At 65.3% G+C, this 432,386-nt stretch carries 391 protein-coding genes, 8 tRNA genes, 5 pseudogenes and 1 riboswitch (1 of these 405 only partly in view); of the genes and pseudogenes, 173 read left to right on the top strand and 231 right to left on the bottom strand.

Translation table 11 applies throughout. The features are described from left to right. From AC3A6M_RS10255 to AC3A6M_RS10240, 4 genes and pseudogenes are all read right to left on the bottom strand, one after another. Positions 1-76, bottom strand: a pseudogene (locus AC3A6M_RS10255) (GTP-binding protein); the annotation flags it as partial. An 81-nt stretch (positions 77-157) separates the two neighbouring features. After that, positions 158-232, bottom strand: a tRNA-Thr gene (locus AC3A6M_RS10250). 11 nt (positions 233-243) lie between these two features. Continuing rightward, positions 244-317 (bottom strand) — tRNA-Gly (locus AC3A6M_RS10245). Between the two features lie 43 nt (positions 318-360). After that, a tRNA-Tyr gene (locus tag AC3A6M_RS10240) sits at positions 361-445 on the bottom strand. A 222-nt stretch (positions 446-667) separates the two neighbouring features. On the opposite strand from AC3A6M_RS10240, the gene AC3A6M_RS10235 reads away from it, so the two are divergent. Next, positions 668-3,925 (top strand): EAL domain-containing protein, encoded by a 3,258-nt coding sequence (locus AC3A6M_RS10235; RefSeq protein ID WP_487852605.1) that lies wholly within the window; start codon positions 668-670, stop codon positions 3,923-3,925. Here AC3A6M_RS10235 and AC3A6M_RS10230 read toward each other — a convergent pair. From AC3A6M_RS10230 to AC3A6M_RS10215, 4 genes are all read right to left on the bottom strand, one after another. Continuing rightward, a complete protein-coding gene (locus tag AC3A6M_RS10230) occupies positions 3,891-5,465 on the bottom strand; it encodes an HDOD domain-containing protein (RefSeq protein WP_487852604.1) in 1,575 nt (524 codons plus the stop codon). The two genes, AC3A6M_RS10235 and AC3A6M_RS10230, sit on opposite strands and share 35 nt — an antisense overlap. A gap of 6 nt (positions 5,466-5,471) precedes the next feature. After that, on the bottom strand, positions 5,472-7,115 hold the full coding sequence (locus AC3A6M_RS10225) for a response regulator (protein WP_487852603.1): 1,644 nt from the start codon (positions 7,113-7,115) through the stop codon (positions 5,472-5,474). A 164-nt stretch (positions 7,116-7,279) separates the two neighbouring features. After that, positions 7,280-8,251, bottom strand: a complete 972-nt coding sequence (locus AC3A6M_RS10220; RefSeq protein WP_487852602.1) for a J domain-containing protein — start codon at positions 8,249-8,251, stop codon at positions 7,280-7,282. A 48-nt stretch (positions 8,252-8,299) separates the two neighbouring features. Beyond that, complete coding sequence (locus AC3A6M_RS10215) at positions 8,300-9,448, bottom strand: class I SAM-dependent methyltransferase (protein ID WP_487852601.1); 1,149 nt, start codon at positions 9,446-9,448, stop codon at positions 8,300-8,302. Between the two features lie 30 nt (positions 9,449-9,478). On the opposite strand from AC3A6M_RS10215, the gene AC3A6M_RS10210 reads away from it, so the two are divergent. The 4 genes from AC3A6M_RS10210 to AC3A6M_RS10195 are packed head-to-tail and all read left to right on the top strand — an operon-like array spanning position 9,479 to position 12,118. After that, the gene (locus AC3A6M_RS10210) at positions 9,479-10,276 is read left to right on the top strand and encodes an SDR family oxidoreductase (protein ID WP_487852600.1); all 798 of its coding nucleotides are present in this window, start codon (positions 9,479-9,481) and stop codon (positions 10,274-10,276) included. A 9-nt stretch (positions 10,277-10,285) separates the two neighbouring features. Continuing rightward, positions 10,286-10,684, top strand: coding sequence for a dihydroneopterin aldolase (locus AC3A6M_RS10205; RefSeq protein WP_442124495.1), 399 nt, complete (start codon positions 10,286-10,288; stop codon positions 10,682-10,684). Continuing rightward, complete coding sequence (ttcA, locus tag AC3A6M_RS10200; RefSeq protein ID WP_487852599.1) at positions 10,681-11,598, top strand: tRNA 2-thiocytidine(32) synthetase TtcA; 918 nt, start codon at positions 10,681-10,683, stop codon at positions 11,596-11,598. Before AC3A6M_RS10205 ends, ttcA begins: the two co-directional genes overlap by 4 nt. A gap of 22 nt (positions 11,599-11,620) precedes the next feature. Next, positions 11,621-12,118 carry a SixA phosphatase family protein gene (locus AC3A6M_RS10195; RefSeq protein WP_487852598.1) on the top strand — a complete coding sequence of 166 codons (498 nt, stop codon included), beginning with the start codon at positions 11,621-11,623 and terminating at the stop codon, positions 12,116-12,118. Here the strand turns inward: AC3A6M_RS10195 and AC3A6M_RS10190 are convergent. The 6 genes and pseudogenes from AC3A6M_RS10190 to AC3A6M_RS10165 all read right to left on the bottom strand — a co-directional run bounded on the left by AC3A6M_RS10190 (position 12,115) and on the right by AC3A6M_RS10165 (position 16,827). Then, the gene (locus AC3A6M_RS10190; protein WP_487852597.1) at positions 12,115-12,795 is read right to left on the bottom strand and encodes a YoaK family protein; all 681 of its coding nucleotides are present in this window, start codon (positions 12,793-12,795) and stop codon (positions 12,115-12,117) included. The two genes, AC3A6M_RS10195 and AC3A6M_RS10190, sit on opposite strands and share 4 nt — an antisense overlap. Positions 12,796-12,797: 2 nt before the next feature. Then, positions 12,798-14,654, bottom strand: coding sequence for an amidohydrolase (locus tag AC3A6M_RS10185; RefSeq protein ID WP_487852596.1), 1,857 nt, complete (start codon positions 14,652-14,654; stop codon positions 12,798-12,800). Between the two features lie 18 nt (positions 14,655-14,672). Further along, the gene (locus tag AC3A6M_RS10180; protein ID WP_487852595.1) at positions 14,673-15,365 is read right to left on the bottom strand and encodes a hydrolase; all 693 of its coding nucleotides are present in this window, start codon (positions 15,363-15,365) and stop codon (positions 14,673-14,675) included. A gap of 27 nt (positions 15,366-15,392) precedes the next feature. Then, positions 15,393-15,545 (bottom strand): annotated as a pseudogene (locus AC3A6M_RS10175) (DUF1427 family protein); the annotation flags it as partial. A 130-nt stretch (positions 15,546-15,675) separates the two neighbouring features. Then, positions 15,676-16,422 carry a right-handed parallel beta-helix repeat-containing protein gene (locus tag AC3A6M_RS10170; RefSeq protein ID WP_487852620.1) on the bottom strand — a complete coding sequence of 249 codons (747 nt, stop codon included), beginning with the start codon at positions 16,420-16,422 and terminating at the stop codon, positions 15,676-15,678. 177 nt (positions 16,423-16,599) lie between these two features. Next, a complete protein-coding gene (locus AC3A6M_RS10165) occupies positions 16,600-16,827 on the bottom strand; it encodes a hypothetical protein (RefSeq protein ID WP_487852594.1) in 228 nt (75 codons plus the stop codon). Between the two features lie 273 nt (positions 16,828-17,100). On the opposite strand from AC3A6M_RS10165, the gene AC3A6M_RS10160 reads away from it, so the two are divergent. Then, a complete protein-coding gene (locus AC3A6M_RS10160; RefSeq protein ID WP_487852593.1) occupies positions 17,101-19,953 on the top strand; it encodes a TonB-dependent receptor in 2,853 nt (950 codons plus the stop codon). Positions 19,954-20,017: 64 nt separating this feature from the next. On the opposite strand, the gene AC3A6M_RS10155 is transcribed toward AC3A6M_RS10160, so the two are convergent. After that, positions 20,018-20,482 carry a YciI family protein gene (locus AC3A6M_RS10155; protein WP_487852592.1) on the bottom strand — a complete coding sequence of 155 codons (465 nt, stop codon included), beginning with the start codon at positions 20,480-20,482 and terminating at the stop codon, positions 20,018-20,020. A gap of 146 nt (positions 20,483-20,628) precedes the next feature. Between AC3A6M_RS10155 and AC3A6M_RS10150 the strand changes: the two genes are divergently transcribed. Beyond that, a complete protein-coding gene (locus AC3A6M_RS10150) occupies positions 20,629-21,918 on the top strand; it encodes a sugar MFS transporter (protein WP_487852591.1) in 1,290 nt (429 codons plus the stop codon). 34 nt (positions 21,919-21,952) lie between these two features. On the opposite strand, the gene AC3A6M_RS10145 is transcribed toward AC3A6M_RS10150, so the two are convergent. From AC3A6M_RS10145 to AC3A6M_RS10125, 5 genes are all read right to left on the bottom strand, one after another. Further along, a complete protein-coding gene (locus AC3A6M_RS10145; protein ID WP_487852590.1) occupies positions 21,953-22,825 on the bottom strand; it encodes a glycosyltransferase in 873 nt (290 codons plus the stop codon). Positions 22,826-22,986: 161 nt separating this feature from the next. Continuing rightward, positions 22,987-24,747 (bottom strand): M14 family metallopeptidase, encoded by a 1,761-nt coding sequence (locus tag AC3A6M_RS10140; protein ID WP_487852589.1) that lies wholly within the window; start codon positions 24,745-24,747, stop codon positions 22,987-22,989. Positions 24,748-24,984: 237 nt separating this feature from the next. Next, positions 24,985-26,559: a S41 family peptidase gene (locus tag AC3A6M_RS10135; protein ID WP_487852588.1), complete on the bottom strand. Its 1,575-nt coding sequence runs from the start codon at positions 26,557-26,559 to the stop codon at positions 24,985-24,987. Positions 26,560-26,662: 103 nt separating this feature from the next. Then, positions 26,663-27,643 (bottom strand): questin oxidase family protein, encoded by a 981-nt coding sequence (locus tag AC3A6M_RS10130; RefSeq protein WP_487852587.1) that lies wholly within the window; start codon positions 27,641-27,643, stop codon positions 26,663-26,665. Between the two features lie 66 nt (positions 27,644-27,709). Continuing rightward, positions 27,710-31,267, bottom strand: a complete 3,558-nt coding sequence (locus AC3A6M_RS10125) for an indolepyruvate ferredoxin oxidoreductase family protein (protein ID WP_487852586.1) — start codon at positions 31,265-31,267, stop codon at positions 27,710-27,712. A gap of 167 nt (positions 31,268-31,434) precedes the next feature. Between AC3A6M_RS10125 and AC3A6M_RS10120 the strand changes: the two genes are divergently transcribed. Further along, entirely contained in the window at positions 31,435-31,935 is a 501-nt protein-coding gene (locus AC3A6M_RS10120; RefSeq protein ID WP_052234176.1) for an Lrp/AsnC family transcriptional regulator, read from the top strand. A gap of 6 nt (positions 31,936-31,941) precedes the next feature. Here AC3A6M_RS10120 and AC3A6M_RS10115 read toward each other — a convergent pair whose 3' ends face one another. The 5 genes from AC3A6M_RS10115 to AC3A6M_RS10095 form a co-directional block, all read right to left on the bottom strand. Then, positions 31,942-32,604: an N-acetyltransferase family protein gene (locus tag AC3A6M_RS10115; RefSeq protein WP_487852585.1), complete on the bottom strand. Its 663-nt coding sequence runs from the start codon at positions 32,602-32,604 to the stop codon at positions 31,942-31,944. Between the two features lie 188 nt (positions 32,605-32,792). Next, a complete protein-coding gene (locus AC3A6M_RS10110; RefSeq protein ID WP_487852584.1) occupies positions 32,793-33,878 on the bottom strand; it encodes a tRNA nucleotidyltransferase/poly(A) polymerase-related protein in 1,086 nt (361 codons plus the stop codon). Between the two features lie 5 nt (positions 33,879-33,883). Further along, a complete protein-coding gene (locus tag AC3A6M_RS10105; RefSeq protein ID WP_487852583.1) occupies positions 33,884-34,600 on the bottom strand; it encodes a glutathione S-transferase family protein in 717 nt (238 codons plus the stop codon). Between the two features lie 9 nt (positions 34,601-34,609). Beyond that, a complete protein-coding gene (locus tag AC3A6M_RS10100; RefSeq protein ID WP_487852582.1) occupies positions 34,610-35,593 on the bottom strand; it encodes a complex I NDUFA9 subunit family protein in 984 nt (327 codons plus the stop codon). A gap of 26 nt (positions 35,594-35,619) precedes the next feature. Continuing rightward, complete coding sequence (locus AC3A6M_RS10095) at positions 35,620-37,653, bottom strand: lytic transglycosylase domain-containing protein (protein ID WP_487852581.1); 2,034 nt, start codon at positions 37,651-37,653, stop codon at positions 35,620-35,622. A 93-nt stretch (positions 37,654-37,746) separates the two neighbouring features. On the opposite strand from AC3A6M_RS10095, the gene AC3A6M_RS10090 reads away from it, so the two are divergent. Beyond that, the gene (locus AC3A6M_RS10090) at positions 37,747-38,310 is read left to right on the top strand and encodes a 5-formyltetrahydrofolate cyclo-ligase (protein WP_487852580.1); all 564 of its coding nucleotides are present in this window, start codon (positions 37,747-37,749) and stop codon (positions 38,308-38,310) included. Between the two features lie 78 nt (positions 38,311-38,388). On the opposite strand, the gene metF is transcribed toward AC3A6M_RS10090, so the two are convergent. The 4 genes from metF to metK form a co-directional block, all read right to left on the bottom strand. Further along, positions 38,389-39,234 (bottom strand): methylenetetrahydrofolate reductase [NAD(P)H], encoded by an 846-nt coding sequence (gene metF / locus AC3A6M_RS10085; RefSeq protein WP_487852579.1) that lies wholly within the window; start codon positions 39,232-39,234, stop codon positions 38,389-38,391. Beyond that, the gene (locus AC3A6M_RS10080) at positions 39,221-39,574 is read right to left on the bottom strand and encodes a phage holin family protein (protein WP_230025029.1); all 354 of its coding nucleotides are present in this window, start codon (positions 39,572-39,574) and stop codon (positions 39,221-39,223) included. The genes metF and AC3A6M_RS10080 overlap by 14 nt, the downstream gene beginning before the upstream one ends. A 198-nt stretch (positions 39,575-39,772) precedes the next feature. After that, on the bottom strand, positions 39,773-41,188 hold the full coding sequence (gene ahcY / locus AC3A6M_RS10075) for an adenosylhomocysteinase (RefSeq protein WP_487852578.1): 1,416 nt from the start codon (positions 41,186-41,188) through the stop codon (positions 39,773-39,775). A gap of 28 nt (positions 41,189-41,216) precedes the next feature. Beyond that, positions 41,217-41,289: riboswitch (S-adenosyl-L-homocysteine riboswitch) on the bottom strand. Positions 41,290-41,405: 116 nt separating this feature from the next. Then, positions 41,406-42,575 carry a methionine adenosyltransferase gene (gene metK, locus AC3A6M_RS10070; RefSeq protein WP_487852577.1) on the bottom strand — a complete coding sequence of 390 codons (1,170 nt, stop codon included), beginning with the start codon at positions 42,573-42,575 and terminating at the stop codon, positions 41,406-41,408. Between the two features lie 168 nt (positions 42,576-42,743). Between metK and AC3A6M_RS10065 the strand changes: the two are divergent. The 3 genes and pseudogenes from AC3A6M_RS10065 to dapF form a co-directional block, all read left to right on the top strand. Continuing rightward, a pseudogene (locus AC3A6M_RS10065) lies at positions 42,744-43,607 on the top strand (lysophospholipid acyltransferase family protein); the annotation flags it as partial. After that, positions 43,604-44,467, top strand: coding sequence for an LpxL/LpxP family acyltransferase (locus tag AC3A6M_RS10060; protein WP_487852576.1), 864 nt, complete (start codon positions 43,604-43,606; stop codon positions 44,465-44,467). The pseudogene AC3A6M_RS10065 and the gene AC3A6M_RS10060, both read left to right, overlap by 4 nt. Positions 44,468-44,476: 9 nt before the next feature. Further along, on the top strand, positions 44,477-45,340 hold the full coding sequence (dapF, locus tag AC3A6M_RS10055; protein ID WP_487852575.1) for a diaminopimelate epimerase: 864 nt from the start codon (positions 44,477-44,479) through the stop codon (positions 45,338-45,340). Positions 45,341-45,380: 40 nt separating this feature from the next. On the opposite strand, the gene AC3A6M_RS10050 is transcribed toward dapF, so the two are convergent. Next, positions 45,381-46,988, bottom strand: coding sequence for a tetratricopeptide repeat protein (locus tag AC3A6M_RS10050; protein ID WP_487852574.1), 1,608 nt, complete (start codon positions 46,986-46,988; stop codon positions 45,381-45,383). A gap of 462 nt (positions 46,989-47,450) precedes the next feature. Between AC3A6M_RS10050 and AC3A6M_RS10045 the strand changes: the two genes are divergently transcribed. The 11 genes from AC3A6M_RS10045 to AC3A6M_RS09995 all read left to right on the top strand — a co-directional run bounded on the left by AC3A6M_RS10045 (position 47,451) and on the right by AC3A6M_RS09995 (position 58,287). Continuing rightward, positions 47,451-48,542, top strand: a complete 1,092-nt coding sequence (locus AC3A6M_RS10045; RefSeq protein WP_487852573.1) for a porin — start codon at positions 47,451-47,453, stop codon at positions 48,540-48,542. A 298-nt stretch (positions 48,543-48,840) separates the two neighbouring features. Continuing rightward, positions 48,841-50,112, top strand: coding sequence for a porin (locus AC3A6M_RS10040; RefSeq protein WP_487852572.1), 1,272 nt, complete (start codon positions 48,841-48,843; stop codon positions 50,110-50,112). Between the two features lie 99 nt (positions 50,113-50,211). Beyond that, positions 50,212-50,886 carry a DUF484 family protein gene (locus tag AC3A6M_RS10035; RefSeq protein ID WP_487852571.1) on the top strand — a complete coding sequence of 225 codons (675 nt, stop codon included), beginning with the start codon at positions 50,212-50,214 and terminating at the stop codon, positions 50,884-50,886. 15 nt (positions 50,887-50,901) lie between these two features. Then, the gene (xerC, locus tag AC3A6M_RS10030) at positions 50,902-51,852 is read left to right on the top strand and encodes a tyrosine recombinase XerC (protein ID WP_487852570.1); all 951 of its coding nucleotides are present in this window, start codon (positions 50,902-50,904) and stop codon (positions 51,850-51,852) included. 129 nt (positions 51,853-51,981) lie between these two features. After that, positions 51,982-53,031: a CobW family GTP-binding protein gene (locus AC3A6M_RS10025; protein ID WP_487852569.1), complete on the top strand. Its 1,050-nt coding sequence runs from the start codon at positions 51,982-51,984 to the stop codon at positions 53,029-53,031. 206 nt (positions 53,032-53,237) lie between these two features. Further along, positions 53,238-53,690 (top strand): RNA polymerase-binding protein DksA, encoded by a 453-nt coding sequence (gene dksA / locus AC3A6M_RS10020; protein ID WP_487852568.1) that lies wholly within the window; start codon positions 53,238-53,240, stop codon positions 53,688-53,690. Between the two features lie 193 nt (positions 53,691-53,883). Next, a complete protein-coding gene (locus AC3A6M_RS10015; RefSeq protein WP_487852567.1) occupies positions 53,884-55,272 on the top strand; it encodes an STAS domain-containing protein in 1,389 nt (462 codons plus the stop codon). 89 nt (positions 55,273-55,361) lie between these two features. Next, complete coding sequence (gene hslV / locus AC3A6M_RS10010; protein WP_052234194.1) at positions 55,362-55,898, top strand: ATP-dependent protease subunit HslV; 537 nt, start codon at positions 55,362-55,364, stop codon at positions 55,896-55,898. A gap of 18 nt (positions 55,899-55,916) precedes the next feature. Further along, positions 55,917-57,251 (top strand): ATP-dependent protease ATPase subunit HslU, encoded by a 1,335-nt coding sequence (gene hslU / locus AC3A6M_RS10005; RefSeq protein WP_487852619.1) that lies wholly within the window; start codon positions 55,917-55,919, stop codon positions 57,249-57,251. Between the two features lie 38 nt (positions 57,252-57,289). After that, on the top strand, positions 57,290-57,484 hold the full coding sequence (locus AC3A6M_RS10000) for a hypothetical protein (RefSeq protein ID WP_487852566.1): 195 nt from the start codon (positions 57,290-57,292) through the stop codon (positions 57,482-57,484). Between the two features lie 71 nt (positions 57,485-57,555). Then, positions 57,556-58,287 (top strand): helix-turn-helix domain-containing protein, encoded by a 732-nt coding sequence (locus AC3A6M_RS09995; protein WP_487852565.1) that lies wholly within the window; start codon positions 57,556-57,558, stop codon positions 58,285-58,287. 12 nt (positions 58,288-58,299) lie between these two features. Here AC3A6M_RS09995 and AC3A6M_RS09990 read toward each other — a convergent pair whose 3' ends face one another. From AC3A6M_RS09990 to gpmA, 16 genes are all read right to left on the bottom strand, one after another. Next, positions 58,300-59,040: a type II secretion system protein N gene (locus tag AC3A6M_RS09990; RefSeq protein WP_487852564.1), complete on the bottom strand. Its 741-nt coding sequence runs from the start codon at positions 59,038-59,040 to the stop codon at positions 58,300-58,302. 23 nt (positions 59,041-59,063) lie between these two features. Continuing rightward, positions 59,064-60,284 (bottom strand): type II secretion system inner membrane protein GspF, encoded by a 1,221-nt coding sequence (gene gspF / locus AC3A6M_RS09985; RefSeq protein ID WP_487852563.1) that lies wholly within the window; start codon positions 60,282-60,284, stop codon positions 59,064-59,066. Beyond that, the gene (gene gspE, locus AC3A6M_RS09980; protein ID WP_487852562.1) at positions 60,284-61,711 is read right to left on the bottom strand and encodes a type II secretion system ATPase GspE; all 1,428 of its coding nucleotides are present in this window, start codon (positions 61,709-61,711) and stop codon (positions 60,284-60,286) included. The genes gspF and gspE overlap by 1 nt, the downstream gene beginning before the upstream one ends. Positions 61,712-61,716: 5 nt before the next feature. After that, positions 61,717-64,065, bottom strand: a complete 2,349-nt coding sequence (gene gspD / locus AC3A6M_RS09975; RefSeq protein ID WP_487852618.1) for a type II secretion system secretin GspD — start codon at positions 64,063-64,065, stop codon at positions 61,717-61,719. Next, positions 64,065-64,838, bottom strand: coding sequence for a type II secretion system protein N (gene gspN, locus AC3A6M_RS09970; protein WP_487852561.1), 774 nt, complete (start codon positions 64,836-64,838; stop codon positions 64,065-64,067). Before gspN ends, gspD begins: the two co-directional genes overlap by 1 nt. After that, complete coding sequence (locus tag AC3A6M_RS09965) at positions 64,835-65,353, bottom strand: type II secretion system protein M (RefSeq protein WP_487852560.1); 519 nt, start codon at positions 65,351-65,353, stop codon at positions 64,835-64,837. The genes gspN and AC3A6M_RS09965 overlap by 4 nt, the downstream gene beginning before the upstream one ends. Next, positions 65,350-66,561 (bottom strand): type II secretion system protein GspL, encoded by a 1,212-nt coding sequence (gene gspL / locus AC3A6M_RS09960; RefSeq protein WP_487852559.1) that lies wholly within the window; start codon positions 66,559-66,561, stop codon positions 65,350-65,352. Before gspL ends, AC3A6M_RS09965 begins: the two co-directional genes overlap by 4 nt. A 49-nt stretch (positions 66,562-66,610) precedes the next feature. Next, positions 66,611-67,690 (bottom strand): type II secretion system minor pseudopilin GspK, encoded by a 1,080-nt coding sequence (gspK, locus tag AC3A6M_RS09955; protein ID WP_487852558.1) that lies wholly within the window; start codon positions 67,688-67,690, stop codon positions 66,611-66,613. Continuing rightward, on the bottom strand, positions 67,687-68,361 hold the full coding sequence (locus AC3A6M_RS09950) for a PulJ/GspJ family protein (RefSeq protein WP_487852557.1): 675 nt from the start codon (positions 68,359-68,361) through the stop codon (positions 67,687-67,689). Before AC3A6M_RS09950 ends, gspK begins: the two co-directional genes overlap by 4 nt. Further along, on the bottom strand, positions 68,358-68,735 hold the full coding sequence (gene gspI, locus AC3A6M_RS09945; RefSeq protein WP_487852556.1) for a type II secretion system minor pseudopilin GspI: 378 nt from the start codon (positions 68,733-68,735) through the stop codon (positions 68,358-68,360). Before gspI ends, AC3A6M_RS09950 begins: the two co-directional genes overlap by 4 nt. Positions 68,736-68,755: 20 nt before the next feature. Further along, a complete protein-coding gene (gene gspH / locus AC3A6M_RS09940) occupies positions 68,756-69,265 on the bottom strand; it encodes a type II secretion system minor pseudopilin GspH (RefSeq protein ID WP_487852555.1) in 510 nt (169 codons plus the stop codon). Between the two features lie 49 nt (positions 69,266-69,314). Next, positions 69,315-69,770 carry a type II secretion system major pseudopilin GspG gene (gene gspG, locus AC3A6M_RS09935; protein WP_487852554.1) on the bottom strand — a complete coding sequence of 152 codons (456 nt, stop codon included), beginning with the start codon at positions 69,768-69,770 and terminating at the stop codon, positions 69,315-69,317. Between the two features lie 159 nt (positions 69,771-69,929). Next, positions 69,930-70,682 carry a HesA/MoeB/ThiF family protein gene (locus AC3A6M_RS09930; RefSeq protein WP_487852617.1) on the bottom strand — a complete coding sequence of 251 codons (753 nt, stop codon included), beginning with the start codon at positions 70,680-70,682 and terminating at the stop codon, positions 69,930-69,932. Positions 70,683-70,708: 26 nt separating this feature from the next. Continuing rightward, positions 70,709-72,196: a S41 family peptidase gene (locus tag AC3A6M_RS09925; protein WP_487852553.1), complete on the bottom strand. Its 1,488-nt coding sequence runs from the start codon at positions 72,194-72,196 to the stop codon at positions 70,709-70,711. Between the two features lie 16 nt (positions 72,197-72,212). After that, positions 72,213-73,649 (bottom strand): murein hydrolase activator EnvC family protein, encoded by a 1,437-nt coding sequence (locus tag AC3A6M_RS09920; RefSeq protein WP_487852552.1) that lies wholly within the window; start codon positions 73,647-73,649, stop codon positions 72,213-72,215. A 3-nt stretch (positions 73,650-73,652) separates the two neighbouring features. Then, positions 73,653-74,399 carry a 2,3-diphosphoglycerate-dependent phosphoglycerate mutase gene (gene gpmA, locus AC3A6M_RS09915; protein ID WP_487852551.1) on the bottom strand — a complete coding sequence of 249 codons (747 nt, stop codon included), beginning with the start codon at positions 74,397-74,399 and terminating at the stop codon, positions 73,653-73,655. Positions 74,400-74,490: 91 nt separating this feature from the next. On the opposite strand from gpmA, the gene AC3A6M_RS09910 reads away from it, so the two are divergent. From AC3A6M_RS09910 to AC3A6M_RS09890, 5 genes are all read left to right on the top strand, one after another. Next, entirely contained in the window at positions 74,491-74,895 is a 405-nt protein-coding gene (locus AC3A6M_RS09910; protein WP_487852550.1) for a rhodanese-like domain-containing protein, read from the top strand. 19 nt (positions 74,896-74,914) lie between these two features. Beyond that, a complete protein-coding gene (grxC, locus tag AC3A6M_RS09905) occupies positions 74,915-75,184 on the top strand; it encodes a glutaredoxin 3 (RefSeq protein ID WP_052234210.1) in 270 nt (89 codons plus the stop codon). Positions 75,185-75,360: 176 nt separating this feature from the next. Further along, entirely contained in the window at positions 75,361-75,834 is a 474-nt protein-coding gene (secB, locus tag AC3A6M_RS09900; RefSeq protein WP_487852549.1) for a protein-export chaperone SecB, read from the top strand. Positions 75,835-75,934: 100 nt separating this feature from the next. Next, positions 75,935-76,390, top strand: a complete 456-nt coding sequence (locus AC3A6M_RS09895; protein WP_487852548.1) for an SH3 domain-containing protein — start codon at positions 75,935-75,937, stop codon at positions 76,388-76,390. A gap of 13 nt (positions 76,391-76,403) precedes the next feature. Next, a complete protein-coding gene (locus AC3A6M_RS09890) occupies positions 76,404-77,435 on the top strand; it encodes an NAD(P)H-dependent glycerol-3-phosphate dehydrogenase (RefSeq protein ID WP_487852547.1) in 1,032 nt (343 codons plus the stop codon). Positions 77,436-77,496: 61 nt separating this feature from the next. Here AC3A6M_RS09890 and AC3A6M_RS09885 read toward each other — a convergent pair whose 3' ends face one another. Genes AC3A6M_RS09885 through mscL form a run of 4 tightly spaced genes read right to left on the bottom strand, consistent with a single transcriptional unit; the run spans position 77,497 to position 80,232 of the window. Continuing rightward, positions 77,497-77,877, bottom strand: a complete 381-nt coding sequence (locus tag AC3A6M_RS09885) for a cupin domain-containing protein (protein ID WP_487852546.1) — start codon at positions 77,875-77,877, stop codon at positions 77,497-77,499. Positions 77,878-77,897: 20 nt separating this feature from the next. After that, positions 77,898-78,584 (bottom strand): DUF2461 domain-containing protein, encoded by a 687-nt coding sequence (locus AC3A6M_RS09880; protein ID WP_487852545.1) that lies wholly within the window; start codon positions 78,582-78,584, stop codon positions 77,898-77,900. 27 nt (positions 78,585-78,611) lie between these two features. After that, entirely contained in the window at positions 78,612-79,787 is a 1,176-nt protein-coding gene (locus AC3A6M_RS09875; protein ID WP_487852544.1) for a Do family serine endopeptidase, read from the bottom strand. A 19-nt stretch (positions 79,788-79,806) separates the two neighbouring features. Further along, complete coding sequence (mscL, locus tag AC3A6M_RS09870) at positions 79,807-80,232, bottom strand: large conductance mechanosensitive channel protein MscL (RefSeq protein ID WP_487852543.1); 426 nt, start codon at positions 80,230-80,232, stop codon at positions 79,807-79,809. Between the two features lie 270 nt (positions 80,233-80,502). On the opposite strand from mscL, the gene petA reads away from it, so the two are divergent. The 6 genes from petA (at position 80,503) to AC3A6M_RS09840 (ending at position 84,712) form a co-directional block, all read left to right on the top strand. Beyond that, entirely contained in the window at positions 80,503-81,117 is a 615-nt protein-coding gene (gene petA, locus AC3A6M_RS09865) for a ubiquinol-cytochrome c reductase iron-sulfur subunit (protein ID WP_487852542.1), read from the top strand. Position 81,118: 1 nt separating this feature from the next. Beyond that, positions 81,119-82,528 carry a cytochrome b gene (locus AC3A6M_RS09860; RefSeq protein WP_487852541.1) on the top strand — a complete coding sequence of 470 codons (1,410 nt, stop codon included), beginning with the start codon at positions 81,119-81,121 and terminating at the stop codon, positions 82,526-82,528. Between the two features lie 23 nt (positions 82,529-82,551). Continuing rightward, positions 82,552-83,313, top strand: coding sequence for a cytochrome c1 (locus tag AC3A6M_RS09855; RefSeq protein ID WP_487852616.1), 762 nt, complete (start codon positions 82,552-82,554; stop codon positions 83,311-83,313). A 90-nt stretch (positions 83,314-83,403) separates the two neighbouring features. After that, positions 83,404-84,015 (top strand): glutathione S-transferase N-terminal domain-containing protein, encoded by a 612-nt coding sequence (locus AC3A6M_RS09850; RefSeq protein WP_036231132.1) that lies wholly within the window; start codon positions 83,404-83,406, stop codon positions 84,013-84,015. 105 nt (positions 84,016-84,120) lie between these two features. Next, the gene (locus tag AC3A6M_RS09845) at positions 84,121-84,615 is read left to right on the top strand and encodes a ClpXP protease specificity-enhancing factor (RefSeq protein ID WP_487852540.1); all 495 of its coding nucleotides are present in this window, start codon (positions 84,121-84,123) and stop codon (positions 84,613-84,615) included. Between the two features lie 21 nt (positions 84,616-84,636). Beyond that, positions 84,637-84,712, top strand: a tRNA-Thr gene (locus tag AC3A6M_RS09840). A gap of 213 nt (positions 84,713-84,925) precedes the next feature. Here AC3A6M_RS09840 and AC3A6M_RS09835 read toward each other — a convergent pair. The 4 genes from AC3A6M_RS09835 to AC3A6M_RS09820 are packed head-to-tail and all read right to left on the bottom strand — an operon-like array spanning position 84,926 to position 89,241. Beyond that, positions 84,926-86,734: a tetratricopeptide repeat protein gene (locus tag AC3A6M_RS09835; RefSeq protein ID WP_487852539.1), complete on the bottom strand. Its 1,809-nt coding sequence runs from the start codon at positions 86,732-86,734 to the stop codon at positions 84,926-84,928. 48 nt (positions 86,735-86,782) lie between these two features. Beyond that, positions 86,783-87,802, bottom strand: a complete 1,020-nt coding sequence (rtcA, locus tag AC3A6M_RS09830) for an RNA 3'-terminal phosphate cyclase (RefSeq protein WP_487852538.1) — start codon at positions 87,800-87,802, stop codon at positions 86,783-86,785. Between the two features lie 2 nt (positions 87,803-87,804). Beyond that, the gene (locus AC3A6M_RS09825; protein WP_487852537.1) at positions 87,805-89,040 is read right to left on the bottom strand and encodes an RtcB family protein; all 1,236 of its coding nucleotides are present in this window, start codon (positions 89,038-89,040) and stop codon (positions 87,805-87,807) included. A 9-nt stretch (positions 89,041-89,049) separates the two neighbouring features. Beyond that, the gene (locus tag AC3A6M_RS09820) at positions 89,050-89,241 is read right to left on the bottom strand and encodes a hypothetical protein (protein ID WP_487852536.1); all 192 of its coding nucleotides are present in this window, start codon (positions 89,239-89,241) and stop codon (positions 89,050-89,052) included. 190 nt (positions 89,242-89,431) lie between these two features. Between AC3A6M_RS09820 and rtcR the strand changes: the two genes are divergently transcribed. Next, positions 89,432-91,039 (top strand): RNA repair transcriptional activator RtcR, encoded by a 1,608-nt coding sequence (gene rtcR / locus AC3A6M_RS09815; protein ID WP_487852535.1) that lies wholly within the window; start codon positions 89,432-89,434, stop codon positions 91,037-91,039. Positions 91,040-91,147: 108 nt separating this feature from the next. Continuing rightward, the gene (locus AC3A6M_RS09810; protein WP_487852534.1) at positions 91,148-91,924 is read left to right on the top strand and encodes a head GIN domain-containing protein; all 777 of its coding nucleotides are present in this window, start codon (positions 91,148-91,150) and stop codon (positions 91,922-91,924) included. Between the two features lie 52 nt (positions 91,925-91,976). Here the strand turns inward: AC3A6M_RS09810 and AC3A6M_RS09805 are convergent, their stop codons facing one another. The 12 genes from AC3A6M_RS09805 to AC3A6M_RS09750 all read right to left on the bottom strand — a co-directional run bounded on the left by AC3A6M_RS09805 (position 91,977) and on the right by AC3A6M_RS09750 (position 103,004). After that, positions 91,977-92,303 carry a BON domain-containing protein gene (locus AC3A6M_RS09805; protein ID WP_487852533.1) on the bottom strand — a complete coding sequence of 109 codons (327 nt, stop codon included), beginning with the start codon at positions 92,301-92,303 and terminating at the stop codon, positions 91,977-91,979. Between the two features lie 91 nt (positions 92,304-92,394). Continuing rightward, on the bottom strand, positions 92,395-93,501 hold the full coding sequence (locus AC3A6M_RS09800; RefSeq protein ID WP_487852532.1) for a LytR C-terminal domain-containing protein: 1,107 nt from the start codon (positions 93,499-93,501) through the stop codon (positions 92,395-92,397). Between the two features lie 18 nt (positions 93,502-93,519). Then, a complete protein-coding gene (locus tag AC3A6M_RS09795; protein ID WP_487852531.1) occupies positions 93,520-94,458 on the bottom strand; it encodes a type II secretion system F family protein in 939 nt (312 codons plus the stop codon). A 10-nt stretch (positions 94,459-94,468) separates the two neighbouring features. Then, positions 94,469-95,440 (bottom strand): type II secretion system F family protein, encoded by a 972-nt coding sequence (locus AC3A6M_RS09790; protein ID WP_487852530.1) that lies wholly within the window; start codon positions 95,438-95,440, stop codon positions 94,469-94,471. A gap of 25 nt (positions 95,441-95,465) precedes the next feature. After that, complete coding sequence (locus AC3A6M_RS09785; RefSeq protein WP_487852529.1) at positions 95,466-96,809, bottom strand: TadA family conjugal transfer-associated ATPase; 1,344 nt, start codon at positions 96,807-96,809, stop codon at positions 95,466-95,468. Positions 96,810-96,828: 19 nt separating this feature from the next. Then, positions 96,829-98,004 (bottom strand): CpaE/TadZ family protein, encoded by a 1,176-nt coding sequence (locus AC3A6M_RS09780; protein ID WP_487852528.1) that lies wholly within the window; start codon positions 98,002-98,004, stop codon positions 96,829-96,831. Between the two features lie 84 nt (positions 98,005-98,088). Further along, on the bottom strand, positions 98,089-98,367 hold the full coding sequence (locus tag AC3A6M_RS09775) for a hypothetical protein (protein ID WP_487852527.1): 279 nt from the start codon (positions 98,365-98,367) through the stop codon (positions 98,089-98,091). Positions 98,368-98,376: 9 nt separating this feature from the next. Beyond that, positions 98,377-99,909 carry a type II and III secretion system protein family protein gene (locus AC3A6M_RS09770; protein ID WP_487852526.1) on the bottom strand — a complete coding sequence of 511 codons (1,533 nt, stop codon included), beginning with the start codon at positions 99,907-99,909 and terminating at the stop codon, positions 98,377-98,379. Between the two features lie 20 nt (positions 99,910-99,929). Then, a complete protein-coding gene (gene cpaB / locus AC3A6M_RS09765) occupies positions 99,930-100,781 on the bottom strand; it encodes a Flp pilus assembly protein CpaB (RefSeq protein ID WP_487852525.1) in 852 nt (283 codons plus the stop codon). Next, on the bottom strand, positions 100,782-102,140 hold the full coding sequence (locus AC3A6M_RS09760; protein ID WP_487852524.1) for an ATP-binding protein: 1,359 nt from the start codon (positions 102,138-102,140) through the stop codon (positions 100,782-100,784). 93 nt (positions 102,141-102,233) lie between these two features. Beyond that, positions 102,234-102,755 (bottom strand): A24 family peptidase, encoded by a 522-nt coding sequence (locus AC3A6M_RS09755; RefSeq protein ID WP_487852523.1) that lies wholly within the window; start codon positions 102,753-102,755, stop codon positions 102,234-102,236. A 57-nt stretch (positions 102,756-102,812) separates the two neighbouring features. Further along, entirely contained in the window at positions 102,813-103,004 is a 192-nt protein-coding gene (locus tag AC3A6M_RS09750) for a Flp family type IVb pilin (RefSeq protein WP_487852522.1), read from the bottom strand. 379 nt (positions 103,005-103,383) lie between these two features. On the opposite strand from AC3A6M_RS09750, the gene AC3A6M_RS09745 reads away from it, so the two are divergent. Further along, a complete protein-coding gene (locus tag AC3A6M_RS09745) occupies positions 103,384-104,415 on the top strand; it encodes a GGDEF domain-containing protein (protein WP_487852521.1) in 1,032 nt (343 codons plus the stop codon). Positions 104,416-104,419: 4 nt separating this feature from the next. Here the strand turns inward: AC3A6M_RS09745 and AC3A6M_RS09740 are convergent, their stop codons facing one another. Next, complete coding sequence (locus tag AC3A6M_RS09740; RefSeq protein WP_487852520.1) at positions 104,420-105,643, bottom strand: HD-GYP domain-containing protein; 1,224 nt, start codon at positions 105,641-105,643, stop codon at positions 104,420-104,422. Between the two features lie 133 nt (positions 105,644-105,776). On the opposite strand from AC3A6M_RS09740, the gene AC3A6M_RS09735 reads away from it, so the two are divergent. The 6 genes from AC3A6M_RS09735 to AC3A6M_RS09710 all read left to right on the top strand — a co-directional run bounded on the left by AC3A6M_RS09735 (position 105,777) and on the right by AC3A6M_RS09710 (position 118,248). Further along, positions 105,777-106,715, top strand: a complete 939-nt coding sequence (locus AC3A6M_RS09735; protein ID WP_487852519.1) for a LysR substrate-binding domain-containing protein — start codon at positions 105,777-105,779, stop codon at positions 106,713-106,715. 179 nt (positions 106,716-106,894) lie between these two features. After that, positions 106,895-110,473, top strand: a complete 3,579-nt coding sequence (locus AC3A6M_RS09730; RefSeq protein WP_487852518.1) for an indolepyruvate ferredoxin oxidoreductase family protein — start codon at positions 106,895-106,897, stop codon at positions 110,471-110,473. A gap of 169 nt (positions 110,474-110,642) precedes the next feature. Then, entirely contained in the window at positions 110,643-113,930 is a 3,288-nt protein-coding gene (icmF, locus tag AC3A6M_RS09725) for a fused isobutyryl-CoA mutase/GTPase IcmF (protein WP_487852517.1), read from the top strand. A gap of 154 nt (positions 113,931-114,084) precedes the next feature. Then, positions 114,085-114,393: a hypothetical protein gene (locus AC3A6M_RS09720; protein WP_487852516.1), complete on the top strand. Its 309-nt coding sequence runs from the start codon at positions 114,085-114,087 to the stop codon at positions 114,391-114,393. A 145-nt stretch (positions 114,394-114,538) separates the two neighbouring features. Beyond that, the gene (gene prsT, locus AC3A6M_RS09715) at positions 114,539-117,313 is read left to right on the top strand and encodes an XrtA/PEP-CTERM system TPR-repeat protein PrsT (RefSeq protein ID WP_487852515.1); all 2,775 of its coding nucleotides are present in this window, start codon (positions 114,539-114,541) and stop codon (positions 117,311-117,313) included. 170 nt (positions 117,314-117,483) lie between these two features. Then, positions 117,484-118,248 (top strand): GNAT family N-acetyltransferase, encoded by a 765-nt coding sequence (locus tag AC3A6M_RS09710; RefSeq protein ID WP_487852514.1) that lies wholly within the window; start codon positions 117,484-117,486, stop codon positions 118,246-118,248. A gap of 3 nt (positions 118,249-118,251) precedes the next feature. Here AC3A6M_RS09710 and AC3A6M_RS09705 read toward each other — a convergent pair whose 3' ends face one another. The 10 genes from AC3A6M_RS09705 to AC3A6M_RS09660 form a co-directional block, all read right to left on the bottom strand. Then, positions 118,252-118,914: a hypothetical protein gene (locus AC3A6M_RS09705; protein WP_487852513.1), complete on the bottom strand. Its 663-nt coding sequence runs from the start codon at positions 118,912-118,914 to the stop codon at positions 118,252-118,254. A gap of 105 nt (positions 118,915-119,019) precedes the next feature. Continuing rightward, the gene (locus tag AC3A6M_RS09700) at positions 119,020-119,871 is read right to left on the bottom strand and encodes a PEP-CTERM sorting domain-containing protein (RefSeq protein WP_487852512.1); all 852 of its coding nucleotides are present in this window, start codon (positions 119,869-119,871) and stop codon (positions 119,020-119,022) included. Between the two features lie 184 nt (positions 119,872-120,055). Continuing rightward, positions 120,056-121,669, bottom strand: coding sequence for an FAD-binding oxidoreductase (locus AC3A6M_RS09695; protein ID WP_487852511.1), 1,614 nt, complete (start codon positions 121,667-121,669; stop codon positions 120,056-120,058). A gap of 3 nt (positions 121,670-121,672) precedes the next feature. Beyond that, entirely contained in the window at positions 121,673-122,428 is a 756-nt protein-coding gene (locus tag AC3A6M_RS09690) for a GAF domain-containing protein (RefSeq protein WP_487852510.1), read from the bottom strand. A gap of 49 nt (positions 122,429-122,477) precedes the next feature. Next, positions 122,478-123,584 carry a nucleotidyltransferase domain-containing protein gene (locus AC3A6M_RS09685; RefSeq protein WP_487852509.1) on the bottom strand — a complete coding sequence of 369 codons (1,107 nt, stop codon included), beginning with the start codon at positions 123,582-123,584 and terminating at the stop codon, positions 122,478-122,480. Next, on the bottom strand, positions 123,581-124,498 hold the full coding sequence (locus AC3A6M_RS09680; protein WP_487852508.1) for an HprK-related kinase A: 918 nt from the start codon (positions 124,496-124,498) through the stop codon (positions 123,581-123,583). Before AC3A6M_RS09680 ends, AC3A6M_RS09685 begins: the two co-directional genes overlap by 4 nt. Then, positions 124,492-124,764 (bottom strand): HPr-rel-A system PqqD family peptide chaperone, encoded by a 273-nt coding sequence (locus AC3A6M_RS09675; RefSeq protein WP_487852507.1) that lies wholly within the window; start codon positions 124,762-124,764, stop codon positions 124,492-124,494. The genes AC3A6M_RS09680 and AC3A6M_RS09675 overlap by 7 nt, the downstream gene beginning before the upstream one ends. 16 nt (positions 124,765-124,780) lie before the next feature. Beyond that, positions 124,781-125,323 carry a hypothetical protein gene (locus tag AC3A6M_RS09670; RefSeq protein ID WP_487852506.1) on the bottom strand — a complete coding sequence of 181 codons (543 nt, stop codon included), beginning with the start codon at positions 125,321-125,323 and terminating at the stop codon, positions 124,781-124,783. A gap of 242 nt (positions 125,324-125,565) precedes the next feature. Further along, entirely contained in the window at positions 125,566-126,156 is a 591-nt protein-coding gene (locus tag AC3A6M_RS09665) for an XrtA/PEP-CTERM system exopolysaccharide export protein (RefSeq protein ID WP_487852505.1), read from the bottom strand. 150 nt (positions 126,157-126,306) lie between these two features. Beyond that, positions 126,307-127,008, bottom strand: a complete 702-nt coding sequence (locus AC3A6M_RS09660) for a S1 family peptidase (RefSeq protein WP_487852504.1) — start codon at positions 127,006-127,008, stop codon at positions 126,307-126,309. 444 nt (positions 127,009-127,452) lie between these two features. On the opposite strand from AC3A6M_RS09660, the gene AC3A6M_RS09655 reads away from it, so the two are divergent. The 14 genes from AC3A6M_RS09655 to AC3A6M_RS09590 all read left to right on the top strand — a co-directional run bounded on the left by AC3A6M_RS09655 (position 127,453) and on the right by AC3A6M_RS09590 (position 145,405). Then, positions 127,453-128,988, top strand: a complete 1,536-nt coding sequence (locus AC3A6M_RS09655; RefSeq protein ID WP_487852503.1) for an XrtA system polysaccharide chain length determinant — start codon at positions 127,453-127,455, stop codon at positions 128,986-128,988. 42 nt (positions 128,989-129,030) lie between these two features. Then, positions 129,031-129,981 (top strand): XrtA-associated tyrosine autokinase, encoded by a 951-nt coding sequence (locus AC3A6M_RS09650; protein WP_487852615.1) that lies wholly within the window; start codon positions 129,031-129,033, stop codon positions 129,979-129,981. Continuing rightward, the gene (locus AC3A6M_RS09645; RefSeq protein WP_487852502.1) at positions 129,962-131,518 is read left to right on the top strand and encodes a TIGR03016 family PEP-CTERM system-associated outer membrane protein; all 1,557 of its coding nucleotides are present in this window, start codon (positions 129,962-129,964) and stop codon (positions 131,516-131,518) included. Before AC3A6M_RS09650 ends, AC3A6M_RS09645 begins: the two co-directional genes overlap by 20 nt. An 11-nt stretch (positions 131,519-131,529) precedes the next feature. Next, positions 131,530-132,591 (top strand): XrtA/PEP-CTERM system-associated ATPase, encoded by a 1,062-nt coding sequence (locus tag AC3A6M_RS09640; RefSeq protein WP_487852501.1) that lies wholly within the window; start codon positions 131,530-131,532, stop codon positions 132,589-132,591. Then, positions 132,588-133,472: an XrtA system polysaccharide deacetylase gene (locus AC3A6M_RS09635; protein WP_487852500.1), complete on the top strand. Its 885-nt coding sequence runs from the start codon at positions 132,588-132,590 to the stop codon at positions 133,470-133,472. The genes AC3A6M_RS09640 and AC3A6M_RS09635 overlap by 4 nt, the downstream gene beginning before the upstream one ends. Next, positions 133,469-134,578, top strand: a complete 1,110-nt coding sequence (locus AC3A6M_RS09630; protein ID WP_487852499.1) for a FemAB family XrtA/PEP-CTERM system-associated protein — start codon at positions 133,469-133,471, stop codon at positions 134,576-134,578. Before AC3A6M_RS09635 ends, AC3A6M_RS09630 begins: the two co-directional genes overlap by 4 nt. A gap of 24 nt (positions 134,579-134,602) precedes the next feature. Continuing rightward, positions 134,603-135,799, top strand: coding sequence for a TIGR03087 family PEP-CTERM/XrtA system glycosyltransferase (locus AC3A6M_RS09625; protein WP_487852498.1), 1,197 nt, complete (start codon positions 134,603-134,605; stop codon positions 135,797-135,799). Beyond that, the gene (gene xrtA / locus AC3A6M_RS09620; protein ID WP_487852497.1) at positions 135,796-137,352 is read left to right on the top strand and encodes an exosortase A; all 1,557 of its coding nucleotides are present in this window, start codon (positions 135,796-135,798) and stop codon (positions 137,350-137,352) included. Before AC3A6M_RS09625 ends, xrtA begins: the two co-directional genes overlap by 4 nt. A 66-nt stretch (positions 137,353-137,418) precedes the next feature. Next, the gene (locus AC3A6M_RS09615; protein ID WP_487852496.1) at positions 137,419-138,588 is read left to right on the top strand and encodes a TIGR03088 family PEP-CTERM/XrtA system glycosyltransferase; all 1,170 of its coding nucleotides are present in this window, start codon (positions 137,419-137,421) and stop codon (positions 138,586-138,588) included. Continuing rightward, positions 138,576-140,474: an XrtA/PEP-CTERM system amidotransferase gene (locus tag AC3A6M_RS09610; protein WP_487852495.1), complete on the top strand. Its 1,899-nt coding sequence runs from the start codon at positions 138,576-138,578 to the stop codon at positions 140,472-140,474. The genes AC3A6M_RS09615 and AC3A6M_RS09610 overlap by 13 nt, the downstream gene beginning before the upstream one ends. Next, entirely contained in the window at positions 140,475-141,689 is a 1,215-nt protein-coding gene (locus tag AC3A6M_RS09605) for a TIGR04063 family PEP-CTERM/XrtA system glycosyltransferase (RefSeq protein WP_487852494.1), read from the top strand. A gap of 63 nt (positions 141,690-141,752) precedes the next feature. Next, on the top strand, positions 141,753-143,054 hold the full coding sequence (locus tag AC3A6M_RS09600; RefSeq protein ID WP_487852493.1) for a putative O-glycosylation ligase, exosortase A system-associated: 1,302 nt from the start codon (positions 141,753-141,755) through the stop codon (positions 143,052-143,054). After that, a complete protein-coding gene (locus AC3A6M_RS09595) occupies positions 143,051-144,034 on the top strand; it encodes a polysaccharide deacetylase family protein (RefSeq protein ID WP_487852492.1) in 984 nt (327 codons plus the stop codon). The genes AC3A6M_RS09600 and AC3A6M_RS09595 overlap by 4 nt, the downstream gene beginning before the upstream one ends. 3 nt (positions 144,035-144,037) lie before the next feature. Then, entirely contained in the window at positions 144,038-145,405 is a 1,368-nt protein-coding gene (locus AC3A6M_RS09590) for a glycosyltransferase (protein WP_487852491.1), read from the top strand. Positions 145,406-145,462: 57 nt separating this feature from the next. Here AC3A6M_RS09590 and AC3A6M_RS09585 read toward each other — a convergent pair whose 3' ends face one another. The 5 genes from AC3A6M_RS09585 to AC3A6M_RS09565 all read right to left on the bottom strand — a co-directional run bounded on the left by AC3A6M_RS09585 (position 145,463) and on the right by AC3A6M_RS09565 (position 152,785). Beyond that, positions 145,463-146,425, bottom strand: coding sequence for a N(5)-(carboxyethyl)ornithine synthase (locus AC3A6M_RS09585; protein ID WP_487852490.1), 963 nt, complete (start codon positions 146,423-146,425; stop codon positions 145,463-145,465). Beyond that, on the bottom strand, positions 146,422-148,203 hold the full coding sequence (locus AC3A6M_RS09580; RefSeq protein WP_487852489.1) for a hypothetical protein: 1,782 nt from the start codon (positions 148,201-148,203) through the stop codon (positions 146,422-146,424). Before AC3A6M_RS09580 ends, AC3A6M_RS09585 begins: the two co-directional genes overlap by 4 nt. After that, positions 148,200-149,690: a lipopolysaccharide biosynthesis protein gene (locus AC3A6M_RS09575; RefSeq protein ID WP_487852488.1), complete on the bottom strand. Its 1,491-nt coding sequence runs from the start codon at positions 149,688-149,690 to the stop codon at positions 148,200-148,202. The genes AC3A6M_RS09580 and AC3A6M_RS09575 overlap by 4 nt, the downstream gene beginning before the upstream one ends. 258 nt (positions 149,691-149,948) lie before the next feature. Further along, positions 149,949-151,184 carry a pyridoxal-dependent decarboxylase, exosortase A system-associated gene (locus tag AC3A6M_RS09570; RefSeq protein ID WP_487852614.1) on the bottom strand — a complete coding sequence of 412 codons (1,236 nt, stop codon included), beginning with the start codon at positions 151,182-151,184 and terminating at the stop codon, positions 149,949-149,951. Beyond that, positions 151,184-152,785 (bottom strand): acyl-CoA ligase (AMP-forming), exosortase A system-associated, encoded by a 1,602-nt coding sequence (locus AC3A6M_RS09565; RefSeq protein ID WP_487852487.1) that lies wholly within the window; start codon positions 152,783-152,785, stop codon positions 151,184-151,186. Before AC3A6M_RS09565 ends, AC3A6M_RS09570 begins: the two co-directional genes overlap by 1 nt. A 121-nt stretch (positions 152,786-152,906) precedes the next feature. Between AC3A6M_RS09565 and AC3A6M_RS09560 the strand changes: the two genes are divergently transcribed. The 5 genes from AC3A6M_RS09560 to AC3A6M_RS09540 are packed head-to-tail and all read left to right on the top strand — an operon-like array spanning position 152,907 to position 157,109. Continuing rightward, on the top strand, positions 152,907-154,103 hold the full coding sequence (locus tag AC3A6M_RS09560) for an aminotransferase class I/II-fold pyridoxal phosphate-dependent enzyme (protein ID WP_487852486.1): 1,197 nt from the start codon (positions 152,907-152,909) through the stop codon (positions 154,101-154,103). Further along, entirely contained in the window at positions 154,100-155,140 is a 1,041-nt protein-coding gene (locus AC3A6M_RS09555; protein WP_487852485.1) for a GNAT family N-acetyltransferase, read from the top strand. Before AC3A6M_RS09560 ends, AC3A6M_RS09555 begins: the two co-directional genes overlap by 4 nt. A gap of 13 nt (positions 155,141-155,153) precedes the next feature. Further along, positions 155,154-155,399 carry an acyl carrier protein gene (locus AC3A6M_RS09550; protein ID WP_487852484.1) on the top strand — a complete coding sequence of 82 codons (246 nt, stop codon included), beginning with the start codon at positions 155,154-155,156 and terminating at the stop codon, positions 155,397-155,399. A gap of 2 nt (positions 155,400-155,401) precedes the next feature. Continuing rightward, positions 155,402-156,259 carry a hydrolase 2, exosortase A system-associated gene (locus AC3A6M_RS09545; RefSeq protein WP_487852483.1) on the top strand — a complete coding sequence of 286 codons (858 nt, stop codon included), beginning with the start codon at positions 155,402-155,404 and terminating at the stop codon, positions 156,257-156,259. After that, positions 156,249-157,109 (top strand): hydrolase 1, exosortase A system-associated, encoded by an 861-nt coding sequence (locus AC3A6M_RS09540; RefSeq protein ID WP_487852482.1) that lies wholly within the window; start codon positions 156,249-156,251, stop codon positions 157,107-157,109. Before AC3A6M_RS09545 ends, AC3A6M_RS09540 begins: the two co-directional genes overlap by 11 nt. 12 nt (positions 157,110-157,121) lie before the next feature. Here AC3A6M_RS09540 and prsR read toward each other — a convergent pair whose 3' ends face one another. The 13 genes from prsR to AC3A6M_RS09475 all read right to left on the bottom strand — a co-directional run bounded on the left by prsR (position 157,122) and on the right by AC3A6M_RS09475 (position 176,788). Continuing rightward, positions 157,122-158,489 carry a PEP-CTERM-box response regulator transcription factor gene (prsR, locus tag AC3A6M_RS09535; protein ID WP_487852481.1) on the bottom strand — a complete coding sequence of 456 codons (1,368 nt, stop codon included), beginning with the start codon at positions 158,487-158,489 and terminating at the stop codon, positions 157,122-157,124. 23 nt (positions 158,490-158,512) lie between these two features. Further along, entirely contained in the window at positions 158,513-160,597 is a 2,085-nt protein-coding gene (gene prsK / locus AC3A6M_RS09530; protein WP_487852480.1) for an XrtA/PEP-CTERM system histidine kinase PrsK, read from the bottom strand. 61 nt (positions 160,598-160,658) lie between these two features. Continuing rightward, on the bottom strand, positions 160,659-162,071 hold the full coding sequence (locus tag AC3A6M_RS09525; RefSeq protein WP_487852479.1) for a TIGR03013 family XrtA/PEP-CTERM system glycosyltransferase: 1,413 nt from the start codon (positions 162,069-162,071) through the stop codon (positions 160,659-160,661). Positions 162,072-162,111: 40 nt separating this feature from the next. Beyond that, positions 162,112-163,140 carry an SDR family oxidoreductase gene (locus AC3A6M_RS09520; protein ID WP_487852478.1) on the bottom strand — a complete coding sequence of 343 codons (1,029 nt, stop codon included), beginning with the start codon at positions 163,138-163,140 and terminating at the stop codon, positions 162,112-162,114. Positions 163,141-163,201: 61 nt separating this feature from the next. After that, entirely contained in the window at positions 163,202-164,491 is a 1,290-nt protein-coding gene (locus tag AC3A6M_RS09515) for a nucleotide sugar dehydrogenase (protein WP_487852477.1), read from the bottom strand. Between the two features lie 780 nt (positions 164,492-165,271). Further along, entirely contained in the window at positions 165,272-166,495 is a 1,224-nt protein-coding gene (locus tag AC3A6M_RS09510) for a TerD family protein (protein WP_487852476.1), read from the bottom strand. A 10-nt stretch (positions 166,496-166,505) separates the two neighbouring features. Beyond that, the gene (locus AC3A6M_RS09505; protein WP_487852475.1) at positions 166,506-169,157 is read right to left on the bottom strand and encodes a virulence factor SrfC family protein; all 2,652 of its coding nucleotides are present in this window, start codon (positions 169,155-169,157) and stop codon (positions 166,506-166,508) included. 14 nt (positions 169,158-169,171) lie between these two features. Next, positions 169,172-172,246, bottom strand: coding sequence for a virulence factor SrfB (locus AC3A6M_RS09500; protein ID WP_487852474.1), 3,075 nt, complete (start codon positions 172,244-172,246; stop codon positions 169,172-169,174). Beyond that, complete coding sequence (locus AC3A6M_RS09495; RefSeq protein WP_487852473.1) at positions 172,243-173,271, bottom strand: hypothetical protein; 1,029 nt, start codon at positions 173,269-173,271, stop codon at positions 172,243-172,245. The genes AC3A6M_RS09500 and AC3A6M_RS09495 overlap by 4 nt, the downstream gene beginning before the upstream one ends. After that, positions 173,268-174,236, bottom strand: a complete 969-nt coding sequence (locus AC3A6M_RS09490; RefSeq protein WP_487852472.1) for a trypsin-like peptidase domain-containing protein — start codon at positions 174,234-174,236, stop codon at positions 173,268-173,270. Before AC3A6M_RS09490 ends, AC3A6M_RS09495 begins: the two co-directional genes overlap by 4 nt. Positions 174,237-174,282: 46 nt before the next feature. Then, positions 174,283-175,182, bottom strand: coding sequence for a hypothetical protein (locus tag AC3A6M_RS09485; protein WP_487852471.1), 900 nt, complete (start codon positions 175,180-175,182; stop codon positions 174,283-174,285). Between the two features lie 41 nt (positions 175,183-175,223). Continuing rightward, on the bottom strand, positions 175,224-175,667 hold the full coding sequence (locus AC3A6M_RS09480; RefSeq protein ID WP_487852470.1) for a hypothetical protein: 444 nt from the start codon (positions 175,665-175,667) through the stop codon (positions 175,224-175,226). A 56-nt stretch (positions 175,668-175,723) separates the two neighbouring features. Continuing rightward, entirely contained in the window at positions 175,724-176,788 is a 1,065-nt protein-coding gene (locus tag AC3A6M_RS09475; RefSeq protein WP_487852469.1) for a DUF475 domain-containing protein, read from the bottom strand. Positions 176,789-177,269: 481 nt separating this feature from the next. Between AC3A6M_RS09475 and AC3A6M_RS09470 the strand changes: the two genes are divergently transcribed. The 6 genes and pseudogenes from AC3A6M_RS09470 (at position 177,270) to AC3A6M_RS09445 (ending at position 181,253) form a co-directional block, all read left to right on the top strand. Beyond that, positions 177,270-177,461 (top strand): hypothetical protein, encoded by a 192-nt coding sequence (locus tag AC3A6M_RS09470; RefSeq protein WP_487852468.1) that lies wholly within the window; start codon positions 177,270-177,272, stop codon positions 177,459-177,461. 254 nt (positions 177,462-177,715) lie between these two features. Next, a pseudogene (locus AC3A6M_RS09465) lies at positions 177,716-177,907 on the top strand (DUF3761 domain-containing protein); the annotation flags it as partial. A 65-nt stretch (positions 177,908-177,972) separates the two neighbouring features. Continuing rightward, on the top strand, positions 177,973-178,740 hold the full coding sequence (locus tag AC3A6M_RS09460; RefSeq protein WP_487852467.1) for a hypothetical protein: 768 nt from the start codon (positions 177,973-177,975) through the stop codon (positions 178,738-178,740). A gap of 239 nt (positions 178,741-178,979) precedes the next feature. Beyond that, positions 178,980-179,336, top strand: a complete 357-nt coding sequence (locus AC3A6M_RS09455; protein WP_487852466.1) for a hypothetical protein — start codon at positions 178,980-178,982, stop codon at positions 179,334-179,336. 130 nt (positions 179,337-179,466) lie between these two features. After that, on the top strand, positions 179,467-180,000 hold the full coding sequence (locus AC3A6M_RS09450; protein WP_487852465.1) for a hypothetical protein: 534 nt from the start codon (positions 179,467-179,469) through the stop codon (positions 179,998-180,000). A 56-nt stretch (positions 180,001-180,056) separates the two neighbouring features. Then, entirely contained in the window at positions 180,057-181,253 is a 1,197-nt protein-coding gene (locus AC3A6M_RS09445; RefSeq protein ID WP_487852464.1) for an energy transducer TonB, read from the top strand. A 176-nt stretch (positions 181,254-181,429) separates the two neighbouring features. Here AC3A6M_RS09445 and AC3A6M_RS09440 read toward each other — a convergent pair whose 3' ends face one another. The 10 genes from AC3A6M_RS09440 to AC3A6M_RS09395 form a co-directional block, all read right to left on the bottom strand. Next, on the bottom strand, positions 181,430-182,140 hold the full coding sequence (locus AC3A6M_RS09440; protein ID WP_487852463.1) for a hypothetical protein: 711 nt from the start codon (positions 182,138-182,140) through the stop codon (positions 181,430-181,432). A gap of 8 nt (positions 182,141-182,148) precedes the next feature. Beyond that, positions 182,149-183,438 carry a hypothetical protein gene (locus AC3A6M_RS09435; protein ID WP_487852462.1) on the bottom strand — a complete coding sequence of 430 codons (1,290 nt, stop codon included), beginning with the start codon at positions 183,436-183,438 and terminating at the stop codon, positions 182,149-182,151. Beyond that, positions 183,410-184,684, bottom strand: a complete 1,275-nt coding sequence (locus tag AC3A6M_RS09430) for a hypothetical protein (protein ID WP_487852461.1) — start codon at positions 184,682-184,684, stop codon at positions 183,410-183,412. The genes AC3A6M_RS09435 and AC3A6M_RS09430 overlap by 29 nt, the downstream gene beginning before the upstream one ends. 13 nt (positions 184,685-184,697) lie before the next feature. Further along, entirely contained in the window at positions 184,698-185,834 is a 1,137-nt protein-coding gene (locus AC3A6M_RS09425; RefSeq protein ID WP_487852460.1) for a hypothetical protein, read from the bottom strand. 261 nt (positions 185,835-186,095) lie between these two features. Continuing rightward, positions 186,096-186,812 carry a M48 family metallopeptidase gene (locus AC3A6M_RS09420; protein WP_487852459.1) on the bottom strand — a complete coding sequence of 239 codons (717 nt, stop codon included), beginning with the start codon at positions 186,810-186,812 and terminating at the stop codon, positions 186,096-186,098. Next, positions 186,812-189,919 carry a type I restriction endonuclease subunit R gene (locus AC3A6M_RS09415; protein WP_487852458.1) on the bottom strand — a complete coding sequence of 1,036 codons (3,108 nt, stop codon included), beginning with the start codon at positions 189,917-189,919 and terminating at the stop codon, positions 186,812-186,814. Before AC3A6M_RS09415 ends, AC3A6M_RS09420 begins: the two co-directional genes overlap by 1 nt. A 36-nt stretch (positions 189,920-189,955) precedes the next feature. Next, entirely contained in the window at positions 189,956-190,903 is a 948-nt protein-coding gene (locus AC3A6M_RS09410; RefSeq protein ID WP_487852457.1) for an endonuclease NucS domain-containing protein, read from the bottom strand. Continuing rightward, entirely contained in the window at positions 190,900-192,066 is a 1,167-nt protein-coding gene (locus AC3A6M_RS09405) for a restriction endonuclease subunit S (protein ID WP_487852456.1), read from the bottom strand. The genes AC3A6M_RS09410 and AC3A6M_RS09405 overlap by 4 nt, the downstream gene beginning before the upstream one ends. Before the next feature lie 50 nt (positions 192,067-192,116). Beyond that, entirely contained in the window at positions 192,117-194,540 is a 2,424-nt protein-coding gene (locus AC3A6M_RS09400; protein ID WP_487852455.1) for a type I restriction-modification system subunit M, read from the bottom strand. A 508-nt stretch (positions 194,541-195,048) separates the two neighbouring features. Then, a tRNA-Arg gene (locus AC3A6M_RS09395) sits at positions 195,049-195,124 on the bottom strand. Between the two features lie 183 nt (positions 195,125-195,307). Between AC3A6M_RS09395 and AC3A6M_RS09390 the strand changes: the two genes are divergently transcribed. The 3 genes from AC3A6M_RS09390 (at position 195,308) to AC3A6M_RS09380 (ending at position 200,005) form a co-directional block, all read left to right on the top strand. Further along, entirely contained in the window at positions 195,308-196,201 is an 894-nt protein-coding gene (locus tag AC3A6M_RS09390) for a c-type cytochrome (protein ID WP_487852454.1), read from the top strand. 386 nt (positions 196,202-196,587) lie between these two features. Beyond that, a complete protein-coding gene (locus tag AC3A6M_RS09385) occupies positions 196,588-198,717 on the top strand; it encodes an RIFT barrel domain-containing protein (protein ID WP_487852453.1) in 2,130 nt (709 codons plus the stop codon). Positions 198,718-198,835: 118 nt separating this feature from the next. Further along, positions 198,836-200,005 carry a right-handed parallel beta-helix repeat-containing protein gene (locus AC3A6M_RS09380; protein WP_487852452.1) on the top strand — a complete coding sequence of 390 codons (1,170 nt, stop codon included), beginning with the start codon at positions 198,836-198,838 and terminating at the stop codon, positions 200,003-200,005. A gap of 86 nt (positions 200,006-200,091) precedes the next feature. Here AC3A6M_RS09380 and AC3A6M_RS09375 read toward each other — a convergent pair whose 3' ends face one another. From AC3A6M_RS09375 to AC3A6M_RS09345, 7 genes are all read right to left on the bottom strand, one after another. Beyond that, positions 200,092-202,161 carry a M13 family metallopeptidase gene (locus tag AC3A6M_RS09375; RefSeq protein WP_487852451.1) on the bottom strand — a complete coding sequence of 690 codons (2,070 nt, stop codon included), beginning with the start codon at positions 202,159-202,161 and terminating at the stop codon, positions 200,092-200,094. An 86-nt stretch (positions 202,162-202,247) separates the two neighbouring features. Continuing rightward, positions 202,248-204,296, bottom strand: a complete 2,049-nt coding sequence (locus AC3A6M_RS09370) for a M13 family metallopeptidase (RefSeq protein ID WP_487852450.1) — start codon at positions 204,294-204,296, stop codon at positions 202,248-202,250. A 97-nt stretch (positions 204,297-204,393) separates the two neighbouring features. After that, positions 204,394-206,619, bottom strand: coding sequence for a TonB-dependent receptor plug domain-containing protein (locus AC3A6M_RS09365; protein WP_487852449.1), 2,226 nt, complete (start codon positions 206,617-206,619; stop codon positions 204,394-204,396). Positions 206,620-206,819: 200 nt separating this feature from the next. Then, complete coding sequence (locus tag AC3A6M_RS09360; RefSeq protein WP_487852448.1) at positions 206,820-207,404, bottom strand: hypothetical protein; 585 nt, start codon at positions 207,402-207,404, stop codon at positions 206,820-206,822. 282 nt (positions 207,405-207,686) lie between these two features. Then, entirely contained in the window at positions 207,687-208,748 is a 1,062-nt protein-coding gene (locus tag AC3A6M_RS09355; protein WP_487852447.1) for a bifunctional UDP-4-keto-pentose/UDP-xylose synthase, read from the bottom strand. Continuing rightward, positions 208,745-209,758, bottom strand: a complete 1,014-nt coding sequence (locus AC3A6M_RS09350) for an NAD-dependent epimerase/dehydratase family protein (RefSeq protein ID WP_487852446.1) — start codon at positions 209,756-209,758, stop codon at positions 208,745-208,747. Before AC3A6M_RS09350 ends, AC3A6M_RS09355 begins: the two co-directional genes overlap by 4 nt. A gap of 8 nt (positions 209,759-209,766) precedes the next feature. Further along, the gene (locus AC3A6M_RS09345; RefSeq protein ID WP_487852445.1) at positions 209,767-211,134 is read right to left on the bottom strand and encodes a UDP-glucose dehydrogenase family protein; all 1,368 of its coding nucleotides are present in this window, start codon (positions 211,132-211,134) and stop codon (positions 209,767-209,769) included. A gap of 268 nt (positions 211,135-211,402) precedes the next feature. Between AC3A6M_RS09345 and AC3A6M_RS09340 the strand changes: the two genes are divergently transcribed. The 4 genes from AC3A6M_RS09340 (at position 211,403) to AC3A6M_RS09325 (ending at position 216,071) form a co-directional block, all read left to right on the top strand. Continuing rightward, the gene (locus tag AC3A6M_RS09340; protein WP_487852444.1) at positions 211,403-212,608 is read left to right on the top strand and encodes a glycosyltransferase family 4 protein; all 1,206 of its coding nucleotides are present in this window, start codon (positions 211,403-211,405) and stop codon (positions 212,606-212,608) included. Between the two features lie 105 nt (positions 212,609-212,713). Continuing rightward, the gene (locus tag AC3A6M_RS09335) at positions 212,714-214,168 is read left to right on the top strand and encodes a S41 family peptidase (RefSeq protein WP_487852443.1); all 1,455 of its coding nucleotides are present in this window, start codon (positions 212,714-212,716) and stop codon (positions 214,166-214,168) included. A gap of 85 nt (positions 214,169-214,253) precedes the next feature. After that, the gene (locus tag AC3A6M_RS09330) at positions 214,254-215,375 is read left to right on the top strand and encodes a beta-ketoacyl-ACP synthase III (protein ID WP_487852442.1); all 1,122 of its coding nucleotides are present in this window, start codon (positions 214,254-214,256) and stop codon (positions 215,373-215,375) included. A gap of 246 nt (positions 215,376-215,621) precedes the next feature. Then, positions 215,622-216,071, top strand: a complete 450-nt coding sequence (locus AC3A6M_RS09325) for a hypothetical protein (RefSeq protein ID WP_487852441.1) — start codon at positions 215,622-215,624, stop codon at positions 216,069-216,071. A 20-nt stretch (positions 216,072-216,091) separates the two neighbouring features. Here the strand turns inward: AC3A6M_RS09325 and AC3A6M_RS09320 are convergent, their stop codons facing one another. From AC3A6M_RS09320 to AC3A6M_RS09280, 9 genes are all read right to left on the bottom strand, one after another. Then, the gene (locus tag AC3A6M_RS09320; protein WP_487852440.1) at positions 216,092-216,838 is read right to left on the bottom strand and encodes a sulfite exporter TauE/SafE family protein; all 747 of its coding nucleotides are present in this window, start codon (positions 216,836-216,838) and stop codon (positions 216,092-216,094) included. Next, positions 216,838-218,883 (bottom strand): 2,4-dienoyl-CoA reductase FMN-binding domain-containing protein, encoded by a 2,046-nt coding sequence (locus AC3A6M_RS09315; protein ID WP_487852439.1) that lies wholly within the window; start codon positions 218,881-218,883, stop codon positions 216,838-216,840. The genes AC3A6M_RS09320 and AC3A6M_RS09315 overlap by 1 nt, the downstream gene beginning before the upstream one ends. Positions 218,884-218,987: 104 nt before the next feature. Beyond that, complete coding sequence (locus AC3A6M_RS09310; protein ID WP_487852438.1) at positions 218,988-219,443, bottom strand: hypothetical protein; 456 nt, start codon at positions 219,441-219,443, stop codon at positions 218,988-218,990. 26 nt (positions 219,444-219,469) lie between these two features. Then, entirely contained in the window at positions 219,470-219,910 is a 441-nt protein-coding gene (locus tag AC3A6M_RS09305) for a DUF2721 domain-containing protein (RefSeq protein WP_487852437.1), read from the bottom strand. A gap of 10 nt (positions 219,911-219,920) precedes the next feature. Then, the gene (pip, locus tag AC3A6M_RS09300; protein ID WP_487852436.1) at positions 219,921-220,877 is read right to left on the bottom strand and encodes a prolyl aminopeptidase; all 957 of its coding nucleotides are present in this window, start codon (positions 220,875-220,877) and stop codon (positions 219,921-219,923) included. 51 nt (positions 220,878-220,928) lie between these two features. Beyond that, positions 220,929-222,233, bottom strand: coding sequence for an amino acid deaminase (locus tag AC3A6M_RS09295; protein ID WP_487852435.1), 1,305 nt, complete (start codon positions 222,231-222,233; stop codon positions 220,929-220,931). Further along, a complete protein-coding gene (locus AC3A6M_RS09290) occupies positions 222,230-222,631 on the bottom strand; it encodes a DUF2750 domain-containing protein (RefSeq protein WP_487852434.1) in 402 nt (133 codons plus the stop codon). Before AC3A6M_RS09290 ends, AC3A6M_RS09295 begins: the two co-directional genes overlap by 4 nt. A 98-nt stretch (positions 222,632-222,729) precedes the next feature. After that, a complete protein-coding gene (gene phbB, locus AC3A6M_RS09285; protein ID WP_487852433.1) occupies positions 222,730-223,470 on the bottom strand; it encodes an acetoacetyl-CoA reductase in 741 nt (246 codons plus the stop codon). 70 nt (positions 223,471-223,540) lie between these two features. Next, positions 223,541-224,716: an acetyl-CoA C-acetyltransferase gene (locus tag AC3A6M_RS09280; protein WP_487852432.1), complete on the bottom strand. Its 1,176-nt coding sequence runs from the start codon at positions 224,714-224,716 to the stop codon at positions 223,541-223,543. Between the two features lie 282 nt (positions 224,717-224,998). Between AC3A6M_RS09280 and minC the strand changes: the two genes are divergently transcribed. Genes minC through minE form a run of 3 tightly spaced genes read left to right on the top strand, consistent with a single transcriptional unit; the run spans position 224,999 to position 226,893 of the window. Further along, a complete protein-coding gene (gene minC, locus AC3A6M_RS09275) occupies positions 224,999-225,772 on the top strand; it encodes a septum site-determining protein MinC (RefSeq protein ID WP_487852431.1) in 774 nt (257 codons plus the stop codon). Between the two features lie 52 nt (positions 225,773-225,824). Continuing rightward, entirely contained in the window at positions 225,825-226,640 is an 816-nt protein-coding gene (minD, locus tag AC3A6M_RS09270; RefSeq protein ID WP_487852430.1) for a septum site-determining protein MinD, read from the top strand. A gap of 1 nt (position 226,641) precedes the next feature. Further along, positions 226,642-226,893 carry a cell division topological specificity factor MinE gene (gene minE / locus AC3A6M_RS09265; protein WP_487852429.1) on the top strand — a complete coding sequence of 84 codons (252 nt, stop codon included), beginning with the start codon at positions 226,642-226,644 and terminating at the stop codon, positions 226,891-226,893. A gap of 36 nt (positions 226,894-226,929) precedes the next feature. Here minE and AC3A6M_RS09260 read toward each other — a convergent pair whose 3' ends face one another. Continuing rightward, on the bottom strand, positions 226,930-227,463 hold the full coding sequence (locus AC3A6M_RS09260; RefSeq protein WP_487852428.1) for a hypothetical protein: 534 nt from the start codon (positions 227,461-227,463) through the stop codon (positions 226,930-226,932). Between the two features lie 213 nt (positions 227,464-227,676). Between AC3A6M_RS09260 and AC3A6M_RS09255 the strand changes: the two genes are divergently transcribed. The 9 genes from AC3A6M_RS09255 to AC3A6M_RS09215 all read left to right on the top strand — a co-directional run bounded on the left by AC3A6M_RS09255 (position 227,677) and on the right by AC3A6M_RS09215 (position 237,794). After that, positions 227,677-228,366 (top strand): response regulator transcription factor, encoded by a 690-nt coding sequence (locus tag AC3A6M_RS09255; protein WP_487852427.1) that lies wholly within the window; start codon positions 227,677-227,679, stop codon positions 228,364-228,366. A gap of 66 nt (positions 228,367-228,432) precedes the next feature. Next, a complete protein-coding gene (gene hemA / locus AC3A6M_RS09250; RefSeq protein WP_487852426.1) occupies positions 228,433-229,719 on the top strand; it encodes a glutamyl-tRNA reductase in 1,287 nt (428 codons plus the stop codon). Positions 229,720-229,815: 96 nt separating this feature from the next. Continuing rightward, on the top strand, positions 229,816-230,892 hold the full coding sequence (gene prfA / locus AC3A6M_RS09245) for a peptide chain release factor 1 (protein WP_487852425.1): 1,077 nt from the start codon (positions 229,816-229,818) through the stop codon (positions 230,890-230,892). 145 nt (positions 230,893-231,037) lie between these two features. Continuing rightward, positions 231,038-231,508, top strand: a complete 471-nt coding sequence (locus tag AC3A6M_RS09240; RefSeq protein WP_487852424.1) for a disulfide bond formation protein B — start codon at positions 231,038-231,040, stop codon at positions 231,506-231,508. 16 nt (positions 231,509-231,524) lie between these two features. Next, a complete protein-coding gene (prmC, locus tag AC3A6M_RS09235) occupies positions 231,525-232,349 on the top strand; it encodes a peptide chain release factor N(5)-glutamine methyltransferase (protein WP_487852613.1) in 825 nt (274 codons plus the stop codon). Between the two features lie 67 nt (positions 232,350-232,416). After that, positions 232,417-234,336, top strand: a complete 1,920-nt coding sequence (locus AC3A6M_RS09230; RefSeq protein WP_487852423.1) for a DUF885 domain-containing protein — start codon at positions 232,417-232,419, stop codon at positions 234,334-234,336. 196 nt (positions 234,337-234,532) lie between these two features. After that, positions 234,533-236,131, top strand: a complete 1,599-nt coding sequence (gshA, locus tag AC3A6M_RS09225) for a glutamate--cysteine ligase (RefSeq protein ID WP_487852422.1) — start codon at positions 234,533-234,535, stop codon at positions 236,129-236,131. A gap of 129 nt (positions 236,132-236,260) precedes the next feature. Then, the gene (locus tag AC3A6M_RS09220) at positions 236,261-237,304 is read left to right on the top strand and encodes a histone deacetylase family protein (protein ID WP_487852421.1); all 1,044 of its coding nucleotides are present in this window, start codon (positions 236,261-236,263) and stop codon (positions 237,302-237,304) included. Positions 237,305-237,332: 28 nt separating this feature from the next. After that, the gene (locus AC3A6M_RS09215; protein ID WP_487852420.1) at positions 237,333-237,794 is read left to right on the top strand and encodes a GNAT family N-acetyltransferase; all 462 of its coding nucleotides are present in this window, start codon (positions 237,333-237,335) and stop codon (positions 237,792-237,794) included. A gap of 6 nt (positions 237,795-237,800) precedes the next feature. Here AC3A6M_RS09215 and AC3A6M_RS09210 read toward each other — a convergent pair whose 3' ends face one another. The 3 genes from AC3A6M_RS09210 to AC3A6M_RS09200 all read right to left on the bottom strand — a co-directional run bounded on the left by AC3A6M_RS09210 (position 237,801) and on the right by AC3A6M_RS09200 (position 241,874). Beyond that, the gene (locus AC3A6M_RS09210) at positions 237,801-239,123 is read right to left on the bottom strand and encodes an MFS family transporter (protein WP_487852419.1); all 1,323 of its coding nucleotides are present in this window, start codon (positions 239,121-239,123) and stop codon (positions 237,801-237,803) included. A 158-nt stretch (positions 239,124-239,281) separates the two neighbouring features. Continuing rightward, positions 239,282-240,517, bottom strand: coding sequence for a sensor histidine kinase (locus AC3A6M_RS09205; RefSeq protein ID WP_487852418.1), 1,236 nt, complete (start codon positions 240,515-240,517; stop codon positions 239,282-239,284). Then, entirely contained in the window at positions 240,507-241,874 is a 1,368-nt protein-coding gene (locus AC3A6M_RS09200; RefSeq protein ID WP_487852417.1) for a sigma-54-dependent transcriptional regulator, read from the bottom strand. The genes AC3A6M_RS09205 and AC3A6M_RS09200 overlap by 11 nt, the downstream gene beginning before the upstream one ends. Positions 241,875-242,198: 324 nt before the next feature. On the opposite strand from AC3A6M_RS09200, the gene AC3A6M_RS09195 reads away from it, so the two are divergent. Genes AC3A6M_RS09195 through AC3A6M_RS09185 form a run of 3 tightly spaced genes read left to right on the top strand, consistent with a single transcriptional unit; the run spans position 242,199 to position 246,608 of the window. Further along, positions 242,199-243,482: an efflux RND transporter periplasmic adaptor subunit gene (locus AC3A6M_RS09195; protein WP_487852416.1), complete on the top strand. Its 1,284-nt coding sequence runs from the start codon at positions 242,199-242,201 to the stop codon at positions 243,480-243,482. A gap of 26 nt (positions 243,483-243,508) precedes the next feature. Beyond that, complete coding sequence (locus AC3A6M_RS09190; protein WP_487852415.1) at positions 243,509-244,189, top strand: ABC transporter ATP-binding protein; 681 nt, start codon at positions 243,509-243,511, stop codon at positions 244,187-244,189. A gap of 10 nt (positions 244,190-244,199) precedes the next feature. Next, a complete protein-coding gene (locus AC3A6M_RS09185; protein ID WP_487852414.1) occupies positions 244,200-246,608 on the top strand; it encodes an ABC transporter permease in 2,409 nt (802 codons plus the stop codon). Between the two features lie 15 nt (positions 246,609-246,623). Here the strand turns inward: AC3A6M_RS09185 and AC3A6M_RS09180 are convergent, their stop codons facing one another. Further along, positions 246,624-247,079, bottom strand: coding sequence for an FKBP-type peptidyl-prolyl cis-trans isomerase (locus AC3A6M_RS09180; protein WP_487852413.1), 456 nt, complete (start codon positions 247,077-247,079; stop codon positions 246,624-246,626). A 98-nt stretch (positions 247,080-247,177) separates the two neighbouring features. After that, on the bottom strand, positions 247,178-249,055 hold the full coding sequence (locus AC3A6M_RS09175) for a potassium transporter Kup (RefSeq protein ID WP_487852412.1): 1,878 nt from the start codon (positions 249,053-249,055) through the stop codon (positions 247,178-247,180). Between the two features lie 178 nt (positions 249,056-249,233). Between AC3A6M_RS09175 and rarD the strand changes: the two genes are divergently transcribed. The 3 genes from rarD (at position 249,234) to AC3A6M_RS09160 (ending at position 252,693) form a co-directional block, all read left to right on the top strand. Then, positions 249,234-250,121 carry an EamA family transporter RarD gene (rarD, locus tag AC3A6M_RS09170; protein WP_487852411.1) on the top strand — a complete coding sequence of 296 codons (888 nt, stop codon included), beginning with the start codon at positions 249,234-249,236 and terminating at the stop codon, positions 250,119-250,121. A 157-nt stretch (positions 250,122-250,278) separates the two neighbouring features. Beyond that, positions 250,279-251,946, top strand: coding sequence for an energy-dependent translational throttle protein EttA (gene ettA / locus AC3A6M_RS09165; protein WP_487852410.1), 1,668 nt, complete (start codon positions 250,279-250,281; stop codon positions 251,944-251,946). 204 nt (positions 251,947-252,150) lie between these two features. Then, positions 252,151-252,693, top strand: coding sequence for an REP-associated tyrosine transposase (locus AC3A6M_RS09160; protein ID WP_487852409.1), 543 nt, complete (start codon positions 252,151-252,153; stop codon positions 252,691-252,693). 70 nt (positions 252,694-252,763) lie between these two features. Here AC3A6M_RS09160 and AC3A6M_RS09155 read toward each other — a convergent pair whose 3' ends face one another. Beyond that, the gene (locus tag AC3A6M_RS09155; RefSeq protein WP_487852408.1) at positions 252,764-253,285 is read right to left on the bottom strand and encodes a porin family protein; all 522 of its coding nucleotides are present in this window, start codon (positions 253,283-253,285) and stop codon (positions 252,764-252,766) included. 182 nt (positions 253,286-253,467) lie between these two features. Further along, entirely contained in the window at positions 253,468-254,064 is a 597-nt protein-coding gene (locus tag AC3A6M_RS09150; protein ID WP_487852407.1) for an alpha-ketoglutarate-dependent dioxygenase AlkB family protein, read from the bottom strand. A 61-nt stretch (positions 254,065-254,125) separates the two neighbouring features. On the opposite strand from AC3A6M_RS09150, the gene AC3A6M_RS09145 reads away from it, so the two are divergent. Then, a complete protein-coding gene (locus AC3A6M_RS09145; protein WP_487852406.1) occupies positions 254,126-254,713 on the top strand; it encodes a putative pterin-binding protein in 588 nt (195 codons plus the stop codon). Positions 254,714-254,731: 18 nt separating this feature from the next. Here the strand turns inward: AC3A6M_RS09145 and AC3A6M_RS09140 are convergent, their stop codons facing one another. The 7 genes from AC3A6M_RS09140 to AC3A6M_RS09110 form a co-directional block, all read right to left on the bottom strand. Continuing rightward, positions 254,732-255,094 (bottom strand): hypothetical protein, encoded by a 363-nt coding sequence (locus tag AC3A6M_RS09140; RefSeq protein ID WP_487852405.1) that lies wholly within the window; start codon positions 255,092-255,094, stop codon positions 254,732-254,734. Positions 255,095-255,172: 78 nt separating this feature from the next. Then, complete coding sequence (locus AC3A6M_RS09135) at positions 255,173-255,550, bottom strand: MAPEG family protein (RefSeq protein ID WP_487852404.1); 378 nt, start codon at positions 255,548-255,550, stop codon at positions 255,173-255,175. Positions 255,551-255,577: 27 nt separating this feature from the next. Beyond that, the gene (locus AC3A6M_RS09130; RefSeq protein WP_487852403.1) at positions 255,578-256,411 is read right to left on the bottom strand and encodes a Rossmann-like and DUF2520 domain-containing protein; all 834 of its coding nucleotides are present in this window, start codon (positions 256,409-256,411) and stop codon (positions 255,578-255,580) included. Then, entirely contained in the window at positions 256,411-257,001 is a 591-nt protein-coding gene (locus tag AC3A6M_RS09125; protein WP_487852402.1) for a DUF924 family protein, read from the bottom strand. The genes AC3A6M_RS09130 and AC3A6M_RS09125 overlap by 1 nt, the downstream gene beginning before the upstream one ends. Position 257,002: 1 nt before the next feature. Further along, positions 257,003-257,746, bottom strand: coding sequence for an MgtC/SapB family protein (locus tag AC3A6M_RS09120; RefSeq protein WP_487852612.1), 744 nt, complete (start codon positions 257,744-257,746; stop codon positions 257,003-257,005). A gap of 26 nt (positions 257,747-257,772) precedes the next feature. Then, positions 257,773-258,039: a hypothetical protein gene (locus AC3A6M_RS09115; RefSeq protein WP_487852401.1), complete on the bottom strand. Its 267-nt coding sequence runs from the start codon at positions 258,037-258,039 to the stop codon at positions 257,773-257,775. Next, on the bottom strand, positions 258,040-259,881 hold the full coding sequence (locus AC3A6M_RS09110) for an aminopeptidase P family protein (protein ID WP_487852400.1): 1,842 nt from the start codon (positions 259,879-259,881) through the stop codon (positions 258,040-258,042). A 184-nt stretch (positions 259,882-260,065) separates the two neighbouring features. Between AC3A6M_RS09110 and AC3A6M_RS09105 the strand changes: the two genes are divergently transcribed. Further along, positions 260,066-260,674: a hypoxanthine-guanine phosphoribosyltransferase gene (locus AC3A6M_RS09105; RefSeq protein WP_487852399.1), complete on the top strand. Its 609-nt coding sequence runs from the start codon at positions 260,066-260,068 to the stop codon at positions 260,672-260,674. Positions 260,675-260,855: 181 nt separating this feature from the next. Here AC3A6M_RS09105 and AC3A6M_RS09100 read toward each other — a convergent pair whose 3' ends face one another. The 4 genes from AC3A6M_RS09100 to AC3A6M_RS09085 form a co-directional block, all read right to left on the bottom strand. Further along, positions 260,856-261,815, bottom strand: coding sequence for an NAD(P)H-dependent flavin oxidoreductase (locus AC3A6M_RS09100; protein WP_487852398.1), 960 nt, complete (start codon positions 261,813-261,815; stop codon positions 260,856-260,858). An 89-nt stretch (positions 261,816-261,904) separates the two neighbouring features. Then, positions 261,905-262,807 carry an MBL fold metallo-hydrolase gene (locus AC3A6M_RS09095; protein WP_487852611.1) on the bottom strand — a complete coding sequence of 301 codons (903 nt, stop codon included), beginning with the start codon at positions 262,805-262,807 and terminating at the stop codon, positions 261,905-261,907. After that, entirely contained in the window at positions 262,807-262,998 is a 192-nt protein-coding gene (locus tag AC3A6M_RS09090) for a DUF1289 domain-containing protein (RefSeq protein WP_487852397.1), read from the bottom strand. Before AC3A6M_RS09090 ends, AC3A6M_RS09095 begins: the two co-directional genes overlap by 1 nt. Continuing rightward, positions 262,995-263,423, bottom strand: coding sequence for a thioesterase family protein (locus AC3A6M_RS09085; RefSeq protein WP_487852396.1), 429 nt, complete (start codon positions 263,421-263,423; stop codon positions 262,995-262,997). Before AC3A6M_RS09085 ends, AC3A6M_RS09090 begins: the two co-directional genes overlap by 4 nt. Before the next feature lie 108 nt (positions 263,424-263,531). Here AC3A6M_RS09085 and AC3A6M_RS09080 point away from each other — a divergent pair, with 108 nt between their 5' ends. Continuing rightward, positions 263,532-264,635: an extracellular catalytic domain type 1 short-chain-length polyhydroxyalkanoate depolymerase gene (locus tag AC3A6M_RS09080; RefSeq protein WP_487852395.1), complete on the top strand. Its 1,104-nt coding sequence runs from the start codon at positions 263,532-263,534 to the stop codon at positions 264,633-264,635. A gap of 10 nt (positions 264,636-264,645) precedes the next feature. On the opposite strand, the gene AC3A6M_RS09075 is transcribed toward AC3A6M_RS09080, so the two are convergent. After that, positions 264,646-264,858, bottom strand: coding sequence for a cysteine-rich CWC family protein (locus tag AC3A6M_RS09075; protein ID WP_487852394.1), 213 nt, complete (start codon positions 264,856-264,858; stop codon positions 264,646-264,648). A 108-nt stretch (positions 264,859-264,966) separates the two neighbouring features. Between AC3A6M_RS09075 and argB the strand changes: the two genes are divergently transcribed. The 6 genes from argB (at position 264,967) to AC3A6M_RS09045 (ending at position 269,375) form a co-directional block, all read left to right on the top strand. Beyond that, a complete protein-coding gene (argB, locus tag AC3A6M_RS09070; RefSeq protein WP_487852393.1) occupies positions 264,967-265,896 on the top strand; it encodes an acetylglutamate kinase in 930 nt (309 codons plus the stop codon). A gap of 40 nt (positions 265,897-265,936) precedes the next feature. After that, a tRNA-Thr gene (locus AC3A6M_RS09065) sits at positions 265,937-266,011 on the top strand. Between the two features lie 3 nt (positions 266,012-266,014). Beyond that, positions 266,015-266,091 (top strand) — tRNA-Asp (locus tag AC3A6M_RS09060). A gap of 89 nt (positions 266,092-266,180) precedes the next feature. Then, entirely contained in the window at positions 266,181-266,912 is a 732-nt protein-coding gene (locus AC3A6M_RS09055) for an HAD-IA family hydrolase (protein WP_487852392.1), read from the top strand. Between the two features lie 19 nt (positions 266,913-266,931). After that, positions 266,932-267,510, top strand: coding sequence for a nucleoid occlusion factor SlmA (slmA, locus tag AC3A6M_RS09050; RefSeq protein WP_487852391.1), 579 nt, complete (start codon positions 266,932-266,934; stop codon positions 267,508-267,510). Between the two features lie 5 nt (positions 267,511-267,515). Then, positions 267,516-269,375, top strand: coding sequence for a chorismate-binding protein (locus AC3A6M_RS09045; RefSeq protein ID WP_487852390.1), 1,860 nt, complete (start codon positions 267,516-267,518; stop codon positions 269,373-269,375). 83 nt (positions 269,376-269,458) lie between these two features. Here AC3A6M_RS09045 and AC3A6M_RS09040 read toward each other — a convergent pair whose 3' ends face one another. Genes AC3A6M_RS09040 through AC3A6M_RS09030 form a run of 3 tightly spaced genes read right to left on the bottom strand, consistent with a single transcriptional unit; the run spans position 269,459 to position 271,384 of the window. Further along, positions 269,459-270,049, bottom strand: a complete 591-nt coding sequence (locus tag AC3A6M_RS09040; RefSeq protein WP_487852389.1) for a glutathione peroxidase — start codon at positions 270,047-270,049, stop codon at positions 269,459-269,461. 34 nt (positions 270,050-270,083) lie between these two features. Then, entirely contained in the window at positions 270,084-270,959 is an 876-nt protein-coding gene (locus AC3A6M_RS09035; protein WP_487852388.1) for a PPK2 family polyphosphate kinase, read from the bottom strand. Beyond that, positions 270,956-271,384, bottom strand: coding sequence for a CoA-binding protein (locus tag AC3A6M_RS09030; protein ID WP_487852387.1), 429 nt, complete (start codon positions 271,382-271,384; stop codon positions 270,956-270,958). Before AC3A6M_RS09030 ends, AC3A6M_RS09035 begins: the two co-directional genes overlap by 4 nt. A 72-nt stretch (positions 271,385-271,456) precedes the next feature. Here AC3A6M_RS09030 and AC3A6M_RS09025 point away from each other — a divergent pair, with 72 nt between their 5' ends. Next, entirely contained in the window at positions 271,457-272,068 is a 612-nt protein-coding gene (locus AC3A6M_RS09025; RefSeq protein WP_487852386.1) for a peptidoglycan recognition protein family protein, read from the top strand. 62 nt (positions 272,069-272,130) lie between these two features. Here AC3A6M_RS09025 and AC3A6M_RS09020 read toward each other — a convergent pair whose 3' ends face one another. The 14 genes from AC3A6M_RS09020 to AC3A6M_RS08955 form a co-directional block, all read right to left on the bottom strand. Further along, on the bottom strand, positions 272,131-272,556 hold the full coding sequence (locus AC3A6M_RS09020) for a F0F1 ATP synthase subunit epsilon (RefSeq protein ID WP_487852385.1): 426 nt from the start codon (positions 272,554-272,556) through the stop codon (positions 272,131-272,133). A gap of 23 nt (positions 272,557-272,579) precedes the next feature. Next, the gene (gene atpD, locus AC3A6M_RS09015) at positions 272,580-273,983 is read right to left on the bottom strand and encodes a F0F1 ATP synthase subunit beta (protein ID WP_487852384.1); all 1,404 of its coding nucleotides are present in this window, start codon (positions 273,981-273,983) and stop codon (positions 272,580-272,582) included. Positions 273,984-274,037: 54 nt separating this feature from the next. Continuing rightward, complete coding sequence (gene atpG / locus AC3A6M_RS09010) at positions 274,038-274,919, bottom strand: F0F1 ATP synthase subunit gamma (protein WP_487852383.1); 882 nt, start codon at positions 274,917-274,919, stop codon at positions 274,038-274,040. Positions 274,920-274,981: 62 nt separating this feature from the next. After that, the gene (atpA, locus tag AC3A6M_RS09005; RefSeq protein WP_487852382.1) at positions 274,982-276,517 is read right to left on the bottom strand and encodes a F0F1 ATP synthase subunit alpha; all 1,536 of its coding nucleotides are present in this window, start codon (positions 276,515-276,517) and stop codon (positions 274,982-274,984) included. A gap of 71 nt (positions 276,518-276,588) precedes the next feature. After that, the gene (locus AC3A6M_RS09000; protein WP_487852381.1) at positions 276,589-277,122 is read right to left on the bottom strand and encodes a F0F1 ATP synthase subunit delta; all 534 of its coding nucleotides are present in this window, start codon (positions 277,120-277,122) and stop codon (positions 276,589-276,591) included. 2 nt (positions 277,123-277,124) lie between these two features. Then, a complete protein-coding gene (locus AC3A6M_RS08995) occupies positions 277,125-277,595 on the bottom strand; it encodes a F0F1 ATP synthase subunit B (protein WP_487852380.1) in 471 nt (156 codons plus the stop codon). A gap of 74 nt (positions 277,596-277,669) precedes the next feature. Then, positions 277,670-277,912, bottom strand: coding sequence for a F0F1 ATP synthase subunit C (gene atpE, locus AC3A6M_RS08990; RefSeq protein ID WP_477259566.1), 243 nt, complete (start codon positions 277,910-277,912; stop codon positions 277,670-277,672). An 89-nt stretch (positions 277,913-278,001) separates the two neighbouring features. Then, positions 278,002-278,841 carry a F0F1 ATP synthase subunit A gene (gene atpB, locus AC3A6M_RS08985; RefSeq protein WP_487852379.1) on the bottom strand — a complete coding sequence of 280 codons (840 nt, stop codon included), beginning with the start codon at positions 278,839-278,841 and terminating at the stop codon, positions 278,002-278,004. Then, positions 278,838-279,182: an ATP synthase subunit I gene (locus AC3A6M_RS08980; protein ID WP_487852378.1), complete on the bottom strand. Its 345-nt coding sequence runs from the start codon at positions 279,180-279,182 to the stop codon at positions 278,838-278,840. Before AC3A6M_RS08980 ends, atpB begins: the two co-directional genes overlap by 4 nt. A 329-nt stretch (positions 279,183-279,511) precedes the next feature. Beyond that, positions 279,512-280,393: a ParB/RepB/Spo0J family partition protein gene (locus AC3A6M_RS08975; protein WP_487852377.1), complete on the bottom strand. Its 882-nt coding sequence runs from the start codon at positions 280,391-280,393 to the stop codon at positions 279,512-279,514. Positions 280,394-280,422: 29 nt separating this feature from the next. Then, positions 280,423-281,193 (bottom strand): ParA family protein, encoded by a 771-nt coding sequence (locus AC3A6M_RS08970; RefSeq protein WP_487852376.1) that lies wholly within the window; start codon positions 281,191-281,193, stop codon positions 280,423-280,425. 87 nt (positions 281,194-281,280) lie between these two features. After that, positions 281,281-281,943 carry a 16S rRNA (guanine(527)-N(7))-methyltransferase RsmG gene (gene rsmG, locus AC3A6M_RS08965; protein ID WP_487852375.1) on the bottom strand — a complete coding sequence of 221 codons (663 nt, stop codon included), beginning with the start codon at positions 281,941-281,943 and terminating at the stop codon, positions 281,281-281,283. After that, positions 281,940-283,874, bottom strand: a complete 1,935-nt coding sequence (gene mnmG, locus AC3A6M_RS08960; protein WP_487852374.1) for a tRNA uridine-5-carboxymethylaminomethyl(34) synthesis enzyme MnmG — start codon at positions 283,872-283,874, stop codon at positions 281,940-281,942. Before mnmG ends, rsmG begins: the two co-directional genes overlap by 4 nt. Before the next feature lie 177 nt (positions 283,875-284,051). Continuing rightward, positions 284,052-284,822: a sulfite exporter TauE/SafE family protein gene (locus AC3A6M_RS08955; RefSeq protein WP_487852373.1), complete on the bottom strand. Its 771-nt coding sequence runs from the start codon at positions 284,820-284,822 to the stop codon at positions 284,052-284,054. A gap of 110 nt (positions 284,823-284,932) precedes the next feature. Between AC3A6M_RS08955 and AC3A6M_RS08950 the strand changes: the two genes are divergently transcribed. Next, a complete protein-coding gene (locus tag AC3A6M_RS08950; protein ID WP_487852610.1) occupies positions 284,933-286,090 on the top strand; it encodes an iron-containing alcohol dehydrogenase in 1,158 nt (385 codons plus the stop codon). A gap of 97 nt (positions 286,091-286,187) precedes the next feature. Then, positions 286,188-286,424: a hypothetical protein gene (locus AC3A6M_RS08945; RefSeq protein WP_487852372.1), complete on the top strand. Its 237-nt coding sequence runs from the start codon at positions 286,188-286,190 to the stop codon at positions 286,422-286,424. A gap of 615 nt (positions 286,425-287,039) precedes the next feature. Here AC3A6M_RS08945 and AC3A6M_RS08940 read toward each other — a convergent pair. The 9 genes from AC3A6M_RS08940 to AC3A6M_RS08900 all read right to left on the bottom strand — a co-directional run bounded on the left by AC3A6M_RS08940 (position 287,040) and on the right by AC3A6M_RS08900 (position 295,463). Next, positions 287,040-287,879: an alpha/beta fold hydrolase gene (locus AC3A6M_RS08940; RefSeq protein ID WP_487852371.1), complete on the bottom strand. Its 840-nt coding sequence runs from the start codon at positions 287,877-287,879 to the stop codon at positions 287,040-287,042. 25 nt (positions 287,880-287,904) lie between these two features. After that, complete coding sequence (locus AC3A6M_RS08935; RefSeq protein ID WP_487852370.1) at positions 287,905-288,888, bottom strand: branched-chain amino acid ABC transporter permease; 984 nt, start codon at positions 288,886-288,888, stop codon at positions 287,905-287,907. A 1-nt stretch (position 288,889) separates the two neighbouring features. Then, positions 288,890-289,774 (bottom strand): branched-chain amino acid ABC transporter permease, encoded by an 885-nt coding sequence (locus tag AC3A6M_RS08930; RefSeq protein WP_487852369.1) that lies wholly within the window; start codon positions 289,772-289,774, stop codon positions 288,890-288,892. A 122-nt stretch (positions 289,775-289,896) separates the two neighbouring features. Beyond that, positions 289,897-291,108, bottom strand: a complete 1,212-nt coding sequence (locus tag AC3A6M_RS08925; protein ID WP_487852368.1) for an ABC transporter substrate-binding protein — start codon at positions 291,106-291,108, stop codon at positions 289,897-289,899. A 32-nt stretch (positions 291,109-291,140) separates the two neighbouring features. Next, the gene (locus AC3A6M_RS08920) at positions 291,141-291,857 is read right to left on the bottom strand and encodes an ABC transporter ATP-binding protein (RefSeq protein WP_487852367.1); all 717 of its coding nucleotides are present in this window, start codon (positions 291,855-291,857) and stop codon (positions 291,141-291,143) included. Beyond that, the gene (locus tag AC3A6M_RS08915) at positions 291,857-292,624 is read right to left on the bottom strand and encodes an ABC transporter ATP-binding protein (protein WP_487852366.1); all 768 of its coding nucleotides are present in this window, start codon (positions 292,622-292,624) and stop codon (positions 291,857-291,859) included. The genes AC3A6M_RS08920 and AC3A6M_RS08915 overlap by 1 nt, the downstream gene beginning before the upstream one ends. 130 nt (positions 292,625-292,754) lie before the next feature. After that, positions 292,755-294,380 (bottom strand): GMC family oxidoreductase, encoded by a 1,626-nt coding sequence (locus AC3A6M_RS08910; protein ID WP_487852365.1) that lies wholly within the window; start codon positions 294,378-294,380, stop codon positions 292,755-292,757. Between the two features lie 266 nt (positions 294,381-294,646). Further along, positions 294,647-295,069, bottom strand: a complete 423-nt coding sequence (locus AC3A6M_RS08905) for a hypothetical protein (protein WP_487852364.1) — start codon at positions 295,067-295,069, stop codon at positions 294,647-294,649. Between the two features lie 52 nt (positions 295,070-295,121). Further along, a complete protein-coding gene (locus AC3A6M_RS08900; protein WP_487852363.1) occupies positions 295,122-295,463 on the bottom strand; it encodes a hypothetical protein in 342 nt (113 codons plus the stop codon). Between the two features lie 206 nt (positions 295,464-295,669). Between AC3A6M_RS08900 and AC3A6M_RS08895 the strand changes: the two genes are divergently transcribed. Further along, complete coding sequence (locus tag AC3A6M_RS08895; RefSeq protein ID WP_487852362.1) at positions 295,670-296,455, top strand: 5'-methylthioadenosine/adenosylhomocysteine nucleosidase; 786 nt, start codon at positions 295,670-295,672, stop codon at positions 296,453-296,455. Here AC3A6M_RS08895 and ald read toward each other — a convergent pair. Together ald and putA are read right to left on the bottom strand one after the other, a co-directional pair. Continuing rightward, the gene (gene ald, locus AC3A6M_RS08890; RefSeq protein ID WP_487852361.1) at positions 296,425-297,540 is read right to left on the bottom strand and encodes an alanine dehydrogenase; all 1,116 of its coding nucleotides are present in this window, start codon (positions 297,538-297,540) and stop codon (positions 296,425-296,427) included. The two genes, AC3A6M_RS08895 and ald, sit on opposite strands and share 31 nt — an antisense overlap. Positions 297,541-297,619: 79 nt before the next feature. Continuing rightward, positions 297,620-301,294 (bottom strand): trifunctional transcriptional regulator/proline dehydrogenase/L-glutamate gamma-semialdehyde dehydrogenase, encoded by a 3,675-nt coding sequence (putA, locus tag AC3A6M_RS08885; protein WP_487852360.1) that lies wholly within the window; start codon positions 301,292-301,294, stop codon positions 297,620-297,622. A gap of 223 nt (positions 301,295-301,517) precedes the next feature. Here putA and AC3A6M_RS08880 point away from each other — a divergent pair, with 223 nt between their 5' ends. Continuing rightward, entirely contained in the window at positions 301,518-301,973 is a 456-nt protein-coding gene (locus AC3A6M_RS08880; RefSeq protein ID WP_435570377.1) for an Lrp/AsnC ligand binding domain-containing protein, read from the top strand. A gap of 135 nt (positions 301,974-302,108) precedes the next feature. On the opposite strand, the gene AC3A6M_RS08875 is transcribed toward AC3A6M_RS08880, so the two are convergent. Further along, the gene (locus tag AC3A6M_RS08875; RefSeq protein WP_487852359.1) at positions 302,109-303,089 is read right to left on the bottom strand and encodes a LysR family transcriptional regulator; all 981 of its coding nucleotides are present in this window, start codon (positions 303,087-303,089) and stop codon (positions 302,109-302,111) included. A gap of 174 nt (positions 303,090-303,263) precedes the next feature. On the opposite strand from AC3A6M_RS08875, the gene AC3A6M_RS08870 reads away from it, so the two are divergent. Then, positions 303,264-303,530 carry a hypothetical protein gene (locus AC3A6M_RS08870; RefSeq protein ID WP_487852358.1) on the top strand — a complete coding sequence of 89 codons (267 nt, stop codon included), beginning with the start codon at positions 303,264-303,266 and terminating at the stop codon, positions 303,528-303,530. Positions 303,531-304,128: 598 nt separating this feature from the next. Here the strand turns inward: AC3A6M_RS08870 and AC3A6M_RS08865 are convergent. The 5 genes from AC3A6M_RS08865 to AC3A6M_RS08845 all read right to left on the bottom strand — a co-directional run bounded on the left by AC3A6M_RS08865 (position 304,129) and on the right by AC3A6M_RS08845 (position 307,796). Further along, a complete protein-coding gene (locus AC3A6M_RS08865) occupies positions 304,129-304,959 on the bottom strand; it encodes a chalcone isomerase family protein (protein WP_487852357.1) in 831 nt (276 codons plus the stop codon). A gap of 388 nt (positions 304,960-305,347) precedes the next feature. Then, entirely contained in the window at positions 305,348-305,605 is a 258-nt protein-coding gene (locus AC3A6M_RS08860) for a YfhL family 4Fe-4S dicluster ferredoxin (RefSeq protein WP_487852356.1), read from the bottom strand. 36 nt (positions 305,606-305,641) lie between these two features. After that, entirely contained in the window at positions 305,642-306,142 is a 501-nt protein-coding gene (gene coaD, locus AC3A6M_RS08855; protein WP_487852355.1) for a pantetheine-phosphate adenylyltransferase, read from the bottom strand. A gap of 89 nt (positions 306,143-306,231) precedes the next feature. Beyond that, on the bottom strand, positions 306,232-306,870 hold the full coding sequence (gene rsmD, locus AC3A6M_RS08850; RefSeq protein WP_487852354.1) for a 16S rRNA (guanine(966)-N(2))-methyltransferase RsmD: 639 nt from the start codon (positions 306,868-306,870) through the stop codon (positions 306,232-306,234). Positions 306,871-306,899: 29 nt separating this feature from the next. Beyond that, the gene (locus tag AC3A6M_RS08845; RefSeq protein WP_487852353.1) at positions 306,900-307,796 is read right to left on the bottom strand and encodes a DUF6279 family lipoprotein; all 897 of its coding nucleotides are present in this window, start codon (positions 307,794-307,796) and stop codon (positions 306,900-306,902) included. A gap of 34 nt (positions 307,797-307,830) precedes the next feature. On the opposite strand from AC3A6M_RS08845, the gene glmU reads away from it, so the two are divergent. Together glmU and AC3A6M_RS08835 are read left to right on the top strand one after the other, a co-directional pair. Further along, positions 307,831-309,204, top strand: coding sequence for a bifunctional UDP-N-acetylglucosamine diphosphorylase/glucosamine-1-phosphate N-acetyltransferase GlmU (glmU, locus tag AC3A6M_RS08840; protein ID WP_487852352.1), 1,374 nt, complete (start codon positions 307,831-307,833; stop codon positions 309,202-309,204). Between the two features lie 246 nt (positions 309,205-309,450). After that, a complete protein-coding gene (locus AC3A6M_RS08835) occupies positions 309,451-309,645 on the top strand; it encodes a hypothetical protein (protein WP_487852351.1) in 195 nt (64 codons plus the stop codon). Positions 309,646-309,652: 7 nt separating this feature from the next. On the opposite strand, the gene AC3A6M_RS08830 is transcribed toward AC3A6M_RS08835, so the two are convergent. Further along, entirely contained in the window at positions 309,653-310,126 is a 474-nt protein-coding gene (locus tag AC3A6M_RS08830; RefSeq protein ID WP_487852350.1) for an Lrp/AsnC family transcriptional regulator, read from the bottom strand. Positions 310,127-310,275: 149 nt separating this feature from the next. On the opposite strand from AC3A6M_RS08830, the gene glmS reads away from it, so the two are divergent. Beyond that, positions 310,276-312,105: a glutamine--fructose-6-phosphate transaminase (isomerizing) gene (gene glmS / locus AC3A6M_RS08825; protein WP_487852349.1), complete on the top strand. Its 1,830-nt coding sequence runs from the start codon at positions 310,276-310,278 to the stop codon at positions 312,103-312,105. A 222-nt stretch (positions 312,106-312,327) separates the two neighbouring features. Next, a complete protein-coding gene (locus tag AC3A6M_RS08820; RefSeq protein ID WP_487852348.1) occupies positions 312,328-314,520 on the top strand; it encodes a putative bifunctional diguanylate cyclase/phosphodiesterase in 2,193 nt (730 codons plus the stop codon). A gap of 9 nt (positions 314,521-314,529) precedes the next feature. Here the strand turns inward: AC3A6M_RS08820 and AC3A6M_RS08815 are convergent, their stop codons facing one another. The 3 genes from AC3A6M_RS08815 to AC3A6M_RS08805 form a co-directional block, all read right to left on the bottom strand. Further along, complete coding sequence (locus AC3A6M_RS08815) at positions 314,530-315,312, bottom strand: hypothetical protein (RefSeq protein WP_487852347.1); 783 nt, start codon at positions 315,310-315,312, stop codon at positions 314,530-314,532. Then, positions 315,312-316,322, bottom strand: coding sequence for a hypothetical protein (locus tag AC3A6M_RS08810; RefSeq protein WP_487852346.1), 1,011 nt, complete (start codon positions 316,320-316,322; stop codon positions 315,312-315,314). The genes AC3A6M_RS08815 and AC3A6M_RS08810 overlap by 1 nt, the downstream gene beginning before the upstream one ends. Positions 316,323-316,391: 69 nt before the next feature. Then, positions 316,392-317,639 carry a PQQ-dependent sugar dehydrogenase gene (locus AC3A6M_RS08805; protein WP_487852345.1) on the bottom strand — a complete coding sequence of 416 codons (1,248 nt, stop codon included), beginning with the start codon at positions 317,637-317,639 and terminating at the stop codon, positions 316,392-316,394. A gap of 330 nt (positions 317,640-317,969) precedes the next feature. Between AC3A6M_RS08805 and AC3A6M_RS08800 the strand changes: the two genes are divergently transcribed. Both AC3A6M_RS08800 and AC3A6M_RS08795 read left to right on the top strand, forming a co-directional pair. Continuing rightward, positions 317,970-320,201, top strand: a complete 2,232-nt coding sequence (locus tag AC3A6M_RS08800; protein WP_487852344.1) for an NADP-dependent isocitrate dehydrogenase — start codon at positions 317,970-317,972, stop codon at positions 320,199-320,201. Positions 320,202-320,334: 133 nt separating this feature from the next. Next, positions 320,335-321,003, top strand: a complete 669-nt coding sequence (locus AC3A6M_RS08795; RefSeq protein WP_487852343.1) for an MOSC domain-containing protein — start codon at positions 320,335-320,337, stop codon at positions 321,001-321,003. Here the strand turns inward: AC3A6M_RS08795 and tssG are convergent. Genes tssG through tssE form a run of 3 tightly spaced genes read right to left on the bottom strand, consistent with a single transcriptional unit; the run spans position 320,982 to position 324,338 of the window. Continuing rightward, on the bottom strand, positions 320,982-322,028 hold the full coding sequence (tssG, locus tag AC3A6M_RS08790) for a type VI secretion system baseplate subunit TssG (protein WP_487852342.1): 1,047 nt from the start codon (positions 322,026-322,028) through the stop codon (positions 320,982-320,984). The genes AC3A6M_RS08795 and tssG overlap by 22 nt on opposite strands. Continuing rightward, entirely contained in the window at positions 321,992-323,833 is a 1,842-nt protein-coding gene (gene tssF, locus AC3A6M_RS08785; protein WP_487852341.1) for a type VI secretion system baseplate subunit TssF, read from the bottom strand. The genes tssG and tssF overlap by 37 nt, the downstream gene beginning before the upstream one ends. A gap of 1 nt (position 323,834) precedes the next feature. After that, the gene (gene tssE, locus AC3A6M_RS08780) at positions 323,835-324,338 is read right to left on the bottom strand and encodes a type VI secretion system baseplate subunit TssE (RefSeq protein ID WP_487852340.1); all 504 of its coding nucleotides are present in this window, start codon (positions 324,336-324,338) and stop codon (positions 323,835-323,837) included. 174 nt (positions 324,339-324,512) lie between these two features. Here tssE and tssK point away from each other — a divergent pair, with 174 nt between their 5' ends. Next, positions 324,513-325,859, top strand: a complete 1,347-nt coding sequence (tssK, locus tag AC3A6M_RS08775; protein ID WP_487852339.1) for a type VI secretion system baseplate subunit TssK — start codon at positions 324,513-324,515, stop codon at positions 325,857-325,859. A 24-nt stretch (positions 325,860-325,883) separates the two neighbouring features. Here tssK and AC3A6M_RS08770 read toward each other — a convergent pair whose 3' ends face one another. After that, positions 325,884-326,552 (bottom strand): beta/gamma crystallin family protein, encoded by a 669-nt coding sequence (locus tag AC3A6M_RS08770; protein WP_487852338.1) that lies wholly within the window; start codon positions 326,550-326,552, stop codon positions 325,884-325,886. Positions 326,553-326,648: 96 nt separating this feature from the next. Further along, positions 326,649-327,008: a MerR family transcriptional regulator gene (locus tag AC3A6M_RS08765; protein WP_487852337.1), complete on the bottom strand. Its 360-nt coding sequence runs from the start codon at positions 327,006-327,008 to the stop codon at positions 326,649-326,651. 75 nt (positions 327,009-327,083) lie between these two features. On the opposite strand from AC3A6M_RS08765, the gene AC3A6M_RS08760 reads away from it, so the two are divergent. Further along, on the top strand, positions 327,084-327,548 hold the full coding sequence (locus AC3A6M_RS08760) for a hypothetical protein (protein WP_487852336.1): 465 nt from the start codon (positions 327,084-327,086) through the stop codon (positions 327,546-327,548). Here AC3A6M_RS08760 and AC3A6M_RS08755 read toward each other — a convergent pair. Then, on the bottom strand, positions 327,476-328,366 hold the full coding sequence (locus AC3A6M_RS08755; protein ID WP_487852335.1) for a LysR family transcriptional regulator ArgP: 891 nt from the start codon (positions 328,364-328,366) through the stop codon (positions 327,476-327,478). The genes AC3A6M_RS08760 and AC3A6M_RS08755 overlap by 73 nt on opposite strands. Before the next feature lie 138 nt (positions 328,367-328,504). On the opposite strand from AC3A6M_RS08755, the gene AC3A6M_RS08750 reads away from it, so the two are divergent. Further along, the gene (locus tag AC3A6M_RS08750; protein ID WP_487852334.1) at positions 328,505-329,086 is read left to right on the top strand and encodes a LysE/ArgO family amino acid transporter; all 582 of its coding nucleotides are present in this window, start codon (positions 328,505-328,507) and stop codon (positions 329,084-329,086) included. 26 nt (positions 329,087-329,112) lie between these two features. On the opposite strand, the gene AC3A6M_RS08745 is transcribed toward AC3A6M_RS08750, so the two are convergent. After that, positions 329,113-330,141 (bottom strand): XdhC family protein, encoded by a 1,029-nt coding sequence (locus AC3A6M_RS08745; RefSeq protein WP_487852333.1) that lies wholly within the window; start codon positions 330,139-330,141, stop codon positions 329,113-329,115. A gap of 54 nt (positions 330,142-330,195) precedes the next feature. Beyond that, positions 330,196-330,621, bottom strand: coding sequence for a DUF7684 family protein (locus AC3A6M_RS08740; RefSeq protein ID WP_487852332.1), 426 nt, complete (start codon positions 330,619-330,621; stop codon positions 330,196-330,198). Between the two features lie 88 nt (positions 330,622-330,709). Here AC3A6M_RS08740 and AC3A6M_RS08735 point away from each other — a divergent pair, with 88 nt between their 5' ends. Next, positions 330,710-331,486 (top strand): glutaminyl-peptide cyclotransferase, encoded by a 777-nt coding sequence (locus tag AC3A6M_RS08735; protein WP_487852331.1) that lies wholly within the window; start codon positions 330,710-330,712, stop codon positions 331,484-331,486. A gap of 33 nt (positions 331,487-331,519) precedes the next feature. On the opposite strand, the gene AC3A6M_RS08730 is transcribed toward AC3A6M_RS08735, so the two are convergent. The 3 genes from AC3A6M_RS08730 to AC3A6M_RS08720 all read right to left on the bottom strand — a co-directional run bounded on the left by AC3A6M_RS08730 (position 331,520) and on the right by AC3A6M_RS08720 (position 334,690). Continuing rightward, positions 331,520-332,536 carry a zinc-dependent alcohol dehydrogenase family protein gene (locus tag AC3A6M_RS08730; RefSeq protein ID WP_487852330.1) on the bottom strand — a complete coding sequence of 339 codons (1,017 nt, stop codon included), beginning with the start codon at positions 332,534-332,536 and terminating at the stop codon, positions 331,520-331,522. 352 nt (positions 332,537-332,888) lie between these two features. Continuing rightward, positions 332,889-333,353 carry a DUF2269 family protein gene (locus AC3A6M_RS08725; protein ID WP_487852329.1) on the bottom strand — a complete coding sequence of 155 codons (465 nt, stop codon included), beginning with the start codon at positions 333,351-333,353 and terminating at the stop codon, positions 332,889-332,891. Further along, the gene (locus tag AC3A6M_RS08720) at positions 333,353-334,690 is read right to left on the bottom strand and encodes an SDR family oxidoreductase (protein WP_487852328.1); all 1,338 of its coding nucleotides are present in this window, start codon (positions 334,688-334,690) and stop codon (positions 333,353-333,355) included. Before AC3A6M_RS08720 ends, AC3A6M_RS08725 begins: the two co-directional genes overlap by 1 nt. Before the next feature lie 45 nt (positions 334,691-334,735). On the opposite strand from AC3A6M_RS08720, the gene AC3A6M_RS08715 reads away from it, so the two are divergent. Next, positions 334,736-335,203, top strand: coding sequence for a hypothetical protein (locus AC3A6M_RS08715; protein ID WP_487852327.1), 468 nt, complete (start codon positions 334,736-334,738; stop codon positions 335,201-335,203). A gap of 55 nt (positions 335,204-335,258) precedes the next feature. Here AC3A6M_RS08715 and AC3A6M_RS08710 read toward each other — a convergent pair whose 3' ends face one another. Beyond that, complete coding sequence (locus AC3A6M_RS08710) at positions 335,259-336,191, bottom strand: DUF808 domain-containing protein (protein WP_487852326.1); 933 nt, start codon at positions 336,189-336,191, stop codon at positions 335,259-335,261. A 195-nt stretch (positions 336,192-336,386) separates the two neighbouring features. On the opposite strand from AC3A6M_RS08710, the gene AC3A6M_RS08705 reads away from it, so the two are divergent. The 8 genes and pseudogenes from AC3A6M_RS08705 (at position 336,387) to AC3A6M_RS08670 (ending at position 344,543) form a co-directional block, all read left to right on the top strand. Further along, positions 336,387-336,614 carry a BrnA antitoxin family protein gene (locus tag AC3A6M_RS08705; RefSeq protein ID WP_487852325.1) on the top strand — a complete coding sequence of 76 codons (228 nt, stop codon included), beginning with the start codon at positions 336,387-336,389 and terminating at the stop codon, positions 336,612-336,614. A 120-nt stretch (positions 336,615-336,734) separates the two neighbouring features. Beyond that, positions 336,735-337,019 (top strand): HU family DNA-binding protein, encoded by a 285-nt coding sequence (locus AC3A6M_RS08700; protein WP_047826169.1) that lies wholly within the window; start codon positions 336,735-336,737, stop codon positions 337,017-337,019. A 95-nt stretch (positions 337,020-337,114) separates the two neighbouring features. After that, positions 337,115-337,750, top strand: a complete 636-nt coding sequence (locus tag AC3A6M_RS08695) for a LysE family transporter (protein ID WP_487852324.1) — start codon at positions 337,115-337,117, stop codon at positions 337,748-337,750. 114 nt (positions 337,751-337,864) lie between these two features. Continuing rightward, the gene (locus AC3A6M_RS08690; protein WP_487852323.1) at positions 337,865-340,072 is read left to right on the top strand and encodes a DUF6600 domain-containing protein; all 2,208 of its coding nucleotides are present in this window, start codon (positions 337,865-337,867) and stop codon (positions 340,070-340,072) included. Positions 340,073-340,155: 83 nt separating this feature from the next. Further along, positions 340,156-340,425, top strand: a pseudogene (locus tag AC3A6M_RS08685) (DUF493 family protein); the annotation flags it as partial. A gap of 253 nt (positions 340,426-340,678) precedes the next feature. Continuing rightward, entirely contained in the window at positions 340,679-341,374 is a 696-nt protein-coding gene (gene lipB, locus AC3A6M_RS08680) for a lipoyl(octanoyl) transferase LipB (RefSeq protein ID WP_487852322.1), read from the top strand. A gap of 7 nt (positions 341,375-341,381) precedes the next feature. Continuing rightward, positions 341,382-342,374, top strand: a complete 993-nt coding sequence (gene lipA, locus AC3A6M_RS08675; RefSeq protein ID WP_487852321.1) for a lipoyl synthase — start codon at positions 341,382-341,384, stop codon at positions 342,372-342,374. Between the two features lie 174 nt (positions 342,375-342,548). Continuing rightward, the gene (locus tag AC3A6M_RS08670) at positions 342,549-344,543 is read left to right on the top strand and encodes a helicase-related protein (RefSeq protein ID WP_487852320.1); all 1,995 of its coding nucleotides are present in this window, start codon (positions 342,549-342,551) and stop codon (positions 344,541-344,543) included. 6 nt (positions 344,544-344,549) lie between these two features. Here AC3A6M_RS08670 and AC3A6M_RS08665 read toward each other — a convergent pair whose 3' ends face one another. The 8 genes from AC3A6M_RS08665 to AC3A6M_RS08630 form a co-directional block, all read right to left on the bottom strand. After that, positions 344,550-345,248 carry an MgtC/SapB family protein gene (locus AC3A6M_RS08665; RefSeq protein WP_487852319.1) on the bottom strand — a complete coding sequence of 233 codons (699 nt, stop codon included), beginning with the start codon at positions 345,246-345,248 and terminating at the stop codon, positions 344,550-344,552. 12 nt (positions 345,249-345,260) lie between these two features. After that, positions 345,261-345,476: a hypothetical protein gene (locus AC3A6M_RS08660; protein WP_487852318.1), complete on the bottom strand. Its 216-nt coding sequence runs from the start codon at positions 345,474-345,476 to the stop codon at positions 345,261-345,263. A 64-nt stretch (positions 345,477-345,540) separates the two neighbouring features. Next, entirely contained in the window at positions 345,541-346,170 is a 630-nt protein-coding gene (locus AC3A6M_RS08655; RefSeq protein ID WP_487852317.1) for a hypothetical protein, read from the bottom strand. A 66-nt stretch (positions 346,171-346,236) separates the two neighbouring features. Then, complete coding sequence (locus tag AC3A6M_RS08650; protein WP_487852316.1) at positions 346,237-346,767, bottom strand: peroxiredoxin family protein; 531 nt, start codon at positions 346,765-346,767, stop codon at positions 346,237-346,239. A 55-nt stretch (positions 346,768-346,822) separates the two neighbouring features. Continuing rightward, entirely contained in the window at positions 346,823-347,446 is a 624-nt protein-coding gene (locus tag AC3A6M_RS08645) for a BON domain-containing protein (protein ID WP_487852315.1), read from the bottom strand. Beyond that, positions 347,436-348,032: a phosphoheptose isomerase gene (locus AC3A6M_RS08640; RefSeq protein WP_487852314.1), complete on the bottom strand. Its 597-nt coding sequence runs from the start codon at positions 348,030-348,032 to the stop codon at positions 347,436-347,438. Before AC3A6M_RS08640 ends, AC3A6M_RS08645 begins: the two co-directional genes overlap by 11 nt. A gap of 63 nt (positions 348,033-348,095) precedes the next feature. Then, positions 348,096-348,458 carry a YraN family protein gene (locus AC3A6M_RS08635; protein ID WP_487852313.1) on the bottom strand — a complete coding sequence of 121 codons (363 nt, stop codon included), beginning with the start codon at positions 348,456-348,458 and terminating at the stop codon, positions 348,096-348,098. Between the two features lies 1 nt (position 348,459). After that, on the bottom strand, positions 348,460-349,752 hold the full coding sequence (locus AC3A6M_RS08630) for a penicillin-binding protein activator (RefSeq protein ID WP_487852312.1): 1,293 nt from the start codon (positions 349,750-349,752) through the stop codon (positions 348,460-348,462). A 13-nt stretch (positions 349,753-349,765) separates the two neighbouring features. On the opposite strand from AC3A6M_RS08630, the gene rsmI reads away from it, so the two are divergent. Further along, positions 349,766-350,674 (top strand): 16S rRNA (cytidine(1402)-2'-O)-methyltransferase, encoded by a 909-nt coding sequence (gene rsmI, locus AC3A6M_RS08625; RefSeq protein ID WP_487852311.1) that lies wholly within the window; start codon positions 349,766-349,768, stop codon positions 350,672-350,674. Between the two features lie 171 nt (positions 350,675-350,845). On the opposite strand, the gene AC3A6M_RS08620 is transcribed toward rsmI, so the two are convergent. Further along, complete coding sequence (locus AC3A6M_RS08620) at positions 350,846-351,460, bottom strand: hypothetical protein (RefSeq protein WP_487852310.1); 615 nt, start codon at positions 351,458-351,460, stop codon at positions 350,846-350,848. 109 nt (positions 351,461-351,569) lie between these two features. Here AC3A6M_RS08620 and AC3A6M_RS08615 point away from each other — a divergent pair. Then, a tRNA-Pro gene (locus tag AC3A6M_RS08615) sits at positions 351,570-351,646 on the top strand. Between the two features lie 91 nt (positions 351,647-351,737). On the opposite strand, the gene AC3A6M_RS08610 is transcribed toward AC3A6M_RS08615, so the two are convergent. The 12 genes from AC3A6M_RS08610 to AC3A6M_RS08555 form a co-directional block, all read right to left on the bottom strand. Beyond that, positions 351,738-352,646, bottom strand: coding sequence for a hydroxymethylglutaryl-CoA lyase (locus tag AC3A6M_RS08610; RefSeq protein ID WP_487852309.1), 909 nt, complete (start codon positions 352,644-352,646; stop codon positions 351,738-351,740). 3 nt (positions 352,647-352,649) lie between these two features. Beyond that, positions 352,650-353,579 carry a 2-hydroxyacid dehydrogenase gene (locus AC3A6M_RS08605; RefSeq protein WP_487852308.1) on the bottom strand — a complete coding sequence of 310 codons (930 nt, stop codon included), beginning with the start codon at positions 353,577-353,579 and terminating at the stop codon, positions 352,650-352,652. Between the two features lie 11 nt (positions 353,580-353,590). After that, positions 353,591-355,627, bottom strand: a complete 2,037-nt coding sequence (locus AC3A6M_RS08600) for an acetyl/propionyl/methylcrotonyl-CoA carboxylase subunit alpha (RefSeq protein WP_487852307.1) — start codon at positions 355,625-355,627, stop codon at positions 353,591-353,593. Positions 355,628-355,773: 146 nt separating this feature from the next. Beyond that, a complete protein-coding gene (gene bioB / locus AC3A6M_RS08595) occupies positions 355,774-356,802 on the bottom strand; it encodes a biotin synthase BioB (RefSeq protein ID WP_487852306.1) in 1,029 nt (342 codons plus the stop codon). 26 nt (positions 356,803-356,828) lie between these two features. Beyond that, positions 356,829-357,659 (bottom strand): dethiobiotin synthase, encoded by an 831-nt coding sequence (gene bioD / locus AC3A6M_RS08590; RefSeq protein ID WP_487852305.1) that lies wholly within the window; start codon positions 357,657-357,659, stop codon positions 356,829-356,831. Beyond that, complete coding sequence (gene bioF, locus AC3A6M_RS08585; protein WP_487852304.1) at positions 357,656-358,900, bottom strand: 8-amino-7-oxononanoate synthase; 1,245 nt, start codon at positions 358,898-358,900, stop codon at positions 357,656-357,658. The genes bioD and bioF overlap by 4 nt, the downstream gene beginning before the upstream one ends. Further along, the gene (gene bioA, locus AC3A6M_RS08580; protein ID WP_487852303.1) at positions 358,900-360,243 is read right to left on the bottom strand and encodes an adenosylmethionine--8-amino-7-oxononanoate transaminase; all 1,344 of its coding nucleotides are present in this window, start codon (positions 360,241-360,243) and stop codon (positions 358,900-358,902) included. Before bioA ends, bioF begins: the two co-directional genes overlap by 1 nt. Positions 360,244-360,260: 17 nt before the next feature. Continuing rightward, entirely contained in the window at positions 360,261-361,052 is a 792-nt protein-coding gene (locus AC3A6M_RS08575; protein ID WP_487852302.1) for an enoyl-CoA hydratase/isomerase family protein, read from the bottom strand. A 15-nt stretch (positions 361,053-361,067) separates the two neighbouring features. Then, positions 361,068-362,675: a carboxyl transferase domain-containing protein gene (locus AC3A6M_RS08570; RefSeq protein WP_487852301.1), complete on the bottom strand. Its 1,608-nt coding sequence runs from the start codon at positions 362,673-362,675 to the stop codon at positions 361,068-361,070. Positions 362,676-362,693: 18 nt separating this feature from the next. Further along, entirely contained in the window at positions 362,694-363,146 is a 453-nt protein-coding gene (locus AC3A6M_RS08565) for a YchJ family protein (RefSeq protein ID WP_487852300.1), read from the bottom strand. Between the two features lie 288 nt (positions 363,147-363,434). After that, positions 363,435-364,676: a D-amino acid dehydrogenase gene (locus AC3A6M_RS08560; RefSeq protein WP_487852299.1), complete on the bottom strand. Its 1,242-nt coding sequence runs from the start codon at positions 364,674-364,676 to the stop codon at positions 363,435-363,437. Between the two features lie 96 nt (positions 364,677-364,772). Further along, positions 364,773-366,137 (bottom strand): serine hydrolase domain-containing protein, encoded by a 1,365-nt coding sequence (locus tag AC3A6M_RS08555; protein WP_487852298.1) that lies wholly within the window; start codon positions 366,135-366,137, stop codon positions 364,773-364,775. 148 nt (positions 366,138-366,285) lie between these two features. Between AC3A6M_RS08555 and murQ the strand changes: the two genes are divergently transcribed. The 9 genes from murQ to AC3A6M_RS08510 all read left to right on the top strand — a co-directional run bounded on the left by murQ (position 366,286) and on the right by AC3A6M_RS08510 (position 375,909). Continuing rightward, positions 366,286-367,167 (top strand): N-acetylmuramic acid 6-phosphate etherase, encoded by an 882-nt coding sequence (gene murQ, locus AC3A6M_RS08550; protein ID WP_487852297.1) that lies wholly within the window; start codon positions 366,286-366,288, stop codon positions 367,165-367,167. Between the two features lie 63 nt (positions 367,168-367,230). Next, the gene (locus tag AC3A6M_RS08545) at positions 367,231-368,496 is read left to right on the top strand and encodes an MFS transporter (protein ID WP_487852296.1); all 1,266 of its coding nucleotides are present in this window, start codon (positions 367,231-367,233) and stop codon (positions 368,494-368,496) included. Between the two features lie 129 nt (positions 368,497-368,625). Next, positions 368,626-369,768: an acyltransferase family protein gene (locus tag AC3A6M_RS08540; RefSeq protein WP_487852295.1), complete on the top strand. Its 1,143-nt coding sequence runs from the start codon at positions 368,626-368,628 to the stop codon at positions 369,766-369,768. Positions 369,769-369,828: 60 nt separating this feature from the next. Continuing rightward, positions 369,829-371,397, top strand: a complete 1,569-nt coding sequence (locus tag AC3A6M_RS08535) for a glycoside hydrolase family 10-like protein (RefSeq protein ID WP_487852609.1) — start codon at positions 369,829-369,831, stop codon at positions 371,395-371,397. 120 nt (positions 371,398-371,517) lie between these two features. Beyond that, positions 371,518-372,447, top strand: a complete 930-nt coding sequence (locus AC3A6M_RS08530; RefSeq protein ID WP_487852294.1) for an N-acetylglucosamine kinase — start codon at positions 371,518-371,520, stop codon at positions 372,445-372,447. 38 nt (positions 372,448-372,485) lie between these two features. Then, complete coding sequence (locus AC3A6M_RS08525) at positions 372,486-373,406, top strand: N-acetylmuramoyl-L-alanine amidase (RefSeq protein WP_487852293.1); 921 nt, start codon at positions 372,486-372,488, stop codon at positions 373,404-373,406. Between the two features lie 60 nt (positions 373,407-373,466). After that, positions 373,467-374,381, top strand: a complete 915-nt coding sequence (locus AC3A6M_RS08520; protein ID WP_487852292.1) for a LysR family transcriptional regulator — start codon at positions 373,467-373,469, stop codon at positions 374,379-374,381. A gap of 13 nt (positions 374,382-374,394) precedes the next feature. Then, positions 374,395-375,033 (top strand): M15 family metallopeptidase, encoded by a 639-nt coding sequence (locus AC3A6M_RS08515; protein ID WP_487852291.1) that lies wholly within the window; start codon positions 374,395-374,397, stop codon positions 375,031-375,033. 129 nt (positions 375,034-375,162) lie between these two features. Continuing rightward, positions 375,163-375,909, top strand: coding sequence for a hypothetical protein (locus AC3A6M_RS08510; RefSeq protein ID WP_487852290.1), 747 nt, complete (start codon positions 375,163-375,165; stop codon positions 375,907-375,909). 7 nt (positions 375,910-375,916) lie between these two features. On the opposite strand, the gene AC3A6M_RS08505 is transcribed toward AC3A6M_RS08510, so the two are convergent. From AC3A6M_RS08505 to AC3A6M_RS08495, 3 genes are read right to left on the bottom strand one after another with little or no spacing between them, the layout of a single operon-like run. Then, on the bottom strand, positions 375,917-376,453 hold the full coding sequence (locus tag AC3A6M_RS08505; protein WP_487852289.1) for a GNAT family N-acetyltransferase: 537 nt from the start codon (positions 376,451-376,453) through the stop codon (positions 375,917-375,919). Further along, entirely contained in the window at positions 376,450-378,162 is a 1,713-nt protein-coding gene (gene dacB, locus AC3A6M_RS08500; protein WP_487852288.1) for a D-alanyl-D-alanine carboxypeptidase/D-alanyl-D-alanine endopeptidase, read from the bottom strand. The genes AC3A6M_RS08505 and dacB overlap by 4 nt, the downstream gene beginning before the upstream one ends. A 19-nt stretch (positions 378,163-378,181) precedes the next feature. Then, on the bottom strand, positions 378,182-379,420 hold the full coding sequence (locus AC3A6M_RS08495) for a nucleoside recognition domain-containing protein (protein ID WP_487852287.1): 1,239 nt from the start codon (positions 379,418-379,420) through the stop codon (positions 378,182-378,184). Positions 379,421-379,587: 167 nt separating this feature from the next. On the opposite strand from AC3A6M_RS08495, the gene AC3A6M_RS08490 reads away from it, so the two are divergent. Together AC3A6M_RS08490 and AC3A6M_RS08485 are read left to right on the top strand one after the other, a co-directional pair. Beyond that, complete coding sequence (locus AC3A6M_RS08490) at positions 379,588-381,378, top strand: ABC transporter substrate-binding protein (RefSeq protein ID WP_487852286.1); 1,791 nt, start codon at positions 379,588-379,590, stop codon at positions 381,376-381,378. Between the two features lie 183 nt (positions 381,379-381,561). Beyond that, the gene (locus AC3A6M_RS08485; protein ID WP_487852285.1) at positions 381,562-384,414 is read left to right on the top strand and encodes a TonB-dependent receptor domain-containing protein; all 2,853 of its coding nucleotides are present in this window, start codon (positions 381,562-381,564) and stop codon (positions 384,412-384,414) included. Between the two features lie 63 nt (positions 384,415-384,477). On the opposite strand, the gene AC3A6M_RS08480 is transcribed toward AC3A6M_RS08485, so the two are convergent. Further along, entirely contained in the window at positions 384,478-384,624 is a 147-nt protein-coding gene (locus AC3A6M_RS08480) for a hypothetical protein (protein ID WP_487852284.1), read from the bottom strand. On the opposite strand from AC3A6M_RS08480, the gene AC3A6M_RS08475 reads away from it, so the two are divergent. Then, positions 384,623-385,579, top strand: a complete 957-nt coding sequence (locus tag AC3A6M_RS08475) for a S66 peptidase family protein (protein ID WP_487852283.1) — start codon at positions 384,623-384,625, stop codon at positions 385,577-385,579. The genes AC3A6M_RS08480 and AC3A6M_RS08475 overlap by 2 nt on opposite strands. 9 nt (positions 385,580-385,588) lie before the next feature. Here AC3A6M_RS08475 and AC3A6M_RS08470 read toward each other — a convergent pair whose 3' ends face one another. Both AC3A6M_RS08470 and AC3A6M_RS08465 read right to left on the bottom strand, forming a co-directional pair. Then, positions 385,589-386,128: a PaaI family thioesterase gene (locus tag AC3A6M_RS08470; protein WP_487852282.1), complete on the bottom strand. Its 540-nt coding sequence runs from the start codon at positions 386,126-386,128 to the stop codon at positions 385,589-385,591. Positions 386,129-386,200: 72 nt separating this feature from the next. Then, the gene (locus AC3A6M_RS08465) at positions 386,201-387,109 is read right to left on the bottom strand and encodes a LysR family transcriptional regulator (protein WP_487852281.1); all 909 of its coding nucleotides are present in this window, start codon (positions 387,107-387,109) and stop codon (positions 386,201-386,203) included. A 101-nt stretch (positions 387,110-387,210) separates the two neighbouring features. Between AC3A6M_RS08465 and AC3A6M_RS08460 the strand changes: the two genes are divergently transcribed. After that, on the top strand, positions 387,211-388,227 hold the full coding sequence (locus AC3A6M_RS08460) for a zinc-binding alcohol dehydrogenase family protein (RefSeq protein ID WP_487852280.1): 1,017 nt from the start codon (positions 387,211-387,213) through the stop codon (positions 388,225-388,227). Between the two features lies 1 nt (position 388,228). On the opposite strand, the gene AC3A6M_RS08455 is transcribed toward AC3A6M_RS08460, so the two are convergent. The 7 genes from AC3A6M_RS08455 to AC3A6M_RS08425 all read right to left on the bottom strand — a co-directional run bounded on the left by AC3A6M_RS08455 (position 388,229) and on the right by AC3A6M_RS08425 (position 395,714). After that, entirely contained in the window at positions 388,229-388,762 is a 534-nt protein-coding gene (locus AC3A6M_RS08455) for an N-acetyltransferase family protein (protein ID WP_487852279.1), read from the bottom strand. Next, positions 388,762-389,889, bottom strand: a complete 1,128-nt coding sequence (locus tag AC3A6M_RS08450) for an acyl-CoA dehydrogenase family protein (protein WP_487852278.1) — start codon at positions 389,887-389,889, stop codon at positions 388,762-388,764. Before AC3A6M_RS08450 ends, AC3A6M_RS08455 begins: the two co-directional genes overlap by 1 nt. Positions 389,890-389,926: 37 nt before the next feature. Then, positions 389,927-390,595: an SDR family oxidoreductase gene (locus tag AC3A6M_RS08445; RefSeq protein WP_487852277.1), complete on the bottom strand. Its 669-nt coding sequence runs from the start codon at positions 390,593-390,595 to the stop codon at positions 389,927-389,929. 109 nt (positions 390,596-390,704) lie between these two features. Continuing rightward, positions 390,705-391,904, bottom strand: coding sequence for an acetyl-CoA C-acetyltransferase (locus AC3A6M_RS08440; RefSeq protein ID WP_487852276.1), 1,200 nt, complete (start codon positions 391,902-391,904; stop codon positions 390,705-390,707). After that, a complete protein-coding gene (aceK, locus tag AC3A6M_RS08435; RefSeq protein ID WP_487852275.1) occupies positions 391,897-393,735 on the bottom strand; it encodes a bifunctional isocitrate dehydrogenase kinase/phosphatase in 1,839 nt (612 codons plus the stop codon). Before aceK ends, AC3A6M_RS08440 begins: the two co-directional genes overlap by 8 nt. 126 nt (positions 393,736-393,861) lie before the next feature. Further along, the gene (locus AC3A6M_RS08430) at positions 393,862-395,046 is read right to left on the bottom strand and encodes an isovaleryl-CoA dehydrogenase (protein ID WP_487852274.1); all 1,185 of its coding nucleotides are present in this window, start codon (positions 395,044-395,046) and stop codon (positions 393,862-393,864) included. Between the two features lie 242 nt (positions 395,047-395,288). Next, positions 395,289-395,714 carry a MerR family transcriptional regulator gene (locus AC3A6M_RS08425; protein ID WP_487852273.1) on the bottom strand — a complete coding sequence of 142 codons (426 nt, stop codon included), beginning with the start codon at positions 395,712-395,714 and terminating at the stop codon, positions 395,289-395,291. A 152-nt stretch (positions 395,715-395,866) separates the two neighbouring features. Here AC3A6M_RS08425 and AC3A6M_RS08420 point away from each other — a divergent pair, with 152 nt between their 5' ends. From AC3A6M_RS08420 to AC3A6M_RS08410, 3 genes are all read left to right on the top strand, one after another. Continuing rightward, positions 395,867-396,919, top strand: a complete 1,053-nt coding sequence (locus AC3A6M_RS08420) for an MBL fold metallo-hydrolase (protein ID WP_487852272.1) — start codon at positions 395,867-395,869, stop codon at positions 396,917-396,919. A gap of 280 nt (positions 396,920-397,199) precedes the next feature. Then, positions 397,200-397,610, top strand: coding sequence for a hypothetical protein (locus tag AC3A6M_RS08415; RefSeq protein ID WP_487852271.1), 411 nt, complete (start codon positions 397,200-397,202; stop codon positions 397,608-397,610). A 181-nt stretch (positions 397,611-397,791) separates the two neighbouring features. After that, positions 397,792-397,965 (top strand): hypothetical protein, encoded by a 174-nt coding sequence (locus tag AC3A6M_RS08410; RefSeq protein WP_487852270.1) that lies wholly within the window; start codon positions 397,792-397,794, stop codon positions 397,963-397,965. Here the strand turns inward: AC3A6M_RS08410 and AC3A6M_RS08405 are convergent. The 3 genes from AC3A6M_RS08405 to AC3A6M_RS08395 form a co-directional block, all read right to left on the bottom strand. Next, positions 397,962-398,555: a UbiX family flavin prenyltransferase gene (locus AC3A6M_RS08405; protein WP_487852269.1), complete on the bottom strand. Its 594-nt coding sequence runs from the start codon at positions 398,553-398,555 to the stop codon at positions 397,962-397,964. The genes AC3A6M_RS08410 and AC3A6M_RS08405 overlap by 4 nt on opposite strands. Beyond that, a complete protein-coding gene (grxD, locus tag AC3A6M_RS08400) occupies positions 398,548-398,865 on the bottom strand; it encodes a Grx4 family monothiol glutaredoxin (RefSeq protein ID WP_487852268.1) in 318 nt (105 codons plus the stop codon). The genes AC3A6M_RS08405 and grxD overlap by 8 nt, the downstream gene beginning before the upstream one ends. Before the next feature lie 184 nt (positions 398,866-399,049). Then, complete coding sequence (locus tag AC3A6M_RS08395) at positions 399,050-401,416, bottom strand: Tex family protein (RefSeq protein ID WP_487852267.1); 2,367 nt, start codon at positions 401,414-401,416, stop codon at positions 399,050-399,052. A gap of 302 nt (positions 401,417-401,718) precedes the next feature. On the opposite strand from AC3A6M_RS08395, the gene AC3A6M_RS08390 reads away from it, so the two are divergent. From AC3A6M_RS08390 to AC3A6M_RS08370, 5 genes are all read left to right on the top strand, one after another. Beyond that, entirely contained in the window at positions 401,719-404,829 is a 3,111-nt protein-coding gene (locus tag AC3A6M_RS08390) for a DEAD/DEAH box helicase (protein WP_487852266.1), read from the top strand. Positions 404,830-405,128: 299 nt separating this feature from the next. Beyond that, a complete protein-coding gene (locus tag AC3A6M_RS08385; protein WP_487852265.1) occupies positions 405,129-406,268 on the top strand; it encodes a PAS domain-containing sensor histidine kinase in 1,140 nt (379 codons plus the stop codon). 45 nt (positions 406,269-406,313) lie between these two features. Then, positions 406,314-406,994 (top strand): response regulator transcription factor, encoded by a 681-nt coding sequence (locus AC3A6M_RS08380; protein WP_487852264.1) that lies wholly within the window; start codon positions 406,314-406,316, stop codon positions 406,992-406,994. A 62-nt stretch (positions 406,995-407,056) separates the two neighbouring features. Next, positions 407,057-407,338: a hypothetical protein gene (locus AC3A6M_RS08375; RefSeq protein WP_487852263.1), complete on the top strand. Its 282-nt coding sequence runs from the start codon at positions 407,057-407,059 to the stop codon at positions 407,336-407,338. An 84-nt stretch (positions 407,339-407,422) separates the two neighbouring features. Then, positions 407,423-408,133: a transposase gene (locus AC3A6M_RS08370; RefSeq protein ID WP_487852262.1), complete on the top strand. Its 711-nt coding sequence runs from the start codon at positions 407,423-407,425 to the stop codon at positions 408,131-408,133. A gap of 165 nt (positions 408,134-408,298) precedes the next feature. Here the strand turns inward: AC3A6M_RS08370 and AC3A6M_RS08365 are convergent, their stop codons facing one another. After that, positions 408,299-408,433, bottom strand: coding sequence for a hypothetical protein (locus AC3A6M_RS08365; protein WP_487852621.1), 135 nt, complete (start codon positions 408,431-408,433; stop codon positions 408,299-408,301). On the opposite strand from AC3A6M_RS08365, the gene AC3A6M_RS08360 reads away from it, so the two are divergent. The 6 genes from AC3A6M_RS08360 to map all read left to right on the top strand — a co-directional run bounded on the left by AC3A6M_RS08360 (position 408,404) and on the right by map (position 417,132). Further along, positions 408,404-413,065, top strand: a complete 4,662-nt coding sequence (locus AC3A6M_RS08360; RefSeq protein ID WP_487852608.1) for a glutamate synthase-related protein — start codon at positions 408,404-408,406, stop codon at positions 413,063-413,065. The two genes, AC3A6M_RS08365 and AC3A6M_RS08360, sit on opposite strands and share 30 nt — an antisense overlap. A gap of 155 nt (positions 413,066-413,220) precedes the next feature. Beyond that, entirely contained in the window at positions 413,221-414,684 is a 1,464-nt protein-coding gene (locus AC3A6M_RS08355; RefSeq protein WP_487852261.1) for a glutamate synthase subunit beta, read from the top strand. A gap of 111 nt (positions 414,685-414,795) precedes the next feature. Beyond that, positions 414,796-415,434, top strand: coding sequence for a hypothetical protein (locus AC3A6M_RS08350; RefSeq protein WP_487852260.1), 639 nt, complete (start codon positions 414,796-414,798; stop codon positions 415,432-415,434). 9 nt (positions 415,435-415,443) lie between these two features. Beyond that, positions 415,444-416,025: a hypothetical protein gene (locus AC3A6M_RS08345; RefSeq protein ID WP_487852259.1), complete on the top strand. Its 582-nt coding sequence runs from the start codon at positions 415,444-415,446 to the stop codon at positions 416,023-416,025. Positions 416,026-416,125: 100 nt separating this feature from the next. Beyond that, on the top strand, positions 416,126-416,338 hold the full coding sequence (locus AC3A6M_RS08340) for a ParD-like family protein (RefSeq protein ID WP_435572713.1): 213 nt from the start codon (positions 416,126-416,128) through the stop codon (positions 416,336-416,338). Then, positions 416,335-417,132: a type I methionyl aminopeptidase gene (gene map / locus AC3A6M_RS08335; protein ID WP_487852258.1), complete on the top strand. Its 798-nt coding sequence runs from the start codon at positions 416,335-416,337 to the stop codon at positions 417,130-417,132. The genes AC3A6M_RS08340 and map overlap by 4 nt, the downstream gene beginning before the upstream one ends. Here map and AC3A6M_RS08330 read toward each other — a convergent pair. Next, entirely contained in the window at positions 417,101-418,117 is a 1,017-nt protein-coding gene (locus tag AC3A6M_RS08330; RefSeq protein WP_487852257.1) for a CapA family protein, read from the bottom strand. The genes map and AC3A6M_RS08330 overlap by 32 nt on opposite strands. Further along, complete coding sequence (locus AC3A6M_RS08325) at positions 418,114-418,830, bottom strand: dienelactone hydrolase family protein (protein WP_487852256.1); 717 nt, start codon at positions 418,828-418,830, stop codon at positions 418,114-418,116. The genes AC3A6M_RS08330 and AC3A6M_RS08325 overlap by 4 nt, the downstream gene beginning before the upstream one ends. 320 nt (positions 418,831-419,150) lie before the next feature. Between AC3A6M_RS08325 and AC3A6M_RS08320 the strand changes: the two genes are divergently transcribed. The 17 genes from AC3A6M_RS08320 to hisA all read left to right on the top strand — a co-directional run. Continuing rightward, positions 419,151-419,954: an ABC transporter ATP-binding protein gene (locus AC3A6M_RS08320; protein ID WP_487852255.1), complete on the top strand. Its 804-nt coding sequence runs from the start codon at positions 419,151-419,153 to the stop codon at positions 419,952-419,954. Then, complete coding sequence (mlaE, locus tag AC3A6M_RS08315) at positions 419,951-420,733, top strand: lipid asymmetry maintenance ABC transporter permease subunit MlaE (protein WP_487852254.1); 783 nt, start codon at positions 419,951-419,953, stop codon at positions 420,731-420,733. Before AC3A6M_RS08320 ends, mlaE begins: the two co-directional genes overlap by 4 nt. Before the next feature lie 61 nt (positions 420,734-420,794). Further along, complete coding sequence (mlaD, locus tag AC3A6M_RS08310) at positions 420,795-421,268, top strand: outer membrane lipid asymmetry maintenance protein MlaD (protein ID WP_487852253.1); 474 nt, start codon at positions 420,795-420,797, stop codon at positions 421,266-421,268. Further along, positions 421,265-422,158 (top strand): MlaA family lipoprotein, encoded by an 894-nt coding sequence (locus AC3A6M_RS08305; RefSeq protein ID WP_487852252.1) that lies wholly within the window; start codon positions 421,265-421,267, stop codon positions 422,156-422,158. The genes mlaD and AC3A6M_RS08305 overlap by 4 nt, the downstream gene beginning before the upstream one ends. A 40-nt stretch (positions 422,159-422,198) precedes the next feature. Continuing rightward, positions 422,199-422,849, top strand: coding sequence for an MlaC/ttg2D family ABC transporter substrate-binding protein (locus AC3A6M_RS08300; RefSeq protein ID WP_487852251.1), 651 nt, complete (start codon positions 422,199-422,201; stop codon positions 422,847-422,849). Positions 422,850-422,851: 2 nt separating this feature from the next. After that, positions 422,852-423,130, top strand: a complete 279-nt coding sequence (locus tag AC3A6M_RS08295) for an STAS domain-containing protein (RefSeq protein WP_487852250.1) — start codon at positions 422,852-422,854, stop codon at positions 423,128-423,130. A gap of 113 nt (positions 423,131-423,243) precedes the next feature. Continuing rightward, positions 423,244-424,200, top strand: a complete 957-nt coding sequence (locus AC3A6M_RS08290) for an ABC transporter ATP-binding protein (RefSeq protein ID WP_487852249.1) — start codon at positions 423,244-423,246, stop codon at positions 424,198-424,200. Continuing rightward, positions 424,197-424,964, top strand: a complete 768-nt coding sequence (locus AC3A6M_RS08285) for an ABC transporter permease (protein WP_487852248.1) — start codon at positions 424,197-424,199, stop codon at positions 424,962-424,964. Before AC3A6M_RS08290 ends, AC3A6M_RS08285 begins: the two co-directional genes overlap by 4 nt. 19 nt (positions 424,965-424,983) lie before the next feature. Further along, positions 424,984-425,217: a BolA family protein gene (locus tag AC3A6M_RS08280; RefSeq protein ID WP_487852247.1), complete on the top strand. Its 234-nt coding sequence runs from the start codon at positions 424,984-424,986 to the stop codon at positions 425,215-425,217. Between the two features lie 18 nt (positions 425,218-425,235). Further along, positions 425,236-426,486: a UDP-N-acetylglucosamine 1-carboxyvinyltransferase gene (murA, locus tag AC3A6M_RS08275; protein WP_487852246.1), complete on the top strand. Its 1,251-nt coding sequence runs from the start codon at positions 425,236-425,238 to the stop codon at positions 426,484-426,486. Positions 426,487-426,650: 164 nt separating this feature from the next. Continuing rightward, a complete protein-coding gene (gene hisG / locus AC3A6M_RS08270; RefSeq protein WP_487852245.1) occupies positions 426,651-427,325 on the top strand; it encodes an ATP phosphoribosyltransferase in 675 nt (224 codons plus the stop codon). Position 427,326: 1 nt separating this feature from the next. Then, positions 427,327-428,646 (top strand): histidinol dehydrogenase, encoded by a 1,320-nt coding sequence (hisD, locus tag AC3A6M_RS08265; protein ID WP_487852244.1) that lies wholly within the window; start codon positions 427,327-427,329, stop codon positions 428,644-428,646. Further along, complete coding sequence (locus AC3A6M_RS08260; protein ID WP_487852243.1) at positions 428,643-429,575, top strand: DNA-methyltransferase; 933 nt, start codon at positions 428,643-428,645, stop codon at positions 429,573-429,575. The genes hisD and AC3A6M_RS08260 overlap by 4 nt, the downstream gene beginning before the upstream one ends. Beyond that, positions 429,572-430,660: a histidinol-phosphate transaminase gene (hisC, locus tag AC3A6M_RS08255; protein ID WP_487852242.1), complete on the top strand. Its 1,089-nt coding sequence runs from the start codon at positions 429,572-429,574 to the stop codon at positions 430,658-430,660. Before AC3A6M_RS08260 ends, hisC begins: the two co-directional genes overlap by 4 nt. Continuing rightward, positions 430,660-431,250, top strand: coding sequence for an imidazoleglycerol-phosphate dehydratase HisB (gene hisB, locus AC3A6M_RS08250; protein ID WP_487852241.1), 591 nt, complete (start codon positions 430,660-430,662; stop codon positions 431,248-431,250). Before hisC ends, hisB begins: the two co-directional genes overlap by 1 nt. A gap of 6 nt (positions 431,251-431,256) precedes the next feature. Continuing rightward, complete coding sequence (gene hisH, locus AC3A6M_RS08245) at positions 431,257-431,898, top strand: imidazole glycerol phosphate synthase subunit HisH (protein WP_487852240.1); 642 nt, start codon at positions 431,257-431,259, stop codon at positions 431,896-431,898. A 13-nt stretch (positions 431,899-431,911) separates the two neighbouring features. Continuing rightward, positions 431,912-432,386, top strand: partial view of a 1-(5-phosphoribosyl)-5-[(5-phosphoribosylamino)methylideneamino]imidazole-4-carboxamide isomerase gene (gene hisA / locus AC3A6M_RS08240; protein WP_487852239.1) — the 5' portion only. 302 nt of this gene lie beyond the right edge of the window; 475 of the gene's 777 nt are visible here — the first part of the coding sequence; the start codon lies at positions 431,912-431,914; its stop codon lies off the right edge, out of view.

Below are 432,386 nucleotides of genomic sequence, written 5' to 3'. Positions count from 1 at the left end.
TTTTGCCGTGGTCAACGTGACCGATGGTGCCGACGTTCACGTGCGGCTTGGTCCGTTCGAATTTTTCCTTTGCCATTCTAGACTCCTAAGATCCTAACGATATTGAAAATTACCAGGCACACCTGACGGTCGAGAAAGCCGACAGCCGTTTAAATTCTGGTGCCCTTGACGTGGATTGAACACGTGGCCTCTCCCTTACCAAGGGAGTGCTCTACCACTGAGCTACAAGGGCTTATTTGAAACTGGAGCGGGTGAAGGGAATCGAACCCTCGTCGTAAGCTTGGAAGGCTTCAGCTCTACCATTGAGCTACACCCGCGAGGTACAACTTATTCAATTCGACTTCACGATCCACGCATATTTGGTGGTGGGGGCTGGATTCGAACCAGCGTACTCAGAGAGGGCAGATTTACAGTCTGCTGCCTTTAACCACTCGGCCACCCCACCGCGAAGAACCGCAGAGTATGAAGCACGGACAAACTACTGTCAACTATTGTTTTATCAGAACTGATCTGACTCACACAGTGTCGTTGCTTCGGGGCGTGATTGTAACGACCCAACTGCAAGTCCGCAAGGGTTGTTTGCAACTATGTTTGCAACCCGACCAGCAACGAAAGCGCCACGTATTGACGCCAGAGGCTAGACTGGAGAAAACGAAAAGGGATGAGCATGGCTCGTATACCAGCAGGAAAGACGCGTTGGGGCTGGCCTCGGCTTCTGCTGGCCAGCCTCGTGATCGTCGGCGTCTACGCGGCCATGCGCTTCGTCAGCGACCTGCTCGATCTTCCGGCCGGCTACGCCACGCCGGTCTTCATGCCTGCCGGCGTCGGCTTCGCCATGGTCGTCACCGCCGGCCGGCGCATGCTGCCCGCCATCGCGCTCGGCGCCGCGCTGTTGCACCTGCCCGGCAGCTGGCTGGGCCCGAACGCCGCGCCCGGCCCTGCCGTCACCATGACCATCCTCACCACGCTGGGCTCGGTGCTCCAGGCATGGCTCGGCGCAACATGGTTCCGGCGCCTGGTGCGCCCGTCCCTCGATTCGGCGCGCGACGTCGGATTCTTCCTGGCGCTGGCCCCGCTCACCTGCCTGATCAACGCCACCATCAGCGTCGCCGGGCTTTATGCACTGGATCTGATTCCGGCAAACGAACGCTGGCCGAACTGGATCAACTGGTGGGCCGGCGACACCATCGGCATCCTGCTGGCGTCGCCGCTGGTATGGGTCGCCTGCGGCCGCCCGCGCGAGCTGTGGCGCCGGCGCGCGCCGGTGGTCGCGTTGCCCCTGGTGCTGGCGGCGGGCGCCGTGGTGGCGGTCTACGAACAGGCCGTGAACTGGGAAACCCAGCAGCACCTGCAGCCCTACCGCCTGAAGGCCCAGCAGGTGGCCGACGGCATGCAGGCTGAGCTGAACGAGCACGAACGCTTCGTCGGCACCTTTGCCCGCACCCTCGGCGCCGACGAAAAATACATGGCGCGCGATAAGTTCCTGCGGATCGCCAGGGGCTATGTGGACGGGCGGCGCGACATCGTCGGCCTCAACTGGCTGGTACCCGTCACGCAGGCCGAGCGCCCCGCCTTCGAGGCCTGGATCCGCGCGGAGGTCGATTCCACCTTCCCCGGCCTGCGCGATCTCGGCCCCGGGCGTACGCTGCGCGAGGCCGGCGAGCGTGCGCTGTACCTGCCGATGCTGTACACCTGGCCGCCCGCCAACAGCTACATGCGCGGGATCGACTTCATGACGGCGCCGGCACGCGGCGACGCGGCGCTGCGCGCGCTGCGCGGCGTCGAGCCGGTGGCGACCCCGCCGCTGGAGCTGGTTGCCAAGAACCGAATCGGCATCGTGCTGTTCCGCTCGGTGGGCGAGCCCGGCCGGCCGCCGGTCGGCCTGCTCGGCCTGGTGCTGGATGCGCAGGCCTTCGTCGCCCAGTCGGTGCAGCGCAGCGGCTTCGGCGGCTTCGAGCTCAGCCTGGCCGACGTCACCGACGCGGCGCCGCATGTGCTGGTCGGCGACATCCGGCGGCCGGTGCGCCGCAACGACTACCGGATCGTGCTCTCGTTCGGCGGCCGCAGCTATGCGCTGCGCTTTTCGCCGACCGCCGCCTACATGGAAGAACAGCGCGGCCTGGTCAGCTGGACCGTGCTGACCGCCGGCCTGCTGCTGACCGCGCTGCTGGGCGCGATGCTGCTGCTGACCAGCGGCGAGCGGGCCGCGATCGAGGCCAAGGTGGCCGACCGTACCGCACGCCTGCGCGACCGCGAGGCGCGCCTGCAGGCCATCCTCGACAATGCCGGCGACGCCATCGTCACCGTCGATGCCGGCGGCGTCGTGGTGTCGGCCAACCCGGCCACGGCGGCGCTGTTCGGCTATCCGCAGGCGCACCTGCAGGGCCTGGTTTTCACCACCCTGGTGCCGGGCGCCGGCGACGAGGACGGCAGCGCGCTGCTGGCGCGCCTGGCCGATGCGCCGCCCGACGAGCGCGAACTCGCCGGCATCAACGTCCGCCGCGAACCCTTTCCGCTGGCGGTGTCGGTGTCGAAAGTGGAGCTGCCCGGCGAACGGCTGTACGTCTGCCTCCTGCACGACCTCACCGAGCAGCACCGCTCGCAGGCCGACATCCACCGCCTGGCCCACCACGACCCGCTGACCGGCCTGGAGAACCGCGCCGCGCTCGGCGTGCGGCTGGAGCAGCAGCTGGCCCAGGCGCGCCGCTCGAACCTGCCGCTGGCGGTGCTGTTCATCGACCTCGACCACTTCAAGAAGATCAACGATTCGCTCGGCCACCAAGCCGGCGACCTGCTGCTGGTGGGGGCCAGCGCGCGCATGAAGGACCTGCTGCGCGACGTCGACACCCTGGCCCGCCTGGGCGGCGACGAATTCATCATCGTGCTGGGCGGCCCGCTGACGCCGGACAGCGTGACCGCGGTGGCGGTGCGCCTGGTCGAGTCGCTGCAGCAGCCCTACCACCTGAACGGCATCACCGCGCACAGCGGCGCCAGCGTGGGCGTGGCCCTGTTCCCGGACGACGGCGAGGACGCCGAAACCCTGGTGCGCCACGCCGACATGGCGATGTATGCCGCCAAGCGTGACGGCCGCGGCAATTTCCGCTTCTTCTCGCCGGCCATGAACGCCGCCACCCACGAGCACCTGATGCTGGAAAACCGGATGTGGGCGGCGCTCGAACACGGCGGCTTCGAGGTGCACCTGCAGGCCCAGGTCGCGCTCGACACCGGGCGCGTGATCGGCGCCGAAGCCCTGCTGCGCTGGCACGATCCGGAGCTGGGCAATATCGATCCCGACCGCTTCATCCCGATCGCCGAGGAGTCCGGCCTGATCCTGCCGCTCGGCGACTGGGTGCTGGGGCGCGCCATGGCCCAGCTGGCCGAATGGCAGCGCGAAGGGCTCGGCGGGCTGCGGCTGGCGGTCAACCTGTCGGCGCGCCAGTTCGGCGGCGGCTCCCTGCTGGCACGCCTGGACCAGCTGCTGGTCCAGCATCCGATCGACCCGTCGCGGCTGGAGCTGGAGATCACCGAGACGGCCGCCATGCGCGACCCGGAAAACACCCGCGCCCTGCTGCGCCAGCTGCGCGCACGCGGCTTCAAGCTGGCGATCGACGACTTCGGCACCGGCTATTCCTCGCTGGCCTACCTGAAGCTGTTCGCGATCGACCGCATCAAGATCGACCGCGGCTTCGTGAAGGACATCGAGAACGACCCGAACGACGCCGCGATCGTCGGCGCGACGATCGGGCTGGCCCATTCGCTGGGTTTATCGGTGGTGGCGGAAGGGGTGGAGACGGAGGCGCAATGGGGCTTCCTGCGCGACAAGCACAGCGACGAAGCCCAGGGCTACCTGTTCGGCCGGCCGATGCCGGCGCGCGAGTTCGGCGACTTCGTCAGGGCGCAAGCGCAGACAGTACCTGGCCCTTGAGCGCCTTGATCAGCGAGGTTTCGTCGGCCGGCACGCCTTCCGGCGCGGTGTGGATGCGGTCGGCATAGAACAGGCCGAGCTGGGCCTGCCCTACCACCAGCGGCAGCACGATGAAGCTCTTCGCATCCGGCAGCAGCTGGCGGTGCCAGGCCGGCAGCAGGTCGCGGATCTTCGGGCTGGCGGCGTCCGAGATCATCAGGTCGGCATTGTTCGCCATCGCCAGCAGGAACAGGTCGCGGCTCGCGGCGCCCGCGGCCGGCGCCGACGGGAACGCGAAGCCCGCCTGGGTGGCGGACTTGTCGGCGCCGAAGGACACGCGGGCGCGGTACTGGCCGCTCCTGACGTCCTTCAGGACCACGGTGGCGAAGCGGAAGCCCATCGCCGTGTAGAGCGTCTCCAGCACGGCCAGCACCACATCGTTGACCTTGTGCTGGCCGGAGGCGCGCATCTGGGTCACGTCCTGCACCCCGGCCAGCAGCAGCTCGCGCGCATTGCGCGGCTTGCCGCTCGGGTAGCTGCCCTGCTCGTCCTCGCCGGCGCCCAGGGTGGCCAGCAGCAGCACGTTGGGCAGGCCGTCGCCCTCGCTTTCCTCGCGGCGCGGCACCGGTTCCAGGTTCATGCTCTGCAGCAGGCCGGTCATCTCCTGGGCCACCGCCTCGAACAGTTCGTCGAGCTGGGCGCCGTCGATGTTCAGCGCATGGCCGTAGCGCTCCAGCAGGGCCTGGGCTTCCGCCGTGCCGCGCGGATCGCCGGCTTTCGCCAGCAGGCGCGCCACGTCCAGGCTGAACGAAGCCACCTGGCGCATCCACTCGCCGCGGTTGAGCGCCACTTTCAGCGTGCCCTCCGGCAGCGGGCGCTGGGCGCGCATGATCACGTCCGGGATCTTCCATTCGCCCAGCACCGCCTCGGACAGCGCGTCGTAGCTGCAGCCCAGGATCATCTGGGCCGCCTGGCCGAGCTTGTGCTTGCCGGAGGCGACCAGCAGCCCGATCTCGCGGTAGCGCTCGTGCTCGTGGGAAGCCACCAGCAGCGGCCCCAGGTTCTTGAACAGGGCGCCGATCGACGCTTCCTCGGCGCCCTGGTAAAAGCTGTGGCGCGCCATTTCGCGTCCGACCAGGCTGGCGCACAGCGAGGCTTCCAGTTCCATGCGCACGCTCCAGGCATGGTCGCTGCTGGCCAGCGCGTCTACCAGCAGCATCGCCAGCGCGGTGGTCTTGACGTTGTCGAAGCCCAGCAGCGAGATGGCGCGCGAGATCGTGGTGACGGCGGTGCCGGAGGCGGTACGGTACTTGACGGTGTTGGCCAGGCGCAGGATGCGCTGGGTGAGCGCGACGTCGGACAGCACGTAATAGGCCAGCGCATGGGTACCTTCGTCGTCCGAGGACGCCATCTGGACCACGCGCGCCACCGAGCTGCCGAGCGCGAACATGTCTTCGTCGCCGCAGACCTTGTTCAGGAGCGCGGCGCGGACCCGGCGGCCGTCGGCATATCGGTCGGAAGCGTCGGCCGGCTCCGGCGCGGCGGGAGGTACTGCTTTCATCGTCTCTTATCCGGCTTTCTTCTGCTGCGAGGCGCGCGGCCCCTTGTTATACTTCTTGAGCACCTGCTGGTGCAGGCCGGCCAGCGCCGGCAGTTTCGGGTTGACCGGATCCAGGCGGCGCACGCCGGCGATGTAGGCGATCGCCTGCTGGCCCAGGCGCTCGTCCCAGCCGCCGTTGTCGAGGGCCTTCAGCACCGCCAGGGCGGCATTGAACACCACCTGCGGGTTGTCCGGCAGCTTGCCGACCGCTTCCTGCATCATCGCCACCGCGCCCTTGAAGTCGCCCTCTTTCGCCCTGGCGGCGCCGCTGGCGACCAGGTCGACCACCTGCTGGCGGCTTTCCCTGGCCAGCTGCTGGGCCAGGTCGCCGCGGCCGGCCTTCTCGAATACCGCCATCGCGCGGCTCATGGCGGCGCCGTTCTGGGCGTTGCGCATCACTTCGCGCATCACCTCGGCCGCGCCCTCTTCCATATTGTTCTCGATCGCCACCCGCGCCAGCTCCAGCTTCAGGTCGGGCGCCAGCGCGGGCGTCTCCTTGCTGGCGGCCAGCGCGGCCAGCAGGGACTCGTTCAGGCGCGGCTCGTTGCCGGTGTATTCGTGCACCATGCTGGACGCGATCGCGCTGCACAGCGCCGTGCCCTTCTGGAAGGCCATCGACTTGTCGAGGTCGCGGATCACGGCGGCCGCCTGCACCGGATCGCCCTTGCGCACCAGGGTCTGCACCAGGCGCACGTGGTCTTGCGGATCCTTGAATTCCGAATACTTGACCTTGCTGACGACCTGCTTGAGCACCTTCTCGGCGGTATCGTGGTCGCCCGCTTCGAGCGCGGTCTCGCCCAGCTTGCGCAGGCGCCGCACCGCATGCGGGGACACCGCGACGGCGTCGCCCAGCACCGCCTGCGCCTTGTCCAGCTCGCCGACCGCCTCGTGGGTGCGGGCCAGCCAGTCGTAGGCGTCGACGAAGTTCTTGTTGCTCTCGACCAGGTCTTCGAGGAGGTCCTGGGCTTCCTCGAAGCGCTCGCGCAGGAACAGGGTCTTGGCCAGGCCCAGGCGCGCCCAGGCGATCGCCCTGGCGTCGATCAGGCGCCGGTAGATCGGCTCGGCCTGGTCGGCTTCGCCGAGGAACATGTGCAGCTCGGCGCGCAGGCGCATGAAGTCGATCATGTGGCGCGGATGCTTTTCCTCGCCCTCGAGGCAGGCGTCGATCGCCTCTTGCTGGCTGCCGGACTCCATCAGTTCGTACACCGGCAGGAACACGTTGCGCTTGTCCAGCGCGCGGGCGATGCGCTCGAGCAGGCGGTCGGCGGTGAAGGGCTTCAGGATATAGTCGGTGGGCGCGAGCTCGGCGGCGCTGACGACCTTGCCGTAGTCGCCTTCGGCGGTCACCATGAAGAACATGGTCGCCAGCGGCATCAGCTTGTGGTGGCGCACGTCCTCGAGCAGCTGCTGGCCGTCCTGGCCGCCCTCCAGCGCGTATTCGCACAGCACCAGGTCGTACTGCTTCAGCCCGAGGTGCTTGACCGCCTGGTTGGAGCTGGCCGCATGGTCGACCTTGCTCAAGCCGCACATGGTCAGCATGTTATGGATCGTCGCCCGCATCCCGGCATGCGGCTCGATGATCAAGGCGGTCAGCCCGTCTAGTTCGTTCATATCCCGGTTTTTTCCGATGTGCCTGCGTATGGGCATGCGGGCTCCGTTGGCCCGCGGCTATCCGAGTATATTACGTCCAGGGAACAAAATACTTAAATTTACGGCCGGGCAGCGACATGCAGTGTCCCGGAAAACCACACTTCGACGGCTGCCGGCGGGAAGGCTCAGCGCGCGGCGGCCTGGCGCAAGGCGGCGCGGCGGCCGTTCGTGCATTCGGCGCGCGAGGCGCCCATCAGGATGTTCTGGTAGCGCACCTCGTACTTGCCGGCCGAGAGCTTGTCGACCAGGAACTTGGCGCGCCCCAGCACATAGGCATGGCGTACGTTCGAGCGGCGGTCCAGGTCGTAGATCTTGACCAGCACCGGCGACGGGTTGTTGCTGTTGTCGACCAGGATCTGCATTTCTTCGCCCTGGTTGCCGACCGGGTAGCCGTCGATATAGCCGGACTGGGCCGGCCACGGATCGCCATTCGGCGAGACCTGGCTCTGCAGGTCGGTATCGCAGTCGGGCGCGCGCGCCGGCACCACCAGCTGGGTCACGCCGAGGGCCTTGATGTCGGGCGGCGCATCGGCCTGGCCCGCCGGACGGGCCCAGCCGTCGTTGCTGGTATCGGCGCCCAGCGGATCGGGCGGGGAATCCGGTGCGCTCGCGCTGGCGCTGGCGCCGTTGGTCGCGGGCGGCTTGCCGGCCCAGGCCAGCGCGGACGGCAATACCTTGGGCGGATCGATGAATACCGCGGTCAATGCCACCCCGGCCGCAAAGAAAGCCAGCATCCCGCCCCACCAGCGCGGCGCGAGCAGGAAGCGCCAGCGCGCCGGCGCTTCGACCTGGCGCGGCTCCCACTGCGCTTCGCCACGCTGCTTTTCGCGGCCCTCGTCGCCATGGCTGCTTTCCAGCCACTCGACTTCCCATTCTTCGGAGGCGATCCAGTCGTCGTGCTCCTTGCGGCGCACGGGGTCGGACAGGATGTTGTAGGCGGTATTGACGATCGCCATGATGCGGGCGGCGCGCTCGTCGCCCGGGTTCTTGTCGGGATGGTATTTCTGGCTGAGCGCCTTGTAGGCCGCACGAATGACTTCCTGCGGCGCGTGACGCGACACTTTCAGGTTGTCATAGTGGGTGTGGATTTTGGCCATAAGGTCAGCATAGCCGGGTTTGTATCCGGCGCGCAAGATGTCAAAATCTTAAAGCTTGTGAGATCGATCGGCGCGCACGATTGCCGGGTCGAGCTCGACGCCTTTGCCGACCAGCAGCACCTTGAACAGCTCCCCCATCTCGGCCGGCGACACCAGTTTCTGCACCGCTTTCGACTGCGGCAGGTAGCGCAGCGCGTCCTCGGGATCGGTGCGCAGCAGCAGTTCGCCGATGCCGGCCGCCAGCAGGAAGGACGCCTGGTTCATGTAGCCGAGCACGTCCAGGCCGGCATCCTGGGCGGCCAGCGCCATGGCGGTGAAGTCGACGTGGGCGGTGATGTCCTGCAGGCCGGGCAGGTAGAACGGGTCCGGATGCGCATGGTGGCGGTAGTGGCACATCAGGGTGCCGCTGCTGCGCTCGTCGAAATAGTATTCGTGGGCCGGGAAGCCGTAGTCGAACAGGATCGCCGCGCCCTTGCCATTCTGGAACATCGCGGCCAGCGAGCGCATAAAGCCGCAGGCCACCGGATGCAGCTCGGTCAGGTAGCCGTCCTGCAGCTGGGCGGCCTCGGGAATCTGGCGCGCGACCTGTTCCAGCAGCGCGGCATCCGCCTGGCCCGGAATCAATGTAAAAGCGCCGCCGGCGATGGTGACGTACTGGCGGCTCCAGCTTGCCCCCTCCTTCATGACCAGCTCGACCGGCATGGCGTCCAGCACCTCGTTGGCCAGCACCACGCCGTGGAAGGCGTCCGGGAAGCCGTTCAGCCAGCGCACCTGCGGGAAATCCTTCAGCGCTTCCTGCTGGCGCGCCCGCAGCTCGCCCGACAGTTCGATGATCGTGTAGCTGTCGACGGCCACGCCGAGCGCGGCCAGTTCGGTGAGCACGTCGCGCGCCAGCTTGCCGGTGCCGGCGCCGAATTCGATGATGTTGGGGCCACTTTGGGCCATAATAGCGGCGCTTGCCCGCGCCAGCGTGGCGCCGAACAGCGGACTGATCTCGGGCGCGGTGGTAAAGTCGCCGTCCCTGCCCAGCTTGGCCGCACCGCCGCTGTAATAACCCAGGTTGGGCGCGTACAGCGCGAGTTCCATGAAGCGCGAAAACGGGATGGCGCCGCCTTGTTCGGCGATCTCGGCAGCGATCAGGCGCTGCAGGGCTTGGGACGCGGCCAGCGCGTCGCTATTCGGTGCGGGTAGAGACATCCGGCCATTGTAGGACATATCACGTAGAACATGACAGACACCGCTTCCAACGCCCAGCCGCCCCACGCGAACCGGGCCCGCGTGGCCCTGGTGACGGGCGCCGGGCGCCGCATCGGACGGGAAATCGCCCTCGGCATGGCCCGGGCCGGCTGGGACGTGGCCGTCCATTACCGCGCCTCGCAGGCCGAGGCCGAAGACGTCGTGCACGCGATCCGCGCGCTCGGCCGGCGCGCCGTGGCGCTGCAGGCCGACCTGGCCAACGAACACGCCGTGCGCGCGCTGCCGCGCGAGACCGTCCACCTGCTGGGCGCCCTGGATTGCATCGTGAACAACGCTTCGTTGTTCGAATACGACAAGCCGGATGCGTTTTCGCCAAGCCTGCTGGCGGCCCACATGCAGTGCAACCTGGCCGCGCCGCTGCTGCTGGCGCAGGAACTGCACGCCCTCGTGCCGGAAGGCGGCCAGGCCGTGGTGGTCAACCTGCTCGACCAGAAACTGTACAATCTCAACCCGGATTTTTTGTCGTACACGCTGTCCAAATCGGCACTGCACACGGCGACGACGATGCTGGCCCAGGCCCTGGCGCCGAAGCTGCGCGTGGTCGGCGTCGCCCCCGGCATTACGATGGTGTCGGGCGACCAGACCGAGGACGGCTTCGAGCGCGCCCACCAGGTCACGCCGCTGGGGCGCTCGTCCACCCCGCAGGACATCGTCGATGCCGTCTGTTATGCGGCGAATGCACGCGCCCTGACCGGCACCACCCTGCTCGTCGATGGCGGCCAGCACCTGGTGCCGCTCGAGCGCGACGTGATGTTTTTAACTAAATAAAAGGTTTCTATGTTGTCCGCCCTGTCCCACCCGCAGCTGCGCGATTGCCGCCGGCTGTTCCTGCGCAATTACGAAGTCATGATCAACATCGGCGTGCACGACTTCGAGAAGAAGGGCGAGCAGCGCGTCCTGATCAATGTCGAACTGTACATCCCGCTGGCGATGTCGACCCCGAAGGACGACCAGCTGCACGAAGTGGTGGACTACGACTTCATGCGCGAGACCATCGCCAGGCGCATCGCCCAGGGCCACGTGCACCTGCAGGAAACGCTGTGCGACGACGTGGTGAAGGCCATGCTGGCCCACCCGCGCGTGCGCGCGGCCGGCGTGTCGACCATGAAACCGGACGTGTACCCCGACTGCGAAGGCGTGGGCGTCGAAGTATTCCAGATCAAGGATGAAGCATGAGTGAAGTAGTAATGGAGCAACAGGCCGACAAGCAGGCCGAGAAAGTCGCGTACGAGAACAACAAGCTGCACAAGCGCCTGTGCCGCCTGGTCGGCCAGGCGATCGGCGATTTCAACATGATCGAGGACGGCGACAAGGTCATGGTCTGCCTGTCGGGCGGCAAGGACAGCTATGCCCTGCTCGACATCCTGATGACCCTGCGCGAGCGCGCGCCGATCAAGTTCGAACTGGTCGCCGTCAACCTCGACCAGAAACAGCCGAACTTCCCGGCCGAGGTGCTGCCGGCCTACCTGGAAAAGCTGGGCATCCCCTTCCACATCGAGAACCAGGACACCTACAGCATCGTCAAGCGCCTGATCCCGGAAGGCAAGACCACCTGCTCGCTGTGCTCGCGCCTTCGCCGCGGCATCCTGTACCGCGTGGCGGACGAACTGGGCTGCAACAAGATCGCCCTGGGCCATCACCGCGACGACATCCTCGAGACCTTCTTCCTGAACATGTTCTTCGGCGCGAAGATCAAGGGCATGCCGGCCAAGCTGGTCTCCGACGACGGCAAGCACATGGTGATCCGCCCGCTGGCCTACGTGAAGGAAGCCGACACCGAGCGTTACGCCGAGGTCAAGGGCTTCCCGATCATCCCGTGCGACCTGTGCGGCTCCCAGGAAAACCTGCAGCGCAAGCAGATCAAGGCGATGCTGCGCGACTGGGAAAAGAAGCATCCGGGCCGCGTGGAAAACATCTTCTCGTCCCTGAGCACGGTGGTGCCGTCGCACCTGATGGACCGCGACCTGTTCGGCTTCGTCGACCTCAAGACGGACGGCGTGGCGAACCCGAACGGCGACATCGCCTTCGACGAAGAGCCTTGCTCGACGCCGTCCACGGTGCCGGGCACCATCCCGCTGCAACCCCTGTAAATCCTGTTCACGGAGACCTTCGATGCCTACCTTCCGCCGACTGCTGTGCGCCACGCTGGCGACGCTGACCCTGCTGCCCGGCCTGGCCGCGGCGGAGCCCAGCGCCATCTATCTCGTGCGCCACGCCGAGAAGGCGGCGGAAGGCAAGGATCCGGAACTGACGCCGCAGGGCCAGGCGCGCGCGCAGCAGCTCGCCGCGATCCTGCGCCGGGCCGGCATCACGGCCATCTTCAGCACGCCGACCGCGCGCACCCAGCAGACCGCCGCGCCGCTGGCGCAGCGCACCGGCCTGACGGTCCAGCTGTACGACCCGCGCACGCCGAAGGCGCTGGTCGAGAAGGTGCGCGCCTTGACCGGCGCGGTGATGGTGGTCGGGCACTCGAACACGCTGCCGGAACTGGTGAAACTGTTCGGCGGCGCGCCCGGCACGGACATCGCCGACGATGAATTCGACCGGCTGTACCTGCTGCTGCCCGGCGCGGAGGGGCAGGTGAAAACCATCCTGCTCGGCACCCCTTAAGGGATTTTCGGCTCCGGCAGCAACAGGTGCAGGCAGAGGATCGCCGCCGGCACCGCCAGGGCCACGAAACCCGCCGCGCGGAACGCGAAGGCGCCCGCCGCGCAGCCCAGCGCGAACGCCAGCACCGGCCAGAAGAACTTGGCGCAGCGCGCACGCGTTGCCGCATCGGCCGCGCCGCGCAGGCGGTCGACCGTGTCGATCACGAGCTGGGTGACGTTCCCGGTCATCATCGAAGTCGGCGCCAGGTGGCTCAGCAGCAGCTTGCTGGCGGCGCTGTGTGCGCCCATCGCGGCCGCGCCCAGCAGGCCCGCCAGCATCGCCAGCGCGCCTACATGCCGGCCGACCGGCTCGGCCAGCATCCCGCACACCATGAAGCCCAGCAGCAGCACCAGTTGCAGCAGGTAGGCCGGCTTGACGGCGCCGACGCCGCGCCGCTCGCAGCCCGCCACCAGCAGCCTGGCCGCCGCCACGCCCAGGATGAAGGCCGGGAAGGCCAGCAGCTTCAATAGCGACGGCGTCTGCGTGGGATCGGCCATCGATACCGCGATCAGCACGAAGTTGCCGGTGACGTGGGCGGTGAACAGGCCGAACAGCGCGATGAAGCCGAAGGTATCGACATAGCCGGCCAGGAAGCCCATGCCCACGCCCTGCAGGCGCTGGAATCGTTGCGCGTCCATGATCAGAACGCGAAGCAGCTGCAGCCGAACGCGCCCCAGAAGCCGCCAACATCCGACACCGGGACGTTCGACTTGCGGGCCTTGTCGTGCTGGTGGGCGTGCACGCCGCAGGGACCGCTGCACTGATGGGGCAGCGCGGCATGCGGTTGGGGAGCGGCCCGGCGCCAGTGACCCGGCACTGTCCGGGCCGGCGACCACTCGGGCAGGACCGGGATCGGCGGCGGCCCCAGGCTGGTGAACTCGGCGGCGCCGTAGACGATCTCGCCGCCGACCACGGTCAGCACCGATTCGATCGCCTTGATCTCTTCCTCGGGCACGCTGAAGAAGTCATCCGAAAGCACCGCCAGGTCGGCCAGCATGCCCTCCTGGATCCGGCCCTTGCGGCCCTGCTCGTTGGAGAACCAGGCGCTGCCGGAAGTCCACAGTTCGAGCGCGACCTCGCGCGGCAGGTGCCCGTCATCGCCGTACAGCGGCAGGCCGCCGACGGTGCGCCCGGTCACCAGCCAGTACAGCGCCGTCCACGGGTTGTAGCTGGCCACGCGGGTCGCGTCGGTGCCGGCGCCGACCGGCACGCCCAGCTCCAGCATCTGCCGGACCGGCGGGGTGGCGCGCGCCGCTTCGGCACCGTAGCGCTCGACGAAGTACTCGCCCTGGAAGGCCATGCGGTGCTGGATGGCGATGCCGCCGCCGAGCGCCCGCACGCGCTCGATATTATGCTGGCTGATGGTCTCGCAATGGTCGAACATCCAGTGCAGGCCGTCGAAGGGAATGTCGCGGTTCACCTTTTCGAACACGTCGAGCATGCGCGTGATCGATTCGTCGTAGGTGGCGTGCAGGCGGAACGGCCAGCGGTTCGCGACCAGGTGCCGCACCACCTTCTCCAGCTCGTCCTCCATGCCGGCCGCCAGCTCGGGGCGCGGCTCTAGGAAGTCCTCGAAGTCGGCCGCCGAGAACACCAGCATCTCGCCGGCGCCGTTGTGGCGGTAGTAGTCGCTGCCCTGCCCCGGCGTCACCATCCTGGTCCAGCGCTGGAAGTCTTCCAGCTCCTGGCCCTTGTTCTGGGTGAACAGGTTGTAGGCGATGCGGATGGTCAGCTGCCGGTTGCGGTCGAGCTCCTCGATGACGGAATAATCCTCGGGGTAGTTCTGGAAGCCGCCGCCGGCGTCGATCGCGCTGGTGATGCCGAGGCGGTTCAGCTCGCGCATGAACTGGCGCGTCGAATTCACTTGCAGCTCGTAGGGCAGTTTCGGCCCCTTGGCCAGGGTCGCGTACAGGATCATCGCGTTGGGCCGCGCGATCAGCATGCCGGTCGGGTTGCCGGCCGCGTCGCGCTGGATCTCGCCGCCCGGCGGATTCGGCGTGTCCTTCGTGTAGCCGACGGCGCGCAGGGCGGCGCGGTTGAGCAGCGCGCGGTCGTACAGGTGCAGGACGAACACCGGCGTCTCGGGCGCGGCGGCGTTGATCTCTTCGAGCGTCGGCATGCGCCGCTCGGCAAACTGGAATTCGCTCCAGCCGCCCACCACCCGCACCCACTGCGGATGCGGGGTGCGGTCGGCCTGTTCCTTCAGCATGCGCAGGGCGTCGGCGAGCGAGGGCACGCCTTCCCAGCGCAGCTCGAGGTTGTAGTTCAGTCCACCACGGATCAGGTGCAGGTGCGAATCGTTCAGGCCCGGGATCACGGTGCGGCCGTTCAGGTCGATGACCCGGCTGCCGGCTTCCCTGAAGCGCATCACCTGTTCGGTATCGCCGACGGCCAGGAACCGGCCGTCGCGGATGGCGACCGCGCTGGCTTGCGGCTGCTCGCGGTCCAGGGTGGCGAACCTGCCGTTGACGAGGATGGTGGTGGACTGTGCCTGCATGCTCTTCTCCTGAAGGAATCAGCGGACCGGCGCCGGGACGGGGGCCTGCACTTCGTTGCTGCCGTGGTTGCGGGCCGGAGCCTTGTGCACCATGGTATAGGCATAGTCGACCCCCATGCCATAGGCGCCCGAATGCTCGGTGACGATCTTCATCACGGCATCATAGCTGTCGCGGTGCGCCCAGTCGCGTTGCCACTCGAGCAGCACCTGCTGCCAGGTGACCGGAACGACACCGGCCTGCACCATCCGCTGCATGGCGAAGTCGTGCGCGTCCTTCGAGGTGCCGCCCGAGGCATCGGCCACCATGTAGATCTCGTAGTCGCCTTCGAGCATGGCGGACAGCGCAAAGGTGGTGTTGCAGACTTCGGTCCACAGGCCCGCCACGATGATCTTCCTGCGGCCGTTGGCCTTCAGGGCGTCGCGCACTTTCTGGTCGTCCCAGGAGTTCATCGAGGTGCGTTCGAGAATCTGGTGGTCCGGGAACACGTCGAGGATTTCCGGGTAGGTCTTGCCGGAAAAGGACTCGGTCTCGACGGTGGTGATCACGGTCGGGATGCCGAAGGCCCTGGCGGCCTTGGCCAGGCCGACCACATTGTTCTTCAGGGTCTGGCGGTCGATCGATTGCACGCCGAACGCCATCTGCGGCTGGTGGTCGATGATGATCAGCTGCGAGTTTTGCGGGGTCAGGACTTCGAGTTTCGGGTTGTTCATGATGCGCTCCTTTTATTGGGTATGGAAAATCAGGTGTTTGGCCAGCGGCACGGCCTGTTCGCCGAGCAGCATGCCCAGCAAGCCGATCAGGGCGATGACCGGCGGCGCCGGCGAACGCACGCCGATCAGGCCGTAGAGCACGCCGGCCAGGATGCCGGCGCCCAGGGAAACCAGATACATAGCTCGCTCCTTTTCAAAACATCGACAACTGCCGGGTACCGGGGCTTTGCAGCCCCTGCCTTGTGTGCGATGCGATGGAGTGAGTATGCGCGATCAGGAAGGAAGTGAAAAACGGATAATTTGCAGATTTTCAATCGAAATTTTCGAATATCGGCGCCTTCACCGGGTAAGGCGTACCCATGTAGATATTGTTGAACTTGACGATGTTCGAGGACGTGCTGTCCTGGTAGATCCCGCCGCGGGTCGCTCCCATGAAAACGTTACTGGAAATGACGGTGCGGCTGCCGTAGATCCAGGCCAGCGCGATATGCGCCTGGAACGGGATCGGTGTCCTGCCCCCGCTGCGCCGGTTCAGCACGGAATGGCTGCAGTTCGAATCCATGATGTTCGACATGAGCATGTGGCCACCCGTGTCGGGATACCTGGCCGGATCGCCGCCGCCGTATAACTGGATGCCGTTGCCCTCGTTATTCGAGACCGTGTTGCCGTAGACCGTGCATTTGGTAACGCCGTCGTCCAGGCCGATGCCGCCCCCTTCCGAACCGTTGTCCAGCGGACCGCCATAGTTGTAGTTGAACCTGCACGTGTTGTAGCGGAGCGTGTGTCCCGTGACGGCGTTCGGCCCCGCCGCCGCCGACAGCTCGATGCCGCGGCCGTAACAGGTCGGGCTCATGGTGCCGCCGTTGTAGTTGCAGACATTGTTCTCGATGAGGAAAGACCTGGCGACCCCGGTGACGTGAATGCCGAAGTTCATGTTCCTGCTGCAGTTATTGCTGCCCACGTAGTTGCGCTCCCCACTGTTCATGAAGATCCCGGAGAGCATGCCGGTCACGGTATTCCGGTCCAGGCTGGCGCCCGAACCCTGGACCAGGTAGATGCCGATCGCGCCGCGGTTCGGGTTGTAGCTGACGCCGGACGCCGTCGATGTTCATGTTCCCGGCCACGAGGATCCCGTGGTTCGCATAGGCAGGATTGCAGCTCACGGCGTCGAGCACGCATCCCGACACGGTCACGCGGTCTTTGCCGAATACATACATGCCCGCGCAGTTCGACGTCACCGCATTGTTTTCGAAGACGCAGCACGGTAATACGCACCGACCGTGATGCGCCGGGATGCCGTCCCGCTTGCCGACAACTGGAAGACGCCCCGGTAGGTGGTGCCCCGTTTTTGCAGGTAGGTATTGCCGGGCGCCCAGGTGACGCTGGTCCATGCGCTGAACGGGCTGGCAAGCGTGCCGTTGCCAGGACCGGGGACGGAAGGGTCGATGTAGTAAGTGGCCATGGTCGAATCGGGAAAGCGTGCGCGGGGCACGGAGCGGGACCAGATTAGGCCTGCTGCACAGCCCGATTCTTATGGGGTATCAAGGCCGGGGTCCTCATCGCCCAGATTACATCTTGGTAATAACCTCCCTTCTGTATTGACGCTCATATATGCATATGTTCAGATGCTGGCCACTTTCGTTTCCAATTCGAAACGATTGTGACTGCCATTGAGCCCGGTGCTCGTACTCGTGCTGGTGCTCGCGCAGATTTCCAAATAAAAGAAAGGAACAGTATGTTCAAGGAGACAATGCTCGCGCGCTCGCTGCGGGTGATTTATTCGGGCGGTATCGCCGCCGGCGTCGGCCTGCTGGCCTTGCCGGCAGCGGCGCAGGATGCGGCAGGCAGCGCTCCCGCCCCGGTCATGCAGCGTGTGGAAATCACCGGCTCGGCGATCAAGCGCACCGAGTCCGAAACCGCTCTGCCGATCTCGGTGCTGACCCACGCCGACCTCGAACGCACCGGCGCCACGACGGCCCAGGACCTCGTAAGCCTGATCCCGTCGAACTTCGGCGGCGGCGTGCTGGCGCAGAACGTCGGCTCGACCGGCAACCCCTCGACCGCCAACCTGCGCGGCCTCGGCCCGCAGTACACGCTGGTGCTGCTGAATGGCCGCCGCGTCGCCAACTACGCCTTCGGCAGCAGCCCGGTCGACCTGAACTCGATTCCGCTCTCCGCCATCGAACGCGTCGAGGTCCTGCGCGACGGCGCATCGGCGATCTACGGCGCCGACGCGGTTGCCGGCGTGATCAACTTCATCCTCAAGAAGGACTACCAGGGCGCGGAAGTCTCCGCCTACGACACCAAGGTCCAGAAAGGTGGCGGCAACACCCGTAGCTTCAACTTCACCGGCGGCTATGGCGACCTGTCGACCCAGGGCTTCAATGTCCTGCTGAGCGCGAACCACGAGACCGACGAAGCGCTCAAGGCCACCCAGCGCGATTACGCCAGCACCGGCGTGCGCCCGGACCTCGGCCTGATCAAGAATTCGCCGCGCAATGGCATTCCGAACTTTAACTTCACGGATTCCAACGGCAACCACTACACGACCGTCAATCCCTTCCGTTACAAGAACTGCGACAACGCTGCCTTTGCGCTGATTCCGATCGGCAGCGCGACCACCTGCGGCACCGATTACGTCCGCTTCATCGACCTGATCCCGAAGGCCAAGCACGACAACATCGTCGCCCGCGGCGTGCTGCAGCTGAACGACGACAACCAGCTGTACGCCGAAGCCATCCGCACCAAGGACGAGACCACGGCCCACTATTCGCCGGCGCCCTATACCAAGCCGATGATCTACCCGGCGAACGGCCGCTTCTACCCGACGAGCTTCACGCTGCCGAAAGGCATGACCATGCCGAACGGCTCGGTCCTCGCCGCCGATACCGTCGTCACCCCGGTCGGGCCGATGAGCGGCACCTGGCGTACCGTGGCCGGCGGCGGCCGTGCCGATATCACCGACGCCACCAATACCCGCTTCCTGGTCGGCGCTCGCGGCACCATCGCCGGATGGGACTACGACACCGCCCTGTCGTACTCGAAGAACGAAGGCGTGATCTCGTTCGGCGATGGCCAGTACAGCTATGCAAAGCTGACCCCGCTGATCGCCGCCGGTTCCATCAACGTGTTCGGCGACCAGGACGCGAACAGCCTGTCGGCCCTGCAGAGTGCGCGCCTGACCGGCATGGAAAACAGCGCGACCTCGACCGCCAAGGAATTCGATGCCCGCGTGTCCAAGGAACTGATGCAATTGCCGTACGGCGCGCTCGGCTTCGCAGTCGGCGTCGACATGCGCCACGAAAAGCTGGAGCAGGTGTCGTCCGATGCGCTCGCTTCCGGCGACCAGGTCGGCGGCAACGGTCCGGTGCCGGGCGTCTCCGGCAGCCGCAAGGTCTACTCGGCCTATTCCGAAGTGTCGGTCCCGCTGTACACCCATCTCGACCTCGACATGGCGGCGCGCTACGACAAGTACAAGAACGACTTCGGCACCTCGTTCTCGCAGGTCAGCCCGAAGGTTTCGCTGCGCTGGCAGCCGATCAAGGAAATCATGGTGCGCAGCTCCTTCGCCGAAGGCTTCCGCGCGCCGACCCTGTACCAGAACCTGCTGCCGTACTCGTATGGCCAGAACACCAACGGCAGCTACAGCGACCCGGTGCGCTGCCCTGGGGGCAAGCCGATCACGAGCGTCAACCCGGTCGGCGCGCTCGAGGATGAGTGCAACGTGCAGTTGAGCGCGGCGCGCGGCGGCAATCCGAACCTGCAGCCGGAAAAGTCGAAGCAATATTCGCTGGGTATGGTGTTCCAGCCGACGCAGCACATCAGCGGCTCGCTCGACTACTGGAACATCAAGATCAACAATTCGATCGTGCAGACCTCGGAAATCGGCGTGCTCGGCAATCCGGCGCTTTACCAGGCCAATTACTGGCGCGTCGATCCGAAAACCCTGCCGCTCGATTCGACCGGCAAGCCTTTCCTCGATCCGACCACGCTCAACAAGAGCAACACGATCCAGGGCAGCACCAATCCGGACTTCCCGCTGGCCTTCGTCGATCTGCCTTATGCCAACTCGTCGCGCTTCTTCGCCTCGGGCCTGGACCTGAACCTGAACTACAAGGAGAACTTCGCCGGCATCGGTACCTTCGGCGCCAACCTGGATGGCACCTACTACCTGAAGCACGGTTACCAGTACGCGGGCGTGGCCAGTGTCAGCGATCTCGGCAGGTACGGGGACTTCGGCGCGACCCCGCGCTGGCGCCACATCCTGACCTTCAGCCTGAAGCACGGCGCCTGGACCGGGTCCCTGACGCACAACTACACGGCCGGCTACCAGGACTACACGAACGCCGACCTGATCGGTGCGGATTACCCGGCAGTGCGCCATGTGTCGTCGAGCAGCACGTTCGACACCCAGCTGGTGTGGAGCCCGATCAAGGCCTTGGACGTGGCGTTCGGCATCAAGAACCTGCTGAACCAGGATCCGCCAAGCTCGCGTAACGACCAGGGCTTCCAGGTCGGCTACGACCCGCAGTACGGCAATCCGCTGGGCCGCATGTTCTACCTGCGCGCGAAGTACAAGTTCCTGTAATCGCAAGGAACGTGGCTTGAGCAAGCGCCGGCCGGGCCAGTCCCGCCGGCGCTTTTTTACGCCCTCAGTTGTTCGGCTTCTGGATCTTCGCGTGGATGTCGTTCACCGCCATCAGCGCGGCCGATGCGAAGAACTTGTGGTACTCCGCCACCATCTCGCCGTTGATGATCACCGGATCGGTGGCGACGAAGGTCTTCGCTTCCTCGATGTCGGGCGTATTGAAGACGAAGATGCCGCGCCGTCCCTCGACTCCATCCAGCGGCCCGGCCAGCACCAGCTTCTTCTCGGCGCCAAGGCGGCGCATGTTGGCGAAGTGTCCCTCGAACATCTTCTTGCGCCCTTCCCCCTCGGGCATCTTGTTCGGCCCGGTCTTCAGGATGACGAACACGTAACTGCGCATGCCCATGTCGTTGGCGCCGAGCGACCTGGCCAGTTCGGCATCGTATTGCGCGGCAGGTTTGTCCTGCGCGGCGGCAGGGCCCAGGGCGCCCAGCAGGGCCAGGGCAAGGAAGCAAGGCTTCAGTAGCATGATGTCATCCTTTCATGGTCGGGCAGCCAGACTAGCATGAAGGATGAGTAAAGGAAACCTGTCGCTTTCCTAGGCTTATGCATATTTTTTCGCGGAAAGCGATGTAATATTCCTACCTGCCGCATCAACCCACCTGGACTATTCTTATGCAAATCGGCCATCCTGCCGGCGCTGCGCAAAGCGACGCCTCCCACGCCAATGGAGCGAACCTCGCCAGCCTGCGCGTGTTCGTCTTCGCCCTGTTCTTCACCTTCGGCGGCATCACCAGCCTGAACGACGTGATCATCCCCAAGCTGAAGGACCTGTTCACCCTCAGCTATGCCCAGGCCATGCTGGTGCAGTCGGCCTTCTTCGCCGCTTACTTCATCGTCTCGCTGCCGGCGGCGTCGATCGTGCGCCGCATCGGCTACATGCGTACCGCCGTGGTCGGCCTGCTGACCATGACCGCGGGCTGCCTGCTGTTCATCCCGGCGGCCTCGTCCAGCCTGTTCGGCGCCTTCCTGCTGGCCCTGTTCGTGCTGGCAGCCGGCATCACCATCGTGCAGGTGGTGGCCAATCCCCTGATCTCGATGCTGGGCGCACCGGAGACGGCCAGCAGCCGCCTGACCTTTGCCCAGGCCTTCAACTCGCTCGGCACCACCGTCTTCCCGTACGTGGGCGCGATCCTGATCCTCGGCTCGCTGGCCAAGGTCGACCAGGCCACGCTGGACGCGGTGCAGCTGGCGGCCTACCGCGCCGCCGAAAGCCAGGTCGTGGTGCACACCTACATCGGCCTGGCGATCGCGCTGGCCATCGTGGCGGCCATGGTCTGGGCCAACCGCAAGAAACTGGTCGAGCACACCAGCCCGGAAGGCAGCATCCTGGGCGCCTTCAGCCTGCTGGAGCGTCCGCGCTTCGCCTTCGGCACGCTGTGCATCTTCCTGTACGTCGGCGCCGAAGTGGCGGTCGGCTCGCTGATCGTGAACTACCTGATGCAGGCCGACGTGCTGGGCCTGGGCGCCGAGGCGGCCGGCAAGCACGTGCCGCTGTACTGGGGCGGCGCGATGGTCGGCCGCTTCCTGGGCGCTTACGTCCTGCGCATCTGCTCGCCGGGCAAGGTGCTGGCCGTGGCCGGCGGCCTGGCCGCCCTGCTGCTGCTGGTGTCGGCCGGCAGCACCGGCGCCGTCTCGGGCTGGTCCCTGCTGGCGATCGGCCTGGTGAACTCGATCATGTTCCCGACCATCTTCACACTGGCCTCGGAAGGCCTGGGCGAGCGCACCGCCGAAGGCTCGGGCCTGCTGTGCGTGGCCATCGTCGGCGGCGCCATCGTGCCGCTGATTACCGGCTTCGCGGCCGACATGTCCAGCCTGCGCCTGTCGCTGGCCGTGCCCGCCATCTGCTACCTGCTGATCCTGGTGTTCGGCTGGTACGCGCGCCGTCCGCTGCAGAACTGCTGATCCCTCATCTGCGCTCACCTGCGCTCATCTGCGCTCACGGGCGCAGGTCGGTCCCGGCCGGGCTGGCGCCCGGCTGGACCGCACGCGCCGATTCCGCGGCGCGCAGGGTGCGGGCGTTGACCCGGGCGCGCTCCTCGTCGCGCAGCCAGCCCCACTTGTTGAAGTAGCGCGCCGCCGAAACCAGGTGGTGCGCCAGCAGCCGCCAGTCGCGGTACGAACCCCTTCCATAGTCGTGCACGACTGCCACGTGCGGCACGAACACCGTGCGCGCGATCCGGCCGACCCGGCGCGACAGGTCGACATCCCCGAAATACAGGAAGAAGCGCTCGTCGAACAGGCCGGCGCGCCGCACGGTCTCGAGCCGCATCAGCAGGAAGCAGCCGGACAGCGCCGGCACCTCCATCACCCGGGAATAGCCGCTGCCGTGCAGTTCGTAGCGCGCCAGCCGGCCGCTGGACCGGTGCAGCAGCGGAAAGAAGCGCCGCACCAGCAGTTCGAGCGGATGCGGCAGCAGCTTGCACAGCGGCTGCAGGCGGCCGTCCGGATAATGCACGCGCGGCGCCAGCAGGCCGACGTCCGGATGCTGCTCCATCCAGGCCAGCAGCTTGCCGATCGCGTCGAGCGGGATCTGGATGTCGGCGTGCAGCACGAAGTGGTAGGCGCTGCCGGCGGCGATGGCTTCGCGCAGCGCCAGGTTATGGGCGCGGGCGTAGCCGGGATTCTCGGGCTGGTGGCGGTAGCGTGCGCCGAAGCGCTCGGCCAGCGCGCGCAGCGTGTCAAGAGGCGAGTTGTCGACCAGGTAGACCAGCAGGCCGGGCCTGGCGGTCGTCACGCTGGCCAGCAGGCGCTCGACCTGTTCGCGGCGGCTGCGGTAACAGACGATGGAACAGCTGGCCGGCGCCGTCATGATCGTCGCTCCCGCCAGCCGGCCAGGCACCGCTTCCACTTCCCAGGATACTGCCTCAGGTAAACGCCCATCGCCGCTCCCTCATCGACCGCTCTTCCATACACGATCAGAGCGGCCGCGCCGGCCACGGTTGCAGGGGAATGGCCGGGCCTTGCGCCGGATCAGAGGGCGGTATCGGTCCGCATCACCGGATACAGGTTCAGGCGCTCGTCCCAGGACGCATGGCGGCGCGCAAAGAATTCCAGGCGCGCATGCGGGTTCTTCGCGAACGCGGCGTCGCTCTCGACCTTGCGGCGGAACTCGGCGGCCAGCGCCGGATCCTTCGCCATCTGTTCGCGCGCGACGTCCTCGGCGACGTATTCCTCCATGTATTCCTTGCGCTCGAAGGCATTGTTGAAGAAGCCCCAGGCCAGCAGCGAATCCGGCGCCTGAGGCTCGAACAGGGCCATCACCAGGCGCGCCTTGGGCTGGGCGATGGGCACGAACAGCGCGCCCTTGCCGACCGTGCGCGGCTCCTGCTTCCACGTGCCCTCGACCTTCAGGCGCTGGTGCGACTCGAAGGACGCCGGCGCGAAGGACGCCTTGTCGGCGCGGAAGGTCTCGACCTGCGCCTGGACGGGCGCCTGGTCCAGCCTACGGAAAGCAATGCCGTGCTGGGTCAGCTTGGCGGCGACCGTTTGCGCCCAGGCCGCCGGCACCACGTAGCCGGCGCCCGGCGCCTTCACCTGCAGGTCGTCGACCACCTCGTCGCGCAGCGGCACATGCCAGACCTGCGGTTTCGTTTCGTCGTAACGGGTCATCATCATGCCGGACACGTCGGACATGGTGCGCGTATAGGCATAGCCCTGGAAGTCGACCATCGTGGTCTTGTCGGTGGTCCTGTAGCTCAGGGCCACCGGCTGGCCGGCCAGGCGCGCGGCGCGCGCATCGGCGGCGGCGGCCATCTGCTGCCATTCCCTGCCGTGCGCGGCGACCTGGTTCAGGATCGAGACGATGGCATTGTGGGTGATGCGCACGCGGGTCGGGTAATCCTTCCACGAATGGGTCTCGACCAGCAGCGACATCCGGTTGCGCAGCAGGAAATAGCCGGTCGAGAAGCGGGGTTCGTAGACCGTGTTGCGGAAACCGGAGGCCGGATTGTCGTTTTCCACGAACGACATGTAGTAGGACTGCGGCGAGGAGCCCTCTTTCGTGATGTCGGCGATGACGTCGGTGCGGAGCGCCAGGCCGGCCTTGCGGAATTCCGCGTCGCCCGAATTCACCGGCTCGACCTGGATCGAGACGTCATGCTGGAACATGGCGCCATCGGTGACGTGCAGGTCGACATAGGTCAGCGGATCCCAGGCGTTCACCAGGGCCAGCATGGCCTGCATCTCGGGCGCGTCGGCCTTCATGTAGTCGCGGTTCAGGTTGAAGTTCTGGGCGGTGGTGCGCCAGCCCATCTCGACCGGGCCGCGCTGGTTCGGGCGATTCCATTTCGCGAAGCGCTCATGGCCGTCGACGTTAAATACCGGCACGAACAGCAGCACCTGCCTGTCGAGCGCGTCTTTCGCGATGCGGTTTTCCAGCATCTCGCGCAGGGCCAGGAAACCGGCGTCCTTGCCGTCGATCTCGCCGGCGTGGATGCCGCCCTGGATCAGGGTCACCGGCAGGTTCTTCTTGCGCGCTGCCTCTGGCGTGAAGACGTTTGCCCGGGTCACGGCCAGCGCCATCATCGGCCGGCCTTCCGGCGTGGTGCCGAACTGGAAGCACTTCACCTGCTTCGGATACGCCTGCTGGAAGTCGCCGCACAGCTTGATGACTTCGTCGTAGCGGCCGGTGGCCGTGAAGCCGGACCGTTCCGAGACGGTCACCAGGTCGGGCGCGGCATGCGCGAGGGGAACGGCGGCCAGCATGGCCAGCAGTAACGCAGAACGGATCATCTATCACTCCGGCAGAGTTGGGAAAAATTCAATCCGGAAATTATAGACGCCAAAACGTCGTCCCCGCGCAGGCGGGGACCCAAGTTCTGCGTGAGTTGCCCAAACGCGGACAAACTTGGATCCCCGCCTGCGCGGGGACGACGGTGGTGGGCAGCGGGGACGACGGTGGTGGGCAGCGGGGACGACGGTGGTGGGCAGCGGGGACGACGGTGGTAGCAGCGGGGACGACGTGCTACCTCAACGCTGCTGCCGCGGATAAATCGCAACCTCCTTCATCTGCGGCCGCACCAGCTGCATCTGCACCGCGCTCGCACTCACGCTCGCGCGCGCCGTGCCGGAGGCCGGGCAGGCATTCGTGGCGCGGTAGGACAGCGCGGCGGCGAGCATGTTCTCGGACGTGTCGCCGAGCGAGTGGGCAAGGTCGTCGGCCACGGTGCAGGTCGGCGCGAAGCCGTCCGTGAAGTCGCCGAAGCCTTTCGCGTTCACGCCCTGGAACTCGATCGAGAAATAGGTCGTGCCGCAATTGTCGACCGGGGTGAAGCCGTAGGGCTTGCCGCAGGTCTGGCCGCCGATGATGTTGACTTCGATGTCCACGCCGCGCAGGCCGTTGATCACGGCTTCGCTGGCCGAGCAGGTGCCGGCCGTGGTCAGCACGGTCACGCGCTTCAGGCCCAGGTAGGGCAAGGCCATGCCCGACGGCACCGGGTTCGGCGCCGGGAAGCCGAAGGCCGTGTTGAGGAAGGGGATCGGCGGATCCGCCGCGGTCTTGTTGTTGTAGACCAGGTCTTCGAAGGTCTTGCCGGCCGAACTGGGCCCGGCAATCATGTAGGCCAGCTCGCTGGCGATGTACAGCAGGCCGCCGCCGTTGTAGCGCATGTCCAGCACCAGGTCGTTCACGCCCTGGCTCTTGAACAGGTTGAAGGCGTCGATCAGCTGCTTCTCGGCCACCGCATTGTGGTTCTCGAAGCTGAGATAGCCGACCTTGCCGGTCGGGGTATCGATCACCTTGGTGTTCTTCACGGAATCGCTGGCGACCACCTTCGACACCAGGGTCACGTCGAAGGTCGTGGTGGAACGCTGGATCGTCAGGCGGTGCGATTCGCCCGTATTCTCGGGGAACAGTCCGGCGTTGATCCGGTCGATGCCGGCGGTATCGGAAGTGTTGACGAAGTCGATACCGTCGACCGCCTTCAGCATGTCGCCGCGCTGTATGCCCGCCAGCGCCGCCGGCGAACCGGGCTCGACGATGGAAGCCAGCCAGGTACGCGGCGCGGTGGCGGAATTGCGCGACCAGGTCAGGCCATAGCCGACTTCTTCGCCGGCGCGGCTCAACGCATCCCACTCGGCCGTCGTGTAGGTGAAATGGAAGCGGTCCTTCGGCTTGCCCGCCGCCGTCAGCGCGGGCGTCTTCAGCGCCGCGAAATAATCCAGCGTATTCGTGTAGTCGGCCATCCGCACCGTGGCCGGGATCTCGTTGTACCACAGGTAGTAGCGGTCGGACCAGCCGCGCAGGAACTTCATTTCGTCCAGCAGCGTGCCCTGGCGGTCCGGGAAGGGGATTCCCTGCGCATCCACCCCCGTGCGCGGCGCGGCGCACAGGTTCTGGTAGCTCATGAAGTCGGTCGGGATCGGGTCCGCCGACGGGCCGGTGGGAATGGTCGGAGGCGTCGGACCGCCGCCGACCGGCGCGCTGGCGGTCGAACCGCCACCACCGCCGCCGCAACCGGACAGCAGGACGAGGACCGCACAGACCGACGCTGCGGCTTGGGAGAAGGCGGCCAGGCGGCCGTGACGTACGTATGGCGAGCTCATGCGCCTGATTATAGACGTGACTGCCTTCCCGGTTGCAACCAACTGTAACAGTTGGCGCGACGCGACATCGGTATTTGCTGAATCGCAAGCTTAGGCAGCAAGTTCAGTCAGCAAGCTTGCGCGTTGCGATTTGCAGATAGGCCGGGTCGCCGTATTCCCCGTACTCGCTCAGGGCGGAATAGCACAGCTTGATGGCATGGTCGTCGCTCGACAGGATGGCACGCGCCGCGATCGCCTCCTCGCTGGCTGCGGGCTCTTCGCCGCCGGCTTGCGCCCGGCCCTCTGGCGCGGCCACGACCGTGAGCCAGGCCACCAGCACCGCCTGCCACAGGTAGCGCCGGGCAAGCGCGCCATCGCTGGCATGGCGCTGCACGATGCGGAAGGCATGGCAGCCCGTCACCACGTGCAGCAGGGTGAAATCCTCGCGCCGCCGGTACGCATCCAGGCCGAACGCCGCGATCTCGCGCAGCGACGGCGGCGCGGCCGGCTGGATCACGGCGCCGGCCAGCGCCGCGTCCCAGGCGATCTCGAGCATCTTGTCGATGATGATGCCCGGCTTGAATGCGTGGTTTGCCACCTTGGTGCGCAATCGCCCGGCGATCTGTTCCAGCGTGCCTTCGCACGGTTCCAGCGACAGCGGCAGGGCCGCATATTCGCCGGCCCAGTACGCCAGCGCGCGCGCGATCTCATCCTCCAGCCCGCCCTCGATGGCATAGGCAAGGCGGATCATGCCGTGGAAGGCGGACGCCGCCAGGCCCGGCATGAGCACCGGCACCCAGTCGTGCAGCACGGCGTCGGTGCCGGCTTCGCGGATGCGGTCCTGGAAAAAGGCCAGGAAGCGCGGATAGTCGCCGCTGCTGCCGAGGACCTCGTGCGGATCGAGCCCGCTGCTCGACACCCCGGCGGGCACGAGCCTGCGCGCATAGCCGTCGGCGAAGCGGCGCATGGTGGCGGCATCGGCGCCGAGCCGGTCGAGCGCGACCAGCGCCATCGGCAAATGGTTGGCCAGCCGGTCGCCGTACAGCGGCGCGTAGCGGTGCGACGCGGTCAGCAGCTCACGGCATGCGGCGGAGATGGGGCCCATGGCGCCAATGTAGCACGGTGACGCAAAACGTCGTCCCCGCCTTCGCGGTGACGACGTGGTGGCTGATCAGGCGGCGCGTGAAGCGGCGCCAGCCGAGTGGAACGCCGCCACCAGCTCCGCCTCCTTGCGCTTGGCCGCCGCCAGGTTGCGCTCCTTGACATGCCCGAAGCCGCGGATGTCTTCCGGAACGCTGGCGATCGCCACGGCCTGGGCCAGGTTCTCGCTGCCCAGCTTCGGCAGCAGGGCCTCGACGGTGCGGCGGTATTCGCCGATCAGCGCCCGCTCCATCTTGCGCTCCTCGGTGTAGCCGAACACGTCGAAGGCGGTGCCACGCAGGCCTTTCAGCCTGGCCAGCACACTAAAGGCCTTCATCATCCACGGACCGAATTCCTGCTTGACCAGGTGGCCCTGCTTGTCCTTCCTGGCCAGCAGCGGCGGCGCCAGGTGGAACTTCAGCTTGACGTCGCCTTCGAACATGCCGTCGATCTTCTGCATGAACGCCGGATCGGTGTACAGGCGCGCGACTTCGTACTCGTCCTTGTAGGCCATCAGCTTGTGCAGGTAGCGCGCCACGGCTTCGGTCAGGCGCGTGCCCTTCCCGAGCTTTTCCTCGGCGGCGCGGACCTGGTCCACGAAAGCCTTGTATTGCCGGGCGTAGGCCGCATCCTGGTAGGCGGTCAGCAGTTCGACGCGGCGCTTGACCAGGTCGTCGAGCGTCTGGGTGCGCTTGAACTCGATGACCTTGGCCGGGGTCGTCAGCCTGGTCACGGAAGCCAGGTCGTGGGCGGCGGTGCGGCCCCAGTTGAAGGCGGCCTTGTTGAACGGGATCGACACGCCGTTCAGCTCGATCGCCTTCAGGATCGAAGCTTCCTGCAGCGGCACCTGGCCCTTCTGGAAGGCGTAGCCGAGCATGAACATATTGGTGGCGATGGCGTCGCCCATCAGCGCGGTGGCGATCTGGCCGGCGTCGACGAAATCGACGTTGTCCTTGCCGCAGGCCTGCACGATCGCGCCCTTCGAACCTTCGGCCGGGAACTGCCAGTCCGGGTTCTTGATGAAGGCGGCGGTGGTGGCGCCGCTGTTGTTCACGAAGGCGCGGGTGCGGCCCTCTCCCATGCGCGACAGGGCGTCGCGGCTGGCGGTGACGATCTGGTCGCAGCCGATCACCAGGTCCGCGCTGCCGGTGCCGACGCGGGTCGAGTGCAGGTCGGACTGCTTGTCCGCCAGGCGCACGTGCGACATCACCGGACCGCCCTTCTGGGCCAGGCCGCTCATGTCCAGCACCAGCGCGCCCTTGCCCTCGACGTGGGCGGCGACGGCCAGGATCTGGCCGACCGTGACCACGCCGGTGCCGCCGATGCCGGTCACCAGGATGCCGAACGGTTCCAGCGTGGCCGGGATTTTCGGAGCCGGCAGCGAAGGCGGCGTGGCTTCGGTCGACGATGCCTTCTTGGGCTTCTTCAAACCGCCGCCTTCGACGGTCACGAAGCTCGGGCAGAAACCGGTCGTGCACGAGAAGTCCTTGTTGCAGGAGGACTGGTTGATCTGGCGCTTGCGGCCCAGCTCCGTTTCCAGCGGCTCGACCGACAGGCAGTTCGACTGCTTCGAGCAATCGCCGCAGCCTTCGCAGACCGCTTCGTTGATCACGGCGCGCTTGGCCGGGTCGGGATATTCGCCCTTCTTGCGGCGGCGGCGCTTTTCGGAGGCGCAGGTCTGGTCGTAGATCATCGCCGATACGCCCGGCATCTCGCGCAGTTCGCGCTGCACGTCCATCAGTTCCGAACGGTGGCGCACGGTCACGCCTTCGGCCCACGGATAGTCCGCCGGGTATTTTTCCGGTTCGTCGGTGACGACGATGATCGGCGTGACGCCTTCGGCCGCGAGCTGGCGGCTGATCCTGGCCGGGTCCAGCGGACCGTCGTGGGTCTGGCCGCCGGTCATCGCGACCGCGTCGTTGTACAGCAGTTTATAGGTGATGTTGACCTTGGCCGCGACCGAAGCGCGGATCGCCAGCACGCCCGAGTGGAAATAGGTGCCGTCGCCGAGGTTGGCGAACACGTGTTTCTCATCCGTGAACGGAGCCTGGCCGATCCAGGTCGTGCCTTCCGCGCCCATGTGGGTGAAGGTGGAGGTCTCGCGGTCCATCCACAGCACCATGTAGTGGCAGCCGATGCCGGCCAGCGCGCGCGAACCTTCCGGCACCTTGGTCGAGCTGTTGTGCGGGCAGCCGGAGCAGAAGAAGGGAATGCGGTCGGTTTCCGGATTGGCCTTGACCGGGATGGCCTTCAGCACGGCTTCCTTGGCTTCCAGGTAGGCGATGCGTTCCTGCACGCGCTGCGCCACCGGGTGGCCGGCGCAGTAGTGGCCGATGCGCGAAGCGATGGCGCGCGCGATCTGGGCCGGGTTCAGCTCGTAGGTGCCGGGCAGCAGCCAGTCGCCCTGGCCGGAGCGGTTCTTGATATCCCATTCGCCGCTGTCGTCGAACTTGCCGACCACGCGCGGACGCTCCCCGTCCGGCAGGTTGTACAGCTCTTCCTTCAGCGCGTATTCGAGCACCTGGCGCTTTTCTTCGACCACGATGATCTCGTCCAGGCCTTGCGCAAACTCGTGCACGCCCACGGAATCGAGCGGCCAGGTCATGCCGACCTTGTACACGCGCAGGCCGATGTCGCTGGCTGCCTGCTCGTCGATGCCGAGGTCGGCCAGGGCCTGGCGGGTGTCCAGGTAGCTCTTGCCTGCGGTGATGATGCCGATCTTCGGCTTCGGGCTGTCCCAGATGATGTTGTTCAGCTTGTTCGCGCGCGCATAGGCCAGGGCCGCGTACCACTTGAAGTTGTTCATCCGGACTTCCTGGTCCAGCACGGCGTCCGGCCAGCGGATGTTCAGGCCGCCCGGCGGCATCTCGAAGTCGGTCGGGATCACGGGCTGGACGCGGTCCGGATCGAGGTCGACCACGGCGCCGGATTCGATGATGTCGGTCACGCACTTCATCGACACCCACAGGCCGCTGTAGCGGCTCATGGCCCAGGCATGCAGGCCATAGTCGATGTATTCCTGCACCGACGACGGGAACAGCACCGGCATGCCGACGTGGTGCAGGATGTGGTCGGACTGGTGGGCGGTGGACGAGGACTTGGCCGCATGGTCGTCGCCGGCCAGCACCAGCACGCCGCCATGCCTGGCGGAGCCGGCGTTGTTGCCGTGTTTAAAAACGTCGCCGCAACGGTCCACGCCCGGACCCTTGCCGTACCACATGGCGAACACGCCGTCGTACTTCGCGTTTTCGAACAGGTTGGTCTGCTGGGTGCCCCAGACGGCGGTCGCCGCCAGGTCTTCGTTCATGCCCGGATGGAACTTGACGTTGTGGGCATCCAGGTGCTTCTTCGCCTTCACTGCGGTCTGGTCGATGGCGGTGACGGGCGAGCCACGGTAGCCGGTGATGTAGCCGGCGGTGTTCAAGCCGGCCGCGACATCGCGTTCGTGCTGCAGCATCGGCAGGCGGATCAGGGCCTGGGTGCCGGTCATGAAGGCGCGGCCGCGGGCCAGCGTCCATTTGTCGTCGAGGGTGATCTCGTGGCCAGGCTGCGCCGGCTCCAGCTGGGAGCGGTCCAGGGGTGCGTTCATTGTGTCTCCGTTGGTGTTTTTGTGTGCGCGGTCTTTTTATGGTGGTAGCCGCGTCAGCTTGTGCGCCAGTATATTCCCGACCCCCGGCCATTAAATTTCAATCGATTCCCCCCGCCGGGCGAATTGCGCAATAAAATTGCGGAACACCTGAAGAGTGAGGGAAATTCATGTCAAAAATCGAGCTGGATAAAACCGATCGGAAGATCCTGGCTATCCTGCAAGCCGATGGCCGCCTGTCCAACCAGGACGTGGCCGAACGCGTCAACCTGTCGCCATCGCCCTGCCTGCGCCGCATCAAGCGGCTCGAAGAGGCCGGGGTGATCCGCCAATACGTGGCCCTGCTCGATGCGGACAAGCTGGGCCTCGGCCTGCTGGCCTATGTGAACGTGCGGCTGGAAAAGCATGCCGAAGGCGCACCGAACGCGCGCGTGCCGGCGACTTCGCCGCGCTTCGAATTCGCCCAGGCCGTGTCGGCCTGGCCGGAGGTGGTGGACTGCTATGCGATGACGGGAGAGATGGATTTCCTGCTGCGCGTGCACGTCGAAGACATGGACCATTTCTCGCGCTTCATGATGGGCACCCTGCTGCGCCATCCGGCGGTGCTGGACGTGAAATCCAGCTTTGCGCTGCAGAAGATCAAGGAAACGACGGCGCTGCCGATTGTTTAACCCTGCTTATTTTTTGGGCGCGAACCACTTGAGCGCCATGCGCGCATTGCGCTTGACCGTGTAGTCGATCTTCGCCATCTGCTCTTCCAGCGCCTCGGCCAGCACGCTCGAGGGGCTGGGCGGCGGCAGGTGCAGGTGGGCGTCCGCCTCGCCATACTCGCGCTTGATCTCCATGCCGGCCTTTTTGGCGATGTGCATCATGGTGCGGTTCGAGGACAGGCATTGCATGTAGAGCGTGTCGACATCCGAGTTGCGGCAGTGCATCGCCGCGCGCTCGAACAGCCGGGTGCCCACGCCCTGCCCGCGCGCCGATGCCGATACCGAGACCCCGAACTCGGCCACTTTTTCCTTGTCCGTATAGTGGATGCTGTCCGGATGCGCCTCGCGCGAAGTAAACGCCAGGTGGCCGACGCCGACCAGCTGGAACATGCGGTTGTACACGCCGAACACGATGTCGTTGGCGAAATCGAGCTTGCCGACATAGTTGGCGACCTGCTCGTCCGGCAGCACGCTGCCGAAGCGCAGCAGGCGGTCGTTGCCGTCGAGGGCCATGAAATGCCGCAGCACGCGCCGGCGGTCGCGCTCGCTCAAGGCCTTGACCAGGACGGGCTGGCGGCCGTGTTTGCCGATCAGGTTGTTCAGCCAGCGGCGTAGGGGGTTGTCCTGCATGGGATTTTATTTTGTGCACTGCACCAATCCGGTATTGTAGCGGATTGCGCGGATGAATTGCCGAGCTGGCTTGTAACGTGTGCTACGTCGTCCCGCGCAGGCGGGGACCCAAGTTCGTCGCGCCACTGGCATGTGCTAACGGCCGCTCACGCAAACTTGGGTCCCCGCCTCCGCGGGGACGACGGTGGCTATTCCCCTACCTCGTTCACCGCCGCCACCCGCGCCGCATGCACCGCCGCCGGAATCCCCGCCTTGTCATCGCCGCAGCGTCCCGCGATCTCCCCCGCATTCACCCCGCGCGCCGCCTCCAGTGCCTTCAGCAGGCGCGGCGCATGCGTCTCGTGGCCGGGCGACGCGCACTCGGCCGCCAGCAGCATCTGGGCAAAGCGTTCCGGCTTGCGGAAGGCGTCGCTGCGTTCGAACAGCGTGACGGTGCTTTCCGCATCGAGGGCCGGTGCGCGGCCGATGCAGTCCTGTTCGCGCGCCGTCATGATGGCCAGGTCGCGGCAGTCGACCGGCACGCGCAGGCGCTTGCAGAGTTCGGCGATGTCCTTGCCGAGGCCGTGCATCAGGACGGCAAAACGGACCGGCAATGCGACACCGCGCCCGGCGGCGTAGTCGATCGCGCGCATCAGGGGCGCATCGGCATCGAGTTCCGGCAGGATGCGCGCCAGGGCGCCGCAGTCGCGCAGCACCTCGAACATGCGCGAGGGCTTCTGCTCCATCAGCCCGCGCGACAGTTCCTGCCAGACCCGTTCCGGCACCAGGGCATCGACTTCGCCGTGTTCCACCATCCTGCGCATCAACGCATTCGTGGACCCGGCCACGCGGAATTCCGGGAAGCGCGCGGCAAAGCGGGCCAGGCGCAGGATCCGCACCGGGTCTTCGGCGAAGGCGTCGGATACATGGCGGAAGATGCGGTCCTGAAGATCCTGCCGGCCGCCGTAGGGGTCGACGATGGTGCCGTCCTCGGCGCGGGCCATCGCGTTGATGGTCAGGTCGCGCCGGATCAAATCGTCTTCGAGCCTGACGTCGGGCGAGGTGTGGAAGACGAAGCCGTGGTAGCCCGGCGCGGTCTTGCGCTCGGTGCGCGCCAGCGCATATTCCTCCTGCGTCTGCGGGTGCAGGAACACCGGAAAATCCTTGCCGACCGGGCGGAAGCCCTGCGCCACCATCTGTTCCGGGGTGGCGCCGACCACGACCCAGTCGCGGTCCTGGACAGGCAGCCCCAGCAGTTCATCGCGCACGGCGCCGCCGACGACCCAGGCCTGCATCGCCGTCACTCCGGCAGTTCGTCTTCGTGGCCGGCGGCGATCTCGGTCTCCGCCATCGCTTCCTCGACCCAGCGCGCGACGGCCGGGTGGGCCAGCATGCGGTCGCAATAGGCCTGCAGGGCCGGCGCCAGCGCCACGCCATAGGTTTTGAAACGCATCACCACCGGCGCGTAGAAGGCGTCGGCGACGGAAAATTCACCGAACAGGAAACGGTGGTGGCCAAAGCGCGACAGGCACTCTTCCCAGATTTCGCAGATGCGGCCGATGTCGGCCTGGGCGCCCGGCGTGCGGCCGCGGCCCGGCAGGCGCGCCTTGATGTTCATCGACATCGCGCTGCGCAAGTCGGTAAAGCCGGAATGCATCTCGCACACGACCGAGCGCGCCAGCGCGCGCGCCGCCACGTCCTGCGGCCACAGGTGTTTTTCGGGGAACTGCTCGGCCAGGTATTCGCAGATGGCGAGGCTGTCCCAGATCGTCATGTCGCCGGCCAGCAGCACCGGCACCCGGCCGGCGTGCGAGAAGCGCGCGATGTTGGCGGCGGTGTCGGGCTGGTCGAGCAGGATGCGGACTTCGGTGAACGGGATCCCGGCCGCCACCGCCGCCACCCACGGGCGCATCGACCACGACGAATAGTTCTTGTTGCCGATGACGAGGGTCAGGCCCGCCTGGCGCGCCTGGTCGAGGGTCTGCGAAAGCGTCGGATCGAGTTCGATTGTCTGCATGGTCTCTTTCTATTTCGGATGGGGATGTTCCGCATGGCGGTGCGCCCGGGAGCGCAGTTCGTCGAGCTGCCCGGTCGGCGCCAGGTATTGCGGCGCGACGGACTCGAGCGCCGTGAGCTTGATTCCGAGCGCCTCCGCTGTCAAGGCCTGATCCGATGGGTTGACAACATTATCGATTTTCATGGAGTCCAGGTTGTCGCGCGTGATCAGCGGCGTGCCCGGCAGGAGTTCGAAGAACGTCGCCTGCAGCCGCGCCAGCGCGTCGGGCAGGGGCAGCACCGGGCGCGGATGGCCCGAATAGCGTCCCGCCAGCCGTACCAGCTCGGCCAGGGTGTAGATGCCGGGGCCGCCGAGCTCATAGATGCGGTGGCGGCTGCCCTCGTCGAACAGGGCGCGCACATAGGCCTCGGCCACGTCGCCGACGTAGACCGGCTGGAAGCGCGCACCGGCGCCGGCCAGCGGCACCACCGGCAGGTGGCGCTGCAGGCGCGCGAACATGTTCAGGAAATTGTCGCCCGGGCCGAACACCACCGAGGGGCGGAAGATCGTGGGCGCGACCGTCGCTTCGCTGGCGGCGGCCAGCTCGCCGTCGGCCTTCGAGCGCTGGTACATCGAAGGGCCGTTGCGCGCCGCGCCCAGTGCGCTCATGTGCAGGAGGCGCGGCACGCCTTCGGCCGCGCAGGCGGCGGCGATGCGGCGCGGCAGATCGACGTGGACATGGCGGAATTGCGGCCCGTAGGGCGTGCCGCGGCGCGAATGCAGGATCCCGACCAGGTTGATGGCGGCGCTCTTGCCGGCCACCAGGCGGCGTAGGACGGCGTCGTCGTGGATGTCGGCCTCGACGATGTCGACGCCCAGCGGCATCAGGTGCATCGCATGTGCTTCGTGCCGGGTCGGCACCACGATCGTCACGTCGCGCTCGGACAGCCGTGCGGCTAGGTGGCTGCCGATAAATCCTGTTCCTCCGAACAACACTACCGACAGCTGGGGCATGATCGACTCCTCAGGGCAGGCCAATCTCAGGGCAGGCCAATCGCGCCGCCGCGCGGCATGATCGTCCCCAGGCGGGCCTTGAGCGACTGCGGACGCTTCTCGAACAGTGCGGCGTAATTCGTTGCGTTCGACATCACGTTGCGCACGTAGTTGCGGGTTTCCTCGAACGGGATGGTCTCCACGAATATCGCACCCTCCATCGGCGCGGTCAACAAGCCGCGCCACGTGCGTGTGCGGCCCGGGCCGGCGTTGTAGGCGGCGGTGGCCAGCACTTGCGAGCCTTCGGCATTGTTCAGCACCATGTTCAGGTAATTGGTGCCGAGCAGGATGTTGGTGCGGATATCGCTCAGCATGCCGTGGCCGTAGTCGCTCATGCCGATCTTTTCCGCCACCCACTTGCCGGTCGACGGCATCACCTGCATCAGGCCGGCCGCGCCGACCCCGGACTGGGCATCGGAAATGAAACGCGATTCCTGGCGGATCAGGCCATACACCCAGGCCTGGTCCAGGCCCAATCCTTGTGCGGTCGGGTGCAGGATGTCGTTGTGCGGGGCCGGAAAGCGCTGGGTGTAGTCGAATTCGGTGCGGGTGCGCTCCGAGGTGTTGACCATGCGGTCCAGGATCTCGTTCTGGCGCGCATACTCGGCCGCCACCAGCAGCTGGCGGTCGGAAAAATCGCGCAGCGTCCAGTTCCATTCGCGCGTGCCTTCGAAGCGCAAGCGCAGGGCAAAGAATTTCAGGGCGCGCCTGAAGCCGGGATTGGCGGCCATCTGCGCCAGCTCGGACGCGGTGGGCGCGGTGGGCGATGCCGCGTTGGGCGGGATCGTGATCTGCTGGCCGATTTCCTCCAGCGCCAGCTGCCCGTAAAAATTGTTCTGGTCGGCGATGCGGCGGAACAGGGCCTGCGCATCTTCCTTCTTGCCCTGGGCCAGGTAGGCGCGCCCCAGCCAGTAGGTCCAGGCCGGCAAGGCGCGCTGCGCGGCCGGCATGGCGTCGATGGTGGCCTTCACCATCTTCCAGTCGCCGCGGCGCAGCGCGATCCGGGTCTTCCACTCGGCCTGGGTTTCGGACAAGGGGGCGCCGGCGGCACGCTGCCAGTCGTCGTAGGCTTCCGGCGCCAGCACCAGCGAGGCGGCCAGGGCGATGTTCGACCAGCCGATCGCCTTTTCCTCGGCGGACAGCCTGGACGCATTCTTGTTCAGGGCCACCGTGGCCAGCTTCAGGCTGGTGCGCGCCATGCGGCCGATCGCGACCAGGTAGATCTCGTGCTCGGCGCGGGTGCTGCCGATGCCGCGCGCCATCGCCAGCGCCGGGAAGTCGACCGCCTGGGCGGCGCGGGTGTCGGAGGCGCCCAGCAGCAGGGCCGTGCGGCGCGACGGGCCGGTGGCGTGCATCTCGCCGGCCAGGCGCAGCTGGGCCAGCAGGTCTTCCTTGCCGAACTGGCCGGACTGGGCCAGCTGGGCGACCAGGGCGGCGCCGGCTTCGCCGTACATCGGCGGATTGTCGAGCAGGGCACGCGCATCAAGGGCCACGTTCTGCCCCTTCACGGCGCGCGACAGCAGGGCGTAGCAGCGGACCTGGTAGTCGTCGTTCTTCACGAACAGCGGCAGTTCGCGGTCGAAATTGGCCCAGTCGCGCTTGCGGCCCAGCTCGAGCAGCCAGTCGTTGCGCAGGCGGTCGGCGATGGCGCTGCCCTCGTAGCGCTTCAGGAAATCCAGGATTTCCTCGTTCGACGCGTCCTTCAGGCGCGGTTTGAGCCGATAATAGTCGACATACGAGGGAATTGCGTAGTTGGGCAGGCGCGCCGCCAGCTCGGCTGCCTTGCCGGCATCGTTCTGGCGCGCGGCTTCGCGCAACTGCAGGAACAGCGCATCCTGCTCGCGGGCGGCATCGGCGGCGGCCTGCGGCAAGGCGGCCGCCGGCGCCGTGGCAGGCACGGCAGGTGCGGCAGCGGATGCGGCAGGTGCGGCGGACGGCGCCGTTTGGGCGGATGCCGGCGAGAACGCCAGCAATGTAGAGGCAGCAATACTTGCGCCGGCTAACAATTTCAATCGAAACATCAAACCAACCTTAATGTACGCTTCATTTCATCCATGACCGGCGATCCAAGAATACCACGCCCCATCCTGGGGCTGCCAGACTCGAACTCAAGCGTGACGGGCGATAGCCAGGCGGCCAAGGCGGCGCTGCGCAAGGCGCTCAGGACGGCCCGCGGCACGCTCGACCCGGCCATCAAGGTCCAGTGGGACGCGCACATCGGCGCCCAGGTCGTCAGCTGGTGGCGGCTGCGCCAGATGGATACCGTGGGCGTCTACTGGCCGCTGGCCGGCGAGCCCGACCTGCGCGCGGCCTATGCGGAGCTGGCGCTGGCCGGGGTGCGCCTGGCGCTGCCGGTGGTGATGGAACGCAACGCCCCGCTGGCGTTCACGGAATGGAAACTGGACGAGCCGATGCTGGCGGACGAGATGGGGGTGGCGGTGCCGGCCACCCTGCGCTTCATCGAGCGCCCCCCTGCCCTGCTGATTCCCTGCCTGGGCTTCAATGCCGACGGTTACCGGCTCGGCTACGGCGGCGGCTACTACGACCGCACCCTGGAACTGTCGCCGCGCCCGCTGACCCTGGGCATTGCCTACAGCAACCAGGAAGCCCGGTTCGGGCACGCGCCGCACGATGTGCCGCTGGATGTGATCGTGACGGAGCGCAGCCAGGTCAGGTAATCGATTTATGACTGGGAAGCACAAATAAAAATGCCCACGGCCATCGGCGCGTGGGCATTTTTTGTTGGCCGGCGATCGTCAGGCCGCTGCCGGCGTCCCGTGCAGGCGCTGCCAGATGGCGGTGGTGGCCGCCGCCTGGTTCATGCTGTAGAAGTGCAGGCCGGGCGCGCCGCCCGCGAGCAGGCGTTCGCAGAGCTGGCTGACCACGTCCAGGCCGAAGGCCTTGATCGAGGCGCTGTCGTCGCCGAAGCTGGCCAGTTTCAGGCGGATCCAGCGCGGGATCTCGGCGCCGCACATGTCCGAGAAGCGCATCAGCTGGGTGTAATTCGTGATCGGCATGATGCCGGCCACGATGGGCACGTCCACGCCGAGCCTGCGCGCGTTGTCGACGAACTGGAAATACGCGTCCGGATTGTAGAAATACTGGGTGATGGCCGCGTTCGCGCCGGCCTGCACCTTGCGCACGAAGTTCTGCAGGTCGTCCTGCGGCGACTTCGCCTGCGGATGCATTTCCGGATAGGCCGCGACTTCGATGTGGAACCAGTCGCCGGTTTCCTGGCGGATGAACTCGACCAGGTCGCTGGCATAGCGCAGTTCGCCGGCGCCGCCATAGCCGCTCGGCAGGTCGCCGCGCAGGGCCACCAGGCGGCGGATGCCGTGCGACTGGAACTCGCGCAGGATCGTGCGGATCGATGCGCGCGTCCCGCCGACGCAGGACAGGTGGGGTGCGGCGGCGTGGCCTTCGGACTGGATCTCGAGCACGGTGTCGAGGGTGCCCTGCTGGGTGCTGCCGCCAGCGCCGAAGGTCACCGAAAAGTACTTCGGCTGCAGCGCCGCCAGCTTCTGGCGCGCCGCGCGCAGTTTTTCCGCGCCCTCGGGGGTCTTGGGCGGGAAAAACTCGATGCTGATATTAGGGGTTTCCATCTTTATTCAGGAGTAAGGTAGAAAGCGCCCACGAAATCACGCTGTACAGGATGGCCGCCAGGAAGGCCGACCAGAATCCCGCCACATGGAAGCCCTCGACCAGGTGCGCCACCAGCCAGAACAGCAGCGCGTTGATCACCAGGATGAACAGGCCGAGCGACACCAGGGTCACCGGCAGGGTCAGGACGACCAGCACGGGACGGATGATGGTGTTGACCAGGCCCAGCACCAGCGCGGCCACGAGGGCGGCGCCGATGTTGGTGACGGTCACGGAATGCATCAGGAAGGGCAGCGCCATCAGGGCGGCGGCATTGATCAACCAGGTCAGGAGCAAGCGCATGGAGTGACTTTCGTGAGGTTGAGCCAACGGACCGAGTTGATCCGTGAGTCCAGGTAGCGCAACAGGGTCTCGAGAAACCGTAGCGAGCGGCCGCAGATTTGGCCGAGAAGCGCAGCCGTACTTACGGTACGGCCGGTCCGCCGTAGCGGAGCATCGCAGGCCAAATATGCAACGCGCAGTAGGTTTATCGAGATCCCATCAGTAACGGTAATGCGCCGGCTTGTACGGGCCTTCCTTGCTTACCGAGATGTAGGCGGCCTGCTCGTCGGTCAGCGTGGTCAGCTGGGCGTTCAGCTTCTTCAGCTGCAGGCGGGCGACCTTCTCGTCCAGGTGCTTCGGCAGCGTGTACACGCCGACCGGGTACTTGTCCGCATTCACGAACAGCTCGATCTGGGCGATGGTCTGGTTCGCGAACGAGGAGCTCATCACGTAGGACGGGTGGCCGGTGCCGCAACCCAGGTTCACCAGGCGGCCTTCGGCCAGCAGGATGATGCGCTTGCCATCCGGGAAGATCACGTGGTCGACCTGCGGCTTGATGTTCTCCCACTCGTACTTCTTCAGCGCGGCGACTTCGATCTCGTTGTCGAAGTGGCCGATGTTGCAGACGATCGCCTGGTCCTTCATCTTCTGCATGTGCGCTTCGGTGATGACGTGGTAATTGCCGGTGCAGGTGACGAAGATGTCGCCGTGTTCGGCGGCATAGTCCATGGTCACGACGCGGTAGCCTTCCATCGCGGCCTGCAGGGCGCAGATCGGGTCGATCTCGGTCACCCAGACCTGGGCCGACAGCGCGCGCATGGCCTGGGCCGAGCCCTTGCCCACGTCGCCATAGCCGGCGATGACGGCGATCTTGCCGGCGATCATGACGTCGGTCGCGCGCTTGATGCCGTCCACCAGCGATTCGCGGCAGCCGTACAGGTTGTCGAACTTCGACTTGGTGACGGAGTCGTTGACGTTAATCGCCGGGAAGGCCAGCTTGCCTTCCTGGTGCATCTGGTACAGGCGGTGCACGCCGGTGGTGGTCTCTTCGGTCACGCCCTTGATTTCCGGCAGGCGCTTCGAGTACCACTGCGGATCGATGGCCAGGCGGCCCTTGATCGCGTTGAACAGGCAGATCTCTTCGTCCGAACCCGGCTTGTCCAGCACCGAGATGTCCTTCTCGGCGCGCACGCCCAGGTGCAGCAGCAGGGTGGCGTCGCCGCCGTCGTCCAGGATCATGTTGGCATGGTTGTCGCCCGGCCATTCGAAGATGCGGTGGGTGTAGTCCCAATATTCGTCCAGGGTCTCGCCCTTGACGGCGAACACCGGGGTGCCGACCGACGCGATGGCGGCGGCGGCGTGGTCCTGGGTCGAGTAGATATTGCACGAGGCCCAGCGCACCTGCGCGCCGAGGGCTTCCAGCGTGCGGATCAGCACGGCGGTCTGGATGGTCATGTGCAGCGAACCGGCAATGCGCGCGCCCTTCAGCGGCTGGCTGGCGGCGTATTCCTCGCGGATGGCCATCAGGCCCGGCATTTCGGTTTCGGCGATGCGGATTTCCTTCTCGCCCCATTGGGCAAGGCCGATGTCGGCAACGAGGTAATCCTGGGAAGTGTCTTTGAGTACGGCGCTCATCACGCCCTCCTTTCAAGTTAAGAAAAAAGTAACGTGAGCGCGGTGTTGATGATCCGAGCCTGGCGAAAGAGGAATCTTTCGTCGCAACGCTCCTCGGAATTCATAAGTTTAACACGGAGCAGTGAGCTTGGGTCCCCGCCTTCGCGGGGACGACGGCTCAGCCGAGGCACGTCGTTCCCGCGAAGGCGGGAACCCAAGTTGCTTTTAAACTGTGCAATTACGCCAGCCCGGCAGCGGCGCGCAGTGCCGCCGCCTTGTCGGTGCGCTCCCAGGTGAACTCCGGCTCTTCGCGGCCGAAGTGGCCGTAGGCGGCCGACTTGGCGTAGATCGGGCGCAGCAGGTCCAGCATCTGCACGATGCCTTTCGGGCGCAGGTCGAAGTGCTCCATCACCAGCTCGGCGATCTTCTCGTCGGAGATCACGCCGGTGCCTTCGGTGTAGACGGTGATGTTGATCGGCTTGGCCACGCCGATCGCGTAGCTGACCTGCACCTGGCACTGGCGCGCCAGGCCGGCGGCGACCACGTTCTTGGCCACGTAGCGGGCCGCGTAGGCTGCCGAGCGGTCGACCTTGGACGGGTCCTTGCCCGAGAACGCGCCGCCGCCGTGCGGTGCGGCGCCGCCGTAGGTGTCGACGATGATCTTGCGGCCGGTCAGGCCGCAGTCGCCCTGCGGGCCGCCGATGACGAAGCGGCCGGTCGGGTTGACCAGGTAGCGGGTGTCCTGCAGCCATTCGCGCGGCAGCACCGGCTTGATGATCTCTTCGATTACCGCTTCCTCGATCTGGCTGTGGCTGACTTCCGGCGCATGCTGGGTCGACAGCACGACGGTGTTGACCGAGACCGGGCGGCCGTTCACGTAGCGCAGCGTGACCTGGGACTTGGCGTCCGGGCGCAGCCACGGCAGGCGGCCGTCCTTGCGCAGCTGCGACTGGCGCTCGACCAGGCGGTGCGCGTAGTAGATCGCGGCCGGCATCAGTTCCGGGGTCTCGTCGCAGGCGTAGCCGAACATCAGGCCCTGGTCGCCGGCGCCCTGGTCGAGGTCGAGGCCGGCGCCTTCGTCGACGCCCTGGGCGATGTCCGGCGACTGCTTGTCATAGGCGACCAGCACGGCGCAGCCCTTGTAGTCGATGCCGTAGTCGGTGTTGTCGTAACCGATGCGCTTGATGGTGTTGCGCGCAACTTGAATATAATCGACGTTTGCGTGCGTCGTGATCTCCCCGGCCAGCACCACCAGGCCCGTGTTGCAAAGGGTTTCGGCCGCCACGCGCGCGCGCGGATCCTGCTCGAGGATGGCGTCGAGGATGGCGTCGGAAATCTGGTCGGCGACTTTGTCCGGGTGGCCTTCCGAGACGGACTCGGAAGTAAAGAGGTAGTCATTGGAAGACATCTAGGCTCCTGATACTGTTGAAATAATTGCCGCAGTACCATTGCCTGCGACGCTTTAGCGATATTTATATTCCGCTTCGCAAGTTGTCATTAACTCCGCGGATCCTGCTCAAAGTGGTATTTTACGCTCCTTAAAAAATTTTGGTGAAGCAAGCCGCATCACCTCTACCCTGAATCAATAATGCTCGTCTTCTTGTTCCGTTTCCTGTCGGTGTTCCCGCTCCCCGTGCTACATGCACTGGGCGCGGCGCTCGGCTGGCTCGTCTATCTGGCTTCTCCTTCCTATCGCCGGCGCTTGCGCAGCAATCTCGCGCTGGCCGGCTATGGCGCCCAGTTGCGCACGGCGATCGCGGAGTCCGGCAAAGCGATCGTCGAACTGCCTTTTGTGTGGTGCGCGCAACAGGAGCGCGTTACCCGCCATGTCACGATGGAGAACTGGGAGCTGGTCCAGCGCCAGCTCGACTCTGGCCGCGGGATCGTGTTCCTGACGCCACACCTGGGCTGTTTCGAGCTGACCGCCCAGCAGGTTTCGCTGCGCCAGGAGTTGACGGTCATGTATCGCCCGCCGCGCAAGAGCGCGCTGAAACCCCTGGTCGAAGGCGCCCGCGCACGCCAGAACATGCACCTGGCCCCGGCCAACCTGTCGGGCGTGCGCATGCTGGTCAAGGCGCTGCGGGGCGGCCAGCCGGTCGGCGTGCTGCCGGACCAGGTGCCGCAGGAAGGCGAAGGCGTGTGGGCGCCCTTCTTCGGCCGCCCGGCCTACACCATGACGCTGCCGGCCAAGCTGGCCCAGCTGGGCAAGGCCGACATCCTGCTGACCTACGCCGAGCGCCTGCCGCACGGCCGCGGCTATGTGATCCGCTTCGTGCCCTTCGAGGGCGACCTGTCCGGCACCGCGGCCGAACAGGCCGGCGCCATCAACCGCGCCATGGAGCAATTGATCGCGCGTTGCCCATCCCAGTATTTCTGGAGTTATAACCGCTACAAGCGTCCGCAGGGCGTGGCGGCCCCGGAAGCCGAGGCGGTCGCATGAGGGTCCTGATTGCCTTGCTGTGGCTGCTGCACTGGTTGCCGCTGCCGATCCTGGGCCGCATCGGCAATGCCGTGGGCAGCCTGATGTATTACGCGATCCCGAAACGCCGCAAGATCGCAATGACCAACCTGCGCCTGTGCATGCCCGAGCTGAGCGAAGCGGAACGCGCCGCCATCGTCAGGCGCCACTTCCAGGGTTACTCGCGCAGCATCCTGGAGCGCTCGCTGATCTGGTGGGCGCCGATCCCGCGCCTGCGCCGCCTGATCCACATCGAGCCGGCGGTGCCCCAGGCCGAGATGGAAAGCGGCCCGACCATCCTGCTGTGCCCGCACTTCGTCTGCCTCGACGTGGCCGGGGTGGCGGCGCGCGTGATCCCGGTGTCGACCATCTATTCGCCGCAGAAGAACAAGGCCTTCGACCGCCTGCTGCGCTACGGCCGCGAACGCTTCGGCCCGGTGCGCCTGTTCACCCGCGAAGACGGCATCAAGCCGATCCTGCGCGCACTGCGCGACGGCCTGCCCTACTTCATGCTGCCGGACATGGATTTCGGCGAGAAGGACGCGGCCTTCGTGCCTTTCTTCGGGATCCCGGCCGCGACCCTCACCGCCCTGCCGCGCCTGGCGGCGGCCACCAGGGCCAAGGTGATTCCGGTGATCGCGACCTTCCTGCCCAATTACCAAGGCTACCGGGTGGTGTTCTATCCGGCCTGGGAAAACTACCCGGGCGACGACATGATCGCCGCCACCCGCCGCATGAACGAATTCATCGAGGAGCGGGTGCGCGAGAACCCGGCCGAATACTTCTGGACCCACAAGCGTTTCAAGACGCGGCCGAACGGCGAGCCCTCGTTCTACGAGTAAGGAACCTATATGAAACTGAAATTCACCAAGATGCACGGCGCCGGCAACGACTTCATCGTCGTCGACGCCATCAACCAGCAGGTCGACCTGACGCCTGACCAGTGGGCCCGCCTGGCCGACCGCCGCTTCGGCATCGGCGCCGACCAGATCCTGGTCGTCGAACGCCCCGGCGAGGCAGGTTGCGATTTCCGCTACCGCATCTTCAACAACGACGGCGGCGAGGTCGAACAGTGCGGCAACGGCTCGCGCGCCTTCGTGCGCTTCGTCAGCGACAAGGGCCTGACCGATAAGCGCAGCATCCGTGTGCAGACCATGGCCGGCATCATCACGCCGCGCCTGGAAGACGATGGCAGCGTGACGGTCGACATGGGTGCGCCGGTCCTGGAGCCGGCCCGGGTGCCGTTCGACAGCAATGGCCTGGACGGCGTGCCGCAGGGCCGCGACACGCTCTGGCCGATCACGGTGCGCGCGCGCGGCGCGGAGCAGACCGTGCTGGTGTCGACCGTCTCGATGGGCAATCCGCATGCCGTGCAGGTGGTCGACGACGTCGATACCGCCCCGGTCGCGGAGACCGGCCCGCAGATCGAACACCACCCGCGCTTCCCGAAACGGGTCAATGCCGGCTACCTGCAGGTGCTGGACCGCGGCCACGTGAAGCTGCGCGTGTTCGAGCGCGGCGCCGGCGAAACCCTGGCCTGCGGCACCGGCGCCTGCGCGGCGGTGGTGGCCGGCATCCGGCGCGGCCTGCTGGACTCGCCGGTACAGGTCGAGGCGCGCGGCGGCCGCCTGAGCATCGCCTGGGCCGGCGAAGGCCAGCCGGTCTACCTGAGCGGCCCCGCCGAGACCGTGTTCGAAGGCGAAGTCACGCTCTGATCCTGCCCGGCGCCTGCGCTCGCCACGAGCCCGGGCGGGATCAGGCCGCCAGGTCGAGGTCCAGAGGGGCATCCGGCCCGCCCGCCTCGGGCAACAGGGTCCGCAGGCGGTACAGGCGCTGGCGGTAATTGCCTTCCGGCCCAGCCGGGCCGCAATCGACGTTCTCGAACAGGCGCAAGGTACGGTCGAGCAATTGGCGCTCCTGCGCCGTTTCCACCGGCACCAGGCGGCGCCGGCTGCGCCCATAGCTGGCGCGGATATCGACCACCAGGCAGTGTCCGCGGTCGGCATTCCCGAGGTCCAGCAGCAGTGCCTCGGCACGGCTCAGGCCGAACGCCAGGGCCAGCTCGAGGCGCGCCGCCAGCAAGGGATATTCCGACAGGTCGCGCCCGGACAGCAGCCCCTCCAGGCCAGGCCAGGCGCCGGGGCTGCGCGGCGCGATCTTGCGCAGCATCGCCACCGCCTTCGGGCAGCCCTGCGCGGCCGCCTTCTGCAGCCAGAACACGGCGCGCACATCGTTGTTCTCGTTCTCGCGGCGCGCGCGCCAGGCGGCATTTCCGCACTCCAGCTGGGCATCGCGGTAGCCGAGTTCGGCGGCGTGCTCGAGGTATTTCTGGGCCTCGATCACGTTGCGCTGGGAAAACTCCGGCTTCACATAGATGCGCGACAGCGCGTACCAGGCTTCGGCCAGCCCCTGCTCGCCGGCCTGTACCAGCCAGCGCACCGCCTTCTTGAAATTGGCCGCGCCGCTGCTGCCCGGCAGACGGCGACCGTCGATGCGCATGCGCGCGCACCATAGTCCCAGGGCGAACTGGGCGTAGCGGTCCTGCTCGGCGGCGGCCATTTCCCAGAACGCATGCAATTCGTCCTGCGTGACGTCGTGGGCGGCGCCGCCCTCCTCCACCAGCCGGGCGCAGCGCGACAGCAGGGTCACCTCGTCCGGCGCCAGGCGCGCGCAGGCGCGGCCCTGCGCCACCTCGGAATGGGCCAGCGAGCGCGCCATCGGCAGGGCGCGCGCGAGATAGGACGGGTGATTGCCGGCTTCCCATTCCTGTTCCAGCAACGCGAACTGGGCCGGGGTGACGCCATTGTCGGCGGCGCGGCGCAGCCAGCGCTGGCCGGCGCGGTCCGGCATGCCGGCGCGCAGCGCGCTCGGGTCGATGCGGTCGGCGGCCGCGCCATGCTCTGCCGGGCTCGCGGCGGCCGGGGCGGCGCCCGGGCGCGGCGGCGCGGCCCCGTGTTCGCGCGCCAGCAGCCACTGCGCTTCGGGAAAGCCGCCGCGGCCGGCGTCTTCGAGCGCCCGCAAGGCCTTGGCGCGTTGTCCCGGCGCCACACGCTCGCCGCCCAGCACCAGCTGTGCATAGACCAGGCCGGCCCGGGCCAGGCCGCCATCGTAGGCGCGCTCGTACCAGCAGGTCACGGACTGCGGGCTCTGCCGGGCCAGGTCGAGGGGAATATGGTTGCCGATCAGTTGCCATGCCTCAGCGCAACCTTGCCGGGCCGCACGGTCCAGCCAGTGCAGGGCCGTGGGCAGGCTCTTCGGCAGGCCGGTGCTGCCGAACAGGTAGAGCCGGCCGAGCTGCAGCTGGGACTCGGCCCGGCCGGCGCGCGCGCCACGGATGATTGCTAACTCTTCGCGGTTTGCCATCGCTGATTGTCGACTTCGTGTCGGTAGTGGAGACACCGCCGCGGATGCATGCAGAAGCACGCACATCGCGATGCATGCTGATGGATGAGGCCGCCAAGCCCGATCCACCGTGCGGTTGTCGGATGGGGCAGAGTCTATAGCCGGCTCAGGGGCGATTCGCCTGCGATTCCATATGCATTTGAGGCTGCACAAATGTTACATCCCGCGCGGGGCTGGTATGATGACGCACGGAAACTTAAACAAGGCTTAAGATTTCCTTGGTGAATCAGCCAAGCCGTTTCGAAAATACAACAGCACGATTGGTTTTATTGGCTTTCCACCAAGTGAAACAGTCATAATTGACTAATCCGACAACCTTGACGCGTTCAGCATTTAAGGTTCACTCATCCGAGCGTTCAGCAACAAGAACAAGTCTCAATGCTCTCTGGATTCCTGCGATTCACTTTATAAGGATACAAATAGATGAAAAAATCACTCGTAGCAGTCGCTCTGCTGGGCGCATTCGCCGGTGTGGCGCAAGCGCAAACCGCCGTGCAAATCTACGGCAACATCGACGCCGGCCTGGTCAAGCGTACCGACCAGACCCTGGCCATCGGCAAGCGCGCTTCGAACACCCTGGGCTTCAAGGGCACCGAAGACCTGGGCAACGGCCTGAAAGCGCTGTTCCAGATCGAAATGCGCTACGAGCCGGACACCGGCACCGTCGAAAACAACACCCGTCCGCTGTTCCAGGGCCAGAGCCGCGTCGGCCTGCAGGGTGACTTCGGTATGATCCGCCTGGGCCGTGGCCTGACCCCGTTCCAGGAAGTCGTCGGTTCGTTCGAACCGTGGCACGGCCTGCCGAGCCAAGCCGGCTTCTATACCGACATCAGCATCGCCGGCTTCAACTCGACCCCGCTGGATCCGGGCAGCAATGCTACCGGTTCGGGCCAGAGCAACAACCGTTACTCGAACGCCTTCTTCTACAACTCGCCGGTCGTGAGCGGCTTCCAGGTGAACGCTGCCATCGCAACCAAGGAAGGCCTGTCGGGCGGCGCAACCATCACCGGCGTCGGCGCTGGCGCAGCTTCCTACGCTTCGGGCGCAGAAGGCACGGTCAACCCGTTCTCGGTGGCTGCCACCTACAACAACGGTCCGGCCGCCGCAATGCTGGCTTACGAGCGTAACGCCATCGAAAGCAAAGTCTGGTCGATCGCCGGTTCGTTCGCCGTGACCCCGGAACTGAAACTGATGGGTACCTACTCGCGCCAGAGCCAGGAGCACACCAACACCCAGCGTCCGACCATCAAGGGCGCCGTGATCGGTGCGACCTACGCCATGGGCCCGGGCAAGGTGCTGGCCGGCTTCGGTATCAAGCAGCAGGAAGAGAACGTCCGCCTGCACGACCTGTTCACCCGCCAGTACTCGCTGGGCTATGAGTACAGCCTGTCGAAGCGTACCTACGTGTACGTCGACGCATCGCGCAAGAAGAACATCTTCAGCCAGAGCACCGGCAACCTGGCGAACACCCCGACCGTCAACCACTTCGACGTCGGCGTGAACCACTCGTTCTAAGCAGCATTTTCTGACTGAGCGGGGTTCGCCCCGTTCAGCAAGAAGTCCGCAAGGGCGGGCCTGGGCAACCAGGTCCGCCCTTGTTGCATCCAGGCCTTGTGCGATTCGCGCAACGCCTACGCGGCTGAGCCAAACCAGCCTGCGCGAATTGATGAGCATCCAATGTCAGCGCGTCTGACAAAACCTTCAGGCAAGGCGCTTCGTCGAAGACAGTACGCCAGGTGCGGCGAGACGATGCCAGGCCGTCGTGCAGGTGTTGCCAGGCGCGCTGAACGATCCGATTTGCCAGGGAGATGCCATGAAGAAGATTGTGCTGGGCGCGCTCGCCGGCGCCTGTTTTCCGACCCTCGCGCTGGCCCAGTCCAGCGTTCAGCTCTACGGTATCGCCGACGCAGGCCTGATGTGGCAGCGCGGTTCGTCGCCCAAGGTCATCAGCGGCGGCGCCGACGGCTCGCGCCTCGGCGTCAAGGGCAGCGAAGACCTCGGCGGGGGCATGAAGGCCGTGTTCGACCTGGAAGCGCGGATCGAGTTCGACACCGGCAAACAGCAACCGACGCTGGTCAACGAGAACCAGGGTTTCTACCTGACGCGCGGCATGGACGCCCTGCCGCCCAATCTGCTCGCCGCCGTGCGCAGCGCCCTGCAGCCGCGCGGCGGTCCGGCCGTCAATCCGGAAAACGCCCTGTTCGACCGTACCGCCATGGTCGGCCTGGTCACCCCGGTGGGCGCGGTCCTGGCCGGGCGCATGTACACGCCGGGCTACGAAGTGTTCGCGGCAGCCGACACCTTCGAAGTCGGCACCGGCGGCACCTGGGGCAGCGTGACCGGCGGCACCGCCGGCTTCCAGGCGCTGGGCGCCGACATCCGTTCGCAGCGCGCGCTGCAGTACCGGATCGCCCTGCCGTCCGGGTTCGGCGGTTCGCTGATGGTCGCCGGCAGGGGTTCGGGCTACCTCGGCCTGTACAACAAGTTCTGGGGCGCCGCCATCACCTACAAGGCGCACGGCTGGGATGTCGGCATCGGCCACAACCATGCCTACGATCCGGCCGGCGCGCCCAGCCTGCGCACCACCACCGTCGGCGGTTCCTATGCCTGGAACGACTGGAAGTTCTTCGCCGGCTGGCACGACCAGCGCAACCGCCATTCGGCCCTGCTGCCCACCTATATCGGCGGCTGGGACGCCCTGATCGCGCCCCAGCTCGCGCCGCTGGGCCCGGCGACCGCGGCCGCCCTGCGCGCGGTGTTCGTCACCAACATCACCATCAACAGCCAGCAGGATGCCGTCAGCGTCCAGGTCGGGGCGCAGTACCGCGTCGGTCCCGGCCGCATCCTGGCATCCGTCGCGCGCCAGAACGACCGCACGCCGTCCGACAGCGACGCCACCCTGTTCGCGCTCGGCTACAACTACTTCCTGTCGAAGCGCACCGACATCTACGCCGTCGCCTCCTACATCAAGAACGACAAGGAGGCCCAGTACAGTCCGGCGACGGCGGGCGCTCCCGGCGGCTTCACGCCCGCGCCCGGCGTGGATGGGCGCGCCTTCCAGCTGGGGGTACGCCACCGCTTCTGACATCGGCGCCACGGCGGCGATGGGCCCGGCCATCTTTATATACTGACAGCGGTTGCAGTCGGTTAAAATTAGCGGTCTACCTATTTCGCAAGCCTTGCAATGACCGCCCCACTGGATTCCGCCGCCATCGCCCAATACCTGGTCGACCACCCGCAGTTTTTTGAAGAACATGCCGGCCTGCTGGGCGAGGTAAAACTGTCGAGCCCGCTGACCGGCCGTGCCGTCTCGCTGCAGGAACGGCAAATGGAAGTGATGCGCGACAAGTACAAGGCGCTGGAGCTGCGCATGGCCGAGCTGATGCGCCATGCCGAGGAAAACGCGGCGATCGCCAACCGCTTCCACGGCTGGACCCGCCAACTGCTGGAAGCCGGCGCACCGGACGAAGCGCCGGCCGCGATGCCGCGCGCCGTGGTCGACGGGCTGATCCAGCATTTCATGGTGCCGCAGGCAACCCTGCGCCTGTGGAACCTGGCGCCGGAACATGCAACCGAGTGGTATGCGAGCGACGTTTCCGACGACGTCCGCCTGTTCGCCAACAGCCTGCGCGCGCCCTATTGCGGCCCGAACCGCGATTTCGACGCCGTGCGCTGGCTCGAGGACAGCGCGTCGGTACGCTCGACCGTGCTGGTGCCGCTGCGCGCCGCCGGCTCGGCCTTCGGTTTGCTGGTGCTCGGTTCGCCCGATCCGGAGCGCTTCAGCGCCAGCATGGCGACCGACTTTCTGGTCCACATCGGCGAGACGGCCAGCGCCGCGCTGATCCCGCTGCGCGCCTGAGGTAAGAGCCCGACGATGGACACCCCGGCCGCCGACGACTGGACCGGCCGCTACCTGGCCGAGCTGCGCACCCAGCGCAAGCTTTCCGGGCATACCATCGCCGCCTATGCGCGCGACCTCGGGGAGCTGGCCGCATTCAGCTCCACCTTGGCCGGCCATACCGACTGGACGCGGCTGACCCACTTCGAGATCCGCCGCTTCGCCGCCAAATTGCACGCTGAAGGCCAGAGCGCGACCTCGATCGCGCGCAAGCTGTCCGGCTGGCGCGGCTTCTTCAACTGGCTGGCGCGCCACACGGCCCTGGCCGCGAACCCGGTCGACGGCGTGCGCGCGCCGCGCCGCGCCAAGCGCCTGCCGAAGGCCCTGCCCGTCGATGACGCCGTGCGCCTGATGGAAGCGAACCGCCATGGCCACCCCGAGCCGGCCGAGCTGTGCGACCGCGCGATGTTCGAACTGCTGTATTCGAGCGGCCTGCGGGTGTCGGAACTGGCCGGCCTGGACGTCGGCTTCTTGCCGGCCAGCGATGGCGCGCCCGCATCGACGGGCTGGCTGGAGCGCGAAGCGCGGGAAGTCGTGGTCACCGGCAAGGGCAACAAGATGCGGCGGGTGCCGGTCGGCGGCCCGGCGCTCGAGGCGATCGCAGCCTGGCTGGCGGTGCGTCCGCCGAGCAGCGACGGCAGCAACGCCCTGTTCCTGTCGGCGCGCGGCGCCCGCGTCAGCCCGCGCGTGGTCCAGCACCGCCTCAAGAACTACGCCCTGAAGGCCGGGCTGCCGGTCCATGTGCACCCGCACGTGCTGCGCCACTCCTTCGCTTCGCACCTGCTGCAGTCCTCGGGCGATCTGCGCGCGGTGCAGGAACTGCTGGGCCACGCCAGCATCACCTCGACCCAGATCTATACCTCGCTCGACTTCCAGCACCTGGCGGCGGTCTACGACAAGGCCCATCCGCGCGCCAAACGCAAGTAACGACTCGCACGCACCGATCAAACGACCTGCGCACACGCGACCGTGGCCGGTGGTGACATTTCGTAAATTCCGGCATAATCCCCCGATTCTCGGCGGCCGACAGGCCCCACTTTGATCGGATAGCGAATTATGGAATTGATCCCCAGCACCATCCTGACCGGCTTCCTCGGCGCCGGCAAAACCACGCTGCTCAACCGCATCCTGCAGGAAAACCACGGCATGCGCATCGCCGTGATCGAAAACGAGTTCGGCCAGGAAAACATCGACAACGAGATCCTGGTGCAGGATTCCAGCGAGCAGATCGTCGAGATGAACAACGGCTGCATCTGCTGCACCGTGCGCGGGGACCTGATCATTGCCCTCGGCAACCTGGCGCGCAAGCGCGACGCCGGCGAACTGCAGTTCGACCGCGTCGTCATCGAAACCACGGGCCTGGCCAACCCCGGCCCGGTGGCGCAGACCTTCTTCATCGACGAGGAAGTAGGCGCTCACTATCTGCTCGACGCCGTCGTCACCGTGGTCGACGCCCGTCATGGCATGGACCAGCTGGACCGCCACGAGGAAGCCCAGCGCCAGGTCGGTTTCGCGGACAAGATCCTGCTGTCCAAGACCGACCTGGTCGACGCCGCCGCGGTCGAGGAACTCAAGGCGCGCATCCGCCGCATCAATCCGCGTGCGCCGATCAGCACCTCGGACTTCGGCCGCGCGCCGATCCAGGAAGTGCTCGACCTGCGCGGCTTCAACCTGAACGACAAGCTCGAGCTCGACCCGGCCTTCCTGACCGCCGACGAGGCGCATGATCATGACCACGACCACGATCATGAGCATGTGCACACCGAAGCCTGCGACCACAGCCACGACCACCACCACAGCCACCACAGCGACGACATCGCCGCCTTCGTGTTCAAGAGCGAGCGCGCGTTCGATCCGGAACGCCTCGACCAGTTCCTCGGCAGCATGGTGCAAGTCTTCGGACCGAACATGCTGCGCTATAAAGGTGTACTGTCGATGGCAGGGGCGGATCGCAAGGTGGTGTTCCAGGGCGTGCATCAAATCATGGGCAGCGACCTGGGTGCAAAGTGGGGCGATCAGGAACCGCGCGGGAGCAAGATGGTCTTTATTGGTAAAAATTTACCAAAAGACGTGTTTATCCGCGGCTTGGAACAATGTTTGGTATAAACTACTCCGGTTCTGTATTGCACGTCAGGCAGCCTGACGGTGCAAGCCGGTAGTTGAACGACTGAACAGTCCCGCGACGCAGCGGGACAGGCAGGGATCAACCCTGCCGTCACGGCAGCGAACCAGCGCGCGCACCTTGCAATAATTGTAACCGCTGAGTAAGCTGATAAAATGGAAACTCTGTCGTATCAAAGGTAAGTGAAGTCATGACTAAAACAACGAAACCGAATACCGTGGCGCAGCCCGAAGACCGCCTCCTGACGGAAGAAGAGATTCGGGCGATGGGCGACGACGACTACATGAACCCGGCCCAGCTGGCGTTCTTCAAGAACCGCCTGCAAGAACTCGAGAAGGAACTGCTGAAAAACGCCGGCGAGACTACAGAGCACCTGCGCGAGACGGTCCTGGTGCCGGACCCGGCCGACCGCGCCACGATCGAGGAAGAGCACGCGCTGGAACTGCGCACCCGCGACCGCGAACGCAAGCTGCTCAAGAAAGTCCAGCAGTCGCTGGCGGCGATCGAAGCCGGCGAATATGGCTGGTGCGAAGAAACCGGCGAGCCGATCGGCATTCCGCGCCTGATCGCGCGCCCGACCGCGACGCTGTCGCTGGAAGCGCAACAGCGCCGTGAACTGAAGCAAAAACTGTACGGCGATTGAACCGTGACAGGCCTCACCGAAAAAAGCATGCGTCGATCGCATGCTTTTTTTATTTGCGCTACAAATAAATTTCCCTTGGGATACACTAGCGTCGGCCAGCCTGTCGATTGACGCAGCTCAGGCGTGCGCGCCACGTGCCGCGGGCCGCCGTGCTACTGTCTCGACCGGTGAAAAACGGTAGACAAGGACCGACGTGGGACTCTTTTCCTTCCTGAAGAAAAAGAACGAAGCGCCCGAGGCGCGGGCCGGCGCACGTCCGCGCGCTGGCGACATGCGCGTCGGCGACATGCGCGTTTGTGACATCTCCGGTCCCGCCAGCGCTTTCGCCCCCACTACCCGCATGCCGCTCGACACCGAAGCCGAGCGCGAGCGCCAGCGCGAGATCGCGCGCGCGACCGCCGCCAAGATCGACGAGATCGAGCTGGAGATGGCGGCCGATATCTTCGACGACCATGCCTGGGCCGGCAACCGGCGCGCCCCGGCCGTCGCTTCGGGCGTCCCCAGCACCCCGCTTGCCGACCTGAACACGGCCGACCTGCTGGTGGAGGAAGGCATGCCGGACGACGCCGTGGCGCCGTCCAGCGCGCCGGCGGTCGAGGAAGCCGCGATCCTCTACGCCAACGGCCAGCTCGATGCCGCCGAACAGGCCTTGCGGGCTTGCCTGGTCGGCCCCAGCCGCAGCGAGCGCCAGCCCTGGTGGATGCTGTTCGACCTCTACCAGGTGACGGGCCGCGAGCCCGAGTTCGAGAGCATCGCGATCGACTACGCCAGCCATTTCGAGACCTCGCCGCCGGCATATTCGCCGCCGCATGCGCCGCTGGCGGCACAGTCGGCCGGCCAGCCCTATGCCGGCGTGACCCCGACCGCGACCCTGTCGGGCCAGCTCGACGCCACCATCGGCGCGCAGCTGGCGCGCGTGCTGGCGTCCAACTGGCCGCTGGTGCGCCTGGAGTTCAGCACGGTCGGCTCGGCCACGCCGGAAGGCTGCGCGGTCCTGCTCGAAGCCTTGCAAAGCCTGCGCCGCACGGGCCGCGAACTGGTCGTGGCCGGCGCCGACCACCTGATCGGCGTGCTGCGCCCGATGCTGGCGATCGGCGAACGCGGGGCCGGCGAAGCGCCCTGGCTGCTGCTGCTCGAACTGCTGCTCCTGATGAACCGCGAAAAGGATTTCGAAGAGACCGCGATGGATTATTGCGTCACCTTCGAGGTCTCGCCGCCCTCGTTCGAAGCGCCGGCACGCGCCGCCGTGAGCGTGAGCGCGGCTGCCGGCGGCGGTGCGGCCGCCGGCGACCGGTTCCTGCTGCCGGGCCTGGTCGAAGGCGGCAGCGCGGCGCTGCTGGAGGCGATCGATGCCTACGCCGCCCAGCACGCTTCCCTGGTGCTGGACTGCTCGCGCCTGGCGCGTATCGACTACGCGGCGGCCACCGCCCTCGGCGCGCGCCTGCGCCAGCTGGCCGGCGACGCCGGCGCCAGCGGAGAAAAACGCGGCATCGAGCTGCGCGACCTGAACCACCTCGTCGCCGCCCTGCTGCGCCTGCTCGGCGTGGGCGAATACGCGCGTCTGTACGCCCACAAGTATTGAACAGCCAAGGCGCCGCCGGACTCGGCTTTATGCCTTGTAATTGTGTGAACGGTCCCCACGTTTGGTGAGCAATCAACCACGAGGCAACTATGGAACAATTTCACGGCACGACCATTGTGAGCGTGCGGCGCGGCGAACAGGTCGCACTCGGCGGCGACGGCCAGGTCACGCTCGGCAATGTCGTCATGAAGGGCTCGGCGCGCAAGGTGCGCAAGCTGTACCAGGGCAAGGTGCTGTGCGGCTTCGCCGGCGGCACCGCGGATGCCTTCACCCTGCTCGACCGCTTCGAAGCCAAACTGGAAAAGCACCAGGGCAACCTGCTGCGCGCCTCGGTCGAACTGGCCAAGGACTGGCGCACCGACCGCATCCTGCGCCGCCTGGAAGCGATGCTGCTGGTGGCCGACCGCGAGAAGACCCTGATCATCACCGGCAACGGCGACGTGCTCGAGCCGGAGGACGGCATCGGCGCGATCGGCTCGGGCGGCGTGTATGCGCAGTCGGCCGCCAAGGCGCTGCAGGAAAACACCGATATGGCCCCGGCTGAAGTCGTCAAGAAGGCGCTCACCATCGCCGGCGAGCTGTGCATCTATACGAACATGTCCCACATCGTCGAGACGCTGGACTGAGCAATGAACAATCAACACATGAACATGATTCCCTCCGAAATCGTTTCGGAACTCGACAAACACGTGGTCGGCCAGAGCAAGGCCAAGCGCGCGGTGGCGATCGCCCTGCGCAACCGCTGGCGCCGCCAGCAGGTGGAAGAGCCCTTGCGCCATGAGATCACGCCGAAGAACATCCTGATGATCGGCCCGACCGGCGTCGGCAAGACCGAGATCGCGCGCCGCCTGGCCAAGCTGGCGGATGCGCCCTTCATCAAGGTCGAGGCGACCAAGTTCACCGAAGTCGGCTATGTCGGCCGCGACGTCGACACCATCATCCGCGACCTGATCGACATCGGCGTCAAGCAGACCCGCGCCAGCGAGATGAAGAAGAACCGCCAGCGCGCCGAGGACGCCGCCGAAGACCGCGTCATCGACATCCTGGTGCCGCCGGCGCGCGACTTCGGCTTCAACGTCAGCAGCACCGAATCGAAGGACGGCGACACCACCCGCCAGACCTTCCGCAAGCGCCTGCGCGAAGGCGCCCTCGACGACAAGGAAATCGAGATCGAAGTGGCCGACGCCGCGCCCCAGGTCGACATCATGGCGCCGCCGGGCATGGAAGAAATGACCGAACAGATCAAGTCGATGTTCGCCGGCGTCGGCGCGGCCCGCAAGAAGGCGCGCAAGATGAAGGTCAAGGACGCGATGAAGATCCTGATCGACGAGGAAGCCGCCAAGCTCGTCAACGAAGACGAGATGAAGCAGAAGGCGATCCAGAACGTCGAGCAGAACGGCATCGTGTTCCTGGACGAGGTCGACAAGATCGCTTCGCGCTCGGAGCACGGCGGGGCCGACGTCTCGCGCGCCGGCGTGCAGCGCGACCTGCTGCCGCTGGTCGAGGGCACGACCGTGAACACGAAATATGGCATGATCAAGACCGACCACATCCTGTTCATCGCCTCGGGCGCCTTCCACCTGTCGAAACCGTCGGACCTGATCCCGGAACTGCAGGGCCGCTTCCCGATCCGCGTCGAACTGGAAGCGCTGTCGGTCGACGACTTCAAGAGCATCCTGACCTCGACCGACGCCAGCCTGACCAAGCAGTACGAAGCCTTGCTGGCGACCGAGGGCGTGACGCTGGAGTTCGCGCCGGAGGGCATCCACCGCCTGGCCGAGATCGCCTTTTCCGTCAACGAGCGTACCGAGAACATCGGCGCGCGCCGCCTGTACACGGTGATGGAAAAGCTGCTCGAGGAGATCTCGTACTCGGCCACCGACAAGTCGGGCGAGAAACTGGTCATCGATGCCGCCTACGTCAACGAGCGGCTCGACAAGCTGGCGGTCAACGAAGACCTGTCGCGGTATGTGTTGTAACTGAGGTGCTGTAATCACCCGCATCGAAAGGAGCGAAGATGGCAAACAAGGCGCTGGCAACCCGGCAGAAGATGATGCTGCGCGTCACACCGGCGCCGCTCAAGCCACGCAATCCCTTTGCCGGCTTCGCCAGGCAGCGCGCGGCCGGCTCGCATGCGAAGCCGCTCTCCAGCGAGCGGCAGGCCGCCAAGCGCGCGCTGAAAAAGGTCAAGCTGGAAGCGGACGACGAATAAGGCAAAGACGCCGGCCCGTGCCGGCGTTTTTTCATTGAAGACTCGCTTTTTCTTCTGTAAAGTCAGAACCCATGAGCTCCCCCGACATGGTTCTGGACGTCCTCCGCGCCGAACTGCGCGCCGCAGGCATCACCTATAAAATGCTGGCCGACCGCATCGCCATGAGCGAATCGAGCATCAAGCGCATGTTCGGCCAGAAGGACATGACCTTGTCGCGCCTGGCCCAGATCTGCCAGGCCGCCGGCATCCACCTGGAAGACGTGCTGCGCCGCGCGGCCGATGCCCGGCCCCAGGCCGACACCCTCACCCTGCCCCAGGAAACCTCGCTGGTCGCCAACCCGCGCCTGCTGCTGGTGGCGATCTGCTGCCTCGGGCACTGGAGCCTGGAACAGATCCTCGAAACCTACCGCCTGAGCGAACCGGAATGCATCGGCCTGCTGGCCGAACTGGACCGGCTCTGCCTGATCGAGCTCAAGCCCCTGAACCGCTACAGCCTGCGCGTCTCGAACGCCTTCCGCTGGCTGCCGGACGGCCCGGTACAGCGCTACTTCCGCGAGCATGTGGTGGGAGATTATTTCGATGGCCGCTTCGACGGCCCGGGGGAAGCGCTGATGTGCCTGCCGGCCAGGCTGTCGCTGGCGAGCGCCGGCGAACTCACGGAAAAAATCTACCAGCTGGCCGGCGAACTGGCGCGGCTGCACCGCAACGACCGCCGCCTGGCGCCGCGCGAACGCGATGGTTTTACCCTGCTGGTCGGGTTCCGGTCGTGGGAGTTTTCCGCCTTTACCGCACTCAGACGGTAAATCGACACAGGATTACTGGCGCGTCGGCGCCTGGCCGCTGACCGGGCTGCCGGTCGAACGGGTCGGCGGCGCCATCTGCACCGGCGCCGGAGCGGGATTGTTCGGGTTGTTCGCGTTGTTCGGCACGGCGATGTTCGGCGTGGCCGGCGCCGGCTCTTCCGGCGGCCCGCTGACCTGGCCCGGATTGCCCGGGTCCGGGAAGGTCGACGACTGCGACACCGGACCCGCCGGAGGAACCTGCTGCGGCTGCACGACCGCCCCCGGCGACATCGGCGGTTCCGGCACCGGCGCACCCGGCGGCAGCGTGGCCGGCATGACAGAGTTGACCGAAGCGCCCTGGACGGCCGGGCCGCCCATCGGGGCCGCCGGCTTGGTGTCGGGCGCCAGGTCGAGCCGCTTCATGACGCCGCCGTCGGACAGCATCACATAACGCGGATGCACCTCGGCCAGGGTAATGCCCGGCGTCAGTTCCTTACCCACTTTCAGCGCCTTCGGCGGCGAGCCCTCGGCCACGATGATGGCGACGCTGTCGCGCCCGGCCGCGACGATGCCGGTCAGCTGGTAATTGGTCGCGCTTGCCGTGGCCACCTGGCCGCCGAACAGCGTGGCGGCGGCATCGATGCCGGGTTCCGGCATGCCGGTGTGCGGCACCGCGGCGATCGGACGCTGCGGCGGCTGGTACAGCTGCAGGATCCAGTAGGCAAGCGAACCCGCCAGCAGGATCACGCCGAACAGGCTCGTAAGTAGAGGCAAGCGCTTGTCCATCAGTTTCCTTATCACCGCACTAATTGGTTGATTTCAATGATCGGCATCAGCACCGCCAGCACGATCAGCAGCACGACCAGGCCCATGGCCAGGATCAGCACCGGCTCGAGCAGGCCGGCGATGGTCAGTGCGCGGCGCTCCAGGTCCGCCTGCTGGGAATCGGCGGCGCGCTCGAGCATGGCCGGCAGTTCGCCGGTGATCTCGCCGGCGCGGATCATGTGCACCAGCATCGGCGGGAAATACTTCTGCACCGACAGGGCCCGCGCCAGGCTGGCGCCCTCGCGTACGCTGGCGGTCGCATGTTCGACCAGGCCTTTCATGGCCACGTTCGACAGCGTGTCGCGACTGGTCTCGAGCGCGCGCAGGATGGGCACCCCGGAACCGGTGGTGATCGCCAGCGTGCTGGCGAAACGCGCCGTGTTCAGGCTGCGCTCGAAGCGGCCGTACACTGGGGCGTCCAGCAGCCAGGCATGCCAGCGCAGCTTGAGCGCGGGATTCTGCAGTGCGCGGCGCCACATGAACCAGGCTGCGACGATGGCCAATCCAACATAGATCCCGTAAGCGCGCGTAAAGTTCGACACGCCGAGCATGATCACGGTGAGCACCGGCAGTTTCTGCTTGGTGTTGGCGAACACCGAGACGATCTGCGGCACCACGTAGGTGAGCAGGAAGATCACGATCGCGAACGCAACCACGGTGACGATCGCCGGATAGGTGAAGGCCAGGCGCACCCGCTGCACCAGGGCGTTGCGGCGCTCGATGTAGTCGGCCAGGCGCGCCAGCACGCGCGCGAGCTGGCCGATCTGTTCGCCGGACGAGACCAGGGCGCGGTAGATTTCGGCGAAGTCGCGCGGGTGGCGCGACAGCGCGCTGGAGAAGGAAGCGCCGCCCATCACCTCGGAACGGATCGAGGCGATCAGGTCGCGCATGTAGGCGCGCTCGGCCTGTTCCAGCAGGGCAGTAAACGCCTGTTCCAGCGGCAGGCCGGCTTCCAGCAGGCTGGCCAGCTGGCGCGTGAACAGGGCCAGCTCGACCTGGGACAGGCGCTCGCCGAAGCCGCGCGAGCGCGTCGCTCCGCTCTCGTCGACCTGGGCCGTGATGGCCTCGACGGCGAGCGGCGTCAGGCCCTGCAGGCGCAGGTCGGCGCGCGCGGCGCGCGGGCTGTCGGCGTTCAGCACGCCCTTGCGGGTGACGCCGCCGGTATCGACGGCTTCGTAGCGGAATGCCGGCATCAGTCAGCCTTCGTCACGCGCACCAGCTCGGCTTCGGTGGTGACGCCGTCAACCACCCAGCGTTCGCCGTCTTCGCGCATGGTCTTCATGCCGCACTTCAGGGCCGTGTCGCGGATCTCCGCTTCCGACACCTGGTTGTGGATCTGGGCACGGATCTGCTCGTTCGTTTCCAGCAGTTCGTAGACGCCGACCCGGCCGTGGAAGCCGGTATGGCCGCAGCGGTCGCAACCGACCGCGCGCCATTGGCCGTTGCCTTCCTGCTGCTTGCAGTACGGGCACAGCTTGCGCACCAGGCGCTGCGCCATCACGCCCAGCAGGGACGACGACAGCAGGAACGGCTCGATGCCCATGTCCAGCAAGCGGGTCACGGCCGAGGCCGCATCGTTGGTATGCAGGGTCGCCAGCACCAGGTGGCCGGTGAGCGAAGCCTGCACCGCGATCTGCGCGGTTTCGAGGTCGCGGATCTCGCCGATCATGATCACGTCCGGGTCCTGGCGCAGGATCGCGCGCAGGGCCTTGCCGAAGGTCATGTCGATACGGGCATTGACCTGGGTCTGGCCGATGCCGGGCAGGTCGTATTCGATCGGGTCTTCCACCGTCATGATGTTGGTGGTGCTGGCGTTCAGGCGCGACAGCGAGGCGTACAGCGTGGTGGTTTTACCGGAACCGGTCGGGCCCGTCACCAGCACGATGCCGTGCGGCTGGTTGATCATCCTGTCGAACTGCGGCAGCAGGTCCGTGCTCATGCCGAGGTGGCCGAGGTCGAGGCGGCCCGCTTCCTTGTCGAGCAGACGCAGCACCGCGCGTTCGCCGTGGCCGGTCGGCAGGGTCGAGACGCGCACGTCGACCGGCTTGCCGCCCACGCGCAGGGTGATGCGGCCGTCCTGCGGCAGGCGTTTCTCGGCGATGTCCAGCTGGCTCATGATCTTGATACGCGAGATCAGCGACGCGTGAATCGCCTTGCGCGGACGCACGATGTCGCGCAGCGCGCCGTCGATGCGGAAGCGCACCACCGAGGTCTGCTCGAAGGGCTCGATGTGGATATCGGACGCGCCTTCGCGCAGCGACTGGGTCAGCAGCGCGTTGATCATGCGGATCACCGGGGCGTCGTCGGACGATTCGAGCAGGTCCTCGATCGCCGGCACGTCTTGCAGCAGCTTGGTCAGGTCCAGGTCGGCATCGAACTCGTCGGCCACCTGGGACGCGTCGCCGCCGGCATTGGCGTAGGCGGCGGCGATCGCCGATTCCAGCTCCGCGCGTTCCATGCGGCGCAGCGCGATGCGGCCGAAGCGGCGCGAGACTTCCGCGATCGCGGCCGGCTTGGTGGCGTTCGACACCAGCACTTCGACGGCCTGCGACGGGTCGCCGTTCGAACGCGCCAGCACGCCGTAGTCGCGTGCGAATGCGTAGGGCAACAGGTTATTCATGATGTTCAGTTCTGCGTCGGCGATGCCGGCCGGTACCCTTGCTGCGCCGGCTGGGGCGGCTGCACCGGACGGTATTCCGGCTGGGGCCGCTGGCCTGGCTGGGCCGGCTGCACGGGCTGGTTCGTGCCCGGTCCCGTGGCGGCGCCCGGACGCGGCGCGACTGGCGCCGGCGGCGGCATCGTGGCCATCGCGCCGCCCGCGGGCGGCTGGCCATTGGTTAAGGGTGGCAGCATCGGCGCGCCGAGGTTGCGCAGCAGGATCGAGTCGTCGTCCGGCTGGCTGTTGGCGCCGGTTGCACGCATGAGCTCGTAGCGGTCCATCGAGATGCTGGTGTTCTGTTCCTTGCTGCGCACCACCACGGGGCGCAGGAAGACCATCAGGTTGCGCTTGACGCGGCTGCGCGACTGGTACTTGAACAGGTTGCCGATGATCGGGATGTCGCCCAGGCCGCGCACTTTCTCTTCGTTGTGGCCTTCGTCATCCGAGATCAGGCCACCGAGTACGATGATCTGGCCGTCGTCGGCCAGCACGTTGCTTTCGATCGCGCGGACGGTCGTGATGAGGCCGCCCGAATTCGCCGGGACCGAATTGTCGATCCCCGAGTTCTCGTGGTAGATCGACAGCTTGATCGTGCCGCCTTCGGAAATCTGCGGGCGTACCTTGAGCAGCAGGCCCACGTCCTTGCGGTCGACCGTCTGGAACGGATTGCTCGCCCCGCTCGCACCGGTCGTGAACGAACCGGTGATGATCGGGATGTTCTGGCCGACCTTGATCGTTGCCAGCTCGTTATCGAGCGTGATCATGTTCGGCGTGGACAAGATGTTGGCGTTGCCTTCGTTTTCAAGGGCGCTGGCAACCGCCCCCAGGCCCAGCTTGCCGTTGATCTGGCGGAAGATGCCGACCGACAGGCCGCTCAACCCCTGCAGGGCACTGGTGCCGCCGGTGGTGCCGCTGGTGCCGCTGGTGCCGCCGGCCGCCGCCGCGGCCAGGTTGATGATGTTGTTGGCGCCGCCATTGTTGAAGGACTGCAGGCCGCCGACGCGGTAGCGGCTGGTGTCGCTGCCGGACAGGCCGACCCACTGCACGCCGAATTCGGACGCCTTGTTCGAGGTCACTTCGACCACCAGCGCCTCGATATAGACCTGGGCGCGGCGCACGTCGAGCTGGTCGATGACCGAGCGCAGGTTGCGGTAGATCGCGTCCGGCGCGGTGATGATCAGGCTGTTGGTCGAGGCGTCGGCCTGGATGAAGCCGGAGCCCTGGCCGCCGCCGGCGCCGCCCGCCGTGGCCTGGCTCTGCTGGCCGAAGGTGTTGCCGGTGCCGCCCATGCCGACGCTGCTCTGCTGGCCCTGCTGGCCGCCGAGTCCGCCGCCGGTGCCGCCCGCGCCACCCGTCGAGCCCGCCTGGATCGAGCCGCCCGAGGTGCCCTGCTGCTGCACCGGCACCGCCGAGGCGTCCTGCGACACCACCGCGCGCAGGGTCTGGGCGACCTTGCTGGCGTCGGCGTTCTTCAGGTAGACCACGTGGATGTTGCCCATTTCCGTGGTCGGCTGGTCGAGCTTGGCGATCAGGCTCTTGGCCATGTTCGCGCGCGCCGCCGAGGGCGCACGCACGATCACCGAGTTGGTGCGGGAGTCGGCCAGCACGGTGACGCGGCCGGCATCGCCGCCCGGGCTCGGCTCCATCAGGCGCGAGACCAGCGTGGCGACGTCGCTGGCGATGCCGTTGCGGATCGGGACCACGTCGAGGTCGCCCGTGGACGGGGCGTCGAGCGCGGCGATGATCTTCGACAGGCGGCGCAGGTTGTCGGCGTAGTCGGTGATGACCAGGCTGTTGTTGCCCGGGTCGGCCATGATCGAATTGTTCGGCGAGATCAGCGGACGCAGCACGGCCGTCAGGTTGGCCGCCGATTCATGCTGCAGGCGATAGACCTGGGTCGCGACCTGGTCGCCGCGCACGCGCGAGCCGCCGACGCCGACCTGGGTCGGCGAGGACTGCAGCTTGGCTTCGGCTTCCGGCACCACTTTCGCGTAGCCGTCGCCGGTGACCACCGCATAGCCCTGCAGGCGCAGTGCCGAGGTCAGCAGGGCGAAGGCCTGGGCCTTGCTCAGGGTGCGTTCTGACACCAGGGTCAGCGTGCCCTTCACGCGCGGATCGATGATGAAGGTCATGCCGGTGTAGTGGCCGACCGCCTTGATCACCGATTCCATGTCGGCGTTGACGAAGTTGAGGGCGGCGCCCCCTCCTTCCTGGGCAAAGGCGGGCACGGGCGGAACCGCTCCGAGGACGGCGCAGCACAGCATGACGTTGGCGGCGAGCCGGCGCACAGCCGGGGTTTGCGGATTTTTTTTCATCATCTGAACTCGAGTGCGATTATGTTCTTGCCGTTCACCATTCGGCGCTGGCCCAACAGATTGAGCAGGTTGCCCAGCGTGTCTTCGTATCCATCGGCCGCTTGCGCCTGGCCCGAAAAGCGCAGACGACCATTTTGCAGAGTACCACTTCCGGAGAGCAACAGCGCGCCACGTACGGTGCGCAGGTTCAGGTCGGCCTGCTGTCCGCGCCAATCCATCGCCACCTCATAACTGCCGAGCGGCTTGACCGGACTCATGCGCGAACCCATATCGGTCAGCGACAGCACGGTCCGCCCCTGCACGGCCACCATCTGGCCCTGGCGCGCGATGTCCAGCAGGTTCCAGGACAGCTTGATCACGCCCGACGGCGCCAGCGTGTTCAGCGGCGCGCCCAGCCCGGCCAGGCCCTCGGCCGGCAGCAGCAGTTCGCCGGCGCTGACCTGCCACTGCGACCAGCTGCCGCTGATCCGCACCGGCTGCGCCAGCGCCCTGTCGTTGGCCAGCTCCATGTTCACCTGGCCGAACAGCACCAGCGGCGACAGCCGCCAGCTGAACCGGCCCGGCAGCAGCGGCGTGACCGCTCCGCCCTCGCCCGCCGCACCGCCCAAGAAGGCTGAACCGCGCCACAGCGTACCCTGCGCATCCCCCAGAGTCAAACGCCCGCCGGTCTGGCGTTCGACCATCGGTCCCAGCCAGGACGCCGGCAGGAACACCAGCACCGTGATGACGGCGGCCAGCGCGGTCAATCCGAGCCACGACAGCGCCCGCTTCATTGGGCGGCGCCGGTGTTCTGGCGCAGCGTCAGGCTGGCGTCGACCTGGCCGGCCACCGGCAGGGCGGTGACGACGGCGTCCTGCACCAGCACACGGTTGGCGCGGCGCTGCTCGTCGAGCCAGGTTGCCAGGTTGGCGAACGACACGTTACTCAGCTGCAGTTTGATGTACTCGCCCGTCATCGACAGCGATTGCGGCGTCAGGCCGCGTCCGCTGAGGCTGGTATTCACGGTTTCCCGGGTAAGCGGCGTGGCCTGCGTGGCCGGCGCACGCGCCAGGCTGCCCGCTTCCTGGGCCATGGCCTGCAGCTCGGCGGCCTGCTGGCGCAGCTGCGGCAGGGAGCGGCGCAGCTGCGCGCGGCCTTCGACGGCCGGGTCGACCAGGATCAGGTAGAGCAGCGCCAGCAGCACGACGGCGCCGCCGACGGACAGGAAACGCCGCTCCTGTTCGGTGCGCGCGAGCCAGAGTGCGTTGGCGCGCTCGCGGTACTGGGCGATGGTGGTGGCGAAACTCATGGCTTGGCTCCTGTGCTGCGGATCACCCAGCTGCCCGGCGCAGCCTCGTCGAGGCTCATGTTGCGCGCGGCCAGGGCGGTGCGCAGCTGCCCGGTCAAGCCGGGGTCGACCGTTTCGGGTTTGACTTTGACCGACAACGCGCGTTCGCGGTATTCGATTGACGCAATGCCGGGTTGGCGTCCGAGCGAGCGCATCGCTTCGCCGAAGGCCGCCGCCATGTAGGTGAATTCGTCGGGCGCCACCTCGCCGGTGCTGGCGCGGGCGCGCGCGATGTTCTGGCGCATCTGGGCCACCGGATCGAGGATCGTGGTCTGGTTCGGATACACCGAGCGGAAGGTCTGGGTCATCGACTGGCGGATGGTCTCGGCTTCGCGGCGCAGGCGCAGCCACTCGACGTTCAGGCCGATCAGGTTGACCGCCACCGCCAGCAGGACCAGGCCCAGCGGCCAGCGCCAGCGGCGCCAGTCGCGCGGCTGGCTGCCGGCGGCGCCCAGGCCGCTCACCAGGTCGAGCGAGGTGCTCTTCGAACCGGCGATCCAGTGCGCCCAGTCGTCGGTTTCCAGCGTGATGCCGGGCCCCGCGTCGGCAGCGAGGACCTGGTATTCGCCCAGCTGGCCGGGCGGCACGTACAGCACCAGCGGGGCGTCGCCGCTGAAGGCGCGCGCGGTCTGCAGCACCACCGCCGGGGCGGCGTCGAGCTCCAGGCCGAAGCCCTGGAACAGGCCCTGGCGCAGGGTCAGCTCGGTGCCCTGGATGGCGGCCGAGACGCTGCCCGGCTGCAGCGGCAGGCAGAGCTGGCCCGGCACGGCGGCCACCGAACGCGCACCCTGGGCCAGCAGGCTGCGCACGATGGTTTCCAGCCAGTCGCGGTCGACCACGGCAATCGGGCGGGTCTCGTCAGGCTGCTGGGGCGCGGCCACCAGCACGTGATCAAGCGGGTCGCCCAGGATGTGTTCTTCGACCAGGCCGGGCAGCGCGGCCTTCAGGCGCGCGCCGGTCAGGGGCGGCGCCTGCACGGACAACAGGTTGACGTCGGCGCCGGCCAGCAGCAGCACGACCCGGCGGCTGGTGCCCACCAGGTCGCCCAGGTTGCGCAGCGGGCCTTCGCCGTGCTGTTCGATGACGCCGCCGTCGTTCACGAGGGCGAAGCGGCTCAGCGCGTGTTCGCCTTCCGCGCGGGCGGGATGCCGGATATAGAGTGTACTCAAACCGTCTCTCTTTCTCGATCTTCTCGATCTTGTTGATCTTATTGATCTGTTAGTACTGGCGGATCCACACCACCTGCGTACCGCCACCGGCAACCAGCGTCGGGAAGCGGTGGACCAGCGCCTCGGCATCCAGGGCGGCGCGGTCCAGGCGGATCCGGCTGTTCACCAGGAACCAGTCGCTCCTCACGCCTGCCGCGCCTGGCGTGATGGGCCTGTTCTGCCCGATTTCCGCGGAAAAGTAATTCATGTCCCGCCAGGCCGCGCGCTGCCGCCGCACGACCAGCGAATTCGCTTCCGACACCGACATGTTCGGCATCAGCGCCGCCAGCACTTCGGCCGGCGCCGTGTTGACGTTCACCGGGGTCACGTCCGGCAGCACGATCACGAACGGCCGCAGGCGCTCGACCATCGCCGGCGTGAAGCCCGGCACCGTCAGCAGGTCGTCCACCGCCAGGAACTTCATCGGCGAGCCGGACACGCTGCTGCGGCTGACCGCCGGCAAACTGCGGCCGCCGGCCGGCGTTCCCCCAGTCGGCGTACCACCCGCCGGCGTACCACCCGCCGGCGTGCCGCCTGTTGGTGCACCTCCGCTCGGCTCGCCGCCTTCCGGCACCGGCGCTTCCAGCGGCTGGCCGGCGGCGACGAAGGCGGCGACCCGTCCCGCCAGCTGCTGGTCCATCTGCAGGTTGCGCAGCAGGCGGCCGAACACTTCCATCTGCTCCGGATTCACCTGCCCCTTGTCGGCCAGATTGCGCAAATTGTAACGCGAGCAAGCATCGATTATGTTGCCGGACAACGTCGCCTCGAAATTTTCCCCTTGAACCCGTTCGCGCTCGATGTACTGGTCGAGGCGGGTTTCCGCCAGCGGCGTGGCCCAGACGTGGTCGAGGGCGGTGAAATCGCGGTGGTCGAGGCCGTCCTGGAACAGCACCAGGCTGGCCCAGTCGAGGGCGCCGCGCAGGATCCACTTGGTCTGCAGGTGCAGGCGCTGGTTCTCCATCGAGCGCACCTGCACCTGCTGCTGCCAGAACAGGCTGGCGACGATGGAGATCGCCAGCGTCGTCAGCAGCAGCGCGGTGATGACGGCCACGCCGCGTTCGCGCAGCCCCCGCATGCGTGGCCGTCTCATGGTTCCCCCAGCAGGAAAGACTTGGTCATCGGTACTTCCTGTCCCTGCACCTGCAGCGCCACCTGCATGCCGGTCGGCGGCAGCGGCACGGTATTCGGATCCTGCTGGGCCGCCGGCACGCCGCCGGCGGTCGCGGCCGCAGCCGCTGCGCTGCCGGAGGTGGCGGCGCTGGTGGCCTGGCGCCAGGCCCGGTTTTCCCAGGTCAGCACCTGCATGCCGGCCACCCCGGCCTGCAGCGCGACGGCGCCGCTGGTATCGGTGTCGCTGACCGCGGCCTGCCACAGTCCGTCGAGCTGGACCAGGTCGCGCACGGCCGGCGACTCGCGCCGCACCAGCACCCCGTTGACGATGCGGTAGGCGACCACCTGCAGCCGCGATGGCTGGTTTTCGGTGAACACCTCGCGGATCATCGTGAAGCGGTCGGTACCCGTCAGCAGATAGGGACGGCGGTCGAGCACGTCGCGTCCGGCGATGTGCTCGCAGTCGCTCTGCATCTGGGCAAAGGCCAGCTGCATGCCGCGCGTGGTTTCCATCTGGTTCGTCAGCGCCACGCGCGCACGGATGATGCCGTCCAGCCCGCGCCAGCCGAGCACGGCGACAATCGCGAGGATGCTGATCGCCACCAGCAGTTCGACCAGGGTAAAACCACGCTGCCGCAGTTTCGAAGTCATAGACGCGGCCTCAGCACGAGTTGGACCAGCTTGACGATGCGCCGGTTCGGATTTTCGATGTCGAACACCGAGACTTCGACGCGGCGCAAACGCGGGTTCGGGCTGGCGAACACTTCTTCCTGGCAGACCAGGTGCAGGTCGCCCTGCGGGCAATCGAAGCCGCGCTTGCCGATTTCCGGAAATTCCTTGCCCAGGCGGATTTGCACGAGGCGGTTCTCGGCCGACCAGGTCGCCATCATCGAGGTCCGCAGGCCGCTGCTGTTGGCGGTCAGGCTGCCGACCGCGCGCAGGCCGGCGCCGAGGGCGGTGCCGACGATGACCAGGGCCACCAGCACTTCGAGCAGGGTGAAGCCACGGGAGCGGGATGTTTTCATGGCGGCGTTCATGGCGGCGTTCATTCGACCGTGAAGTGGCCGACGCCGTCGGCCCGGATCGCGACGCGGTTGTTGCCGGTGGCCAGGATCAGGACGAAGGGCTTGTCGACCGGCTCGCGGCCGAAGGTGATGCGCAGGGGATTGACGGTGCCGGCGCTGGCCGGGTCCAGCAGCAGGGTCAGCGGGCCGTTCTTGAACTCGCGCTCGCGCAGCAGGTCGTCGCCGGTGATCAGGTTCCAGCGCGTCTCGTTGCGGACCAGGAAGTGGTAGCGCTCGGGCGTGGCCTCGAAGGTGACCGGGCGGTTACGGACGATCGCCTCGTCGCGCGCCAGCTGGAGCAGCAGGGTCAGGCGCTGGGCCTCTTTTTGCAGGTCCTGGCGCGGGCTGGGGATCGCATTCAGCGACGCCACCCCCAGCATGATGCCGATGATGACCATCACGACCATGATCTCCACCAAGGTGAAGCCGTGGTCCGGCATCCCGGCCGCCAGACCGGGCCGGGCGGGCCGGCCGCGCACGTGCTTGGTCATCGGGATGGTTCTCCTCGGGCTGCTGGCCGGGCGGACGGGTCAGCTCCGCTTACTTGCTGTCCCAGGAACCGACGTCGGCATCCTCGCCGGCGCCGCCGGGCTGGCCGTCCGCGCCCAGCGAGAACACGTCGACCTCGCCATGCAGGCCCGGCTGCAGGTACTGGTAATTGTTGCCCCACGGGTCCTTCGGCAGTTTCTCGACGTAGCCGCCCTCTTTCCAGCCGCCGGCGGCCGGCCCGGTGGTCGGCTTCTGGACCAGCGCCTGCAGGCCCTGCTCGGTGGTCGGGTAGCGCTGGTTGTCCAGCTTGTACAGCTTGAGCGCCTGCATCAGGGTCGCGATGTCGGTACGGGCGGCGGTGACGCGCGCTTCGCCGGTGCGGCCCAGCAGCTTGGGCACGACCAGCATGCCGAGAATGCCGATGATGACCACGACAACCATGATCTCGACGAGGGTGAAACCGCCCTGGCGGCGCCGCTGCGACATGCGATACGTAATGTTCTGCATAGAATAATGATGGATGGTGGTCAGGAAATCGATTTTGCCAATCGATCTAGTATAAGGCCGAATGGCCGCAATCAGCCACCCGGGAGACTTTCCAATTGTAAGCTAGTAGAAACGGTACCGCACGGCTTGTCAGTGTGCCATGCCGCCCCTGCCGGAAGGCTAGCCGCGTTCGCGGCAGACCGCGCAGGCGAGGTTGCGCCCGACCTGCACTTCGGTCCATTCCATGCCGCGGCCGTCGAGCATCAGGAGGCGCCCGACCAGCGGGCGTCCGCAGCCGACCAGCAGTTTCAGGGCCTCGGCCGCCTGCACGGCGCCGATCACGCCGACCAGCGGCGCGAACACGCCCATGGTGCTGCAGGCCACGTCCTCGAAGCGGCTGTCCTCGGGAAACAGGCAGGCGTAGCAGGGAGAGGCATCGTCGCGCACGTCGAATACCGAGACCTGGCCGTCGAAGCGGATCACGGCGCCGGCCACCAGCGGCACGCGCGCAGCCACGCAGGCGCGGTTGACGGCCTGGCGGGTGGCGAAATTGTCGCTGCAGTCGAGTACGACATCGCTGTCAGCCACGAGTTCCCGCAGGCGCTCGCCGGCCACGCGCTCGCGCAGGGCGACGACTTCAATGTCGGGATTGATCTGGATCAATGCTTCACGACCAGACTCGACCTTGGGTTGGCCGATCCGGGCCGTCGTGTGCATGACCTGGCGCTGCAGGTTGGTGAGGTCGACCTCGTCGTCGTCGACCAGGGTGATGCGGCCGGCGCCGCTGGCGGCCAGGTACAGCGCGGCCGGCGAGCCGAGACCGCCGGCGCCGATCACCAGCACGCGCGCGCCCAGTACCCGCTCCTGCCCTTCGATGCCGACCTCGTCGAGCAGGATATGGCGCGAATAGCGCAGCAGCTGGCGGTCGTCCATGCCGGTCGGACTCACGTCATCGGGCATCACTTCTTCGGGCTGCCCTTCACCTCGGGCGGCTTCTGCTCGGTGCCCGGCAGCCTGGCCGGGGCCGGCGCGTCGGCGTCCGGATCGGCCTTGGCCAGCTTCACCGGCAAGCCCTTGAAGTGATTGATGGCCTGGGCCAGCTGGAAATCGTCCTTGCCGCCGAACTCGGGCGGCGCGGCGCTTTTCAGCATGGCCAGGGTGCGCTGCTCTTCCTCGAGCTCGTCACGCCGGGCGCTGACGGCGCCGTTCTTGCCGACGAATTTGGTCTCGCCTTCGTTCGACAGGTGACGGTCGAGATCGGCTTCGCGCACGCGCAGCGCGTTCAGGCCGTCGCCTTCCGGGGTCTCGTCGACTTTCAGGTCGGGCACGATGCCGAGCGCCTGGATCGAGCGGCCTTTCGGCGTGTAGTAGCGCGCCGTGGTGAGTTTCACCGCGGTGTTCTCGGTCAGCTGGCGCAGGGTCTGCACCGAGCCCTTGCCGAAGGTCTGGCTGCCCATCACGATGGCGCGCTTGTAATCCTGGAGGGCGCCGGCCACGATCTCGGATGCCGAGGCCGAACCGGTATTCACCAGCACCACCATCGGCACCGTCTTCAGCGCCGCCGGCAGCTTGGCCAGCGGATCGGCGCCCGGCCTGGCGTAGAAATCGCGCCGGCCATAGAAGGTGGTGTTCGATTCCGGCAGCTGGCCGCGGGTACTGACGATCACCTCGTTCTGCGGCAGGAAGGCGGCGGACACGCCGATCGCGCTGGGCAGCAGGCCGCCCGGATCGTTGCGCAGGTCCAGCACCAGGCCCTTGATGTTGGGATTCTGGGCGTACAAACCCTTGATCTTCTCGGCCAGCTCGTCGACGGTCTCTTCCTGGAACTGGCTGATCCGCAGCCAGGCATAGCCCGGCTCGACCAGTTTCGCCTTGACGCTGGCCACGCGGATCTCTTCGCGCTCGACCGGCACCACCCACGGGGTATCGGCGCCGCGCCGGGCGATGGTCAGCAAGACCTTGCTGTGCGGTTCGCCGCGCATGCGCGAAATCGCCTCGTCCAGGCTCAGGCCCTTGACCGGCACGTTGTCGATGCGGGTGATCAGGTCGCCGGCCTTGATGCCGGCACGGAAGGCGGGCGTGTCCTCGATCGGCGAGACGATTTTCACGTAGCCGTCTTCCATCGCCACCTCGACGCCGACGCCGACGAACTTGCCCTGCACGGATTCGCGCATTTCGGCGAAATCCTTTTCGTCGAGGTAGACCGAGTGCGGATCGAGCGAAGCGACCATGCCGGCGATGGCGTCGGACAGCAGCTTCTTGTCCTGGACCGGTTCCACGTAATCGCTCTTGATCAGGCCGTAGACATCGGCCAGCTGGCGCAGCTCGTCCAGCGGCAGGGGCGACTCGACGCCCTTTTGCGCCATGGCCGAGAACTGGACCGAGGCCGCCACGCCGGCGACCATGCCGAGGCCGACCAGACCGAGGTTCTTGAGTTTGTTGCCCATTCCTGTTCCTAAGTACCTAGAATTTGACCCAGCCGGCCGGATCGATCGGTTTGCCCAGATGCCTGAGTTCGAAGTATAGCCCCGATTCTCCGTTGCCGCCGGTGCTGCCCGCGCTCGCGATGACGTCGCCGGCCTTGACCGCATCGCCCTCGTGTTTCAGCAGGGTTTCGTTGAAACCGTAGATGGACAGGTATTCGCCGCCGTGGTTGACGATGATCATGTTGCCCCAGCCGCGCATCCACTTGGCGTACACGACCCGGCCCGGACCGACCGCGCGCACGTCGGTGCCTTCCGGCGCCTTGATGAACATGCCGCGCCATACCGGGCCGTCGGCGCGCTTGGCGCCGAAGCGGGCGGCGACGGTGCCGGAAATCGGCGCCGCCAGGCGGCCGCGCAGGCTCTCGAAAGCGCCGCTCGGGAGGTCGGCGGCGAGCGAGGTGTCGGCGGACTTCTGGGGCGCCCTGGTCTCGGCCGGTTCCTCGGCCACCTGCGGCTCTTCCTTGACCGGCGCCGGCGGTTTGTACGGCTTGCCGTGCTTCGCCGCTTCGCGCGCCAGGCGCTCGCGCTCGGCCTGTTGTTCTTTTGCACGCGCCAGCGCGCGCGCCTTCGCCTCGGCCGCGGCCTTGGCGCGCGCGGCGGCCAATTCCTGCTGGCGCTTGCGCTCGGCGGCGGCGGCGATTTCCTGTTCGCGGATCAGTTTCGTCAGGCGATCCACCAGGCCGCTCATGCGCTGGGCGTCCTGCTCCAGCTTGTTGGCTTCCTTGCGCTGGCTCACCAGCTTGCTCGACAGGCTGGCCAGCAGCGAAGCGTGCCTGGCCTTCTCTTTTTCCAGCAGCGTCTTCTGGTCGCGCTGCTCCTGAGCAATTTCTTCGAGTTCGTCCTTGGCGTTTTGCGTCTCGGCCTGGTTCGCCTCGACCGCCGCCAGGTTTTCACGCAGCGAGGTCAGCAGCCTGGCCTGGGCCTGCGATACATAGGCCATCATCTGCAGGTCGCGGTTGATGCGGTTCGGATTGTCGCCCGACAGCAGCAGCTTGATGCGGTCTTCATTGCCCGCGACGTAATGTTCGCGCAGCATCTTGGACAACTGCCGTTTCTGGGCGGCGATGGTCTGGGTCAGGCGCTCCTGCTGGGTGCCCAGGTCTTGCAGCTTGGCGTTGGTCGCGGCCTGCTCATCGGCCAGTTCGCGCAGCGAGCGGTTGGCGTTCGAGATCGCCTCTTCCGACTCGGCCAGCTCGTCGGCCGCGTCTTCCTTTTCGCTCTCGGTGCGGCTGATGTCCTTCTTCAGCGCATTCAGCTTTTGCTGGATGCCGGCACGCTGGGCTTCGGCCTGGGCCTTCTGCTTGCTGCGATTGGTCTGGCGCGGGGCGGCATGCGCGGCCCCGAGCGACAGCGCACACGCCAGCAGGCCGCACAGCAGCTTGCTGCCGGCGGACTTCAAGGCTGGGAGTTGCAAGGTTTACTTCGCCTTCCCTTGGTTCGCCACGGCGGCCATCGCGGCCGCGATCGCTTCCTGGTCGCCCAGGTAGTAATGGCGGATCGGCTTCAGGTTCTCGTCCAGCTCGTACACCAGCGGGGTGCCGTTCGGAATGTTGAGGCCGACGATGTCGGTGTCGCTGATGTTGTCGAGCATCTTGATCACGGCGCGCAGGCTGTTGCCGTGGGCCGAGATCAGGATCTTCTTGCCGGCGCGGATGGCCGGGGCGATTTCCTCGTCCCAGGCCGGCATCACGCGCGCCACGGTGTCCTTCAGGCATTCGGTCAGCGGGATCTGGGCCTTGTCGAGGCCGGCGTAGCGCGGGTCGTCGAACGAGGTGCGCGGATCGTCGGCTTCGAGGGCCGGCGGCGGGGTGTCGTAGCTGCGGCGCCAGACCAGCACCTGCTCGTCGCCGAACTTGGCGGCGGTCTCGCCCTTGTCCAGGCCCTGCAGGGCGCCGTAGTGGCGCTCGTTCAGGCGCCAGTCGTTCCTGACCGGCAGCCACATCATGTCCATCTCGTCCATGGCGAGCCACAGGGTACGGATCGCACGCTTGAGCACCGAGGTATAGGCGAGGTCGAAGGTGAAGCCGGCTTCGCGCAGCAGGCGGCCGGCGGTCCTGGCTTCGTTGACGCCTTTTTCGGTCAGGTCGACATCGGTCCAGCCGGTGAAACGGTTTTCGAGATTCCAGGTGGACTCGCCGTGGCGCATGAAAACGATTTTGTACATAAAGCTTCTCGGATAATAGTGGGATGGAATACGGATTCAGCTTCTATTTTATAATGCGACGATTCAATGTAGTTCAACCGACGGAAACTTCGTGAAATTCATCCTTGACCATATCTTCGTTGTTGCGATCGCCGTGATCTCCGGCGGCGCCCTGTTGTGGCCGGCGCTCGCGCCGCGCGGCCGCCGCGCTTCCCCCCTGCAGGCGACCCAGCTGATGAACCGCGGCAAAGCCACCGCCGTCGTCGACGTGCGCGGCAGCGACGAGTTCGCGGCCGGCCACCTGCGCGACGCAAAACACATTCCGCTGGCAGACTTGGGCAATCGCATTGGCGAGTTGGACAAGTCGAAAACCAAGACCGTGATCGTGGTGTGCCAGAGCGGCAATCGCGCCGACAAGGCGGTGCGCCAGATCAAGGCGGCCGGCTTCGACGACGTCTACGCACTGGATGGCGGCATCGCGGCCTGGACGGCTGCAGGCCTGCCCCTGACCAAATAATCGTTCGAAAGGATTGCTTATGACTGCCCATGTCGTTCTCTACCACACCGCAAGCTGCCCCTACTGCGTGCGCGCCGAGCGCCTGCTGGAAGCCAAGGGCGTGACCGACATCGAGCGCATCCGCGTCGACCTCGACCCGGAACAGCGCGCCATCATGATGCAGCGCACCGGCCGCCGTACCGTGCCGCAAATCTATGTGGGCGATACCCACGTCGGCGGCTTCGACGACCTGTACGCGCTCGACCAGGCCGGCCGCCTGGATCCGCTGCTGAAGGGCGAAGCGGCCTGAACGCGGGCTTGAATGCCACGGAAATGCCATTGACATGCCATTGAAATGTCGCTGAGCGTCGGGGCGGCCGGCAATGCTATTGCAACCGAATTGGTTTTGATACAATTGCCGACGCCTTGACATTCAAGCATATGGGACGGCTCGTCCGTCCTTCACACTATTAACGAAAGCGTTCCATGGCTGACGAAAACCTGCAACCCGTGTTCCAAATCCAGCGTATCTACTTGAAAGATATGTCGCTGGAACAACCGAATTCCCCGGCGATCTTCCTCGAGCAGGAAGCCCCGACCATCGAGGTCTCGCTGGACGTCGGCGCCGAAGGGATCGCCGATGGCATCTACGAATCGACCGTGACCATCACCGTGACCGCCAAGGTCAAGGACAAGGTCGCTTTCCTGGTCGAGGGCAAGCAGGCCGGTATCTTCGAAGCCCGCAACATCCCGGCTGACCAGATGGATCCGCTGCTGGGCATCGGCTGCCCGAACATCATCTATCCTTACCTGCGTAGCAACATCGCCGATTTCATCACCCGTGCCGGCTTCCCGCCTGTGCACCTGGCTGAGATCAACTTCGAAGTGTTCTACCAGCAGCGCCGCCAGGCGCTGGCCGAGCAGGCTGCCGCAGCTGGCACGCCGGCCGCCAACCAGTAATAACAAGTAAGACCCCGCTGTTCGGCCTGCCTGTAGCAGGCTGGCCGAACAGGCCTCTGTTTCTGCCTTTCGGCGCGTGCCGTTTTCCCAAAGGCCTGTCATGCTCACCAATCGACTCCGCCAACGTCTCATCGCAGGCAGCATCCTGTTGCTGGCATCCTGCGCGGCCGCGGCCTTCGATTTCAAGACGGTGGGCGCCCATCCCGCAATCCTGTACGATGCCCCGTCCGCCAAGGGCGGCAAGCTGTTCATCGCGCCGAGCGGCATGCCGGTCGAAGTCGTGCTCAGCTATGGCGACTGGGTCAAGGTGCGCGATGCGGCGGGCGACATGGCCTGGACCGAAACCAGGAACCTGTCGGCCAAGCGCAACGTGATCGTGCGCGCCGCCTCCACCCGCGTGCGCGCCGCACCGGAAGACAATGCCGCCGTCCTGATGACGGCCGATAAGAACGTCCTGCTCGAACTGGTCGATCCGGAAGCCGGCCCGTGGGTGCGCGTGCGCCACCGCGACGGCATCAGCGGCTATGTCAGGGCGTCCGAAGTCTGGGGCATCTAACCCCACCCACCCCATGCACGAAGCCAAACAACCACAACCCATCACTGTCCTCGGCGCCGGCGCCTGGGGCACGGCGGTCGCGATCGCGCTGGCCGCCCGCCACGACGTCCTGCTGTGGGGCCGCAACCCCGAGCAGATGGCCGCCACCGAAGCGGCGCGCGACAACGTCACGTACCTGCCCGGCCATCCGCTGCCGCCCGCCTTGCGCGTGAGCGCCGACTTCGAGGCCGCCATCGCCCACGTCACCGGAGCGCCGGCCGGCACCACGCCGCTGCTGATCGCGGCCTGTCCGGTGGCCGGCCTGCGCCCGCTGCTGGAGCAATTGAAAGGCCGGTCCATCCCGAACATCGTCTGGCTGTGCAAGGGTTTCGAATACGGCACCGGCCTGCTGCCGCACCAGGTGGTGCGCGAAGTGCTCGGCGACAGCGTGCCGGGTGCAGCCCTGTCCGGTCCCTCGTTCGCCCAGGAAGTGGCGCGCGGCCTGCCCTGCGGGCTGACGGTGGCCTCCAGCTCGGCGGAACTGCGCGAACGCGTGGTCTCCCTCGTGCACGGCGGCAGCGTGCGCGTGTACGCCTGCGACGACATGGTCGGCGTGGAAGTCGGCGGCGCGGTCAAGAACATCCTCGCCATCGCCACCGGCGCGGCAGACGGCCTGGGCCTGGGCCTGAATGCGCGCGCGGCATTGATCACGCGCGGCCTGGCCGAGATCACCCGCCTGGGCACCGCGCTCGGCGCCCAGCCCAGCACCTTCATGGGCCTGACCGGCATGGGCGACCTGATCCTGACCTGCACCGGCGACCTCTCGCGCAACCGCCGCGTCGGCCTCGCGCTGGCCCAGGGCAAGCAGCTCGACACCATCGTCAAGGAACTGGGCCACGTGGCCGAAGGCGTGCCGTGCGCAAAAGCCGTGCGCGAACTGGCGGCGAAACTCGGCGTGGACATGCCGATCACCAATGCGGTGGCCGGCGTGCTGTTCGATGGCGCCTCGGTGCAGGAAACCGTGGACCGCTTGCTGGCGCGCGATCCGCGAAACGAACTGGCGTAATCCGCGTGGGCACCGTAAATCAGTCCACCGGACTGATTTACCCCACCCTGCGCCCAGCGATTCAGGTGTTCGGCGCCCCGCGCGGGTCGCGGGTCGGGCCGCCGCTGTTGTCGCCCGGGTGCAGCAGGATGGTCATCAGGGCCACCGCGTCCTTGTTGGCGCGCACCGCGTGCGGTTCGCCGCCGGCCAGGTAGACCATCTCGTTCGGCCGCAGGATGGTGGTGCGGCCGTGGGCGTCGAAGGCGATCTCGCCTTCCAGGCACAGCAGCGTCATTTCTCCCTCGACCCGGTGCTCGGGCAGCGGTTTCTCCTTGGGCAACACCAGCCGGATCAGCTCCATGTGATCGGTCTTGATCAGCGCGATCGACGTGAAGTTCGCGATGTCGTCCTCGTCCCGCGAAAGTAGAATCCGTTCTCCCGATACTGCGTGTTGCAAGGCCATGTCGCTCTCCAATCAATCAATCATTCTTCGTGTGTCTGGGGCACCCCGCGCAGCCAGTCGACCAGCGCGGTGGCGTCCTTGAATCCCTGCACGAGCTGGGGCACCAGTTTTTCCGGGGCGTTGACGTCGAGTTTCGTCTCGGTCCAGACGAAATAGCTCTTGAGCTTCAGGTATTCGACCAGCGGGTGGCTCGGGTCGAAGCCTTTCGGCGGACGCTGCAGTTTGTCTTCCTGGGTCAGGTCGCCATAGGTCTCGCGCAGATGTTTATTCTTCAACATTTTGCCGAACCCTGTCGCATCGTTGACCACGTGTTCGCGGATCGCCTTCAGGCGCGCCGCCGGCGGCAGGTATTCGCCGGCGCCAAACTGCAGGGTGCCGTCGGCCTCGATGTGAAAGTAATAGGTCGGGCCGCCGGCGGCGCTGGGGCGGCGCTTGTCGCCCGGCGCGATGCCGGCCGAGAAATGCGTTTTATAGGGCGTCTTGTCGTGCGAAAAGCGCGTGTCGCGCTGGAAGCGGAACGCCGCCTTCTTCGGCTCGCAGGCCGCCACCTGGCGGTCGAACTTCGACAGTTCCCGGATCAGTTCGGTCAGCGTTTCGATGAACTCGGTGCGCAGGATGTCGTAGCGGGGTTTATTCCAGAGGAACCAGGGGCGGTTGTTGTTGTCCTTGATCTCGGTAAGGAATTGCGTCAGGTCGCGCAGGTGCATAAGTTTTTCTTATTCAACAAAAGGAATTCAGGGAGTCTGGCGCGGGCGGCGGCCGACCGTGACGTCGAGCGTTGCCTGCCGATTCTTGCGCATCACCGTCATTTGCGCCTTGCCGCCCGGCGGCAGCTCGGCGATCAGGTTCAGCATGTCGTTGGTGCTGCCGACCTTCTTGCCGTCCACCGACAGCAGGATGTCGCCCGGACGCATGCCGGCGCGGTCGGCCGGACCGCCGCGCACCACGCCGGCGATGATGGCGCCGCGGTCGCGCGCGAGCCCGAAGCTGTCGGCCAGTTCCGGCGTGATGTCCTGGGATTCGATGCCGATCCAGCCGCGCACCACCTGGCCGTGCTTGACGATGGAGTCGAGCACGGTCTTGGCGGTCGAGACGGGAATGGCGAAGCCGATCCCGACCGAGCCGCCGGTCTGGGAATAGATCGCCGAGTTAATCCCGAGCAGGTTGCCGCGGGTGTCGACCAGGGCGCCGCCCGAGTTGCCGAAGTTGATCGCGGCGTCGGTCTGGATGAAATTCTCGAAATGGTTGATGTGCAGGTTGTTGCGCCCCAGCGCGGAGATGATGCCGAGGGTGACGGTCTGGCCGACGCCGAAGGGATTGCCGATCGCCAGCACCACATCGCCCACGCGCGCTTCGTTCGGGTTGCCGAGCACGATCACCGGCAATTTGTCGGCCTTGATGCGGATCACGGCGAGGTCGGTTTCCGGATCGGTGCCGACGATGCTGGCGGCGGCCTTGCGGCCATCGGCCAGGCCGACCTCGATCTCGTCGGCGCCTTCGACCACGTGGTAGTTGGTGAGGATATAGCCGTCGGCGCTGACGATCACGCCCGAGCCCAGGCTGGCCATCTGTTCCTGCGGCGGCAGCTTGTCGCCGAAGAAGCGGCGGAAGAACGGATCTTTCAACAGCGGATGCGCCTCGCGCAGGGCCTTGCTGGTCAGGATGTTGACGACGGCCGGCATCGCGCGCCCGGCCGCATCGCGGTAGCTGCCAGGAGCCGCCCCCGCCGGTCCGCCGCCCGGCGCCTGCAGCACCGGCACCGAACGGCCGGGGCCGCCGATGCCGACCTGGGCCGGCGCACGCTGCATCGACAGCGCCCCCAGCCAATCCGGGCGCAGCGCCGCGATCACGGCATAGATGCCGAGGGCGATCGTGACGGTCTGCGCGAACAGGAGCCAGTAGCGCCGCATGATGCGTGGCCGGTCGGCCTCAAGTGCGATGCTTCAGCGAATCGCGGATCTCGCGCAGCAGCAGGACCTCTTCCGGCGCCACCACCACCACTTCTTCCTGCGGACGGAACGAATTGCGCATCCGGTTCATCAAACGCACCATCTGGAAGATCACGAAAGCGAGGATCAGGAAATTCAGCAGGACCGTCAGAAAATTACCGTAGGCCAGCACGGCGCCTGCTTTCTTCGCCTCGGCCAGCGGCAAGCCATAGGGCTGGCCGTTCAGGGGCAGGTAGTAACTCGCGAAGTCGAGTCCGCCGAACAGCCTGCCGATCGGCGGCATGATCACGTCCTGCACCAGCGAATCGACGATGCGCCCGAAGGCCCCGCCGATGATGACGCCGACCGCCAAGTCCATGACGTTGCCCTTCATCGCGAACTTCTTGAACTCTTCCATCATAGCCATCCCGATTCTCCTTGTCGTTTTTACATAGCTGTCGAAAAGATACCCCCTGACGATGATACTCCAAAGCCGGGCTTCCGCTGCCGCGAGTGAGTCCAACCCTGGCCGCAGGGGGAAGCGGAAAATGCACATTTGGAAGGCATCATGACGCTAAGAACGTTTTTTCTTTAATTTGCAAAACTGTTCACATATAATCGACTGTTGCAATAAAGGTTTTTACCTATTTGCAATCTATTGCATTGCAGCATTTCGCATTTGACGAATGGAGTTGGTATGAGTAATGAGAAGCAGGTCGATACAGGCCGGCGAGGCTTGCTCGTGGCTACATGCGCGGCGGGTGGCGTTGTCGGTGTTTCAACGGCCGGAGTTCTGGTAAGTACTTTCCAGCCTTCGGAACGAGCGAAGGCGGCGGGCGCGCCGGTCGAGGTGGACATCTCCGACGTCAAGCCTGGCGAAATGAAAGTGGTGGAATGGCGCGGCAAGCCGGTCTGGATCCTGCGCCGCACCCCGGAAATGCTGGCCAGCCTGCCGAAGAACGACAGCCTGGTCGCCGATCCGAAATCCGAAAAGCCGTACCAGATGGAAACGCCTGCGTACGCCAAGAACGAAACCCGTTCGCGCGCCGAGCACAAGGAAGTGCTGGTCGCGGTCGGCATCTGTTCGCACCTGGGCTGCTCGCCCTCGTCCCGCTTTGCCGAAGGTCCGCAGCCGAACCTGCCGGACGACTGGCACGGCGGCTTCCTGTGCCCCTGCCACGGTTCGACCTTCGACCTGGCCGGCCGCGTCTTCAAGAACAAGCCGGCGCCGGCCAATCTCGACGTCCCCCCGTACATGTACCTGGCCGATAACAAGATCCTGATCGGCAAAGACGAGAAAGGCGAGGCATAAGATGGGCGCAGCTTTCAAGGAAACCAAACTTCCGGCCGATGCGCCGAAGAGCCAGAAAGCGCTGGCCTGGGTCGACGACCGCTTCCCGCTGTCGAAACTGTGGAACGATCAATGGGGCAAGTACTACGCCCCGAAGAACTTCAACGTCTGGTACATCTTCGGCTCGCTGGCCATGCTGATCCTGGTGCTGCAGATCGTCACCGGCATCTTCCTGACCATGCACTACAAGCCGGACGCCAGCCTGGCATTCGGCTCGGTCGAATACATCATGCGTGAAGTCCCGTGGGGCTGGCTGGTGCGCTACATGCACTCGACCGGCGCCTCGATGTTCTTCATCGTGGTCTACCTGCACATGACCCGTGCGCTGCTGTACGGTTCCTACCGCAAGCCGCGCGAACTGATCTGGCTGTTCGGCTTCGCCACCTTCCTGTGCCTGATGGCGGAAGCCTTCTTCGGCTACCTGCTGCCGTGGGGCCAGATGTCGTACTGGGGCGCGCAGGTGATCGTCAACCTGTTCAGCGCGATCCCGCTGATCGGCCCGGACCTGTCGCTGTGGATCCGCGGCGACTACGTGGTGTCGGACGCGACCCTGAACCGCTTCTTCGCCTTCCACGTGATCGCGATCCCGCTGGTCCTGCTGGGCCTGGTGGCCGCGCACCTGATCGCGCTGCACGAAGTCGGCTCGAACAACCCGGACGGCATCGAAGTGAAGGAAAACGTGGGCCCGGACGGCCATGGCGTCGACATGATCCCGTCGCACCCCTACTACACCACCAAGGACCTGTTCGGCGTCTCGGTGTTCCTGTTCATCTACAGCGCGGTGATCTTCTATGCACCCGAGATGGGCGGCTACTTCCTGGAGTACAACAACTTCCTGCCGGCCGATTCGATGAAGACCCCGCCGCACATCGCGCCGACCTGGTACTTCACGCCGTTCTACTCGGTGCTGCGCGCCACCACCTCGGACTTCATGTGGGTCGTGATGGCCGGCGTCGCCGCCTACGTCGTGTTCATCTGGCTGCGCTCGCGCCTGTCGTACAAGACCAAGCTGATCGTCACCGCGATCGCCGTGGTGATGGAAATCGGCATGCTGACGCTGGATGCGAAGGTGTGGGGCGTGGTGCTGTTCGGCTCGTCCGTCGTGATCCTGGCCCTGCTGCCGTGGCTGGACCACTCGCCGGTGAAGTCGATCCGCTACCGTCCGGACTGGCACAAGTATGTGTACATCGTCTTCGGCATCGCGTTCATCGCACTGGGCTACCTCGGCACCCAGCTGCCGACCCCGGCCTACACGCTGATCGCCCAGGCCTGCACGCTGATCTACTTCAGCTTCTTCCTCCTGATGCCGTGGTGGAGCGCCTCGGGCCGGTTCAAGCCGGTGCCGAACCGCGTGACCTTCACTCCGCACTGACCTTCACTGCGCAAAGGACAACCATGAATTTTTCGAAGAAGATACTCGCGGTCCTTGCCTTGCTGCCGGGATTCGTCTTTGCAAACGAGGGAACTTTCCCGCTGGATCACGCGCCGGAGCGCAACGACATTGCGTCGCTGCAAAACGGCGCCAAGCTGTTCGTCAACTACTGCCTGAACTGTCATTCCGCATCGGCGATGCGCTACAATCGCCTGCGGGATCTGGGCCTGAGCGAGGACCAGATCAAGAACAACTTGCTGTTCTCCGGCGAGAAGGTCGGCGACATGATGACGATCGCGATGCGCCCTGCGGACGCGAAAGCCTGGTTCGGCGCGGTGCCGCCGGACCTGTCGGTGATCACGCGCGCCCGTTCGTCGGGCGCCGGTTCGGGTGCGGACTACCTGTACACTTACCTGCGCACTTTCTACAAGGACGACACCCGTCCGACCGGCTGGAACAACATGGTGGTGCCGAACGTCGCCATGCCGCACGTGCTGTGGCAGCTGCAGGGCGTGCGCACCGCCAGGATGGTCGAGGAAGACGATCCGCATGAACACGGCAAGAAAGTGCACAAGTTCGCCGGTTTCGAGCAGGTCAGCAAAGGCCAGCTCACGCAGCAGGAGTTCGATACCCAGGTGGCCGACCTGGTCGCCTACATGAACTGGATGGCCGAGCCGGCGCAGGATCTGCGCAAGCGTCTGGGTGCGATTGTGTTGCTGTTCCTTGCTATTTTCGCTTTCCTTGCCTGGAGACTGAACGCTTCTTATTGGAAAGACGTAAAGTGATTTGATTGCCCGGTTATAATGCGGGCAATTATTATCCTGGGGTGAGCCGCTTGCGCTTCACCCCTTTGTTTCTTGAAGGAACTATAAACCATGATGGTTCTCTACTCCGGCACCACGTGCCCGTTCTCCCAGCGCTGCCGCCTGGTCCTGTTCGAAAAGGGCATGGACTTCGAAGTGCGCGACGTGGACCTGTTCAACAAGCCCGAGGACATCTCGACGATGAACCCGTACGGCCAGGTGCCGATCCTGGTCGAACGCGAGCTGATCCTGTACGAATCGAACATCATCAACGAGTACATCGACGAGCGCTTCCCGCATCCGCAGCTGATGCCGGCCGATCCGCTGATGCGCGCGCGTGCCCGCCTGATGCTGTTCAACTTCGAAAAAGAGCTGTTCGTGCACGTGAACACGCTCGAGAACGAGCGCAACAAGGTCGGCGACAAGAGCCACGACAAGGCGCGCGCGGAAATCCGCGACCGCCTGACTACGCTGGCCCCGCTGTTCCTGAAGAACAAGTACATGCTGGGCGACGAATTCTCGATGCTGGACGTCGCCATCGCCCCGCTGCTGTGGCGCCTGGACCACTACGGTATCGAGCTGTCGAAGACCGCCGCGCCGCTGATGAAGTATGCCGAACGCATCTTCTCGCGTCCTGCCTACATCGAAGCGCTGACGCCGTCCGAAAAGGTCATGCGCCGATAAAACGCCGTCCGTCGCCTCGGACACCGTTGCACGCCAGTTTTCGACGCCTCACGGCGAATCGGATTACACTGGCGTGTAACAACTTGATGCAATTTGATCCACAACATGCCAGATATCTCCACCAAGCCGTACCTGCTGCGCGCCATTTATGAATGGTGCACGGACAGCGGCTACACGCCTTACCTGGCGGTCAAGGTCGACGCCGCGACCACGGTTCCGATGGAATACGTGAAGAAGGGCGAGATCATCCTCAACATCAGCTACGGCGCCACCTCCGGGCTGAAGATGGACAACGACGCAATCACCTTCCGCGCGCGCTTCAACGGCGTCTCGCGCGAGCTGTACATCCCGGTGCAAAACGTGCTGGCGATCTACGCCAACGAAAACGGCCAGGGCATGGCCTTCGACGTCAGCACCACCGCCGCCGAGCTGGCCCCGCCTTCGCCCGAACCCGCGAGCGCCCCTGCTTCTTCGGCCGGCCTGTCGGCCGTGCCGGGCAAGACCTCCAGCGCACCTGCGTCCGACGTGTCGCATCTGCCCGACGGCGACAATGAGCCGCCGAAAAAAGGTGGCCGCCCGACGTTGACCAGGATCAAATAAGGGTATAATCCTGGCCACATTGCCGGCTTAGCTCATCAGGTAGAGCAGTTGATTTGTAATCATCAGGTGGCGGGTTCGAGTCCTGCAGCCGGCACCAAAGAATCAAGCACTTGGCCCAGCCTTCATGGTTGGGCTTTTTGCTTTCTGGAGACGAAAAAAAAGCCCGCAGGAGAGTGCGGGCAAGGAGAATAAGGCACGAGATAGTCTCCACATCGAAGACAAGCCAAGTGTAGCCCTTGCGTCGCTGCTAAAGTCTAACCAATAGTAACTTTACCAACATAAAAAGCGCTTTCAGTTTCCACGCACGGCATTACAGCAGCGCCAGCGCCGGCATCCCATGCTTGCCCAGCCAGGTCGTCTCGAAGCGCTGCTGCACCAGCCGCAGCGACACCGCATCCCCTCGCTGCCGGTACACCTCCATCAAGCCCCGCAGCGCCCAGCCATTACTTGGCGTACGCGCCAACGCCGACCGGAACACGGTCTCGGCCTCGTCAAGCTGGCCGGAGCGCAGCAGCGCCACGCCCAGCGACTGGCGGGTCGGGTAATACCAGTACGGCGGTTCCATGTAAGGCAGGCTGTCCTGCACGGCGACTGCTTCACGGTAGGCTGCCAGCGCCAGCGGCCGGTCGCCCTGTGCATCCGCCAGGCGGCCGGTGGCGACGTAGCGGGCGGTCCTGACGATGTCCTGGGCCGGCACGTTCCAGGCGGCGAAGGGTTTGAAGTCGGCCGTGCGCTCGATCGCGGCCAGCGCATCGATCTCCCGCCGGCTGTCCTCGACCATGCCCTTGCGCGCGTAGCCGACCGCGCGCGCGTAATACCACATCGCTCTGACCAGCACCAGATCCGGCCCCGGGTCCGGCAGCGATACCAGGGTGTCCGGGTCGCTGAACTGGACCTGCGAGAAATACGGCGCCGCCTTCACCGGTTGCAGCGACGGGAACTGCAGCACCAGTTCGTAGGGCAGCGCCTTGTCGAGCTTGGCGGCGGCGTCCAGCGCGGTCTTGCCGTCGCCGCCCATCAGCGCCGACACCATCACGAAGTGGATGTTGTGCGGGTAGTAGGCGCCCTTGTAGACCGGATCGCTGTGCGAGCGGCTGAAGTAGCGTTCGTCGGTGGCGACGGCGTCGATGTTGGCCGCCAGCGATTCCCTGTACATGCCGAGCCGGTAATAGATATGCGATGGCATGTGGACGATGTGGCCGGCGCCGGGAATCTGCTTCGCCAGCAGGCGCGCGTAAGGCAAGGCCCGCTCGGGATTCGAGGATGCCTCCACCGCGTGGATGTAATAGTGTTCGGCGCCCGGATGATGGGGGTTGCGCGCCAGGACCGTCTCGAGGGCCGCGATCATCTCGGCGGTGCGGCCCTTCGGCTGGGTGCCGCCGGCCTGCCAGTAATCCCAGGGCGACAGGTCCATCAATGACTCGGCGTACAGGACCTGGATGGTGTCGTCGGCCGGATACGCGCGCGCCGCTTCCATCATCGCGTCGGCATAGGCCTTGTCGAGGTGGGAGCGGTCCTCGACCGGCGTGTCGGCATAGCGCTGGCCGACGGCGCGGATCAGGGCCTGCTCATGGGGGCTGGCGCGGCCGGCCAGCTGCAGGGCCTTCTGGGCCGCCGCACGGGCCGGCGCGACCGCTTCCGGAAACATCGGCGCGTTGATGTTCGGGCCGAGCGCCAGCGCTTCTCCCCAGTAGCACATCGCGCAGTCCGGGTCGATGCGCGCGGCGGCGCGGAAGGCGCGCACGGCCTCGGCGTGGTTGAAGGCGAAGGTCAGGCGCATGCCCTGGTCGAAATAGGCCTGCGCTTGCGGACTCCCGGTCGTGATCGGCACGTGCAGCTTGCCAAGGTTCTTGTACAGCGGCGGCGCCGAGCTGTCACCCGCGCCCGGTAGCTGCTGGCCAGGCCGGAAGGGACGGGTCTCGGTGGGAAATTGTTGCTGGGCCTGCAGCAGGCTGACCAGCAGCACGGGACGCCCGGGCTGGGCCGCCGTGCAGCTCGCGCCCCTGGCCAACAGGGGATCGAAGGCGACACGCTCCCGCCTGGCTGCGGACGGGGAATAGGCCAGTAGCGAAACGAGCCCGGCGCTCAGCAGGGACAGCAGGATTCGATGGTGTCGCATGGTGCCCTCCTCTCACCAACGTAGGCGATAAGAGAGGGCTTGGCAAGATCAACGCTGATGCACGGTGCAGGCATCGACCCCGTCGTGCTTGCCGAACTCGAAGCGCACCGGCAGGAACAGTTCGATCACCTCGGCATTGGTGCGCGCATGCATCGACACCTCGTCCACCGTAAAGCCGCCGCCGCGCGCCAGCGCCAGCGGCAGCATCAGCTGGTCGCCCAGGTATTCCGCGACCGCGGCCCGGGTCGTCAGGAACTGGCGGGCGCGCTGCACCACGTGGCGGGCGACGTTCTCGGCCGAGACCGATTTCTCGCCGAAGGCCGTGAATACTTCGGTCGTGTGTTCGTACTCCAGGGTCAGCATCAGGGCGTTGCCGGGACCCTGCTCGTCCGGCAGGCGGCGCGCCAGCAGCTGCTCCTCGCCCCAGTTCATGGCCTTGCCGACGCACTCCAGCTCGCGCTGCGCGACCCTCGCCGGGATGCCGGCGATGAAGCACTCGGCATAGGCCACCTTGCGCTCGCCGCGCTCCATCCAGCTGCGCGGCCGCAATTGCGCGCATGGAGCGACGCTGGCCACGACTTCGCCGCCGCCGGCCGGATAAAAGCCGAAGCGTTCCAGCTTCACGTCGATCTCCGCGCCCATCCCGGCCAGCAGGCGGCAGTAGGCGCGCTGCAGGAACTGCACCGGCGGCGCCATCGGATTGTGCGTGCCGCCGGACAGGCGCAGGGTCGACGGCCGGTCCGCCGTGAGCAGCGCCGGCAACACCGTCTGCAGCACCAGGGTACAGCTGCCGGCGGTGCCGATCGCGAAGCGGTAGTCGCCGCCCTGGACTTTGCCGGGGATGAATTCCAGCTCCTGGCTGCCGACCGCCGCGCCGGTCACCCGGGCGCCGCAGATCTGGCTTGCCGCCTGCACCGCCACCAGGTGCTGGCGCATCAGGCCAGGCTTGGCGCGCCGCGCACGGATCTGGCGGATGCGGAATGGCCGGCCGGTGATCATCGCCAGCGTCAGCGCGCTGCGCAGGATCTGGCCGCCGCCCTCGCCGGCCGATCCATCCAGTTCGATCATGTTCATCCTTTCACGCACACGATCTGCTTGAGCGTATGCACCACTTCGACCAGGTCGCTCTGCGCCTGCATGACGGCATCGATGTCCTTGTAGGCCATCGGGATCTCGTCGATCACGCCGGCGTCCTTGCGGCATTCGACGCCTTCGGTCGCCTTGACCTGGTCGTCGACCGAATAACGGCGCTTGGCTTCGGTGCGGCTCATGGTGCGGCCGGCGCCATGGCTGCAGCTGTGGAAGCTTTCGGGGTTGCCCTTGCCGCGCACGATATAGCTCTTCGCGCCCATCGACCCCGGGATGATGCCGAGTTCACCCGCACGCGCCGATACCGCGCCCTTGCGCGTGACCAGCACGTCCTTGCCGAAGTGATGCTCCTTCTGCACGTAGTTGTGGTGGCAGTTCACCGCTTCCACATGCGTCTCGAACGGTTTCGTGATCACCGAGCGCACCGCCGCGATCAGGTTCTGCATCATCACTTCGCGGTTCATGCGCGCGAACTTCTGGGCCCAGCCGACCGCCTGCACGTAGTCGTCGTAGTGCTCCGTTCCTTCCTGCAGGTAGGCCAGGTCCTGGTCCGGCAGGTTCGCGAAGTGGGTGCGCATGTCCTGCCTGGCCAGTTCGATGAAGTGCGTGCCGATCGCGTTGCCGACGCCGCGCGAGCCGGAATGCAGCATGAACCACACGGAGCCCTGTTCGTCGAGGCAGATCTCGATGAAGTGGTTGCCGGTTCCCAGCGTCCCCAGGTGCTTGTAGTTGTTCGTGTTCTTCAGCCGCGGCGTCTTCTGGCAGATGACGTCGAATTCGTCCTTCAGCGCCATCCAGGCGGTGTCGACGGCCTGCGGCGGCGTTTCCCACGATCCCTTGTCGCGGCCTTTGAAACCGCGCGTCTTGGGCGACATCCCGTGCGGCACCGAACGTTCGATCGCGCTGCGCAGCGGGCCGAGGTTGTCCGGCAGGTCGTTCGCACTCAAGGTCGTCTTGGCGGCCATCATGCCGCAGCCGATGTCGACGCCCACCGCGGCCGGGATCACCGCACCCAGGGTCGGGATCACGCTGCCGATGGTCGAGCCCTTGCCGACGTGGACGTCGGGCATCGCGGCCATGTGCTTGTAGATGAAGGGCATGCGCGCGGTGTTCGCCAGCTGGCGCTTCGCATCCTCTTCGACCGGCACGCCGCGGGTCCACATCTTGACCGGACTGCCGCCCGCCACTTCCAGGACATCGTAGTGTTCGTTTTTCATTGTTCTCTCCTAATTCTGCACCAGGGTCGACAGGACATTCTGCCAGACGCGCTGCGCCTGCCATGCGGGAACAGCGCCGGACTCCGGGAATACTTTCACCTGGGCCGCCATGCCCTGCACATCGACGCGCAGCGATACCGCCTGCACCCCTGCCGCCCTTCCCTTTGCGCCGGCCTTGCCGACGCTGATGATCCAGCCCATTTCCGCCTCCTGTGTCGTCGTTTTGTGCCTTTCTATTTGCAAGCGGCGTGCCAGGCATGGCCATCCGGGCTTGTTGGATAGGCAAGCGATTGATTCATAAGGACATTGTGATCGACAAGGAGCAGATGGCAAAAGAGCTATTCCAAACAGAAATATGTTAGATTTATATTTATAGATAAGATTTTATACGATGAAAAACAAGAAAACCGTCGTCATCGGCTTCGTCGGCACCCAGCTCGACAGCGGCAAGGGTAGCGCCCGCTGGGAAAAATGGCGGCCGACGGTCGCCCTGACCCAGCACGAAGACGTGGTGGTGGACCGCATCGAACTGCTGTTCAACGGGAGCATGCATGCCCTGGTCGACGTGGTCAGCCAGGACATCGGCGCGGTCTCGCCCGAGACGGTGGTGGTGCCGCACCATATCGGGATCGACGACCCCTGGGACTTCGAGCAGGTCTATGGCGCGCTGTTCGACTTTGCGAAGGCCTACCCCTTCGATCCGGACAACGAGGAATACTGGATCCACATCACGACCGGCACCCACGTCGTGCAGATCTGCCTGTTCCTGATGACGGAGGCGAATTACTTTCCCGGCCGCCTGCTCCAGACCTCGCCGCCGCGGCGCCATGCGCCGGGAGAGCCGGGTAGCTACGCGCTGATCGACCTCGACCTGTCGAAGTACGACCAGATCGCGCAGCGCTTCTCGCGCGAACAGCAGGAAGGGGTGGCGTTCCTGAAGTCCGGCATCGCCACCCGCAATGGCCGCTTCAACGCGATGATCGAGGAGATCGAGCGGGTGGCGATCAAGTCGAAGGCGCCGATGCTGCTGATGGGGCCGACCGGCGCCGGCAAATCCTTCCTGGCGCGTCGCCTGTACGAGCTCAAGAAGGCGCGCCGCCAGGTCGACGGCAGCTTCGTCGAGATCAACTGCGCGACCCTGCACGGCGATGGCGCCGGCTCCACCCTGTTCGGCCACATCAAGGGCGCCTTCACGGGCGCCGCATCGGATCGGGCCGGACTGCTGCGCACCGCGAACAAGGGCGTGCTCTTCCTCGACGAGATCGGCGAGCTGGGCCTGGACGAGCAGGCGATGCTGCTCAAGGCGATCGAGGAAAAGCGTTTCCTGCCGGTCGGCGGCGACCATGAGGTGCACAGCGACTTCCAGCTGATCGCCGGGACCAACCGCGACCTGTCCCGCGAAGTCGGGCGCGGGCGCTTCCGCGACGACCTGTTCGCCCGCATCAACCTGTGGACCTATGAACTGCCCGGGCTGGCCGACCGTCTCGAAGACATCGAGCCGAACATCGATTTCCTGCTGCGCGAATTCGGCGCCGAGCACGGCCAGATGGTGCGCTTCAACAAGGAGGCGCGCGACCGCTACATGCGCTTCGCGATGTCGGATGCGGCGCGCTGGACCGGCAACTTCCGCGACCTGTCGGCCTCCGTCGTGCGCATGGCCACGCTGGCCGAGGCGGGACGGATCACCAACGAGATCGTCGAGGCCGAATGCCAGCGCCTGAAGCGCTTCTGGCAACCCTTCCGCGAGCCGGATGGCGCCATGGCGGACGCCGACCTCGAGGACCTGCTCGGCGCGGCTACAGTGGCGGGGCTGGACCGGTTCGATGCGCTGCAGCTGCAGGCGGTCGTCAAGGTATGCCGGCAGTCGAAGTCGCTGTCGGATGCGGGCCGCAAGCTGTTCGCGGTCTCGCGCAATGCGAAGCGCCAGCCGAACGACGCCGACCGCCTGAAGAAATACCTGGCGCGTTTCGACCTGTCCTGGGATGCGCTGCAGGCTTAGGAATTCTGCGCTTCATACCGCCGATGCTGCAGTCTGTCGCAATCCGCCATTTCTCCAGGACGCACAGGCCTATAGTGCATCCATCAGCCAACTTCTGGAGAACAAGTCATGAACAAACTGCTCAGCACCGCATTCCTGGCCACCGCTTTCTCGATGGGGGCGCATGCCGCCTGGGCGGACGACATCGTGCGTGAAAACCGTCCGGTCGATGCCAAGGTGTCGAAGATCCACCTGGGCGGCGTGATCCGCCTGAACGTGCGCCAGGGGCCGACGCCATCGCTGGTAGTGTCGGGCGACCGCCGCTACGTCTCGAAGATCACGACGAGCCAGCGCGGCGACACGCTCACGATCGATACCGAAAGCAATAACAACATGCACTTCGGGAACAACAAGGGCAATGAACTGCGTGCCGACCTGACGGTGCCGAACCTGCAGGAGTTCGTTTCCGAAGGCGTGGGTTCGAGCGAGGTGTCGGGCTTCAGCGGCGACAAGCTGGTGGTGTCGCTGGATGGCGCGGGCGCCGTGAAGGTCAGCGGCCAGTACCGAGACATCGATGCCCACCTGGGCGGCGTCGGCGGCCTTACCCTCAACACGACCGGCCAGGCGGATCGCATCGAGCTGAAACTGGGCGGCGCGGGCCACATCAGCGTGAGCGGCCAGACCAAGGTGCTGCGTGCCCATCTGGGCGGCGTGGGCAGCCTCGACGCGCAGCAATTGCGCGCCGATACGGTCGACCTGGACATGTCGGGCCTGGGCGGCGCCAGCGTCTTCGCCAGAACCGCGGCCAACGTCAATCTGAACGGCATGGGTTCGGCCACCGTCTACGGCAAGCCGGCGACGCGCAACGCGACCACGAATGGATTCGGGAAGGTGAGCTGGCAGTAAGCATTCCACATCCGGCACGGGTTGCGCCGTGCCGGACGCCTTGCCGGCAGGCTTAGCGGATCACCGTGTCGTTCTTCACGGATTTCACACCCTTCACGCCACGCGCCAGTTCGACGGCGCGCTGGGCGCTTTCGCGCGAATCGACGAAGCCGCTCAGCTGGACCGTACCCTTGAACGTTTCCACCTGAACCTGGGTCGCCTTGACGGTCGGGTCGGCGGCAAAGGCAGCCTTCACCTTGCCGGTGATCACCGAGTCATCGATGTATTCACCGGTGCCTTCACGGGTGGGAGTCGGAGCGCAGGCAACCACCGACACCAGCAGGGTGCCAGCGATGAGGGATTGGGCAATAGCGGACTGGAAACGACGAGTAAGAGCCATGACAGTTCTCCCGATGAATTGAGATTTTTATTATTCCCAATTTCGGCGTAGCCTGTCGCCCGATACTGTTGTGAAAACGGCACTGTACGACTCAAGGGGCGCCGGCTCCGCTCGCATGGGCTGCCGGCAGCGCGTTTGCACGGCTGGCAATCAACTGGGCCGACAGGTCGCGGCCGATCACCAGCCGCACGTTCGCGCGTCCAGTCATCCTGACCTCGACCGGCCTGCCGCCGAAGCGTTCCGCCAGCCGCTCGGCCACGCCGCGGAAGGCCGGCTGGTACTCGATGCGGGTCTGGCGCACCGTGAATCCCTTCTCGTTGGTCAGCCGCACGACTTTCACGGCCGGGTCGCGCAGCTGGCGCGACATCATCCGCGCCAGGCCCTGGCGCCCATTGCCATTGCAGATCTCGAGCGCGGCCACGATGGACGGATCCTTGTCCTGCTTCGGCGGCGCCGGCACGGGCGGAGCGGCCGGCGGGACTACCGCAGCCGGCGCCGCGCTGCGGACCGGTGTCACGCGGCGCAGTTCGAGCACGCCGTTCGGGTTGCCGACGACTTCGACGAAAGCCCAGTCCTTATCGGGACGCCCGGTCGTCTTCAGCGCCTTTTCGATCGCCGGCAGCCTGGCGCCGCCGTCCGCGGCGGCGTAGTCGGCGCGGAAGTCGTGCTCGCGCAGGGCGCTGGCCTGGCGCAGCATCTGCGCTGCGCGCTCATCCTGGCCGAGCTGCTGCAGGGTCTCGCCAAGGCTCTGCCAGGTGCGGTGGTTCAGCGGATCGAGCAGGCAGGCCTTCTCCAGCGCGACCAGGGCCTCGTCGTATTGGCCGTTGAGGAAATAGGCGTGGCCGAGGTTCCCGAACAGGAAGGAGGCGCCGATCCCGGATGACATCGTGGCGTCGCGGGTCAGCTCGCGCCAGATCGGAATCGCCCTGGTGAAGTCGCGCTGCTCGGCGTAGGCGATCGCCAGGCCGTTACGCGCGTTCACGTGGCCGCCGTCCGCCCGCAGCGCTGCCTGGTAGGCCGCGATCGCCTCGTCGTAACGGCGCGCCAGGTGGTAGTTGCGGCCGCGGACGTAATTGTCGTCGGCGGCCGCGACCGCCGCGCGCGTCGGATCGGCATGCACGGCCATGCTGCTGCATGCCGCCAGCATCGCGCCGCTGCACAACAGGGGCAAGGTCTGGATCAGGATTCGGGTACGCATGACAACCTCCGCGGAAAATCAGTGAGCGCCGGTCAGGACCGTGCCGAAGATGCGCATGATCTTGATTGCGGCCGGGCCGAGCAGCACCATCAGCAAGGTCGGAAAGATGCAGAAGATCAGCGGGAAGAGCAGCTTCAGACCGATCTTGGCTGCGGCCTCTTCGGCGATCACGCGGCGCTTGCCGCGCAGGTTCTCCGAATACACGCGCAAGGCGTCGCCGATACTGGTGCCGAAGCGCTCGGACTGGATCAGCATCGCCACCAGCGCGTCGATGTCGTCGACGCCGATACGCAGCGAAAAATTGCGCAGCGCCTTTTCCTTGCTGAAGCCCGCACGCATCTCCATCAACACCAGTTGCAGCTCCTGGGCCAGGACCACGCTTTTGATATGGATTTCGCTCGCCACCTTGACCAGTGCGCGCTCCAGGCTCAAGCCGGCTTCGACGCACACGGTGAGCAGGTCGAGGGCATCGGGAATGGTTTCGAAGATCTCGCGCTTGCGGCGCTGGGCGATACGGGCCAGCACCACGTTCGGCAGGTAATAACCGCCCGACGCCGTGAGCAGGAGCAGGAACAGCACCCTGGTGCCGCTGTGAGCCACAGGCAGGAGGGCAAGCACGATGCCGGCCAGCGCGGGAAACGCCAGCGCGAGCACGCTTTTCGACGCGAAATAGAGCGCCGGAGCCGCCGGGTTGCGCCAGCCGGCATTCATGAAGCGCGTGCGCAGCGCCGACTTTTCCCACCCTTCGTCCGGTACCGACAGCTTGGTCAGCGGGCGCGCAGCCTTCGCCATGCGGTCGAGCCAGCCCCCGTCCGGCTTGCCGTCTTCGGCATGGCCCAGGAAGTGCGCCAGGCGCGCGCGCAACGCCGCCGGCGCGAACAGGAGCATTCCCAGCCAGGCCAGCATGCAGACGATCGCGAAGACGATCAGCAGGAACAGCAATTGCGGGGTAGTCATCGACGGCTCCTCAGATACGAATGCGGATCACCTTGCGCAGCCAGAACACCCCGACGATGATCATGACCAGTCCGTACCAGGACAGCTGGATGGCGGTCGGGTCGGTCCACATAAACTTGATGTACTCGGGATTCAGCAGCACCATCGCGCCACCCACCACGAACGGGAGCAATCCCAGGATCCAGGCCGACATCCGTCCCTCGGCCGACAGCACGCGCACCTGGGCTGCCAGTTTCAGGCGTCCACGGATGATGTGGCTGATGTTGCCGAGGATCTCAGCCAGGTTGCCGCCGGTCTCGCGCTGGATCAGGACGGCGATGATCAGGTAACGCAGATCGGTCAGCGGAATACGTGCGGCCATGTTGTGCAGCGCCTCGCTCATCGGGACGCCGTAGTTGATTTCTTCGCGGGCGATGCGGAATTCGCCGCTGAGCGGCTCCGACAGTTCGTTGCCGACGATTTGCAGCACGTTGGTAAACGAATGGCCGGCGCGCAGCGCGCGTGCGATGAAATCGGCCGCTTCGGGCAACTGTTCCTCGATGTGCACCAGCCTTCGCGCCCGTGCGCGGCGCACCAGCGCCAGGGGAAGCAGCGCGAACACGAGCGACACCCCGGCACGCAGCGGCGCCGGCCAGTGCAGTCCAAGGAAGATGCCGGCCAACAGCGCCACGCCGGTCCATATCAGGAAATACTCGACCGTCCACTTGGTCCCGGACTGGATCAGCAGCTGGTCGAGGCGGTGGACGAGCGCGGCCCGGCGCAGCAGGCGGTCCGCCACGTCGTGACGGCTGAAGCGGCGCTGCTTGAGGATCGAGATGCGCTCGCTCGAACGGCCGGGGGCGCCCGACATCAGTTGCAGGCGGCGCGCCACGCGCTGGGCCGCGGCGCCATGCGAACTGACCCACCACAGATACAGCCCTTCGATCGCGAGGATCACGGCGGCGAACAGGAAGACGACAAAACCGTAGAAAAGGATGTCCATGCAAGGCTCCGCAGCGGCACGGCGATCAGGTGAAGATGCGGTCCGGATCGAAGGTGTCTTCGGGCACCGATGCGCCGAAGGTCTTGAGGCGCTCGGCGAAGCGCGGCCGAACGCCGGTGGCGCAGAAATGACCCTGCACCTTGCCTTCGGCATCGATGCCGGTCTGTTCGAAGCGGAAGATCTCCTGCATCGAGATGATGTCGCCTTCCATGCCCGTGACTTCCTGGATGCTCACCACTTTACGGGTGCCGTCGGTCAGGCGCGAGGCCTGCAGGATCACGGTGATGGCCGAGCAGATCTGCTGGCGGATCGCGCGCGGAGTCAGGTTGACGCCGGCCATGCTGACCATGTTCTCCAAGCGCGACAGCGCGTCGCGCGGCGTGTTCGCGTGGATCGTCGCCAGCGATCCTTCGTGGCCGGTGTTCATCGCCTGCAGCATGTCGAGCGCTTCCGGCCCGCGCACCTCGCCCAGGATGATGCGGTCGGGGCGCATCCGCAGCGAGTTGCGCACCAGGGCGCGCTGCGTCACCTCGGCCTTTCCTTCGATGTTGGGCGGGCGCGTCTCGAGCCGCACCACGTGCGGCTGGCGCAGCTGCAGCTCGGCCGCATCCTCGATGGTGACGATGCGTTCGTTGGCCGGAATGAAACCGGAAATCAGGTTGAGCAGCGTGGTCTTGCCGCTGCCGGTACCGCCCGAGATCAGGATGTTGACCTTGGCCAGTCCCAGGCTTTCCAGCACCTTGATCATCGGCGGCGTGATGCTCTTGAAGTCGAGCAGGTTCTGCACCGTCAAGGGCGAGGCGCCGAAGCGCCGGATCGACACCAGCGGGCCGTCGACCGCGAGCGGCGGAATGATCGCGTTCACGCGCGAACCGTCCGGCAGGCGTGCATCGACCATCGGGCTCGACTCGTCGACGCGGCGGCCGACGCGCGAGACGATCTTCTCGATGATCTTCATCAGGTGCGCGTTGTCGTGGAAGGTCACGTCGGTCAGTTCCAGGCGCCCGCGCCGCTCGACGTACACCTGGCTGTGCGTGTTGACCAGGATGTCCGAGATGGTCGGGTCGTTCAGCAGCGGCTCGAGAGGACCGAAACCGAGCATCTCGTGCTGGATGTCGAGCACCAGGTGATGCCGCTCCTGCTGGTTCAGCACGATGCGCTCTTCCTCGATGATGCGCTGGACCAGCAGCGCCAGCTCGTGCTTGAACTGTTCGGTGGTCAGGCGCTTCAGGCGCTCCAGGTCGATCCGGTCGAGGATCATCTGGTGCATCGTCTTCTTCAGCTCCTGGTAGGCCTGTTGCGCCACCTCCGGCAAGGCCGGGTGATGGCGATCCTCGTCGGTTCCGGACAAACGCTCGCGCAGGGACATGGGATCGTCTCCTTGGGTATCAGTCATCGCCCTCGCCGCGTCCGAACAGGCGGTCGAACAAGCCCTTGGTTTCGGTCACGCGACGGGCCGTCACCACTTCGACCAGGTCGGCCAGGCTGCGCGCGGCCGCACTGCCGCGCGCCAGCTGCAGCACGGGAATGCCCTGGTTGACCGAATCGGTGACGGCAATGTAATCGTTGGGAACGGTATGCAGCACTTCCGCGCCGAGCGCCGCGTGCAGGTCCTGCAGGCGCAACCGGCCGCCTTTCTCGTAGCGGTTGACGATCAGGCGGATGTGATCGGTGACGTAGCCCAGCGAGCGGAATATGTCCAGCAGGCGGCGCGCATCGCGGATATCGGGCAATGCCAGTTGCAGCACGGGATAGATCGCATCGGTGCCGTCGAGCGCGCGCAGCGACACCGCGTCGATCTGGCGGCCGACGTCGAGCAGGATGTAGTCGTAGTGCTGGCGCGCCACGCGCAGGATGATGTCGATGTGCTCGGGCTTGGCCTCGATGGCCTGGCCGGGATCGTCGGCGGCCGCCAGCACCCCGAACCCGGGCGCCACGTGCACCAGGCAGGATTCCAGGAACGGGCCATCGATGCGGGCGATCTGCTGGCAGACGTCCGACAGGGTCATGGCCGGCTTCTGGTCCGACACGTACAGCGTGGCGTCGCCGAACTGGCGGTGCAGGTCGATCAGCAGTACTTTCTTGTCGGCGAGCGTGGCCAGAGCATAGCCGAAATTGGTCGAGATGAAGGTCGCGCCGCTGCCGCCCTTGCACGCGATGAAGGCAAGCACCTTGCCGTCGCGCGCCGATGCCACGCCGGCGCTGGCGGCGATGCGGTCGATCGCCTCATGCAGCGCGCGGTGCACCAGCGGCAGCTGGAGCACTTCGCGCACGCCGGCACGCATCGCGCGGATCAGCAGGTCGGGATGGTGATTATCGGTCAGCAGCATGAAATGCGCGGCTGCGTAATGGCGGGTCAGGCGTTCGAGCAAGTCTCCGTCGGCGGCATCGGCTTCGCTGGTGTCGACGATGACGAGGTCGGGAGGGTCGGACAGCGGACGATCGAGAGCGTCGCGCAGGCTGGCGCGGCTAGCGGATACATTCAGCGGCGGTACGCGCGCCGCGCCTTGGGAGGCGATCTCCGCGTAAAGCTGGGTGTCGCGGCTGATCAGGAGGGCTTTCATTGGATTCCTCGGGACGGCATTCAGTCAGGTCCATCATCGATTCAGCTTGGGCTGCGTGTTCGGGCTCGACCGGCCCGCGCCACTTCATTGGCTGCCGCTCCCGGCAACCAGGGGACGTTCGTTGCCGGATCCGTTTTCCTTGAACAGGCGCTGGTAGCGTTCCTGTGCCGCGCGGGCCGCGGCACCGTCGATGCCGGACGCGGGATTCGTATTCGCCGCAGCCTCGGGATGGATCACCTGGGCGGAAAGGTTCGCGCGCACGGAGTCGCCGAAGTGGTCGTTGAAGCGCGGGGTCGAGCTGCAGCCCTGCAGCAGCGCGCCCAGCAAAGGCACGAGCACGAGCAGATTGCGTCGGATGGACATCGCTTTCTCCTATTTCAATTCGAAGCCGCCCGCACTCTGCGCCGGGCGAGAGGCTGGCGCCGGCGTCGACAAGGCCGCGGTGCTGGCCTCGGGCGCGGGACCGTCCAGGCGCCCGCCGAGCATCAGGGCGCCGCGCGAAGGCACGCCTACCTTGTCGGTCGGCAGTACGTAGCCCGGACCGGGCATCGGCTTGACCAGGTGGGCGGTAATTACGAAGACCAGTTCGGTGCGGTCCTGCTGGTAATCGGTACTGCGGAACAAGGCACCCAGCACCGGCACGTCGCCCAGCACCGGCAAGCCTTTCAGGTTGGTCACCAGGTTATTCTTGATCAGCCCACCGATCGCGAAGCTCTGGCCGTCATACAGCTGAACCGTGGTGGTGGCGCGGCGGGTGGTGATGACGGGCAGGATCGAGGTCCCGTTGATGCCGTTGGCGGTAATGCCGATGCCTTCGCGCGACAGTTCCGAGACCTCGGGCGCGACGTGCAAATTGATCCGCCCGCCGGACAGCACGGTCGGCGTGAAGCGCAGGCCGACGCCGAACTCCTTCTCGGCCAGGGTGACGCGGTTGTTATCCTGGGCAACCGGCACATAGAACTTGCCGCCCGCCAGGAAGGTGCCTTCCTGGCCGCTGATTGCCATGATGTTCGGCTCGGCGAGCACGCGCACCAGGCTGTCCTGCTTCTCGGCGTTGGCGGTCAGGCCGTTGCCGTTCGACTTGTTGGCGCCGATCGAGCTATGGGCCGTGCCGGTGATGAAGTTCGACAGCAGGGTCGCGGCCCAGCTGCCTGAGCCGAAACGCCAGGTCGTACCGGCTTCGAGCCGCTCGAGCAGCGTCTTCGATACTTCCGCAACCTTCACTTCCAGCTGCACCTGCTGCGGCGCGCTGACGGCCAGCAGGTTGACGACCCGGGCGGCAGGCAGATTGCTGGCAGCGGACGCCCCCGGCGGATTGGCCGTATCCTGCTTGTCCGGCACAGGCAGCGGACGCAGCGGCCGGCGCACGTAGGCGTTCGCCAGTTCGACCGCACGCGCCACCGCGGCCGCATCGCTCACGGTACCGCTCAGGATCAGCGTATCGGCGGCCGCCAGGACCTTGATGTCGCGTTCTTCCGGCATCACCTCCGCCAGCGTGGCCTGCAGGGGCGCCGCATCCATGGCCACCGTGATGTCGAGCATGCTGCACAAGCCGCTTTTGCCCTGCACGATCATATTGGTGGTGCCGACATCGACACCGGCGATGTACAGCGTGTCCGGGGCGACCAGCAGCGCCTGGACGACAGCCGGGTTGCCGACGCTGCGGTGCTGCACCGGCTCGGGCAGGCGCATCAGGTTCGACTTGCCGACCTGCAGGGCCAGGCGGGCAGGCTTCGCCGCTTCGCCCTGGCAGCGCGGCCCGACCTCGGCGCGGGCGGGCGCCGCCTGGCCCGGATTGTCGGCAGCCTGCACCGGCCTGGCGGCCAATACGGGAGCGGCGGCCAGCGCCAGGCCGGCGGCAAGAAGACAGCGGAGAAGCGGCGCATGCATCAGGCATCCGTTCATGGCATTACCCTGGAATAGGTTCAGAAGCACTCCTGCGTCATGCGCAGGCCGTTGAGCACCGTGACGCAGTCGCGCTTGACCGGCGCCGCCACCTTGACGATCACCGGGGCCGGACGTGCGGCAGGCACCGGCTGCGCAGCAGGCTTGGGCGGCGTCGGCGCCGGGGACGGCAACAGCGTCAGCTTGGTGGCGCCTGAGGTAGCAGCCGACTGCGGATCGATCTGGTTGCGCAGGGCCAGCGACAAGGTGCCGACGCTGCGCGCCAGGTCGAGCTTCTCGGCCTGTTCGGGCGTGACTTCCAGCGTGACGGCATTGACCACTTTGGGCCTGGTCTCGTCGCGGTTGACTTCCTGGGCGACCGCCAGCACCAGGATTCGCTCCAGCACGATCTTCGAGATGCTCTGCTCGCGCGTGGTGGAACCGGGCGCCGCATCCTTTTGCATGCTGACGATGATGTCGACGTAGTTGCCGGGCAGTGCGAAGCCCGCCACGCCGATCACGTCGTTCACGCGCACCGTGATCGCGCGCTTGCCTTCGGCGATCAGGGCCGACAATCCGCCCAGCGTGCCGGACGGCGCCAGCTTGCTTTCGCTGACCGGCTCGCCCATCTGCAGGTTGCTCTTGAGGACCCGTCCACTGAGCTTTTGCAGATCGGTGAACGCACCTTTCGGCACGCTGTCGGCCGGCCACTCGGCCAGTTTGAACATCTCCGGCGCCAGGCGCTGGCCGAGGCTGATGTCGGCGGCGGCCACGGCGATGCGGCCGGCGTTGCCGGACGGCTGGTTCAGCAGCCAGCGCGACGCGAAAACCACGGCCGCCAGGCCGAACACGATGGCAACCGCCATGACGATGAATGCGCGCTTGTTCTTCATTTACGCCTCCGTCCCGTCAGCGATGAACATACTGTTCCAGGCCTGCTCGACCGCAGCCACCGACAGGCGGGGTTCGCTCCCGGCAAAGCCGGCGAAATCGGCGATGCGGTCGAGCAGTTCGCCGGGATAGCAGGCCAGCAGCGCGCGGCCGGATCGTGCATGCAGCCGTTCGATCAGGTGGTCCGCCGCGCTGTCGTCGTAGTCGATGCGGCGCAGCAGGCATTGGCGGCGCAGCTGCGCGCGATACACGCTGGCCGGCCATGGTCCGATCTCGGCCTTGTAGCCGATCCGGCGCAGGGCCGCGTTGTCGAAGGTGGCGGCGGGCTCCAGGTTGGTGGCGAACACCACGGCGGCATCGAAAGGCAGCGACTCGACCTGCCCGCCCTGCAGCGACAGCTGGTCGGCGCCGGCGTCGAGCGGAGCGATGAAGCGGTTGAGCAGTTCCGCGGCCGGGATGCGCTGGCGCCCCACGTCGTCGATCACCAGCATGCCGTTGTTGGCCTGCAGATGCGGCGGCGCATGGTAGACACCTTCCTCGGCGTCGTAGCGCAGGTCGAGCATCTCGCGTCCCAGTTCGGCACCGGCATGCACCAGCGGACGCTGGCAGACAGCCCAGCGCGCATCGCAGCTGCGCCGTTCCTCATGCTGGCGCGTGACCGCGGGGGCAAGGTGCAGTGCGGGGTCGTACAGGCGGATCACCTGGCGCCCGACGATCACGGCATACGGCACCGCGATCGGGCCCGGCAAAAGCCGCCCGAGCTTGTGCGCCAGCTGGGTCTTGCCGCTGCCCGACGGGCCGTACAGCAGCAGCGAACGGCGCGCATGCAAGGCTGCGCCCAGCACGTCGCGCACGGTCGGGGCCAGCCCATCCTCGCCGAGCAGCGCGGCCAGTTGCGCCCGCGTGACGCGCTCGGTATCCGCATGGCGCAGCGCCTGGCGCTCGACCACGGCGCGGTAGGATGCCAGCGTGACCGGGGCCGGACCGGTGTAACGGCAGCGCGCCAGCGCATCGACAGCGGCGCGCTGGCCGATCGCGGTCAGCTGGTACTGCATGTCGATATCGGATTCGCCGCACCAGGCAACCTCGACCTGTTGTTCCGCGATCAAGGGGTTGAGCGCTTCACGCAGCACGCTGATCGACAGGCGCAGCTTCCCTGCCAGCACGGCCAGCTGGGCCTTGCCGCTGGCATGGATGGCCTTGAGCACCAGGTCCGTGACAAAGCGCGGTTCGAGCCCGGTGTCGCGCACGGTCTTGGCCTGGCGCGGCAGGATCGGCGTGATCTCCGGCGCACCTGGCGACGCCGGTTGCACGACGCGCGGCGCCGTCACGGTACTGCTTGTCGATAGCGTTTCAAACATCGGAATCCCCCAGAAACTGCATGTTTTCCGAAACGGGTCAGACTGATTCTAGCGAGCGCCCTCCCGCCACTCTTGCGTTGCGCCAAGCCGTGCTCAACAGTAATGGCGGGCCAAAACAAGGACCGAGCCGGCCGCGATCGCGACCCCGTAAGGCATGGAACCGGCGCTCGTTTGCCCAAGCGAGCCGGCCATTTCCGCGCCCGGCACCGCCCGGCGCAGCATGATCCCGAGATTGGCCAGCACCAGCCGCAGGCGTCCGCGCGACAGCACCAGCAGCAGCGCCATCACGCCGCCGGCGCACCAGCTCAGCACGGCGATCTGGAAGGCGTCGCCCGGGCCAGTGAACGCGCCCACGACAGCCATCATCTTGACGTCGCCGGCGGCCATGCCGCGCAGCAGGTAGAAAGGCAGGAACATCGCCAGCCCAAGCCCCATCCCGCCGAGTGCGGAGAGCAAGGATGAACCGGGATCGGCGGACAGCAGGCGCAGGACCAGGACGCAGGCCAGGCCGGCGAGCAAGAGCCTGTTCGGGATGCGGCGTGTTGCGAGATCGCTCGCGGCGGCGATGCTCACCAGCAGAAGCAGCGTCACGGCAAGATACTGTTCGATTGGCATGGCATCCTCCAAAAACAAAAACCCTCCGGGCCGAGCGACCCGGAGGGTTGATACCGCTTACACAGGCATCTTGATGCCTGCCAGGCTGGTGCCGATGTTGTCGAACAGGGCCGACAGGTTGGTGCCCAGGGCCTGGGCGGCGACAGCGATGCCAACCCCGACCAGTGCAGCAATCAAGCCATACTCGATAGCGGTCACACCGTTCTCGTCAGCCATGAAGGTTTTGACTGCGGTGGTGAAAGTGCTCATGACATACTCCCATATGGTAGGTTAGTAATGACAGCCCTGACCGAATGCACTACTGGATGCTTTCTGCGGTTTGCTGCTCCGCGTCGGCCAGTGAGTTCACTATAGGAGATGATGCCGTGCGGCAAGTTGACTGCACGCAAGTTTTCCAGTGAGCACTATTTTTTGTCGATGGGAATCATTCTTCCTCCCCTTCAGGGATCGCGTCGCCCGGATGCTTGCGAAAGTCCCTTGAGCACAAAAAAAATTACTTTTGCATAATTGCATATAAGACAAAAAACCTATATCCTGTTTCGCTTGCTCTTTGTGACATGCCAGATACCTGCGGCGCGACGGCGGCTCTTTGGCCTGCAGGTCGGTGGATTACATTGCTGAGAACGACATGGACTCGCTTCTGAAACACATGGTGGACATGACCGGCCACCGCGATCACGCGATGCTCGATATTTCCGTGATTTCGGCAGTGCAGGAACTGGCCGGCGCCGCGCAGACGCGCATCCTGAGTATTGCCACCGTGGCTGGACAACCGGTCCTGCGTTCGCGCGCGGCGATCCATGCCGGCGGCAAAGCCCGTCTCGAAGACGCGCACGATGGCGCCCTCGGCGAGCCGATGAATCCGGAGCTGGCGCGCTGCCTGGCCGAACACCGCCCCAGCGCGGAAGCCTGCGGCGCCGACGGCAGCCGCACCCTGTGGCTGCCGATCTGGTTCGGCGACACGGCCAGCACCTGCCTGGAACTGCGCAACGACAAACCCTTCTGCAGCGACACCATCCACACCGTCGGCGGCATCGTCGGCGTGTACCGTAATTTCCAGAACCTGCTGGACTACAGCGAGCGCGACTCCCTGACCGGCCTGCTCAACCGCAAGACCTTCGACGACCAGCTGGCGCGCATGCTGCACGGCGCCCACGAGCAGGACCCGCGCCTGCCCGGCCTGGCGGAACGGCGCCAGCCGCACGGTCCGGAGAAACAGTGGCTGGCGGTGGTCGACGTCGACCATTTCAAGACCGTCAACGACAAGTTCGGCCACCTGTACGGCGACGAGGTGCTGATCCTGATCGCCAACCTGCTGCAGTCCTCCTTCCGCGTGCAGGACCGTGTGTTCCGCTTCGGCGGCGAGGAATTCGTCGTGCTGCTGCGCTCGACCACCCTGGACAATGCCTGGAAAATCATCGAACGCTTCCGCGCCAACGTCGAGCACCACGAGTTCCCGCAGGTGGGCCGGGTCACGGTCAGCGTGGGTTTCGTGAGCATCAGCGCCTACGAATCGCCGGTGGTGACCCTGGGCCATGCCGACCAGGCCCTGTACTACGCCAAGAGCAATGGCCGCAACCAGGCCTGCCATTACGACGACCTGGTCTCGCACGGCATGCTGCAGGCGGTGACCTCGAACGACACCGCCGAATTCTTCTGAGGTTTTACGCCGCGAGCGTCATGAAGCGCAGCGGATCCACCTTCCACTTCTCGGGCGATTCATGGCGCACGATCTTGTCGCCGCCGCCGAAACCCAGGCCGCGCGACAGGTCGACGGTCTCCGGCCTGATATAGGTCTGGCTTCTGGTGCTGAAGAATACGTTGACCTTCGGCGTGAGCAGGCTCGTTTCGTGCGGCTCGACCACCACGCCGAGGCGGCCCGATTCCAGCAGCACCAGGGTGCCGACCGGGTAGATGCCGACGCAGCGCATGAACTCCTGGGCCAGCGTGGGATTGAAGTGGAACTTGCTCCACTCGTAGATCTTGCGCAGGGCCTCGGCCGCCGGCAAGCCCTTGTGGTAGCAGCGGTCGGCCGTGATCGCGTCATAGACGTCGACGATGGCGGCCATCTGCGCCAGCTCGCTGATCTGGTCGGCGCCCTGGCGGTCCGGATAACCGGTGCCGTCGCGGCGCTCGTGATGGTGCAGCGTGATGTCGAGCGGGATCGGGCCGATTTCCGGCGAGCGGCGCAGGATCTCGACCCCGTCGCGTGGATGGCGGCGCACGACTTCGAACTCCTCGTCGGTCAGGCGTCCCGGCTTGTTCAGGATGTGGTCCGGGACCAGCGCCTTGCCCGTATCGTGCAGCAGGCCGCCGATGCCGGCCTGGTAGATGGTGTCGTCGTCCATCTTGCGCGAACGGCAGAAGGCAACCAGCAGGGTGCACACGCTGACCGAATGCAGGAAGGTATAGTCGTCCTTGTTCTTGATGTACGAAAGGCCGAGCAGGGCGCTGGCATTGCGCAGGATCGACGCGGTGATGTTCTCGACCACCGGCGACACCTTGTCCATTTCCACCGCCTTGCCCAGGCGCGCATCCTGCATCACGGTCCTGACCAGGCCGGCGGCCTGGCGGCGGATCGCAACGGCTCGGTCGAATTCCTCGGCCAGCGCGGCGCGGAGCGGCGCCACCGGCCTGGCCGCGATCGCCGTCACTTCCGCCTCGACCACCGCTGCCGCCTCCTCGACGGTCGGCGCGTCGGCCAGGTCCAGCCCCTTGCCGCAATCGATGGTCACGCCGCGGATCCCGGCGTTCAGGATTTTGCGGATTTCATCTTCGCTGCTCAGGACAAAGCGGTTGCGAACGAAAGGATGTTCCATCCAGCCGCAATCGAGGTCGTGAATGGCCATCCCCACGCGGAGCTGTGAGGAGTCGATTTTTTTAAGCATGGGGAAAGACAGGGGTGTGTTAATCTCGCCGCGTTTCGACGTACTTTCAGTATAGCAACTGCTCAGCTTACCTGTTGCAATAAGCAAACTAACTTTACAAATTATGTATCCTTAAAGATACAAAAATTGTCTCATGGAACTACGCCAGCTCCGCTACTACGTTGCCATCGTCGATCACGGTTCGCTGTCGCGCGCGGCGCTGGTGCTGCACGTGGCGCAACCTGCGCTGACCCAGCAGCTGCGCCAGCTGGAGGACGAACTGGGGGTCCAGTTGCTGCACCGCTCGGCACAGGGGGTGGTCAGCACCGATGCGGGCAAGGTCTTCTACGAGCATGCGCTGGCGATCCTGAAGCAGGTCGCGGATGCCCAGGCGGCCGTGATCCAGTCGGCCGAGCGGCCTTCGGGCAGCGTCACGCTCGGCCTGCCGCACAGCATCTCGGGGGCGCTGGCCCTGCCCCTGCTGACCGCGATCCGCCGGCGCTATCCGGAAATCACCCTGCAGCTGACCGAAGAAATCACAGGCAACCTGGCCGAGCAGCTGCGCTCGGGCCGCGCCAACCTCGCCGTCCTGTTCGACGACGGCCAGCTGGCCAGCTTCGCCACCACGCCCCTGGTCGAGGAAGAGCTGCGCTTCATCTGCCGCTTCGACGCGCCCTGGGCCGAAGGACGCGACAGCCTGAGCCTGGCGGAAGCGCTGGACGCGACCCTGATCCTGCCCGGCCTGCAGCATGGCGTGCGCCCGCGCATCGAAAGCACGGCACGCGCCGCCGGCCTGCACACGCGCGGCGTCATCGAGATCAACTCGATCGCGATCCTGAAATCGGCGATCCTGGCCGGCATGGGCGCCACCATCCTGCCGGTCGCCCCGGTGCAGGCGGAAGTCGAACGCGGCGCGATGCGGGCGCTGTCCATCCACAGCCCGGCAATCTCGCGCACGGTGGTGCTGTGCACCTCGAAGAACATCCCGCTGACGAACGCCGCGGCCGCCGTCAGCCGCCTGGTGGCGCAGGTCGCCGCGGAGCTGTGCGCCAGCGGCGCCTGGATCGGCGCACGGGCACTCGACGCCGCCTGAGCCGCCCGACGGGCCATCATTTTTTCTTATAGCCCCATCCTCATTCCGTATTTCCGTATACGTCAGCTTGTCACTACACTTCGGGCAAAGCCAAAAAAGCGGCACCCGGCCTGCTCCCGCCAACGCCTACCCGGCGTAACGCTCCGAGCCAGCCCACCTGAATACCATTTGGAGACACCATGCCTGACACCACCCTGGGCCAGGGCGCGCCTGCGCCCGCCGCGCCTGCCATCCCGCCTGCTCCCCCCGCATTGAAAGACGTCAGCCTCGACGACAAGTACACCGCCACCTCCGGCAAGATCTTCCTGTCCGGGATCCAGGCGCTGGTGCGCCTGCCGATGATCCAGAAGCTGCGCGACGAACAGGCGGGGCTGAACACGGCCGGCTTCGTGTCGGGCTACCGCGGCTCGCCGCTCGGTGGTCTCGATGAAAACCTGTGGAAGGCCAAGGGCCACCTCGAAGCCAAGAGCATCCAGTTCGTGCCGGGCGTGAACGAGGACCTGGCCGCGACCGCCGTGTGGGGCACCCAGACCGTCGACCTGATCGGCCCGGCCAAGCACGACGGCGTGTTCGCCATGTGGTATGCGAAGGGCCCGGGCGTGGACCGCTGCGGCGACGTCTTCAAGCACATGAACCACGCCGGCACCGCAAAGAACGGCGGCGTGCTGCTGGTGGCCGGCGACGACCACGGCGCCTACTCCTCGACCCTGCCGCACCAGTCCGACCACATCTTCGCCGCCTGCATGATCCCGGTGCTGTACCCGTCGAACGTGCAGGAATACCTGGACCTGGGCGTGCACGGCTGGGCGATGTCGCGCTTTTCCGGCCTGGCGGTGGCCTTCAAGGCGCTGGCCGATACGGTCGAATCGAGCGCCTCGGTCGACGCCGATCCGTTCCGCGTCGAAGTGAAACTCCCGCAGAACTTCGCGATGCCGGAAGGCGGCCTGAATACGCGGCTATCATCAGTTCCACTGGGCCAGCAGGCGCGCACCCAGGAAGCGCTGATGCAGGACTACAAGATCTACGCAGCCCTGGCCTACGCGCGCGAGAACAAGCTGAATCGCGTCACCATCGACAGCCCCGACGCGAAACTTGGCATCATCGCCTCCGGCAAATCCTACGTCGACGTGCTGGAAGCGCTGGAAGAACTGGGCATCGACGAAGCGATGGCGGCCCAGGTCGGCCTGCGCCTGTACAAGGTCGCGATGATCTGGCCGCTGGAGCCGGAAGGCGTGCGCGAATTCGCGCAGGGCTTGGAAGAGATCCTGGTGGTCGAAGAGAAGCGCCAGGTCGTCGAGTACCAGCTGAAGGAACAGCTGTACAACTGGCGCGACGACGTCCGTCCCCACATCGTCGGCAAGTTCGACGACAAGGGCGAATGGGTCTCGCCGCGCGGCGAATGGCTGCTGCCGCCGAAGGCCGACTTCTCGGTGGCGCAAGTGGCGCGCGTGATCGCCGGCCGCATCGCCCGCCTGAACCTGGACGAGCGCACGCGCGACCTGATCAAGGCCCGCCTGGCCTTCCTGGAAGCGAAGGACGCGGTGCTGATGAAGGCCGTCACGACCCCGTTCCGCCCGGCCTTCTACTGCTCCGGCTGCCCGCACAACACCTCGACCAAGGTGCCGGAAGGTTCGTTCGCGCTGGCCGGCATCGGCTGCCACGTGATGGCGACCTCGATCTACCCGGAGATGAACAAGCTGACCACCCACATGGGCGGCGAAGGCACGCCCTGGATCGGCCAAGCCGCGTTCTCGAAAGTGCCGCACGTGTTCCAGAACCTGGGCGACGGCACCTATTTCCACTCGGGTTACCTGGCGATCCGCGCCGCGATCGCGGCCAAGGTCAACATCACTTATAAGATCCTGTACAACGATGCGGTCGCGATGACCGGCGGCCAGCCGGTCGACGGCGTCACCTCGGTGCCGCTGATCGCCCAGCAGATGGCGGCCGAAGGCGTGAAACGCATCGCCCTCGTCACCGAAGACCTGTCGCGCTATGAAGACCGCTCGAGCCTGCCGGAACTGGTCACCATCCACGACCGCAAGTTCATGGATGATGTCCAGCGCGAGCTGCGCGAACTGCCGGGCGTGACGGTCCTGATCTACGACCAGACCTGCGCCGCCGAGAAGCGCCGCCGCCGCAAGAAGGGCGAGTTCCCTGACCTGAACAAGCGCATGGTGATCAACGAAGCCGTCTGCGAAGGCTGCGGCGATTGCGGCGTGCAGTCGAACTGCGTCTCGATCCTGCCGAAGGAAACCGAATTCGGCCGCAAGCGCGCCATCGACCAGTCGTCCTGCAACAAGGACTATTCGTGCGCCAAGGGCTTCTGCCCGAGCTTCGTGACCGTCGAAGGCGGCACGCTGAAGAAGAACAAGGCCGGCGTCGCCAAGGACGGCACCGACGACGGCTGGGGCCTGCTGCCGGAGCCGGCGCTGCCCTCGATTGCCGCGCCCTACAACATCCTGATCAACGGCATCGGCGGCACCGGCGTGATCACCGTCGGCGCGCTGATGGGCATGGCGGCCCACCTCGAAGGCAAGGGCGCGTCGGTGCTGGACATGACCGGCATGAGCCAGAAGAACGGTTCCGTGACCTCGCACGTGAAGATCGCGCAAACGCCGGAACGCCTGCGCGCCCAGCGCATCGCCACCGGCGAAGCGGACCTGGTGCTGGGCTGCGACATGCTGACCGCCGGCGCGTCGGACGCGATCTCGAAGATGCGCCCGGGCCGCACCACGGTGGTGGTCAACCTGCACGAGCAGCCGACCGGCACCTTCGCCCAGCAGCGGGATTGGGAATTCCCGGCCGGGCAGGTGCGCTCGCTGATCGCGGAAGCGGTCGGCGGCGAAGCCGGCGTGGACTTCATCGATGCGACCAGGCTGGCCACAAGCCTGATGGGCGACTCGATCGCCGCCAACCTGTTCATGATGGGTTACGCCTGGCAGAAGGGCCTGATTCCGCTGTCGGAAGCCGCGCTGCTGCGCGCGATCGAACTGAATGGCGTGGCCGTGGGCTCCAACAAGCGCAGCTTCCTGTGGGGCCGCCGCGCCGCCGTCGACCTCAAGCGCGTGGAAAAAACCGTGACCCCGGCGCAAGCCATCGTCGTGCAGATGCCGCAGAGCCTGGATTCGGTCATCAAGAAGCGCGTCGAATTCCTGACCGGCTACCAGAATGCCGCCTACGCCGCGCAGTATGCGGAGCTGGTCGAGAAAGTGCGCGCGGCCGAGGGCGCCCACAAGCTGGGCAACAAGCTGTCGATGGCGGTCGCGAAATCCCTGTTCAAGCTGATGGCGTACAAGGACGAGTACGAAGTCGCGCGCCTGTACACCGACGGCCGCTTCGTCGAGCAGCTGCAGACCCAGTTCGAAGGCAATTTCAGCCTGAAGTTCAACCTGGCGCCGCCGCTGTTCGCGAAGAAGGATGCCAAGGGGCACCTGGTGAAGGCCGAATTCGGCTCGTGGATGTGGAGCGCATTCAAGCTGCTGGCCAAGCTGAAAGGCCTGCGCGGCGGCGCCTTCGACATCTTCGGCTACACGGCGGAGCGCAAGATGGAGCGCGCCCTCATCGCCGAATATCGTGGGATGATCGAGGATGTGCTGCGCTCGCTGGACGCCTCGACTTACGCCACGGCGGTCGAACTGGCGGCGCTGCCGGAGCAGATCCGCGGCTTTGGCCACGTCAAGGAAAAGGCGGTGGCCGAGTACCGTGCGCGCAAGGCTGAGCTGCTAGGCGGCAACGTCAAGCAACGCGCCGCCTGAACCGTCGTCCCCGCGCAGGCGGGGACCCAAGTTTGTGTGCGTTACTGAGACGCCGGCAACCTTAGGCCCCCGCCCTCGCGGGGGCGACGCCTGACATTCTTGACGTTTACGTTAACGTCATATACCGTACCAAGAACTCCTGTTCGCTTCCGCAATCTCAAGGAACACCATGAACGACATCACCCCCGCCGCCAGGCTCGAGCTGCCGGAACAGCCGAAGCTGGCCAATAAAGTGCGTTTCGTGACCGCCGCCTCGCTGTTCGACGGCCATGACGCCTCGATCAACATCATGCGCCGCATCCTGCAGTCGAACGGCGCCGAGGTCGTGCACCTGGGGCACAACCGCTCGGTCGACGAAGTCGTTACCGCGGCCCTGGCCGAGGACGTGCAAGGCATCGCCATCTCCAGCTACCAGGGCGGCCACGTCGAATACTTCAAATACATGATCGACCTGCTGCGCCAGCGCGGCGGTGCGCACATCAAGGTGTTCGGCGGCGGCGGCGGCGTGATCGTTCCCAGCGAGATCGAGGAACTGCATGCCTACGGCGTGACGCGCATCTTCAGCCCGGAAGACGGCCAGCGCATGGGCCTGGTCGGCATGATCCGCTCGATGCTGGAAGCCTGCGACGTCGACCTGTCCACCTATGCCCCGACCTCGCTCGAGCCGCTCACCAGCGGCGCGGTCGAACAGCGCCACCGTCCGCTGGCCCAGCTGATCACCGCGCTGGAAAACGGCAAGGCCAGCAATGAACTGCGCAAGCAGATCATGGACGCGGCCGAAGGCCTGAAGGTGCCGGTGCTGGGCATCACCGGCACCGGCGGCGCCGGCAAATCCTCGCTGACCGATGAGCTGATCCGCCGCATCCGCCTCGACCAGGGCGACCGCCTGAACATTGCCGTCGTCTCGATCGACCCGTCGCGCCGCAAGTCCGGCGGCGCCCTGCTGGGCGACCGCATCCGCATGAACGCGATCAATCCGTGGAACGGCCAGGCGCGCGTGTTCATGCGCTCGCTGGCCACGCGCGAAGCCGGCTCCGAGATCTCGCAGGCGCTGCCGGAAGTGATCGCCGCCTGCAAGGTGGCCGGCTTCGACCTGGTGATCGTCGAAACCTCGGGCATCGGCCAGGGCGACGCCGCCATCGTCCCGCACGTCGACCTGTCGATGTACGTGATGACCCCGGAATTCGGCGCCGCTTCCCAGCTCGAGAAGATCGACATGCTGGACTTCGCCGACTTCATCGCGATCAACAAATTCGACCGCAAGGGCGCCCAGGATGCGCTGCGCGACGTGGCGAAACAGTACCAGCGCAACCGCGAACTATGGTCCCAGGGCGCGGACCAGATGCCGGTGTTCGGCACGCAAGCCTCGCGCTTCAACGACGACGGCGTCACTGCGCTGTACCACGGCCTGCTGCCGGCGCTCGCCGGGCTGGGCCTGAAGGTCGAGGCGCCGAAGCTGGAAAAACCGTCGCAGAAATACTCGAGCGGCAAGAACGTGATCGTGCCGCCGAGCCGCACCCGCTACCTGGCCGAAATCGCCGATACCGTGCGCGGCTACCACCGCAATACCCATCAACAGGTGAAACTGGCGCGCGAACGCCAGCAGCTGACTGAAACCAAGCGCATGCTGGCGCTTGCCAACCGCGAAGTGGTGCTCGACGACCTGATCACGGAGCGCGACAACGCCATGGACGGCGAAGCCAAGAGCCTGCTGGCCTCCTGGCCGCAACTGCAGGCCACCTACGCTGGCGACGAGCACGTGGTCAAGATCCGTGACAAGGAAATTCGCACCAAACTGGTGCAAACCACGCTGTCCGGCAACAAGGTGCGCAAGGTCGCCCTGCCTCGTTTTGAGGACCATGGCGAGATCCTGCGCTTCCTGATGCTGGAAAACGTCCCCGGCGCCTTCCCCTACACGGCCGGCGTGTTCCCGTTCAAGCGCGAGGGCGAAGACCCGACCCGCATGTTCGCCGGCGAAGGCGATGCCTTCCGCACGAATCGCCGGTTCAAACTGGTGTCGACCGGCATGGATGCGAAGCGCCTGTCGACCGCCTTCGACTCGGTGACCCTGTACGGCGCCGATCCGGCCCTGCGTCCGGACATCTACGGCAAGGTCGGCAACTCCGGCGTGTCGATCGCGACCCTGGACGACATGAAGGTGCTGTACGACGGCTTCGACCTGTGCAGCCCGACTACCTCCGTCTCGATGACCATCAACGGCCCGGCCCCGACCATCCTGGCGATGTTCATGAACACCGCCATCGACCAGCAGCTGGAAAAATTCGAACGCGACAACGGCCGCGCGCCGACCGCCGACGAAACGGCAAAGATCAAGGAATGGGTGCTGGCCAACGTGCGCGGCACGGTGCAGGCCGACATCCTGAAGGAAGACCAGGGCCAGAACACCTGCATCTTCTCGACCGAGTTCTCGCTGAAGGTGATGGGCGACATCCAGGAATACTTCGTCCAGCATCAGGTCCGCAATTTCTATTCGGTGTCGATCTCGGGCTACCACATCGCCGAAGCGGGTGCGAACCCGATCTCGCAGCTGGCATTTACCCTGTCGAACGGCTTCACCTTCGTCGAAGCCTACCTGGCGCGCGGCATGCACATCGACGACTTCGCGCCGAACCTGTCGTTCTTCTTCTCGAACGGCATGGACCCGGAATACACGGTGCTGGGCCGCGTGGCGCGCCGCATCTGGGCGGTGGCGATGCGCGACAAGTACGGCGCCAACGACCGCAGCCAGAAGCTGAAGTACCACATCCAGACCTCGGGCCGTTCGCTGCACGCGCAGGAAATCGACTTCAACGATATCCGCACCACGCTGCAGGCCCTGATCGCGATCTACGACAACTGCAACTCGCTGCACACCAACGCCTACGACGAGGCGATCACCACGCCAACCGACGAATCCGTCCGCCGTGCGCTGGCGATCCAGCTGATCATCAACCGCGAATGGGGCCTGGCCAAGAACGAGAACCCGAACCAGGGCTCGTTCATCATCGACGAACTGACCGACCTGGTCGAGGAAGCGGTATTGCAGGAATTCGAGCGCATCGCCGAGCGCGGCGGCGTGCTGGGTGCGATGGAAACCGGCTACCAGCGCGGCAAGATCCAGGAAGAATCGATGCTGTACGAGCACAAGAAGCACGACGGCAGCCTCCCGATCATCGGCGTGAATACCTTCCGCAACCCGAACGGCGCAGAAGCCCCGGCCACCATCGAACTGGCCCGTTCGACCGACGACGAGAAGCAGTCGCAGCTGACCCGCCTGGAAGCCTTCCACCAGCGCAACGCCGAGCAGGCGCCGGCCGCCCTCGCCGCCCTGCAGCAGGCCGCGATCGACAACGACAACGTGTTCGCGCGCCTGATGGACGCCGTGCGCGTGTGCTCGCTGGGCCAGATCACCACCGCGCTGTTCGAGGTGGGCGGGCAGTATCGCCGCAATATGTAAACGTCAAGGCGGACCCGCAATCCGCCTGCTTTCGCTCAAACCGGGGTCAGACTCCCATTTTTGGAAATATCGCAGCAGATATTTCCAAATTCGGGAGTCTGACCCCGGTTTGCGTTTGCTCTAGAATGGTTCCAAGTCCACCACGGAGCCGTGCATGCCGATCAAGCCGGAACACCTCGCCGCCCTGATGCGCGAAGTCGAGCAGGAAGATCCGATCGACTTCGCCGACCTCCCCTTCCCCGAAGACGACCTGCGCGAACTGGTTGCCAACCACCTGTGCGAGATGGCGGCGTCGATGGAGAACTTCAGCACCGAAGACCGCCTGATGACCCTGCTCGCGGTATCCGCCAAGCTGGTGCTCGAAAACCTGGTGCTGCACGTGCAGCTGTTGCGCCGCCATGGCATCCCCGCCGGCGATAACGTCGAAGCCCTGTTGAGCCGCCTGCGCAACAACAAAAAGTAAATGCGGCTGGCATACCACAAATTGCTTTGATTTCGCACAATTGCCTATTGTGTTAATGACAGCCGGATTTCTTCGGGTATGATTGATTTTTGCAAATTTCTATGCAGACAACCCTGTTTGCAAAAGCCATTAATTCGAGGGAATCATGCCGCGTAATGTCAACAAGAAGGCGCTCAGTACTGCACTGGTCACCGGGGCCATCATCGCCGCTGCCGCTCTGGGCGGCTGCAATCGCAGCAAGCCAACCGAACAGCTCCTGGCGGAAGCGAAACAGTATCAGCAGAAGGGCGAAGTCAAGGCCGCGATGATCGAGCTGAAAAATGCGGTCGCCAACAGTCCGGAAAACGGCGAAGCCCGTCTGGCGCTGGGCGTCCTGCATCTCGAGACCGGCGACGCCGTGTCGGCCGAAAAGGAGCTGAACAAGGCGCGCGCGCTCGGCATCGACAAGAACCGCGTGCTGGCGCCCCTGGCCCGCGCGCTCGAGCAGCAAGGCAAGTTCAAGGACGTGCTGGACGTGATTCCGGCCGACAGCGCCGCCAGCTCGGCTGAGCTGCTGACGCTGCGCGGCAATGCCTATCTCGACCTGAACGAGCCGGACAAGGCCAAGGAAGCCTATGACCAGGCCGCCAAGTTGCAGCCGGATAGCGGCAATGTCCTGATCGGCATGGCGCGCCTGGCGGTCTTCCACAAGGACCTGATGGCGGCCACGGTGCTCGCCGACCAGGCCGTCGCCAAGGATCCGAAAAACACCGAGGCGTGGATGTTCAAGGGTTCGCTGGCGCGCAGCGAAGGCAAGATGCCGGAAGCGCTGGCCGCTTTCACCCAGGCCTTGGCAATCAAGCCGGACCACCGCACCGCGCATATCGAAAAAGCGCTCATCGAAATCAACCTGCACAAGTTCGATGAAGCGAAGGCCGATCTGGACGCGGCGCGCAAGATCACGCCGGCCAGCCTGCAGCTGGCCTACACCCAGGGCTTGCTCGACTTTACCAAGGGCGAGAACGCAGCAGCCCTGGAATCCGTGCAAAAAGTGCTCAAGACCGCGCCCGAGCACATGCCGAGCATCCTGCTGGCAGGCGCGATCCAGCTCAAGATGGGCGCCCACCAACAGGCCGAGCAATACCTGCGCAAGTACCTGGCGGCGGTTCCGGACAACACGTATGCGCGCAAGCTGCTGGCCCAGGCGCAGCTGCAGACCGCGCCGTCGGATGCCCTCGCGACCCTGGCGCCGGCGCTGAAGAAGCCGACCGACGACCCGCAGCTGCTGGCCCTGGCTGGTGAAACCTATTACCGCAACCAGGATTTCGGCAACGCCACCACCTACCTCGAAAAAGCGGCGGCGCTGGCGCCGAAGGTCGCGGCCCTGCACACGTCGCTGGGCCTGTCCCGCATCAAGCAGGGTGACCAGGCGAAAGGTCTGTCCGAACTCGAACTCGGCGCCTCCCTCGACACCACCTCGCCCAAGGGCGCCATGGCGCTGGTGCAGGCCGAGATGTCGATGAAGCATTACGACAAGGCGCTGGCCGCCGCGCAAGCGCTGGTGAAACAGCAACCCGACAACGCCCAGGCACATGGCACGCTGGGTGGGGTCTATGAAGCCAAGGGCGATGTCGCGAATGCCCGCGCCAGCTTCGAAAAGGCGGTCGCGCTCGACCCGAGCTTCCTCCCCGCCTCGGCGCACCTGGCCCAGCTGGACCTGAACGACAAGAAGCCGGCCGATGCCGAAGCCCGTTTCACCTCGGTGCTGAAGAAGGATCCGAAAAACATCACCGCGATGACCGCGCTGGCCGAGCTGGCAATCATGCAGGGCCAGCAGGACAAGGCAACCACCTGGTTCGAGAAGGCCAGCAGCGAGAATCCGGATGCCGTCGCGCCCGCGATCCGCCTGGCCAACCACTATCTGAAGATCAAGCAGGTGCCGAAAGCGCTCACCCTGGCGCGCAAGCTGCAAACCGAAAACCCGACCGATCCCAGTCTGCTGAGCCTGCTGGGCCAGGCCCAGCTGGCGAACAAGGACACCACGGCGGCGATCGAGACGTATAGCAAACTGGTCAACGTCCAGCCGAAATCGGCGCAGGCCAAATACCTGCTCGCCTCCGCCTATGCCCTGGCGAAGCGCGACGACGATGCCGCCGCCGAGCTGAAAAAGGCGACCTCGCTGCAGCCCGATTTCCTGCCGGCCCAGCTGGCGCTGGCCGAGCTGGCAATGCGCAAGAAACGTCCGGAAGAAGCGCTGGCGATCGCGCGCGGCCTGCAGAAACAGGAACGCACCGCCCCCACCGGCCTGCTGCTCGAAGCCGACCTGCTGATGGCGCAGAAAAAGGTGGACCAGGCCCTGCCGCTGTACGAAAAGGCCCAGAAGAACCACCCGACGACCCGGATCGCCATCGCACTGCACCAGCTGCAAAAGATGAGCGGGAAGGAGCAGAAGGCCAACCAGGGCCTGGCGCAATGGATCAAGGACCATCCGAACGACGTCCAGGCACTGATGTATTCAGCCGAGCAGAGCCTGGCCGCCAAGCAGTACCAGCCGGCCGCGGACCAGCTGGAAACGGTCGTGAAGCTGACGCCCAACAATGCGCTGGCGCTCAACAACCTGGCCTGGACCTACCAGCAGCTGAACAATCCCAAGGCCGTGGAAACGGCCGAGAAAGCCTACAGCCTGGCCGGCAACAACCCGGCCGTGCTGGATACCCTCGGCAGCATCCTGACCGACAAGGGCGACAGCAAGCGCGCGGTGGATCTGCTGCAGAAAGCGGTGACGGCCATGCCTGAAAACACCGACATGCAATTGCACCTGGCGCAGGCCCAGATCAAGAGCGGCGACAAGGCCAGCGCACGCAAGACCCTTGAAAAGGTTTCCGCTGCCAGCAAGGGCGATGCATCGGCGAAAGCCAAGGAATTGTTGCAACAAATGTAAAAACCGGCCGGCGGCACACGCCGCCGGCGTTACATACGTGTGTTTTTTGCCATAGTCGTTATCAAATATTCATTTCTTTATTACATTCTCACTGCCTTCGGTGTTACGATTGTTAAAGTAACTGAGCCTTTGTGCAAGATGAATATCGATGTCCTGCGGAGATTAAAAGAATGAACAGCTTAACAACTCGCGAGGAAGTGAAAGAACTATTCTCTGAAACCCAGGACGCACGTTACGATACGGCTCCTCCGGGTGGTCGCGAGCTCGACTGTGATACGATCACCGATGTGACGATTAACGAAAAAACATTTGGTATCCGTACGGCGGACACGGATGGGAGGCGCAGTTCTGCGAATCTTCTCATCAACAAGATGTATGCGTGGCGTGGATATACTGGCACGCATCGTCTCGACGATGATCCGAACCGGATTACCCTTTCGGCTTCCGACCATGGCGAAGTGGTCGGAACGGTCACGCTCGGTATCGATTCCCCTGTCGGCCTGCTGGCCGACGAAGTTTTCAAGGACGAAATCGATCGCTTTCGCGAGCGCGGAGCGAAAGTCTGCGAGATCACCAAGCTCGCCTTCGATCCCAAGGTCCGCTCGAAGGCCGCGCTGGCCTCGCTGTTCCACGTGATGTTCATCTATGGCCGCCGGCTGCACAAATGCACCGACGTGTTCATTGAAGTTAACCCGCGCCATCGGCGTTTTTACGAGACGATGCTGGGTTTTAAACGCATCGGCGAGCTGCGCATCAACCCGCGCGTGGATGCGCCGGGCTGGCTGCTGTGGAACAGCCTCGATTACGTCCAGGACCAGATCGAACGCTACGGCGGCACCAGCGATTCCGCGGAAAACGAACGTTCCCTGTTCCCCTACTTCTTCTCCCAGAAGGAAGAAGAAGGTATCACGCGCCGCCTCACCAATCTCGGCTGAGGCTCAGGCGGTGCCGGCCGGGGCCTTCTGCCCCGTTTCATGGCGCACCAGGATCGGCACGATCAGCCGGCGCATGAACAGGCCGATGCCACCCCACATCGTGATGAACCAGAGCGGCACGCCGCCCGGCGGATTGCCCGGATAGCTCCACTGGCCGCTGTGCACGCCCGTGTATTCGATCAGCGCCCCCAGCAGCACCATATAGCCGGCATAGGCCAGGTCCAGCGGTTCATGGAACAGCGCCAGCCCCACCAGCAGCAGGGCGCCCGTCACCAGCAGGAGCGTATTGCTGTCGTGGATGGTGGCGAACGCGGCCGAGTAAGCCAGCGCCAGCGCCCACACGGTGGCGCGGCGGCCAGTTGGAGCCGGCCCGTCCAGCAGCCGCCGCGTGTGCAGCAGATAAAACCCCCACATGAACAGTTCCCAGACGGGCTGCAGCAGGATGTCCGGATGGGCGAACATGAAGATGCCCTGCTTGAGCGAAGCGGCATTCATCCCCGTGAAGAACAGGCAGACGCAGACGTAGAAGATCGTCTCGACCTTGCTGAGGCGGCCGAAAGTCAGGGCCCAGACCAGCAGCAATGCGGCCAGCTTGCCGAGGTTGGTCGGCACGAAAGCCAGGATCAGCATGGCTGCCGGCACCTGGAGAAGAAGGCGGGTACGCATGGACATGGAACAAGTAGACAGTAAGAGGCTGATGTTGTCAATCAGCAAAATATTAACAAAAGAAAAAGGCCTCCGAAGAGGCCTTTTCCACGAAGGTGCCAGGAATTACTTGGCAGCTTTCTTTTCGCGGCGACGCAGTGCGGCGCCCATGCCGACCATGGCCAGGCCCATCAGCGACAGCGCGCCCGGTTCCGGCAGGGCGAATGCCTGACCCGGATCGTCGATACGCGCGCCCAGGATGTCGGAGCCCTGGCTCCACACCGGGTTGTAGTTGTAGCTGTTCTTGAAGCGCAGGTCACGCATGCCCAGGTAGCTCGAGAACCAGTCCGAGTTCAGCTGGTCAGCCCACAGGCCGCCGGCGCTGGCCATCACGGAACCGTAGGAGTCAGCCTGGCCGGTGAAGCCGTTGCTGCTCGGGACGGTATCGCCGACGATGGTGTTGGTCGGGTTGCCGATGTCCATGCCGGTATCAAACATGATACGGGCCAGGAAGGTGCCTTCGGTGAAGCCGGCCGCGCAGCTTTCGCCGCAACGGATGCTCGGGTCGATGGAGGTGTTCGAGACCGACGATTTCGACATCGTCGACAGATCGCGCCAGTACAGGTCGAGGTAGCCGCCGGTGGCCGGGAACGGATTGCTTGCCGAAGCCGTGCCTTGTTGGATACCGTAGAACATGCCGGTGATCTGGCCACCCTGGCCGTTCACGTAGAAAATATCGCCGTTCGGATCGATGGCATCGTGCGGGGTGTTGACGTCGCCCTTCTCGGCGGTCGACACCAGGATGACGCCCCAGTTGATCTCATTGTTGCCGAAGGTATGCGCACCATTGATGGCGATTTGTTCTTGACCAGAGAACTTCAGGTAGATCGGACCGGCCGGCAGGGTGGACGGGGCCGGAGCAGCATATGCGCCCATGCTCATGACGGCGCCGACAGCGAAAGCGAGTAACTTCTTCATGTTCTCTCCAATATTTGGATTTCAATTAAAAACTAACGACAGCACAGCAATATAAGCAACCTCTGTGCCAGCATGAAGAAGTGCTTTCTAAGCAACTGATTCTTAAGTAAATTGTTATAAGGAAATTAAGATTATTACGTATTTACTTTGAGATATTTCACAAAGATGTAAGAAAAGCCGACAGTTAGTTACCGTACCTACCGGGCGCCAGCAGGTCGTGCGGGTCGAATTCGCGGCGCAGGCGCGCATGCAGGCGCGCCGAATCGTCGAGCCACTCCTGCAGTTCCGGCATGGCGTCCACCGCGAGCCGGTACGGGAACCAGCCGCGCTCGCGCCCGGCGGCGATCAGCTCCCGGTAACAGGCCTGGGCCGCCGCCACCGCCGCAGGAGAATTGCGGTCGAACAACAGCGGCACGGTGCTGTCGAACAGCTTGTCGCTCAGGGAAGTAAAGGTCAGCAATGGCTCGATGCCATGGCGGCGCGTGATCTCCCTCACCATCTGGACATAGGCGCGGGCGCCGGCGCCGCGCATCGGCACCAGCGGCGCATACCAGATCAGGCCGCAGCCGTCGCGGGCCGGATCGCGCGGCCCAGCGCCATGCGGACGCGGATTACGCCAGTAGGCCAGCGGCAGCGCGGTTTCGTTCGGGCGACCGAGCACCAGTTCCAGCGAACTGGCCAGCGTCGACGCGGTGCTCGACAGGCGCCGCCCGGCGGGCCCGGGAATCCAGCGCGACAGCGCCAGCAGGGTGTTCGCATTGTCCTGGCTCAGGAACAGCAGGCGGCTGGCGACGCCCTTCAGTGCGGCGCGGATTTCCTTCTGCGCCGCCTTCACCATGCGCGACGTTCCATACAAGGTTCCGAAGCCGGTCCAGGGCATGATCTGGTACTGGCTGCCAAGCGCGTCGATCACTTCCTGCGGAATCAGGCCATCGGGGCCGACCTGGGCGGCCGGATAGGGCGCCGACATCGCCAGCACCCGGTGCCGGTTCATCAGGTTCAGTCCGCCGACCGTGCCGGGCAGGCGGCCAAGGATGGTGCGGATCCGCTCGATGGCCGGCTCGAGCAGGCTGTCGTCCTTCAGGCTGAACAGGCACACCTTCACTCTTTCCGGACGGCGCGCCAGTATGATGCTCATGCGCGTCACGATACCCAGGCCGCTCTGGGTGAACAGGCCGCTGGCATAGGGACCGATGCCCCACTTGAACAGGCGGGCGATGTCTTCGCCGCCCGCTTCGCGCATCGCCGTGCGGTACAGGCTGCCATCCGCGAGCACCGCTTCCAGGTCCGTCACCGCGGCGAAGTGGTCGGTGATGGGCGTGACGCCGTAACCGCGCTCGAGCGCATTGCCGAGCAGGCTGCAATGCGGGCCGGCGCCGGTGGTCGGCACCATGAAGGGATAGCCGTTCCGTTCCAGGAAGTCGGCCAGCATGCCTTGCGTCACGCCCGGCTCGACCGTGACCACGCCCATTTCCTGGTCGAAGTGAAGGATGCCGCGCAAGTTGGACAGGTCGATGATGACGCAGCCGTCGCGCGCCGCGAGCGCGCTGCCGTAGCCCCAGTTGTGGCCGGTGCTGATCGGGTGTACGGGAATCAGGAAGCGCTGGGCGATGCGCATTACTTCAGGCAACTGTTTACTGTCGAGGATGCGCAGCGCGGCCGGCAGCCGCCGCGCCGCGCCGGTGGTATCCAAGCCCCAGGCCTGCATGGCGGCCTCGCCGCGCAGCACGTTGTCGGGGCCGAGCAATGCCTGCCAGGAGTCCAGTGCGGGCGCCAGTTGGTTCGTAGTGTCCTGCATGAGTCAGTCTGAAGTCGGTGGTTGGGCCAAGGGCGGACGCTTCAGCTTCAAATTCAGCTGCTCGATCAATTCCGTCGCCGCGCTGACGATCTGGCCGGACTCGAAGCCGGCCTTGGTCATTTCCTTAAAAAACGAGCGCGCAAGAATTTTCGCCGCATCCTCCGGATGACGGTAGGCCAGGCGGACTTTTTCGCCCACCTGGTCGCGCGCTTCCTGCAGCAATGCCAGCTGCGCAAAGCGCGAGTCGAGCAGGCGTTGCAATTGTTGCACCTGGATCGACTTACCGATGAATAGCGCAATTATATGAAGCAATTGCAAATCGCTGTCGCCAAATGCCGGGCTCGCCAGTGCGCCCGCCACATTGATGACGCCAACGATCTTGCCGTCGATGCGCAAGGGGGCGCACATCAGGCTGCCGCCAATGCCCGCGCGCCCTTGCGCCAGCGCCGCCAGCCCGGACTGCGCGATGTCTTCGACCAGCAGCGGCTCGCCGCTGGCCAGCACCCGGCCGCAGATGCCCTCGCCCTGCCCGACCGAGGCCGTCAGGGCCGCCTCCGGCAGCTGGCCGAAGCGTGCGTGGACCGACATGCGCAGGCGATCGGCAGCGCCGCTGTTGAGCAGCATGATCGAGCAGCTGGCGGCGCCGAGCAATCCCGCGGTCAGCGCGGCCTGGTTCTGCAGACAATCGTCGAGACTGCCTTCGGCCAGGAAATGCTGCAGGTCCTGCAGCCGCACCAGCCTGTTCGCCACGCTTCCCATGTCGCCCCCACAATAGGAATAATTGCAATCCAATAATTTTTTAATATTATCAGTGGGCAGGCTTTGCGTCAGGAGAAAGGAAAGCTTTATGGAACAAATGGCGCGCCAGCAGGAAGAAGGGCATGCGCAGCCAGTTCCCGCGGATATACAGCATGCCGTGGGCGACGGGCGTGAAGGCGTCCCTGCAGCTCGGGTGGGCAGGGCCGAGGGCGCGCAGGAACAGGCGGTCCATCAGCGCCAGCAGCACGGGGCCGGGAGCGGCCGCCGCCATGTTGCGGATGACCGCGTCCGGCACCGGGGTACCCAGCAAACGCCGGCAATAGCGCAGCGCGTAGAACAGCGGCCGTTCCAGTTCCAGTTCGCGCGCGCGTGACGGCAAGCCGTCCCAGAAGCCGTCGTGCGGCCCGAACTGCAGCAGCAGCCGGTGGATGTCGAACAGGTTGCGCAAACCCTGGTCGAACTCGCCTTCCGAGAACAGGTGCACGGCGCTGTGCAGCACCATGTCGCGCGGCGCCAGCACGAACAGCGGCGGCATGCCGGGCTCGAGGCCGGCGACCGGCACCGCGGCCGCGCGCAGCCTGGCCGGATCCGGACGCTGCGCCGCCGTCTCGGGCAGGATCGCATGGTGCACGTCGATGACGTTGCCGCGGCGCACGTGCTCCATCGGCGGCAGCTCGTGCATCCACTCGCGGTAATAGCGCTGGTCGTAGGCGTCCTGGTGGGTCGTGGCCCAGCCGTGCAGCATCAGGGCGGCTTCGACCTGGCCGATCTGCGCCTTCGGCACCAGGATATCGATGTCGGAAAACATCCGGCCGCGTCCCGGCGCCAGGCCGGCCATGGCATACGCCGCGCCCTTCAGCAGGATCAGCGGCAGGCCCAGGCCGGACAAGGCGCGGTCGATTTGCCTCACCTCGTAGCGCACCGCCTGGGCATGGCGGGCGCTGGCGGCGAGCGCCCATTCGAAGTGGGCGCGCGGCGCCGGCGGGACCCGGTCGAGCAGGCCGGCTTCCTCGAACAGCACCGGCAGCATGGCGCTCATGTTCGCGCCGAGCGCCTGGCGCAGCAGCAGGTCCCAGCCGGCCTCGTCGAGTCCGGCCGCCACGGACGGCTCGCGCAGCACGCGCAGCAGCAGCGGCAAGTCCTGCATGCCCATCATGCGCCGTCTCTCGCCAGGCGTTCGAACAGGTCCACCGCCTCGTCCAGCTTGCTGTAGCGGAACTCGAAAGCGTCCGTCGATTCGATCAGGCAGCCCAGGGCGTTAAACCCGCGCGCGCCCAGCACCTGGTAATTGAAAGCGTTCTCGGCCACGCCCATGAAGGCGCGCGCCTTCGGCAGCGGCGCCAGGCTGGTGGGCGCCTGCGCTTCGTAGCGGGGAAACACGATGAAGGCGGGGCGGGCCGGGTCGAAGGCGCGCTCGATGCTCGCGGCCGGCGCCTTCAGGTGGGCGATGGTGCCCTTGGCGGTGTTTTCCACCGGTGGGCTGAGCACGGCATCGGGGGCAAAGGCGCGGATCACGCCGATCGACGCATTCTTCAGGCTGACCGGGCGCGGCAGCGGCAGCACGGCGCCGTCGTCGAGGCGCACCAGGGTCATCTCGTCCGACAGCAGGCGCCAGCCGCGCGTGACCAGGGCCGCGCACAGGGTGCTCTTGCCCGACCCGGGCGGCGCCGGCAGGACCACCGCGCGGCCATGGCGCTCCAGCACGGCGGCATGGATGATCAGGTAGGTGTGGGCGCGGTGCGACACGCACCAGTTCATCACCCACTCGAACATCGGATAGGCCTGCGCCAGCGGCAAGGGCTTGAACGGGGTCATGCCCTCTTGCGCGAAACGGACCTGGGGACGGAACCAGCGGCGCATGCCGCCCGCGCGGTGCAGGGACAGGTGGAAGTCGGCAAAGCCGCCGGGCGCGTCGACCGGATAGTCGGCGTACAGCAGTGCAATGCCGTCGAGCAGGTGCGGGATATCGCTGCGGATGCGGTTGGCGAATGGTCCGGTGCGCAAGACCAGCCCCGGACCGGCCAGGCGCGCCGCCAGCTCGCGCCGCGGCAGGTCGGCGACGGTCAGCATGGGGAAAATTCGACCAGGTCGAGCGTGGCCAGTCCGGCCAGCATGTCTTCGATCATGACGGATAATTCATCGGCATCGGCCTCGAAACGCCCGGCCAGGCCGGCGGCCAGCGTGGCGGCATCGGCAGGATGCGCGCGCAAGGCCTGCAGCACATCGATGGCGGCGCCGTCCAGCAGGTGGGTGCTGCCCGACAGGTCGTTGTACAACACCGCTTCTCCGTCCCATTCCCGGAACACAAGGGACTGCCCCGGAACCACGCGCCACATGCTCGTTGCCGCCTCGTCAGTCGTGGGTGGCTTCGAGGTAGTTCTTGACCTGTTCGGGATTCCATTGCACCCCGGCGGTGGGGCTGTAGAAGCCCTTGGTCTGCACTTCGTACCACATGTTGAGGAGCGTTTCGACGGACAGGAAATTGATCTTGCCCGATTTGATATTCAGGTAGGTCGCCACCGCGTGCATTCCCAGCTTGTACTGGTCGAAGCTTCGCGGGTCCAGGATATTGAGCAGCGTCGAGCACAGGTAATTCTTGTCCTTGGTCTCGGGCGTGCAGGACTGCTTGCTGCCCGCCACGTAGAATACGTCGGCGAACAGGGTGGCGACCGGGATCGGCCAGGCTTCGGTATGGTTTTTCCAGTAGCCCGGCGAACGTCCCTGGCAGACCGGCTCCGGTCCGTAATGGCTGCTCAAGCCGCCGGACAGTGCGCCCGACGGCGACTTGCAGACCATCGGGCCCATCGCTGCACGGCTTTCCAGCGTCCACAGGATACCCGCGGCGCCGATCCCGGCCTTGGCCAGCCGGCGCCGCCTTGCGCCGCGTACGCTCAAGGACAACGGCGCCGCGTTTCCATTGTTTTCTTGATTGTCGGTAGCCACGTGCGATATCCCCAAAGATGTGCTGCATTCATGCGAAGTGTGCGTCACCTCTCATAAAAGCAAATTCCGGGCCATTAACACGGCATTCCGAAAAAAATATTTCAAATCAGGCGCTTAGGGCCTGATGTACCACCCGGAAATTTCCATTGTATGCCGGAACGCCGATAAGTGTAAAAATTATCGACGCAACAGTATTAGAAGAAACTTTCGGGGATCACCAGCACGTCACCCGGACGCATCGGCATATTCGCCGAGATATCGCCGTCCTTGATCAGGTCGTCCAGGCGTACGTTGAACTTCTGTTGTTTACCGTCGACGGTACGGATCACGCTGGCACGGTTGCCCGACGCAAACTCGGTCACGCCGCCGACTGCGATCAGCACGTCCATCAGGCTCATGTCACGGCGATACGGCAGGGCCTGCGGTTTGGCGGCCTGTCCGATGACGCGGATCTGTTCGCTGAAGTTGCCGACGAAATTGGTGACGATCACGGTCACCACCGGCTGCTGGATGAACTTGGCCAGCGATTTTTCGATATCGCGCGCCAGTTCGGTCGAGGTCTTGCCGGCAGCCGGCAGGTCTTCGACCAGCGGCGTCGTGATCTTGCCATCCGGGCGCACCGGTACCGACATCGACACCTCGGGGTTGCGCCACACCATGATATTCACGGTATCGCCCGGTCCGATCAGGTAGTCGGGGTTGGTGACCTGGGTTTGCGGGGCGGCAGCAGTCCTATGGAAAGCACAGCCGGTCAAGGCCAGCGCCAACACAGCGGCGGCCGCCACTGTCGTATGTTTAATCAGGTTCGCCTTGTACTTGCCCACGTCATTCCCTTTCGTCGAACACAAATATGTTAGTAAGCCATCAACAGTGAATTATTTTATACCATAGTGCTTTAGGAAAAACCCCGCACGATAGAAATAGTTCTTAATACATTACTTCTGTTGCATCAGCGTCTTCACATATTTCACCGGCACCGCGTAGGTAATGCCGCTGGGATTGCTGATCGCCGTCTCCTTGAGCCCTTTCACGAACACGGCGTTGATCACGCCCCAGACTTCGCCGCTGGCCGGATCGTAGACAGGGCTGCCGCTGTTGCCGGGGTACGCGGTCCCGTCGAGCTGGAAGATATCGAAGGAGGTGCGCTGCAGCTGGGCCAGCTGGCGCGCATCGAGCTTGCGCGAGCTCAGCGACGGCATGACGATCGGTGTGATAGCCGCCAGGGTCGCGCGGTGGGTGGCCGCATGCAGGCCCAGCACCATGCCCAGCGGGTAGCCGGTGAAGGCCAGGTTCTGGCCCTCGCCCACTTCGTCGGAATTTCCCAGCTTCAGCGCCGGCAGCGGCGGTCCGCTCAGGCGCAGATGGGCCAGGTCGTGTTCGTTGTCGCGCGCCACCAGCTGGGCCGGGCGGAAGCGCACCATGTCGCCATCGCCGGTCACGATGCCGAGCTGTTCCATGTGCGCCTCGTCCAGCTTTTCCGGCACCACGTGGGCGTTCGTAATCACGCTCAAGCCATCTCCCACGATGAAACCGGTACCGAAGAACACGGTCGAGGGACTGCGGGTGCGCTCGAAAGTGCCGACACCAACCACCGAACGCTTGACGGTTGGAATGACCGCAGTCAGGTCGGCACCCATCGCCGGTGCCAGCGCGCAGGCCGCCACCACCCCAAGCAGTCGCCGCCGGACGGACCCGGGCCAAGTTTCGCGGGCGCACCAACCGTGCACCCCTTTTTGCAATTTAGACATTACAATGAATCGATTTCTTTTAGAAAGTTGCGATTTCGCAAGTCTACCCCATGAGCGCACCGCAAGAAAAAATACGTTGCCCCAATGCATCTTATTCCCGCAAACTAATAGAGATTTAATCAATATTTTGTAAAACCAAAGCCAAAAACAGCGTATCTTCGGGTTTCTCAGTGGAATTTGTGTTGTAGGCGGGGTACTCCCTGTTGAAGTCTTCATATTTTTCATGTGCTTAATTGCAATTGCCCGAAGTACCAGCGATGATGCGATGTATTCCATTTTCCTTTGATTCGGATCAGCCCAAGACCCCGAATCCTTCATGGTGAGATTGACACGATGGCAGAGATCACAGCCACCCTCCTGAATTTCCTTAAAGCAATCGGCAAGTACCGTTGGTATGCCGTCGCCATTTCCTGGACCATCGCGGTAATCGGATGGGCCGTGGTCATGCGCCTGCCCAATCAGTACGACGCATCGGCCCGGGTCTACGTCGACACGCAAAGCATCCTCAAGCCTTTGCTGTCGGGCATGACTTCCCTGCCCAACCTGGACCAGCAAGTCGTGTTCATGCGCCGTACCCTGATCAGCCGCCCGAACGTCGAGCGCCTGATGCGCATGGTGGACCTGGACGTCAAGGCCAAGGACACCAAGGAGCACGAGAAGATCGTCGATGAGCTGATACAGAACATCAAGATCGCCGGCACCGAGCGCGACGACATCTATACGATCACCTACAGCTCGGACAACCCGAAGCTGGGCAAGGACGTGGTGCAGTCCCTGCTGACCATCTTCGTCGAGGGCAGCTTCAGCGGCAAGAAGCAGGATTCGGAAAAGGCCGTGCAATTCATCGACGACCAGATCAAGTCGTATGAAGAGAAGCTGACCGCGGCCGAAAACTCGCTGAAGGAATTCAAGATCAAGAACATGGGCCTGCTGCCGCGCGAAGGCGGCGGCGACTTCAGCAGCCAGCTGATCCAGGCCACCGAACAGCTGAGCCAGGCGCGCCTGCAGCTGGCCGAAGCCGAGCAGGCCCGCAACGCGATCCGCCGCCAGATCTCGGGCGAGCCGGGCAAGGGCGGCGAGGTGACGGCCATCGGGGCGACCGATCCGGACCTGGAAGCGCGCATCGTCACCACCCAGAAGAACCTGGACGCCCTGCGCCTGCAATACACCGAGCAGCATCCGGACATCGTCGCCAACCGCCGCCTGATGGAGCAGTTGCTGGCGCAGAAGGCCGACCTGTCCAAGCAGAAGAAGCGCAGCGCCGATCCGGGCGCCGGCTACAGCCCGATGCTGCAGCAGCTGAACGTGGCGCTGTCGCAGGCCGAGGCCCAGGTGGCGTCGATGCGCATCCGTGTCGAGGAATATGCGACCCGCGTCGCCCGCCTGCGCGCGCAGAGCGCTTCGGTGCCGGAAGTCGAAGCCCAGCTGGCCCAGCTCAACCGCGACTACCAGGTCAACAAGGAAAACTACCAGAAGCTGCTGGAACGCCGCGAGCAGGCGCGCCTGTCGGGCGACCTGTCGTCCGCCACCGACATGCTGACCTTCCGTGTGATCGATCCGCCGACCGTCCCGCTCCAGCCGACCGGCCCGAACCGCCTGCGCCTGTTCTCGCTGGTGTTCGCCGGCGCCCTGGTGGCCGGCATCGCCGTCGCCTTCCTGATGAGCCAGTTGCGTCCGACCTTCCTGAGCCAGTCCACGCTGCGCGAAGTCACCGGCCTGCCGGTGCTCGGTTCGATCAGCATGAACTGGACCGCGGAACAGACGATCCGCCGCAAGCGGCGCCTGGCTGCCCTCGGGGTATCGGTCCTGGTCTTGTTCGGCATCTACGGCGCCGGGGTGGCAGCGATCCTGTCGCACCCCACGCTTTAATCGCGGCGCCCCCGCACAGTTTGCAAGGAGTCCCACGTGAGCATTATCGAAAAAGCAGCCAGCCGCATCGACCGGCAGCGTAGCGCCGCCGCCGCCGTCCCCGCCAGCCCGGTCGAGGCCAGCGCGGCCCCGGCCGTGGCGGCGGACAGCCCGGTGAACGGCATTGCGCACGACACCCTCCATGCGGTGCCGGTCGCGCCCGCCGTCGGCGCCGCCGCAGCCGCGGCCGCGGCCCCGAAGGCCGAGCACGCCGCGCCGAAATACACCACCCGCCGCGTCGAGCTGGACCTGGCGCGCATGCGCGAGATGGGCATGGTCACCGCGGCCGGCGGCCGTACATCCCTGCTGGAAGACTTCCGCATCATCAAGCGTCCGCTGCTGCAGCGCGCCTTCGCCGAACGCCGGCCGGGCGACAAGCCGGGCAACCTGATCATGCTGACCAGCTCGCTGCCTGGCGAAGGCAAGACCTACTCCGCGATCAACCTGGCGATGAGCATCGCCATGGAACTCGACCACACCGTGCTGCTGGTCGACGCCGACGTGGCCCGTCCGTCGGTGCTGCGCACCCTCGGCCTGCCGGCCCAGCGCGGCCTGATGGACCTGCTGGTCGACGACAAGCTCGACATGGGCGAGGTGATGTTGCGCACCAACGTCGATACCCTGTCGATCCTGCCGGCCGGCACCAGCACCCCGCGCGCGACCGAACTGCTGGCCAGCTCGACCATGAGCAACCTGGTCAACGAAATCGCCAACCGCTATCCGGACCGGATCGTGATCTTCGACTCGCCGCCGCTTCTGCTGACCAGCGAATCGCACGTGCTGGCGTCGCACATGGGCCAGATCGTGGTGGTGGTCGAAGCCCAGACCACGACCCAGCATGCGCTCAAGGAAGCCCTGAGCCAGCTCAACGGCCTCAACAACGTTAATCTCATCTATAACAAGACCAGGGATCTTCCCGGCATCGAAGAGACGTATGACTATCACTACGGCTAAGAGGCCGGACCGGGCGCTGCTGCTGACGCCGCTCGCCCTGGCGGCAATGTTGTGGTCGGCCGAATGCCGCGCCGACTGGAAATTTACCCCGACCGCGGGCGTGACGGAGACCTATACGGACAACGTCGGCCTGTCGCCCGACGACCGCGCGCACAGCCAGCTCGTCAGTGAAGCGATGGGCGGGTTTTCGCTGACGCAACAGAGCGCACGCCTGCGCTTTGCCGGCTCCGCCCGCGTGCACCAGTTCGTCTACACCGACGGCAGCATCCCGAACCTGAACGACCGCCAGCACGATTACAGCGCCACCGCCCTGGCCAAGCTGACGGACGAGCTGTTCCTCGATGTGTTCGCCGCCGGCGGCCCGCAGACCATCTCGGCCTTCGGCCCCCAGATGAGCGACAACCTGTACTCGATGGGCAACCGCACCATGATCAACAGCTGGCGCATCAGCCCCTACCTCCAGCACCACTTCGGCAACACCGCCGAGCTGCTGGCGCGCTTTTCGCGCGACGGGGTCGACGCCGGCTCGCGCAATCCGTTCGGCTCGAGCACGTCCAGCACCGGCAGCCTGAACCTGAACAGCGGAAGATCCTTCAACGCCGTGGGCTGGGGCCTGTCGTACTACCACCAGGAATTGCAGAACCGCCTGGCCGGGGCCTCTTCAGCCAGCAATGCGCTGGCCAGCCTGCGCCTGCGCTATTCGCCGCAGCTGAGCGCCACCGCCACCGCCGGCTACGACAAATACGATTACCAGGCGCTGGGCGGGCGCACTGCCGGGCGCAACTGGACCGGCGGCTTCATCTGGACCCCGTCGTCCCGTACCAGCCTGCAGGCCAGCTACGGCCGCCGTTATTTCGGCAAGACCGGTTCGCTCTCCGCCCGGCATCACAGCCGCCACAGCGTGTGGAGCATCAACTACAGCGACGCGATCACGACCAGCCGCCAGCAATTCCTGCTGCCGTCGACGATCGACACCGCGGCCCTGCTCGACACCCTGTTCAGCGCCTCGATCCCGGATCCGGTGCTGCGCCAGCAGGCGGTGCAGTCCTACCTGCAGGCGACCGGCCTGCCGCCGAGCCTGGCCAATAACGTGAATTACCTGAGCAACCGCTACCTGCGCCAGAAGCAGCTGTCGGCCGCGGTCGCCTTCAGCTGGGCGCACAGCAGCCTGGTGACGTCCGTGTCGAAGACCGAGCGCACCGCCCTGTCGCTGCAGCAGAGCGACAGCGAACTGCTCGGCAGCCAGCTCGCGACCCTGAACGACAACGTCCGCCAGCGCGGGATCGACAGCCTCTATACCTACCGGCTGAACTCGCGCACGTCGGCGACCGGGAACGTGAACTTCACGCGCGTGACCTCGATCGACACCGGTATCACCGAGAACCACAGCCAGCTGCGGGTGGGCCTGGCGCGCCGCTTCGATCGCCACATGAATTTCGCGGTCGACCTGCGCCATGTGCGCGGCGGCTTCGGCGCGGCCAGCGGTCGGACCTACACCGAGAACGCGGTATCGGCCTCCCTTACCGCCCAGTTTTAATCGGAGCAGCGATGTACGAGACCTTTTACGGATTTTCCGCCAAACCCTTCCAACTGCGCCCGGACCCGCACTTCTTCTTCGGCAGCAAGGGGCACAAGCGCGCCATGGCCTACCTCGAGTACGGCCTGTCGCAGGGCGAAGGCTTCATCATCGTCACCGGCGAAGTCGGCGCGGGCAAGACCACGCTGGTGCGCAACCTGTTCAACAGCCTGCCGTCCGACCAGATCGTGGCGGCGCACATCGTCAATACCCACCTCGATCCGGAAGACACCCTGCGCATGGTGGTGTCGGCGTTCGGCCTGCCGTTCGAAGGCGCGAGCAAGACCGACCTGCTGACGCGCCTGGAAAAATTCCTGTGCGACGTCGACCACCAGGGCAAGCGCGCCCTGCTGGTCATCGACGAAGCCCAGAACCTGTCGGCGCGCACGGTGGAAGAGCTGCGCATGCTGTCGAACTTCCAGACCGACGACAAGTCGCTGCTGCAGACCTTCCTGCTCGGCCAGCCCGAATTCCGCGCCACCCTGCACAGCCCCGGCATGCAGCAGCTGCGCCAGCGCGTGATTGCCAGCTACCACCTGGGCCCGATGGATGCGCAGGAAACCCGCGCCTACATCGAGCACCGCCTGGCGACGGTCGGCTGGAACGGCGACCCGTCCTTCGACGATGGCGCGCATGCCGCCATCTACGCCTACAGCGGCGGCATCCCGCGCAAGGTCAACACCCTGATGGACCGCGTGCTGCTGATGGGCTACCTGGAAGAGATGCACCAGTTCGGCGATGCGGACATCCAGGCCGTCATCAGCGACATCAGCGAAGAGTTCCAGCTGCCCGAGGGACAGGCCGGGGCAGCCGCGGCCCCGGACGCCCTGCCGGGCGCCGGCCTGGGCGGGCTGAACCAGGAACTGCGCACGCTCGACCAGCGCGTCGGCGAGCGCCGCACCAACAGCGTCGAGGTGCTCGACGAACGCATGATGCGCCTGGAGAAGTCGATCGTATCCGTATTGTCGATCCTGAAGAAGATCGTTGCCACGCCCCAGGGGGCGGTCACCCAGCCGATGGACAATCAAGAATGAACATGGTCGAACTGGCCCCGCGCCGCCTGCCGGCGCCGGGGGAACGCATCCGCAATGCGATGACCTGCGACGTCGAGGACTATTTCCAGGTCTCGGCCTTCGCGCCCTACATCGACCGCGCCAGCTGGCCGAGCCGCGAATGCCGGGTCGAAGCGAACATGGACCGCATCCTGGCCCTGTTCGAGCGCCATGGCGTGCACGCCACCTTCTTCACCCTGGGCTGGATCGCCGAGCGCTATCCGCAGGTCGTCAGGCGCATCGTCGCCGGGGGCCACGAGCTGGCCAGCCACGGCTACGGCCACCTGCGCGCCTCCGACCAGACCCGCGCCGAATTCGCCAACGACATCCGCTCCGCCAAGGCGCTGCTGGAAGACATCGGCGGCCAGGCCGTGCTGGGCTACCGCGCTCCCAGCTTCTCGATCGGACGCGCCAACCTGTGGGCGCTGGACGAGCTGCTCGACGCCGGCTACCGCTACAGCTCCAGCATCTACCCGATCGCGCACGACCACTACGGCATGCCGGAAGCGCCGCGCTTCGCGTTCTACCCGAACGGCCCGGACGGCCTGCTGGAAGTGCCGATCACCACGGTGAACCTGATGGGACGTAACCTGCCGGCCGGCGGCGGCGGCTATTTCCGCCTGCTGCCCTACGCGCTGTCGCGCTGGATGATGGCCAAGGTCAACCGCGACGACCGCCAGCCCTCGCTGTTCTACTTCCACCCGTGGGAGATCGACACGCAGCAGCCGCGCCCCGAAGGCCTGGGCGCGAAAGCCCGCTTCCGCCACTACATCAACATCGACCGGATGGAGCGCCGCATCGAAGCCCTGGCGCGCGACTTCGCCTGGGACCGCATGGACCGGATCTTCCTGAATCAAGCATGAACTCGATTATCGAAGCAGCACAAGCAAAGCGCGCCGCGCCGGCCCCGGCCGCCGGCCCGCTCACCCTGCACCTGATGCAGCCGAACGAACGCGCACGCTGGGACGCCTTCGTGCGCACCTGCCCCGAGGCCACCTTCTTCCACCTGTCCGGATGGCAGCAGGTGATCGAGGAATCGTTCGGCATCAAGACCTGGTTCTACTACGTGCAGCAGGACGGCCAGATCCAGGGCGTCCTGCCGCTCGCCGAGATCAAGAGCCGCCTGTTCGGCCACTCGCTGGGCGCGATGCCGTTCTGCGTGTACGGCGGCCCGGCCGCCTTCAGCGGTAGCGATGGCGATGCCGCGCGCGCCATGCTGGACCAGGCCGCGCACGCGCTGGCGCAACGGCTGGGCGTGGGCCACCTGGAATACCGCGGCATGCAGCGCTTCCACCCGGACGACCCGGCCTGGCACACCAAGGAGCTGTACGTCACCTTCCGCAAGGAGATCACGGCCGACGACGAAGCCAACCTGAACGCGATCCCGCGCAAGCAGCGCGCAATGGTCCGCAAGGGCATCAAGCTGGGCCTGAAGGGCGTGGTCGAGGACAACGTCGACCGCATGTTCGAAGCCTACGCGCACAGCGTGCACCGGCTCGGCACTCCGGTATTCCCGAAAAAGTACTTCGCCCTGCTGCAGAAGACCTTCGGCGACGAGTGCGAGGTGCGCACCATCCTCACCGAGGACGACCAGCTGGTGGGATCGGTGCTGTCGTTCTACTGGCGCGACGAAGTCGTGCCCTACTACGGCGGCGGCATGGACATCGCGCGCAACGTGGCCGGCAACGACTTCATGTACTGGAACCTGATGCAGGCCGCCGCTGCGCGCGGCTGCCGCCTGTTCGACTTCGGCCGCAGCAAGCTGGGCACCGGCGCCTACGACTTCAAGAAGAACTGGGGCTTCACGGCCCAGCACCTGCCTTACGAATACAAGCTGTACGGCGCCACCGCGCTGCCGGACAACAATCCGCTGAATCCGAAGTACCAGCTGTTCATCAGGATGTGGAAGAAGCTGCCGCTGCCGCTGGCGAACTTCATGGGTCCGTACATCGTGCGCAACCTGGGCTGACATCCGAAGAAACCGGGAAGAATCGTGGAAGACCTGCTCCTGCTGATCCATCGGATCCCCTATCCGCCCAACAAGGGCGACAAGATCCGTTCGTACCACCTGCTCAAGCACCTGGCCAAGCATTACCGGGTGCACCTGGCGACCTTCGTGGACGACCCGGACGACTGGCAATACGTGCCGCATGTGGAGGCACTGTGCGCGAGCAGCCACTTTGCCCGCATGAACCCGCTGATGGCGCGCGTGAAGAGCCTGGGCGCCCTGCTGAAGAACCGCTCGCTGTCGCTGGAGTACTACCGCGATGCCAAGCTGGCGCGCTGGGTGCGCGACACGGTGGCCGCGCAGGGGATCGAGCGCGTGCTGGTGTTCTCGTCGGCGATGGCGCAGTACGCCGATCCCTACCGCCAGGCGCGCCGGGTGGTCGATTTCGTCGACGTCGACTCCGACAAGTGGCGCCAGTACGCGGACAAGAAGTCCTGGCCGATGAGCTGGCTGTACGGCTATGAAGCGGCGCGCCTGCTCGACTACGAGCGCCAGGTGGCGCGCGACTACGACGCCTCGCTGTTCGTGTCGGCCCCCGAGGCGGCCCTGTTCCGCCGGCTGGCGCCGGAGAGCGGCGCCAAGATCGGCCATTTCAGCAACGGCGTCGACACCGACTACTTCACGCCCGAAGCCGCCCACGCCAACCCCTACCAGCCGGACGAACGCGCGCTGGTGTTCACCGGCGCGATGGATTACTGGCCCAACGTGGACGCGGTCCAGTGGTTCTGCGACAACGTGTTCCCGGCCCTGCGCGAACGCTTCCCGGAGCTGCGCTTCTACATCGTCGGCTCGCGCCCGAACCCGGCGGTGCAGGCCCTCGGCCAGCGCCCCGGCGTGACGGTCACCGGCACCGTGCCGGACGTGCGGCCCTATATCGCCCACGCGGCGGTGGCGGTGGCGCCGCTGCGGATCGCGCGCGGCATCCAGAACAAGGTGCTGGAAGCGATGGCGATGGCGCGCGCGGTGGTGGTGTCGCCGCAGGCGCTGGAAGGCATCGATGCCGAACCGGGCAGCGAACTGGTGCTGGCCGAAGACGCCGCCGCCTTCATCGACGCCGTGAATGCGCTGCTGGCCAGCCAGGACGGCGCGGCCGAGGCGATCGGCCTGGCCGCGCGCGCCAAGGTCCAGCGCCGCTACAGCTGGTCGAGCAATCTTGCCTGCATCGGAGAGAACCTGGAATGATGCTGAATCCACCGCCCGGGGTCTCCCCGGATGCCACCGCCGCCGTCCCGCCTGCAGCGCGCCTGTCGCGCGCAGCCATCGCCCTGATCGCGCTGGCCTTGCTGGCGCCGTTCGCGCTGTACTTCGGCACCGTCGAATCGATCGTCTCGATCTGGAACAGTTCCGAGACCTTCGCCCACGGCTACGTGATCCTGCCGATCAGCCTGTGGTTGATCTGGCGCCGCCGTGCAAACTTCAGCCTCTATCCGCCCAGGCCCTGGGCGCCGGCGCTGATCCTGCTGGCGCTGCTCGGCGCCGGCTGGCTGGCGGCCCGGCTGGGCGAGGTGCAGGTGGTGTCCCAATACACCTTCGTGGCCATGTTCCCGGTCGCCGCGCTGGCCCTGCTCGGCCCGCGCCTGGCCGGCTCGCTCGCCTTCCCGCTGCTGTTCCTGCTGTTCGCGGTGCCGTTCGGCGAAGTCTTCGTCGGCCCGCTGATCCAGTTCACCGCCGACTTCACGGTGGCCGCGGTGCAGGCCACCGGCATCCCGGTGCTGCGCAGCGGCACCCGCTTCGAGCTGCCGACCGGGAACTGGTCGGTGGTCGAGGCCTGCAGCGGCGTGCGCTACCTGATTTCCTCGATCACGCTGGGCTGCCTGTACGCCTATCTGACCTACCGCTCGATGACGCGGCGCGCCCTGTTCATCGCCCTGTCGGTGGTGGTGCCGGTCATCGCCAACGGCCTGCGCGCCTACATGATCGTGATGATCGGCCACCTGTCCGGCATGGAACTGGCCACCGGCGTCGACCACCTGATCTACGGCTGGCTGTTCTTCGGCCTGGTCATGTTCATCATGTTCTGGATCGGCAGCTACTGGCGCGAGGACACCGACGTCCCGCCGGCGGCCGCCGGCGCAGCGCGCGCAGACGCCGGCGCACCCGGCCGCATCCCGGCCATGGTCGCCTGCGTCGTGGCCCTGTGCGCCGTCTGGCCGGCGTTCGCGCTGTACGGCGAGCATGCCAACCACAATCCGGCAAAGGTCGAGCTGGCGCACGTAGCCGTGAACTGGCCCGAGGCGCCCGCATTCGCCGACTGGAAGCCGGACTACATGGCGCCCGACGCCGCCCTGCGCCGCAGCTACCGCCAGGGCGCGAGCCCGGTCGACCTGAACCTGCTCTATTACCGCAACCAGGACCGCAGCAAGTCCCTGATCAGCTCCATCAACCGCCTGGCCGGCTACAAGGACAGCTGGCACGAAACCGCGTCGACCAAGCGCACCGTGAACCTGAACGGGGTCGCGCTGACCGTGCGCGAGACGGTGCTGCGCAGCGAGGGCCGGGCCCTGCTGGTGTGGGACTGGATGCGCATCGGCGGCCGCGAGACCACCAGCAACGCGGTCGGCAAACTGCTGCAGGCGCAGTCCAAACTGTTGTTGCGCGGTGACGATGGCGCGGCCGTGATGCTGTCCGCGCCCTTCGACGAACAGCCCGATGCAGCGCGTGCGACACTTCTTTCATTTCTGTTGGATAATTATAAAAACATCAATGACACGCTCAATTCCGCGGGTCATCACTGAATTGAAGTAACGCGATATGTGCATCATCAAAGTTGCAACACGACTGCAGGGCGGAGAGGTTTCGGCATGACTGCGCCCCTGATCGTCCACCTGACGTACAGCCTCGACTTCGGCGGCCTCGAAACCCTGATGGTCGAGCGCATCAATCGGATGCCGGCCCACGCCTACCGGCATGCGATCGTTGCGTTGACCTTCTACACCGATTTCACCCGCAAGATCACCAAGCCGGACGTCGAGGTGTACGCGCTGGACAAGCAACCCGGCCTGTCGCTGGGCACCCATGCGGCCCTGTTCAAGCTGCTGCGCCGTTTGCGCCCGGCGATCCTGCACACCTATAACCTGGCCGCGATCGAGTACGCGCCGGCGGCGATGCTGGCCGGCGTGCCGGTGCGCATCAATGGCCTGCACGGACGCGATGCCGGCGACCCCGAAGGACGCAACCCCAAGCACAAGCTGCTGCGCCAGCTGATGCTGCCGTTTTATGACTGCTGCTACGCCAATTCCGGCGACATGCTGGCCTGGAACCGCGACTTCATCGGCGTGCCCGAACATAAAAGCTGCCTGCTGGCCAACGGCATCGACGCCGATCGCTTCCGCCCGCCGGCGCAGGACGAAACGCGCCCGGATTTCGGTTTCGGCCCGGGCTGCCGGGTGATCGGCACCGTCGGCCGCGTGCAGGACGTCAAGGACCATGCGACCCTGATCGACGCCTTCGCCCTGCTGCGCGCGCGCCTGCCGGAGCAGGCCGCCGGGTTGCGCCTGGCGATCGTCGGCGACGGCCCGCTGCTGGCGCCGTTGCGCGAGAAGGTGCGCACGCTCGGCCTGGAAGGCCTGGTCTGGCTGCCCGGCGCGCGCTACGACATCCCGGAGATCCTGCGCGGCTTCGACGTGTATGCCATTTCCTCGATCGCCGAAGGCACGCCCGGCAGCGTGCTGGAAGCGATGGCCAGCGGCCTGCCCGCGGTCGGCACCCGCGTCGGCGGCGTCCCGGAGGTGATCGCCGAAGGCGTCACCGGCCAGCTGGTTCCGCCGCGCGACCCGTCGGCGATGGCCGATGCGCTGGCGCGCTACGTGCTGGCGCCCGAGCTGGCGGCCGCGCACGGCGCCGCAGGGCGGGCGCGCGTACTTTCCCATTATTCGATGCCGGCGATGGTCGCCGGCTACCAGGCCCTCTACGACAGCCTGTGCGAACGTAAAACCCCATTCAGGAAGCCCATCAAATCATGTGTGGAATAGTCGGCATTTTCGATACCCGCGGCGCACGTCCGATCGATCCCGTGCTGCTCAAGCGGATGAACGAGACCCAGCATCACCGCGGTCCTGACGAGGGCGACATCTACACCGAACCCGGCGTCGGCTTCGGCCACCGCCGCCTGTCGGTGATCGACCTGGCCAGCGGCCAGCAGCCGATGTTCAATGCCGCGGGCGACGTCGGCGTCGTGTTCAACGGCGAGATCTACAACTACCGCGAACTGACCGCCGAGCTGGAAAAGCTGGGCTTCGTATTCCGCACCAACAGCGATACCGAAGCCGTGGTCCACGCCTGGGAAGCCTGGGGCGAGGACTGCGTGCACCGCCTGCGCGGCATGTTCGCGATCGCGATCTGGGACCGCACCAGGCAGACCATGTTCATGGCGCGCGACCACATGGGCGTGAAACCCTTCTTCTACGCGGAGCTGCCGGACGGGATGTTCATCTTCGGTTCCGAATTGAAGTCGCTGCGCGCCCATCCGGGCCTGGCGCGCGAGATCGACCCGACCGCGGTCGAGGATTATTTCGCCTTTGGCTACGTGCCGGAACCGAAGACCATCTATGCCGGCGCGCGCAAGCTGGCGCCGGGCTACTGCATGCTGGTGCGCATCGGCCAGCCGGTCCCGCAGCCGAGGCGCTGGTGGGACGTGCCGTTCAAGCAGCACCAGATGATGACCGAGGCCGACGCCGCCGGCGAACTGACGGCACGCGTGCGCGAAGCGGTGAAGAGCCAGCTGAAGGCCGACGTGCCGCTCGGCGCCTTCCTGTCGGGCGGGGTCGACTCGAGCGCAGTGGTGGCGATGATGGCCGGCCTGGACGACAAGCCGGTCAACACCTGCTCGATCGCGTTCAACGACAAGGCCTTCGACGAGTCCGAATACGCCGAGCAGGTCGCGCGCCAGTACAAGACCAACCACCATACCGAGACCGTCGATACCGACGACTACGCCCTGCTCGACACTCTCGCCGGCCTGTACGACGAGCCGTATGCCGACAGCTCGGCGATCCCGACCTACCGCGTGTGCCAGCTGGCGCGCAAGCGCGTGACGGTGGCGCTGTCGGGCGACGGCGGCGACGAGAACCTGGCCGGCTACCGCCGCTACCGCCTGGCCATGGCCGAGGACGCGGTACGCTCGAAGATCCCGCCGTCGCTGCGCCGCAACGTGTTCGGCCCGCTCGGCCGCTACTACCCGAAAGCCGACTGGGCGCCGCGCGTGTTCCGCGCCAAGACCACCTTCGAATCGCTGGCGCGCGACCTGGTCGAGGGCTACTTCCACGGCGTCTCGGTCATGTCCGACGCCATGCGCGAACGCCTGTTCACCCCGGAGTTCCGCCAGCGCCTGCAGGGCCACCGTGCGATCGACGTGATGCGCGGCCACGCCGCCAACGCGCCGACCGACGATCCGCTGTCGCTGATCCAGTACCTCGACATGAAGACCTACCTGCCCGGCGACATCCTGACCAAGGTCGACCGCGCCAGCATGGCGCACGCGCTCGAAGTGCGCGTGCCCTTGCTCGACCACGAGCTGGTCGAGTGGATTTCCGGCCTGTCGTCCTCGATCAAGCTGAAGAACGGCGAAGGCAAGTACATCTTCAAGAAGAGCCTCGAACGCCACCTGCCGCACGATATCCTGTACCGCAAGAAGCAGGGCTTCGCGGTGCCGCTGGCGACCTGGTTCCGCGGCCCGCTGCGCCAGCGCGTGCGCGAGTCGCTGCTGGGTCCGATCCTGGCCGGCACCGGCATCTTCAATACCGCCTTCCTGGCCGAGATCGTCGAACAGCACGAGTCGGGCCGCCGCGATTACAGCGCGCCGATCTGGACCACGCTGATGTTCGAGGCCTTCCTGCGCAAAGAAATGGAGGCGGCGTAAATGCGTGTCCTGCACATCCTGGACCACTCGATCCCGCTGCACAGCGGCTACACCTTCCGCACCCGCGCGATCCTGCGCGAGCAGCGCGCGCTCGGCTGGGAAACCTTCCATGTGACCGGCTCGAAGCAGCATTCGAAGGACATGCTGGAAGAGACCGTGGACGGCCTGCATTTCTACCGCACCCCGGCCTCGGCGGGGCCGCTGGCCAGGCTGCCGGTGCTGAACCAGAAGGAAGTCATCGACGGCCTCACCAGGCGCCTGGCCGAGATCATCCCGCAGGTCAGGCCGGACGTCCTGCACGCGCACTCGCCCTCGCTCAACGCCGTGGCCGCACTGCGCGCCGGGCGCCGCTTCGGCATCCCGGTGGTCTACGAGGTGCGCGCGTTCTGGGAGGACGCCGCCGTCGACCACGGCACCTCGAAGGAATTCGGCCTGCGCTACCGCGCTACCCGTGCGCTCGAAACCTGGGCGCTCAAGCGCGCCAGCGCCGTCACCACCATCTGCGAAGGCCTGCGCAAGGACATCGTGGCGCGCGGCATCCCGGCCTCGAAGGTCACGGTGATCCCGAACGCGGTGGACATCGACAAGTTCGCGGTCGGCGGCAGCGCCGACCTGCAGCTCAAGGAAAAACTCGGCCTGTCGGGCGCGCGCCTGGTCGGCTTCATCGGCTCGTTCTACGCCTACGAAGGCCTGGACGTGCTGCTGCGCGCGGTGCCGCAACTGGTGGCGCGCCTGCCCGACCTGCGCGTGCTGCTGGTCGGCGGCGGTCCGCAGGACGAAGCCCTGCGCCGCCTGGCACGTGAGCTCGGCATTGCCGACAAGGTGGTGTTCACCGGCCGCGTGCCGCACGACCAGGTACAAAAGTATTACGACCTGCTCGACGTGCTGGTCTACCCGCGCCTGTCGATGCGCCTGACCGACCTGGTCACGCCCCTGAAGCCGCTGGAAGCGATGGCCCAGGGCCGGGTGCTGGCGGCCTCGGACGTCGGCGGCCACCTCGAGCTGATCGCGGACGGCAAGACCGGCGTACTGTTCAAGGCCGACGACCCGGCCGCCCTGGCGGACAAGCTCATCGGCCTGCTCGAGGCGCAGGATTCCTGGCCGGCGCTGCGTGCGGCCGGGCGCCAGTATGTCGAGACCGAGCGCAACTGGCGTGTCAGCGTGGCGCGCTACAAGACCATCTATGGCGGCCTGACGGACCGCAAGGCCGCATAACGATCATGGTTTCCAGAATCGCGATACCTATCCGCTGCTCCTGTGCGGGCGCAGGAGTCGGCCATGCGTGACGTACTTCTGACTCTCATCATCGGTTTCCTGATGCTGCAGATCCCCAAGCGGCCCGAGATCGGGGTAATGACCTTCACCTGGCTGTCGCTGATGAATCCGCACCGGCTGACCTATGGTTTCGCGTTCAGCTTCCCATGGGTGGCCGCCGTCGGCGGACTGACGCTGCTGGCGCTGATGTCCCGTTCCAACCAGGTGAAGCTGCCGAAGACGGCGCTGACGACCGTCCTGATCATGTTCATGGTCTGGATGAGTTTGACCACCATCTTCGCGTTCGAGCAGGAACGCGCCTGGGGCGAATGGAACCGCGTGATGAAGACCCTGTTCTTCGCGCTGGTCACCATGGCCGCGTTGAGGAACGAAAAGGACACCAGGATGTTCGCCGCGGTGGTCACGTTCTCGCTGGCGTTCTACGGGCTCAAGGGCGGCCTCTTTACGCTGCTGTCGGGCGGTTCGAGCCGGGTGCAGGGTCCGCCCGGCACCTACATCACCGACAATAACGACCTGGCGCTGGCCCTGCTGACCATCGTGCCGCTGGTCTGGTACCTGCACCTGCAGGCGCAGAAGCGCTGGCTGCGCTGGGGATTCGCCCTGCTGGCCATGCTGACGATGACCGCGGTCATCGGTTCCTACTCGCGCGGCGCCCTGGTGGGCAGCGCCGCCATGCTGTTCTTCCTCTGGCTCAAGAGCCGGAGCAAGCTGCGCACCGGCCTGCTGGTGCTGCTGGTGGTGCCGCTCGTCTACCTGGCGATGCCGGAACAGTGGTTCGGCCGGATGGAATCGATCGGCGAGTACAAGGCGGACAGTTCGGCGATGGGCCGGGTGAATGCATGGCACTTCGCCACCAATGTCGCCAGCGACAACATCATGGGCGGCGGCTTCCTGACCTTCACCCCCAGGATGTTCCGCATGTATGCGCCGGTCCCGACCGACGTCCATGCGCCGCACAGCCTCTACTTCCAGGTGCTCGGCGAGCATGGCTTCGTGGGCCTCGCGCTGTTCCTCACCTTCCTCTTTCTCAGCTGGCGCACCGGCAAGCGCGTGCTGCGCTTCTGCAAGGACAAGCCCGAGCTGAAATGGGCCGCCGACCTGGCGGCAATGTGCCAGGTCAGCCTGATCGGCTACTGCGTGGGCGGGGCATTCCTGACGCTTGCCTATGCCGACCTGCTGTATGACGTCGTCATCATCCTGGTCCTGCTGGAAAAGGTCCTGATCCTGCAGAAGCCGGAGCCGGCCAGGATTGCAGCGCCAGCGGTGGCGGAGCGGCCGCACGCGGTCGGGAATGGCCTGACATGATGGCATCCAAAATGCCGAATGGGCGTTCCGCCCGCCTGATCCGGGCCGCCGGCAGCGTGCTCGCTCCGCGGCGCATGGCCAACCGCTTGTGCGTGCTGAGCTACCACCGGATCCTGCCCCAGCCCGACCCCCTGCTCGACGACGAACCGACCGTCGAAACCTTCCGCTGGCAGATGCGGCTGCTGTCGCGTTACTTCAATGTGCTGGCGCTGCCGGATGCGATGGCCAGGCTGGCGGAAGGCTGCCTGCCGCCGCGCGCCGTGTGCGTCACCTTCGACGACGGTTACCGCTCGACCCACGACCTGGCGCTGCCGGTGCTGCGCGAGTTCGACCTGCCGGCCACGGTCTTCGTGTCGACCGCCTACCTGAACTCGGGGATGATGTGGAACGAAGCGATCGTCGACGCCGTGCGCAAGCTGCCCGAGGGCACCCTCGACATGTCGGTCGCCGGCATCGGCCCGTATGTCGTGCAGAGCAGTGCCGACCGGCGCAACCTGTTGAAGGAACTGAACGCCCGCGCCAAGTACCTGCCGCCGCAGGAACGGCAGGCGCTCACCGAGCGGCTGGCCGCGATCGCCCGCAGCCATGGCGTCGACGACCTCATGCTCACCGCGGACATGATCCGGGCCATGGCGGCGCAGCGCTTCGAGATCGGCGCGCACACGGTGTCGCACCCGATCCTGACCTCCCTCAACGACGCGGATGCATACCATGAAATCGTGCAGGGCAAGCACGACCTGGAAGCCGTCACCGGCACGCCGGTGCGTTATTTCGCCTACCCGAACGGCAAGGTCGGCAAGGATTTCGACGAGCGCCACAAGGAGATGGTGCGCGCCGCCGGTTTCGCCGCCGCCTTCTCCACCGAGATGGGCACTGCCGTGCGCGGCGACGATCTGTTCCAGTTGCCGCGCAGCCGGCCGTGGGACGGCAATCCTTTCATGTTCGGGCTGCGTCTGTTGCGCTGGCTGGCCCAGGAGTAATCAATGTTAAGTAACAACATCAGGATCGACCGGTCCGCCGATGACATCACGAAGGACGCCACGCCCGGGATCCGTACCCAGGAACCCGTCCAGGCAGGCAAGCGCGTACTGATGGTCGCCTTCCACTTCCCGCCAGAAGCGATCAGCAGCGGCATCCAGCGCACGCTGAGCTTTACCAAGCACCTGGGCCACCATGGCTGGGAGCCGCTGGTCCTGTCGGTTCATCCGAGGGCATACAGCCAGCCGAATCCTTCGCAGCTGGCCAGCGTTCCGGCCAACCTGGTCGTACGGCGCGCCTTCGCCTTCGACGCCAAGAACCACCTGGGCATCAAGGGCCGCTATCCGGGCCTGCTGGCGCTGCCCGATCGCTGGGTGTCATGGCTGCTGGGCGCGGTACCGGCCGGCCTGTCGCTGATCCGCCGCTACCGCCCGGACGTGATCTGGTCGACCTTCCCGATCTCCACCGCGCACCTGATCGGATTGATCCTGCATCGCCTGACCGGCCTGCCGTGGGTCGCCGATTTCCGCGACCCGATGGTGCAGCCTTCCTATCCCGATTCGCCGCTCCAGCGCCGGATCTACCAGTGGATCGAGCGCCAGACCATCCTGCGCTGCCAGAAAGCCGTGTTCACGACCCACAGCGCGATGGATTCCTACCTGACGCGCTACCCCGATGTGCCGGCCTCGAAATTCAGCGTGATCGAGAACGGCTACGACGAGGATGGTTTCGATGGCGGCGCGGCGGCGGCGCCGGCCCCGTCTTCCGGGCCGCGGCCCCTGACCCTGGTGCACAGCGGCGTGCTGTACCAGGACGGACGCGACCCGTCCGCTTTCCTGCGCGCGCTCGCCATGCTCAAGAGTCTCGGCAAGCTGGATGCCGCGTCCCTGCGCGTGATCCTGCGCGCGTCCGGCGACGACGACGAGATCCGCGCACTCGCGCAACAGTACGGCGTCGGCGACATGGTCGAGGTGGCGCCGTCGATCCCGTACCGCGAGGCGCTGTCGGAGATGCTGGCGGCGGACGGCCTGCTGGTGTTCCAGGGCACGCCCTTCAATACCCAGATTCCGGCCAAGATCTACGAATACTTCCGCGCCCGCAAACCGGTCCTCGGCCTGGTCGACACCGGCGGCGAGACCGCGCGCGTACTCCGTGCGGCCGGCTTTTCGAGCATCGCGAACATGGACAGCAGCGAGGAGATTGCAAGGGTGCTGGAACAGTTCGCCGGCGACATCACGCACGGCCGGGCCCATGTGGCCAGCGAGGAACTGGTGGCGGCGTCGTCGCGCGCGCACCGTGCGGGACAGCTGGCCGAGGTGCTGCGCCGGGCGGCGCGGTCCCAGGCCGCTGCCGGTCCGGCTTCGGCCAACTGAGGATTCCCGGCATTCCGGGTTTGGACGGGGCTGCCGGTTGCGGCCCCGCCCGGCGGGTCAGCGCTGCTGGAAATCGATGATGCGCTGGTCGACGATGCGGCCGTTCTTGATGCAGATCGCCGGGCCGAGCACCTTGTCGTCCTCGGCCCTGTCCTCGATGATCACATCCAGGTATTTCACCATCTGGTCGCCGAGGCAATCGGTCACCGAATAACCGATCAGCGCCGGCGTGTGGTCGACCACATAGTGCAGGACGCCGTCGACGCTGTAGGTCGGCTGCTCGATCGTGGTCGGGCGGCTGGTCTCGATCGCGCCGGCGCGGTCGCAGCTGATGTCGACGATCATGCCCGGATTGCGCAGGCGGCGCAGGTCTTCGCGGTAGATGATGTGGTCCTTGCGGTAGACGTCCCACAGCAGGCCGTTCACGACCACGTCGTATTTCTCGAGTTCCTCGCGCAGCAGCTTCTCGGTCTTGCGCTCGTAGACGTTGATATGCGCGCCCATGCAGGACAGGATGCGGTACGCGCCGCGCGCCACGTTGCCGCGGCCGATCAGCGCCACATTGCATTCGTAGACCAGTTTGCCGTACAGCGTGAACGCATGCATGATCGCCGCTTCGCCGGCCAGCTCGTTACTGCGCCAGAACACGTGGCGCCCACCCTCGAACATGTCTTCCCACGCGATCGCCGTCATTTCCCGGCCGACGATCTTGTCGGTAATCGAGCGGTTCTGCACCGCATGGACCCAGCCGAACACGGTCTGTCCGCCGCGCAGCTCTTCGAGATAGGTGGCGTCGCCGATCTTCGGGTCGCAAATGACGTCCTTCGTCAGCGCTTCTTCGCGGCTGACGACATGCGCGCCGGCGCGGCGGTATTCTTCGTCGTCATGCCCGAACGCGGCGCCGTATCCTTCTTCGAAGTAAAGCTTATCGCGATTGCGGATAAGCGCGATATGCTTGGGCAGCATCGCACGACGCTTCTCGTTTTCCTTCGTACTGATCATCAGACCGACTGTCTTCATGTCATCCCCTCTTGACGGTTAACCTCGCTTAAATCTGTCACGCTCCCCTGCCGCCTGGACTGTGAAGCGGCACCGGGAGTAATGAATGGCCGTGCCTGCTGATTCAGGCGCACCAGCTGCAGCAAGGGCCCGAACAGCCAGCCGCGGCGGCGCCGCAGGTTGGGCATGAGGCCGGACAGCAGCAGCACGAACTTGTTGGGCAGGCTCAGGTACTTGAGCGCACCGCGCACGACCGTCGGGTCGCCATACACGAAGCGTTCCTCGGCACGGTCGCGCGCATCGCTGACATCGGCCGCGAGCGGCTGGTGGTCGGGCGGAAGGTTGCGCGATCCCGCGAAGTCGTAATACTCCGGATAGAAACGGCGCAGGCACTCCTTCTGGAAGAACCATTTGTATTTTTCGGCGGGGTGGTATTCCAGGGTCGCCCGCGCGAATTCCAGGTCACAGTACGGAAACACCACGACGTGGCCGGGCGGATGCGTCATCGTGATCCACGGGCTGATGGCGCGGCGCGTACGCGACTCGAGGAATGCCAGCTCCGCCTGGTTGATATTCGGTGCAAATTGCGCAAGGTATTCGCGATAGCGCTGCTGGAATTCGGACAGCGCCGGGAACTGGCCCGACAGCTGGTCCAGCACGAACGGCTTGCTGGTTTCGCGCACCAGCAGTTCGGCATCCTTTTCCGGCGTCTCATGCAGTCCATCGATCTCGAAGCCCGAGTTGCCGAAGGTATCGCCGGCCAGGCCGTCGAACACCAGCGAGGGCGGACGCCTGGCGAGCCAGCGCATGAACGGCATGCCCCAGGCGTGCATGAAGGTTTCGGTGCCGATCAATTGCTGGCGGCGCGCGGCGTCCGCTTCGATCGCGTCCGGCGCGGCGGCTGGGACCAGCTCGCAATCGACGCCGAATGCTTGTGCGATTTTGGGCGCGAAAAACGAATCGATGTCGTAGTCCCGCCCGTTCTTGCGGTGGAAGGTCTGGCACGTCACCGCCTTGAAAGGGATGCTCTTGCGAAGCAGCGTGGCGAAGAAACGGCGCGAATCGAAACCGCTCGAAAAAGGCAGGACCACCTCGCCCGCCTGCAGGCGCAGGCAACGGCCGATCGCTGCCTGGTAGGCATCCTCGACGAAACGGAAAGCCTCGTCGTCGATGGTGCGGGTGCCGGCCGGAAGCGCCGCGAAATCGAACCACTGCACGGTGTCGGCCTGGGCGCGGCGGATCGTCATCTGGACGCCGGGACCCACGCGCGCGATATCGGCATAAAAACTGCGATCGCCCACGACCTGGCCGTTCTGCAGCAGCGCGGCCCATGCCGTCATGTCGGGCGCGTCGCCGGCAAAATGGATCAGCGCCGGGTGGGAGGCGAACAGCCACGCCTCGCCGCTGCGGCGGTAGAACAGCGGGCCGATGCCGAATGCATCGCTGCGCACCACCGCCTGCTGCAGCTGGGGATCGAAGCGGAGATAGGCAAACACGCCATTTTCGAGTTCGGCGTGCGAGGTCAGCGCCTGCAATTCTTCCGGCGCCGAATAGGAATGCACCGCGAGCGCGCTTTCGTAACCGCGGAACACGATCTTCGATCCATCCACCTCGTGGACCAGGCCTTTGCCGTTTTGCGGCGCACGCGAGCTGACGGCCCAGAAATGCGGACTGTTCAGCACCGCCAGCTTGCCGTCATCGCCGCCAAGGAACTCGGGCGCACTTTCGGGAAACACGCAGGCGATAAAGAACTCGACGTCCTGGAAGTTCTTCGACAATGACTGCAGATCGATTTTCATTTTGCCTCGCTGGGTGCACCGATCACCGATGGGGTCGTGCGCTTGATTTTTTTAAGAAAATAGCTTTCCGCGCCTTCCGGGCAGCCGGCCATGCGCCATGCCAGCAGTACCGTGCCGGAATAGGCGACGACGCCGGTGGCCACCTTCAGCACCAGCATCATCCACAGCGGCACGGCAACCGCCGTTTCGAGCAGCATCAGCGCCAGCACCATGACCACGCAGCCGAGGATGGGCCGTCCGGTGCCGCGCAACAGCATCGCCACCGACAGGCCCGGGATGTAGCGCATCAGCATGGCGTACGAGATACCGAAGGTCAGCACGACGGAAGCCATGCGGATCTGTGCGATCAGCTCCGGATCCAGGCGGCTGTGCAGCAGCATCACGCCTGCGCCGAACATGACGATCTGGATCCAGCTGGTCAGGGCCAGCAGGCGGATCTGGCCGATCACGGTCAGCACGTAGTTGGCGCTGCTGCTGATCGACTGGATAATGTTGGACAAGGCCAGGATCTGGATGAAGGGCACGATGAAGACCCATTTTTCCCCGAGCGCGACGGGCACCAGTTCGTGCGCCGTCATGACGAAACCGACGCAGGCCGGGAAGGTCACCATCACCTGCACGGCCTGCGCCGTCAGCAACAGGCTCGTCAGTTCGGCAAGGTTGTCGCGCACCCGTGCGAACGCGGGAAACAGGACGCGATTGATCGGGGCCAGCAAGTCCGTACCGGGCACGTCGGCAATCTCGGTGGCGAGCGTGTAGCCGCCGGTAATCGCGGTGCTGGCGACGCCGCCGACCAGGAAGATGTGCAGCTTGCGGTCGAGGTATTGGCTGACGTTCTTGACCAGGACCCATTGCGACACCGAGAAGATCTCGCGCAGGTACTGCAGAGAAAAGCGCGGACGCATCGGATGCACCACATAACTGGCCAGGGTGCTTGCCAGGCGGCCGCACACGGTCCCGATGACCATGCCCCAGTAACTGCGCAGCACCAGCACCAGCACCATGGTGACCGTGAAGCCGACCAGGCGCTTGAACAGCACGAACTTGGCGTCGGCGCTGAAGCGAAGCTCTTTCTGGAAATTGATGACGCCAACGTTTTCGAACGCCGCGATCAGCAGGGACAAGGCCATCAGTTGCACGACCAGCGTGACGCGCGGATCCTTGTAGTACTCCGCGGCGAACGGTGCGATGACGGCCAGCACCAGGGCCACGCAGCAGCTTTGAAGAATGCGCAAGGTCCAGGCCGTGTCGTAGAAACCCTGCGGCGGGTCCTTGCGCTGAATGACGGCGACGTTGACCCCGAGATCGAAGATCACGTCGGCAAATGCGACGACCACCGATGCCATCGCCACAATGCCGAAGTCATCGGGAACGAGCAGACGAGCCAGGATAAAGGTGCTGACGATGCCGATCAGACGATCGACCCAGCGCATCACGACCATCAGGATCGCGCCGCTGGCAATGCTATTGCTTTTTTTGGAAGCCATGTTTCCGACTACTTTGGATACGTCAGGGACAAAGTCCCGGGTAGCCAAGGAATGAGTGCACAGTAAGTAGCAATGGCAAGCGGAACCCGGTCACCGGCATCGTGACCGCACGGATTCTGTGCCATTGAGCGAAAGAAATGTTGCTAGTTCAGGTTAGACGATGCGTCTAGATGTGTCAACAAATGCAACAATCGTGCGCGGGGGGTAGTCTGGAGTGTTGCTTCTAACTCTTGCTTTCCGTAAAGGTAGAGAGGGGGTTCAGACCAGGACTTCGACCACGTCCGGATGGCTCAAGAAGCCGCCCGGGCTGGCGCTCCGGCCGTAGGCGCCCGACTGGAACACCACCACCAGGTCGCCCGGTTCGGCGCGCGGCAGCTCCATCTTCTCGGCCAGCAGGTCGAGCGGGGTGCACAGCGGGCCGACCACCGACACCACTTCCGTGTCCTGCTGGTCGATGCGGTTGCCGATCGCGGCCGGATAGTTCTTGCGGATCACCTGGCCGAAGTTGCCGGACGCCGCCAGGTGGTGGTGCAGGCCGCCGTCGGTCACGAGGAACACCTGGCCGCGCGAGACCTTGCGGTCGATGACGCGCGCCACGTACACGCCCGCCTCGCCGACCAGGTAGCGTCCCAGCTCGATGTTCAGGCGCGCCTGGGGCAAGGCCGCCTGCACGCGCGGCAGCGCCTGCGCCAGCCGTTCGCCGATCGGCGCCAGGTCGAGCCGCGCCTCGCCCGGGAAATACGGGATCCCGAAGCCGCCGCCGATGTTCAGCACGCGCACCGGGTCGCGGCACTCGCCGGCCAGGCGCAGCGCCAGTTCGAGGGTCTGGGCCTGGGCCTCGGCGATCGCCTCGGCCTTCAGGCTCTGCGAACCGGAAAAGATGTGGAAGCCGAGCACCGTGAGGCCGAGCTGCGCCGCCAGCGCCAGCATGCGCGGCGCCTCCTCGGCATCGATGCCGAACTGCTTGGCGCCGCCGCCCATGCGCATGCCCGAGCCCTTCAGCTCGAAGTCCGGGTTGATGCGCAGGACCAGCTGCGGCGCCACGCCGAGCTGCGCGCCGATCTGCGCCAGCAGGCGGATCTCGCGCTCCGATTCGGCGTGCACGTGGACGCCGGCGGCCACCGCCTGGGTGAGCTCCGCCTCGGACTTTCCGGGGCCGGCGAAGCTGATGTGACCGGGGTCCTTGCCGGTGTCCAGCGCCACCTTCAGTTCGCCGCCCGAGGCGACGTCGAGCCCGTCGACCAGGCCGGCCAGGTGCTGCACCAGCACCGGCATCGGATTGGCCTTGATCGAATAGTGCAGCCCGACCGCATCCGGCAGGTGCGCGCGCACATGGCGCACGCGCTCGCTGACCAGTGCGCGGTCATAGGCATAGAAGGGGGTGCGGCCGACGCGCTGCGCCAGCCGGGTCAGCGGCACGCCGCCGACCTGCAGGCAGCCATCGGCGGTGGCGAACAGCGTCTGTTCTGCGTGGACGGGGCGGGGTGTATTCATCATGGCGTGTCGAACATCGTTGAATAGGACTGGCGCAGCAGGTTGCGGTCGATCTTGCCGTTCGGGTTGCGCGGGAACTGGCCGTCGTGCGGCGCGACGTGGGCCGGCACCATCCAGGCCGGCAGGCGGCGCTGGCATTCCTTGAGCAGGTCGGCCGGCGTGACGCCGTCGCGCAGCACCGCCAGCAGCACGATCGCCTGGCCCAGCGCCGGATGCGGCACGCCGAAGGCGGCGGCTTCCAGCGCCAGCCCGGTCGCGTGCACGGCCTCTTCGACTTCGGTCGGGCTGACCCGGTAGCCCGAGACCTTGATCATGTCGTCGCTGCGGCCGATGAAGTACAGGTAGCCCTCCTCGTCCATGCGCACCGTGTCGCCCGACCAGACCGCCATCTCGGTCAGCGGCAGGGCCGGGTCCTGCCCGGGCGCCGGGCGGAACCGTTCGGCGGTTTTCACGGGATCGTTCCAGTAGCCGAGCGAGACCAGCGCGCCGCGGTGCACCAGTTCGCCCGGTTCGCCGGGCGCGCAGGGCGTGCCGTCCGGCCGCACCACCATCACCTGCGCGTTCGGGATCGCGCGCCCGATCGAGTCGGGGCGGCGCGCCAGTTCCGACGGCGGCAGGTAGGTCGAGCGGAAGGCTTCGGTCAGGCCGTACATCAGGAACAGCTGCGCCTGCGGCAGCACGCGGCGCAGCAGGTCGACGGTGGCGGTCGGCATGGCGCCGCCCGAATTGGTGAGATAGCGCAGCGAGCAATCCTCCGGCCAGGGCAGCGCCGCCAGCTGGATCCACAGCGGCGGCACCGCCGCCAGGCCGGTGATGCGCTCGTCCTGCACCGCCTTGACGATATCGCGCGGGAACAGGTAGTTCATCAGCACCGCGGTGGCGCCGGCCAGGAAGGCGGTGGTCAGCTGCGACAGGCCGTAGTCGAAGCTGAGCGGCAGCACCGACAGCACCCGGTCGCGCGGCGTCAGTTCGAGGTAGCTGGCCACGCTGTGCGCGCCGGCCACCATGTTCCGGTGCGACAGCACCACGCCCTTCGGCTTGCCGGTGCTGCCCGAGGTGTACAGGATCGCGGCGATGTCGGCGTCGATCGCGCGGCGCGGCGCCAGCGCGGCCGGCTGCGGGCGCGCCTGCACGGCGTCCCAGGCCTGCACGGAAGCCGATGTCGTGGTCGATGCGGCCGCCGCCGGGAGCCCGGACTTCGGCGCCGCGCCGGTCACCAGCACGGTGCGCAGGTCCGGGCAGCCGGCCAACGCGGCGTCCAGCTGCGCCAGGCGCTCGGCGGAGGTGACCAGCACCCGCACATTGCAGTCGGCCAGGATGTACGCCACCTGCTCGGCCTTGAGCAGCGGATTGACCGGGACGAACACGGCGCCGGCCAGGCTGGCGCCGAACATCGCCGCCACGTTCTCGACGCGCTTGTCGAGGTAGACGGCGACGCGCTCGCCGCGCCGGATCCCGGCAGCGAGCAGGGCGCCGGCGGCCTGCTCGACCGCGCCGGCCAGGGCCGCGTAGTCGAGCCGCTGTCCGCCGTGCACCAGCGCTTCGGCGCCGGGGGTACGGCGTGCGGAATCGAAGATGAAATCGTGGATCAGGTCAGGCATAGGGGGATGGGTGTGTCGTGCAGGTGGGCATCTTAACAGCTTGGCCGGGAGCCCGACATAATTGTTTAGTTTCCAACATATCTCGTGGCAAATTTTTCTACTCTGGGGCTATACTCCGGCAATGGTTTCCACCCAGGCTCCCCGTCCGCTGGTCCCGCTCGCACCGATCCTGTCCGCCGCCTCGTTCCGCCGCGCCGCCCCGGCACGCCTGCCGACCCTGCTCGACGCCGGCCAGGCGCGGCTGGTCACCAGCGGCCGCGTCGCGATCGCGCTGGCGCTGCGCGAAATGGGCGTCGGCCCCGGCCACGAGGTGCTGGTGCCGGCCTGGCACAGCCCCTCGATGATCCCGCCGGTGCTGTGGCGCGGCGCGCGGCCCGTGTTCTACCGCCTGCACCCGGACGCCACGGTCGACCTGGACGACATCGCGGCGAAGATCGGCCCGGCCACCCGGGCGCTGATGGTGACGCATTATTTCGGCTTCATGCAGGCGGTGGAGCGGGTGCGCGCGCTGTGCGATGCGCGCGGCGTGCCGCTGCTGGAAGACTGCGCGCACGCCTTCATCGGCGAGTACCGCGGCGCGCCGGTCGGTTCCACCGGCGACTACGCGATCGGCAGCAGCATGAAGTTCTTCCCGATTTACGAAGGCGGCGCGCTGGTGTCGAGCCGGCACAGCCTGGAAGGGGTGCCGCTGCGCCCGGCCGGCGCCGGTTTCGAGGCCAAGGTGGCGCTGAATTCCCTGGAAAACGGTTTCGCCTACGGCCGCCTGCCGGCCGCGCGTGCGGCGCTGTGGCTGCCGCTGCGGCTCAAGGGCACGCTGTGGAACCTGGCCAAGCGCCGCCGCCCGGCCGGCGCGCAGGGACCGGCACCGGCGCTGGCGCCCGGCTCGTCCGACAGCAGCTTCGCGCTCGACCCGGACTGGATCGACAAGCGCTCTTCGTGGTTTTCGCGCACGATGCTGCGCCTGGTCTCGCCGAGCCGCATCGCGGCGCTGCGCCGGGCCAACTACGCGCGCCTGGACGCCGCCCTGCGCGGCATGCCGGGCGTGCGCCCGCTGTACCCGGCGCTGCCCGACGGCGTCTGCCCCTGGGTCTATCCGCTGGTGGCCGACGATCCCGCGCTGCTGTACGAACGCGTGCAGGCCGCCGGGGTGCCGGTGACGCGCTTCGGCAATCCGCTGTGGGAAGGGGTGGACGAAGGGGTATGCGCCAACAGCGCCTGGCTGTCGCGCCATGTGCTGTCCTTCCCCTGCCACCAGGAGCTGCGCGACGTGGAGCTGGCCTGGATGATTGACGCGATCGGAAAGGCGCTGCAGCCATGAAGTGGACACTCCAGCCCGCGGCGCGCCTGGCCGGCCTGGCCCGCCAGTGGGACGACCTGCACCGCTCGAGCGGCGCCTCGCTGCTGCTGGCCCATGATTTCGTGGCGCCGCTGCTGGACGCCTTCGGCAGCGGCAGGGAACTGCTGGCGATCTGCGAACGCGACGGCGCGCCGGCCGCGATGGCGATCGTGACGCCGTCGCGGCGCGGCAGCTGGACCACCTTCCAGCCTGCCCAGGCGCCGCTCGGGCTGTGGCTGCAGCAGCCCGGCCTGGACCTGGAAGCGCTGCTGGCGGGCCTGGTGCGCGCCCTGCCCGGCTTTCCGCTGGTGTTCGGCCTGACCCAGATGGATCCGGCGCTGATGCCGCGCCCGCCCGACAGCGCGCAACTGTCCACGCTCGACTACATCGACACCGCCAGGGTCACGCTCGCCGGCGCCTTCGACGACTACTGGCAGGCGCGCGGCAAGAACCTGCGCAGCAACCTGAAAAAACAGCGCGCGAAGCTGGACAAGGACGGCGTGGCGCTCGCGCTGCGGGTCAGCCGCGACCCGGCCGACATGGCGCAGGCGGTGGCCGACTATGCGCGCCTGGAAAGCTCGGGCTGGAAGGAAGGCTGCGGCACCGCGGTCCATGCGGACGATCCGCAGGGGCGTTACTATCGCGCGATGCTGGAAGCGCTGTGCCGGCGCGGCGCGGGCCGCGTCTATCGCTATTACTTCGGCGAGCGGCTGGTGGCGATGGACCTGTGCGTCGAGGACGATGCCTGCATCGTGGTGCTGAAGACCGCCTACGACGAGAGCGTGCCGAAGCAGTTCTCGCCGACCCTGCTGATGCGCGAGGAAGCGACGCGCGCGCTGTTCGACGAAGGCCGGCTCGGCCGGATCGAGTTCTACGGCAGGGTCATGGAATGGCACCTGCGCTGGACGGACGAGGTGCGCACTATGTACCATGTCAATTATTACCGTTGGCCGGGCTTGCGCCGCCTGCACGCGATGCTCGAATCGCGCGCGCGCAGCCGGCAGGCCACGGTGGCGTAACAAAGGAGCACCCATGTATTTAAATGAAGTCAAGAATATCCTGATCGACGTGCTGAACCTGGGCGAGGCCGGCCAGTCCCTCGATGCCGATTCGCCGCTGCTGGGCAGCCTGCCCGAACTCGACTCGATGGCGGTGGTCACGCTGATCGGTGCGCTGGAAGAACATTTCGGCATCGCCGTCGATGACGACGACATCAGCGCCAGCACCTTCGAAACGCTCGGCAGCCTGGCTGCCTTCGTAGCCTCGAAAGCCGCCTGAGCATGACGCCGGCAAACGCGGCGCCGGCCCACGCGCCGGCCGAAGCCTTCTTCCTGCCGGTGCAGGACGGGTTCCGCTATTGCCTGTTCCATGTTCCGCAAGGCGAATGCCGCGGCGCGCTGGTCTACCTGCACCCCTTCGCCGAAGAGATGAACAAGTCGCGCCGCATGGCCGCGCTGCAGGCGCGCGCGCTGGCCGCGCTCGGCATCGGCGTGCTGCAGATCGACCTGCACGGCTGCGGCGACAGCAGCGGCGAGTTCGGCGACGCACGCTGGGACGGCTGGAAGCGCGACGTCGACGAGGCGCGCGCCTGGCTGCAGCAACGCCTTGGCCGCCCCGCCGGACTGTGGGGACTGCGCGTCGGCGCCCTGCTCGCGCTCGACTACGCGGCCGGCGCCGCGGTCCCGCCGCCGTCCCTGCTGCTGTGGCAGCCCGTCACCAGCGGGGCCGGCTTCCTGACCCAGTTCCTGCGCCTGCGCGTGGCCGCCGAACTGCTGCAGGACGGCGCCGGCAACGGCGGCACCAAAACGCTGCGCCTGCAGCTCGAGCAAGGTAAATCCCTCGAGATCGCCGGCTACGACTTGGCGCCGCACATGGCCGACGCCATCGAACGCCTCGACGCGTCGGTGCTGGCGCCGCGCGGCTGCCGCATCGACTGGTTCGAAGTCACGGCGGCGCCCGACCGTCCGCTGCCGCCCGCGGCCAGCCGCATCGCCGCCATCTGGCGCGCCCAGGGCATCGACTTCGGGGTACACCTGGCGCACGGCGATCCGTTCTGGACCACCCCGGAAATGAGCGAATGCCCGGCCCTGCTCGACGCGACCGGCGCGCTGTACAAGGAACCCAGCCATGCAGCCTGAAGAACGCGCACTGACTTTTCCCTGCGCCGGCGAGTGGCTGTACGGGGTGCTGTCGCTGCCCGCGCAGGCGTCGCAAGCCGCGCGGCGCGGCGTGCTGATCGTGGTCGGCGGCCCGCAGGTGCGCACCGGTAGCCACCGCCAGTTCACCCTGCTAGCGCGCAGCCTGGCGCAGGCCGGCATCCCGGCGATGCGCTTCGACTACCGCGGCATGGGCGACAGCGAAGGCGCGCCGCGCGACTTCGAACAGGTGCAGGACGACCTGCGCGCGGCGATCGACTGTTTCGTTGCCCAGGTGCCGGGAATGACGGAAGTGGTGTTGTGGGGCCTGTGCGACGGCGCCTCGGCGGCCGCGATGTATGCGCCGGCCGACCCGCGCGTGACCGGCCTGGCCCTGCTCAACCCCTGGGTGCGCACCGAAGGCGGGGCCGCGAAGGCGACCCTGAAGCATTATTACCGCAGCCGGCTGCTGAGCCCCGGATTGTGGAAGAAGGTCGCCAGCGGACAGTTCGATGCGGCGCAGGCCGCGACCTCGTTCGTGGCCCAGGTCCGGGCCGCGTTCGGCCGCCGGGCCCCGGCCGCGCAGCAGGACGGAGATGCCCCCGCCCTGCCCCTGCCCGACCGCATGCATGCGGCCCTGCAGGCCTTCGGCGGCAAGGTATTGGTGATGCTGAGCGGCGCCGACCTGACGGCGCAGGAATTCGCCGGGCTGTCGTCCGGCTCGCGCGACTGGGAGCGCCTGCTGGCCGGCGAGCGCGTGACCCGCCATACGCTGCCCGGGGCCGACCACACCTGCTCGCGCCGCGAATGGCACGAGCAGGTCGTCAGGTGGACCGCGGCCTGGATGCAGTAAGCGGCTGGCGCTTCAGGCGGCGGCCTTGATGCCGTGCCGCCCCATCAGGTCGTACATGGTCGGGCGGCTGATGCCCAGCATCTCCGAGGCCTTCACGATATTCCCGTCGGCCCGGGCCAGCGCTTTCACGATCGCCTTGTACTCGGCCTCGTCGCGCACCTGGCGCAGGTTCAGCGGCTCCTCTTCCGCGCCGGCGCCGGTATCCGGCAAACCGAGATCGTCGGCGACGATGGTGTTCCCGTCGGCCATGATGACGGCGCGCTTGATGCAGTTTTCCATCTCGCGCACGTTGCCCGGCCAGGCGTAGCCTTCGATGGCCGCCAGCGCGTCCGGCGAGAAGTGCAGCGAGGAGCGCGCCTCCTGGGCGCAGAACTTGTTCTTGAAGTGGTGGGCCAGCAACGCGGCGTCGCCTTCGCGCTGGCGCATCGGCGGGATGTTCACCACGATTTCGGACAGGCGGTAATACAGGTCTTCGCGGAAGCGGCCCTGGGTGCACAGGTCCTTCAGCTTCTGGTGGGTCGCGCAGACGATGCGCACGTCGACCGGGATTTCCTCGTGGCCGCCGATGCGTTCGATCACGCGCTCCTGCAGGAAGCGCAGCAGCTTGGCCTGCAGCGGCATCGGCAGGTCGCCCACTTCGTCGAGGAAGAAGGTGCCGCCGTGGGCCAGTTCGACCTTGCCCTTGGTCTGCTTGGCGGCGCCGGTGAAGGCGCCTTTCTCGTAGCCGAACAGTTCGCTCTCGAGCAGGTTTTCCGGGATCGCTGCGCAATTGATCGCCATGAAACGCTCTTTCGAGCGGGGCGACAGCGCGTGGATGGCGCGCGCCAGCACTTCCTTGCCGGTGCCCGATTCGCCCAGCAGCATCACCGAGGCCGAGGTCGGCGCCACCTTCTCGATGGTGCGGCAGACCTTCAGCATGCCGGGGTCGCGCGAGATCACGCCGGCCAGCGGCGAATCGGCCTGCGACTGCTGCATGCGGCGGTTTTCCTGTTGCAGGTTGTGCAGGAAGAAGGCGCGCTGGATCACCAGGTTCAGCACCTCGGGGTCGACCGGCTTCTGGTGGAAGTCGTAGGCGCCCATGCCGATCGCCTTGACGGCATTGTTGTGGTCCTGGTTGCCGGTCAGGACGATCACGCGCGTGTCCGGCGCCAGCGCCAGGATCTGCTGCAGCGTGGCCAGGCCCTCGGTGGAACCGTCCGGATCGGGCGGCAGGCCCAGGTCCATGGTCACGACCGCGGGTTCGTGGCGGCGGATCTGGGCCAGCGCCGCCTCGCGGTCGCCGGCCACCACCACCTCGTAGGCGTCGAGGCTCCAGCGCAGCTGTTTCTGCAGGCCCGGATCGTCTTCGATGATCAGGAGTTTCGGTTTGGTTTGGGTCATGGATTTCCTCTCTCGGGAATCGCTCAACTGAGCATGGCCGCTGCCGGCTCGTGATACAGCGGCAGCACGACCTTGAAGGTGGTGCCGAGCCCGGGCTGGCTGCTGACTTCCAGCGCGCCGCCCAGCTCGGTGATGTATTCGCGGCTCTCGAACACGCCGATGCCCATGCCGGCCGACTTGGTCGAGTCGAAGGGCTTGAACAGGCGCTCGCGGATGAACTCTTCGCTCATGCCTTCGCCGGTGTCGGTGATCTCGATTTCGACCGCCTCGGCTTGCCCGTTCGCGTCGCGGCGGCCGAGGCGGATCACCACGTGGCCGTCGCGCGGCGTGGCCTCGATCGCGTTCTGGATCAGGTGGCCGACCACGCGCTCGAGGCGCTCGCGGTCCGCCATCACGGTCAGCCCCGCCACTTCGACCACCAGCTGCGGGCGCGGCTCGAAGGCGCTCTTCAGCGCCACCGCCTGGCGCACCACCTGCTCGACCGCCAGCGGCAGCGGCTTCTCGGCGTTTTCGGTGCGGCTCAGCTTCTGCAGCAGCAGCTTCATCTTCTGCACCGAATGGTTCAGGGTTTCCAGCATGTCGCGCTGGAATTCGGGGTTGTCCTTGTGCTTTTCCGCGTTCGCGTTCATCAGCGACAGCTGGGCCACCAGGTTCTTCAGGTCGTGCACGACGAAGGTCGACATGCGGTTGAAGGACTCGAACTGGCGCGCCACCATCAGCGCGTTGGCGGCATCTTCCTGGGCCAGGTGGCCGGCGGCCTGGCTGCCGGCGATCTCCAGCAGGTCGGTGATCTCCCAGTTCAGCTTGAGCGGGCTGCGGGCGCGCTGCAGCACCAGGAAGCCGAACAGCTTCTGGTGCAGGATCAGCGGCACCACCAGCCAGCGGCGCGGGTAGTCCAGCAGCCAGGCCGGCACCGCCAGGCCCTCGTACTTGTCGGGGCGGGCCACGAATTCGTCCAGGTCGACCACCCACTGGGTGCTCTCCAGGAAGCGGCAGAACGGCGAATTGGCCGGTTCGAGCGTGTCGGCCGCCGGCGCATGCCAGCGCGCGCGCGGTTCGTAGCGCCCGGCGTCGTTGCGCAGCCACAGGGTGCCGCCCGGGCTTTCGACCAGCGCCGCCATCGCCTGGATCGTGCGGTCGGCCAGGTTCGGGCCGCGTTCGGACAGGGTGCGCGTGAAGCGCATCCATTCCTCGCGGTAGTCGTAGTTATAGGTGAAGAAGTGCTTGTTGATCGAGACCTTCAGCCAGGAGCGGAAGGTACCGGAAAACAGGATCACCAGCAGCAGGCAGATCGCGCCGAACAGGAAGGCGGCCTGCATCACCGTGCCCCAGCGGCCGCCGAAGAAGCGCAGGTAATAGCCGGCCGAACCCATCGCCAGCAGGTAGACCGCGGAGCCGAACAGCGCGGCCGAATGGAACATCACGCGGCGCGACACCGCGAAGGACGTGCTCCACGACTTGCTGCGCGCCATCGAGGCCGCCACCAGCGGCACGATCAGCGCATTGATCACGCCGCGCGCGTTCCACAGTTCCGGATTCAGCTCGCGGAACAGCATCATGTTGGTGTACAGGTAGAAGTCGTAGGCGAACATGCCGCCGATGCCGAGGCAGACGAACTTGATCGCCCAGCGCTCTTCGATGGTCTTGTTGCGGTACACCTGCTCGACCAGCAGCATGCCGTACACGGCCAGGCAGGCGAAGGCGGTCACCACCGGCAGCGCGCCGAGGGCGTTCAGGAGTTCGAAGCGGAAGTGCCCGGCCAGCAGCGCCGCCAGCAGCACCAGATAGGCGCAACCGGCCGCGAACAGCGAAGGACGCAGGCGGAACGGCAGGCGGCTGCTGTCGTCGCGCCAGTGGCCCAGCAGCGCCACCAGGAACACCGACCAGGCGCCGTCGCGCAGCACTTCGATCGAGCCGGTGAGCGCGGTCCAGAGCCGGTCGTGGCGGGCGTCCCAGGCCAGCACGGCGGCCCACAGCGCGGTCAGCAGGCAGGCGGCGGACAGGGTCCCGCGCTGGCTGCGCCCGCTCCATCCCGACAGCCTTGGCAGGAGCAGCAACAGGTAGCCGGCTGCGGCCAGTGCGTAACTATAGGCGGCGATATTGGTCACGATGGATGGTCAGTAAGCCCCGGCGGCTGGACGGCTCGCGCCGGCCGGGCCGCGGCAGGGATCAGCGTCCACTGCGGAACAGGACGACTTTCAGGGTATCGATCAGGATCAGGACGTCGAGGAACAGGCTGTTGTTCTTGACGTAGTACAGGTCGTACTGCAGCTTTTGCAGGGCGTCCTCGGCGGACGAGCCATACCCGTAGCGCACCTGGGCCCAGCCGGTGATGCCCGGCTTGACGCTGTGGCGCACGTTGTAATACGGGACCACTTCGATCAACTGCTCGACGAAGTAAGGGCGCTCGGGACGCGGGCCGACGAACGACATCTCGCCCTTGAACACGTTGAGGATCTGCGGCAGTTCGTCGATGCGGGTCTTGCGCATGAAGTTGCCGATGCGGGTGATGCGCGGATCGTTCTGCTGGGCCCACTGCGGCTTGCCGCCCTTTTCGGCGTCGGTGCGCATGCTGCGGAATTTGTGCACGAAGAAGGTCTTGCCGTCCTTGCCCACCCGCTCCTGCGAATAGAACACCGGACCGCGGTCTTCCAGCTTGACGGCCAGCGCCGCCAGCAGCATCAGCGGAAAGGTCAGCGCCAGGATGATCACGCTGCACACGATGTCGAAGCTGCGCTTCATGAAGGTGCGCACGAAGCTCTGGTCGAAGCCGCCGCCGAACACCAGCCAGGACGGCTGCAGCGAGTCGACCCGGATCTGGCAGGTCTCGCGTTCGAAGAAGGTGGCGGCGTCGGTGACCTTCAGGCCGGCCAGCTTGCACTCCAGCAGTTCCTTGATCGGGAAGCCGCCGCGGCGGTTCTGCACCGACACCACGACTTCCTCGACGTTGTACTGGCGCGCCAGCGACACCAGGGTATCGCCGTCGCGTCCGTTCAGCAGGCTGGTCGAGGGTACGCACAGCTCTTCGTTGGGGGTCGGAATGAAGCCGGTGATGTTGTAGCGGTGGTAGTTGGCGCTCTGCAGGGCCAGGTCGCTGCATTCCTTGGCCAGCGGTCCGCTTCCCAGGAACAGGATGCGCGTCTCGAGGAAACGCAGCTCCGAGCTCTTGAAGAAGATCATCCGCGCGATGAAGATGCCGGCGGCGGCGATCGCGAACACCAGGGCCAGGATGCCGCGCCCGAAATACAGGTCGGGGGCGACGTAGAACACCAGCGTCAGGATCAGGAAGCCCATCAGGAACGAGGGCATCAGCTTCATGAAGAAGGGATTGCGCAGGCCCTCGTTGAAGTCGAGCTGGTACATGCCCATCGCGCTCATGCTGAAGATGATGGCGGCGGTGAAGGCAATGGCCGAGGTGAAGAAGTGGTCCAGGTGGTCGATGTTCGACAGCATGACCGGCTGGCCCAGCTCCATGAATCGGACCGCCGCGCCGATGTAGGCTGCGCCCAGCAGCACCAGCACCTCGACAAACAGCAAGACGAAGACGATCTTCGATACGTAATGGTTGGAAATCTTAAGCACGCTACCCTCCGGTATTCTTCTTGATTACATACTGCAGTGCTTAGTGGGACAAATTATGCACGTACCAGTCCATGGCTGCCTTCAGCCCCTCGCCGATCCCGTGCGTGGGCGCATAGCCCAGCAGCGCGGTGGCCTTGCCGATGTCGGCCTGCGAATGGCGCACGTCGCCCTTGCGGAACTCGACATGGACCGGCCGGTGCGTCGTCACATGGGGGAAGCGCGGCGCCAGCAGCGCGCACATCATCTCGTGCAGCTGGTTGAGCGAAGTGCGGTCGTTCAGCGCCACGTTGTAGACCTGATTGACCGCTTCGTTGCCGGCCATGGCCGCCAGCAGGTTGACCTGCACCACATTGTCCACATAGCAGAAATCACGGCTGGTCTCGCCATCGCCGTTGATGCGCAGCTCCTCGTTGCGGATCAGCGCCGCCACCCACTTCGGAATCACGGCCGCGTAGGCGCCGTTCGGATCCTGGCGCGGACCGAAGACGTTGAAGTAGCGCAGGCCGATCGATTCCATGCCGTAGGTACGGCCGAACACGTCGGCGTAAAGCTCGTTGACGTACTTGGTCACCGCATACGGCGACAGCGGCTTGCCGATCTTGTCCTCGACCTTCGGCAGGCCGGGGTGGTCGCCGTAGGTCGAGCTGGAGGCGGCGTACACGAAGCGCTTGACCTTCGCGTCGCGCGCGGCCACCAGCATGTTCAGGAAGCCCGTGATATTCGTGTCGTTGGTCGCTTGCGGATCGGCGATCGAACGCGGCACCGAACCGAGCGCGGCCTGGTGCAGCACGAAATCGACGCCCTCGCAGGCGCGCTCGCAGTCTCTGGGCGAGCGGATATCGGCCTGCAGGAAAGTGAAGTTCGACCAGGCCGCCTCGCCCACCAGTTCGCGGACCTGGTCCAGGTTATGCTGGTGGCCAGTGGCGAAGTTGTCGAGGCCGGTAACGCGCTGTTTCAGCTTGAGCAGGGCTTCGACCAGGTTCGAGCCGATGAAGCCAGCAGCGCCGGTCACCAGCCAATGGTAGCTGTGCTGGCGTAAATGCTGTTGGACATCTTGAATCTTGTTCACGTTAGGGCACTTTTACTGATAGCGCAACCGTCCGCGGACGCGGACGGCTGGATGAATAGTATTACAGGCGCCAGACACAGTAGCCGGCTTCGCTGATCGCCTTCGGATCGAACTGCGATTTGACGTCGATGAAGCAGCCGTTCTCGTTCAGCTTGGCCTGGAAGTCGAGCAGCGAGCGCGCCAGCACTTCCTTGTGCGGCACGGCCACCACCAGGGCGTCGGCCTTCGGCAGGTCTTCCCAGCTTTCCAGCTTGATGCCGTATTCGTGCTGGGCTTCCTCTGCTTCGGCAACCGGATCATAGACATGCACGTCGCAGCCGTAGGATGCCAGTTCGTGGACGATGTCCGCGACCTTCGAGTTGCGCAGGTCCGGGCAGTTTTCCTTGAAGGTCAGGCCGATCACGTTGACCTTCGAACCCTTCACGTGGAAGCCCGACGAGATCATCGACTTGACGGTCTTTTCGGCCACGAACTTGGCCATGCCGTCGTTGATGCGGCGGCCGGCCAGGATCACCTGCGGGTGGTAGCCGACCATCTCGGCCTTGTGGGTCAGGTAGTAGGGGTCGACGCCGATGCAGTGGCCACCGACCAGGCCCGGACGGAAGGGCAGGAAGTTCCACTTGGTGCCGGCGGCCTTCAGGACTTCGAGGGTATCGATGCCGACCTTGTCGAAGATGATCGCCAGTTCGTTCATCAGGGCGATGTTCAGGTCGCGCTGGGTGTTCTCGATGACCTTGGCGGCTTCGGCCACCTTGATGCTGGAAGCGCGGTACACGCCGGCCGTCACCACCGACTCATACAGCTTGGCGACGCGGTCCAGGGTGTCGTCGTCGTCGCCGGATACCACTTTCAGGATGGTGGTGAGGGTATGTTCCTTGTCGCCCGGGTTGATGCGTTCCGGCGAGAAACCGACGTGGAAGTCTTCCTTCCACTTCATGCCCGATTCCTTTTCCATGATCGGGATGCAGACTTCCTCGGTGGCGCCCGGGTAGACGGTCGATTCGAACACGACGATCGCGCCGCGCTTCATGTGCTTGCCGACGGTCTTGCTGGCGCCGGCCAGCGGCGTGAAATCGGGATTGTGGGCGATGTCGACCGGGGTCGGCACGGCGACCACGATGTAGTCGGCCTGCGACAGCAGTGAAGGATCGGTCGTCACTTCCAGGTGTTGCGCAGCTTTCAACTGCTCGGTGGATACCTCGCCGGTCGGATCGATGAACTTCCTGTAGTTTTCAACCTTGCTCGACGACAGGTCAAAACCGATCGTTTTCGACTTTTTGCCGAACTCGACAGCTAACGGCAAACCAACGTATCCCAAACCTACTACTGCGACGATTTCATCTGCTTTCATATCGCGTTCCGTAAAATTTAATTTTTGCAATTCTGTTAATTTTAAATATAGCATGGAAACAGAATCGCCCTCAACCACCGACTCAGATTCACTTTAAAAAACAACAGCATGCGCCAAGGCAAGGTAGTCCGTAGAGGCCGTCCTCCTTCGTAGCTTAAGTGCAATATTAGCATTTTTTAAAAGACAATCTTTTTTACTGTTGGCTATCGTGCGCGGGGGAACTATTACCTTTGTTCATGACTGAAATCCGGCAACAGCAGGCGTGCCGCGCGGACTTGCGTCGGAAAAATGGCCGAAAGGAGGCCCCGGCAGGACGACATTGGCGCTGTCGGGTGGAGGAAAACGGAAAGGAAGGGGGATATGTAAGGGTGGCGCGGCTGGCTGGGATCGAACCAGCGACCCTTGGCTTCGGAGTCACAGGCTCTGCATTTTAGTGCATGTGATTGTTGCCTGAGTGAAAAGGGCACTGATCGTCTCCCTCTCAGTATCCGACACGAGATTACCGAAAATTTCTATACATCAATACAGATCGCTTTTCATCGCCGCTTTGCGTAACCCCGGCGTAACCCGGCTCGCCCGCGTAAGTACAACCATACGGCCGTGAAAACCTTGTTCGTGTAGCGTTGGCAGGCATGTCTGACCTGCCAGGCTGTTTACAAGAATGAGCACACCATCGTCGTGGGTTACCGCTGCAATAGCTTCCCTCCTGAACGTATGGAAATCGTTACCGATCGAAGTTCGCTGGCGCTGTCGATTCGCTGGTGTGACGCAGCACAGTGATCAAGCAACGTCAACTCCGAAGCGCTTGCACAACCCAAAAATACCGTCCTCGAATGTTTCTGACGAGCGGTGCAATTTCCAGTCCGCACCATGCCGTTGAAACATCAGCATTACCCGCCCACGGCTACCGACAGCACCGTGCCCCGATTGCCAAGCGACCAGAACCTCGCCCCGTGCGGTATCGATCAACTCAGTTGTAGAATCGACCGCTGGCAGACAGTGATGCCGTGCAGCGCGGACATTCATGCTCACCGTGACGGCAATCTTCTCGATCTCCGGCGGCACCTGGTCAAGGTCAATCTCTAGAGCTTCGCTAGCGTGTCGCTCGCTATCCTTGTTAATTCCACTGTTGCGCACCGAGCCGCAGGGCGAATGGCGCAAGATTGCGTTAGTATCAGGATCGGTTGCCCAGTTTGAGATGAAGTCCGCATCGCCACGCACTTGGCCCACAGGCGTCAACAGAAACGCACATGTGTCGACACCGTAGGGAGCCGCTGCACCGATCAACGACCAGCGCGTACGTAGGGTCAGACGTGGGGGCATGAACGCCGCCAGTTTAGCTTTCGCACGCTCTGCGTAAGCACCGTCAGAATGGGCGATCATGAAGGCAGTCCAACTTGCCTTGCTATCGGCATCGCATGCCGCGCGCCAAGCCAACTCTTCAGAGTCGACCGAGCGCGCTGCGGGCGCCAGCCGTGCTAGCGCAGAACGGGCTTCAACAGCATATGAACTGGACGGATGGGCAGCAAGGAAAGCCGCATAGGCCTCGCGTGAATCAAGTGCCTGCGCAGTCTGCCACGCCATATCGGCACGGGCCTCCAACATGCCGGGGTCACGTTCCACGGCTGCAGGCGCCATAGCAGCTGGTGGCTTGTTCACGGGAGCACGTGCACCGCTGGACATGGACCAGCGCACACCTTGTTGGATTAACCCGCCGCCCAGCGGATCGAGCTTGATCAGGTAGTTACAATTTTCGTCGAAATGTCTGGCCAGCGCGGACGGCAGCGGCAAAGTGAGCTGATCTGGGCCAGTCATATGGCCCTGCAGTTCAATCCAGTTCTCAGCGACATCCCAGTCGTGCAAGTGCAGATAAGGACGGGGGTAGCCCCAGCGCTTAAAGCATGCCCGTACCACGCCATTGACCAGGTTCGGCCCCGTAACGACGAGACCGACGCCTCGTTCTCCAAACCCGGTCTCTGCCAACCTAATCTTATACATCGCCATCTGTTCCTCGCTATGCGTGCGCACGCAGCGCCTTAAGGATGTCACCTAAGCGCGCATTAGCCTCGACATTGCCTGAGACGCCGGCCAGATAGTCAGCGTTGGTGCGGATCGTTGCCTGAAGGCCTTGCAGCCAATCGGTCAGATAGGTCTTTTCATAGTCAGCCGACGTTTCAGTTAACGCAGCCATCGGCGTGGCTGTCTCACGGCTCGCGAAAATGACTTGGCGGGCCCCTAGCAACGTGTCGATGCCAACGCCGCTCGGATTGCATGGATAGTGCCCGGCAAGGTCAACGAAATGGTTCCAGCGATTGGTTACGGGGGCAATCTGGCGCCAGCGCCACGTCCCCGTCTCGGCCCGGAAACTGCGATTCTTACGCACGTCTTCCGCAAGCTCGTCCACAAGGCCCGTCTTGCGCGCAGAGACTTCCAACTCGCGCGCAATGTCGAGTAGATGCTGCGGCGTGACGCCGTAGTAGTTCAGCACTTGCGGTGCCCGGGTCAGATCAGCAACCCCCGCCTGCCACGCAGCAATGACAGTCTCAACAAAAATATGCCCGAAATGGCGCTCTGCTACGACGGGGCGCGGCGCTGCCTCGACCGGCGTGAGCCCAAGCATTGCCGCTGTTTCGGCATCGAGCTCTTCAGGTTCGGGTGTCGCTTGCGCCTTTTCGATAGCCCGATCTGGTATCGCAGCCTGTTCGGACTGATAGAACGCAGCACGCGCTGCCTCGTCGTCCAGTTTAAGAGAGCAGATGAGTTCGCCCAGACGCTCGCGCTTGAGCAATGGGGCAAGCGCGAGCAGCAGGGTTTTGGCCAGCGCAGCCTTTTCGCTACGCAGTTCGCTGACGTCAGCGCTGATGTAATGGCGGCCCAACGCATTGGCGACTCTGCGCGCCAGCAGCGCCAACTGCTGCCGTACCTGGTTTGCTTTGACTTGCGGATGGCAGATGGGGACCAGCGCCTTCACGATGCGCATAATGCCGCCATCGTTGAGCAACATGGCCTCGTCCCAAGCGGCGGCTGGCTCGGCAAAATGTTCGTGCACAAGCGGATTGTCGAGGAACGCACCCCGCAAGGTCGCGATGAACTCTTGCTTATCAGGGCGCACCGAGGTTTCTTGTGCGTTCCCTGCGCCGCCATAGGCGAACAAGGCGTCTTGACGGAAGTTAGGGTTGCGCAGCCAGAAGGTGTTCTTGAATTGCCCCCTGTTATCCCATTTTTTTACCCAGTCGGTCCGGTGTGCGTGCGCCGCGAAAGGTTTAAGGAGCGAGGCTTCGAGTCGCGTGGCCCAGCGCGTGCCATCCACGCCCTTGCCGGCGCTTTGCTCAAAGGCCGTATCGAATTTCGTCAGCACGAACAGCAGGGTGGAAGGTACCTGGCTGCGATCTGCAGCAGTGGCCCCATGAGTCAATTCGATCCAGTTCTCGATGAGTTCACCTAAGCCGACCACTTCCTGATTCGACGGCCCGACGCAAAGCAACATCGCGGAGAGTTCGCGCTCTTCGGCATACCGTTCGAACAGGTATGCCACTTTACCCCGAAGGAAATTCTCGGCGCGGATGTCACGTTCACCCAAGCGCTGTCGCGGTTGCGGCTGGCGCGAGCGCGCGCCAGGGAAGTCCAGTAGATCGGTGTGAGCGAAGAACGGGTGGGGACAATGCGCCAGATTGATGCGAAGTTCCGACACCAGCGCCGCGAGCTCAGCGCGCTCCAACTGGACCGCGGAGCCGTTTGGTCCGACCACGTTCACCAAATCGCCCGGGGCTTCCCCGAGCATGCTCAGGGTCGCGACATCGATAATGCTGTGGGTCGAGCGTTGCCAGCTGTCGCCGCGAACATCGAACAACACCGCCGGTTCGCACGACGCCGAGCGCGCACCGCCCAGTTGCATCAAGCGGCCCTGCAAACGTCGGTAGATATCCGTATAGCTGGGCAGTTGTTCCCATAGGGTCGAGAACAAAGCGACGCGCGCTTCCGGTCCAAGGGCAGGCGCAAGCTCGATCGCTTGCTGCCAGAATCCAAAGCGTCGCAGCGCCTTCATGCGTGTGTTGCTGCCCAAATGGCCGTTCACGTACGCTTCCAGGTCATACACCGCTTCAATCGCGATGCCAGCGCCAGCCCGTACGTGACCGCGAGCAGCAGCGATGGCCTGGTCGATCTCGGCCTGATGCTGCTCAGGTTCGCTGTCGTCTGGATGTTGGACATCGGCAGCGAACGAGTTGGCGAGAATCTTGACGACATCGATCTCGGTCAGCAATCCCACCTGCACCGGAAAGGCTGGCGTTCCCAATGCGCCAGGCTGGTAAGTAAAGCGCGTTACCAAGCCAGTCGATTCCTTACCGCCTTCTGGATTGATCTTGGCGAGGAAGTCTTCTTGGCGCTCCCCAAATAAGGACAAGACGCTGCCGGCTCGATCGCGTGCAAGTGCCGAGATCAAATAGGATTTGCCGGCTTGGCTTGGGCCAAACACCCCGACCGCCATTTTGGCGCCGGCGGCATATTGCAGCCGTTCAGCGCTGACCACGGCCATGCGTAGTTCGCGCGTCAGCATCGCGTCAGCGCGGACGGCGTCGTCGCCGGACTCGCTGCACCATGTAAGCGCTTGCTGGCAGGCGCGTGCCACCGAGGCGGCGGCATCCTTGAGATTGTCGTTGTGCTCCAAGTGTGCTCCCGCTGTCAGTGGCGCTCGAACAGACCGGTATCGATCCAGTGGCCGTGTTCGTCTTTAAGTGTCTTCAGTTGTAGTGCCAGGTCGCGCGCCGGGACCATATGGCCGTCGGCGGCGCTGATCTCTTCGATCTTGAACATGCCTTCATCAAACGTGGCGTTATCTTCTTCGGCTACGGTGCCGGCCCGATTGCGCCGGTAGCTGAGTGTGACCCGGTAAGGTACGCCATGACGGATCGCCGTCTCTTTCGCACTTTGGCTAGCGAAGCTTAAGTAATAAAACGGTGTCGCCGTCCAACGCTCGAGAGGCAGCTGTCGGAAGCCGATAAAGATCGGGCCAACAAAGTCGAAGGTATGTTCCTGCTCCTGATCGGCCTGTGCGTCTAAGTCGATGCCCGAAAAAAAGCGATCGGCGGCCAAAATCTGCCCGCTTTTCTGCATGAGCCCGACATGGCGTACGGTCGAGACTGGCTTGAGCCTCGATGTCCTGCAGTGGAAGTTCAGGAGATCGCCTTCGGACAGTGCACACAGCATTGCTCCTACCACGCCGGTCGTCTTCGGGTCGGCGATGACGCCACCCCGGCTCCAGAACGGATACCAACGCTCGACCTGATAAGTGTTCATCGGCACTATGCGCGAAGCCGGCAATGGCGGGCGCCTCTGAACCACCGCCTTCACGGCGGGCAGACACGACGGCCGTCCCGACAGCAGTAGTACGTCACACGACCAAGCCGCAACGGCCTCGCACAGATCGCGCAGCACGGGCGTTACGACGTTTTCGATGGTGCGCGCCACCTCAGCCAAGTTGACTGGATTCTCCCAGTCGCGCAGCGAAAAGCCGGGTAGGCCATGCTGCATGATCGGTTCGTCCAGATAGCGCAAGACTTCCGCGCGCGGCTGACTACTCCCGGCAAACACGTCGGCAAAACGAAGCGTAAATGGCGTCGTTGCTGCCTCGGCCAATGACGTTTGTTCGGCCTGGCGCAAGATCGCAAGACCCATCGGAACCGCGTACTGCTGGGCAAATTGGCTACGCAGGTTACGGTCCTGTTCAGACAGGCCAGCGTAGTCACGGCACAGGCGCGACGTTAACACGGTCGCGGCATCGGCTAGCCCACGCTCCGCCAGCGCCACCTCCAGGGGCGCGAGCACATGGCGCTCAATCACTGCTTTTAAAATATTGTCGCCGGCCAGATTAAACCCTTCGCGAAATTCCTGAACCGGTTCCAGCAGCGCGGCTGCACCGGCCGACTTATCGACGTAGGTTGTCACGATCAGGTCAGTGGTACCACCGCCAATATCGATGCTGGCCACACGGAAGCACGGCCGCTCACCGTGCGCGGCGCGGCGCTGGCCAAACACGCTGAAATAAGCGCTAGCGTCACCTGCATATTTTTCGGCGACTTCGTTATACACGTAGACCATCTGCGTGGTGCTGGCTTCGTCCCATTGGCAGCGCACTATAGGCGGCGCTTGGTACGCAAAGCGCACGTCTTGCCCGCCGTCTTCGTCGATCCAACCGAGCGCGCGCCACAAGGTTCCCACCGCCCAGTTGGCTGAGCGCTCAAAAATCTGCCGCTCGGCGATCGTCATCGCCGATGGCACCGTCAAAATCACAGTACGCAGACGACGTGCTAGGTCGCTGTTCTGCTTGATCGCGCGCTGGGCGGGCGAATTGATCTGCACGAGTGCGTGCGCCAGGATTTCACAGAGCAGAAAGCACATCAGCGAACTGCGCGAAAACATGGGCTCGGTAACCGGATAGGGCTCCTGGTCGCGTAGCAAAGGATCGCGCTGCGCGCGCGGATCCTCTAGCACATGCAGCGGGGTGCCCTGGTTATTCACGAAGCCAGCCAGCAAGCCGCTGTTCACCGGGGGTTCCTCCCCGTTCGGCTCGTCGGGGTCGGGACAGTAACGCCACTCCTGTAGACGCGCGCCGCGGTCCCAAAGATAGCGCTTGGGACTCGACATGGTGGTCTGGCCCTCGTCACGCCGCGAACCCAACGCGACACGCGCTGCCTCAGGCCCGACCCGTACCATTGACGGCCATTCGAAAGCGGCGCGGCGCCGCCCGCTGCCACGCGCATGCCCATGCGGATCGCCAAAGCGCATCTTAACGAACGCCAGGTTCGAGCCAAACGGCTCCGTATGGCGCTGCAGGGGATCAGACAGGTCGCGCAACTCCAGCACCGCACTGTTCGACAGTGCCAGTCCTTGTTCGGGACGGCGTTCGAGCAACATGCCAGCAGTACGCGAATTTCCGATATCGAGCACAAGGTCAACGTCAATCGGTTCGTTGCGGTCTGGGTCAATCAGGCGCACCGAGGGAATCGAGCCAGCGTTGTGCAACAGATCGACGAAGGTGATGTAGCGCGCGAGATGTTCCAGCTGATAATCGAACTCTTCAGTGCGTATCGGTCTGCCGGGGCGACGCCGCCGTAGCAGCGCGTAGTGCAAGTCGCGCAGCCATTCATGGACCCAGTCCTGTGCCAGGAACCACGCACTCTGGCTGACATCAGCGACCAAGGCAAACTCGGCGCCGTCGCGCACGTCGCGCTCGCGCGGCGCTGGATACGTCTGCTCATCGCTGCTCTCGTGAGCAGCTTCCAGGTTGGTATCGAAGGCAATCGTCAGCTGGTGGGTGTAACGCCCCTCGGGATCGTCCCATGTGCAAAGACGAGCGCGTACCCAATTGCTCGGACCGTTGCGGAAGTGCGGCGTCTCGGCCCCTGCCATCACTTCGCGTCGGAAGAATGGCAGGGGTACCCATTGGTTCAGGAAGGGTTCAACGGCCTTCTCTGCACTGGTTGCGTAGGCCGGCTGGATTGATTTGCCGCCTTGCCCAGGGCGTGGATCGGTTGCCGGCACACCTCTCGCTAGGTCGATGTAGCGACCATCTTCTTCTTTCAAGCACATCAAATGCCAGCGCCGCTCATCGCCAGACGCCCCGTCGTGGTACTCCCAAAACTGGATCTGGCTCTTCGGGATGGCCTTCAGATTCAATCCAATGTCCAGAAATTGAAGTGTGCCACCCGGGATCAGCGCGACGCTGCCGCGATACTCCGGTAAATGATGTTTTTTCATTGTTTGTTTTCCGTCGACGCGCAATGCGCCGCAATCTGGCCAGCCTGATCTCGCAGTGCCGCAATCTCGGTGCGCAATTGCTGCTCTTCGTTGTCGCCAGACAGGGCAAGGCTATCCGGCACAGTGCTGCAGGCCCGCACCAAAAAACCAATCAGCAGTAGCGCAAGTATGGGTAGCAGCAGGTACCTCAGCAGGCTCCATAGACCGCCATCCCAATGGCCGTGCCAGCGTACGTCCTGACTGGCCGACACCTTGTACGCTCCATCTGCCGCAGTCGGCCTCCTCACTGGGGGAGCCACGGGTGAGACCGGTGGCGTCACACGTACGGTCGGCTTGCGCGGCGGCCCCGCTTCGAACACCTTGCTCGTCTCGGGCTGGGTTTGTTCAATCGGTTCGTCTTGATGCACCTGGAGTGGCTCGCTGGCGGTCACGTGTTGCGGCTCAGGCGCCGGTTCGGGAACCGCGGAAGGGACGGCGGGCTCGGTTGCCACCACGGGCGGCGGCGCATCTTCCGTGGGCTGCATCAGTTCGCTTCCTGCACGGGCCGATCCTATCGTCCACAGATCGACGGACCGTTCGTTGCCCGTCACAAGACTGCAGCCCCACTCCGCCAGAACTGGCTGGCCGCCGACAGAAAACAGGCAACGCGCCGGATCGGTCACGGTAAGCATCGCGCGGAATGTGTCAGCACGCGTACCTGCAGTCTGCGCACCGCTCGAGATATAGCGCTCCGCCACACTTTTGATTTGCGCACGAAGCTGATCCAGCTGACTCCACAAGGCTTGCTTGGCATCGGGCGGCAATTGCGCGACTGGCACGATCGGCCCGTCTGCCCCCGTATACCACGCGATCTCGCCGCGTACAGGATTGAGCTGCGGCTCGGCGAATACGTCGCCTACCGTGCGATTGCCTGTATGTTGCACCAGCAGGCGCCGCATCTGCCCATAAAGGTCGAGCACGGACTGCCCATACACGCCTCGGATATCAACCGCTGCGCGCGCTGTCACAAGGGGGAGTTTTCTCATCGCAGTGCTCCAGCAGAGCAATGTTCGCTGGCTTCAGTAAAGCGTGCGCCGTGGGCGCGCAAGAATGTGCTTAGGTCTGCCGCGCTCAGCGCGTAGAGGACGCGTCCAGCAAACTCGCTGGACTTGCTCACAAAGGTGTTGACGCCAACGACACGCGCGCAGCGGTCCACGAGCGGACCACCAGAATTGCCGGGCGAGATATCGGCCGTATGAATCACCAGTTTGACGCCGTTGTCTTGAGGCTGGGTGACGCTGACTTCGCCAGGCGACAGCACTGTCTCCGGCGCTTCTCCGCCCTGTCCCTGTAACAAATTTGCCAGGCGCGGATCCGTGCGCATCACGAGACCCGGATAACCAGCTGCCACAACCGGCGCAAGCCGACTGGCATCATCAGCAATAGCCAGCGGCATCGCGGCCACAGGGGCTGAAAGACGCAGTAAGGCGAAGTCGGGAGAACCTACCTTGCTCGTTGGCGTAGCTGTCACCACGCGCGCCGGCAGCACCTTACCCAATGTGCGACTCGTCACCCAGACACCGTCCGAGCCAGCGCTCTCAACCACGTGACTATTCGTAACGATCAGCTCGGGTGTCACGAAGAAGCCGCTTCCATGGGCATTCTTACTAATGATGAGCACAACTGCGGCATCAAGCATTGCGGTCAGCTGTTCTGGCGAACGAGGCTGTCCATCCGTAGGCGTAACGGGCAGCGTACCGCTCTGCGGAGGAATTGCCCGGTAGGCGTTATATTCTGTGCCGTGTGCACGCAAGTCGGCCGAGGTGCAGCCGGCCGCAACAAGCGCACTGAGGCGATCGCGCTCGCTACGCAGCGATGCCAGAAGCAAGCCACGCTGCGTCGCCGCGGTGCCCGACGCACTGGCGCTTGCGCTTGTGCGCGTGAGCAGAAGCACGGTCGCTAGCGCAATGGCGAGCGCAACGACCGTGTACCACCAGACGCGCGAGCTCATTGCCGGGACACCCTTAAGAAGCAACTACCGCTTCTGCCCATGCACTTCACTTGGCAGGTGAAAGCGAGCTGGTGCGCTCATTGTTGGCAACCAATCCAAGCGCGAGCTCTTTTTCGCGAATCACTTCAGATTCCGCGTTGAACAGCTTAGCCCGGTCAATCCATTTACGGGCGGCGACCGTGTCTTTTTTGGCAGCCGCATGATCAGTCAGCGTCATATATTGGCTGACGATGTTCGACACCAGCTCCTTGACTTCGCCGCCACGATAGGTACCGGCCGGGTCGACACGGTGGATCGTGTCGAGGCAGGCTTTGGCCGATTTTTCAGGCGGGTCGGTGAATTGCGCGGCCTCGGCATACGAGCGTGCACGCCGGAGTTGGTCGTCGATCTCAGCGCGATCATCGGCGCTCAGCTTCACATCAGTGGGGGCGCTCACTGTACGTAAGGCAGTGTCACCGGGCTTAGTTGCAGGCCCGGCTTTTAGCCACCAGAAGCCTCCGCCAATTGCCAGCAACGCCAACAACACCACGCTCACTACCGCCAACGGCGTCTTGTTATTGCTGTCGGTGTGACGGCGAATACCATTCGCTTTACAGAAACTGGACACGTAATCCTCTGCCACGCGCGGGTCCAGTCCCGCCTTCTTACCCGGCGCAGCAATCACCACCTGATCAAGGCAATCTTTTTCTTCTTTCTTGTCGAGTTCTTTGTCGTTATCAGTGGATTGGTGTAGCCATTTATCGAGTGTGGCAACTAGTTGCCGTTCCGAGACAGCACCGTACTGATCAAGCACTTTGCGCAAAGTCAATTCGATTTCAGCCACCGCGAAGCCGCGCGCTGCCGCCTCTTCTTTGATGCCTTTCTCTTCGTCGCGATCCAAATAAAAGTCGTCTGCAACCGAGGCGGCGATGCGATTTTCGAGCCAAGCCTGTTCAGTGTCGTTCATATGATTCCTTATTAGCGGTGGTAGTGAGTGCAAAGTTAGGGTTAAGGCACGGCCCAAGAAAACAGCCCAACTTTTTGTTTTACGTTGTGGGCGCGGCAATAAGCCAAAATCGCTGCCTGTGCAACCTCATACCGAAGTCCATGGCGAAAGCCTGGACGCGACTTGCAAACCAGTTGCACAGCATCGTCTTTTTCTTTCGCATCGAGTTTCCGGTCACTAGCCGTGAAGCGGTGTAGTGCACTATCAAGCTCGCCAAGTAGTCTCAACTCGTTGGCCGCCCCCATGCGCTCGAGCTCAAGGTCCACAGCGTGTTCGACGGTCGTTACGTCTCGCCCGGTCGTGGCAACGCCATGCGCCACAAAGGCACGGTACTCATCTACTGAGCAATAGTCGTCAAAGACGCGTGCCGCGATATAGGCGCTGAGCGCAGCCAAGGTCTCTTGCGCTTTGGCAGGATCGTTCGGAGGGGATAGGTTTACGGCCATGAGTTACACACTGCATAAGATAAGTTTGACGATCGACGTTGCGCGGTACCGTCGGGTCAGCTTGGAAGGGCCGCTGCCGCTTCCTGTCGTTTATGGACGATCGATGCCCACAGTGCTGCGCCGACAAAAGCGATGCCGATGAGTCCAGTGAACAGGTCGGGAATGTGATAACGCGCGCTGACCAGCATGATTACGGCTAGCAACCCGATAGCATAATGAGCGCCATGTTCGAGATAGACGAACTCTTCGAGCGTGCCTTGACGGACCAGGTATACGGTCAGTGAGCGCACGAACGTCGCGCCGATCGCCAGGCCGAGCATGATCAGGACAATGTCATTGGTGATCGCGAATGCCCCGATCACGCCGTCGAACGAAAACGACGCGTCGAGTACTTCAATGTAAAGGAAGGCGCCGATGCTGCCTTGTTTAACGAGCGCAACGGCACTCCCGGCGCTGGACTCACCTTCTTCAGAATCATCGTTTTCAAGCAAGCCACCCAGGACGCCGACCGCAACATAAACAATGACCCCCCAGATGCCAGCGGCCATCACCGATTCGCTTTGGTCAGGCTCGACCATCGCGCTGGCGGCCACAACAGCCACCAAAGCCACCAAGACCGGCACACCACCGATGCTGCCAAGTGCGCTCAGGGGGCGCTCAATGTGGCCGAGCCAATGCACATCTTTTTCGTCATCAATGGCGAAATTCAAGAACACGAGTAACAGGAATGCGCCGCCAAAGGCCGCAATTTGAGGGTGGTGAGTGGCCAGCTGCGCTGAATACTGATCGGGCTGGTGCAGAGCCATCGCCCAAACCTCTGCAATGTTTAAGTGTCCAGCAGTAGCAACGATCACTAAAGGGAAAAGAAGGCGCATGCCAAATACGGCAATTATTACGCCAAGGCTAAGGAATAACCGCTGCCAGAAGACGTTCCAAGTACGCAGCACTGAGGCATTCACAACCGCATTGTCAAATGACAGAGACACTTCCATTATGCCGAGTACAGCGGCAACATAAATGGCGGCTGCGGCGCCGGCTAGCCCAGAATGTGCAAAACCCCACGCTGCCGCACAAGCTAGGCAAATAGCAGTAACAACAAAGGATGTGGTGAAGTTTTTCACGGTGCGAAAGAGTAATGGAAATGGGTAGGCTCGACGGCAAGCGTGCGCAATTCTCACAAAAAATCACATATTCGTAGGCGCGAATTATGATCAATCGTATATTAAATTTTATTATATATTTTTAGCAATAACAGGAATTATCGCTCTAAATTTTATGATGGCGTATAAATGCAACACCACACCTAACTTAGACAATGTGCCGTTTTCTCGGCCTATTGAGTAGCGGTTTTTAGGTCTAACAGCTATGGCCGGCTGGCAGTGTGTTGGCCGCGTCGGCCTAGCGACGAATCGTCTGGTGCTGGCTCTTCAGCATGTGCTTATCGGCTATCGGCGCATGGTGGAGGCTTACGAAAAGACTGCTGGGCGCGTTGAATCCAAGGCCAAAAGCAGTCAGTGATAATTAGTGAGTTTTTTTGCAAGCTTGGCAGCGTATCATTCCTCTCTGCAATAGCAGTCGCTACTACAACACCTAGGGAATAATATGGGCTCGATGAGCATCTGGCACTGGCTGATCATTCTTTTCGTTTTTTCTACCTACATCGTCCCTGTGTGGCGGATCATTAGTAAGGCTGGATATTCTGGAGCCTGGAGCTTCCTCAGCTTTATTCCGGTGCTGAACTTCATCATGCTGTGGGTTTTTGCATTCAGCCGCTGGCCAAACGAACGCACATGAAGGCAGTCCTGCTCGGGTTAGTGCTCGGGATTGCAGGACTCTCAGCCCAGGCCCAGCGTGCGCAAAATCCTACGCCGCCTGAGCAATCCCATTACACCCCAGCAGTCTCACAGAAGATGCGCGAGCTGGCCTGCCGTGAGCAGGCCGCCCGGGACATGCAAAAGCCCGTCGAACTTCCGCGAGGGACAACGCGTGCGTGGGCATTTGAGCGAATCCAGCGCGAACGGCTCTGCTTAGCGCAGGCCGCCGAGCCTAACGAAGCCGAGCTGCAGACGCATCGCCACTACAAAGCCGAGGATGGACATCAAGTCCACTCACCAGCGAAATCGACGTATGATCAGCTGCCGACCGGTGCTAGTGCGAAGTGTCGGGATGGTAGCTACTCGTTCAGCCAGCATCGCCGCGGGACGTGTTCGCATCATGGCGGTGTAGGCGTGTGGCTCTAACAACCGCGACTTTTCCGAGCAGTGTGTAGCGAACCTCAAGAACGAACTCTCCTAAGGCCACCATTATGAAACCTAAGCACTACCTTGCCGCCCTCACCTTTGGAGCAGCTTCGTTCGTACACGGTGCCGACACTTCAAGCGTGATCGCCCGAGGTCATAAGATCTCTGTTGGCGACACTGCCGACAACGTGTTTGCTACGCTGAAAAAGGAAGACATGGTGAGTCAAGACATAGAGAAGACGGCCAACGGCCTGAAGCTCACCAAGCATTACAAGGTAGATGGTAAAGCCTTTGTACTGGTCTTCGCCCGTACAGGCGCTGAAGGCCCGTACACAGTCATTCGGATCGATTCTGGCGGCAGTTCCGGCCCCGGTAACACTGCCGCAGCCAAGGGCACTGCTCTCACCAGTCCGAAGGCATTTGAAGCGACGGATTTCTACCGCAAGTACAAGCCGAAGAAGGAAAGTTGGAAGATCACGAACGGTGACACCAACAACTCTTACCTGATTGACGACACCGAGAACCCCGGCCAATCAATCGGCATCGAGATCACCGAAGGCAAAGCCGGTACAAATTCGGCCTCTGTGTCCTGGATAGGCACATCAAACCTGAAGCCTGCACGCATGACCAAGACGAAGGAAAGCTTCTTGACCGAGTTCCTGCACGCGGCCAGTCCAACCACCAAGGCCGACGACGTGATCAAGTACATCAAGAAGGTAGGCAGCAAGAACTATGAGGACGGATCGAACGCTATGCCACGGACCACTATCGGTGGACTGCACATGCATAGTGGCAGTGTTGGATCGAGCCTGATTGTAGGGCTAGAGCCGTAAAAAAAATCTTAAATTGCTCAATAGACCGCGACCAATGCCTGTGACGGGGAGTACGGCATCGTCGACCGTAACGAGAGTAGCACACCGACCGCCTACGGTCCGATGGCACGGCGCCACTTGGTCGCAGAGTGCAAGTAAAAATTTCGAAACACACAGGCATCCTTGGTCACGTACGACAGCATCTGCGCGCTGTTAAACCTGGTCGGGGGCGCAAGCTATTCATCAGCAGGAGATACCACATGAAAGTACAAAAGGCCATCCGTTGGTCGCTACTGGTCGGCACAACGCTCGCAGGCATCCAGGCGAACGCCGCAGAAGTTCAGATCCCGCGGACGGCGCCCGACAAGGGGAAATACTTCCTTCTGGATTCAAACACGAAAAACGGGATCACGACGACCGTCCATAAGCGGGTCGGCGTCAATGAGACCGGCTATTCGAAGACGGAAATCAACTGCAAGACGATGCAGTATCGCGACATGGGCTACGGCGAAGCAGGCCCTGACAAGCTGAAGGCGGTGAACGGGCGTTGGACAGACGTGTTAGATGGCTCGAGCAAGAGCGACCTAGCGCGCTTCGCTTGCAGTCGCAAGCCGTAAAGCGCGTTCACGGGCCGGCTTCGTCCGGTGCCACAGTGGCCCTGCCGGGCATGCCGATCTGAGCTGCTTTCGGAGACGAATGCCCGGTCGGGGCACAAACACCAGTAAGTTCAACTTTAAGAAACACTACATGAAACGAGTTTTCTGGGCTGCCCTTCTCGCAAGCAGCGTCTCCGGTTGCGCAACCGGCAATGCGCCAGCCTTAGTGCTGGAACGCTCGACCGGAGCGATCCCGGCGGGACAGGAACGCCCTCCGTTCCCGGCGGCGGAATACGCTGCCTTGCCGAAAGCCGGCACCGCCTCCCTGACCGGACAGGCCTTTCTCAAGACACGCGGCGGCGACGTCAAGACCGCGGCCGGCAGCACGGTTTACCTCAGCCCTGTCACTTCCTACGCCACCTCGACCATCGCTACCCCGGGTCGAATGGGCAAGTGGACGTTGCACGACACGCTGCTTTCGCCATACGAGCGCATGACTACCGCCGACGCAGGCGGGAATTTCAAATTCAAGAACGTACCGAGCGGCCGGTATTACGTGTACACGCGCATCACGTGGGAAGCGGCGACAGGCTATGGCGGGCACCCTGAGGTACAGGGCGGGTGGATCTGGAAGCCCGTCACGCTCCAGGACGGCGAGCCGACCGAAGTGATGTTGACCGAATAAGCAAGACCGTAGCGACCAGACCGCAGGTGCCACCCCGACCGGAGCGTGGCTGGGTCATGCCAATCAGTTTAAACACCATACAAACCACTATCGTCAAATCCTCCCTTGCAGCGCTGGCTGCAGCCATTGCCATTCACAGCCCAACAGCCGAAGCGACCACCTCGTCGCGCGTTACCCACGCAGCGTCGAACACGGCGAGCGCAAGTTCCAGCGCTGCGTTCTCGCCGCTGCTGGACAAGCTGCCGGCGCATTACCGGGGCGCCGACTGCCGCGCAATCGTACGCAGGGTGAAATCGCTCAAGCCGGAAAAAAGCGAGTTCGAAACGTCGGCCGCCTATGACAGTCGGATCACAGCAATCGGGCGACTGCGTCTGGACGGCACGAGAACAATGGCTGACCCGCTTGCGTTCGTCGAGCCGTTCCCAACGTTGAGCACGAAATACGACGCGGACCAATCCTTGATGACGATCGAAGGAGACTTCGGCGACGATCCGGTAAGTATTGGCGAATCCCTCTTTGCCGGCAGTTTGGAGCACGAAGAAGTCGCGTCGCAGCGGAGCATGCTGGCATCGAACGCCTTTGGCGCCACAGTGAGAGGAAGCGACGTCGAGATGACGGTGTGTGCGCTGGCGTTCCATAACGTCCGCTCCAGCGATGAGCGTCGCAAGATTGCGCTGTCGCTGACGATGTCACCTGACGAAGCTCGCAGCGCAAAAGGTCAATTCGGATTGCTGTACGTGGGCATGTTGGATCGACCGTTCCTGACGCATTTTGCCAAGCTACGCGAAGCGACGTTCAGTAATCCGCGCCAGGTGCTGTGGACAGGCGACAGCCTCGTAATGGATCTTTCTGAGGTCTGGGTATTTAACAAGGCCACTGGGAAGATCTACCAGAAGATCGCGATGACACACCCTATCCCAGCGGGCGCGACCACGTCCGCGCCAGAGTTCGCGAGCCTGCCCGATCCTGCGACGGTCGTGCATGGCGGTTCCGCCGACCTGAACAATTGCAGACCGACTTGGCCGGCCAGATCACGATACCTGGAACAAAGCGGCACCGTGCTCGTGTCGTTCCTGGTTAGCCCAGAAGGCAAGGTGCTCGATTACAAGCTGGTGCGCTCGAGCGGGTTTCGCGAGCTTGACCTGGCTACCAAGACAGCGCTGAGCCGCTGCACATTCCATCCCGCGCTGGAAAATGGTGAGCCTATTACGACCTGGGTGGATCTTCAATACCGTTGGCAGCCTGACTACTAGTCGGCCGGTATGCACGAACGCGCTGGTCGCAGATACGCGAACAAGCTGGATACGATCAAAACCTTGCAACAAGTACGAGAGACGACTTCTTATTAGCTGCCAGTCAAAACAACGCAATGTCTCCTTCGGGTCTATTGTGTTGAAAAACTCGGCTCCTATGTCGATTTTGGATGTGCTCATATCATTAGCTGCTGCCTGGCTGCCGCGGCCAGCTCTGCCGTCATCGCCCTTGTTGCAAGCGCTTGGAACCGCAACAGCGAGCGTACTTCCTTGTCGCTGTGCAATGGGCCGCGGTTAATCCGCAGTGAACCACGCTCGTGCGCAAACCGCTGGCTGAATGGCAGGCAGCCGAGATACAGCAATAGCTCGGAGCAGCCAGCGGTGGTGAGCAGGCCTGCCCGATTGGCTAGCCAAAGGTTTAGTACGGGGAGTGGGGCGAGACCCGGCTCGATAAGAATGATGCCGAAGCGCAGGCAGGCGCCGCGTACAGTTTCGTTAGCGCCGCCAGCTGCCACTAGCGCGACATGGTGCTCCCAGACCCTGCCATCATTGCGCTCGCGTGGCTTCCCCAAGTGGAGATCCATGGCCCGCCCGAATAGATCGGTGACCTCGACCCCGCCGATACAGCGCGCGTAGTCCTTGGCCTCGGCCTGTAGGAACTCCGATTGCGCGTACACAAACAGGTCGGTCTCGCGTGTCAGGCCACTATAGTAAGACCTTCCGAGAGCGCCGCGGCGACTGCGCCTTTCGGTCGAGAGGTAGTGCCGGTGGGCCAGACGCTCGATATCAAGTTCGAGTGCGGCACCGGCGGGCGCGCCGCGTTCTCGTGCACTGTCCTTGAGCAGGAAGTGTGCGTCGCGTAGCAGCGCGGCCAGGTGCCGATGCATTGCGCCACCTAATGCACTAAACCGATACCGCGCGCGCGGCGCACCGGCTTTTTCTCGTCGGCCGGGCGGATGTCATCCAAGATGTCGCGTGCCTCGGACTCCGTGATCAAGCTGAGGCCGTCTTGAGCGCCTTCCTCGATCAGGCGGTGCGCAAACTTGAGCATCTCGCCGGCCCGACCTTCGCCGAGCTCAATCAGCACATCGAGTGCGGTTTCGTCGAGCGGATGCAGCAAGTCAATGTCCTCGCCCGGGATACGTGCGGCATTGCTGTAGTTGAGGTAGAGCTGCTGCGCCTGCGTGCGTGAGGTGACGGGGCGCATGATCACCGCGGTGCTTCGTGCTCGTTTGATCATTGGGTCTAGCTCGGGCTGCAGCCGCGCCTCCGACCAATATGGCTCGATCTGGCGTGCGGCTTCGGGGTGCATAGTGAACACGTAAGACGACATTTCCCCGAACGGCTGGGACTCTATGGCAACGTCACGCAAGCGCTCAATCTCCAGATGGCGCAGCTTTCTGGCTGTCTTCGCGTTGGCGAAGTCCTCGACCTGGTCTGTCAGCAGGTATACGCGTTTGACTCCGGCAGCCCGGGCGATGACGAACATGGTGTTCAGCAGATTGAAGCCTTCGTTGGCCTTAGCGCTGCGCAGGTAGGCCCTCAGCGAGCGCCAATCCGCCTCGGCGAACATGTGGACCACCTGCCGAACCGGATAGCCGAGCGTTTTTCCACGGATCGAGAGATAGGTGTCTTCGACCAGCATCTGCAGCTCGTCAGCTTGGACGTCCGCATCGTCACCCACATCCGGCAGGCGAAGCAGCGCTTCGGCGCGTACCCTCTCCAGCACTGATTTGCCCAGGTGCTCGTCCAACAACGCGATTGCCTGCTGCAGACAGACCGCACTCAGCGTTTTCTCGGAGTTGGTGTCGAAGGAGCCGTAGGCCGCGATAATTGGGGTATCTGCAACTTCATGCTGCTCGAACCCATTGGAGGTCAGGAGGCTGCGGCCTAGATCGGAGTTAATCTCATGCTCAAGGTAACGCAGCAGTACCGTCTTGCCAAAGCCGCGTGCACCATCGCGCTCGCCGAGGGACCACAGCAGGTGCATCTTGCTTGCTGAGTCAAGTGGGCGGACCACAAATTTTTCGACCGCCTCTTTATACTTGTCTGGATCGACATTCTTATTGAAAAATTCGCCGTTCTCACGCCGGTCACCGCTGCCGGGTTGCGCCACTGCTCCGCTGGGGTAAGGGTTTTGCTTATACCGATACTCGTCATGAATAAACTTGTAAATGCGGGGCATAATTGGCCTCCTTAATCGGGATGAACTTCAAGAGGTAATAGTCGCGGTCGTCGATGACAAATGGAATTTCGGACTGCGGCAGGTTAGTAGAGCCGCCACGGTCGAGAAATAGGCGGTATGCTGGATGCTTAATCTCGCCGTAATGCATCTTTTTCAGCAGTTCATTGAACGAGCGTGAGTGGATCCGATGCCGGTGACAGACCAGCGAGCGGACTTCATGGATGAGGGCAAATCCGCCTTCCTTGCTGGATTTGGTCAGGACTGTATCGACGATTTGGTCTAGTAGTGCGGACTCGGGCACGCTCCTACGGGTAAACCAGATTGGCTCGGCAAGGCTGCGCTGTGCCGGTGACTGGCCTTCGCCCTTATCCTCGTCCACGGACACCTCGATCGTGGCCCAGATTGTCCATCCGGTCCGCCCGGCCAGCGTATGGCTGCTGTCAATGGCGTACACGCCATTTAGCAGCCCTATCGCGCTGCGCAGACTGATCACATCGAGTGGGACTTGGCGTAGTGCCGCCATCGCCCTCAGCAGTTGGTCGTTAATCATCTTGACCAGCGATTTATTGAAGTCACGACTCTTTTGCGTCGGGTCGGGCTTCGCCCACACCCGTTTGACGCCTGGCTCGAACACTTCGAGAAGCCGTTCAGCAGGAATGGCTGGGCCGCTCGTGGTGCTTACGTGCCGGCATACCTGCTGCACCAAAGGTAATAATGGAGGAAGCTCGGGCCAGTGCTGGAGACAATCGCGCAACTCACCCGTGTGCAGTCGAGGAATGAACAGTTCGCCCTGCGCCAGCTCGGACATCAGATGGCGCAGTACCGGATGCGCTAGCAAGAGCGTTTGCGCAAAGTGGTCCTTAAAGCGCCAGACGTCAGGCATCAGGGCGACGAACTGCGCACCTTCGCAGGTCACGTTGTACTGTCTGTCGCGGTGTGCGTCCAGATTCTCCTTGCGGGTTGGGACGGGGGCATGTTCGACAAGGCCCAAGTGCATCAGCTCGCGGACTGAGGCGCGAGCGTTGGACCAGCAGGCCTGAGCGTCAGAATGTTTCACCAAACGTCGTCCCGCGGGTGTGCCGTTACGGGTGTCGATCCGGGTGGCGCGGTCCAGGTCGTGACGGTACACAATTAGTCCCTCTCGAATTTCGTCGAACGTGGCGCCGTCGCTGATCCAACCGAGCGTTTCGTACAAGTAGTCGACGCAGTCGATCCGTGGAATACTGTCCGGTTGACGCTTACTCATCGCCGCCTCCTGACTACTCATCGTTACCGATCCACTGTGCCACCGCTGCTGCGTCGATTCGCCCCACGTTCTGGTCGGCGGCGCTATCAAGCAGCGCACTCAATAGCGGAATACAACGCCCGGGACGGCCGCCGGATAGCGCGTACACGGCGCGCAGAGCACCCTCGGTGAACGGTCGTAGCTGGTCGTCGATGTATCGAACCCGTGCAGTGTTGAGGTAGGCTTTGACCATGCCGATCATGCCAGCCAGCGGCGGCGCATCGAGCACTACCATGTTTGGTTCAGCCTGCCTTGACCGTGCGGGGGCCAGCGCGTCCGGCCAATAATGTGCAAGCACGCGCGCGCTGGCAGGATGCAAAGTGAGCACGAATGTCACGTGGGCGTGCAGTACCGAATCGCAGGCCAACAGCGCAGACAAGCGCTCGAAATCTCGGCGTAGCTTGTAGGTGGGCGTGTCCCAGTTGGCGAAATCTTCAACTTGGTCAACGAGTACGACGATGCGATCCACACCGAGGGTGCGCACGAATGCCACCAGCGTACGGAATAGCTCGCGGCCCCAACGCGCCCGGTGCCAAGCACGAAATATGGCCGTGTCGTCGAGAAGCCGCGCGATCTGCTTCGGGGTGCCATGGCTGAGCCAGTACAGCAGCCACGGCGACCAAGATTGCTGGCTGTTGGTGATTAGCCGGGTAGCGGTAGCCTGGACTGCGTGCCGCTCGTCGACGACTGCCGAAGACAGCGCCGTCTCGAGTGCGCTGCGCACGACATCGAACAGCAAGTGACTCAGCGAGGGCGGCGCGACGGTATCGAAGCTGGCGTAGACGGCCAGCGCACCAGAATTGGTGTTGTGCGCTCCGGCCAGCGCCAAGCTGCGTCGCCCCAAATCCCGGTTAATCTCGTTGGCGAACCAAAGCAGATAACTAGTCTTACCGAAGCCACGAGGCCCCACGCCTTCGCCCATCGACGACAACAGCGCAACTGGTGGCGGCTTGGTGGCGCCGAGGAAGGCATTAGCCATCTTACGTTCGATGCCGGGGTACAGTCCTTTGTAAAACGGAGACGCTACGCCTGACGTTGCGATCGCTTGTTTTGAGAACGGATTATGCCCTAAGTCGAATAGCGACCTGAAAAGCTCGTAGCGCCGGCTCATGTGGTTTCTCCCATTGTTGCTGCCAGGCGGGGCAGTGCACTTCCAGTCCTGCCTAGCGCCGGTGCACGCGGCCATTGCTCCAACTTAGACGGGAAGGCAAGAGAGATCAAGCAGAATAGTGGGGTCCGGCGCAGTGGGGTCCGGCGCTTGAAAAGATGAATGCTGGGTTAGTCATGCCATGCAATCGTGTATGCATGTTTGGGAGGGAGGTGACGCGACCGTGACGCAGGCATCCGACCGCTGTTGCCTAGAGTGCTTGAACTAGTACTGCCACTCTTCGTGCCTAACTGGCAGCCTGTTGAGTTGGGCTCTCAAGTGATACCAGTGCGGTAGATATAGGTCCATCAGCGCCGAGAACCTCTCGTTGTGCGTCGGCTCGAGCAGGTGCACCAACTCATGGACTACGATATATTCCAAGCATTCCGGCGGCTTTTTAGCCAGATCAGTGTTGAGCCGAATATACCCGGCCTCAGGTGTACAGCTTCCCCATTTGGTCTTCATGCGCTGTACGAATACCCGAGAGGTCTTTACTCCGAGCAGTGGCTCCCATTTGGCCAGTAGCGCCGGCATTGCATCCCGAATCTGTTGCCGATACCAAGCATCAAGCACCTCCTCGCACTGTGCTGCATTTGCACCTGGGCGCACTTGCAGCTTCAGCTTGCGCGGCGTGAGGCTCACGGTTGGTGCCGCGTCGGCAAAGCTGAGCTCCAGCAGATAGCGCTTGCCCCACAGGTAGTGGCTTTCCTTGTTCAGGAACTCGCGAGGCGTTTCGCGTTCTTGCGCCTGTAACTTGCGCTGTTGCGAGCGAATCCAAGGCAGCTTCGAGATGACGAACAGGCGAATGGTCTCCAACGGCATGCTCTGAGGAGCGGCGATACGCACCTTGCCCGCTGGCGGAAGCACACTCAAATGCACGTGCTTGATCGCCTTGCGAATCACCTCGGCGTGCAACTCGCCCAAGTCCAGCATGTCCCGCATCAATATTCCTTTTGTGCGACGACGATGGGGAAGAGGCGGTTGACTTCCTTGATATCCTTCAGCACCTCGAACATCGCCTGCTTGACCATCTGCTCCTTGGCCACCACACCACGCCAGCCGTCCGGTCGCTTGGCCTTGATGACTGCGTCCAGTTTCAGTGCCGTGTCCAGTGCAATGGTCTTGCCGGCGTAAGGTGTCTCGGGCTCCTGAACGGCGTCGGTGGCTACATGATCCTTCAGGTTGTTGTACAGAGCCAGTTGGCCAGAAGTCTTCAACTGCATTGGTGTGTCATCGGCCTTGCCGGCGCTTACCTTCTTAGCCACCTCGGCGATGCGGGCCAGGTAGTCTTCGTACTCGATGGCCTTTTCTTTGCGTAGACGGATGATCTCGTCCAGCAGCGCCGACATCTTGGCGAAGTAAGCCGGATCGGTCAGCTGCTCTTTCAGGATCTTGCTGCGGACATTATTCTCGATTGTCTCGGCGATGGACTCCTTGTTGCCCTTCATGTCAGCCAGTCGCTCGGCAATTGCGTCGGCGATGCCGGTCTTGACAATCAGGTCCAGCAGGCCGATGCCGTCGAAGGGGGAGATCTTGCGGGGCGCCTGCGCCTCGATGTAGGTATCGATGAGGTGGCGCATGTCGGCCTCGTAAGGCTTCAGATCCAAGGTCTCACCGGCCGCCTTGCGGATGATCTCGCGCAGGTTCAGGTAGTGTTTTTGCAGGCCCTTGAGGTGTTCGATCTGCTCGGGCGTGTAACCGGCTGCTTCCAGTTCGTCGGCCAGGTTGGCGTAGGCACGCACTAGCGCCACCACGGCCTTGTAAAGCCCAACGCGGTACGGCTCGCGCGCCTTCAGGTCGTCAGCAATTTCGGTGTTGCCACAGAAATAGTGGATGTGCTCCAAGTCGCCCTTGGGCGGCTCCACGGGTTCGCACAGCAGGGCCAAGGCCTCCACGGCATCGTCCAGGCGCTCACGGCCAGCCTCTAGCCGGTCCTTGACCAAAACTTCCGAACTAGTCTCACCTGCGCTGTGGTCCAGCTCGGCGGTATAGACGGCGATCGCCTTCTCTACCTTCTTGAAGAGGTCCTTGTAGTCGACGATGTAGCCGAAGTCCTTGTCGTCGCCATCCAGTCGGTTGGTGCGGCAGATGGCCTGGAAAAGGCCATGGTCCTGCATCGATTTGTCGATGTAGAGATAGGTGCAGGGCGGTGCGTCGAAGCCCGTCAGCAGCTTGTCCACCACAATCAGCAGCTTCATCTGCGCGGGCGCCTTGATGAACCGCTCCTTCACCTGCTGCTCGTAGGTCTCGGTCCTGGTCTTGCCGGGCTCGGCCACCACGTCCTTCAACAGCTCAGTATAGGTGTTGTAGATGAACTGCTTGTCACTTTCGGTGTTGGCCCCGGTCTCTTCCTTGCTAACGTCAGAGGCCTGTGGATTGTAGGACGTGACCACCGCGCAGCGCCCCTTGAACACCGTCTTGCCGAACAGCGCGAAGTATTTGCAGGCCTCATAGATGCTGGACGCCACCAGGATAGCGTTGCCGCGCTCGCTGGACAACCGCGGCTTCACGGCAAAGTCGAACACGATGTCGGCCACCACCCGGTCCATGCGCGCGCGCGAACTAAGCACGTTCTGCATCGTGCCCCACTGCTTCTTCAGCTCGTCCTTCTGCCACTCGTTCAAGCCCTTGGTCTTGGCCTCGAACCACTGGTCGATCTGTTCGCTGCTGCCCAGCTTCTGGTCGATGTCCCGCGCCTCGTAGACTAGGTCCAGCACCACGCCGTCTTCCACGGCTTCGGCGAATTTGTAGGTGTGGATGTAGCCGCCGAACACCTCCAGGCTGGTCTGCGCATCGCTCTTGAGAAGGGGCGTGCCGGTGAAGCCGATGAATACCGCATTCGGCATCATGGCTTTCATCAGCCGGTGCAGCTTGCCGCCTTGGGTGCGGTGGCACTCGTCCACGAACACGTAGATCTCGCCCTCGGTCTGGCTGGGTTGCGCGGCCAGGTCGCGCAGGAAGGCCTCGAAGTCGTCCACATCGCGCCGTCCGAACTTGTGCACCAGCGAGCACAGCAAGCGCGGGTTAGGCTGCGCCAACTGCGCCATCAGGTCGCGGCCGCTCCGGCTGCGGTGGATGGTTTCGCCCGCATCCTTGAAGACGCGCTCGATCTGGCGGTCCAGCTCATCGCGGTCGGTGATGATGGCCACCCGCGCCGCTGGCTTGTTCTCCAGGATCCAGCGCGCCAGCAGCACCATCAGGATGCTCTTGCCCGCGCCCTGTGTATGCCAGATGATGCCGCCGCACCGCTGCTGTACATGCGTTTGCGCTGCCTTGATGCCGAAGTACTGGTGCACGCGGGGCAGCTTCTTCACTCCGCCGTCGAACAGCACGAAGTCGTGGACCAGCTCAAGCAGCCGGGCCTTGCCGCACAGCTTGACAAGGTACTTGTCCAGCTTGTAGCCGGCGTTATCGGTTTCGTCTTCTTTCCAGGTCAGGAAGTACTTTTCCTGCGTCTCGATGGTGCCGTAGCGCAGGCCTTCCGAGTCGTTGCCGGCAAGGACCAACTGTACCGTACTGAAGAACCATTCGTTGAATTCCGGGTGCTGGTTCGACAGGCACTGCCGGATGCCTTCGCCCAGGCCCGTCCGGCTGTTCTTCAGCTCCAGCACACCGACGGCAATGCCGTTCAGGTACAGCACGATGTCAGGCCGGCGCTCGTGCCCGCCCTTCAACGTCACTTCCTCGGCGATGGCAAAGTCGTTGTCGCCCGGCCTGTCCCAGTTCACGAGATGCAAGGTCTCGCTCGGCTCGCCGGCCGCCACCTTCACCGACACCCCGTAGCGCAGCAGCTGGTAAACCGCTTGGTTAGCGCCGCACAGCTTACGCCCGTGCAGCAAGGCTTCCGAGCGCAGCTTGTGTAGGGCAGCGCTGATGTGCGCGGGACCGTAGCCCTGGCCCTCCAGGTGAGCCGTCAGCAGCCCTTCCTCAATGCAATGGTTGCCAGCGCGGTCCGCCCAGTTGCCCAGGTAGCGGTAGCCAAGCTTCTGCGTGAAGAGCTCGATCACCCGGTCCTGGGTGGCGCGTTCTGGTTTGCTGACGTCGTTCATCCGTTTTCCTCCCTGCGCAGCGCTTGGCGGCTGAAGTTAGTGCTTGATGAGTTTGAAGTTCACCTGGTAGCGGTAGAAGCTGACGCCGGGCACCGGCAGCAAAGCCCAGCGCAGCTTCTGGTCGTCGTCCAGCGCGATGATGGCTCCCTCGACGGTCTGGTGCGGCTCGGCGATCTGCTCTTTCACGTAGCCCATGTAGCGCAGGATCTGGCCCACTACCACGTCCGACGCGCGGCCGCGCTTGAGCTCCACCACGAGCAGGCGCTGCCCATCGCGGCTGATCGCCAGGATGTCGATCGGCCCGGCGTCTGTCCCGTACTGCTGGCCTACCAGTTCGCCGTCTTCCTCATAGATCTTGAAGTGCTGGGCCAGCTCGGTCTGTGCCCAGTTCTTCACCAGGAAGTCTTCTAGATGCTTTTCCATCGCGAATGCCACCGGGTCTTCCACCACCGGGTCGGTGGCGACGATGTTGGGCGCGGCCTGGCCAGGCAGCGTGGCCAGGAACTGCTCGATCTCCTGGTGGTGCTCGGTAATCGTGCTCACCGTGCCTGTGAATCCAGTAGAGCTGCGTAGTGCCTCACTCATGGCCGACCGCGCGATGGTGAGCGACAGCCAATTCACGCGACGGCGGTGCGGCAGCACTTGGCCGGGTGCGTAGCGGTAGCCGCCCTGCACCTCGCCCACGTAGTAGCGGCCAGTGCCGTCCGGGCACAGCACGATGTCTCCCTCTTGAATGCCCTTGGCTACCATCCATAACGCGCCGCAGGCCAAGCCGGCGGCAATCTTGCTCTTGCCGGGGTGGCTGGCCAGAAACACAGGGACGATGGCGGCGTTGAACTGCGGCCATTCTTTGGACAACTGGCCGTCGAGGTCTTGCTCTATCCCAAAGTCGGCCCCCATGAAGCCGCCGGCCCGGCACTCGGCCGCGTGGGCGCTTAGACGGCCCAACATTACGCGGTAGTAGTTTTTTGCGGGCCGGGTCATGCAGCGGGCTCTACAAGACGGATGCAGCCGGTCAGCAGGGCCTGGGCCATGGCTTGCTTGAGAGCGCGGGCTTTGGTAAGGCGCGATTCGAGGGTGGCAAGTTCTTCGCCTATGTCAGACAGCGCTTCGGCAACGGCAACTTGCTCTCTCAATTCTGGCAAATGAACTAAATACTCCGCTCGCACTACGCTTGGGTGCGCCTTCGTCTGGTAGTCAAAACTCTTGGTTGAGTGTTGTTGTTGTAGTTGCATAGCGAGAAATTGGCAATTGATTTCCCTGCGTACGCGCATGTAACCACAAACGTTGGTTACAGAAAATTTGTGGCGTGGCCGGTAGAAGAAGTCGCCGCCCCCATCGACGGACCACGTGATCAGTTCCTCGTCGAACATGAAGCTACCGTAGCAGCCAAATAGTCCGTTGTTGTGGACTGAGGATGAGTAGATCGGGTATTGGCCCGGGTCGCTGGCGATACTCTTCTTTGAGATCACCTTGCCCCGCGACAGCTCCAGTACCCCGATCCTTTCTAGATCGGCGACCTTGGCGGTCGACCAATCCCCGCTGAAACCAGGCAGCCGCCGCCTGCCGGTGAGCAGCTCCTGCATAGCGCCTTGCTTGATCTGCCGTTTCTTGGTCAGCAGTTGCTCAAGCGAGTCGATCAGGGTATCGGTATCGGTGAGTGCAGCCGCGATAGCTAGTTGCTCCTCCAGTCGCTGTGGCATTGGAACGATGTAGTTGCGTAGGATGCCAAGGTTAGTGTGCGGCACACCGGTCTGAATCGCGCTGTCCAGAATCTGCTTCTGCCCAAGCTCACTCGCAAAGTACTGATAGACATAGTCAGGAGCAGCCATCTCGATATCGATCGTCAGTTTCATCTGACTCTGCGAAATCAAGTACTCCTCATACGGAGCCGGTGGCACAAGTGCCACTTGGCCAAGCGTCCCTCGCTGCGTAAACACGAGGTCAGACGGCCTGGCCAGGTTGGCTTGCAGCGCCTTCGCCTTGGCTGGGGTGACAAACGCAAACTCTCCTGAAACATGGCGCTTTCCCATGTTTTGGCCGCGTATAACAGGAACGCCAGAGTCGACGTAGTCCTTGGCAACAAGGTCCGATCCAAATGGACCGCCTACTGTTGCGTTTGATCGCTTAGCTGCAATCTCGATCACGCGGGCTCGACACCACGCTTCGGGCAATGCGTCGGCTGTGGGAATCGCTCTCACTTCCATGCGAACCCCATCTTCACCAAATGCCCCGCCACCCGCGCCTCCAGGTCCTCCACCCGCTTCACCAATTCCGGCATCGTCCGTCCATACCGCTCGGCCAGCTCCTTCACCCGTCCGGTCAGTGTTTGGCTCACGCGGTCCAGCTCGCCATGCAACGCTGCGCCCAGCGTGGCTATCCACTTGTGGTTCACCACCAGCGTCTTCATCTCGTCGAGCGTCAGCGTGGGGTAGCGCGCCAATGCCTTGGCGTCCAGCTCAGCGTCCAGCGTTTTGATGCGCTTCTTCAAGCTACCGGCCTCCTCTGACAGGGCCAGCCACTGCTTCAGCACAGCCAGCTCATCGGCCGCGTCGGCATCGGTGCCGATCTCCTTGATGCGCGACTTGACTTCCTTGTCGTTGATCTTATCGAAGCCGCCGAACACGGCGTCTTCACCGCTGTGCTCTTCCTCCAGCTCGGTCTGCGTAGCCTGAACACTCTCAAGTTGGGTACTCAGCCGGTCCAGTTCGGCCTGTTCGGAGGCAAAGTGGTGCTGCACCAGCAGGGTCTTAGGCACCAGGTCGCAGGCCCAGCCCTTGTCCACCGTCTTGCCCGCAGTGCCGTCCTTGTTCTTCTTGGTCTCCAGCACGCGGTAGGGCTGTGCGATCCAGCCATCTTCAGCAATCAGATAGGCGTCGTCCTGCATGGTCCCGGCCCAGTAGTCCATCAGGTGCTGGTAGACGGCGTAGGGGTCGATCAGCTTCTCGGCGGTGGGTTGGTGCTCGTAGTGGGCCAGCAGGCCTTCGGCCAGTTCGTGGATCAGTGCCTTAGGCTGGAAGCCCGGCGCCAGCGTCTTAAGCCGCTGCGCCACCGGCGCCTGCCAGACCTCGAAGTGGCCGTTCATGGCCTGGATGAAGGCTTGGAACTCGGTGTGGGCATGGATAACACCCTTGATGGCAGAGGGTGCGGGCGTCAAGTCAAGGTAGCTGGGCCGGCGCGGCTTGAACAGGGTGTCCTTCAGGGCCGGACAAACCGCCCAGTAGCGGCTCAGCGCGAGCACATCGTTTTCTGGGATACCGCCGTTGAGGTGAGCGTCGATATCCTGCTGGTCTTCGGGCGTGCTGCTGTCGATGTAGCGTAGCAGGTTGAGGTTGAAGCCATTCTTCTCGATCTCGTCCAGGCCCACCATGCGGGCGTAGCGCGGGTCGCTCTCGTCCAGCGTGTCGAAGATGTCGACTATGCGGTGGATGTCGCGCTCACGCAGCCGGTTCTTCGGTCCATCCTTCATATAACCCTGAGCGGCGTCGATCATGAAGATGCCCCTGCGAGTGGCAGCGAGAGTCTTGTCGATGACGATGATGCAGGCCGGGATACCGGTGCCGTAGAACAGGTTGGCCGGCAGGCCAATGATGGCTTCGATCAGTCCTCGCCGCACTAGGCTTTTACGAATCTCGGCCTCGGCATTACCGCGGAACAGTACGCCATGCGGCAGGATGCAGGCTGCCCGGCCAGTGCTCTTGAGCGAGCGGATGATGTGCAGCAGGTAGGCATAGTCACCCTGCTTGTCGGGCGGTGTACCGAAGCCGTCGAAACGCTGGTACGGGTCGCCGACCAGGCCGTTGCTCCAGCGTTTGTCGGAGAACGGCGGATTGGCCACCACGTAGTCGAAGGTCTTGAGCTGGTCGCCTTCGAGGAACTTGGGGTCGGCCAGAGTATTCCCCTGCTCGATCACCGCACCGGGATTGTGGTGCAGGATCATATTCATGCGAGCCAGGCCGCTAGTGACTTCTTCCTTCTCCTGGCCATACACGCTGACCGGTGTGGGAGCGGCCTCAGCCACCTTCAGTAGCAGCGAGCCCGAGCCGCAGGTCGGGTCGTACACCGTGGTGTTGGGCGTAGTTTTGGCCTTTGCGATGCCCAGCACTTGGGCCATCACTCGGCTTACCTCGGCCGGCGTGTAGAACTGGCCCTTGCTCTTGCCGCTCTCGGTGGCGAAGTGGCGCATCAGGTACTCGTAGGCATCGCCCAGGATGTCGTCGCCGTCAGCGCGATGGCGGCTGAAGTCCAGGTCCTTGGACTCGAAGATGCCGATCAGGTTGGTCAGCTTGTCGACCTTTTCCTTGCCCTGGCCCAGCAGGGAGTCCTCGTTGAAGTCGGCCTTGATGCGCAGGTGGTTAGCCTCTTCCAGCGGGCGAATAATGTTTTTGTTGATCTGGTCGCCGATGTCGCTCTTGCCCTTGAGCGCAACCATGTCGGCAAAGCTAGCTCCTTCGGGAATTTGGATGGGCGCGAACGGCTGGCCGGCGTATTTGTCGCTAATGTACTTAATGAACAGCAGGACCAGCACGTAGTCCTTGTACTGGCTGGCGTCCATACCGCCGCGCAGTTCGTCGCATGAGGCCCAAAGTTTGGAATAGAGATCTGACTTTTTGATTGGCATGTGGTCGTGATGCTATGGGAATGGCGTGCCAGCTTTGAGGTGAAACGCCCAGGAGTGAAAGTGTAGCCTCCGCTGCAACGCACAACAAAAGCCGTAGGATCTGACGCGCCAGCTGGGATGAACTCTGGCTTTTCGATTAATCCGATGAGTATGAAAGCCGCTGGGATTAGTTGTCAATGACCAATGCTATGTCATTTTCTCATCGCTCGAACACCTTAGCGCGCACCTGACAGAGCGACTGAGAGGAGCAGCCCCAAGCCCGTCTTCTTGAGGCTCCCGTTGCGCACGAACCTAAAGTCCAGCGATTAATAACGCTGCCGGGACCCGTACGAATAGTCCGGCCGTTCGGCGCCGGACACTGCGAAAGCGGTCGACGAGTCAAGGGTACCTAAGGGTTGCGGAGGTGAATACGAGGAGCCTAGCCACGGTCCAACCGAGTCGAATGTAACCCAGGCGTAACCCAGAAGATTTTTGCTTGAAGAGATGCACCGTTAAGTGCTTGAAAAGATGGCGCGGCTGGCTGGGATCGAACCAGCGACCCTTGGCTTCGGAGGCCAATACTCTATCCACTGAGCTACAGCCGCGCAGGAGTGATGCGAAGGATACAGAGTTTCGGCGCCCGCGTCTATGGATAGGATAGTTGATCCAAGAGAAATTGCGTTTCAAATAAGATGTTTTCGATCTATAATCGACCGGTTCCGAGCCATCTGTAGTGAGGTTGGACCAAGCGCCGGACGCCAGCAGGTTTTTTTATTTATAAGGAAATCATGAGCGACGCAAACCACAGTGAGCACCAGTCTTTCATCAGGACCCCGAAGCAGTTGATTGGCGCAGTGGCCGGCTTCTTCTTGGTCATTGTCATCGGCATCATCTTATTAGTGTCCTTCGCTACCAACCATCCCCTTGCCGGGGCGGGTTCCGAAGGACAGAATCCCGAAGCGGTGGCCGCGCGCGTGCGCCCTGTGGCCGACGAAGGCTTCGCACTGAAGGACATGAACGCACCCAAGGTGCTGCAGGGCGGCCAGGCCGTCTATACCGCCGTCTGCGCCGCCTGCCATGCTACCGGCGCCGCGGGCGCCCCGAAAGTCGGCGATGCCGGCGCCTGGAGCGCACGGATCGGCCAGGGTTACGACACGCTGGTCCAGCACGCCGTCAACGGCATCCGCGCCATGCCTGCCAAGGGCGGCAATCCGGACCTGGACGATATCGAAGTGGCGCGCGCCATGGTCTACATGGCCAACCAGAGCGGCGCCAAGTTCAAGGAACCGGAAGCACCGGCGCCCAAGGTCCAGGCTGCTGCTGCCCCTGCGGCCGCAGCTGCGGCAACCGCGGCGCCGGTAGCCGCGGCAACGCCAGCGCCTGCCGCGGCAACGCCGCCGGCAGCCCCGGCCGCTGCCCCCGCCACCGCCAGCGCCGCCGGTCAAACCCTCTATAACGCTACGTGCGTGGCTTGCCACGGCGCCGGCATCGCGGGTGCACCGAAGGTCGGCGACAAGGCCGCCTGGGCGCCGCGCATCGCCCAGGGCAACAACGTCCTGTACGACCACGCCATCAAGGGCTTCCAGGGCAAGGCCGGCGTGATGCCGCCGAAAGGCGGATCGAGCGCACCGGACGCCGACGTCAAGGCCGCGGTGGACTACATGGTGACATCTGCCAAGTAAGAAATTTACTTGTCAATTAAAAACCGTCCGTGATGGACGGTTTTTTTTCGTCTATTCCGTTTTCAATCTGACAAAAAAATAGTTTTTAGTCATTTAAAGCGAACAATATTCGTTAAAAAAGCGAAAATATTTCGTTGCCTTCGGGGGACATTTCACAAAAAAACCCCAATTTTTCCGTGCGTCATCAATTTCTGTGCGGTAATCTGCTTTCCATCGAAGAACAAGAACCCCGAAAACAGAGCTAACCAGAGAAGACCACGATGAAATTTGCACAACAAACCTCGACGCTTCGCCGTCTTTCCGTGATTGCCTGTGCCGCTGCCCTGGCCGCCTGCGGCGCCGGTAGCGACCAAACCGATTCTTCCGCCACCCAGACCGCTGGCAAAATGAGCAACTCGGGCAAGAAGAGTGTTGCCAGTGGCAGCCTGACGGGCACCGTGACCACCACCGTCCCGACCACGACCACCACCACCACGACTCCGCCGACCACGACGACGACCACCAACACGACCACCACGTCCTCGAGCGCGGCGGTCACCGACGTCCGTTTCGAAAACACTTCCGCCGTTGCCGAGACCAACGTTCCGGTGACCTTCGGCCAGGTATTTGCCGTCGGCCACCTGAAAGCGGGCGAACAGCTCACCGGCCGTCTCGACGACGGCACCACCGTGCCGCTGCAGGTCGACGTCAAGGCGACCCACGCCGACGGTTCGATCCGCCATGCCGTGATCTCGGCCGTCCTGCCGAACCTGGCGGCCAGCACCGTGCGCACGATGAGCCTGGTCAAGAGCAGCACGGCTGCGGCTACCGCCGCCGGCACCACCATCGATACCCTGATGCAAAAAGGCTTCAGCTTCTCGGTGCACACCAAGATCGGCGGCGTCGACTACTACGCTTCCGCCGACGAGCTGCTGAAAAAGGGCGGCGCCAAGACCTGGCTGAGCGGTCCGATCGCGACCGAATGGCAAGTCGCCGCTCCGCTGCAGACCTCGAGCGGCGCCCAGCATCCGCACTTGCAGGCCCGATTCGCGATCCGCTTCTTCCCGGCCACGGGCAAGGCACGCGTCGACGTCACCGTCGAGAACGACTGGGCCTACGAGCCGTCGCCGCAGAACTTCACGTATGACGCCAGCGCCATCATGGCCGGCAAATCGGTGTACAGCAAACTCGGCATGACGCATTACCACCATGCACGCTGGCGCAAGATGTTCTGGTTCAACGGCGCCGAGCCGGCGGTCAATGTCAAGCTGAACACCAGCTACCTGATCGATTCGAAGGCCCTGCCGAACTACGACCGCAGCCTGACGATCGCCGAGACCGCCCTGGCATCGATGCAGACCAAGTGGACCGGTGCGATCACCGAGCCGATGGCGGCCGGCATGGCGAACACCTACATGCCGGGCACCGGCGGCCGCGACGATATCGGCCTGATGCCGGGTTGGACCGTCGACTACCTGCTGAGCATGGACAAGCGCGCACGCACCGTGACCATGGGTACCGCGGACCTGTCGGGCAGCTGGTCGTCGCACTACCGCGACCGCAATACCGACCGTCCGGTCAGCCTGATGGACTATCCGTACATGACGATCCTGGGCATGCAGGCCGACACGCTGAACCGGACCACCGGCAAGTACGAAGCGTTCCCGAAGTGCGCGACCACGACCGCCTGCACGACGCCGCTCAGCCATGATTCGGCACACCAGCCGAACTTCGCCTACCTGCCCTACCTGGTCACCGGCGACTACTACTACCTGGAAGAGCTGCAGTTCTGGACCATGTGGAACCTGTTCTCGTCGAACCCGAACTATCGCCAGGCAGGCAAGGGCCTGGTGAACCCGGACCAGGTGCGCGGCCAGGCGTGGAGCATGCGTACGCTCAGCGAAGCGGCCTACATCACCCCGGACAGCGATCCTTTGAAGGCGCAGTTCAAGACCTGGCTGTCGAATAACCTGGACTGGTACAACACGACCTATACCCAGAATCCGTCGGCGAACGTGTTCGGTGTGCTCACCAACGGCGCATTCGTGTACAGCAACGGCACCGGCCTGGCAGCATGGCAGGACGACTTCTTCACCTCGGCGATCGGCCATGCCGTGGACCTGGGCTTCGACCAGGCCAAGCCCCTGCTGGTGTGGAAAGCCAAGTACCCGGCACAGCGCATGCTGGACCCGCAGACCTGCTGGATCGACGGCGCCCTGTATTCGATGGTGGCACGCGACACTTCGACGTCGCCGATGTACACCACCTGGGCACAGGTGTCGAAGGCCAGCCGTACTGCAACCTTCAATTCGCTGGAATGCGGCAGCGCTGCAATGGCTTCGTTCCTGGGCCTGAAGGTTGGCGAAATGACCGGCTACTCGACCTCGCCGATGGGCTACCCGTCGAACATGCAGCCGGCCCTGGCCTACGGCGCCTCGCTGAGCACCACCGGCATGTCGGCCTGGACCAAGTTCATGGCGCGCTCGGTCAAGCCTGACTACCGCTCGTCGCCGCAGTTCGCCATCGTCCCGCGTTAATCCCCGCCTCTTCCGGGAAACGGCCAGGCGCCGTTTCCCGGCATTTCTTGCCAGGGCTGCCTCGACAAGCGCGAGGCATGCCCCGGTAACGAATTCTGTCTGAATCATGAGGAAACACATGCAGATCAACACCCGTTTCGTCCCGGCCGTCCTGCTCGGCCTCGCCTTCGCCGTGCCTGCATCGGCCGCGACCCTGTCGGTGGGTCCGGGCAAAACCTACGCGACCCCTTGTAAAGCCTTCGCCGTCGCCAAGAGCGGCGACGTGGTCGAAATCACCGGCAACACCACCTACAGCGGCGACGTCTGCGGCATCTACGCCAGCAACCTGACGATCCGCGGCGTCAACGGCCGTCCGAAGATCAACGCCAATGGCAAGAACGCCATGGGCAAGGGTACCTGGGTCGTCGCCGGCAGCAACGTCACGGTCGACAACGTCGAGATGTACGGCGCCAAGGTCGTCGACAAGAACGGCGCGGCGCTCCGGCTCGAAGGCACGAATTTCACCCTGCGTAACTCCTTCCTGCACGATAACGAGAACGGCATCCTGACCGGCGCCAACACCTCGAGCAACATCCTGGTGGAGTACACGGAATTCGGCCACAACGGCTACGGCGACGGCTACAGCCACAACCTGTACATCGGCAACGTCGGCAGCCTGACCTTCCGCTACAACTACTCGCACGACGCCAACATCGGCCATAACCTGAAGTCGCGCGCGCGCACCAACATGATCGCGTACAACCGCTTCTCGTCGGGCGTGACGGGCAGCACCGCGCTCGGCAAGCCGAGCTACGAGGTCGACCTGCCGAACGCCGGCACCTCGTATGTGATCGGCAACGTGATCGAGCAGCCGGCCAGCAACAGCAACCCGACCATCCTGGCCTATGGCGAGGAAGGGGCCAGCAATCCGGGCAAGGACCTGTACGTGGTGAACAACACCTTCCTGAACGACGACAGCTCGCGCGGTACCTTCGTCCAGATCGGCTCGGGCGTGACCACGCCGGCTCTGCTGCAGAACAATATCTTCGGCGGCACCGGCACCCTGACCACGCAGACCAGCGCGGTGCAGAAGACCAACTACCGTTCGGCCGCGCCGGGCTTCGTCAGCCGTTCCAACTGGGACCTGCGTCCGCTGGCCAATTCGCTGGTGACCAACGCCGGCTCGACCCCGGGCGTGTCGCTGAGCGGCATTTCGCTCAAGCCGGTCGGCCAGTACAAGCACGTCGCCTCCGGCGTGGCGCGTCCGGTGATGGGCGCACTCGACATCGGCGCCTACGAGTCGCAGTAAGCCGCGAATCGGTAAGCCGCAAATGAAAAGGGCCGCGCAATCTGCGCGGCCCTTTTTCGTTGGATCAGGCGATTACCAGGTGCTCATTACCAGATGATCACGCGATCGTTCGGCGCCAGGTACATCTTGTCGCCCTGCTTCACCTTGAAGGCTTCGTAGAAGCCCGGCTGGTTGCGCAGGGTGCCGTTGGCGCGGTACTGGCCCGGCGAGTGCGGGTCGGTCTTCACCTGCACGATCTGCTGCTGCTCGCGCATCTTCGAACGCCACACCTGGGCCCAGCCCGCGTACAGGCGCTGGTCGCCGGTCATGCCGTCGATTACCGGGGCCTTCTTGCCCTTCAGCGAGATGTGGTAAGCCTTGTAGGCGATCGCCAGGCCCGAGTTGTCGGCGATGTTCTCGCCCAGGGTCAGCTCGCCGTTGACGTGGTAGCCCGGGATCGGCTCGAAGGCGTTGTACTGGTTGACCAGCGCCGTGGTCTTGGCCTTGAAGTTCTTGTGGTCCGCTTCGGTCCACCAGTCGCGCAGGTTGCCGTTGCCGTCGTACTGGGCGCCCTGGTCGTCGAAGCCGTGGCTGATCTCGTGGCCGATCACGGCGCCGATGCCGCCGTAGTTCACGGCGTCATCGGCCTTTGCGTCGAAGAACGGCGGCTGCAGGATCGCGGCCGGGAACACGATTTCGTTCATCTCCGGGTTGTAGTACGCGTTGATGGTCTGCGGCGTCATGCCCCACTCGTCGCGGTCGATCGGCTTGCCCAGCTTGTTGATTTCGCGGTCGGCTTCGACCACGCGCGAACGCATCACGTTGCCGACCAGGTCGTCACGCGAGACCTCCAGCCTGGAGTAGTCCTTCCACTTGTTCGGGTAACCGATCTTCGGGGTGAACTTGGCCAGCTTGGCCTGCGCTTCCTTCTTGGTGGCCGGGCTCATCCAGTCGAGCTTGTCGATGCTCTGCTTGTACGCGGCCAGCAGGTTCTTCACCAGCGCTTCCATGCGCGCCTTCTTCTCCGGCGAGAAGTATTCGGCCACGTACAGCTTGCCCAGCGATTCGCCCTGCGAACGCTCGACCGCGCCCACGCCACGCTTCCAGCGCGGTTCCTGTTCCTTCACGCCCGACAGGGTGCGGCCGTAGAAATCGAAACGCTCGTCGACGAAATTCTTCGACAGGAAGCTGCCGTAGGATTCGATCAGGTGCAGCGACAGGTAGGCCTTCCAGGTGTCCAGCGAGGTCTTGTTCGAGACGTCGACGAAGGCCTTCAGGTAGGTCGGCTGGCCGACGATCACGTAGCTGGTCTTGGCGCTCAGGCCGGTGGTGTCCAGCCAGGTCTTCCAGTCGAAGCCCGGGGCGACCTTGTCCATGTCGGCCAGGTTGACCTTGTTGTAGGCCTTGATCGGATCGCGCAGTTCGACCTTGGTCCACTGTACCTTGGCGATTTCGGTCTCGAAGTCGACGATGGCCTTCGCGTTGGCGGCGGCGTTCTGGTCGCCGGCCATGGCCAGCATCTTCTGCACGTGTTCCTGGTACTTGGCCTTGGTGGCGGCCAGCTTGGCGTCGTCCGCCTTCAGGTAATAGTCGCGGTCCGGCATGCCCAGGCCGCCCTGGCCGATGTCGGCGACGTACTTCGTGGAGTCCTTGTTGTCCTGGTGGATGCCGAAGTCGAACGGCACGCCCACGCCGATCTTGCCCAGGCGGGCCAGCATGGCCGGCAGCTCGGACTTGTCCTTCAGCGCGGCGATCTTGTCCAGCTCGCCCTTCAGCGGGGTCGCGCCCAGCTGCTCGAGGCGCGCCTCGTCCATGAAGCTGGCGTAGAAGTCGCCGATGCGCTGCTCGTCGGTGCCCTTCGCGGCGTTCTTGGCGGCGACCTTCTCGATGATGCCGCGCAGTTGCGGCAGGGTGTTCTCGCGCAGTTCCATGAACGAGCCCCAGCTCGACTTGTCGGACGGGATCTCGACGGTCTTCAGCCACTTGCCGTTCAGGTATTCGAAGAAGTCGTCCTGCGGACGCACGGACGATTCGATGTATTGGGTGGCGATGCCGGCCGACAGGGTCTGGCCCTTGGTGGCGGTGGCTTTCGCAGCGGCGGCGCCACTGCCTTCCGCATGGCTGACGCTGGCGATCAGGGCCAGGGTCAGGGCGCTCAACAGATACTGCTTCTTCATTCTTGCATCTCCCTTGGTTTGGTATGTGGATGGGAGGCGGGATCGCCGTCTCCCCCATCTTGAGGCTTACTGCGCTGGTGCTTGTATTACCAGATCGTGACGCGGTCTTCCGGCTTCAGGTACATCTTGTCGCCTTCCTTCACGCCGAAGGCTTCGTAGAAAGCGGCCTGGTTGCGCAGGGTGCCGTTGGCGCGGAACTGGCCCGGCGAGTGCGGGTCGGTCTTCACCTGGTTGATCTGCGCTTCGTCGCGCATCTTCGAGCGCCACACCTGGCCGAAGCCCATGAAGAAGCGCTGGTCGCCGGTCAGGCCGTCGATCACCGGCGCCTCTTTGCCGTGCAGCGAGATCTTGTAGGCCTTGTAGGCGATCGCCAGGCCCGAGTTGTCGCCGATGTTCTCGCCCAGGGTCAGCGCGCCGTTGACGTGGTAGCCCGGCACCGGCTCGAAGGCATCGTACTGCTTGACCAGCATGTCGGTCTTGGCCTTGAAGCGGGCCTGGTCTTCCGCGGTCCACCAGTTGCGCAGGTTGCCGTCGCCGTCCGACTGGCTGCCCTTGTCGTCGAAGCCGTGGCCGATTTCGTGGCCGATCACGGCGCCGATCGCGCCGTAGTTGACGGCGTCGTCGGCCGCGGCGTTGAAGAACGGCGGCTGCAGGATCGCGGCCGGGAACACGATCTCGTTCAGGCGCGAGTTGTAGTACGCGTTGATGGTCTGCGGCGTCATGCCCCATTCCTCGCGGTCGATCGGCTTGCCCAGCTTGTTGATGTTGCGGTTGTAGGCAAAGGTCGCGGTGCGCATCACGTTGCCGACCAGGTCATCCTTCTTGATCGCCAGCTTCGAGTAGTCGCGCCACTTGTTCGGGTAGCCAATCTTCGGGTTGAACTTGGCCAGCTTGGCCTGGGCTTCCTTCTTGGTCTCCGGGCCCATCCAGTCGAGGTGGTCGATCGACTCCTTGTAGGCGGCCAGCACGTTCTTCACCAGCTCTTCCATGCGCGCCTTGCGCTCCGGCGGGAAGTACTGGGCGGTGTACTCGCGGCCCAGGGCTTCGCCCAGCGCGCCTTCGACGGTGGCGACGCCACGCTTCCAGCGCGGTTCCATTTCCTTCACGCCCGACAGGGTCTTGCCGTAGAAATCGAAGCGCTCGTCGACGAAGGCTTGCGACAGGTAGGGCGCGTATTCGCGCAGCAGCTGCCACTGGAAATAGGCCTTCACGGTCTCGAGGTCGGTCTTGGCCAGCACCTCGTTGAAGCCGGTGATGTAGCTCGGCTGGCCGACGATCACGTACTCCGCCTTGTTGCCGATGCCGGCGGCGCCCAGCGCGGCCTTCCAGTCGTAGCCCGGGGCCAGCTTGGACAGCTCGTCCACGCTCATCTTGTTGTAGCTCTTGTTCGGATCGCGCAGTTCGACGCGGTTCCACTGCACCTGGGCCAGTTCGGTCTCGAAGGCCACGATGGCCTTGGCCTTGGCGGCGGCGTCCTTGTCGCCGGCCAGCGCCAGGATGTTGGTGACATGCTGCTCATACTTGGCCTTGATGCCGGCCATGCGCTTGTCATCCATCTTCAGGTAATAGTCGCGGTCCGGCAGACCCAGGCCGCCCTGGCGGATGTAGGTCGCGTACTTGGTCGATGCCTTGGCATCCTGGGCCACGCCGATGCCGTACGGGGTGGCGACGCCGATCTGCGACAGGTGCGCGACCAGGGCCGGCACGCCTTTCTTGTCCTTCAGCGCGCGGATGCGCTGCAGCTCGCCCGCCAGTGGCCTGGTGCCGAGGGTCTCGAGCTTCTTCTCGTCCATGAAGCTGGTGTACAGGTCGCCGATCTTCTGCTCGTCGCTGCCGGCCTTCTTGCCCGGCTTCTTCTGGTCCGCTTCGACGATGCCGCGGATCTGCGCCTGGGTGTCGTCGCGCAGTTTCATGAAGGTGCCCCAGCTCGTGCGATCCGACGGGATCTCGGTCGTCTGCAGCCATTTGCCGTTCAGGTGGCCGAAGAAATCGTCCTGGACGCGCACGCCCTGGTCAATGTACTGCGTCTCGATGCCGGAGGTCATGCCAGCGGCAGCGGAATGAACATTGTCCGCGGCGCCGGCGAAGGCGGCCATCAGGGACAGGGTCAGGGTGCTCAGAAGGTATCGTTTCACGAGGGTTTCCTTGGTTGCAGGGAAAATAACGGCTTGTGGCCATCGGCAAATGTAACACAGCCCGGCTTGCCAAAACCGGGCGTTTGTCTGGCATTTACTACAGTTTCATTTCATAGCGAATGCCGAGCGTTCTATATGTATGTGCTAGCGTGGTGGCGCTCTGCACCAGCGGACCGGTGTCGAGACTGCGCGCGGTTTCGTACCCGCGCGGGTCGAGGTTGTTGGCCGACAGGCGCAGCTGCGCCATGGCGTTCAGCTTCCACAAACCGTAGACGTCGAACTGGCGCTTGGCGCCGGTGGTCGCGGTTTCGTTGACCGTGGTCTGGACCAGCGTTTCCGGGGTCCAGTTCAGGCTCCCGCCCAGGGTCAGCGGCAAGCCCTTGGCGCGGTAATCCAGGCCCAGGTTGGCGGTCTGCTTCGGCTGCTGGTCGAGGCGGTTGTTCGGGCCCGGGATGCCGTCCACGCGCGACCAGAACCGGCTGTAGTTCGAGCGCACGTCGATCAGCGGCGCCTGCGGCCACCATTCCGTCAGCGGGAACCTGGCTTCCAGTTCGATGCCGCTGGTCCGCGCCTTGCCGATGTTGATGGGGGTCGAGACCCAGCGCGAACCGTTGAACACGGTCTGGCGGCGCATCAGGTCGTCGATGTTGCGCACAAAGCCGCTGGCCGACAGCAGCCCGCTTTTTCCGAGATAGTGTTCGTAGGCGACGTCGATGCCGGTGGCGAGTTCCGGCTTCAGGTTCGGGTTGCCGCTGCGGTCCGGGCGGGTCGCGTCGTTGTAGGTCGAGATGGTCGGCACCGCGATCAGGTCGTTCAGCGCCGGCGCCTTGTAGCTGCGGGTGACGCTGCCGCGCAGCTGGTCCTTTTCATGGCCGGGAATGCGCCAGACCCCGTGCAGCACCGGGCTCCAGACCTTCGAGGTGTTCTTCACATCCGCGCCCGCCGTGTCGCTCGTGACGCGGATGCCTTCCCAGCGCATCCCGAGGTAGGTCGAGAACTGCGGCGTGACGTCCCACTCGTCCTGCACGAACAGGGCCACGCGGCGCGAGTCGGCCGCCAGCGAGGCGCCGCCGTCGTCGAACAGGGCGGCGGAATCGCCGGCCGCCACGTGGTCCTGGCGGCGCTTGCTGGCTTCCAGGTCCCAGCCGGCCGCGAACAGGTGGCCCTGGCCGAGCGGACGGCTGACTTTGCCGCCCGTGTTCACGCCGCTGTCCCGGCTGGCGTCGCTGTCGATGTAGCGGCGCAGCGCGGCGCCGCCGGCATCGAAGGTGTTGCGCGCCGTGTCGCTGTCGTTCCGGCCGCCGGTGAAGCCGAATTTGACTTCCAGGCGCGCGCCGGCCTCGCCCCGATGGAGCCAGTTGCCGAAGCCGCGCAGGAAGGCCGAACGGGCATGCGAGTCCGCGCGCTGGTGCGCGTATTCGGGCGCGACGCTGCCGACCGGTTGCTCCAGCCGGCTGTCGGCGCCGTTGCGGCTGCGGTTACTGGCGAGGAAAGGCTGGAAGGTCAGCGTGTCGCCGTTCGCGAACTTGTACGAGAAGCGCGGCGACAGGAAGATGCCGTCGAAGACGCCCTCGCCTTCGTCGTGGATCTGCTGGCGGCGTTCCACCGTGCCGTCCTGGCGGGTGCTCAGGTTGACCGTGTCGCTCTCGTTATGCGGCCGGTTCTGCATCAGCGCACCGGTCATCATCCAGGTGAGCGCGCCCGACTTGCCCGGCATCGCCAGCCCGAGGTTCACGCCATGCCGGCCCTGCTCGATGTTGTCGGCCAGGCGCAGCTGGATATCCTTTTGCTGGTAGCCTTCACGCAGGATGATGTTGATGGTGCCGGCGATGGCCTGGGTGCTGTGCTCGGCCACCGGGCCGCGGATCACCTCGATGCGCTCGACCTGGTCGGGCGACAGCGACTCCAGCGAGAACCCCGGCGGCGGACGCTCGCCGTTGACCAGCATCTGGGTATAGCCATTGCCCATGCCGCGCATGCGCACCCCGCCGCCGCCGCGTCCCGGCGCGCCGCCGATGGTCACGCCGGGCAGGCGCTTCAGGACTTCGCTGACGCTGGTGTCGCCGTTGCGCTCGAGTTCTTCGCGGCCGAACACCATCTTGGCGGCGGTCGAGAGGCGGCGCGCCTCGGTGTCGTCGGCGCGCGCGCCGCTGACGCGCACCTGCTGTACGCCTTGCCCGGTCTGCGGCGCCGCCTTGCTTGCGGTGGAGGGAGAGTTCGGATCGGTGGCGGCCGCCGCCTGGTCACTGCTTTGGGGAAGGGCCCATGCTTGTCCCGCCATGCCCAGCAAGGCCAGGCAGGCCATCGGGATCAGTTTGCTCATGCTTATCGTTATTATCGGTTGCCCGGACTGTTGCCGTCCGGTTCACTCAAATTCTAGCCGTTAAGCATAGCCAACAATCCGATCACTTGGCCGTTGTTACTTTACGATACACGGGAAGCAAGTTTGCGCGTCAAAAAAGCAACGGAGTGTCGAGGGCGGCATAGACACGCCGTGTATTTATTTACATTGTTGACTGGGAGTCAATAATCCTGGCCACCGATATTGATGCTTCCGCCGCCGGGGCCGCCCATGCCGCCGCGGCCATGACCGCCCATCCCGCGGCCGCCGCGTTCGCCGCCCTTTTCAGCGCCCCGCTCGCCACCCCGTTCGGGGCGCCCTTCCGGCACCACCCGCATCAGCTGCTCGCCGAGCAGGGCCGCAACCTGGCGCCGCTGGACATCGTCGAGGGCGTCGTTCAGGCCCAGCCACAGCGCGCGCAACTGCCTGTCTTCCTGGGCGGTGGCGGCGTTTTCCGCTTCCACCAGCGTGTCCAGCTCGCGCAGTTCGACATCCGGCCTGGCCAGCAAGGCTTTGGCCTGTTCCTGCAGCGCGTCGCGGCGGTGCTGGCGTTCGCGCAGCACGGCGCGCGAGCGGCTTTCGACCTGCTGCCACAGGGTCTGCTGGTTGGCGTTCAGGTTCAGCGATTTCTTGAACCCGGAGGCCATCGGCACCAGGTCCTCGGCGCGCAGGTCCATCAGGGGGACGGCCAGGAGCGGGCCCGCGATTCCGAGGGCGAAGGCAAGCAGGCAGGCGCGGACGAGGCGCGCAGGCATCCGGACAGGCATGGTATGAGGCTCCTGGGCATAAAAAAGCCCACGGGGGTACCGTGGGCAAAGACCACTTCAAGAGTGGAGAGAGAGAGAAAAACTGATAACAACTATAGGCTCGGGCTCTTCCGCTCGCGTGGACTCTTACAATTACTTACCGGACACCACCACGGGGCTTACATGGATTTACAAGTGTCCCAAAAACGCCGTTCCCGCGGAGGCGGGAACCCAGGCCTGCATGCGGATCGCAGAACCTGGATTCCCGCCTGCGCGGGAACGACGGTTTGAAGCTAAAGGGGATTAACGCTGCTGCTGGCGGCGCTCCGGGATCAGGTCCTTCGCATCGACCAGGTTGTCCTTGTACGAATCGAAGATCTTGACCAGCGCGTCCTGCATCGACACTTGCGGCTTCCAGCCCAGTTCCGACATCGTGTTGTCGATCTTCGGCACGCGGTTCTGCACGTCCTGGTAGCCCTTGCCATAGTAGGCGCCCGAGCTGGTCTCGACCAGCTTGACCTGCTTGGCGGTGTCGCGGTATTCCGGGTACTCGGCGGCCAGGTCCAGCATCATGGTCGCCAGTTCGCGGATCGAATAGTTGTTGACCGGGTTGCCGACGTTGAAGATCTGGCCGGTCGCCTTGCCGTCCTTGTTCTCGATGATGCGCATCAGCGCGTCGATGCCGTCATCGACATAGGTGAACGAACGCTTCTGCGCGCCGCCATCGACCAGCTGGATCGGTTCGCCGCGCACGATGTGGCCCAGGAACTGGGTCAGCACGCGCGACGAGCCTTCCTTCGGCGTGTGGATCGAATCGAGACCGGCGCCGATCCAGTTGAACGGGCGGAACAGCGTGAAGTTCAGGCCTTCCATGCCGTAGCCCCAGATCACGCGGTCCATCAACTGCTTGGCGCAGGCGTAGATCCAGCGCGGCTTGTTGATCGGGCCGTAGACCAGTTCCGAGTTCTCCGGATCGAATTCCTCGTCGCGGCTCATGCCATACACTTCCGAGGTCGACGGGAAGATCAGGTGCTTCTTGTACTTCGCGGCCGAGCGCACGATCGGCAGGTTGGCCTCGAAGTCCAGTTCGAACACGCGCAGCGGTTCCTTCACATAGGTCGACGGCGTGGCGATGGCGACCAGCGGCAGGATCACGTCGCACTTCTTGACGTGGTACTCGACCCATTCCTTGTTGATCGTGATGTCGCCTTCGAAGAAATGCATGCGTGGATTGCCGAGCAGATCTTTGATGCGCTCGTTTTGCATATCCATGCCATAGACTTCCCAGTCGGTCGTCTCGAGGATACGTTTGGACAGGTGGTGGCCGATGAAGCCGTTGACGCCGAGGATGAGGACTTTTTTCATTTCAAATAAGGGGCATATGCACGTGTGGCGCGATTATACCACCGCGCAAATTCCTGCAAACCGGCCTCCAACGACGTGGTCGGCTTGTACCCCACCCAGTCATGCAGCTTGCTGGTGTCGGCGTGGGTGGCCGGCACATCGCCCGGCTGCATCGGCTGGAAGTCCAGCACCGCGCGCACGTCGAAGGCGCGCTCCAGGGTCTTAATGAAGTCCAGCACCTGGACCGGCTGGTTGTTGCCGATGTTGAAGACCGAATGCGGCGGCTTGCCCGGCCGGATCGAGGGCTTGAACAGCAGGCGCACGACGCCTTCGACGATGTCGTCGATATAGGTGAAATCGCGATACAGCTTGCCCTCTGCAAATACCGGAATGCTTTCGCCGGCCAGCATCTTGCGCGCGAAACTGAAGTACGCCATGTCCGGACGCCCCCATGGTCCGTAGACCGTGAAGAAGCGCAGCCCGGTGGTCGGCAGGCCGTACAGGTGGCTGTAGGTATGCGCCATCAATTCGTTGGCCTTCTTGGTGGCGGCATACAGCGACACCGGCTCGTCGGTCTGGTCGCTTTCGCTGAACGGGGTCTTGGCATTGGCGCCGTACACGCTGCTGCTGCTGGCGTACAGCAAATGCTGCACTTCATGCTTGCGGCAGGCTTCCAGGATATGGCCGAAGGCGACCATGTTGGCCTGCACATACACGGCCGGATTCTGCAGCGAGTAGCGCACGCCGGCCTGGGCCGCCAGGTGCACCACCAGGGCCGGCTTGACGCGGTCGAACAGGGCCGCGGTCTGCGCGGCGTCGGCCAGTTCGACCTTTTCGCAGGCGACGCCGGCCGGGCCGAGCAGGGCCTCGACGCGGTCCTGCTTGAGCGCCGGGTCATAATAATCGTTGAAATTGTCGCAGCCGACCACGGAATAACCCATGTTGGCCAGGCGTACCGCGACGGCGCCGCCGATGAAGCCGGCGGCGCCGGTGACGAGGATGGTGGTGTTGGTGCTTGCTGCGTCGGTCATTGTTTCACTCACTGTGCGGCGCGCCCGGAGCGGCGGCCAATGCCTTCGTAGACCAGACCGGCTGCCGCGAAGGCGTCCGGATCGTAGATGTTACGGCCGTCGAACACGGCCTTGAGCTTGAGCTTCGCGGCCAGCAACGGCAGGTCCGGCGCACGGAATTCCTTCCACTCGGTGACCAGCACCAGGACGTCGGCCCCCTCGACGGCTTCCCTGGCCGAATCGACGATGCGCAACCGGGCGCGGCACGTGTCTTCGCCATGGTCGGCGACCAGCACGCGCAGGGCTTCGGCGCTAGCGACCGGGTCGTAGGCCACCACGTTGGCGCCGGCTTCGAACAGCGCCTCGATCAGGATGCGGCTGGGCGCTTCGCGCATGTCGTCGGTGTTCGGCTTGAACGACAGGCCCCACAGGGCGATGGTCTTGCCGCGCAGTTCCTGGGCCGAGCCGAAGAATCGGCAGAGCTTCTTGAACAGCACGTTCTTCTGGCCTTCGTTGACCTTTTCGGTCGCAGTCAGCAGGTGCAGCTGCTGGTCATGGTCGCCGGCGGTCTTGATCAGCGCCTTGACGTCCTTCGGGAAGCAGGAGCCGCCATAGCCCATGCCTGCGTACAGGAAGTCCGGACCGATGCGCGGGTCCATGCCGATGCCCAGGCGCACTGCCTCGATGTCGGCGCCCAGCAGCTCGGACAGGTTGGCCAGCTCGTTCATGAAGCTGATGCGGGTTGCCAGCATGGCGTTGGCGGCATACTTGGTCAGCTCGGCGCTGCGCACATCCATTTCGACGAATTTTTCATGGTTGCGGCTGAACGGCGCGTACAGCTGGCGCATGGCCTTGGTCGCATCGGCGTCGTCGCTGCCGACCACGATGCGGTCCGGCTTCATGAAGTCCTCGATGGCCGCGCCTTCCTTCAGGAATTCGGGATTGCTGACCACGCTGAACGCCACGTTCACGCCGCGCTTTTCCAGTTCGCCGGCGATGGCGCGCTTGACCTTCTCGGCGGTGCCCACCGGGACGGTCGACTTGTCGACGATCACGACAGGCCGGGTCAGGCGTTCGCCGATGCTGCGCGCGGCCGACAGGATATGGGTCAGGTCGGCGCTGCCGTCTTCGTCCGGCGGCGTACCGACGGCCAGGAAGATGATATCGGCGTGGCCCACGGCATCGTCATAGTCGGAGGAAAACAACAGGCGGCCGGCGCTGGCATTGCGTTGCACTACACTGTCCAGGCCCGGCTCGTGGATGGGAATAATCCCTTCCTTCAACATGGAGATCTTGCGCGTGTCGACGTCCAGGCACAGCACGGAATTTCCCACATCGGCAAAGCATGCACCGGATACGAGTCCGACGTAACCAGTCCCAATTACTGAAATTTTCATAAATCTTTTAAGATGGTTGAGCCATGCGACGGAAGGCGGCGGCTGCGATTGCGGCAGGGGCCAGGCGTCTCATGAGATGAGCCTTGGAAAGCTTGCTTTAAGGCTAGGAACTAGACGAATCTATCATAATTCTCCTGCGCACGCTTGAAACACGTTATATTTTTGCTATCGGGAGAGGGTGCGTTCTGTTGCAAAAGACAAGTATTGCATTGTGTTACATAATAGTTAGCAATGTTCCATCAGACAGCCAACGCGCGCCAGCAATTACATGAAGCTTCTTACTTTTAGCACGCTGTTCCCCAACACGGTAAAACCCAGCCACGGGATCTTTGTCGAGACCCGCTTGCGCTACCTGCTTGCCAGCGGCAAAGTCGAATCCAAGGTCGTGGCGCCCGTACCGTGGTTCCCCTCCGCCAACAAACGCTTCGGCGACTACGCCAGCTTCTCGAAGGTGCCGCGCAACGAAGTCCGCTACGGCATCGAGGTCGCCCATCCACGCTACGTCGTGATTCCGAAAGTCGGCATGACGGCCGCGCCGTGGCTGATGGCCCAGGCCTGCAAGGCCGAGATCGGACGCATCATCGACGAGGGCTACGATTTCGACGCGATCGACGCCCATTACTTCTATCCGGACGGCGTGGCCGCCGTCATGCTCGGCAAGTACTTCAACAAGCCGGTCGTGGTCACGGCGCGCGGCACCGATATCAACCTGATCCCGCAATACACCTTGCCGCGCAAGCAACTGATGTGGGCGGCCGAGCATGCGGCCGGCATGATCACGGTCTGCAACGCCTTGCGCGACGAGATGATCGGACTGGGCATTTCGGGCGAGCGCATCGTTGCCCTGCGCAACGGCGTCGACCTGCAGCGCTTCGTGCCGATGGACCGGCAGGCCGCACGCGCCAAACTGGGCATCGACGGCTTCACCCTGGTCTCGGTGGGTGTACTCGACCCGCGCAAGGCGCACGACCTGACGATCGGGGCGCTGCCGATGCTGCCCGGCGTGAAACTGCTGATTGCCGGGATCGGCCCCGAGCGCGGCAAGCTCGAAGCGCTGGCGCAGCGCCTGGGCGTGGCCGACCGCGTGACTTTCCTCGGCCCGGTCGCCCAGACCGAGCTGAAGGAGTACTACAACGCCGCCGATGCCATGGTGCTCGCTTCCAGCCGCGAAGGCTGGGCCAATGTCCTGCTCGAATCGATGGCTTGCGGTACCCCGGTGGTGGCAAGCAACGTCTGGGGTACGCCGGAAGTCGTGGCGGCGCCGGAAGCCGGTGTGCTGATGAAGGAACGCACTTCGCAGGGCATTGCCGACGCCTTGAACGCCTTGCGCGCCAATTACCCGGATCACGCGGCCACGCGCCGCTATGCCGAGCGTTTCAGCTGGGACGACACCACCAGGGGCCAGCTGGAGCTGTTCTCGCGCATCATCGGTGGTGGCCAGGCATTGCCGGCAAAACAACGCGCCGCTGCCTGAACGCGCCCGGCACGACCGAACCGGTCCCGAAAACGACCGCCTGAGCCGCAGCAGGGGTATACTCCACTGCGCTCAGGCATAACGTTAGCGAAGGACCGACAGCACATGGGCTCGAAACTCAGGCATTCCGCCCTCCTCACCCTGGGCGCCATCCTCGGCGTCGCGGTCACGATCCAGTTTTCCGCGCTGGCCAAGAAGCCGGTCGAGAACAGCATGCCGATCGACGGCCTGCGCCAGCTGACCAGTGTGTACCAGCTGATCAAGTCGGATTACGTCGAGCCGGTCGACAACCGCAAGCTGCTGACCCAGGCCACGGCCGGCATGGTGGCCGCGCTCGACCCGCATTCCGCCTGGCTGGACCGCAAGGCCTACCGCGAGCTGCGCGAAGGCACGGAAGGCCGCTTCGTCGGCCTGGGCATCGAAATCGGCCCGAGCGACGAGGGCTATGTCAAGATCGTCTCGCCGATCGAGGATTCGCCGGCCGCGCGCGCCGGCATCCAGGCGGGCGACCTGATCGCGCGCATCGACGGCGCGGCGGTCAAGGACATGGAACTCGACGAAGCGATCAAGCGCATGCGCGGCGAGCCGCACACCAGGGTCGTGCTGACCATCCTGCGCCAGGGCGCGCCAGGCCCGCTGGAGATCACGATCACGCGCGACGAGATCGTGCAGAAGAGCGTGAAGGGCAAGATCGTCATGTCCAACGGCGCCGGCTATGCCTGGGTGCGCGTCTCGCAGTTCCAGGAACCGACCGTCAAGGACCTGGCAGCGAAGCTGGCGGCGCTGGCGCGCGCAGAGCCGAATCTGAAAGGCCTGGTGCTGGACCTGCGCAACGATCCGGGCGGCCTGCTGCAGGGCGCGATCGGCACCGCCGCCGCTTTCCTGCCGCCCGGGGCCGAAATCGTCTCGACCAACGGCCAGCTCGAGGAATCGAAGATGCATTTCTACGGCCGCCCCGAACACTACATGCTCGGCCGCGGCGACGACCCGCTGAAACAGGTCCCGGAGCTGTTCAAGACCATCCCGATGGTGGTGCTGGTGAACACCGGCTCGGCCTCGGCCTCGGAAATCGTGGCCGGCGCGCTGCAGGACTACAAGCGCGCGGCGATCGTCGGCAGCCCGACCTTCGGCAAGGGCTCGGTCCAGACCATCCGCCCGATGGCGAACGAGACGGCGGTGAAGCTGACCACGGCGCGCTACTACACCCCGAGCGGGCGCTCGATCCAGGCGCGCGGCGTGGTGCCCGACTTCCCGGTCGACGAGAACGCCGACGGCGACGGGCTGAATGCGCTGCGCTTACGCGAGGCCGACCTGCAACACCATCTGAAAAATGACCACATGCGCGACCGCGACCGTGAAGAAGCGACGCACAAGGACGATGTCGTGGCGCAGATGCGGATCCTGGCGGCGGAGCGCCACCGCAAGCCGGTCGAATTCGGCAGCGACGGCGACTTCCAGCTGGCCCAGGCGCTGCGCCACCTGCAGGGCCTGCCGGTGCAGTTGTCGAAGCGCGCCGGCAGCGCCGACAGCCCGGGCCCGCTGGCCCAGCAGGCGCATTGACCGCGGCGTTTCCACGGTCTGGTCGATTGTGTAGAATCGGCGGATTCCCCGGGGCTCCGCCCCGTATCACCTTGGAAAGCCAACCATGAAACCTGTCGTCATCAGCGGCACCGGCCTGTTCACGCCACCGAACTCGATCTCCAACGACGAGCTGGTGACGGCCTTCAACGCTTACGTCGAACTGTTCAACGCCGACAACGCGGAAAAAATCGCGGCCGGCGAAGTCACCGCCCTCGAACCGTCCAGCAGCGCCTTCATCGAAAAAGCCTCCGGCATCAAGTCGCGCTACGTGATGGAAAAGGCCGGCATCCTCGACCCGCGCCACATGACCCCGCGCATCGAGGAACGCGCCGACGAGGAACTGTCGCTGCAGGCCGAGATCTGCGTCGCCGCCGCCCGCCAGGCGCTGGCGCGCGCCAACCGCACCCCGGCCGACATCGACATGGTGCTGGTCGCCGCCAGCAATATGCAGCGCGCCTACCCGGCGATGGCGGTCGAGGTGCAGGATGCGCTGGGCATCGAGGGCTTCGGCTTCGACATGAACGTGGCCTGTTCGTCGGCCACCTTCGCGATCCAGACCGCGGCCGCCGCCGTGCAGACCGGCCAGGCCCGCGCCGTGCTGGTGCTGGACCCGGAAATCACCAGCGCCCACCTGAACTTCCGCGACCGCGACAGCCACTTCATCTTCGGCGACGCCTGCACCGCGATGGTCATCGAAGCGGCCGACACCGCGACCGGCGAACACCAGTTCGAGATCCTGGATTCCAAGCTGAAGACCAAGTTCTCGAACAACATCCGCAACAACTTCGGCTTCATGAACCGCTTCGACGAAGCCGGCATCGGCCAGCCGGACAAGCTGTTCCGCCAGCAGGGCCGCAAGGTGTTCAAGGAAGTCTGCCCGATGGCCGCCGAGATGATCCGCGCCACGGTCGAAGGCGCCGGCCTGGGCATCGGCGACATCTCGCGCTTCTGGCTGCACCAGGCCAACCTGAACATGAACCAGCTGATCGTGCGCATGCTGCTCGAGCGCGACGCCACGCCGGAAGAAGCGCCGGTGATCCTCGACACCTACGCCAACACCTCCTCGGCCGGCTCGATCATCGCCTTCCACACCCACCAGGACGACCTGCCGAGCGGCGCCAACGGCGTGATCTGCTCCTTCGGGGCCGGGTATTCGATCGGCTGCGTGGTGGTGCGCAAAAAATAAGCCACCGTCGCCCCGCTTTGAACCGTCGCCCCCGCTTTTGAACCGTCGCCCCCGCGCAGGCGGGGGCCCAAGTTTACTGACTGCACCAGCCAACTCATCATTAACCAGGACTCCCAACTCCGAAGAGAATGTTGGTAGTTCTAGTCCTACACCGGTGCGCTCCCGATTCCTCTGGAATACGTTCTTCCCGGCGCGCATGATCTCCCTGTCAGCGCATCAACATGCGCAGCACCTGAGGAGGATCAAATGACCAAGCAAAAAGGACCGGACAGCGTCCGGGGGCGCGGTATTGCCAAGGAAAAAACCGTCACTGTCGCCAATGGCAGTCTGCAGCCGCGAGCCCCGGGCTGGGTGGCGCCGGGCAGCGCCAACGTGCAGTCGGCGAATATCGAACAGCAGGGTGCGGCCCTGCGCGCCCGCGGTTCGCTGCAGGGGAATGGCATGGGCGACCAGAACGTCGGCAGCCAGCGCGGCGGCGGCGGCGCCCAGCAGGCCGGCTGGAGCGCCCGCCAGAGCGCCCAGCGCATGCAGGCGCGCGGCGAGGAAGACCGCCTGAATGCGTCGCGCCAGTCGGGCTACGGCGGCATGGAGCAGAAGCAGGCGAGCGCATCGGGCTCGATGCAGAGCGAGCAGAAGGCGTCGGATTATGCGAGCAGGAAGACCAGGAAGCGCAGCAGCGGGGCTGGACAGGACTGAGGCCTGACGCTGCACACCGCTCAGCCGGCCGCCGCCCACAGCAGGGACAGGCCGGACGTCACCATCAAGCCGTCGACCAGCATCCTGAAGGTCGACGGCGGCATCCGCAGCACCACGGTCCTGGCGCAAAACGATCCCGCCATCAGCGCCGCGCCCGCAATCATCCCCTTTACGATCACACTGGCCGGCAGCGCGCCGAACTGCTCGAATGCCGTGATCTTGCTGGCATACACGGCCAGCGACCCGGCCGCTTCCGTCGCCAGGAAAGCGCCCCGCTCCAGGCCATAGGCCGTGAACACCGGCACCGTGATCGGGCCGGTCGAGACCACGATGCCGGTCAGGAATCCCACCGGGCCGCCGATCAGCGCCAGGTGCAGCAGGCTGAACCGGATCGAGCGGCGCGCCAGCCAGCGCCGCGCCGGCACCATCCCGATGAAGAACAGGCCAAGCACGATGTCGACCGCATGCGCCGGCAGCGCCAGCAAGGTGCGCACGCCGAGCGCCGCGCCGGGGACCGCCGTTGCGCAATAGGCGGCGCAGACCCGCCAGTCGATCTCGCGGCGCCAGGCCAGCACCTTGCCGAGGTTGCCCATCACCGCGCCGATGGCCATCACCGGTACCGCCTGCTGCGGCCCGAACAGGATGACCAGCACCGGCATCAGCAGCATCGACGAACCGGTGCCGACGATGCCGCTGACCAGGCCCGCCGCCACGCCGACCAGCAGCACCAGCAGCACCAGCAGCCAGGCGGCCGAGGCGCCGTCCATCACAGGCTGGCCGCCAGTTCCGCCCCTTCACGGATCGCCCGCTTCGCATCCAGCTCGGCCGCCAGCGCCGCGCCGCCGATCTTGTGGAAGCGCGGCCCGCCCTGCGTGCCCTCGGGCGGCATCAGCTCCGCCAGGCTTTCCTGGCCGGCGCAGATCACGACATTGTCCACTTCCAGCAGTTTCTGTTCGCCGCCCACCGTGATGTGCAGGCCGGCGTCGTCGATGCGGTCGTACTGCACGCCCGCCATCATCACCACCCCGTTGCGCGCCAGGGTGGCGCGGTGCACCCAGCCCGAGGTTTTACCAAGTCCCGCGCCCGGGCGCGTGGTCTTGCGCTGCAGGAGCCAGATGCTGCGCAGCGGCGTGGGCGGCTCCGCTTTCCTCAGGCCGCCGGCCGAGCTCACGGCAGGGTCGACGCCCCACTCTCCCATCCACTTCGCCACCGGCACCGGCAGCGGTTCACGCTGGTCGTGCAGCAGGAACTCCGCGGTGTCGAAGCCGATCCCGCCGGCGCCGACGATCGCGACCCGCCTGCCCACCGGCGCGCGCCCGCGCAGCACGTCCAGGTAGGACAGCACCTTCGGATGCTCGATGCCTTCGATGCGCGGCATGCGCACGCTGACGCCGGTGGCCACGATCACCTCGTCGTAGCCGGCCGCAGTCAATTCCTCGCGGCTGACGCGCCGGCCGAGGCGCAGCTGCACGCCGGTCAGTTCCAGCTTGCGTCCGAAGTAGCGGATAGTCTCCGCGAATTCCTCCTTGCCGGGGATGCGCATGGCGACCCTGAACTGGCCGCCGATGCCGTCGGCGGCGTCGAACAGCGTCACCTCGTGGCCGCGCTCGGCCGCGACGGTCGCCGCCGACAGCCCGGCCGGGCCGGCGCCCACCACCGCGATGCGGCGCCGCCGCGTCGTCGGGCGGTACACCAGTTCCGTCTCGTGGCAGGCGCGCGGATTCACCAGGCAGGTGGCGCGCTTGTTCGAGAAGGTGTGGTCGAGGCAGGCCTGGTTGCAGGCAATGCAGGTATTGATCTCGTCGCTCTTTCCCGATGCCGCCTTCGACACCCAGTCCGGATCGGCCAGGAAGGGACGCGCCATCGACACCAGGTCGGCATCGCCGCGCGCCAGCAGCTGTTCCGCGTCGTGCGGCATGTTGATGCGGTTCGAGGCCACCACCGGAATATCCACCGCCTGGCGCAGCCGCCCGGCCACTTCGGCAAAGGCGGCGCGCGGCACCGAGGTGACGATGGTGGGAATGCGCGCCTCGTGCCAGCCGTAGCCGGTATTCAGGATGGTCGCGCCGGCTTCCTGCAGCGCCCGCGCCACGGTGACCACTTCATCCCAGGTATTCCCGCCTTCGACCAGGTCGAGCACCGAATGGCGGTACATGATGATGAAACCGGGGCCGGCGGCGGCGCGGATGCGGCGCACCACCTCGACCGGCAGACGCATGCGGTTCTCGATCGCGCCGCCCCAGCGGTCCTGGCGGCGGTTGGTGCGCGCGCACAGGAACTGGTTCAGCAGGTAGCCTTCGCTGCCCATCACCTCGACGCCGTCGTAGCCGGCCCGCTTCGCCAGCATCGCGCAGCGCACATAGGCCCCGATCGTCGATTCGATCCCGCTTTCCGTCAGCGCGCGCGGACGGAACGGCGAGATGGGCGACTTCTGGTTCGAGCTCGATACCACCAGCGGCTGGTAGCCATAGCGTCCCGCGTGCAGGATCTGCAGCAGGATCTTGCCGCCCTCCTCGTGCACGGCGCGCGTGACCTTGCGGTGGTTGGGGACGTCGCCGATGAAGTTGAGCGTGCCGCCGAAGGGCAGCAGCCAGCCCTGGCGGTTCGGCGAGATGCCGCCGGTGACGATCAAGCCGACACCGCCGCGCGCCCGCTCGCGGTAGAACGCCGCCAGCTTGCCGTAGTTATAGAAGCGGTCTTCGAGCCCGGTGTGCATCGAGCCCATGATCACGCGGTTCTTCAGCGTCGTGAAGCCGAGGTCGAGCGGGGCGAGGAGATGGGGGTAGGCGGTGGCGGGGATGGGTGCGTTCATCGGAAAGGTCGGTAGCGGTTGAACGTCGCCCCGCGGAGGCGGGGACGACGATGTCACGCATTACACCGGTTTTTCCTAGACTCTTGTATCTAAAATAACCGCGGTCAGACCGGGTAACTCTCCGGCGACCGGATCTCCGCAAACTGCTCGATGCTGCCGATGCGCACCGTGACCGGGTTCAGGCTGGCCTGGGGCGACATCGAACGCCAGGCGAATTTCCATTCCTTTTCGCGGGCTTCGGCCGCGGTCTTGCTGAAGGCCAGGCCCAGGCGCGAGCGCACGCCGTATTCGACCGGGCCGTCGATGCCGGCCCAGTTGGGCAAGGTGCGCTGCACGGCGCGGTGCAGGCGTTCGCCGAATTCCTCGGTGTTGTGGATGACCAGGCAGGCATCGGCCGGGCCCAGCACGTTGAACAGCTGCTTGTCCCAGGCCTGCGAGAACGACAGCGTCAGGAAGCCGTTCGCCGGCAGCAGGCGGAACTGGCCGGCGCTGAGCGCCTGTTCCAGTTCGGCGCGCATGCCGTAGCGGTGCAGGGTGGGAGGACGTTGGTAGTCGTGCATAAATTCGGGACTTTCTGGTGTGTGGGCTACGCCGGCACGTCGTCGTGCAGGTGCATGCGCATATAGCGGAACGAGACGAATACCTCGCGCAGCAGGAAAATGAAACTCGCGATCAGCGCCACCATGGCCAGCACGAACATGCCGGCGATGTAGCGGTCGAGCGGGAGGTTGGTCGTGTCGCCGAGGAACAGGCAGGCGATGATCACGCAGATCAGGAAGCCGCAGGCGGTGCTGGCGGTCAGCGCATAGTTGATCAGCTGCCAGCGGGTGTACAGCACTTCGAGCTCTTCGCTGCATTCGGGGTTCGGCGCCTTGCGCAGCTCCGCCTTCAGCACGCGGGTGCGGTCGATGATGCGCGCCAGGCGGTTCATCAGCACGGTCAGCTTGGTGGCGACGCCGGTGAGCAGGAACACGGGCGCGATCGCCAGCTGGATCACATGGCCGATGTCCTGGGTCTGGATGTTCATGCCGGCCCTCTCACTCGAAGCGGCCGAAGCGCTTGAATTGCTCGGTCGCGGCGACCAGCGCGCGCGCGATGCCGTGCTCCAGCGCGCCGTGGCCGGCGTCCGGGATCATGCGCAGGCGCGAGCCGGGCCATGCCCGGTGCAGGCGGTAGGCCGACAGCGGCGGGCAGATCACATCGTAGCGGCCCTGCACGATCACGGCCGGCAGGTGGGAAATACGGCCGACGTCGCGGATCAGCTGGTCGGCTTCGAGGAAGCCGCCGTTCGCCATGTAGTGCGATTCGAGCCGGCCGACGCCCAGGTCGAGGATGTCGGACGCGGTCTCTTCCTCCTGCGGCAGCAGGAACACGCGCCGGCCTTCGAAGCGGCTCCAGGCGCGCGCCGCCGGCCAGTACTGCTGCGGATCGTCGCACAGCAGGCGGCGGGTATAGGCCTTCAGCAGGTCGCCGCGCTCTTCCAGCGGGATCGGGGCGATGAAGTCGTCGTACAGCTCCGGATAGAACCACTGCACGCCGTACAGGAAGAATTCGATCTCGGCCGGGGTGCACAGGAAGATCCCGCGCAGCACGAAGCCGAGGCAGCGGTCCGGATGCGCCTGCCCGTAGGCCAGCGCCAGGGTCGAGCCCCAGGAGCCGCCGAACACCAGCCAGCGCTCGATGCCGAACATCGCGCGCAGGCGTTCGATGTCCGCGATCAGCAGCTGGGTCGTGTTGTTGCGCCACTCGCCCAGCGGGAGCGACTTGCCGGCGCCGCGCTGGTCGAACAGGATCACGCGGTAGACCGCCGGGTCGAAGAAGCGCCGGTGCTGCGGCGAGAGGCCGGCGCCCGGACCGCCGTGCAGGAAGAGTACCGGGATCCCGTTCGGGTTGCCCACCTCTTCCCAGTAGATCGTGTGCAGCTCGTCGACGGCCAGCATGCCGTGGCGGTTGGGCAGGATGGGCGGGAACAGCGACGGCGGAATGGCGGGCATGGGCATCTGAATAATGAATCGACAACCGATTGTAGCTTACCGCCCGGCCATTCAGAAGAAGGTATTCAAGGCTCCGCGCACTGCGTAATCGTCGTCCACCGCCAGCAACAGCGGCCAGCGGTCGAAGGTCGTGCACGGATGCGAGATGCCGCAGCCGACCAGGTCGCCGACCGCCAGCGCCTCGCGGATCGGATCGCTCTCGGGCAGGCGCAGGTAGGCGTGCTGGTCGTTCATCTTGACGATCTCGCAGCCGGCCGGCATCCCGCTTGGGGCGCCCGGACCGGGACGGTGGCGGAACAGGGGCACCGGCAGGCCGGCATCGTGCGAGGCATCGCGCTTGCCCATGGTGAGGATGGCGAGGCCGGGCTCGGGACGCGACTGCACCGCGCTCCAGATTTCGAGCGCCGGGCGCAGGCCCTGGTCCGGCGCCACGCCTTCGCGCTCGTCGAGCCGGCGCAGCTGGACGTGGTACATGCCGTGGTCGCTGGTGAGGTAGCAGCCGCTGCGCAGCACGGGACGCAGCGGCCGCGACAGGCCGTGCAAGCCCTGGAAACCGCGCGCGACCAGGTCGAAAAAGCCGGAACCGCCGGCCGAGACCAGGATCTCGGGCGTGCCGAACAGGCCTTCGTCGTCGGCTTCCAGCACCAGCGCGCACAACTTGGCGATGAAGTCCTCGACCGCGCCGCGTTCGTCCAGCAGCCCCTCGTAGCCTTCGAAGCCGGCCAGCAGCAGCCCCGGTGCGCCCTCGATGGCGCGCGCCACCGTCATCGCTTCTTCCGGCGTGCGGCAGCCGGCGCGTTTGCCGGACAGGCCGAGCTCCACCAGCACCGGCAGCGGCCGCGCCAGCGCGTGGGCTTGCACCTCCTCCGCCAGCCTCGCCACCCCGGCCAGCGAATCGGCCAGCACGAAGCATTCGAAATCCGGATCGTCGTGCAGCAGCTGCAGCACGGCGCGCACGTCGCTGCGCGCCACCAGCTGGTTGGCGATCAGCACGCGCCGCACGCCGAAGCGGTACGCCACCTGCACCTGCACGGCATTCGCCAGCGTGATGCCCCAGGCGCCATTGGCAAGCTGGGCGCCGAACAGCTGGGGGCTCATGGTGGTCTTGCCGTGCGGCGCCAGTTCGACGGCGTAGCGTTGGCAGAAGGCGCGCATCCAGTCGAGGTTGTGGCGCAGCGCCGAGGTTTTCAGCAGCGCGACCGGGAAGCTGGTGTCGCCGTGCAGCACGTTCCAGCCCTGCGCTCGAATCGCACCCTGGCGCAGCGGCCCCACGATCGGCAAGCCCTTCACGCCGGGCTGCAGGACCTGTTCTTCGAGACTGGACAGCGCGAGGCCGCCGTGGGGCAAGGCATTCATGGGTCGTTCGGCTCCTTCTTGTTCTTCAACTCGTCGTCCAGGTCGCGCCGCAGCAGTCCGGCAGTCGGCATCACGTCGCGCGCGCCCGGCGTATAAAAGACGCCGGTCACGACGCCATCCTGCTCCAGCTGGGGCAGCAGCTCGCCGACCAGCTCGTCCAGCGAGAAGGACTGCGGCGCATAGCCGGTCCACTCGTAATCGGCGCATATTGTCGCAAATTCGCTGTCCGGCCACAGCGGAAACACCAGGGTGCCGTCTTCCTTCTTCGCCAGCGCCCAGCCGTTGCGGTACAGGCTCCATACGGTGCCCGTCTCGGCCACGCGCTTGATGAAGTATTCGTAGCGCTGCGGCCCGGGAAGCATCACCGTCGCCTGCACCTGCCTGGTATCGATTGCCATGCCTGCCTTCCTGGTCGTCGTGTCGGTAGTACGAGCATACGCCAAAAAGAAAACACCGCCCGGAGGCGGTGCTTCGCACGCGACAGGCGCAGCAGCGATTACTGCATGTGCTGGCCGCCGTTGATGGCGATGTTGGCGCCGGTCACGAACGCGGCCTCGTCCGAGGACAGGTAGGCGACCAGGCCGGCCACTTCTTCCGGCTTGCCCAGGCGGCCCATCGGGATCTGCGGGATGATTTTCGTCTCCAGCACGTCGCTCGGGATGTCGGTGACCATCTTGGTGCCGATATAGCCCGGCGAGATGGTATTCACGGTCACGCCCTTGCGCGCCACTTCCAGCGCCAGCGCCTTGCTGAAGCCGTGGATGCCGGCCTTGGCCGCCGAATAGTTGGTCTGGCCGAACGCGCCCTTCGAACCGTTCACCGACGAGATGTTGATGATCCGGCCCCAGCCGCGCTCGACCATGCCGTCGCAGACCGGCTTGGTCATGTTGAACACGGAATCCAGGTTGGTCCTGATCACCGCATCCCAGTTCACCTTGTCCATCTTCTTGAAGGTCATGTCGCGCGTGATGCCGGCGTTGTTCACCAGCACGTCCACCGGGCCGACTTCCTGCGTCACCCGGTTCACGCAAGCCTGGGCCGACTCGTAGTCGGCCACATCGCACTCGTACGCCTTGAAGTCATGGCCCTGTTCACGCATCGCGGCAATCCAGCCTTCCGCCTTCTTGCTGCCCGGGGAATACGTCGTCACGACCGTATAGCCCAGCGCGGCCAGCTTGATGCAGATTGCTTCGCCGAGGCCACCCATGCCGCCGGTCACTAATGCCACTCTAGCCATTGTCTTCTCCTAGTTTTACGAACCTGTCAAAACCGCTTGTTGTCGTTGGTATTGCCTGTTGCTCCTGCTCTCAGCGCTCGACCGCCAGCGCCACGCCCATGCCGCCGCCGATGCAGAGGCTGGCCAGCCCCTTCTTGGCGTCGCGGCGGACCATTTCGTGCAGCAGGGTCACCAGCACGCGCGCGCCCGAGGCGCCGATCGGGTGGCCCAGCGCGATCGCGCCGCCGTTGACGTTGATCTTCGAGGTGTCCCAGCCCATCTGCTTGTTGACGGCGACGGCCTGGGCGGCGAACGCCTCGTTAATCTCCATCAGGTCGACCTCTTCGTGGGTCCAGCCGGCCTTTTCCAGGCAAGCGCGCGCGGCCGGGACCGGACCCATGCCCATGATGGTCGGGTCCAGGCCCGACAGCGAGTAAGCCTTGATGCGGGCGATCGGGGCCAGGCCCAGCTGCTGCGCCTTCGACGCCGACATCAGGATCACGGCGGCGGCGCCGTCGTTCAGGCCGGACGCGTTACCGGCGGTCACGCTGCCTTCCTTGTTGAAGGCCGGACGCAGGCTGGCCAAGCCTTCCAGGGTGGCGCCATGCTTCGGATACTCGTCGGTATCGAAGATGGTGGTGCCCTTCTTGGAGGCGATCTCGACCGGGATGATCTCGTCCTTGAACCTGCCGGCCTTCATGGCGGCCTCGGCCTTGAGCTGGGACTGCAGCGCGAATTCGTCCTGCTCGGCGCGCGAGACCTCGAACTTGCGGGCCACGTTCTCGGCGGTCACGCCCATGTGGTACTGGTTGTACACGTCCCACAGGCCGTCGACGATCATGGTGTCCGTCATCTTGACGTCGCCCATGCGGAAGCCTTCGCGCGAGCCGTTTAGCACGTGCGGGGAGGCGCTCATGTTTTCCTGGCCGCCGGCGATGACGATCTCGGCGTCGCCGCACTTGATGGCCTGGGCCGCCAGGTGGACCGCGCGCAGGCCGCTGCCGCAGACCACGTTCAGGGTCGAGGCCGGCACGCTGTCCGGCAGGCCCGCCTTGATCACGGCCTGGCGCGCCGGATTCTGGCCGACGCCGGCGGTCAGCACCTGGCCCATGATGACTTCACTGACGGTGGCCGGATCGATGCCGGTTTTGGCCATCAGCTGCTTGATGACCTGCGCGCCCAATTCCGTGGCAGGAATCTTCGAGAGGGTGCCGCCGAATTTGCCGATGGCGGTGCGGCCAGCGGCCACGATGACGACGTCTTCCATTTCAATCTCCCTAGAATGAAGCTTTTGGCCGGAAAGCCAACAATTTTAGATACCTACCTAATAACTAGTTTAAGCAAAATCAATCTTATCAGTTTATGTATGAATCAGAACTGACAAAACGGTCAATTGTGTTATTGCAGAGCGTTCTTATTGTTCAGTTTTTTATCTATGGAAATAGTCATTGCTTCTTATTACGAGCGCATGACAAGCCATCTTAAACCCTTTACCTTTCAAGGAAATTTCACAGTAGAATGCTCGGGCTAGTGCCAACCAGAACGTTTTATGCCCAAAAACCCGAGTTCCTTGCCCATCGAAATCAAGATTTCCACGGTCGTGGCCATTTCGACCATCCTGCATTCGGCCGATCCGATCGCGATCGATGCCGCGCTCAAGCAGATGACCGGGGGGGTGTCGGACTTTTTCGAGGATGAATTCGCCGTCATCGACGTCGCCGGCATCGCCGACGAGGCTGCGCAGGTCGATTGGCCGGCGCTGGTGGCCCTGCTGAAGAATTACCGCCTGAACGCGGTCGCGGTGCGCGGCGCCCCGGCCGCGCTGCACGATGCGATCCGCGGCCACGGCCTGTTCCTGGACGACGGTTCCAGCGGAGCACGGTCGGCCGTCCCCGCAGCGCGCGAGGAAACCCCGGCTGCTCCGGCCCCGGCTCCCGCACCGGCGCCGGCCCCCGCTCCGGCGCCGGCCGCGCCGGTCCAGGCCATGATCATCGATACCCCGGTTCGCGCCGGCCAGCGCATCTACGCGCGCGGCACCGACCTGATCATCACCGCGGTGGTGAACAACGGCGCCGAGATCATCGCCGACGGCAGCATCCATGTGTATGCGCCGCTGCACGGCCGCGCCCTGGCCGGCGCCTCGGGCAACGCCGAGGCGCGCATCTTCGGGCTGTCGATGCAGCCGGAACTGGTGTCGATCGCGGGCGTTTACCGCACGTTCGACGAAGGTTTTCCGGCCGAACTGGCGCGCCAGCCGGCACAAATCCGTTTGGTTGGCGACCGAATCGATATATCATCGCTGAGTTCAGCCAGCCGCACCTGAGCGCCTGGGCGTTCCAGCACTGACCAGATACTGAATAGGACCTTTAATTTTCATGGCAAGAATTATCGTTGTAACGTCCGGTAAGGGCGGTGTGGGCAAGACCACCTCGAGCGCGAGCTTTGCGACCGGCCTGGCGCTGCGCGGCCACAAGACCGCCGTCATCGATTTCGACGTCGGCCTGCGCAACCTCGACCTGATCATGGGCTGCGAACGCCGCGTGGTGTACGACCTGATCAACGTGGTCAACAAGGAAGCGACGCTGACCCAGGCCCTGATCAAGGACAAGCACTGCGAAAACCTGTTCATCCTGCCGGCCTCGCAGACCCGCGACAAGGACGCCCTGACCGAAGACGGCGTCGAGCGCGTGCTCAACGACCTGGTCAAGATGGACTTCGAATTCATCATCTGCGACTCGCCGGCCGGCATCGAGCACGGCGCGCTGATGGCCCTGACCTTCGCCGACGAGGCGATCATCGTCACCAACCCGGAAGTCTCGTCGGTGCGCGACTCCGACCGCATCCTCGGCATCCTGCAGGCGAAATCGCGCCGCGCCCAGAGCGGCGGCGAACCGGTCAAGGAACACCTCCTGATCACGCGCTATTCGCCGCGCCGCGTGGAAAACGACGAAATGCTGTCCTACCAGGACGTGCAGGAAATCCTGCGCATCCCGATGATCGGCATCATTCCGGAATCGGAAGCGGTGCTGCACGCATCGAACCAGGGCAACCCGGCGATCCACTTCAAGGAGACCGACGTGGCCCAGGCCTACCAGGACGTGGTGGGACGCTTCCTCGGCGAAGAGATCCCGCTGCGCTTCACCAACTACGAAAAGCCCGGCCTGCTGCAGCGTTTATTCGGAGCAAAGTGACATGCCCCTGCTCTCATTCCTGTTTCCGAAGAATCAGAAAAGCGCCACGGCGGCCAAGGAAAGGCTGCAGATCATCATCGCCCGCGAGCGCGGCGGCCGCGGCGGCCCGGATTTCCTGCCGGCCCTGCACCGCGAGCTGATCGAAGTGATCTCGAAGTACACCAAGGTCAACGCGGACGACATCAAGATCTCGCTGGACCGCCAGGGCAACCTGGAAGTCCTCGACGTCAACGTCGTCCTGCCGGACGCCTGAGCGGCCCGGACCCGGATGCGGCCCGCCCGGCCGCATTCAGGCCGGCTGCACCTTGTCCGCGGCCTGCCCTACCTCCTGCGCTACCCTGGCGCAGGCTTCCACGTGCTGGTAGCCCATCTGGCGAAACAGCGCGAACCCGATCGCCGCGGAAGCGATCTGCCCCGCCAGCGGCACGATCCTGGTGGCCGACTTGGCCGCCAGCTTCGCTCCCGACTTCTGTAATAGTTTCAGCACCAGTTCCCTGGTCACGATCTTGCCCACCAGCGTTCCGCCCAGCGCCGCCATGGCCTGGTAAGTGGCGACCCGCATGTGCGGCTGCAGCGCGTCGATCTGCGCGGGGGTCAGACCGAAGTCCTTGTTGATGTCCTCGACCATCGAGGCGAAGCTGGTGAGATCGGCCACCATGTCGATGCCGGGGACCGGGACCGCCGAGATGCCCGCGGAAATCGCCGCGCGTTTGCGCACCAGCGCCCGGCAGCGCTCACGCACGCGCCCGATGTCGCCGCTCGACATCGGCAGCAGCGCCAGCGCGTCGCCGTGCGTCTTTTTCTTGAAGATCCTCTTCAGCATTGCCTTCCCCGGTTGATGTTCGTAAGGACAGTGTAGCCCGCTCCTTGTTGACATGTAGGCACGGCTGTGACGTTATTCCCCAACGAAAATGTAAATTTATCAGAAGCATGTGTAGCTTTGATTTTAAAAAGTCTGCTATATTCGGAAATAAGTTGTAGGAGTGCTCCTACAGCAACATTAGTAGTAGTCCCACCCCGCCGAGATCGCTTCATCATGAGAATTGCAGTACTGGACAACGATACCTCCCAGGCCGACCTGATCTGCCAGGTGCTGACCGGCGCCGGACACCAGTGCCACGCCTTCGACAACGGCAAGGAATTGCTGGGACAACTGCGCAAGGACAGCACCGACCTGCTGATCCTCGACTGGCAGGTCAATGACGTGCCGGGCGCCGAACTGCTGCGCCGCGCCAAGGAGAAGATGGCGCCGAACACCCCGACCATGTTCCTGGCCGGCAGTGCTTCGGAAGACGACATCGTTTCCGGCGTGACCGCCGGCGCCGACGATTACCTGGTCAAGCCGCTGCGCCGCGGCGAGCTGGTGGCGCGGGTGCAGGCCCTGCTGCGCCGGGCTTACCCGTCGCAGAACGGCGCCGAGCAGCTGCAGTTCGGGCCCTACACCTTCGAAACCCGCCCGGGCCGCCTGACCATGGCCGGCGAGCAGATCGACGTCACGCACAAGGAATTCAACCTGGCGCTGCTGTTCTTCCGCAACCTCGGCCGTCCTCTGTCGCGCGCCTACATCCACGAGTCGATCTGGGTGCGTGAAACCGCCGTGCCTTCGCGCACCATGGACACCCACGTCTCGCGCGTGCGCAACAAGCTGCGCCTGCGTCCGGAGAACGGTTTCCGCCTGGTGCCGGTGTACAGCTACGGCTACCGGCTGGAGAAGCTGGGAGGCTGAAGGCTCCCCGTGAAACCCTGCACGCATCAGGGTATAATGGGCGCGCTGCCCATTTTTTGACCACCCATGCAACTGCTCGCCGTCGGCCTGAACCACACCACCGCACCGGTCTCGCTGCGCGAGCAACTGGCGCTGGCGCCCGAGCAGCTGGGATCGGCGGTGCAGGCGGCGCGCGGCTGGTTTTCCCGCCTCGACACGCAAACGAGCAGCCGCGGCGAGCACGAAGCGGCCCTGCTCTCGACCTGCAACCGCACCGAGATGTACGCCGCCAGCGACGTCGCTGATCCGCTCGACGCCTCCGCGCGCTTCCTGGCCGATTATCACGGGCTGAATTTTTCCGAACTGCGTCCGCACCTGTACATGCTGCCCCAGCATGACGCCGTGCGCCACGCCTTCCGCGTCGCTTCCGGCCTCGACTCGATGGTCCTCGGCGAAGCGCAGATCCTGGGCCAGCTGAAGGACGCGGTGCGCGTGGCCGACCAAGCCGGCGGACTGGGCACCTACCTGCACCAGCTGTTCCAGCGCAGCTTCGCGGTGGCCAAGGAAGTGCGCAGCACCACCGAGATCGGCGCCCACAGCGTGTCGATGGCCGCCGCCGCGGTCCGCCTGTCGGAGCGCATCTTCGATTCCGTCAGCGCGCAGAACGTGCTGTTCATCGGCGCCGGCGAGATGATCGAGCTGTGCGCCACCCACTTCGCGGCCCAGCAGCCGAAATCGATCACGATCGCCAACCGCACCCTCGAGCGCGGAGAGAGCCTGGCCGCGCGCTTTGCCGGCCGCGCGATCCGCCTGGCCGACCTGCCCGAGCTGCTGCCCCAGTTCGACATCGTGATCTCCTCGACCGCCTCGACCCTGCCGCTGATCGGCAAGGGCCTGGTCGAACGCGCGATCAAGGCGCGCCGCCACCGCCCGATGTTCATGGTCGACCTGGCGGTCCCGCGCGACATCGAACCCGAAGCCGGTAAACTCGACGACGTGTTCCTGTACACGGTCGACGACCTCGCCGACGTGGTCCGCACCGGCGTCGAACACCGCCAGGCGGCCGTGGCCCAGGCCGAAGCCATCATCGAGACCCGCGTGCAGTCCTTCATGCACTGGATCGGCGACCGCGCCGTGGTGCCGGTGATCCGCGACCTGCACGAGTCCAGCGAAAGCCTGCGCCTGGCCGAGCTGGAACGCGCGAAAAAACTGCTGGCCAGGGGCGAAGACGTCGACGCCGTGCTGGATGCGCTGTCGAAGGGGCTCACCGCGAAATTCCTGCACGGCCCGCAACAGGCCCTGCACCGCGCCCAGGGCGACGAACGCGCGCGCCTGGCCGCCCTGCTGCCGCAGCTGTTCCGCGGCCGCCGTTAGCGTCCGCTTCCTGTTTTTCGCGCGGTCGCTGCGTGGCCGCGCCCGTACCTGCCGCCGTCCTGCGGCATCCCTGTCCTCTTCACTATTCCGAACGCTATGAAACCATCCATGCTCTTCAAGCTGGACCAGCTGGCCAACCGCCTCGTCGAACTGGACGAACTGCTGGCGCTTGAGGCCGCCACCTCGAACATGGAAAGCTTCCGCAAGATGAGCCGGGAGCACGCCGAACTGGGCCCGCTGGTGGCCGTCTACCACCAGTACCAGACCGCCCAGGGCGACATCGTCGCGGCCCAGGAGATGCTGCTTGACCCGGAGATGAAGGAATTCGCCCAGGACGAGATCGAGGCCGCCAGGGCGCGCCTGCTCGAGCTCGACCTGGAACTGCAGAAGATGCTGCTGCCGAAGGACGAAAACGACGAGCGCAACATTTTCCTCGAGATCCGCGCCGGCACCGGCGGCGACGAATCGGCCCTGTTCGCCGGCGACCTGCTGCGCATGTACACCCGCTATGCGGAGCGCAACCGCTGGCAGGTCGAGGTGGTGTCGGAATCGCCGTCCGACCTGGGCGGCTACCGCGAAGTCATCGTGCGCATCATCGGCAACGGCGTGTACTCGAAGCTGAAGTTCGAGTCCGGCGGCCACCGCGTGCAGCGGGTGCCGGCCACCGAGACCCAGGGCCGGATCCACACCTCGGCCTGCACTGTCGCGGTGATGCCGGAAGCGGACGAGGTCGAGGACGTGCAGATCAACCCGGCCGACCTGCGCATCGACACCTACCGCGCTTCCGGCGCCGGCGGCCAGCACATCAACAAGACCGACTCCGCGGTGCGCATCACCCACCTGCCGACCGGGATCGTGGTCGAGTGCCAGGACGACCGCAGCCAGCACAAGAACAAGGCCCAGGCCATGAAAGTGCTGGCCGCGCGCATCAAGGACGTGCAGCTGCGCGAACAGCAGAGCAAGGAAGCGGCCACGCGTAAAAGCCTGATCGGTTCGGGCGACCGCAGCGAACGCATCCGCACCTACAATTTCCCGCAAGGCCGCCTGACCGACCACCGCATCAACCTGACGCTCTATAAACTCGACATGATCATGGACGGCGACCTGAACGAGCTGACCAGCGCCCTGTCGGCCGAGCACCAGGCCGAGCTGCTGGCCGCGCTGGGCGACTGATCTTGCTCAAACCGGGGTCAGACTCCCGATTTTGGCAAGAGCTCGCCGGATATTTCCAAAAATCGGAGTCTGACCCCGGTTTGATTCAGGCCAAGTTAAGTCTCGCCGTGCGAAAATCGCAAGATTGCCACCACAGGAAGTTTTTATGCCCACGTCCCGCAACGCCCTGCTCCTGATCGCCGCCGTCAGCATCGCCCTGGTCGGCGCCGCCCTCTATCTCCAGCACGCCAGGGACATGCTGCCCTGCCCGCTGTGCGTGATCCAGCGCTACCTGTTCCTGGGCATCGCGGTCTTCAGCCTGGTCGGCGCGTTCGCCGACAAGATCAAGGCGCTGGGCGCGCTGGCCCTGCTGTGCGCGTTGGGCGGGCTGGGCGTGGTGGCCAAGCACCTGTACGTGCTGGCCCACCCGGGCTTCTCGTGCGGGATCGACCCGATGGAAACCGCATTGAACAAGATCCCGACCGCGACCCTGCTGCCCTGGCTGTTCCGCGCCGACGGCCTGTGCGAAGCGGCCCAGGACACGGTGCTGGGCCTGAACGTGCCGCAGTGGTCGGCCGTCTGGTTCGCCATCCTGACCGCCGCCCTGGTCTGGGTGCTGGCGCGCCGCGCCCGCTGATGCGCATCGCAGCATGATGATCCAGCCCGGCGCCAGCCTGCGCGAACTGCAGGCCAGCCTGCCCCTCGATCCGCTGGAAAACCGCATCCTGCTGTGCCATGCGACCGGGCTGTCGCGCGTGCAGCTGATCACCCGCGCCGAGCAGGCCGTCGATGAAGAGCAGGCGGCGCGCCTGCAGGCACTGGTGCAGCGCCGCCTGGCCGGCGAACCGATCGCCTACATCGTCGGCAAGAGGGAGTTCTTCGGCCTCGACTTCGAAGTCAGCGAGGCCGTGCTGATCCCGCGCCCGGACACGGAACTGATCGTGGAGCTGGCCATCGGACGCCTGCCGCCGCACGGCCGCCTGCTCGACATGGGCACCGGCAGCGGCGCGATCGCCGTCGCCGTCGCGCACACGCGCCCGGACGCCGCCGTGACCGCCCTCGACCTGAGCGACGCGGCCCTCGAGGTCGCGCGCCGCAATGCCGCGAACAACGGCGCCCGCGTACGCTTCCTGCGCAGCGACTGGTTCGGCGCGCTCGACGCCAACGAGACCTTCGAGCTGATCGCTTCGAACCCGCCCTACATCGCGGCCGGCGACGAACACCTGGCCCAGGGCGACCTGCGCTTCGAACCCGCCGGCGCCCTGACCGACCACGCGGACGGCCTGTCGGCCCTGCGCGCCATCGTCGCCGGCGCTGCGGCCCACCTCGTGCCCGGCGGCTGGCTGCTGATGGAGCATGGCTACGACCAGGCAGCAAGCGTGCGCGCGCTGCTGGATGCCGGCGGCTACACGGAGGTGCAGAGCTGGCGCGACCTGGCCGGGATCGAGCGTGTCAGCGGCGCCAGGATCGCGGCCTGAGACCAAGCCTGCGCGCGCCTTCGGGCCTGTTTGTTACAATGGCCCGCTCACTTTCCGGAGCCCTGCGATGCCTCGACTGTCCGCGCCCCGGCTGTTCGCGGCCCGGCTGACCCTTCCCCTGTTCACCGCCACCCTGCTGGCCGCCGCGATCCTGCTGGCGCCTCCGCGCGCCGGCGCCGCGGACGTCGCCGCCGGCAGCGCCAGGGAACAGGCGCGCGCCCTGTTCGAACGCGACTGGCAGTGGCGCCTGAAGCACCAGCCGGAATTCGCCACCGCGGTCGGCGACCACCGCTACGACGGGCAGCTTTCCGATACCTCGCTGGCCGGCGCCGCCCGCACCCTGGAGCACGACCTGCACATGCTGGAACTGGCGCGCCAGCTCGACCGCAGCCAGCTTGGTGGCCAATCAAACGGCCAGGACCTGCTGTCGCTCGATTTATTCATCGCCGACAAGGAACGGCGGCTGGCGCAGGCCGGCTTCGTGACCTTCGACCCGCAGCCGATCACGGCGCGCGACGGCATCCACATCCGCCTGCCGCAGCTGGCCGCGCAGATGCCCTTCGTCACCGAAGACAATTACCGCGCCTGGATCGCCCGCCTGAACGCGGCGCCGCGCCACATCGAGGGCATCATCGAGCAGCTGCGCGAAGGGATGCGCACCGGCTGGACCGCGCCGAAGGTGGCGATGGCCGGCCTGCCGGCCCAGCTGCGCGCGCTGCGCGAACACCTGGGCGACGGTCCGCTGTCCGAACCCTTCCGCCGGATGCCCGCGACGATCCCGCAGGAAGCGCGCGCCAGGCTGGCGCTCGACGGCCAGGCCGCTGTCGCCGGGCTGGCGCCCAGCCTGCAGCAGCTCGAGGACTTCGTGCGCAACGAGTACCTGCCGGCCGCGCGGCCGACCATCGCGGCTTCCAGTCTGCCCGGCGGGGCCGCCTGGTATGCCTTCCTGGTCAAGAGCGCCACCACCACCAACCTGACCCCGGCCGAGATCCACGACCTGGGACTGGAGGAAGTGGCGCGCATCCGCGCCGAGATCGCGGCGCTGGTCCCGCGCACCGGCTTTCGCGGCAGCCTCGCGCAATTCATCGCCTTCGCGCGCAGCGATCCGCGCCTGTTCTTCTCGGACGCCGACGCGCTGCTGAACCGCTACCGGCGCACCATCGCGCGCGCCACCAGCCGCCTGCCGCGGCTGTTCGATGCGATCCCGCCGGACGAACTCGCGGTCAAGCCGGCGCAGGCCGCCGGCGCCGAGGGCCAGGGCGCGGCCTATTACGAGGCCGGCAGCCCGGACCGCGCGGCGGCGCTGGTGATCAACACCGCGCGCCTGAACACCCGGCCGATGTGGGAGATCGAGACGCTCGCCCTGCACGAAGGCGTGCCGGGCCACCACCTGCAGGTCGCGCGCGCCCAGGCGAATGCCGCGCTGCCGGCGTTCCGGCGCTACGGCTGGTACGGCGCCTACGGCGAAGGCTGGGCCCTGTACGCAGAGAGCCTGGGGCCGAAACTGGGCCTGCTGCGCGACCCCTTCCCGCGCTTCGGCTACCTGGCCGACGAACTGCTGCGCGCGGCGCGGCTGGTGGCCGACACCGGCATCCACGCGAAGGGCTGGTCGCGCCAGCAGGCGCTCGACTACCTGAACGCGAACACCGCGAATCCGCCCGCCGACAACGAGGTCGAGGTCGACCGCTACATCGTCCGGCCGGCTGAAGCGCTGGGCTACAAGCTCGGCCAGCTGCGCATCGCGTCGCTGCGGCTCGAAGCCCAGGACGCGCTTGGCGAACGCTTCGACATCCGCGCCTTCCACGACGCCGTGCTGGACAACGGCGCCCTGCCGCTGGACGTGCTGGCACGCCAGGTCAGGCGCTGGATCGCGGCGCAGACGCCAGTTCCGGCGCCCGCTCCGGCCCCTGTTCCGGCCCCTGTTCCGGCACCTGCGCCGGCGCCTGCGCCATCGTCGCCGGCACGTGCCCCGGTCACGAATCCTTAATAAAACAGCCATATCCTGCGGAATCGGGGGGTCCCCGGCGCGCTTGCCGTTTTTCGGTTACTCTCTGCACCTCATCGGCAGAAGGCGTTTCAAAATGGCCATGGCTAGGCGCGGCGACGAAGACAGTGCGCCTGCACGGCGAGGCGCTGCAACGACGCCATGGCCATTTTGAAACGGCTTCAAGAAAGGAAAAACCGTGTCGAACCAACTGAACAAGCGCCTGGCCCTGCTGGACGACGATGCCCATCGCGGCCTGCTGCTGCAGGGCCTGCGCGGCATCGAGCGCGAGACCTTGCGCGTCGACGGCCAAGGCCACCTGGCACGCACGCCGCATCCGGTGCAACTCGGCTCGGCCCTGACCCATCCGCAGATCACGACCGATTACGCGGAAACCCTGCTCGAATTCATCACCCCGGCCGAGCACGACATCGGCCTGGCGATCCACCGCCTGGACGCGATCCACCGCTACGCCTACAGCAAGCTGGGCGACGAGATGCTGTGGAGCCAGTCGATGCCGTGCGACTTGCCATCGGAAGACGAGATCGAGATCGCCTGGTACGGCAGCTCGAACATCGGCATGCTCAAGCACGTCTACCGGCGTGGCCTGGCGCTGCGCTACGGCAAGGCCATGCAATGCATCGCCGGCATCCACTACAACTACTCGCTGCCGGAACAGCTGTGGACCCTCATCGCCCAGAGCGAAGGCATCCTGGAAGAACGCCGCACCGCACTGCGCGACTTCCAGTCCGAGAGCTATATCGCGATGATCCGCAACTTCCGCCGCTACAGCTGGCTGCTGATGTACCTGTTCGGCGCCTCGCCGGCGCTGGCCAGGGGCTTCCTGCGCGGCCGCCCGCACCAGCTCGAGACGCTGTCCGACGACACCCTCTACCTGCCCTACGCGACCAGCCTGCGCATGAGCGACCTGGGCTACCAGAACGACGCCCAGTCCGGCCTGCGCCCGCACGAGAACAGCCTGGAAAGCTATGTCACCTCGCTGATGGACGCGGTCAACCGCCCCTACCCGCCCTACGCCGAAATCGGCACCAAGAAGGATGGCGAGTGGGTCCAGCTGTCGACCAACATCCTGCAGATCGAGAACGAATACTATTCGACGATCCGCCCGAAGCGCGTGATCCGCACCGGCGAGCGCCCGGTGCAGGCGCTGTGCAACCGCGGCGTGCAGTACATCGAGGTGCGCTGCCTGGACGTCGATCCCTTCGAACCGGTCGGCATCGCGCTGGAAACCGGCCGCTTCCTGGACGCCTTCCTGCTGTTCTGCGCACTCGAGGAAAGCCCGAAGATCAATGCGATGGAGGGGCAGATCCACGCGCGCAACTTCGCGCGCACCGTGAAGGAAGGGCGCCGCCCCGGCCTGACCCTGACCCGCGATGACCAGGAAGTGCCGCTTTCGGACTGGGCGCTGGAGCTGATCGAGCGCATCCGCCCGCTGGCCGAGCTGCTGGACCAGGAACACAACTACAAGGGCGCGCACGTCGAGTCGCTGGAAGCGCAAAAGGCCAAGGTGCTGGACCCGGCGCTGACGCCTTCGCACAAAGTGCTGGAAGCCGTGCGCGAACTCGGCTCCTTCGCCAGGTTCGGCCTGCAGCAGAGCGAACTGCACGCACAGGCCTTCCGCGCCGACGCGCTGATGCCGGCGGAAGTGGCCGTGTTCGACGAGATGGCGCAGGCCTCGCTGGCCGAGCAGGCGCAGGTCGAGCGGACGGACACCGGCAGCTTCGACGATTTTGTGGCGGCTTATAACAGCAGTACACTGTGCTGTAATAGCCAATAGCCGTCGTACCCGCGCAGGCGGGTACCCAAGTTCCGCTTGCGTTACCTGGACGCTGACAAACTTGGATCCCCGCCTGCGCGGGGACGACGTTTGAAGCCAGTGGCCGAGTTTTCAACGCGCGAGAACACCTTGCTCACCTTTTACAACGAACACCACGCCCAGCACCACGCCCGCCACGAAATCTTCCGCGGCGAACGTGTCCCGTGTTCGGAAAAGCCCGAGCGGGCCGACCTCGTCGTCGCGGAACTGGGCCGGCGCGGCCTGGGCCGGATCGTCACGCCGCACGGCGTGCCGCTGGTCTCGCTGGAGCGGGTGCACACCCCGCGCTACCTGCACTTCCTGCGCAGCGCCTGGAGCGAGTGGCTGCAGCTCGACCCGCGCAATGCGGAGCGGGACGCCCTGCCTTCGGTGTGGCCGATCCGCGGCATGCGCCACGACGTCGAGCCGGACAACTTCACCGCCCGCCTCGGCCTGTACTCGATGGACGACGGCAGCCCGCTGACCGCCGGCACCTGGGTCGCGGCCAAGACCGGGGCCGACTGCGCCGTCAACGCGGCCCACGCGCTGCGCCTGGGTGAGCGCGGCAGCTTTGCGCTGACCCGTCCGCCCGGCCACCACGCGGGCGCGGACTACTTCGGCGGCTACTGCTTCCTGAACAATGCCGCGCTGGCGGCCCAGCACCTGCTGGACGACGGCCTGCAGCGCGTCGCCATCCTCGACGTCGACTACCACCACGGCAACGGCACCCAAAGCATTTTCTATCACCGCAAGGACGTGCTGTTCGCCTCGATCCACGCCGATCCGCGCCAGGATTACCCCTTCTATCTCGGCCACGCCGACGAGCTGGGGGAAGGCGAAGGCCTGGGCTACAACATGAACCTGCCGCTGCCGCACGGCGCCAGCGCCGCCCAGTGGTTCGCGGCGCTGGAGTCGGCCTGCCTCAAGATGGCGATGTTCGCCCCGCAGGCGCTGGTGGTGTCGCTGGGCGTCGACGGTTTCGGCGGCGACCCGCGCTCGCACTTCCATCTCTCCAGCGCGGACTTCCTGCGCATCGGAGAACGCATCGGCTACCTCGGCCTGCCCACCGTGTTCGTGTTCGAAGGCGGTTCGGTGGTGCCGGAACTGGGCGTCAACGTGGTCAACGTGCTCGAAGGCTTCGAGACGGCGGCCTGATTCAACTATTGTTTACCTGAACAAACAAATGATTACTTGGCAATGGAGCGGCTTCGCCGACCTGACGGTCGCGCAGCTGTATGCAATGCTGGCGCTGCGCCAGGAAGTGTTCGTGCTCGAGCAGGCCTGCCTGTACCCGGACATCGACGGCCTCGACCCGGGCGCCCACCACCTGCTCGGCTGGCGCGACGTCGACGGCAAGCCCGAACTGGCGGCCCACCTGCGCTGCCTGGCGCCGGGCGCCAAATACCAGGAGATGTCGATCGGCCGCGTGGTCACCAGCCCGGCCGCGCGCGGAACCGGCCTCGGACGCGAACTGGTGGCGCAGGGCCTGGCGCTGGCGAAAAATCTGCATCCGGGCCACGCGATCCGCATCGGCGCCCAGGCCCACCTGGAAGCCTTCTACGCCAGCTTCGGCTTCGTCACCGTGTCCGAGCCCTACGACGAAGACGGCATCCTGCACATCGACATGGTGCTGGCTGCCGCCTGAAGCGGCTCACTTGAGCAGGCCGCGCTTGGTCGGGTCCGGCATCCGGATCGCGACGATGCAGGCGATCGCGCACATGATGCTGACGTACCAGTAGAAATTCGGTTCGTGGCCGGCCTTCTTGAACCACAGGGCCACGTATTCCGCCGAACCGCCGAAGATGGCGTTCGCGATCGCATACGAAAAGCCGACCCCCAGCGCGCGCACCTCGACCGGGAACATCTCGGCCTTGATCAGGCCGCCGATCGAGGAATACAGGCTGACGATCGCCAGCGCGCAGGTGATCAGCACGCCCGCCATCACCGGGCTCTGGACGCCGCGCAGCGTGGTCATGATCGGCACCGTGAAGATCGCGGCCAGCGCGCCGAAGGCGATCATCGAGGTGCGCCGGCCGATGCGGTCCGACAGCGCGCCGAAGACCGGCTGCAGCAGCATGTAGATCAGCAGGCAGACGGTCATGACCCGGCTCGCGGTGGTGGCGCTCATGCCCACCGTGTTGACCAGGTATTTCTGCATGTAGGTGGTGAAGGCGTAGAAGATCAGCGAGCCGCCCGCGGTAAAACCGAGCACGGTGATGAAAGCGGCGCGGTGGTGCTTGAGCAGCGAACCGAGGCTGCCCGCGGCCTCGCTCTTGCGCTCCGACTCCTTGGTGGTCTCGTGCAGCGAACGGCGCAGGTAGAGCGAGACCAGGGCCGAGCAGGCGCCGACCACGAAGGGTATTCTCCAGCCCCAGGCCACCAGCTCCTCGTGCGACAGGAACAGCTGCAGGATGCCCAGCACCAGCAGGGCCGCCAGCTGGCCGCCGATCAGGGTCACGTACTGGAACGAGGCGAAAAAGCCTTTGCGGCCCGGCTCGGCCACCTCGCTCATGTAGGTGGCGCTGGTGCCGTATTCCCCGCCCACCGACAGGCCCTGGAACAGGCGCGCCACCAGCAGCAGCGCCGGCGCGGCCGTGCCGATCGTGGCATAGGTCGGCAGCGCGGCGATGAGCAGCGAGCCGCCGCACATCATCAGCACCGAGATCATCATCGCGTTGCGGCGGCCGTAGCGGTCGGCGATGCGGCCGAACAGCCAGCCGCCCACCGGGCGCATCAGGAAGCCGGCCGCGAAGATGCCGGCCGTGTTCAGCAGCTGGGTGGTGGGATTATCTTTCGGGAAGAACGCAGACGAGAAATACAGCGCGCAGAACGAGTAGATGTAGAAGTCGAACCATTCGACCAGGTTGCCCGACGACGCGCCGACGATGGCGAAGACCCGCTGGCGCGAGGTGAGGTGTTCGATCGCGTGGGGGTCGGCCGCGCCTGTCCCGCCTGCCGCATTTGCCGTATTCATCGTTGCCATTGCTTTCCTCCGGGTGGTCATCGAAAACCGCGGCAGCACTGGACGACTTCCCGGAAGAATCCGCCAGGGCCAGCGCGGCCAGGCAGGCTTAGCATAGTGACTATTCGCGAATCGTGGCGCGCAGCAGGCTTGGCCGCCGCCCGGAACGCTCAGAAGGTGATGACGAAGCGCGCCCCGTGCCCGACCGGGCGCGCATGGCGCACCGTGCCGCCGTTCCCGTGCACCAGGTGGCGCACCATCGCCAGGCCGATCCCGCCGCCCTGTTTCTTGGTCGTGAAGAAGGGGGTGAAGATATGCCCCGCCAGGCCTTCCGGTACGCCGGGACCGTCGTCGCTGACCTCGATGCGCAGCCGCGCGCCCCTGACCAGCCGGGCCGCGACCCAGGCATGGCCCGGCTTTTCACCATTGCCGGTGGCCTCGAAGGCGTTCTTGAGCAGGTTGATCAGGGCCTGCTCGAGCTGGCCGGGGTCGGCCATCAGTTCCAGCGACGCCGGCTCGACCGAGAAGTGGACCTCGCCGCCGCGCGCGCGCCAGGCCGGGCCGACCAGCGCGGCGAGCCGCTCGAACAGGGCATCCAGCCGCACCCGCTCCGGCCGCGCGGCCGGCACGTTCGACAGGCTGCGGTAGCTGGCCACGAAATCGACCAGGCTGTCGGCGCGGCGCCGGATCGCGTCCAGCGCCGTGGCCAGGTCAAGGCCGACGTCTTCCGGCAGCGCACCGCGGAATTCGCCCAGCAATCCATACGCCGTGTGCGACAGCGACGCCACCGGGGTCAGCGAATTCATGATCTCGTGGGTCAGCACGTGCACCAGCTGGCGCCACGCGTGCAGGGCCTCGGCTTCGAGCTCGCTCTCGACCGGCATCAGGGCCGCCAGGCGCTGGGCCCGGCCCTGCAGCGTGATCGACGACACCGCCAGCAGCGCGCGCTCGGTGCCGCGCTCGGTCTCGAAATCGATCAGGGCGCGCCGTTCGCCCGGCTGTGCTGCCAACTGGCGGTACAGGTCGGCCGGATCGCTGGCGCGGCCCGGCGCGACCAGCTTGCGCGCATTGCCGTTCAGGGGCGCGACCTGGCCCTCGCCGCCGGCGCCGTCGATGCGGAACAGGGCCACCGGCGTGTGCTCCAGCCGGGCCTCCAGCGCCAGCGCATTGTCGACCAGGGCCTGCTGCTCGATCGGCAGCCCGGCTTGCGCCGCGAGCGGCGCACGCTGCAGGGCCGCCAGCCGGTCCAGGTTGCGCCACAGGCTGGCCACCAGCGGCAGCGCGGCGAGCCCGCACAGCACGGCCAGGCGCGGCGACTCGTGCACCACGCCCGCGCCGAAGGCCAGCAGGGCAACGCCGGCCACGGCCAGCATGGCGCCGGCCTTCAGGCGCCGCTCAGATGCCATGCTTCCCCAGCTTGCGGTACAGCGCGGCGCGGCTCAGGCCGAGCATGCGCGCCGCGAGGCTGATGTTGCCCTTGGCCTTGTCGAGGGCGGCGGCGATGGTCTCGCGTTCGAGCGCACCGAGCCGGAATTCGCCGTCCGCGCCTTCCATCGCCGCGGCGCCGGAAACCGCGCGCACCGGCGTGTCGAGCGCCGCCGGCGCCGCCATCGCCAGGCCGAAATCCTCGTAGCGGTACTCGTCCTGGGACGCCAGGATCACGGCGCGCTCGCAGGCGTGGCGCAGGGCGCGCACATTGCCCGGCCACGACCACGCGCACAGGCGCTCCAGCGCGCTGGGCGCCAGTTCGCGCACCGGCCTGCGGTACTGGGTCTCGTACAGCGACAGGTAATGGTGCAGCAGGCCGGGCACGTCGTCCTTCCGTTCGCGCAGCGGCGGCACCCGGATCACGATGGTATTCAGGCGGAACAGCAGGTCGGGCCGGAACACGGCCGGGTCGAACAGGCGCTGTTCATCCAGGTTGGTCGCGCTGACGATGCGCACGTCGATCGCCTCGGGACGGTCGGCGCCGATCGGCGTGACTTCGCGCCGCTCCAGGGCGGTCAACAGCTTGGCCTGGCTTGCCAGGGGCATGTTGCCGATCTCGTCGAGGAACAGGGTGCCGCCGCGCGCCGCCTGGAAGCGCCCGGCGCGGTCGCTGCGTGCGTCCGTGAAGGATCCCTTGCGGTGGCCGAACAGCTCGCTCTCGAAGGTCGATTCGGGCAGCGCGCCCATGTCGACGGCCAGGAAGGTCGCATCGAAGCGGGCGGACGCCGCGTGGATCGCGCGCGCCACCAGTTCCTTGCCGACCCCGTTCTCGCCCAGCACCATCACGTTGGCTTCGGTGGGGGCGACGCTGGCGATCATCGATTTCACCTCCCGCATCGCACTCGAATCGCCCATCAGGCCGCAGGCCGCGGGGGCGCCGCCACGCGCCTCGCGCCGCGCCAGCGCGCCGTCGACGGCGGCAACCAGGCGCGCATTGTCCCAGGGCTTGGTGATGAAATCGCCGGCCCCGCGCTTCAGCGCCTCGACCGCGAGCGGCACGTCGGCGTAGGCGGTCAGGGCGATCACGGCGGGCGGATGCGCCAGCGCGCGCAAGCGGTCGAGTACCGCCAGGCCCTCGGCGCCGTCGATGCGTCCGGGCGTGAAGTTCAGGTCGAGCAGCACCACGTCGGGCACTTCGGCCGCCAGCAGGGCCGGCAGGCGCGCGGGATCGTCGAGCGTCGCCACCCGGCCATGGCGCCGCCGCAGCAGCATCTGGGCGGCGCAGGCGACGTCGGTGTCGTCGTCGAGGATCAGGATGTGGGTGGTGGCGGCCATGGCGGTAGAGAGTGATCGAACCGTCGTTCCCGCGCAGGCGGGAACCCAAGTTGGATGCGCTATCGAGATGCATGCAGAACTTGGGTCCCCGCCTGCGCGGGGACGACGGTTAATCTTGCCATTCTAGCAGCGCAATCCACCCGCGGCGACCAATGCGGAGGGCCACCCGGCCGCCTGTCCGCTTATGACCATGCATAGGTGTCCGCTTCCGGACAGGTGAACGGCGGACACCCGGACAAACCGCGCAAAAGCGGCAAAAAAGCGGGCTGGCACGGCCCTTGCAAAAGGGATCACATCGTTCATCGTTCAGAGAAAAGCATCGCCATGGATCACATTCCTCCTCCCGCCGTCACCGGCGCCGCCATGGACACCGTCGTCCCCCGGCGGCGCGGCCGGCTGCTGGCGCGCATCGGCGTCGCCGTCGCCGTGACGGCGGCGCTGGCCTGGGCCGGCTGGCAATTCGTACCGCACGGCCTGCAGGTGGCCGCGCGCGACGTGCGCCTGGCCAGGGTCGAGCAGGGCGTGTTCCGCGACGACATCGTCGTGCGCGCCACCGCCGAACCGCTCAATTCGATCATCCTCGACTCGGTCGAATCCGGCCGCGTCGAAGAAGTGTTCGCGAAGGACGGCCAGGCCGTCAGGAAGGGAGACCTGCTGTTCCGGCTGTCGAACCCGCAGCGCAACCTGGAGCTGCTGGCGCGCCAGACCGAGTACTCGCAGCAGATCTTCAACGCCGCCAACCTGCGGGTCGCGCAGGAAGCCGTGCGCACCGACCACCAGCGCCGCCGGTCCGACCTCGAGTTCGCGCTCAGCCAGGCCGACAAGCAGCATGCGCGCAACAAGCGCTTGGCCGCCCAGGGCTTCATTTCCGCGGTGGCGCTGGAAGAGTCGGCGGACAAGCTGGCGCAGGCGAAGCGCGCGCTGGACGAGGAAAAGCGCGCCGTCGCCACCGAGGAACAGGTGCGCGGGCGCGCGCTGGACCAGATGGACAGCGCCCTGCACGGCTTGCAATCGGGCCTGAAGCTGGTCAGCGCCACCGTCGATGCGCTCGCCGTGCGCGCCCCGGCCGACGGCGTCCTGACCGACTTCCGCATGCTGGTCGGCCAGACCGTGCGCCCGGACCAGCACATCGGCCGCATCGACGACCCGCAGCACTTCAAGCTCAGCGCCCAGGTCGACGAGTTCTACCTCAGCCGCCTGACGGTCGGCCGGCCCGGCAGCGTGACCCAGGACGGCAAGACCTATGCGCTGAAGGTCGCCACCGTCTACCCGCAGATCAAGGAAGGCCGCTTCACCGCCGAGATGGTGTTCCTGGGCGCCCAGCCGGAGGTGATCAGCCCGGGCCAGAGCATGGACACCCAGCTGACCCTGGGCGACCCGGCCAAGGCCATGCTGCTGCCGAACGGCGCCTTCGTGAACGACACCGGCGGCACCTGGGTGTTCGTGCTCGGGCGCGACGGCGAAAGCGTCGAGAAGCGCGCGGTCAAGCTCGGGCGGCGCAACAACGCCCAGGTCGAGGTGCTGTCCGGCCTGGCCCCCGGCGAGCAGGTCATCGTGTCCAGCTATGCCCCGTTCGGCAAGGCCGAGCGGCTGCAATTGACGAAATAATCCACCATCCAGACAGGGAATCGAACATGCTCAAACTATCAGGCGTCAGCAAGATCCACCGCGCGGGCGAAGTCCAGACCACCGCCCTCGACCGCATCGACCTCGACATCGCGGCCGGCGAATACGTGGCCATCACCGGGCCGTCCGGCTGCGGCAAGTCGACCCTGCTCAGCGTGCTCGGCCTGCTGGACGTGCCGACCGCGGGCGAATACTGGTTCGAAGGCCAGAACGTGGCCGGCTGGAGCGAGGCGCGCCTGAACGCGCTGCGCCGCGGAAAAGTCGGCTTCATCTTCCAGAGCTTCAACCTGATCGAGGAACTGTCGGTGTACGAAAACGTCGAGCTGGCGCTGGAGTACACCGGCACGCCCGCGGCCGAGCGCCGCCGCCGCGTGCAGGAGATGCTGCAGCGCCTGGGCGTGGCGCACCGCGCCGGGCACCGTCCCTCGCAGCTGTCGGGCGGCCAGCAGCAGCGGGTCGCGATCGCGCGCGCGCTGGTGGCCGGACCAAGCATGCTGCTGGCCGACGAACCGACCGGCAACCTCGACACCGCGCACGGCGACGAAGTCATGCGCCTGCTGCGCCAGATTAACGCCGACGGCACCACGGTGGTGATGGTGACCCACTCGCCGGCGCATGCGGCCCAGGCCTCGCGCACCCTGCACCTGCTGGACGGGCGCGTGGTGGTCGACGCGCTGCAGGCGGCATAAGGAGCGGATCATGAAGATCAACCTGCGGGATTTCCGCATCGGCTGGCGCCTGCTGGTCAAGGAACCGGCCTTTTCGGCGGTCGTGATCCTGGGCCTGGCGGTGGGCTTCTGCGCCTGCTTCCTGCTGCTCGGCTACGTGAGCCATTCGCTGTCCTACGACCGCCATGTGCCGCAGCGCGAGCACATCTACCGCCTGCAGCAGCGCTGGAACATCTCCACCGCCGACGGCAAGTGGAGCGACGCCGCCAGCCTGCCGGCGCGCGACGGCGCCATCGCCAGCGGCGTGCCGCTGCTGGCCAGCGGCTTCATTTCGCGCAGCATCGACGTCAAGATCGGCTCCCACGTGCAGACCATCAAGGTGGCCGTGGTCGACCCGGACTTCCGCCGCATCTTCCAGCCGAAGGTGCTCGCCGGCGACCTCGCCGCCGCGCTGGCGCGTCCCGACGCGCTGGCCCTGACCCGCGAGACCGCGGCCAAGCTGTTCGGCAGCCAGGACGCGCTCGGCAAGACGGTGGAAGTGAGCGGGCGCCCCTACGCGGTGCTGGCGGTGCTGGAAGACCAGCCGGCCGCCACCACCCTGCCCTACGAATCGCTGGCCGGCAGCACGACCACCATCTGGAAGCAGGAATACCGCCAGCTGGTCACCACCAACTGGGGCTCGTCGCACGGCCCGGTCTACATCAAGCTGGGCCCCGGTGCCGACCCGCAGGCGGTGGCCGGGAGCATCCGGCGCGCGATGCTGGCCTCGAATTTCTACGCGCGCCAGACGCCCGAGCAGAAGGCCTCGCTGAACGGCCGCGACATGATCGACTTCCGTCTCGGGCCGCTGGCCGAGGCCTACCTCGATCCCGACGTCAGCGGCGATTCCGAGACCCATGGCGACCGCAAGACCATCTTCGGACTGGCCGCGGTGGCGGTACTGATCCTGGTGCTGGCGGCCACCAACTACGTCAATCTCGCCACCGTGCGTACCCTGCGCCGCCAGCGCGAGATCGCGGTGCGCAAAGTGCTGGGCGCCAGCGCCGGCGCGGTCAGCCGCCAGTTCCTGGCCGAATCCGTGCTGGTATGCCTGATCGCCACCACCATCGGCCTGCTGCTGGCCTGGCTGCTGCTGCCGGTGTTTTCCGACCTGGTGCAGCGCAAGCTGGACCGCATGTTCACGCCGGCGTCGCTGGGCCTGTCCGTGCTGCTCGGCGTGCTGCTGGGCGTGCTGGCCGGCGCCTACCCGACCTGGTCGGCCTTGAGGGTGCGCCCGACCGCGGCGCTGTCCGGCCGCGGCAATGTCGAAACCGCCGGCGGCCTGTGGCTGCGCCGCGTGCTGACGGTGCTGCAGTTCGCCACCGCGATGGGCCTGACCGGCATGACCCTGGCCGTGGCCTGGCAGACGCGCTACGCCAGCAGCCTGGATCCGGGCTTCGATCCGGGCCCGCTGCTGGTGGTGCGCACCAGCGACGACCTGCGCGACGCCACCGAGCGTAGCTTCCGCGACGCCCTGGTGCGCCTGCCGGGCGTGGACGGCGTGGCCGTCACCGACTTCCCGGTCACCGTCAACTTCAACAGCACCGCGCTGCAGCGCGACGGCGGCAGCCCGATCGAGATCAACTGGTTCTACGTCAGCCCGGAGTTCTTTCATGTCTACGGCCTCAAGCCGGTGGCAGGGCGCCTGTACGACCCCTCGCGCGACAAGGTGGAAGACGAGGACAAGGTCGTGATCAACGAAGCCGGCGCGCGCAAGTTCGGCTTCGCCAGCGCCCAGGACGCGGTCGGCAAGACCATCCGCCAGCCGAACGGCAAGGACCCGATGCAGGTGGTCGGGGTGGCGCCGGACATCCGCCACCGCTCGGCGCGCGATCCGATGCAGCCGACGGTCTACTTCCTGTCGCCGCGCATCGGCACCTTCACCGTGCGCAGCGAACGGAACATGGAAGCGGTGCAGCGCGCCATCGAGGAAATGTGGCCGCGCTACTTCCCGAACGACGTGATCGACGTGAAGCGGGTCGCCAGCAGCTTCGCCCTCAGTTATGCCGACGACCTGCGCCTGGCCAAGCTGCTGGCGGCATCGAGCGTGATCGCGACCGCGATCGCGGCCTTCGGCATCTACGTGCTGGCCGCCTACAGCGTGCAGCGGCGCGCCCGCGAGATCGTGCTGCGCAAGCTGTACGGGGCCGGCACCACGGCGGTCGGCAGCCTGGTGATGCGCGAGTTCCTGGTCCTGATCGGCGCCGGCGCGCTGCTCGGACTGCCGCCGGCCTGGCTGGCGATGCAGAACTACCTGGCCGGCTTCACCGAGCGGGCGCCGATCGGCGCCTGGACCATCGTCGGCGCGCTGGCGGTGGCCGGCGCGGTGGCGCTGGGCTCGACCCTGCGCCACACGCTGGCGGCGGTGCGAATCCGGCCGGCGCTGGCGCTGCGGGAGTAAGCCGGCAGGTGCGGATCAGCAGGTGGGGCCGCAGATCTTGAGCAGCTCGACGTCGAACACCAGGTCCGTGTTCGGCGGAACTTTCTGGTTGCCGGTGGAACCGTAGCCGAGCACGGCGGGGATCACGATGGTGCGCTTGCCGCCCACCTTCATGCCCTTCACGCCCTGGCTGAAGCCGGGGATCACGTTGCCGCCGATGACGAAGTCGAACGGGGTCTTGCCGACGCTGGTATCGAACTGGGTGCCCTTGTTGTTGGCCGCGGTGGCGCTGTACAGCCAGCCCGTGTAGTTGACCAGCACGTAGCTGCCGTTGGCCGCTTCGGCGCCGGTGCCGACCACGGTATCGGTGATCTTGACGGTGGCGGCCGGGTTGGTCGTATTGCCGCTGCCGGCATCGCCACCGCCGCCGCAGGCGGTCAGGCTCAACACGGCGGCGAAGGCGGCGGCCAGCGGGAAGGACAACAGTTTCATGGGACTCCTTGGATCGATCGGGGTTGAATTGGAAAAACCTCGACCTTAGCAATGGGCCCTCATGGCTGTCTGTGCAGAATTTGTATGACTTTGTCGCCTTAAATCTCTACTTGTGTACCCAGTTCGATCACGCGGTTGGCCGGGATCTGGTAGTAGTCGGCGGCGGTGCGCGCGTTGCGTTGCATGAGCACGAACAGGTGCTCGCGCCACGGCATCATGCCCGATCCGGGCACCGAGATCACGGTCTGGCGCGCGATGAAGAAGGAGGTCTCCATCATCTCGAATTCCAGGCCTTGCAGGGCGCACAGGCGCAGGATGTCGGGGATGCTGGCCTCGTCCTTGAAGCCGTAAATGACGTTCAGCTGGTAGCAGTTGTGGCCCAGCGCCTCCACGCTCACCTGCTCGGATTCCGGCACATAGGGTTCTTCGCGGATGTGCACGGTGAGGAAGACGACGCGCTCGTGCAGCACCTTGTTGTGCAGCAGGTTGTGCAGCAGGGCGTGCGGCACGCCGTCGGTTTCGCCGCGCAGGAAGATCGCGGTGCCGCCCACGCGCGCCGGCGGACCGACGAACAGCGACTGCAGGAAGTCGTCGAGCGGGATCGCGTGCTTTTCCAGGTTCTCGAACACCAGTTCGCGCCCGCGCTTCCAGGTCAGCATGGTGGTCAGCAGGATCGCGCCCAGCAGCAGCGGGAACCAGCCGCCATGCAGCAGCTTGAGGGTGCTGGACGAGAACAGCATGATATCCATGATCATGAAGAAGCCGGTCGCGCCGAAGCAGAGCCACAGCGGCAGGTGCCAGCGGTAGCGGATCACGAAGAAGGTCAGGATCGTGGTGGCGAACATGGTCGCCGTCACCGCGATGCCGTAGGCGCCGGCCAGCTTGTCGGACGAGCCGAAGCCGATCACGGCGATCAGCACCACCGACAGCTGCAGCCAGTTGACGGCCGGGATGTAGATCTGGCCGATCTCGCTTTCCGAGGTGTGCATCACGCGCATGCGCGGCAGCAGCCCGAGGGCGATGGCCTGCTTGGTCATCGAGAAGGTGCCGGAAATGGTGGCCTGCGAGGCGATCACCGCCGCCATCGTCGACAGTACCACCAGCGGCAGCACGCTCCAGCTGCCGAGCTGGCGGAAGAAGGGATTCTCGAGCGCGTCCGGATGCGTGATCAGGAGGCCGCCCTGGCCCAGGTAGTTCAGGGCCAGCGACGGGAACACGACCATGAACCAGGCCAGCCGGATCGGCTTCTTGCCGAAGTGGCCCATGTCGGCATACAGCGCTTCGGCGCCGGTGAAGGCCAGCACCACCGCGCCCAGCGCGACCAGGGCGATGAAGCGGTTGCGCAGCATGAACTCGAAGGCGTGCAGCGGGTTCAGCGCCTGCAGGATGACGGGGGCCTGGACGATGTTGATCACGCCCATCACGGCCAGGGCCGCGAACCAGACCAGCATGACGGGGGCGAACCAGCGGCCGATGCCGGCGGTGCCGTGGCGCTGCACGCTGTACAGGATCAGCAGCACGACGATGGTCAGCGGCACCACATATTTTTCCAGGCCGGGGGTGGCCACTTCCAGGCCCTCGATCGCGCCCAGCACCGAGATCGCCGGCGTGATCACGCTGTCGCCGTAGAACATGGTGGCGCCGAACACGCCGATCAGCATCAGCACGTAGTGCCAGCGCGAGCTGCGCGTGACCGAGTTCAGGGCCAGCGCCATCAGGGCCATGATGCCGCCCTCGCCGCGGTTGTCGGCGCGCAACACGAGGGTCACGTACTTGAGCGAGACGATCATCGTCAGGCCCCAGAAGATCAGCGACACGATGCCCAGCAGGTTCGGCGTGTTCAGCGCCAGGCCATGGGCGGGGTCGAAGATGGTCTTCAGCGTGTAAAGGGGGCTGGTGCCGATGTCGCCATAGACGATGCCGACCGCGGACACGGTCAGCGCTGCGAGGCTGCTTTTCTTATGTTGCGCCGTCAAGATTTCACCATTGCTTGTTCTGGTGCGTTGCACAATAGAATAATGAACAGGGAAAGACAAGCGGAATTCTGTCTTCCAGGGGTGCTATTGTCTCAGCGAATGGGAAAATGGCAAGCTCGCCTGCAGGGCCGGGCCAGTTCGGGGATAATGTCGAGCCCTGTCTTTCTCCTGCCTGCTCATGCGTACCGGCATCCTTTCCGCCGCCTCGGCCTTCCTGTGCTGGGGCTTGTTCCCTTTGTATTTCCACGCCATCGGCGAGGTGCCGCCGCTGCAGATCCTGGCGCATCGCATGCTGTGGTCGCTGCTGTTCCTGTTGATCGTGCTGGCCGTGCGCCGGCAATGGGCCTGGCTCGACCTGGTGCGCCAGCCGCGCATCCTCGGCAGTTTCGTCGCCTCGGCCGTGCTGCTGAGCGTGAACTGGCTGATCTATATCTGGGCGGTCAACAACGGCCATGTGATCGAGGCCAGCCTGGGCTATTTCATCAATCCGCTGGTGAACATTTCGCTCGGCTACCTGCTGCTGAAGGAAAGGCTGCGGCGCGCGCAGTGGATGGCGATCGCGGTGGCGGCGCTGGGCGTCGCCTGGCTGACCTGGCAGGCCGGCACCGTCCCCTGGATCGCGCTGGCGCTGGCGCTGTCCTTCGGCGGCTACGGCCTGCTGCGCAAGACCGCGGCGCTGGGCGCGCTGGAAGGCCTGTCGTTCGAGACCATGGTGCTGTTCCCGGTGGCCGCCGCCTACGTGGTATGGCTGACCGTGCACGGCCAGAACGCCTTCATCAACACGGAGTCGACCAGCACCCGCCTGCTGCTGGCGGCGGCCGGGCCGATCACCGCGATCCCGCTGCTGCTGTTCGCCTCGGGCGCGCGCCAGATCCCGCTGTCGGCGCTGGGGCTGCTGCAATACCTGTCGCCGACCCTGCAATTCCTGCTTGGCGTGTGGCTGTTCCACGAACCGTTCTCGGCCGAGCGCCTGGTCGGCTTCGTGCTGATCTGGCTGGCGCTGGCGCTGTTCGCCATCGAAGGCCTGCTGCGCCGCCCGTCAACTGCCACCACCAAGCAAGCTTAAGCAACATCAAACCGGGGTCAGACTCCGATTTTTGGAAATTGCCCAAAATCGGAGTCTGACCCCGGTTTGCGATTTCTCAGTCGGGGAAAAATGTGCTCTGCCCCCGAATTTTTACAGTATCCTGTCGTCCTTATTTCTCAAGAATTCCCTATATCACATGGCCAATTACGTCTACACCATGAACCGCGTGGGCAAGATCGTCCCACCGAAACGCCAGATTCTGAAGGACATCTCGCTGTCCTTCTTCCCGGGCGCGAAGATCGGCGTGCTGGGCCTGAACGGCTCCGGTAAATCGACCCTGCTGAAGATCATGGCCGGCATCGACACCGATATCCAGGGCGAAGCGCGCCCGATGCCGGGCCTGAACATCGGTTACCTGCCGCAGGAACCGCAGCTGGATCCGGAAAAGACCGTGCGCCAGGAAGTGGAGTCGGGCCTGGGCGAAGCCTTCGAGGCGCAAGCGAAACTGGAAGCCGTGTATGCCGCCTACGCGGACGAAGACGCCGACTTCGACGCGCTGGCGAAAGAGCAGGAGCGCCTGGAATCGATCATCGCCGCGGCCGACGGCGGCAACCTGAACCTGCAGATGGAAATGGCCGCCGACGCGCTGCGCCTGCCGCCGTGGGACCAGAAGATCGGCGTCCTGTCGGGCGGTGAAAAGCGCCGCGTGGCGCTGTGCAAGCTGCTGCTGAGCAAGCCGGACATGCTGCTGCTGGACGAACCGACCAACCACCTGGACGCCGAATCGGTCGAGTGGCTGGAGCAGTTCCTGCTGCGCTTCCCGGGCACCGTGGTCGGCATCACCCACGACCGCTACTTCCTCGACAACGCCGCCGAGTGGATCCTGGAACTGGACCGCGGCCACGGCATCCCCTGGAAGGGCAATTACTCGTCCTGGCTGGAGCAGAAGGAAGCCCGCCTGAAGCAGGAAGAAGCGACCGAATCGGCACGCCAGAAAGCGCTGGCGAAGGAACTGGAGTGGGCACGCCAGAACCCGAAGGCCCGCCAAGCCAAGTCGAAGGCGCGCCTGGCCCGCTTCAACGAACTGAGCGAATACGAATACCAGAAGCGCAACGAGACCCAGGAGATCTTCATCCCCGTGGCCGAGCGCCTCGGCAACGACGTCATCGAGTTCAAGAACGTCAGCAAAGCCTTCGGCGACCGCCTGCTGATCGACAACCTGTCGTTCACGATCCCGCCGGGCGCGATCGTCGGCATCATCGGCCCGAACGGCGCCGGCAAGTCGACCCTGTTCAAGATGATCGCCGGTAAGGAGCAGCCGGACAGCGGCGAAGTCGTGATCGGCCAGACTGCGAAGATCTCGCTGGTCGACCAGAGCCGCGACGAGCTGGCGAACAACAAGACCGTGTTCGAAGACGTCACCGGAGGCGCCGACATGCTGAGCGTCGGCCGCTTCGAGATGCCGTCGCGCGCCTATCTCGGCCGCTTCAACTTCAAGGGCGCGGACCAGCAGAAGGTGGTCGGCAACCTGTCCGGCGGCGAACGCGGCCGCCTGCACCTGGCCAAGACCCTGCTGCAAGGCGGCAACGTCCTGCTGCTGGACGAACCGTCGAACGACCTCGACGTCGAAACCCTGCGCGCGCTGGAAGACGCGCTGCTGGAATTCGCCGGCAGCGTGATGGTGATCTCGCACGACCGCTGGTTCCTGGACCGCATCGCGACGCACATCCTGGCCTTCGAGGGCAACTCGCAAGTCACCTTCTTCAACGGTAACTACCAGGAATACGAAGCCGACAAGAAGAAGCGCCTGGGCGAAGAAGGCGCGAAGCCGAAGCGCATCCGCTACAAGCCGCTGTCTGCCTGATCAGTCGCATCGGCACCACAAAAGCTCCCCGCAGGGAGCTTTTTTTTCGCCTGCCGTCCGGTGCGGCCGGGGTTCCGGGCAATGCTGATACCTGGTTTTCGGAGTGCGCACGCGCTTATTTTTCGCGCGGAAATGGATCGGCCCAATTCCCATCTCATGTGTAGAATCGGGCGTCGTTGAGGTCGGCTTACGCCACATTCATCCATGACACGTTACCGCGATAACCGCGTTCCCGGCATGACGTACTTTTTTACGGTGCGGCTGCTGGACCGGAATAGCACTTTGCTGACGGACCATATCTCGGCGTTCGGCGAAGCCATGCGCCAGGCACGGATCCGCAAACCCTTCCACGTCGATGCCTGGGTGGTCCTGCCGGACCACGCGCACGCGATCTGGACCCTGCCGCCCGGCGACCATGACTGCGCCACCCGCTGGCGCGCCGTCAAGATCGCGTTTTCCAAGGCCCTGCACAAGACCGGCCTCGTCACCGCGAGTACGGCGGCCGACGCCACGATCTGGGAACGCCACTACCGCGACTACCGGGTCGGCGACGACGACGAGTACACGGCCCTGGTCGACTACGTGCACAGCAACCCGATGCGGCACGGCTTCTGCGAACAGGCGGCGCAATGGCCGTGGTCCTCGCTGCACCGCTTCGTCGCCGCCGGCTTCGACGCGCCGCAGGCGCCGCCGGGCCCGCCGCCGTGGATGCCGCCGCTGCATGCACCGGTACGGGCGCCGCTCTGAAACGGCGGCGCCAATAAAAAACGAGGCCACGAAGGCCCCGTTTTACCCTAGGAACTGAAAGCTACAACGTTCAGAAGTTGTAGTGCGCGCCGACGGTCCAGACGTTGGCCTTGGCGCCGATGTCCTTCTCCTTGCCGTAACGCTCGTATTCGGCGGTCAGGGCAACCTGCTGGTTCAGCTTGTACTCCACGCCCAGTGCACCGTAGGCGCCGGTGTCGCTGTCCTTGACGTTCAGGGCGGCGCTGTCGAACTTGCGCTCGCTGTGCTGGACGCCCAGCTTGCCGTAGGCATTGAAGCGCTCATTGATCGGCATGGTCGCCTTGCCTGCCACGTAGTAGCTGTTGCCCTTGGTGGTGCCGTTGGCGACGTCCTTGTTGCCGTAATCGGTGTAGCCGGCTTCAGCAGCCCAGGTCTGGTTGACCTGATAGCCACCGTAGATCTTGCCGCCGGTGCGGTAGTCATCCGTCTGGATGTTCTTCGACGTGGCGGCGCCGACGCCGACATAGGCGTGCGGCTGGGTGTCGATGGTCTGGGCCTGGGCGGCGGTCATGGCGGCAGCGCCTGCGATCAGTGCAACGATGAGCTTTTTCATATTCGGCATCCTTTACTTGGTTTGACTGGCTCGCGATGCAGGTTTGAATCGCGATGTGGTCAAGATATCAGCTGGCAAATGCTTAAGTCAGTGGCCATTTCGTAAGAACTGTAATCAGATGTAACTTAATGACCAGTTATTCATTAATAAAATGACCGAACATAGCGATAGATATGTATGAATTAGCCGATGTAACGAAAAGTCAGGTTGAGCCTCGGACCCGTCGGTTTTGCAGTCTTGTTGATCCCATGCAGCCAGTTTTGCTGCAAAGTACCTGCCATCAGTAACAGGTTGCCGTCGGCGAGATCGAATTTCAGTGTCCGCTTGCTGCGCTTGTGGCGCAGGATGAAGGTGCGGGTGGCGCCATAGCTGAGCGAAGCGATGGCGGGATGCGGTCCCAGTTCCGGCTCGTCGTCGCTGTGCATGCCCATGCTGTCGGCGCCGTTGCGGTAGTAATTCAGCAGCACGCTGTTGTAGCGGTGGCCGGTGGCGGCTTCGACCGCGCTGCGCAACTGCGCGAGCAGCGGCGTCATCGGCAGCGGCGCCAGGGTCAGGCCGGAATAGGTGTAGCCGGCTTCGCCATGCCAGGCCGTCAGGCGCGGCTGCAGGTGGCGCTTGCCGTACACCAGCACGGTTTCATGGCGCCAGTCGGTCTCGCCCAGCATGCGCGCGAAGACCTCGGCATTGCTCATCGGCAGAGGAAGTCGGGGCAGCAGCGCCAGTTCGCCATCCTCGATCGGGATTGGCTGCAGGCCCGTATCAAGAGAAAACAGATCCATTCAGACAATATAAAAGCGTAAAAGCTATGATGGCGGGATCCCATCGACAGGACATTTTCGCATGAACAAACGCCAGTTCCTCGGCGCGGCGGCAGCGGCCGGCGCCCTTCCGCTCGCCGGCCAGGCTGTAGGCGCTTCCCTGCCCGCGCCGCCGGATGGACCGGCGCTGCTGACGGTCACCGGCGCCATCGCCCAGTCCAACCGCGGCCCCTTCGACCCGGCGCTCGACCAGATGATGCACAAGCACGGCGTGAGCTTCCGCAAAGCCTGGGTATTCGACGACGCCGCGCTGCGCGCCCTGCCCGCGCTGACGATCCGGCCGACCCTGGAATACGACGGCAAGGCCCACGCGCTGCGCGGCCCGCTGCTGGTGGACGTGCTGGCGCGCGCCGGCGCGACGCTGGGGGACAAGACGGTGCTGGTGCTGCGCGCGGTGGACGGCTACAACGTCGAATTGCCGCTGGCGCAGGCGCGCGCGCGGCGTTTCATCGCCGCCACGCATGTGGACGGCAAGCCGATGCCGCTGGGAGGGCTGGGGCCGCTATGGGCCGTGTACGACGCCGACCGGGTGCCGGAGATGGCCAGGCTGCCGCTGGGGCAGCGGTTTGCGGCTTGCCCGTGGGCGTTGTATCACGTCGAGGTGCGCTAGGAACGACGAGCTGGAGGTTCAGGCGTAGGCTTCCGCCAAACTCATCACCCGCGGCGTGACCGCAATGCCGAAGTGCCCGAACAGGGTATCCAGCGCCGCCAGGTTGCCCGCGCATTCCTCGCTCTTCCAGCCCTTGAACAGGTCGGTGCCGTCTTTCTGGAAGTGCAGGTCGAGGACCTTGCCTTTGTCCTTGTGGACATAGCTCTGCTGATAGGTGTTCGTGAAACCCAGTTCTTGCAGCGCAGCCAGCATGGCGTTCGGCGGATTGTCGGGATCGGTAGCGAGGAACACGCCGAAGGTCTTGCCCGGCGGTTTGGCGGCGATATCGACTTCGTACACACCGGGTGCTTTGGTGACGCTGGTACTCTTCAAGAACAGCATGCGATCCTCCATGGTCGTAGACTATGCAGCTTATTGCACTATGGGAACTTTGTCACGAAACGCCGCTGATATTTTGCTCTAGTGCAACAATAAGCCAAGCGCGCTCCCGGCGACCAGGGCACCGCAAGCCAGCATGCCGATGACGAAGCCGGCTTCGCGCTTGGCTGGATCGCGGTAATAGCCCAGCGCATACAGGATGCGTCCCGCGCACCACAGCAGTCCGCCGGCCGCCGCCCAGGTATCGCCCAGGTAGATTGCGCACAACCACAGCGGCGCCAGCACCAGCGGCAATTGCTCGAGGGTATTGGCCTGCACCCGCTGCGCGCTCTGGAACGGCAGCGGACCGTCCATCGCCGGCGCCGGCACCTTGTATTTGGCCCTGGCCACACCGGCCATTACGCCGGTCCAGAAATACACCCCGAGAACGGCCAGGGTCGCCCATGCGGTCAGGCGCATGCTGTCTCCTTCATGAACAAGAAAAATTTATGCTTGGGCTGGCTTCCGGCGCCGCGCCAGGTCCCAGGTGGCGGCCGCCAGCGCCTCGTACAGCGCGCCGGTGGCCGGATCCCAGGCGTCGACGGCGGCCTGCTGGCGCGCCACGGTGGCGGCATCGCCGCGCGCGATCGGGCCGGACAGCGCGGTTTCCGGCCCCAGCCGGAACACATTCGCCAGGGTCTCCGTCGCCAGCGGCCGCGCCAGCTCGCGCGCCACGTCCGCCGGGATGCCGGCCGCCTGGTAGGCGCGCAGGGCGGCGTCGAGCACCGTGGTGAGGTAGTTCGAGGCGAACACGGACGCCGCGTGATAAACGGTCTTGGCGCGCGCATCGATCGCCACCACCCGCGCGCCGATCGCTTCGAAGGCCGGGTTCAGCACCGCCAGCGCATCGGCGTCCCCTTCGACGCCGCAAAAGGTGCCGTCGAAGGCATCGGCCACCTGCCGCGGATCGGCGAAGCTGCGCACCGGGTGCACGCTGGCGACCAGGGCGCCGGCCGCGCGCAGGGGTTCCAGTTCCGAGGAAGCCTTCGCGCCGCTGCAGTGGAACACCACTGCGCCTTTCACATCGACGGAAGCGGCCAGCTGCCGCGCCACCGCAGCGATGCCATCGTCGGAAACGGCCAGCATCCACACGGACGCCGGCCGCAGCGAGGCGACGGCATCGACCGCGCGGCCGGCGCCGATGAAGTCCACCGCCGCCTGCGCGCTGGCTTGCGAACGGGTCAGCACGTCCTGCACCGCAAACACGCCGCGCGTGTGAAACAGGCGGCCCAGCGTGCGGCCGACGTGGCCGGCGCCGACGATATTCAACTGTAAAACCATCAGAAGCGGGAGCCGGGCTGGCGCAGGAATTCGACTTCTTCCGGCGTCGAGGCGCGGCCGAGGATCTCGTTACGGTGCGGGAAGCGGCCGAAGCGCGCGATCACGCCGCGGTGGCGGTGCGCATAGTCGAGCATCTCGTCGAAGCCCGGATGTTCGGCGGCGAGGTTCGTGAACAGCTCGACCGCGCGCTCCTGCATCCAGGCGTCCTCCGCATGCTCGAAAGGCATGTAGACGAAGGCGCGCTGCAAGGGCGGCAGCTCCTTGTGCGCGCCGCTGTCGACCAGGTGTCTGGCCGCGGCGAGGGCCAGCGGATCGCCCTCGAAGGAACGCGGCGTGTTGCGGTAGGCGTTGCGGGTGAACTGGTCGAGCACGAGGATGCGCGCGAGGACGCCTTGCGGGCCCTCGGCATCCCATTCGCGCAGGCCGCCGGCGACCGCCTGGTCGATGGCCGTGCCGAAGATCCGTTTGATCTCGGCGTCGAAGGCGTCGCTCTTGACGAACCATTCGCGGCGCGGCTGGCCGGCAGTCTCGCTGCCGGGGGCGCCGAACCAGAAATCGCGTACTTCCTGGGCTTTCATCGTCATTTCCATGTCAGTTTCGTGCATGCGAGAGCAGGAAGCCATCCACGCCCTCGAAGCCGGAGAGCTCCGAGGCCAGCGAGGACAGCGGCGCGCCCGCGTGATTGGCCAGCGCCAGCGCCACGAAGCGCCACTCCTGGCAGCCCTTGTCGCTGCCGATGGTGAGCGAGCCGCCGGCGATCTCGTAGCCGCGCTCCAGCGCCGCCTTGCGCAATTCATCTTCCTGCGGCCGCACGCCGGGCTTGAAGCGCAGCGTCACCGCCACCGCCTGGCGCGAGGGCAGCAGGCTGACCGCGCGGTTCAGGTAGATCATGATCATCGCCGAGAAGAAGGCCAGGCCCATCGCCGCCATGTAGAAGCCGACGCCGACCATGATGCCGATCACCGACGAGGCCCAGATCGAGGCCGCGGTCGTGAGTCCGCTGATATTGAAACCCGAGCGCATGATCACGCCGGCGCCGAGGAAGCCGATGCCGGTGACCACGCCCTGGATCACGCGGGTCGGATCGACCAGGGCCACCGCCGCGCCATGCCCGCCATACCAGGAGTTCGGGTAGCCGGCGATGATGGTCAGGGCGCAGGAAGCCATGCACACCAGGCCATAGGTGCGCATGCCGGCGGCGCGCCCGTGATAGGAACGCTCGTAGCCGACCAGGAGCCCCAGCAGCAGCGCGCCGAGCAGGTGCAGCAGGACCAGCGCATTGGTCTGCAGTTCGGCCTGCGACCAGTACAGCTGGACCAGGTCCGCGAAGGTCAGCACGGAACCGGGCGATGTGGCTGGATTCAAGGCTGCTTCTTCCTCACCAGCTGCTTTTCGAAAGCGGCATCGTTCTTGGTGATGCGCTTTTCCGGCTGCGGTCCGAGGCCGTCGACGAATTTCACGAAGTCGTCCAGCTCCATCGGTGGGCATAGCGGCGGCGCGCCGGCCCGCTCGGCCAGGAAGAAGTGGCCGTCGCCGGTGCGCGCCATCGAATAGGTGGTGGTGCCGGTGCGCTTCTTGAGCCGCTCGACGGCGGCGCTGGCGCGGGTGGAACGGATACCGGCCGCCATTCAGATCTCCCGGGTACGTTGTTCGAGCCAGTCGCGCGCCGCGCCCTCGACCAGCGGCAGCAGGCGCGCGCGCACGCTGCGGTGGTAGTCGTTCAGCCACGCCACCTCGTCGCCGCGCATCAAGGACATGTCGATGCAGCGGGTGTCGATCGGGCACAGCGTCAGGGTCTCGAAGCCGAGGAATTCGCCGAACTCGCCGGTCTCGACGATTTGCGTGAGCACCAGGTTCTCGATGCGGATGCCCCAGCGTCCAGGGCGGTAGATGCCCGGTTCGTTCGAGGTGATCATGCCGGGCTCCATCGCGGTATGCGGCTCCGGCATCGCGCTCGGCGAGATCGTCTGCGGGCCTTCGTGCACGTTCATGAAGTAGCCGACGCCGTGGCCGGTGCCGTGGCCGTAGTCGATGCCGGCGGCCCAGATCGGCGCGCGCGCCAGGGCGTCCAGCATCGGCCCCCTGGTACCGCGCGGGAAGCGCGCCACCGACAGGTTGATCATCCCCTTCAGCACCAGGGTGAAGTCGCGCTTCTGCGCGGCGGACGGCGTGCCGACCGGGACCACGCGGGTGATGTCGGTGGTGCCGCCCAGGTACTGGCCGCCGGAATCGATCAGCAGCAGGCCGTCGCCTTCGATGGTCGCGCAGTGTTCGGGGCTGGCGCGGTAGTGCATGATCGCGCCGTTGGCATTGAAGCCGGCGATGGTGCCGAAGCTCGGGCTGACGAAGTTCGGACGGCGTGCGCGGGCCGCGGTGATCTGCTCGTCGATCATCACTTCGGTGAGCGGCGCGCGGTGCGGGTCCTGCAGCGTCGCTTCGAGCCAGGCGAAGAATGCGCACAGCGCCGCGCCATCCTGCTCCATGGCGTCGCGCACGTGGTCGGCTTCGGCCGGCAGCTTGCGCGACTTGGCGAAGGTGGTCGGGTTGATCGCCTCGATCACGCGCACGCCCTGCGGGACGGCGGCGCGCATGCCGGCGGTGACGCGGCGCGGGTCGAGCAGGAGGCTGCTCCCGGCCGGCAGCGCGGCCAGGGCCGGTGCCGCCTGCTCGTATGGCGCGATGCGCACGCCGTCCTGCGCCAGGCGCTCGCGCAGGGCGGCCGGGACCTTGCCCTCGGCCACGAAGATCGTCGCGCCGGACGCCTCGACCAGCGCATGGGCCACGAACACCGGGTTGTAGCTGACGTCGGCGCCGCGCAGGTTGAACAGGTAGGCGATGTCGTCCAGGGTCGAGATGAAGTGGCGCTCGGCGCCCAGCTTCGCCATCGCGTCGCGGGTGGCGTGCAGCTTGTCGGCGCGCGCCATCGTGGCGTACGGCGCCTCGTGCTCGAACACGGCGTCTAGCGGCAGGCCCGGACGGTCTTCCCAGATCTCGTCCAGCAGGTCGAGGTGGGTAGCAAGCTTGACGCCGCGCGCTTTCAAGGCGTCTTCCAGCAGCCGCGCCACCGCCAGGCCCAGCACGCGGGCGTCGACGGCGACGGTCTGGCCGGGCTGCATGGTCTCGGCCAGCCAGTCGATGTGCAGCAGGCTGGCGCCCGACGGGATCTTCATCAGGCGGATGTCGGTGCCGGCCAGCTCCTGCTCGGCCTGGGTATAGTAGCGGCCATCGGTCCAGACGCCGGCGAAATCCGCCGTGGCGATGAAGGTGCCGACCGAACCGGTAAAGCCGGACAGCCATTCGCGGCCTTTCCAGCGTCCGGGCAGGTACTCGGACAGGTGGGGATCGGCGGAGGGGACGATGAAGGCATCGACCTGGTGGCGCGCCATCGCGGCGCGCAGCCGGGCAAGGCGTTCGGCGCGCAGGCCGGTGGTGTCGTTGGCAGGCTTGGTGGCGGACATGGTTGCTGGCATATCGGGAATGCTGTTGTGTTGTGGATTCTCCAAGCTGCGTATGATACGCCCCTCTGCCCGGATGTGGCGCAGGCGCCTCATTGCGCAGGAACATCAAGCCAGCGATCTCCGTGAACCAAACGGAACGCGGTCAGTGGCGTTCTGACGCATAATCCAGGGTGAATTCTTTTTCTCACAATAAACCATGCAAGAACAGGATTTCCACTACACCCGCGCCCGCGACCTCCTCGCCCGCGCCGAAGAACTCGTCAGCGCCGACACCGTCCAGGCCGCCGTGCGCAATGTCGCCGAAGTGCTCAACCAGCGTTTCGACAGCGACGATACCGGCGCCTTCCCGCTGGTACTGGGCGTGATGGGCGGCGCGGTGGTGTTCACCGGCCACCTGCTGCCCCAGCTGACTTTCCCGCTCGAATTCGACTACATCCACGTCACCCGCTACGGCGACCAGGACCGCGGCGGCGAGGTGGTGTGGAAGGTGATCCCGCGCCAGAACGTGGCGGGCCGCACCATCATCGTGGTCGACGACATCCTCGACGAAGGCGAGACCCTGGCCCACGTGAAGCAGCGCCTGCTCGACATGGGCGCGGCCGAAGTGATCCTGGCCGTGTTCGCCGACAAGGAACTGGGCCGCCAGAAGCCGGTGCAGGCCGATATCGTGGGGCTGACCATCCCGAACAAGTTCGTGGTGGGCTTCGGGATGGATGCGCATGGCTACTGGCGCAACCTGCCGGGACTGTGGGTGATCAAGGACGAGGACAAGCAGTTGGAAGAAGCGCCGCCTGCTGCTGAATAACCATCGTTACCGCGCGCATTTGTCATCCCCGCGCACTGAAGACCGTCGTTCCCGCGCAGGCGGGAACCGAAGTTCGCCGCTCAGTGCGAACGCATGCAGCAACTCACCGTCAACTTGGATCCCCGCCTTCGCGGGGACGACGATGACAAGGTAGCTTACAAGGTAGCGCGGGAACGACGGGTCAGCAGCTCAGATTCAGCCGTTCACGCGCCGCCTGATACTGTTCCTTCAGCCGCTCCACCATCTCCGCCACCGTCGGCACATCGTCCATCAAGCCCACGCCCTGGCCCGCGCCCCAGATGTCGCGCCAGGCCTTGGCGCTGCCGGAACCGAAACTCATCTTGCTCTTGTCCGACACCGGCAGGTTCTCCGGATCCAGCCCGGCCGCCACGATCGATTTCTTCAGGTAGTTGCCGTGTACGCCAGTGAACAGGTTGGTGTACACGATGTCGGCCGCGCTCGAGTCGACGATCGCATCGCGGTAGGCCTCGCTGACGTTCGATTCCCTGGTCGCCAGCCAGCGCGAGCCGATGTAGGCGAAGTCGGCGCCCATCGCCTGCGCCGCCAGGATCGCGTCGCCGGTGGCGATCGCGCCGGACAGGGCGATCGGGCCGTCGAAGAATTTGCGGACCTCGCCCACCAGCGCGAACGGAGACAGGGCGCCCGCATGGCCACCGGCGCCGGCCGCAACGAGGATCAGGCCGTCGACGCCGGCTTCCAGCGCCTTCTCGGCGTGGCGGATCGAGACCACGTCGTGCATCACGATGCCACCGTAGGCGTGGACGGCATCCAGCATCTCCTTCGGCGGCGCGCGCAGCGAGGAGATGATGATCGGCACCTGGTGCTTCACGCACACGGCCACGTCGTGCTCGAGGCGGTCGTTCGACTGGTGCACGATCTGGTTGACGGCGATCGGCCCGACCTTCTTGTCCGGATGCGCTTCCTGGTACTCGGCCAGCTCGCGCTGCAGGTCGGTCAGCCAGACGTCCAGCTGCTCGGCCGGGCGCGCGTTCAGCGCCGGGAAGGAGCCGACGATGCCGGCCTTGCACTGCGCGGCCACCAGCGCGGGGCCGCTGGCGATGAACATCGGCGATGCGATGACGGGTAAGGAAAGGTGTTGCAGTACGGGAGGCAGCGCCATGGATGTTCTCGCAGACGTGGGATTGATCGGACCAGCTGCCCGATTATAGAATCAAAAAAGCACGATCGTGCTAGATCCCTGGCTCTAATTCAGGCATCGACCAGGATGTCGCCCTGCAGCCGCGCGGCGCCGGCCTTTTCCAGCGCGCGCACCGCCCACTGCGCCAGCTCCGCCGCCGGACGCGCCAGGAAGCGCTCGCGCGCCAGCACCAGCAGCGGCACCGTCTCGAACAGGGTATTTACCTCGGCCAGCGGCATCGCGCGCCGCTCGAGCAGCAGAAACTTTAATAACACCTTGACGCCATTCTCCGCATTGCGCACCGGGTCGGCCGCCAGGTAGTCGAGGCGGCCGTAGGCGCGCTGCAGGGCCGCTTCGACATCGGTAAAAGGCGCACCATGGCCCGGAATGACCAGGCGTGGCCGCAGCGAAGCGATCACATCGAGCGTGGCCCGCACCTCGCCGAAGCCGGGCTCGCCCGCCAGCTCGGGGAAGATCACGCCGAAGCCGTTCTGCCACAGGGCGTCGCCGGCAATCAGCAGGCCCTCTTCTTCGCACCAGAACAGCAGCGCGTGCGGATCGTGGCCCGGCGCGCCCAGGGCTTGCCAGCGCAGCTCGCCCATCGCCAGCACATCGCCCGGCGACACCGTCTCGTCGAAGCCGAAGCGCGCGCACTGCTGGCCGGTGGCGCGGTAGCTGAGCGCATCCTCGTCCCAACGCCGCACCTTGTCGGCTTCGGACAGGGGAATCGCGATGCGGCTTCCGAAAGCGTCCTTCAGCAGCGCATTGCCGCCGCAGTGGTCCGAGTGCAGGTGGGTGTTGACGATGCGGTCCAGGGGCCGGTCTCCCAGCGCATGCCGCACCAGCGCCAGCGTCTGCGGCGCATGCGCGACGTAGCCGCTGTCGACCAGGGTCGTGCCGTCGCGGCCGATGAACAGGATGTTGTTCGCGGACAGCCAGCCGCGCTCGAACACCCGCATCGACGCCGGCAGCATCACTCGAACAGCTGCGCTTCGCGGCGCCGGATCTCGGCCCAGACGGCGCGCTTGTAGTCGTCGTCGGCGCGGCCCCAGGCGACGATCTCGTCGATGGTGCGCAGGCAGCCTTCGCACAGGCCGGTTTCGGGCACCATCCGGCACACGTTGATGCAGGGGGATGGCACCGGGGTCTGCTGTTCCGGATTCATGGCGCAGCCTTTTCGATCTTGCCCGCCAGTTTGGCATTGAAGCGCGCCGGATCGATCACGCAGCGTTCGTGGATGCCTTCGCAGATGCGTTCGGCGTCATCCCAGGCCTCGACCCTGAAACGCACGCGGAGGCCTTCGACCTCGATGACTTCGCCCTTCACGTGCAGGGTCATGCCGGGCGGCGTCGGCGCCAGGTGCTGGAAGCTGACCATGGTGCCCAGGCTCTGTTCGTTCGGCCAGTCCATGTAGGGCATCATGCCGTGCACACAGGCAAGTTCCATCATCCCGACCATGTAGCCGGTAGCGAGCACGTCCGGCATGTCGCGGCAGAATGCGGTATCGTGGTAGAGGTTCGGGACGGTGGCACGCTCGGGTACCGTGTAATGCCACTCGAAGCGGATGCCAGGCTGAAATGTCGGACTCATGCCGCGCAGATTACCGTATCCGGACGGATTGTGCTTGCGTCGCCTGTCAGGTTGACGCAAGCTGGCCAACCAAGACTGAGGCACCCAGTCGAATCACAAGGAGGGCCGATGTCCTTAAGCAACAAACTGTTCGCGCAGATGCGCGCCGCCACCCGTTCCCTGATGCGCCGCGGTCCTTCCGTCGCGCGCAGCGTGATGCGGGAATCGATCAAGACCGCCTCGAGCATGCACCCGGCGGCAAAGCCGGCCCCGGCCTCGAACCAGGCCAGCTTCGATCCCGTCTCCGACATGCTGGCCGACCTGAGCCGGGTTGGCAAGTCCGTCAATCCCTTCAATGCGCCGCCGCTGTCCAGCGGCGCGGCCGCGATCGGCCTGCCCGGCCATTTCATCGACGGTTCCTTTACCAACGACGCCGGCACCCGCGACTATAAACTGTACATGCCGGGCAGCTATGCCGGCCAGCCTTCTCCGCTGCTGGTGATGCTGCACGGCTGCACCCAGAACCCGGACGATTTCGCGCTCGGCACCGGCATGAACACCCTGGCCGAGGAATGGAACTGCCTGGTCGTGTACCCGGCGCAGTCGCAACAGGCGAATGCGCAGCGCTGCTGGAACTGGTTCAATGCGATCGACCAGCAGCGCGACCAGGGCGAGCCGTCCATCATTGCCGGGCTGACGCGCGACCTCATGGCGCGCTACGTGGTCGATCCGGAACAAGTGTATGTGGCGGGCCTGTCGGCCGGCGGCGCGATGTCGGCCATCATGGGCACGCTGTATCCCGAACTGTATGCGGCGGTGGGTGTGCATTCCGGCCTGCCCTTCGCGGCCGCGCACGACCTGCCCACGGCGATGGCCGCCATGAAGGGCGATTTCCGCCGTCCGAAGGGGCATCAAGTGCCTGAGCTGCCCATCATCGTGTTCCACGGCGACCAGGACACCACCGTGCATCCGGCCAACGCCGAAGAACTGATCCGGCGCCGGCGCCGCCACGCGAACGAGCGGATCGCGGTCGAACCGGGCCGCGTGCCCGACGGCCACGCCTTCACGCGCACCGTGCACAGCCATCCGGACGGCACGATTCACGCGGAACACTGGCTGGTGCATGGCTTCGGCCATGCCTGGTCGGGCGGTAATGCGCTCGGTACCTACACCGACAGCAAGGGGCCGGACGCGAGCCGCGAGATGATGCGCTTCTTCCGCACCCGGCGCTGATGGACCGGGTTCACACTCCACCAGGCGTGTCTGGCGACACTCCAGCCTGTTGCGCGATATGCTGACGCAGACAGGCGGGGCACCAGCAGCCGGGCGCAGGCTGTTCCGCGCCGGCTTGCGGGACCGGGACGATCGGCGGCAAGGCAGTGCACCAGCACGGTGCTTCACCGCCATCCGCCATGGCGCAGCCGAACGCGGCGCCGCAACGAGTACATGTGCTCATGGGCCCACCTTAGCCGGATGCACCGGAAAATACAACAAGCTGCCTTTATAATGCGCACTGCGACGGGCCATTGCCTGTAAAATCTCGCAAATTCTTTTTGGACCCCCAATGAACGCTACGCTGAGCACACTGACGGGCGACGACCAGAAGAACGACCTGACTGCGGTCTCGCCGCAGATCAAGGCGCAGATCCTGGCCGAAGCACTCCCCTATATCCGTAATTTCCACGGAAAAACCATCGTCATCAAATACGGCGGCAACGCAATGACCGACGAACGCCTGAAACACGGCTTCGCGCGCGACGTCATCCTGCTGAAGCTGGTCGGCATGAACCCGGTGGTAGTGCATGGCGGCGGTCCCCAGATCGACAACGCCCTGAAAAAGATCGGCAAGCAGGGCACCTTCGTGCAAGGCATGCGCATCACCGACGAAGAGACCATGGAAGTGGTCGAGTGGGTGCTGGGTGGCGAAGTCCAGCAGGACATCGTCATGCTGATCAACCACTACGGCGGCCAGGCGGTCGGCCTGACCGGCAAGGACGGCGGCCTGATCCGCGCACGCAAGATGGCGATGCCGGACCGCGACAAGCCGGGCGAATTCCTCGACATCGGCTTCGTCGGCGAAATCGAGGCGATCAATCCGGCCGTGGTGAAAGCCCTGCAGGACGACGCCTTCATCCCGATCATCTCGCCGATCGGCTTCGGCCAGGATGGCCAGGCCTACAACATCAACGCCGACGTCGTCGCCGGCAAGATCGCGGAAATCCTGAAAGCCGAAAAGCTGATCATGATGACCAACATCGCCGGCGTGCAGGACAAGCAGGGCAAGCTGGTGACCGACCTGTCGGCGCGCGAGATCGATGAGATGTTTGCAGACGGCACGATTTCCGGCGGCATGCTGCCGAAAATCTCGTCGGCACTGGATGCCGCCAAGTCCGGCGTCAATACCGTGCACATCATCGACGGGCGCATTGAACACAGTTTGTTGCTGGAAGTCTTGACCGAGCAGGCCTTTGGCACTATGATCCGGTCTCACTAAAAATTTTGCGGCGATTCAATCGTCGCAAGATGTGAACGATGCCCTTGTAGCTCAGTGGTAGAGCACTCCCTTGGTAAGGGAGAGGCCACGTGTTCAATCCACGTCAAGGGCACCATCTGGAGCGGTAGTTCAGTTGGTTAGAATACCGGCCTGTCACGCCGGGGGTCGCGGGTTCGAGCCCCGTCCGCTCCGCCAGAATCGAAGAAAAAAGGTCCGACTTGTCGGGCCTTTTTTCTTTTGGAGTGCCGATATAATCCTGGCTGCCTCCATTCGAATCGCTTCCCGTGTCCAAACCTTCCTCCCCCGTCTGGCTGTTCGACCTCGACAACACCCTGCACGACGCCTCGCACGCCATCTTTCCGGCGATTAGCGCCAACATGAACACCTACATCGCGCGCGTGCTCGGCGACGGCGTCACGCCGGCCAGCCAGGAGGCGGTGAACGCGGCCCGCCTCGGCTACTGGAAGCGCTACGGCGCCACCCTGCTCGGCATGATCCGCCATCACCAGGTCGACGCCGCCGACTTCCTGCGCGAGACCCACGACATCGGTGCATTGCGCGAGCTGGTGCGCTGGGAGCGCGGCCTGTCGCGCATGCTGAAGCGCCTGCCGGGCCGCAAGATCCTGCTGACGAACGCGCCCACCGCCTATTCGACCGAGGTGGTGCGCCACATCGGCCTGCAGCGCCATTTTGCCCACCACATCGCGATCGAGGACATGCACGTGCACCGCCAGCTGCGGCCGAAGCCGTCGACCCTGATGCTGCGGCGCCTGCTGCGCAAGCACCGGCTGGCGCCGCGCCGCTGCGTGCTGGTCGAAGACACCCTGGTCAACCTGAAGCACGCCAAGCGCCTCAAGCTGCGCACGGCCTGGGTCACGCAATACCTGCGCTACAGCGATCCGAGCGGCAAAGCCCCTCTGCCGAAGATGTTAAAACGACCCGCCTACGTCGATGTCAAAGTAAAATCCGTGCTTCAGCTGCCGTCGCACCTGCGCCGGCTGCGCTCATCGACCTGAATACGGAGCACCGCGACACATGGCAAGCACGAAGCCGGGCCAACGTAAACTGCAGATCCTCCAGGCCCTGGCGGCGATGCTGGAACAACCGAAGGGCGAAAAGATCACGACCGCGGCGCTGGCCGCGAAACTCTCGGTGTCGGAGGCGGCCCTGTACCGCCACTTCGCCAGCAAGGCCCAGATGTTCGAGGGACTGATCGAATTCATCGAGTCCAGCGTGTTCGGCCTGTTCAACCAGATCACGGAACGCGAGGACGACGGCGTGGCCCAGGCCCATGCGATGCTGCAGATGCTGCTCTCCTTCGCCGCCAACAACCCCGGCATGACCCGGGTGCTGATCGGCGACGCGCTGGTCGGCGAGGATGAACGCCTGCAGCTGCGCATGAACCAGTTCTACGACAAGATCGAGCTGGCGTTCAAGGGTGCGCTGCGAATCGCCGTCACCCAGGGGCATGGCCGCGAGGAAGACGTCGGCGCGCGCGCCAGCCTGCTGGTGTCCTACGTGACCGGACGCTGGCATCGTTTCTCCAAGAGCGGCTTCCGCCAGCACCCGGCGGAAAACAGCGCCCTGCAGCTGTCGCTGCTGCTGGCTGCCTGAACCCGATGAACGACAGCGCCATCTTCGCCCTGCTCGACAACGCCGGCCCGGACGCGAGCCCGCCGTCGCGCTCGCGCCTGTACCGCGACTACGCGGGCACGCTGGCCTGTCACACCATCGACGAATGGCCGGCGCTGCTGGCGCGCCTGCAGGAAGCCCTGGCGGGCGGCCTGTACGCGGTGCCGGTGCTGGGCTATGAACTGGGCGAGCAGCTGCTCGGCATCGTGCCGCCGGCGCAGGTCCGGTTGCATGACATGCCCCTGGCCCAGGTGCTGCTGTTCCGCGGCTACGAGCTGCTGTCCTCGGACGAAGTCACCGCCTGGCTGGCCGAACGCGCCGGCGCGAACGGCCCGGCCGGGATCGCGGACGTGCGCGCCAACGTCGACGAAGCGACCTTCACGCGCGCCATCGAGCGCATCCGCGAGTACATCGCCGCCGGCGACACCTACCAGGTCAACTACACCTACCGGATCCGCTTCGACGCCTTCGGTTCGATCCACGCGCTGTACGCGCGCCTGCGCGAGCGCCAGCCGGTGCCTTATGGTGCGCTCATCGGGCTGCCGGACGGCCGCGCGGTGCTGTCGCTGTCGCCCGAACTGTTCGTGCGCCACGACGCCGGACGCCTGCTGGCGCGGCCGATGAAGGGCACCGCGCCCGCCAGCGGCGACGAAGACCTCGACGCGGTGCGCGCCAGCGCCCTGGCGGCCGATCCGAAGAACCGCGCCGAGAACCTGATGATCGTCGACCTGCTGCGCAACGACCTCGGACGGATCGCGCGCACCGGCAGCGTCGGCGTGCCGGCCCTGTTCGAGGTGCGCCGCTACAGCAGCGTGCTACAGATGACGTCCACCGTCCAGGCCCAGCTGGCCGACGGCACCCCGCTCGGCGCCATCTTCGACGCGCTCTACCCCTGCGGCTCGATCACCGGCGCGCCCAAGCGCCGCACCATGGAGATCATCCACGAGCTGGAGCCGGCCCCGCGCGGCATCTACACGGGCGCACTGGGCTGGATGGATCCGCCCGCGTTCGGCGGGCAGCCGGGAGCGCAGTTGGCCTCTCAGTTGGGCGATTTCTGCCTCTCGGTACCGATCCGCACCCTGGTGCTGCAGCCCGCCCACAACGGCGTGCGGCGCGGCGAGCTCGGGGTCGGCGCCGGCATCGTGTACGACAGCGATCCCGCCGCCGAGTATGCCGAGTGCCGGCTGAAGGCGCGTTTCCTGACCGGGCTGCCGAACGAATTCGAGATCTTCGAGACGATCTACGCCACCCGCGAGGACGGCTGCCGCCACCTGGAACGCCACCTGGCGCGCCTGCAGGCGTCCGCCGCCTACTTCGGCTTTGCCTTCGCCGAGGAACTGGCGCGCGCGGGAGCGATCGCCGCCTGCGCCGTGCTGCCGGCGGACACGCCGCACCGCCTGCGCCTGGCCCTGAAGCCGGACGGCGAGGTGGTCGTGCACACGGCGCCGCTGGCGCTCCTGGAGGGCCCGGTGGAACTCTTGCTGTCGGACGACCCGGTCGACTCCACCGCCCTGTTCGCACGCCACAAGACCAGCGTGCGCAGCCGCTACGACGCCGCCTGGAAGGCAGCGGAAAACGTGGGCGCCTTCGACACCCTGTTCTTCAACGAGCGCGGCGAACTGGCCGAGGGCGGCCGCAGCAGCGTGTTCGTGCGCGTCGGCGAGCGCTGGTACACGCCGCCGCTGTCCTCCGGCGTGCTGCCCGGCGTGATGCGGACCCTGTTATTGGAAGATCCTGCCTGGAATGCGATCGAGTGCCCGATCTCGCGCGAGACGCTGGAGCGCGCGCAGGAGATCGTGGTGTGCAATGCGCTGCGCGGACCGCTGCGGGCGACGATCCGGAAATAAACTTCCGTCATTCCCGGCATTGCCGGAAATGACTTCCCGGCATTGCCGGAATGACTTCCCGCCTGCGCGGGGACGACGGGGTCTCAGCCGCCGAGCGCCTGCTCGATCTTCGATACCAGCGCCGGATCCTGCGGCGTGACCTTGCTCGGGAAGTAGTCGAGCACCTTGCCGTTACGGTCGATCAGGTACTTGTTGAAGTTCCACTTCGGCTGGTTGCCGGTGGCCTTGATCAGTTCCGTGTACAGGGGATTGGCGCTCGCGCCGGTCACCGAGCTGCTGGCGAACATCGGGAACTTCACGCCGTAGGTGTTGTAGCAGAGGTCGGCGATCTTCTTGGCGTCGCTCGACTCCTGCTTGAAGTCGTTCGACGGGAAGCCCAGCACCACCAGGCCGCGCGCCGCGTACTTGGCATACAGGGCCTCGAGGCCCTGGTACTGCGGGGTGAAGCCGCAATAGCTGGCCGTGTTCACCACCAGCACCACCTTGCCGGCGTACTGGCACAGGTCCTGGGGCGCCTCGTCCTGCAGGCGGTTGAAGGTGTGCTTCAGCACGGCCGGACAGGATGCCGAAGCCGCGGCGGGCGCCGGCGCGTTCGACGCGCTCTGCGCCTGGGCGGGCGCGGTGGCGGCGATGGCGGCGCCGAGGGAGAACAGCAGGGCGGTAGTCTTGAACATGGCGGCGGAACTCAGGGTTGGGAAAAATGTCATTCTATTCCACCTTGACCTTGTCGAGGTCGGCCTTCGGCGCCGGCCACGACAGGTTCATGCCCTGCATGGTCTCCAGCAGCAGATGGGCGACGATCAGGTTGCGGTGGGTCTTGGAATCGGCCGGCACGATGTACCAGGGCGCGTGGTCGGCGTTGGTGGCGGCGATCGCATCCTCGTTGGCGCGCTGGTAGGCGTCCCACTGCTTGCGCACCTCCAGGTCGACAGGGTCGAACTTCCAGTGCTTTTCCGGATCGTCCAGGCGTTCCTGCAGGCGCTTCTTCTGCTCGTCCTTCGAGATGTGCAAGAACACCTTCATGATCGTCGTGCCGGTCTCGGACAGCATGCGCTCGAAGTCGCGGATCTGGGCGTAGCGGCGCTTGGTCTCCTTGCCGTCGATATCGCCCAGCACGCGCGGCACCAGCACTTCTTCGTAATGGCTGCGGTTGAACACCGCGATCATGCCGGCGCCCGGCACGTGGGCATGCACGCGCCACAGGTAGTCATGGGCCCGTTCACGCTCGGTCGGGGCCGAGAAACCGGTGGCCTGCAGTCCCATCGGGCTGATCTGCGACTGCGAGAACAGCGCGCGCGTCGTGCCATCCTTGCCGGCGGTGTCCATGCCCTGCAGGATCAGGAGCAGCTTCTGCTTGTGGCCGGCGTACAGCATTTCCTGGAAGTGGGCGATCTTGCCGATCAGCTCGCTAGTAAGCGCTCGCTCGCGCTGCTTGGCGCCGTTCTTGCCGTTCTTCTCGCCGTTCTTGTCTCCATTCTCGCCGCCATTCTTGTCGCCGTTTTTCTCGCGCAGCGGCGTCAGTCCGGCATCCTCGTCGCGCAGCTTGACGTTCTTGGGCGCGCGGAAGCGCTCGCGCACGTTCATGCCCGCGCCTCCAGCTTGCGGTGCTCGACCAGCATGCAATGGTTCATGACCACGTCCAGGCCGGCCGCGCGCGCCAGGTCGGCCGCGGCGCGGTTCTCGATCCCGAGCTGCATCCACAGCACGCCGGCGCGCACGTCGATGGCGTCCTTGGCGATCGGCGGAATGTCCTCGGACTTGCGGAAGCAGTCGACCACGTCGATGCGGCGACCGTCCCTGGCCAGCACGTCGGCGGCTTCCTGCAGGGTGGCGTAGACGGTGCGGCCGAGGATCTGCTGGCCGGCATAGGCCGGGTTCACCGGCAGGATTTCGTAACCGTGTTCTTGCAGGTATCCGGCCACCTCATGGCTGGCGCGTTCCGGTTTGTTGGACAGGCCGACCACGGCGACGGTCCTGGCGCTTTTGAGGATTTGTTCGATGGTTCGCATGCTGGGCTCGTTATGTTATGGTCATGTCCAGCTTATCATCTTTATATTGCGCTCCGGCGCATGAACCCGCACATGATGTTCCGCCCTGCCCTTGCTCTTTCCCTGCTGTTGTTTGCCGATGCTTCCGCCTCGTCCCAGACCCTGGCCGACGTCGAACGCAGCATCGTCCCCGTCGCCGCCTGGGGCGGCACCCCGGCCGACGCCACCCAGGCGCATCGCCACACGATCACCCACATCACCCTGCACCACCAGGGCGAGCCGTTCAAACCGGGCACCGACCCGCGCCAGTACCTGCGCAACCTGCAGACCTGGTCGCGCGGAACGAAGCACTGGCTGGACATCCCTTACCACTACATCATCGACCTCGACGGCAACATCTACGAAGGCCGCAAGATCGACTATGCCGGCGACACCAATACGGAATACGACCCGACCGGGCACGCGCTGATCGAGGTGGTGGGGAATTTCGAGGAAGTCGAGCCGAACCGGCAACAGCTCGATGCCGTGGTGCGGCTGATGGCGCTGCTGGCGAAGAAGTACGGCGTCACCCTCGACCACATCGCCAGCCACCGCGATTTCTCGGCACAGACCGTGTGCCCGGGCGCGAACCTGTACCGCTACGTGCAGGAGGGGTATTTCCGGCACCAGGTGGCGCTGCGGCTGGCGCAGGAACAGGCCCGATGACGGCAAATAAAAAAGGCAGCCCGCAGGCTGCCTTCTTTTTCATCACTCGAAACCGCTAACGATCAGCGGCCCTTGTGACGCAGCTTGGCGATCGCCGCCAGCTGGGCGATCGCGGCTGCCAGTTCGGCTTGCGCCTTGGCGTAGTCGATCGCCGATTCCTTGTTCAGCATCAGTTCTTCAGCCTGGCGCTTGGCTTCCTGGGCTTTCGCCTCGTCCAGGTCGGCGCCGCGGATCGCGGTGTCGGCCAGCACGGTCACGCCTTTCGGCTGGACTTCCAGGATGCCGCCGGCCACGAAGACGAATTCTTCTTCGGTACGGCCCGGCACGGTGATGCGCACGGCGCCCGGACGGATGCGCGTGATCAAGGGGGTGTGCATCGGGTAGATACCCAGCTCACCCGATTCACCCGGCAACGCGACGAACTCGGCTTCGCCCGAAAAGATCTGCTCTTCGGCCGAGACGACGTCAACGTGAATAGTGTTTGCCATAAGTGTCCTTTGAAGTGGCTAGATTAAGCAGCCAGCTTCTTGGCCTTCTCGATCGCTTCTTCGATGGTGCCGACCATGTAGAACGCCTGCTCCGGCAGGTGGTCCAGTTCGCCCGATGCGATCATCTTGAAGCCCTTGATCGTGTCTTTCAGCGAAACGTACTTGCCCGGTGCGCCGGTGAACACTTCAGCGACGTGGAACGGCTGCGACAGGAAACGCTGCATCTTGCGGGCGCGTGCCACGACCAGCTTGTCTTCCGGCGCCAGTTCGTCCATGCCCAGGATCGCGATGATGTCGCGCAGTTCCTTGTAGCGCTGCAGGGTGCCCTGCACGGCGCGCGCGGTGGCGTAGTGCTCTTCACCGACGACCAGCGGGTCCAGCTGGCGCGAGGTCGAGTCCAGCGGGTCCACTGCCGGGTAGATACCCAGCGAAGCGATGTCACGCGACAGAACGACGGTCGAGTCCAGGTGGGCGAAGGTGGTTGCCGGCGACGGGTCGGTCAAGTCGTCCGCAGGGACGTACACGGCCTGGATCGAGGTGATCGAACCGGTCTTGGTCGAGGTGATGCGCTCCTGCAGGCGGCCCATCTCTTCGGCCAGGGTCGGCTGGTAGCCCACTGCCGACGGCATACGGCCCAGCAGTGCCGACACTTCGGTACCGGCCAGGGTGTAGCGGTAGATATTGTCGACGAAGAACAGAACGTCCTTGCCCTCGTCACGGAAGGCTTCGGCCATGGTCAGGCCGGTCAGCGCGACGCGCAGGCGGTTGCCCGGCGGTTCGTTCATCTGGCCGTAGACCATCGCGACCTTCGAGTTGCCCAGGTTGTCCAGGTCAACGACCTTCGCATCGGCCATCTCGTGGTAGAAGTCGTTACCTTCACGGGTACGCTCACCCACGCCGGCGAACACGGACAGACCCGAGTGCGCCTTGGCGATGTTGTTGATCAGTTCCATCATGTTCACGGTCTTGCCGACGCCGGCGCCGCCGAACAGGCCGACCTTACCGCCTTTGGCGAACGGGCAGACCAGGTCGATCACCTTGATGCCGGTTTCCAGCAGGTCCTGCGACGGCGACAGCTCGTCGTAGACCGGAGCGGTGCGGTGGATCGATGCGGTGCGGTCGGCGTTGACCGGGCCACGCTCGTCGATCGGGTTGCCCAGCACGTCCATGATGCGGCCCAGGGTTGCCGGACCGACCGGCACCATGATCGGGTTGCCGGTGTTTTGAATGGTCATGCCGCGACGCAGGCCTTCCGAGCTGCCCAGCGCAATGGTACGGACGATGCCGTCACCCAGCTGCTGCTGCACTTCCAGGGTCAGTTCGGAGCCTTCCATTTTCAGTGCGTCGTACACCTTCGGCATTGCGTTACGCGGGAATTCCACGTCAACCACGGCGCCGATACACTGAACGATTTTGCCATCAGCCATGTTCGTTCCTTCAGATATAGTTTTAATTTCGTTACGAGAGGTCGCTTGCGTCGCTTAGCTGCTGATTGCAGCCGCGCCGGACACGATCTCCGAGAGTTCTTTCGTAATCGCTGCCTGGCGGGTCTTGTTGTAGACCAGCTTCAGCTCGCCGATGACGTTGCCCGCGTTGTCGGTTGCGGCCTTCATCGCCACCATGCGCGCCGACTGCTCGGATGCCAGGTTCTCGGCCACCGACTGGTAGATCAGCGCTTCGACGTAGCGCATCAGCAGCTCGTCGATGACGACTTGCGCGTCCGGCTCGTAGATGTAGTCCCACGAGTGGCCGCCTTCGTCCGCCTTCAGGTGCCCGGCCGGCAGCGGGAGCAGCTGCTCGACCACCGGTTCCTGGCGCATGGTGTTGATGAACTTGGTGTAGCACAGGTACACCGCGTCCAGCTGACCATCCTGGTAAGCGTCGAGCATGACCTTGATCGGGCCGATCAGCTTGTCCAGGTGCGGGGTGTCGCCGATTTGCGTGACACTCGAAACGACCTTCACGCCGATGCGGTTCAGGAAGCCCAGACCTTTGTTGCCGATTGCAACGACTTCAATGCGATTGCCCGCGGCTTCCAGCTCGCGGGTCTTCTGCGTCACCTGGCGCAGCACGTTGGTGTTCATGCCGCCGCACAGACCCTTGTCGGTCGTGACGACGATGAAGCCGACGGCTTTCGCTTTCGTGTCCTTGGCATGCGCCATGAACGCGTGGGTGTACTCCGGGTTCGCAGTGGCGAGGTTGGCCGTGATGTTGCGGACCTTCTCGCTGTAGGGACGGGCGGCGCGCATCCGGTCCTGCGCTTTGCGCATCTTGGAAGCGGCGACCATTTCCATCGCCTTGGTGATCTTCTTCGTATTTTCTACGCTCTTGATCTTGCCACGTATCTCTTTGCCTGCTGCCATGAGCCCTTACTCCTTATAGGGACCGGGTCGCCCCGGTCCCGCATTCCATCAGATAGCCGCGCTTAGAACGACTTCTTGAAGTCGGCGATGGCGGCGGCCAGCGCTGCTTCGCCGTCCTTGTCCAGGGCCTTGGTCTCGTCGATCTTCGACAGCAGGGCGCCGTGGCTGGACTTCAGGAAGTTGTGCAGGCCGGCTTCGAAATCCAGCACGCGCTTGACTTCGATATCGTCGAAATAGCCCTTGTTGACGGCGAACAGCGATGCGGCCATCAGGGAGATCGGCAGCGGCGAATACTGCTTCTGCTTCAGCAGTTCGGTCACGCGCGCACCGCGGTCCAGCTGCTTGCGGGTCGACTCGTCCAGGTCCGATGCGAACTGCGCGAACGCAGCCAGTTCACGGTACTGCGCCAGGTCGGTACGGATACCGCCGGACAGGCCCTTGATGACCTTGGTCTGGGCTGCGCCACCGACGCGCGACACCGAGATACCTGCGTTGATCGCCGGACGGATACCGGCGTTGAACAGCGAGGTCTCCAGGAAGATCTGGCCGTCGGTAATCGAGATCACGTTGGTCGGCACGAAAGCCGAGACGTCGCCAGCCTGGGTTTCGATGATCGGCAGTGCGGTCAGCGAACCGGTCTTGCCGGTCACGGCGCCGTTGGTGAAGGCGGACACGTAGTCGGCGTTCACGCGCGCTGCGCGCTCCAGCAGGCGGCTGTGCAGGTAGAACACGTCGCCCGGGTAGGCTTCGCGGCCCGGCGGACGGCGCAGCAGCAGCGAGATCTGGCGGTAGGCGACTGCCTGCTTCGACAGGTCATCATAGACGATCAGCGCGTCTTCGCCGCGGTCGCGGAAGTATTCGCCCATCGCGCAGCCCGAGTAGGCCGAGATGTACTGCATGGCTGCCGATTCCGAAGCGGAAGCGGCCACGACGATGGTGTACTCCATCGCGCCATGCTCTTCCAGCGAGCGCACGATGTTCTTGATGGTCGAGGCCTTCTGGCCGATCGCCACGTACACGCAGGTCATGTTCTGACCCTTCTGGTTGATGATCGCGTCGACTGCGACAGCCGATTTACCGGTCTGGCGGTCGCCGATGATCAGCTCGCGCTGGCCACGGCCGATCGGCACCATCGCGTCGATCGACTTGATACCGGTCTGCATCGGCTGCGAGACGGATTCACGCGCGATCACGCCCGGGGCGATCTTTTCGATCGGGGCGGTCAGGGTGGCGTTGACCGGACCCTTGCCGTCGATCGGCTGGCCCAGTGCGTTGACGACGCGGCCACGCAGTTCCGGACCGACCGGGACTTCCAGGATGCGGCCGGTGGTCTTGACGGTGTCGCCTTCGGAGATGTGCTCGTAAGCACCCAGGATCACGGCGCCGACCGAGTCGCGCTCGAGGTTCATCGCCAGACCGAAGGTGTTACCCGGGAATTCCAGCATCTCGCCCTGCATCACGTCCGACAGACCATGGATGCGGCAGATACCGTCGGCGACGGAGATCACCGTGCCTTGGTTACGAACATCAGCCGAACCTTCGAGGCCCTGGATGCGGCTCTTGATCAGTTCGCTGATTTCAGACGAATTAAGTTGCATGAGTGCTAACTCCTAATAGTTTCTTGATGCGTAGGGCAAGGGCTTGGACGCGGTAGACGGTGCAAAGATCCTCAGGCCACCAGCGCGTTCTGCATCTGCTGCAGTTTCGCGCGGACCGAGGTATCCAGCACTTCGTCACCGACGACCACGCGCACACCACCGATCAGCGACGGGTCGACTTCGACCGTGGGGTTCAGCTTGCGGCCAAATTTCTTTTCCAGCGTGGCGACCACCGAGTTCAGCTGGTCGGCCGACAGGTCGAAGGCGCTGTAGATGGTTGCGTCGGCGGCACCTGCCAGGGCGTTCTTCAGCACGGTGAACTGGGCGCCGATTTCCGGCAGCAGCGCAACGCGGCCGTTTTCGGCCAGCATCGCGATGAAGTTCTTCGCCTCCGGGTTCAGGGGCGACTTGACCAGCGACGCAATCGTATCGGCCAGCTGTGCGTGCGTGACGTTCGGATTGCCGGCAAAAGCCTGCACGTCCGGATTGGCGCCGATCAGGGCCAGTTCCGAGACGATGCCGGACCAGGCTGCCATGTCGCCGTTCTGGGCGACACGGAACAGCGCTTCGGCGTAAGGACGGGCGACGGTTGCGAGCTCAGCCATGATCAGAGCTCGGTTGCCAGGCGGTTCAGCAGGTCGGCGTGGGCCGCTGCGTTCACTTCGCGCTTGAGGATCTGCTCGGCACCGGCAACCGCGAGGGCAGCCACCTGGCCGCGCAGTTCTTCGCGCGCGCGGGTCACTTGCTGCTCGGCGTCGGCCTTGGCGCCTTCGATGATGCGTGCAGCTTCGACAGCGGCGGTCTGCTTGGCTTCTTCGATGATTGCTGCGGCACGCTTTTCGGCGTCGGCGATGCGCTTGGCGCTTTCTTCGCGGGTGGAGGCCAGTTCGGCGGCGATGCGTTTTTCGGCGGCGGCCATTTCTGCCTTGCCGCGGTCAGCTGCGGCCAGCCCATTCGCGATCCTCTGGGCGCGCTCGTCGAGCGCTTTCATCAGCGGCGGCCACACGAATTTCATCGTGAAGAACACCAGGATGAAGAAGACCACGAACTGGGCAAACAAGGTTGCGTTCAAGTTCACGGTAAATTCCTTCTCACAAAAACGGATGCCGAACCGGGAAAGGTTCGGCTATTCAGAACCGAATGGTGTTTCGATTAGCCGTGGAACGGATTGGCGAATGCGAACAGCATTGCGATACCAACACCGATCAGGAATGCCGCGTCGATCAGACCAGCCAGCAGGAACATCTTGGTCTGCAGGGTGTTCATCAGTTCAGGCTGACGTGCCGAAGCTTCGAGGTATTTACCGCCCATCAGAGCGATACCGATACATGCGCCAATAGCACCCAGGCCAATGATCAGACCGCAAGCCAGTGCAACGAAAGAAACGTCAGTCATGAGATTTACTCCAAAAGTTAATTTAAAAAACTAGAAAAATTACAACTTCTTTACTACCACTATCTTGTTCGTTCTTGCGATCGCGTCGGTCAGTGGCTCTCGTGGGCCTGACCGATGTAGACCAGCGTCAGCATCATGAAGATGAATGCCTGCAGGACAACGATCAGGATGTGGAAGATCGCCCAGATCGAGCCGGCAACCACATGGCCGATGAAGCCGAAGGCGGTGGCCATGGAGCCAAGCAGAGCGATCAACAGGAACAGCAGCTCGCCGGCGTACATGTTGCCGAAGAGTCGCATGCCGAGCGACACGGTACGTGCTGCGTATTCGATGATGTTCAGGAGCAGGTTGAACGGCGCCATCCAGATGCCGAACGGTGCGGCGAACAGTTCGTGCACCCAGCCGCCCACGCCCTTGACCTTCAGGTTGTAGTACAGGACCACGGCCAGCACGCCCAGGGCGATGCCCATGGTGCCGTTCAGGTCGGCGGTCGGGACCACGCGGTGGGTCGGGAACAGGTGCTCGACGCCCAGCACGCGGAACAGCGACGAGAACAGGTCGACCGGCAGGAAGTCCAGCGAGTTCATCAGCGCAACCCAGATGAACACGGTCAGGGCCAGCGGAGCGATGAAGCTGCGGTCGCCGTGGATGATGGATTTCGACTGGTCTTCGACCATCTCGACGATCATTTCGACGAACGCCTGGAAGCGGCCCGGCACGCCCGAGGTGGCGCGGCGTGCAGCCAGCCACATGATCAGGCAGCCGAGGACGCCGGCGAAGATCGACCAGAAGATGGTGTCGAGGTTCCACACGTGGAAGTCGACCACGAAACTCTGGTGGCCGGCGGTCAGGTGGTGCAGATGGTGCTGGATGTATTCGCCGGCGGTTGGCGCGTGCTCCGCGGCGGTTTCTACCGTTTGACTCGTCATTGTGAATGCCTAAATAGTAAGATGATGTAACTTTTCAGCGCCACGATGAACCCGCACAACAGTGCCAGCCAGTTCAGATCGTGGTAAAGCCGCGCCGTTACGAACAGCAGCGCCAGCGTTAAAGCAATCTTTACAAATTCCCAGATGAAAAATGTGGCAGGATTCGCGCCGCCCGGCTTTTGCGCACTGGCGAACAAGCGCACCGCCATGACACCGTTGGGAACGACACAACACAGCCCGCCAAGTACCGCCGAAAACATCGCAGACCACCCCCCGAGCAGTCCGGCGATCACGCCGGCCACAAGTGTTGCCATCGTTTGCAGGGAGACCAAGCGCAGCATTGTTTTTGTTCTTTCGCGCTAGCCGTGGTGGAACCGAGTTACGGTATGGTAATTACATGAATCAGCGGGATTATAAGTGTTTATGAAGGTCGTAGTCAAACTCTTCCGTCCTTATAACCATGCAAATCCGATGTAAAAACTACAAAGGATTTTGGGTCGAAAATGTTAAATTTCCTACCAAATTCAGCGTATTGACGACATGGACATGTGATCCAGCAAGGGTACAAGTCATGCATATGGCTGGGCGCGGGCCCGGCCGGCGGGGTGCAAAAGTAACAATTGTGGACAAGTGTTAACTTGCCCACAGTGTGGAAAAGATGCTACAGGGGTCAGGCGCGCAGGCGCGCCAGCACGCTTTCGAGGATGTCGAGGTCGGCGAAGTCGATGATCATCTGGCCCTTGCCCTTCGGCCCCATCTTGAACACGACCGGGGTGGCGAGGCGGTCCGACAGTTCTTCCTCGAGGCGCGCGATGTCGCCCGACTTTTCCTTCTGGCGCGGCGCGGCCGGCGGCGCGTTCTGCTCTTCGAGGGTGCGGGCGACCAGCTTCTCGGTCTCGCGCACCGACAGGCGTTTCGCGATGACGTGGCTGGCCAGCGCGATCTGGCTGGCGGCGTCGACCGCCAGCAGGGCGCGCGCATGGCCCATGTCGATATCCCCCGCCATCAGCATCGTCTGCACCGGCTGGGCCAGGTTCACCAGGCGCAGCAGGTTGGAGACGGCGCTGCGCGAGCGGCCGACCGCATTCGCCGCCTGTTCGTGGGTGAAGTCGAATTCCGAGATCAGGCGCGCGATGCCCTGCGCTTCTTCGAGCGGGTTCAGGTCTTCGCGCTGGATGTTCTCGATCAGGGCCATCGCGGCCGCGTTCTGGTCGTCGACCTCGCGCACCAGCACCGGGATCTCTTCCAGGCCGGCCAGCTGGGCGGCGCGGAAGCGGCGTTCGCCGGCGATGATCTCGTAGCCGACGTCCCCTCCCCCTTCGATCGGGCGCACCAGCACCGGCTGCATGATGCCCTGGCTCTTGATGGACGCGGCCAGCTCGGACAGCGAACCGTCGTCCATGCGGGTGCGCGGCTGGTACTTGCCGGCCTGGATGCGGGTGACCGGCAGGGTGGACGGGCTGCCGGCGGGCGTGGCCGGGGTGTCGTGGGCGTCTCCGCCGAGCAGGGCGTCGAGGCCGCGGCCGAGGCCTTTCAGTTTTTTGGTTGCCATGGTGTTGGACTGTCGTTGTTTTATGTTGATTACATGGTCTTGATGCGTTCGACCATCTCGGCGCCGAAAGCGATATACGCCTGCGCCCCCTTCGACGAAGGATCGAACACGACGCCGGGGATGCCGTAGGACGGCGCTTCGGCCAGGCGCACGTTGCGCGGGATGATGGTCTTGAACACCTTGTCGCCGAAGTGCTGCTCGAGCTGGGCCGAGACCTGCTGCGACAAGGTCATGCGCGGATCGAACATCACGCGCAGCAGGCCGATGATGCGCAGGTCGTGGTTCAGGTTGGCGTGCACCTTCTTGATCGTGTTGACCAGGTCGGACAGGCCTTCCAGCGCGTAGTACTCGCACTGCATCGGGATGATCACGCCGTGCGCGCACACCAGGCCGTTCAGGGTCAGCATCGACAGCGCCGGCGGGCAGTCGATCAGGATGAAGTCGTAATCGGCATCGACCTTGGCGAGGGCGTCCTTCAGGCGGCGCTCACGGTTGTCCAGCTCCACCATCTCGACTTCGGCGCCGGCCAGCTCGCGGTTCGCCGGCAGCACGTCGAAGCGCCCCGCTTCGCTGCGCATGCGGCTGCTGGCCACGTCGGCCTCGCCGAGCAGCACCTGGTAGATCGACGACTCCAGCCCGGCCTTGTTGATCCCTGCGCCCATGGTGGCGTTGCCCTGCGGGTCCAGGTCGACCAGCAGCACGCGCTGGTTCAGCTTTGCCAGTCCGGCGGACAGGTTGACGCTGGTGGTGGTCTTGCCGACCCCGCCCTTCTGATTTGCTACGCAAAAAATTTTCGCCATGTATGCCTTCGAAAAGTCATACCGTTAATACCATTAAAACGATTTATACGATTTACTTGGTATTACGGTATAAACTGTTTATATCGTTTACCCTGTTGCCTGCTCGCGCATCTTCTCGATGTGCACCAGGTGGCGTTCCGCCCCCAGCCTGGGCACCTGCAGGGGCTCCACTTTCGCCACCTTCCATTCGGCCGGCAGCCTCTGCCGCTCATCCTCCGGCGCCACCCCTTTCAATGCGATGTAGCGCCCACCCTCCGCCAGCAGGTGCGAAGACCAGTTGACGAAATCCGACAGGTCGGCAAACGCACGCGAGGTGATGACGTCGAATTTGTCGCTCACCGCCAGTTCCTGCACCTTCATGGTGTAGATGGTGACGTTGGCCAGGCCCAGCTGCGCCTTCACTTGCGTGAGAAAGGCGGTTTTCTTGTGCACGGTGTCGATCATCGACACTTTCATGTCCGGGCGCACGATGGCCAGCACGATGCCGGGCAGGCCACCGCCGGAACCCACGTCCAGCACGTTGGTCGCGTCTGCGAACGCCGGCACCGCGGCCAGCGAATCGAGCAGATGGTGGGTCACCATCTGCATCGGGTCGCGCAGCGAGGTCAGGTTGTAGACGGAATTCCACTTGAACATCAGGGCCAGGTAATCCATCAGCTTTTCCTGCTGCATCGGGCTCACGGCGAGCCCCATGTCGCCGATTCCCTCGGCCAGCACCTGGGACAGGGTGTTGCGGTCGAAATTCTTCATTCAGCCGCTTCCTCCGTCGGTGCATTGGTAAAGCCCTTGGCGCCGCGCTTTTTCAGGTGCACCAGCAGCAGGGAAATGGCCGCCGGGGTCACGCCGGAGATGCGCGAAGCCTGGCCCAGGGTTTCCGGACGCTGCTTGTCGAGCTTCTGGCGCACTTCGATCGACAGCGCCGTGATCTCCAGGTAGTTCAGGTTTTCCGGCAGTTTCAGGTTCTCGTAATAGTCGTGGCGCTCGACTTCGCGCGCCTGGCGGTCGATGTAGCCCGAATACTTCAACTGGATCTCGACCTGTTCCTTGACGGCCGGATCTGCCACGCCCGGACCGGCCAGCAGCTGGCCTTCATTGCCCTGCAGGCTCATCAGCTTGTCGTACTCGACGCCCGGACGGCGCAGCAGGTCGGCCAAGTTGTACTCGCGTTCGATGGCCTGGCCGATCACGCGTTCGGATTCGGCAGCCGCCAGGATGCGCGGGTTGACCCAGGTCGAACGCAGGCGTTCCAGCTCCAGGGCCACGGCTTCGCGCTTGCGCTCGAAAGCTTCCCACTGCGCATCGCCGACCACGCCCAGCTTGCGGCCGATCTCGGTCAGGCGCATGTCCGCATTGTCTTCGCGCAGCGACAGGCGATATTCCGCACGGCTGGTGAACATGCGATAGGGCTCGGCCACGCCCTGGGTCGTGAGGTCGTCGACCAGCACGCCGAGGTAGGCTTCCGAGCGGCCCGGCGTCCAGGCTTCCTTGCCCTGCGTCTGCAGCGCGGCATTGATACCGGCGAGCATGCCCTGCGCCGCCGCTTCTTCGTAACCGGTGGTGCCGTTGATCTGGCCAGCGAAGAACAGGCCATTGATCGCCTTGGTTTCCAGCGAGGCTTTCAGGCCGCGCGGATCGAAATAATCGTATTCGATCGCATAGCCGGGACGCAGGATGAAGGCGTTTTCCAGGCCGCGCATCGAGCGCACCAGGGCCAGCTGCACGTCGAACGGCAGGCTGGTCGAGATCCCGTTCGGATAGAACTCGTTGGTGGTCAGGCCTTCCGGCTCGAGGAAGATCTGGTGCGATTCCTTCGAGGCGAAGCGGTGGATCTTGTCCTCGATCGACGGGCAGTAGCGCGGGCCGACGCCTTCGATCACGCCGGTGTACATCGGGCTGCGGTCGAGACCATTACGGATGATCTCGTGCGTCTGCGCATTCGTGTGCGTGACCCAGCACGGCACCTGCTTCGGGTGCATGGAAGCATTGCCCATGGTCGAGAACACCGGCACCGGATCGAGGTCGCCCGGTTGCTCGCTCATGGCGGAGAAATCGATGCTGCGGCCGTCGATGCGCGGCGGCGTGCCGGTTTTCAGGCGGCCTTGCGGCAGCTTCAGCTCTTTCAGACGCGCCGACAGCGATACTGCCGCCGGGTCGCCGGCACGGCCGGCCGTGTAATTCTGCAGGCCGACGTGGATCTTCCCGTCGAGGAAAGTACCGGCCGTGAGCACCACCGCGCGCGCACGGAACTGCAGGCCGATCTGGGTCACGGCGCCAACCACGCGATCGCCTTCGACCATCAGGTCGTCGACCGACTGCTGGAATAGCCACAGGTTCGGCTGGTTTTCCAGGCGCGAACGGATCGCCGCCTTGTACAGGACGCGGTCGGCCTGGGCGCGGGTCGCGCGCACGGCCGGGCCCTTGGACGAGTTCAGGATGCGGAACTGGATGCCGGCCTCGTCGGTGGCGATCGCCATCGCGCCGCCCATGGCGTCGACTTCCTTGACCAGGTGGCCCTTGCCGATGCCGCCGATCGACGGGTTGCAGGACATCGCACCAAGGGTCTCGATGTTGTGAGTAAGCAATAGGGTCTTCTGCCCCATGCGTGCGGACGCGAGAGCCGCTTCGGTGCCGGCATGGCCGCCGCCAACGACGATCACGTCGAATTCTGTCGGAAATAACATGATGGAATGTACTGCGAGGAGAGTTAAGCTGGGATTATAGATTCTTTTTTCTGTGCGGCTTCAGTTGAGGTCTGAAAACGACAGAAAATTGTTTCACGTGGAACCATTGCGGCTCCACGGAGAGTCTGAACTTGAATCAGCCGAACCAGCTCACGCTCGGCTGTTTCACGTGAAACATCACCACCCCAGCTTTGTGAACGAATCGTAAGCCGTCTTTACAATCAACAAGGAGACCACGACCAGGAACAGCTTGCGCACGAAACCGCTGCCGTGCTTGAGCGCCAGCCGGGTACCGATCAGCGAGCCGCCGACCTGGCAGATCGCCATCAGCGCCGCCAGCTTCCAGATCAGGTGGCCGCTGTAGCCGAACCAGATCAGTGCCGACACGTTGCAGGCCACGTTGACGATCTTGGCCGCCGCCGATGCACCGAGGAAGTCGAAGCCGAAGAAGCGTACGAACATGAAGATCAGGAAGCTGCCGGTGCCCGGACCGAAGAAGCCGTCATAAAAGCCAATCGCGGCGCCGACGCCAGTCGCCAGCAGGCGTTCCGTCATGCCGCTGTGCACCGGCGCGTGCACCGAACCAAAATCCTTCTTCTTGAAAGTGTAGACCGCGACCGCCAGCAGGATCAGCGGCAGCAGGCTGCGCACGAAGTCGCCCGGCACACGGGTCACGGTCCAGGCGCCGACGAAGGCCAGCGCGAAGGCGGCGATGGCAGCCGGCGCCGCCGTGCTCCATGCCACCTGCACCCGGCGCGCATACTTCACCGCGGCGACGGTCGTGCCGCACATCGACGCCAGCTTGTTGGTCCCCAGCAGGGTCGCCGGCACTTCTTTCGGGAACACGGCAAAGATCGCCGGAATCTGGATCAACCCTCCCCCTCCCACGACAGCATCAACCAGACCGGCAAGAAAGGCCGCGCAGGCCAGGACGACGAAATCAAGCATGGGACGAAGGCACAAACGGGGGAAACCGATATTGTACGGGAAGGAAAGTATCGAGCTGGTGTAAGCTTGAGAAAACACAGAACCCGAAGGAGACGAAGACGATGAGCGCCATCCCCGCATTCAGTTTCACCACGGTTTCCAGCATCGTGTCCGAACCCGGCGCAGCGCTGCGGCTCGGGCAGCTGGTCGCCGAGCGCTTCCCGGGCATCCAGCGGGTGCTGATCGTGACCGATCCGGGCTTCCTGCGCACCGGACTGGTCGAGACGCCGCGCGCCAGCCTCGAACGCCAGGGCATGCAGGTCGACACTTATTCGGACGTGATGGCAGATCCGCCGGAAGCCGTGGTCGAGGCCGCGGCCGGGTTCGCGCGCCAGCAGCGGTCGGAGCTGGTAATCGGCCTGGGCGGCGGCAGTTCGATGGACGTGGCCAAGCTGGTCGCGGTGCTGGCCGGCAGCGCGCAGCCGCTGGCCGAGATGTACGGCATCGGCAAGGTTACGGGAAAACGCCTGCCGCTGGTCCAGATCCCGACCACGGCCGGCACCGGCTCCGAAGTCACGAACATCGCCATCGTCACCACCGGCGAGACCACCAAGATGGGCGTCGTGTCGCCCCAGCTCTACGCCGACCTGGCCCTGCTGGACGCCAACCTGACCCTGGGCTTGCCGCCGGTCGTGACCGCCGCGACCGGTATCGATGCGATGGTGCATGCGATCGAAGCCTATACCAGCCGTCATAAGAAGAATCCGCTATCGGACATGCTGGCGCGCCAGGCGCTGTCCTTGCTGTCGACCAACCTCGTCAAGGCCTGCGAAAACGGCCACGACCTCGACGCGAGACAAGCCATGCTGCTGGGTGCCTGCCTGGCCGGACAAGCCTTTTCGAATGCCCCGGTGGCCGCCGTGCACGCCCTTGCCTATCCGATCGGCGGCATTTTCCATGTGGCACATGGCCTGTCGAATTCGCTCGTGCTACCGCATGTGTTGCGTTTCAATTTACCTGAAGCAACCGGCCACTATGCGGAACTGGCCGGGATCGTCGTGCCGCACGCCAGCGGCAGCGAGGAAGCGCGGGCCCAGGCGTTGATTGTTGCGATGCAGCAGATCGCCAAGATCACCGGTGTCGAGACAACCTTGCAGCAGGTTGGCATCACGGAACGCGACCTGGACCGCCTGGCCGACGAGGCCATGCTGCAGACCAGGCTGCTGGGGAATAATCCGCGCGAGCTGACGCGGGCGGATGCGCGGGCGATTTATGCGGCGGCGCTTTAGGGCGCCCGACGGCAACCTGCTATGCTGAGCCGAATGGCCAGGTTTGGCCAAGGCAGCCGTTAGCGCGACAACCACGCGCAAAATGAAAGGATGTGGCATGAGCGACCCAGGAAAAACCATGATTGCCGAGTTGGCGTTCGAACTTGGCAAGGTGACGAGACGTGCGATCGATCATACGAACGATAAGGCCAGCCCGGTCGAGCTGACGAAGATCGCGAATAACTTGCTGGAAGCGGGGCATGAGAAGGTTGCGAGCGACTTGCTCATGCTGTTTGTGGCCGGCTTTGAAGAGGGTGATCCTCCGGAACGGCGTACGCATCCGGAAAATCGCTAGTAAGCACGTCACCGGATTTTGGCTTCCGTTACCGTGAACCATCAAATCTTAGAGTGGAAGGTCATTTCTATTGGCCTCGAAGGCCATGAAGTCGAAATAAATGGCCTGAATCCATGGCGCTATCCATGGGCAGACAGCGGGGCGAGAGTGGTTTTGCCCCACCCTTCGTATGCATCACAGCGCCACGAGATGCCTGTGTACCGCATTGAAGGGTCAGATACCAGCTTCGCAGCTTCCGAAGTCTCGAACGGTGTCTGGGCGTTTTACGTCCCAAACAAGTAGATTCACTCAACCTGATCAAAGTCCGTTCTGGGTCCAGAAGCGGACTCCTGCCACCCATCGCCGGCGGCCAATATGAAAATAAAAAAGCTCCTGCTTTGGACGTTTCTGCTTGCGTTACTGGTTGTTCTTGGCCTGTGGTTGCGGGGCGAGATGCGGATAGACAGCTGCCTGGATCGCGGCGGTAGGTGGGATAAAAACAGGCAGATCTGCGAAGGAGCTGCGGAACAGGATCACAGGTCGAACGTCAGCAATGGCCTGAAAACGCCGTAGAAAGAGCTTGTCTTAGTCGCTCTCGGTTACCAACCCACCTCCTCCCCCGCACGGGCCACCAACTCAAAAGCTGCTCTGCGGCCTCTTCGCCGCAAAAAAATCCAGCAGCAGCGCATTCACCTTCTCATGCGCCGTCAGCTGCAGCCAGTGGTCGGCGTCGTGGATCCGCTCGAAGCGGAATTCCCCGTCCACGTAATGGGCCGAATCGCGCATCTGCTTTTCGCCCAGGGCCGGGTCGCCATCGCTCCAGATCCCCATTACCGGTACCTTGACGCGCGGGGTCGGCGCCGGCAGGGCCAGCTTGAGATTGGCGCGGTAGTAATTCAGGGCCGCCGTCAGGCGTCCCGGCGGTTCGAGATCGCGCTTCCAGAATTCGAACTGGCCCGGTTCGCTGGTGAACTGGCGCAGCGCGAACCAGTCGGCCGCGCGCAGCATGGTCTCGGCAATGCCGGGCATGCAGAACATCGGCACATAGGCCAAGCGCAGGTGCTGCAGGATGCCGGCGTGGGCGATCGCCGATGGGTGGCCGGTCGACAGTGCGGCGAAGCGCTCGATGCGCTCGGGCACCAGCGCGGCCAGTTGCCAGCCGATCAGGGCGCCCCAGTCGTGGCCGACCAGGTGTACCTTGTCGATGTTCAGGGCGTCGAGCAGGCCCAGCACGTCGCCGCGCAGCTTGTCGAGCGTGTAGTCGAGGATGCCTGGCGGGGCATCGGTGCGGCCGTAGCCGCGCAGGTCGGGCGCCAGCACGCGGAAACCGGCGCTGGCCAGCACTGGCACCTGCTTGCGCCAGACGATGTGGGTGTCGGGAAAACCGTGCAGGAGCAGGATGACTGGCCCCTGCCCGGTCGTGGTGGCGTGGATGTGGATGCCGTTCGCATTTACCGTGAGGGATTCGTCGATCACAGCCACCTCCTTTGCTGAAGCTTTTCTAAGCCGGTTTACTCCTGCGTCTGGCCGCATCGAAAGCCGCCAGGATCTCGCCGACGATGCCGCGCCGGAACAGCAGCACGCAGATGACGAAGATCAACCCGGTGACGATGCCCACCGATTCGCCCAGGGACGAGAACCATTCTACATGCGTCACTCCGGCGAGGAAGTTCCCTACGTCGCCGAGCTTGTTCTCCAGGGCGACGATCAGGAAGGCGCCCAGCACCGGCCCGGCCAGCGTGCCCATGCCGCCCACCAGGGTCATCAGGATGACGAGGCCGGACATGGTCCAGTGCACGTCGGTCAGGGTCTCGAAACCCAGCACGATGGCCTTGGTGGCCCCTGCAAGGCCCGCCAGGGCGCTCGAGAGCACGAAGGCCAGCAACTTGATCTTGTCCACGTCATAGCCCAGGGAAATGGCGCGTGGCTCGTTTTCCTTGACCGCCTTGAGCACCTGGCCGAAAGGCGAATGGATGATCCGCACGATCAGCGCGAAGCCGGCAATGAAGAGCGCCAGCACGACGTAGTACATGACGAGATCGTTGCCGAGGTCGAGCACGCCCAGCAGTTTGCCGCGGGGAATACCCTGCAAGCCATCTTCGCCATGCGTGAACGGGGCGCGCAGGGCGCCGAAGTACACCATCTGGGCCAGCGCCAGCGTGATCATCGAAAAATAGATGCCCTGGCGGCGGATCGCCAGCAGGCCCATCACGAGGCCGATGGCGCTGGCGGCCAGCACGCCGAGCACGATGCCGGCTTCGAACGGCAGGCCCAGCGTCGTCAGCGCATAGCCGGCAACGTAGCCGGCGCCGCCGAAGAACGCGGCGTGGCCGAAGGACAGCAGGCCCGTGTAGCCGATCAGCAGGTTGAAGGCGCAGGCGAACAGGCCGAAGCACAGCAGCTTCATCAGGAACACCGGGTAGCCGACGAAGGGAGCGGCCAGGGCCGCCAGCAGGGCGATGGTGTAGGCGATTTTTCGATTCATATCACTTCTCTTTGCCGAACAGGCCTGCCGGGCGCAGCAGCAGGACGATGACCATCACGACGAACACCACCACTTCCGACGCTTCCGGGTAATACACCCGGGTCAGGCCCTCGATCACGCCGAGGCCGAGGCCGGTGACGATGGAACCGAGGATGGAGCCCATGCCGCCGATCACGACGACCGCGAACACGACGATGATCAGGTTCGAACCCATCAGCGGCGTGACGTTGATGACGGGCGCCGCCAGCACCCCGGCAAAGCCCGCCAGGGCGACGCCGAAGCCATAGGTCAGGGTGACCATCAGCGGCACGTTGACGCCGAAGGCTTCGACCAGCTTCGGGTTCTCGGTGCCGGCGCGCAGGTAGGCGCCGAGCCGGGTCTTCTCGATCACGAACCATGTCGCCAGGCAGACCGTCAGCGAAGCCGCCACGACCCATGCCCGGTAGTTCGGCAGGATCATGAAGCCGAGGTCGGTAGCGCCCGACAGCGCTTCCGGCACGTCCAGGGTCTGCCCGGACACGCCATAAAAGGAGCGGAACACGCCTTCCAGCAGCAGGGTGATGCCGAAGGTCAGCAGCAGGCCGTACAGGTGGTCCAGCTTGTACAGCCAGCGCAGCATCGACTTCTCGACCAGGATGCCGAACACGCCGACCAGCAGCGGCGCCAGCACCAGCATCATCCAGTAATTCAGGCCGAAGGAAGTCACGCCGATGAAGGCGGCGAAGGCGCCCATCATGTACAGCGCACCATGCGAGAAATTGATGACGTTGAGCAGGCCGAAGATCACGGCCAGGCCCAGCGACAGCATCGCATAGAAGGAGCCGTTGACCAGTCCCAGGAGGAGCTGGCTCATCATGGCTTGCAGGGGGACGCCGAAAATTTCCATAAAGGCTCAGGCTGAAGATTCAGGCGTCGTTCCCGCGCAGGCGGGAACCCAAGTTCAGCTAGCGTACCGCGAACAAACTTGGGTCCCCGCCTTTGCGGGGACGACGTTTTAAGGTTAAAGAATTACTTCCAGGCGGCGCACTTGGTTTCCGCCTTGGTGGTGTAGGCCTGGTCGCCCGGGATCGTCGAAATCACCTTGTAGTAGTCCCACGGTGCCTTCGATTCCTTGGGCGACTTGACCTGCATCAGGTACATGTCGTGGACCATGCGGCCGTCCGGACGAATCACGCCGTTCTTCGCGAACATGTCGTTGATCTTGGTCTTTTTCAGCTGGGCCATGACCTTGTCGGCATCGTCGGAACCGACCGCCTTCACCGCGTTCAGGTAGTTGGTGGTGGCCGAGTAATCGGCCGCCTGCAGCATCGACGGCTCCTTCTTCATCTTGGAGAAGTAGCGCTTGGACCAGGCGCGGGTGGCATCGTTCTGGTCCCAGTACCAACCGGTGGTCAGGTACAGGCCCTGGGTCGTGTTCAGGCCCAGGGTGTGGATATCATTGATGAACACCAGCAGGCCCGCCACCTTCATCTTCTTGGTCAGGCCGAATTCGTTGGCGGCCTTCATCGAGTTGATGAAGTCGCCGCCGGCGTTCGCCAGGCCCAGCACCTGGGCCTTGGACGACTGCGCCTGCAGCAGGAAGGACGAGAAGTCGGAAGCCGACAGCGGGTGCTTCACGCTGCCCAGCACGGTGCCGCCGTTGGCCTTGATGACGTCGGTGGTGTCCTTTTCCAGCGACTGGCCGAAGGCATAGTCGGCGGTCAGGAAGTACCAGGACTTGCCGCCCTGCTTGATCATGGCGGTGCCGGTGCCGCGCGCCAGCGCCACGGTGTCGTAGGCGTAGTGCACGGTGTAGGGCGAGCATTCCTCGTTCGTCAGGCGCGCCGAGCCGGCGCCGATGGCGATGAAGACTTTTTTCTTCTCCGCCGCGACCTTGGCCATGGCCAGGCTGGCGCCGGAGTTGGTGCCGCCGATCAGCATGTCGACGCCTTCCCGGTCGAACCATTCGCGCGCCTTGCTGGCGGCGATATCGGCCTTGTTCTGGTGGTCGGCAACGATGAACTCGACCTTCTTGCCGTTCACGGCGCCGCCCATGTCGGCGATCGCCATGCGCACGGCTTCGGCGCCGCCGTTGCCGTCGATGTCGGAATACACGCCCGACAGGTCGGTGATCAGGCCGATCTTGATGGTGTCGCCCGAGATCTGGGCCTGGGCCGGGATCGACAGGCAGGCGGCCGCGGCGGTGGCGGCGATGGCGGTGGCAATGGCGGTGCGTTTCATGGGTCGTCTCCGTTTTAAAAAATGGTTGTTGTTCATACGCCAAGCAATTCGGTCAGCTCGGGCATGCTGGCCTTCAGTTCATCCGCGCGGATTGTTTTCACGATCTGCCCGTGTTCCATCACGTAGAAGCGCTCCGCCAGCGGCGCGGCGAAGCGGAAGTTCTGTTCCACCATCACGATCGTGTAGCCCTTCGCTTTCAGGGTCGTGATCATGCGCGCCAGGGTCTGCACGATGACCGGCGCCAGGCCTTCCGAGATCTCGTCCAGCAGCAGGAGCCGCGCGCCGGTGCGCAGGATGCGCGCCACCGCCAGCATCTGCTGCTCGCCGCCCGACAGGCGCGTGCCCTGGCTGTGGCGGCGCTCGTACAGGTTGGGGAACATCTCGTAGATCTCGTCCAGCGACATGCCGCCGCCCTTCCCCTTCGACGAGGCCAGCACCGGCGGCAACAGCAGGTTTTCCTCGGTCGACAGCGAGGAAAAGATGCCCCGCTCTTCCGGGCAGTAACCGATGCCCAGGTGCGCGATCTTGTAGGTCGGCAAGTGGATCGCTTCGACGCCGTGGATGCGGATCGAGCCGCGCCGCGTCCCGGTCAGGCCCATGATGGCGCGCAGCGTGGTGGTGCGGCCGGCGCCGTTGCGGCCCAGCAGGGTCACGACCTCGCCCTCGTCGACCGAAAAGCCGACGTCGTGCAGGATGTGCGATTCGCCGTACCAGGCTTGCAGGTTCTGGATCTCGAGTGCCGCCGCCATCAGTGCGCTCCTTCCAGCGGCGCTTCGGTGCCCATGTAGGCTTCCATCACCTGCGGGTTGGTGGAGACCTCGGCATAGCTGCCCTCGGCCAGGATGGCGCCGCGCTGCAGCACGGAGATGCGGTCGCAGATGCCGGACACCACGTTCATATTGTGTTCGACCATCAGGATGGTGCGCCCGCTCGACACTTTTTTGATCAGTTCGGTCACCCGGTGCACGTCTTCGTGGCCCATGCCCTGGGTCGGTTCGTCGAGCAGCATCAGTTCCGGCTCCATGCCCAGGGTGGTGGCGATCTCGAGGGCGCGCTTGCGCCCGTACGGCAGGTCGGCGGTCAGCATGCCGGCGAAGCCGCCGAGGTCGACCTCTTCCAGCAAGGCCATCGCCCGCTCGTCCAGGCGGTCGAGCATCTTTTCGCTGCGCCAGAAATGAAAATCCGTGCCCAGCGCACGCTGCAGGCCGATGCGCACGTTCTGCAGCACGGTCAGGTGCGGGAACACGGCCGAAATCTGGAAGGAACGGATGATGCCCGCACGGGCGATCTGGGCCGGTTTCGCGCCCGTGATGTCGCGCCCATTGAACAGGATCTGGCCCGAGGATGGCACCAGGAACTTGGTCAGCAGGTTGAAGCAGGTGGTCTTGCCGGCGCCATTCGGGCCGATCAGGGCGTGGATATGCCCACGCTGCACCTGCAGGTCCACGTTGCTGACGGCAGTGAATCCCTTGAATTCCTTCGTCAGCTTGCGCGTCTCAAGAATGACGTCCGCCATTGCGTCTCCATTGTTTCCAAATCTTACACACTTTTAGGTTTCGCCACGATACAACACATCCCTCGTACAGATGTCCGTGTTGCGTGCTGCGCTAACGCAAACCCGTTGTGCATTTTTGCCCAGCCGGGCGCTAGGTTCTCTGTGCCGCGATCAGGCGCGCTGTTTTCTCGGCAATCATCAGGGTCGGCGAATTCGTATTGCCCGAGGTAATGAAAGGCATGATCGAGGCATCGACCACGCGCAATCCACGCACGCCCTTCACGCGCAATTCGCTGTCGACCACCGCCATCGGATCGTCGAGTTTGCCCATCCGGCAGGTGCCGACCGGGTGGAAAATCGTGGTGCCGATCAGGCCGGCGGCCTCGGCCAGCTCCTCGTCGGTGCGGTAATGCGGGCCCGGCTTGAATTCCTCGGGCCGGTACTTTGCCAGCGCGGGCGAAGCGACGATGCGGCGCGTCAGCGCCAGCGCACGGGCCGCCACCTGCCTGTCTTCGGGCGTGCTGAGGTAGTTCGGCGTGATCTTCGGCGGCGCGTAGCTGTCGTTGGAGGCGATGCGCACATGGCCGCGCGAGGTCGGACGCAGGTTGCAGACGCTGGCCGTGAAGGCGGGGAAGCCGTGCAGCGGGTCGCCGAATTTTTCCAGCGACAGCGGCTGCACGTGGTATTGCAGGTTGGGCGTGGCCTGGCCGTCGTCGGAACGGGCGAAGGCGCCCAGCTGGGACGGCGCCATCGACATCGGCCCGCTCTGGAACAGCATGTATTGCAGTCCGATTTTGGCCTTGCCGAACCAGTTCGCCGCCGTCGTATTCAGCGACGGCGCCCCGGTGATGCGGTAGACCATCCGTAGCTGCAGGTGATCCTGCAGGTTTTCGCCCACGCCCGGGGAATCGACCAGCGGCGCAATGCCGTGGCGGGCCAGGCTGGCGGCCGGGCCGATGCCGGACAGCTGCAGGATGGCCGGCGAGCCGATCGCGCCGGCGGCCAGCAGGGTTTCGCGGCGCGCCGTGGCAGTGAAGGCGCGGCCGCCGCCCGTGAATTGCACGCCGCGGCAAACTTTGCCCTGCTCCGTCGCCTCGATCAGCAGTTTTTCGACGTGGCAGCCGGTCATGATGGTCAGGTTCGGCCGCTGCGACGCCGGTTTCAAAAAAGCCTTGGCCGTGTTCAGGCGGATGCCGCGGCGCTGGTTGACCTCGAAATAGGCGCAGCCGGCGTTGTCGCCGCCGTTGAAATCCTCGATTTTCGGGATGCCGTTCTGGTCGGCCGCCTCGCGGAAGGCGTCCAGGATTTCCCAGGACAGGCGCTGGCGCTCGACCCGCCATTCGCCGCCGCTGCCGTGCACCGCGCTTTCGCCCCCATGGTGGTCTTCGCTCTGCCGGAACAAAGGTAGCACCTGGTCCCAGCGCCAGGACGGATCGCCGCTGACGTCGGCCCAGCGGTCGTAGTCGCTGGCCTGGCCGCGCATGTAGATCATGCCGTTGATCGAGGAAGAACCGCCCAGCACCTTGCCGCGCGGGTAGATCAGCGCGCGGCCCGCCAGGCCCGGATCGGCTTCGGTGCGGAACAGCCAGTCGGTGCGGGGATTGTCGATGCAGTAGAGATAGCCGACCGGGATGTGGATCCACAGGTAATCGTCCTTGCCGCCGGCCTCGATCAGCAATACCTGGACGTCCGGCTTGCGGGTCAGGCGATTCGCCAGCACGCAACCGGAAGTGCCGGCGCCCACGATGATGTAGTCGTATTCCCCTGCCGATTCCACGCTGCCCCCTCCATGTCGCACGGTTGATGCTTCGCTCCAGCAAGCTTACCAGATCGGCAAGGCTTCGTGACTGTGGATAAGCTTTTGCATATCCACAGGTACCGATTGTGCGAAAACCGGACTTTTCGCACAGCGCGATTTTTTATCCATTTTTTCCACCAGGCAGATACAAGGCAAGCCCACCGGCTTATGCGGACCGTAAACGGTTGATCTTGTGGACAAAACCCGGCTTATCCACAGATGAGTACCCCTGTTAACTACTACCACTATTCTGTAAACAAGCTTTTGCTTGTAAACCTGACGAGCTCCCTGAAAATCGCGGCCTCGCCGAAAAAAAAATTTTCGACTCCGGACGGGCTGCCGCCCGGTAAATGCCCGCGACTTCGACTGCAGGCTTCGACAGACAGCGACGACAGGCCGATCGCGCTCCTGCCGGCCGGCTCGCGGCACAAAAATTTTTCGACTCCGGTCAGCCCGCCAACCTGGCCAACGTCGCGACGTCGACCCCGCTGCAGGCCCGCTCTGTGGACAAGCCCATGAATATCCACAGGATCGAATGTGCGAAACCACGCGACTTGGCCACCGCCGCTTTTTTGTCCAGTTTCGGTCCCCGCCAGACGCAAGCCTTGTTCAGCAGCTTGAAACGCAGGTAAACCATTGAGCTTGTGAAGAAAATTCCACTTATCCACAGAAGCGCGGGCGTTTACTATCACTACCAATTTAAATATCTATCCAAGTTAACTAATACAAGGAAGCGGCTGCGCGTGGAAAAACCGGAACACCGGCCACCAAAGCGAACCCGAACGCGAACGTGGTCGATGTCGAGCCAACACTGCGCGACCGTTTTTTTGTCTTCAGGAAGAAAGTGGAAACGCCGAGACCGGCGCAAGGAAGGACGACGGCTTCCTGCTGACAACCGACAGCAGGTTCATCTGCAAAACAGGCAGGTTCAGCCACCACTGGAACACCAGGCAGCCGCCAAATCGCCTGCCGAACCGCTTCATCTGTGGAAAAACGCCTGCATATCCACAGCAGCAAATGTGCAGAAGCCAGTTTTTTTCTGGCCGAAGCGTTTTTGTCCAAGATCGGTTCAGCTTGGATACAATGCTTTTCCAGCTCATCCGGCAACACGTAAACCGTTGACGCTGTAGACAAATCTCGTCTTATCCACAGCAGAACCGGCGTTTACTATCTACTACCAGTTTTTATATACATCTTGTTTTATTAAAACACTGGGCAGCAAAACCGCCGTCAACCCCGGCTTCCAGGCCATCCAGGACAGAAAAAACATGCGATTAGGGATCATCAGCGCCTTGCACGAAGAACAGCAGGGGCTCGTGGAGGCCATGCAGAGGCCCTACAAGCTCATCCATGGCATGCGCGAGTACTGGGGAGGGAAACTCTGGGAAATCGACGCTGTGTGCGTTCTATCGCGTATAGGCAAGGTTGCCGCAGCCATGACAGCCACCACGCTTGTGGAGAAGTTCGGAGTTACGCACATCCTCTTTACGGGGGTGGCCGGCTCCGGTGACGCATCGGTGCGCGTCGGCGACGTCGTGGTGGCGGATTCCCTGGTCCAGCACGACATGGATGCGAGTCCGCTGTTTCCGCGCCATGAAGTGCCGCTGACCGGCCTGAGCCATTTTGCGAGCGACCGCCAGATGACCCTGGAACTCAGCTACGCGGCCCAGCGGTTCCTCGAGCTGGAGCTCATCGACGCCGTCGATGCCCAGGAAAGGGCCCTGTTCGCGCTGCAGGCGCCGCGCGTGCACCGGGGCCTGGTGGCCAGTGGCGACCAGTTCGTCAGCCACAGGGAGCGCATCCGGGCCCTTGGCGAGGCTTTACCGGGGCTGCTGGCGGTGGAAATGGAAGGCGCCGCGGTGGCGCAGGTGTGTTTCGAGCTGGGGATCCCGTTCGGCGTGATCCGCACGATTTCCGACAACGCCAATGAAAACGCGGCCACCGACTTCATGCGCTTCGTGAAGTCGGTGGCCGCGCGCTATGCCTTTCATATCGTCAGGCAGTTCTGCTTGCAGGCGTCGAATCAGGCCAGCATCGAATCGGCCGGCACGTAGTCGTAGCCCAGGTCCTTCGCCACGGCCGCATAAGTGACCTTGCCCTGGCAGACGTTCAGGCCGTTCTTCAGGTGCGGATCGTCGCGCAGCGCCTGCCGCCAGCCTTTCGTCGCCAGTGCGACGGCATGGCCGATGGTGGCGTTGTTCAATGCGAAAGTCGAAGTACGGGCCACCGCGCCCGGCATGTTCGCCACGCAGTAGTGCACCACGCCGTCGACCACGAAGGTCGGATCGGCGTGCGTGGTCGCATGCGAGGTTTCGAAGCAGCCGCCCTGGTCGATCGCGACGTCGACCACCACCGCGCCCTTCTTCATGCGCGAGACCATGGCGCGCGTCACCAGCTTCGGCGCCGCCGCGCCCGGCACCAGTACGCCGCCGATCACCAGGTCGGCCGACAGCACCGCTTCCTCGATCGCATGGGCGTTCGAGTACAGGGTCGAGATCCGGTTGCCGTACACCAGGTCGAGCTGGCGCAGGCGGTCCACGTTCTTGTCCAGCACGGTGACGCGGGCGCCGGTGCCGACCGCCATCTGCAGCGCGTTCGTGCCGACCACGCCGGCGCCGATGATCACCACGTGCCCCGGCGCCACGCCCGGCACGCCGCCCAGCAGCAGGCCCATGCCGCCCTTCGATTTTTCCAGGTGGCTGGCGCCGGCCTGGATAGCCATCCGTCCGGCCACCTCGCTCATCGGCGCCAGCAGCGGCAAGCCGCCGCCCGGACCGGTGATGGTTTCGTAGGCAATGCAGATGGCGCCGGATTTCACCAGGGCCGCGGTCTGTTCCGGATCCGGCGCCAGGTGCAGATAGGTGTACAGGACCTGGCCTTCGCGCAGCATCGCGCATTCCTGCGGCTGCGGCTCCTTGACCTTCACGATCATGTCGGCGCGCTCGAAGATTTCCTTCGCGCCGGCGGCGATGGTGGCGCCCGCCGCGATGTATTGTTCGTCGGATAAACCGATCTCGGCCCCGGCGCCGGTCTGCACCAGCACCTGGTGCCCGCGCGCCACCAGTTCGTGGACGCTGGGCGGGGTCAGGCCGACCCGGTATTCATGGTTTTTGATTTCTTTCGGAACGCCTACTAGCATGTCATCCTCCAAGTTGAACAACTTTAACGACTGCGCATGTGAAAACCGGGGCGTGCGCCCCGGTCATTTCTTCTTATGATTACAAGCCCAGCGTCATCAGGCTTGCGTTACCGCCAGCCGCGGTCGTGTTGACGCACACGGCGCGTTCGGCCACCAGCCGCCACAGGGCGACCGGCTCATCCGGCTGGGTATCGACGATGCCGACGATGGCGCCGGTGCGGGCCGCCAGTTTCGCCTGCAGGTTTCCTTTCACACCACGCTCGACCATGGCCATGTGGATCTCGTGGCTGTCCAGCTCGGCTTCGCCGATGGAGCGCACGCGTTCCTTCACTTCCGCCGGCAGGCTGGCCAGCATCTGATTGCCGGTTGTTGCCGATCCTTCGGCGAGCACCAGTGCGCGGTTGCCGGTGACCAGCACCGCAGCCAGCTGGTTCAGCAGTCCCTTGATGCCGGTTGCCGCGCACAGGATCGTGCCGCGCGGTACGAAGCTGAGGACATTGCGTTCGCCCGTCGGTCCCGGCAGTTCGAGCCTGATGCCGTCCAGCGTGGTGGTCGCGTACTGCTCGGCCAGCACCGCCACGTCGCCATGGCCGTTGCCCTGCGCCCAGCCCATCAGGGCGTCCAGCGCCGGATTGCTCTGGCGCGCATGTTGCAGCAGCGGCGAGGCATCCTTTTGCAGGCGCTTCAGGTAGAGCGGGCCGCCGGCTTTCGGACCGGTGCCCGATTTGCCTTCGCCGCCGAACGGCTGCACGCCGACCACGGCGCCGACGATGTTGCGGTTCACGTAGATGTTGCCGACATGGGCGCGCGCGACGATGAAATCGATGGTCTCGTCGATGCGCGAGTGAACGCCCAGGGTCAGGCCATAGCCGGTAGCGTTGATGGTGTCGATCACCTTGGCCAGGTCGGCGCGGCGGTAGCGCACGATGTGCAGCACCGGGCCGAAGACTTCGCGTTGCAGTTCCGCCATCGAGCCGATTTCCAGCACGGTCGGCGGCACGAAGGTGCCCTGGGCGTCCAGCGCGGCCGGCAGTTCCAGCGCGAAGCTCTGCCTGGCGCTGGCTTTGGTACGCTCGATGTGGGCCAGCAGGTTCTGCTGCGCTTCACGGTCGATGACCGGGCCGATGTCCGTGGCCAGGCGGTCCGGCACGCCCACGCGCAGTTCCTGCATCGCACCCTTCAGCATCCTGATGGTTTTATCCGCGATGTCTTCCTGCAGGAACAGCACGCGCAGGGCCGAGCAGCGCTGGCCGGCGCTGTCGAAGGCCGACGACAGCACGTCCTGCACCACCTGCTCCGGCAGCGCCGAGGAATCCACGATCAGGGCATTCTGGCCGCCGGTTTCGGCAATCAGGGGGATGTCGCAGCCTTCGTCGGCCGCGCGCTTTGCCAGCGTGCGGTTGATCAATTGCGCCACTTCGGTCGAACCGGTGAAGATCACGCCCTTGACGCGCGGGTCGGCGGTGAGCGCGGCGCCCACCGTTTCGCCGCGGCCCGGCAGCAGCTGCAGCACGCCGGCCGGCACGCCGGCTTCGTGGAACAGCTGCACGGCGCGGTAGGCGATCAGCGGGGTCTGCTCGGCCGGCTTGGCCAGCACGACGTTGCCGGCGGCCAGCGCGGCCGCGACCTGGCCCGTGAAGATCGCCAGCGGGAAGTTCCACGGGCTGATGCAAGAGACCGCGCCCAGCGCGGTCTGCGCCGAGGCTGGCGCGTTAGCGACAGTGCGGATTTCTTCCGCGTAGTAGCGCAGGAAATCGACCGCCTCGCGGATCTCGGCGATCGCGTTCGGCAGCGATTTGCCGGCTTCGCGCACGGCCAGGGCCATCAATTCGGCCATGTGCTGCTCGAACAGGTCGCCGACTTTGGCGATGATGCCGGCGCGGCCGGCTGCGCCCAGGCCTTCCCAGTTCGCAAACGCGTTGGCGGCGGCCTGCAGCGCGGTGTCGACGTCGGCGACCGTCGCTTCGGTCACCTGGCCGACGATATCGGCCGACTGCGCCGGGTTGATCACGTTGACGGCGCCCACGGCCTCCAGCGGACCGTCGACCAGCGGCGTGGCCAGGTACTGGCGCGGGGCGGCGAGTTCGTCGCCCAGCTTGCGCAGCACGTCTTCGTTGGCCAGGTCGAGGCCGGCGGAGTTCTTGCGGCCCTCGCCGTACAGGTCCAGCGGCAGCGGAATGCGCGGGTGCGGCAGGCACTTCGCGGCGCGCGCCTGCTCGAAGGGATCGGCCAGCAGGGTGTCGATCGGCACGCTTTCGTCGACGATCTGGTTGACGAACGAGGAGTTGGCGCCGTTTTCCAGCAGGCGGCGCACCAGGTAGGCCAGCAGGGTTTCGTGCGAGCCGACCGGCGCGTAGATGCGGCAGGCTTTACCGAGCTTGTCGGCGCCCACGACCTGGTCGTACAGCGTTTCGCCCATGCCGTGCAGGCACTGGAATTCGTAGTTGTCCACACCGTCGGCCCTGGCCCAGGTGTAGATGACCGACAGGGTATGCGCATTGTGGGTCGCGAACTGGGCGTAGATGACGTCGGTGGCGGCCAGCAGTTTTTTCGCGCAGGTGAGGTAGGAAACGTCCGTGTACACCTTGCGCGTGTAGACCGGGTAGCCCGGCAGGCCGTCGACCTGGGCGCGCTTGATCTCGGCATCCCAGTAGGCGCCCTTGACGAGACGTACCATGAACTTGCGGCCGCTGCGGCGCGCGAGGTCGACCACGTAGTCGATCACGAAGGGGCAGCGCTTCTGGTACGCCTGCACCACCAGGCCGATGCCCTCGAAGCCGGCCAGTTCGCCGTCGAAGGCCAGCGCTTCCAGCATGTCGAGCGAGATTTCCAGGCGGTCGGCTTCCTCGGCGTCGATATTGATGCCGATGTTGTACTGCTTGGCGAGCAGGACCAGCTTGCGCACGCGCGGCAGCAGCTCTCCCATCACGCGCGCGTACTGGGCGCGGCTGTAGCGGGGATGCAGGGCCGACAGCTTGATCGAGATGCCCGGGCCGTCCTTGATGCCGCGGCCGTCCGAGGCGCGGCCGATCGCATGGATCGCGGCTTCGTAGGAAGCGTAGTAATTCTCCGCATCGGCTTCCGTCAGGGCGGCTTCGCCCAGCATGTCGTAGGAATAGCGGTAGCCGCGGCTCTCATTGTCGCGGCTGTTTTTCAGCGCTTCGCCGATGGTCTGGCCGGTCACGAACTGGTTGCCGAGCATGCGCATGGCCATGTCGACGCCCTTGCGGATCAGCGGCTCGCCGCCCTTCGCGATGATGCGGGTCAGCGCCGCGCCCAGGCCCTTTTCGCTGCTGGACGACACCAGCTTGCCGGTGATCAGCAGGCCCCAGGTGGCGGCGTTCACGAACAGCGACGGTGATTCGCCCAGGTGCTTCTTCCAGTCGCCCTTGCTGATCTTGTCGGCGATCAGGCGGTCGGCGGTGTCGGCATCGGGGATGCGCAGCAGGGCTTCGGCCAGGCACATCAGGGCCACGCCCTCTTCCGACGACAGCGAGAATTCGTGCATCAGGGCGTCCACGCCCGAGGAGCGGGTGCGCTTTTCGCGCACGGCCGAGACCAGGCGGTGCGCCAGCGTATGGGCGTCGCCGGAGGCGGCGGCGCCTTGCGCCAGCAGCCATTCGACGGCCGTGGTTTCGTCGCGGCGGTAGGCGGCGGTGATTGCGGCGCGCAGCGGCGTCTGCTCGCGCCTGGTTTCCGCCTGCAGGGCGTCGAAGGGAACGAAGGTGATGGCCGGGGTGGCGGCAATGTTCATGGAAGCTTGGTCAAAAAGTGATTAACGGGCGCAGATGCCGCATTGAGACATGACACTGCACCGGTCCATCGTCGATGGCCGGCGCAGGCGGATATGTGAATACATGAATTCGATTGTAGAGGGAAATCTTCTGGATTAATTCTGTTTTTACAGAAGACTAGCAATAGATAGTTTTTGGTGAGAGAATTTCACCAAATAATATTTATAGTGGAGAGAGAAAAACATGCTGGACAAGATCAGCAAGAAAATCCTTGCCGAGCTGCAGAACGATGGGCGTATCAGCAACGTCGAACTGGCCGCACGCGTCAACCTGTCGCCCGCGGCCTGCCTGGAACGCGTGCGCAAGCTGCACGAGTCCGGCTATATCATGGGATACACGGCCCAGCTGAATCCCGTGCTGCTGGATGTGTCGCTGCTGGTGTTCATTGAAGTGGTGCTGGACCGCACTACCCCGGAAGTCTTCGACGCGTTCAAGCAGAGCGTCCAGCTGATCCCCGAAGTGCTGGAGTGCCACATGGTGGCCGGCGGTTTCGATTACCTGGTCAAGGCGCGGGTGAAGGACATGGCGGCCTACCGCGAATTCCTCGGTAAAACCTTGCTGCAGAAGGGGGTGCGGGAGACGCACACGTATGCGGTGATGGAAGAGGTCAAGAATACGACCAAGCTGCCCATCAAATAAGCAAATAACCCGTCGTCCCCGCCTGCGCGGGGACGACGTTGTGTCAGTTCGCGGTTCCTCCGCGATTTCAGTTCGCGGTTCCTCCGCGATTTCAGTTCGCGGTTCCTCCGCGGTTTCGTTACGCGGTTCCTCCGCTCAGGCAATCTTTTCCATCTTCTCGGTCATCTCCGACTTCTGCGGCAGCGTCTTCTGCGCCGTCACCGACAGCTGCTCGAGGTTCGTGCGCAGCCAGCGGTGGGCCGGGCTGCGGCCGTCGCGTTCGTGCCAGAGCATGTCCAGGTGCACGGCCGGCAGCTGGAACGGCAGTTCGCGCCAGACCAGGGAGTCGGCGGCGCCGGTCGAGGCGATCAGGTGGCGCGGCAGCACCGTCACCAGGTCCGAGTTCGCGACCACCCGGCCGGCGGTGAAGAACTGGTTCACGGTCAGCAGGATGCGGCGCTCGCGGCCGAGCTGGGCCAGGGCTTCGTCAACCAGGCCGTGGGCGCGGCCCGAGAAGCTCACCAGCAGGTGGTTCGCCTTGCAGTAGCTGTCCAGGTCCAGCTTGCCCTGGGCCAGCGGGTGGTTCTTGCGCATCACCGCCACATACTCGCCCGAATACAGGCGCTCATGGCGGATCGGCGAGCCGGTTTCGTACGACAGCTGGGCCGCCACGCCGGGGAAGAAGCCGACCGCCAGGTCGATGTCGCCGCGCAGCAGCATCGGTCGCGGTTCGCGCGTGGTCAGCGGCACCATGCGGATATTCACGCCCGGCGCCTCCTTTTCGATCGAACGCACCAGCGACGGCAGCCACAGCGCGGCCGTCGCATCGGCCATCGCCAGGCGGAAGGTTGCCTGGGCCTTCGATACGTCGAAGGTTTCGGGCATCACGGCGGCTTCCAGCGCGGCCAGGGCCTGGCGCACGGACGGCCACAGCGCCTCGGCGCGCGGCGTCGGTTTCACGCCGTAGGCGGTGCGGATCAGGAGCTCGTCGCCGAGGCTTTCGCGCAGGCGCTTGATGGCATTCGACACTGCCGGCTGGGTCATCGCCAGGTGGCCGGCGGCGCGGGTCAGGTTTTGCTCGGTCATGACGGCGTCGAAGACGCGGAGCAGGTTCAGGTCAAGCGTGAGAAAGCTCATGGGATCCGTTGGGGGCTGCGATTTGTAGTGTCTTCAAGTGTACCTGATTTCCATTCACAATCAATATAAGAACTATCAGTAAACGTGATTAGATTTATATGTTGCGTTGCACTATAGTTACATGGAACCTTAACATTAAACATGTTTTAAGCTTAATTCAGCCTTAATCCAGCCATGTCTTTCACTGCCACTCTGTTCCAGATACCGATGACGGCGGTGCCGTTCATGCAGCTATTCACCAGCATGGTCCAGCTGATCCTGCTGGGCGGCCTGTTGATGTTCTTCCGTCCCCTCCTGATCGGCATCGCCCGCGCACTGGTGCTGGTCGTGCGCCCCCGCCCGACCAAGGACGAGCTGGCCGCACGCCGCACGCTGCGCCTGGCGCAGCAGGCCAAGGCGGCCGTCGCCGCCGCCACCAAGGTGCACGTGCTGCATTCCTGATCCAGTTCTACACCGTCTTTCTCCTTGAACGGCGCCCGGATATCCGGCGTCGTTTTTTTTCGTCCCGTCGATCCCTTGTCCCCTGCTTGCCTTGCCCGCACTGAGCGGGAATGACGATTCGCCGTCGACTTCCGGTCGTTCGGGTTTTCTGGGGATTTTTCAAGCTGGCGATTTAACATTTGGTCGATATAGTATGCAGCGTGCATAAATTCGAATATCCGTTTCAATGCAAGATGCTTGCTTATTGATGAGTTTTATAGGGAAATTGCGAGTGGTAGCGCGTCTTTCTACCGCGCGGTGCAGTGCTCTGCGAAACCCCGGAAATTGGCGTTCCAGACTGCATGAACGATACAGATCGACGCCTATTATGGATGAGTTGGCGTCATGAAGAAAGAAGTTCAAATAAAGTCACCATGAATGGATGAGTTACCGTTACTTCGATCCTATCGAATGCATGCGCCGCCAGAGCGTTCGGCCAGGCGCCTGGGGTCCCGCCCCATCCGAAAAAACGGCAGGCGCGCAGTCAAAAAACGCGGGCGAAAAAAAACGCGGCGCCGGTTGCCCGGGGCCGCGTCAAACCAGGAGCTTGACAGAGAAATTACCTGGTCTCGCCGAGCAGGGCCGGCTTCAGGGAGCGGTCGACTGGCTTGTCGCCCAGCCAGATGCGCAGGATGGCGTTATAGAAATTGATATCGGGGATGGGGTCGCCCAGCTTCTTGCCGTTCAGCTCAGCCTGGGTGCCGCTGCCCGGGATCCAGTCCAGGTGCAGCACGTCGCCCTTCTTGATCGCGTCGACCGAGGCGAACAGCTCGCCCATCCTGCCGATCTGGGACACGATCTTCTGCTTCTCGGACTTGTCCAGGTTGTCGTTCAGGCCATCCATGAAGGCCTTGCCGAATTCTTCCGACGTGAGATCGCGCGCCATCTGCAGGGTCACGCGGCGCGGACCTTCCTGCTTCAGGACGTCGGCCACCGAGGTCTTCTTTTCGGTCAGGTAGAGGCCGGCGGCATACACCTTGAACACCAGCTTGGTGCGCATGCCGGCGCCGTTCAGTTTCAGCTCCTTGCCGGCGACCTTGGCCGTGTCGTCGAACTTGTAGCCGTTGACGTCGACCGATGCCTGGGCCGGCAGGCTGACGGCGGCGGCCAGCAGGGCGCCGGCCATCATGCCCTTGATGACGAGCCTTCGGGCGAAGGTGCTGTTGAAGGTGGAAGTCATATATTTCTCCTCAGGAATGAACTGTTGTAATGAAAATCCGTAGCGCAGCGCCAGCCAGGATGCGCTTTGCGGCAGGGATGGCTCTCGCGCCGCGGCCAGGCCGACCTTGAAGACGCTGGCCGCGCGCGCCAGCCGCACCGCCTGGTCGGGCATCGCCGCCAATGACGCATGCTCGACCGGCGCCGGGTTCTGCTGCGTAGTCTGGTCCATGTCGACGATGGTCTGGCGGACCTGGGCGATACCCCGGCGCTCTGTTCCACGCTGGCGGCCGTGATGTCTCCCATGATGCCGGTCACGCGGCGCCCGCCCTCGACCACCTCGGCCATCGTCAGGCCGGCCTGCTCGACCAGGTTACTGCCTTCATGCACTTTATCCACAGAATCGCTGATCAGCAACCGACCTCTTTTCCGGTCCACAAAATAGAATGGGCGTGCTATTTCATTGCCAATAAATATAGCACCAACCTATTTGCCAAAACTAATATTCGAGACTATTTCGATGCTGCGGGCGCACAAGCGGCCGCCGCGGCGCGGTGTTGCGCCGGCAGCGACATGGAAGAGGAATGGAAGGAGTCGGTACGGACCGTCCTGGCGGACGGTCAGGCTGCCTTGGCGGCGGTCAGTTTTTCGTACTTGGCCTGGAGTTCTTCGCGGGTTTCGCGCCACTCCGGATTGAAGGGGATGCAGGCGACCGGGCACAGCGCCACGCACTGCGGTTCGTCGAAGTGGCCGACGCATTCGGTGCATTTGTGCGGGTCGATCTCGTAGAACTCCGCGCCCATCGAGATCGCTTCGTTCGGGCACTCGGGCTCGCACACGTCGCAATTGATGCAGTCGTCGGTAATCAGCAAAGCCATGTTTTTACAACCTGTATGGAAATCAGCCCTTCGGGATCAGGCTTTCGATGCGGCGGCCATGGCGGCGATCTTTTTCTGCAGCCAGCGGTCGACCGAAGGGAACACGAATTTGGAGACGTCGCCGCCCAGCATGGCGATCTCGCGCACGATGGTGCCGGAGATGAACTGGTACTGGTCGGACGGGGTCAGGAACAGGGTCTCGACGTCGGGCAGCAGGTAGCGGTTCATGCCGGCCATCTGGAACTCGTACTCGAAGTCGGACACGGCGCGCAGGCCGCGCACGATCACGCGCGCATCGTGCTGGCGCACGAAATCCTTGAGCAGGCCGGAAAAACTCTCGACCTTCACGTTCGGATAATGACCGAGCACTTCGTTGGCGATTTCCAGGCGTTCGTCGAGCGAAAAGAACGGTTTCTTGTTCTTGCTGTCGGCGACACCGACGACCAGGGTGTCGAACAGACCCGATGCGCGACGCACCAAATCCTCGTGACCGCGGGTCAGCGGATCGAACGTACCTGGATAAACGGCTACAACCATTGCGGCTCCTGGAGAATGCACCTGAATAAGCGCGCATTATGCCTGAAAATTCGGCAGCCGCCCCGGTGTGGGGCAGGTTTTGCGGTTTTTTAGTGCAACTTCAGCAGGTGGAAGTGGACCATGCCGGCTTTATCGCCACGCACCAGTTGCCACGACGATAACCACTCGGGCGTAGCACCTTCCTCGCCTTCAGCGAACGGCAGGGCTGCACCCGACTCGGCATACACCAGGCCGCCTTCTTTCAGCAGGCCGGCGCAGAGCGGCAGCGCCTGGCTCAGGAAATCCTGTTGATAAGGCGGATCGAGGAAGATCAGGTCGAAGCGCTGGCCGCGCTGGGCCAGGTCGCGCGCGACGGCCAGTGCATCGGCGCGCAGGACCTTGACGTTGTCGGCTTTCAGTTTTTCCTTGATGGTTTCCAGCTGGCGCACCACCGGGCCGAGCGTATCGACCATGGTGACGGAGCGTACGCCGCGGCTGGCCGCTTCGAAGCCGAGGGCGCCGCTGCCGGCGAACAGGTCGAGGCAGTCGAGGCTGTCCCAGTCGCCGTCGACCTGGTGCCTGATCCAGTTGAACACGGTTTCGCGCACGCGGTCGGGCGTCGGGCGCAGGCCGAAGGCGTCGAGCACCGGCAAGGGGGTGCGTTTCCAGGCGCCACCGATGATGCGGACTTGTTGCGGGGGGCCGGGACGGCGGGGGAAGGAAGGTTTGTGTGAGGACTTCTTTTGCATGGGCGGACTATACCACGCGTGCCTCGGCCTTATTTACCCTGCGCCAGCGCGTTGAAATCGTTGATCCAGCCCTGCATCCGCTTTTGCGCGTGCGCTTTCTGCTCCGGCGTGGTCAGTCTGATCGCCGTCAGGATGAACTTCGCCGTGTTATCCACATAGGCGTCGAAGAAGGCCTTGCGTTCCGGCGCCTCCATGCGGTCGAAGAAGTCGCGCAGCGTATCGTGGATGGCCGACATGGTCTGCTCCTTGTTCAGCTTCTGGTCGTGCACGCGGCGCAGCAGGGCCACGATCTTCTTCTGGCGCAGCATGCGCTCCTGCAGCCAGATGTCGTTGTCCAGCGGGCGCGCATCGGAAGCACGGCGCAGCTGCGCTTCCTGGTCGCGGCTGAAGCCGCCGAACCACAGGTTCAGCTGGTCCATCGCCTTCTTGAAGCGCGCCTTGTGCTGGTCTTCCACGCTGCCGCTCATGAACTCGCGCCGGAACTTGTCGTTATTCTTGGCGAATTTCTGTTCCATCTGGCCGATCTGGTCCGGCTTGATCGACATCGCCAGGTCAGCCAGCTCGGGCAGCGCCTTGAAGGCCAGCAGTTCGGTGCGCGCCTTGACGTCGCGGTAGTCGGACAGCAATTCCTCCTGGGTGACGGTGCCGTCGCCCAGCTGGCGCTGCATCTTGCCCAGCAGGCCGGCGTAATCGCGCAACTGGGTCGTCCGGTGCCACTGGAACAGCTTATCGATATCTTTCTTGACCCAGTCGGACTGATCGCTATCCAGATCGAGGTAAGCGTTCAACCACCAGTACAGCAGCGTATCGCCGTGGTTATACGTGAAGCGGATCGTGCTGCAACCTGCGGCAACGACCATCAGGGCGATCAACAACAGCAAGCGTGCGCGCTGGAACAGGGATTGAGGCGTGTTAAACTTTTTCATATTAATCAACTACATTTTCTATTGAGAACGGCATATGAACGTAGTCATCCTCGCTGCCGGCATGGGAAAGCGCATGCAATCCGCCCTGCCAAAAGTCTTGCATCCACTGGCCGGGAAGCCGCTGTTGCAACATGTCATCGACACGGCCCGCAGCCTGAGCCCGACTAAATTATGCGTAATTTACGGACACGGCGGCGCAGCGGTGCCGAGCGCGGTTCACGAATGGGGGACGGAAGCCGGCATCGTCATCGATACCGCCTTGCAACAGCCGCAGCTGGGTACCGGCCATGCCGTGATGCAAGCCCTGCCCCAGGTCGACAAAAACGCGCCGACCCTGGTGCTGTACGGCGACGTGCCGCTGACCACCGCCGCCAGCCTGCAGCGCCTGGTCGAGGCGGCCGGCAACGACAAGCTGGCCATCCTGACCGTGGTGCAGGACAACCCCTTCGGCCTGGGCCGCATCATCCGCGAGAATGGCGAGATCGTGCGCATCGTCGAAGAGAAGGATGCTAGCGAGGAAGAGCGCGCGATCAAGGAAATCAACAGCGGCATCATGGTGATCCCGACCCGCCACCTAAACGGCTGGCTGGGCGCGCTGAAGAACAACAATGCGCAGGGCGAGTACTACCTGACCGACATCGTGGCCCAGGCGGTCGCCAATGGCGTGCCGGTGGTGTCGGCGCATCCGTCGGCCGAGTGGGAAGTCGCCGGCGTGAACAGCAAGGTGCAGCTGGCCGAACTCGAGCGCCGCCACCAGCTGAACATCGCCACTGCCCTGCTCGAGAAGGGCGTGCACCTGCTGGATCCGGCGCGCATCGACGTGCGCGGCGAGCTGGTCTGCGGACGCGACGTCTCGATCGACGTCGGCTGCGTGTTCGAAGGCAAAGTGGAGCTGGCCGACGGCGTGACGATCGGCGCCAACTGCGTGCTGGTGAATACGAAGATCGGCGCCGGCGCCCAGATCAAGCCCTTCTGCCACCTGGAAGACGCCGTGGTCGGCGACAAATCGCAGATCGGCCCGTACGCACGCCTGCGCCCGGGCACCGAACTGGCCGAAGATGTCCACATCGGTAACTTCGTCGAAGTGAAAAACAGCAAGATCGCGGCCCACAGCAAGGCCAACCACCTGGCCTATGTGGGCGATGCGGACGTCGGCTCGCGCGTGAACATCGGCGCCGGCACCATTACCTGCAACTACGACGGCGCGAACAAGTTCCGCACCACCATCGAAGACGAAGCCTTCATCGGCAGCGATAGCCAGCTGGTGGCCCCGGTGCGGGTCGGCAAGGGTGCGACCCTGGGCGCCGGCACCACGCTGACCAAGGATGCGCCGGCCGGCAAGCTGACGATTTCCCGTCCGAAGCAGCTGACGATCGAGAACTGGACGCGTCCGGTCAAGAAGAAGTAATCCACGGGCTGGGCACAGCAAACCCACAGCAAAGTCACAGGGAAATCACAGGATAACCACAGCCTCGTCCACCGGCTTTGCACAGGCTTCCTGGCCAGTCATCCACAAAGTCATCCACAGGCCCGTACGGTACTCCGACGGGCCTGTGGTCTTTATTGGTGTTTGTTTTATCAAGGCTTTCTTCTATGGCGCCGGCACTGGCCGCGGCTTGCGCGGCAGCTTGGTTGTCCAGGTTATCCACAGCGCATGAAAGGGCTGCCGGTGCCCGCCGAATGGCTGTTTGCCTTGCCTGGAAACGCTAATGCCCAAGAATTCAGCAATGTCACAATTTACCCACATCGGACTGTGGATGAATTGTGGATTACCTTTTCGCAGGCAAAGTTTGCAGGTAAACAGCTTATCCACATTATCCACAAGCGCCTGTGGATGACTTGTGCATGATGCCGTGTCAGACCACGATGCGGGTCTCGAACTTGCTGCGGAAGGTCGAGAAATAGGCTTTTACGTTGCGCACATTTTGATGTGTGGTGAACAGGCGGTGCGCCAGCGCGTGGTAGGCCGGCATGTCGGCGACCTGCACCACCAGCACGAAGTCGGGGCCGGGTGCGACCCGGTAACACTGCAGCACGGCGGCCTCGTCCGCGACGGCGCGCTCGAATTCCTCCATGCGGTCGGCCGCCTGCACGTCCAGCGAGATCTCGACGATGGCCGTCAGGCGCGCGCCGACCTTGTCCGGCGAAACGATCGCAACTTGCCGTTCGATAACACCGTTCGCGGTCAGCTGTTTGACACGCCGCAGGCAAGTCGGCTGGGACACGTGTACCAATTCCGCCAATTCCGCATTGGTGTGAGAGGCATCAACCTGCAAGGTATTCAGGATGCGACGATCAAGATCGTCCAGGATTTCTGGTTCTGTCGGCATTTTTATAAAATTTTTGCTGTTATTTGAAAGGATATTTCACGGTCATATGATCATGAAATAATCTATCAAAACAGGCCGGATTTAGAAAGCTTATTTCATTGCATCTACTCTACATTAGTGAAATCTGTTAATTTTCATTGGAGTCCACCATGTGCGGTATCGTCGGAGCAGTAGCCCAGCGCAATATCACCCCTATCCTGATCGAAGGTCTGAAGCGCCTCGAATACCGCGGCTACGATTCCTGCGGCGTTGCCCTGCACGTCGATGGCCGCCTGTCGCGTTCGCGCAGCACCTCGCGCGTGGCCGACCTCGAGTCCCAGATCAAGGAAACCGGCCTGCAGGGCTTTACCGGCATCGCCCACACCCGCTGGGCCACCCACGGCGCCCCGGCCACCCAGAACGCGCACCCGCACTTCTCGCCGACCGAAGAGAATGCCCGCATCGCCCTGGTCCACAATGGCATCATCGAGAACCACGACGAGCTGCGCCGCGAACTGACCGACCTCGGCTACAAGTTCACCAGCCAGACCGACACCGAAGTCATCGCCCACCTGGTCGACCACATGTACAACGGCGACCTGTTCGAGACCGTGCAGCAGGCCGTAAAACGCCTGCACGGCGCCTACGCGATCGCCGTGTTCTGCCGCGAAGAGCCGCACCGCGTGGTGGCTGCGCGCCAGGGCTCGCCGCTGATCGTCGGCCTGGGCAAAGGCGAGAACTTCGTCGCCTCGGACGCGATGGCGCTGGCCGGCACCACCGACCAGATCATCTACCTGGAAGAAGGCGACGTGGTCGACCTGCAACTGGCCCGCTACTGGATCGTCGACGTCGAAGGCCGCCCGGCCGAGCGCGAAGTCAAGACCGTGCACGCCCACACCGGCGCCGCCGAGCTGGGCCCGTACCGCCACTACATGCAGAAGGAAATCTTCGAGCAGCCGCGCGTGGTCGGCGACACCCTCGAAGGCGTCACCGGCATCATGCCGGAACTGTTCGGCGACCAGGCCTTCCGCGTATTCAAGGAAATCGACCGCGTGCTGATCCTGGCCTGCGGCACCAGCTACTACGCCGGCCTCACCGCCAAGTACTGGATCGAATCGGTGGCCAAGCTGCCGGTGAACGTCGAGATCGCCAGCGAATACCGTTATCGCGACAGCGTGCCGAACCCGCAGACCCTGGTCGTCACCATTTCGCAATCCGGTGAAACCGCCGACACCCTGGCCGCGCTGAAGCACGCACGCAGCCTCGGCATGACCCACACGCTGACCATCTGCAACGTCGCCACCAGCGCCATGGTGCGCGAGTGCAAGCTGGCCTACATTACCCGCGCCGGCGTCGAAGTCGGCGTGGCATCGACCAAGGCATTCACCACGCAGCTGGCCGCCCTGTTCCTGCTCACGCTCACCCTGGCGCAAGTGAATGGCCGCCTGAGCGACGAGGAAGAAGCGACTTACCTGAAGCAGATGCGCCACCTGCCGGTCGCGCTGAGCTCGGTGCTGGCGCTCGAGCCGCAAGTGATCGCCTGGGCCGAGGAATTCGCGCGCAAGGAAAACGCCCTGTTCCTGGGCCGCGGCATCCACTACCCGATCGCCCTGGAAGGCGCCTTGAAACTGAAGGAAATCTCGTACATCCACGCTGAAGCCTACCCGGCGGGCGAGCTGAAGCACGGCCCGCTGGCGCTGGTGACCGAAGAGATGCCGGTGGTGACGATCGCCCCGAACGACGCCCTGCTGGAAAAGCTGAAGTCGAACATGCAGGAAGTGCGCGCCCGCGGCGGCCAGCTGTACGTGTTCGCCGACGTCGACACCCAGATCACCTCGGGCGATGGCCTGCACGTGATCCGCCTGCCGGAACACTACGGCCTGCTGTCGCCGATCCTGCACGTGGCGGCGCTGCAGCTGCTGGCGTACCACACGGCACTGGCGCGCGGTACCGACGTCGACAAGCCGCGTAACCTGGCCAAGTCGGTGACGGTGGAGTAAAGACAGGTTTCATTTGGCATGACCCCGGCCTTGGCGCTCAGCCGCCAAGGCCGGTTCCCACGACAGACCAGCCCCGTCCGCATCCTCCCTTTCCTCGCATTTCCAAGCCGCCACATTCCAGGCTGGCGCAGCCACGTACGCACGCAGGCGCCGAACCTCAATCATGCTGAGGAGTTTTTACGCATTGGATAGAATAAAGCACGCCAACTTCACCGGCTAACCATGTCTTTCGACCACCCCGACGAAGCAGGCCGCCTCAAGGCCTTGCAAGCTTACGACATCCTCGACAGCGGTCCCGAAGAAGCCTACGACCAGCTGGTGCGCGTGGCCGCGACGCTCTTCGATGCGCCCATGGCTGCGCTGTCTTTCGTCGACGCAGGGCGCGAATGGCGCAAGTCGGCGGTCGGCCTGGACGCGGCCGAGGTGGCGCGCCCGGATTCGCTGTGCGCGCAGGTCGTTGCCGGCGGCAGGGAACTGGTCGTCGCCGACCTGCAGCTGTCGCCGCAACACCTGGCGGCCAGGGAAACGCAGGGGTGGCGCTTCTATGCCGCTGCCCCGCTCGTCACGCCCGACGGCTTCGTGCTCGGTGCGCTGGCGGTGATGGACCGCGTGTCCCGCGTGCCGACGCCGGCCCAGCTGGAAGGCCTGCGGACACTGGCGCAGAGCGTGATGGCGCAGCTCGAGTTGCGCCGATGCAGGCGCGACGCGGTCGAACCGCAGCGCGACCGGTTTCGCCAGCTGGCCGACGCGATGCCCTACGTGGTCTGGTCGGCCAACCCCGACGGGATCATCGATTTCGCCAACCAGTCGATCGTCGACTACGCCGGTCTGGCCGATGCCTGCCGCATCGGCGAGCAATGGATCGGCCTGCTGCATCCGGACGATGTCGAGCGCACGCTGGATGTCTGGGGAGAGTCGGTACGGACCGGCGCGGTCTTCTCGACCGAGTACCGCCTGCGCCGCGGCGCCGACAAGGCCTACCGCTGGCATCTCGCCAAAGGCATGCCGATCCGGGACGGCGACGGAAACATCACGAAGTGGTATGGCACCACGACGGATATCCACGACATGAAGCTGGCCCACGAAGAGATCGGCAGGCTCGCTTTCTACGATACCCTGACCGGCCTGCCGAACCGGCAGCTGCTGATGGACCGGCTCGGGCACGCCGTAACCCTGCACGCGCGGCTCAAGCGATATGGCGCGGTGCTCCTGCTCGACCTCGACAACTTCAAGAACATCAACGATACGCTGGGGCACGACAACGGCGACCTGTTGCTGGACATGGTGGCGAAACGCCTGGCCGACAGCGTGGCCGAGCGCGATACGGTAGCGCGGCTGGGCGGCGACGAGTTCGTCATCATCCTGGAAGATATCGGCAGCTGCGAGGAGACGGCGGCGCAGCACGCCGCCATCGTCGCGCGCCGGATACTCGGGGTGCTGAATGGCTCCTACAACCTTCACGGCCACGAACGCCACATCACGCCAAGCGTCGGGATGGCCCTGTTCGGCGGCACCGCGCTGACGATCAATGAGCTGCTCAAGCGTGCCGACCTGGCGATGTACCAGGCCAAGGCGGCGGGCCGGAATACCGTCTGTTTCTTCGATCCGAAGATCCAGGCCGCCGCGCTGGCGCGTGCCGGGCTGGAGGCGGAAATGCGGCATGGCCTGCAGCGCGGGGAATTCCTTCTTTACTATCAGCCCCAGCTGGACAGCGACGGCGTCGTCACCGGCGTCGAGGCGCTGGTGCGCTGGCAGAATCCGCAACGCGGACTGGTGTCGCCGGTCGAATTCATTCCCCTGGCCGAGGATACCGGCCTGATCCTGCCGCTCGGCCACTGGGTGCTGGAACAAGCGTGCGCACAGCTGGCCAGGCTGTCCGCCGATCCGGCGACACAGGCCTTGCACGTGTCGGTCAACGTCAGCGCGCTGCAATTTCGCCAGCCTGGCTTCGTGGCCGATGTGCTGGCCGTACTGGCCAGCTCCGGGGCCAATCCGCGGCGCCTGCAGATCGAGCTGACCGAGTCGCTGCTCGTCGAAGACATCGACAGCGCGATCGACAAGATCCACCTGCTCAAGGAGCATGGCATCTGCTTTTCGCTGGACGATTTCGGCACCGGCTACTCGTCGCTCACCTACCTGAAGCGGCTTCCGCTCGACCAGCTCAAGATCGACAAGTCCTTCGTGCACACCCTGCTGAACGATTCGCGTGACGTGGCGGTCGTCGACGCCATCATCAAGCTCGGCAAGGCGATGCAGATCGCCGTGATTGCGGAAGGCGTCGAGACCACGGAGCAGCGCGACCTGCTGGTGCGTTGCGGCTGCAATCTGTTCCAGGGCTATCTGTTCAGCAAGCCGCTGCCGGGCGCGCAGCTGCACGCCTTCCTGTTGCGGAACGCTGAAGGACGACAGGGCTGATTGCCGCGCTCAGAAGAGGTACGCCAGCTCCAGCGTGAGCGCCCTGCGCACATGCTCCGGCTGCGTGACCGTACCGCGGAAGGCGCCGTTCGCGGTCAGTGCGGCCTCGCCGCTGCGGGGCACTTTCAGCCAGTCGGCGCGGCTGCGCAATTGCAGGGATGGCGCCCAGGCGGGGCGCAGGCCGGCGCCGAGCCGCAGGCCATGTGCGCGGCGGGTAGTGAGCGACACCGGGTCGAACAGGCCGGAAAAGCCGATCCGCATGCGCTCCGGTTCGGCAAGGACGGCGGCGGCGTCGAGCGAGACGGCGCCGATGGCCGGACGCCAGGCCGTGCCGGCGCCGAGCAGCAGGCGCCGGGAACGGTAGGTTTCCTGCAGCCCGGCGCTGGCCGCGGTGCCGAGGATGTCGCGCTTCCAGTGGTCGATCTCGAACCCGGCCTGGATAGCGTAGCTGCCCCAGGCATACGATACGCCCAGGCGCGCCGCGGCCAGCCTGGTCGAGGTCGATGACATGGCGGGGGCGCCGGCCTGGGTTCGGCCGCGGTAATCGATGCCGCCCTGGTACCAGTCCGCGCCGCCGAACCAGGTGACGTTGCCTTGCCGGTAGCCGGCGCCCAGGCTTGCCCCGGGCAGCCAGCCGTCTTCGCGCACCAGCTGGCGGCCGGCCAGGTCGTATTCGGCAAGGCTGGCGCTGCGGGCGCCGGCGCCGATGCTGCCCTGCCACTCGGCGCTGGCGGGCAGGGACAGCAAGGCGTAAAGCGCCGTCCCGAAGGCGGCGCGGTGGATCGGCTTCATCAGATCAACGCGATGAATTCGCTCCAGCTCAGCGTCGTGCTTTGCGTGATCGTGCCATCGCCCTTCGCGCTGTAGTCCAGGCGCACGCTGCTGGCATTTACTGCGGTGACGGTGACCGACGAGGCGGCGCCGTTGACGATCAGCGAACCCGAACCCGGCATGGCCGTGCCGACGCTCACGAACGGCTGGATGTTTTTCACCGTATAGGCAAACTGGCCCAGGCCGTTCACATTGCCCGACAGGCTGAAGTTGGCGGCGCTGGTCGTGTTCATGCCGTCGGTGCTGCCGGTCAGCGAATAATCGGCCAGGGTCATGTTCGCCACGGACGCGCCAGCCTTCTGCTCGCTGACTTGCAGGGACTTGCCGGCAATGGTGATCGAACTGACGGTCGCGCTCGCCAAGTTGAGGACGATCTTCATGTCGCCGTTGATGGTGGCGGTTTCGCTGCCGCTGGCGATGCTGAAGCCGGTGAAGCGCGTATCCATCGTCGCGGCGCCGGTCGAGGTGTTCACGAGGTCGCCGCTGACGTTGGAAAAGGCGACCGTCAGGACACCGTTCAGGTTGTCGCCGTCCTCGACGCAATTCTTGGCGGTCAGCGTCATGGTATCGCCGTTGCTGATCTTTTGCGTGTTGCTCAGGGTGGCGTCGATCGTGACGGTGCCGCCGCCGGAACAGGCTTCGGACATCGTGACCCCGGTCAGCAGTGGTGCACCGCCGTGGCTGGCCGCGCGCTTGACCAGGGTAAGGACCGGCGAGACGGCGCTGATGCCGGTGCCGCCGATGCTCACGCCGGTCAGGACGCCGGTGAGCGAGGTCGACGAGTTGCCGATCAGGTCGTTGGCCGAATAGCCGCTGGCTGCCGCCTGGTTCGCATTGGCTGCCGTGATCGGCGTCAGTGCCGAGGTTTGCACGGGCGCGGGGCCGGCGCTGCCCGGGTCGCCGCCGCCGCCGCCGCAGGCGCTGAGGACCATCGCCGACGCGGTGGCAAGGAAGAGGGTGCGATATGTCATGTTTTCTTTCTCTCAGGACGTGAGAGGCGAATGGTAGCCGCGCGGGCTGCCATAAAGGCTAACCAATTGTCACGCCCTGACGATCTTCCAGATGCCGCCCGAGCCAATCACATACAGCTCGCCCTGGCCGTCCTGGCCGAAGGAGACGACCTGGCCGACCTTGGCGACGCCCCACTCGCGCTGCTCGGTGGCGCTGCGCCCGGCTGCCAGGAAACTGCGCAGGAAGCCGGCGCAGTAGTCGGAATAGAAGTAGCGCCCGGCCAGTTCGGGAATGGCCGCGCCGCGGTACACATAGCCGCCGGTGATCGAGCAGGCGCCGCCGTCGTGCCCGTAGTCGAGCACCGGCAGCGCCAGGCCGGTCTTGTCGCAGGTCTGCGCCGGGTAGCAGGCGCTGCCTTCCATCCGGTTCCAGCCATAGTTCAAGCCGCCCTGCGTGGCCGGTTCCAGGTCGATTTCCTCGTGCAGGGCCTGGCCGACGTCGGCGATGTAGAGCTGGCCGGCATCGAAGGCGAAGCGCCACGGGTTGCGCAGGCCGAGCGCCCAGATCTCGGGACGGCTGCCGGCCTGGTTGCGGTATGGGTTCGTGTCGGGGACCAGGTAGGGCGCGGCTGCGCTGGCGCTGCGCACGTCCAGGCGCAGCAGTTTGCCCAGCAGGGAAGCCGGATTTTGCGCATTGCCGTTCGGGTCGCCCTCCGAGCCGCCGTCGCCGGTGCCGAGATACAGGTAGCCGTCCGGGCCGAAGGCGAGCAGGCCGCCGAAGTGGTTCGTGTAGGTGGGGTGCGCGACCTGGAGGATGGTCAGGGTCGATGCCGGATCGGCACGGTTCGGATCGTTGGACACCGTGTAGCGCTCGACCACGATGTCGTGGTTCGCATTCGTGCGGTAGACGTAGAAGCGGCCATTGGCGGCGTAGCCGGGATCGAAGGCCATCGACAGCAGCCCGCCTTCGCCGGTGGTGTCGGTGAGCGCCCGGATATCCAGGAAGGGCTGGGACAGCAGCGTGCCGCCCTGCATGATGAGGATGCGGCCGGCGCGCTCGACGATGAACTGGCGCGCATCGCCCGGCGGCGCGGCCAGGAAGGTCGGGCTGGACAGGCCGCTCGCGAACGGCGCCAGCGCCAGGGTGAGTGTGACGGGAGGGGGATTGCCGGCCGGCGGCGGCTGCTGGACCGGCGGCGTGCCCGTGCCGGAAGCGCCGCCTCCCCCTCCGCCGCAGGCGGCGGACAAGACGCCGAGCGCACCCGCGAACAGGAGCGGCAGGGGCAAACGCAGGTACCTGGACAGCATCGCAGCCTCCGCATCGGTTGCCAGACTCATGTTGTTGCAGCATGGCGCAAGCATGCCGCCCACGGCGCGCGATTGGCGCGCAAAAAGATGGCGCATCCGTCAACACTGCCGGCCCTGCCGGCCGGCGCCGTGCGAAAAAGTGGTGTCCGCCCCAAAAGCGGTGCATAATATGGCGCTTGTCTTCTGTCTTATATAAGACTTGGCCGCCCAGCAAGCAGCACAGGGCGGCGAAAAGCTCCTCGCTCCGGGTTAGATCGGTTAGGATCGACGCCTGACGGCATGCGTGATCCGCGAGCCAGACAGTTGATATCTTTTTAGTATTAGTATTCGAAACCTTCGCGAACACCGAGGAAAAAGCGTATGAGCAGCGATCCGACCATCATCTACACCCTAACCGACGAGGCGCCCCTGCTGGCCACCCACGCCTTCCTGCCCGTCGTCAGCACCTTCACCAAGCCTGCCGGTATCAAGATCCAGGAAAGCGACATCTCGGTCGCGGCCCGTATCCTGGCCCAGTTCCCCGAGCGCCTGACGGCGGAACAGCGCGTCCCCGATACCCTGAGCGAGCTGGGCAAGAAGACCCTCGAAGCCGACGCCAACATCATCAAGCTGCCAAACATCAGCGCTTCGGTGGGCCAGCTGGTCAACGCCATCAAGGAACTGCAGGGCAAGGGCTACAACATCCCCGACTATCCGGCCGATCCCAAGACCGACGAAGAAAAAGAAATCAAGGCACGCTACGGCAAGTGCATCGGCTCGTCCGTGAACCCGGTCCTGCGCGAAGGTAACTCCGACCGCCGCGCGCCGAAGGCCGTCAAGGAATACGCACGCAAGAACCCGCACTCGATGGGCGAATGGTCGCCGGCCTCGCGCACCCACGTGTCGCATATGACCGGTGGCGACTTCTACCACGGCGAAAAGTCGATGACCCTCGACAAAGCCCGCGACGTCAAGATGGAACTGCTGACCAAGAGCGGCAAGACCATCGTGCTGAAGCCGAAAGTCTCGCTGCAGGACGGCGAAATCATCGATTCGATGTTCATGAGCCGCAAGGCCCTGCTCGAGTTCTACGAGAAGCAGATCGAAGACGCCAAGAACACCGGCGTGCTGTTCTCGCTGCACGTCAAGGCGACCATGATGAAGGTCTCGCACCCGATCGTGTTCGGCCACTGCGTGCGCACCTTCTACAAGGACGCCTTCGAGAAGCACGGCGCACTGTTCGACAGCCTGGGCGTGAACGTCAACAACGGCATGGCCGACCTGTACAGCAAGATCGCGACCCTGCCGGATTCGCAGCGTGAAGAGATCATCCGCGACATCCACGCCTGCCAGGAACACCGCCCGGCGCTGGCCATGGTCGACTCGGCCAAGGGCATCACCAACTTCCACTCGCCGAACGACGTGATCGTCGATGCGTCGATGCCGGCCATGATCCGCGCCGGCGGCAAGATGTACGGCGCCGATGGCCGCCTGAAGGAAGTCAAGGCCGTCATTCCGGAATCGACCTTCGCCCGTATCTACCAGGAGATCATCAACTTCTGCAAATGGCACGGCGCATTCGACCCGCGCACCATGGGCACCGTCCCGAACGTGGGCCTGATGGCGCAGCAGGCGGAAGAATACGGTTCGCACGACAAGACCTTCGAGATCCCGGAAGACGGCGTCGCCAACATCACCGATATCGCCACCGGCGAAGTGCTGATGTCGCAGAACGTCGAGCAGGGCGACATCTGGCGCATGTGCCAGGTGAAGGACGCGCCGATCCGCGACTGGGTCAAGCTGGCCGTCACCCGCGCCCGCAACTCCGGCATGCCGGCCGTGTTCTGGCTCGATCCGTACCGTCCGCACGAGAATGAAGTGATCAAGAAGGTCAAGACCTACCTGAAGGATCACGACACCACCGGCCTGGACATCCAGATCATGTCGCAGGTGCGCGCGATGCGTTACACCCTGGAGCGCGTGGCCCGCGGCCTGGACACCATCTCGGTGACCGGCAACATCCTGCGCGACTACCTGACCGACCTGTTCCCGATCCTGGAACTGGGCACCAGCGCCAAGATGCTGTCGATCGTTCCGCTGATGGCGGGCGGCGGTATGTACGAAACCGGCGCCGGCGGCTCGGCACCGAAGCACGTGCAGCAGCTGGTCGAAGAGAACCACCTGCGCTGGGATTCGCTGGGCGAGTTCCTGGCGCTGGCCGTCAGCCTGGAAGACTTAGGGCTCAAGACCGGTTCGAACAAGGCCAAGATCCTGGCCAAGACCCTGGACGCCGCCACCGGCAAGCTGCTGGACAACCGCAAGTCGCCGTCGCCGAAGACCGGTGAACTCGACAACCGCGGCAGCCAGTTCTACCTGTCGATGTACTGGGCCCAGGAACTGGCAGCGCAGACCGAGGACGCCGAACTGGCAGCCTACTTCGCGCCGCTGGCCAGGAACCTGGCCGAGAACGAGCAGAAGATCGTTTCGGAACTGCTGGAAATCCAGGGCAAGCCGGTCGACATCGGCGGCTACTACCAGCCGGACAACGCCAAGGTGAAAGCCGTGATGCGTCCGAGCGCGACCTTCAACCAGGCGCTGGCTTCGGTCGCTTAATTTAGTTTTACCCGTCGTCCCCGCGCAGGCGGGGACCCAAGTTTGCTGGCGCTGCGATAACGCGAACAGAACTTGGGTCCCCGCCTGCGCGGGGACGACGTTTTTGCGCTGACGTTTTTGAGCTGACCTATTCATGACGACGGGCACCGACCTTGGCCGCGTGCTGGCGCCGGCAACACCCATCGACGCCATCGCCGGCGCCGGCCTGGCCGGCAACCGCCACGCCAATCCTTTATCGCCGCGCCAGGTGCTGCTGGCCAGCGCCTCCACCTACGCCGATTTCGCGCTGCCCCCGCATGCGCTGGGCGAGAGCCTGCTGGTCGACTTCGAGACCGCGGCACTGCATTCAGGCACCGTGCTGCAGGTCGGAGAAAAAGTCCTGCTGCGCCTGATGTTCCAGTGCGAAGCCTGCGGCCATCTCGACGCTTTCCAGGCCGGACTGTCGGGCCGGATCGGCCGCCGCCGCGGCATCCTTGCGCGGGTGCTGGCCGGCGGCGCCATCCGCCCCGGCGACCGCATCCTCGGCCTGGGCCGCATGCTGCCGGCCTGGGATGACGACTGGCGCGCGCGCGTCGCCCGGGTGCTGCAGGCGGTGCCGGACGGGATGGTCGTCAGCTACGCCCAGCTGGCGCTGCTGGCCGGGGTGCAGCCGGTGTACTGCCGCGCTTTTCCGCGCCTGGTCGCGAAACTGGGGCCGCACTACGCAGGCAAGGCGCTGTCCGCACAGGCGGCAGCGGGACGGCGCTGCTGGGATGGACAGGGCCTGTTCGGCGATGCCGGCTACGAGGGGTGCAGCTCGTAGCGCACGTCGCGGCGGTCGCGGTCCTGGGCGCCGTCGACCAGGTAGGCATCCCAGCCCAAGCGGCCGATCGTGGCCCCTTCCTTCAATGACACCTCGCGCACGTCGGCGGCGCGCAGCACCAGTTCCACTTCGTATTCGAGCGTCACCCCGGTGAACAGGGCCAGGATCGCGTGCAGCGCGCGCGCCGCCAGGCCGCCCGGCAGGAAGGCGTCGAAGCCGGCGCGGTCCAGCGGCCCGATCACGAGGCGCAGGCGCAGGTCGCGCTGCCACACGCGCACACCGGCCATCGCACCCGCGCCCAGGATGGCGGTGGCGTTGCCGAGGGTGGTCTGCTGCGCCGAAGGCACGTCGTACCACTGGCCGACGAACTGCTCGGCGCGCACCGGCTGGCCGAAGTACTCGCCCAGCACGCGCGCCAGCTGGACGCTGGAAGCGGGCCGGTGCCGCAGCGCGGCGGCGAAGTAGCCGATCGATTCGTCCAGCACCGCGCCCTGCGTGCCGTGCGCCAGGCGCCGGCGCAGCGCGGGGCTACCGAAGCCGGCCAGGCCGAGCAGCAGGGGCAGGAAGCTGTCCCTGCCATCGGCCTGGAACTTGAAGGGCAGCCGGTATTTGCGCCAGGCTTCGTAGAACAGGGCCAGCGAGCGGTTCGAGAAGGTGTCGAGGAAGGCGCGCGGGCCGTCGTCCTTGTGGCGCAGCGCGTGTTCGGCGATGCGCTCGTTGTAGTGGGCCGGCAGCACGCCGGCGCAGCCCAGCAGGCCCATGAAGGCAGGCGTGAGGTGGACGTACCTGAGTCTTTCGCCTTCCTGCATTTCGGTCTCGATGGCTTCGAGCTGGCTGGCGGGGAAGCGGTGCGAGGTCGAGTTCCGGAAGCGCAGCATGCCCGCCACCGGGTCGGCGGTGGCGTGGCCATGGCGACTCAGCCAGAGCTCGAGCAGGCGCACCGCCTGGAAGTACTCGAAGCGCCAGGGTTCCTTGAACAGGCGCTCGATTACAGCAGGCTCGAATCGCCGCTTCTTGGCGAACATGCGAGTAACTCCTCTCCGTTCTTGTGCGAGACGATGGTCAGCTTCGTAAAACTGTTGGCATGCACGTAGAGGGCCAGGAAGCGTTCGATCAACTGGGCAAAGGCGTGGATGCCGCTGCCGGTGAAGGCTTCCTCGTCGATGGTCAGGCGCACCTCGACCCCGCGCACCAGGCAGGTGTAGGGATTCCCCGGCAGCCATGCGCTGGCGGCTTTTTGTTCGATGCCATTGACACCGGCGATCTGGCGCTGCGAGGAGGCCGAGCGCGGCAGGTCGTACAGCGCCAGCATCTCCCGAAAGGCGTCGATGCCGTCCGTCGTGAGCGACAGGTGGTTCAGCGACAGGTGCGAGATCAGGCGCCAGTGGGTGCCGCGACCGTGCTCGAAGCGCCAGGAAGCGGTCGGCTTGCGCAGGAACGCGATCGACTTCACGTTCGATCCGCCTTCGAGAAACAGGTCGCCGCCGTCCTGGCCATAGGCAAGCTGGGAGGGCAGGTCGCGGTTGGTGCAGGTGAGTTCGAGGTTCAGCGTGTCCGTCTCGACCGCGGCCGGGTCGAAGTCGACATCGACGATCGTGATCCGGGTCTCGAAGCCGGGGCTCCTGTCGAGCAGTGTCTCGTCGCGCCGCATGGCCCAGTAATGGCCGGTGCTCTCCGGCGCCTGCGCGTGCCTGAGCGAATAAAAGGGCTGGAATTCGACGATGGTTTCGCCCTGCGGCGTCTGCCGTACCAGCGAGACCGAGTCGATCGACTGCACCTCGTAGGCGAAGGCGCGGCGCGCATCGGCCAGTACCGGATAGCTGGCGCTGGCGTGGGTCAGGCGGATCGGCTCTCCCTTCTGGCGGAACAGGTTGACCACCGGGGTGCAGCCGAGCAGCAGGTTATGCGTCGACAGCGTCTCCAGCATGCGCGCCGTGTTCGAATCGGCGCGCAGGCCGGACAAGGCCAGGTGCAGGGTCAGCGACCGGGTCCCGGCCGGCAGGCTGGCCGCGAGCGCCGCCAGGTCGATGTCGAAGAAGTTGAATTTCTCGGGGAAGCAGAAGTATTCGGTCAGCAGCCGGTAGGCGGGGTGGGAGCGCGCCGGGACCTCGATCAGGGCATCGTCGTCGTCGAAGCCGGCGGCGTGCAGCGGGATCCCGTCCAGCGCCACCCAGCGTCCACTGCGGTCGCCTTCGGCCCAGGCGGCGACGCCGCGCATGAACAGCGCATCGCGCAGCGCCGCGCAGAACGAGGGTTCGCCGTCGATGAACACGCGCAGCCGCGGCAGCCGCAGCTGGCCCGGCGCCTGTTCGCCGGTGGCGGCAATGGTGAGCCTGATGCCGGCGCTGGCGCCGCCCGGCAGGCGCACGGCTTCCGGGCAGCGGATGATGGCGCTGAACGACGCTTCGCTGAGTGCCAGCGGCGCCACGCTGACCGGATAGACGGTGCGGAAGGTGCAGGCGGCGCCGCGCACCGGCCGCGTGGTGAGCTGGGTGCCGCGCGCGATCGTGCTGGCGCCGGCCTGCTGCCCGGCGGCGGCGCCGACATCCATGCGGGCGATCGAGCACGAGGGGAAGGGCCGCAGGTAGTGCGGATACAGCACCTCGAACAGCGCTTCGGTGAACTCGGGATAGTCGTCGTCGAGGCGCTTGGCGATGCGCGCGTTGAGCAGCGCGAACGATTCGATCATGCGCTCGATGTGCGGGTCTTCGCACACTTCTCCGCCGATCAGCAGGCGGCCGGCGATCTTCGGATAGCGTTCGGCGAAGTCGCGCAGGTTGCGGCGCAGGTAGCCCAGCTCGCGCTCGTAATACGGCAGCAGCTGCTCCACTTCAGGCTCCCGTCGGGGTGGAAGTTCGTCCTGCCTTGCTGATGCTGTACTGGAGGGTCGAACGCTGCAGCACGGCGTCGAAGTTGACCGGCTCCTGCGAGCTGCTTGCCACCAGCAGCGCCGTGATCGAGAAATTCAGGCGGTTCACCGCACCTTCCCTGATTTCCAGCGAGGCCTTCACATTGCGCAGGCGCGGTTCGTGGCGGGCGATGACCTGCTCCAGGCAGGCGCAGATGTGGGCGCGGTCGGATGGACTGGACAGCGAGCGGTCGGCGAAGTCGTTCAGGCCATAGTTCAGGATCGAGCGGCTGCATTCGGGATAATCCTTGAGCAGCTCTTCCGGGATCACGGCGCGGGTGTTGAGCAGGGCCTCGAGGTCGCGCGCGACCGCGTCCTTGAGATCCTCGGCCGAGATCCGCGACAGCGTCGCGCCGCTGCCGCCGGACGCGCCGCGCGCCGGCGTCCCGAGCAGGCGGTCGAACAACCCAGGCGTGAAACCCTTCATCGGACTCCCCTCGCGTGATCGAGCAGGAAGTCTTACATGAACGGGGCCGAAAAAACAGTTCAGTTCGTACGGCGCTACTGAAACCTTGAGCGAGAGCAAGGCACAACAGGGTTCCCGTAAAAATGCTTGCACGAAAAAGCTATGGTTGTGGACTCGACAGGAGGAAACGCGACCATGAACAGCAAGGTACTTTGGGGCGAGGGCCTGCTGCTGCGTCCGCAGCATTTCCAGCAACAAGACCAATACCACGAGCACCGCCTGCACAAGAGCATTGCCACCGTCCACCCCTATGCATGGGGCGTCGAGCGGCTCGAGATCGACCGCGACGCCATCGGCAACAACGTGCTGCGCATCCTGGCGCTGGCGCTGCGCTTCCAGGACGGCGAACTGGTCGACGCCCCCGGGCCGGATGCGCTGCCGCCCACGGTCGACCTGGGCCAGTTGAACGACCGGCCGCACCAGCAAACCGTTACCTATTACGTCGCCCTGCCGGGACTGAAACCCTTCGGCGGCAACTTCGCCCAGCCCGGCCAGGACGGCAACACGGCCCGCTTCGTGCAGGCGAACCAGGAGACGGCCGACCTTTACACCCAGGCCTCGCCCGCCCAGCTGGCCTACCTGAAGAAGACGGTGCGCCTGGTGGCCGACTTCGAGCCGCGCGACGCCTACACCTGCTTTCCGCTGCTGCGCCTGCGCCGCGCCGCGGCCGGCGGCTTCGAACTCGACCCCTCCTTCGTGCCGCCCAGCCTGTCGGTGGGGGCCGCGCCGATCGTGTGCATGCAGCTGCGCCGGCTGCTGGACGCGCTGCAGGCCAAGGTCGGCGCCCTGTACGACCACCACCGCGAACCGAGCCGCAACGTGATCGAATTCCGCTCCGGCGACATGTCCTCGTTCTGGCTGCTGCACACGGCCAGCACGGCCTGCGCGGCGCTGACGCACTACCTGCACCACCCGGACCTGCATCCGGAGCGCCTGTACGAGCAGCTGCTCGCCACCGCCGGCGCCCTGATGACCTTCTCGAAAAGCTGGCTTCTGTCCGACCTGCCGCCCTACCAGCACGCCGATCCCGGCCCGGCCTTCGCCAAGGTCCACCAGATCATCCGCGAGCTGCTCGATACCGTCATCTCGTCGAAGTACTTCGCCATCGTCCTGAACGAAGTGCGGCCCTGCTACCACCATGGCCTGCTCGACTCGGGCAAGATCGACGACAAGACCACCTTCTACATCGCGGTGTCGGCCGACATTCCGGCGCTCGAACTGGTCGACACGGTGCCGCTGCGCTTCAAGGTCGGGGCCCCGGACGACGTCGAGAAATGTGTGTTGTCCGCCCTGCCCGGCGTGCGCCTGCAGTACGCCCCGCAGCTGCCGGCCGCGGTGCCGGTACGGCCCGACACCTGCTATTTCATGCTCGACGCGAAGGGCCAGATGGTCGAGCGCATGCTGCAGGCGCAGTCGGTCGCGATCTACGTGCCGTCGGGGATGAAGGAGCTCAGGCTGGAGCTGCTGGCGGTGGCGGCCTGAGCATCGTCACCGCACCGCCGCTGCTCAGCGCACCCGGCGCATCGACGAGATGCGGTCGTTCATCCCCTCCAGGAAGGGATAGCGGCCCGGGCCGAGCACGATGCACTGGCCGCGGAAGTCGCCATGCTCGCAGAATTCCCAGCGGCCTTCGTAGATGACGATCGAGCCGGCGCGGTCGTTGAAGCCGACGTCGTTCAGCGAGCGGAAGTCGCCGGACAGGCTGACGTTCTGGCCTTCGAAGCGCGGGCCGGAGAACAGCTGGACGGCGTCGCCGCGCGGGCCGCCGCGTACGTCGCGTCCATCGCGCCAGTCGCCGCGGCGCTCGTCGCGGTCGCCACGCCAGCCCGGTCCGCCGCGGCGGTCGTCACGGTCGTAGCCGCGGCCGCCCCGCGAGATTTCGCGCACCGACGAGATGCTGTCGTTGAAGCGCGGCAGTTCGCGGTATTCGCCGGGACCGAATTCGGCGCAGTAGCCGCCGAAGTCCTTGTGTTCGCACAGCTGCCACACGCCCGAACGCACGATCAGGCTGGAGGCGCGGTCGTTGAAGCCGATGTCGGCCAGGTTGTAGGCGTCACGGTCGATGGTGACGCGGGCGCCGCGGAAATCGTTGTCGGTGAACAGCGTGATCTCGCCGGCAAAGGCGGCTTGGGCAAAGGTCGCCAGCACGGCGGCGGCAGCTAACAGGCGTTTCATGTCTTCTCCATCGATGGGTCCACGCGCCTATGCTGGGCGCCTGCGTATCTAACGCGGCAGAAGCGTAGCACGCGGACATGGCCTTGTAACAAAATCCTACTGGCGCAGCGGACAGGCAGCGCCGGGGTCTTCCAGTTCTTGCGCCAGCTCGGCCCGCAACTTGCCCAGGGCGGCGATGCGGGCATCGATGTCGGCCAGCTTCTGGCGCAGCGCCTCGCGCAGCGCATGCGCGGCATCCCCGGGCGAGGCCAGCAGCGGCATGCCGGCCTCGATCTCGGCCAGGGTGAAGCCGAGCTGCTGGGCGCTGCGCAGGTAGCACAGCCATTGCACGGCTTCGGGCGGGTAGTCGCGGTAGCCGTTGCCGCGGCGCCGGGGCTGCAGCAGGCCGCGCTTTTCGTAGAAGCGCAGGGTATCCCGGCTCAGGCCGGTGGCAGACGCCAGTTCTCCGATTTTCATAGGCAACGATGGAAAGGCTTGACCCTGGAGTGTACTCCACGGTTGATGATGACTGCTCACCTCATCGGAGCCATCATGAAGCTATCTACCTACCTCAACATCGTCCGCGCCAGCGCGTGGTACGACCTGCTGCTCAGCGCACCTTTTGCCACACCCTGGACGTTCGCGCTGGCGCACGCCCAGCTGTCGGCCGTCAACCAGGCGCTGGGCGGAGCCGCCCTGCCGGCGTTTTCTTCCTTCCACGTGCTGTTCGCCTGCATGATGGGCAGCATAGTGCTGGTCTGGAGCGTGCTGCGCCTGCGCGCGACGGACATGCGGCTGGGACGCTACGACGGCACTGCCCGCTTCCTGTTCGCGCTGTGGATGGGCTGGACGCTGGGCGCCACCGGTGCCCCGCTGCTGTGGCTGTTCGTGGTGCCCGAATTCGCCTGGGGCGTGGCGCAATGGCTGCCGGTCGCCAGGCCTGCTCAGGATGGCAACAGCACCGCCCGCGCCCCCTTCACCAGCGCCGCGCCCATGCGTTCCAGCCTCGGCGGCTGAATCCGCCACGCGTGCCAGTGCAGGGACACATCCATGTGCAGGTGCGGGGTCAGGTCGACCAGCTGGCCGGCCTCCAGCAGCGCCGCGCACTGTTCCAGCGGCAGCATGCCGTAACCCAGGCCGAGCCGGATCGCATCGGCGAACGGATCGCTGGCCGGCACGTAGTGGAAGGGATACGCACCTTCCGGCAAGCCGAAATGCTGCAGCAGGAAGGCCGCCTGCAGGGAATCCTTGCGGTCGAACACGACGACCGGCGCCTTCCTGGCGGCCTCGCGCGTAAAACCGTCGGGGAACCAGCGGCGGGCGAACGCCTTCGATGCCACCAGCCGGTAGCGCATGATGCCCAGCGGCGTCACCGTGCAGCCGCGCATCGGTTCCGGTTCGCCGGAGATGCAGGCCAGGGCGCGGCCCTGTTCCAGCAGGGTGAACGTGTGCCACTGGTCGTCCAGCACGAATTCGACCAGCAATTGTTCCTCGGCCAGCACCGGCGCCAGCACCGGCAGCAGCCAGGTCGCGAGGGTGTCGTTGTTGACGGCCAGCGGAACCCGCACCGGCAGCTCGTCGTTTTCCACTTCGGCCAGGAACTCGGCTTCCAGCAGGGCGCGGCGGCGCAGGAATTGCAGCAGGCGCATGCCGGGCGCCGTCGGGCGGCAGGGGCGGGTACGGACCAGCAGCGGCGTGCCGAGGTCGTGCTCGAGCGCGGAAATGCGCTGGGACACGGCCGAGGGCGTGATGTTCAGCTGGTGCGCGGCCGCTTCCAGGCTGCCGCTGTCGACGGCGGCCAGGAAGGCTTCGCTGCGGCGCGGATCGATCTTCATGGGTTAGCGAAATTTATGATGGCTTAGATTTCGTTAATGTAATTGAAGATTGGCCGCCGGGCAGCGATCCTTGGCGCATTCACGCATCAAGGAAGCAAGCACATGTTTTCGCAGCAGGTATTTCTACAGGGACTAGGCATGGGCGCGAGCCTGATCATGCCGATCGGCGCCCAGAACGCGCACGTGATCCGTACCGGGGTCAGCGGCCGCCATGTCGGCCTGACGGTGGCGGCCTGCGTGCTGGTCGACGTCACCCTGATCGCGCTCGGCATGGCGGGACTGGGCAAGCTGGTCGATTCCTCGGCCTGGCTGCTGGCGGCGGCACGCTACGGCGGCGCAGCCTTCCTGCTGTGGTATGGACTGCGCTGCTGGGCCAGCGCCTGGCGCGGCGGCGCCGTCACGCCGGCGACCGGGCAAGCCGGACAAGCCAGCCGGCGGCGCGCCTTGTTGACCGTGCTGGCGATGTCGCTGCTCAACCCGCACGTCTACCTCGACACCGTGGTGCTGCTGGGCGCGGTCGGCGGCAGCCTGGCGGCCGGTCATCGCAGCGCCTTCGCGGCGGGCGCGATGACGGCCTCGCTGCTGTGGTTCTGCACCCTCGGCCTGCTGGCGCGCCGCTGCGCCTTCGTGCTGGGCCGTCCGGCGGTGTGGCGGGCGATCGAAGGGTTCACGGGCACGACGATGCTGGTGCTGGCCGTGCTGCTGGTGAAGGAAGCCTGAACCGGTGACGACGGTGCGGTAAAAAATCAGGCGGCGAGTGGCGGGGTGAGCGGATTAGCGGGCACGTTGGCGGCCAGCGTCTTGCCGCCTTCCACCGACATCTGGGCCGGCAGCGCGACCCCGTTCTTCACCGCCGTCAGTTCGGCCAGGATCGACACCGCGATCTCGTACGGCGTCTTGCTGCCGATGTAGATGCCGATCGGACCATGCAGCCTGGCGATCTGTTCTTCGCTCAGGTCGAATTCGCGCAGGCGCTCGCGGCGCCGCGCATTGTTGACGCGCGAGCCGATCGCGCCGACGTAGAAGGCGTCCGTTTTCAGCGCTTCCATCAGGGCGAGGTCGTCGAGCTTCGGGTCGTGGGTCAGCGCGATCACGGCGCTGCGGCTGTCGAGCTTCATGTCGAGGACGACGTCGTCCGGCATCGCGTGCACCACGTCCACGCCCGGCAGGCTCCAGCTGCCGCGGTATTCCTCGCGCGGGTCGCACACCGTGACCTGGTACTCCAGCCCGACCGCGATCTGGGCCAGGAATTGCGACAGCTGGCCGGCGCCGATGACCAGCATGCGCAGGCGCGGGCCGTGCACGGTGACCAGGGCGCCATCGGCCATGCACAGCTGGTCTTCGGGCGCCGCCGCGGACAGCGTGACTGCGCCGCTGCCCAGGTCGAGCGTGCGGCGGGTCAGCTCGCGGCGCTGGGCGCGCGCCAGCAGTTCTTCCATGCGGCTATGCGGGCCCAGCGGCTCCACGACCAGCTGGATCGTGCCGCCGCAGGGCAGGCCAAAGCGGTGCGCCTCGTCGGCCGAGATGCCGTAGGTGACGACTTCCGGCCTGGTGCGCGTGATGCCCTTCTCGCGCACCGCTGCGATCAGGTCGTCCTCGATACAGCCGCCGGAGACGGAGCCGACCACCAGGCCGTCGGAGCGGATCGCCATGGTCGCGCCTTCCGGCCGCGGGCTCGAGCCCCAGGTGCGCACCACGGTCACGTACTCGCAAAGGAAACCATCGCGGATCCATTGCGCGCTGGCGTGCAGCACTTCGAGGTCGATACTGTCCATACGATTCCTTTTTACAGCGATATCAAGCGGTTGCAGAGCGCATGCTAGCGCAAATCAGGCATCCGCATATTCCGCTTCGATCTCGTCCTTGCGGCCGGCCGCCGAGATATCGAGGATGACGGTGGCCTTGAAGCCGTGGCTGGGGTGCGAAGCGCGGTGCTTGGCGAACCAGAACACTTCCTCGCGCTCTTCGTCCTCGTGCCGGGTCGTCATCACGCGGTCTTCTTCGGGAATGTCCTCGTAATCGAAGGCTTCCAGGCCGGCATCGTCCACCATCTCCTGCCAGGCCGCGCAATCCCTGCCCCAGGCCAGCACATAGCGGCAGCCGGACGCCACCAGCCAGCGGGCGATGTCCGCCTGCCACAGTTCGGGGGATTCTTCTTCGCTCAGCACGATGGCGAGGAAAGGCGCCAGGTGGTCGAGCGCGGGCGGTTCGCTGCCGGGCGGCAGCTGCAGGTAAGTCAGGATCTTCTTTTGCATGATGGCGCCAGCTTAACATCCGCTGTCGTCCGGTGCCGCCGGCGGCGCGTTGCTGGCATACTATGCCGTCACCGCACCAGGAGTCATCTTGAAGAAATTCGTACCGATCGTACTCGCCGCCGCCGCCCTCGCGGGCGCCAGCTTCGCCCAGGCCGCCATCCCGGTCTACGGCTTCGTGGTCAAGAACACCTATCCGCACGACCCGCAGGCGTTCACCCAGGGCCTGTTCATCAAGGATGGCCAGCTGTACGAAAGCACCGGCCAGAAAGGGCAATCCACGATGCGCAAGGTCGACCTCAGGACCGGCAAGGTGCTGCAGAAGAAGGCGCTGGCCGACGAATACTTCGGCGAAGGCTCGACCCCGGTGGGCGACACCATCGTCAACCTGACCTGGCAGTCGAACGTCGGCTTCATCTACGACGCCAAGACCTTCGCGCTGAAGGGCCGCTTCAACTACAAGGGAGAGGGCTGGGGCCTGGCCAGCGACGCGAAGAACGTCTACATGAGCGACGGCAGCGCCGAGATCCGCATCCTCGATCCGAAGACGCTGGAAGAACGGCGCCGCATCCGCGTGACGGCCGAGGGCAAGCCGATCTCCCAGCTCAACGAACTGGAAGTGGTCGAGGGCGAGATCTACGCCAACGTCTGGGGCACGGACGTGATCGCGCGCATCGACCCGGCCAGCGGCAACGTGGTCGGCTGGATCGATCTCACCAACCTGCTGCCGCCGGCCCAGCGCGGTACCAGCTCGCCCGACGCCGTATTGAACGGCATCGCCTGGGACGGCAAGCACCATCGCCTGTACGTGACCGGCAAGCTGTGGCCGAAGCTGTTCGAAATTGAATTGGTTCAGATCCGGCGCTGAGCAGCTGTCACGCGTGGGCACGGCGTGCCCACCCTACCCGACGGCGATCACCACCTTGCCGAAGTGCGAGCCCGATTCCATGTGCCGATACGCCTCGCGCGCCTGGTCGAAGGTGAAGACGCGGTCGACCACCGGCTGCAGGCCGGCCGTGTCGGCGAAGCGCAGCACCTGTTCCAGCATGGTGCGGCTGCCGACGAAGATGCCGACCATGCGCTTGGCGCCGGCCAGCAGGGTGGCCGGGTTGACCTCGCCGCCGAAGCCGCTGACGCCGCCGATGATGGCGACGCTGCCGCCCATCGCGGTCGACGCCACCGAGCGGTTCACCGTGCCCTGCCCGCCCACTTCCAGCACCACGTGGGCGCCGGCGCCATGCGTCAGGCGCAGCACTTCTTCCTGCCATTCGGGGAAGGTGCGGTAGTTGACCGTGTGATGCGCCCCCAATTCCCTTGCGCGCTGCAGTTTTTCGTCGCTGGACGAGGTGATGATGGTGCGCAGGCCGGCCGCCCTGGCCAGCTGCAGGCCCAGCACGGACACGCCGCCCGTACCCAGCAGCAGCACCGTGTCGCCCGGGCGGATGCCATTGCTGGATTCGAAGATCGCATTCCAGGCGGTCACGCCGGCGCAGGGCATGGTGGAGGCGTCGACGAAGCTCATTCCCGGCGGGAGCTTGACCAGCGCTTCCTCCGACAGCACGACCTGTTCGGCCAGCATGCCGTCGATGTCGCCGCCCAGCGCGTGGCGGATCTTGTCCGGTCCGGTCGGGCCGTCCTGCCAGTACGGGAAGAAGGAGGCGGCCACGCGGTCGCCCACCTGCACCCGGCTCACGCCCGCGCCCACCCCCAGCACTTCGCCGGCGCCGTCCGAGCAGGGGATGATCGGGTCGTCGACGTTGACCAGGTAATTGCCGCTCGCAACCATCAGGTCCCGGTAATTCAGCGACACCGCATGCACGCGCACCCGCACTTCGCCGGTGCCCAGCTCACGGGCAGGAAAATCCACGCACTGCAGCCCGTCGATGCCATCGCCGGGGAGAATCTGGTAAGCCCGCATCGTTGCCCTCCGTCCATCGGTGTTGCGCCTGCGGGCCACCGTGCCCGCCCGGCCGGGACATCATTGTGGCTCCAATGATCAGTGGCCTGGCGCACGGTCGGCACGCCCCTGCGCCAGCGTCCAGATGAAAAAAAGCCCGTCCTGGCATCAGGAACGGGCCTTGCAGAGCGCCGGCGCCGTCAATAGCGCCGCACCGGATTCGCGTGATACGTCTGCTTCATGAAACGCGACTGCACTTTTTTCAGCAGAAAGCCGGCGATGGCCATCATGATCATTTTTCGCATGGGTTCCTCCGTCCTGTCAATGAAATGGATGAACCAACATACCCAAAAACCTGCGCCGGCGGCGCAGCCTAGACCGGCTTGCTGACCATGAACCAGAAAATGAAGACGAAGGCGATGAAGGCCGGCACGCCCAGCACAACCCAGGTCTTGAAATATTTCCAGTACAGCGGCGGCAGTTCGGTGCCATTGCGCGCCGCCTCGGCCGCGAGGTCGCGCAGGCGCATCTGCAGCCACACCACCGGCAGCCAGCAGGCGCCGGCCATGACGTACAGCGCGACCGACCACATGATCCAGCGGCTGGAGAAGGGATAGCCGGCCAGTCGCATCATGTAGTAGCCGGTGGCCGGCTGCAGGACCGCGGTGGTGGCCGTGAACAGCCAGTCGGCGATGACCACGTACCTGCTGACCACGGCGATCGCGCGCACGTCGCGGCTGACGTTCGCGAACAGCATGTACCAGGCCGACCCGATCCCGGTGCCGAACAGGAAGGTCGACGACAGGATGTGCAGCCATTTCACGACGACATAATCCATCACCTCCTCTCCTCATCTTCAAGCTGGTACAACAGCCAGATCGCCGCCAGCATCGGCAGGTTCTTGGTCAGCGGCCCGTAGGGGTGGACCAGGAACTCGGGCAGCTTCCACGCGATCACCACCGTATAAAAGCCGATCAGCCCCAATTGTGCCAGCCATAGCCAGCGCCTTTGTTTCAGGAACAGGATGCCCAGGCCCAGCAGCATGTCGCAGGCCGCGGCGCCGTACAGCATCAGGGGCCGCAGCCCTTCGGGGATGCCGGTGCGCGCCAGCAGTGCGTAGCTGTCCGCCACCGGATACACGAAGGCGGAGACGATGGCGGTGACGATCCATACCAGCGCGATGCCGATGCGCAGGATGGGCAGCAGCCAGTCGAGCTTTGCGCGCGCGCGTTCGGCGCGCGGCTCCAGCACGAAGGACGCGATCGGGCGCGCCGGCCGTCCCAGCAGGCGCAACAGCGGGCCGGGGTCGCCGCTGTTGCCGCGATCCAGCATGCGCAGGGCTTCCGGATCGAGCAGGCCGCCCGGCAGCCAGCGGCCGAAGCGCGCCAGCCCGCGCGCCAGGCCTGGCGGCAGGCGCAGCACGCGCAGGCGTCCCATGTCCATCGACGCACGCAGGGCCGCCAGGTAGTCGGTGAAGGACAGTGCCTGCGGCCCCACCAGAGGGACGCGTTGCACGGTGCCGCCCGCCATGCGGGCTGGCGGCGCGTCGCCCTGGTCGACATGCAGGCGCCGGCGCAGCAGCGCGACGATGGCGGCGACGACATCCTCGACGTGGACCGGCTGCACCAGCTGGGGCGCGTCGCCGAAGCGCACGGCGAAGGGCATCGAGGCCAGCGCCTTGAACACGCGCGCGCTGGCGCCGTCGCTGCCGTACACCAGCGAGGGCTGGACGATGGCGGCGCGCACCGGCAACGCGGCCAGGTAGTCGTCGGCCGCCTTCTTCGACAGGTGGTAGGCGGTGTCGGCATGGTCATCCGCACCGAGCGCGGACAGTTGCACGACCATGTGCACGTCCCCGGATTCGGCGCAGGCCGCGAACAGCGCGCGCGGCGTTTGCACGTGCAATTTCTCGAAGGTTTGCGCACCGCTTTCGCGGAAGATGCCGACCGCGTTGATCACCGCGTCGATGCCGGTAAGGCGCGCCAGCCAGACGGATTTATCGGTATCGTTGGTGAAGTCGGCGTGGATGAAGGACAGGCGTGGATCGTTGCTGTTTCGAATGGGGCTGTGATGCGGCCGGCGCACCGCGCAGACGACCTCGTGGCCTTCGGCCAGCAGCGCGTGCAGCAGGTGTTGCCCGATGAATCCGCTTGCTCCTGTCAGCAAAATCCGCATTCACTCTCCTTTCCAGCATCGAGGATGATATGGAACCATGGAAATATGGAACCATGGAAAACTGCATTGCAGCGCGGCCTGGTCGGCGGCGTCACCTCCAGCCTGCTGTCGACCGCGGCGCTGGCGGCCTTCGGCAGGCGTGAAGCGGGCAGCGCCTACGCTCCGACCAACGCCGTCAGCCACTGGATCTGGGGCGACAAGGCGGCGCTCCATTACCGCCCGTCGGCGCGCTACACCCTGCCCGGCTACCTGATCCACCATGGCAGCGCCATGTTCTGGTCGGTGATCTTCGAGCGCCTGTGCGGCGGACTGCTCGACCGCAAGAACCCGGCGCTCACGCTGGGTGCCGGCACCGCGGCATCGGCCGTGGCCTGCTTCACCGACTACCAGCTCACGCCGGACCGCCTGAAGCCCGGCTACGAAAAGCACCTGTCGCGTCCGGCGCTGGCGGTGGTCTACGGCGCGTTCGGGGTCGGGCTGGCGCTGGGGGCGATGCTGAGCCGGCGCAGCTGATGCGGTGCCAGTGTAAGCGAGATGGGAAAAAGGTGGTGGAAGAGTAAACGCCGTTCTATTTTTTCCCGCGCAGGCGCTGCACCAGCGTCACCGCCAGCAGCACGAGCCCGCCGACGATCACGCCGGCCACGGCGTCGATCAGGGTCGGCGTCACGGCCGCCAGCAGGCCCCCCAGCACCGGCACCCCGGCGACGGCGTGGGCCGCGCTTTCCGCCAGGTGGTGCAGCGGTTCGAAGGCATGGCCGATGATGCCGCCGCCGACCATGAACATGGCGACGGTGCCGATCACCGACAGCGACTTCATCAGCCGCGGCGCGGCCGCCAGCAGCAGGTTGCCGATCGCGCGCGCGGCACTGCCGGTCTTGCGGCTCAAATACAGGCCGAGGTCGTCGATCTTGACGATGCCGGCCACGATGCCGTAGACCCCGACCGTCATGACGATCGCCACCGCGACCAGGGCGGCGACCTGGGCGCCGAAGGCCGCGCCCTGCTCGTTGACCACGCCCAGCGCGATCACGATGATTTCCGCCGACAGGATGAAGTCGGTGCGCACCGCGCCCTTGATCTTCTCCTTTTCGACTTCGCACATGTCGGCGTTGGAGGCCAGCGCCTGTGCCAGTTCCTCCTCGTGGGCGGCATCCTCGGCCGGGCTGTGCAGGAATTTGTGGGCCAGCTTCTCGAAGCCCTCGAAGCAGAGGTAGGCGCCGCCCAGCATCAGCAGCGGCGTGATCGCCTGCGGCAGGAAGGCCGAGATCGCCAGTGCGGCCGGCACCAGGATCGCCTTGTTCTTCAGCGAGCCCAGCGCCACCGACCACACCACCGGCAGTTCGCGGTCGGCGCTCACTCCGGTAACCTGCTGGGCGTTCAGGGCCAGGTCGTCGCCCAGCACCCCGGCGGTCTTCTTGGCTGCGACTTTGCTCATCAGGGCGACATCGTCGAGAACGCTCGCAATATCGTCGATTAACGCCAGCAAACTGCCTGCAGCCATTGTTCCACTCCCAATATCAAGATGGCCACATCTTAACCGAGGCTTCACAAGTTCTTCACACGGTTCAGGCGCGTTATTTGCGTTTCAACCCCGAAAATCTGCATCTCGTCGCTTTCCGGCGGAGCCGTCCCCGCGCCATACGTATAGTGACAACATTGGCTGCGGTGCAGCAGCCTTGCCGACGAAGGAGATGCCATGACCACCACCCTTGCCAATTTCACCAACCTCGATCTGCCGGTCGCGCCGCGCCGCCGCGCCCGCCCGCCGAAGCGCAAGACCCGCATCACGATCTACCTCGACGACGAGGTGCTGGACGAGTTCCGCTCGCGCGCCGAGCGCACCGGCACCGGCTACCAGACCCTGATCAACGCCGCCCTGCGCACCCGACTGGCTGTGCAGGAGGCTCCGTTCGCGCCCGCCTGACCCTGCAAAACGCAGGAAGCCCGCCACGACAGGGCGTACGGCCAGCGTACGTCCTGTCGAAGAGATTACATATGGCAATTAATTATGCTAATCTTCCGGCTCTTTCAACCCGGAGGATTTATGAAAAAAGGCGAACTGATCGCTGAATTTGCGAAGCGTACCGAGCTGTCCGGTGCCGCTGCCAACGAGGCAGTGAACACCATCATCGACATCATCACCGAGCGCCTGAAGAAGGGCGACACGGTCGGTATCACCGGCTTCGGCACGTTCTCGGTCACCAAGCGCGCTGCCCGCAAAGGCCGCAACCCGGCAACCGGCGAAGTGATCAAGATCGCTGCGTCGAAGACCCCGCGCTTCGCTGCCGGCGCCACCCTGAAGGCTGCCGTCAACCCGAAGAAGAAGTAAGCTGTCCCCCGGCGGGCCGCAGCCCGGCGTCATGCCGGCCGCTGCGTGCCCAGCCCGTTTTACGCATCTCCTCCCTTCCCTACCGGTTTCCCAGCATGCCTTTCTCCACCTGGATCGCGTTCGTCATCGCCGGCGTCCTGATCGCCATTTCGCCCGGCTCGGGCGCCGTGCTGTCGATGTCGCACGGCCTGGCCTACGGGCTGAAGAAGGCCAGCGCCACCGTGCTGGGATTGCAGCTGGGCCTGATGCTGGTGCTGGTCATCGCCGGCGCCGGCGTCGGTTCGCTGGTGCTGGCCTCGGATACCGTGTTCACTGCGGTGAAGATCGCCGGCGCCCTGTACCTGATCTGGCTCGGCATCGGCCAGTGGCGTTCGGAAGCCAGGGCGAGCGGCGTGCCGACCGCCGGCCTGGAAGCCCATCCCTCGTTCGGCCGCCGCGTGTTGACCGGTTTCCTCACCAACGCCACCAACCCGAAAGGGATCATCTTCATGGTCGCGGTGCTGCCCCAGTTCATCTCCAAGGAAGGCTCGATGCTGCTGCAGCTGGCGATCCTCGGCGTCACCATGGTGGCCATCGACACCACCGTGATGCACGGCTACGCCTTGCTCGCCTCGTCGATGCAGCGCTTCTTCCGCGACGAGCGCGCGGTCAAGATGCAGAACCGCTTCTTCGGCGGGGTGCTGATGGCGATGGGCTGCCTGCTGTTCCTGGTCAAGCGCAGCCATACCTGAGTCATTGTAGAAATAACTATTTCGCAACGATTTGTAACTGGCGTCGTCCTTTCGCACGCTCGTGCGTTGTAACCGGGTAGCATCTTCATACAACATGACACGCTGGAGACTGCGATGCCCAACCCGATCCTGAAGTCGGCCGTACTGCTGGCCTTCACCACCCTGTCCGCGCTGGCCGTGGCAGCCGATCCGCCGGCCCGCGTCGGCCGCGTTGCGCTCACCCAGGGCCAGGTCAGCATCGGCGCCGACGCCGGTGGCGGGATGAGCCCGGCCCAGGTCAACTGGCCCGTCACCTCGGGCAATATGCTCACCACCGCCCCTGGCTCGCGCACCGAGCTGCGCATCGGCTCGACCTCGATCCGCCTGGACGGCGATTCCTCGCTCGACGTCGTCGAGCTGGACGACGACAGCATCCGCCTGCGCCTGCACTACGGCAGCGCCAGCGTGCGGGTCCTGAACGCGGATGTATTGCGCGGCTTCGAACTGGTCACGCCGCAGGCGCGCGTGCGCCTGCAGCAGCCGGGCCGGATGCGCATCGACGCCGAGCGCGTGCGCGACACCAGCAGCGTCAAGGTGTTCGACGGCGTGGCCCTGGTCGAAGCGGGCGGCTCCCAGCTGGCGGTCCGCGCCGGCAAGCGCGCCGACATCACCGACGACGACATCCGCACCGCCAGCGCCGTGCAGGATGCCTTCGACAGCTGGTCGGCTTCGCGCGACCGGCTCGAAGACAATGCCCGGTCGGCGCGCTACGTCACCTCCGAGATGACCGGCTACGAAGACCTGGACCGCTACGGCAGCTGGCGCGCGGACAGCGAATACGGCCCGCTGTGGATTCCCGCCGTCGCATCAAGCTGGGTGCCCTACCGCGACGGCAGCTGGACCTGGATCGAGCCCTGGGGCTGGACCTGGGTCGACAACGCGCCGTGGGGCTATGCGCCCTTCCACTACGGACGCTGGGTCTACGTGAACCGCCGCTGGGCCTGGGCCCCCGGCAGTCGCCACGAGCGCCTGGTGTGGGCGCCGGCGCTGGTCGGCTGGGTTGGCGGCGCCGACTGGAACATCACCTTCCGCGACCGCAGCCGCCGCCCTGGCTACGGCTGGTATCCGCTGTCGCCGTACGACCGCTACGTGCCCTCTTACCGCACCTCCGACGAGCACCTGCGCTGGCTGAACAGCCATGTGCGGACCGACCGGCATCGCGGGCGCGACTACCGGCCGCAAGGCCTGACCGTGGTGCCGCAGGACCGCTTCGGCCCCGGCGGCCGGGTCAACGTGCCGCGCGCGCCGATCGCCACCGTGCCGCCGACCCTGGTGCAGAACGGCGTGCCCTCGGGCAGCGCGCCGCCGGCGCCGCCCAACCGGCCGCAGCGCGGCGGCATGGCCGATCGCGACCACGACGGCCGCCCGGACCGCTTCCAGGCCGGCCGCGCCGACCGCGACCGCGACCATGACGGCCGCCCGGACCGTTTCCAGGACGGCCGCGTCGACCGCGACCATGATGGCCGTCCCGACCGCATCGAGACCGGACGCATCGACCGCAACGGCGACGGCCGCCCGGACCGCATCGACACCGCGCGCGCCGAGCGCGACGGCTTCGTGCGCCAGCGTCCGCCGCAGCCGCTCACCGTGCAGCAGCAACAGCAGCAGGCGCCCGGCCTGGTGCCGATGCCGGCGCCGGCACGGCCCCAGCCGGTGGTGAGCCCGACGCCGCACATGTCTCCGGCGCCGCAGCCGGTGGTGAGCCCGACGCCGCACGTGGCGCCCACGCCGCAGCCGCTGACGAGTGGCGCACCCGTGTTCCAGCCCCCGGCCGCGCCGCCTGGCGCCCAGGGCTGGCCGCGCCAGGAGCGCCGCGACTGGGATGCCGACCGCCGCGATGGCCGCGATGGCCGCGACCGGCGTGGCGGCCATGACGGCCGCGATGACGGCGAGCCGCGCCGCGACCGCCGCGATGAGGGCGAGCGCCATGAGCGCCGTCCGGTTCCTTCTGCGGCGCCGGTAACGACGGCGGCGCCGCCCGCGCCGGTCCAGCACGCCGCCATCGCGCCCGCGCTCCCGGCACCGCAGCCGGTGCAGCTGGCGGCGCCGCAGCCCATGGCCGAAGCCCGGTTCGAGCGTCCGCACCGCGGCGATGGCGAGCGTGTCCGCGAAGCGCCGCAGCGCGCCGCGCCGCCTCCCGCGCCCGCGCCCGCCCCCGCTCCGGCGCCGGTGGTACACCAGGCGCCGCCGCCGCCCCAGGCCAGCGCCCCCTCCCGTCCGGCGCCCGCCAAGGCCGACGAGCGCAGGCGCGGCGACGAGCGCGCCCGCCAGGCCGAACGCTGATCCGGCCCGGCGTCCGGGATCGCGGCCGGCCTTGCCCGGCGCGATCCCGGGACTTTGGCTACAATGCGGGTTTTACAGGAGCGGCCATGGACCCGAAAGAATCCCTCATCGAATACCCCAGCGATTTCCCGATCAAGGTGATGGGCGCGACGCATGAGGACTTCGCCCCGACCATCCTCGAGCTGATCGTCCTGCACGACCCGACTTTCCACGAAGGCAAGATGGAAGTGCGTCCTTCGTCGAAGGGCACCTATACCGGCCTGACCGTGGTCGTTCGTGCAACCAGCCGAGAGATGCTGGACAAGCTGTACACCGAGCTGTCGGCCCATCCGATGGTCAAAGTCGTCCTGTAGAACCTACCCCAGCAGGCCGGAGTCGCTGCTGGCGCGCCTAGCAAGCGGGGACAGCGTTGCTCGTCGTAGCATGGCCCGCCATGCGTCCTCCTCGCGCCTTGCCCGCGCTTGCCAGTCATCGCCATCTGCTTCCCCCGGCCTCCTGCGGTAGGTTCCAAGCAACACTTGGCAACACTTCCGCAGGGGCTGCGGGCAGAGGACATGGGCCTGGCTTATAATGTCGAGGCATTCCATTCCTGTTCCCACAGTTTCCATGCCAGCGAACCGCCCTGCCATCCGTGAGCTCGGCCGCGCAGATTACGACACCATCTTCGCCGCCATGCGTGCCTTCACGGACGCGCGCACGCCCGACACCCCCGACGAACTCTGGATCGTCGAGCACCCGCCGGTGTACACGCTCGGCCTCGGCGCCGACCGCGGCCACATCCTGAGCGCGCACGACATCCCGGTGGTGCAGACCGACCGCGGCGGCGAGGTGACCTACCACGGTCCCGGCCAGGTCGTGATTTACCTGCTGATGGACCTGCGCCGCAACAAGCCGGGCGGCAAGCTGTATGCGCGCCAGTTCGTGCACAAGATCGAGCAGGCAGTCATCGACGTGCTGGCGGCGTATAATCTGGCGGGTGAACGCGTCGAAGGCGCCCCCGGCATCTATATCGCCGAAGGACCGCGCAAGGGCGCCAAGATCGCCGCCCTCGGCCTGAAGGTGCGCGGCAACGGCTGCACCTACCACGGCGTCTCGCTGAACGTGGCGATGGATCTGTCCCCCTTCACCTGGATCAACCCGTGCGGCTATTCCGGGCTGGCCACGGTGGACATGCGCACCATGGGCGTGGAAGCGCCGCTGGCCGACGTCCAGCAGGCACTGGCCCAGGCCCTGGCCAGTCACCTGTCGCAAGACGAAGTGCAGGCCGCACCGAACAAACCAACCGAGACCCTAGCAGGGTAAAGAGCACATGACTTCCGAAATCGATACCGGCAATGCCGCAGCAGCTGCCTACAACGCCAGCGCCAAGCAAAAGGGCGCGGACAAGACTTCGCGCATCCCGATCAAGATCGTACCGATCGAGCAGCACGAGCGCCTGAAGAAGCCGGACTGGATCCGCGTGAAGGCCGCCACCGCCTCCTCGCGCTTCTACGAGATCAAGGACATCCTGCGCGCCAACAACCTGGTGACGGTGTGCGAAGAAGCGAGCTGCCCGAACATCGGCGAATGCTTCGGCAAGGGCACCGCGACCTTCATGATCATGGGCGACAAGTGCACCCGCCGCTGCCCGTTCTGCGACGTCGGCCACGGCCGTCCCGATCCGCTGGACGTGAACGAGCCGGGCAACCTGGCCAAGACCATCGCCGACCTGCGCCTGTCCTACGTCGTGATCACCTCGGTCGACCGTGACGACCTGCGCGACGGCGGCGCCGGCCACTTCGTCGAGTGCATCCAGAAGACGCGCGCATTGAGCCCGAACACCAAGATCGAAGTGCTGGTGCCGGACTTCCGCGGCCGCCTGGAAAAGGCGCTGAACATCTTCGCCGACGGCCTGCCGGACGTGATGAACCACAACCTGGAAACCGTGCCGCGCCTGTACAAGGAAGCGCGCCCGGGCGCCGACTACAAGCACTCGCTGGAGCTGCTGCGCGACTTCAAGGCCAAGTACCCGAACGCCGTGACCAAGTCCGGCCTGATGGTGGGCCTGGGCGAGACCGACGAGGAAATCCTCGAAGTGATGCGCGACATGCGCGAGCACGACATCGACATGCTGACCATCGGCCAGTACCTGGCGCCGTCGAACTCGCACCTGCCGGTGCGCCGCTACGTGCACCCGGACACCTTCAAGATGTTCGAAGAGAAGGCCTACGAGATGGGCTTCGTGCACGCCGCCGTGGGCGCGATGGTGCGTTCCTCGTACCATGCGGACCAGCAGGCGCACGAGGCGGGCGTGGCCGCGTAAGCCAGCCGCTTCTTCTTCGAGCGACACGCGTGGGCGGAGGCCGCCCACCCTGGCGGGGATTCCCGTGGGGTGGGCGGCCCCGCCCACGCTTTTTTCATTTCGTGGCTTGCCGAACGTAGCCCGCGCCCCATCCGCGCTATATTGGCGACAACCGAAGCCCGTGCAAACAAGAACATGAGCCAACACCATTCCCGCCATCCCGCCGACGACCACGCAGACGACACCCAGGACGACGACGCCTTCCTCGAGCGCGAACTGAAGCTGCACGAGCGCGGCGCCGAGCTGGTCAAGATGGAAGGCCGCGTGTTCATCCGTTTTTCCGGCGCGGTGCGCGTGGACGGCCTGCACGTCGACTACCGCCTGGTGCCGGCGCGCGGCGTGCTGGCCAAGCCCAGCAAGTGGCGCAAGATGGACCTCGGCGCGCGGCGCGAGCTGATCGAGGAGCGCGCCACCCGCGACGCCATCGACGACCTGAACCAGGACGTCGAGGAATTCGTGCGCGAGATCGCCGACCAGTGCGACGACGCCGGCTTCGATCCGATGCTGTTCCTGCACGTGCTGGAAGAACTGGAGACCTCCGAGCCGGCCGAATACGTGTTCGAGCGCATCCGCCAGCGCCTCGACCACGCCATCGAGCGCGACCAGGAAGAGCGCCATGCCGCGCGCACCAAGGAAAGCATCAACCTGGCCGAGTACCCGCAATCCTTCGACGTCGCCAGCAAGATGGCGCGCCGCTTCGTCGCCCTGCTGGGCCCGACCAATTCCGGCAAGACCCACCGCGCGATGGAACACCTGGCCCAGGCCGAAAGCGGCGTCTACCTCGCCCCGCTGCGCCTGCTGGCACTGGAAAACTACGAACGCCTGCAAGGCGTGGTGCGGGAAGACGGCGAGCCGCTGGCCGTCAGCCTGGTCACGGGCGAAGAGCGGCGCCTGGCCGAGAACGCGACCCACGTCGCCAGCACCGTCGAGATGCTGGATACCAGGACGAAGGTCGAGGTGGCGGTGATCGACGAGATCCAGATGCTGGCCGACCGCGACCGCGGCGCCGCCTGGACCGCGGCCGTATGCGGGGCGCCCGCGTCGGTCGTCTACCTGGTCGGGGCGCCGGAAGCGCGGCGCGCGATCGAGGCCCTGGCCGAGCGCCTGGAATGCCCGCTCGAGGTGCACGTGCTCAAGAGAAAAGCGCCGCTGTCGATGGAACCGGGCGCCGTGCGCAAGATCAGGAACCTGCGGCGCGGCGATGCGGTGATTGCCTTTTCGCGGCGCGACGTGCTGATGTGGCGCGACATGATCACGGAAACCGGCCTGTCGGTCGCCACCGTCTACGGCAATTTATCTCCGGAAGTGCGGCGCGCCCAGGCCGAGCGTTTCCGCGAAGGCCAGGCCGACATCGTGGTCGGCACCGACGCGCTGGCCATGGGCCTGAACATGCCGATCCAGCGCATCGTGATGACCACCGCCGTGAAATACAACGGTGTCGAGGAGGAGGAAATCCCGGCCGCGCTGGCCAGGCAGATCGCCGGGCGGGCAGGGCGCTACGGCGTGCATGAAGAGGGTTTCGTCGCCGGCTACGACGACGACACCCACGACATCATGCGCTCGCTCATGAAAGAGAAGATCCCGCCGGTGCCGGCCAGCGGCTTCGCGGTCGCGCCTTCGCTCGAACAATTGCACCGCATTGCCTCGGTGACGGGCGAGACCTCATTGGTGAAACTGCTGCGCCGCTTCGTGCACAACATCGATGTGCCGGACGGCTTTTTCTACCCGCGCATTACCGAAGAGCAGAACGAACGCGCCGAATGGCTCGACACCCTCGACCTGAGCGTGGCCGAGAAGTTCACGCTGTCGCTCGTGCCGATCTCGACCAGGGTGCCGACCCTGGAGAGCGCCTGGAGCCACTGGGCGCAATCGCTGGCGAAAAAGCGGATCTGCAAGCTCCAGCCGCATCCACAGGAACTATTCTGGCAGAACCTGCAGGAAGTCGAGGACACCTGCCGCATGTATTCGGCCTATGCCTGGCTGGGGTATCGGATGCCGGACTACTTCCCCAGCATCGAGCTGGCCCAGCAACTGGCGCGCGAGGCTTCCGAGCGCGTCGATTCACTGCTGCAGCAGCAGAACGCGGCGGCGCGCAAGCGGCAGGGGAAAAGGGAGCGCGGCCGCTGGTAAGCCGCTTCAGCGGACCCGCCGCTCGGTGCGCCCCTTGGCGTCCAGCTTGAGCACGCCGGGGATGCGCTGCAGCTTGTCGATCAGGGCCTGGAAATCGTTCTCGGACATGCGCGAAAACACGATCAGCACATCGTCCATGGTCGATTCCTCTCCCTGCTGCTGGACGATGAAGGTGCTGATGCGGCCGGTGACGGGGCCGAGTTCCTGTTCCAGCACGTGCAGCGTCAGGCGTCCCCGTTCGGCGGAAATCATCACCTCACGTCTTTGTCTGGAAGAAAAATACCAGCGTTCCAGCGGCTTGATGCCGGCCAGGATGATCAGGATGACGATGGTGGCCGACACGGCGGCAAGATACAGCCCGCCGCCGGCCGCCAGGCCGACCGCCGCCACCGTCCACAGGCTGGCGGCCGTGGTGAGGCCGCGCACGATCTCGCCGCGCAACAGGATCGATCCCGCGCCCAGGAAGCCGATGCCGGACACCACCTGCGCCGCCACGCGCGAAGGATCGAGCGAGACGTGTTCGTGGTCCAGCACGTCCATGAATCCATAGGACGACACGAGCATGAACAGGCAGGCGCCGACGCTCACCAGCATGTGGGTGCGCAGGCCGGCGGCCCAGGACAGGCGCTCGCGTTCGAATCCGATCGCACCGCCCAGCAATGCCGCCAGGCCGAGACGTGCAATGAGTTCGAGAGGAGGAAGCAAGGCCGACCCCGGTCAGGCCGGCTTGCCGGTTCCCTTGGCTTTGGCCGCGGCGTCCAGCCACGCTTCCCAGATCGCCGGATCCCGGGTGTGGCCATCGGCTCCGAGCTTGTATTCGCTCACCAGGTCCGCCAGGTCGCTGGATTCGGTCAGGTCGACCTCGCGTTCGAGGAAGGCCAGCATGGTCCGGTAGGCCTGCTCGACCGTCATCGTGTCGTTCGCTGCGCTCATGCTTCCTCCTGCTATTCATTGCATGCACTGCCAATGGGGAGAAGCTTACCTCAATGCGGGCAAATCAAGGCCGGCAGCGCGCCGTGATGCCGGCGCCGTTCCCGCCCGCCACCGGGATGTCGGATGGCGGCGTGCCATTTCCCAGCACCAAGGTGTTGCCGCCGACATAGCGCAGAGGCAATTCCTCGCCCGCATACCCGGGCAGGTCCTGCGGGATGTAGATCGCGAAGCGGTAGTCGAGGTTCGGATGGAAGCCGTGCTGGAACACCTGGCTGGTCGGGCCTTCGTAGATTTCCGACGCGATGGCATCGACGATGGCGGCGGTGTCGGTGCGCGTGTTCAGCTCGACCGAGTCGTCCAGCCGCAGCGTGTAGGGACGCAGCGGTCCGAAGCGCCGGCCGCCGAACTGCACGCGGAAGCGGTCGACGTCGTAATAGAAGGCCGGCACGGCGGGGCCGGTGACGTCCGCGCTGCACAGCACGAACACGGCCCAGAAGCCTTGCGACTGCAGCGGCAGCACGGAACGGACGGCTTCGTTGTGGCGCAGCGGCACCGGGGTCGTGAAGTCGATCCGGTGCACGTTCGCGACGTGCTGGTAGTGCAGGACGACGGTTTCGCGCAAGCCGGGGTCGACACTCGTGCAGCCCGCCAGCAGGAGCGGGAACAGGAGGGAAGACCGGAACAGCTTGCGCATCAAAGACTCCTTTGCCAGCGAATGTATCAAGCTTGGGCCAAGCCGACGGGCAGGGCTTGCGGGAACTCAGCTGGCTGCAAGTGACTTCTGCAGCAGCGCATGCAGCGACGCGAAATCCGGTTCACCCAGATAGCGCTTGAGGATCTTGCCGTCCTTGCCGATGACGAAGGTGGTCGGGGTCATGGCCACGTCGCCGAACTGTTTGGCCAGGTCGCCGCCGGAGTCGAGCGCGACCTTGAACGGCAGCTTGCGGGTCTCGGCGTAGTTCAGGACGTAGTTCGGCGGGTCGTAGCTCATCGCGACGGCGACGAATTCCAGGCCCTGGTTGCGGAACTTGTTGTAGGTCTCGACCATCTGCGGCATTTCCTTCACGCAGGTGGCGCAGGAAGTGGCCCAGAAATTGACCATCACGACCTTGCCGCGCAAGTCCTGCGAGCTGATCTTCTGGCCGTCGATGCTGATGAAGGTGACGTCGGGGGCAGCCGGCTGCTGGCTGAAGGCGGCGAAGCCGATTCCGGCGATCGCCAGCACGGCGGCGCCGATGGCGGCCGGCTTGATCCAGGAACGGGGGGAAGCAGGTGCGATCATGAGGGGCATCTCATCCGTGAACGGGCGACGAGCCCATTATAGGCTCGCCGCCATTTCCGTGCGCTTACTGGGCCTGTGCCTGCTGCGGCTGCATCGCGCGCAGGTCTTCTTCGCTGATGTACTCAAACATCTTGGTCACGCTCATCACGCCCGACACGCCCTGTGCCACCTGGGCCGCGATATTGCCTTCGCGCTGGGTCACCAGGCCCATCAGGTAGACATTGCCGCGCTCGGTGACCACCTTGAAGGAATTGGCCGAGACCGTCTTCTTGTCGGCCAGGCTCAGCTTGACCTTGCTGGTGATCAGGGCGTCGCTCGAGCGCGAGGTGTAGCTCGACGGACCGGCGACGATCAGCTCGTTCATCACGTTGTCGACGTTGGTGATGCTGCGCACGTCCTTCTCGACGGCCTGCTTCATCGCTTCGTCGCGCACTTCGCCGGTCAGCAGCACCTTGCGGTTGTAGCTGTTGACGTTGACGTGGCCGGCGTCGCCGACGATCTGCGGCAGGTGGGTCTCGGCCTTCACGGCGATCGCCTTGTCCTCGGTCTGGGCGCCCAGGGTGCGGCGGTCGGTGGTCGCCACCGCGCCGGCCACCATGCCGCCGGCCACCACGGCCACGCAGCCTTGCAGGGATGCCATCAGCGAAGCGAGCACGGCAGCGGTCAGGACGGCTTTCTTAACTTGCATCTTCTTCTCCGAACAGGGCGACGTCGAGGCCGTCGCAGATACTGTGGATCGCCACCAGGTGCACTTCCTGGATGCGCGCGGTACGTGCGTGCGGCACGTTGATATGGACATCGGCATCGGTCAGCAGCTGGCCCAGCTTGCCGCCATCCTTGCCGGTCAGGGCGACGACGCGCATTTCGCGTTCGAGCGCCGCTTCGGCGGCCGCCAGCACGTTGGCGGAGTTGCCGGAGGTCGAGATCGCCAGCAGGATGTCGCCGGCCTGGCCCAGGGCCTGCACCTGCTTGCTGAAGATTTCGTTGAAGCTGTAGTCGTTGCCGACCGCCGTGATGATCGAGGTGTCGGTGCTCAGCGAGATCGCGGGCAGCGGGAAACGCTCGCGCTCGAAGCGTCCGACCAGCTCGGCAGCGAAGTGCTGGGCGTCGCCGGCGGAACCGCCATTGCCGCATGCCAGGATCTTGTTGCCGTTGGACAGGGCATTGAACATCAGTTCGATGGCCTGGGAAATGGGTTGTGCCAGCAGCTGGCCCGACTTCAGTTTGAGTTCGGCGCTTTCCTGGAAATGGGCGAGGATGCGTTGAGTATTCATGGTCGAAGATTATAGTGCAGTGGCAACGCCTACCGCACAAGTGGAGTAAGAAATGCTTACATTTCAAGCGGTTTCGATGGCGTTCCGTAACCATTCCAGCCGGGCGCCATCGATCGCGACGACGTCGATGCGGCAGGGCGGCAGGCGCTCGAAACGCTGCAGGTAGACCTGGGCGGCGCGGATGATGCGGCGGATCTTTGCCGGGGTGATGCTGGCGGCGGCCCCGCCGCGCGAACGGTCGGCGCGCTGGCGCACCTCGACGAAGACCAGGGTCGCGCCCTCGCGCATGACGAGGTCGATCTCGCCCAATTTACACCGGAAGTTCGCTTCGATCAGTACTAAACCGTGGCGTTGAAGATACGCCAGCGCCGATGCTTCCCCTTTCCGGCCCTGTTCCTGCTTCGGCGACAGGCGGGCCGGCCACATCTCAGGGTCCCGCCTCGACGGGCTCGAAGTCGCCGCCGCGGTAGACCGCCATGGCTTCGCGCCGGCGCAGGCGCGCATTGCCGGGCGGGTTGCCGTTGGTATCCACCTCCAGGTGGCCGGTGACGCCATCGATGACGAAAGGCTCGCCCGGGCGCAGGGCCAGCTCGCGCGCGACCAGGAAGGCGTCGATGCCGAGCGCGTACAGGCGGTTCATGGTCGGCGCCTGCTCGGCCTCGAGCGGACGCGGATACATCATCACGGCGCGGTTGTCCGGCCGCACCAGCCACGGCAGGTCGACCACGCGCAGGCCGTCCAGCTCCGGCAGGCCCATGCCGGGCGAGCGGCCCGGATTGCCGGCGCTGCCGACGTAGCAGGGGATGGCGGAGCCGGTGCGAGCGCGCACCTGGCGCAGCTCGGTCACATCGAGCGCGGCGAACATCAGCTCGGGCGGATCGACGTCGAGCCGCATCTTCAGTTCGGAGATGGCGGCCGGATCCACGCGGCCGTCGGCGGACGGCACGCTGTAGCGCTGGCCTGTATGGCCGAGTTCGCTCCAACGCGCTTCGAAGGCGGCGGCGGCGCGCTGGGCCCAGGGGGCATTGCTGGTGAGGATCAGCACGCGTCCATGCGGATGCTCGCGCGCCGCCCACTCGGCGGCCTGGCGTGCTTCGTCCTCGACCGAGAGGCCGGCCACCACCATGCCTCGCGGCAAGTAACCGCGCGGTTCGGGATGGTTCAGGGCAACCGTCGGGCGGCTCACGCCGCCGCCGAGGGCCAGTGCGCTGACGGCGGGGCGGGCCAGCGGGCCGACCACCACGTCGTGCGAGGCGGCGGCACGGGAATAGGCGGCCAGCGTATCGTCGGTGCTGTCGCCGGTGGGCACCAGTTCGACCTCGATCCCGGCGCCGTCGCGCTCGACGCTGGCCATGAAGCCGGCGCGCACCGAATCGGCGGCGGCGCCCAGCGAAGAGGAATGCATCGGCAGCAGCAGGGCGACCCGGACCGGGCCAAGGTTCCGCAAGGCGCCCGGCTGCACGCTGCTGGATTCCCGGCCGGGCAACTGGATCGGCCGGGTCTGCACCGGCGCCGGTTCCGGCTCGCGCGGCGGCGGCACGTAGCTGGGCGGCGGCGCGGGCGCGCGCTCGGGGCAGGCGTAGTCGCCGCTCCTGGGACTTGTGTTTGCGCCACCGGGCGCGCACAATCCCTGCGGCTCGTCGAGGCTTACCGTGCTGCAGCCGGCCATCAGCACCATTGCCAGGCTTGCGCCCAGCGCTTTGAGATTTTTAATCAGCATCCGATCCCCACACATGACCGTCACCCAGTCCAGCCAGATCGCCAACTTGCCCGTCCTGGGCGAGGCAGCCCAGCAGTCCTATCCTACCGCAACGCTGTACGTGGTGGCCACACCGATCGGCAATGTCACCGACATCACCCTGCGCGCCCTGCACGTGCTGATGATCGCCGACGTCGTCGCCTGCGAGGACACGCGCAAGACCGGCGCCCTGCTGACGCGCTTCGGCCTGAACAAGCAGATGGTGGCGGCCCACCAGCACAACGAGCGCGAGGCGGCCGAGAAACTGGTGCAGCGCCTGCGCGCGGGCGAGCGCGTGGCGCTGGTGTCGGACGCCGGCACGCCTGCGGTCTCCGACCCCGGCGCGCGCATCGTCGACGCGGTGCGCAACGCCGGCCTGAACGTGGTGCCGGTGCCGGGCGCCTCGGCGGCGGTCACGGCGCTGTCGGCCAGCGGCCTGGTGAACGACCGCTTTCACTTCGTCGGCTTCCTGCCGGCCAAGGCGAAACAGCGCGAAACCGAACTGGCCCAGCTCAAGACCGTGAGCTCGACCCTGGTCATCTACGAAGCCCCGCACCGCATCACCGATTGCGTCGAAGCCCTGGCGAGCGTGTTCGAACCGACCCGCCAGGTGGTGTTCGCGCGCGAGCTGACCAAGATGTTCGAAGAGATCCACCGCTGCGAGCTGAAAGAGGCGCTGGCCTGGGTCAAGGCCGACCAGCACCGCGAGCGCGGCGAATTCGTGGTCCTGGTCGAAGGCGCGGCGCCGGCCGGCGACGAGGGCGAGGCGGAGGCCGAGCGGATCCTGCAGATCCTGTTGACGGAGTGCTCCGTGAAGCAGGCGGCGAACCTGGCGGCGCAGATCACGGGGCGGAAGAAGAATGCCTTGTATGAGCGGGCGTTGCAGATCAAGGGTGAAGCCTGAACCGTCGCCCCCGCAGTTTGAACCGTCGTCCCCGCAGTTTGAACCGTCGTCCCCGCGAAGGCGGGGACCCAAGTTGCATGCGTTTCGACGGCTCGTCAAACTTGGGTCCCCGCCTGCGCGGGGACGACGGTGGTAGAAAGCGGGAACGACCGTAGCTGCTCGAGCGACCGTTCACCACTTGCACCCACTATCCTTCTTGTCCATCATCAGGTAGATCGGCGCCAGCAATCCTCCCGGCACGCCATCCTTGCAATCCGGCCGCTTGGCCGCCTTGATCGCCCGCTCCAGCTTCGTTTCCGTCTGCAAAGGCGGAGGCGGCAGGCGTTCCAGCGCCGTGCCCGCCCTGGCCGGATCCGGCTCGTTCGCCACCGCGCGCGCGACGCTGCGTGCGGCATCCAGGTTGAAGCGCGGCGCGGTATCGGCAGGAGCCGCCGGCTGGGTGTCGACCTTGAATGGTTCCTTGTCGGCCGGCGCCGCCGGCGGCGGCACGGCGATGATGCGGCGGGCAGGGCGGGAACGCTGGGCCGGCCTGGCGCGCGGCTCGGGCTGCGCCGCAGGCGGCACGGCTTCGGCCGCCGGCAGCTTCTCCGGCTCCTGCAGGCGCACGGTCAAAGGTTCGGTGGCGTGTGCAGGCAGGGCGGCCGGCCGCGGCTGGCGGTAGCTGGATAACAACAATGCGTGCACGGCCAGCGAGATGGCGATGCCCGCTGCGATACGCGCCACTTGCCTGCGGTCGGGGAGGGCGGCATCGCCCGCATCCGGAAAATGGTCGATTACGGCATTCACGGCAGCTCCCATCGATTCTGTGCCGGAAAGCCTCGAACGCACACATTCGCGCACGTTCGCGGGTGCTTTCCTTGACCGGGACCCCCGCGGACGTTATGATGGCTGTCTTCGGAGTGTAGCGCAGCCCGGTAGCGCATCTGGTTTGGGACCAGAGGGTCCAAGGTTCGAATCCTTGTACTCCGACCAAGTATACCGAAAAGGCCGACGAGCGATCGTCGGCTTTTTTCATTTCCGCGTAGCGATACGGTGGGCACACCGTGCCCACGCTCACGTCGAATCACCCTGCGCGTTTCGCCAGCAGCGCATTCCCCGCCCGGCTCACGCCCTTGCGCCCCAGCTGCTGCGAGATGAAATGGCCGGCCTCCACCACCTGGTCGAGATCGATGCCGGTCTCGATGCTCAGGCCGTTCATCAGGTAGACCACGTCTTCGGTGGCGACGTTGCCGGTCGCGCCCTTCGCATACGGGCAGCCGCCCAGGCCCGACACCGACGAGTGGAAGATCGCCACGCCCACTTCCAGGCTGGCGTAGATGTTCGCCAAGGCCTGGCCGTAGGTGTCGTGGAAGTGGCCGGAGATGCCTTCCAGCCTGAAGGCGCGCGCCGCAGTCTCCATCACGGCCTGGGTTTTTCTCGGGGTCGAGACGCCGATCGTGTCGGCGATGTCGATCTCGTCGCAGCCCAGGTCGCGCATGCGCGCCACCACGTCGGCGACGGCGTCCAGCGGCACCTCGCCCTGGTAGGGGCAGCCGAACGAGCAGCTGATGCTGCCGCGCAGGCGCAGGCCGTGCTGCCTGGCGGCTTGCGCCACCGACTCGAAGCGCGCGATCGATTCGGCGATCGAGCAGTTGATGTTCTTTTGCGAGAAGGCTTCCGAGGCCGAGCCGAAGATCACGACTTCATCCGCCTTCGCGGCCAGCGCCGCTTCGAAGCCCTGCATGTTCGGCGTCAGCGCCGAATAGATCGTGCCCGGACGGCGGGCGATGCCGGCCATGACGTCAAGGCTGGTCGCCATCTGCGGCACCCATTTCGGCGACACGAAGGAAGCCGCCTCGATGTTGGCGAAGCCGGCGCGCGACAGGCGGTCGACCAGTTCGATCTTCACGGCGGCCGATACGGCCTCTTTTTCGTTCTGCAGCCCGTCGCGCGGGCCGACTTCGACGATCTTGACTTGTTTTGGCAGGTTCATTTTTCAGTATCCCCGGTTGCGGTCGACCACGTCGGCGACGTGTTCTCCCTGTTCGAGCAATTGAATCTTGTGCGCGATCTGGCGCACGGCTTCCTCGCGTACCGTGAGCGCCGAGATGTGCGGCGTGATGGTGATGCGCGGCTCGCTCCAGAACGGATGCGGCGCCGGCAGCGGTTCGTTGCGGAACACATCCAGCGTGGCGCCCCGGATGTGGCCGGAGCGGATCAGGCCCAGCAGGTCCGGCTCGGCAACCTGGGCGCCGCGCGCCACGTTGACCAGGTACGCCCCTTCGGGCAGCTTCGACAGCCGCGCGCGGTCGAGCAGGTTATTGGTGTCCGGCGTCAGCGGCAGCATGCAGACCAGCACCCGCGTCCCGGCCAGGAAATCGTCGAGCGATGCCATGCCGGCGTAGCAGTCCACGCCCGGAAGAATCTTCGGCGTGCGGCTCCAGCCGCGCACCGGAAAGCCCAGCTGGCGCAGCGCCTGCACCACCGGGATGCCGAGCTTGCCCAGCCCCAGCACGCCGACCGTGAACTCGTCTTTTTGACGCGGCGCGAGCGGGTTCCACGCGCCCTGGCGCGCCTGCTGTTCGTACTCGTCGAAGCGGCGGAAGTAGCGCAGCACGGCATACGCCACGTATTCCACCATCTGCTCGCCCATGCCGGCGTCGCCGAGGCGGATTACCGGCACATGGGGCAGGGCGTCGCCGAATTTCAGGATCGCGTCGACGCCGGCGCCCATCAGGAAGATCGCCTTCACATGCGCCAGCTGGTCGAGCAGGGCGGGCGAGGGCGCCCACAGCACCGCGTAGTCGCATGGCGCCAAGGCTTGTCCCTCCTGCCACGCGACCGTCTCGGCCTGCGGCAGCGCCTGTGCGAAATCGCGCGCCCACGGCTCGGTCACGCCATCGCCACGGTACAGGAGGAGTCGCAAGGAGCCTCTCCTCAGGCCGCGGCCTTGAAGGCCAGCAGCGGCGCGCCGTCGGCCACCTGGTCGCCGACCTGGTACAGGATCTCCTCGACCAGGCCATCGCTCGGCGCCGCGATCGTGTGCTCCATCTTCATCGCTTCCATGATCACCAGCGGCTCGCCCTTCCTGACGGTCTGGCCGCCCTTGGCGATCACGGCCACCACCTTGCCCGGCATCGGCGCGGTCAGGCGGCCGCCCGCGGCTTCGTGTTCGCCGGCGTGGGCCATCGGGTCGTTGTAGTGCAGTGCGTAGTGCTGGCCGCCGGTGAACACGTGCAGCAGTTCGCCGTCGCGGCGCACGGTGCCGTGCAGGGCCGCGCCGTCGAGGCGGATCGCATACTCTCCGCCATGCTTCGCTACCTGCGCCAGCGGGTGCGCCGCGCCGTCCAGTTCCAGCACCCAGCCGTGCGGGTGGTAGGCCAGGCCGACGCCGTAGGCCTTGGCGTCGAGGCTCGCGCTGTACTCATCGGCAAACGACAGGCTGCGGCGGTAGGTGCCGTTCATGCGCCAGCCGTGGGTGCTGGTCCACGGGTCGGCCGGATTGCCTGACACCGACAGGGCTTGCTCGGCGTCCGCCAGCGCGACCGCGGCCAGGGCCAGCGCACCTTTCGGCGCCGGGCCGGCCGGCGGGAACAGCGAAGCGTTGTTCCGTTCGATCAGGCCGGTGTCGAGGTCGGCGCTGGCGAAGGCTTGTCCTTCCACCAGGCGCTTCAGGAAGGCGATGTTGGTGGCCAGGCCGACGATGTGGAATTCGGACAGCGCCTGCGCCATGCGCGACAGCGCCTGGGTGCGGTCCGCGCCCCACACGATCAGCTTGGCGATCATCGGATCGTAGAACGGCGAGATGGCATCGCCTTCGCGCACGCCCGAGTCGATCCGCACCCCGGCCGGGGCATTGGCGGTGCCGCCCAGTTCGAAAGCGACGTGGGCAGGCACGTCCATGAAGCGCAGCGTGCCGATCGAAGGCAGGAAGCCCTTTTCCGGATTCTCGGCATACACGCGCGCTTCGATCGCGTGGCCGTGGATCGCGAGTTCGTGCTGCTGCTTCGGCAGCGGCGCACCAAACGCCACGCGCAGCTGCCACTCGACCAGGTCGGTCCCGGTGATCATCTCGGTGACCGGGTGTTCCACTTGCAGGCGCGTGTTCATCTCCATGAAGTAGAACGAGCCGTCCTGGTTGGCGATGAACTCCACCGTGCCGGCGCCGACGTAGCCCACCGCGCGCGCAGCCGCCACCGCCGCCTCGCCCATCGCGGCGCGGCGCTCGCCGGTCATGCCCGGCGCCGGCGCTTCTTCCAGCACCTTCTGGTGGCGGCGCTGTACCGAGCAGTCGCGCTCGTGCAGGTAGACGCAGTTGCCGAGTTTGTCCGCGAACACCTGGATCTCGATGTGGCGCGGGCGGGTCAGGTATTTTTCGACCAGCACCTTGTCGTCGCCGAAGGAGGAGATCGCCTCGCGCTTGCAGGAGGCCAGGGCCGCCTGGAAATCTTCCGAACGCTCCACCACGCGCATGCCCTTGCCGCCGCCGCCGGCGCTGGCCTTCAGCAGCACCGGGTAGCCGATGCGGTTCGCTTCGCTCTGCAGCAGTTCCGGATCCTGGTCGTCGCCGTGGTAGCCCGGCACCAGCGGCACGTTCGCGCCTTCCATCAGCTGCTTCGCCGCCGATTTCGAGCCCATCGCGCGCATCGAGGAACCCGGCGGGCCGATGAAGACCAGGCCCGCGGCCTCGCAGGCTTCGGCGAACTCCGCGTTCTCCGACAGGAAGCCGTAGCCCGGGTGGATGGCCTGGGCGCCGGTGGCCTTCGCCACTTCGATGATCTTGTCGCCGCGCAGGTAGCTTTCCTTGGCCGCGGCCGGGCCGATCAAGACCGCTTCATCGCACACCGCGACATGCTTCGCGCCGGCGTCGGCTTCCGAATAGACGGCAACGGTACGGATGCCCATGCGGCGCGCGGTGGCGGCGACACGGCAGGCAATTTCGCCACGGTTGGCGATGAGGATCTTGGTGAACATGTGGTGTCTCGTCTGTTATTTTATAAGGGTTAGCTCTCGAACGTCGTCCCCGCGCAGGCGGGGACCCAAGTTCTGTCAGCGTCTCGACTGCTCAACAAACTTGGGTTCCCGCCTGCGCGGGAACGACGGTGTCACGTGCGGTGGCGTTAGCAACCGCAGCTTTCCTTCTGCACCGATTCCAGCGTCGCCGAACGGGTCTTCAGGCCCAGTTTCTCCAGCAGCGCACGGTCGTCGTTCGCCTCCGGGTTGTCGGTGGTGAGCAGCTTGTCGCCGTAGAAGATCGAATTGGCGCCGGCCATGAAGCACATCGCCTGCACCGCTTCGCCCAGCTCGCGCCGGCCCGCCGACAAACGCACGCGCGCCTTCGGCATGGTGATGCGGGCGACGGCGATGGTGCGCACGAATTCGATCGGGTCGAGCGGCGCCAGGCCGTGCAGCGGCGTGCCTTCGACCTGCACCAGGTGGTTGATCGGCACCGATTCCGGATACGGGTTCATGTTCGCCAGCTGGGCGATCAGGCCGGCGCGCTGGGCGCGGGTTTCGCCCATGCCGACGATGCCGCCGCAGCAGATCTTCAGGCCGGCATTGCGCACGCGGCCGAGCGTATCGAGGCGGTCGTTGTATTCGCGGGTCGAGATCACGTCGCCGTAGAAGTCCGGCGAGGTGTCGATGTTGTGGTTATAGTAGTCCAGGCCGGCCTGCTTCAGCTGCTCGGCCTGTCCCTCTTCCAGCATGCCGAGGGTGGCGCAGGTTTCCATGCCCAGCGCTTTCACGCCGCGCACCATGGCTTCGACCTTTTCCATGTCGCGTTCCTTCGGGCTGCGCCAGGCGGCGCCCATGCAGAAGCGGGTCGCGCCCTTGGCCTTCGCTTCGGCCGCTGCCGCCAGCACGGTGTCCAGCTCGAGGATTTTCTTGGCTTCGACGCCGGTGTCGTAGCGCGCCGCCTGCGGGCAGTAGCCGCAGTCTTCCTCGCAGCCGCCGGTCTTGATGGAAAGGAGCGTGGCCAGTTCGACGTCGCCGTCGGGGAAGTTGGCGCGGTGGGCCTGCTGGGCGCGGAACATCAGCTCGGGCAGCGGCAGCTCGAACAGGGCTAGCACTTCGGCCAGCGGCCAGGTGGCGTCCTTCGGCAGCGAAGCCGGGGTGACGGGCGGGTGGAGGGTGACGACTTGGGTCATGTTGAATACATCCTTGTTTTGGTATTTCAGGAACGTGCGGACGGCCATCCCGGCACGTCCGCAAGCTCGATATAGGCAGCCGCATCGGCCGCCGATGGTTGGTCCAGGCGCGGCACGCGTCCCAGCAGGGGCGCGGGCATGCGCTGTTCGAGCGTGGCCACGTTCTCGTCGACGAAGCGCATGTCCGGGTCGACCTGGTTGGCGACCCAGCCGGCCAGCACCAGGCCGCGCGAGATGACCGCTTCGGCGGTGAGCAGGGCGTGGTTGATGCAGCCCAGGCGCAGGCCGACCACCAGGATCACCGGCAGGCCGAGCTGCACCGCCAGGTCGGCGCTGTCGAAATCGTCGGAGAAGGGCACGCAGAAGCCGCCCACGCCCTCGACCACGGTGGCGTCGGACGCCCCCAGGATCTCGGCATAGGCGGTCATGATAGTCACCGGCTCGATGCGCACGCCTTCCAGCTCGGCCGCGATGTGCGGCGCGCAGGGTTCGCGCAGCATGAAGGGCGTGGTGATGTGCTGCGGCAGGTGCACGTTGCCGGCGGCGCGCAGCATGGCGGCATCCTCGTTGTGGAGCATGCCGTCGCGCTCTTCGGCGCCGGCCGCGATCGGCTTCATGCCGCAGGCGCGCTGGCCATGCTGCACCAGCTTGTGCAGGATCGCGGCGCTGATCAATGTCTTGCCGATCTCGGTGTCGGTGCCGGTGACGAAGCAGGCGAAGCGGGTCGGCACGCCTTCAGCCGCCAGCGGGGCCGGCACGGCGGCGGGAACCGGGGCCGCCGCCGTCTTCGGTTCGGCAAAACCGATATCGGGCTGGGCGGGAATCCCGCCCGGTTGCTCAGGATCGTTGAGGCTCATGTTCCGGTCCTTTCCAGCTTGTTTTCCAGCTCGGTTTCAAGCTCGCGTTCGAGCTCATTGAGCGCAGCGGCAAGCTGCGCGACGTCTTGTTCGGTATGCGCGGCGCACAGGGTCACGCGCAGGCGCGCGGTGCCCGGCGCCACGGTCGGCGGGCGGATCGCCGGCACCCACAGGCCCTGCTCGTGCAGGCGGATCGCCACCCGCAGCGCTTCATCGTTGGCGCCGATGACGATGGGCTGGATGGCGGTGTGCGAGACCGGGCGCCGCCAGCGGTGCAGCGCCAGTTCGCGGTCGAGCAGGGCGATCAGCCCGGCCAGGTGGGCGCGCCGCGCGGCGCCTTCCGCGCCGTCGATGATGTCCAGGCTGGCCAGCAGCGCATGCGCGAGCGCGGGCGGGGCCGCCGTCGTGTAGATGTAGGGGCGGGCGCGCTGGATCATCAGTTCGATCACGGCCTGGTGCGCGGCGACGAAGGCGCCGCCGACGCCGGCGGCCTTGCCCAGCGTGCCGACATACACCAGGTTCGGCGAGCGCAGGTCGAAGTGCTCCAGCGCGCCGCGGCCGTGTTCTCCCAGCACGCCGAAGCCGTGGGCATCGTCCACCACCAGCCAGGCGCCGTGGCGCTCGCACAGGGCCAGCAGCGCGGGCAGCGGGGCCAGGTTGCCGTCCATGCTGAACACGCTGTCGGTGACGACGATCTTCGTGCCGGCCTTGCTGGCGCCGAGTTGCGCTTCCAGGGCGGCCACGTCGCCGTGCGGATAGACCGTGACGCCGGCCCGCGCCAGGCGCGCACCGTCGATCAGGGAAGCGTGGTTCAGCGCCTCCGAAAAGATCATCGCCTCCTGGTCGCTGCCCAGCGCCGTCAGCACGGCCAGGTTGGCCATGTAGCCGGTGCAGAAGTACAGCGCCCGGGCGTCCACCAGGTGCGGCGCTTCGAAGGCGGCCAGGCGTTCCTCGAGCAGCGCGTGGGCGCGGCTGTGGCCGGACACCAGGTGCGAGGCGCCGCTGCCGGCGCCGTACAGTTCCGCGCCTTCGCGCAGCGCCGCCACGACCTTCGGATGCGCCGCCAGGCCGAGGTAGTCGTTGCTGCAGAAGGCCAGCATGGCGCGGCCGTCGACCACCTGGCGCGGCGCGCACGGCGTGTCGGCGGTGCGGCGGCGGCGCGTCAGGCTTTGCGCAGCCAGCGCGTCCAGCTGCCGTCCGAGGCCCGCGATCAGATCCGTCGCATGATTCGCATTGTTCATCATGCTTCGGCGATCACCTTCTCGAACACGGTGCGGGTGCGCGCCGCCAGCCCGGCGATCTCTTCCTCGTCCAGCACATAGGGCGGCATCAGGTAGACGGTGCGGCCGATCGGGCGCAGCAGCAGTTCGTTCTCGACCGCGGTGCTGAAGAAGCGGCGCGCGAAGGTCGAGGCGCGTTTCGCATCCGGCTCGACGGCGTCGAAGGCCAGGATCATGCCGCGCTGGCGGAAGTGGGTCACGCGCTCGTGTTCCAGCAGCGGGGCCATTTCCAGCATCAGGCGGGTGGCCGTTTCGCGGTTCTTCACCAGCACGTCGTCGTCGCGGAAGATCTGCAGGGTCGCCAGCGCCGCGCGGCAGGCCAGGGCGTTGCCGGTGTAGGAGTGCGAGTGCAGGAAGCCGCGCGTGATGTCTTCGCTGTAGAAGGCCTCGTACACCTTGTCGGTGCTGAGCACCAGCGACAGCGGCAGGTAGCCGCCGCTGATCCCCTTCGACAGGCACAGGAAGTCCGGCCAGATAGCGGCCTGTTCGCAGGCGAAGAAGGTACCGGTGCGGCCGCAGCCGACCGCGATCTCGTCGGCGATCAGGTGCACGTGGTATTTGTCGCACAGCTCGCGCAGGCGCTGCAGGTAGAGCGGATCGTGCATCGCCATGCCGGTCGCGCACTGCACCAGCGGCTCGACGATGATGGCGGCGATCCGGTCTCCTTCTTCCGCGAACAGCTGCTCGACATCCTTGATCGCACGGCACGCCACGTCCTGGGCCGATTCGCCGTCGACCGCGTTGCGGGCATCGGGCGAGGCCACGGTGCGGGAAGCGCGCAGCAGCGGGCCGTAGGCGTCCTTGAACAGGGCGACGTCGGTGACGGCCAGGGCGCCGATGGTCTCGCCATGATAGGAACCCTGCAGGCAGACGAATTCCTGCTTGTCCGGATAACCGGCGTTGCGCCAGTAATGGAAGCTCATCTTGAGCGCGATCTCGACCGCCGACGCGCCGTCCGACGCATAGAAGGCATGGCCCAGCGCATGGCCGGTGAGGGCGGCCAGCTGCTCGGACAGCTCGACCACCGGCTCGTGGGTGAAGCCGGCCAGCATCGCGTGCTCCAGCCGGTCCAGCTGGTCCTTCAGGGCCGCGTTGATGCGCGGGTTGGCGTGGCCGAACAGGTTGACCCACCACGAGCTGATGCCATCCATGTAGCGCCGGCCTTCATGGTCGTAGAGCCACGGCCCCTTGGCGTGGCTGACGGCGATCAGCGGCACCTCTTCATGGTGCTGCATCTGCGTGCATGGGTGCCAGACGCTGCGCAGGCTGCGCGCGATCCAGTCGGACGAGGTGTTGCGGTTCAAGATGACTTCCTAATTAACTAACTGAGTAACCATGAGGGTTTGCGCTTTTCGAGGAAGGACGCGACCCCTTCGCGTCCCTCGGCGGATGCACGGATATGCGCGATGCGGCCGGCGGTATCGGCCAGCAGCACGTCGTCGATCGGCAGCCCGGCGATGTCGCGCACCAGCTTCTTCGCTTCGCGCACGGCGTTCGGGCTGTTGTTCACCAGCGCCTTGACGATGCCGGCGACGGTGGTGTCCAGCTGTTCGCTTGGCACCACCTCGTGAGCAAGGCCCAGGCGCTTCGCCTCCCGGGCGTCGAAGCGCTCGGCGGTGAGGAAGTAGCGGCGCGAGGCCTGGTCGCCCATCGCCTTGATGACGTAGGGAGAAATCGTGGCCGGGATCAGGCCCAGCTTCACTTCGGACAGGCAGAAGTTGACGCCCTCGGCGGCCACCACGATGTCGCAGGCCGCCACCAGGCCCATGCCGCCGGCGTAGCAGTCGCCCTGTACCTTCGCCACCACCGGCTTCGGGCTGAAGTAGATGGTGCGCAGCATGTCGGCCAGGCGCATGGCGTCGGCTTCGTTCTCGGCCTGCGAGTAGGCGGCCATCTTCTTCATCCAGTTCAGGTCCGCGCCGGCGCAGAAGGCCGGGCCGTTCGCGGCCAGCACGATGGCGCGCACATCGGCGTCCTGGCCGACCTCGTCGAAAGCCATCGTCAGGTCGGCGATGGTGGTTTCGTTGAAGGCGTTGCGCACGTCCGGACGGTTCAGGGTGATGGTCGCGACCTTGTCCGCAACGGAGATCTCGAGGGTGTCGTAGGTGTCCATTTTTTTCTCCTCTCCTTACATGCGGAAGACGCCGAACTTCGTGTCTTCGATCGGCGCGTTGAGCGCGGCGGACAGGCCCAGGCCCAGCACCATGCGCGTATCGGCCGGATCGATCACGCCGTCGTCCCACAGGCGCGCGGTGGCGTAGTAGGGGTGGCCCTGGTGCTCGTACTGGTCCTTGATCGGCTGCTTGAACGCGGCTTCCTCATCAGGCGACCACTGGCCGCCCCTGGCTTCGATGCCGTCGCGCTTGACGGTGGCCAGGACGGAGGCCGCCTGGTCGCCGCCCATCACCGAGATGCGCGCGTTCGGCCACATCCACAGGAAGCGCGGCGAGAAGGCGCGGCCACACATGCCGTAGTTGCCGGCGCCGAAGGAGCCGCCGATGATCACGGTGAACTTCGGTACCGAAGCCGTCGCCACCGCCGTCACCATCTTGGCGCCGTTGCGGGCGATGCCTTCGTTCTCGTACTTGCGGCCGACCATGAAGCCGGTGATATTTTGAAGGAACACCAGCGGGATCTTGCGCTGGCAGCACAGCTCGATGAAGTGGCTGCCCTTCAGCGCCGATTCCGAGAACAGGATGCCGTTATTCGCGATGATGCCGACCTTCATGCCGAAGATGTGGGCGAAGCCGCACACTAGCGTCGTCCCGTAGCGGGCCTTGAATTCGTCGAACTCGCTGCCGTCGACGATGCGGGCAATCACCTCGCGCACATCGAAGGGTTTGCGGGTGTCGACCGGGATCACGCCGTACAGCTCTTCGCGGGCGTATTTCGGTTCTACCGACTCGCGCAGCGCGCCCTGTTGCGGCTTGGTGCGGTTCAGGTTCGAGACGATGGTACGGGCCAGCGACAGCGCGTGGGTGTCGTTCTGGGCCAGGTGGTCGGCCACGCCCGAGAGGCGGGTGTGGACGTCGCCGCCGCCCAGGTCTTCGGCGCTCACGACTTCGCCGGTCGCGGCCTTCACCAGCGGCGGGCCGCCCAGGAAGATCGTGCCCTGTTCCTTGACGATGATGGATTCGTCGCTCATCGCCGGGACGTAGGCGCCGCCGGCGGTGCAGGAACCCATCACCACCGCGATCTGCGGGATGCCCTTGGCGGACAGGTTGGCCTGGTTATAGAAGATGCGGCCGAAGTGGTCGCGGTCCGGGAAGACGTCGTCCTGGTTCGGCAGGTTGGCGCCGCCCGAGTCGACCAGGTAGATGCAGGGCAGGTTGTTCTGCTCGGCGATCTCCTGGGCGCGCAGGTGTTTTTTCACCGTCATCGGGTAATAGGTGCCGCCCTTGACGGTGGCGTCGTTACAGACGATCACACATTCCTGGCCGGCCACGCGGCCGATGCCGGTGATGATGCCGGCGGCCGGGGCGGCGTTGTCGTACATCTCATAGGCCGCCATCTGGGAGAATTCCAGGAAAGGCGTGCCCGGATCGAGCAGCATCTGCACGCGGTCGCGCGGCAGCAGCTTGCCGCGGGCGACGTGTTTCGCGCAGGCGGCCTCGCCACCGCCCTGGCCAATGGCGGCGACTTTCGCGCGCAGGTCGTCGACCAGGGCTTGCATGGCCGCGGCATTGGCCTTGAAATCCTCGCCGCGCGGGTTGAGCTTCGTTTCGATCTGGGGCATCGCGTCTCCTGCGTATCTTTATTTGGTACCTTGCTCGGGGAAGCTGCCGTCCACGTAGAACCAGCGCGGTACGCCACCTGGCGTTTCGGGTTCGCGCACGAAGTTGCTGATCTCGTGCAGCCGCTGGGCGCGGCCGTTGACCCTGAAGCGGGCGACGAATTCGACGGTGTCCTGGTCTACCTGTTCCGGCAGATCTACTTTACGTTGACGTAAACGTAAAGCAGATTTTATCTCAAGTCCGAGCCATTGAATCTTTTCATTTTTGTCGATCAGGGGCTCGTCCGGCCGGGTGCTGGGGTGCCAGGTGGCGCGCAGGTAGTCTTCGACCTGCATCACATAGGCCGTGTAGCGCGAACGCATCAGCGCTTCGGCGGTCGGCGGCAGCTCGGCGCCGGCGATATAGGGGCCGCAGCAGCGCAGGATGGGCAAGGTGCTGCCGCAGGGGCAGCCAGGCTTTGGCAGGGTAGGCATGGCGGCAATTATCCGCCATTTCAAAGGCTTAGGTGAGGGAGCGTGACTGTTTGGAATTTCCGAGAAGGCAGCATTTTGGGTGCACTTACGGCATCTTCATCTATCTTTTGCCGAAAATAAATTCAACCGGTTCGAAAAAAAATCGGCGCTGGTGTATTTTTGGCTGGATTATTGAGTGCCAGTCAATAATCCATCGAGGATGCCGGATGAAGAAGGCAGGCCTCGCCAGATCGATCGGCTGATGATGTTGGGATATTGCCAAAAACCGGAGTCTGACCCCGGTTTGCGTTAGCGCAGGGTCAGGCCTTCGAGGGTGAAGGGTGGGGCTTTTCCTTGCACCAGATCGGCCAGCACGCTGGCGGTGCCGCAGGCGAAGGTGAAGCCGAGCGGGCCGTGGCCGACGTTCAGCCACAGGTTGGCGTAGGGCGAGGGGCCGACGATGGGGGCGCTGTTCGGGGTCGCGGGGCGCAGGCCGGCCCAGGGGGTGACGCTGTCGTAGTCGGCCGCGTGCGGCATGGTCTCGCGCACCTGGCGCGTCAGGCTGGCCAGGCGGCGTGCGTCCAGGCTCAGGTCTTCGCCGACCATGTCGACCATGGCCGCCACCCGCAGCTTGCTGCCGATGCGTGCATACAACACTTTGCGCTCGAAGTCGGTGACGCTGATCTCCGGCGCCACGTCCTGCGCGCGGATCGGCGCCGTCAGGCTGTAGCCCTTGAGCGGGTAGATCGGCAGCGAGATGCCGGCGGTCTTGCCCAGCGCGCGGCTCTGCATGCCGGCCGCCAGCACGTAGGCGTCGGCTTCCAGCAGGCCGGCGCTGGTCTCGACACCGGCGATCCTGTCGCCGGCGGTGACGAGGCGCGCGGCGTCGCCGTGCACGAAGCCCAGGAAGCGCGGGTGTGCGGCGATGCGCTCGGCCAGCGCCACGCAGAAGGCGTAGCAGTCGGCCACCGCTTCGCCGCTGTTGTAGATGCCGCCCTGCAGCTCGCCGGCGACGGCGGCCAGCGCCGGTTCGTGGGCGGCGCAGTCGGCCGCGCTCCAGACCTGGCGGGTGCTGGAGGAATCGGATTTGGCGGTGGCGGCCTCGAAGGCCTTTTTGGTCCGGTAGACCACCAGCTTGCCGGATTCGCGCCATTCGAACGCTTCCGGCGGCACCACCGGCTCGAGCTGGGCCATCGAGCGGCGCGACAGTTCGCCCAGCTGGAGCAGTTTCTGGGTGGTCTTACGGTTCAGGTCGGAGCGGCAGTTGGCCAGGAAGGCCGCCAGCCAGCTCCACTGGTGGGCGTCGAACTGGGGTTTGAAGTGCAGCGGACCGTATTCCTGGAACATCCACTGGATCGCCTTCAACGGCACGCCGGCATCGGCCAGCGGCGAGACGTAGCGGTAGCTGAGCTGGCCGCCATTGCTGAAGCTGGTGCCGGTGCCCACTTGTGGTGCACGTTCCAGCAACGTGACCTTGTGGCCCGCTTCCAGCAGCCACCAGGCCGAGGTCAGGCCCACCACCCCGCCGCCGATCACGAGTATTTCTTGCATCCGTGCACACTATTCTTCTTCGGTAATGACATGGAAGCTTAGGGGCTGGGCCTGGCTTTCGCTAATGAATGTAGAGCGGACAGGCATAACCGCCGGTCATGCGCGCACCAGGATGGCGCGCCGGTGCATCGCCGTGAGGATTTGCTCCTGGAACCGGGCCAGCGAGGAATAGGCGCCCTTGTAGGCCAGCGGATCGGTCGAGGTGCCGCCCACCAGCGCGACCATGCCGTTGCCGTTCCTGAGATCGGCGGCGAATACCGACATCAGGCCGTAGGCATCGCCCAGGTGGCCGACCGCCGCGAAGCCGCCGCCCTCGACCAGGCGGGTATGGGTGGCGGGATCGTCCGGGAACTGCTCGTTGCCCAGGCCCCAGCAGTTGAACAGGCCGTCGAGGCTGTCGCCGTTGCCGCCCTTGCCATCGTAGGTCCATTGCCGGGAAAACATCCGGTCCAGGGTCGCTTGTCGAAGAAATCGCTTGCCGTCGTGCACACCGCCGTTCATCAGCATGCGCATCACGGTGCCCATGTCGCGCGCCGAGATGCGCAGGCCGCCGGTCGGGCTGAACGGCGTGGCGTTCGTGCCGATGACGTAGCGCTCGATGCCGGGCGGCGGTGCGGGCGGCGCCTTGCTGTAGTCGTCGGCCTGGGCGATCCAGGGACCGTTCGCATCCCAGACCTCGGTGTCGACGGTGCGCTTGCGGTACAGGGTGGCGATGTTCGCGATGTCGGCGGCCGGCAGTTCGGACGGGTTGTAGCTAGCGTGCAGGCCAAGGGGCTCGACCAGCAGGCGCCGCATCAGGCGGTCGAAGCGCTCGCCCGTCACCTTTTCCATGATGGTGCCGATCACGCCCCAGCCGAGGTTGCAGTAAGTGAAATACGCGCCCGGCCCGGCATTCGCCGCCCACATCTTACCTTCGCCGTAGAGCCGGCTGCCGGGCACCAGCACGTCCTTCAGCGCGGTGTCCACGCCCCAGGAATAGCCGGCCTCGTCGCGCAGGGACGAGGTATGGGTGAGCAGGTGGCGCAGAAGCACCGGCTGGTCCGGGAAGTGCGGGTTGCGCAAGCTGAAACCGAGGTAGCCGGAAACGTCGGCGTCCAGGTCGACCTTGCCCTCTTCATGCAGGCGCATCAGGCCGAGCGTGGTCATCATCTTCGAGATCGAGGCGATGCGGAACAGGGTGCGGGAGTCGACCGGCTTGCCCGGCAGCCCATTCACACCGACGAAACGCTGGCCGAACTGGCCTTCGTAGGCAATCCGGCCATTGCGGATCGCCAGCACCGACAGGCTGGCCAGCTCGCAGGCCGGATTCGAGGCGATCGCGGCCAGTTCGCGGTCGAGCGCCGCCTTCACGGCCGCGGGCAGCATCGGCGGCGCGGTGCCCTTGCCCGGCGTGGCCGCCATCAGCGGATCGATCAAGCCCAACAAAGCCATGCCGAGCACATTGCGCCTGCCGTGGTTCATTCCGTCTCCTTGTCTTTATCATTCCAGCATACGGAGTCGCTGCTGGCCGTGCCAATGAATAGGCCGCAACTGTACATAACTTTTCGGAATGATAACGGCCGATCCTTTCATGGCAGGCTGTTGGGATTGGTATTACACTGGTTTTATTATGCTGAACACCGAAACCCCCGCCTCGCAACACGCTTCCCTGGATCAATATCCCACCACCGAACTGGTGAACGTGCTGGTCGATGACCAGTTCAAGGCCGTGGAGGCGGTACGCGCCGCCGCGCCGCGCATCGCCGCCGCCGTCACGGCCGCGCTGCCGCGCATGCAAGCGGGCGGACGCCTGATCTACGTCGGCGCCGGCACCTCGGGCCGCCTGGGCGTGCTCGACAGCGTCGAACTGTACCCGACCTTCTCCTGGCCGCACGGCCGCGCGGTGGCGCTGCTGGCCGGCGGTACCGATGCGATGTTCGTCGCCGTCGAAGGCGCCGAGGACGACCTCGCGCAGGGCGCAGCCGACCTGCAGAGCGTGAACGTGGGCAAGGACGACGTCGTGCTGCTGATCGCGGCGTCGGGCGGCACCCCGTACGTACTGGGCGCCCTGCGCGCCGCGCGCGCCGCCGGGGCGCTGACCGTCGGCTTCGCCAACAACCCGGACGCGCCGGTCGCGAACGAGGCGGAAATCGGCATCACCCTGGACACCGGCCCGGAAGCCATTTCGGGCAGCACCCGCCTGAAGGCCGGCACCTCGCAAAAGATCGCGCTGAACTCCTTCTCGAGCGCCCTGATGGTGCGTTTGAACAAGGTTTATGGCAACCTGATGGTAGACTTGAAGGCGACCAACGCCAAGCTGGTGCGCCGGGCGATTCGCCTGACCACCTTCGCTACCGGCGTCGACGACGACACGGCGCGCCAGGTGCTGGAACAGTGCGGCTTCCATGTCAAGGTTGCGATCGTGGCCTTGTCCAAGAAAATCCAGGTCGAGCAGGCGCAGGCCTTGCTGGATAGCGTGAACGGCAGCGTGCGCGAAGCCCTGGCCGGCTGATTCCGGCCGGCGTTCCGTACGGCGCCGATCAAGCATCCGGGCATGCCCGACCACGAAAGAGTTATGCAGACATCGCAAGCAAAGAACCCGTGGCTGTGGGTGCCCTCCCTGTACTTCGGCCAGGCGATCCCCTACATCGTCGCCAACAACCTGTCGGTCGTCATGTACAAGGACATGGCGATCTCCAACGCCGACATCGCCTTCTATACCAGCCTGCTCTACCTGCCGTGGGTGATCAAGCCGCTGTGGTCGCCGCTGGTCGACATGTTCGGCTCCAAGCGCGGCTGGACCGTTTCGCTGCAGCTGGCGATCGCCGCCGCCCTCGGCGCGGTCGGCGCGACCTTGCACCTGCCCGCCTTCTTCGTGGTCAGCCTGGCCGTCATGTGGCTCATGGCCTTCGCCTCGGCCACCCACGACATCTCGGCCGACGGATTCTACATGCTCGGCCTGCGCCAGCAGCAGCAGGCGGCCTTCGTCGGCGTGCGCTCCACCTTCTACCGGCTGGCGACGCTGGCGGGGCAGGGGCCATTGGTGATCCTGGCCGGCCTGCTCGCGACTTCGCTGGGCGACGTGCACCAGGCCTGGGCCATCGTGTTCTTCGTGCTGGCCGGCCTGTTCTTCGCGCTGTTCGCCTGGCACCAGGCGGTGCTGCCGCGGCCCGACGCCGACCGCGCCGCTGCCGAAGGGACGAACCCGCTGCGCGCCTTCCTGGCCACCTTCGGCAGCTTCTTCGGCAAGCGCGACATCTGGCTGATCCTCGGTTTCATCCTCACCTTCCGCCTGGGCGAGGCCCAGCTCCTGAAACTGGTCGCGCCCTTCCTGAAGGACCCGGTCGAGAAGGGCGGCCTGGGCCTGAGCACCGCGCAGTACGGCACCGCCTACGGCACCATCGGCATCATCGCGCTGACCATCGGCGGCCTGTTCGGCGGTTACCTCATTTCGCGCCTGGGCCTGAAGCGCTGCCTGTGGCTGATGGTGGCGGCGGTGCACCTGCCGGACCTGGTGTTCGTCTACCTGTCGACGATGCAGCCGCAAAGCTTTGCCGTGATCTCGGGCTTCCTGGCCATCGAGCAGTTCGGCTACGGCTTCGGCTTCACCGCCATGATGATGTACATGATCATGGTGTGCGACGGTCCGTATAAAACCGCGCACTACGCGATCTGCACCGGCCTGATGGCGCTGGGGATGATGGTGCCGGGGATGTGGAGCGGGAAGCTGCAGGAGATGCTGGGCTACCAGCACTTCTTCATCTGGACCTGCCTGGCGACCATTCCGGCCTTTGTCATGGCGGCGCTGGTGCGGGTGGATCCGGAGTTCGGGAAGAAGTAAAACCTCCCGTCGTTCCCGCGCAGGCGGGAACCCAAGTTTGTTCGCGCAGCCGAAACGCACGCAGAACTTGGATCCCCGCCTTCGCGGGGACGACGGTAGGCAAACAATAACAAAAGGGAGACACCACCAATGCGCGACACAAGCAGCCGCCTGGCTTCGCTCGACGCCTTCCGCGGCTTCACGATCGCCGCGATGGTGCTGGTGAATAATCCGGGCGACTGGAGCCACCTGTACGCCCAGCTCGAACACGCGAAGTGGAACGGCTGGACCTTCACCGACTGCATCTTCCCCTTCTTCCTGTTCATCGGCGGCGTCGCGATGGCGCTGTCGCTGGGACGCCTCGCGGCCGCCGGCGCCGACAGGCCCAGGCTGCTGCTGAAACTGGCCAGGCGCGCCGCGCTGATCTTCCTGATCGGCTTCCTGCTCAACTTCATGCCCTACTTTAACGTCGAGAAGGTGCGCATCCCCGGCGTGCTGCAGCGGATCGCCCTGTGCACGCTGCTGGCCGCGCCCATCGTCGTGTACTGCGGCTGGCGCATGCAGCTGGCCGTGATCGCGGCGCTCCTCACCCTGTACAGCGTGCTGATGCTGCTGGTGCCGGTGCCCGGCATCGGCGCCGGCGTGCTGGCCCCGGGCCAGGATTTCGGCGCCTGGATCGACCGCTCCCTGCTGGGCAATCACCTGTGGGTGCAGAGCAAAACCTGGGATCCGGAAGGCCTGGTGTCGACCCTTCCCGCCCTGTGCAGCCAGTTGTTCGGCGTGCTGGCCGGGCGCTGGCTCGCGACCGGCGTGAACCGCACCGAGCAGACCGTCTGGATGCTGCTGGCCGGCCTGCTGTGTTGTTGGATCGGCGTGATCTTCGATACCATTCTGATGCCGATAAACAAGAGCTTGTGGACCCCGTCCTATTGCTTCCTGATGACGGGCTGGGCCTTGATCGTGTTTTCCGCCTTTTACTGGCTGCTGGACGTGAACCCCTACGCCGCCGTGCGCGAAGCCGCTGCGCGCTGGACCAGGCCCTTCGTCATCTACGGCATGAATGCGCTGTTCATCTTCGCGCTGTCGGGTTTCGTGGCCAAGATGTTCGCTTACATTAAATTCACCCAGCCGGACGGCAGCCTGCGTTCGCTGGGCAAGACCCTGTATGCGCCGATCGCCGCGCTGCCGATCGGGCCCGTGAACACCTCGCTGCTGCATGCGGTGCTGTTCAACGCCTGCATGTTCGCGGTGGCCTGGGCCATGTGGCGCAAACGATGGTTCGTCAAAGTTTGAGAAGAATACGGAGTGCTTGTGAATCCTGATCGGAAACGACGCGCGTTCGCGCTGGCCGGCATGGCCGGCGCGCTGGCGATGAGTGGCCTGTTCTCGGCCTGTACCACGACCCCGGGCGCCGGCAAGATCGCCACCGCAGGCGCCGGCGATGGCGACACGCCGCCGCCCGCCCCGCGCGAATTCCGCGCCGCCTGGGTCTCGACTGTCGCCAACATCGACTGGCCCAGCAGGCAGAACCTGAGCGCCGCCCAGCAGCAGGCGGAGGCGATCGCCATCCTCGACCGCGCCAGGGCGCTGAACCTGAACGCCATCATCCTGCAGGTGCGCCCTTCGGCCGATGCGATCTACGCCTCGCAGATCGAGCCGTGGTCGGAATACCTCACCGGCGCCCAGGGCAAGCCGCCGCAGCCCTGGTACGACCCGCTGAAGTTCTGGGTCACGCAGGCGCACGCGCGCGGGCTCGAGCTGCACGCCTGGTTCAACCCCTACCGCGCGCGCCACAACATCGCCAGGTCGCCGGCGGCGCCGAACCACATCACCCGCACCAATCCGGCCGCCGTCAAAACCTACGGCAAGTTCGAGTGGATGGACCCGGGCGAGGAATCGGCCGCCAGGCAGACCCTGGACGTGGTGCTCGACGTGGTGCGCCGCTACGACATCGACGGCGTGCACATCGACGATTATTTCTATCCCTACCCGATCGAGGCCCCGAATTCGGCGGCAGGCAACGAGACCGCGCTGAACGGCAAGGCCGCGAAGGCGGAACTCGACTTCCCGGACGATCCGTCCTGGCAGCGCTACCTGGCCGGCGGCGGCAAGCTGGACCGCGCGTCCTGGCGCCGCCAGAACGTCAATCGCCTGATCGAGGCGCTGTACGAAGGCATCCACAAGGAAAAGCGCTGGGTGCGCTTCGGCATCAGCCCCTTCGGCCTGGGCCGTCCGGACCGCCGCCCGCCCGGCATCGTCGGCTTTTCGCAGTACGACAAACTGTACGCCGATGCCGAGACCTGGCTGCAGAACGGCTGGCTCGACTATTTCACGCCCCAGCTGTACTGGTCGATCAAGCAACCGGGCCAGGCCTACGACGTGCTGCTCGACTACTGGCTCGGCCAGAACACCCTGGGCCGCCACGTCTGGCCGGGCCTGTACACCAGCCGGGTCGGCATCGCCCCGCCGGCCAAGGATTACCCGCCGCAGGAGATCATCGAGCAGATCGCCGTCACCCGCTCGCGCCCGACCGCCGGCGGCCACGTGCACTTCAGCATGGTCGCGCTGATGGAGAACCGCAAGGGCCTCGGCGACCAGCTGCGCACCATCTCCTACGCCACCCCGGCGCTGGTGCCGGCCACGCCCTGGCTCGGCAAGGCGGCGCCGGAAGCGCCCTCGGTGGCGGCCACCCGCAAGGGCGGCGCCGTGCGCCTGAAACTGGCGGCCGGCAAGGCCCATACCCAGTACGCGGTGTGGTCGCGCTACGGCGGGCAGTGGCGCTTCGCGGTGGTGCCGGCGTCGCGCGTGGAGTGGGAGGTGGCGGACGATCCGACGCTGGGAGCGGCGGACCTGGTGGTGGTGAGTGCGGTCGACCGGCTGGGGAACGAGAGTGCGCGGGTGCAGGCGTGGAAGAAGGCCTGAGAGTCGACACCGTCGTCCCCGCCTGCGCGGGGACGACGGTGATATAACTTTTCGTCATGCGTATACGCCCCCCTTTCATTCGTCCACCCCGCCCGTAGCGGCGTACACTTCGCTTCGACCATGATCCAACCCCCATCCTCCACGCTTGAACTGGGCCTCGGCATCGACGCCGGCGGCACCCAGACCCGCTGGGCGCTCGCGGCGCCGGGCGGCGGCATCCTGGCCGAGGGCATGGTGGCGGGGCTGTCGGCCCTTCAAATGGGCAGTCCGCATGGACGCGATACCGTGCGCACCACCTTCGCCGAACTGGCAGCCAGCGTGCTGCTGCACGGGGTGCCGGCGCGGGTGCAGGCCGGGCTGACCGGATTCGGCGGCGACAGCGAACTGCTGCAGCGCTGGCTGGCCGAGCTGCTGCACATGCCGGCCACCGCCATCCACTTCTGCAGCGACATGGAAATCGCCTACCGCGCCAGCTTTGCGCCGGGCGAAGGCTACCTGGTGTACGCCGGCACCGGTTCGATCGGCGCCTTCATCGACGCCGACGGCCAGTTCCACCGCGCAGGCGGACGCGGCGTCGTGCTGGACGATGGCGGCGGCGGCTTCTGGATCGCGAAGGAAGCGCTGCGCCACATCTGGCGCCTCGAAGACGAATCCCCCGGCGCCTGGCGCGCATCGCCTATGGCGCAGGCCGTGTTCGATTACGTCGGCGGCGACGACTGGGCCTGTTCCCGCCAGTTCATCTACGGCCAGGAACGCGGCGCCGTCGGCAAGCTGGCCCTCGCGGTGGCCGCCACTGCGGACCGGGACCCGGCCGCCGGCGCCATCCTGCGCAATGCCGGCCACGAACTGGCGCGCCTGGCGCGGGCCCTGATCGGGCGCTTCGGCCCGCGACCGGTGGCCGTGTCGGGCCGCGCGGCCGAGCTGCACCCGTCCATCGTGGCGGCGATGCGCGAGCTGCTGCCGGCCGGCCTCGAATTCAGCCAGACCTCCGGCGGCGCGCATTACGCGGCCGCACGCATGGCGCTCGAACCCCCGCGTTCGCCGGCATAATCATAACGATCGAACCATCCACGAGACCGAACCGACCCATGAAGACCCTTGTTGCCACCCTCCTGCTTGCCCTGCTGACCGGCTGCGTCACCGGACCCCAGTACGACAAGACCTACACGGCCAAGGGCCAGAGCTCGCGCGCCCGCTTCCTGGTGCTGCACTACACCGTGAGCGACCGCCCGTCCTCGATCAAGATCCTGACCGAACAGCAGGTGAGCGCCCACTACCTGCTCACCGACGAGCCGAAGCCGACCATCTACAACCTGGTCGACGAAAAGAACGCCGCCTGGCACGCCGGCAATTCGAGCTGGAAGAACTTTACCCAGCTGAACAACAGCTCGATCGGCATCGAGATCGTCAACCCCGGCTGGAAAGACACTCCGAACGGCCGCGTCTATGCGCCGTTCCCGCAATACCAGATCGACGCCCTGATCCCGCTGGTGCGCGACATCGTCACCCGCAACCAGATCGCGCCGGAAAACGTGCTCGGCCATAGCGACATCGCTCCGCTGCGCAAGCAGGACCCGGGTCCGATGTTCCCGTGGAAGCAACTGGCCGACGCCGGCCTGGTCACGTGGCCGGACGCCACCCGCGTGGCGGTCGTGACGCCGGTGTTCCAGGCCCAGCTGCCGGACGTGGCCTGGTACCAGAAGAAACTGGCGACCTGGGGCTACGGCCTGGTCCAGTCCGGCGTCCTGGACGAGCAGACCCGCGCCGTGCTGTCGGCCTTCCAGATGAAATATCGTCCTGCCAACATCGACGGCATTCCGGACGTCGAGACCGCCGCCCTGCTGGAAGCGCTGACCAACCCGGCCGGGCCGCTGCCGCAGGTCCTGCCGCCGCCGGTGATGACGGCGCCCGTGGTCCCGCCTGCCGAGCCGACGCCGGTGCCGGCGCCCGCCACGACCGTCGACCCGACTGCCGTTCCCGCAACACCGCCGGTAAAAGATCAGCACTGATGCTTTCCGGCAGCGCCAGATTTTCGTATCCTTCCCCTTTCACCCTGAAGGAATGAAGCGATGCGCCTGCGCCATATCGAAGTTTTCCACGCCATCATGCAGGTCGGCACCATCAGCGGTGCCGCCCAGGTCCTCCACATCTCGCAGCCGGCGGTGACCAAGGTGCTGCAGCATGCCGAGTTGCAGCTGGGCATGCCGCTGTTCGAGCGCGTGCGCGGCAAGCTGTATCCGAAGCCGGAAGCGCACCGCCTGTTCGCCGAGACCGAAAAGCTGAACCGCGACCTGCAGGGCATCCGCCGCCTGGCCGCCAGCCTGAAGAACCGCGCCGGCGAGACCGTGCGCCTGGTGTCGACCCCGACCATCGCGATCAGCGTGCTGCCCTCGGCCCTGACGGTATGGCGCCGCGAGTTCGCCCAGACCCGCTGCGAACTGGCGACCTTCCACACCAGCGAGATCGTGAACGCGCTGCGCCTGGGCGAGGCCGACCTGGCGCTGTCGCTGCAGGACCCGCGCCATCCCGGCATCGAAGCCGAACCGATCGCCCAGGGCAACCTGATGGTGATGGCCCCGGCCGGCACCTGGACCCCGGAAGAATGCCGCGAACCGATCACGCCGAGCGCCCTGTCCGGCGAACTGATCGGCCTGGCCGACCGCGACCCGCTTGGCGAAACCGTGGTGGCGGCCTGCGAAGCCCAGGACGTGCACCCGGTCTTCCACACCGTGGTGCAGACCTACCAGATCGCCCGCTCGCTGGTCGAGGCCGGCGCCGGCAGCGCGGTGCTGGATCCGTTCACGGCAGCCTCGGCGGCGCGCGACAAGGTCCAGTGCCGCCCGTGGGCGCCGGCGATCCCCGTCCAGCTCTACCTGCTGACGGCGAGCCATGCGCCGCTGTCGCACGGTGCGCGCGAGCTGGCCAACTGCATCGGCGCGACCGCGCGCGCCCTGCTGGACAAAGTAGATAAAGTCACCAAGTAGATAAAGGAAGTTCATGAGCAATACCGGGCCGCGCATTTCCGGACCGCTGATGGTTGCCAGCGAGGACATCGCCGGCGATCCCGAGTTCCGCCACCTCTCCACCATCGCCGGCATCGCCGTCGACCTGCGCTACGCCACGCCGCACAATTTCATCGGACGCGACCTGTACTCGCCCTACGACTGCGCCTGGCTGCACGTCGATGCCGCCGCGGCGCTGGAGCGGGTGGTGGCCTGGCTGAAGGAACGGCGTCCCGGCTGCACGCCGCTGGTGCTGGATGCCCTGCGCCCGCAGCGCGTGCAGCAGCAGCTGTGGGACGCCCTCGAAGGCACCGGCCTGCAAATGTATCTCGCCAATCCGGAGCGCGGCTCGATCCACTCCTACGGCATGGCGCTCGACATCACCATCCTCGACGAAGACGGACGCGAGCTCGACATGGGCACCGGCTTCGACGACATGACCGAACTCTCGCACCCGAAGCTGGAAGAAGGTTTCCTGCGGACGGGCGCCCTGAGCGAAGCGCAAGTGGCCAACCGCCGCCTGCTGCGCGACGCCATGTTCCAGGCCGGCTTCGTCGGCATCAACACCGAGTGGTGGCACTTCGATTGCGGCGACCGCAACCTGGTGCGCCAGACATTCCGCCGCGTGCTCTGACCCCTCCGCGCATCCCTGTGGCGCCATGCTGACGGCGCCTGCGCACGCTTGAGCCAACGCATTCCTTGTGCATGAGCGGGCGTGAAAATCGTAGCCGTCACAGACGTCCAACCAACAGGGGGGTACGAGATGAGAGGCACGATGAAGGCTTGCGCGCTGGCGGCCGGGTTGACGGCCGGGTTGGCGACGACGCTAGGGGGATGCAGCACCGACGGCGGCGGCAATCCGCTGGCGTCGCGCAGCACGACGGTGGAGTACTACCGGGTGTTCGACATCAAGACCGAGGTGCCCGCGCAGACGGTCGCGAAGGCGGCCAGCGACGGCATCAACCGCAACGTGAAGGATGCCGTGCTTGCAACCCCGCCGGGAGTCGAGGCCACCGAGCTGCCCGGCCACTTCAAGATCGCCGATCCGGCCAGCGCCCCGCCGGGCATGCCCGTGGCCAAGGGGCCGAGCTGCGACGGCGCCGCGTGGACGGCCAAGGCGACGCCGCGCGTGCGCGGCACCGACGACATGAACCTGGTCGCCTGCCTGTTCCCCTACAAGAGCGGTTACCACCTCGACATGGTCGCCGTGTTCACCAAGCCCGAGGGCGGCCTGATGCAATGGCCGCGGCGCCTGGGCGGGATCTTCCTCGGCACGCCGGAAAAATTCACCGAATCGACGATGATGGATGTGGTGCGCGCGATCCGCGAAGGCACGGGGGCCCAGGTCTCGCTGGTGGAAGCCAGGCCGAACCTGGCCGGCACGCCGTGGATGGAGCCGGGCCGGAATGCGGCGGCGCAGGCCGGCACGGCAATCGGCACAGGCGCGGGCACCGGGGCGGCGCCGCCGGCGCAGGCGGGTAGTGGGGGCGGCGTCAGCCAGCCGGATTAATACGGCGCTACGTCAGCGCCAGGTGCATGGTCTGCTCGAGGAGCGCCGAGCCCGGACGGATCGGTTCGGGCTCGCCGACCTTGCAAAATCCCTTGCGCACATATAGCTGGATGGCAGGCTCGTTGCTGCAAACCACGCCCAGCTGGACGATGCGTGCCTGGATCGAACGCGCCCAGGCCACGGCCTCGTCCACCAGGGCGGCTGCCACGCCGCGGCCGCGCGCTTCGGGCGCAACCCACATCTGGAACAGGTTGACGATGCCGGCATCCGCGGCGTCGCACTTGGCCCAGACCAGGCCGAGCATGGCGCCGTCCGGGCCGCCTGACTCCGCGACCAGTGGGCAATCGCGGCCGGACACGGCGGCGGCGGTCAGGCGTGCCATCCAGAGTTCGTGCGCCCAGGCTTCTTCGGCCTTGAAGCTGCTGCCGAAGGCATCGGGGGCGTCGGCCAGCGAGCGCAGGCGCAAGGCGCGGTAGGCCGGCCACTCCTGCGGAGCGAAACGGCGGATGCGGATGCCGGCGGGAGGACGCCCGCCCTCGCTCATCGGCCGGCTCCAGCCGGCTGGGCGGGCTGGGCGGCTTGCGGCAGGGGCTGGCGCTGCATGCCGTCCTGGCCCTGCTGCTGCTGTTGCTGCTGCTGCTGCTGCTGCTGCGGTTGCGTTTGCGGCTGGGCCGGCTGCAGGGGCTGCTCGGGCTGGGCCGGCGGCGCCGCCAGCACGCCTTGCGGGGTCGGCTGCGGGCCCGGCGCCGGCTGGCTCGGCGCAGGCTGTCCGGGGATGGCCAGTACCGGCTGGGCCGGGCCTCCCAGGTGCGCCACCCAGTCGACCAGGGTGTCGAGCACGGCGCGGCCGCGGCCATTGCTGGCCAGGTCGCTGTTGACCATGGCCACCACGACCAGAGGCTTGCCGGTGGCGTCCGGCACATAGCCGGCCAGGGCCACCACGTTGCTGAGGGTGCCCGTCTTCATGCGCGCGCGCCCTGCGGCCGGGCTGCCGTGCAGGCGGCGGCGCATGGTGCCGTCGACGGCGACGATCGGCATGCTGGACTGGAACTCGGGCGCCCAGTTGCTGCGCAGGCCGGCCTGCAGCAGGCCGCCCATCTGCACCGGGGTGATCCGTTCCGTGCGCGACAGGCCGGAACCGTTTTCGAGCACCAGGCCGCGGTCGTCGATGCCGTGGGCGCGCATCCAGTTACGCACCGCGGCGTCGCTGCGCGACAGGGTCTGCTCGGCGCTGCCCGCCGCCGGGCGGCTGCCCAGCACCGGATCCGCCTCCAGTGCGCCCAGGCTCAGGAAGATCAGGCGCGCCAGCAGGTTGTCGGAAGGCTTGTTGGTATCGCGGACGATTTCCGGCAGCGTGCGCGAGACGTGCTCGGCCAGCAGGCGGGACTCGGCCGGCGTCGCGCCTTCGATGGCCGTGCCTGAAATCGTGCCGCCGAGCCGTTTCCAGGTCGCGCGGAACAACCGGTCCACGTACTCCTGGCGGTCGACCACGTTGATCGAATAGCTCTGGTTGCAGTTCTTCGGGAAGGTCCCGTGCAGCACCACCTTGATGCCGCCATTCTTCTGCGGCACCGCTTCCGGCAGCTTCCAGCCGTCTTCCCATTTCTTGCAGTCGGCGTCGACCAGCTTCATGTCGTGGCCGATCGTCACGCCCTGCAGCGCCGGCTGCATCTGCAGCTTGAGGCGCGAGCCGGTCGAGCGCATGTCGAGCTGCAGCATGTTCTTGTTGATCATGGCCGCGTCGGGGATGACGTTGTAATAGGCCTCGGGCGACTCGTCGAAGGGCGGCGCGCCGAGGTCGGCGCGCGCCGGATTGAACAGCTGGCGGTCGACCACCAGGCGGCCCTCGATCTTGCGGATGCCCTGGTAGCGCAGGCTGCGCAGCATGTTTTCCAGCGCCTCGCTGGACAGGTCGACGTCGGCGCCGCCGCGCAGGATCAGGTCGCCCTTCAGCGTCTCGCCCTTCAATTCACCGGTGGTGCGCAGTTCGGTGCGGCCGCGGAACACGGGGCCCAGGGTGTCCAGTCCCACCAGGGTGCTCACCAGTTTCATGGTCGAGGCCGGCTGCATGGGACGGTCGGCCAGGTGCGACAGCACGGTCCGGTCGTCGCGCAGTACCAGCACGCTGACGGCGTCTTCCGCGATGCCGGTCGTGCGCAGTACTTGCGTCACCGGTTCCGGCAGCTGGGCGTGGGCCAGCGAAGAAGCGAGGGCGGCGGCGGCAAGAGCGGCAAGCGGGCGGATGCGGAACATGCTGGTCCTTTTCTAAAAATTATCCGAAGAACACGTAGGCCACCGAGATGGCGGCGATGATGCCGGCCAGGTCCGCGATCAGGCCGCAGGAAATGGCGTAACGGGTCTTGCGCACGCCGACCGAACCGAAGTACAGGGCGACGATGTAGAAAGTGGTGTCGGCCGAGCCCTGGAAGATGCAGGCCAGGCGTCCGACGAAGGAATCCACGCCATAGGTCTTCATGGCGTCGATCATCATGGCCTTCGAACCGCTGCCGGACAGCGGCTTCATCAGCGCGGTCGGCAGCGCCGGGGTGAAGGCGGTGTCCAGGCCCGCCAGGCGGATCAGCCACTCCAGGCCCTGCACGATATAGCCCAGCACGCCGGAATTGCGGATCACCGAGATCGCCACCAGCATCCCGACCAGGTAGGGGATGATGGTCAGCGAGGTCTGGATGCCGCCCTTGGCGCCTTCGATGAAGCTCTCGTACACGTTGACGCCCTTGCGCAGCGCGCCGACGATGAAGACGACGATGATCGAGAACAGGATCAGGTTGCTGGCGACCTTGGAGAAGGTCTCGATTTCCGGCTTGCTGAGGTAGGTCGTGATGTACCAGATGAAGGCCACGATCGCGGCCGTCATGCCGCCCAGCCAGCCCAGGACGACGCCGTTGAGCAGGTTGATGCGCTGGCGGATCGACACCGCGATGATGCCGGTGACGGTGGCGACATAGGTCGCGATCATGCAGGGGATGAAGATGTCCGACGGGTCTTTCGCCCCGAGGATGGCGCGTTGGGCCATGATCGCCAGCGGAATCAGGGTCAGGCCCGAGGTATGCAGCACCAGGAACATGATCTGGGCGTTGCTGGCCGTGTCCTTTTGCGGGTTCAGGGTCTGCAGGCTTTCCATCGCCTTCAGGCCGAAGGGGGTTGCCGCATTGTCCAGGCCCAGCAGGTTGGCGGAAAAATTCATCACCATGTGGCCGGTGGCCGGGTGGTCCTTCGGCACGTCCGGGAAGATGCGCGAGAAGAAGGGAGAGATGACTTTCGCCAGCCAGCCGATCGCCCCGGCCTTTTCGCCGATGTTCATGATCCCCAGCCACAAGGTCATCACGCCGGCCAGCGGCAGGGCGATGTCCATCACGCCCATCTTGGCGGAATCGAAGGTGCCGTCGATGATGCGCTTGAAGATCTCGGTATCCCCGAGAAAGATCCACTGAGCCAGCGCCGCAACGAAGCCAACCAGGAAAAAACCGATCCAGATGTAATTCAGAGCCATGTGATGTAGTCGTTCTACCAAGCGCGAGCGTGCGCTCGATTGTGCAGCGGAGAGTATAGGCGCAGTGCAAGCTGCCATGATGAAAGAATGCGCCTGGGCTATGTGAAAAAGTTATGTCTCCTTTTCGCGTATTGCCTGCGGCTAAGCGCTCGGCCTATGATGGAAGGATGAAACTCCGTACTCTCGCCGCCGCCGCGCTGGCCTTCTCCCTGCTGCACCTGCCTGCCCGGGCCGCGCAGCCCGCCGATCAGCCGAAGGTGCTGCACATGTTCCTGTCGACCAGCGAAGCCGGCCTCGATCCGGCGCTCGGCTCCGACCTGGCCACGCTGTCGCTGCTGGAAAACCTGTTCGATCCGCTGTTGCGCTACGACTACCTGGCGCGGCCCGTGGCATTGCAGGGAAATACCGCCACCGGCTTGCCGGCCGTCGAGGATGGCGGCCGCAGCTATACCTTCAAGATCCGTCCCGGGATCTATTTCACGCCCGATCCCGCCTTCAAGGACAAGAAGCGAGAAGTCACGGCCCAGGACTATGTGTACAGCTTCAAGCGCCTGTACGACCCGGGCCTGCATTCGCCCTTCGGCTACATCTTCGACGGCAAGCTGGTCGGCGACGAAGCGCTGAAGAAGAATTTCAGCTACGCCACCGAGATCCCCGGCCTGCAGGCGGTCGACCGCTACACGCTGCGCATCCGCCTGAAGGAGCCCGACAACAATTTCCTGTTCTACATGGCGATGCCGGCGGCCTCGGTGGTGGCGCGCGAGGTGATCGAGGCCTATCCGGGGCAGGCCGGCAACCACCCGGTCGGCACCGGGCCCTTCATGATCGGCGACTGGAAGCACAGCGACCGCATCGTGCTGCTGAAAAACCCGGCATCCAGCGCCGTGTTCCACGCCAGCCTCGGCCCCCTGAACACGGCCGAGGACAAGGCCCTGGCGGCCGCGCTGGAAGGCCAGCGCCTGCCGCGCGTCGACCGTGTCGAGGTCAAGATTGCCGAGGAATTCCAGGGCCGCATGCTGGGCTTCCTGAACGGCGAATACGATTACCTCGAGCAGGTGCCGGAATCGATGACCGACATGGTCATCCGGGACGGCAAGCTGAAGCCCGAACTGGCCGCGCGCGGCATGCAGCTGTACCGCTTCCCGGTGCTGCAGACCTACTACATGTGGATGAACATGCAGGACCCGGTCATCGGCGGCTACACGAAGGACAGGATCGCCCTGCGCCGGGCCATTTCTTTAAGTTATAACAACGCCGAGGACATCGCCCTGCTGAAGAAGGGCTTTGCGATGAAGGCGGATTCACCGCTGCCGGCCGGCGTGCTGGGCTACGACCCGGACTACCGCAGCCCGGTGGCCTACGATCCGGCGCTGGCGAATGCCCTGCTGGACCGCTACGGCTACGGCAAGCGCGATCCGGACGGATTTCGGCGCCAGCCGAACGGCGAGCCGCTGACCCTGGTGATGAGCAGCGAAGCCACGGTCGGCGGGCGCCTGCGCGACGAACTGTGGCGGAAGTGCCTGAACGCGATCGGCCTGCGCGTGGTGTTCAAGTCGGACAAGAAGCCAGAGATCATCAAGGCGTCGCGCCTCGGCAAGGTGCAAATGTTCGAGAGCAACTGGGTGGCCGACTTCCCCGACGGCGACAATTTTTACCAGCTGCTGTACGGCCCCAACGCCGGCCGCGCGAACTACGCCCGCTTCAACCTGCCGGCCTATAACGAACGCTACGAACAGGCGCGCGCCCTGCACGACGGCTTGGCGCGCCAGAAGCTGTATTTCGAGATGAACCAGCTGATCCACGCCTATAACCCCTGGGTGCCGCTGACCCATGTGCTGTCGGCCGACATCCGCCAACCGTGGTTGAAAAACTACAAACGCCACCCCGTGGAATTCACGCAATGGCGTTATCTGGATGTCGATGTTGCGCAAAGGGCACGCGCTACCCAAGGGAAATGATAGTTTTCGCGAGATTTTCCGTAGTTAAACATTCCTTGTAGTTATACTCGGCTCCGGATTTTTCATTGGAACGCGCAAATACGTCCGCGTACCCTCGAAATCACAATAACGTAATGCAAAGACATTACTAGCAGTTACAAACATCCCGAAGACAATGTCGCAGCTATACCCAAGGAGAGACGCGTGAAGTTAAAGAAGTTAGCACAGATGATTGCCCTGATCGGCGTCGTCAGCCCGGCCATCGCACAGGATGTGCAGGCGGACAAACCGATCCAACGCGTCGAAATCACCGGTAGCAGCATCAAGCGCATTGCCAAGGAAGGTGCACTGCCGCTGGAAATCATCAGCCGCAAGCAGCTGCAGGAGCAGGGCATCGTCACCGCCGAGCAGCTGATCGCCAACCTGAACGTCAACGGCAACGGTTCCGACAACCTGGCTTCGAACGCCGACGTGACCTCCGGCGCCCAGCGCGGCAACAACGGCGCCTCGAGCGCCAACCTGCGCGGCCAGGGCGCCGACTCGACCCTGGTCCTGCTGAACGGCCGCCGCGTGGCGACCTACGGCATGAAGGGTTCGGCCGTCGACCTGAACTCGATCCCGATGGCTGCGGTGGAGCGCGTCGAAGTGCTGAAGGACGGCGCTTCCGCGATCTACGGTACCGACGCGATCGGCGGCGTGATCAACTTCATCACCAAGAAGAATTACCACGGCCTCGAAGCCGAAGCCTTCGAAGACGCGACCCAGCACGGCGGCGCGAACATCGCCCGCGTGTCGGTGACCGGCGGCTGGGGCGACCTCGACAAGGACGGCTTCAACGTCCTGGTGGCCGGTTCGCGCCGCGAGAACAACGCCCTGAAAGGCAACCAGCGCGATTTCGTCAACACCTTCCAGCCGAACCGTGGCGTGTCGGTCGACACCCGCGGCGCGCCGTTCGCGAACGTGTTCGGCGTGTCGCCGACCTCGTACGGCAAGACCCTGCTGGGCTCGAACGCCAGCGGTGTGGCGGCCGCGACCGGCACCCAGCTGTACAACGGCATCAGCGTGCTCGACCTGCCGGGCGGCAAGGGCTGCAACAGCATCGACGGCATGGCCGCCTACGATGAAAAACTGTGGGATACCCCGGGCGCCGCGTATGGCTGCGCATGGGACACGGGCCGTGCGGCCGTCCTGCAGCAGCCGGTGACCAACAACAACGGCCTGGCGCGCGCTACCTTCCAGGTCGGCGAGCACCAGCTGTTCGCGGAACTGGTCGGTTCGAAAGTGGAATCGCGCAAGAGCTTCTCGCCGAACCAGATTTCGCCGTCGACCACCAACTTCCCGTACAGCTCGTTCTACCCGAGCACCGGCTCCGCCTATAACATGGTGTACAACGAGCTGGTCAAGGTGTTCCCGAGCATCGCCGCCAACTATGGCGCGCCGATCGCCTACCGCTGGCGCTGCATGGAGTGCGGCAACCGCGAGATCGCGACCGAGAGCACGGCCAGCCGCATCCAGCTGGGCGCCGACGGTCCGCTGACCCTGTTCGGCCGCACCTTCGACTACCGCGTCGGCGTGTCGCGCGCCTCCAGCGAATCCGAATCGCGCCTGGGCAAGGGCTACAACTACACCGCCGCCCTGGCCAAGGCCCTGGGCACCGGCATCATCAACCCGTTCCTGCTGCCGGGTGAAAAGCAGAGCCAGGCCGCGATCGACCTGATCAACAGCACCTCGGCCGAAGGCGTCGTCCTGTACGGCGGCAAGACCATCCTGACCCAGGCCGACGCTGCGCTCTCGGGCGAGGTCTTCAAGCTGCCGGCCGGTTCCGTGATGGCCGCCATCGGCACCGACCTGCGCCGCGAAGAGTACAAGTTCAACGGCGACCTGCGCGCCGCGGCCGCCCGTCCGGCGATCCTGAACGCGCCGTTCGACGACCAGAACGCACTGGACAAGGTCCACCGCGACATCAAGGCGGTCTACTTCGAGTTCATCGTCCCGGTCACCAAGGCGCTCGAGCTGAACTTCGCCGGCCGTGAAGACCATTACTCGGGCTTCGGCAGCACCTTCAACCCGAAGGTCTCGTTCCGCTACCAGCCGCTGGCTTCGCTGATGTTCCGCGGTTCGTACAACACCGGCTTCCGCGCACCGTCGTTCAACCAGCTGTTCAACGGCGTCACCGAGACCCAGTACTCCGGCAAGGACCTGGTCGATCCGGCCAAGTGCGCCGGCGGCAAGGTCGACAGCACCAAGCCGGGCTGCGAAGCCGTGACCCCGGTGGTCTGGACCGGCGGCAAGGCCAACCTGGGCCCGGAGACCGCCAAGCAGGCCAACATCGGCGTCGTGTGGGAACCGCTGAACAACCTGTCGCTGAATGCCGACCTGTGGGAGATCCGCAAGGAACACACGATCGATTCGTTCTCGTCGCAGACGATGATCGCGAACTACAACATCTTCAAGGACCAGTTCCTGCGTGACGCGGCCGGCAACCTGGTCGTGATCGACCAGCGCTGGGTCAACGCGGGCGAGCGCATCACCCGTGGCCTGGAACTGGGCGCCCGCACCAACGGCAAGCTGGGCGCTGGCACCTGGACCGCCGGCATCGACGGCACCCGCCTGCTGGAGAAGAAGTCGCGCGCCACCGAGAACGCGGCCTTCGGCGAAAGCGAAGTCGGCCGCTTTACCTTCACCGGCGATCTCGGCCTGAAGTGGAAGCACACCGCCTACGTGACCTACAAGCAGGGCGACTGGAGCGGCATGCTGCAGAACGTCTACCGCGCGGGCTACAAGGACCAGGTGCTGCCAGGCGTGGCCAACGGCGTGGTGACCCCGCCGGACTGGAATCCGGACGTCAAGGCCTACTCGATCTTCAACGCCAGCGTGAACTACACCGGTGTGAAGAACACGACCATCACGGCCGGCATCAAGAACCTGTTCGACAAGGATCCGCCGTTCGCGATCACCTACGACAGCAGCTCGGGTGCGGGCAGCACCTGGGAACCGCGCGTCGCCGACCCGCGTGGCCGTTCCTTCACCCTGACGGCGAGCTACAAGTTCTTCTGATCGCTATCATCGGCATCGGCCCGTCGACCGGGGAGCGCGTCTCCCCGGCCCACGGGCCGTTTTTCATTGTCTAGCCTGGACGCTACCTGACATGTCGAGCACCAGCAGGATCAGCAGGCGCGGTTTCGGAAAGCTGGCGGCCGCCTCGCTGCTGTTGCCGGCATCGTTCGCCAGCCACGCAGCACCCCTACACCGACGCTCCACTCCCATGAAACACCTGATCAAACCTCCGCGCCTGAAACAGGGCGACCTGGTCGGCCTGATCGCGCCCGGCGGCTACACCAGCGACGCCGCGATCCAGAAGGCGGTCAAGAACATCGAAGCGCTGGGCTTCCGCGTCAAGCCGGGCAACTACCTGCGCGAGGTCTGGGGCAATTACGGCGGCACCGTCGCGGCCCGCATCGCCGACCTGCACGGCATGTTCCGCGACCCGGAAGTCAAGGCCATCTGGGCGATCCGCGGCGGTTCCGGCTGCATCTCGCTGCTCAAGCACCTGGACTTCGCGCTGATCCGCAAGCACCCGAAGGTCCTGCTCGGCTATTCCGACATCACGGCCCTGCATCTCGCCATCCACCGCCACGCCGGCCTGGTGACCTTCCACGGCCCGGTGGCGTCGAGCACGCCGTCGGAATATTCGAACGAGCACATGCTGGCCGTGCTGACCGATCCACGCCCCACCTACACGATCCCGATGGCGGCCGAGAACGCGCGCCACGCCTTGACCGAACCGCAGTACGCGATCCGCACCGTGCACGGGGGCAGGGCCACCGGCCCGCTCATGGGCGGCAACCTGTCGCTGGTGAGCGCGCTGGCCGGCACGCCCTATGCGGCCGATTTCAGGGATAGCCTGCTGTTCATCGAGGAAGTGAACGAGGAGCCCTACCGGATCGACCGCTGGATGACCCAGCTCGACCTGGCTTGTGGCCTGGACAAGGCGGCCGGCGTCATGGTCGGCATCTGCGAGAACTGCGGACCGCAAGGAACAGGCTCCTCGCTCACGCTGGACGAGACGCTCGACGTGCACCTGCAGCCCCTGCACGTGCCGGCGGTGAGCGGCTACTCCTTCGGCCACATCCGCAACCAGTTCACGATCCCGGTCGGCGTGCGCGCCACGCTCGACACGCAGGCGCAGACCGTGACCCTGCTGGAGCCGGCGGTCAGCTGACGCCGGTCTTCAGCGGGCGTCGAACACGAGGCAGGTGGTGGTCGCGTGCGCGATCAGCCTGCCCTGCACGTCGACGATCTTCCCCTCGGCGGTGGCCAGCTGGCGGCCGCAATGCAGGACCGTGCCGATCGCGCGCAGCGGTCCGCCGTCCAGGCGCGCGCCGCGCACCAGGTTCACGCTCAGCTCCGCCGTCGTGTAGCCCTGGCCCGGCGCCAGCATGGTCTGCACCGCGCAGCCGACCGCGGAGTCGAGCAGGGTGGCGTACCAGCCGCCATGCACGGTGCCCATCGGGTTCAGGTGCTTCTGCTGCGGCGTGCCCTGGAAAGTGGCCTGGCCGCGGCTGACTTCGATGAGATGGAAGTCGAGCGTCTCGGCGATCGGCGGATACGGAAAGCGGCCTTCCAGCAGCGCCTGCATGATGTCCAGCCCGTGCATCCCGCGTGCCTGTTCGAACGGCACCACGCCGGCCCGGGCGCCATTTTCCGTTGCGCGCGCGCGGACCTCGTCCAGTTGCCGCTGCCATTGTTCCATCGTCGCCTGTGCGTCCATCCTGCCTCCTCATGTTGGAACAAGCATTCTGCACTGCCGTCGCGAAGTCTGCTGGCGAGGCCCCGGTTTCCTTCAGGCGCCCAGCAAGGCCCGGCAGCGGCTCAGCAGGAACTCCCTCAGCACCCGCACCGCCGGCGAGACCTGCTTGCGGTTCGCCACCAGCATGGTCAAGGGCGCGTTGACGCCTTCCCACTCGGGCAGGATCAGGCGCAGGCGGCCGCTGGCCAGGTCCGCATGCACGTCGATGCGCGAGCGGTAGCAGATACCCATTCCCGCCAGCGCCCAGCGCCGCACGACTTCGGAATCGTCGGCCACGCGGTCGCCCTGCACCAGCACTTCCAGCTCTTCCTCTCCCTTGCGGAAGCGCCAGCGGTCGTTGACGGTTTCGTCCAGCATGAAGCACAGGCAGTTGTGCGCTTCCAGCTCGCGCGGCGAGGCCGGCACGCCGCGCCGCGCCAGGTAGGCGGGCGCGGCGCACAGCACGCGGCGGTTCTCTTCCAGCAGCGGCAGCGCCACCATGCTGGACTCGGGCGGCACGCCGAAGCGCAGCGCGATGTCGACCGGCTCGCGGTAGATGTTGGCGAGGCGGTCGGTCAGCTGCAGGCGCAGCTTCACGCCCGGATAGCGCGCCTGGAAGTCGTTCAGCCAGGGCAGCACCACGTGGCGCCCGAGGTCGGACGGCATCGAGATCTGCAGCTGGCCTTCGACCGCGTCCTGCCCGGCCCGCACCTCGTCTTCCGCTTCGCGCAGGCCGTCGAGCAGCGCCTTGCTGCGCGCCAGCAGGCGTTCGCCCGCCAGGGTCAGGCGCATGCTGCGCGTGCTGCGGATGAACAGCGCCGCGCCAAGGTCCGACTCCAGGCGCTTCAGGCTGGCGCTGGCGGCGGCCGGCGAGGTGTCCAGCAGGCGCGCAGCTGCGGACAGGCTGCCCCGTTCGGCGGTGGCGACGAAAGTTTCCAGGTCCTGCAGGTTGCGGATCTTCAAAAGAATATTGAAAGTGATTTCGGGATTGCCCAGTTTATCAAAAAGCCCGGACTGGCCAGAATGGCATCCATCGCATCGTTCATCACAACAGGAGCCTGAGCATGAAAGCCATCGGATACCAGAACAACCTGCCCATCGACCAGCCGGAGTCGCTGGTCGACATCACGCTGCCCGACCCGGTCGCCGCCGGCCGCGACCTGCTGGTCGAGGTGCGCGCGGTGTCGGTCAACCCGGTCGACACCAAGGTGCGGAAAAGCGCGAAACCGGAAGCCGGCGAATGGAAGGTGCTGGGCTGGGATGCGACCGGCGTCGTGAAGGCGGTCGGCCCGGACGTCACCCTGTTCAAGCCGGGCGACCGCGTCTGGTACGCCGGCTCGATCGCCCGCGCCGGCAGCAACAGCGAGCTGCAGCTGGTCGACGAGCGCATCGTCGGCCGCATGCCGGCCTCGCTCGATTTCGGCGCCGCCGCGGCGCTGCCGCTGACCGGCCTGACGGCCTGGGAGATGCTGTTCGACCGCCTGCAGGTGCCGCAGGACGACAGCGGCAAGGGCAAGACCCTGCTGGTGATCGGCGCGGCCGGCGGCGTCGGCTCGATCCTGGTGCAGCTGGCGCGCCAGCTGACCCGGTTGACCATCATCGGCACGGCGTCCCGTCCCGAAACCCGCGACTGGGTGCGCGAACTCGGCGCCCACCACGTGATCGACCACGGCAAGCCGCTGGCCGCGGAAATCGCCGCCGCCGGCCTGCCTGCGCCGGATTACGTGACCAGCCTGACCCATAGCGACCTGCACTTCGACCAGGTCGTCGAAGCCATCGCGCCGCAGGGCAAGTACAGCCTGATCGACGACCCCACGACGCCGATCGACATCATGAAGTTCAAGCGCAAGGCGGTGTCGTTGCACTGGGAGCTGATGTTCACGCGCTCGCTGTTCAACACGGCCGACATGATCGAGCAGCACCGCATCCTGGACCGGCTGGCGGAGCTGGTCGATGCGGGGACGATCCGCACCACCGCCAACGAACACTTCGGGCGCATCGATGCGGAGAACCTGCGGCGGGCGCATGCGCTGATCGAGTCGAACAAGGCGCGCGGGAAGATCGTGCTGGAGGGGTTCTGATTCAGCGCAGCCTGAGGCGCATGTAGCTCAGGTCATGGCGCACGCCGTCGATCCGCAGCATGTCCTCGATCCGCGCCGTCATCGTGAAGCCCGCGCGCAAATAAAGTTCGACGGCGGGCAGGTTTGCCGACAGGACTTCGAGGTCGACCCAGGCCAGGCCAGACTGCGAGCGCGCCCAGTCCAGCGCGGCGCCGAGCAGTCGCGCGCCCAGGCCGCGGCGGCGCCAGGCCCGGTGCACGCCCATCCCCAGCATCGCGCGGTGCCTTGCCAGGGGCTCGGGGCGCGCACGCAGGTCGATATGGCCGGCGATCGAGCCGCGCGCATCGAGGGCCAGCCACAGGCGGCGCCAGCCGGCTTCGCCGACCGGGATCGCCAGGCCCTCGATGAAGGACACCTTCAGGCCGGGCGGCAGTTGCGACTGCGCGCGCGACAGCGGCTGGAACAGCGGGGCGCCGTCCCTGCCGTTGTCGCGCAGGTGGTCGTCCAGGTAGACGAAGAAGGCCGGCAAATCGGCCGCATCCGCCGGCCGGATCATCACAGCGCCCGCGCGATCAGGATCTTCTGGATGTCGCTGGTGCCCTCGTAGATCTGGCACACGCGCACGTCGCGGTAGATGCGCTCGACCGGGAAGTCGGCCACGTAGCCGTAGCCGCCGAATACCTGCATGGCGCTGGAGACCACGCGCTCGGCCATCTCGGAGGCGAACAGCTTGGCCATCGCCGCTTCCTTCAGGCAGGGCACGCCGGCGTCCTTCATCGACGCGGCGTGCAGGATCAGCTGGCGCGCGGCCTCGATCTGCATCGCCATCTCGGCCAGGCGGAACTGCACGGCCTGGTGGTCGAAGATCGCGGTGCCGAAGCTCTCGCGTTCCTTCGAATAGGCCAGCGCCGCTTCGAAGGCCGCGCGCGCCATGCCGACCGATTGCGAGGCGATGCCGATGCGGCCGCCCTCCAGGCCGGAGAGGGCGATCTTGTAGCCTTGCCCCTCTTCGCCGATCAGGTTCTCGGCCGGGACGCGGCAGTTGCCGAACACGATCTGCGCCGTGTCGGATGAATGCTGGCCCATCTTGTGCTCGATGCCGGCGACGATGTAGCCGGGCGTATCGGTCGGTACCCAGAAAGCGCTGATGCCCTTCTTGCCGGCGGCCTTGTCGGTGACCGCCATGACGATGGCCACGTCGCCGTTCTTGCCGCTGGTGATGAACTGCTTGGTGCCGTTGATGACGTAGTGGTCGCCATCGCGGGTGGCCGTGGTGCGCAGGGCGGCGGCATCGCTGCCGGTGTGCGGCTCGGTGAGGGCGAAGGCGCCCAGCATCTCGCCTTGCGCCAGCGGGCGCAGCCACTTTTCTTTCTGCGCCTCGTTCGCGTACATCATGGCGATCGAGCATACCGGGCAGTTGTTCACCGAGATGATGGTCGAGGTGCCGCCGTCGCCGGCCGCGATCTCTTCCAGCACCAGGGCCAGCGACACGTAGTCGAGGCCCGCGCCGCCGTACTGCTCCGGCACCGCGACGCCGAAGGCGCCCAGCCGGGCCAGTTCCCTCAGCTCGTCCTTCGGGAAATGCTGCTCGCGGTCCCAGCGCGCTGCGTTCGGGGCCAGGCGCTCCTGCGAAAAGCTGCGCAGGGCGTCGCGGATCATCTGGTGTTCTTCGCTTAAGATCATCTTGTCTCGTGTGTCGTTATCGTTATTCAGTGATGGCTCACCACGCGATCGGTGTGCCGTCGTGGTTCAGGAAGGCGCCGTTGTGCGACTTGTCGGCGCCGGCCAGGGTCGCGCGCAGCGTGCGCACGCTGTCTTCGACGCTGAGCGGGGCGCCGGCGCCGCCCATATCGGTCTGCACCCAGCCCGGGTGGAAGGTCAGGCAGGTGACGCCTTGCGGCCCCCAGGTCAGGGCTGCGTCCTTCAGCACCGAATTCAGCGCCGCCTTGCTGGCGCGGTACAGCGAGCCCGAGGCGCTGCTGCGTTCGCCGATCGAGCCCATGCGCGAGGAAATCACCGCCAGCTTGCCGCGCGCGTTCGCCACCAGCGGGCCGACGATGGGCAGCAGGCGCATCGCCGCCAGCACGTTGGTGTGCATGACGGCGTCGAAGTCCTGCTGGGTCGGGAAGCCGTCGTGGCGCGGGCCATACACGCCGGCCACCAGCCAGGCGTGGTCGATCTTCTCGTCGTCCAGTTTCCAGCCCAGGCCACCGATCGCTTCGGCATTCGTCACGTCGAGCTGGTGGGCTTCGGCGCCCAGCTGGCGCAGGGCGTCGCAGTCGGCCGGCTTGCGGGCGGTGGCGATCACGCGCCAGCCGTCGGCGCGGTACTGGCGCACCATTTCAAGGCCGATACCGCGCGAGGCGCCGATGATGAGGGCTGTGGACATATTAATCTCCTGTAGGGTGGGCACCCCGTGCCCACGCGTGACGTTTGCGTATTGCCGGCATCCGCGTGGGCATGGGATGCCCACCCTACCACGGCATGCCGCGTCCTGCTTACACCATCTCGATCGCCATCGCGGTCGCTTCGCCGCCGCCGATGCACAGCGAAGCCACGCCGCGCTTGCCGCCGGTCTTCTTCAGCGCGCCCAGCAGGGTGACGATGATGCGCGCGCCGGAGGCGCCGATCGGGTGGCCCAGGGCGCAGGCGCCGCCGTGGATGTTGACCTTGCTGTGCGGGATGTCGAGGTCGCGCATGGCGGCCATCGGCACCGCGGCGAAGGCTTCGTTGATCTCGAAGAGGTCGACGTCGCTGGCCTTCCAGCCGGTCTTCTTGAACAGCTTCTGCATCGAGCCGATCGGCGCGGTGGTGAACAGGTTCGGCTCCTGCGCGTGGGTGGCGTGGCCGACGATGCGGGCGATCGGGGTCAGGCCCAGTTCTTTCGCAGTCGATTCGCGCATCATGACCAGCGCGGCGGCGCCGTCGTTGATCGACGAGGACGAGGCGGCGGTCACGGTGCCGTCCTTCTTGAAGGCCGGCTTGAGCGACGGGATCTTGTCGACCTTGGCCTTCAGCGGGCCTTCGTCCTTCTCGATGACCTGCTCGCCCAGGCGATTCGCCACGGTGACCGGCGCGACTTCCCAGGCGAAGCTGCCGTCGTTGTTGGCGGCCTGTGCGCGCTTGACGGATTCGATCGCGAAGTTGTCCTGCTCTTCGCGGGTGAACTGGTAAGTGGCCACGCACTCTTCGGCGAAGGTGCCCATCGAACGGCCTTCGCCGGTTTTCTCGTTGCGCGAGTAGGCGTCTTCCAGGCCGTCCAGCATCATGTGGTCGAACATGACGCCGTGGCCGATGCGGTAGCCGCCGCGGGCTTTCGGGATCAGGTAGGGGGCGTTGGTCATCGACTCCATGCCGCCGGCGACGATAATGTCGGCGCTGCCGGCCTTGAGCGCGTCGTAGCCGAAGATCGCGGCCTGCATCGCCGAGCCGCACATCTTGGACAGGGTCACGGCGCCGGTGGACAGCGGCAGGCCGGCCTTGATCAGCGCCTGGCGCGCCGGGGCCTGGCCCTGGCCGGCCATCAGGCAGTTGCCGAAGTAGACGTGTTCGACCTTCTCGGGGTCGACGCCGGCGCGCTCGACGGCGGCCTTGATGGCCACCGCGCCCAGGTCGCTGGCGGTCTTCGAGGAGAAGTCGCCCTGGAAGGCGCCCATCGGGGTACGGGCTGCGCCGACGATAACGACTGGATCATTCATTTGTAAGCTCCAAAGTGGAAGGTTGCGGACTGGCCGCCGGATTGGGTTGGTGAAAACGGATCTGCTGCGGATACGGGAACACGTCCTCGACGATGCCCGCCTGGATGCGTTCCTTGTGCGACTGCCACCACGCGCACGTGAGCAGCTCGGCATGGTGCTGCATGAAGATGGCCCGGATCGCCGGATTCCCGAGCAGGAAGCGTTCGAACTGCTCGGGGAAGACGTCGTGTTTGCCGATCGGGTACCAGGGCTCGGCCGCCATCTCGTCCTCCTCGTTGCGCGCGGCCGGGATGTCGCGGAACTGGCAGTCGGTGAGGTACTCGATCTCGTCGTAGTCGTAGAACACGACGCGGCCGTGGCGCAGATTTTGCCCCGTCATGCCGAAATTCTTGTACAGCATATCGCCTGGAAAAATATTCGCCGCGACCAGGTCGCGGATCGCATTCCCGTACTCGATCACGCCATGCGCGAGGCGGGCGCTGTCGCCGGCCTGCTGCGCGTCGCTCAGCCACAGGTTCAGCGGCACCATGCGGCGCTCGATGTACAGGTGCTTGACGATCACGCGGTCGCCCTCGATCTCGACCAGCGAAGGCGCGTCGCGGCGCAGCGCAGCCAGCAGGTCTTCCGAGAAGCGCGCCAGCGGGAAGGCGACGTCGGAATACTCGAGGGTGTCGGCCATGCGGCCCACGCGGTCGTGGTGCTTCACCAGCAGGTATTTTTCCTTGATCTGGGCGCGCGTCGTGTCCTTCGGCGGCGGATAGAAATCCTTGATCGCCTTGAACACGTAGGGGAAGGAGGGCAGCTCGAACACCAGCATCACCAGGCCGGGGATGCCGGGGGCGATGCGGAACTCGTCCGAGCTGTGCTTCAGGTGCTGCAGGAAGTCGCGGTAGAACAGCGTCTTGCCCTGTTTCTGCAGGCCGAGCACCGTGTAGATCTCGCTTCTCGGCTTCTTCGGCATCAGGCTGCGCAGGAACTGCACATAGGCCGAGGGCACTTCCATGTCGACCATGAAGTAGGCGCGCGTGAACGAGAACAGGGTCAGTATCTGCTCGGGCTCGGTGAGCACGGTGTCCAGCACCAGCTGGCCGCGGCGCTGGTGCAGCACCGGCACCACGAACGGGTATTCGCGGGCGCCGTTGATGGCGCGGCCGACGATGTAGGCGCCCTTGTTGCGGAAGAACAGGCTGGAGAGCACCTGCAGCTGCTGGTTCGGCTCGGCCTGGTCCAGCCCGAACTTCTCGACCAGGCGCTGCTCCACCAGTGCGACGTCGCGGTCGAGGTCGGCGAACGGACAGGCCAGCTGGAAGTTGGTGACGATGCGGCGCAAGGCGAAGCGCAGGCCGTCCGCTTGCGGGTAGTAGACGCGGTAGGTCGGCTGCGGCTCCTCGGTCTCGATGTACTCGGTCGAGACGGCCGGGCGCACGAAAATGAAATCGTTGCGGTAGTAGCTGCGGTGCAGGATGTGGCAGCTGACGGAGTTAAAAAAGCTCTCGGCCAGTTCCGGGCGCTTGTGGCCGGTGTGCAGGCCGCTCAGTAACCCGATGAAATGGAGCTTGACCTCGCGCCAAGTCGCGTCGTTGAGCTCCTCGGGCGCGTACCCGGCTTCGAGGATCTGCACGCATTCCTGCACGCGCTTGTCGTAGAAATCGATGCGCTCGCGCGCGGCGCGCTGGGCGGTGGCCCAGTCGGCCTGTTCAAAGTAAGTCTTGGCCGCCTGGCTGGCCTGGCGGAACAGCGAGTAGTGGCGATCGAACCCGTCCAGCATGGTGCGCGCGATGTCGAAGGCGATCTGCGACGAGAGCAGTTTGGGGAAACTTGCCTGGGTCATCGTTGGTCTCGCGCGGTGGAGGGGGAGCGGATATTGTAATGCTGCTGTTTTGGGGCTGGGAGGGGGCCAGTATTTCTACTGTTATCGTCGTCCCAGCGCAGGCGGGGACGACGGTTCATGGAGCCTTTACGCCGTCTCGCCAAACAGCTCGCGCCCGATCAGCATGCGGCGGATTTCGCTGGTGCCGGCGCCGATCTCGTACAGCTTGGCGTCGCGCCACAGGCGGCCGACCGGGTACTCGTTGATGTAGCCGTTGCCGCCCAGGGTCTGGATTGCTTCGCCGGCCATCCAGGTCGCCTTTTCGGCGCTGTACAGGATGGCGCCGGCGGCGTCCTTGCGCAGGGCGCGCACGGCGGCCGGGTTGTCGGCGCGGTCGCAGGCCTGGCCCACTGCGTACACGTAGGCGCGGCAGGCCATCATGGTCGAATACATGTCGGCGATCTTGCCCTGCATGAGCTGGAACTCGCCGATCGCCTGGCCGAACTGCTTGCGCTCGTGGATGTAGGGGACGACCACGTCCATGCAGGCCGACATGATGCCCAGCGGGCCGCCGGACAGCACGGTGCGCTCGAAGTCCAGGCCCGACATCAGCACGTTCACGCCTTTACCCACGCCGCCCAGCACGTTTTCGACCGGCACTTCGCAATCCTGGAACACCAGTTCGCCCGTGTGCGAGCCGCGCATGCCCAGCTTGTCCAGCTTCTGCGCGATCGAGAAGCCCTTGAAACCCTTCTCGATCAGGAAAGCGGTCATGCCGCGCGGGCCGGCCTCGATGTCGGTCTTGGCGTAGACCACCAGGGTGTCGGCGTCCGGGCCGTTGGTGATCCACATCTTGGTGCCGTTCAGGACGTAGCGGTCGCCCTTCAGCTCGGCGCGCAGCTTCATGCTGACGACGTCGGAACCGGCGTTCGGCTCGGACATGGCCAGCGCGCCGACGTGCTCGCCCGAGATCAGCTTGGGCAGGTACTTGCGCTTCTGCTCTTCGTTGCCGTTGCGCTTGATCTGGTTCACGCACAGGTTCGAGTGGGCGCCGTAGGACAGGCCGACCGAGGCCGAGGCGCGCGAGATTTCTTCCATCGCGACGATGTGGGCCAGGTAGCCCATGTTGGCGCCGCCGTATTCCTCGCCGACGGTGATGCCCAGCAGGCCGAGTTCGCCCATCTTCTTCCACAGGTCCATCGGGAACTGGTCGGTGCGGTCGATCTCGGCCGCGCGCGGCGCGATTTCGCTTGCCGCGAACTGTTGCACCGCTTCGCGCAGCGCGGCGATGTCTTCGCCATGGTCAAAGGTCAGGCCTGGAAGATGCAGCATGTCGTCCTCTCGTTGTCTCGTATGTCGTTATGGCGGGATGGTCAGGTGGGATGATAGCGCGGAGTGACGTTAACGTAAACGTCAACTAGAAGAACGTTGTCCCCGCAATTGAACACGTCGTTCCCGCGCAGGCGGGAACCCAAGCTTTGCGTGAGCTGGCGCAACGCATCCAAACTTGGATTCCCGCCTTCGCGGGAACGACGAGATTGTGGGTAGAAACGCCGATGTGGGTAAGTGCGTACTTACGCCGCGTCCCGCTCCTGCGGCTGCGCCAGTTCCCCATCGCCGGCCTCGGCCAGCAATCTGCGGCATTCCTCCTCGTGCACGGCGATCTCGGCCAGCGACATCTCGATGTCGGCGCGCTGCTGCTCGAGGGTGTCGCGCTGGTGGGACAACACGCCGAGGAAGCGGTTGATCTGGGCCACGGTGTCCTTCGGCGTTTCGTACATGTCGATGATGCTCTTGATCTCCGACAAGGTCAGGCCCAGGCGCTTGCCGCGCAGGGTCAGCTTCAGGCGCGTGCGGTCGCGCGGGGTGTAGACGCGGTTGCGGCCGCCCTGGCCCTCGCGCATCGGGCTGAGCAGCCCCTGGTCTTCGTAGAAGCGGATGGCGCGGGCGGTGATGTCGAATTCGCGCGCCAGTTCGGCGATGGTGTAGGTGGTGGCCATATTGTTCTGCAAGGTCGAAAAGTGGCGGGGTCCGGAAGCATCCGGCGGAATCGCATAGAATCGAAGTCTGCGCCTGTATTTCCGTTTACGTCAACGTCAATGTGGATTGCATTGTAGCGCGCAGCGTCCTCCTGTTACGAAAGATTCTCGGCATGAACCCTCTCGAATCCCAGCTGGCCTATCCCTTCGGTGACGACATTCCCACGCCCGGCACGGTGCACGCGCTCGCGCCCGGGCTGCGCTGGTTGCGCATGCCGCTGCCCTTCGCCCTCGACCACATCAACCTGTGGCTGCTGGACGACGAGGTCGAAGACAGGAAGGGCTACGCGCTGGTCGATTGCGGCGCCGGCACCGATGCCACCCGCGCCGCCTGGGAGCAGGTCATCGCCGGCGCGATGGATGGCGGACCGCTGCTGCGCGTGTTCGCGACGCATTGCCACCCGGACCACGTCGGCCTGTCCGGCTGGCTGTGCGAGCGTTTCCAGGCGCCGTTCTGGACCAGCGCCGCCGAGTTCGGCTTCGCGCGCATGATGGCGGCCGCGCTGCCGGGCGTGGACGGGCCGTCGGCGATCCCGCACTTCCAGCGCCATGGCCTGGTCGACAGGGGCATGCTCGAGCAGATGCAGGGCCGCCGCAATTACTACCCGTCGCTGGTGCCCGCCGTACCGCCGGCCTATACCCGGCTGCAGGACGGCCAGCACGTCAGGATCGGCGGCCGTATGTGGCGCGTGATCACGGGCATCGGCCACTCGCCGGAGCACGTGTCGCTGTATGCGGAGGAGGGCAGGCTGCTGATTTCCGGCGACATGGTGCTGCCGCGTATCTCCACCAACGTTTCCGTGTTCGCGGTCGAGCCCGAAGGCAACCCTCTCGCCCAGTATCTCGACTCGCTGGGTAAATTCGCCGGCCTGCCGGAAGACACCCTGGTATTGCCTTCGCACGGCAAGCCTTTCCGCGGCCTGCACGTGCGCATCGAACAGTTGCGCGCGCACCACGCCGCCCGCCTGGACGAGGTGCGCGAGGCCTGCAGCGTAGCGCGCTCCGCAGTTGACATTGTCCCGCTGATGTTCCGCCGCCAGCTCGACGCCCACCAGCTCAGCTTCGCGCTCGGCGAGGCGCTGGCCCATCTGCATCAGCTCTGGTACGACGGTATCCTCGACCGTGTAACCGGTGATGACGGCGTAATCCGCTTCAAACGCGCGTAATTTCAGCACTTTCTCACATTGCTTAAGGGTAACAGGCGACCATGAGGTCGCCTGTTTTCGTTTGCACGGTTCAATTTACACGAGCAAACGTTTGCTTTTTCCTGTAGGATATTTTTCACACTAACCTATTCTCTTGGCAAAAAGCACTAGAATTGCTGGACAGCACTGTGAGAATCGGTCAATACTCACATGTTTGTTACTTTCAGACTTTCTAGTTGTTACATAAGGTCTGAACCATGGAGAAACCATGACAGCCCTGCATGAACCATTAGTGCCACCGATGAATTCGACCAACGAGCGGGAAAGCTTCAGCGAGCGTCTGCAGCAAGCCCTGAAGAATGCCCACTACTCGCCGGACAGCCCGACGCGGCTGGCGCGCGAATTTAACATTCGTTTCGAAGGCCGCCCGATCACGGTCCACGCCGCCCGCAAGTGGCTGGTTGGCGAAGCCATTCCGACCCAGGAAAAGCTGCGCATGATCGCTCAATGGCTGGGCGTGCCGGCCGACTGGCTGCGCTTCGGCGGTACCGAAAATACGCCGGCCAGCGGTGACGCCGCCGACGCCTCGGCGCGTTTCGAATCGGCCGACGTCAAGCTGATCGCCGACCTGCAGCGCCTGGACGAGCACCACAAGCAGCTGGCGCGCGAGTTCATCCGCATGCTGGTGCGCATGAACCACCAGCCGAAGTAAGCTTCGCCCCCTACGACGACGGCCCATTCCGGGGATCCTGCCCCGGGTGGGCCGCTACGCGTTTATTCTCCACTGCAATTTTTATTCAACGGGACGGCACAAACGGCCGAGTCTCGCGCATAATCTATAGCGCTACTGGCGCCCGCCAGCGTTATCGGTCATATAAGGATGCAGTGCCCTCATGATTAATAACTACAGCAATACCGCGCAGTTGAAGGATCTCATGACCGCGCCGCCAATGACGGCGACGCAACATGCAGAAATCATGCGCAAGCGTAATGAGCAACGCAGGAAAATCGAAGACGCAAGAGAAGCAAGGAAGGCCGAGCAGGAGTCGTACGGCGACCGAAGTTAAGCGCGGTCGTCTTTCATGCCGCCCCAGCGCGGGGCCAGGTCGTTGTCTATCCCCAGCAGGTCGATGACGCGGGCGACCGTGTGGTCGACCATCTCGTCGATGCTGGCCGGATTGTTGTAGAAGCTCGGCAGCGGCGGAAACACGATGCCGCCCATCTCGGTGACGGCCGTCATATTGCGCAGGTGCGCCAGGTTGAACGGCGTCTCGCGCACCATCAGCACCAGGCGCCGGCGTTCCTTCAGGATCACGTCGGCCGCGCGTGCGATCAGGTTGTCCGATATCCCGTGCGCGACCGCCGCCAGCGATTTCATCGAACAGGGAGCGATCACCATGCCGTCGGTCTGGAACGAGCCGCTGGCGATGGAAGCGCCGATTTCCCGGTTCTTGTGCACCACATGGGCGAGCGCTTCCACGTCGCGCCGTTGCAGGCCGACTTCCTGGTGCAGGGTGAGGGAAGCGGCGTCGGAAATGACCAGGTGGGTCTCGACGCCGGGACAGGCGCGCAGCCGCTCGAGCAGCCGCACGCCGTAGACCGCGCCGGTCGCGCCGGTGATGGCGACGACGATCCGGCGGGGCCGGGGATCAGCCATTCTTCTTCAATAAGGTTTGCAGTTCGCCGGATTCGTACATTTCCGTCATGATGTCCGAGCCGCCGACGAATTCGCCGTTCACATACAGCTGCGGGATGGTCGGCCAGTTCGAGAATTCCTTGATGCCCTGGCGCACTTCCGCATCGTCCAGCACGTTCACGGTGGCGATGTTATCGACGCCGCAGGCCTTCAGGATCTGGATGGCGCGGCCGGAAAAGCCGCATTGCGGGAACTGGGCGGTGCCCTTCATGAACAGCACGACGGGCGTGTTGGTCACGGTTTCTTTGATCCAGTTTTGTACGTCGCTCATTTGGTTCTGCCTTCGGTGAGAAATGGGGTGAATGCGGCCATTTTATAAGAAAACCTGAATATACGCCGTCGTCCCCGCGGAGGCGGAGACCCAATTTTTGCTTGAGTTACCGGAACGCTGGCAAACCTGGATCCCCGCCTTCGCGGGGACGACGGGGTAAATCGCGGAACGACGGCTGGTCCGCTTACTTCTTCAGCTTGGCAAACGCCGCCGCCATCGCCCCGCCGCTCGGGGCCGCCGAGCGTTCCTGGCGCTGCTGGTGCCTGTTTTGGTGATCGGCGAGGCGCTTGCGGTCGTCGCGGTCGCCGCGTTGCTGCGGCTGCGAACCGGCCTGCGGCGCGCTGTCGGACAGGCGCATGGTCAGCGCGATGCGCTTGCGCTTGACGTCGACTTCCAGCACTTTCACCTTGACCACCTGGCCGGCCTTCACCACCGTGTGCGGATCCTTGACGAAGGTGTTCGACAGCGCCGAGATATGCACCAGGCCGTCCTGGTGCACGCCGATGTCGACGAAGGCGCCGAAGGCCGCGACGTTGGTCACGACGCCTTCCAGGATCATGTCCGGGCGCAGGTCCGAGATCTCTTCCACGCCTTCCTTGAAGGTGGCGGTGGTGAATTCCGGACGCGGGTCGCGGCCCGGCTTTTCCAGTTCCTTCAGGATGTCGCTCACGGTCGGCACGCCGAATTTCTCGTCCGCGTATTTCGCCGGGTTCAGGGTCTTCACCAGCGAGCCGTCGCCGATCACGCTCTTGATGTCGCGCTTGATGTCGGCCAGGATCTTTTCGACCACCGGATACGATTCCGGGTGCACCGCAGACGCATCCAGCGGATTGTCGCCGTTCATGACGCGCAGGAAGCCGGCCGCCAGCTCGAAGGTTTTATCGCCCAGGCGCGGCACGTTCTTCAGCGCCGCGCGCGAGGCGAAGGCGCCTTTCATGTCGCGGTAGCTGACGATGCTCTGGGCCACGCTGGCGGACAGGCCCGACACGCGCGCCAGCAGCGGCGCCGAGGCCGTGTTGACGTCCACGCCGACCGCGTTCACGCAATCCTCGACCACGGCGTCGAGCTGGCGCGCCAGCTGGGTCTGCGATACGTCGTGCTGGTACTGGCCGACGCCGATCGATTTCGGGTCGATTTTGACCAGTTCCGCCAGCGGATCCTGCAGGCGGCGCGCGATCGAGACGGCGCCACGGATCGAGACGTCGAGGTCCGGCAGCTCGCGCGAGGCGAATTCGGAGGCCGAGTAGACCGATGCGCCTGCTTCCGACACGACGATCTTCGTGAGCTTGAGCTCGGGCCTCTGCTTGATCAGGTCCTGGGCCAGTTTATCGGTCTCGCGCGAGGCGGTGCCGTTGCCGATCGAGATCAGGGACACATCGTGCTTCGCCGCCAGCTGGCCCAGCACGTGCAGGGCACCGTCCCAGTCGTTGCGCGGGGCGTGCGGGTAGATGGTGGCGGTGTCGACCACCTTGCCGGTCGCGTCGACCACGGCCACTTTCACGCCGGTGCGCAGGCCCGGGTCCAGGCCCATGGTGGCGCGCGGGCCGGCCGGGGCGGCCAGCAGCAGGTCCTTCAGGTTGCGCGCAAAGACGTGGATCGCATCGGTTTCCGCCTTTTCGCGCAGCAGCCCCATCAGCTCGGTCTCGATGTACATGAAGCTTTTCACGCGCCAGGTCCAGCGCGCGGTGTCGAGCAGCCATTTGTCGGCCGGGCGGCCCGCGCCCTTGATGCCGAAGCGCGCCGCGATCCGGCTTTCGCAGGGGTTGTGCGGGGCGTCCCACTTCGGCTTTTCTTCCTCGGTGTCGAGGCGCAGGGTCACGTCCAGGATCCCTTCGCGGCGGCCGCGCATCAGCGCCAGCGCGCGGTGCGAGGGTACGCTCCCCAGCGGCTCCGAATAATCGAAGTAGTCGGCGAACTTCTCGCCTTCCTCCTGCTTGCCCTCGACTACCTTCGATTCGACCACGCCATGTTCCTGCACGTATTCGCGCAGCGACTGCAGCAGTTCCGCATCCTCGGCGAAGCGTTCCATCAGGATCTGGCGCGCGCCGTCCAGCGCCGCCTTGGTGTCGGCCACGCCCGGGTTGTTCACGCCGTCGGCATTGGTGAAGGCTTCGCGCAGGTATTGCGCGGCCACTTCTTCCGGATTCTGCGACGGATCGCCCAGCAGCGACTCCGCCAGCGGCGCCAGGCCGGCCTCGATCGCGATCTGGGCCTTGGTGCGGCGCTTCTGTTTATACGGCAGGTACAGGTCTTCGAGGCGGGTCTTGTCCTCCGCCAGCGAGATCGCCTGCAGCAGCTCCGGCGTCATCTTGTTCTGCTCGGTGATCGAGGCGATCACCGCGGCGCGGCGCTCTTCCAGCTCGCGCAGGTAGCGCAGGCGTTCTTCCAGCAGGCGCAGCTGGGTGTCGTCCAGGCCGCCGGTCGCTTCCTTGCGGTAGCGGGCGATGAAAGGCACGGTCGCACCCTCGTCGAGGAGGGCGACGGCGGCGGCCACCTGGACCGGTTTGGCGGACAGTTCTTGGGCGAGGCGTTGTTCGATCGAAGGCAGCATGGTGCTCAAATCCGTGGGTCAGGCGGGCAATGATACGCAAACTCCCCGGAACCGCCAGTCTTGACAGCGCAATCCGAACATGCGTGCGGAACCGTGGGCGCCGCACGTGGTCCACGCATATTGGCCGTGCTCGTTCGTGTGGGGGTGGTGCAAAGGCGCGGAAGCGTGGTAACTTTTCTCTCTTTTGTTCTCTTTCGGCCTGTAAAGATTTATTGGCAACGTGCGATTCCGAACAAAACAGAACGGACCGCATGAAGGATAATATCGGTTGTTGTTTTTTTTAATACAGACTCGTGAGACCCATGCACACAGTTGATCTTCATCGCGACGACACCAGCGAGGCACCGCCGGCCCGAGCTCCCGCACGCGCTCCGGCCCTGCCCGCCCCGGTGTTGAGCTGGCTGCAAAGGGTCGAAGCGGCAGCACATCCCCAGCCGAAGCTGACCGCGGAAGTCGCTGACCCCAAGGCCGTCCAGTACAAATTCGTTTATGTCATGGCCCCGACCAGCGGCGGCCGCCACGTCGCGGTGTGCTTGTGCAAGGCGCGCCTGCGCCCGAACGGCGACGTGGCCGCGGCCAGCCCGGTGGGCGAAGTGTTTTCGCTGCTGTCGGCCCCGCCCGCCTACCTCGAAGGCGACGACGAAGACCTGGTCCGGTTCTTCATCGCCATGCGCAGCGGGTCGAACCAGAGCACCAGCGCCACCGAGCCGAAGGGCAAGGTCGGCGCCATCCTGCTGCAGCAGCTGCTGGCGCAGGGCAAGCTGCTGTGGGCGAACTCGTGGTCGGACATGAGCAACGGCCTGCTGTATCCGCTGCAGGCGGGTCCGGTGCGCAAGGCGACCCTGGCCTGGCGCGACGAAGGCCGCGTGGCCAAGCTCGGCTGGTCGGTGGAACCGGCCAAGGGCGCGACCCACGCCGGCGCCGACCTGGTCGACTACATGCTGCCGACCGATCCGCCGTGGTATATCGACAACTTGTCCTGCGGTCCTCTCGAGCTCAACCGTGGCGGCATCGACATCTCGCTGGCCGAGCTGCAGGCGCTGGTGGCCCAGGCCCCGCCGTTGGGCGGCAACGACAAGAAGCGCGTTTCGCAACTGCTGCTGGCGCACGGCCTGCAGCAGCTGATGCCGCTGCCGCAGCCGCTCATGCAGCGCCTGCGCGACGACGTCAAGCCGGTTCCCCACCTGCTGCTGGACGCGATTCCGGTGGCCGAGGGCAGCGGCCAGCGCTGGCAGGACTTCGCCGTCCTGTCCTTCGACTACGACGGCCAGCGCATCTCCTTCGACCCGGCCCAGCGCGTGGTGCGCCAGATCGGCGACGTCACCGAGATCATCCAGCGCGACGAAGCCGCCGAGGCGAAGGCGCTCGAGATCCTGAACAGGATGGGCTTCCGCAAGCCGGCCACGACGCCGCTCAGCTCGCTGTCCGGCGCGCTGCTGCTGGATGGCCAGGCGCAATGGCTGCGCTTCGCCGGCAACGACCTCGAATCGCTAGCCGACCTCGGCTGGCAGCTGCAGAAGTCGCCCAAATACCGCTACGACGTGGTGCCGGTCGAGGACTGGTATGCCGACATCGACGAGCCGCCGGAAGCCGGCAATGCCTGGTTCGAGCTGGAGCTGGGCATCGTCGTCAACCGCAAGCGCGTGCCGCTGCTGCCGGTGCTGGTCCAGCTGATCCGCAGCGCGCCCCTCGATTTCAATCCCGACGTGCTGGCCGCCCACCTCGAGGCCGACCAGATGCTGGCGACCCTGCCCGACGGCGTGCGCGTGGCGCTGCCCTGGGGCCGCGTGAAACCGATCCTGTCGACCCTGGGTGAGTTGTATTTCAACGACAAGATCAAGTCCAGGGTGCGCTTGTCGACGCTGGATGCGGCGCGCCTGGAAGAGCTGGCGCGCGGCGCCGAGTTCACCTGGACCGGCGGCGAACGCCTGCGCGAAACCGGCCGCAAGCTGAGCCAGTTCGGCAAGGTGAAAAAGGTCGACGCGCCGAAAGGCCTGCAGGCCACCCTGCGCGACTACCAGCTCGACGGCCTGGCCTGGATGCAGTTCCTGCGCGAGTACGACCTGGGCGGCATCCTGGCCGACGACATGGGTCTCGGTAAAACCGTGCAGACCATCGCCCACATCCTGACGGAAAAGGAAGCGGGCAGGCTGACCAATCCGGCGCTGGTGATCGCGCCGACCAGCCTGATGATGAACTGGATGGAAGAAGCCGCGCGCTTCGCCCCCAGCCTGAAGGTGCTGTTGCTGCAAGGTAAGGAGCGCATGGAACTGTTCGACCAGATCGAGCAGGCCGACATCGTGCTGACCACCTATGCGCTGCTGCCGCGCGACGAGGAGAAGCTGCGCGAGCACCAGTACCACCTAGTGATCCTGGACGAATCGCACTACATCAAGAACACCCGCTCGAAGGCGGCGCAGACGGCCGGCTCGCTGAACGCGCGCCATCGCCTGTGCCTGTCCGGCACGCCGCTGGAAAACCACCTCGGCGAGCTGTGGTCGCAGTTCCACTTCCTGCTGCCGGGCCTGCTCGGCGACGAGAAGACCTTCAACAGCCAGTTCCGCCATCCGATCGAACGCCAGGACGATCCGGTGCGGCGCATGCTCCTGAACCGCCGCATCAAGCCTTTCCTGCTGCGCCGGACCAAGGACCACGTGGCCAAGGAACTGCCGGAAAAGACCGAGATGATCCGCCGCATCGAGCTCAGCGGTCCGCAGCGCGACCTCTACGAGACCGTGCGCCTGGCGATGGACAAGAAGGTGCGCGAGGAGATCGACCGCAAGGGCGTGGCGCGCAGCCAGATCGTGATCCTCGAGGCCCTGCTGAAACTGCGCCAGGTCTGCTGCGACCCGCGCCTGGTGAAAGCCATGCCGTCGCGCAAGAACACGGCGGCGGTATCGGCCAAGCTGACCGACCTGATGCAGATGATCGACGACCTGCTGGGCGAAGGCCGCAAGATCCTGGTGTTCTCGCAGTTCACCAGCATGCTGGCCCTGATCGAGGAAGAGCTGGAAGCGCGCGGCATCCGCTACGCCCTGCTGACCGGCGAAACCCGCGACCGCTCGGCCCAGGTGGCCGCCTTCCAGCAGGGCGCGGTGCCGATCTTCCTGATCAGCCTGAAAGCCGGCGGCGTCGGCCTGAACCTGACCGCGGCCGACACCGTGATCCACTACGACCCGTGGTGGAACCCGGCCGCCGAGAACCAGGCCACCGACCGCGCCTGGCGCATCGGCCAGGACAAGCCGGTGTTCGTCTACAAGCTGATCGCGAAAGGCACGCTGGAAGAAAAGATCCAGCTGCTGCAGCAGAAGAAGTCGGAGCTGGCGCAGTCGATCCTGTCCGAGGGCGAATCGCAGAAGATGGCGCTGACGCAGGAAGACCTCCAGGCGATCTTTGCGCCGCTGGAGGACTGAACCTCCGCGCTTGATACGTCGTACCGCGTTTAATACGTCGTCCCCGCGCAGGCGGGGATCCAAGTTTGCGTGCATTTCGATAGCGCAAGCAGAACTTGGGTCCCCGCCTTCGCGGGGACGACGTTGTTGCGCCAACGGATTTCACGTAACGACCGCTTCGCGCATCCCGCCCTCGTGTGTACATGAATCAACGAATCATGCGTAATGCGTACCCAACGCAACGCCACGGAGTCGCTTTCCTATACAAACCGGCAAGCTGAGCACTATACTGCCTGAGTGCTCACTTTCCTGAAGGTACTATGGCCCGCAGCGCTCCAGTTTCTGTTCCCGGTGACGCGGCCGATGCCTTCCGCACCATCGCCGAACTCGGCGGCGACCTTGCCTTCATCGTCGATTGCGCCAGCGGCCTGCCCGTCTATATCAGCCCCCATGTCAACGATATGCTGGGCTATGACGTTTCCGATGTTCATGATCAATTTGCCACGAAGGGGGCAGGTCCCCTGGCGCCGCTGTGCGCCGGCCTGCAGGAACGCCTGCGCCGCTTTGCCGCGGGCGACGGCTCGCGCCTGCGCGTGGCGCGCGAGTTCGACCTGCTCCGCCCGGACGGACGCGAGGTGCCGGTGGAAGTGATCTCGACCCTGTTGCTGGACCAGGCGGGCAGGGCGCAGACGCTGGCGGGGATCGTGCGCGACCTGTCGGCGCGGCGCGCGCGCGAACGCGAGCAGAAACGCTTCGCCAGCATGCTGAACCATGAATTCCGCACCCCGCTGTCGACCATCGACGGCGCGATCCAGCGCCTGGAAGCGACCAACGCCGATGCCGACGAGGCCACGCGCCAGCGCTACCGCAAGATCGCGAACGCGGCCGACCGCCTGATCGCGATGCTGGACGATTACCTGTCGCCGGAACGGATGGCGGAACTGGGGCGCCAGCACAAGTCGAACACGGTGGCGCCGCGCCTGCTGCTGGAAGAGCTGGTCGCGCAGGCGCGCGTGGCCGGCCGGCCCGTGCAACTGCAGGCGGGCGAACTGCCGACGCTGCTGCGCGGCGAACCCGCCGGCCTGCGCCTGGCGCTGAAGATCCTGCTCGACAACGCGCTGCGCTACACGCCCGCCGGCAGCGGCCTGACGGTGCTGGGACAGCGTACGGAAAACGGGGTCGCGCTGGCGCTGCGCGACGCGGGCCCGGGCGTGCCGCCGGCGGACCTGGAGCGCATCTTCGACAAGGGCTATCGCGGCAGCAATGCGGCCGGCTTGCCGGGCAGCGGCCTCGGCCTGTACATGGCGCGCTCGGTCGTCGAAGTGCATGGCGGCACGCTCGAGCATGTGGCGGTGTCGGAAGGCGGCGCCGAGTTCCGGCTATGGCTGCCGGTACAGGATGCGCAGGGTAAAGGTCTTGCTTCAAGCGAGGTCAGCAGTGATAATCGGAACGGCCTTTAGGGATAGCCGCCTGATAAAGACGAATAAAGAGAACATGGCCAACCCATGACGCAAATACTGATTGTTGAAGACAATGGCGAATACGCCGGCGACATGGCTGACTTCCTCAAGGAACTCGGCCATGACGTCACGATCGCGACCACGGCCGGCGACATGTGGGCCGCGCTGACGCGCACGCCCGCCGCAGTGGTGGTGCTCGACCTCGGCTTGCCCGATGAAGACGGATTCAATGTCATTCCGCGGATGCGCCAGCTGTATCCCGAGATCGGCCTGCTGGTCCTGACGGGAAGGGTCGCGTTCGACAACCGCATCCTGGGCCTGCGCCTGGGGGCGGACCACTACCTCACCAAGCCGATCAAGTTCCCCGAGCTGGCCGCCCACATCGAGGCGCTCGACCGCCGTGTGCGCCCCTCGGTGCCGCCGCCGGCGCCGAGCAAGTGGACCTTGCGCGTGTCGGCCCGCCAGCTCGAGCTGATGGGCAAGGTCATCGACCTGACCGAAAAGGAATGCAATTTCCTGCACCTGCTGACCATCAACACCCGGCCGGTGCCGCGCCAGGTGATCGTGGCCGGCATGGGCGGCGACGACCCGGATGCCAGCCGCCGCGTCGACATGCTGGTCTACCGCCTGCGCAAGAAGGCGAGGACGGGCCTCGGCCAGGACCTGCCGCTGCGCAGCGCCTACGGCGAGGGCTACAGCCTGTCGGCCGGGTTCACGCTGGCCTGATCCGTCGGCCCGATTTCGGGTACAGTAAAAACCTCGCGCGCATCGCCGGACGAAGGTTCGCCATGAGGTTTCGCTGTCCCTGGGAAGAAGTCGACGCATTCATCAGCCTGGCCGAGTTCCGCAGCTTCGAACGCTGGATGCTGGGCCAGGTCAGCGGCGGGCTGGCCCGGCAGGTGCCGGTCGCCAGTCCCTACCGCCACGACGGCGCCGGGCCGGGCATGGTCCTGGTCGAAGTCTGGTACCTGCACCTGCAGAGCCGGGAAACCTGGCGGCTGGTGTGGCCGGAACCGCCCTTCGACGGTGTCTTCCAGCGGATTCCCGATAATCAGGGACAGGGTCAATAAAAATCCGGGCTTCCCGAAAATTAATGGGGGACAGAGCGCTTCGCCTGCGCTAGAATCGGGGTTCCGACGATCCCGCACGACGCCATGGCCCGCCAACCCCGCCTCATCCTGCCCAACCAGCCGCACCTCATCCTCCAGCGCGGCAACGACAACCAGGCGATTTTCCGCGACGATGAAGACTACGAGCGCTTCCTCGACTGGCTGAAGGAATGCGCGCGGCTGTACAAGGTGGCCGTGCATGCCTACGTCCTGACGCCGAGCCAGGCGATCCTGCTGGCCACGCCGTCCGACCAGGAAGGGCTGGCGCTGATGATGCAGAAGGCCGGCCGCCATTACGTCCCCTGGTTCAACGGCAAACATGGCCGCTCGGGCACCCTGTTCCAGGGGCGATTCCGCACCGCCCTGGTCGATGCCGCCCACTACCTGCTGGCCTGCAGCCGCTGGGTCGAGCTGGCGCCGGTGCAGGCAGGCCTGGCATCCAGCCCGCTCGACTGGCGCTGGTCCAGCCATGCCCACCATGCCGGCGTACGCGCCGATGCCCTCGTCACCGACCACATGCTGTACTGGAGCCTCGGCAATACCCCCTTCCAGCGTGAAGCCGCCTATACCGAACTGGTGGAGCAGGGCTATGGCAGCCAGGAAGGGGAACTGATCGGCACCGCGCTGGCGAAAGGCTGGCCGGTCGGTTCGCACGCCTTCAAGGCCGAGCTCGAAAAAAAGACCAAACGGCAGATTCTGCCAGCCAAGCGCGGCCGGCCATTCAAGATCAAGACGCCCGCCGAAGCCGCCGAATAGGCGGCTTTTTTCTTAAGTCATTGATCTGATTCATTATTCCAGATCATCAACCACTACGGGTTTGTACGTATTTGCTCTGTCCCCAATTGTTTTTAAAGGACGAGATTCCGAATTTAATTTGACTCCGACCCTAATTGTTGTGATTGATGTTTACTCGACTCTGCTCTATTCTCGGCCTTCAATCTCTTCAAATACGCCGTGGAGTTCCGCATGATTGCCCAAGGTTTGTACGATCCCGCCAATGAACACGATGCCTGTGGCGTCGGTTTCATCGCCCATATCAAGGGCAATAAAAGCCATTCGATTATTGAACAGGGTCTGATGATCCTGAAGAACCTGGACCACCGCGGTGCGGTCGGCGCCGATGCGCTGATGGGCGACGGTGCCGGCATCCTGATCCAGATCCCCGACCAGTACTACCGCGACGAGATGGCCAAGCAGGGCGTCGAGCTGCCGCCGCCCGGCGAATACGGCGTCGGCATGATCTTCCTGCCGAAAGAGCACGCCTCGCGCATCGCCTGCGAACAGGAAATCGAGCGCGCCGTACGCGCCGAAGGCCAGGTCGTGCTGGGCTGGCGCAACGTGCCGGTCGACGACACCATGCCGATGTCGCCGCGGGTGCGTGAAAAAGAGCCGGTCATCCGCCAGATCTTCATCGGCCGCGGCCCGGACGTGATGGTCACCGACGCGCTCGAGCGCAAGCTGTACGTGATCCGCAAATCGTCGGGCCACGCGATCCAGGCGCTGAAGCTCATGCACGGCAAGGAGTTCTTCGTGCCGTCGATGTCGGCGCGCACCATCGTCTACAAGGGCCTGCTGCTGGCCGACCAGGTCGGCGTCTACTACAAGGACCTGCAGGACCCGCGCTGCGTCTCCGCGCTCGCGCTGGTGCACCAGCGCTTCTCGACCAACACCTTCCCGGAATGGCCGCTGGCCCACCCGTACCGCCTGATCGCCCACAACGGCGAGATCAACACGGTGAAAGGCAACTTCAACTGGACCCGCGCCCGCGAAGGCATGATGAAGTCGGCCGTGCTGGGCGAGGACCTGGGCAAGCTGTTCCCGCTGATCTATGAAGGCCAGTCCGACACCGCCTGCTTCGACAACGCGCTCGAGCTGCTGGTGATGGCCGGCTATCCGATCGCCCAGGCGATGATGATGATGATCCCGGAAGCGTGGGAAAACCATGCGACCATGGACGAGAACCGCCGCGCCTTCTACGAATACCACGCCGCGATGATGGAGCCGTGGGACGGTCCGGCCGCGATGGCCTTCACCGACGGCCGCCACATCGGCGGCACCCTCGACCGCAACGGCCTGCGTCCGGCGCGCTATGTCGTCACCGACGACGACCTGGTGGTGATGGCTTCCGAGTCCGGCGTGCTGCCGATCCCGGAATCGCGCATCGTCAAGAAATGGCGCCTCCAGCCGGGCAAGATGTTCCTGATCGACCTCGAAGCCGGCCGCATCATCGACGACAAGGAGCTGAAGGACACCTACTCGAACGCCAAGCCCTACAAAGCCTGGATCAAGTCGGTGCGCATCAAGCTCAACGAAATCAAGGTCACCGAAAGCCAGCTCTCCCAGAGCCGCGTGAAGGATACGCCAGCCCAGGGCGAGAAGGCCGCCATTTCCCTGCTGGACCGCCAGCAGTCCTTCGGCTATACCCAGGAAGACCTGAAGTTCCTGATGGCGCCGATGGCCGTGCTGGGCGAGGAAGCGACCGGCTCGATGGGCAACGACTCGCCGCTGGCGGTCATGTCGAACAAGCTGAAGCCGCTGTACTCCTACTTCAAGCAGCTGTTCGCGCAGGTGACCAACCCGCCGATCGACCCGATCCGCGAAAGCATGGTGATGTCGCTGGTGTCCTTCATCGGCCCGAAGCCGAACCTGCTCGACACCAACAACGTCAACCCGCCGATGCGCCTCGAAGTGTCGCAGCCGATCCTCGGCTTCGACGACATGGCGCGCCTGCGCAGCATCAGCCTGCACACCGGCGGCAAGTTCAAGTCGTATGAGCTGAACATCTGCTACCCGGTCAGCTGGGGCAAGGAAGGCATCGAAGCGTCGCTGGCCTCGCTGTGCGCCGAAGCGGTGGATGCCGTGAAATCGGGCCACAACATCCTGATCGTCTCGGACCGCGGCATGTCGGCCGAGCAGGTCGCGATCCCGGCCCTGCTGGCGACGTCGGCCATCCACCAGCACCTGGTGATGCGCGGCCTGCGCGCCTCGACCGGCCTGGTGGTCGAAACCGGTTCGGCCCGCGAAACCCACCACTTCGCCCTGCTGGCGGGCTACGGCGCCGAAGCCGTGCACCCCTACCTGGCGCTGGAGACCCTGGTCGACCTGGCGGCCCACCTGCCGCACCCGCTCGATCCGGACAAGGCGGCCTACAACTACACCAAGGCGGTCGGCAAGGGCCTGATGAAGGTGATGTCGAAGATGGGCATCTCGACCTACATGTCCTACTGCGGCGCGCAGATCTTCGAAGCCGTGGGCCTGAACAAGTCGCTGGTCGACAAGTACTTCCGCGGCACCTCGTCCACCGTCGAGGGCATCGGCCTGTTCGAAGTGGCCGAGGAAGCGCTGCGCCTGCACAACCTGGCCTTCGGCAAGGACCCGGTGCTGGCCGGCAGCCTGGACGTGGGCGGCGAGTATGCCTACCGCGTGCGCGGCGAAGACCATTTGTGGACCCCCGACGCCATTGCGAAACTGCAGCACTCGACCCGCGCCAACAACTTCAGCACCTATAAAGAGTACGCCCAGATCATCAACGACCAGAGCAAGCGCCACCTGACCCTGCGCGGCCTGTTCGAATTCAAGATCGACCCGAGCAAGGCGATCCCGCTGGGCGAAGTCGAGCCGGCCAAGGAGATCGTCAAGCGTTTCGCCACCGGCGCGATGTCGCTCGGCTCGATCTCGACCGAAGCCCACGCGACCCTGGCGATCGCCATGAACCGCATCGGCGGCAAGAGCAACACCGGCGAAGGCGGCGAGGACCCGGCGCGCTACATGGGCGAGTTCAAGGGCATCAAGATCGCCAAGGGCGAGACCCTGGCCTCGATCCTGGGCAAGGACCGCGTGGTGGCCGACATCCCGCTGGAAGAGGGCGATTCGCTGCGTTCGAAGATCAAGCAGGTGGCGTCGGGCCGTTTCGGCGTGACCGCCGAGTACCTGGCCTCGGCCGACCAGATCCAGATCAAGATGGCGCAGGGCGCCAAGCCGGGCGAAGGCGGCCAGCTGCCGGGCCATAAGGTGTCCGAGTACATCGCCTCGCTGCGCTTCTCGGTGCCGGGCGTGGGTCTGATCTCGCCGCCGCCGCACCACGACATCTACTCGATCGAGGACCTGGCCCAGCTGATCCACGACCTGAAGAACGCCAATCCGAACGCGTCGATCTCGGTGAAGCTGGTGTCGGAAGTCGGCATCGGCACCGTCGCCGCCGGCGTCTCGAAGGCCAAGGCCGACCACGTGGTCGTGGCCGGCCATGACGGCGGCACCGGCGCTTCTCCGCTGTCGTCGGTGAAGCATGCCGGCACGCCGTGGGAGCTGGGCCTGGCCGAGACCCAGCAGACGCTGGTGCTGAACGGCCTGCGCAGCCGCATCCGCGTGCAGGCCGACGGCCAGATGCGCACCGGCCGCGACGTCGTCATCGCCGCCCTGCTGGGCGCCGACGAAATCGGCTTCGCCACCGCGCCGCTGGTGGTCGAGGGCTGCATCATGATGCGCAAGTGCCACCTGAACACCTGCCCGGTGGGCGTGGCGACGCAAGACCCGGTCCTGCGCGCCAAGTTCCAGGGCAAGCCGGAACACGTGGTGAACTACTTCTTCTTCGTCGCCGAAGAAGCGCGCCAGCTGATGGCGCAGCTGGGCATCCGCACCTACGACGAACTGATCGGCCGCGCCGACCTGCTCGACAAGTCGAAGGCGATCACGCACTGGAAGGCGGCGGGCCTGGACTTCAGTAACATCTTCTACCAGCCGAAGAGCGACAACCTGCACGCGCTGTTCCACACCGAAGGCCAGGACCACGGCCTCGAGCGCGCGCTGGACCACAAGCTGATCGCCCAGGCGCGCCCGGCGCTGGAGCGCGGCGAGCGCGTGTCCTTCATCTCGCCGGTGAAGAACCTCAACCGCACGGTCGGCACCATGCTGTCGGGCGAAGTCGCCAAGCGCTACGGCCATGCCGGCCTGCCGGACGACACCATCCACATCCAGCTGCAGGGCACCGCGGGCCAGTCGGCCGGCGCCTTCCTGGCGGGCGGCATCACGATCGACCTGGTGGGCGAGGGCAACGACTACGTCGGCAAGGGCCTGTCGGGCGGCCGCATCATCGTGCGTCCGAACACGGAGTTCCGCGGCTGGGCGGTCGACAACATCATCGTCGGCAACACGGTGCTGTACGGCGCGATCTCCGGCGAAGCCTTCATCAACGGCGTGGCCGGCGAACGCTTCGCGGTGCGTAACTCGGGCGCGACGGCCATCGTCGAAGGCGTGGGCGACCACGGCTGCGAATACATGACCGGCGGTACCGTCGTCGTGCTGGGCGACACCGGCCGCAACTTCGCAGCCGGCATGTCGGGCGGCGTGGCCTACGTGTACGACCCAAAGGGTGACTTCGAACAGAAGTGCAACACGACCATGGTGAACCTGGAGCGTGTGCTGTCCACCAAGGAGCAGGGCGACAAGTCGACCTGGCACGCGCAGAGCCGCCACGGCGAGCGCGAGTCGGACGAAGCGATCCTGAAGCGCCTGATCGAACGCCACTTCAAGCACACCGGCTCGACCCGCGCCCGCAACCTGCTGGACGACTGGGCCAACAGCCGCGGCAAGTTCGTGAAGGTGTTCCCGACCGAGTACAAGCGCGCGCTGGAAGAGATGCACAACTCCAGCATGGAAGAGGCGAACGACAAGATCGAGCTGGCTGCTTAAAACAGCCACTACCGCGAACGAATACCACTGCACTATGAACGTCGTCCCCGCGCAGGCGGGGACCCAAGTTCTGCCAGCGCTAACGAAACGCACGCAAACTTGGACCCCCGCCTGCGCGGGGGCGACGGGATACCGACGGATATAAGGAAAATATTGTGGGTAAAATCACCGGCTTCATGGAATTCCAGCGCCAGGAAGAAGACCACCTGGAACCCGCTGCCCGCCTGAAGAACTACAAGGAATTCACGCTGACCCTGACCAACGATCAGGCCAAGGTGCAGGGGGCGCGCTGCATGGATTGCGGCATCCCGTTCTGCAATACGGGCTGCCCGGTCAACAACATGATCCCCGACTGGAATGACCTGGTCTATCACGGCAACTACCGTTACGCCGTCGAGAACCTGCATTCGACGAACAACTTCCCGGAATTTACGGGCCGGATCTGCCCCGCGCCCTGCGAGGCCGCCTGCACGCTCGGCATCAACGACGACCCGGTCGGCATCAAGTCGATCGAGCGCAAGATCGCCGATACCGGCTGGGAGAACGGCTGGATCGTGCCGCAACCGGCCGCCGCCAAGACCGGCAAGAAGGTCGCGATCGTCGGTTCGGGCCCTGCCGGCCTGGCCGCTGCCCAGCAGCTGGCGCGCGTCGGCCACGACGTGACCGTGTTCGAGAAGAGCGACCGCCTCGGCGGCCTGCTGCGCTATGGGATCCCCGACTTCAAGATGGAGAAGGACCTGATTGACCGCCGCGTCGAGCAGATGAAGGCCGAAGGCGTGACCTTCCGCACCTCGACCATGATCGGCAAGGACTTCCCGACCATCGTCAGCAACATGGCGCGCGAGACCATCTTCCCGGAAGACCTGGCCAAGGACTTCGACGCCATCGTGATGGCCGGCGGCGCCGAGCAGCCGCGCGACCTGCCGGTGTCGGGCCGCGAGCTGAAGGGCGTGCATTTCGCGATGGACTTCCTGCCGCAGCAGAACCGCGTGAACGCCGGCGACAAGGTGAAGGACCAGATCAAGGCCACCGGCAAGCACGTGGTCGTGATCGGCGGCGGCGATACCGGTTCCGACTGCGTCGGCACCTCGAACCGCCATGGCGCGGCGTCCGTCACCCAGTTCGAACTGATGCCGATGCCGCCCGAGCACGAGAACAAGCCGCTGGTCTGGCCCTACTGGCCGACCAAGCTGCGCACCTCGTCCTCGCACGAGGAAGGCTGCGAGCGCGACTTCGCGGTGGCGACCAAGCGCTTCGAGGGCAAGGGCGGCAAGGTCGAGAAAGTCATCGCCTGCCGCGTCGAGTGGAAGGACGGCAAGATGATCGAAGTGCCGAACACGGAATTCGAGCTGAAGGCCGACCTGGTGCTGCTGGCCATGGGCTTCGTCTCGCCGGTGCAGCAGGTGCTGGATGCCTTCGGCGTGCAGAAGGATGCGCGCGGCAACGCCCGCGCCACCGTCGACGGCGAGACCAGCTATGCAACCTCGGTGCCGAAGGTGTTCGCGGCCGGCGACATGCGCCGCGGCCAGTCGCTGGTGGTGTGGGCGATCCGCGAAGGCCGCCAGTGCGCCCGCGCGGTCGACGAGTTCCTGATGGGATCGTCCGACCTGCCGCGCTGAACGGCGCTTCCGGAGCAAAGCCAAACGGCCCTGCGAGGCCGTTTTTTTATTTTCTTGACTGATAGTAAATACCGAACTAGCATGATTTCTTTATAACAACTAAAGGAAATCATGGCTTCCCGTCTATTCTCGTCGCTGCGCCGTTATCTCCCGATCAGTGCGGTATTCCTGTCGGCGGCATTGCTGAGCGGTTGCGCCAGCTTTTACCTCGACCCTGCGACCAAGGACGTTCCGGTGGCAGAGATGCGCCATGCCGCCGTACCCCAGCCCGTGCGCCTGAACTTCGAGTTCCAGACCCGTGGCGCGCCGAACTCCCGGGCGACGGAGTTCCTGAATTCGGCCGTGCGCGAGCAGCTGCAGGCCAGCGGTCTGTTCTCCAGCCTGGACGGCGGCCCGAACGCAGCCATCCTTGAAGTCAAGCTCAACAATATTCCTCTGAGCGACGACAGCCCCGCCGCCAAGGGCTTTGTCACCGGATTCACGTTCGGCCTGGTCGGCTCGAAGGTCAGCGACGGTTATGAGTGCAAGCTGAGCTACCTGCCGCCGGGACAAACCGCGCCCGTCGTCAAGGTGGCGCGCCATGCGATCCATACGACGCTCGGCAATGCCAGCCCGCCGCCGGGCACGATCCAGGCGCCCGACATTAACGTGGCCGTGAAACAGATGACGCATGCCGTCCTGAGCAATGCACTGCGCGACCTGTCCAACGATCCGGCATTCGAGCAGTCCGCGAAAACCACCCAACAATAAGGAATACCCATGCATCTCCAACGCTTCCTGACCCTTGGCGCCGGCCTGGCGCTTGCCCTGCAACTGACCGCTTGCGCCAATATCAACATGAGCCAGCCGAAGCCGACGCTGGCGACGACCGCCGCGCTGCGCGGCGCCACGCTGGCCCCGGCCACCATGGGCAAGTTCCAGCTCGATCCATCCCGCTCCGCCGGCGACGACAAGGGCATCTCTCTGCGCGGCGGCAACAGCGTCGCTTCGCCGATCGAAGGCTCGTTCGCGCAATACCTGAAGGAGTCGGTGCGTGTCGAGCTGGAAGCGGCGGGCCTGTATGACGCGGCTTCGCAGAACGTCATCACCGGCACGCTCACGCAAAGCGAAGCCGATGCCGCGATCGGCACCGGCAAGGCAAAGCTTGGCGCCCGGTTCGTCGTCACGCGCAACGGCGAGGTGAAATACGACAACCAGCTGACCGTCGACGATTCCTGGGAATCCTCTTTCGTCGGCGCCACCGCGATTCCCCTGGCGGCATCGCACTATGAAAGACTGTATCGGCAACTGGCGGCCAAGCTGCTGAACGACCAGGCATTTCGCGGCGCGCTGGCGAAGTAAGGATCCGGCGCCGCGAGGCGCCTTTCCCGGATCCCGTTCGCTTGCATCGGGCGCAATGCCCAGTATATGATCCATATATTGATTGTATATGGAGCATATGATGGGCATCGTGAACATCGACGACGAACTGCACGACCAGATCCGCAAGGCGAGCACGGTCTCGTGCCGCTCGATCAACGCCCAGGCGGCCTTCTGGATCAAGATCGGCATGCTGTGCGAGATGAACCCGACCCAGAGCTTCAACGAGATCGTGGTGCGCGAGCTGCGGGAGGCCGGGGTCGAGGCGCTGGCGGCGAGAGTGGCGCCGTCATGATCAAGCGCCCGGAAGAAATCGTCCTGATGGCGGAGTCGGGCAGGCTGCTGGCGCAGGTGTTCGGCTACCTGGACACCCTGCCGCTGGCCGGCATGTCGACCATGCAGGTGAACGACCTGGCCGACCGCTACATCGTCGAGCGGCTCGGCGCGCGCCCGGCCAGCAAGGGGCAGTACGGCTTCGCCTACTCGCTCAATTCTTCCCGCAACAACGTCGTCTGCCACGGCGTGCCGTCCACCACCGACATCCTGCGGAACGGCGATATCGTGAACTTCGATATCACGCTGGAGAAGAACGGCTACATCGCCGATTCCAGCAAGACCTGGCTGGTCGGTGACGTAGCGCCGGCGGCCAGGCGGCTGGTGCAGGTCACCTACGAAGCGCTGTGGAAGGGCATCCAGGCGGTGCGGCCGGGCGCGCGGCTGGGCGACGTCGGGTACGCCATCGAGCGCCACGCGCGGCGCCACGGCTATACGGTGGTCAGGGAATACTGCGGGCACGGCATCGGCCGCGAGATGCACGAGGAGCCCCAGGTGCTGCACTGGGGCAGGCCGCAGACCGGGCTGGTGCTGCGCGAAGGCATGGTGTTCACCATCGAACCGATGCTCAACCAGGGGCGCGAGGCCGTACTCACCGAAGCCGACGGCTGGACGGTCGTCACGCGCGACGGCCAACTGTCCGCGCAATTCGAGCATACGGTGGCCGTGACCCGGCATGGCGTGCGGGTGCTGACCTTGCGCGCCGATGAAACGATGCCGGACCCTATTCGTGCGGCGTCGCCGTCCGCGGCCTGATCACCAGGGTATCGCCATCGGTGTCGGTCGCGGTGCCCAGTTCCTCGCATAGCGTGCGCATGCGCTCGACGATCCACGCGCGCTGCGCGCTATTCGCCGGAAAGACCCGGCAGCGCCGGATGAACAGCGGATACATGACGATCCGCTCCAGCCTGTCCTCCCCCAGCTCCAGCCCGAACAGCAGCTGGTGGTCGTTGCGGAACGACGGATCGACGGCGTAATCGTCGACCAGGTCGCCGGCCGCATACAGGATCGGGCAACCCTCGTGCAGCTCGACGCCCTGGAACACGTGGGCGCTGTGGCCGTACACGATCTTCCAGCCGACCTCGATCGCGGCCCGCGCCAGGCGGCGCTGGTGCGGCGCCGGTTCGCTCGCCATGTTCGGCCCCCAGTGCAGCGACAGGATGGGCCAGCGCACGCCCTGCGCGCGCAGGGGCGCGAGTGCGCGCGCGAAGGCGTCGATGGCGGCGGCTTCGTCGTGCAGGCCGAGCCAGGCCATGCCGGGATGGTCCGGCGTGGCGGCGAAGTCGTCCTGGTGGTCGCAGAAGGCCGCCATGCCGATCCGCACGCCGCTGCGTTCGACGATGGCGGGCGCCTGCGCGGCGGTGAGGCTTGCGCCCGCGCCCGCGTGCGCGATGCCGTGGGCGTCGAGTGTGGTCACGGTCTCGAGCAGGCCCTGCACGTCGTAGTCGAGGATATGGTTGTTGGCCAGGCTGACCAGCGCGATGCCGGCGTCCTGCAGTGCCTGGCCGGCCAGCGGCGGCGCCCGGAAATAAAAGGCTTTCGGAGCGCCGTGCCAGCGCTCGGCGGGGTCGCAGACCGCGCATTCGAGGTTGGCGACGGCGAGGTCGGCGCCGCGCAGCAGCGCCGACACTGCGCCCAGCGGATAATCCGCGCCCTCGCGCAGCATGGTCTCGCCGGCCAGGCGGCCGAGCATGACATCGCCGCCGAACAGCAGGCGCAGCGGACCTGCGTGCGCGTTCACTTCGGATCGCGGGCGAAATGCCCGGAGAACCAGACGCTGGCCAGCCGCGCCACTTCTTCCAGCGCGCCCGGTTCCTCGAACAGGTGGGTGGCGCCGGGCACGATCGCCAGCTCGCGGGGGCAGCGCAGTTCGGCGAAGGCCTGCCGGTTCAGGTCGATCACGCCGTCGTCGTTGCCGCCCACGATGAGGAGGGTCGGCGCGGTCACGCCGTGCAGGGCGGAGACGCCGGCCAGGTCGGGCCGGCCGCCGCGCGAGACCACGGCGGCAATCGACGGGTAGGGGCCGTTGGGCGTGGGCCGTCCGGGAATCAGCTGGCCGACGTAGGGTTCGCCCAGGTGCGGCTCGCCCGCCAGGCGCAGCGCGGCGGCGGCGCCGGTGCTGGCGCCGAACAGTCCCAGCGGCAGCGGCGCGGTGGCCGGCTCGCGCGCCAGCCAGCGCGCCGCGCTGCGCAGGCGCAGGGTCAGCAGGGCGATGTCGAAGCGGTGGTAGGGATCGGCTTCTTCATCGGGGCTGAGCAGGTCCAGCAGCAGGGTGCCGACCCCCGCTTCGCGCAGGATGCGCGCGACGTAGTTGTTGCGCGGACTGAGCCGGCTGCTGCCGCTGCCGTGCGCGAACAGGACCATGCCGAGCGGTTCGTGCGGCAGCTCGAGCATGCCTTCCATGTCGATGTTGTCGTGCTGGATGTGGATCAGCGCCTTGGCGTTCACGGTCATCTCTCCCCCATCTTTCGACCCATGATGCGCCCGAAAATCCGGCATGTCGATGCCTGCATGCGAAGCGGATCGGCGCCCCCTTCACCGCAGGCCAGGGGCTTGTTTCCATGGGGAATTTGTTAATAAGTCTTGGTGGGATGCAACAATCGTCTGTATGCATATCTCATTTAAAACAAATACTTACGTCAGGAAAATATCTGACTCACTGTTCAGTAGTGTTGTAATATCACGTCGATAAGTGCAGCGGAATTGGGCTGTCTCCAGCAGGGATTGCTGTTTCTGCACTACAATACGAGATTCACCAAATACGATTATTCACTGTGTCCAACCTTGTCGAAATCCGCGATCTGCATTTTTCGTATGGAGATCGCCCCATCCTGTCGAATCTGAGCATGGATTTCCCGCGCGGCAAGCTGATCGCCGTGATGGGCGGCTCCGGCTCGGGCAAGACGACGGTGCTGCGCCTGATCGGCGGCCAGATCCGTCCCCAGCGCGGCACGGTGTCGGTGGACGGCGAAATCGTCCACCAGCTCGACACGGAAAACCTGTACCGCCTGCGCCGCAAGATGGGCATGCTGTTCCAGTTCGGCGCGCTCTTTACCGACCTGACCGTGTTCGAGAACGTGGCCTTCCCGCTGCGCGAACACACGAAGCTGCCCGAAGAAGTGCTGCGCGACCTGGTGCTGATGCGCCTGAACGCGGTCGGCCTGCGCAATGCCGCGCAGCTCAAGCCGAACGAGATCTCGGGCGGCATGGCGCGCCGCGTGGCGCTGGCGCGCGCGATCGCGCTCGATCCCGAACTGATCATGTACGACGAGCCCTTCGCCGGCCTGGACCCGATCTCGATGGGCGTGACCGCCAACCTGATCCGCAACCTGAACGACACCCTCGGCTCGACCTCGATCCTGGTCTCGCACGACGTGAACGAAACCTTCAGCATCGCCGACTACGTGTATTTCCTGTCCGGCGGAAAAATCGTCGCCCAGGGCACGCCGGAAGAGATGCGCGCCTCGAGCGACCCCTACGTCAAGCAGTTCGTCAACGCCGAGCCGGACGGTCCGGTGCCCTTCCACTATCCGGGCAAATCGCTGGCCGAAGACCTGGGCCTAGGAGGCAAGCGATGATTCAGAATTTCCTGGCATTCATCGGCGCCTTCGTGCTGGACACCTTCGCCCGCGTCGGCTTCGTCACCCGCTCGTTCTTCAGGCTGCTGGCCCGGGCGCCCGGCGCGCTGAGGCGTCCGACCCTGATCTCGGAACAGATCCACTTCATCGGCAACTACTCGCTGCTGATCATCGTCGTGTCCGGGCTGTTCGTCGGCATGGTGCTGGGCCTGCAGGGCTATTACACGCTGAGCCAGTTCGGCGCCGACGAAAAGCTCGGCCAGCTGGTGGCGCTGTCGCTGCTGCGCGAACTCGGGCCGGTCGTCACCGCGCTGCTGTTCGCGGGCCGCGCCGGCACCTCGCTGACTGCGGAAATCGGCCTGATGAAGGCCGGCGAGCAGCTGTCGGCCATGGAAATGATGGCGGTGAACCCGGTCCAGCGCGTGCTGGCGCCGCGTTTCTGGGCCGGCGTGGTCGCCATGCCGGTGCTGGCCACCGTGTTCTCCGCGATCGGCGTGATCGGCGGCTACCTGGTCGGCGTGCAGCTGATCGGCGTGGACGAGGGCGCGTTCTGGTCCCAGATGCAGGGCAATATCGACGTGCGCCGCGACATCATGAACGGCGTCCTGAAGAGCTTCGTGTTCGGCGTGGCCGTCACCTTCACCGCCCTGTTCCAGGGCTACGAGGCGCAGCCGACCCCGGAAGGCGTATCGCGCGCCACCACGCGCACCGTCGTGATCGCCTCGCTGATGGTGCTGGCCCTGGACTTCGTCATGACCGCCCTGATGTTCAACAAATAAATGTTCAACAAATAATTGAGAAGATTGGCTGAATTTACGCCTTTATTTATTAGGAAATCTTATGCATCGCAAATCTATTGACGTCTGGGTCGGACTTTTCGTGCTGTTGGGTGCGCTATCGCTCCTTTTCCTCGCCCTCAAGGCAGGTAACATGAGCACCATCTCGTTCACCAAGACGTACGCGATCGTCGGCAAGTTCGACAACATCGGCGGCCTGAAGCCGCAATCGCCCGTCAAGAGCGCAGGCGTGGTCGTGGGCCGGGTCGGCGAGATCACGTTCGACGACAAGAGCTTCCAGGCGCTGGTCCGCCTCGACATGAATCCGGCATACAAGTTCCCGAAAGACAGCTCGCTGAAGATCCTGACCTCGGGCCTGCTGGGCGAGCAATACGTCGGCATCGAAGCCGGCGGCGATACCAACAACCTGGTGGAAGGCGACCGCATCACCCGCACGCAATCGGCGGCGGTGCTGGAAGACCTGATCAACCAATTTATCTATAGCAAGGCAGCGGAAGGAAAGGACGGTGAGAAATGAGCATTCGTAACGCACTGACGCTGGCTGCCGGCGCCGCCGTGCTGCTGAGCGGCTGCGCGAGCACCGCCACCAACCCGCGCGACCCGTTCGAGAAGTTCAACCGGGCAATGTTCAGCTTCAACGACGCGATCGACCGTACCGCGCTGAAGCCGGCCGCCACGGTCTACAAGAACTACACTCCGGACTTCCTGCAGACCGGCGTGAACAACTTCTTCGGCAACCTGTCGGACCTGTGGAGCTCGGTCAACAATTTTGCCCAGCTCAAGGGTCAGGACGGCATGAACGACTTCACCCGTTTTGCCGTGAACTCGACCCTGGGCATGGCCGGCGTGCTCGATATCGCGACCCCGGCCGGCCTGCGCAAGCACAACGAAGACCTGGGCCAGACCCTGGGTTACTGGGGCGTTCCAAGCGGACCCTACTTGATGTTGCCGATTCTGGGCGCATCTACGGTGCGTGACACCATTGCCCTGCCCGGCGACTTCTGGGGCGATCCGTGGGACCACGTGAACGATATCCCGTGGCGTAACAGCGGCATCGTGCTGCGTGCGGTCGACCAGCGCGCCAGCGTGCTGGATGCCTCGAACCTGCTCGAAGACGCTGCCCTCGACCGCTACGAATTCATCCGCGACGGCTACCTGCAGCGCCGCAGCAGCAAGGTGCTGGATACCGACAAGGCCCAGGTCCGCGCCGAAAAGGTCCAGGAAAAGATCGACAAGGTGCAGGAGAAGGTGCAGGAACGACTGGGCGTGAAGAAGACGCAGAACCCGGACGATGCGGTCGACAACCCCGCCCCGGCCGCCCAGGAACAAACCCCGGCACAGCAGGATTCGGCGCCGAACAATCCGCCGGCGCCTGCTCCCGTGTCATCCGAACCGGTACAAAAGTAGTTAACGGGGCTAGCAGCCTCAACCAAGATAAAGGAAGCGTATGAAGCCTATCGCACAACTGATCGTGACCGCCGCCGTCGCGGCTTTCTCCACCAGCGTGATCGCTGCCCCGGCCCCGGCCGCCAACGAAACGCCGGACGTGCTGGTCAAGCGCGTCAGCACCGACGTGATCGATTCCGTCAAGGCCGACAAGGACATCCAGGCCGGCAACAGCCGCAAGATCATCGAACTGGTGAACAGCAAGATCCTGCCGTATGTCGATTCCGACAAGATGACCTCGCAGGCGGCCGGCCGCTTCTGGCGCCAGGCCACCCCGGAGCAGCAGAAACAGCTGTCGGAAGAATTCCGCCAGCTGCTGATCTACACCTATTCCGGCGCGCTCTCGCAGATCAAGAACGAAACGATCGAGTTCAAGCCCTTCCGCGCCGACCCGGCCGACACCGAAGTCGAAGTCAAATCGCAGGTCAACCTGACCCGCGGCGAGCCGATCACCCTGAACTACCGCCTGAGCAAGACCCCGCAGGGCTGGAAGATCTTCGACCTGAACGTGATGGGCGCCTGGCTGGTCGAGACCTACAAGTCGACCTTCGCCTCAGAGATCAGCAAGGGCGGCATCGATGGCCTGATCAAGAAGCTGCACGACCGTAACCAGCAGCTGGCCAACAAGCCGCTGAAGGCCCCGCAGAAGTAAGCATGGCGGAATCCAATCCCATGCTTTCGCTGGACGCCCTGACCTTCCAGAACGCCCAGGCGGCGCTGGAGCAGGGCTGCGCCGCCTTGGGCGCCGGCGAAACCGTGTTCGACCTCGGCGGCGTGCGCGCCGCCGATTCCTCGGCCCTGGCGCTGATGCTGGCCTGGCAGCGCCGCGCCCAGGCCCAGGGGCGCAAGCTCTCCTTCGTCAACGTGCCGGCCAACGTCGATGCGCTGGCGCGCCTGTATGGCGTCGATGGCCTGATCGGCCAGAGCGCGTAACGCTCCAGGCTTGAACGTCATGCCGGGCGGGATGCCGAACCCGTCATGACGATTTCTTCTATAATGGCTCGTTTCCCCTGCACGGCCCGCCGTCCCGGCGCGGCTTCCTACGCATGACAGCAGCCATCCAGATAGACAGCGTCGAGAAAAGCTACAAGGGCTTCAAGGCCCTCAAGGGCGTTTCCCTGACCATCGAACAAGGCGAGTTCTTCGGCCTGCTCGGGCCGAACGGCGCCGGCAAGACCACCCTCATTTCCTGCATCGCCGGCCTGATCCGGCCGGACGTGGGCAGCGTGCGCGTGCACGGCCACGACGTCACGAAGGACTTCCGCGCGGCCCGCATGGCGCTCGGCGTGGTGCCCCAGGAACTGGTGTTCGATCCCTTCTTCACGGTGCGCGAGACGCTGCGCCTGCAGTCCGGCTACTTCGGCCTGAAGAACAACGACGAGTGGATCGACGAGGTCATGGAAAGCCTCGACCTGACCGCCAAGGCCGACGTCAACATGCGCGCCCTGTCCGGCGGCATGAAGCGGCGCGTGCTGGTGGCCCAGGCCCTGGTGCACAAGCCGCCCGTGATCGTGCTCGACGAGCCGACCGCCGGCGTCGACGTCGAACTGCGCCAGACCCTGTGGAAGTTCATCTCGCGCCTGAACCGCGAAGGCCACACCGTGGTCCTGACCACGCACTACCTCGAAGAAGCGCAGGCCATGTGCCAGCGCGTGGCGATGCTCAAGACCGGCAACGTGGTCGCGCTGGACACCATGTCGCAGCTGCTGCGCCGCGTGTCGGGCTCCTCGCTGATCGTGCACCTGAAGCACGGCGGCCTGCCGGAAGGCCTGCGCCAGCTGGTCTCGCACAATGAAGAAGATGCGCACGACGAAGGCAAGGGCAATGGCGGCAACAAGTACACCCTGCGCGTGAACGAGTACGGCGAGGTCGAGCACATCCTGGCGCGCCTGCGCGAGTCCGGCGCCGAGATCGACGAGATGCAGCTGCAGCAGGCCGACCTGGAAGACATTTTTATCCAGATCATGGAAGGCGAATCAAAAGCTGGAGTATCGGTTCGATGAATTTTGTTTCCGTGGGTTTCAAGACCCTGTTCTACAAAGAGATCCTGCGCTTCTGGAAGGTCGCCACCCAGACCATCGCCGCGCCGATCGTCACCTCGATGCTGTACCTGCTGATCTTCGGCCACGTGCTGGAAGGCCGCGTGCAGATGCTCGAAGGCGTGGACTACACCGCCTTCCTGATCCCGGGCCTGGTGATGATGAGCGTGCTGCAGAACGCCTTCGCCAATTCCTCGTCGTCGCTGATCCAGTCGAAAATCACGGGCAACCTGGTGTTCATCCTGCTGCCGCCGCTGTCGCACTGGGAAATCCTGTCGGCCTACGTGACGGCCTCGATCGTGCGCGGGCTCTCGGTGGGCCTGGGCGTGTTCGTGATCACCGCCTGGTTCGCGCACCTGTCCTTCACCTTCCCGCTGTGGATCATCGTGTTCGCCCTGCTGGGCGCGGCGATCCTCGGCACGATGGGCGTGATCGCCGGGATCTGGGCCGAGAAGTTCGACCAGCTGGCCGCGTTCCAGAACTTTTTGATCATGCCTGCAACATTTTTGGCCGGCGTGTTCTATTCGATCAAGAAACTGCCCCCGTTCTGGCTCGCAGTCTCGCATTTCAACCCGTTCTTTTATATGATTGACGGGTTCCGTTACGGTTTCTTCGGCAAGTCGGACGTCTCGCCCTGGACCAGCCTGGCCATCGTCGCCGTGTTCTTCGTGGTGCTGGCGGGCGTCGCCATCCACCTGCTCCGCCGCGGCTACAAGCTGCGCCACTAAGATTTATTCAGAATTCATCATGGCTACCACACCTGAACTCATCCACGGCTACATCCAGGCCGGCCTGGAGACCACCCACCTCGAAGTCGAGGGCGATGGCCAGCACTTCAGCGCCGTCATCGTGTCGCCGGCGTTTGCCGGCAAGAGCCGCATCCAGCGCCACCAGATCGTCTACGCCGCGCTCGGCGACCGCATGCGCGAGGAGATCCACGCGCTGTCGATGAAGACGATGACCCCCGACGAATATAAGTAACTGAGCAAGGATAAGCACATGGACAAGCTCCAGATCACCGGCGGCAAACGCCTGAACGGCGACATCGTCATCTCGGGCGCCAAGAACGCCGCGCTGCCCATCCTGTGCGCCGGCCTCCTGACCGCGGGCGACCTCGAACTGTCGAACGTGCCGCGCCTGCACGACGTGCGCACCATGCTCAAGCTGCTCGAGCAGACCGGCCTGAAGGTGACCCAGGACGACGAAAACGTCACCCTGAACGGCGCCAACATCGACAGGCTCGAAGCGCCGTACGAACTGGTGAAGACCATGCGCGCCTCGATCCTGGTGCTGGGCCCGATGCTGGCGCGCTTCGGCGAAGCCAAGGTCTCGCTGCCGGGCGGCTGCGCGATCGGTTCGCGCCCGGTCGACCAGCACATCAAGGGCCTGCGCGCGATGGGCGCCGAGATCACGATCGAAGGCGGCTACATCCACGCCAGGTGCCCGAAGCTGAAGGGCGCGCGCATCCACACCGACATGATCACCGTGACCGGCACCGAGAACCTGCTGATGGCCGCGGTGCTGGCCGAAGGCGAGACCGTGCTGGAAAACGCCGCGCGCGAGCCGGAAGTGACGGACCTGGCCAACATGCTGGTGGCGATGGGCGCGAAGATCGAGGGCATCGGCACCGACCGCCTGGTGATCCAGGGCGTCGACAGCCTGCACGGCACCAGGCACGCCGTGATCTCGGACCGCATCGAAGCCGCTACCTTCCTGTGCGCGGTGGCGGCGACCGGCGGCGACATCCGCATCACCAATACCCGCACCGACATCTTCGACGTCGCGATCGACAAGCTGCGCCAGATGGGCCTGAAACTGGACGTGGAAAGCAACGCGATCCGCGCGCGCATGGACGGCCGTCCGCACCCGGTGTCGTTCCGCACGACCGAGTATCCGGGCTTCCCGACCGACATGCAGGCCCAGTTCATGGCCGTGAACATCATCGCCGACGGCCCGAGCCGCGTGACCGAGACCATCTTCGAGAACCGCTTCATGCACGTGCAGGAGATGAACCGCCTGGGCGCGCAGATCTCGACCGAGGGCAACACCGCCTTCATGCGCGGCGTCGAGCGCCTGGTGGGCGCGCCGGTGATGGCGACCGACCTGCGCGCCTCGGCCTCGCTGGTGATCGCCGGCCTGGCCGCCGAGGGCACCACCATCGTCGACCGGATCTATCACCTGGATCGCGGGTATGACCGGATGGAGGCGAAGCTGTCGGCGGTGGGTGCTGACATCGTTCGTATCAAATAACGGTACTATTAGCTCAGCGCTAACTCCAAACAACGTCGTCCTCGCGAAAGCGGGGACCCATACTGAGGCTCCGGCAATCGAATCATCGCCCCTCAGTTTGCCTTATTCTGAGGTTCAGCATGGGTTCCCGCTTTCGCGGGAACGACGGTAACTAAAGCAGTCACATGACCAATCCAACCCAGGACAGCTCCCAGCTGATCCTCGCCCTCTCCAAGGGCCGCATCTTCGAAGACACCCTGCCGCTGCTGGCCGCGGCCGGCATCGAGGTGCTGGAAAATCCGGAAACCTCGCGCAAGCTGATCCTGGCCACCAACGACCCGGGCGTGCGCGTGCTGATCGTGCGCGCCACCGACGTGCCGACCTATGTCCAGTACGGCGCCGCCGACTTCGGCGTGGCCGGCAAGGACGTGCTGCTCGAGCATGGCGGCGAAGGCCTGTACCAGCCGGTCGACCTGCGCATCGCCTGCTGCCGCATGTCGGTGGCGGTGAACGCCGGCTTCGACTACGAGACCGCGGTGCGCCAGGGCGCGCGCCTGCGCGTGGCGACCAAGTTCGTGGAAACCGCGCGCGAGCACTTCGCCAAGAAGGGCGTGCACGTCGACCTGATCAAGCTGTACGGCTCGATGGAGCTGGCGCCGCTGGTCGGCCTGTCCGACGCCATCGTCGACGTGGTCTCGACCGGCGGCACGCTGCGCGCCAACAACCTGGTCGAAGTCGAGAAGATCATGGAAATCTCGTCGCGCCTGGTGGTCAACCAGGCCGCGCTCAAGCTCAAGCGCGAGCGCCTGCAACCCATCATCGAGGCGTTCGAACGCGCCTCCAAGCAGCAAGGTCAATGACATGGATGTCCGCAAGCTCGATTCCACCGCCCCCGATTTCAAGCAGCAGCTGACGAAGCTGCTGGCCTTCGAGGCCGAGACCGACGACGCGATCGAATCCGCGGTCGCGAAGATCCTCGCCGACGTCAAGGCGCGCGGCGATGCGGCCGTGCTGGAGTACACGAATAAATTCGACCGTATCCCGGGTGGCGGCGCTGCCGGCATGGCCGCCTTCGACCTGACACAGGACGAGCTGCAGGCCGCGCTGGACGCGCTGCCGGATGCCCAGCGCGCGGCGCTGCAGACCGCCGCCGAACGCATCCGCGTGTTCCACGAGCGCCAGAAGCAGGAACTGAACGGTTTCACGTACACCGAGCCTGACGGCACCGTGCTGGGCCAGCGCGTGACGCCGCTGGACCGCGTCGGCATCTACGTCCCGGGCGGCAAGGCCGCGTATCCGTCGTCGGTGCTGATGAATGCGATCCCGGCGCAGGTCGCCGGCGTGAAGGAGATCGTGATGGTGGTGCCGACCCCGGACGGCATCAAGAACCGCATGGTGCTGGCGGCCGCGGCGATCGCCGGCGTGACCCGCGTGATCACCATCGGCGGCGCCCAGGCCGTCGGCGCCCTGGCCTACGGCACCGAGACGATTCCGGCCGTGGACAAGATCGTCGGCCCGGGCAACGCCTACGTCGCCAGCGCCAAGCGCCGCGTGTTCGGCACGGTCGGCATCGACATGATCGCCGGCCCGTCCGAAATCCTGGTGCTGTGCGACGGCACCACCGATCCGGACTGGGTGGCGATGGACCTGTTCTCCCAGGCCGAGCACGACGAGCTGGCCCAGGCCATCCTGCTGTGCCCGGACGCCGGTTACATCGCGCAGGTCGAAGCCAGCATCCGCAAGCTGCTGCCGACCATGCCGCGCAAGGACACCATCGCGACCTCGCTGGGCGACCGCGGCGCGTTGATCAAGGTGCGCGACATGGAGGAAGCCTGCGCGATCGCCAACGACATCGCCGCCGAACACCTGGAGATCTCGGCCGCCGAGCCGCAGCAGTGGGCCGACCGGATCCGCCATGCGGGCGCGATGTTCCTGGGCCGCTTCTCGTCGGAGTCGCTGGGCGATTACTGCTGCGGCCCCAACCACGTGCTGCCGACCTCGCGCACGGCGCGCTTCTCGTCGCCGCTGGGCGTGTACGACTTCCAGAAGCGCTCCTCGGTGCTGTTCGTGTCCGAAGCCGGCGCCCGGACCCTGGGCAAGGTGGCGGCCGAGCTGGCGTATGGAGAAGGGCTGCAGGCGCACGCGCGCAGCGCAGAACTACGCATCCAAGACAAATCATGACGGCCTGGGTCGACCGGGTCTTCTGCGAGGATGCGCTGGCCGGCATGGCGCGCATCCCCGACGGGTCCATCGACCTGATCCTGACCGATCCGCCGTACAACCTCGGCAAGGACTACGGCAACGCCTCGGACCAGCAGAGCGTGGACGACTACCTGGCCTGGACCGAGCGCTGGATCGACACCGCGCTGCCCAAGCTCAAGCCCAACGGCAGCCTGTACATTTTCCTCACCTGGCGCTTCGCTCCCGAGATCTTCGTCATGCTGAAGAAGCGCATGACCATGATGAACGAGATCATCTGGGACCGCCGGGTGCCCTCGATGGGCGGGAGCGTCCGCAGCTTCAGCTCGGTGCACGACACGATCGGCTTCTTCGTGAAGCGCAAGGACTATTATTTCGACCTGGACGCCGTGCGCATCCCGTACGACGCCGAGACCAAGAAGGCACGCTCGCGCTCGATCTTCGTCGGCGCCAAGTGGCTGGAGGTGGGCTACAACCCGAAAGACCTGTGGAGCGTCTCGCGCCTGCACCGCGAGCACGCGGAGCGGGTCGACCACCCGACCCAGAAGCCGCTCGAGATCATCGAACGCATGCTGAAGGCCTCCTGCCCGCCGGGCGGCGTGGTGCTCGACCCCTTCATGGGCAGCGGCACCACCGCCCTGGCGGCGCGCCGGCTGGGACGGCATTTCGTCGGCTTCGAGCTGAACCCGGCGTATTGCGAGATCATCCAGCAGCGGCTGGCGATGGCGGCGGTGCCGGTGAAGAAAAAGGCTGGGGCTGGGCGCAAGAAAACCACCGTCGTTCCCGCGCAGGCGGGAACCCAAGTCAAGCAGCGTACTACTCAAGCAAACTTGGGTCCCCGCCTTCGCGGGGACGACGAAGCTGCCAACGAACAGAATCTAGACAACGCCACTCAAGGAACCACACCATGACCGACATCGACACCCTCATCGCCAACACGATCCGCGAAGACGTCCGTGCCGGCCATGTCTATAACGTGCCGGACGCCAGCGGCTACATCAAGCTCGACGCGATGGAAAACCCGTACGAGCTGCCGGAAGCGCTGCGCCGCGAGCTCGCCGGCCGCCTGGCCGACGCCGTGCTGAACCGCTATCCGGTGGCCTCGTATTCCACCCTGAAGCAGAAGATCCGCGACAAGCTGGGCGTGCCGGCCGGCTACGACGTCATCCTCGGCAACGGCTCGGACGAGATCATCTCGATCATCGCCATGGCCACCGCGCGCCAGGACAAACGCGCCGTATTGATGGCGCCGAGCCCGGCCTTCGTGATGTTCCAGCGTTCGGCCCAGTTTGCCGGCATGGATTACGTCGGCGTGCCGTTGAAAGCCGATTTCTCGCTCGACCGCGAGGCCATGCTGGCCGCCATCGAGAAGCACAGGCCATCGGTGGTGTTCCTGGCCTATCCGAACAACCCGACCGGCAACCTGTACGATGAAGACGACATGATCGCCATCATCGAGGCGCTGGGCGAGACCGGCATCGCGGTGGTCGACGAGGCGTACCAGCCCTTCGCCCGCACCAGCTTCATGGGCCGCCTGCCGCAGTACCCGAACCTGATGGTGATGCGCACGCTCTCGAAGCTGGGCCTGGCCGGCATCCGCCTCGGCTACCTGGCCGCCGCGCCCGCCCTGCTGCAGCAGTTCGACAAGGTGCGGCCGCCGTACAACATCAACGTGCTGACCCAGGTGGCGGCCGAGTTCGCGCTCGACCATGTTGCCGTGCTGGACGAGCAGGCCGCCCGCCTGAACGAAGCGCGCGGAGAACTGGCCGCGGCGCTGGCCGCGCTGCCGGGCGTGACGGTATTCCCGTCGAGCGCGAATTTCATTACCCTGCGCGTACCGGACGCCGAGCGCACCTGCGCTAAACTGTTCGCCGAACGGGTACTGATTAAAAATTTGAGTAAAATGCACGAACTGCTGGCCAACTGCATCCGCGTGACGGTCAGCACCCCGGAAGAAAACTCCGTATTCCTGAATGCCCTGAAGGCTTCCCTGTAATGACCCGCACCGCAGACATCACGCGCAACACCAGCGAAACGCAGATCCGCGTCGCGCTCAACCTCGACGGCACCGGCCGCCAGAAACTGAACACCGGCGTCCCCTTCCTCGACCACATGCTGGACCAGATCGCCCGCCACGGCCTGTTCGACCTCGAAGTCGAGGCCGTCGGCGACCTGCACATCGACGACCACCATACCGTCGAGGACACCGGCATCACGCTGGGCATGGCGGTCGCCAAGGCGATCGGCGACAAGAAAGGCATCCGCCGCTACGGTCACGCCTATGTGCCGCTGGACGAAGCGCTGTCGCGCGTGGTCATCGATTTTTCCGGCCGCCCGGGCCTGGAATGGCATGTGCCGTTCACCCGCGCCACCATCGGCCGCTTCGACGTCGACCTGACGATCGAGTTTTTCCGCGGCTTCGTCAACCACGCCGGCGTGACCCTGCATGTGGATAACCTGCGCGGCGTGAACGCCCACCACCAGTGCGAAACCGTGTTCAAGGCTTTCGGCCGCGCCCTGCGCATGGCCTCCGAGCTCGACGAGCGCGCGCTCGGCACGATTCCGTCGACCAAGGGCAGCCTGTAATCGATCATGACGAACAAGATTGTTGTGGTTGATGGCTTGGGCAACCTGCGCTCCGTGGCGCAGGCGCTGCGTGCCGCCGCCCCCGAAGCCGAGGTGATCGTCTCCAGCGACGCCGCCGTCATCGACAGCGCCGACCGGGTCGTGCTGCCGGGGCAGGGCGCGATGCGCGACTGCATGCGCAGCCTGCGCGAGTCCGGCGCCGAGGAAGCGGTGCTGCGCGCCATGAAGACGCGCCCGGTGATGGGCGTGTGCGTGGGCGAGCAGATGCTGTTCGACGCCAGCGAAGAAAACGGGGGCACGCCCGGCTTGGGCTTGCTGCCCGGCAGGGTCGTGCGTTTCCAGCTCGACGGCAAGCTGCAGGCCGACGGCTCGCGCTTCAAGGTCCCGCAGATGGGCTGGAACCGCCTGCGCCAGGTGCGCGCGCACCCGCTGTGGGAAGGCGTCGAGGACGGCGCGTATTTCTATTTCGTGCACAGCTATTACGCGCAGCCGGCCAACCCGCAGGACACGATCGGCGAAGCCGACTACGGCGGCCCCTACTGCTGCGCGGTTGCCCGCGACAATATCGTCGCCACCCAGTTCCACCCCGAGAAAAGCGCGGCCGCCGGCCTGCGCCTGTATCGCAATTTCATCCACTGGAATCCTTAACCTTTTTACGACCATGCTGCTGATCCCCGCCATCGACCTGAAAGACGGTCACTGCGTTCGCCTGAAACAGGGCGATATGGACCTCGCCACCGTGTTCTCCGAAGATCCCGCCGAGATGGCGCTGCACTGGCTGAAGAAAGGTGCGCGCCGCCTGCACCTGGTCGACCTGAACGGCGCCTTCGCCGGCAAGCCGAAGAACGAGGACGCCATCAAGTCGATCCTGCAGGTGGTGCAGGAGTACGCGCTTGAAAACGACCTGGACGAGATCCCGGTCCAGCTCGGCGGCGGCATCCGCGACCTCGACACCATCGAGCGCTACCTGGACGACGGCATCACCTACATCATCGTCGGCACCGCCGCGGTGAAGAACCCGGGCTTCCTGCACGACGCCTGCGGCGCCTTCCCGGGCTCGATCATCGTCGGCCTGGACGCCAAGGACGGCAAGGTGGCGACCGACGGCTGGAGCAAGATGTCGGGCCACGAAGTCA

The organism is Telluria sp. Soil_C_11 (genome assembly GCF_057657395.1).
This window is presented reverse-complemented; position numbering and strand designations above follow the sequence as displayed.

Coding starts and splice junctions, on each gene's coding strand:
- AC3A6M_RS09615 (WP_487852496.1), top strand. CDS start 137,419: ATGACTGCGCCCCTGATCGTCCACCTGACGTACAGCCTCGACTTCGGC.
- ahcY (WP_487852578.1), bottom strand. CDS start 41,188: ATGAGCGCCGTACTCAAAGACACTTCCCAGGATTACCTCGTTGCCGAC.
- AC3A6M_RS10110 (WP_487852584.1), bottom strand. CDS start 33,878: ATGCAGGCCTGGGTCGTCGGCGGCGCCGTGCGCGATGAACTGCTGGGG.
- AC3A6M_RS10080 (WP_230025029.1), bottom strand. CDS start 39,574: ATGCGCTTGCTCCTGACCTGGTTGATCAATGCCGCCGCCCTGATGGCG.
- AC3A6M_RS10135 (WP_487852588.1), bottom strand. CDS start 26,559: ATGAGCTCGCCATACGTACGTCACGGCCGCCTGGCCGCCTTCTCCCAA.
- AC3A6M_RS09490 (WP_487852472.1), bottom strand. CDS start 174,236: ATGAGCTCGCGCGTCTGGTGGTACACGGTCGTTGCGCTCGCCATTGCG.
- minD (WP_487852430.1), top strand. CDS start 225,825: ATGGCAAGAATTATCGTTGTAACGTCCGGTAAGGGCGGTGTGGGCAAG.
- AC3A6M_RS10205 (WP_442124495.1), top strand. CDS start 10,286: ATGTTGTCCGCCCTGTCCCACCCGCAGCTGCGCGATTGCCGCCGGCTG.
- AC3A6M_RS10060 (WP_487852576.1), top strand. CDS start 43,604: ATGAGGGTCCTGATTGCCTTGCTGTGGCTGCTGCACTGGTTGCCGCTG.
- AC3A6M_RS08440 (WP_487852276.1), bottom strand. CDS start 391,904: ATGAATGATCCAGTCGTTATCGTCGGCGCAGCCCGTACCCCGATGGGC.
- AC3A6M_RS08415 (WP_487852271.1), top strand. CDS start 397,200: ATGAATTCGACCAACGAGCGGGAAAGCTTCAGCGAGCGTCTGCAGCAA.
- AC3A6M_RS10180 (WP_487852595.1), bottom strand. CDS start 15,365: ATGAACAACCCGAAACTCGAAGTCCTGACCCCGCAAAACTCGCAGCTG.
- AC3A6M_RS09390 (WP_487852454.1), top strand. CDS start 195,308: ATGAGCGACGCAAACCACAGTGAGCACCAGTCTTTCATCAGGACCCCG.
- AC3A6M_RS08755 (WP_487852335.1), bottom strand. CDS start 328,366: ATGAAGATCGATCCGCGCCGCAGCGAAGCCTTCCTGGCCGCCGTCGAC.
- AC3A6M_RS09560 (WP_487852486.1), top strand. CDS start 152,907: ATGGTTTCCACCCAGGCTCCCCGTCCGCTGGTCCCGCTCGCACCGATC.
- AC3A6M_RS10115 (WP_487852585.1), bottom strand. CDS start 32,604: ATGCAGGACAACCCCCTACGCCGCTGGCTGAACAACCTGATCGGCAAA.
- AC3A6M_RS08670 (WP_487852320.1), top strand. CDS start 342,549: ATGAGCCAACACCATTCCCGCCATCCCGCCGACGACCACGCAGACGAC.
- AC3A6M_RS08895 (WP_487852362.1), top strand. CDS start 295,670: ATGCGATTAGGGATCATCAGCGCCTTGCACGAAGAACAGCAGGGGCTC.
- AC3A6M_RS09965 (WP_487852560.1), bottom strand. CDS start 65,353: ATGAGTTTCGCCACCACCATCGCCCAGTACCGCGAGCGCGCCAACGCA.
- AC3A6M_RS09575 (WP_487852488.1), bottom strand. CDS start 149,690: ATGGCTTCCAAAAAAAGCAATAGCATTGCCAGCGGCGCGATCCTGATG.
- AC3A6M_RS09860 (WP_487852541.1), top strand. CDS start 81,119: ATGGGCGCAGCTTTCAAGGAAACCAAACTTCCGGCCGATGCGCCGAAG.
- AC3A6M_RS09640 (WP_487852501.1), top strand. CDS start 131,530: ATGTACGAGACCTTTTACGGATTTTCCGCCAAACCCTTCCAACTGCGC.
- metK (WP_487852577.1), bottom strand. CDS start 42,575: ATGTCTTCCAATGACTACCTCTTTACTTCCGAGTCCGTCTCGGAAGGC.
- AC3A6M_RS10130 (WP_487852587.1), bottom strand. CDS start 27,643: ATGGGCCCCATCTCCGCCGCATGCCGTGAGCTGCTGACCGCGTCGCAC.
- AC3A6M_RS08405 (WP_487852269.1), bottom strand. CDS start 398,555: ATGGCTGATCCCCGGCCCCGCCGGATCGTCGTCGCCATCACCGGCGCG.
- AC3A6M_RS09755 (WP_487852523.1), bottom strand. CDS start 102,755: ATGCCAATCGAACAGTATCTTGCCGTGACGCTGCTTCTGCTGGTGAGC.
- AC3A6M_RS08660 (WP_487852318.1), bottom strand. CDS start 345,476: ATGAGCGCAGCGAACGACACGATGACGGTCGAGCAGGCCTACCGGACC.
- AC3A6M_RS09200 (WP_487852417.1), bottom strand. CDS start 241,874: ATGGCCGCCACCACCCACATCCTGATCCTCGACGACGACACCGACGTC.
- AC3A6M_RS10220 (WP_487852602.1), bottom strand. CDS start 8,251: ATGGCCAAAATCCACACCCACTATGACAACCTGAAAGTGTCGCGTCAC.
- AC3A6M_RS09455 (WP_487852466.1), top strand. CDS start 178,980: ATGAAAGTACAAAAGGCCATCCGTTGGTCGCTACTGGTCGGCACAACG.
- gspH (WP_487852555.1), bottom strand. CDS start 69,265: ATGACCAAGCACGTGCGCGGCCGGCCCGCCCGGCCCGGTCTGGCGGCC.
- AC3A6M_RS09735 (WP_487852519.1), top strand. CDS start 105,777: ATGGAACTACGCCAGCTCCGCTACTACGTTGCCATCGTCGATCACGGT.
- argB (WP_487852393.1), top strand. CDS start 264,967: ATGAACGCTACGCTGAGCACACTGACGGGCGACGACCAGAAGAACGAC.
- AC3A6M_RS08525 (WP_487852293.1), top strand. CDS start 372,486: ATGAAGACCCTTGTTGCCACCCTCCTGCTTGCCCTGCTGACCGGCTGC.
- dacB (WP_487852288.1), bottom strand. CDS start 378,162: ATGTTCCGCATCCGCCCGCTTGCCGCTCTTGCCGCCGCCGCCCTCGCT.
- slmA (WP_487852391.1), top strand. CDS start 266,932: ATGGCAAGCACGAAGCCGGGCCAACGTAAACTGCAGATCCTCCAGGCC.
- AC3A6M_RS08290 (WP_487852249.1), top strand. CDS start 423,244: ATGACAGCAGCCATCCAGATAGACAGCGTCGAGAAAAGCTACAAGGGC.
- AC3A6M_RS10225 (WP_487852603.1), bottom strand. CDS start 7,115: ATGAACGAACTAGACGGGCTGACCGCCTTGATCATCGAGCCGCATGCC.
- AC3A6M_RS10125 (WP_487852586.1), bottom strand. CDS start 31,267: ATGAACGCACCCCTGGACCGCTCCCAGCTGGAGCCGGCGCAGCCTGGC.
- dksA (WP_487852568.1), top strand. CDS start 53,238: ATGACTAAAACAACGAAACCGAATACCGTGGCGCAGCCCGAAGACCGC.
- AC3A6M_RS08860 (WP_487852356.1), bottom strand. CDS start 305,605: ATGGCTTTGCTGATTACCGACGACTGCATCAATTGCGACGTGTGCGAG.
- AC3A6M_RS09115 (WP_487852401.1), bottom strand. CDS start 258,039: ATGGCGGCCGGTATCCGTTCCACCCGCGCCAGCGCCGCCGTCGAGCGG.
- secB (WP_487852549.1), top strand. CDS start 75,361: ATGGCTGACGAAAACCTGCAACCCGTGTTCCAAATCCAGCGTATCTAC.
- AC3A6M_RS09845 (WP_487852540.1), top strand. CDS start 84,121: ATGCCAGATATCTCCACCAAGCCGTACCTGCTGCGCGCCATTTATGAA.
- AC3A6M_RS10045 (WP_487852573.1), top strand. CDS start 47,451: ATGAAAAAATCACTCGTAGCAGTCGCTCTGCTGGGCGCATTCGCCGGT.
- mlaE (WP_487852254.1), top strand. CDS start 419,951: ATGATTCAGAATTTCCTGGCATTCATCGGCGCCTTCGTGCTGGACACC.
- AC3A6M_RS08300 (WP_487852251.1), top strand. CDS start 422,199: ATGAAGCCTATCGCACAACTGATCGTGACCGCCGCCGTCGCGGCTTTC.
- AC3A6M_RS09100 (WP_487852398.1), bottom strand. CDS start 261,815: ATGGCGCTGCCTCCCGTACTGCAACACCTTTCCTTACCCGTCATCGCA.
- AC3A6M_RS08285 (WP_487852248.1), top strand. CDS start 424,197: ATGAATTTTGTTTCCGTGGGTTTCAAGACCCTGTTCTACAAAGAGATC.
- tssG (WP_487852342.1), bottom strand. CDS start 322,028: ATGTTCGCCAAGAAGCGGCGATTCGAGCCTGCTGTAATCGAGCGCCTG.
- AC3A6M_RS08295 (WP_487852250.1), top strand. CDS start 422,852: ATGGCGGAATCCAATCCCATGCTTTCGCTGGACGCCCTGACCTTCCAG.
- AC3A6M_RS08490 (WP_487852286.1), top strand. CDS start 379,588: ATGAAACTCCGTACTCTCGCCGCCGCCGCGCTGGCCTTCTCCCTGCTG.
- AC3A6M_RS09135 (WP_487852404.1), bottom strand. CDS start 255,550: ATGCGCCTGACCGCATGGGCGACCCTGGCCGTTCTCGGGGTGTATTTC.
- dapF (WP_487852575.1), top strand. CDS start 44,477: ATGAAACTGAAATTCACCAAGATGCACGGCGCCGGCAACGACTTCATC.
- AC3A6M_RS10165 (WP_487852594.1), bottom strand. CDS start 16,827: ATGGCCACTTACTACATCGACCCTTCCGTCCCCGGTCCTGGCAACGGC.
- AC3A6M_RS09600 (WP_487852493.1), top strand. CDS start 141,753: ATGCGTGACGTACTTCTGACTCTCATCATCGGTTTCCTGATGCTGCAG.
- AC3A6M_RS09785 (WP_487852529.1), bottom strand. CDS start 96,809: ATGTCCCTGCGCGAGCGTTTGTCCGGAACCGACGAGGATCGCCATCAC.
- AC3A6M_RS10000 (WP_487852566.1), top strand. CDS start 57,290: ATGGCAAACAAGGCGCTGGCAACCCGGCAGAAGATGATGCTGCGCGTC.
- prfA (WP_487852425.1), top strand. CDS start 229,816: ATGAAACCATCCATGCTCTTCAAGCTGGACCAGCTGGCCAACCGCCTC.
- atpB (WP_487852379.1), bottom strand. CDS start 278,841: ATGACGAGTCAAACGGTAGAAACCGCCGCGGAGCACGCGCCAACCGCC.
- atpG (WP_487852383.1), bottom strand. CDS start 274,919: ATGGCAGCAGGCAAAGAGATACGTGGCAAGATCAAGAGCGTAGAAAAT.
- AC3A6M_RS09655 (WP_487852503.1), top strand. CDS start 127,453: ATGGCAGAGATCACAGCCACCCTCCTGAATTTCCTTAAAGCAATCGGC.
- AC3A6M_RS08630 (WP_487852312.1), bottom strand. CDS start 349,752: ATGCTGATTAAAAATCTCAAAGCGCTGGGCGCAAGCCTGGCAATGGTG.
- AC3A6M_RS09375 (WP_487852451.1), bottom strand. CDS start 202,161: ATGAAGAAGCAGTATCTGTTGAGCGCCCTGACCCTGGCCCTGATCGCC.
- petA (WP_487852542.1), top strand. CDS start 80,503: ATGAGTAATGAGAAGCAGGTCGATACAGGCCGGCGAGGCTTGCTCGTG.
- AC3A6M_RS08930 (WP_487852369.1), bottom strand. CDS start 289,774: ATGGAAATTTTCGGCGTCCCCCTGCAAGCCATGATGAGCCAGCTCCTC.
- AC3A6M_RS10145 (WP_487852590.1), bottom strand. CDS start 22,825: ATGACGGCGCCGGCCAGCTGTTCCATCGTCTGTTACCGCAGCCGCCGC.
- AC3A6M_RS08280 (WP_487852247.1), top strand. CDS start 424,984: ATGGCTACCACACCTGAACTCATCCACGGCTACATCCAGGCCGGCCTG.
- AC3A6M_RS09745 (WP_487852521.1), top strand. CDS start 103,384: ATGGACTCGCTTCTGAAACACATGGTGGACATGACCGGCCACCGCGAT.
- AC3A6M_RS08340 (WP_435572713.1), top strand. CDS start 416,126: ATGGGCATCGTGAACATCGACGACGAACTGCACGACCAGATCCGCAAG.
- AC3A6M_RS09775 (WP_487852527.1), bottom strand. CDS start 98,367: ATGTCCATCCGACGCAATCTGCTCGTGCTCGTGCCTTTGCTGGGCGCG.
- hslV (WP_052234194.1), top strand. CDS start 55,362: ATGGAACAATTTCACGGCACGACCATTGTGAGCGTGCGGCGCGGCGAA.
- AC3A6M_RS09345 (WP_487852445.1), bottom strand. CDS start 211,134: ATGAAAATTTCAGTAATTGGGACTGGTTACGTCGGACTCGTATCCGGT.
- AC3A6M_RS08655 (WP_487852317.1), bottom strand. CDS start 346,170: ATGCGCAAGCTGTTCCGGTCTTCCCTCCTGTTCCCGCTCCTGCTGGCG.
- AC3A6M_RS08650 (WP_487852316.1), bottom strand. CDS start 346,767: ATGCCCCTCATGATCGCACCTGCTTCCCCCCGTTCCTGGATCAAGCCG.
- gspK (WP_487852558.1), bottom strand. CDS start 67,690: ATGAGACGGCCACGCATGCGGGGGCTGCGCGAACGCGGCGTGGCCGTC.
- AC3A6M_RS08520 (WP_487852292.1), top strand. CDS start 373,467: ATGCGCCTGCGCCATATCGAAGTTTTCCACGCCATCATGCAGGTCGGC.
- AC3A6M_RS08980 (WP_487852378.1), bottom strand. CDS start 279,182: ATGCTGCGCTTGGTCTCCCTGCAAACGATGGCAACACTTGTGGCCGGC.
- hslU (WP_487852619.1), top strand. CDS start 55,917: ATGAACATGATTCCCTCCGAAATCGTTTCGGAACTCGACAAACACGTG.
- AC3A6M_RS09645 (WP_487852502.1), top strand. CDS start 129,962: ATGACTATCACTACGGCTAAGAGGCCGGACCGGGCGCTGCTGCTGACG.
- gspE (WP_487852562.1), bottom strand. CDS start 61,711: ATGAATAACCTGTTGCCCTACGCATTCGCACGCGACTACGGCGTGCTG.
- AC3A6M_RS08805 (WP_487852345.1), bottom strand. CDS start 317,639: ATGAGTCTGGCAACCGATGCGGAGGCTGCGATGCTGTCCAGGTACCTG.
- AC3A6M_RS08600 (WP_487852307.1), bottom strand. CDS start 355,627: ATGTTCACCAAGATCCTCATCGCCAACCGTGGCGAAATTGCCTGCCGT.
- AC3A6M_RS09550 (WP_487852484.1), top strand. CDS start 155,154: ATGTATTTAAATGAAGTCAAGAATATCCTGATCGACGTGCTGAACCTG.
- AC3A6M_RS10235 (WP_487852605.1), top strand. CDS start 668: ATGGCTCGTATACCAGCAGGAAAGACGCGTTGGGGCTGGCCTCGGCTT.
- AC3A6M_RS08640 (WP_487852314.1), bottom strand. CDS start 348,032: ATGAATACTCAACGCATCCTCGCCCATTTCCAGGAAAGCGCCGAACTC.
- mnmG (WP_487852374.1), bottom strand. CDS start 283,874: ATGTTATTTCCGACAGAATTCGACGTGATCGTCGTTGGCGGCGGCCAT.
- AC3A6M_RS08875 (WP_487852359.1), bottom strand. CDS start 303,089: ATGAGCTTTCTCACGCTTGACCTGAACCTGCTCCGCGTCTTCGACGCC.
- AC3A6M_RS10035 (WP_487852571.1), top strand. CDS start 50,212: ATGACCGCCCCACTGGATTCCGCCGCCATCGCCCAATACCTGGTCGAC.
- AC3A6M_RS09210 (WP_487852419.1), bottom strand. CDS start 239,123: ATGAATACGGCAAATGCGGCAGGCGGGACAGGCGCGGCCGACCCCCAC.
- AC3A6M_RS09410 (WP_487852457.1), bottom strand. CDS start 190,903: ATGACCCGGCCCGCAAAAAACTACTACCGCGTAATGTTGGGCCGTCTA.
- xrtA (WP_487852497.1), top strand. CDS start 135,796: ATGATGCTGAATCCACCGCCCGGGGTCTCCCCGGATGCCACCGCCGCC.
- gspF (WP_487852563.1), bottom strand. CDS start 60,284: ATGCCGGCATTCCGCTACGAAGCCGTCGATACCGGCGGCGTCACCCGC.
- AC3A6M_RS09610 (WP_487852495.1), top strand. CDS start 138,576: ATGTGTGGAATAGTCGGCATTTTCGATACCCGCGGCGCACGTCCGATC.
- rsmG (WP_487852375.1), bottom strand. CDS start 281,943: ATGAAGAATTTCGACCGCAACACCCTGTCCCAGGTGCTGGCCGAGGGA.
- mscL (WP_487852543.1), bottom strand. CDS start 80,232: ATGGCTATGATGGAAGAGTTCAAGAAGTTCGCGATGAAGGGCAACGTC.
- AC3A6M_RS10150 (WP_487852591.1), top strand. CDS start 20,629: ATGCAAATCGGCCATCCTGCCGGCGCTGCGCAAAGCGACGCCTCCCAC.
- AC3A6M_RS08385 (WP_487852265.1), top strand. CDS start 405,129: ATGGCCCGCAGCGCTCCAGTTTCTGTTCCCGGTGACGCGGCCGATGCC.
- AC3A6M_RS09730 (WP_487852518.1), top strand. CDS start 106,895: ATGCCTGACACCACCCTGGGCCAGGGCGCGCCTGCGCCCGCCGCGCCT.
- AC3A6M_RS08920 (WP_487852367.1), bottom strand. CDS start 291,857: ATGGCGGCGGCACTCGAGATCCAGAACCTGCAAGCCTGGTACGGCGAA.
- AC3A6M_RS09780 (WP_487852528.1), bottom strand. CDS start 98,004: ATGAAAGCCCTCCTGATCAGCCGCGACACCCAGCTTTACGCGGAGATC.
- AC3A6M_RS09515 (WP_487852477.1), bottom strand. CDS start 164,491: ATGAAAGCAGATGAAATCGTCGCAGTAGTAGGTTTGGGATACGTTGGT.
- AC3A6M_RS08555 (WP_487852298.1), bottom strand. CDS start 366,137: ATGAACCACGGCAGGCGCAATGTGCTCGGCATGGCTTTGTTGGGCTTG.
- AC3A6M_RS08565 (WP_487852300.1), bottom strand. CDS start 363,146: ATGCCTACCCTGCCAAAGCCTGGCTGCCCCTGCGGCAGCACCTTGCCC.
- AC3A6M_RS08740 (WP_487852332.1), bottom strand. CDS start 330,621: ATGCAAAAGAAGATCCTGACTTACCTGCAGCTGCCGCCCGGCAGCGAA.
- AC3A6M_RS09445 (WP_487852464.1), top strand. CDS start 180,057: ATGCCAATCAGTTTAAACACCATACAAACCACTATCGTCAAATCCTCC.
- AC3A6M_RS08570 (WP_487852301.1), bottom strand. CDS start 362,675: ATGCCCCAGATCGAAACGAAGCTCAACCCGCGCGGCGAGGATTTCAAG.
- AC3A6M_RS10105 (WP_487852583.1), bottom strand. CDS start 34,600: ATGCAGACAATCGAACTCGATCCGACGCTTTCGCAGACCCTCGACCAG.
- AC3A6M_RS09040 (WP_487852389.1), bottom strand. CDS start 270,049: ATGTTCAAGACTACCGCCCTGCTGTTCTCCCTCGGCGCCGCCATCGCC.
- rarD (WP_487852411.1), top strand. CDS start 249,234: ATGCGTACCGGCATCCTTTCCGCCGCCTCGGCCTTCCTGTGCTGGGGC.
- AC3A6M_RS08365 (WP_487852621.1), bottom strand. CDS start 408,433: ATGGCTTTTATTGCCCTTGATATGGGCGATGAAACCGACGCCACAGGC.
- AC3A6M_RS09675 (WP_487852507.1), bottom strand. CDS start 124,764: ATGTGGCGCGTGGTTCCGGGGCAGTCCCTTGTGTTCCGGGAATGGGAC.
- AC3A6M_RS09770 (WP_487852526.1), bottom strand. CDS start 99,909: ATGAACGGATGCCTGATGCATGCGCCGCTTCTCCGCTGTCTTCTTGCC.
- AC3A6M_RS08545 (WP_487852296.1), top strand. CDS start 367,231: ATGCAGACATCGCAAGCAAAGAACCCGTGGCTGTGGGTGCCCTCCCTG.
- AC3A6M_RS08925 (WP_487852368.1), bottom strand. CDS start 291,108: ATGAAACGCACCGCCATTGCCACCGCCATCGCCGCCACCGCCGCGGCC.
- AC3A6M_RS09240 (WP_487852424.1), top strand. CDS start 231,038: ATGCCCACGTCCCGCAACGCCCTGCTCCTGATCGCCGCCGTCAGCATC.
- AC3A6M_RS08800 (WP_487852344.1), top strand. CDS start 317,970: ATGAGCAGCGATCCGACCATCATCTACACCCTAACCGACGAGGCGCCC.
- gspI (WP_487852556.1), bottom strand. CDS start 68,735: ATGAAAACATCCCGCTCCCGTGGCTTCACCCTGCTCGAAGTGCTGGTG.
- AC3A6M_RS09685 (WP_487852509.1), bottom strand. CDS start 123,584: ATGATGGGCATGCAGGACTTGCCGCTGCTGCTGCGCGTGCTGCGCGAG.
- AC3A6M_RS09035 (WP_487852388.1), bottom strand. CDS start 270,959: ATGAACGTGCGCGAGCGCTTCCGCGCGCCCAAGAACGTCAAGCTGCGC.
- AC3A6M_RS08575 (WP_487852302.1), bottom strand. CDS start 361,052: ATGGACACCTACGACACCCTCGAGATCTCCGTTGCGGACAAGGTCGCG.
- AC3A6M_RS08530 (WP_487852294.1), top strand. CDS start 371,518: ATGATCCAACCCCCATCCTCCACGCTTGAACTGGGCCTCGGCATCGAC.
- AC3A6M_RS09540 (WP_487852482.1), top strand. CDS start 156,249: ATGCAGCCTGAAGAACGCGCACTGACTTTTCCCTGCGCCGGCGAGTGG.
- AC3A6M_RS08410 (WP_487852270.1), top strand. CDS start 397,792: ATGATTAATAACTACAGCAATACCGCGCAGTTGAAGGATCTCATGACC.
- AC3A6M_RS10195 (WP_487852598.1), top strand. CDS start 11,621: ATGCCTACCTTCCGCCGACTGCTGTGCGCCACGCTGGCGACGCTGACC.
- AC3A6M_RS08810 (WP_487852346.1), bottom strand. CDS start 316,322: ATGACATATCGCACCCTCTTCCTTGCCACCGCGTCGGCGATGGTCCTC.
- AC3A6M_RS09030 (WP_487852387.1), bottom strand. CDS start 271,384: ATGCGAACCATCGAACAAATCCTCAAAAGCGCCAGGACCGTCGCCGTG.
- AC3A6M_RS08515 (WP_487852291.1), top strand. CDS start 374,395: ATGAGCAATACCGGGCCGCGCATTTCCGGACCGCTGATGGTTGCCAGC.
- AC3A6M_RS09190 (WP_487852415.1), top strand. CDS start 243,509: ATGCTCAAACTATCAGGCGTCAGCAAGATCCACCGCGCGGGCGAAGTC.
- AC3A6M_RS09045 (WP_487852390.1), top strand. CDS start 267,516: ATGAACGACAGCGCCATCTTCGCCCTGCTCGACAACGCCGGCCCGGAC.
- hemA (WP_487852426.1), top strand. CDS start 228,433: ATGCAACTGCTCGCCGTCGGCCTGAACCACACCACCGCACCGGTCTCG.
- AC3A6M_RS09510 (WP_487852476.1), bottom strand. CDS start 166,495: ATGGCGATGTATAAGATTAGGTTGGCAGAGACCGGGTTTGGAGAACGA.
- AC3A6M_RS09425 (WP_487852460.1), bottom strand. CDS start 185,834: ATGAGCCGGCGCTACGAGCTTTTCAGGTCGCTATTCGACTTAGGGCAT.
- AC3A6M_RS09690 (WP_487852510.1), bottom strand. CDS start 122,428: ATGGGAAGCGTGGCGAACAGGCTGGTGCGGCTGCAGGACCTGCAGCAT.
- AC3A6M_RS10190 (WP_487852597.1), bottom strand. CDS start 12,795: ATGGACGCGCAACGATTCCAGCGCCTGCAGGGCGTGGGCATGGGCTTC.
- AC3A6M_RS08350 (WP_487852260.1), top strand. CDS start 414,796: ATGGCTTCCCGTCTATTCTCGTCGCTGCGCCGTTATCTCCCGATCAGT.
- AC3A6M_RS09310 (WP_487852438.1), bottom strand. CDS start 219,443: ATGCACGACTACCAACGTCCTCCCACCCTGCACCGCTACGGCATGCGC.
- AC3A6M_RS09595 (WP_487852492.1), top strand. CDS start 143,051: ATGATGGCATCCAAAATGCCGAATGGGCGTTCCGCCCGCCTGATCCGG.
- AC3A6M_RS09635 (WP_487852500.1), top strand. CDS start 132,588: ATGAACATGGTCGAACTGGCCCCGCGCCGCCTGCCGGCGCCGGGGGAA.
- AC3A6M_RS09420 (WP_487852459.1), bottom strand. CDS start 186,812: ATGCGGGACATGCTGGACTTGGGCGAGTTGCACGCCGAGGTGATTCGC.
- aceK (WP_487852275.1), bottom strand. CDS start 393,735: ATGACCCAGGCAAGTTTCCCCAAACTGCTCTCGTCGCAGATCGCCTTC.
- AC3A6M_RS09885 (WP_487852546.1), bottom strand. CDS start 77,877: ATGGCCTTGCAACACGCAGTATCGGGAGAACGGATTCTACTTTCGCGG.
- AC3A6M_RS09335 (WP_487852443.1), top strand. CDS start 212,714: ATGGGCTCGAAACTCAGGCATTCCGCCCTCCTCACCCTGGGCGCCATC.
- AC3A6M_RS08260 (WP_487852243.1), top strand. CDS start 428,643: ATGACGGCCTGGGTCGACCGGGTCTTCTGCGAGGATGCGCTGGCCGGC.
- AC3A6M_RS08720 (WP_487852328.1), bottom strand. CDS start 334,690: ATGCGGATTTTGCTGACAGGAGCAAGCGGATTCATCGGGCAACACCTG.
- AC3A6M_RS09680 (WP_487852508.1), bottom strand. CDS start 124,498: ATGCTGACCGTCGCCGACCTGCCGCGGCGCGAGCTGGCGGCGCGCCTG.
- AC3A6M_RS08730 (WP_487852330.1), bottom strand. CDS start 332,536: ATGCGGGCTTACCAGATTCTCCCCGGCGATGGCATCGACGGGCTGCAG.
- AC3A6M_RS08820 (WP_487852348.1), top strand. CDS start 312,328: ATGTCTTTCGACCACCCCGACGAAGCAGGCCGCCTCAAGGCCTTGCAA.
- ettA (WP_487852410.1), top strand. CDS start 250,279: ATGGCCAATTACGTCTACACCATGAACCGCGTGGGCAAGATCGTCCCA.
- gspG (WP_487852554.1), bottom strand. CDS start 69,770: ATGCAGAACATTACGTATCGCATGTCGCAGCGGCGCCGCCAGGGCGGT.
- rtcA (WP_487852538.1), bottom strand. CDS start 87,802: ATGATCGAACTGGATGGATCGGCCGGCGAGGGCGGCGGCCAGATCCTG.
- AC3A6M_RS09570 (WP_487852614.1), bottom strand. CDS start 151,184: ATGAATACACCCCGCCCCGTCCACGCAGAACAGACGCTGTTCGCCACC.
- AC3A6M_RS08460 (WP_487852280.1), top strand. CDS start 387,211: ATGAAAGCCATCGGATACCAGAACAACCTGCCCATCGACCAGCCGGAG.
- AC3A6M_RS09480 (WP_487852470.1), bottom strand. CDS start 175,667: ATGGCCGTAAACCTATCCCCTCCGAACGATCCTGCCAAAGCGCAAGAG.
- AC3A6M_RS10210 (WP_487852600.1), top strand. CDS start 9,479: ATGACAGACACCGCTTCCAACGCCCAGCCGCCCCACGCGAACCGGGCC.
- AC3A6M_RS09355 (WP_487852447.1), bottom strand. CDS start 208,748: ATGAAAAAAGTCCTCATCCTCGGCGTCAACGGCTTCATCGGCCACCAC.
- AC3A6M_RS08710 (WP_487852326.1), bottom strand. CDS start 336,191: ATGGCTGCAGGCAGTTTGCTGGCGTTAATCGACGATATTGCGAGCGTT.
- AC3A6M_RS08450 (WP_487852278.1), bottom strand. CDS start 389,889: ATGATCTTAAGCGAAGAACACCAGATGATCCGCGACGCCCTGCGCAGC.
- ald (WP_487852361.1), bottom strand. CDS start 297,540: ATGCTAGTAGGCGTTCCGAAAGAAATCAAAAACCATGAATACCGGGTC.
- atpE (WP_477259566.1), bottom strand. CDS start 277,912: ATGACTGACGTTTCTTTCGTTGCACTGGCTTGCGGTCTGATCATTGGC.
- AC3A6M_RS09385 (WP_487852453.1), top strand. CDS start 196,588: ATGAGCAACTCGGGCAAGAAGAGTGTTGCCAGTGGCAGCCTGACGGGC.
- cpaB (WP_487852525.1), bottom strand. CDS start 100,781: ATGAAGAACAAGCGCGCATTCATCGTCATGGCGGTTGCCATCGTGTTC.
- AC3A6M_RS09810 (WP_487852534.1), top strand. CDS start 91,148: ATGAACAAACTGCTCAGCACCGCATTCCTGGCCACCGCTTTCTCGATG.
- AC3A6M_RS09205 (WP_487852418.1), bottom strand. CDS start 240,517: ATGGCATCTGAGCGGCGCCTGAAGGCCGGCGCCATGCTGGCCGTGGCC.
- AC3A6M_RS08725 (WP_487852329.1), bottom strand. CDS start 333,353: ATGGATTATGTCGTCGTGAAATGGCTGCACATCCTGTCGTCGACCTTC.
- prmC (WP_487852613.1), top strand. CDS start 231,525: ATGATCCAGCCCGGCGCCAGCCTGCGCGAACTGCAGGCCAGCCTGCCC.
- AC3A6M_RS09260 (WP_487852428.1), bottom strand. CDS start 227,463: ATGCTGAAGAGGATCTTCAAGAAAAAGACGCACGGCGACGCGCTGGCG.
- AC3A6M_RS09415 (WP_487852458.1), bottom strand. CDS start 189,919: ATGAACGACGTCAGCAAACCAGAACGCGCCACCCAGGACCGGGTGATC.
- AC3A6M_RS10025 (WP_487852569.1), top strand. CDS start 51,982: ATGGAATTGATCCCCAGCACCATCCTGACCGGCTTCCTCGGCGCCGGC.
- hisH (WP_487852240.1), top strand. CDS start 431,257: ATGACGAACAAGATTGTTGTGGTTGATGGCTTGGGCAACCTGCGCTCC.
- AC3A6M_RS08750 (WP_487852334.1), top strand. CDS start 328,505: ATGGGCGCGAGCCTGATCATGCCGATCGGCGCCCAGAACGCGCACGTG.
- AC3A6M_RS08510 (WP_487852290.1), top strand. CDS start 375,163: ATGAGAGGCACGATGAAGGCTTGCGCGCTGGCGGCCGGGTTGACGGCC.
- AC3A6M_RS09155 (WP_487852408.1), bottom strand. CDS start 253,285: ATGAAAAAGCTCATCGTTGCACTGATCGCAGGCGCTGCCGCCATGACC.
- gspN (WP_487852561.1), bottom strand. CDS start 64,838: ATGAAGCGGGCGCTGTCGTGGCTCGGATTGACCGCGCTGGCCGCCGTC.
- AC3A6M_RS09700 (WP_487852512.1), bottom strand. CDS start 119,871: ATGAAGAAGTTACTCGCTTTCGCTGTCGGCGCCGTCATGAGCATGGGC.
- AC3A6M_RS09580 (WP_487852489.1), bottom strand. CDS start 148,203: ATGAAAATCGATCTGCAGTCATTGTCGAAGAACTTCCAGGACGTCGAG.
- AC3A6M_RS09430 (WP_487852461.1), bottom strand. CDS start 184,684: ATGAGTAAGCGTCAACCGGACAGTATTCCACGGATCGACTGCGTCGAC.
- AC3A6M_RS08475 (WP_487852283.1), top strand. CDS start 384,623: ATGAAACACCTGATCAAACCTCCGCGCCTGAAACAGGGCGACCTGGTC.
- AC3A6M_RS08305 (WP_487852252.1), top strand. CDS start 421,265: ATGAGCATTCGTAACGCACTGACGCTGGCTGCCGGCGCCGCCGTGCTG.
- gspD (WP_487852618.1), bottom strand. CDS start 64,065: ATGAAAAAAAATCCGCAAACCCCGGCTGTGCGCCGGCTCGCCGCCAAC.
- AC3A6M_RS08610 (WP_487852309.1), bottom strand. CDS start 352,646: ATGAACCTGCCAAAACAAGTCAAGATCGTCGAAGTCGGCCCGCGCGAC.
- prsT (WP_487852515.1), top strand. CDS start 114,539: ATGCCGCGTAATGTCAACAAGAAGGCGCTCAGTACTGCACTGGTCACC.
- AC3A6M_RS08955 (WP_487852373.1), bottom strand. CDS start 284,822: ATGCTTGATTTCGTCGTCCTGGCCTGCGCGGCCTTTCTTGCCGGTCTG.
- AC3A6M_RS08945 (WP_487852372.1), top strand. CDS start 286,188: ATGAGCGACCCAGGAAAAACCATGATTGCCGAGTTGGCGTTCGAACTT.
- AC3A6M_RS09590 (WP_487852491.1), top strand. CDS start 144,038: ATGTTAAGTAACAACATCAGGATCGACCGGTCCGCCGATGACATCACG.
- AC3A6M_RS09500 (WP_487852474.1), bottom strand. CDS start 172,246: ATGAAAAAACATCATTTACCGGAGTATCGCGGCAGCGTCGCGCTGATC.
- AC3A6M_RS09795 (WP_487852531.1), bottom strand. CDS start 94,458: ATGACTACCCCGCAATTGCTGTTCCTGCTGATCGTCTTCGCGATCGTC.
- hisG (WP_487852245.1), top strand. CDS start 426,651: ATGACCAATCCAACCCAGGACAGCTCCCAGCTGATCCTCGCCCTCTCC.
- AC3A6M_RS09660 (WP_487852504.1), bottom strand. CDS start 127,008: ATGGGTGCCGACCTGACTGCGGTCATTCCAACCGTCAAGCGTTCGGTG.
- AC3A6M_RS09440 (WP_487852463.1), bottom strand. CDS start 182,140: ATGCATCGGCACCTGGCCGCGCTGCTACGCGACGCACACTTCCTGCTC.
- AC3A6M_RS09750 (WP_487852522.1), bottom strand. CDS start 103,004: ATGAGCACTTTCACCACCGCAGTCAAAACCTTCATGGCTGACGAGAAC.
- metF (WP_487852579.1), bottom strand. CDS start 39,234: ATGGAAACCCCTAATATCAGCATCGAGTTTTTCCCGCCCAAGACCCCC.
- atpA (WP_487852382.1), bottom strand. CDS start 276,517: ATGCAACTTAATTCGTCTGAAATCAGCGAACTGATCAAGAGCCGCATC.
- AC3A6M_RS09925 (WP_487852553.1), bottom strand. CDS start 72,196: ATGGGCAACAAACTCAAGAACCTCGGTCTGGTCGGCCTCGGCATGGTC.
- AC3A6M_RS08345 (WP_487852259.1), top strand. CDS start 415,444: ATGCATCTCCAACGCTTCCTGACCCTTGGCGCCGGCCTGGCGCTTGCC.
- AC3A6M_RS08835 (WP_487852351.1), top strand. CDS start 309,451: ATGAAAGGGCTGCCGGTGCCCGCCGAATGGCTGTTTGCCTTGCCTGGA.
- AC3A6M_RS08455 (WP_487852279.1), bottom strand. CDS start 388,762: ATGATCCGGCCGGCGGATGCGGCCGATTTGCCGGCCTTCTTCGTCTAC.
- AC3A6M_RS08795 (WP_487852343.1), top strand. CDS start 320,335: ATGACGACGGGCACCGACCTTGGCCGCGTGCTGGCGCCGGCAACACCC.
- AC3A6M_RS10040 (WP_487852572.1), top strand. CDS start 48,841: ATGAAGAAGATTGTGCTGGGCGCGCTCGCCGGCGCCTGTTTTCCGACC.
- AC3A6M_RS09085 (WP_487852396.1), bottom strand. CDS start 263,423: ATGAGTCCGACATTTCAGCCTGGCATCCGCTTCGAGTGGCATTACACG.
- AC3A6M_RS08815 (WP_487852347.1), bottom strand. CDS start 315,312: ATGAAGCCGATCCACCGCGCCGCCTTCGGGACGGCGCTTTACGCCTTG.
- AC3A6M_RS08495 (WP_487852287.1), bottom strand. CDS start 379,420: ATGGCTCTGAATTACATCTGGATCGGTTTTTTCCTGGTTGGCTTCGTT.
- AC3A6M_RS08935 (WP_487852370.1), bottom strand. CDS start 288,888: ATGAATCGAAAAATCGCCTACACCATCGCCCTGCTGGCGGCCCTGGCC.
- minC (WP_487852431.1), top strand. CDS start 224,999: ATGCCCAAAAACCCGAGTTCCTTGCCCATCGAAATCAAGATTTCCACG.
- AC3A6M_RS09630 (WP_487852499.1), top strand. CDS start 133,469: ATGAACTCGATTATCGAAGCAGCACAAGCAAAGCGCGCCGCGCCGGCC.
- xerC (WP_487852570.1), top strand. CDS start 50,902: ATGGACACCCCGGCCGCCGACGACTGGACCGGCCGCTACCTGGCCGAG.
- AC3A6M_RS08975 (WP_487852377.1), bottom strand. CDS start 280,393: ATGGCAACCAAAAAACTGAAAGGCCTCGGCCGCGGCCTCGACGCCCTG.
- AC3A6M_RS09790 (WP_487852530.1), bottom strand. CDS start 95,440: ATGGACATCCTTTTCTACGGTTTTGTCGTCTTCCTGTTCGCCGCCGTG.
- AC3A6M_RS09805 (WP_487852533.1), bottom strand. CDS start 92,303: ATGGCTCTTACTCGTCGTTTCCAGTCCGCTATTGCCCAATCCCTCATC.
- AC3A6M_RS09950 (WP_487852557.1), bottom strand. CDS start 68,361: ATGACTTCGAAACTGCGGCAGCGTGGTTTTACCCTGGTCGAACTGCTG.
- AC3A6M_RS08535 (WP_487852609.1), top strand. CDS start 369,829: ATGGCCGGCGCGCTGGCGATGAGTGGCCTGTTCTCGGCCTGTACCACG.
- AC3A6M_RS09705 (WP_487852513.1), bottom strand. CDS start 118,914: ATGCGTACCCGCCTTCTTCTCCAGGTGCCGGCAGCCATGCTGATCCTG.
- murA (WP_487852246.1), top strand. CDS start 425,236: ATGGACAAGCTCCAGATCACCGGCGGCAAACGCCTGAACGGCGACATC.
- AC3A6M_RS09255 (WP_487852427.1), top strand. CDS start 227,677: ATGAGAATTGCAGTACTGGACAACGATACCTCCCAGGCCGACCTGATC.
- AC3A6M_RS08560 (WP_487852299.1), bottom strand. CDS start 364,676: ATGCAAGAAATACTCGTGATCGGCGGCGGGGTGGTGGGCCTGACCTCG.
- AC3A6M_RS09075 (WP_487852394.1), bottom strand. CDS start 264,858: ATGAGCACATGTACTCGTTGCGGCGCCGCGTTCGGCTGCGCCATGGCG.
- AC3A6M_RS08505 (WP_487852289.1), bottom strand. CDS start 376,453: ATGAGCGAGGGCGGGCGTCCTCCCGCCGGCATCCGCATCCGCCGTTTC.
- lipB (WP_487852322.1), top strand. CDS start 340,679: ATGCCAGCGAACCGCCCTGCCATCCGTGAGCTCGGCCGCGCAGATTAC.
- AC3A6M_RS09895 (WP_487852548.1), top strand. CDS start 75,935: ATGCTCACCAATCGACTCCGCCAACGTCTCATCGCAGGCAGCATCCTG.
- AC3A6M_RS08845 (WP_487852353.1), bottom strand. CDS start 307,796: ATGAAAAAGTTTAACACGCCTCAATCCCTGTTCCAGCGCGCACGCTTG.
- icmF (WP_487852517.1), top strand. CDS start 110,643: ATGAACGACATCACCCCCGCCGCCAGGCTCGAGCTGCCGGAACAGCCG.
- AC3A6M_RS08445 (WP_487852277.1), bottom strand. CDS start 390,595: ATGTCCACAGCCCTCATCATCGGCGCCTCGCGCGGTATCGGCCTTGAA.
- mlaD (WP_487852253.1), top strand. CDS start 420,795: ATGCATCGCAAATCTATTGACGTCTGGGTCGGACTTTTCGTGCTGTTG.
- AC3A6M_RS10155 (WP_487852592.1), bottom strand. CDS start 20,482: ATGCTACTGAAGCCTTGCTTCCTTGCCCTGGCCCTGCTGGGCGCCCTG.
- AC3A6M_RS10050 (WP_487852574.1), bottom strand. CDS start 46,988: ATGGCAAACCGCGAAGAGTTAGCAATCATCCGTGGCGCGCGCGCCGGC.
- AC3A6M_RS08705 (WP_487852325.1), top strand. CDS start 336,387: ATGACCACCACCCTTGCCAATTTCACCAACCTCGATCTGCCGGTCGCG.
- AC3A6M_RS09350 (WP_487852446.1), bottom strand. CDS start 209,758: ATGACCGACGCAGCAAGCACCAACACCACCATCCTCGTCACCGGCGCC.
- AC3A6M_RS09995 (WP_487852565.1), top strand. CDS start 57,556: ATGAGCTCCCCCGACATGGTTCTGGACGTCCTCCGCGCCGAACTGCGC.
- rsmI (WP_487852311.1), top strand. CDS start 349,766: ATGACCGTCACCCAGTCCAGCCAGATCGCCAACTTGCCCGTCCTGGGC.
- AC3A6M_RS09400 (WP_487852455.1), bottom strand. CDS start 194,540: ATGCCAATCAAAAAGTCAGATCTCTATTCCAAACTTTGGGCCTCATGC.
- AC3A6M_RS09330 (WP_487852442.1), top strand. CDS start 214,254: ATGAAACCTGTCGTCATCAGCGGCACCGGCCTGTTCACGCCACCGAAC.
- AC3A6M_RS08695 (WP_487852324.1), top strand. CDS start 337,115: ATGCCTTTCTCCACCTGGATCGCGTTCGTCATCGCCGGCGTCCTGATC.
- tssE (WP_487852340.1), bottom strand. CDS start 324,338: ATGAAGGGTTTCACGCCTGGGTTGTTCGACCGCCTGCTCGGGACGCCG.
- AC3A6M_RS08425 (WP_487852273.1), bottom strand. CDS start 395,714: ATGGCCACCACCTACACCATCGCCGAACTGGCGCGCGAATTCGACATC.
- AC3A6M_RS09125 (WP_487852402.1), bottom strand. CDS start 257,001: ATGGAAATGACGATGAAAGCCCAGGAAGTACGCGATTTCTGGTTCGGC.
- AC3A6M_RS09365 (WP_487852449.1), bottom strand. CDS start 206,619: ATGAGCAAACTGATCCCGATGGCCTGCCTGGCCTTGCTGGGCATGGCG.
- glmU (WP_487852352.1), top strand. CDS start 307,831: ATGAACGTAGTCATCCTCGCTGCCGGCATGGGAAAGCGCATGCAATCC.
- grxD (WP_487852268.1), bottom strand. CDS start 398,865: ATGAGCGACGTACAAAACTGGATCAAAGAAACCGTGACCAACACGCCC.
- AC3A6M_RS08430 (WP_487852274.1), bottom strand. CDS start 395,046: ATGCTGCATCTTCCAGGCCTGACCTTTGACCATGGCGAAGACATCGCC.
- AC3A6M_RS09215 (WP_487852420.1), top strand. CDS start 237,333: ATGATTACTTGGCAATGGAGCGGCTTCGCCGACCTGACGGTCGCGCAG.
- AC3A6M_RS08830 (WP_487852350.1), bottom strand. CDS start 310,126: ATGCCGACAGAACCAGAAATCCTGGACGATCTTGATCGTCGCATCCTG.
- AC3A6M_RS09105 (WP_487852399.1), top strand. CDS start 260,066: ATGCAAGAACAGGATTTCCACTACACCCGCGCCCGCGACCTCCTCGCC.
- AC3A6M_RS09145 (WP_487852406.1), top strand. CDS start 254,126: ATGAACAAACGCCAGTTCCTCGGCGCGGCGGCAGCGGCCGGCGCCCTT.
- minE (WP_487852429.1), top strand. CDS start 226,642: ATGCCCCTGCTCTCATTCCTGTTTCCGAAGAATCAGAAAAGCGCCACG.
- AC3A6M_RS09340 (WP_487852444.1), top strand. CDS start 211,403: ATGAAGCTTCTTACTTTTAGCACGCTGTTCCCCAACACGGTAAAACCC.
- AC3A6M_RS09140 (WP_487852405.1), bottom strand. CDS start 255,094: ATGCTGTTCTTGAAGAGTACCAGCGTCACCAAAGCACCCGGTGTGTAC.
- AC3A6M_RS09695 (WP_487852511.1), bottom strand. CDS start 121,669: ATGCAGGACACTACGAACCAACTGGCGCCCGCACTGGACTCCTGGCAG.
- AC3A6M_RS10160 (WP_487852593.1), top strand. CDS start 17,101: ATGTTCAAGGAGACAATGCTCGCGCGCTCGCTGCGGGTGATTTATTCG.
- AC3A6M_RS09555 (WP_487852485.1), top strand. CDS start 154,100: ATGAAGTGGACACTCCAGCCCGCGGCGCGCCTGGCCGGCCTGGCCCGC.
- AC3A6M_RS08870 (WP_487852358.1), top strand. CDS start 303,264: ATGTCTTTCACTGCCACTCTGTTCCAGATACCGATGACGGCGGTGCCG.
- AC3A6M_RS08395 (WP_487852267.1), bottom strand. CDS start 401,416: ATGCTGCCTTCGATCGAACAACGCCTCGCCCAAGAACTGTCCGCCAAA.
- phbB (WP_487852433.1), bottom strand. CDS start 223,470: ATGGCTAGAGTGGCATTAGTGACCGGCGGCATGGGTGGCCTCGGCGAA.
- AC3A6M_RS09290 (WP_487852434.1), bottom strand. CDS start 222,631: ATGGCAATCGATACCAGGCAGGTGCAGGCGACGGTGATGCTTCCCGGG.
- gpmA (WP_487852551.1), bottom strand. CDS start 74,399: ATGTACAAAATCGTTTTCATGCGCCACGGCGAGTCCACCTGGAATCTC.
- AC3A6M_RS08470 (WP_487852282.1), bottom strand. CDS start 386,128: ATGGACGCACAGGCGACGATGGAACAATGGCAGCGGCAACTGGACGAG.
- AC3A6M_RS08760 (WP_487852336.1), top strand. CDS start 327,084: ATGAAGCTATCTACCTACCTCAACATCGTCCGCGCCAGCGCGTGGTAC.
- AC3A6M_RS08700 (WP_047826169.1), top strand. CDS start 336,735: ATGAAAAAAGGCGAACTGATCGCTGAATTTGCGAAGCGTACCGAGCTG.
- coaD (WP_487852355.1), bottom strand. CDS start 306,142: ATGGTTGTAGCCGTTTATCCAGGTACGTTCGATCCGCTGACCCGCGGT.
- AC3A6M_RS09835 (WP_487852539.1), bottom strand. CDS start 86,734: ATGCGACACCATCGAATCCTGCTGTCCCTGCTGAGCGCCGGGCTCGTT.
- AC3A6M_RS10100 (WP_487852582.1), bottom strand. CDS start 35,593: ATGCCCCAGCTGTCGGTAGTGTTGTTCGGAGGAACAGGATTTATCGGC.
- hisD (WP_487852244.1), top strand. CDS start 427,327: ATGGATGTCCGCAAGCTCGATTCCACCGCCCCCGATTTCAAGCAGCAG.
- ttcA (WP_487852599.1), top strand. CDS start 10,681: ATGAGTGAAGTAGTAATGGAGCAACAGGCCGACAAGCAGGCCGAGAAA.
- AC3A6M_RS09380 (WP_487852452.1), top strand. CDS start 198,836: ATGCAGATCAACACCCGTTTCGTCCCGGCCGTCCTGCTCGGCCTCGCC.
- AC3A6M_RS09315 (WP_487852439.1), bottom strand. CDS start 218,883: ATGAACGCACCCATCCCCGCCACCGCCTACCCCCATCTCCTCGCCCCG.
- AC3A6M_RS08420 (WP_487852272.1), top strand. CDS start 395,867: ATGAACCCTCTCGAATCCCAGCTGGCCTATCCCTTCGGTGACGACATT.
- AC3A6M_RS09090 (WP_487852397.1), bottom strand. CDS start 262,998: ATGAATCCGGAACAGCAGACCCCGGTGCCATCCCCCTGCATCAACGTG.
- AC3A6M_RS08770 (WP_487852338.1), bottom strand. CDS start 326,552: ATGAAACGCCTGTTAGCTGCCGCCGCCGTGCTGGCGACCTTTGCCCAA.
- AC3A6M_RS08715 (WP_487852327.1), top strand. CDS start 334,736: ATGGAACCATGGAAAACTGCATTGCAGCGCGGCCTGGTCGGCGGCGTC.
- AC3A6M_RS09020 (WP_487852385.1), bottom strand. CDS start 272,556: ATGGCAAACACTATTCACGTTGACGTCGTCTCGGCCGAAGAGCAGATC.
- AC3A6M_RS09760 (WP_487852524.1), bottom strand. CDS start 102,140: ATGTTTGAAACGCTATCGACAAGCAGTACCGTGACGGCGCCGCGCGTC.
- hisC (WP_487852242.1), top strand. CDS start 429,572: ATGACCGACATCGACACCCTCATCGCCAACACGATCCGCGAAGACGTC.
- AC3A6M_RS09720 (WP_487852516.1), top strand. CDS start 114,085: ATGCCGATCAAGCCGGAACACCTCGCCGCCCTGATGCGCGAAGTCGAG.
- bioF (WP_487852304.1), bottom strand. CDS start 358,900: ATGAACAATGCGAATCATGCGACGGATCTGATCGCGGGCCTCGGACGG.
- AC3A6M_RS09130 (WP_487852403.1), bottom strand. CDS start 256,411: ATGGTTTTACAGTTGAATATCGTCGGCGCCGGCCACGTCGGCCGCACG.
- AC3A6M_RS09000 (WP_487852381.1), bottom strand. CDS start 277,122: ATGGCTGAGCTCGCAACCGTCGCCCGTCCTTACGCCGAAGCGCTGTTC.
- AC3A6M_RS09360 (WP_487852448.1), bottom strand. CDS start 207,404: ATGCCTGTCCGGATGCCTGCGCGCCTCGTCCGCGCCTGCCTGCTTGCC.
- AC3A6M_RS08325 (WP_487852256.1), bottom strand. CDS start 418,830: ATGACCGTGAACGCCAAGGCGCTGATCCACATCCAGCACGACAACATC.
- AC3A6M_RS09930 (WP_487852617.1), bottom strand. CDS start 70,682: ATGGACGACCGCCAGCTGCTGCGCTATTCGCGCCATATCCTGCTCGAC.
- AC3A6M_RS08970 (WP_487852376.1), bottom strand. CDS start 281,193: ATGGCGAAAATTTTTTGCGTAGCAAATCAGAAGGGCGGGGTCGGCAAG.
- AC3A6M_RS09185 (WP_487852414.1), top strand. CDS start 244,200: ATGAAGATCAACCTGCGGGATTTCCGCATCGGCTGGCGCCTGCTGGTC.
- tssK (WP_487852339.1), top strand. CDS start 324,513: ATGAACAGCAAGGTACTTTGGGGCGAGGGCCTGCTGCTGCGTCCGCAG.
- AC3A6M_RS08480 (WP_487852284.1), bottom strand. CDS start 384,624: ATGGGAGTGGAGCGTCGGTGTAGGGGTGCTGCGTGGCTGGCGAACGAT.
- AC3A6M_RS09710 (WP_487852514.1), top strand. CDS start 117,484: ATGAACAGCTTAACAACTCGCGAGGAAGTGAAAGAACTATTCTCTGAA.
- AC3A6M_RS10140 (WP_487852589.1), bottom strand. CDS start 24,747: ATGATCCGTTCTGCGTTACTGCTGGCCATGCTGGCCGCCGTTCCCCTC.
- AC3A6M_RS08880 (WP_435570377.1), top strand. CDS start 301,518: ATGCTGGACAAGATCAGCAAGAAAATCCTTGCCGAGCTGCAGAACGAT.
- AC3A6M_RS09180 (WP_487852413.1), bottom strand. CDS start 247,079: ATGAAACTGTTGTCCTTCCCGCTGGCCGCCGCCTTCGCCGCCGTGTTG.
- AC3A6M_RS10230 (WP_487852604.1), bottom strand. CDS start 5,465: ATGAAAGCAGTACCTCCCGCCGCGCCGGAGCCGGCCGACGCTTCCGAC.
- AC3A6M_RS09880 (WP_487852545.1), bottom strand. CDS start 78,584: ATGCACCTGCGCGACCTGACGCAATTCCTTACCGAGATCAAGGACAAC.
- AC3A6M_RS09470 (WP_487852468.1), top strand. CDS start 177,270: ATGGGCTCGATGAGCATCTGGCACTGGCTGATCATTCTTTTCGTTTTT.
- prsR (WP_487852481.1), bottom strand. CDS start 158,489: ATGACCCAAACCAAACCGAAACTCCTGATCATCGAAGACGATCCGGGC.
- AC3A6M_RS09890 (WP_487852547.1), top strand. CDS start 76,404: ATGCACGAAGCCAAACAACCACAACCCATCACTGTCCTCGGCGCCGGC.
- AC3A6M_RS09565 (WP_487852487.1), bottom strand. CDS start 152,785: ATGCCTGACCTGATCCACGATTTCATCTTCGATTCCGCACGCCGTACC.
- AC3A6M_RS09605 (WP_487852494.1), top strand. CDS start 140,475: ATGCGTGTCCTGCACATCCTGGACCACTCGATCCCGCTGCACAGCGGC.
- grxC (WP_052234210.1), top strand. CDS start 74,915: ATGACTGCCCATGTCGTTCTCTACCACACCGCAAGCTGCCCCTACTGC.
- rsmD (WP_487852354.1), bottom strand. CDS start 306,870: ATGCAAAAGAAGTCCTCACACAAACCTTCCTTCCCCCGCCGTCCCGGC.
- AC3A6M_RS09800 (WP_487852532.1), bottom strand. CDS start 93,501: ATGCGTACCCGAATCCTGATCCAGACCTTGCCCCTGTTGTGCAGCGGC.
- AC3A6M_RS08915 (WP_487852366.1), bottom strand. CDS start 292,624: ATGGCGGACGTCATTCTTGAGACGCGCAAGCTGACGAAGGAATTCAAG.
- map (WP_487852258.1), top strand. CDS start 416,335: ATGATCAAGCGCCCGGAAGAAATCGTCCTGATGGCGGAGTCGGGCAGG.
- AC3A6M_RS09320 (WP_487852440.1), bottom strand. CDS start 216,838: ATGGACGGCGCCTCGGCCGCCTGGCTGCTGGTGCTGCTGGTGCTGCTG.
- AC3A6M_RS09585 (WP_487852490.1), bottom strand. CDS start 146,425: ATGAAGACAGTCGGTCTGATGATCAGTACGAAGGAAAACGAGAAGCGT.
- AC3A6M_RS10215 (WP_487852601.1), bottom strand. CDS start 9,448: ATGTCTCTACCCGCACCGAATAGCGACGCGCTGGCCGCGTCCCAAGCC.
- pip (WP_487852436.1), bottom strand. CDS start 220,877: ATGCCCGCCATTCCGCCGTCGCTGTTCCCGCCCATCCTGCCCAACCGC.
- bioD (WP_487852305.1), bottom strand. CDS start 357,659: ATGAGCCTCAACGATCCTGAGCAACCGGGCGGGATTCCCGCCCAGCCC.
- AC3A6M_RS09450 (WP_487852465.1), top strand. CDS start 179,467: ATGAAACGAGTTTTCTGGGCTGCCCTTCTCGCAAGCAGCGTCTCCGGT.
- AC3A6M_RS08375 (WP_487852263.1), top strand. CDS start 407,057: ATGAGGTTTCGCTGTCCCTGGGAAGAAGTCGACGCATTCATCAGCCTG.
- AC3A6M_RS08370 (WP_487852262.1), top strand. CDS start 407,423: ATGGCCCGCCAACCCCGCCTCATCCTGCCCAACCAGCCGCACCTCATC.
- AC3A6M_RS08380 (WP_487852264.1), top strand. CDS start 406,314: ATGACGCAAATACTGATTGTTGAAGACAATGGCGAATACGCCGGCGAC.
- AC3A6M_RS09495 (WP_487852473.1), bottom strand. CDS start 173,271: ATGAGAAAACTCCCCCTTGTGACAGCGCGCGCAGCGGTTGATATCCGA.
- AC3A6M_RS09740 (WP_487852520.1), bottom strand. CDS start 105,643: ATGCTTAAAAAAATCGACTCCTCACAGCTCCGCGTGGGGATGGCCATT.
- glmS (WP_487852349.1), top strand. CDS start 310,276: ATGTGCGGTATCGTCGGAGCAGTAGCCCAGCGCAATATCACCCCTATC.
- AC3A6M_RS09110 (WP_487852400.1), bottom strand. CDS start 259,881: ATGCCAGCAACCATGTCCGCCACCAAGCCTGCCAACGACACCACCGGC.
- bioB (WP_487852306.1), bottom strand. CDS start 356,802: ATGACCCAAGTCGTCACCCTCCACCCGCCCGTCACCCCGGCTTCGCTG.
- AC3A6M_RS09160 (WP_487852409.1), top strand. CDS start 252,151: ATGACACGTTACCGCGATAACCGCGTTCCCGGCATGACGTACTTTTTT.
- AC3A6M_RS09195 (WP_487852416.1), top strand. CDS start 242,199: ATGGATCACATTCCTCCTCCCGCCGTCACCGGCGCCGCCATGGACACC.
- AC3A6M_RS08865 (WP_487852357.1), bottom strand. CDS start 304,959: ATGGACCAGACTACGCAGCAGAACCCGGCGCCGGTCGAGCATGCGTCA.
- AC3A6M_RS09875 (WP_487852544.1), bottom strand. CDS start 79,787: ATGCGGCGCTACTGGCTCCTGTTCGCGCAGACCGTCACGATCGCCCTC.
- lipA (WP_487852321.1), top strand. CDS start 341,382: ATGACTTCCGAAATCGATACCGGCAATGCCGCAGCAGCTGCCTACAAC.
- AC3A6M_RS09850 (WP_036231132.1), top strand. CDS start 83,404: ATGATGGTTCTCTACTCCGGCACCACGTGCCCGTTCTCCCAGCGCTGC.
- AC3A6M_RS10185 (WP_487852596.1), bottom strand. CDS start 14,654: ATGCAGGCACAGTCCACCACCATCCTCGTCAACGGCAGGTTCGCCACC.
- AC3A6M_RS08390 (WP_487852266.1), top strand. CDS start 401,719: ATGCACACAGTTGATCTTCATCGCGACGACACCAGCGAGGCACCGCCG.
- AC3A6M_RS09305 (WP_487852437.1), bottom strand. CDS start 219,910: ATGAACATCCAGACCCAGGACATCGGCCATGTGATCCAGCTGGCGATC.
- hisB (WP_487852241.1), top strand. CDS start 430,660: ATGACCCGCACCGCAGACATCACGCGCAACACCAGCGAAACGCAGATC.
- AC3A6M_RS10095 (WP_487852581.1), bottom strand. CDS start 37,653: ATGTTTCGATTGAAATTGTTAGCCGGCGCAAGTATTGCTGCCTCTACA.
- AC3A6M_RS09460 (WP_487852467.1), top strand. CDS start 177,973: ATGAAACCTAAGCACTACCTTGCCGCCCTCACCTTTGGAGCAGCTTCG.
- atpD (WP_487852384.1), bottom strand. CDS start 273,983: ATGGCTGATGGCAAAATCGTTCAGTGTATCGGCGCCGTGGTTGACGTG.
- AC3A6M_RS09230 (WP_487852423.1), top strand. CDS start 232,417: ATGCCTCGACTGTCCGCGCCCCGGCTGTTCGCGGCCCGGCTGACCCTT.
- AC3A6M_RS09485 (WP_487852471.1), bottom strand. CDS start 175,182: ATGAACGACACTGAACAGGCTTGGCTCGAAAATCGCATCGCCGCCTCG.
- AC3A6M_RS09855 (WP_487852616.1), top strand. CDS start 82,552: ATGAATTTTTCGAAGAAGATACTCGCGGTCCTTGCCTTGCTGCCGGGA.
- AC3A6M_RS08765 (WP_487852337.1), bottom strand. CDS start 327,008: ATGAAAATCGGAGAACTGGCGTCTGCCACCGGCCTGAGCCGGGATACC.
- murQ (WP_487852297.1), top strand. CDS start 366,286: ATGCTGAACACCGAAACCCCCGCCTCGCAACACGCTTCCCTGGATCAA.
- AC3A6M_RS10120 (WP_052234176.1), top strand. CDS start 31,435: ATGTCAAAAATCGAGCTGGATAAAACCGATCGGAAGATCCTGGCTATC.
- AC3A6M_RS09325 (WP_487852441.1), top strand. CDS start 215,622: ATGACCAAGCAAAAAGGACCGGACAGCGTCCGGGGGCGCGGTATTGCC.
- AC3A6M_RS08745 (WP_487852333.1), bottom strand. CDS start 330,141: ATGGACAGTATCGACCTCGAAGTGCTGCACGCCAGCGCGCAATGGATC.
- AC3A6M_RS09080 (WP_487852395.1), top strand. CDS start 263,532: ATGTCCTTAAGCAACAAACTGTTCGCGCAGATGCGCGCCGCCACCCGT.
- AC3A6M_RS09545 (WP_487852483.1), top strand. CDS start 155,402: ATGACGCCGGCAAACGCGGCGCCGGCCCACGCGCCGGCCGAAGCCTTC.
- AC3A6M_RS09295 (WP_487852435.1), bottom strand. CDS start 222,233: ATGAATGCCTTGCCCCACGGCGGCCTCGCGCTGTCCAGTCTCGAAGAA.
- AC3A6M_RS08645 (WP_487852315.1), bottom strand. CDS start 347,446: ATGCAAGTTAAGAAAGCCGTCCTGACCGCTGCCGTGCTCGCTTCGCTG.
- AC3A6M_RS09435 (WP_487852462.1), bottom strand. CDS start 183,438: ATGCCCCGCATTTACAAGTTTATTCATGACGAGTATCGGTATAAGCAA.
- AC3A6M_RS09150 (WP_487852407.1), bottom strand. CDS start 254,064: ATGGATCTGTTTTCTCTTGATACGGGCCTGCAGCCAATCCCGATCGAG.
- AC3A6M_RS09025 (WP_487852386.1), top strand. CDS start 271,457: ATGATGTTCCGCCCTGCCCTTGCTCTTTCCCTGCTGTTGTTTGCCGAT.
- rtcR (WP_487852535.1), top strand. CDS start 89,432: ATGAAAAACAAGAAAACCGTCGTCATCGGCTTCGTCGGCACCCAGCTC.
- AC3A6M_RS08635 (WP_487852313.1), bottom strand. CDS start 348,458: ATGTGGCCGGCCCGCCTGTCGCCGAAGCAGGAACAGGGCCGGAAAGGG.
- AC3A6M_RS09825 (WP_487852537.1), bottom strand. CDS start 89,040: ATGAAAAACGAACACTACGATGTCCTGGAAGTGGCGGGCGGCAGTCCG.
- AC3A6M_RS08690 (WP_487852323.1), top strand. CDS start 337,865: ATGCCCAACCCGATCCTGAAGTCGGCCGTACTGCTGGCCTTCACCACC.
- AC3A6M_RS09820 (WP_487852536.1), bottom strand. CDS start 89,241: ATGGGCTGGATCATCAGCGTCGGCAAGGCCGGCGCAAAGGGAAGGGCG.
- putA (WP_487852360.1), bottom strand. CDS start 301,294: ATGAACATTGCCGCCACCCCGGCCATCACCTTCGTTCCCTTCGACGCC.
- AC3A6M_RS08540 (WP_487852295.1), top strand. CDS start 368,626: ATGCGCGACACAAGCAGCCGCCTGGCTTCGCTCGACGCCTTCCGCGGC.
- AC3A6M_RS09095 (WP_487852611.1), bottom strand. CDS start 262,807: ATGCTGCCGGCGTCGATGCGGGTGTTCGAGCGCGGCTGGCTGTCCGCG.
- AC3A6M_RS09280 (WP_487852432.1), bottom strand. CDS start 224,716: ATGGAAGACGTCGTCATCGTGGCCGCTGGCCGCACCGCCATCGGCAAA.